At 64.4% G+C, this 453,315-nt stretch carries 430 protein-coding genes, 6 tRNA genes and 2 pseudogenes (2 of these 438 running past the window's edge); 224 read left to right on the top strand and 214 right to left on the bottom strand.

What is annotated here, in order from left to right; all coding sequences use genetic code 11:
• Positions 1 to 333, top strand: the final stretch of a protein-coding gene (locus L0V05_RS14760) for an FAD-dependent oxidoreductase (RefSeq protein WP_234871730.1). 828 nt of this gene lie to the left of the window's left edge; the window shows 333 of its 1,161 coding nt (coding positions 829-1,161); its start codon lies beyond the left edge, outside the window; the stop codon is at positions 331 to 333.
• On the opposite strand, the gene L0V05_RS14755 is transcribed toward L0V05_RS14760, so the two are convergent.
• Together L0V05_RS14755 and L0V05_RS14750 are read right to left on the bottom strand one after the other, a co-directional pair.
• A complete protein-coding gene (locus L0V05_RS14755; protein WP_234871729.1) occupies positions 309 to 965 on the bottom strand; it encodes a Crp/Fnr family transcriptional regulator in 657 nt (218 codons plus the stop codon). The two genes, L0V05_RS14760 and L0V05_RS14755, sit on opposite strands and share 25 nt — an antisense overlap.
• A 99-nt stretch (positions 966 to 1,064) precedes the next feature.
• The gene (locus L0V05_RS14750) at positions 1,065 to 1,928 is read right to left on the bottom strand and encodes an SDR family oxidoreductase (protein WP_234871728.1); all 864 of its coding nucleotides are present in this window, start codon (positions 1,926 to 1,928) and stop codon (positions 1,065 to 1,067) included.
• A 122-nt stretch (positions 1,929 to 2,050) separates the two neighbouring features.
• On the opposite strand from L0V05_RS14750, the gene L0V05_RS14745 reads away from it, so the two are divergent.
• Positions 2,051 to 2,452, top strand: coding sequence for a winged helix-turn-helix transcriptional regulator (locus L0V05_RS14745; protein WP_234871727.1), 402 nt, complete (start codon positions 2,051 to 2,053; stop codon positions 2,450 to 2,452).
• A gap of 6 nt (positions 2,453 to 2,458) precedes the next feature.
• Here the strand turns inward: L0V05_RS14745 and xth are convergent, their stop codons facing one another.
• Together xth and erpA are read right to left on the bottom strand one after the other, a co-directional pair.
• Positions 2,459 to 3,238 (bottom strand): exodeoxyribonuclease III, encoded by a 780-nt coding sequence (gene xth, locus L0V05_RS14740; RefSeq protein ID WP_234871726.1) that lies wholly within the window; start codon positions 3,236 to 3,238, stop codon positions 2,459 to 2,461.
• Between the two features lie 81 nt (positions 3,239 to 3,319).
• Positions 3,320 to 3,655 carry an iron-sulfur cluster insertion protein ErpA gene (gene erpA / locus L0V05_RS14735; RefSeq protein ID WP_234871725.1) on the bottom strand — a complete coding sequence of 112 codons (336 nt, stop codon included), beginning with the start codon at positions 3,653 to 3,655 and terminating at the stop codon, positions 3,320 to 3,322.
• 75 nt (positions 3,656 to 3,730) lie between these two features.
• Between erpA and L0V05_RS14730 the strand changes: the two genes are divergently transcribed.
• Complete coding sequence (locus tag L0V05_RS14730; protein WP_234871724.1) at positions 3,731 to 4,879, top strand: deoxyguanosinetriphosphate triphosphohydrolase; 1,149 nt, start codon at positions 3,731 to 3,733, stop codon at positions 4,877 to 4,879.
• Positions 4,880 to 4,897: 18 nt separating this feature from the next.
• Entirely contained in the window at positions 4,898 to 6,754 is a 1,857-nt protein-coding gene (locus tag L0V05_RS14725; RefSeq protein ID WP_234871723.1) for a cation:proton antiporter, read from the top strand.
• Between the two features lie 11 nt (positions 6,755 to 6,765).
• Here the strand turns inward: L0V05_RS14725 and L0V05_RS14720 are convergent, their stop codons facing one another.
• On the bottom strand, positions 6,766 to 7,128 hold the full coding sequence (locus L0V05_RS14720; RefSeq protein WP_234871722.1) for a SpoIIAA family protein: 363 nt from the start codon (positions 7,126 to 7,128) through the stop codon (positions 6,766 to 6,768).
• 137 nt (positions 7,129 to 7,265) lie between these two features.
• Between L0V05_RS14720 and argS the strand changes: the two genes are divergently transcribed.
• The 5 genes from argS to scpB all read left to right on the top strand — a co-directional run bounded on the left by argS (position 7,266) and on the right by scpB (position 12,553).
• On the top strand, positions 7,266 to 9,008 hold the full coding sequence (gene argS, locus L0V05_RS14715; RefSeq protein ID WP_234871721.1) for an arginine--tRNA ligase: 1,743 nt from the start codon (positions 7,266 to 7,268) through the stop codon (positions 9,006 to 9,008).
• Between the two features lie 74 nt (positions 9,009 to 9,082).
• Complete coding sequence (locus tag L0V05_RS14710; RefSeq protein ID WP_234871720.1) at positions 9,083 to 10,111, top strand: SPOR domain-containing protein; 1,029 nt, start codon at positions 9,083 to 9,085, stop codon at positions 10,109 to 10,111.
• Positions 10,111 to 11,118, top strand: a complete 1,008-nt coding sequence (locus L0V05_RS14705) for a glycoside hydrolase family 3 N-terminal domain-containing protein (protein WP_234871719.1) — start codon at positions 10,111 to 10,113, stop codon at positions 11,116 to 11,118. Before L0V05_RS14710 ends, L0V05_RS14705 begins: the two co-directional genes overlap by 1 nt.
• On the top strand, positions 11,118 to 11,912 hold the full coding sequence (locus L0V05_RS14700; protein ID WP_234871717.1) for a segregation and condensation protein A: 795 nt from the start codon (positions 11,118 to 11,120) through the stop codon (positions 11,910 to 11,912). The genes L0V05_RS14705 and L0V05_RS14700 overlap by 1 nt, the downstream gene beginning before the upstream one ends.
• Positions 11,909 to 12,553 carry an SMC-Scp complex subunit ScpB gene (gene scpB, locus L0V05_RS14695; protein WP_234871715.1) on the top strand — a complete coding sequence of 215 codons (645 nt, stop codon included), beginning with the start codon at positions 11,909 to 11,911 and terminating at the stop codon, positions 12,551 to 12,553. The genes L0V05_RS14700 and scpB overlap by 4 nt, the downstream gene beginning before the upstream one ends.
• 4 nt (positions 12,554 to 12,557) lie before the next feature.
• On the opposite strand, the gene L0V05_RS14690 is transcribed toward scpB, so the two are convergent.
• From L0V05_RS14690 to L0V05_RS14655, 8 genes are all read right to left on the bottom strand, one after another.
• Positions 12,558 to 13,637 carry a 2'-deoxycytidine 5'-triphosphate deaminase gene (locus L0V05_RS14690; RefSeq protein ID WP_234871713.1) on the bottom strand — a complete coding sequence of 360 codons (1,080 nt, stop codon included), beginning with the start codon at positions 13,635 to 13,637 and terminating at the stop codon, positions 12,558 to 12,560.
• Between the two features lie 64 nt (positions 13,638 to 13,701).
• Positions 13,702 to 13,779, bottom strand: a tRNA-Pro gene (locus tag L0V05_RS14685).
• A gap of 61 nt (positions 13,780 to 13,840) precedes the next feature.
• Entirely contained in the window at positions 13,841 to 14,734 is an 894-nt protein-coding gene (locus L0V05_RS14680) for a MerR family transcriptional regulator (protein WP_234871711.1), read from the bottom strand.
• A gap of 47 nt (positions 14,735 to 14,781) precedes the next feature.
• Entirely contained in the window at positions 14,782 to 15,084 is a 303-nt protein-coding gene (gene ihfA, locus L0V05_RS14675) for an integration host factor subunit alpha (protein ID WP_234871709.1), read from the bottom strand.
• A gap of 85 nt (positions 15,085 to 15,169) precedes the next feature.
• The gene (locus tag L0V05_RS14670; protein WP_234871707.1) at positions 15,170 to 16,141 is read right to left on the bottom strand and encodes a beta-ketoacyl-ACP synthase III; all 972 of its coding nucleotides are present in this window, start codon (positions 16,139 to 16,141) and stop codon (positions 15,170 to 15,172) included.
• Positions 16,138 to 17,244 (bottom strand): phosphate acyltransferase PlsX, encoded by a 1,107-nt coding sequence (gene plsX, locus L0V05_RS14665; RefSeq protein WP_234871705.1) that lies wholly within the window; start codon positions 17,242 to 17,244, stop codon positions 16,138 to 16,140. The genes L0V05_RS14670 and plsX overlap by 4 nt, the downstream gene beginning before the upstream one ends.
• 27 nt (positions 17,245 to 17,271) lie before the next feature.
• Entirely contained in the window at positions 17,272 to 17,478 is a 207-nt protein-coding gene (gene rpmF / locus L0V05_RS14660) for a 50S ribosomal protein L32 (protein ID WP_234871703.1), read from the bottom strand.
• Positions 17,479 to 17,625: 147 nt separating this feature from the next.
• A complete protein-coding gene (locus L0V05_RS14655; RefSeq protein WP_234871701.1) occupies positions 17,626 to 18,267 on the bottom strand; it encodes a YceD family protein in 642 nt (213 codons plus the stop codon).
• A 152-nt stretch (positions 18,268 to 18,419) separates the two neighbouring features.
• Here L0V05_RS14655 and L0V05_RS14650 point away from each other — a divergent pair, with 152 nt between their 5' ends.
• On the top strand, positions 18,420 to 18,929 hold the full coding sequence (locus L0V05_RS14650) for an outer membrane protein assembly factor BamE (RefSeq protein WP_234871699.1): 510 nt from the start codon (positions 18,420 to 18,422) through the stop codon (positions 18,927 to 18,929).
• A 48-nt stretch (positions 18,930 to 18,977) separates the two neighbouring features.
• Here L0V05_RS14650 and msrB read toward each other — a convergent pair whose 3' ends face one another.
• The gene (msrB, locus tag L0V05_RS14645; protein ID WP_234871697.1) at positions 18,978 to 19,370 is read right to left on the bottom strand and encodes a peptide-methionine (R)-S-oxide reductase MsrB; all 393 of its coding nucleotides are present in this window, start codon (positions 19,368 to 19,370) and stop codon (positions 18,978 to 18,980) included.
• 119 nt (positions 19,371 to 19,489) lie between these two features.
• Here msrB and L0V05_RS14640 point away from each other — a divergent pair, with 119 nt between their 5' ends.
• The 3 genes from L0V05_RS14640 (at position 19,490) to L0V05_RS14630 (ending at position 22,976) form a co-directional block, all read left to right on the top strand.
• The gene (locus tag L0V05_RS14640; RefSeq protein WP_234871695.1) at positions 19,490 to 20,239 is read left to right on the top strand and encodes a GNAT family N-acetyltransferase; all 750 of its coding nucleotides are present in this window, start codon (positions 19,490 to 19,492) and stop codon (positions 20,237 to 20,239) included.
• A gap of 126 nt (positions 20,240 to 20,365) precedes the next feature.
• Complete coding sequence (locus tag L0V05_RS14635) at positions 20,366 to 22,174, top strand: ABC-F family ATP-binding cassette domain-containing protein (protein WP_234871693.1); 1,809 nt, start codon at positions 20,366 to 20,368, stop codon at positions 22,172 to 22,174.
• Between the two features lie 193 nt (positions 22,175 to 22,367).
• On the top strand, positions 22,368 to 22,976 hold the full coding sequence (locus L0V05_RS14630; protein ID WP_234871691.1) for an outer membrane protein: 609 nt from the start codon (positions 22,368 to 22,370) through the stop codon (positions 22,974 to 22,976).
• Positions 22,977 to 23,028: 52 nt separating this feature from the next.
• On the opposite strand, the gene L0V05_RS14625 is transcribed toward L0V05_RS14630, so the two are convergent.
• Both L0V05_RS14625 and L0V05_RS14620 read right to left on the bottom strand, forming a co-directional pair.
• Positions 23,029 to 24,417: a pyridoxal phosphate-dependent decarboxylase family protein gene (locus tag L0V05_RS14625; RefSeq protein ID WP_234871689.1), complete on the bottom strand. Its 1,389-nt coding sequence runs from the start codon at positions 24,415 to 24,417 to the stop codon at positions 23,029 to 23,031.
• 55 nt (positions 24,418 to 24,472) lie between these two features.
• Positions 24,473 to 24,823 carry an MmcQ/YjbR family DNA-binding protein gene (locus tag L0V05_RS14620; RefSeq protein ID WP_234871687.1) on the bottom strand — a complete coding sequence of 117 codons (351 nt, stop codon included), beginning with the start codon at positions 24,821 to 24,823 and terminating at the stop codon, positions 24,473 to 24,475.
• A gap of 100 nt (positions 24,824 to 24,923) precedes the next feature.
• On the opposite strand from L0V05_RS14620, the gene L0V05_RS14615 reads away from it, so the two are divergent.
• From L0V05_RS14615 to L0V05_RS14600, 4 genes are all read left to right on the top strand, one after another.
• Positions 24,924 to 25,598 (top strand): DUF6778 family protein, encoded by a 675-nt coding sequence (locus L0V05_RS14615; protein ID WP_234871685.1) that lies wholly within the window; start codon positions 24,924 to 24,926, stop codon positions 25,596 to 25,598.
• 190 nt (positions 25,599 to 25,788) lie between these two features.
• A complete protein-coding gene (cysS, locus tag L0V05_RS14610; RefSeq protein ID WP_234872211.1) occupies positions 25,789 to 27,237 on the top strand; it encodes a cysteine--tRNA ligase in 1,449 nt (482 codons plus the stop codon).
• A 280-nt stretch (positions 27,238 to 27,517) separates the two neighbouring features.
• Positions 27,518 to 29,149, top strand: a complete 1,632-nt coding sequence (cimA, locus tag L0V05_RS14605; RefSeq protein ID WP_234871683.1) for a citramalate synthase — start codon at positions 27,518 to 27,520, stop codon at positions 29,147 to 29,149.
• Positions 29,146 to 29,907 (top strand): phytoene/squalene synthase family protein, encoded by a 762-nt coding sequence (locus L0V05_RS14600; protein WP_234871681.1) that lies wholly within the window; start codon positions 29,146 to 29,148, stop codon positions 29,905 to 29,907. Before cimA ends, L0V05_RS14600 begins: the two co-directional genes overlap by 4 nt.
• Before the next feature lie 6 nt (positions 29,908 to 29,913).
• On the opposite strand, the gene L0V05_RS14595 is transcribed toward L0V05_RS14600, so the two are convergent.
• Entirely contained in the window at positions 29,914 to 31,026 is a 1,113-nt protein-coding gene (locus tag L0V05_RS14595; protein WP_234871679.1) for an endonuclease/exonuclease/phosphatase family protein, read from the bottom strand.
• Between the two features lie 89 nt (positions 31,027 to 31,115).
• Complete coding sequence (locus tag L0V05_RS14590; RefSeq protein ID WP_234871677.1) at positions 31,116 to 32,330, bottom strand: MFS transporter; 1,215 nt, start codon at positions 32,328 to 32,330, stop codon at positions 31,116 to 31,118.
• 120 nt (positions 32,331 to 32,450) lie between these two features.
• Between L0V05_RS14590 and L0V05_RS14585 the strand changes: the two genes are divergently transcribed.
• The 7 genes from L0V05_RS14585 (at position 32,451) to pgi (ending at position 39,197) form a co-directional block, all read left to right on the top strand.
• Positions 32,451 to 33,089, top strand: coding sequence for a DNA-3-methyladenine glycosylase family protein (locus tag L0V05_RS14585; RefSeq protein ID WP_234872209.1), 639 nt, complete (start codon positions 32,451 to 32,453; stop codon positions 33,087 to 33,089).
• A gap of 55 nt (positions 33,090 to 33,144) precedes the next feature.
• On the top strand, positions 33,145 to 33,804 hold the full coding sequence (locus L0V05_RS14580; protein ID WP_234871675.1) for an alpha/beta hydrolase: 660 nt from the start codon (positions 33,145 to 33,147) through the stop codon (positions 33,802 to 33,804).
• Between the two features lie 199 nt (positions 33,805 to 34,003).
• The gene (locus tag L0V05_RS14575; RefSeq protein WP_234871673.1) at positions 34,004 to 34,588 is read left to right on the top strand and encodes an HNH endonuclease; all 585 of its coding nucleotides are present in this window, start codon (positions 34,004 to 34,006) and stop codon (positions 34,586 to 34,588) included.
• A gap of 35 nt (positions 34,589 to 34,623) precedes the next feature.
• Complete coding sequence (locus L0V05_RS14570; RefSeq protein WP_234871671.1) at positions 34,624 to 35,319, top strand: MgtC/SapB family protein; 696 nt, start codon at positions 34,624 to 34,626, stop codon at positions 35,317 to 35,319.
• Positions 35,320 to 35,443: 124 nt separating this feature from the next.
• The gene (zwf, locus tag L0V05_RS14565) at positions 35,444 to 36,898 is read left to right on the top strand and encodes a glucose-6-phosphate dehydrogenase (RefSeq protein WP_234871669.1); all 1,455 of its coding nucleotides are present in this window, start codon (positions 35,444 to 35,446) and stop codon (positions 36,896 to 36,898) included.
• Complete coding sequence (gene pgl / locus L0V05_RS14560) at positions 36,895 to 37,566, top strand: 6-phosphogluconolactonase (RefSeq protein WP_234871667.1); 672 nt, start codon at positions 36,895 to 36,897, stop codon at positions 37,564 to 37,566. Before zwf ends, pgl begins: the two co-directional genes overlap by 4 nt.
• Before the next feature lie 29 nt (positions 37,567 to 37,595).
• Entirely contained in the window at positions 37,596 to 39,197 is a 1,602-nt protein-coding gene (gene pgi, locus L0V05_RS14555; protein WP_234872207.1) for a glucose-6-phosphate isomerase, read from the top strand.
• A gap of 77 nt (positions 39,198 to 39,274) precedes the next feature.
• Here pgi and L0V05_RS14550 read toward each other — a convergent pair whose 3' ends face one another.
• Entirely contained in the window at positions 39,275 to 39,622 is a 348-nt protein-coding gene (locus L0V05_RS14550) for a RidA family protein (RefSeq protein ID WP_234871665.1), read from the bottom strand.
• 142 nt (positions 39,623 to 39,764) lie between these two features.
• Positions 39,765 to 39,971 (bottom strand): cold-shock protein, encoded by a 207-nt coding sequence (locus L0V05_RS14545; RefSeq protein ID WP_234871663.1) that lies wholly within the window; start codon positions 39,969 to 39,971, stop codon positions 39,765 to 39,767.
• A gap of 1,285 nt (positions 39,972 to 41,256) precedes the next feature.
• Here L0V05_RS14545 and L0V05_RS14540 point away from each other — a divergent pair.
• On the top strand, positions 41,257 to 41,619 hold the full coding sequence (locus tag L0V05_RS14540) for a hypothetical protein (protein WP_234871661.1): 363 nt from the start codon (positions 41,257 to 41,259) through the stop codon (positions 41,617 to 41,619).
• A 21-nt stretch (positions 41,620 to 41,640) separates the two neighbouring features.
• On the opposite strand, the gene L0V05_RS14535 is transcribed toward L0V05_RS14540, so the two are convergent.
• The 3 genes from L0V05_RS14535 to L0V05_RS14525 form a co-directional block, all read right to left on the bottom strand.
• Positions 41,641 to 41,714 (bottom strand) — tRNA-Gly (locus tag L0V05_RS14535).
• Between the two features lie 89 nt (positions 41,715 to 41,803).
• Entirely contained in the window at positions 41,804 to 42,298 is a 495-nt protein-coding gene (locus L0V05_RS14530; protein WP_234871659.1) for a copper chaperone PCu(A)C, read from the bottom strand.
• A 45-nt stretch (positions 42,299 to 42,343) separates the two neighbouring features.
• The gene (locus L0V05_RS14525; protein WP_234871657.1) at positions 42,344 to 42,721 is read right to left on the bottom strand and encodes a hypothetical protein; all 378 of its coding nucleotides are present in this window, start codon (positions 42,719 to 42,721) and stop codon (positions 42,344 to 42,346) included.
• 164 nt (positions 42,722 to 42,885) lie between these two features.
• Between L0V05_RS14525 and L0V05_RS14520 the strand changes: the two genes are divergently transcribed.
• Together L0V05_RS14520 and idi are read left to right on the top strand one after the other, a co-directional pair.
• On the top strand, positions 42,886 to 44,178 hold the full coding sequence (locus L0V05_RS14520; RefSeq protein ID WP_234872206.1) for a BCD family MFS transporter: 1,293 nt from the start codon (positions 42,886 to 42,888) through the stop codon (positions 44,176 to 44,178).
• The gene (idi, locus tag L0V05_RS14515) at positions 44,175 to 44,735 is read left to right on the top strand and encodes an isopentenyl-diphosphate delta-isomerase (protein ID WP_234871655.1); all 561 of its coding nucleotides are present in this window, start codon (positions 44,175 to 44,177) and stop codon (positions 44,733 to 44,735) included. The genes L0V05_RS14520 and idi overlap by 4 nt, the downstream gene beginning before the upstream one ends.
• A 187-nt stretch (positions 44,736 to 44,922) precedes the next feature.
• Here idi and ssb read toward each other — a convergent pair whose 3' ends face one another.
• Positions 44,923 to 45,435 carry a single-stranded DNA-binding protein gene (gene ssb, locus L0V05_RS14510; protein ID WP_255683775.1) on the bottom strand — a complete coding sequence of 171 codons (513 nt, stop codon included), beginning with the start codon at positions 45,433 to 45,435 and terminating at the stop codon, positions 44,923 to 44,925.
• Between the two features lie 225 nt (positions 45,436 to 45,660).
• On the opposite strand from ssb, the gene L0V05_RS14505 reads away from it, so the two are divergent.
• The 4 genes from L0V05_RS14505 (at position 45,661) to L0V05_RS14490 (ending at position 47,901) form a co-directional block, all read left to right on the top strand.
• On the top strand, positions 45,661 to 45,918 hold the full coding sequence (locus L0V05_RS14505; protein WP_234871654.1) for a PepSY domain-containing protein: 258 nt from the start codon (positions 45,661 to 45,663) through the stop codon (positions 45,916 to 45,918).
• 78 nt (positions 45,919 to 45,996) lie between these two features.
• Positions 45,997 to 46,536, top strand: coding sequence for a cytochrome b/b6 domain-containing protein (locus L0V05_RS14500; protein ID WP_234871652.1), 540 nt, complete (start codon positions 45,997 to 45,999; stop codon positions 46,534 to 46,536).
• A gap of 13 nt (positions 46,537 to 46,549) precedes the next feature.
• The gene (locus L0V05_RS14495; RefSeq protein ID WP_234871650.1) at positions 46,550 to 47,167 is read left to right on the top strand and encodes a helix-turn-helix transcriptional regulator; all 618 of its coding nucleotides are present in this window, start codon (positions 46,550 to 46,552) and stop codon (positions 47,165 to 47,167) included.
• Between the two features lie 101 nt (positions 47,168 to 47,268).
• Positions 47,269 to 47,901, top strand: coding sequence for a lytic transglycosylase domain-containing protein (locus L0V05_RS14490; RefSeq protein WP_234871648.1), 633 nt, complete (start codon positions 47,269 to 47,271; stop codon positions 47,899 to 47,901).
• Positions 47,902 to 47,929: 28 nt separating this feature from the next.
• On the opposite strand, the gene L0V05_RS14485 is transcribed toward L0V05_RS14490, so the two are convergent.
• From L0V05_RS14485 to miaA, 6 genes are all read right to left on the bottom strand, one after another.
• Positions 47,930 to 50,020, bottom strand: coding sequence for a dipeptide ABC transporter ATP-binding protein (locus L0V05_RS14485; protein ID WP_234871646.1), 2,091 nt, complete (start codon positions 50,018 to 50,020; stop codon positions 47,930 to 47,932).
• A gap of 95 nt (positions 50,021 to 50,115) precedes the next feature.
• Positions 50,116 to 51,297, bottom strand: a complete 1,182-nt coding sequence (locus L0V05_RS14480) for an ABC transporter permease (RefSeq protein WP_234871645.1) — start codon at positions 51,295 to 51,297, stop codon at positions 50,116 to 50,118.
• Between the two features lie 11 nt (positions 51,298 to 51,308).
• Positions 51,309 to 52,391: an ABC transporter permease gene (locus L0V05_RS14475; RefSeq protein WP_234871643.1), complete on the bottom strand. Its 1,083-nt coding sequence runs from the start codon at positions 52,389 to 52,391 to the stop codon at positions 51,309 to 51,311.
• A 113-nt stretch (positions 52,392 to 52,504) separates the two neighbouring features.
• Positions 52,505 to 54,157: an ABC transporter substrate-binding protein gene (locus L0V05_RS14470; RefSeq protein WP_234871641.1), complete on the bottom strand. Its 1,653-nt coding sequence runs from the start codon at positions 54,155 to 54,157 to the stop codon at positions 52,505 to 52,507.
• Positions 54,158 to 54,403: 246 nt separating this feature from the next.
• Complete coding sequence (locus L0V05_RS14465) at positions 54,404 to 55,201, bottom strand: AraC family transcriptional regulator (protein ID WP_234871640.1); 798 nt, start codon at positions 55,199 to 55,201, stop codon at positions 54,404 to 54,406.
• A 117-nt stretch (positions 55,202 to 55,318) separates the two neighbouring features.
• Entirely contained in the window at positions 55,319 to 56,224 is a 906-nt protein-coding gene (miaA, locus tag L0V05_RS14460; protein WP_234872204.1) for a tRNA (adenosine(37)-N6)-dimethylallyltransferase MiaA, read from the bottom strand.
• Positions 56,225 to 56,322: 98 nt separating this feature from the next.
• Here miaA and pyrH point away from each other — a divergent pair, with 98 nt between their 5' ends.
• The 13 genes from pyrH (at position 56,323) to lpxB (ending at position 68,515) form a co-directional block, all read left to right on the top strand.
• Positions 56,323 to 57,057 (top strand): UMP kinase, encoded by a 735-nt coding sequence (gene pyrH / locus L0V05_RS14455; RefSeq protein WP_234871638.1) that lies wholly within the window; start codon positions 56,323 to 56,325, stop codon positions 57,055 to 57,057.
• Positions 57,058 to 57,130: 73 nt separating this feature from the next.
• On the top strand, positions 57,131 to 57,697 hold the full coding sequence (frr, locus tag L0V05_RS14450; RefSeq protein ID WP_234871636.1) for a ribosome recycling factor: 567 nt from the start codon (positions 57,131 to 57,133) through the stop codon (positions 57,695 to 57,697).
• A 101-nt stretch (positions 57,698 to 57,798) separates the two neighbouring features.
• Entirely contained in the window at positions 57,799 to 58,473 is a 675-nt protein-coding gene (gene uppS / locus L0V05_RS14445; protein WP_234872203.1) for a polyprenyl diphosphate synthase, read from the top strand.
• A 10-nt stretch (positions 58,474 to 58,483) separates the two neighbouring features.
• Entirely contained in the window at positions 58,484 to 59,275 is a 792-nt protein-coding gene (locus L0V05_RS14440; protein WP_234871635.1) for a phosphatidate cytidylyltransferase, read from the top strand.
• The gene (gene dxr, locus L0V05_RS14435) at positions 59,275 to 60,441 is read left to right on the top strand and encodes a 1-deoxy-D-xylulose-5-phosphate reductoisomerase (RefSeq protein WP_234871633.1); all 1,167 of its coding nucleotides are present in this window, start codon (positions 59,275 to 59,277) and stop codon (positions 60,439 to 60,441) included. The genes L0V05_RS14440 and dxr overlap by 1 nt, the downstream gene beginning before the upstream one ends.
• Positions 60,442 to 60,445: 4 nt before the next feature.
• On the top strand, positions 60,446 to 61,783 hold the full coding sequence (rseP, locus tag L0V05_RS14430) for an RIP metalloprotease RseP (RefSeq protein WP_234871632.1): 1,338 nt from the start codon (positions 60,446 to 60,448) through the stop codon (positions 61,781 to 61,783).
• 88 nt (positions 61,784 to 61,871) lie between these two features.
• Positions 61,872 to 62,009 carry a hypothetical protein gene (locus L0V05_RS14425; RefSeq protein ID WP_234871630.1) on the top strand — a complete coding sequence of 46 codons (138 nt, stop codon included), beginning with the start codon at positions 61,872 to 61,874 and terminating at the stop codon, positions 62,007 to 62,009.
• A gap of 122 nt (positions 62,010 to 62,131) precedes the next feature.
• Positions 62,132 to 64,480, top strand: a complete 2,349-nt coding sequence (bamA, locus tag L0V05_RS14420; protein WP_234871628.1) for an outer membrane protein assembly factor BamA — start codon at positions 62,132 to 62,134, stop codon at positions 64,478 to 64,480.
• The gene (locus tag L0V05_RS14415; RefSeq protein ID WP_234871626.1) at positions 64,480 to 65,181 is read left to right on the top strand and encodes an OmpH/Skp family outer membrane protein; all 702 of its coding nucleotides are present in this window, start codon (positions 64,480 to 64,482) and stop codon (positions 65,179 to 65,181) included. Before bamA ends, L0V05_RS14415 begins: the two co-directional genes overlap by 1 nt.
• Positions 65,182 to 65,273: 92 nt before the next feature.
• The gene (gene fabZ, locus L0V05_RS14410; RefSeq protein ID WP_234871625.1) at positions 65,274 to 65,747 is read left to right on the top strand and encodes a 3-hydroxyacyl-ACP dehydratase FabZ; all 474 of its coding nucleotides are present in this window, start codon (positions 65,274 to 65,276) and stop codon (positions 65,745 to 65,747) included.
• A 4-nt stretch (positions 65,748 to 65,751) separates the two neighbouring features.
• Positions 65,752 to 66,558: an acyl-ACP--UDP-N-acetylglucosamine O-acyltransferase gene (gene lpxA, locus L0V05_RS14405; RefSeq protein ID WP_234871623.1), complete on the top strand. Its 807-nt coding sequence runs from the start codon at positions 65,752 to 65,754 to the stop codon at positions 66,556 to 66,558.
• The gene (locus tag L0V05_RS14400; RefSeq protein WP_234871621.1) at positions 66,555 to 67,376 is read left to right on the top strand and encodes an LpxI family protein; all 822 of its coding nucleotides are present in this window, start codon (positions 66,555 to 66,557) and stop codon (positions 67,374 to 67,376) included. The genes lpxA and L0V05_RS14400 overlap by 4 nt, the downstream gene beginning before the upstream one ends.
• Positions 67,373 to 68,515 carry a lipid-A-disaccharide synthase gene (gene lpxB / locus L0V05_RS14395; protein ID WP_234871619.1) on the top strand — a complete coding sequence of 381 codons (1,143 nt, stop codon included), beginning with the start codon at positions 67,373 to 67,375 and terminating at the stop codon, positions 68,513 to 68,515. The genes L0V05_RS14400 and lpxB overlap by 4 nt, the downstream gene beginning before the upstream one ends.
• A gap of 51 nt (positions 68,516 to 68,566) precedes the next feature.
• Here the strand turns inward: lpxB and mnmA are convergent, their stop codons facing one another.
• A complete protein-coding gene (gene mnmA, locus L0V05_RS14390) occupies positions 68,567 to 69,706 on the bottom strand; it encodes a tRNA 2-thiouridine(34) synthase MnmA (RefSeq protein ID WP_234871617.1) in 1,140 nt (379 codons plus the stop codon).
• 152 nt (positions 69,707 to 69,858) lie between these two features.
• Here mnmA and sciP point away from each other — a divergent pair, with 152 nt between their 5' ends.
• The 5 genes from sciP to L0V05_RS20545 all read left to right on the top strand — a co-directional run bounded on the left by sciP (position 69,859) and on the right by L0V05_RS20545 (position 75,551).
• A complete protein-coding gene (gene sciP, locus L0V05_RS14385) occupies positions 69,859 to 70,137 on the top strand; it encodes a CtrA inhibitor SciP (RefSeq protein ID WP_234871615.1) in 279 nt (92 codons plus the stop codon).
• A 93-nt stretch (positions 70,138 to 70,230) separates the two neighbouring features.
• The gene (gene ctrA, locus L0V05_RS14380; protein ID WP_234871613.1) at positions 70,231 to 70,941 is read left to right on the top strand and encodes a response regulator transcription factor CtrA; all 711 of its coding nucleotides are present in this window, start codon (positions 70,231 to 70,233) and stop codon (positions 70,939 to 70,941) included.
• Positions 70,942 to 71,138: 197 nt separating this feature from the next.
• Complete coding sequence (ligA, locus tag L0V05_RS14375; RefSeq protein WP_234871611.1) at positions 71,139 to 73,259, top strand: NAD-dependent DNA ligase LigA; 2,121 nt, start codon at positions 71,139 to 71,141, stop codon at positions 73,257 to 73,259.
• Complete coding sequence (gene recG / locus L0V05_RS14370; RefSeq protein WP_234871609.1) at positions 73,256 to 75,343, top strand: ATP-dependent DNA helicase RecG; 2,088 nt, start codon at positions 73,256 to 73,258, stop codon at positions 75,341 to 75,343. The genes ligA and recG overlap by 4 nt, the downstream gene beginning before the upstream one ends.
• An 85-nt stretch (positions 75,344 to 75,428) precedes the next feature.
• A complete protein-coding gene (locus L0V05_RS20545) occupies positions 75,429 to 75,551 on the top strand; it encodes a hypothetical protein (protein WP_255683774.1) in 123 nt (40 codons plus the stop codon).
• A 250-nt stretch (positions 75,552 to 75,801) separates the two neighbouring features.
• Here the strand turns inward: L0V05_RS20545 and L0V05_RS14365 are convergent, their stop codons facing one another.
• Positions 75,802 to 76,251 (bottom strand): iron-sulfur cluster assembly scaffold protein, encoded by a 450-nt coding sequence (locus L0V05_RS14365; protein ID WP_234871607.1) that lies wholly within the window; start codon positions 76,249 to 76,251, stop codon positions 75,802 to 75,804.
• A gap of 64 nt (positions 76,252 to 76,315) precedes the next feature.
• Here L0V05_RS14365 and hisI point away from each other — a divergent pair, with 64 nt between their 5' ends.
• Positions 76,316 to 76,672: a phosphoribosyl-AMP cyclohydrolase gene (gene hisI, locus L0V05_RS14360; RefSeq protein WP_234871605.1), complete on the top strand. Its 357-nt coding sequence runs from the start codon at positions 76,316 to 76,318 to the stop codon at positions 76,670 to 76,672.
• Here hisI and gluQRS read toward each other — a convergent pair.
• The 4 genes from gluQRS to gyrA form a co-directional block, all read right to left on the bottom strand.
• The gene (gene gluQRS, locus L0V05_RS14355) at positions 76,667 to 77,509 is read right to left on the bottom strand and encodes a tRNA glutamyl-Q(34) synthetase GluQRS (RefSeq protein ID WP_234871603.1); all 843 of its coding nucleotides are present in this window, start codon (positions 77,507 to 77,509) and stop codon (positions 76,667 to 76,669) included. The two genes, hisI and gluQRS, sit on opposite strands and share 6 nt — an antisense overlap.
• A complete protein-coding gene (gene trmFO, locus L0V05_RS14350) occupies positions 77,494 to 78,828 on the bottom strand; it encodes a methylenetetrahydrofolate--tRNA-(uracil(54)-C(5))-methyltransferase (FADH(2)-oxidizing) TrmFO (protein WP_234871601.1) in 1,335 nt (444 codons plus the stop codon). Before trmFO ends, gluQRS begins: the two co-directional genes overlap by 16 nt.
• Before the next feature lie 81 nt (positions 78,829 to 78,909).
• The gene (locus tag L0V05_RS14345) at positions 78,910 to 79,287 is read right to left on the bottom strand and encodes a DoxX family protein (protein WP_234871599.1); all 378 of its coding nucleotides are present in this window, start codon (positions 79,285 to 79,287) and stop codon (positions 78,910 to 78,912) included.
• A 137-nt stretch (positions 79,288 to 79,424) separates the two neighbouring features.
• Entirely contained in the window at positions 79,425 to 82,148 is a 2,724-nt protein-coding gene (gene gyrA, locus L0V05_RS14340) for a DNA gyrase subunit A (protein WP_406565976.1), read from the bottom strand.
• 204 nt (positions 82,149 to 82,352) lie between these two features.
• On the opposite strand from gyrA, the gene L0V05_RS14335 reads away from it, so the two are divergent.
• Positions 82,353 to 82,622, top strand: a complete 270-nt coding sequence (locus tag L0V05_RS14335) for an usg protein (RefSeq protein ID WP_234871597.1) — start codon at positions 82,353 to 82,355, stop codon at positions 82,620 to 82,622.
• A 57-nt stretch (positions 82,623 to 82,679) separates the two neighbouring features.
• On the opposite strand, the gene ocd is transcribed toward L0V05_RS14335, so the two are convergent.
• Entirely contained in the window at positions 82,680 to 83,714 is a 1,035-nt protein-coding gene (ocd, locus tag L0V05_RS14330; RefSeq protein ID WP_234871595.1) for an ornithine cyclodeaminase, read from the bottom strand.
• On the bottom strand, positions 83,711 to 84,634 hold the full coding sequence (rocF, locus tag L0V05_RS14325) for an arginase (RefSeq protein ID WP_234871594.1): 924 nt from the start codon (positions 84,632 to 84,634) through the stop codon (positions 83,711 to 83,713). The genes ocd and rocF overlap by 4 nt, the downstream gene beginning before the upstream one ends.
• A gap of 110 nt (positions 84,635 to 84,744) precedes the next feature.
• Here rocF and L0V05_RS14320 point away from each other — a divergent pair, with 110 nt between their 5' ends.
• Complete coding sequence (locus L0V05_RS14320) at positions 84,745 to 85,182, top strand: Lrp/AsnC family transcriptional regulator (RefSeq protein ID WP_234871592.1); 438 nt, start codon at positions 84,745 to 84,747, stop codon at positions 85,180 to 85,182.
• On the opposite strand, the gene L0V05_RS14315 is transcribed toward L0V05_RS14320, so the two are convergent.
• Positions 85,173 to 85,640 (bottom strand): disulfide bond formation protein B, encoded by a 468-nt coding sequence (locus L0V05_RS14315; protein WP_234871590.1) that lies wholly within the window; start codon positions 85,638 to 85,640, stop codon positions 85,173 to 85,175. The two genes, L0V05_RS14320 and L0V05_RS14315, sit on opposite strands and share 10 nt — an antisense overlap.
• Positions 85,641 to 85,798: 158 nt before the next feature.
• On the opposite strand from L0V05_RS14315, the gene ypfJ reads away from it, so the two are divergent.
• Together ypfJ and L0V05_RS14305 are read left to right on the top strand one after the other, a co-directional pair.
• Entirely contained in the window at positions 85,799 to 86,656 is an 858-nt protein-coding gene (gene ypfJ / locus L0V05_RS14310; protein ID WP_234871588.1) for a KPN_02809 family neutral zinc metallopeptidase, read from the top strand.
• Between the two features lie 51 nt (positions 86,657 to 86,707).
• Positions 86,708 to 86,791: transfer RNA gene (locus L0V05_RS14305), tRNA-Leu, on the top strand.
• Positions 86,792 to 86,809: 18 nt separating this feature from the next.
• Here L0V05_RS14305 and L0V05_RS14300 read toward each other — a convergent pair.
• Positions 86,810 to 87,430: an SOS response-associated peptidase gene (locus L0V05_RS14300; protein WP_234871586.1), complete on the bottom strand. Its 621-nt coding sequence runs from the start codon at positions 87,428 to 87,430 to the stop codon at positions 86,810 to 86,812.
• Between the two features lie 771 nt (positions 87,431 to 88,201).
• On the opposite strand from L0V05_RS14300, the gene L0V05_RS14295 reads away from it, so the two are divergent.
• The 3 genes from L0V05_RS14295 to yghU all read left to right on the top strand — a co-directional run bounded on the left by L0V05_RS14295 (position 88,202) and on the right by yghU (position 94,243).
• Positions 88,202 to 89,995 (top strand): Hint domain-containing protein, encoded by a 1,794-nt coding sequence (locus L0V05_RS14295; protein WP_234871584.1) that lies wholly within the window; start codon positions 88,202 to 88,204, stop codon positions 89,993 to 89,995.
• Between the two features lie 142 nt (positions 89,996 to 90,137).
• Positions 90,138 to 93,242, top strand: coding sequence for a Hint domain-containing protein (locus L0V05_RS14290; RefSeq protein ID WP_264757843.1), 3,105 nt, complete (start codon positions 90,138 to 90,140; stop codon positions 93,240 to 93,242).
• A 125-nt stretch (positions 93,243 to 93,367) separates the two neighbouring features.
• Positions 93,368 to 94,243 carry a glutathione-dependent disulfide-bond oxidoreductase gene (gene yghU, locus L0V05_RS14275; RefSeq protein WP_234871583.1) on the top strand — a complete coding sequence of 292 codons (876 nt, stop codon included), beginning with the start codon at positions 93,368 to 93,370 and terminating at the stop codon, positions 94,241 to 94,243.
• A 43-nt stretch (positions 94,244 to 94,286) separates the two neighbouring features.
• Here the strand turns inward: yghU and L0V05_RS14270 are convergent, their stop codons facing one another.
• Positions 94,287 to 95,807, bottom strand: coding sequence for a DUF1254 domain-containing protein (locus tag L0V05_RS14270; RefSeq protein ID WP_234871581.1), 1,521 nt, complete (start codon positions 95,805 to 95,807; stop codon positions 94,287 to 94,289).
• A 145-nt stretch (positions 95,808 to 95,952) separates the two neighbouring features.
• Between L0V05_RS14270 and L0V05_RS14265 the strand changes: the two genes are divergently transcribed.
• Positions 95,953 to 97,017 (top strand): AraC family transcriptional regulator, encoded by a 1,065-nt coding sequence (locus L0V05_RS14265; protein ID WP_234871579.1) that lies wholly within the window; start codon positions 95,953 to 95,955, stop codon positions 97,015 to 97,017.
• 76 nt (positions 97,018 to 97,093) lie between these two features.
• Here L0V05_RS14265 and L0V05_RS14260 read toward each other — a convergent pair whose 3' ends face one another.
• Positions 97,094 to 99,520, bottom strand: coding sequence for a GcvT family protein (locus L0V05_RS14260; protein ID WP_234871578.1), 2,427 nt, complete (start codon positions 99,518 to 99,520; stop codon positions 97,094 to 97,096).
• 230 nt (positions 99,521 to 99,750) lie between these two features.
• Between L0V05_RS14260 and L0V05_RS14255 the strand changes: the two genes are divergently transcribed.
• The 4 genes from L0V05_RS14255 (at position 99,751) to L0V05_RS14240 (ending at position 104,328) form a co-directional block, all read left to right on the top strand.
• Positions 99,751 to 101,301, top strand: a complete 1,551-nt coding sequence (locus L0V05_RS14255) for an ArnT family glycosyltransferase (RefSeq protein WP_234871576.1) — start codon at positions 99,751 to 99,753, stop codon at positions 101,299 to 101,301.
• A 32-nt stretch (positions 101,302 to 101,333) separates the two neighbouring features.
• The gene (prfA, locus tag L0V05_RS14250; protein ID WP_234871574.1) at positions 101,334 to 102,392 is read left to right on the top strand and encodes a peptide chain release factor 1; all 1,059 of its coding nucleotides are present in this window, start codon (positions 101,334 to 101,336) and stop codon (positions 102,390 to 102,392) included.
• 8 nt (positions 102,393 to 102,400) lie between these two features.
• Complete coding sequence (gene prmC, locus L0V05_RS14245; protein ID WP_234872200.1) at positions 102,401 to 103,231, top strand: peptide chain release factor N(5)-glutamine methyltransferase; 831 nt, start codon at positions 102,401 to 102,403, stop codon at positions 103,229 to 103,231.
• A 257-nt stretch (positions 103,232 to 103,488) separates the two neighbouring features.
• Positions 103,489 to 104,328, top strand: coding sequence for a DUF4167 domain-containing protein (locus tag L0V05_RS14240; protein ID WP_234871572.1), 840 nt, complete (start codon positions 103,489 to 103,491; stop codon positions 104,326 to 104,328).
• Between the two features lie 3 nt (positions 104,329 to 104,331).
• Here L0V05_RS14240 and rsmA read toward each other — a convergent pair whose 3' ends face one another.
• The 6 genes from rsmA to lptF form a co-directional block, all read right to left on the bottom strand.
• Entirely contained in the window at positions 104,332 to 105,177 is an 846-nt protein-coding gene (gene rsmA / locus L0V05_RS14235) for a 16S rRNA (adenine(1518)-N(6)/adenine(1519)-N(6))-dimethyltransferase RsmA (RefSeq protein ID WP_234871570.1), read from the bottom strand.
• A gap of 19 nt (positions 105,178 to 105,196) precedes the next feature.
• A complete protein-coding gene (pdxA, locus tag L0V05_RS14230) occupies positions 105,197 to 106,234 on the bottom strand; it encodes a 4-hydroxythreonine-4-phosphate dehydrogenase PdxA (protein WP_234871569.1) in 1,038 nt (345 codons plus the stop codon).
• Positions 106,231 to 107,520 (bottom strand): peptidylprolyl isomerase, encoded by a 1,290-nt coding sequence (locus L0V05_RS14225; RefSeq protein WP_234871567.1) that lies wholly within the window; start codon positions 107,518 to 107,520, stop codon positions 106,231 to 106,233. The genes pdxA and L0V05_RS14225 overlap by 4 nt, the downstream gene beginning before the upstream one ends.
• Before the next feature lie 108 nt (positions 107,521 to 107,628).
• Complete coding sequence (locus L0V05_RS14220; RefSeq protein ID WP_234871565.1) at positions 107,629 to 109,773, bottom strand: LPS-assembly protein LptD; 2,145 nt, start codon at positions 109,771 to 109,773, stop codon at positions 107,629 to 107,631.
• The gene (gene lptG / locus L0V05_RS14215; protein WP_234871563.1) at positions 109,773 to 110,867 is read right to left on the bottom strand and encodes an LPS export ABC transporter permease LptG; all 1,095 of its coding nucleotides are present in this window, start codon (positions 110,865 to 110,867) and stop codon (positions 109,773 to 109,775) included. Before lptG ends, L0V05_RS14220 begins: the two co-directional genes overlap by 1 nt.
• Positions 110,864 to 112,000, bottom strand: coding sequence for an LPS export ABC transporter permease LptF (lptF, locus tag L0V05_RS14210; RefSeq protein ID WP_234871561.1), 1,137 nt, complete (start codon positions 111,998 to 112,000; stop codon positions 110,864 to 110,866). The genes lptG and lptF overlap by 4 nt, the downstream gene beginning before the upstream one ends.
• A gap of 173 nt (positions 112,001 to 112,173) precedes the next feature.
• Here lptF and L0V05_RS14205 point away from each other — a divergent pair, with 173 nt between their 5' ends.
• The gene (locus L0V05_RS14205) at positions 112,174 to 113,643 is read left to right on the top strand and encodes a leucyl aminopeptidase (protein WP_234871559.1); all 1,470 of its coding nucleotides are present in this window, start codon (positions 112,174 to 112,176) and stop codon (positions 113,641 to 113,643) included.
• A gap of 7 nt (positions 113,644 to 113,650) precedes the next feature.
• Positions 113,651 to 114,121: a DNA polymerase III subunit chi gene (locus tag L0V05_RS14200; RefSeq protein ID WP_234871558.1), complete on the top strand. Its 471-nt coding sequence runs from the start codon at positions 113,651 to 113,653 to the stop codon at positions 114,119 to 114,121.
• Between the two features lies 1 nt (position 114,122).
• Here L0V05_RS14200 and L0V05_RS14195 read toward each other — a convergent pair whose 3' ends face one another.
• Together L0V05_RS14195 and L0V05_RS14190 are read right to left on the bottom strand one after the other, a co-directional pair.
• Positions 114,123 to 114,797, bottom strand: a complete 675-nt coding sequence (locus tag L0V05_RS14195) for an AIM24 family protein (RefSeq protein ID WP_234871556.1) — start codon at positions 114,795 to 114,797, stop codon at positions 114,123 to 114,125.
• Positions 114,798 to 114,813: 16 nt separating this feature from the next.
• Positions 114,814 to 115,614: a bestrophin-like domain gene (locus tag L0V05_RS14190; protein ID WP_234871554.1), complete on the bottom strand. Its 801-nt coding sequence runs from the start codon at positions 115,612 to 115,614 to the stop codon at positions 114,814 to 114,816.
• Between the two features lie 49 nt (positions 115,615 to 115,663).
• On the opposite strand from L0V05_RS14190, the gene L0V05_RS14185 reads away from it, so the two are divergent.
• Positions 115,664 to 116,707, top strand: a complete 1,044-nt coding sequence (locus L0V05_RS14185; RefSeq protein WP_319937874.1) for a TAXI family TRAP transporter solute-binding subunit — start codon at positions 115,664 to 115,666, stop codon at positions 116,705 to 116,707.
• Here L0V05_RS14185 and L0V05_RS14180 read toward each other — a convergent pair.
• The 3 genes from L0V05_RS14180 to L0V05_RS14170 are packed head-to-tail and all read right to left on the bottom strand — an operon-like array spanning position 116,704 to position 119,802.
• Complete coding sequence (locus L0V05_RS14180) at positions 116,704 to 117,276, bottom strand: retropepsin-like aspartic protease family protein (RefSeq protein WP_234871550.1); 573 nt, start codon at positions 117,274 to 117,276, stop codon at positions 116,704 to 116,706. The genes L0V05_RS14185 and L0V05_RS14180 overlap by 4 nt on opposite strands.
• 58 nt (positions 117,277 to 117,334) lie before the next feature.
• Positions 117,335 to 117,958 carry a MarC family protein gene (locus tag L0V05_RS14175; RefSeq protein ID WP_234871548.1) on the bottom strand — a complete coding sequence of 208 codons (624 nt, stop codon included), beginning with the start codon at positions 117,956 to 117,958 and terminating at the stop codon, positions 117,335 to 117,337.
• The gene (locus tag L0V05_RS14170) at positions 117,955 to 119,802 is read right to left on the bottom strand and encodes an ABC-F family ATP-binding cassette domain-containing protein (RefSeq protein WP_234871546.1); all 1,848 of its coding nucleotides are present in this window, start codon (positions 119,800 to 119,802) and stop codon (positions 117,955 to 117,957) included. Before L0V05_RS14170 ends, L0V05_RS14175 begins: the two co-directional genes overlap by 4 nt.
• Positions 119,803 to 119,942: 140 nt before the next feature.
• On the opposite strand from L0V05_RS14170, the gene ndk reads away from it, so the two are divergent.
• On the top strand, positions 119,943 to 120,365 hold the full coding sequence (gene ndk, locus L0V05_RS14165) for a nucleoside-diphosphate kinase (protein ID WP_234871544.1): 423 nt from the start codon (positions 119,943 to 119,945) through the stop codon (positions 120,363 to 120,365).
• A gap of 78 nt (positions 120,366 to 120,443) precedes the next feature.
• On the opposite strand, the gene L0V05_RS14160 is transcribed toward ndk, so the two are convergent.
• From L0V05_RS14160 to L0V05_RS14155, 3 genes are all read right to left on the bottom strand, one after another.
• Entirely contained in the window at positions 120,444 to 120,773 is a 330-nt protein-coding gene (locus L0V05_RS14160) for a TfoX/Sxy family protein (RefSeq protein ID WP_234871541.1), read from the bottom strand.
• Positions 120,774 to 120,829: 56 nt separating this feature from the next.
• Entirely contained in the window at positions 120,830 to 120,964 is a 135-nt protein-coding gene (locus tag L0V05_RS20535; protein WP_255683772.1) for a hypothetical protein, read from the bottom strand.
• A 363-nt stretch (positions 120,965 to 121,327) separates the two neighbouring features.
• Positions 121,328 to 121,762: an RrF2 family transcriptional regulator gene (locus L0V05_RS14155; protein WP_234871539.1), complete on the bottom strand. Its 435-nt coding sequence runs from the start codon at positions 121,760 to 121,762 to the stop codon at positions 121,328 to 121,330.
• Between the two features lie 403 nt (positions 121,763 to 122,165).
• Here L0V05_RS14155 and L0V05_RS14150 point away from each other — a divergent pair, with 403 nt between their 5' ends.
• The 12 genes from L0V05_RS14150 to L0V05_RS14095 all read left to right on the top strand — a co-directional run bounded on the left by L0V05_RS14150 (position 122,166) and on the right by L0V05_RS14095 (position 139,844).
• On the top strand, positions 122,166 to 124,559 hold the full coding sequence (locus tag L0V05_RS14150) for a glycogen/starch/alpha-glucan phosphorylase (RefSeq protein WP_234871537.1): 2,394 nt from the start codon (positions 122,166 to 122,168) through the stop codon (positions 124,557 to 124,559).
• Positions 124,560 to 124,605: 46 nt separating this feature from the next.
• Positions 124,606 to 126,786, top strand: a complete 2,181-nt coding sequence (gene glgB, locus L0V05_RS14145) for a 1,4-alpha-glucan branching protein GlgB (protein WP_234871535.1) — start codon at positions 124,606 to 124,608, stop codon at positions 126,784 to 126,786.
• A gap of 77 nt (positions 126,787 to 126,863) precedes the next feature.
• A complete protein-coding gene (glgC, locus tag L0V05_RS14140) occupies positions 126,864 to 128,138 on the top strand; it encodes a glucose-1-phosphate adenylyltransferase (protein WP_234871533.1) in 1,275 nt (424 codons plus the stop codon).
• A 98-nt stretch (positions 128,139 to 128,236) separates the two neighbouring features.
• A complete protein-coding gene (gene glgA, locus L0V05_RS14135; protein WP_234871532.1) occupies positions 128,237 to 129,667 on the top strand; it encodes a glycogen synthase GlgA in 1,431 nt (476 codons plus the stop codon).
• Positions 129,664 to 131,787, top strand: coding sequence for a glycogen debranching protein GlgX (glgX, locus tag L0V05_RS14130; RefSeq protein WP_234871530.1), 2,124 nt, complete (start codon positions 129,664 to 129,666; stop codon positions 131,785 to 131,787). Before glgA ends, glgX begins: the two co-directional genes overlap by 4 nt.
• Positions 131,784 to 133,412: an alpha-D-glucose phosphate-specific phosphoglucomutase gene (locus tag L0V05_RS14125; protein ID WP_234871528.1), complete on the top strand. Its 1,629-nt coding sequence runs from the start codon at positions 131,784 to 131,786 to the stop codon at positions 133,410 to 133,412. Before glgX ends, L0V05_RS14125 begins: the two co-directional genes overlap by 4 nt.
• Positions 133,413 to 133,512: 100 nt before the next feature.
• The gene (locus L0V05_RS14120; RefSeq protein ID WP_234871526.1) at positions 133,513 to 135,045 is read left to right on the top strand and encodes a trimethylamine methyltransferase family protein; all 1,533 of its coding nucleotides are present in this window, start codon (positions 133,513 to 133,515) and stop codon (positions 135,043 to 135,045) included.
• A gap of 70 nt (positions 135,046 to 135,115) precedes the next feature.
• Complete coding sequence (locus L0V05_RS14115; protein WP_234871524.1) at positions 135,116 to 135,505, top strand: c-type cytochrome; 390 nt, start codon at positions 135,116 to 135,118, stop codon at positions 135,503 to 135,505.
• 114 nt (positions 135,506 to 135,619) lie between these two features.
• Positions 135,620 to 136,543: a homocysteine S-methyltransferase family protein gene (locus tag L0V05_RS14110; RefSeq protein WP_234871522.1), complete on the top strand. Its 924-nt coding sequence runs from the start codon at positions 135,620 to 135,622 to the stop codon at positions 136,541 to 136,543.
• Positions 136,544 to 136,742: 199 nt separating this feature from the next.
• Positions 136,743 to 137,507: a 30S ribosomal protein S2 gene (rpsB, locus tag L0V05_RS14105; RefSeq protein ID WP_234871520.1), complete on the top strand. Its 765-nt coding sequence runs from the start codon at positions 136,743 to 136,745 to the stop codon at positions 137,505 to 137,507.
• A gap of 76 nt (positions 137,508 to 137,583) precedes the next feature.
• Positions 137,584 to 138,492: a translation elongation factor Ts gene (tsf, locus tag L0V05_RS14100; protein WP_234871518.1), complete on the top strand. Its 909-nt coding sequence runs from the start codon at positions 137,584 to 137,586 to the stop codon at positions 138,490 to 138,492.
• Positions 138,493 to 138,665: 173 nt separating this feature from the next.
• On the top strand, positions 138,666 to 139,844 hold the full coding sequence (locus L0V05_RS14095) for an NAD(P)/FAD-dependent oxidoreductase (protein WP_234871516.1): 1,179 nt from the start codon (positions 138,666 to 138,668) through the stop codon (positions 139,842 to 139,844).
• A 23-nt stretch (positions 139,845 to 139,867) separates the two neighbouring features.
• Here L0V05_RS14095 and L0V05_RS14090 read toward each other — a convergent pair whose 3' ends face one another.
• From L0V05_RS14090 to L0V05_RS14065, 6 genes are all read right to left on the bottom strand, one after another.
• The gene (locus L0V05_RS14090) at positions 139,868 to 140,746 is read right to left on the bottom strand and encodes an MBL fold metallo-hydrolase (protein ID WP_234871514.1); all 879 of its coding nucleotides are present in this window, start codon (positions 140,744 to 140,746) and stop codon (positions 139,868 to 139,870) included.
• Positions 140,747 to 140,856: 110 nt separating this feature from the next.
• The gene (rpe, locus tag L0V05_RS14085; RefSeq protein ID WP_234871512.1) at positions 140,857 to 141,543 is read right to left on the bottom strand and encodes a ribulose-phosphate 3-epimerase; all 687 of its coding nucleotides are present in this window, start codon (positions 141,541 to 141,543) and stop codon (positions 140,857 to 140,859) included.
• Positions 141,544 to 141,700: 157 nt separating this feature from the next.
• Positions 141,701 to 142,621, bottom strand: a complete 921-nt coding sequence (locus tag L0V05_RS14080) for a ribokinase (RefSeq protein WP_234871510.1) — start codon at positions 142,619 to 142,621, stop codon at positions 141,701 to 141,703.
• Positions 142,622 to 142,624: 3 nt separating this feature from the next.
• Entirely contained in the window at positions 142,625 to 143,077 is a 453-nt protein-coding gene (locus L0V05_RS14075) for an RbsD/FucU family protein (RefSeq protein WP_234871508.1), read from the bottom strand.
• A 16-nt stretch (positions 143,078 to 143,093) separates the two neighbouring features.
• Complete coding sequence (locus L0V05_RS14070; protein WP_234871506.1) at positions 143,094 to 143,735, bottom strand: SGNH/GDSL hydrolase family protein; 642 nt, start codon at positions 143,733 to 143,735, stop codon at positions 143,094 to 143,096.
• Complete coding sequence (locus tag L0V05_RS14065; protein ID WP_234871504.1) at positions 143,732 to 144,790, bottom strand: ABC transporter ATP-binding protein; 1,059 nt, start codon at positions 144,788 to 144,790, stop codon at positions 143,732 to 143,734. The genes L0V05_RS14070 and L0V05_RS14065 overlap by 4 nt, the downstream gene beginning before the upstream one ends.
• A 244-nt stretch (positions 144,791 to 145,034) precedes the next feature.
• Here L0V05_RS14065 and L0V05_RS14060 point away from each other — a divergent pair, with 244 nt between their 5' ends.
• The 4 genes from L0V05_RS14060 to L0V05_RS14045 all read left to right on the top strand — a co-directional run bounded on the left by L0V05_RS14060 (position 145,035) and on the right by L0V05_RS14045 (position 149,288).
• On the top strand, positions 145,035 to 146,690 hold the full coding sequence (locus tag L0V05_RS14060; protein ID WP_234871503.1) for a type 2 periplasmic-binding domain-containing protein: 1,656 nt from the start codon (positions 145,035 to 145,037) through the stop codon (positions 146,688 to 146,690).
• A 65-nt stretch (positions 146,691 to 146,755) separates the two neighbouring features.
• Positions 146,756 to 147,862, top strand: a complete 1,107-nt coding sequence (locus L0V05_RS14055) for a carbohydrate ABC transporter permease (RefSeq protein ID WP_234871501.1) — start codon at positions 146,756 to 146,758, stop codon at positions 147,860 to 147,862.
• Between the two features lies 1 nt (position 147,863).
• The gene (locus tag L0V05_RS14050) at positions 147,864 to 148,781 is read left to right on the top strand and encodes a carbohydrate ABC transporter permease (protein ID WP_234871499.1); all 918 of its coding nucleotides are present in this window, start codon (positions 147,864 to 147,866) and stop codon (positions 148,779 to 148,781) included.
• A gap of 66 nt (positions 148,782 to 148,847) precedes the next feature.
• Positions 148,848 to 149,288 carry an RbsD/FucU family protein gene (locus L0V05_RS14045; RefSeq protein WP_234871497.1) on the top strand — a complete coding sequence of 147 codons (441 nt, stop codon included), beginning with the start codon at positions 148,848 to 148,850 and terminating at the stop codon, positions 149,286 to 149,288.
• A gap of 7 nt (positions 149,289 to 149,295) precedes the next feature.
• Here L0V05_RS14045 and L0V05_RS14040 read toward each other — a convergent pair whose 3' ends face one another.
• The 4 genes from L0V05_RS14040 to L0V05_RS14025 are packed head-to-tail and all read right to left on the bottom strand — an operon-like array spanning position 149,296 to position 153,430.
• Positions 149,296 to 150,039, bottom strand: a complete 744-nt coding sequence (locus tag L0V05_RS14040; RefSeq protein WP_234871495.1) for a creatininase family protein — start codon at positions 150,037 to 150,039, stop codon at positions 149,296 to 149,298.
• Complete coding sequence (locus tag L0V05_RS14035) at positions 150,024 to 151,532, bottom strand: FGGY-family carbohydrate kinase (protein WP_234871494.1); 1,509 nt, start codon at positions 151,530 to 151,532, stop codon at positions 150,024 to 150,026. The genes L0V05_RS14040 and L0V05_RS14035 overlap by 16 nt, the downstream gene beginning before the upstream one ends.
• Before the next feature lie 3 nt (positions 151,533 to 151,535).
• Positions 151,536 to 152,630 carry a M20/M25/M40 family metallo-hydrolase gene (locus L0V05_RS14030; protein WP_234871492.1) on the bottom strand — a complete coding sequence of 365 codons (1,095 nt, stop codon included), beginning with the start codon at positions 152,628 to 152,630 and terminating at the stop codon, positions 151,536 to 151,538.
• Complete coding sequence (locus tag L0V05_RS14025; RefSeq protein WP_234871490.1) at positions 152,627 to 153,430, bottom strand: BtpA/SgcQ family protein; 804 nt, start codon at positions 153,428 to 153,430, stop codon at positions 152,627 to 152,629. The genes L0V05_RS14030 and L0V05_RS14025 overlap by 4 nt, the downstream gene beginning before the upstream one ends.
• 106 nt (positions 153,431 to 153,536) lie before the next feature.
• Between L0V05_RS14025 and L0V05_RS14020 the strand changes: the two genes are divergently transcribed.
• Positions 153,537 to 154,565 carry an aldo/keto reductase gene (locus tag L0V05_RS14020; protein WP_234871489.1) on the top strand — a complete coding sequence of 343 codons (1,029 nt, stop codon included), beginning with the start codon at positions 153,537 to 153,539 and terminating at the stop codon, positions 154,563 to 154,565.
• Positions 154,566 to 154,580: 15 nt separating this feature from the next.
• On the top strand, positions 154,581 to 155,414 hold the full coding sequence (locus L0V05_RS14015) for an amidohydrolase family protein (RefSeq protein ID WP_234871487.1): 834 nt from the start codon (positions 154,581 to 154,583) through the stop codon (positions 155,412 to 155,414).
• On the opposite strand, the gene L0V05_RS14010 is transcribed toward L0V05_RS14015, so the two are convergent.
• Entirely contained in the window at positions 155,402 to 156,148 is a 747-nt protein-coding gene (locus tag L0V05_RS14010) for a GntR family transcriptional regulator (protein ID WP_234871485.1), read from the bottom strand. The two genes, L0V05_RS14015 and L0V05_RS14010, sit on opposite strands and share 13 nt — an antisense overlap.
• Before the next feature lie 83 nt (positions 156,149 to 156,231).
• Between L0V05_RS14010 and L0V05_RS14005 the strand changes: the two genes are divergently transcribed.
• From L0V05_RS14005 to L0V05_RS13995, 3 genes are read left to right on the top strand one after another with little or no spacing between them, the layout of a single operon-like run.
• The gene (locus tag L0V05_RS14005; protein ID WP_234871483.1) at positions 156,232 to 157,770 is read left to right on the top strand and encodes a UxaA family hydrolase; all 1,539 of its coding nucleotides are present in this window, start codon (positions 156,232 to 156,234) and stop codon (positions 157,768 to 157,770) included.
• 10 nt (positions 157,771 to 157,780) lie between these two features.
• The gene (locus tag L0V05_RS14000; protein ID WP_234871482.1) at positions 157,781 to 158,515 is read left to right on the top strand and encodes an SDR family oxidoreductase; all 735 of its coding nucleotides are present in this window, start codon (positions 157,781 to 157,783) and stop codon (positions 158,513 to 158,515) included.
• Positions 158,516 to 158,523: 8 nt separating this feature from the next.
• Positions 158,524 to 159,372 carry a fumarylacetoacetate hydrolase family protein gene (locus tag L0V05_RS13995; protein ID WP_234871480.1) on the top strand — a complete coding sequence of 283 codons (849 nt, stop codon included), beginning with the start codon at positions 158,524 to 158,526 and terminating at the stop codon, positions 159,370 to 159,372.
• Positions 159,373 to 159,403: 31 nt separating this feature from the next.
• Here L0V05_RS13995 and L0V05_RS13990 read toward each other — a convergent pair whose 3' ends face one another.
• Positions 159,404 to 161,350, bottom strand: a complete 1,947-nt coding sequence (locus L0V05_RS13990) for a DUF2264 domain-containing protein (RefSeq protein ID WP_234871478.1) — start codon at positions 161,348 to 161,350, stop codon at positions 159,404 to 159,406.
• A 386-nt stretch (positions 161,351 to 161,736) separates the two neighbouring features.
• On the opposite strand from L0V05_RS13990, the gene L0V05_RS13985 reads away from it, so the two are divergent.
• From L0V05_RS13985 to L0V05_RS13975, 3 genes are all read left to right on the top strand, one after another.
• Positions 161,737 to 162,555: a class I SAM-dependent methyltransferase gene (locus L0V05_RS13985; RefSeq protein ID WP_234871476.1), complete on the top strand. Its 819-nt coding sequence runs from the start codon at positions 161,737 to 161,739 to the stop codon at positions 162,553 to 162,555.
• 286 nt (positions 162,556 to 162,841) lie between these two features.
• Positions 162,842 to 163,405 carry a sugar O-acetyltransferase gene (locus tag L0V05_RS13980; protein WP_234871474.1) on the top strand — a complete coding sequence of 188 codons (564 nt, stop codon included), beginning with the start codon at positions 162,842 to 162,844 and terminating at the stop codon, positions 163,403 to 163,405.
• Between the two features lie 587 nt (positions 163,406 to 163,992).
• Positions 163,993 to 164,145, top strand: coding sequence for a hypothetical protein (locus L0V05_RS13975; RefSeq protein WP_234871472.1), 153 nt, complete (start codon positions 163,993 to 163,995; stop codon positions 164,143 to 164,145).
• 214 nt (positions 164,146 to 164,359) lie between these two features.
• On the opposite strand, the gene L0V05_RS13970 is transcribed toward L0V05_RS13975, so the two are convergent.
• From L0V05_RS13970 to iscR, 10 genes are all read right to left on the bottom strand, one after another.
• Positions 164,360 to 164,436, bottom strand: a tRNA-Arg gene (locus L0V05_RS13970).
• 61 nt (positions 164,437 to 164,497) lie between these two features.
• The gene (locus tag L0V05_RS13965; RefSeq protein ID WP_234871470.1) at positions 164,498 to 165,370 is read right to left on the bottom strand and encodes an SMP-30/gluconolactonase/LRE family protein; all 873 of its coding nucleotides are present in this window, start codon (positions 165,368 to 165,370) and stop codon (positions 164,498 to 164,500) included.
• A gap of 69 nt (positions 165,371 to 165,439) precedes the next feature.
• A complete protein-coding gene (locus L0V05_RS13960) occupies positions 165,440 to 166,660 on the bottom strand; it encodes a cysteine desulfurase (protein WP_234872199.1) in 1,221 nt (406 codons plus the stop codon).
• 2 nt (positions 166,661 to 166,662) lie between these two features.
• Complete coding sequence (locus L0V05_RS13955) at positions 166,663 to 167,256, bottom strand: Yip1 family protein (RefSeq protein ID WP_234871468.1); 594 nt, start codon at positions 167,254 to 167,256, stop codon at positions 166,663 to 166,665.
• A complete protein-coding gene (locus tag L0V05_RS13950) occupies positions 167,256 to 167,735 on the bottom strand; it encodes a YIP1 family protein (RefSeq protein ID WP_234871466.1) in 480 nt (159 codons plus the stop codon). Before L0V05_RS13950 ends, L0V05_RS13955 begins: the two co-directional genes overlap by 1 nt.
• A gap of 11 nt (positions 167,736 to 167,746) precedes the next feature.
• Positions 167,747 to 169,027, bottom strand: a complete 1,281-nt coding sequence (locus L0V05_RS13945; protein ID WP_234871464.1) for a SufB/SufD family protein — start codon at positions 169,025 to 169,027, stop codon at positions 167,747 to 167,749.
• Positions 169,027 to 169,782 carry a Fe-S cluster assembly ATPase SufC gene (sufC, locus tag L0V05_RS13940; RefSeq protein ID WP_234871462.1) on the bottom strand — a complete coding sequence of 252 codons (756 nt, stop codon included), beginning with the start codon at positions 169,780 to 169,782 and terminating at the stop codon, positions 169,027 to 169,029. Before sufC ends, L0V05_RS13945 begins: the two co-directional genes overlap by 1 nt.
• Positions 169,783 to 169,837: 55 nt before the next feature.
• Positions 169,838 to 171,355 carry a Fe-S cluster assembly protein SufB gene (gene sufB, locus L0V05_RS13935; protein WP_234871460.1) on the bottom strand — a complete coding sequence of 506 codons (1,518 nt, stop codon included), beginning with the start codon at positions 171,353 to 171,355 and terminating at the stop codon, positions 169,838 to 169,840.
• A gap of 50 nt (positions 171,356 to 171,405) precedes the next feature.
• Positions 171,406 to 172,455 (bottom strand): cysteine desulfurase family protein, encoded by a 1,050-nt coding sequence (locus L0V05_RS13930; RefSeq protein WP_234871458.1) that lies wholly within the window; start codon positions 172,453 to 172,455, stop codon positions 171,406 to 171,408.
• 87 nt (positions 172,456 to 172,542) lie between these two features.
• On the bottom strand, positions 172,543 to 173,001 hold the full coding sequence (gene iscR, locus L0V05_RS13925) for a Fe-S cluster assembly transcriptional regulator IscR (RefSeq protein ID WP_234871456.1): 459 nt from the start codon (positions 172,999 to 173,001) through the stop codon (positions 172,543 to 172,545).
• A gap of 154 nt (positions 173,002 to 173,155) precedes the next feature.
• Between iscR and L0V05_RS13920 the strand changes: the two genes are divergently transcribed.
• The 7 genes from L0V05_RS13920 to typA all read left to right on the top strand — a co-directional run bounded on the left by L0V05_RS13920 (position 173,156) and on the right by typA (position 179,292).
• Positions 173,156 to 173,815, top strand: coding sequence for an alpha/beta hydrolase (locus L0V05_RS13920; RefSeq protein WP_234871454.1), 660 nt, complete (start codon positions 173,156 to 173,158; stop codon positions 173,813 to 173,815).
• A 10-nt stretch (positions 173,816 to 173,825) separates the two neighbouring features.
• A complete protein-coding gene (locus L0V05_RS13915) occupies positions 173,826 to 174,089 on the top strand; it encodes a hypothetical protein (protein WP_234871452.1) in 264 nt (87 codons plus the stop codon).
• Positions 174,086 to 174,682 (top strand): HD domain-containing protein, encoded by a 597-nt coding sequence (locus L0V05_RS13910; RefSeq protein ID WP_234871450.1) that lies wholly within the window; start codon positions 174,086 to 174,088, stop codon positions 174,680 to 174,682. Before L0V05_RS13915 ends, L0V05_RS13910 begins: the two co-directional genes overlap by 4 nt.
• Before the next feature lie 107 nt (positions 174,683 to 174,789).
• Entirely contained in the window at positions 174,790 to 176,004 is a 1,215-nt protein-coding gene (locus L0V05_RS13905) for an NADP-dependent isocitrate dehydrogenase (RefSeq protein WP_234871448.1), read from the top strand.
• Between the two features lie 163 nt (positions 176,005 to 176,167).
• A complete protein-coding gene (locus L0V05_RS13900; RefSeq protein ID WP_234871447.1) occupies positions 176,168 to 176,770 on the top strand; it encodes a YitT family protein in 603 nt (200 codons plus the stop codon).
• Positions 176,757 to 177,371, top strand: coding sequence for a YitT family protein (locus tag L0V05_RS13895; protein ID WP_234871445.1), 615 nt, complete (start codon positions 176,757 to 176,759; stop codon positions 177,369 to 177,371). The genes L0V05_RS13900 and L0V05_RS13895 overlap by 14 nt, the downstream gene beginning before the upstream one ends.
• 100 nt (positions 177,372 to 177,471) lie before the next feature.
• Entirely contained in the window at positions 177,472 to 179,292 is a 1,821-nt protein-coding gene (typA, locus tag L0V05_RS13890) for a translational GTPase TypA (RefSeq protein WP_234871443.1), read from the top strand.
• 25 nt (positions 179,293 to 179,317) lie between these two features.
• Here typA and L0V05_RS13885 read toward each other — a convergent pair whose 3' ends face one another.
• The gene (locus L0V05_RS13885; RefSeq protein ID WP_234871441.1) at positions 179,318 to 180,844 is read right to left on the bottom strand and encodes a winged helix-turn-helix domain-containing protein; all 1,527 of its coding nucleotides are present in this window, start codon (positions 180,842 to 180,844) and stop codon (positions 179,318 to 179,320) included.
• Positions 180,845 to 181,018: 174 nt separating this feature from the next.
• On the opposite strand from L0V05_RS13885, the gene L0V05_RS13880 reads away from it, so the two are divergent.
• The gene (locus L0V05_RS13880) at positions 181,019 to 181,261 is read left to right on the top strand and encodes a hypothetical protein (protein WP_234871439.1); all 243 of its coding nucleotides are present in this window, start codon (positions 181,019 to 181,021) and stop codon (positions 181,259 to 181,261) included.
• A 30-nt stretch (positions 181,262 to 181,291) separates the two neighbouring features.
• On the opposite strand, the gene L0V05_RS13875 is transcribed toward L0V05_RS13880, so the two are convergent.
• The 5 genes from L0V05_RS13875 to recA form a co-directional block, all read right to left on the bottom strand.
• The gene (locus tag L0V05_RS13875) at positions 181,292 to 182,086 is read right to left on the bottom strand and encodes a class II glutamine amidotransferase (RefSeq protein WP_234871437.1); all 795 of its coding nucleotides are present in this window, start codon (positions 182,084 to 182,086) and stop codon (positions 181,292 to 181,294) included.
• A gap of 245 nt (positions 182,087 to 182,331) precedes the next feature.
• A complete protein-coding gene (locus L0V05_RS13870; RefSeq protein ID WP_234871435.1) occupies positions 182,332 to 183,030 on the bottom strand; it encodes a VPLPA-CTERM sorting domain-containing protein in 699 nt (232 codons plus the stop codon).
• Between the two features lie 141 nt (positions 183,031 to 183,171).
• The gene (locus L0V05_RS13865) at positions 183,172 to 183,459 is read right to left on the bottom strand and encodes a DUF1330 domain-containing protein (protein WP_234871433.1); all 288 of its coding nucleotides are present in this window, start codon (positions 183,457 to 183,459) and stop codon (positions 183,172 to 183,174) included.
• Between the two features lie 3 nt (positions 183,460 to 183,462).
• Positions 183,463 to 186,120 (bottom strand): alanine--tRNA ligase, encoded by a 2,658-nt coding sequence (gene alaS / locus L0V05_RS13860; protein ID WP_234871431.1) that lies wholly within the window; start codon positions 186,118 to 186,120, stop codon positions 183,463 to 183,465.
• 250 nt (positions 186,121 to 186,370) lie between these two features.
• Positions 186,371 to 187,441: a recombinase RecA gene (recA, locus tag L0V05_RS13855; RefSeq protein ID WP_234871429.1), complete on the bottom strand. Its 1,071-nt coding sequence runs from the start codon at positions 187,439 to 187,441 to the stop codon at positions 186,371 to 186,373.
• A gap of 193 nt (positions 187,442 to 187,634) precedes the next feature.
• On the opposite strand from recA, the gene L0V05_RS13850 reads away from it, so the two are divergent.
• A complete protein-coding gene (locus L0V05_RS13850; protein ID WP_234871427.1) occupies positions 187,635 to 188,228 on the top strand; it encodes a hypothetical protein in 594 nt (197 codons plus the stop codon).
• Here the strand turns inward: L0V05_RS13850 and L0V05_RS13845 are convergent.
• The 5 genes from L0V05_RS13845 to L0V05_RS13825 all read right to left on the bottom strand — a co-directional run bounded on the left by L0V05_RS13845 (position 188,225) and on the right by L0V05_RS13825 (position 192,450).
• Entirely contained in the window at positions 188,225 to 189,127 is a 903-nt protein-coding gene (locus L0V05_RS13845; protein ID WP_234871426.1) for an EamA family transporter, read from the bottom strand. The two genes, L0V05_RS13850 and L0V05_RS13845, sit on opposite strands and share 4 nt — an antisense overlap.
• Positions 189,118 to 190,230 (bottom strand): Leu/Phe/Val dehydrogenase, encoded by a 1,113-nt coding sequence (locus tag L0V05_RS13840; protein WP_234871424.1) that lies wholly within the window; start codon positions 190,228 to 190,230, stop codon positions 189,118 to 189,120. The genes L0V05_RS13845 and L0V05_RS13840 overlap by 10 nt, the downstream gene beginning before the upstream one ends.
• Before the next feature lie 175 nt (positions 190,231 to 190,405).
• Positions 190,406 to 190,924 carry a gamma carbonic anhydrase family protein gene (locus L0V05_RS13835; RefSeq protein ID WP_234871422.1) on the bottom strand — a complete coding sequence of 173 codons (519 nt, stop codon included), beginning with the start codon at positions 190,922 to 190,924 and terminating at the stop codon, positions 190,406 to 190,408.
• On the bottom strand, positions 190,921 to 191,553 hold the full coding sequence (gene gmk, locus L0V05_RS13830) for a guanylate kinase (RefSeq protein WP_234871421.1): 633 nt from the start codon (positions 191,551 to 191,553) through the stop codon (positions 190,921 to 190,923). The genes L0V05_RS13835 and gmk overlap by 4 nt, the downstream gene beginning before the upstream one ends.
• 3 nt (positions 191,554 to 191,556) lie before the next feature.
• Positions 191,557 to 192,450: a YicC/YloC family endoribonuclease gene (locus L0V05_RS13825; RefSeq protein WP_234871419.1), complete on the bottom strand. Its 894-nt coding sequence runs from the start codon at positions 192,448 to 192,450 to the stop codon at positions 191,557 to 191,559.
• Between the two features lie 231 nt (positions 192,451 to 192,681).
• On the opposite strand from L0V05_RS13825, the gene L0V05_RS13820 reads away from it, so the two are divergent.
• Positions 192,682 to 193,362, top strand: coding sequence for a PAS domain-containing protein (locus L0V05_RS13820; RefSeq protein WP_234872198.1), 681 nt, complete (start codon positions 192,682 to 192,684; stop codon positions 193,360 to 193,362).
• A 6-nt stretch (positions 193,363 to 193,368) separates the two neighbouring features.
• Here L0V05_RS13820 and L0V05_RS13815 read toward each other — a convergent pair whose 3' ends face one another.
• Complete coding sequence (locus L0V05_RS13815; RefSeq protein WP_234871418.1) at positions 193,369 to 195,276, bottom strand: amidohydrolase; 1,908 nt, start codon at positions 195,274 to 195,276, stop codon at positions 193,369 to 193,371.
• 199 nt (positions 195,277 to 195,475) lie between these two features.
• A complete protein-coding gene (locus L0V05_RS13810) occupies positions 195,476 to 196,846 on the bottom strand; it encodes a class II 3-deoxy-7-phosphoheptulonate synthase (protein ID WP_234871416.1) in 1,371 nt (456 codons plus the stop codon).
• Positions 196,847 to 197,092: 246 nt separating this feature from the next.
• Between L0V05_RS13810 and L0V05_RS13805 the strand changes: the two genes are divergently transcribed.
• Positions 197,093 to 198,118, top strand: a complete 1,026-nt coding sequence (locus tag L0V05_RS13805; protein ID WP_234871414.1) for a GlxA family transcriptional regulator — start codon at positions 197,093 to 197,095, stop codon at positions 198,116 to 198,118.
• Positions 198,119 to 198,120: 2 nt separating this feature from the next.
• Here L0V05_RS13805 and L0V05_RS13800 read toward each other — a convergent pair whose 3' ends face one another.
• Positions 198,121 to 199,227 (bottom strand): PQQ-dependent sugar dehydrogenase, encoded by a 1,107-nt coding sequence (locus L0V05_RS13800; RefSeq protein ID WP_234871412.1) that lies wholly within the window; start codon positions 199,225 to 199,227, stop codon positions 198,121 to 198,123.
• Between the two features lie 191 nt (positions 199,228 to 199,418).
• On the opposite strand from L0V05_RS13800, the gene L0V05_RS13795 reads away from it, so the two are divergent.
• The 6 genes from L0V05_RS13795 (at position 199,419) to L0V05_RS13770 (ending at position 205,005) form a co-directional block, all read left to right on the top strand.
• Positions 199,419 to 200,606 (top strand): ABC transporter substrate-binding protein, encoded by a 1,188-nt coding sequence (locus L0V05_RS13795; RefSeq protein ID WP_234871410.1) that lies wholly within the window; start codon positions 199,419 to 199,421, stop codon positions 200,604 to 200,606.
• A gap of 131 nt (positions 200,607 to 200,737) precedes the next feature.
• On the top strand, positions 200,738 to 201,529 hold the full coding sequence (locus L0V05_RS13790) for an ABC transporter ATP-binding protein (RefSeq protein ID WP_234871408.1): 792 nt from the start codon (positions 200,738 to 200,740) through the stop codon (positions 201,527 to 201,529).
• An 86-nt stretch (positions 201,530 to 201,615) separates the two neighbouring features.
• Positions 201,616 to 202,326, top strand: coding sequence for an ABC transporter ATP-binding protein (locus L0V05_RS13785; protein ID WP_234871406.1), 711 nt, complete (start codon positions 201,616 to 201,618; stop codon positions 202,324 to 202,326).
• Between the two features lie 3 nt (positions 202,327 to 202,329).
• Positions 202,330 to 202,692, top strand: a complete 363-nt coding sequence (locus L0V05_RS13780; RefSeq protein WP_234871404.1) for a hypothetical protein — start codon at positions 202,330 to 202,332, stop codon at positions 202,690 to 202,692.
• 4 nt (positions 202,693 to 202,696) lie between these two features.
• Positions 202,697 to 203,707 (top strand): branched-chain amino acid ABC transporter permease, encoded by a 1,011-nt coding sequence (locus L0V05_RS13775; protein WP_234871402.1) that lies wholly within the window; start codon positions 202,697 to 202,699, stop codon positions 203,705 to 203,707.
• Positions 203,707 to 205,005 carry a branched-chain amino acid ABC transporter permease gene (locus L0V05_RS13770; RefSeq protein WP_234871400.1) on the top strand — a complete coding sequence of 433 codons (1,299 nt, stop codon included), beginning with the start codon at positions 203,707 to 203,709 and terminating at the stop codon, positions 205,003 to 205,005. Before L0V05_RS13775 ends, L0V05_RS13770 begins: the two co-directional genes overlap by 1 nt.
• A gap of 1 nt (position 205,006) precedes the next feature.
• On the opposite strand, the gene L0V05_RS13765 is transcribed toward L0V05_RS13770, so the two are convergent.
• The 3 genes from L0V05_RS13765 to L0V05_RS13755 form a co-directional block, all read right to left on the bottom strand.
• Positions 205,007 to 205,459 carry a DUF1499 domain-containing protein gene (locus tag L0V05_RS13765; protein WP_234871398.1) on the bottom strand — a complete coding sequence of 151 codons (453 nt, stop codon included), beginning with the start codon at positions 205,457 to 205,459 and terminating at the stop codon, positions 205,007 to 205,009.
• Complete coding sequence (speB, locus tag L0V05_RS13760; protein ID WP_234871396.1) at positions 205,456 to 206,424, bottom strand: agmatinase; 969 nt, start codon at positions 206,422 to 206,424, stop codon at positions 205,456 to 205,458. Before speB ends, L0V05_RS13765 begins: the two co-directional genes overlap by 4 nt.
• Before the next feature lie 116 nt (positions 206,425 to 206,540).
• Complete coding sequence (locus L0V05_RS13755) at positions 206,541 to 207,935, bottom strand: aminotransferase (protein WP_234871394.1); 1,395 nt, start codon at positions 207,933 to 207,935, stop codon at positions 206,541 to 206,543.
• 88 nt (positions 207,936 to 208,023) lie between these two features.
• Here L0V05_RS13755 and L0V05_RS13750 point away from each other — a divergent pair, with 88 nt between their 5' ends.
• Entirely contained in the window at positions 208,024 to 208,404 is a 381-nt protein-coding gene (locus L0V05_RS13750; protein ID WP_234871392.1) for a hypothetical protein, read from the top strand.
• A gap of 77 nt (positions 208,405 to 208,481) precedes the next feature.
• On the opposite strand, the gene L0V05_RS13745 is transcribed toward L0V05_RS13750, so the two are convergent.
• Positions 208,482 to 209,657 (bottom strand): M20 aminoacylase family protein, encoded by a 1,176-nt coding sequence (locus L0V05_RS13745; protein ID WP_234871390.1) that lies wholly within the window; start codon positions 209,655 to 209,657, stop codon positions 208,482 to 208,484.
• Positions 209,658 to 209,733: 76 nt separating this feature from the next.
• Between L0V05_RS13745 and mazG the strand changes: the two genes are divergently transcribed.
• A complete protein-coding gene (gene mazG / locus L0V05_RS13740; RefSeq protein ID WP_234871389.1) occupies positions 209,734 to 210,582 on the top strand; it encodes a nucleoside triphosphate pyrophosphohydrolase in 849 nt (282 codons plus the stop codon).
• On the opposite strand, the gene L0V05_RS13735 is transcribed toward mazG, so the two are convergent.
• Positions 210,579 to 211,817: a flavin monoamine oxidase family protein gene (locus L0V05_RS13735; protein WP_234871387.1), complete on the bottom strand. Its 1,239-nt coding sequence runs from the start codon at positions 211,815 to 211,817 to the stop codon at positions 210,579 to 210,581. The two genes, mazG and L0V05_RS13735, sit on opposite strands and share 4 nt — an antisense overlap.
• Before the next feature lie 122 nt (positions 211,818 to 211,939).
• On the opposite strand from L0V05_RS13735, the gene L0V05_RS13730 reads away from it, so the two are divergent.
• Positions 211,940 to 212,884, top strand: coding sequence for a nucleoside hydrolase (locus L0V05_RS13730; RefSeq protein ID WP_234871385.1), 945 nt, complete (start codon positions 211,940 to 211,942; stop codon positions 212,882 to 212,884).
• 3 nt (positions 212,885 to 212,887) lie between these two features.
• On the opposite strand, the gene L0V05_RS13725 is transcribed toward L0V05_RS13730, so the two are convergent.
• A complete protein-coding gene (locus L0V05_RS13725) occupies positions 212,888 to 213,937 on the bottom strand; it encodes a sensor histidine kinase (protein ID WP_234871383.1) in 1,050 nt (349 codons plus the stop codon).
• Between the two features lie 159 nt (positions 213,938 to 214,096).
• Between L0V05_RS13725 and L0V05_RS13720 the strand changes: the two genes are divergently transcribed.
• On the top strand, positions 214,097 to 214,480 hold the full coding sequence (locus tag L0V05_RS13720) for a hypothetical protein (RefSeq protein WP_234871381.1): 384 nt from the start codon (positions 214,097 to 214,099) through the stop codon (positions 214,478 to 214,480).
• A gap of 9 nt (positions 214,481 to 214,489) precedes the next feature.
• Here L0V05_RS13720 and L0V05_RS13715 read toward each other — a convergent pair whose 3' ends face one another.
• From L0V05_RS13715 to L0V05_RS13690, 6 genes are all read right to left on the bottom strand, one after another.
• Positions 214,490 to 215,698, bottom strand: coding sequence for a trans-sulfuration enzyme family protein (locus L0V05_RS13715; protein WP_234871379.1), 1,209 nt, complete (start codon positions 215,696 to 215,698; stop codon positions 214,490 to 214,492).
• A gap of 58 nt (positions 215,699 to 215,756) precedes the next feature.
• Complete coding sequence (gene iolB, locus L0V05_RS13710) at positions 215,757 to 216,569, bottom strand: 5-deoxy-glucuronate isomerase (protein ID WP_234871377.1); 813 nt, start codon at positions 216,567 to 216,569, stop codon at positions 215,757 to 215,759.
• Between the two features lie 94 nt (positions 216,570 to 216,663).
• Positions 216,664 to 217,563, bottom strand: coding sequence for a myo-inosose-2 dehydratase (gene iolE, locus L0V05_RS13705; RefSeq protein ID WP_234871375.1), 900 nt, complete (start codon positions 217,561 to 217,563; stop codon positions 216,664 to 216,666).
• 11 nt (positions 217,564 to 217,574) lie between these two features.
• Positions 217,575 to 219,404 (bottom strand): 3D-(3,5/4)-trihydroxycyclohexane-1,2-dione acylhydrolase (decyclizing), encoded by a 1,830-nt coding sequence (gene iolD, locus L0V05_RS13700; RefSeq protein ID WP_234871373.1) that lies wholly within the window; start codon positions 219,402 to 219,404, stop codon positions 217,575 to 217,577.
• Complete coding sequence (locus L0V05_RS13695; RefSeq protein WP_234871371.1) at positions 219,401 to 221,308, bottom strand: bifunctional 5-dehydro-2-deoxygluconokinase/5-dehydro-2-deoxyphosphogluconate aldolase; 1,908 nt, start codon at positions 221,306 to 221,308, stop codon at positions 219,401 to 219,403. The genes iolD and L0V05_RS13695 overlap by 4 nt, the downstream gene beginning before the upstream one ends.
• Positions 221,309 to 221,436: 128 nt before the next feature.
• A complete protein-coding gene (locus L0V05_RS13690; RefSeq protein ID WP_234871369.1) occupies positions 221,437 to 222,258 on the bottom strand; it encodes a MurR/RpiR family transcriptional regulator in 822 nt (273 codons plus the stop codon).
• Between the two features lie 95 nt (positions 222,259 to 222,353).
• On the opposite strand from L0V05_RS13690, the gene L0V05_RS13685 reads away from it, so the two are divergent.
• Positions 222,354 to 223,493, top strand: a complete 1,140-nt coding sequence (locus L0V05_RS13685) for a Gfo/Idh/MocA family protein (RefSeq protein ID WP_234871366.1) — start codon at positions 222,354 to 222,356, stop codon at positions 223,491 to 223,493.
• A 172-nt stretch (positions 223,494 to 223,665) separates the two neighbouring features.
• Here the strand turns inward: L0V05_RS13685 and L0V05_RS13680 are convergent, their stop codons facing one another.
• From L0V05_RS13680 to L0V05_RS13670, 3 genes are all read right to left on the bottom strand, one after another.
• A complete protein-coding gene (locus L0V05_RS13680) occupies positions 223,666 to 225,909 on the bottom strand; it encodes a hybrid sensor histidine kinase/response regulator (RefSeq protein WP_234872197.1) in 2,244 nt (747 codons plus the stop codon).
• A 200-nt stretch (positions 225,910 to 226,109) separates the two neighbouring features.
• Positions 226,110 to 227,273, bottom strand: a complete 1,164-nt coding sequence (locus L0V05_RS13675; protein ID WP_234871364.1) for an RsmB/NOP family class I SAM-dependent RNA methyltransferase — start codon at positions 227,271 to 227,273, stop codon at positions 226,110 to 226,112.
• A 48-nt stretch (positions 227,274 to 227,321) separates the two neighbouring features.
• The gene (locus L0V05_RS13670; protein ID WP_234871362.1) at positions 227,322 to 228,089 is read right to left on the bottom strand and encodes an SDR family NAD(P)-dependent oxidoreductase; all 768 of its coding nucleotides are present in this window, start codon (positions 228,087 to 228,089) and stop codon (positions 227,322 to 227,324) included.
• A 153-nt stretch (positions 228,090 to 228,242) separates the two neighbouring features.
• On the opposite strand from L0V05_RS13670, the gene L0V05_RS13665 reads away from it, so the two are divergent.
• Positions 228,243 to 229,175 carry a diacylglycerol/lipid kinase family protein gene (locus L0V05_RS13665; protein WP_234871361.1) on the top strand — a complete coding sequence of 311 codons (933 nt, stop codon included), beginning with the start codon at positions 228,243 to 228,245 and terminating at the stop codon, positions 229,173 to 229,175.
• Positions 229,172 to 229,993 (top strand): metallophosphoesterase family protein, encoded by an 822-nt coding sequence (locus L0V05_RS13660; RefSeq protein WP_234871359.1) that lies wholly within the window; start codon positions 229,172 to 229,174, stop codon positions 229,991 to 229,993. Before L0V05_RS13665 ends, L0V05_RS13660 begins: the two co-directional genes overlap by 4 nt.
• A gap of 70 nt (positions 229,994 to 230,063) precedes the next feature.
• Here L0V05_RS13660 and L0V05_RS13655 read toward each other — a convergent pair whose 3' ends face one another.
• Both L0V05_RS13655 and guaB read right to left on the bottom strand, forming a co-directional pair.
• Entirely contained in the window at positions 230,064 to 231,086 is a 1,023-nt protein-coding gene (locus tag L0V05_RS13655) for a GlxA family transcriptional regulator (RefSeq protein ID WP_234871357.1), read from the bottom strand.
• Between the two features lie 113 nt (positions 231,087 to 231,199).
• Complete coding sequence (gene guaB / locus L0V05_RS13650; RefSeq protein WP_234871355.1) at positions 231,200 to 232,648, bottom strand: IMP dehydrogenase; 1,449 nt, start codon at positions 232,646 to 232,648, stop codon at positions 231,200 to 231,202.
• 151 nt (positions 232,649 to 232,799) lie between these two features.
• Between guaB and L0V05_RS13645 the strand changes: the two genes are divergently transcribed.
• Positions 232,800 to 233,501 carry a type 1 glutamine amidotransferase gene (locus L0V05_RS13645; protein ID WP_234871353.1) on the top strand — a complete coding sequence of 234 codons (702 nt, stop codon included), beginning with the start codon at positions 232,800 to 232,802 and terminating at the stop codon, positions 233,499 to 233,501.
• A gap of 71 nt (positions 233,502 to 233,572) precedes the next feature.
• Here the strand turns inward: L0V05_RS13645 and L0V05_RS13640 are convergent, their stop codons facing one another.
• The 3 genes from L0V05_RS13640 to L0V05_RS13630 form a co-directional block, all read right to left on the bottom strand.
• Positions 233,573 to 234,571 carry a TDT family transporter gene (locus L0V05_RS13640; protein ID WP_234871351.1) on the bottom strand — a complete coding sequence of 333 codons (999 nt, stop codon included), beginning with the start codon at positions 234,569 to 234,571 and terminating at the stop codon, positions 233,573 to 233,575.
• Between the two features lie 129 nt (positions 234,572 to 234,700).
• Positions 234,701 to 235,486, bottom strand: a complete 786-nt coding sequence (locus L0V05_RS13635; protein ID WP_406565975.1) for a phytanoyl-CoA dioxygenase family protein — start codon at positions 235,484 to 235,486, stop codon at positions 234,701 to 234,703.
• Between the two features lie 70 nt (positions 235,487 to 235,556).
• On the bottom strand, positions 235,557 to 235,694 hold the full coding sequence (locus L0V05_RS13630; protein WP_234871348.1) for a hypothetical protein: 138 nt from the start codon (positions 235,692 to 235,694) through the stop codon (positions 235,557 to 235,559).
• 323 nt (positions 235,695 to 236,017) lie between these two features.
• On the opposite strand from L0V05_RS13630, the gene cax reads away from it, so the two are divergent.
• On the top strand, positions 236,018 to 237,118 hold the full coding sequence (gene cax, locus L0V05_RS13625; protein ID WP_234871347.1) for a calcium/proton exchanger: 1,101 nt from the start codon (positions 236,018 to 236,020) through the stop codon (positions 237,116 to 237,118).
• A gap of 24 nt (positions 237,119 to 237,142) precedes the next feature.
• On the opposite strand, the gene L0V05_RS13620 is transcribed toward cax, so the two are convergent.
• The 5 genes from L0V05_RS13620 to L0V05_RS13600 form a co-directional block, all read right to left on the bottom strand.
• A complete protein-coding gene (locus tag L0V05_RS13620; RefSeq protein ID WP_234871345.1) occupies positions 237,143 to 238,228 on the bottom strand; it encodes an ABC transporter ATP-binding protein in 1,086 nt (361 codons plus the stop codon).
• A 24-nt stretch (positions 238,229 to 238,252) separates the two neighbouring features.
• Entirely contained in the window at positions 238,253 to 239,869 is a 1,617-nt protein-coding gene (locus L0V05_RS13615) for an alpha-glucosidase (RefSeq protein WP_234871343.1), read from the bottom strand.
• A gap of 12 nt (positions 239,870 to 239,881) precedes the next feature.
• Entirely contained in the window at positions 239,882 to 241,021 is a 1,140-nt protein-coding gene (locus L0V05_RS13610) for a carbohydrate ABC transporter permease (RefSeq protein ID WP_234871342.1), read from the bottom strand.
• Complete coding sequence (locus L0V05_RS13605; protein WP_234871340.1) at positions 241,021 to 242,025, bottom strand: carbohydrate ABC transporter permease; 1,005 nt, start codon at positions 242,023 to 242,025, stop codon at positions 241,021 to 241,023. Before L0V05_RS13605 ends, L0V05_RS13610 begins: the two co-directional genes overlap by 1 nt.
• 83 nt (positions 242,026 to 242,108) lie before the next feature.
• Positions 242,109 to 243,455: an ABC transporter substrate-binding protein gene (locus L0V05_RS13600; protein WP_234871338.1), complete on the bottom strand. Its 1,347-nt coding sequence runs from the start codon at positions 243,453 to 243,455 to the stop codon at positions 242,109 to 242,111.
• 264 nt (positions 243,456 to 243,719) lie between these two features.
• Here L0V05_RS13600 and L0V05_RS13595 point away from each other — a divergent pair, with 264 nt between their 5' ends.
• Genes L0V05_RS13595 through L0V05_RS13585 form a run of 3 tightly spaced genes read left to right on the top strand, consistent with a single transcriptional unit; the run spans position 243,720 to position 247,074 of the window.
• A complete protein-coding gene (locus L0V05_RS13595) occupies positions 243,720 to 244,775 on the top strand; it encodes a LacI family DNA-binding transcriptional regulator (RefSeq protein ID WP_234871336.1) in 1,056 nt (351 codons plus the stop codon).
• Positions 244,772 to 246,097 carry a GH1 family beta-glucosidase gene (locus tag L0V05_RS13590; RefSeq protein ID WP_234871334.1) on the top strand — a complete coding sequence of 442 codons (1,326 nt, stop codon included), beginning with the start codon at positions 244,772 to 244,774 and terminating at the stop codon, positions 246,095 to 246,097. The genes L0V05_RS13595 and L0V05_RS13590 overlap by 4 nt, the downstream gene beginning before the upstream one ends.
• Positions 246,098 to 246,111: 14 nt before the next feature.
• Positions 246,112 to 247,074 (top strand): glucokinase, encoded by a 963-nt coding sequence (locus L0V05_RS13585; RefSeq protein ID WP_234871332.1) that lies wholly within the window; start codon positions 246,112 to 246,114, stop codon positions 247,072 to 247,074.
• Positions 247,075 to 247,080: 6 nt separating this feature from the next.
• Here L0V05_RS13585 and L0V05_RS13580 read toward each other — a convergent pair whose 3' ends face one another.
• Positions 247,081 to 247,581 (bottom strand): SRPBCC family protein, encoded by a 501-nt coding sequence (locus L0V05_RS13580; protein ID WP_234871330.1) that lies wholly within the window; start codon positions 247,579 to 247,581, stop codon positions 247,081 to 247,083.
• A 141-nt stretch (positions 247,582 to 247,722) separates the two neighbouring features.
• Here L0V05_RS13580 and L0V05_RS13575 point away from each other — a divergent pair, with 141 nt between their 5' ends.
• From L0V05_RS13575 to L0V05_RS13560, 4 genes are all read left to right on the top strand, one after another.
• Positions 247,723 to 248,190: a transglycosylase SLT domain-containing protein gene (locus L0V05_RS13575; protein WP_234871328.1), complete on the top strand. Its 468-nt coding sequence runs from the start codon at positions 247,723 to 247,725 to the stop codon at positions 248,188 to 248,190.
• A gap of 47 nt (positions 248,191 to 248,237) precedes the next feature.
• Positions 248,238 to 249,134 carry a PfkB family carbohydrate kinase gene (locus tag L0V05_RS13570; RefSeq protein ID WP_234871326.1) on the top strand — a complete coding sequence of 299 codons (897 nt, stop codon included), beginning with the start codon at positions 248,238 to 248,240 and terminating at the stop codon, positions 249,132 to 249,134.
• Positions 249,131 to 250,060, top strand: coding sequence for a pseudouridine-5'-phosphate glycosidase (locus L0V05_RS13565; protein ID WP_234871324.1), 930 nt, complete (start codon positions 249,131 to 249,133; stop codon positions 250,058 to 250,060). Before L0V05_RS13570 ends, L0V05_RS13565 begins: the two co-directional genes overlap by 4 nt.
• Positions 250,061 to 250,136: 76 nt before the next feature.
• On the top strand, positions 250,137 to 250,844 hold the full coding sequence (locus L0V05_RS13560) for a DUF502 domain-containing protein (protein WP_319937859.1): 708 nt from the start codon (positions 250,137 to 250,139) through the stop codon (positions 250,842 to 250,844).
• Here the strand turns inward: L0V05_RS13560 and L0V05_RS13555 are convergent.
• Entirely contained in the window at positions 250,837 to 251,871 is a 1,035-nt protein-coding gene (locus tag L0V05_RS13555; RefSeq protein ID WP_234871323.1) for a patatin-like phospholipase family protein, read from the bottom strand. The two genes, L0V05_RS13560 and L0V05_RS13555, sit on opposite strands and share 8 nt — an antisense overlap.
• Entirely contained in the window at positions 251,871 to 252,650 is a 780-nt protein-coding gene (locus L0V05_RS13550) for a 3-hydroxybutyrate dehydrogenase (RefSeq protein WP_234871321.1), read from the bottom strand. Before L0V05_RS13550 ends, L0V05_RS13555 begins: the two co-directional genes overlap by 1 nt.
• 297 nt (positions 252,651 to 252,947) lie before the next feature.
• On the opposite strand from L0V05_RS13550, the gene L0V05_RS13545 reads away from it, so the two are divergent.
• Positions 252,948 to 254,762, top strand: coding sequence for an extracellular solute-binding protein (locus L0V05_RS13545; protein ID WP_406565974.1), 1,815 nt, complete (start codon positions 252,948 to 252,950; stop codon positions 254,760 to 254,762).
• A 53-nt stretch (positions 254,763 to 254,815) separates the two neighbouring features.
• Positions 254,816 to 254,944 carry a hypothetical protein gene (locus L0V05_RS20530; RefSeq protein WP_255683769.1) on the top strand — a complete coding sequence of 43 codons (129 nt, stop codon included), beginning with the start codon at positions 254,816 to 254,818 and terminating at the stop codon, positions 254,942 to 254,944.
• 324 nt (positions 254,945 to 255,268) lie between these two features.
• On the opposite strand, the gene L0V05_RS13540 is transcribed toward L0V05_RS20530, so the two are convergent.
• On the bottom strand, positions 255,269 to 255,907 hold the full coding sequence (locus tag L0V05_RS13540; RefSeq protein WP_234871319.1) for a helix-turn-helix domain-containing protein: 639 nt from the start codon (positions 255,905 to 255,907) through the stop codon (positions 255,269 to 255,271).
• A gap of 66 nt (positions 255,908 to 255,973) precedes the next feature.
• Here L0V05_RS13540 and L0V05_RS13535 point away from each other — a divergent pair, with 66 nt between their 5' ends.
• Genes L0V05_RS13535 through L0V05_RS13525 form a run of 3 tightly spaced genes read left to right on the top strand, consistent with a single transcriptional unit; the run spans position 255,974 to position 259,336 of the window.
• Positions 255,974 to 257,506, top strand: coding sequence for a class I adenylate-forming enzyme family protein (locus L0V05_RS13535; RefSeq protein ID WP_234871318.1), 1,533 nt, complete (start codon positions 255,974 to 255,976; stop codon positions 257,504 to 257,506).
• Entirely contained in the window at positions 257,493 to 258,131 is a 639-nt protein-coding gene (locus tag L0V05_RS13530) for a DsbA family oxidoreductase (RefSeq protein WP_234871316.1), read from the top strand. Before L0V05_RS13535 ends, L0V05_RS13530 begins: the two co-directional genes overlap by 14 nt.
• Positions 258,128 to 259,336: a multidrug effflux MFS transporter gene (locus tag L0V05_RS13525; protein WP_234871315.1), complete on the top strand. Its 1,209-nt coding sequence runs from the start codon at positions 258,128 to 258,130 to the stop codon at positions 259,334 to 259,336. Before L0V05_RS13530 ends, L0V05_RS13525 begins: the two co-directional genes overlap by 4 nt.
• Before the next feature lie 63 nt (positions 259,337 to 259,399).
• Here the strand turns inward: L0V05_RS13525 and mfd are convergent, their stop codons facing one another.
• Positions 259,400 to 262,843 (bottom strand): transcription-repair coupling factor, encoded by a 3,444-nt coding sequence (mfd, locus tag L0V05_RS13520; protein WP_234872193.1) that lies wholly within the window; start codon positions 262,841 to 262,843, stop codon positions 259,400 to 259,402.
• A gap of 44 nt (positions 262,844 to 262,887) precedes the next feature.
• Complete coding sequence (locus tag L0V05_RS13515; protein WP_234871313.1) at positions 262,888 to 263,415, bottom strand: component of SufBCD complex; 528 nt, start codon at positions 263,413 to 263,415, stop codon at positions 262,888 to 262,890.
• A 125-nt stretch (positions 263,416 to 263,540) separates the two neighbouring features.
• Between L0V05_RS13515 and hemB the strand changes: the two genes are divergently transcribed.
• Both hemB and L0V05_RS13505 read left to right on the top strand, forming a co-directional pair.
• A complete protein-coding gene (gene hemB / locus L0V05_RS13510; RefSeq protein ID WP_234871311.1) occupies positions 263,541 to 264,545 on the top strand; it encodes a porphobilinogen synthase in 1,005 nt (334 codons plus the stop codon).
• A 159-nt stretch (positions 264,546 to 264,704) separates the two neighbouring features.
• Positions 264,705 to 265,286: a lipid-binding SYLF domain-containing protein gene (locus L0V05_RS13505; protein WP_234871309.1), complete on the top strand. Its 582-nt coding sequence runs from the start codon at positions 264,705 to 264,707 to the stop codon at positions 265,284 to 265,286.
• Between the two features lie 21 nt (positions 265,287 to 265,307).
• Here L0V05_RS13505 and L0V05_RS13500 read toward each other — a convergent pair whose 3' ends face one another.
• Positions 265,308 to 266,186, bottom strand: coding sequence for an NAD(P)-dependent oxidoreductase (locus L0V05_RS13500; RefSeq protein ID WP_234871307.1), 879 nt, complete (start codon positions 266,184 to 266,186; stop codon positions 265,308 to 265,310).
• 129 nt (positions 266,187 to 266,315) lie between these two features.
• Here L0V05_RS13500 and L0V05_RS13495 point away from each other — a divergent pair, with 129 nt between their 5' ends.
• Both L0V05_RS13495 and L0V05_RS13490 read left to right on the top strand, forming a co-directional pair.
• On the top strand, positions 266,316 to 268,778 hold the full coding sequence (locus L0V05_RS13495) for a penicillin acylase family protein (protein WP_234871306.1): 2,463 nt from the start codon (positions 266,316 to 266,318) through the stop codon (positions 268,776 to 268,778).
• On the top strand, positions 268,775 to 269,707 hold the full coding sequence (locus L0V05_RS13490; protein WP_234871304.1) for a GNAT family N-acetyltransferase: 933 nt from the start codon (positions 268,775 to 268,777) through the stop codon (positions 269,705 to 269,707). Before L0V05_RS13495 ends, L0V05_RS13490 begins: the two co-directional genes overlap by 4 nt.
• 86 nt (positions 269,708 to 269,793) lie before the next feature.
• Here the strand turns inward: L0V05_RS13490 and hflX are convergent, their stop codons facing one another.
• From hflX to dusB, 9 genes are all read right to left on the bottom strand, one after another.
• Entirely contained in the window at positions 269,794 to 271,080 is a 1,287-nt protein-coding gene (gene hflX, locus L0V05_RS13485) for a GTPase HflX (protein WP_234872192.1), read from the bottom strand.
• Positions 271,077 to 271,310, bottom strand: a complete 234-nt coding sequence (gene hfq, locus L0V05_RS13480) for an RNA chaperone Hfq (RefSeq protein WP_054303569.1) — start codon at positions 271,308 to 271,310, stop codon at positions 271,077 to 271,079. Before hfq ends, hflX begins: the two co-directional genes overlap by 4 nt.
• 149 nt (positions 271,311 to 271,459) lie before the next feature.
• Complete coding sequence (locus L0V05_RS13475; RefSeq protein ID WP_234871302.1) at positions 271,460 to 272,977, bottom strand: TrkH family potassium uptake protein; 1,518 nt, start codon at positions 272,975 to 272,977, stop codon at positions 271,460 to 271,462.
• A 5-nt stretch (positions 272,978 to 272,982) separates the two neighbouring features.
• The gene (gene trkA, locus L0V05_RS13470) at positions 272,983 to 274,359 is read right to left on the bottom strand and encodes a Trk system potassium transporter TrkA (RefSeq protein WP_234871300.1); all 1,377 of its coding nucleotides are present in this window, start codon (positions 274,357 to 274,359) and stop codon (positions 272,983 to 272,985) included.
• 97 nt (positions 274,360 to 274,456) lie between these two features.
• Positions 274,457 to 275,884, bottom strand: coding sequence for a nitrogen assimilation response regulator NtrX (gene ntrX, locus L0V05_RS13465; RefSeq protein ID WP_234871298.1), 1,428 nt, complete (start codon positions 275,882 to 275,884; stop codon positions 274,457 to 274,459).
• Between the two features lie 18 nt (positions 275,885 to 275,902).
• Positions 275,903 to 278,149 (bottom strand): sensor histidine kinase NtrY-like, encoded by a 2,247-nt coding sequence (locus L0V05_RS13460; protein WP_234871296.1) that lies wholly within the window; start codon positions 278,147 to 278,149, stop codon positions 275,903 to 275,905.
• Positions 278,150 to 278,248: 99 nt separating this feature from the next.
• Positions 278,249 to 279,616 (bottom strand): response regulator, encoded by a 1,368-nt coding sequence (locus L0V05_RS13455; protein WP_234871294.1) that lies wholly within the window; start codon positions 279,614 to 279,616, stop codon positions 278,249 to 278,251.
• Positions 279,617 to 279,628: 12 nt separating this feature from the next.
• A complete protein-coding gene (locus tag L0V05_RS13450) occupies positions 279,629 to 280,729 on the bottom strand; it encodes a two-component system sensor histidine kinase NtrB (protein ID WP_234871293.1) in 1,101 nt (366 codons plus the stop codon).
• Entirely contained in the window at positions 280,729 to 281,733 is a 1,005-nt protein-coding gene (gene dusB, locus L0V05_RS13445; RefSeq protein WP_234871291.1) for a tRNA dihydrouridine synthase DusB, read from the bottom strand. The genes L0V05_RS13450 and dusB overlap by 1 nt, the downstream gene beginning before the upstream one ends.
• Positions 281,734 to 281,932: 199 nt before the next feature.
• Between dusB and L0V05_RS13440 the strand changes: the two genes are divergently transcribed.
• Genes L0V05_RS13440 through L0V05_RS13430 form a run of 3 tightly spaced genes read left to right on the top strand, consistent with a single transcriptional unit; the run spans position 281,933 to position 284,030 of the window.
• Complete coding sequence (locus tag L0V05_RS13440) at positions 281,933 to 283,066, top strand: bifunctional 2-C-methyl-D-erythritol 4-phosphate cytidylyltransferase/2-C-methyl-D-erythritol 2,4-cyclodiphosphate synthase (RefSeq protein WP_234871289.1); 1,134 nt, start codon at positions 281,933 to 281,935, stop codon at positions 283,064 to 283,066.
• On the top strand, positions 283,063 to 283,551 hold the full coding sequence (locus tag L0V05_RS13435; RefSeq protein WP_234871288.1) for a phosphatidylglycerophosphatase A family protein: 489 nt from the start codon (positions 283,063 to 283,065) through the stop codon (positions 283,549 to 283,551). Before L0V05_RS13440 ends, L0V05_RS13435 begins: the two co-directional genes overlap by 4 nt.
• The gene (locus tag L0V05_RS13430) at positions 283,548 to 284,030 is read left to right on the top strand and encodes a CinA family protein (RefSeq protein WP_234871286.1); all 483 of its coding nucleotides are present in this window, start codon (positions 283,548 to 283,550) and stop codon (positions 284,028 to 284,030) included. The genes L0V05_RS13435 and L0V05_RS13430 overlap by 4 nt, the downstream gene beginning before the upstream one ends.
• Here L0V05_RS13430 and L0V05_RS13425 read toward each other — a convergent pair.
• The 4 genes from L0V05_RS13425 to hpt all read right to left on the bottom strand — a co-directional run bounded on the left by L0V05_RS13425 (position 284,027) and on the right by hpt (position 286,860).
• Positions 284,027 to 284,653 carry a glutathione S-transferase family protein gene (locus L0V05_RS13425; protein WP_234871284.1) on the bottom strand — a complete coding sequence of 209 codons (627 nt, stop codon included), beginning with the start codon at positions 284,651 to 284,653 and terminating at the stop codon, positions 284,027 to 284,029. The two genes, L0V05_RS13430 and L0V05_RS13425, sit on opposite strands and share 4 nt — an antisense overlap.
• A gap of 38 nt (positions 284,654 to 284,691) precedes the next feature.
• Positions 284,692 to 285,579 carry a cytochrome c gene (locus L0V05_RS13420; RefSeq protein ID WP_234871282.1) on the bottom strand — a complete coding sequence of 296 codons (888 nt, stop codon included), beginning with the start codon at positions 285,577 to 285,579 and terminating at the stop codon, positions 284,692 to 284,694.
• A gap of 45 nt (positions 285,580 to 285,624) precedes the next feature.
• Positions 285,625 to 286,092, bottom strand: a complete 468-nt coding sequence (locus L0V05_RS13415; RefSeq protein ID WP_234871281.1) for a c-type cytochrome — start codon at positions 286,090 to 286,092, stop codon at positions 285,625 to 285,627.
• Between the two features lie 219 nt (positions 286,093 to 286,311).
• Positions 286,312 to 286,860 (bottom strand): hypoxanthine phosphoribosyltransferase, encoded by a 549-nt coding sequence (gene hpt, locus L0V05_RS13410; RefSeq protein ID WP_234871279.1) that lies wholly within the window; start codon positions 286,858 to 286,860, stop codon positions 286,312 to 286,314.
• A gap of 83 nt (positions 286,861 to 286,943) precedes the next feature.
• Between hpt and L0V05_RS13405 the strand changes: the two genes are divergently transcribed.
• Positions 286,944 to 287,411 carry a type II toxin-antitoxin system RatA family toxin gene (locus L0V05_RS13405; protein WP_234871277.1) on the top strand — a complete coding sequence of 156 codons (468 nt, stop codon included), beginning with the start codon at positions 286,944 to 286,946 and terminating at the stop codon, positions 287,409 to 287,411.
• Positions 287,412 to 287,472: 61 nt separating this feature from the next.
• Positions 287,473 to 288,357, top strand: coding sequence for a CE1 family esterase (locus L0V05_RS13400; RefSeq protein WP_234871275.1), 885 nt, complete (start codon positions 287,473 to 287,475; stop codon positions 288,355 to 288,357).
• Between the two features lie 7 nt (positions 288,358 to 288,364).
• Here the strand turns inward: L0V05_RS13400 and L0V05_RS13395 are convergent, their stop codons facing one another.
• Entirely contained in the window at positions 288,365 to 289,915 is a 1,551-nt protein-coding gene (locus tag L0V05_RS13395) for an AMP-binding protein (protein WP_234871273.1), read from the bottom strand.
• 190 nt (positions 289,916 to 290,105) lie between these two features.
• Here L0V05_RS13395 and L0V05_RS13390 point away from each other — a divergent pair, with 190 nt between their 5' ends.
• On the top strand, positions 290,106 to 291,311 hold the full coding sequence (locus L0V05_RS13390) for an MFS transporter (RefSeq protein ID WP_234871271.1): 1,206 nt from the start codon (positions 290,106 to 290,108) through the stop codon (positions 291,309 to 291,311).
• Between the two features lie 67 nt (positions 291,312 to 291,378).
• Here L0V05_RS13390 and lipA read toward each other — a convergent pair whose 3' ends face one another.
• Positions 291,379 to 292,350: a lipoyl synthase gene (gene lipA, locus L0V05_RS13385; RefSeq protein ID WP_234871270.1), complete on the bottom strand. Its 972-nt coding sequence runs from the start codon at positions 292,348 to 292,350 to the stop codon at positions 291,379 to 291,381.
• Positions 292,351 to 292,610: 260 nt separating this feature from the next.
• Here lipA and aqpZ point away from each other — a divergent pair, with 260 nt between their 5' ends.
• Entirely contained in the window at positions 292,611 to 293,315 is a 705-nt protein-coding gene (aqpZ, locus tag L0V05_RS13380) for an aquaporin Z (protein ID WP_234871268.1), read from the top strand.
• 64 nt (positions 293,316 to 293,379) lie between these two features.
• Here the strand turns inward: aqpZ and L0V05_RS13375 are convergent, their stop codons facing one another.
• Positions 293,380 to 294,462 (bottom strand): DUF6456 domain-containing protein, encoded by a 1,083-nt coding sequence (locus tag L0V05_RS13375; RefSeq protein WP_234872191.1) that lies wholly within the window; start codon positions 294,460 to 294,462, stop codon positions 293,380 to 293,382.
• Positions 294,463 to 294,705: 243 nt separating this feature from the next.
• Here L0V05_RS13375 and L0V05_RS13370 point away from each other — a divergent pair, with 243 nt between their 5' ends.
• Positions 294,706 to 294,996, top strand: coding sequence for a DUF6477 family protein (locus tag L0V05_RS13370; RefSeq protein WP_234871266.1), 291 nt, complete (start codon positions 294,706 to 294,708; stop codon positions 294,994 to 294,996).
• A gap of 58 nt (positions 294,997 to 295,054) precedes the next feature.
• Here L0V05_RS13370 and L0V05_RS13365 read toward each other — a convergent pair whose 3' ends face one another.
• Positions 295,055 to 296,599, bottom strand: coding sequence for a trimethylamine methyltransferase family protein (locus tag L0V05_RS13365; protein ID WP_234871264.1), 1,545 nt, complete (start codon positions 296,597 to 296,599; stop codon positions 295,055 to 295,057).
• Positions 296,600 to 296,707: 108 nt separating this feature from the next.
• Here L0V05_RS13365 and L0V05_RS13360 point away from each other — a divergent pair, with 108 nt between their 5' ends.
• The 5 genes from L0V05_RS13360 to L0V05_RS13340 all read left to right on the top strand — a co-directional run bounded on the left by L0V05_RS13360 (position 296,708) and on the right by L0V05_RS13340 (position 302,805).
• Complete coding sequence (locus tag L0V05_RS13360) at positions 296,708 to 297,547, top strand: arylamine N-acetyltransferase family protein (protein ID WP_234871262.1); 840 nt, start codon at positions 296,708 to 296,710, stop codon at positions 297,545 to 297,547.
• A 60-nt stretch (positions 297,548 to 297,607) separates the two neighbouring features.
• Positions 297,608 to 299,167 (top strand): glutamine-hydrolyzing GMP synthase, encoded by a 1,560-nt coding sequence (guaA, locus tag L0V05_RS13355; RefSeq protein ID WP_234871261.1) that lies wholly within the window; start codon positions 297,608 to 297,610, stop codon positions 299,165 to 299,167.
• Between the two features lie 294 nt (positions 299,168 to 299,461).
• Positions 299,462 to 300,184, top strand: coding sequence for a DUF8692 domain-containing protein (locus L0V05_RS13350; RefSeq protein WP_234871259.1), 723 nt, complete (start codon positions 299,462 to 299,464; stop codon positions 300,182 to 300,184).
• Between the two features lie 180 nt (positions 300,185 to 300,364).
• Positions 300,365 to 300,949 carry a TRAP transporter small permease subunit gene (locus L0V05_RS13345; RefSeq protein WP_234871257.1) on the top strand — a complete coding sequence of 195 codons (585 nt, stop codon included), beginning with the start codon at positions 300,365 to 300,367 and terminating at the stop codon, positions 300,947 to 300,949.
• Complete coding sequence (locus tag L0V05_RS13340; RefSeq protein ID WP_234871255.1) at positions 300,946 to 302,805, top strand: TRAP transporter large permease; 1,860 nt, start codon at positions 300,946 to 300,948, stop codon at positions 302,803 to 302,805. The genes L0V05_RS13345 and L0V05_RS13340 overlap by 4 nt, the downstream gene beginning before the upstream one ends.
• Before the next feature lie 72 nt (positions 302,806 to 302,877).
• On the opposite strand, the gene L0V05_RS13335 is transcribed toward L0V05_RS13340, so the two are convergent.
• Positions 302,878 to 303,984, bottom strand: a complete 1,107-nt coding sequence (locus L0V05_RS13335; protein WP_234871254.1) for a TRAP transporter substrate-binding protein — start codon at positions 303,982 to 303,984, stop codon at positions 302,878 to 302,880.
• Positions 303,985 to 304,309: 325 nt separating this feature from the next.
• Here L0V05_RS13335 and L0V05_RS13330 point away from each other — a divergent pair, with 325 nt between their 5' ends.
• The 8 genes from L0V05_RS13330 (at position 304,310) to L0V05_RS13295 (ending at position 311,760) form a co-directional block, all read left to right on the top strand.
• On the top strand, positions 304,310 to 305,191 hold the full coding sequence (locus L0V05_RS13330; protein ID WP_234871252.1) for a DMT family transporter: 882 nt from the start codon (positions 304,310 to 304,312) through the stop codon (positions 305,189 to 305,191).
• 107 nt (positions 305,192 to 305,298) lie between these two features.
• Positions 305,299 to 306,399, top strand: coding sequence for an outer membrane protein transport protein (locus tag L0V05_RS13325; protein WP_234871250.1), 1,101 nt, complete (start codon positions 305,299 to 305,301; stop codon positions 306,397 to 306,399).
• Between the two features lie 82 nt (positions 306,400 to 306,481).
• The gene (locus tag L0V05_RS13320; protein ID WP_234871248.1) at positions 306,482 to 307,411 is read left to right on the top strand and encodes a DMT family transporter; all 930 of its coding nucleotides are present in this window, start codon (positions 306,482 to 306,484) and stop codon (positions 307,409 to 307,411) included.
• A gap of 27 nt (positions 307,412 to 307,438) precedes the next feature.
• Complete coding sequence (locus L0V05_RS13315) at positions 307,439 to 308,308, top strand: ATPase (protein WP_234871246.1); 870 nt, start codon at positions 307,439 to 307,441, stop codon at positions 308,306 to 308,308.
• A gap of 27 nt (positions 308,309 to 308,335) precedes the next feature.
• The gene (metA, locus tag L0V05_RS13310; protein WP_234871245.1) at positions 308,336 to 309,253 is read left to right on the top strand and encodes a homoserine O-acetyltransferase MetA; all 918 of its coding nucleotides are present in this window, start codon (positions 308,336 to 308,338) and stop codon (positions 309,251 to 309,253) included.
• Positions 309,243 to 310,202: an alpha/beta fold hydrolase gene (locus L0V05_RS13305; protein WP_234871243.1), complete on the top strand. Its 960-nt coding sequence runs from the start codon at positions 309,243 to 309,245 to the stop codon at positions 310,200 to 310,202. Before metA ends, L0V05_RS13305 begins: the two co-directional genes overlap by 11 nt.
• 47 nt (positions 310,203 to 310,249) lie before the next feature.
• A complete protein-coding gene (ppk2, locus tag L0V05_RS13300) occupies positions 310,250 to 311,146 on the top strand; it encodes a polyphosphate kinase 2 (protein ID WP_234871241.1) in 897 nt (298 codons plus the stop codon).
• Positions 311,143 to 311,760 carry a TetR/AcrR family transcriptional regulator gene (locus L0V05_RS13295; RefSeq protein ID WP_234871239.1) on the top strand — a complete coding sequence of 206 codons (618 nt, stop codon included), beginning with the start codon at positions 311,143 to 311,145 and terminating at the stop codon, positions 311,758 to 311,760. The genes ppk2 and L0V05_RS13295 overlap by 4 nt, the downstream gene beginning before the upstream one ends.
• Positions 311,761 to 311,848: 88 nt before the next feature.
• On the opposite strand, the gene L0V05_RS13290 is transcribed toward L0V05_RS13295, so the two are convergent.
• The 5 genes from L0V05_RS13290 to L0V05_RS13270 form a co-directional block, all read right to left on the bottom strand.
• Positions 311,849 to 312,949 (bottom strand): ABC transporter ATP-binding protein, encoded by a 1,101-nt coding sequence (locus L0V05_RS13290; RefSeq protein ID WP_234871237.1) that lies wholly within the window; start codon positions 312,947 to 312,949, stop codon positions 311,849 to 311,851.
• Positions 312,946 to 313,752 (bottom strand): ABC transporter permease, encoded by an 807-nt coding sequence (locus L0V05_RS13285; RefSeq protein ID WP_234871235.1) that lies wholly within the window; start codon positions 313,750 to 313,752, stop codon positions 312,946 to 312,948. The genes L0V05_RS13290 and L0V05_RS13285 overlap by 4 nt, the downstream gene beginning before the upstream one ends.
• A complete protein-coding gene (locus L0V05_RS13280; RefSeq protein ID WP_234871233.1) occupies positions 313,749 to 314,639 on the bottom strand; it encodes an ABC transporter permease in 891 nt (296 codons plus the stop codon). Before L0V05_RS13280 ends, L0V05_RS13285 begins: the two co-directional genes overlap by 4 nt.
• A 198-nt stretch (positions 314,640 to 314,837) precedes the next feature.
• Positions 314,838 to 315,095: a hypothetical protein gene (locus tag L0V05_RS13275; protein WP_234871231.1), complete on the bottom strand. Its 258-nt coding sequence runs from the start codon at positions 315,093 to 315,095 to the stop codon at positions 314,838 to 314,840.
• A gap of 122 nt (positions 315,096 to 315,217) precedes the next feature.
• Entirely contained in the window at positions 315,218 to 316,606 is a 1,389-nt protein-coding gene (locus L0V05_RS13270; protein ID WP_234871229.1) for an aminotransferase-like domain-containing protein, read from the bottom strand.
• A gap of 85 nt (positions 316,607 to 316,691) precedes the next feature.
• On the opposite strand from L0V05_RS13270, the gene L0V05_RS13265 reads away from it, so the two are divergent.
• On the top strand, positions 316,692 to 316,931 hold the full coding sequence (locus L0V05_RS13265; RefSeq protein ID WP_234871227.1) for a DUF1127 domain-containing protein: 240 nt from the start codon (positions 316,692 to 316,694) through the stop codon (positions 316,929 to 316,931).
• A 165-nt stretch (positions 316,932 to 317,096) separates the two neighbouring features.
• Here the strand turns inward: L0V05_RS13265 and rpsI are convergent, their stop codons facing one another.
• The 4 genes from rpsI to L0V05_RS13245 all read right to left on the bottom strand — a co-directional run bounded on the left by rpsI (position 317,097) and on the right by L0V05_RS13245 (position 319,741).
• Positions 317,097 to 317,582: a 30S ribosomal protein S9 gene (gene rpsI / locus L0V05_RS13260; RefSeq protein ID WP_234871225.1), complete on the bottom strand. Its 486-nt coding sequence runs from the start codon at positions 317,580 to 317,582 to the stop codon at positions 317,097 to 317,099.
• Between the two features lie 2 nt (positions 317,583 to 317,584).
• A complete protein-coding gene (gene rplM, locus L0V05_RS13255; RefSeq protein ID WP_234871224.1) occupies positions 317,585 to 318,049 on the bottom strand; it encodes a 50S ribosomal protein L13 in 465 nt (154 codons plus the stop codon).
• Between the two features lie 193 nt (positions 318,050 to 318,242).
• On the bottom strand, positions 318,243 to 319,022 hold the full coding sequence (locus L0V05_RS13250; protein ID WP_234871222.1) for an SseB family protein: 780 nt from the start codon (positions 319,020 to 319,022) through the stop codon (positions 318,243 to 318,245).
• Positions 319,023 to 319,096: 74 nt separating this feature from the next.
• Positions 319,097 to 319,741 carry a uracil-DNA glycosylase family protein gene (locus L0V05_RS13245; protein ID WP_234871220.1) on the bottom strand — a complete coding sequence of 215 codons (645 nt, stop codon included), beginning with the start codon at positions 319,739 to 319,741 and terminating at the stop codon, positions 319,097 to 319,099.
• A 140-nt stretch (positions 319,742 to 319,881) separates the two neighbouring features.
• Here L0V05_RS13245 and L0V05_RS13240 point away from each other — a divergent pair, with 140 nt between their 5' ends.
• Genes L0V05_RS13240 through kdsA form a run of 3 tightly spaced genes read left to right on the top strand, consistent with a single transcriptional unit; the run spans position 319,882 to position 323,007 of the window.
• Positions 319,882 to 320,535 carry an ABC transporter ATP-binding protein gene (locus L0V05_RS13240; RefSeq protein WP_234872189.1) on the top strand — a complete coding sequence of 218 codons (654 nt, stop codon included), beginning with the start codon at positions 319,882 to 319,884 and terminating at the stop codon, positions 320,533 to 320,535.
• The gene (locus L0V05_RS13235) at positions 320,525 to 322,165 is read left to right on the top strand and encodes a KpsE/RkpR family capsule polysaccharide export protein (protein WP_234871219.1); all 1,641 of its coding nucleotides are present in this window, start codon (positions 320,525 to 320,527) and stop codon (positions 322,163 to 322,165) included. Before L0V05_RS13240 ends, L0V05_RS13235 begins: the two co-directional genes overlap by 11 nt.
• A gap of 11 nt (positions 322,166 to 322,176) precedes the next feature.
• On the top strand, positions 322,177 to 323,007 hold the full coding sequence (gene kdsA, locus L0V05_RS13230; protein WP_234871217.1) for a 3-deoxy-8-phosphooctulonate synthase: 831 nt from the start codon (positions 322,177 to 322,179) through the stop codon (positions 323,005 to 323,007).
• A 6-nt stretch (positions 323,008 to 323,013) separates the two neighbouring features.
• Here the strand turns inward: kdsA and sbmA are convergent, their stop codons facing one another.
• Positions 323,014 to 324,255: a peptide antibiotic transporter SbmA gene (sbmA, locus tag L0V05_RS13225; RefSeq protein ID WP_234871215.1), complete on the bottom strand. Its 1,242-nt coding sequence runs from the start codon at positions 324,253 to 324,255 to the stop codon at positions 323,014 to 323,016.
• A 99-nt stretch (positions 324,256 to 324,354) separates the two neighbouring features.
• Positions 324,355 to 325,533, bottom strand: a complete 1,179-nt coding sequence (locus tag L0V05_RS13220; RefSeq protein ID WP_234871214.1) for a BaiN/RdsA family NAD(P)/FAD-dependent oxidoreductase — start codon at positions 325,531 to 325,533, stop codon at positions 324,355 to 324,357.
• 101 nt (positions 325,534 to 325,634) lie between these two features.
• On the opposite strand from L0V05_RS13220, the gene L0V05_RS13215 reads away from it, so the two are divergent.
• The 3 genes from L0V05_RS13215 to L0V05_RS13205 all read left to right on the top strand — a co-directional run bounded on the left by L0V05_RS13215 (position 325,635) and on the right by L0V05_RS13205 (position 328,554).
• Positions 325,635 to 325,709, top strand: a tRNA-Gln gene (locus L0V05_RS13215).
• Between the two features lie 353 nt (positions 325,710 to 326,062).
• Positions 326,063 to 326,797 carry a porin family protein gene (locus L0V05_RS13210; RefSeq protein WP_234871212.1) on the top strand — a complete coding sequence of 245 codons (735 nt, stop codon included), beginning with the start codon at positions 326,063 to 326,065 and terminating at the stop codon, positions 326,795 to 326,797.
• A gap of 101 nt (positions 326,798 to 326,898) precedes the next feature.
• On the top strand, positions 326,899 to 328,554 hold the full coding sequence (locus tag L0V05_RS13205; RefSeq protein WP_234871210.1) for an arylsulfatase: 1,656 nt from the start codon (positions 326,899 to 326,901) through the stop codon (positions 328,552 to 328,554).
• Between the two features lie 150 nt (positions 328,555 to 328,704).
• On the opposite strand, the gene L0V05_RS13200 is transcribed toward L0V05_RS13205, so the two are convergent.
• The 6 genes from L0V05_RS13200 to L0V05_RS13175 form a co-directional block, all read right to left on the bottom strand.
• Positions 328,705 to 329,073 (bottom strand): HNH endonuclease, encoded by a 369-nt coding sequence (locus tag L0V05_RS13200; protein ID WP_234871208.1) that lies wholly within the window; start codon positions 329,071 to 329,073, stop codon positions 328,705 to 328,707.
• Positions 329,066 to 330,469, bottom strand: a complete 1,404-nt coding sequence (locus L0V05_RS13195) for a primase-helicase family protein (RefSeq protein ID WP_234871206.1) — start codon at positions 330,467 to 330,469, stop codon at positions 329,066 to 329,068. The genes L0V05_RS13200 and L0V05_RS13195 overlap by 8 nt, the downstream gene beginning before the upstream one ends.
• A gap of 358 nt (positions 330,470 to 330,827) precedes the next feature.
• Positions 330,828 to 331,007, bottom strand: a complete 180-nt coding sequence (locus L0V05_RS13190; RefSeq protein ID WP_234871204.1) for a hypothetical protein — start codon at positions 331,005 to 331,007, stop codon at positions 330,828 to 330,830.
• Positions 331,004 to 332,221, bottom strand: a complete 1,218-nt coding sequence (locus tag L0V05_RS13185) for a DUF6538 domain-containing protein (RefSeq protein ID WP_234871202.1) — start codon at positions 332,219 to 332,221, stop codon at positions 331,004 to 331,006. Before L0V05_RS13185 ends, L0V05_RS13190 begins: the two co-directional genes overlap by 4 nt.
• 70 nt (positions 332,222 to 332,291) lie before the next feature.
• A complete protein-coding gene (locus L0V05_RS13180; protein WP_234871200.1) occupies positions 332,292 to 332,489 on the bottom strand; it encodes a hypothetical protein in 198 nt (65 codons plus the stop codon).
• Complete coding sequence (locus L0V05_RS13175; protein ID WP_234871198.1) at positions 332,486 to 332,644, bottom strand: hypothetical protein; 159 nt, start codon at positions 332,642 to 332,644, stop codon at positions 332,486 to 332,488. Before L0V05_RS13175 ends, L0V05_RS13180 begins: the two co-directional genes overlap by 4 nt.
• Positions 332,645 to 333,381: 737 nt before the next feature.
• Here L0V05_RS13175 and L0V05_RS13170 point away from each other — a divergent pair.
• The 3 genes and pseudogenes from L0V05_RS13170 (at position 333,382) to L0V05_RS20735 (ending at position 334,520) form a co-directional block, all read left to right on the top strand.
• On the top strand, positions 333,382 to 333,615 hold the full coding sequence (locus L0V05_RS13170) for a hypothetical protein (RefSeq protein WP_234871197.1): 234 nt from the start codon (positions 333,382 to 333,384) through the stop codon (positions 333,613 to 333,615).
• Positions 333,616 to 333,832: 217 nt separating this feature from the next.
• Positions 333,833 to 333,913 (top strand): annotated as a pseudogene (locus L0V05_RS13165) (IS6 family transposase); the annotation flags it as partial.
• 400 nt (positions 333,914 to 334,313) lie between these two features.
• Entirely contained in the window at positions 334,314 to 334,520 is a 207-nt protein-coding gene (locus tag L0V05_RS20735; RefSeq protein ID WP_406565973.1) for a fatty acid desaturase CarF family protein, read from the top strand.
• A gap of 194 nt (positions 334,521 to 334,714) precedes the next feature.
• Here the strand turns inward: L0V05_RS20735 and L0V05_RS13160 are convergent, their stop codons facing one another.
• Positions 334,715 to 335,422 carry a Crp/Fnr family transcriptional regulator gene (locus L0V05_RS13160; protein ID WP_234871195.1) on the bottom strand — a complete coding sequence of 236 codons (708 nt, stop codon included), beginning with the start codon at positions 335,420 to 335,422 and terminating at the stop codon, positions 334,715 to 334,717.
• 112 nt (positions 335,423 to 335,534) lie between these two features.
• On the opposite strand from L0V05_RS13160, the gene L0V05_RS13155 reads away from it, so the two are divergent.
• Positions 335,535 to 336,596, top strand: a complete 1,062-nt coding sequence (locus L0V05_RS13155; RefSeq protein ID WP_234871193.1) for a linear amide C-N hydrolase — start codon at positions 335,535 to 335,537, stop codon at positions 336,594 to 336,596.
• A 199-nt stretch (positions 336,597 to 336,795) separates the two neighbouring features.
• On the opposite strand, the gene L0V05_RS13150 is transcribed toward L0V05_RS13155, so the two are convergent.
• Positions 336,796 to 336,978, bottom strand: coding sequence for a hypothetical protein (locus L0V05_RS13150; RefSeq protein ID WP_234871192.1), 183 nt, complete (start codon positions 336,976 to 336,978; stop codon positions 336,796 to 336,798).
• 168 nt (positions 336,979 to 337,146) lie between these two features.
• A complete protein-coding gene (locus L0V05_RS13145) occupies positions 337,147 to 338,865 on the bottom strand; it encodes an AfsR/SARP family transcriptional regulator (protein ID WP_234871190.1) in 1,719 nt (572 codons plus the stop codon).
• Between the two features lie 123 nt (positions 338,866 to 338,988).
• Here L0V05_RS13145 and L0V05_RS13140 point away from each other — a divergent pair, with 123 nt between their 5' ends.
• Positions 338,989 to 339,660, top strand: a complete 672-nt coding sequence (locus tag L0V05_RS13140) for a peroxiredoxin (RefSeq protein WP_234871188.1) — start codon at positions 338,989 to 338,991, stop codon at positions 339,658 to 339,660.
• 13 nt (positions 339,661 to 339,673) lie between these two features.
• Complete coding sequence (locus tag L0V05_RS13135) at positions 339,674 to 340,801, top strand: NAD(P)/FAD-dependent oxidoreductase (protein WP_234871186.1); 1,128 nt, start codon at positions 339,674 to 339,676, stop codon at positions 340,799 to 340,801.
• A 279-nt stretch (positions 340,802 to 341,080) separates the two neighbouring features.
• On the opposite strand, the gene L0V05_RS13130 is transcribed toward L0V05_RS13135, so the two are convergent.
• Positions 341,081 to 344,254, bottom strand: a complete 3,174-nt coding sequence (locus L0V05_RS13130; protein WP_234871185.1) for an AAA family ATPase — start codon at positions 344,252 to 344,254, stop codon at positions 341,081 to 341,083.
• Between the two features lie 728 nt (positions 344,255 to 344,982).
• Between L0V05_RS13130 and msuE the strand changes: the two genes are divergently transcribed.
• From msuE to L0V05_RS13100, 5 genes are all read left to right on the top strand, one after another.
• Entirely contained in the window at positions 344,983 to 345,546 is a 564-nt protein-coding gene (gene msuE / locus L0V05_RS13120) for an FMN reductase (protein ID WP_234871183.1), read from the top strand.
• An 88-nt stretch (positions 345,547 to 345,634) separates the two neighbouring features.
• Positions 345,635 to 346,987, top strand: coding sequence for an LLM class flavin-dependent oxidoreductase (locus tag L0V05_RS13115; RefSeq protein ID WP_234871181.1), 1,353 nt, complete (start codon positions 345,635 to 345,637; stop codon positions 346,985 to 346,987).
• 4 nt (positions 346,988 to 346,991) lie between these two features.
• The gene (locus tag L0V05_RS13110; protein WP_234871179.1) at positions 346,992 to 347,819 is read left to right on the top strand and encodes an ABC transporter permease; all 828 of its coding nucleotides are present in this window, start codon (positions 346,992 to 346,994) and stop codon (positions 347,817 to 347,819) included.
• A 36-nt stretch (positions 347,820 to 347,855) separates the two neighbouring features.
• The gene (locus L0V05_RS13105) at positions 347,856 to 348,833 is read left to right on the top strand and encodes an ABC transporter substrate-binding protein (RefSeq protein ID WP_234871177.1); all 978 of its coding nucleotides are present in this window, start codon (positions 347,856 to 347,858) and stop codon (positions 348,831 to 348,833) included.
• Between the two features lie 10 nt (positions 348,834 to 348,843).
• Positions 348,844 to 349,614 (top strand): ABC transporter ATP-binding protein, encoded by a 771-nt coding sequence (locus L0V05_RS13100; protein ID WP_234871175.1) that lies wholly within the window; start codon positions 348,844 to 348,846, stop codon positions 349,612 to 349,614.
• A gap of 111 nt (positions 349,615 to 349,725) precedes the next feature.
• Here L0V05_RS13100 and L0V05_RS13095 read toward each other — a convergent pair whose 3' ends face one another.
• Positions 349,726 to 350,577: a hypothetical protein gene (locus L0V05_RS13095; protein WP_234871174.1), complete on the bottom strand. Its 852-nt coding sequence runs from the start codon at positions 350,575 to 350,577 to the stop codon at positions 349,726 to 349,728.
• The gene (locus L0V05_RS13090) at positions 350,577 to 351,584 is read right to left on the bottom strand and encodes a glycosyltransferase family 2 protein (RefSeq protein ID WP_234871172.1); all 1,008 of its coding nucleotides are present in this window, start codon (positions 351,582 to 351,584) and stop codon (positions 350,577 to 350,579) included. Before L0V05_RS13090 ends, L0V05_RS13095 begins: the two co-directional genes overlap by 1 nt.
• Before the next feature lie 506 nt (positions 351,585 to 352,090).
• Here L0V05_RS13090 and arsA point away from each other — a divergent pair.
• Entirely contained in the window at positions 352,091 to 353,833 is a 1,743-nt protein-coding gene (arsA, locus tag L0V05_RS13085; RefSeq protein WP_234871170.1) for an arsenical pump-driving ATPase, read from the top strand.
• A 247-nt stretch (positions 353,834 to 354,080) separates the two neighbouring features.
• Here arsA and L0V05_RS13080 read toward each other — a convergent pair whose 3' ends face one another.
• Positions 354,081 to 354,986 (bottom strand): LysR substrate-binding domain-containing protein, encoded by a 906-nt coding sequence (locus tag L0V05_RS13080; RefSeq protein WP_234871168.1) that lies wholly within the window; start codon positions 354,984 to 354,986, stop codon positions 354,081 to 354,083.
• 320 nt (positions 354,987 to 355,306) lie between these two features.
• Here L0V05_RS13080 and L0V05_RS13075 point away from each other — a divergent pair, with 320 nt between their 5' ends.
• The 8 genes from L0V05_RS13075 (at position 355,307) to L0V05_RS13040 (ending at position 363,202) form a co-directional block, all read left to right on the top strand.
• Positions 355,307 to 356,329, top strand: a complete 1,023-nt coding sequence (locus L0V05_RS13075; protein ID WP_234871166.1) for a sugar ABC transporter substrate-binding protein — start codon at positions 355,307 to 355,309, stop codon at positions 356,327 to 356,329.
• Between the two features lie 75 nt (positions 356,330 to 356,404).
• Positions 356,405 to 357,934 (top strand): sugar ABC transporter ATP-binding protein, encoded by a 1,530-nt coding sequence (locus L0V05_RS13070; RefSeq protein ID WP_234871164.1) that lies wholly within the window; start codon positions 356,405 to 356,407, stop codon positions 357,932 to 357,934.
• The gene (locus L0V05_RS13065; RefSeq protein ID WP_234871163.1) at positions 357,931 to 358,908 is read left to right on the top strand and encodes an ABC transporter permease; all 978 of its coding nucleotides are present in this window, start codon (positions 357,931 to 357,933) and stop codon (positions 358,906 to 358,908) included. Before L0V05_RS13070 ends, L0V05_RS13065 begins: the two co-directional genes overlap by 4 nt.
• Position 358,909: 1 nt before the next feature.
• Positions 358,910 to 359,803 (top strand): amidohydrolase family protein, encoded by an 894-nt coding sequence (locus tag L0V05_RS13060; protein WP_234871161.1) that lies wholly within the window; start codon positions 358,910 to 358,912, stop codon positions 359,801 to 359,803.
• Positions 359,804 to 360,095: 292 nt separating this feature from the next.
• Positions 360,096 to 361,454 carry an NAD(P)H-dependent oxidoreductase gene (locus L0V05_RS13055; RefSeq protein WP_234871159.1) on the top strand — a complete coding sequence of 453 codons (1,359 nt, stop codon included), beginning with the start codon at positions 360,096 to 360,098 and terminating at the stop codon, positions 361,452 to 361,454.
• Positions 361,451 to 361,744: a putative quinol monooxygenase gene (locus L0V05_RS13050; protein WP_234871157.1), complete on the top strand. Its 294-nt coding sequence runs from the start codon at positions 361,451 to 361,453 to the stop codon at positions 361,742 to 361,744. Before L0V05_RS13055 ends, L0V05_RS13050 begins: the two co-directional genes overlap by 4 nt.
• Positions 361,741 to 362,640, top strand: coding sequence for an NAD(P)-dependent oxidoreductase (locus L0V05_RS13045; RefSeq protein ID WP_234871155.1), 900 nt, complete (start codon positions 361,741 to 361,743; stop codon positions 362,638 to 362,640). Before L0V05_RS13050 ends, L0V05_RS13045 begins: the two co-directional genes overlap by 4 nt.
• A 49-nt stretch (positions 362,641 to 362,689) precedes the next feature.
• A complete protein-coding gene (locus L0V05_RS13040) occupies positions 362,690 to 363,202 on the top strand; it encodes a gluconokinase (RefSeq protein WP_234871153.1) in 513 nt (170 codons plus the stop codon).
• 15 nt (positions 363,203 to 363,217) lie between these two features.
• Here L0V05_RS13040 and L0V05_RS13035 read toward each other — a convergent pair whose 3' ends face one another.
• From L0V05_RS13035 to L0V05_RS13020, 4 genes are all read right to left on the bottom strand, one after another.
• A complete protein-coding gene (locus tag L0V05_RS13035) occupies positions 363,218 to 364,099 on the bottom strand; it encodes a ribokinase (RefSeq protein ID WP_234871151.1) in 882 nt (293 codons plus the stop codon).
• A gap of 6 nt (positions 364,100 to 364,105) precedes the next feature.
• The gene (locus L0V05_RS13030) at positions 364,106 to 364,960 is read right to left on the bottom strand and encodes a MurR/RpiR family transcriptional regulator (RefSeq protein WP_234871149.1); all 855 of its coding nucleotides are present in this window, start codon (positions 364,958 to 364,960) and stop codon (positions 364,106 to 364,108) included.
• A 103-nt stretch (positions 364,961 to 365,063) separates the two neighbouring features.
• Positions 365,064 to 366,053, bottom strand: a complete 990-nt coding sequence (locus L0V05_RS13025; protein ID WP_234871147.1) for a sugar phosphate isomerase/epimerase family protein — start codon at positions 366,051 to 366,053, stop codon at positions 365,064 to 365,066.
• A 299-nt stretch (positions 366,054 to 366,352) separates the two neighbouring features.
• The gene (locus L0V05_RS13020) at positions 366,353 to 369,034 is read right to left on the bottom strand and encodes a glycosyltransferase (RefSeq protein ID WP_234871145.1); all 2,682 of its coding nucleotides are present in this window, start codon (positions 369,032 to 369,034) and stop codon (positions 366,353 to 366,355) included.
• Between the two features lie 374 nt (positions 369,035 to 369,408).
• On the opposite strand from L0V05_RS13020, the gene L0V05_RS13015 reads away from it, so the two are divergent.
• From L0V05_RS13015 to L0V05_RS12995, 5 genes are all read left to right on the top strand, one after another.
• Positions 369,409 to 370,299: a LysR family transcriptional regulator gene (locus L0V05_RS13015; RefSeq protein ID WP_234871143.1), complete on the top strand. Its 891-nt coding sequence runs from the start codon at positions 369,409 to 369,411 to the stop codon at positions 370,297 to 370,299.
• 123 nt (positions 370,300 to 370,422) lie between these two features.
• Complete coding sequence (locus L0V05_RS13010) at positions 370,423 to 370,845, top strand: DoxX family protein (protein ID WP_234871141.1); 423 nt, start codon at positions 370,423 to 370,425, stop codon at positions 370,843 to 370,845.
• Between the two features lie 38 nt (positions 370,846 to 370,883).
• Positions 370,884 to 371,696 (top strand): VOC family protein, encoded by an 813-nt coding sequence (locus L0V05_RS13005; protein ID WP_234871139.1) that lies wholly within the window; start codon positions 370,884 to 370,886, stop codon positions 371,694 to 371,696.
• A gap of 1 nt (position 371,697) precedes the next feature.
• The gene (locus L0V05_RS13000) at positions 371,698 to 372,657 is read left to right on the top strand and encodes a glutathione S-transferase family protein (protein WP_234871137.1); all 960 of its coding nucleotides are present in this window, start codon (positions 371,698 to 371,700) and stop codon (positions 372,655 to 372,657) included.
• A gap of 200 nt (positions 372,658 to 372,857) precedes the next feature.
• The gene (locus tag L0V05_RS12995) at positions 372,858 to 374,519 is read left to right on the top strand and encodes an arylsulfatase (RefSeq protein WP_234871136.1); all 1,662 of its coding nucleotides are present in this window, start codon (positions 372,858 to 372,860) and stop codon (positions 374,517 to 374,519) included.
• Positions 374,520 to 374,606: 87 nt separating this feature from the next.
• Here the strand turns inward: L0V05_RS12995 and L0V05_RS12990 are convergent, their stop codons facing one another.
• Together L0V05_RS12990 and L0V05_RS12985 are read right to left on the bottom strand one after the other, a co-directional pair.
• Positions 374,607 to 376,118 carry a DUF1254 domain-containing protein gene (locus L0V05_RS12990; RefSeq protein ID WP_234871134.1) on the bottom strand — a complete coding sequence of 504 codons (1,512 nt, stop codon included), beginning with the start codon at positions 376,116 to 376,118 and terminating at the stop codon, positions 374,607 to 374,609.
• A 164-nt stretch (positions 376,119 to 376,282) separates the two neighbouring features.
• A complete protein-coding gene (locus L0V05_RS12985) occupies positions 376,283 to 378,808 on the bottom strand; it encodes an arylsulfatase (RefSeq protein WP_234871132.1) in 2,526 nt (841 codons plus the stop codon).
• Positions 378,809 to 379,168: 360 nt separating this feature from the next.
• On the opposite strand from L0V05_RS12985, the gene L0V05_RS12980 reads away from it, so the two are divergent.
• Genes L0V05_RS12980 through phoB form a run of 6 tightly spaced genes read left to right on the top strand, consistent with a single transcriptional unit; the run spans position 379,169 to position 385,323 of the window.
• Complete coding sequence (locus L0V05_RS12980; RefSeq protein ID WP_234871130.1) at positions 379,169 to 380,224, top strand: PstS family phosphate ABC transporter substrate-binding protein; 1,056 nt, start codon at positions 379,169 to 379,171, stop codon at positions 380,222 to 380,224.
• A gap of 57 nt (positions 380,225 to 380,281) precedes the next feature.
• Entirely contained in the window at positions 380,282 to 381,742 is a 1,461-nt protein-coding gene (pstC, locus tag L0V05_RS12975; protein WP_234871128.1) for a phosphate ABC transporter permease subunit PstC, read from the top strand.
• A complete protein-coding gene (gene pstA / locus L0V05_RS12970; protein ID WP_234871126.1) occupies positions 381,739 to 383,091 on the top strand; it encodes a phosphate ABC transporter permease PstA in 1,353 nt (450 codons plus the stop codon). Before pstC ends, pstA begins: the two co-directional genes overlap by 4 nt.
• Before the next feature lie 12 nt (positions 383,092 to 383,103).
• A complete protein-coding gene (pstB, locus tag L0V05_RS12965; protein ID WP_234871124.1) occupies positions 383,104 to 383,901 on the top strand; it encodes a phosphate ABC transporter ATP-binding protein PstB in 798 nt (265 codons plus the stop codon).
• 10 nt (positions 383,902 to 383,911) lie between these two features.
• Entirely contained in the window at positions 383,912 to 384,631 is a 720-nt protein-coding gene (gene phoU, locus L0V05_RS12960) for a phosphate signaling complex protein PhoU (protein ID WP_234871122.1), read from the top strand.
• Positions 384,631 to 385,323 carry a phosphate regulon transcriptional regulator PhoB gene (gene phoB / locus L0V05_RS12955; RefSeq protein WP_234871120.1) on the top strand — a complete coding sequence of 231 codons (693 nt, stop codon included), beginning with the start codon at positions 384,631 to 384,633 and terminating at the stop codon, positions 385,321 to 385,323. The genes phoU and phoB overlap by 1 nt, the downstream gene beginning before the upstream one ends.
• Positions 385,324 to 385,707: 384 nt before the next feature.
• Here phoB and L0V05_RS12950 read toward each other — a convergent pair whose 3' ends face one another.
• On the bottom strand, positions 385,708 to 386,334 hold the full coding sequence (locus L0V05_RS12950) for an NrsF family protein (protein WP_234871118.1): 627 nt from the start codon (positions 386,332 to 386,334) through the stop codon (positions 385,708 to 385,710).
• A complete protein-coding gene (locus L0V05_RS12945) occupies positions 386,331 to 386,876 on the bottom strand; it encodes a sigma-70 family RNA polymerase sigma factor (RefSeq protein WP_234871116.1) in 546 nt (181 codons plus the stop codon). Before L0V05_RS12945 ends, L0V05_RS12950 begins: the two co-directional genes overlap by 4 nt.
• Before the next feature lie 174 nt (positions 386,877 to 387,050).
• Between L0V05_RS12945 and L0V05_RS12940 the strand changes: the two genes are divergently transcribed.
• From L0V05_RS12940 to L0V05_RS12925, 4 genes are all read left to right on the top strand, one after another.
• Positions 387,051 to 387,329 carry a BufA1 family periplasmic bufferin-type metallophore gene (locus tag L0V05_RS12940; protein ID WP_234871114.1) on the top strand — a complete coding sequence of 93 codons (279 nt, stop codon included), beginning with the start codon at positions 387,051 to 387,053 and terminating at the stop codon, positions 387,327 to 387,329.
• A gap of 63 nt (positions 387,330 to 387,392) precedes the next feature.
• The gene (gene bufB / locus L0V05_RS12935) at positions 387,393 to 388,256 is read left to right on the top strand and encodes an MNIO family bufferin maturase (protein ID WP_234871112.1); all 864 of its coding nucleotides are present in this window, start codon (positions 387,393 to 387,395) and stop codon (positions 388,254 to 388,256) included.
• Entirely contained in the window at positions 388,240 to 389,004 is a 765-nt protein-coding gene (locus tag L0V05_RS12930) for an HvfC/BufC N-terminal domain-containing protein (protein ID WP_234871110.1), read from the top strand. The genes bufB and L0V05_RS12930 overlap by 17 nt, the downstream gene beginning before the upstream one ends.
• Positions 388,997 to 389,464, top strand: a complete 468-nt coding sequence (locus L0V05_RS12925) for a DoxX family protein (protein WP_234871109.1) — start codon at positions 388,997 to 388,999, stop codon at positions 389,462 to 389,464. The genes L0V05_RS12930 and L0V05_RS12925 overlap by 8 nt, the downstream gene beginning before the upstream one ends.
• 35 nt (positions 389,465 to 389,499) lie before the next feature.
• Here the strand turns inward: L0V05_RS12925 and L0V05_RS12920 are convergent, their stop codons facing one another.
• The 3 genes from L0V05_RS12920 to L0V05_RS12910 form a co-directional block, all read right to left on the bottom strand.
• Complete coding sequence (locus tag L0V05_RS12920) at positions 389,500 to 390,108, bottom strand: M48 family metalloprotease (protein ID WP_234871107.1); 609 nt, start codon at positions 390,106 to 390,108, stop codon at positions 389,500 to 389,502.
• 11 nt (positions 390,109 to 390,119) lie between these two features.
• A complete protein-coding gene (locus L0V05_RS12915) occupies positions 390,120 to 393,779 on the bottom strand; it encodes a vitamin B12-dependent ribonucleotide reductase (protein ID WP_234871105.1) in 3,660 nt (1,219 codons plus the stop codon).
• Positions 393,780 to 394,253: 474 nt separating this feature from the next.
• Positions 394,254 to 395,156, bottom strand: a complete 903-nt coding sequence (locus L0V05_RS12910; RefSeq protein WP_234871103.1) for a DMT family transporter — start codon at positions 395,154 to 395,156, stop codon at positions 394,254 to 394,256.
• 141 nt (positions 395,157 to 395,297) lie between these two features.
• On the opposite strand from L0V05_RS12910, the gene L0V05_RS12905 reads away from it, so the two are divergent.
• The 5 genes from L0V05_RS12905 to rarD all read left to right on the top strand — a co-directional run bounded on the left by L0V05_RS12905 (position 395,298) and on the right by rarD (position 399,378).
• Positions 395,298 to 395,711: a Fur family transcriptional regulator gene (locus L0V05_RS12905; RefSeq protein WP_234871102.1), complete on the top strand. Its 414-nt coding sequence runs from the start codon at positions 395,298 to 395,300 to the stop codon at positions 395,709 to 395,711.
• Positions 395,712 to 395,713: 2 nt separating this feature from the next.
• Positions 395,714 to 396,625 carry a DMT family transporter gene (locus tag L0V05_RS12900; RefSeq protein WP_255683765.1) on the top strand — a complete coding sequence of 304 codons (912 nt, stop codon included), beginning with the start codon at positions 395,714 to 395,716 and terminating at the stop codon, positions 396,623 to 396,625.
• Between the two features lie 44 nt (positions 396,626 to 396,669).
• Entirely contained in the window at positions 396,670 to 397,947 is a 1,278-nt protein-coding gene (gene eno / locus L0V05_RS12895; RefSeq protein WP_234871101.1) for a phosphopyruvate hydratase, read from the top strand.
• A 3-nt stretch (positions 397,948 to 397,950) separates the two neighbouring features.
• Entirely contained in the window at positions 397,951 to 398,373 is a 423-nt protein-coding gene (locus L0V05_RS12890) for a cupin domain-containing protein (RefSeq protein ID WP_234871100.1), read from the top strand.
• Positions 398,374 to 398,460: 87 nt separating this feature from the next.
• Positions 398,461 to 399,378 (top strand): EamA family transporter RarD, encoded by a 918-nt coding sequence (rarD, locus tag L0V05_RS12885; RefSeq protein ID WP_234871099.1) that lies wholly within the window; start codon positions 398,461 to 398,463, stop codon positions 399,376 to 399,378.
• Here the strand turns inward: rarD and L0V05_RS12880 are convergent.
• Positions 399,359 to 400,459: an anhydro-N-acetylmuramic acid kinase gene (locus L0V05_RS12880; RefSeq protein ID WP_234871098.1), complete on the bottom strand. Its 1,101-nt coding sequence runs from the start codon at positions 400,457 to 400,459 to the stop codon at positions 399,359 to 399,361. The two genes, rarD and L0V05_RS12880, sit on opposite strands and share 20 nt — an antisense overlap.
• Positions 400,460 to 400,521: 62 nt before the next feature.
• Between L0V05_RS12880 and tyrS the strand changes: the two genes are divergently transcribed.
• Positions 400,522 to 401,772, top strand: coding sequence for a tyrosine--tRNA ligase (tyrS, locus tag L0V05_RS12875; RefSeq protein WP_234871096.1), 1,251 nt, complete (start codon positions 400,522 to 400,524; stop codon positions 401,770 to 401,772).
• Between the two features lie 55 nt (positions 401,773 to 401,827).
• On the opposite strand, the gene L0V05_RS12870 is transcribed toward tyrS, so the two are convergent.
• The 3 genes from L0V05_RS12870 to L0V05_RS12860 all read right to left on the bottom strand — a co-directional run bounded on the left by L0V05_RS12870 (position 401,828) and on the right by L0V05_RS12860 (position 404,399).
• The gene (locus tag L0V05_RS12870; protein WP_234871094.1) at positions 401,828 to 403,162 is read right to left on the bottom strand and encodes a VPLPA-CTERM sorting domain-containing protein; all 1,335 of its coding nucleotides are present in this window, start codon (positions 403,160 to 403,162) and stop codon (positions 401,828 to 401,830) included.
• 123 nt (positions 403,163 to 403,285) lie between these two features.
• The gene (locus tag L0V05_RS12865; RefSeq protein ID WP_406565972.1) at positions 403,286 to 403,900 is read right to left on the bottom strand and encodes a peptidylprolyl isomerase; all 615 of its coding nucleotides are present in this window, start codon (positions 403,898 to 403,900) and stop codon (positions 403,286 to 403,288) included.
• On the bottom strand, positions 403,893 to 404,399 hold the full coding sequence (locus tag L0V05_RS12860; RefSeq protein WP_234871092.1) for a peptidylprolyl isomerase: 507 nt from the start codon (positions 404,397 to 404,399) through the stop codon (positions 403,893 to 403,895). Before L0V05_RS12860 ends, L0V05_RS12865 begins: the two co-directional genes overlap by 8 nt.
• Positions 404,400 to 404,536: 137 nt before the next feature.
• On the opposite strand from L0V05_RS12860, the gene L0V05_RS12855 reads away from it, so the two are divergent.
• The 7 genes from L0V05_RS12855 to L0V05_RS12825 all read left to right on the top strand — a co-directional run bounded on the left by L0V05_RS12855 (position 404,537) and on the right by L0V05_RS12825 (position 411,693).
• Positions 404,537 to 405,730 (top strand): phosphoglycerate kinase, encoded by a 1,194-nt coding sequence (locus tag L0V05_RS12855; protein WP_234871090.1) that lies wholly within the window; start codon positions 404,537 to 404,539, stop codon positions 405,728 to 405,730.
• Between the two features lie 124 nt (positions 405,731 to 405,854).
• A complete protein-coding gene (locus tag L0V05_RS12850; protein ID WP_234871088.1) occupies positions 405,855 to 406,784 on the top strand; it encodes a class I fructose-bisphosphate aldolase in 930 nt (309 codons plus the stop codon).
• Positions 406,784 to 407,392: a hypothetical protein gene (locus L0V05_RS12845; RefSeq protein ID WP_234871086.1), complete on the top strand. Its 609-nt coding sequence runs from the start codon at positions 406,784 to 406,786 to the stop codon at positions 407,390 to 407,392. Before L0V05_RS12850 ends, L0V05_RS12845 begins: the two co-directional genes overlap by 1 nt.
• 110 nt (positions 407,393 to 407,502) lie before the next feature.
• Positions 407,503 to 407,799, top strand: coding sequence for an FtsB family cell division protein (locus L0V05_RS12840; RefSeq protein ID WP_234871084.1), 297 nt, complete (start codon positions 407,503 to 407,505; stop codon positions 407,797 to 407,799).
• Between the two features lie 134 nt (positions 407,800 to 407,933).
• Complete coding sequence (gene pdhA / locus L0V05_RS12835) at positions 407,934 to 408,923, top strand: pyruvate dehydrogenase (acetyl-transferring) E1 component subunit alpha (RefSeq protein WP_234871082.1); 990 nt, start codon at positions 407,934 to 407,936, stop codon at positions 408,921 to 408,923.
• 12 nt (positions 408,924 to 408,935) lie between these two features.
• Positions 408,936 to 410,363 (top strand): pyruvate dehydrogenase complex E1 component subunit beta, encoded by a 1,428-nt coding sequence (locus tag L0V05_RS12830; RefSeq protein ID WP_234871080.1) that lies wholly within the window; start codon positions 408,936 to 408,938, stop codon positions 410,361 to 410,363.
• Positions 410,364 to 410,376: 13 nt separating this feature from the next.
• A complete protein-coding gene (locus tag L0V05_RS12825) occupies positions 410,377 to 411,693 on the top strand; it encodes a pyruvate dehydrogenase complex dihydrolipoamide acetyltransferase (RefSeq protein ID WP_234871078.1) in 1,317 nt (438 codons plus the stop codon).
• Positions 411,694 to 411,760: 67 nt separating this feature from the next.
• Here the strand turns inward: L0V05_RS12825 and cysE are convergent, their stop codons facing one another.
• The 13 genes from cysE to fabD form a co-directional block, all read right to left on the bottom strand.
• Positions 411,761 to 412,582: a serine O-acetyltransferase gene (gene cysE / locus L0V05_RS12820; protein ID WP_234871076.1), complete on the bottom strand. Its 822-nt coding sequence runs from the start codon at positions 412,580 to 412,582 to the stop codon at positions 411,761 to 411,763.
• Between the two features lie 82 nt (positions 412,583 to 412,664).
• A complete protein-coding gene (locus L0V05_RS12815; RefSeq protein WP_234871074.1) occupies positions 412,665 to 413,819 on the bottom strand; it encodes a GTA baseplate fiber-binding domain-containing protein in 1,155 nt (384 codons plus the stop codon).
• Between the two features lie 14 nt (positions 413,820 to 413,833).
• Positions 413,834 to 414,076, bottom strand: coding sequence for a GTA head formation protein, RCAP_rcc01685 family (locus L0V05_RS12810; protein WP_234871072.1), 243 nt, complete (start codon positions 414,074 to 414,076; stop codon positions 413,834 to 413,836).
• Complete coding sequence (locus L0V05_RS12805) at positions 414,076 to 415,257, bottom strand: phage portal protein (RefSeq protein ID WP_234871070.1); 1,182 nt, start codon at positions 415,255 to 415,257, stop codon at positions 414,076 to 414,078. The genes L0V05_RS12810 and L0V05_RS12805 overlap by 1 nt, the downstream gene beginning before the upstream one ends.
• 198 nt (positions 415,258 to 415,455) lie before the next feature.
• A complete protein-coding gene (locus L0V05_RS12800; RefSeq protein ID WP_234871069.1) occupies positions 415,456 to 416,826 on the bottom strand; it encodes a DNA-packaging protein in 1,371 nt (456 codons plus the stop codon).
• A complete protein-coding gene (locus L0V05_RS12795; protein ID WP_234871067.1) occupies positions 416,750 to 417,073 on the bottom strand; it encodes a hypothetical protein in 324 nt (107 codons plus the stop codon). Before L0V05_RS12795 ends, L0V05_RS12800 begins: the two co-directional genes overlap by 77 nt.
• 201 nt (positions 417,074 to 417,274) lie before the next feature.
• Positions 417,275 to 417,754: a VOC family protein gene (locus L0V05_RS12790; protein WP_234871065.1), complete on the bottom strand. Its 480-nt coding sequence runs from the start codon at positions 417,752 to 417,754 to the stop codon at positions 417,275 to 417,277.
• Between the two features lie 119 nt (positions 417,755 to 417,873).
• Positions 417,874 to 419,055 carry an endolytic transglycosylase MltG gene (gene mltG / locus L0V05_RS12785; protein WP_234871063.1) on the bottom strand — a complete coding sequence of 394 codons (1,182 nt, stop codon included), beginning with the start codon at positions 419,053 to 419,055 and terminating at the stop codon, positions 417,874 to 417,876.
• A complete protein-coding gene (gene fabF, locus L0V05_RS12780) occupies positions 419,055 to 420,317 on the bottom strand; it encodes a beta-ketoacyl-ACP synthase II (protein WP_234871061.1) in 1,263 nt (420 codons plus the stop codon). The genes mltG and fabF overlap by 1 nt, the downstream gene beginning before the upstream one ends.
• A gap of 64 nt (positions 420,318 to 420,381) precedes the next feature.
• Positions 420,382 to 420,885 (bottom strand): GNAT family N-acetyltransferase, encoded by a 504-nt coding sequence (locus L0V05_RS12775; protein WP_255683798.1) that lies wholly within the window; start codon positions 420,883 to 420,885, stop codon positions 420,382 to 420,384.
• A gap of 112 nt (positions 420,886 to 420,997) precedes the next feature.
• Positions 420,998 to 421,231, bottom strand: a complete 234-nt coding sequence (locus L0V05_RS12770) for an acyl carrier protein (protein WP_234871057.1) — start codon at positions 421,229 to 421,231, stop codon at positions 420,998 to 421,000.
• A gap of 178 nt (positions 421,232 to 421,409) precedes the next feature.
• The gene (gene fabG, locus L0V05_RS12765) at positions 421,410 to 422,147 is read right to left on the bottom strand and encodes a 3-oxoacyl-[acyl-carrier-protein] reductase (protein ID WP_234871055.1); all 738 of its coding nucleotides are present in this window, start codon (positions 422,145 to 422,147) and stop codon (positions 421,410 to 421,412) included.
• Between the two features lie 111 nt (positions 422,148 to 422,258).
• Positions 422,259 to 423,191: an ACP S-malonyltransferase gene (gene fabD, locus L0V05_RS12760; RefSeq protein WP_234871053.1), complete on the bottom strand. Its 933-nt coding sequence runs from the start codon at positions 423,189 to 423,191 to the stop codon at positions 422,259 to 422,261.
• Positions 423,192 to 423,483: 292 nt separating this feature from the next.
• Between fabD and rpsF the strand changes: the two genes are divergently transcribed.
• From rpsF to rplI, 3 genes are read left to right on the top strand one after another with little or no spacing between them, the layout of a single operon-like run.
• Complete coding sequence (gene rpsF / locus L0V05_RS12755; RefSeq protein ID WP_234871051.1) at positions 423,484 to 423,936, top strand: 30S ribosomal protein S6; 453 nt, start codon at positions 423,484 to 423,486, stop codon at positions 423,934 to 423,936.
• Between the two features lie 25 nt (positions 423,937 to 423,961).
• Positions 423,962 to 424,189 (top strand): 30S ribosomal protein S18, encoded by a 228-nt coding sequence (rpsR, locus tag L0V05_RS12750; RefSeq protein WP_011747229.1) that lies wholly within the window; start codon positions 423,962 to 423,964, stop codon positions 424,187 to 424,189.
• Positions 424,190 to 424,201: 12 nt separating this feature from the next.
• The gene (gene rplI, locus L0V05_RS12745; protein WP_234871050.1) at positions 424,202 to 424,774 is read left to right on the top strand and encodes a 50S ribosomal protein L9; all 573 of its coding nucleotides are present in this window, start codon (positions 424,202 to 424,204) and stop codon (positions 424,772 to 424,774) included.
• A gap of 94 nt (positions 424,775 to 424,868) precedes the next feature.
• Here rplI and L0V05_RS12740 read toward each other — a convergent pair whose 3' ends face one another.
• The 6 genes from L0V05_RS12740 to L0V05_RS12715 form a co-directional block, all read right to left on the bottom strand.
• Positions 424,869 to 426,158, bottom strand: a complete 1,290-nt coding sequence (locus L0V05_RS12740) for a ClC family H(+)/Cl(-) exchange transporter (RefSeq protein ID WP_234871048.1) — start codon at positions 426,156 to 426,158, stop codon at positions 424,869 to 424,871.
• A gap of 64 nt (positions 426,159 to 426,222) precedes the next feature.
• Positions 426,223 to 427,557, bottom strand: coding sequence for a trigger factor (tig, locus tag L0V05_RS12735; RefSeq protein WP_234871046.1), 1,335 nt, complete (start codon positions 427,555 to 427,557; stop codon positions 426,223 to 426,225).
• A gap of 213 nt (positions 427,558 to 427,770) precedes the next feature.
• The gene (locus tag L0V05_RS12730) at positions 427,771 to 428,016 is read right to left on the bottom strand and encodes a hypothetical protein (protein ID WP_234871044.1); all 246 of its coding nucleotides are present in this window, start codon (positions 428,014 to 428,016) and stop codon (positions 427,771 to 427,773) included.
• The gene (locus L0V05_RS12725; RefSeq protein WP_234871042.1) at positions 428,013 to 428,261 is read right to left on the bottom strand and encodes a hypothetical protein; all 249 of its coding nucleotides are present in this window, start codon (positions 428,259 to 428,261) and stop codon (positions 428,013 to 428,015) included. The genes L0V05_RS12730 and L0V05_RS12725 overlap by 4 nt, the downstream gene beginning before the upstream one ends.
• Position 428,262: 1 nt before the next feature.
• Entirely contained in the window at positions 428,263 to 429,687 is a 1,425-nt protein-coding gene (locus L0V05_RS12720; RefSeq protein ID WP_234871040.1) for a radical SAM protein, read from the bottom strand.
• Positions 429,674 to 430,342 (bottom strand): prolipoprotein diacylglyceryl transferase, encoded by a 669-nt coding sequence (locus tag L0V05_RS12715; protein WP_255683797.1) that lies wholly within the window; start codon positions 430,340 to 430,342, stop codon positions 429,674 to 429,676. The genes L0V05_RS12720 and L0V05_RS12715 overlap by 14 nt, the downstream gene beginning before the upstream one ends.
• Before the next feature lie 189 nt (positions 430,343 to 430,531).
• On the opposite strand from L0V05_RS12715, the pseudogene L0V05_RS20730 reads away from it, so the two are divergent.
• A pseudogene (locus tag L0V05_RS20730) lies at positions 430,532 to 431,392 on the top strand (Hint domain-containing protein); the annotation flags it as partial.
• 217 nt (positions 431,393 to 431,609) lie between these two features.
• On the opposite strand, the gene L0V05_RS12705 reads toward L0V05_RS20730, so the two are convergent.
• Positions 431,610 to 431,694: transfer RNA gene (locus L0V05_RS12705), tRNA-Leu, on the bottom strand.
• Between the two features lie 127 nt (positions 431,695 to 431,821).
• On the opposite strand from L0V05_RS12705, the gene L0V05_RS12700 reads away from it, so the two are divergent.
• Entirely contained in the window at positions 431,822 to 432,295 is a 474-nt protein-coding gene (locus L0V05_RS12700) for a Hint domain-containing protein (RefSeq protein ID WP_234871036.1), read from the top strand.
• Here the strand turns inward: L0V05_RS12700 and L0V05_RS12695 are convergent, their stop codons facing one another.
• Positions 432,296 to 433,792: an NAD(P)H-hydrate dehydratase gene (locus L0V05_RS12695; protein ID WP_234871034.1), complete on the bottom strand. Its 1,497-nt coding sequence runs from the start codon at positions 433,790 to 433,792 to the stop codon at positions 432,296 to 432,298. It abuts the gene before it with no gap.
• Between the two features lie 201 nt (positions 433,793 to 433,993).
• Here L0V05_RS12695 and L0V05_RS12690 point away from each other — a divergent pair, with 201 nt between their 5' ends.
• From L0V05_RS12690 to L0V05_RS12680, 3 genes are all read left to right on the top strand, one after another.
• The gene (locus tag L0V05_RS12690) at positions 433,994 to 434,332 is read left to right on the top strand and encodes a P-II family nitrogen regulator (RefSeq protein ID WP_234871032.1); all 339 of its coding nucleotides are present in this window, start codon (positions 433,994 to 433,996) and stop codon (positions 434,330 to 434,332) included.
• A 73-nt stretch (positions 434,333 to 434,405) separates the two neighbouring features.
• The gene (gene glnA / locus L0V05_RS12685) at positions 434,406 to 435,815 is read left to right on the top strand and encodes a type I glutamate--ammonia ligase (protein ID WP_234871030.1); all 1,410 of its coding nucleotides are present in this window, start codon (positions 434,406 to 434,408) and stop codon (positions 435,813 to 435,815) included.
• 379 nt (positions 435,816 to 436,194) lie between these two features.
• Positions 436,195 to 437,280, top strand: a complete 1,086-nt coding sequence (locus L0V05_RS12680) for a hypothetical protein (RefSeq protein WP_234871028.1) — start codon at positions 436,195 to 436,197, stop codon at positions 437,278 to 437,280.
• Positions 437,281 to 437,289: 9 nt separating this feature from the next.
• On the opposite strand, the gene L0V05_RS12675 is transcribed toward L0V05_RS12680, so the two are convergent.
• A complete protein-coding gene (locus tag L0V05_RS12675) occupies positions 437,290 to 438,075 on the bottom strand; it encodes a heme-dependent oxidative N-demethylase family protein (RefSeq protein ID WP_234871026.1) in 786 nt (261 codons plus the stop codon).
• A 143-nt stretch (positions 438,076 to 438,218) separates the two neighbouring features.
• Between L0V05_RS12675 and dddP the strand changes: the two genes are divergently transcribed.
• Positions 438,219 to 439,559: a dimethylsulfonioproprionate lyase DddP gene (gene dddP / locus L0V05_RS12670; protein WP_234871024.1), complete on the top strand. Its 1,341-nt coding sequence runs from the start codon at positions 438,219 to 438,221 to the stop codon at positions 439,557 to 439,559.
• Between the two features lie 39 nt (positions 439,560 to 439,598).
• Here the strand turns inward: dddP and L0V05_RS12665 are convergent, their stop codons facing one another.
• The 4 genes from L0V05_RS12665 to L0V05_RS12650 are packed head-to-tail and all read right to left on the bottom strand — an operon-like array spanning position 439,599 to position 441,570.
• A complete protein-coding gene (locus L0V05_RS12665; RefSeq protein ID WP_234871022.1) occupies positions 439,599 to 440,135 on the bottom strand; it encodes a hypothetical protein in 537 nt (178 codons plus the stop codon).
• A gap of 59 nt (positions 440,136 to 440,194) precedes the next feature.
• Positions 440,195 to 440,833 (bottom strand): CDGSH iron-sulfur domain-containing protein, encoded by a 639-nt coding sequence (locus L0V05_RS12660; protein ID WP_234871020.1) that lies wholly within the window; start codon positions 440,831 to 440,833, stop codon positions 440,195 to 440,197.
• A 12-nt stretch (positions 440,834 to 440,845) separates the two neighbouring features.
• Complete coding sequence (locus tag L0V05_RS12655; RefSeq protein WP_234871018.1) at positions 440,846 to 441,208, bottom strand: hypothetical protein; 363 nt, start codon at positions 441,206 to 441,208, stop codon at positions 440,846 to 440,848.
• A complete protein-coding gene (locus tag L0V05_RS12650; protein ID WP_234871016.1) occupies positions 441,205 to 441,570 on the bottom strand; it encodes a hypothetical protein in 366 nt (121 codons plus the stop codon). Before L0V05_RS12650 ends, L0V05_RS12655 begins: the two co-directional genes overlap by 4 nt.
• 99 nt (positions 441,571 to 441,669) lie before the next feature.
• Between L0V05_RS12650 and purB the strand changes: the two genes are divergently transcribed.
• The 6 genes from purB (at position 441,670) to L0V05_RS12620 (ending at position 446,768) form a co-directional block, all read left to right on the top strand.
• Positions 441,670 to 442,974: an adenylosuccinate lyase gene (purB, locus tag L0V05_RS12645; RefSeq protein ID WP_234871014.1), complete on the top strand. Its 1,305-nt coding sequence runs from the start codon at positions 441,670 to 441,672 to the stop codon at positions 442,972 to 442,974.
• A 68-nt stretch (positions 442,975 to 443,042) separates the two neighbouring features.
• Positions 443,043 to 443,576 (top strand): tetratricopeptide repeat protein, encoded by a 534-nt coding sequence (locus L0V05_RS12640; RefSeq protein ID WP_234871013.1) that lies wholly within the window; start codon positions 443,043 to 443,045, stop codon positions 443,574 to 443,576.
• Between the two features lie 22 nt (positions 443,577 to 443,598).
• A complete protein-coding gene (locus L0V05_RS12635; protein ID WP_234871011.1) occupies positions 443,599 to 443,766 on the top strand; it encodes a hypothetical protein in 168 nt (55 codons plus the stop codon).
• Between the two features lie 59 nt (positions 443,767 to 443,825).
• Positions 443,826 to 444,902 carry a flagellar motor switch protein FliG gene (locus L0V05_RS12630; RefSeq protein WP_234871009.1) on the top strand — a complete coding sequence of 359 codons (1,077 nt, stop codon included), beginning with the start codon at positions 443,826 to 443,828 and terminating at the stop codon, positions 444,900 to 444,902.
• A gap of 84 nt (positions 444,903 to 444,986) precedes the next feature.
• Positions 444,987 to 445,883, top strand: coding sequence for a DMT family transporter (locus L0V05_RS12625; protein WP_234871007.1), 897 nt, complete (start codon positions 444,987 to 444,989; stop codon positions 445,881 to 445,883).
• 12 nt (positions 445,884 to 445,895) lie between these two features.
• The gene (locus L0V05_RS12620) at positions 445,896 to 446,768 is read left to right on the top strand and encodes a lysophospholipid acyltransferase family protein (RefSeq protein ID WP_234871005.1); all 873 of its coding nucleotides are present in this window, start codon (positions 445,896 to 445,898) and stop codon (positions 446,766 to 446,768) included.
• Between the two features lie 4 nt (positions 446,769 to 446,772).
• On the opposite strand, the gene L0V05_RS12615 is transcribed toward L0V05_RS12620, so the two are convergent.
• On the bottom strand, positions 446,773 to 447,483 hold the full coding sequence (locus L0V05_RS12615) for a DUF1223 domain-containing protein (protein WP_234871003.1): 711 nt from the start codon (positions 447,481 to 447,483) through the stop codon (positions 446,773 to 446,775).
• 253 nt (positions 447,484 to 447,736) lie between these two features.
• Between L0V05_RS12615 and acnA the strand changes: the two genes are divergently transcribed.
• Positions 447,737 to 450,493 carry an aconitate hydratase AcnA gene (acnA, locus tag L0V05_RS12610; protein ID WP_234871001.1) on the top strand — a complete coding sequence of 919 codons (2,757 nt, stop codon included), beginning with the start codon at positions 447,737 to 447,739 and terminating at the stop codon, positions 450,491 to 450,493.
• A 213-nt stretch (positions 450,494 to 450,706) separates the two neighbouring features.
• Here acnA and L0V05_RS12605 read toward each other — a convergent pair whose 3' ends face one another.
• The 6 genes in view from L0V05_RS12605 to ccmA are tightly spaced (at most 53 nt apart) and all read right to left on the bottom strand, a layout consistent with a single transcriptional unit that may run on beyond the window.
• Positions 450,707 to 451,135 (bottom strand): hypothetical protein, encoded by a 429-nt coding sequence (locus tag L0V05_RS12605; protein ID WP_234870999.1) that lies wholly within the window; start codon positions 451,133 to 451,135, stop codon positions 450,707 to 450,709.
• Positions 451,132 to 451,665 carry a DsbE family thiol:disulfide interchange protein gene (locus L0V05_RS12600; protein WP_234870997.1) on the bottom strand — a complete coding sequence of 178 codons (534 nt, stop codon included), beginning with the start codon at positions 451,663 to 451,665 and terminating at the stop codon, positions 451,132 to 451,134. The genes L0V05_RS12605 and L0V05_RS12600 overlap by 4 nt, the downstream gene beginning before the upstream one ends.
• Positions 451,658 to 451,819 (bottom strand): heme exporter protein CcmD, encoded by a 162-nt coding sequence (gene ccmD, locus L0V05_RS12595; protein WP_234870996.1) that lies wholly within the window; start codon positions 451,817 to 451,819, stop codon positions 451,658 to 451,660. The genes L0V05_RS12600 and ccmD overlap by 8 nt, the downstream gene beginning before the upstream one ends.
• Positions 451,816 to 452,544 carry a heme ABC transporter permease gene (locus L0V05_RS12590; RefSeq protein WP_234870994.1) on the bottom strand — a complete coding sequence of 243 codons (729 nt, stop codon included), beginning with the start codon at positions 452,542 to 452,544 and terminating at the stop codon, positions 451,816 to 451,818. The genes ccmD and L0V05_RS12590 overlap by 4 nt, the downstream gene beginning before the upstream one ends.
• Before the next feature lie 53 nt (positions 452,545 to 452,597).
• Positions 452,598 to 453,254, bottom strand: a complete 657-nt coding sequence (ccmB, locus tag L0V05_RS12585) for a heme exporter protein CcmB (RefSeq protein ID WP_234870992.1) — start codon at positions 453,252 to 453,254, stop codon at positions 452,598 to 452,600.
• Positions 453,251 to 453,315, bottom strand: partial view of a heme ABC exporter ATP-binding protein CcmA gene (gene ccmA / locus L0V05_RS12580; RefSeq protein WP_234870990.1) — the 3' portion only. 574 nt of this gene lie beyond the right edge of the window; the window shows 65 of its 639 coding nt (coding positions 575-639); its start codon lies off the right edge, out of view; the stop codon is at positions 453,251 to 453,253. The genes ccmB and ccmA overlap by 4 nt, the downstream gene beginning before the upstream one ends.

The raw sequence follows: 453,315 nt of genomic DNA, 5'->3' as shown, positions 1-453,315 counted from the left end.
GGCAGAGCCGCCATTCTGGGCGATGCAGCGCACCCGACGCTTCCCTTTCTGGCTCAGGGCGCGAACATGGCGCTCGAGGATGCCTGGGTTCTGGCCGACCGGCTTGCAGGCGCTTCTTCCCTAGAGGAGGGACTGGCGGCGTACCAACAGGCGCGCGAGGCGCGGTGCCGCCGGATTGTTGAGGCAGCGAACCGCAACGCCCATGCCTATCACCTGTCCGGCCCCTTGCGCGATGCCGCGCATCTGGCGCTAAAGATCGGCGGCAAGCTCGCCCCGCGCTTTGCCCTCAGCCGCTTCGACTGGGTCTATCAGTACGACGTGACAGCGGCCTGATCCGGCCGGGTAGCCGACATGGGACGATAGGCCTCGGGATGATCCGAGACGCCCTGCAAGAGTCGCCGCGCCACGAGTTGCACGACATAAAGCGCGAAGGCCGGATTGCGGTAGTAAAGGTCCATGAACTGCCGCTCGCCGATCTGCGCGATGCGGCAGGGACCAAGACAGCGGGCCGTCAATGTCCGCTCCTTGGCGTCGCTGAAAAAGGCAATCTCGCCGAAGATCTCGCCGGCGCCCAACTCGAGTCCCGCCTCTTCCAGCAGCACTCGGCCGCTTTCGAGGTAATAGAGGTTGTCGGGCGGCGCGCCCTTGCGGAAAATCACCGCGTTGTCGGGATAGTCTCTTGGTCGGACCATATCGCTGATCCAGTCGAGCGGCAGATTGCCTCGACGCGCCTCTGCCGTTCGACGGCGAAGGACCAACAGCTCGGCCAGGCGCCACATGTTGAAAGGCAACAGCGCCAGATGCAGCGTCAGCACGGGCAGAATCCCGGCGCTGGCCCCGTAGGCGATGAAGCACAGGTTTGCGCAGACACCCGCCACCCTTAACGGCAGCATGGTCTTCATCGAGAAGGCGATCAGCGTGAAGCCGCCTGCCGCCCACCCGACCAGATCCATGACGGCACTCATTCCCCCTCCGAACCACGTCTCACAAGGTGAGATTAGGGACGGGGAGGTTCCGTGGCAAACGCGGAAGAGGGGCCGGATCTCCGGCCCCTCTTGCCTGGGTCAGGCCTGCACGGCCAGGTCGTCCAGCGCCGCAGCGACCACGGATTGCCAAGAGGTCGTCGGACGCCCGATCAGTCGTGCCAGATCCCCGGTCGAAACCTCCAGGGCGCCATTGACGGCACAGGCATCGGAATCGGCAAGGATCGTCGCAAAGCCTTCCGGCAGGCCGAAGCTTTGCAGGATGCCGGCATAGGCCTCGCCGGGCAGGTCGTTGTAGGGAATGGCCTTGCCGGTCAGGCGCGAAACCTCGGCAGCCAGTTCGGCGTAGCTGTAGCTGGTATCGCCGCCCAGTTCATAGGTCTTGTTCTCATGCCCCGGCTGGGCCGCCGCCGCCGCAATCGCTTCGGCATAGTCTTTGCGCGGTGCGGTCGAGAAACGGCCGTCACGGGCCGACCCGATCAGCGCGCCTGCGGCGATGGCGGCACCAAGCGAGCCGGTATGGTTCTCGGTGTACCAGCCGTTGCGCAGGAAGGTGTAGGGCAGGCCCGAGGCCAGGATCGCCGCTTCCGTGTCCCGGTGATCGGCAGCCAGAAGCATCGGGGTGGTGTCGGCATGGGGGATGCTTGTGTAGATGATGCGCCCGACGCCGGCCGCTCTGGCAGCCTCGATCACCGCAAGATGCTGAGGCATTCGCGCGCCGACGTTGTTGGACGAGATCAGGACAAGCACGTCCACGCCCTTCAGGGCAGCGGGAAGGGCTTCGGGCTTGTCATAGTCGAAGGCGACGGCCTTCACGCCGAGATCTGCGGCCTTGGCCGGCTCGCGCACGAGTGCAACGATGTCCGATGCAGGGACCCGCGTCTTGAGGGCCGCAATGGCAAGGCGGCCGAGTTGGCCGGTGGCGCCGGTGATGGCGATGGTCATGGAATCACTCCGTCTTGGTTGACGGTTCTCACATAGAGGTATACTTACGAAAAGGAAGTACGTACATTTGAGTAATTACACTGGTGTAAGTGCTTAGTTTCGCTGAGAGAAGGGGAATGCGAATGGACGGAACTCACGCATCGTCGGGAACCAGCCTGCTTCTTGGCGCCATGAACCGCGGCGATCTCCTGTCGCCCGAATGCCCCTCGCGCGGCGTCCTTGAACGTCTCACGAGCCGTTGGGGTGTACTTGTCCTGATCGCCCTCGAAGGCGGGACACTGCGTTTCAGCGAGTTGCGCCGCAAGATCGGTGGCGTGAGCGAGCGAATGCTGGCGCAGACGCTCAAGCAACTTGAAGGTGACGGCCTGATCCTGCGTCGGGCACTCGACGTCGTGCCGCCGCATGTCTCGTATTCGCTGACACCGATGGGGCGCGAGGCAGCGGGCCATGTGCGCCGAATGACAGACTGGATCGAGATGAATATCGGCGCGATCATGTCGCACCGGTCGCGTCAGGATCCGTAAGGCGCCTCAGGCATCGAGGTCGATCCAGACCGGAACGTGGTCGGATGGCTTTTCGCCACCGCGCACGGCCTTGTCGATGGCAGCGGCCTGCAAAAGGTCGGCCGCTTGCGCACTGAGCAGAAGATGATCGATGCGGATGCCATTGTTGCGCTGCCAAGCGCCCGCCTGGAAATCCCAGAAGCTGTAATGCCCCGACCCCTGATCGCGGAGGCGGAAGGCTTCGGCATAGCCGAGGTTCAGGATGCGCCGGAAGGCGGCGCGGCTCTCTGGCAGGAACAGCGCGTCGGTTACCCAGGCCTCGGGCTTTGCGGCGTCGATCGGTTGCGGGATCACGTTGTAGTCGCCGGCGAGCACGACCGGATCCTCGGTGGTCAGCAACGCGGCGGCACGCTCGCGCATGCGGTCCATCCATGACAGCTTGTAGTCGTATTTCGGGCCCGGCGCCGGGTTGCCGTTCGGCAGGTAAAGCGAGGCAAAGCGGATGGCGCGGGCGCCAACCACCGTCGCTTCGATCCAGCGCGCCTGCTCGTCATCGGGGTCGCCAGGCAGGCCGCGGGTCACATCCTCGAGCGGCAGTTTCGACAGGATGGCTACGCCGTTAAACCCCTTTTGGCCGTGGGTTTCGACATGGTAGCCCATCCCTTCGAAATGCTCGCGGGGAAAGCCCTCGTCGACCGACTTTATTTCCTGCAGTCCCACGACATCCGGCTCTGCCGCCTTCAGCCAGTCACTCAGCGCCTCGATCCGGGCCTTGATGCCGTTGATGTTGAAGGTGGCGAGTTTCATGGGCGCGGGTCTCCGGCTGATGGGACCGTCTTAGCCCAAAACATCGGGACAAGGGAACCGCCAGAGGCGGCGCCCTGCGGCCTACATCGAGAAACTCGTCCCGCAGCCACAGGACGAGGTTGCGTTGGGGTTCTGAACCACGAACCGTGCACCGATCAGTTCCTCGGTAAAATCGATGACCGCATTCTCGAGGAAGGGGAGCGAGACGGAATCGACCAGCACTTTCACGCCATCCTTCTCGATCACCAGATCATCGGAAGTCGGATCGTCGAGCTTGATGTCATACTGAAAGCCCGAACAACCGCCGCCTTCCACCGCAACCCGCAAGGGCCGGGCATCGCCGGTCAATTCGGCGATCTCGGCCAGCCGGGCAAATGCCCGATCGGTAACCTTCGGTGGCAGGGTGAGCGTCAGCATGGCGAAAATCCGTAGGCATTTTCTTGAGTTGCGAATATAGGCTCGAAAAGCACGACCGACAAGAACAGGCCCTCCATGCTTGCGCCCTATGCCTGCCAGCCCGATGCCAGCCGTGGCCGCCTGTTTTCCGAACGCATGTCGACCTTTCGCTCGCCGTTCCAGCGCGACCGCGACCGGATCATCCACTCCTCGGCCTTCCGGCGGCTCAAACACAAGACACAGGTCTTCGTGGAACACGAGGGCGACTACTACCGTACCCGCCTGACCCATACGATCGAGGTGGCCCAGGTCGCCCGCACTATCGCCGGGGTGCTGAACCTCAACACCGACCTGGCTGAGGCGATCGCGCTGGCCCATGACCTGGGCCACACGCCCTTCGGCCATACCGGCGAGGACGCGATGGAGGCGCTGATGGCGCCCTATGGCGGTTTCGACCACAACGCGCAGGCGCTTCGCATCGTGACGAAGCTGGAACGTCACTACGCCGAATTCGACGGGCTGAACCTGACCTGGGAAACGCTCGAAGGTATCGCCAAGCACAACGGCCCGGTCGAGCCGCCCTACGCCTACGCGCTGGCCGAAGTGAATGCGGCCTGGGATCTGGAGCTGAACACCTATGCCAGCGCCGAGGCGCAGGTCGCGGCGATCGCCGATGACGTGGCCTATTCGCATCACGACCTGCATGACGGACTGCGCTCGGGCCTGTTCACCGAACTGGACCTGATGGAGCTTCCCGTCACCGGCCCAGCCTTTGCCGAGGTCGATGCGCTTTATCCCGGCCTTGACCCGATGCGGCGGCGGCATGAGGCGTTGCGGCGGGTGTTCGGACGGATGGTCGAGGATGTGATCGCAGTGGCCCGCAACCGCCTCGACGCTGCGCAGCCGAAATCGGTCGAGGAGATCCGGGCGATGGGCGCGACGGTGATCCGCTTCTCGAAACCGCTTTACCAGGAGCTGAAAGCGATCCGGTCTTTCCTGTTCACCCGCATGTATCGCGCGCCCTCGGTGATGGCCGAACGCGCCAAGGTGACCAAGGTGGTCAACGACCTCTTTCCGCTTTTCCTCAGGCAGCCCGAACTCCTGCCTGCCGAATGGCAGGCGGATGTGGCCCGGGCTGGGAGCGAGACCGAACTGGCCCGGACGGTGGCAGATTATGTGGCCGGGATGACGGACCGTTTTGCCTTGCAAGAACATTCAAGATTGTTTGGTGCTGACGGGGGCTGAAGCGTGGACGGTAACCTGTTGACGGCAGTTCAAATCATGGCGCTGATCGGGGTAACCGGTGTAAGCGCACAGTGGCTGGCCTGGCGGTTCAACATGCCCGCGATCGTGCTGATGCTGGTGACCGGGGTGCTGATCGGTCCCGGGCTGGACCTCTTCCGACCTGACCGGGACATTGGCAAGCTGCATGAGGCCATGGTCACACTTGCGGTCGCGATCATCATGTTCGAGGGCGGCCTGTCACTCCGTCTGAAGTCGCTTGCGGATGCGGCCATCGGGGTGCGGCGACTGATCTTTCCGGCGGCGCCGCTTGCCTGGCTCTTCTCGACGCTCGCGCTCCACTACGTGGCCGAACTGAGCTGGGCCTCTTCCTGCGTCTTCGGCGGGATCATGATCGTGACCGGCCCGACCGTCATCGCCCCGCTCCTGCGTCAGGCGCGGCTTGCGCGCCGGCCGGCGGCAATGCTGCAATGGGAGGCGATCGTCAACGACCCGCTCGGCGCAATGGCCGCGGTCCTGGCATTCTCCACGGTGATGGTCCTGCACTCGCGCTCGACCGCCTTCGAGTCCTTCGTCGAGGTGCTGGTCGGGATCAGTTTCGCGCTGCTTCTCGGCTTTCTCGTCGGACGCGCGATCGTTCTCACCTTCAAGCGGGGCATGGTGCCGGAATACATGAAGGTGCCGGTCATGTTCGTCACTGTCCTCGGCGTCTTTGCGTTGGCGGATTCGCTCCTGCACGAGGGCGGGCTTCTTGCCGTAACCGTGCTGGGCATGGTTATCGCCAATGCCGATCTGCCATCCTATCAGGAAATCCGGCGCTTCAAGGAACACGCGACGATCCTTCTGGTGACAGGGGTTTTCATCATCCTCGCGGCGGATCTGAACGTCGACGAACTGCGCCTGCTCGACGCGCGCGCTGTCGCCTTTGTCGCGGTTCTTGTGCTGGTAGCGCGACCGGCGGCTGTGCTCCTTTCGCTGATTGGCACGCCCATTCCGATGCGCGAACGCCTTCTCGTCGCCTTCACGGGCCCGCGCGGGGTTGTCCTGATGGCGGTGGCGGGGCTTTTTGGCACGTGGTTGGCCGATCTCGGTATCGAGGATGCGCACCGCATCGGCCCGCTAGCCTTTCTCGTCGTGTCCTCGACCGTCGTTCTGCACGGCTTCACCCTGTCCCCCCTTGCGCGACTTCTGGGTCTGCGGGTGGCAGAAACGCCGGGGGTGCTGATTGTCGGCGGATCGCCGTTCACCGCAGCCTTGGGCGAGGCCCTCGTCCGCGCAAATGTGCCGGTTCTCGTGACCGATCTGAACATGCGCAATCTCCTTCATCCGCGCCTGGCCGGGCTGAAGGTCTATTGCGGCCATGCGCTTGCAGAGGCGGCAGACCAGTCGCTTGAGATGACCGGCTTCGGCACCCTGATTGTCGCCTCGGACAACGATGCCTACAACACGCTGGTCGCCTCGGATCTCGCTCCGGAATTCGGACGCAACAACGTCTTCCAGGTCGCGCCTGAACGCGCCGACAGCCATCGCTACGCCCTGCCGAAAAGCCTCAGCGGGCGCAGCTTTGCCAGCCGTCTGACCTACGATGCGCTGTCCGAGATGATGGATAAGGGCGGCCGCGTGACCGTCACGCATTTCAAGCCCGAATTTCCCTTCGAGCGCTGGAGCGAGGCCCATCCCGACGCTGTTCCGATCGCAACCTGCGCACCGAACGGCCGGATCAGGGTGCTTCGCGACGGGCAGGCACCACACCTTGCGCCAGGGCATGCGCTGATTGCTCTGTTGCCCGCACGACCTGTCGTTGCCGCACCGGCGCCGCTCGCATCACCAACTCCGACCCGAGAGTCGGAAGGCGAGGGCGAGGCCGTTCCGACCTGACGTCGATAGGCTCAGCCGCGAAGCCAGGCGATGGCGTCCTCGCGCTGCGAACCGGGGAAATGCTTGGCGTCGACCCCCATGATGGTCTTGGCGAAAAACTCGCCGGCACTGGCAAAGGCCGCGTCGCTGACCAGCGCCAGCCTGGCGATCTTGTCATGGAAATCACGGATGATGCCGAGATGGGCATACATGGCGGCGATATCGGCATAACCCGGGAAGGCCTTGGCGTCGATCAGAAGCCCCTTCACCTCGTCGCCGTCCGCGACCATCCCCGACAGGGTCCCGCGAAGCTCTTCCATGTCGTCGTCGGTGAATGGCCCGGTGGGTGCAACGATCAGGATTCCATCCTTTTTCATCAGGCTCATGTCGATCATCGTTTCTGTCCTTCCCCGTTTCCCGCGCGGCACAGAGTGCTGCGGCGCGGGGCGTCTGGCAATCGTCCAGTTCCGACCTTGGCATTGACGCGCCGAAGCGGCTCTGGCACAGCCATTTTGATCATATGGGACGAGCCATGAACCTGTTTTCCGACATTCGCGCCCTTGTCGTCGGCGCGCTGGACGCAATGACCGCCGCGGGCGAACTGCCGGCCGGTCTCGATTTCTCTGCCGTCGCGGTCGAGCCTCCGCGTGATCCCGCGCATGGCGACATGGCGACCAATGCCGCGATGGTGCTGGCCAAGCCAGCCGGCCTGTCGCCTCGCGTCATTGCCGACAAGTTGGCGCCGCGACTGGCGAGCGATCCCCGGATCGCCTCGGCCGAAGTGGCGGGGCCGGGCTTTCTGAACCTGCGCCTCTCGCCGGCTGTCTGGCGCGGTCTCGTCCACGCGGTCCTGACCGAGGGTGCCGCCTATGGCCGGTCCGATCTGGGGCAGGGGACGAAGGTCAACGTCGAATTCGTCTCGGCCAACCCGACCGGTCCGATGCATGTGGGCCATGTAAGGGGGGCGGTGTTTGGCGACGCCCTGGCGCGGCTTCTGGATTTCGCCGGCCATCAGGTCACGCGGGAATACTACATCAACGACGGCGGGGCGCAGGTCGACGTCCTCGCCCGCTCTGCTTACGAGCGGTATCGCGAGGCGAACGGTCTGGAGCCGGACATCCGCGCCGGCCTCTATCCCGGCGACTATCTGATTCCGGTCGGCGAGGCGCTTAAGGCGAAATATGGCACCAGCCTGCTCGACAAGCCCGAGTCCGACTGGCTGGTCGACGTGCGCAATTTCGCGACCGGGATGATGATGCAGGTGATCCGCGAGGATCTGGCCGCGCTCGGCGTGACGATGGATGTCTATTCCAGCGAAAAGGCGTTGTACGGCACCGGCAAGATCGAAGCGGCGATTGACACGCTGCGCGGCATGGGCCTGATCTACGAAGGCGTCCTCGAGCCGCCGAAGGGCAAGACCCCGGACGATTGGGAACCCCGCGAACAGACGCTGTTCCGCTCGACCGCGCATGGCGACGACGTGGACCGGCCGGTCAAGAAATCGGACGGTTCCTGGACCTACTTCGCCCCGGACATCGCCTATCACTACGACAAGATCCAGCGCGGCTTCGACCTGCTGATCGACGTTCTTGGCGCAGATCATGGCGGCTACGTGAAGCGGATGAAGGCGGTGGTTGCGGCGCTGTCGAATGGCCGTGTGCCGCTCGACGTGAAGCTCATCCAGCTCGTCAAGCTGTTCAAGAACGGCGAGCCCTTCAAGATGTCGAAGCGGGCAGGGACCTTCGTCACCCTGCGCGACGTGGTCGAGCAGGCGGGTGCCGACGTGACCCGCTTCGTCATGCTGACCCGCAAGAACGACATGGCGCTCGACTTCGACTTCGACAAGGTGCTGGAGCAATCCAAAGACAACCCGGTCTTCTACGTGCAATATGCGAACGCCCGTGTGAATTCGGTGCTGCGCAAGGCTCGCGAAGCCGGGATCGCCTGCGATGACGCCACTCTGGCAGGGGTCGATCTGTCGCCGCTTTCCCATACGGCAGAGTTTGCTCTGGCCGGAAAGCTGGCGGAATGGCCGCGTCTGGTCGAGATCGCGGCGCGCAACAACGAACCGCACCGGGTCGCCTTCTATCTCTATGAGCTCGCCTCCGAGTTCCACGGATTGTGGAATCGCGGCAATGACGACCCAGATCTGCGCTTCATCCAGGAAGATTCCGCGAAAAGTCAGGCGAAAATCGGCCTCGCACGGGCCGTGGGCGTTGTGATTTCCAACGGTCTTGGTATTCTTGGTGTTACTCCGGTCGAGGAAATGCGCTGAGCAGCTAGGGCGCCCCGGCCGGTCAACAGGCAAGAGAGCCCGCGAAATTTGAAGGCGGGCCGGGCGGGGCAGACATGGCGATCTACTCGGAAGAGGATTATGGCGTCCCGGCGCATGAGGATTTGGCGCCGGGCCGGATGCAGTCATACGTCAACATTGCGGGGGCATTGACCTCGTTGGCGCTGGTGATCGGTCTCGGTGTCTGGGGCTACAAGCTTGCCGTCCGCGACGTCTCGGGCATCCCGGTTGTCCGCGCCATGGCTGGCCCGATGCGCATCGCCCCACAAGAGCCCGGGGGCGAGATTGCCGCTCATGTCGGGCTGTCCGTGAACGAGATCGCGGCCGAGGGCGGAGCAGCGCCCTTGCCCGAGAGGATGGTGCTGGCCCCCAAACCGCTTGACCTTGCCGCCGAAGATGCATCGGGCGAGATGCTCGCGGCCAAGGGCAGCGCAGCGCCAGCCGATGCGGCGACACCGGTTCTCGCCTCGCTGCCGCGCGCGCCGTCAACCGATGGATCTGTCGCGCCGCTGGTGCCACTGGTCCCGGTCGAGCAAGTCACCGAGACACCTGCAATCGACGAAGGCGCGCTGCCCGATGTCGAGACGACCGCCGCACCGGTCAACGACACCCCAACCGAGACAGACTCCGCCGTGGCGCTTGAAGACGCCGTGAACGGCGCTCTGGCCGAGGCTCTGGGTACGGTCGATACGGCTTCGGTCGCTGATACAAGCGGGGTCTCCGCATCCATCCGCCCGCAACGCCGTCCCGAGGGAGACGGATCAGCCGAAGCGGCATCAAACCAGCACGAAGCCGCGCAAGTCACCGCCGTTATCGACGTCGCTTCCATCACGCCGGGATCGCGCCTGGTTCAGCTTGGCGCCTTCGATGACGAAGCCGGTGCAAAGGCCGAATGGGTCAAGTTGCAGGAGCTTTTCGGTGATCTGATCGCGCCGAAGTCGATGGTGCTCCAGACCGCCACTGCAGGGGGGCGCACCTTTGTCCGGCTGCGTGCCTATGGGTTCGATGATGATGCCGATGCCCGCCGCTTCTGCGCGGCGCTGCTGGCCGAGAACGCCACCTGCATTCCCGTTGTCCAGCGCTGATGTCTCCGACTGGCGCCACGATACTCGGCTGCCTTGAACCGACAGTGTCGGCCGATGAGCGGGCGTTTTTTCGTGAGGCCAATCCCTGGGGTTTCATCCTGTTTGCCCGCAATGTCGAGGCTCCCGAGCAACTTCGTCGGCTGACCGGCGATCTGCGCGACGCCGTCGGGCGAGATGCCCCGATCTTTGTCGATCAGGAAGGCGGTCGGGTACAACGTCTGCGCGCGCCCCACTGGCGCGAATGGGCGCCACCGCTGGATACCGTCACTGCAGCGGGTCCCAATGCGCCACGGGTGATGAACCTGCGCTTCCAGCTGATCGCGGCAGAGCTGCGCGCGGTCGGTATCGACGGCGATTGCGCCCCGACGGCTGATCTGGCAACCGATGTTACGCACCCGTTCCTGAAAAACCGCTGTTATGGCAATGACGTGAACGGCGTAATTGAAGTTGCGCGTGAAGTCGCGAAGGGTCTCTTGGCAGGCGGTGTTCTGCCGGTGATGAAGCATATGCCTGGGCATGGCCGTGCCTCGCTCGACACCCATCACGAATTGCCACGCGTGACGGCCGAGGTCACCGAACTGGCCGCGACGGATTTCGCGGTCTTTCGGGCCCTGAGCGACCTGCCACTTGGCATGACCGCGCATATCGTCTTCTCGGCTCTCGATGACCGACCGTCCACGGCATCCGAGAAGATGGTGAAGATTATCCGGCAAGACATTGGTTTCGATGGGCTTCTGATGACGGATGACCTTTCGATGCAAGCCCTGTCCGGCACTCTGGGTGAACGCGCCGCGGCAGCACGGGCCGCAGGATGCGACATCATGCTTCACTGCAACGGCAAGCGGCCCGAGATGGAAGAGGTAGTTGCAGCCGCCGGCCGGCTCACAGACAGGGCCCAACGCCGCGCGTCGGCCGCTCTGGCCCTGCGGAAGGCGCCGGATCATGTTGACATCGCCGCGCTGGAGGCCGAACTTTCCGCCCTGATGGAGGGGCGGGGTACGGCTTGATGGCCAGCGACGACGATTGGGACTCTTCCGAGACGGTACTGCCGGTCGAGGCCAGATTGGCGGCCGAGGCGCTCATTGTCGATGTCGATGGCTTTGAGGGGCCTCTGGACCTTCTGCTGACCCTCTCGCGCACCCAGAAGGTCGATCTGCGCCGGATCTCAGTCCTGCAGCTTGCCGAGCAGTATCTAGGTTTCGTTAATCAGGCCAAGGCGTTGCGGATCGAACTTGCGGCAGACTATCTGGTCATGGCCGCCTGGCTCGCTTACCTGAAGTCCCGCCTTCTGCTGCCACCGGATCCGAGTGATGAAGGACCATCCGCCGAAGAACTGGCGGCGCATCTTGCCTTCCAGCTCGAACGGCTCGAGGCCATGCGCGAAGCCGCGGCGCGGCTGATGGCGCGCGATCAGAAGGGGCGCGACTTCTTTGGCCGCGGCATTCCCGAGGACGTGACTCGCATCCGCCGCATCAAGTACAGCGCGACGCTTCTCGACCTGATGCAAGCCTATGCCCGCATCCGGACCAAGGACGAATTCCGCCCCTTCGTCATGGATCGTGACCATGTGTTCACAATGGAGCAGGCGCTCGAAAGAATGCGCGGCCTCATCAGCTATTCCGGCATCTGGACCGACCTTGCCGCCTATCTTCCACCCGGCTGGGACACCAATCCGATGCGGCGGCGCTCCGTGACGGCAGCGCATTTTGCCGCCGTTCTGGAACTGGCCAAGGCCGGGCAGATCGAACTCCGCCAAGGCGAGACCTTCGCACCCATCCAGATACGCAAGAGGGGCGCATGAGCGACACGACCGAGCTGCAGGAAAAGAGCCTGTTCGAAGCGCCACCGATCGCCGAGCAGGAACGCATGGTGGAGGCGATCCTGTTCGCCACGGCCGAGCCGATGACGGTGGCCGACCTCTCCGCCCGCCTGCCTCACGGTTGCGACGCGGCCGAGGCCTTGGCCTATCTGCGCCGCCGCTACGAAGGGCGGGGCGTGCAGCTGGTTCGCGTGGGCGACGCCTGGGCCTTCCGGACCGCGCCCGACCTTGGCCACCTGATGCACAAGGAGACGGTCGAGCAGAAGAAGCTCAGCCGCGCCGCGATCGAGACCTTGGCCATCGTCGCCTATCACCAGCCCGTCACCCGCGCCGAGATCGAGGAAATCCGCGGCGTCGCCGTAAGCCGTGGCACCATCGACCAGCTCCTGGAACTCGACTGGATCCGCTTTGGCCGCCGCCGCATGACGCCTGGACGCCCCGTGACCTTCGTGGTGACGGAGACGTTCCTTGACCATTTCGGGCTGGAGAGCGCGCGCGACCTGCCGGGCATCAAGGAACTGCGGCAGGCGGGACTCCTCGACAGCCGGCCGCTCCCGGGGGCCGACAAGACGGATGATGAGGACGAGGCGACAACCGGACAATCGGAACTGTTCGAGGACTGACCCCTCAGTCCATCCGGAAATGCTTGGAGAGCTTCAGGCCCTGGCCCTGGTAGTTCGATTTCAGGTCCGCCCCGTAAAGCAGGTCCGGCACCTCGGCCATGCGCTCATAGACCAGCCGGCCCACGACCTGCCCATGCTCCAGCACGAAGGGGGCCTCGTGGCAGCGCACTTCCAGCACACCGCGTGAACCGGCGCCATGCGCTGCGCGGTGGCCGAATCCGGGGTCGAAGAAGCCGGCGTAGTGTACCCGGAACTCACCCGCCATGGCGAGGTAGGGCGCCATCTCGGCGGCATAGGCGGGCGGTATCGTCACAGCCTCGCGGCTGACAAGGATGTAGAAGGCGCCGGGATCAAGGATGATCTGGCCGCGATCGGTGTGGATCTCTTCCCAGAACTCGGCAGGGGGATAGACGCCGATCCTGTCGAGGTCGATCACCCCCGTATGCGGCTTTGCCCGGTAGCCAACGAGATCGCCCTTTTCGGGCCGCAGATCGACCGAGAAGCCAAGACCTTCCGAGATGACCGGTGTGCCGTCGACCAGCGGATCGCTGGCATGCAGCGCCATGAGCTCCGCATCGTCGAGCGCCGCATGGCCATTGCGGAATCGGATCTGGTTCAACCTCATGCCGGGTCGCACCAGAACCGAGAAGGACCGCGGACAGATCTCGGCCCAGAGCGGGCCGGTATAGCCCGCGGGGATGCGGTCAAACTCGACCCCGCCATCGGTGATCGCCCGCGTCAGAAGGTCCAGACGACCGGTTGAACTCTTCGCGTTGGCCACCGCCGAGACAGTTTCGGGCAGGGCAAGACCCTCCATAAGCGGCACGAGGTAAACGCAGCCCTTCTCGAGCACCGCTCCACGTGTCAGGTCGATCTCGTGCATGCCGAATTCGGTGATCCGTTCGGCGACAGTTCGCCCCTGGCCGGCAAGGAACGAGGCGCGCACGCGATGGGCCACGCTGCCAAGGCGCAGGTCGATCGAGGCAGGCTGGATCTGCGCAGGCAGGATGGGCGCTGTGGCCGTGATCTGGCCGGATTCGATCATCGCGCGCAGGGTTTGCGAGGGCAGGACGCCGCTGGTCAACACTTGGATCATACCCCCCGATATGGAACCGCCCGCACCCCTGGGGGCACGGGCGATTTCAAGATGGTCGGGCCGGTGAGATTCGAACTCACGACCTCCCGCCCCCCAGACGGACGCGCTAACCAGGCTGCGCTACGGCCCGACACGGGCGGATACATACCGATATTCCGGGCGGGGGCAAGCAGGAAAGCGAGAGCCAGAGGTCAGCCTTTCCGCGTGGGCGTTGCAGCGGCCTGACGCGCGCGCAGCGCTTCAAGACGACGCCCGAGTGCCGAGAATTCCGCGCTGTAGGGAGCGGCCATCGCCGGGGTCAGGCGGCGCAGCTCGGTCGCGATCCAGGCGCCGCGCGGCGTCTCGGCCGCATCCGCTGCATCGCCGCCATCCTCGGCCAGATCCGCGGTGTGCGGGGCAGGCACCTGAACGGGGGCAGGGGGCGCGGGAGGGGCGGCATTCGCCCACAGTGGAAGCTCTGGCGCTGCAGGCGTTTCATCCACTTCGGATTCGGCTTGTTCGACGAATTCGGCAATCAGTTCGGTAAGCTGCAGCGAAACCTCCACATCGAGCCGGTCTTCCGGCTCTGCCATTACGCTTTCCTCAACCTGGAATTCTTCCAGAGCCACCGCTTCGGAGTCGTCCACCAGTTCGTCAGGCTCTACAGCCGTCTCCGGGAATGCACTCGGTCCGTTATCCGCCGCTGCCGGCCTGTCTCCAGCCGCAGGCGCATCGCGGCCTGGCTCGGGGAAGGTCAACACCCGCGCGACTGGCGGTTCAACGGGAGTGGCGGCAACTGGCACCGCCTCGGCCACATTCGCCTCGCCGGCAAGCTGGGCATCGGCCATCGCCATCACGTGCCGGATGCCATGTTCACGCAGAACCTTCTGGACGCCCCGGATCGTCAGGCCATCTGTGTGCAGAAGCCGCTTGATCCCGGACAACAGGGCCACATCCGTCGGGCGATAATAGCGCCGTCCCCCGGCCCGTTTGACCGGTCGCACCTGTGGAAAGCGGCTTTCCCAGAACCGGAGCACATGTGGCGGCGTATCGAGAATCTCCGATACCTCGCTGATTGTGCGGAAAGCCTCGCGCGATTTCTCCATGTGGCCCTCCTTCCGGTCCGGTCAGTCAGCCGCCGCTGTGGCGGGGATCAGCGCTTGCTGCCGGCAGCAACGCGATCCTTCATCAGATGCGACGGGCGGAACGTCAGCACGCGTCGCGGGCTGATCGGAACTTCGTCGCCAGTCTTGGGATTGCGGCCGATCCGCGCCGACTTGTCGCGGACCGAAAACGTGCCAAAGGACGAGATCTTGACGGTTTCGCCCGATGCCAGAGCGTCGGACATGTGTTGCAGCACGGCTTCCACAAGCTGCGCGGATTCGTTCCGGCTAAGCCCGACTTCACGGAACACGGCCTCGCTCAGATCCATGCGCGTCAATGTACGTTCACTCATTCCGACCCCCCGGTTTTCGGGTCAGATTGCGGCGTTCGGAAACCCAAGTCAATATCAATGGCTTGTGGAGCCGAGTTGAGAGCGCTTACCAGCGCAGGACGACCGAACCCCAGGCGAGGCCGCCGCCGATCGCTTCCGTGACAATCAGGTCGCCCGGTTTGATCTGCCCGCGCTGCTTGCCGACCGACAATGCAAGGGGAATCGAGGCCGCTGATGTATTGCCGTGGTCCTGCACGGTGACCACCACACGATCCATCGGGACCTGCATCCGCTGAGCAGTAGCGCTGATGATCCGGAGGTTCGCCTGATGCGGCACAATCCAGTCGACGTCTCCGCTCGACAGCCCGGCCTTTTCCAGGGCGGTATGGGCGGTTTCGGCCAGTTTCTCAACGGCGTGGCGGAAAACCTCCTTGCCGGCCATGCGCAGATGCCCGGTCTTGCCGGTCGAAACGCCGCCATCGACGTAGAGGATGTCCTTGAAGCGGCCATCCGAATGCAGGTCCGAAGCGAGGATGCCCCGATCGGCGGCAGTGCCGGCGCCCTTGGCGGCTTCCAGAACCAGCGCCCCCGCGCCATCGCCGAACAGCACACAGGTGCCGCGATCCGTCCAGTCCATCAGCCGCGAGAAGGTTTCCGCCCCGATAACAAGGACCCGCCGCGCCTGGCCCGAAACGATCAGGGCCTGAGCCTGGGTCAAGGCGAAGACGAAGCCGGCACAGACCGCCTGCAGATCGAAAGCGAAGCCGCGCGTCATGCCAAGCTCGGCCTGAATCATGGTCGCCGCCGAGGGGAAGGTCAGGTCTGCGGTCGACGTCGCCACAAGGATCGCGTCGATGTCATCCGCGACCAGCCCGGCATCCGCCAGCGCCGCTCGGGCTGCCCGAGCCCCAAGATCCGAAGTCGTCTGGCCCTCCGCAGCAAAATGGCGCCGCTCGATTCCCGACCGGCTGCGAATCCATTCATCGCTGGTATCTATCGTCGCTTCGAATTCTGAGTTCGGAACCACTCGCTCGGGCAGATAATGCCCGACGCCCTTTACGACGGCGCGTATTGTCATTCAGCCTTACCGCTTGTGGCCCCATCCGAGGGGGCATCCTGCCCGGCCAGCACCGCCGATGCAACCCGTGCCGCCATACGTTCCTGAAAGCGGGATTCCGCGAGTTGGAACGCCAACTTGATAGCCGCCGAAACCCCGGTTGAGTCAGCTCCGCCGTGGGATTTCACCACAACGCCGTTCAACCCGAGGAATATCCCGCCGTTCACGCGGCGCGGGTCCATCCGTTTCTGCAACCGCTTGAGAGAATTGAGCGCCAGCAGCGCCGCGAACTTCGACAGGTATGTCGCGTTGAAGGCCTCGCGGAGGAAATCCGAAATCAGCCGAGCGGTCCCTTCGGCCGTCTTGAGCGCAACATTTCCGGTAAAGCCGTCGGTGACGATCACATCGACCCTGGCCGAGGGTATGTCGTTGCCTTCGACGAATCCGACAAAGTCGAATCCGCCCGCTTCGGCGACGCGGGGCATCATGTCATGGGCTGTCTTGAGTTCGGCCCGTCCCTTGTGCTCCTCGATGCCGACGTTCAGCAGGCCGATGCGCGGGCGTTCGAGTCCCAGGCCGTCACGGGCATAGGCGGCGCCCATGATGGCGAATTGCACGAGGTCACGCGGTTCGGCGCGGATATCCGCACCGGCATCCAGCATCACGTTGAAACCGCCAGGATTGCGCGAGGGCCAGAGGCAGGCGATGGCCGGGCGATCGACACCCGGCAGCTTGCGCAGGCGGATCATCGACAGGGCCATCAGCGCCCCGGTATTGCCGCAGGACACCGCCGCATGTGCCTCGCCGCTACGAACGCTGTCGATGCAGGACCACATCGAGGTGCCTTCGCCGTGGCGCATCACTTGGCTCGGCTTGTCGGTCATCGCGACGACACGCGGCGCGTGGCGAACTTCGCACCGACCCGACAGCTCCTTGTGGCGCGATGTCAGCCGCACGAGTTCTGCTTCGTCGCCATGGACGATGAAGCGGATGGCAGGATTCTTCTCGGCAGAATGCAGAATACCCGCGACAACAGCCGCGGGCCCGCGATCTCCGCCCATCGCATCGACCGAAATGACAACGGCTGCGCCGCCCGGTGCCTGCTTGTCGTTCTTATCCGACATGGCTCAGCGGCGCACGGAGGGAACGGCTTACGCCGCGTCCTCGTCCAGGTCCACTTCCTGCTTCAGCGCAACGACTTCGCGCGAGTCGTAGTGGCCGCAGGCGCTGCAGACGTGGTGCGGGCGCTTCAGCTCGCCACAGTTCGCGCATTCGGCCGGATTCGCCGCCACAAGGGCGTCATGCGCGCGGCGCATGTTGCGGCGCGAGCGGGTGGTACGGTTCTGAGGGACAGCCATGTCACAACCTCGGATAGTGGGGACTGGCCCCTGATTTACAGACTGGAACATCCTTAGCCCGGGTTTCGGACCCTGTCTCGGACATTCCTGCAAGCGAGGCGCGGAAAATAGCCGGATTCTGATCGGGCGCAAGCCCTTTCTGGTCCCTCAGCTTTCGCTCTCGGGTTCCGTTCCGTCACGCGGCTTTCCGTCCGGCTTGGTTCCGTCCGGCGCCTCTGCCGCGCGCAGTCGGTCTGCCAGAGAGGCGAGGCCGGCGAAGGGTTTCAGATCGGTCTCACGCAGGGGTTCAATTCCGGGGGCGGCATGGACGATTTCGCCGGCTTCGGCGCCTTCCGCTCGCGGATAGTCGGGCAGGGCCAGCGACAACGCCTCGATCATCACCTCGCCCGGATCGATCACGGAGCCAAGCGGCTCTTCGGTGTCGTCCTGCGGAATCTCGATCTCGTCGCCGTCGGGCAGCGTGAAGTCGGCCAGGTAGCGGCGGCGCACGGGCTCGGCGATCCGGGTCTCGACCGGGGCGAGGGTCACGACGCAGGCTTGCACGACCGATGCTTCCAGCCCACCTTCAAGTAGGAAGTCGTGCCGTCCGTCGGCGCGAATTTCCCCCTCGAACCGCAACTCGGAAATGGCAAGGATGCCGATCTCTGCAGCCAGGGCCTGCCGCTCGGCCTCGGAGGGGCGCAGAGCGAACCGCGTCGGTCGGCGCGGCGACAGCGCGGTGACGCGGTACGGGTGGGAGAGCGTAGAGGAACCGGTCACATCAATGATCCCGAAGGGCGAGAGTTGCATTATCCGGCGAGTGCTGCTGCCTAGGCCCGCGTTCCATTCTTGAACCGCGTCGCGACCTTCTGTAAGCCGGACTAGAGGTTCGGATACGCATCCGCAATCCGCAAGGCAAGAGGCCGCGCGCAGCGGTTCGCAGGGGCAGCAGGAGGCCGGGCATGGGATCGAGCGCTATCGCGGGGAACAGTCCCCACGTCAGGTTCGGCATGCGTCTGGCTCTTTTTGCCCTCGTTTGCACCATGGTCGCGGCCCTGTCCGCCTGCACGCCCATCTATCGCTATCACGGTTACGCCCCCACGGATCTGGAACTCAACTCGGTCGAGGTTGGCAAGGACACCCGCGAGACCGTCGAAGAGAAGATCGGCCATCCCTCGGCCGAAGGGCTTCTGAATGACGATGCCTGGTTCTTCGTCCAAAGCCGGTTCGAGCGGTCGGGCATCAAGCCGATGACGGAAGTCGACCGTCAGGTCGTCGTCATCAGCTTTGCAGAGGCTGGGACCGTCTCGAACATCGAGCGCTACGGCCTGCAGGATGGCAATGTCGTGGTCCTGTCCCGCCGCGTCACCGAATCCAACATCAAGGGCGTTAGCTTCATGCGTCAGCTGATGAACAGCATGGGCCGCATGAGCACTGACAGCATTCTCGGCGGTGGTAACGCACCGCCCTGATCGAAAAGGAGGCGCTGGCGCCTGACGCGCCAATCGCCTCCTGATCGGTCAGTCCTTCGGTGCGAAGGTCATGGCGACGCCGTTCATGCAGTAGCGCAAGCCGGTGGGCGCCGGGCCGTCCGGAAAGACATGGCCCAGATGGCCATCGCAGCGGGAGCAATGAACCTCTGTCCTGCGCATGAACCAGCTGCGGTCCTCGGTCGTCTCGACCGCAGTTTCAGAGATCGGCGCAAAGAAGCTTGGCCAGCCCGTGCCGCTGTCGAACTTGGTCGACTGATCGAAGAGCTCCGCCCCGCAGCCGGCGCAGCGGAACACCCCCGGCGCCTTCGGGAAGTTGTCATGGGTGAAGGCGCGCTCGGTTCCGTGCTTGCGCAGGACCTTGTAGGCCAGATCGTCCAGTTCGGCCCGCCACTCTTCATCCGATTTCACGATCTTTTCCATCCATTCCCTCCGTTACGGGCCAGGCTTCGCAACCTTGTCACGTGACCAGATTACTCTTCCCGTGTTATCTAGGCGGTCCCTGGCGGGCCGCAAGCCGCGTCATTCGGCAGGAGGCGCCGATGCTGACACTTCGCAAGGGACGCTATCACGCGCGTCTGGCCTCGGGAGAGGCCGATCTGCGCCGGGCACAGCAATTGCGCTATCTGACCTTCCGTGCGCGCAACGCCGTCCAGGCCGAGGGTCTGGATGCCGATGAATTCGACGCGGTCTGCCAGCACATGCTGGTGGAGGAGGCGCGCAGCGGCACACTCGTCTGCTGCTTCCGGCTGATGCCGCTGGCGGGCGGGGCCGAGATCGGACGAAGCTATTCCGCACAGTATTACAACCTCTCGGCGCTGTCGGATTTCGACGGACCGATGGTCGAGATGGGCCGCTTCTGCATCCATCCAGACTGGAAGGACCCCGACATCCTGCGGGTGGCCTGGGGCGCAATGACGCGCTTTGTCGACGAAACCGGGGTGGAAATGCTGTTCGGCTGCTCGTCCTTCCGCGGAACCGAGGCCGAGGCCTATCTCGACGCCTTCGCCATGCTGAAGGAGGCGCATCTGGCGCCGAAGCGCTGGCTGCCCCGTGTCAAGGCGCCGAACGTGTTCCGATTTGCCCGGGCGCTGAAGCGGCTGAAGCCGGATGCGAAACGGGCAATGCAGGCGATGCCGCCGTTGCTGCGCACCTATCTGCTGATGGGGGGCTGGGTCAGCGATCACGCCGTTGTCGACCGCGACCTCGACACGCTGCATGTCTTTACCGGGCTCGAGATCCGCGCCATTCCGCCAGCGCGGGCGCGCTTGCTTCGCGGCGTGGCCGGATAGGCGATTTTTCTGCGAAAAATCCGAGATATATGCCGACCAGCGCCGGAATTTTCGCAGAAAATTCGTACGTCGTCCGGCCGCCGCGCCGTTGACCTTTCGCGCCCCGCCGATTAGCTCCGCGCCATCATGGCGCGCGCACCCCTTCTTCAACTCAACGGCATCTCGCTGACCTTCGGCGGCAATCCGGTCTTTGATGACCTGTCTCTCGTCGTTCAGCCCGGAGACCGTGTGGCGCTGGTGGGCCGAAACGGCTCCGGCAAATCGACACTGATGAAGGTCATGGCGGGGCTCGTTGAACCGGACAAGGGCGAGCGCGTCGTCCCGGCCGGCGTGACTGTCGGCTACATGGAACAGGATCCCGACCTGTCCGGCTACGCCACGCTCGGCGATTACGCTGCGAGTGGGTTGCCCGAGGGCGAGGCCTACCGCGTCGCCATGGCGGCCGAAGGGCTGAAGTTCCGCCCCGAAACCCCGGTGGCCCAGGCCTCGGGCGGAGAGCGGCGCCGCGCGGCGCTGGCCAAGCTCATGGCGGAAGCGCCGGAACTGATGCTGCTCGACGAGCCGACGAACCATCTCGATATCGAGGCGATCGAGTGGCTCGAGGCCCAACTCAAGGCTGCGCGCTCGGCCTATGTGCTCATCAGCCACGACCGCGCGTTCCTCCGGGCCCTGACCCGCGCGACGCTCTGGATCGACCGGGGCGAGGTCCGGCGCCGCGAGGCGGGGTTCGACGGGTTCGAGGACTGGCGCGAGACCATCTGGGCCGAGGAGGACGAGGCGCGCCACAAACTCGACCGCAAGATCAAGGCCGAGGCGAAATGGGCGGTCGAAGGCATCAGCGCCCGGCGCAAGCGGAACATGGGCAGGGTTCGGGCGCTACAGGCGATGCGGGCTGAACGCGCGGCCCAAATCCGTCGGCAGGGCACGGCGGCGCTTGAGCTTGAAAGCGGTCCCGTCTCCGGCAAACGGGTGATCGAGGCCAAGGCGCTGACAAAGCGCTTCGGAGACAAGCTTATCGTGAAGGATTTCGACCTGCGCGTCCTGCGCGGCGATCGGGTGGCGTTCGTCGGGCCGAACGGCATCGGGAAGACCACGCTTCTCAAGATGCTGACCGGCGAGGTTGCGCCGGATGCCGGCACTGTCATGCTTGGCACCAATCTCGCCGTCGCGGTCTTCGACCAGACGCGCGCGCAACTCGATCCCGAGGCAACACTCTGGGACAGCCTGACCGGCGATCCGGCGATGCGGGTCTCGGGATCTTCCGATCAGGTCATGGTGCGCGGCACCGCGCGGCATGTGGTGGGCTATCTCAAGGACTTCCTGTTCGACGAACGCCAGGCGCGCGCACCGGTTCGCTCGCTCTCTGGCGGCGAGAAGGCGCGTCTCTTGCTGGCGCGGATCATGGCCAGGGAATCGAATCTTCTGATCCTCGACGAGCCGACCAACGATCTGGATGTCGAGACGCTGGACGTCCTGCAGGACATCCTCGGCGACTATGACGGCACGGTCCTGCTGGTGAGCCATGACCGGGATTTCATCGACCGCGTCGCGACCTCGACCGTGGCGCTGGAAGGTAAGGGCAGGGCGACGGTCTATCCTGGCGGCTGGTCGGACTACGCAGCGCAACGGCCGGAGCCTGAGCAGGAAATCCGCGTGGAAACAACGCGATCCGCCCCGGAGTCGAAGCCGGATGTGAAGAAGCCCTCCGACACCCTGACCTTTACCGAACGCAAGCGGCTTGAAGATCTGCCGCGTGTGATCGAGCGGCTCGTCGCTGAGATCGAGAAGCTCAACGAATTCCTGTCGGCCGAAGGGCTTTATCAGCGCGAGCCTGCGAAATTCGCCAAGGCCAGCGAGGCGCTGGCCGAGCGCCAGTCCGTCCTGATGGCGGCGGAAGAGGAATGGCTTCTTCTGGAAGCTAAATCAGAAAACTGAGATCGGCTGATACTCGCCGACCAAGCCGGTCCGGATCGGCCAAATTGTACCGATTGGTTCACTTGGCCGTGAGCTGCCCTTACGGCTGGCCCGAAACACCTCCATCTCCTTCGTGCACGGGCGCCGCATGCGACCCGGCATCTGCGGAACTGCGCGAGAAGCGCGCCGCACGAGAGAGACAGGAGTAAAGATCATGAAACGTATAGCAGCCCTTGCCGTGGGTTCAGCGCTTTTGGCGCCGCTTGCTGCCAATGCAGGTGGTGTAAGCCAGCCGGTTCCCGAGCCGGTCGTCGCCGCCCCGGTGGTGCAGGTTACGCCCGCAGCGAACTGGACCGGCTTCTATGGCGGTGTCTCGCTAGGCTATGGTGACGTCAACACCGACACCAATATTGCCAACGGCAGTGGCGTGATCGGCGGCGTCCTTGGTGGTTACCGCTATGATTTCGGCAATTGGGTCGCGGGCGCCGAAGCGGATTACGACTGGTCGAACGCCGACCTCGGCGATACCGGCAATTCGAGCCTGGACGCGATCTACCGCTTCAAGTTGCAGGCCGGCGTTCCGGTCGCCAACGGCCGGGCCCTGGTCTATGGCACGGCAGGTATCGCCCGCGCCAACACCACGATCAATGGCGATGGCGTCAGCAGCAACGGCTGGGTCGCCGGTATCGGTACCGACTATGCCCTGACCGACAAATGGATCCTCGGCGGCGAAGTTCTGTGGAACCAGTTCAACGACTTCGGCAATGCCGGCGTCGATGGCGATGTCATGACCATCAAGGCGCGGCTCGCTTACCGGTTCTGATCTTCCCCCCGGGTCGGAACCTTCGGGCGCAGGGCACCCCCTGCGCCCGAATTCATTTGTCGAGCAACTCGCCCACCACCTGCGGGATCATCGCCACGTCCTCGGCAGTGCAATCGAACTGCCCGACCTGCACGCGGATCGCCAGTCGGCCGGCCGTCCGCGTCGGCGTGAGATAGATGCGCCCGTCATCGTTGATCCGGTTCAGCAGGGCCTCGGTCGCAGCGTCGCCTGCCGCCATCGCGAAGGTGAACAGCGACAGCGAGGGCTCCGTCACGATCTCGATCCCCGGGAGGGCCCCGATCGCGCGCGCGCTGTCTTCCGCCCAGGCAACATGGTTGCGGATGCGGGCGCGCAGGCCCTCCAGCCCTTCGGCGCGGATCAGGAACCACAGCTTCAGCGCCCGGAAGCGGCGGCCAAGCGGCACTGTCCACTCGTTGAAATTCACGATCTCTTCGTCGCCAGGCGTGGCGAGATAAGCCGGGCGCAGACCAAGAGTGCGGATCTGCGACCCGGGATCGCGCAGGAACTGTACTGCACAGTCGAATTGCGCGCCGAGCCATTTGTGCGGGTTGAAGACGATGCTGTCGGCGCCCCCCACGCCAGCCCAGAGATCCCGAAACTCCGGGCAGATCATCGCCGATCCCGCCCAGGCCGCGTCGACATGCACCGGCAGGCTGTGGAGACGGGCGACCTCGATGCAGTCGGCGATCCGGTCGAAGGCCCCGATCGAAGTCCCGCCGGCGCAAAGGACAACGCCAGCAGGTAGATACCCCGCCGCCCGGTCGGCGGTGATCGCCTCGGCCAGGGCGCCGGGCTGCATCGAATTCCGTGTATCAGTCGGAATCTTTACCAGGTTGTCCTGGCCGATCCCGGAAAGCCGCACCGCCTTGTCGACCGAAGAATGCGTCTCGGCCGAGGCATAGATCCTAAGGCGCGGCAGATTGCTCAGCCCCTCGGCCAGCCCACGCCAGTCAAGTGCACGCTCTCGCATCGTCAGCACTGCGGACAGAGTTGCGGTCGTGGCCGAGTCGTGAAGGGTGCCCGTGAACCCGTCCGGCAACCCGAGCGCCTGCCTCAGCCAATCCACCATCACCTGCTCGACCTCGGTCGCAGCGGGCGATGTCTGCCAGAGCATCCCCTGCGCGGCCATGGCATTGGCCAGTTGCTCGGCCAGCATCGAGGCTGGTGCGGCATTCGCCGGAAAATAGGCGAAGAAGCGCGGATGCTGCCAATGGGTCATCCCGTCCGGCACGATCCGCTCGAAATCGGCAAAGATCGTCTCCATCGGCTCGGCCGTTTCGGGGGGCGCTGCAGGCAAATGCCGGGCAACGGCGCCGGGGACCAGCGGGGCGCGGACAGGCCGGTCGCGCAACGTGGCATGATAGGCATGGGCCCAGTCCGCGGCCCGCTTGGACCAGTCACGCAGATCGTCGTGATTCATTCAGGGGCTCTCCTCGGTCGCGCATTCCTGCATGGCTGGCGCGCGGCCTGCAAGCCTAGGGCAGGGGAGGCAATGCCGCCTGCACCTTCCTTGGCAATCCCGCCCGCACGATCCGGTAGGAGATCAGCAGCCGCTGGTGCAACTCGTCGTCGTCGATGCGCCCCCAGGGCAACCGGATCCACGAGGCGTGCAGGTAGGGCGCGCGCTCGGCCCGCCCGAGATCGATCAGCATCCGCGCCGTTTCGACATCGGCGCATTTCACGCTGACTCCGTGATCCTCGTGCGCACCGACCACGGCGAACATCTTGCCGCCGACCTTCCAGCAATCGTGCCCGCCGCCCCACGGATCGGAATGCTCCGCACCCGGAAGCGCCGCAGAGACGATGTTTACGAAGTCGCGCGACATGAAGGGATCATAACTCGCGCGATGCGGGAAAGAAGCCGGTTCCCGCCGATTGCCTCACGAGGGACAAGAAAATGCAACCATATCGGTCGGTTCATGGGCTATGGACACGAAACGCACGTCGGGCTGGCGCGCGATCCATCTGACGGGAGCTTCCTTCATGGCGATATCGCGCCGAATCCTTCTTGTTGCCGGCGCGTCGGCACTGGTCCTGTCCGGCTGTGCCGGCCGCTTCAAGACCTGGTACAACGAGCCTCTCTCGCCCTCGGTGACGAAGGGCTGGCATGTGGTCGACGTTCAGGTGGACGTGCCGCAAAGCCTGACGGTCAGCGAAGCGAAATCGCTCGAGCCTCGGGCCGATATCGTCTGGCGCGAGGATCCGCCCGGCGACCGCCGCGCTCAGGTCGCCACGATCATGGAAAATGCGGTCAGGCTGGGTTCGAAGGGTCTGCGCGGGCCGCGTCCGGTGATCCTGCAACTGACCATGACGCGTTTTCACGCGCTGACCTTCGAGGCGGAAACCCGGCTGTCGAATGCGGGCGTGCACAACATCAACTTCGTGATCCAGGTGGTCGACGCCAGCACCAAGGAAGTTCTCGTGCCTCCGATCGATATCGACGCGGCGCTTCCGGCTCTGTCGGGCAACCAGATGCGCGCCGCGCGCGCCCGGGGCGAGACGCAGAAATCGCAGATCACCTACCATGTCGCGCAGACCATTGCCGGCTGGCTTGGCACCGGACCTGATGCGCGCCGCAGTTTCACGCGCATGGGGATCTGAGGCATCTTTTCCCTTTCAAGGCGGCCCGTCTGCGGATAGAAGGCGGGCCATGACGCATTCGGGCATCATCGGCATCTGCTGCATTACCGGCTGACTTTCGTCAGGCGGGCCCGTCCTTTCGTCGCTTCCCGAACGAAAACCGGCTCCCGCCAGACGGGTTGGCTTGGAGACGGCTTCGCGAGGGAACAACATGGTCACGATCCGGCTGCACAATTCGGCGACGCGGAAGAAGGAGGAGTTCATCCCCCTCGATCCGTCGATTGTCCGCATGTATGTCTGCGGGCCGACCGTCTATGACCGCGCACATATCGGCAACGCCCGCCCGGTGATCGTCTTCGACGTGCTCTACCGGCTTTTGTGCCATGTCTACGGGGCCGAGCATGTGACCTATGTGCGGAACTTCACCGACGTCGACGACAAGATCAACGCCGAGGCACTGCGGCGGCAGGCGGCAGGCGCGCCGGGGACGCTGGAGGACCTGATCCGCGAGCGGACCGAGGAAACGATCCGCTGGTATCATGAGGACATGGATGCGCTCGGCGCGCTGCGGCCCAATGTCGAGCCGCGCGCGACCGAGTTCATCGGCGCGATGATCGCGATGATCGAGGGGCTGATCGCTTCGGGCCACGCCTATGCCAAGGACGGCCATGTGCTGTTCCGCGTGCGGTCCTATCAGAACTACGGTGCGCTGTCGGGCCGATCGGTCGACGACATGATCGCCGGCGCCAGGGTCGAGGTCGCGCCCTTCAAGGAAGACCCGATGGATTTCGTGCTGTGGAAGCCGTCGGATGACTCGCTACCCGGCTGGGACAGCCCTTGGGGTCGCGGACGTCCTGGCTGGCACATCGAATGCTCGGCGATGAGTTATGAATTGCTCGGCGAGAGCTTCGACATCCACGGTGGCGGCATCGACCTGCAATTCCCCCACCACGAGAACGAGATCGCCCAAAGCGCCTGCGCCCATCCGCATGGGAAGTTTGCCCGGTATTGGCTGCACAACGAGATGCTTCAGGTCGAGGGGAAGAAGATGTCCAAGTCTTTGGGCAACTTCTTTACCGTGCGGGATCTGCTGGATCAGGGCTGGCCGGGCGAGGTGATCCGGTTTGTCTATCTCCAGACGCATTATTCCAAGCCGATGGATTGGACGGAGGAGAAGGCGAAGGCTGCGAAGGCGACGCTGTTCAAATGGTGGGGAGAGGTGCGGTCAATCGATGTCGCTGATGGCACGGTAAGTGCTGCCGTGACCGAGGCGCTGGCAGATGACATCAACACCGCGGGGGCCATTGCCGCGCTGCACGCGCTGGCCAAGCAGGGGCGTTGGGCTGACCTGAAGGCATCGGCGCAACTGCTTGGATTGTTGGACGAGCGGATGGGCGGATGGGCACTGCCCGCAATCACCGGCGTGGCTGCGGGAACACTCGAATTCTCAGGTGAAGCGACCGCTGCAGTCCGCGACACACCTGCGAGTATCCTCGGTTCTCGTTTGGCGGAATTCCGCGCCCGAAAGGATTGGTCTTCAGCGGACGCACTGAAGGCAGCAATCATCGACAGCGGCGCTCAGGTCCATATCAGCAAGACCGACGTTCAGATCATTCCCGGCCCCGACTTCGACCCTGCCAAGCTGGAGGCCCTGTTGTGACCTGCACCGCACGGCTTCCTCAGCCCGAGGCCATCGCCTCGGGCGCCGCGACCGCTCTTCGCGATCCCGCCCGGGCGCTTAGCGCACGGGCAGCGCCCGCCCTCCGGGCGGCGGGCGCTTTCGCACCCGCCAGGGCAGGCGCCGCCCATGCCCAAACCATCGCCAAATCGGAGAACCCCTTGGCCAGCGCTCGCGCGCCGGCCAATCGGACCGGCGGACAGTCCACCGGACTGTCCGCTCATCGGTCCTCGGGCGCTCTAATGCTGAAAGCCGACCAGCAATGACCCGCGAGCGTCTCTATCTTTTCGACACCACCCTCCGCGACGGACAGCAGACGCAGGGCGTGCAGTTCTCTGCCGCCGAAAAGACCCAGATCGCGCGGGCGCTCGATGCGCTTGGCGTGGACTATATCGAAGGCGGATGGCCGGGGGCGAACCCGACCGACAGCGAGTTCTTCCGCGAGGCGCCGCAGACCCGCGCCACCATGACCGCCTTCGGGATGACCAAGCGGGCAGGGCGCTCGGCCGAGAATGACGATGTGCTGGCCGCCGTGCTCGACGCCGATACGCCCGCCGTCTGCCTTGTCGGCAAGACGCACGAGTTCCATGTCAAGACAGCGCTTGGCGTGAGCCTCGAGGAGAATCTCGACTCGATCCGCCTCAGCATCCGCCATCTCGTCGCCAAGGGGCGCGAGGCGCTGTTCGATGCCGAGCATTTCTTCGACGGCTACCGCGCCAACCCCGCGTATGCGCTGGCCTGCCTGAAGGCCGCGCTTGAGGAAGGCGCACGCTGGATCGTGCTCTGCGACACCAATGGCGGGACACTGCCGTCGGAGGTCGGCCGCGTGACTGCCGAGGTGATTGCCGCCGGCATCCCCGGTGACCGGCTTGGCATCCACTGCCATGACGACACCGGCAATGCGGTCGCCAATTCGCTCGCCGCCATCGACGCGGGCGCGCGGCAGGTGCAAGGCACGCTTAACGGTTTGGGCGAGCGCTGCGGCAATGCCAACCTCACGACGCTGATCCCGACGCTGCTCCTGAAAGAGCCCTATGCCAGCCGGTTCGAGACCGGCGTGACGCCCAAGGCGCTGGCGGGCCTGACGCGGGTCAGCCGGATGCTCGATGACATCCTGAACCGGGTGCCGCTGCGAAGCGCGCCTTACGTCGGGGCCAGCGCCTTTGCCCACAAGGCTGGGCTCCATGCCAGCGCGATCCTCAAGGACCCGACCACCTACGAACACATCGATCCGGGCCGCGTGGGCAATGAGCGGCTGATCCCAATGTCGAACCAGGCAGGGCAGTCGAACCTTCGCGCCCGCCTTGTTGCGGCCGGGATCGAGGTCGGGACGAAGGACCCGCGCCTTGGACGCATCCTGGAAATCGTCAAGGAGCGCGAGGATCAGGGCTATGCCTATGACGGGGCGCAGGCCTCGTTCGAGCTGGTCGCGCGCAAGGAACTGGACCTCTTGCCGCAGTTCTTCGAGGTCAAGCGCTATCGCGTGACGGTCGAGCGGCGCAAGAACAAGTACAACAACATGGTCAGCCTCTCCGAGGCGGTCGTGGTGGTGAAGATCGGCGAGAAGAAGATGCTCTCGGTCAGCGAGAGCATGGACGAACACGGCACCGACCGCGGTCCGGTCAACGCACTCTACAAGGCGCTGGCCAAGGATCTTGGCCCCTATCAGGCGGTGATCGACGACATGAAGCTGGTCGATTTCAAGGTGCGGATCACGCAAGGGGGAACCGAGGCCGTGACCCGCGTCATCATCGACAGCGAGGACGGGCAGGGGCGGCGCTGGTCGACCGTTGGCGTCTCGGCCAACATCGTCGATGCGAGCTTCGAGGCGCTTCTGGACGCGATCACCTGGAAGCTGATCCGTGACCACGGCCAGCCCGTGGCCGTCGCGTGACGATCGCGGCCTGTGCGGCGCTGGTCGAGCGGGGCGATCCCGACCGCTTCGCTGCGGTGATGGCGGCGCCCGTCGCGGCGCGCTCGCAACTGTTCCCGCTTTACGCCTTCAACCTCGAGGTCGCGCGTGCGCCCTGGGTCACGCAGGAACCGATGATCGCCGAGATGCGCCTGCAATGGTGGCGCGACATTGCCGAGGCGGCCGTGAATGGTGGTCCGGTCCGGGCGCATGAGGTGGTCGGACCCTTGACCGAGGTGGTCCGCGAGACGGGCCTGCCCGGCGACGTGCTCGACCGGCTGGTCGAAGCACGGCGGTGGGACATCTACCGCGAACCTTTCGCCGACGAGGCGGCCTTCGACGCTTACATCGAGGATACCGGCGGCGGGCTGATGTGGCTGGCGGTCCGGGCGCTCGGCGGAACGGAGGAACAGGCGGCGCGGGATGCGGGATGGGCCTTGGGTCTTGCAAACTTCCTGCGCGCGGTGCCGGTGCTCGAGGCGCGCGGACGCTTTCCGCTGGTCGATGGACGACCCGCCGCAGTCGCGGCCTTGGCCCAGAGGGGGCTCGACCGGTTGGCGAAGGCCCGTCGCGCGCGGAGAGACCTGCCCGCCGCGGCGATGCTGGCGACCTGGCAAACGGGGCCGATCCTGGCCCAGGCGGCAGCCGAGCCGCTCCGCGTTGGCGAGGGGCGGCTTGGCCTTTCGGAAGCGCGGCGGCGCGGCCGCCTCATCTGGGCTGCGCTGACGGGGCGCTGGTAGACCGTCTCAGTCGATGTCGACCCAAAGCGCATGGTGGTCGGACGCCGCCTGGATTGGCTTTTCCAGTTCGGGATAGACCGTCCAGCGCCTTTCGCGGCTGCCGGGCCAGGCACCCATGCGGAAGATGCCGCCCCCGGTCACCCGCGCGAAGAGTCCCGGCGACAGAAGCAGGTGATCGAGTTTCTGGCTGTCATTGCCCAGGCCGAAGGTCCCCTTGCCTGAAAACTCGCCGGTCGAGAAGGCGGGGTGGGTGGAGATCTCCTTGAGGTCGGTCTCCTCCAGCAGCGGGGCGAGCGGTGCCGAGCCGGGCGTGTCGTTCAGGTCGCCCATCACGACGATATGTTCCTTTCCCTCGGAGCGCAGGCGCCGGTAGTAGGAGGCGACCAGCTTTGCCTGCGCCCTGCGTCGCGCATCGCTCTCGGCCGGCCGGCCGTAACCTTTGCTCTTGAAGTGATTGAGCAGGCACCAGATTTGTTCGCCACGGGGCGTATGAACCGCATATTCCGGGCAGTCGCGGCTGAACACCTCGTGATTGCGCCCACCCGCGCCGACATGACTGCGCATCAGACCGATGTCATAGCCTGCCCGTGTCATGAGCCCCACATCGATGCCGCGCGTGTCGTTGCCGTCGATCAGCATGATGTTGTCATAGGGCTGGCTCTGGACGCGGGGCAGCATCATTTCGCTGAATTCGCGCAGGGCGGTGCGGCTTTCAGCCTCGACGACGCAAAGGATGTCGGCGTTGACGTCGGCAATGACCCTCGCGGTGTTCTCGATGGCCACCTCGTTGATCGGCTCCCTGACGAGTTCGACCCAGCCGATCCAGTCGTCGCGGCCGCCCGCCACGATCTCGACCATCCCTTCCTTGTTTCGCCGAATGAGGCCGCCCCGGTTGCGGCGCAAAAGGACGTAGGGTCCCTCGTCCGCATGGAGCAGGCCAAGCCGGTCGAGAAGAAGGATGATGCGGGTCTTTTCTTCCGCGCCGTAGACCGGCTGTTCCAGCAGGTTCGTCAGTTCGGCATGAGCGTCAAGGATCGCCCTGCCATCGGTCCAGTTTTCGAGGTTCAAGACCCGTGCCCGCAGGAACAGGTTCTCGACGTTGAACGTCGCGATTCGCATTTGATTACTCATAGACTCGTTAACAACGCCCCGAAGGTATCGCAGCCTCCGGGGGAAGTCTGCCCCAATCAGATCTGGTCAGCGGGAAGTTACCGGGGTCTCATCACCAGCCAGATCAGGGCGCCGCCGGCGAGGATCAGGAAAGGCAGCATTGCCATGTTGACCATCTGCCATCCCGCCTCGGGCGACCCTCCCGAGCAATTCATCAGTCCGCCCGATGACAGGGAAGCAAGCGTCACCCCGCCGAAGACGATGAAATCGTTCATGCCCTGGGCTCGTCCGCGTTCCTCGGGGGCATGATGCGCGGCCAGAAGCGTGGTCGCACCGATGAAGCCGAAGTTCCAGCCGATGCCGAGCAGCATCATCGCCCCGAAGAAATGCGGCAGCGACACGCCCATCAGCGCCACGACCCCGGCCCCCGCAAGGATCACGAGGCCAAGGCCCATGATCCGCTCGGTTCCGAAGCGGGCAATGAGCGCGCCCGTGAAGAACGAGGGCACATACATCGCCAGAACATGGCTCGAGACGACATCGGCCGCATTCGACGTGGTGAAGCCGCAACCGACGATGGCCAGCGGCGAAGAGGTCATGACGAGGTTCATCAGCGCGTAGGAGACGGTCGCGCAGATCACTGCGACGCGAATGTAGGGATCGGCAAGAAGCTCGCCCCAGTTGCGCCCCTTCGGTGCGTCCTGCGGTCGTGCGACGGGACGCGGGCTGTGCAGCAAGGCAAAGAGAAAGACCCCGACGATGTTAAGCCCCATGACCGCCAGATAGGTCCCGAGGAATGGCACCAGCATTGCCTGCGAGGTCAGCTTGACCAGTTGCGGACCGATGATGGCCGACATCAGCCCCCCGGCCATGACCCAGGAGATCGCGCGCGGCCGGAACTCGGCGCTGGCCAGGTCGGTCGCCGCGAAGCGGTAGAACCCGTTCGCCGACATGTAGAGGCCGATCAGCAGCGAACCGGCAAGAAACAGAAGGAACGAGCCGTGCTGCAGCGCCAAGCTGCAAAGCCCACCGCCGGCAAACCCGCCGAAGGTGCCAAGAACAAAGCCGGCACGCCGCCCGAAGCGCTGCATCACCAGCGACAGGGGCGTTGCAGCCAGCATCGAACCCATAACCATCATCGTGATCGGCAGCGTCGCCCAGCAGGGATTTGGGCTGAGTGTTGTTCCCGCCAGACCGGCGATCGTGAAGACCATCGGAAGTTGCGTGCCAAGCAGCGCCTGGGCGGCGACCAGCACGACGACGTTGCGACGCGCAAGCGCATCCGAGGTTTGGGGCAGGGCGGAGTCGGTCATAGGCAAAGCCTTAGGCGTCGTCGCGAGGAGCGGCAAGGGCCTGCTCTCGGCCTTTGGGGGCAGGGCAGGGCGTGACAGTCCTCTTTCCGGCTGTCAGAGTCGGTTCCGCCATATGAGGGGATCATGGTCGGGCGGATCATCGAAACGGCGGATTGCGTGGCCGAGGGCGCCGAGTGGCTCGCGCGGCGCGAACCCCGTTTTGCGACGGCTCTGACCATGACCGGCCCCCTGCCGCTGCGTCGCCGGGCCGACGGGTTTTCCGCACTTCTCGACGCGATCGTCAGCCAGCAGGTCTCGACCGCTTCCGCCGCCGCAATCTGGGGCAGGCTTCAGGCGGCGGGGCTGACCGAGGAAGCGGCCTGGCACAAGATCACAGACGACGACCTGCGTGCGGTCGGACTTTCGCGTCAGAAGATGCGCTATGGCCGGGCCCTGGCTCTGGCGGGTCTCAACTATGACGAACTGCGTCTCGCTCCGAATGGCGAGGTGGTCGAGCGATTGGTTGCGCTGCCCGGGATCGGACGCTGGACGGCCGAGATCTATGCAATGTTCTCTCTTGGCCGCGCCGATGTCTTCGCGCCCGGCGACCTTGCGCTGCAGGAATCGGCACGGCTCTTGTTCGACCTGCCCGATCGTCCGTCGGAAAAGGCGCTTCGCTCGATGGCCGAAGCCTGGTCGCCGTGGCGCGCGGTTGCGGCCCGCCTCCTGTGGTCCTACTACAGGGTCGCGAAACGGCGGGAAGGCGTGCGGACGGGCTAGCCGGCGGGTCAGCAAGCACGTTTGGGCCAGACTCTCCAGAAAGGTAGGAAGGCGGATGACGCGTGAACTCCAATTTGGCCGGCGGGCGGCCGCCTCGGGCCGGGCCGGAAGCCTTGTGGTCTTCCTGCACGGCTATGGCGCCGACGGCGAAGACCTGCTCGGCCTTGCCGATCCTCTGTCCCCGCATCTGCGCGATACGGTTTTCATCGCCCCGAATGCGCCGGAACGCTGCTCTGGCAATCCCTTCGGCTTTCAGTGGTTTCCCATCCCCTGGCTCGACGGATCGAGCGAAGCAGAGGCCGCAGCCGGGCTTCAGGCAGCATCCGAAGACCTGAACGCGTTCCTGGACGCGCGTCTTGCCGACGAGGGGCTGACGCCGGACCGACTGGCGCTGGTCGGTTTTTCGCAAGGCACGATGATGAGCCTGCATGTCGCGTTGCGGCGCCCTGAGCCAATAGCCGGGATCGTCGCGTTCTCCGGCCGTCTGCTGGCCCCCGAACGGCTGGAGGCGGAAATCACATCACGCCCGCCCGTTCTGCTGATCCATGGCGATGCCGATCCCGTCGTGCCGTTCGATGACATGGCCAAGGCCGGAAATGCGCTCGTCGCGGCGGGCGTGGAAACCTATGGTCATGTCATGCAGGGAACAGGGCATGGCATCGCGCCAGACGGGCTGTCGGTGGCGCTGAGTTTCCTCAAGGAAAGGCTTGGCTAGGCAAGTCCTGCCGCTTTCGTCATCGTATCGTCACCGCGCCGGGTTATCCACAGGCCATGCGAACCGCTGGTGGGCCACCACAAGAGATCGGGGGGCTTGCCAGCGCGAAACCGCCATATATAGTTTTGGGTAACGGGGCGGGCTCCCCGCCCTGGTGCCGGAGACGGCAGGCAGGACGAAAGCGGAGTCTGAACTTACGATGGACGGCGATTTCCGAACGAGTTTCGTACGTGATCCAGCGGCGCTGAGGCATTATCCGGCGCTGGTGTTGAATGCAGACTATCGTCCGCTGTCCTACTACCCTCTTTCGCTCTGGCCTTGGCAGGAGGCGATCAAGGCGGCCTTCCTCGACCGGGTCACGATCGTTGCCGAATATGATCATGTCGTCCGAAGCCAGAGGGCCGAATTCCGAATACCCTCCGTCGTCGTCCTGAAAGATTTCGTCCGTCCCCAGAAGCGCGTGGCATTCACGCGCTTCAATCTTTTTCTGAGGGACCAGTTCTGTTGCCAGTATTGCGGCGCGAAGGGAGATCTGACCTTCGACCATGTGCTTCCCCGGTCTCGCGGCGGCATCACCAGCTGGGAAAACGTGGTTGCGGCCTGTTCCCCCTGCAATCTGCGAAAGGGATCCAAGACGCTGAAGCAGGCGGGCATGCGCCTGCACCGCATCCCACGCCAGCCGTCGGCGGAAGAGATGCAGAATGCCGGCCGCAAGTTCCCGCCGAACCATCTGCATGACAGCTGGCTCGATTACCTCTATTGGGATGCAGAGCTGGACGCCTGACGCAGAGTGCGTGCCGGGGCGGGGTATCGACTGGAATGTTCGAAAGACTGGACGACCAACTTGCCACGCTGCTGGTGGCGATGCTGTTCGGCGCCATCATCGGGATGGAGCGGCAGGCGCGGGGCCGTATGGCGGGCGTGCGCACAAACGCGCTGGTCGCCATTGGTGCGGCCAGCTTTGTCCTCTTTTCGACAATGGTTCAGGGCGATAGCTCGCCCACCCGCGTCGCCGCACAGATCGTTTCCGGCGTCGGATTCCTTGGCGCCGGCCTGATCTTCCGTGACGGTTTCTCTGTCCACGGGCTGAACACGGCGGCGACGCTCTGGTGTTCGGCGGCGGTGGGGATGCTCTGCGGAATTGAAGCCTATCCGATCGCGGTCATGCTCACCGGCGTGGTGATGTTCGTGAATATGGGGCTTCGGCCGGTCATGTACTGGCTCGACCGGCGATTGCTGGCCCGGGATGCGGCGCAACAACCGGTGAGCCTCCGCCTGCTCTGTGACGAGGAATCGGAAGCGGACTTGCGGGCCGCCCTGGTTCGCGAGGCGCGAGATCAGCAGCTGTCCCTCGCATCGATATCCAGCACGCGGGGCAAGGACGGGATTACGGAAATCAAGGCCGGTCTATCGGTCTCCGCGACTGACACCTCAGCGACCGAGCGTGTGCTTCTTGCCCTGGCCGCCGCCCCTGGCCTGCACAAGGCAGAATGGTCGACCGAGAATGCGGACTGATGGCCAACGGCTCTCATTCAGCTTGTCGCCCTCGGTCAGGGTGCTAGACTTTCGCGCGCCATGTAGCTAGAAAACGATAGCGTTAGCGCTAACAGCTGCACTGCGGCATAGGTCGGAGAAAGCCATGGTTTCGCGTGTCATCCCGGTCGAGACATTCGACCTTGTGATCTTCGGAGCAACCGGAGACCTGGCCACCCGCAAGATATTTCCAGGACTTTACCGGCGTTTCTGGGCGGGGCAGATCCCGCCTGAAAGCCGCATCATCGGTGCAGCCCGATCGGACATGACGCCTGAAGGCTTCCGCGAACAGGTGCGCAAGGCCATCGACGAATTCGTCTCGACCGACAAGAAGGACGCCGCGACGATCGACGCCTTCCTGGGTCGGATCGGCTATGTGCCGATCGACGCCAAGGGCACCGGCGGATGGGACAAGCTTAAGGCCGAGATGCGGCCGGGCGTCGTGTCGGCCTTCTACTTCTCGGTCGCGCCCGCCCTTTTCGGGGATCTTGCCGAACGTCTGCATTCCTTCGAGATTGCGACGCCGGAAAGCCGGATCGTGGTCGAGAAACCCTTCGGTCGCGATCTTGCCTCGGCGCGGGCCCTCAATGCCACGCTGGCCGCGCATTTCCGCGAAGAGCAGATCTACCGGATCGACCATTACCTTGGGAAAGAAACCGTCCAGAACCTGATGGCGGTGCGCTTTGCCAATATCCTGTTCGAGCCGCTGTGGAATTCGCAATATGTCGATCACGTGCAGATCACCGTGGCCGAAACGGTCGGCGTCGGCGGGCGGGGCAGCTACTACGACAAGTCGGGCGCCATGCGGGACATGGTGCAGAACCACATGATGCAGCTGCTCTGCCTGATCGCGATGGAGCCGCCCTATCACTTCGATCCGAACGCCGTGCGGGACGAGAAGCTGAAGGTGATCCGCGCCCTTGATCCGGTGCGGCCAGAGGACATCGTGCGCGGGCAGTATGCCCGCCAGAACGGTCAGCCCGGCTACATCGAGGACAGCGAGAACCCGCAAAGCCGGACGGAAAGCTACATTGCGCTGAAGGTCCATATCTCGAACTGGCGCTGGAAGGGCACGCCATTCTACCTGCGGACCGGCAAAAAGCTCCGCGCGCGTGCGTCGGAGATCGCGATTACCTTCAGAGAACCGCCGCATTCGATCTTCGACGATGCGGCCGGCTGGCGCGAGAATGTACTGACCATCCGGCTTCAGCCCAACGAGGGCATGAACCTGATGGTCATGATCAAGGAACCCGGTCCGGGCGGTATGCGCCTTACCCAGGTGCCGCTCGACATGTCCTTTGCCGAGGCGCTTGGCGAAGAGGGGGCCGATATCCCCGACGCCTATGAACGCCTGATCATGGATGTGATCCGCGGGAACCAGACGCTCTTTATGCGCGGCGACGAGGTCGAGGCCGCCTGGGCCTGGACCGACCCGATTATCGGCGGCTGGGAAAGCTCCGAGGATCGGCCGAAGCCCTACGATCCCGGATCGTCCGGCCCGGACGACTCGCTTATGCTGATGCACCGCGACGGACGACGCTGGCGGGAAATCCGCGAATGAACCTGATCGAGTACCCTGATCGCGAGCTGATGATGCTGTCGCTCGCCAACACCATTGCCGGCGAGCTTGGTCAGGCGCTGCGGCTTGAAGGCAAGGCCAGCCTCAGCGTGCCCGGCGGCACGACGCCGGGACCGATCTTCGACACGCTGTCGGGCGTCGATCTCGACTGGTCGAATGTGGCGGTGTTCCTGAACGACGAACGGTGGGTGCCGGAAGACAGCCCGCGCTCCAACACGCGGCTTCTGCGCGACCGGCTTCTGGTGAACCGCGCCGCCAATGCCCGGCTGGTGCCGCTCCATGCCGAGGCCGCTCGGCCCGAGGATGTGCTGGACGGTCTGGCGGCCGGCATCGCACCGCATCTGCCCATCTCGGTGCTGCTTCTGGGCATGGGCGCCGACATGCACACCGCCTCGCTTTTCCCCGGCGCGGACCGTCTGGAAGAGGCGCTGTCGGACAGCGCGCCGATCCTCCTGCCCATGAGGGCGCAGACGGCGGGCGAGCCGCGCATCACCCTGACGGCACCGGTCCTGAAGGGGGCCATGTCGATCCATATCCTGATAACCGGGCCGGAAAAGCGCGAAGCACTGGATCGGGCGCAGCGCCTGACGCCGATCGAGGCTCCGGTCAGGGCGGTTCTGGCCAATGCGACCGTCCACTGGGCGGAATGAACAGGGAAAGACGGGAGTAACGCATGAGCATCGAGAAAAGCTGGCAGGCCTTGGCCGCGCATCACGACCGGGTGCAGGAGCGCCCCATCCTCGATCTGTTTCGCGACACGTCGCGTGCTGCTGACTTCACTGCCCGGCTGGGCGATATGCTCTTCGACTATTCCAAGACGAACATCGACGCGGAAGGGATTGATCTGCTTGTCAAACTCGCCGAATCCGCCGACGTGGTCGGCAAGCGCGAGGCGATGTTCACCGGGGTAAAGATCAACGAGACCGAAGGCCGCGCCGTGCTGCACACCGCGCTGCGCAACCTCGACACCGATGTCTTTGTTGATGGCGTGAACGTCATGCCGCCCGTGCGGGAGACCTACCGCCGGATGCAGGATTTCGCCACCGCCGTCCGCACCGGCCACTTTGCCGGGCAGGGCGGACCGATCACCGATGTGGTCAACATCGGCATCGGCGGCTCCGATCTCGGACCGGCAATGGCGGTTCTGGCGCTCGAGCCCTATGCCGATGGTCCGCGCTGCCATTTCATCTCCAACGTTGACGGCGCCCATGCCCATGACGTGCTGAAGGACCTTGATCCGACCACGACGTTGGTGATCGTCGCCTCCAAGACCTTCACGACCATCGAGACGATGACCAACGCCGAGACGGCAAAGCACTGGATGTCGGCCAGCGTAGCCAACCCGGCGGCGCAGTTCGCCGCCGTCTCGACCGCCGCAGACAAGACAGCCGCTTTCGGCATCGCACCCGACCGGGTCTTCGGCTTCGAGGACTGGGTCGGCGGGCGCTATTCGATGTGGGGGCCAATCGGCCTGAGCCTGATGATCGCGATCGGGCCCGAGGATTTCGCGCGCTTTCTGGCCGGTGGCGCGGCCATGGACCGGCATTTCCGCGAGGCGCCCTTCCGCCAGAACCTGCCGGTGCTCCTTGCGCTGGTCGGGATCTGGCACAATCAGATCTGCGGTCATGCCACCCGTGCGGTTCTGCCCTATGACCAGCGCCTGTCGCGTCTGCCCGCCTACCTGCAGCAGCTCGAGATGGAATCTAACGGCAAGCGCGTGGCCATGGATGGCTCCATGCTGACGCGCAATTCCGGTCCGGTTGTCTGGGGCGAACCGGGCACCAATGGACAGCACGCCTTCTACCAGCTCATCCATCAGGGCACTCGCGTCATTCCCTGCGAGTTCCTGCTGGCCAAGACCGGCCACGAACCCGCGCTCGCCCATCAGCATCGCCTGCTGGTTGCCAACTGCCTTGCACAATCAGAGGCGCTTCTGCGCGGCCGGAGCCTCGACGAGGCACGGGCGATCATGGCGAAGAAGGGTCTGACCGGCGCTGAGCTCGACCGTCAGGCGCGCCATAGGGTTTTCCCCGGCAATCGCCCCTCGACCACGCTCGCCTATCCGACCCTCGATCCCTACACGCTCGGACAGATCATCGCGCTTTACGAGCACCGGGTCTTCGTCGAGGGGGTGATCCTCGGGATCAACAGCTTCGACCAGTGGGGTGTGGAACTCGGCAAGGAGTTGGCCCTGGCGCTGGCACCTATCCTTGAGGGCAAGGAAAGCGCGGCATCCAAGGACGGCTCTACTCAGCAGCTGGTGGCTTACCTGACGGCCTGAGAACGACCCGCAAACCCCTTCTTCTGTTTGGAAATATCCTCGGGGGTGTGGGGGCAGACAGCCCCCACTTCCAAGGGTCAAGCCTGAGCGGCGGTCACGATGATCTCGACCTTGTAGTCGGGCGTCGCAAGCTTCGCCTCGCCGGTCGCGCGGGCCGGGGTGTGGCCCTGAGGCACCCAGGCGTCCCATTCGGCGTTCATCTGGTCGAAGGTCGAGATGTCGGCCAGCCAGATCTGCGCCTTGAGGATCTTCGTCTTGTCCGAACCCGCCAGCGCCAGCAGGCGGTCGATCTCGGCAAGGATCGTACGGGTCTGGGCGCCGACGCTTTCGCCGGGCTCACCGACAATGCCGGCCAGATAGATCGTGCCATTGTGGATGACCGCGTTCGACATGCGCGCGCCGGTCTCAAGACGGGTGATGGTCATGGGATGCTCCTTCGAAGCCGTTGACGCGCCTTGGCTATCGGTTCGGCGCAGCGAAGGGAAGGGTGCGGCCACCATCCGGAATGCGAAAGGCCCGGACGATCTGCCCGGGCCTCTCAAAAGCAGTCTCGCGTCGATCAGACGATCACGCCAGAGCGAGGTTCATCGCCGATTCACGACCGTCACGGCCGGATTCGATGTCGAACGTCACGGCCTGACCATCGTCAAGACGCTGGATGCCCGCACGCTCAAGCGCGCTGACATGGACGAAAACGTCCTTGCCGCCGCGCTCGGGAGCGATGAAACCGAAACCTTTGGTTGCGTTGAACCATTTCACGGTGCCATTGGCCATTGTGATATTCCTTATCTTAGTACCGCCCACACAGCGCAGCGGTCTGGCATAGCTGAAGATCGAAAGCCGTGCCGAAAAGGAAGCGGTCCGAAAATAAGATGTGCCACGCGGTCATATCCGCAACCCACGAGGATTGATAGCACTATCGGCGGATTTGCCGTCGATCTCACGTTACCCCTTGGTTTCGCGGGAAAGAATTCCGGGCGACCGCGCCGTTCAGCCCTCGGTCTTGCCCGTTCCTCCACTCCTGACCGCGCCAATGGCATCGGCATCGTCCTCGTCTGCAGGCTCGGACTCACCTACGGCACGGCTGGAGTAGGCGTAGCGCGAACGCCGGGGAATGCCCTTGCGGCTGAGGAAATCGGCAAGGTCGAGCGGTTTTTTCGGCGAAGAGAAACCTATGGTCTGGTCCTTCCATTGGGATGTTCTGGCGGCGGACCGAGACCGCCCGCCAAGCGAAATGACGAAACAGATGTCAGACGCCCTGCGGTGGCATCCGTCTCAGGCTTGGTGAAGCGGGTCGTCTTGTCGGAGAAAGTTCCGCCGGGAAACAAAGATTGCCGACGGTCACGATTCTCTATGCGCTGCAGCGGCCGAATTGACCAGCAGAATATCCAGGATCGCGCGACTGCGCGGTCTGGGCGCCGTTCATTGCAGGATGGCGATTGGAGCGGATGAAGGAAATTGAATCCTCTTCGTCAGCGGGGCAGGCAGCGGCCCGGATGACTGGGTGATCTGGCAGGACGGCCGCGAGGTCGCCTGGTTCACGGCCATAGGGATTCGCCGCCGCCGCGAATCATGATTTTCGTACGGGCCGTTGGATTGTGTCCACAACATGGCAACGCAATCCATCTGTCGAGCTATTGGACACGTCCCAGAATGCAATCGGCTGTCGTAGGTTGCTGATAACGCGTGATTTTTGACAGGCTGAAATATGGCAGGTATATGGCGGGGGTGTTCCAATTGCGGCGGGTTCTAGGCGGGGGCGGCCCGAACCGTGGCAAAAAGGTGTTATGGTATGTCTTCGCCCTTTCGTGGTTTTGTCCTTGGTGTCGTACTGGCTGTTGCGACCGTTCAAGGATCTTCGGCAGCTACAATCACGTTCAAGAACGATGGTCGAAACCTCGTTGACGCTTCGAGAAGCACCGATCTGCAGTCGGGCGCCTCTTGGCTGGCCGGTCCGGATATCGTCTCCGGCAGTGTAAGCGGCCAATACCGCTCCACGTTCGAAAATGGCGCAGATACCTTTGCAAGTGATGCTGATCGTCGAGCAACCTATTTTCGCGTGCACGATGGTCAGACGGCGACCTTGAAGGTGGGTCGCTCCTCGGCGCTCAGCCTGCTTTGGGGCTCGGTCGATACCTACAACAGGATCACGCTCCGAGACACTGTCACGGGCGCAGCGCTGAACATCACCATCGCAAGCCTGAAAGGTGTGGCGGAAGGACTTGGTGCCGCTTTGTTGTCCGTGAAGGGTTTCACGTTCAACCGCGTCGATTTCTGGTCATCGGGCAACTCGATCGAGTTCTCGAACATCACGACCACACCAGTTCCGGCGCCGGTCCCGCTGCCTGCTGGCGGCGTGCTGATGCTGAGTGCCATCGGTAGCGTGGCGCTTCTGCGTCGCCGGCGCGCGCGTCATGCGTGATGAGTAGCTGCAGCAGTCAGATGGAGCGGGTGAAGGGAATCGAACCCTCGTCATCAGCTTGGGAAGCTGCGGCTCTACCATTGAGCTACACCCGCCCGCTCTCTGCCAGGCAGATGCGCAGGATGTAGCCAATCGGGCGGAGGCAGGCAAGGGGTCTGTCGACGCCTTGCCTGCCCGACAAGGTTCAGCCACCCGTGCCGCTGGAATGGGTGTGCTGCGAGTGGTCGGCTTCGCCGTTGGCGGGATCGACCATGAACTCGACAGGGACCTCGCCGGCCTTTTCGAAGATAAGCGTAACCGGCACCATGTCGCCTTCCTTCAGCGGCTGGCTCAGACCCATGAACATGATGTGATAGCCGCCCCGCTCAAGCACGGCGGTGTCGCCCGGCGGGATGTCGATGCCCTTGACCTCCGACATAGAGGTCACGCCGGCCGCATCGGTCTTCGATTCATGGATAGACGTTTCTTTGGCGAAATCGGCCCGGGCGCCGATCAGCCGATCAGGCTCGGGGCCTTCGTTGCTGATGGCCAAATATCCGCCTGCGGCCATGGCGGTTGCGGCGGGCTGGGGAATGCTCGGGTGAATGATCTCGAGTGTGCCGACCTTGAATTCATGGGCTGCGGCAGACGTGGCAACGAACAGGGCTGCGGTCAGCCCGAAAAGACGCGTAAGTGTCATGGAGTAACTCCGAAAGACAGGATTCCGTGGGAAGATGAATGCGGCTCAGACCAGTCCCGGGGGACCGCGCGGCGCGGCCGCGTTCCAACCTGGCGCCAGAACCGGAAATCCCGGCAGAACAGCAGGTGCTGCCAAAGCGACCCTGACAGGACCGTGACTGATCGCAGACCGTTCGGGCAACAGCACCGGGCTACCGGCCAGACAGCAGGTCTGGCAGTCATGGCCGTGTCGCGAACCGGAGCTGCCGATCGCTCCGGTCTCATCGCAGAGATCGGCCATCGATCCGCCCTGCAGCACGAACTGCTGGAGCGCTGCCTCTTCGGCCAGAAGAAGTGGTCGGCTGCTCCAGCCTGTCGCCACCAAGGCCAAAGCCAGAAGCAGCCTCAGGGCAAAAGTCGCAAGGGTGGTTCGGCGGGCAGGCATGGGCCATGCCTAGCAGCGTTGCCGCGGTGATTGAAGCCCTCAGGCAGGAACAGAAACCATCGTCAGGCTGCCACTGCGCTGCGGGACCGGAATTGGGGCTTGAGTTTCCGCCCAGTCCCACGCTCTTGTCGGAGGGCGAAGTTAGTGGCTGACCAGCGGAAGAGATCATGCTGAACTGGGCAGGTGTGTTTCGACTGGGCCTTGTGAACTACGCCATCGGGTCGATCACCGTCCTGATGGTTTCGACCCTCAATCGGGTGATGGTCGTCGAGCTCGGTCTTCCCGCGCTCGTTCCGGGGTTGCTTGTCGGGCTCTACTATATCCTGCAGCTCACCCGTCCCGGCTGGGGTCATCGATCTGACCTGGGCGGGCGTAGGACGCCGCTGATCCTGACCGGTGTCGCCCTGCTGTCCGTGGGAGGGGTGCTCGCAGCCCTGGCAGTCGGGCTCCATGGCGAAATGCCGGTGGCGAGCCTGCTGCTGTCGGTCGTCGCCTATGCGATGATCGGGGCAGGGGCAGGGGCCGCCGGAACGTCGCTTCTGGCACTCGTCGCCGCAGCTACACCGTTCGAACGCCGCGCCGGCGCGGCGACGGTCGTCTGGCTGATGCTGCTGCTCGGCGGTACGAGCTCCGCCGTGATCGTCGGGACGCTGATCGATCCCTTTTCGCCCGCGCGCTTGGTCCAGATCGTGCTTCTGGTCGCGACGATGGCAATGGCGCTCGCGGTGGTGGCTGTTGCAGGTATCGAGCGTCGCCTGCCACTGACGCCGCCCGAAACCCATCAGCCATTGCGCGAGGGACTGACCGAAATATGGGCCGAGCCTCCCGCGCGCCGCCTTGCGCTGTTCGTGGCCCTGTCGATCACGACCTACTTCCTGCAGGACCTGATCCTTGAGCCCTATGCAGGGCTCGTCTTTGGCTTTACCCCGGGTGAAACCACGAGGATGCAAGGTGTTCAGAGCGGCGGAGTTTTGGTGGGAATGGCGACTACGGGGGTAGTTGCAACCGGATTGCGGATGGGCAAGCTCCACCATTGGGTCGTTGCAGGGTGCGTCGGCTCGGCCGCGGCGCTGGTGGCGATCGGCCTGGCCGGACCGCTTCAGGCTGGTCGGCTGCTGCCTTTCGTTGCCATGCTGGGTATCTGCAATGGCGTCTTCGCGATGGCGATGGTTGCTGCCATGATGCGGTTGGCAAGCGCGGGGCGAGAGGGGCGAGAAGGCACAAGGCTGGGCATCTGGGGGGCGGCACAGGCGGTTGCGTCGGGATTTGGGGGACTTCTCGGGGCAGTTGCGGTCGATCTCCTGCGTCTTGTCTTGCCGGTTCAGCTTGCCTTCACGCCGGTTTTCATGGTGGAAGCCTTATTGTTCCTGTTCTCGGCGCTGCTCGCCGGGAGCGCCATTGCAGAGGCCGACAAGCCTCGGCTGCAGATGACCGCAGCGAAGGGAGAGACAACGTGACGGGGTCCCGGAACCAGTCAGACCGTCTGACGGCGGACAACTTCATCCCGGCCTGGGTTGCCGGTGAGCTGGTCCCTGTCGACAAGATCGAGGTGCATCGCCGTGGTCTGCGCCATCCGGCCATCTCGGTCTTCGTGACACGCGGGCGGCAGATCCTGCTGCAGCGTCGCGCTGACTCCAAGTATCACACGCCTGGGCTGTGGACGAACACCTGCTGCACCCATCCGCATTGGGATGAGACCGCCGTCGATTGCGCCACCCGCCGCCTGCGCGAGGAACTCGGCATCGAGGGGCTGGTTCCGGTGCTGTCCGAAACGGTCGAATACCGCGCCGATGTCGGTGGCGGGCTGACCGAACACGAGGTGGTCGATATCCTTCTGGCAGAAGCCGGACCCGATCTGCAGGTGGTCCCGGTTCCCGACGAGGTGCAGGACACGCGCTGGATCGATCTTGAGGGGTTGGCCCGGGAAATCGCCGACGCGCCCGAGCGGTTTACGCCATGGCTGCGCATCTATCTGGCCGAACATCGCGACCGGATCTTTCCAGCGGCCGGGTGAGAGTCCTATCGGGCGGGGCTGCAGGCCTTGCGGATGTGGTCGCGAAAACAGTCCGTCTGCCACAGGTCTGGAAAGTCTGTTTGGCCAGGTCGACAGAACGGCTCTCCAGCCGGACGCCCGCCGGATGCGCCGACAAGATAGGCCGCGGCCGAGTCGAATGTCAGACGGGCGGGGCGCGTTCCAGGCCTTAGAACGGAATCTCGTCGTCCAGATCGCTGCGGCTCGGCGCGCCACCACCGCCGCTGCGCCCGCCGCCAAAGCCCGAACCGCCGCCGCGCTCTTCCGGGTAGCCCCGGTCGTCGCCAAAGCCGCTGCGATCGTCGAAGCCGCCACCGCTGCCGCCGCCTTCACGGCCGTCAAGCAGGGTCAGGTTGCCGCTGAACGGCCGCAGCACGACTTCAGTCGTGTAACGGTCCTGACCCGACTGGTCCTGCCATTTGCGGGTTTCCAGCGCCCCTTCGATATAAACCTTCGATCCCTTGCGCAGGTACTGCTCGGCGATCTTCGCCAGCGGTTCCGAGAAGATCGCAACCGAGTGCCATTCCGTGCGTTCCTTGCGTTCGCCGCTGGCCTTGTCGCGCCAGGTTTCCGAGGTGGCGATGCGCAGGTTGCAGACCTTGCCCCCGTTGGCAAAGGTCCTGACTTCCGGGTCGCGCCCGAGATTGCCGACCAGAATGACCTTGTTGACCGAACCCGCCATGATTGCCTCCGACCTGTTGATGTGCCCGGACTGTGCCCCGGCTTGGTTAACGGTCGGTATATCTCCGCCACCCCCGGCACGCAACCGCCGCACCCCCTGCACCTTCGGTTGCAGAATGCCAGAATAGGCCTTCAGGGCGATATCGCTGCACTGCCGCATGGCTCATGTCGGCCGCAGTCCGGGGGCATTCCGCCGCCCGGCGCAACACGTCTGAAGGAAAACGACATGACCAAGACCTCCCGTTTCGGTGCCGCCCTTGCCCTGGCCCTTGCCCTGACCGCACCGATGGCCCACGCGGAAAGCGAAGGCAGCCTTGATGCCGCGACCCAGGAAAAAGTGACCGCCGCGATGACGGCCCAGGGTTATGAAGTCCGCAAGGTCACCACCGAAGACGGCATGATCGAAGTCTACGCCGTGAAAGACGGCAAGACGTACGAGCTTTATCTCGATGACCAGATGAACATCGTGAAGACCGCCGACTGACGGTTTTTGCGAAGGGCGCGCGTGCCCTTGTCCCCGACACGCGCGCCCTGCTTTTCCCCTCGAACGGAGTCTACTCGAATGCCTCGCAAGGTCAGGGTCTGGGACCCATTCGTGCGCATCTTCCATTGGTCCGTCGTCGGCGGCTTCTTGGCCAACGCGATCTTCACCAACCCGGAGAAGAGCCTGCACCATACGATCGGGCTGACGGTGCTGGGGCTGGTCGCGCTGCGGTTGGTCTGGGGCCTCATCGGCCCGCGACACGCCCGCTTCAGCGATTTCCCGCCCAATCCTGCTGCCGCGATGGACCAGATGCGGGAAATGGCCACCGGACGGCGCCGGATCCATCTGGGCCACTCGCCGCTTGGCGCGCTGATGATCTACAACCTGCTGCTGACGCTGATCGCAATCGGCGTGACAGGCTACATGCAGACCACTGTCGCCTGGTTCGGAGTCGAGTGGGTCGAGGAACTGCACGGAGCCTTTGTGACCTGGGCCGAAATCTCGGTCGCACTGCATGTATTGGCGGTATTCACGGAATCGCGACGTCTTGGCGTGAATCTTCCCCGTTCGATGCTGACGGGCTACAAGTCCTTGCCGGAAGCCTCATCCGGCGAGTGACAGGATATCCGACGTGCGTTTCAAGTCCCTGCAGCCGCGGTCGCCGAGCGGTGGAGCGAGCCAGAACCCGATCCTCCGCAACCGCGAAAGTCTGACGTTGCTCGGGCTTATCCTGTTCCAGACCTTCTGCACGGTGTTCTTCCTGACCGACGTGCTGGGCGACATGGAAGAGGTTGGATGGGCAACGCTTCAGGATGCACATATCCTGCCGGAACTCATGGCGACGATCGGACTTATCGCGGGGATCGTCATGCTGTCGCGCAACTTGGTGAAACTTCTGCGCCGCCAGTCGCAGATTGAGGAAAGCCTCAGCATCGCCAGGGGTGCGCTTGGCGAGGTGATGGAAGGCTATTACCGGACCTGGGGCCTGACCGCATCGGAGCAGGACATCGCCACCTTCACGATCAAGGGCTATTCCATTGCCGAGATTGCGCAGCTGCGCGGCTCGGCCGAAGCCACGGTCAAGACCCATCTGAACGCCATCTACCGCAAGTCAGGCACATCGGGTCGAGGGCAACTGACCAGTCTGCTGATCGAGGACCTTCTTGGCAGCCCGCTCCTGTCGCTCGCGCCGGGCGCACAGTCGCACGCACGTCCAAACGGGCGATCTTCTGCCGAGGCTGCGGAGTAGTCTTCGCCATGGCTCTGGCGGAGCGGCTTTTTTTCGCTATAGTGCCGCAAAAATAGCGGCCATCCCGCAAGGGTCGGGGGCCGTAAGGCGGGACTGGTGGGATGCGGCAAGGGATCGCTCGAAAGCTGCTGATCGGGGCGCTCGTACTTTGCGCTGGCGCAATCGCGGTTGGTCCGGGACAGGCGCAGGCGGACGGGATTAAGTTTTCCAAGGGCGGAACAAAGAACCGGGCCGCCCTGTTTGCGCAGCAATCGGAACTGCTCGATACACGCCTGGCCTCGCAGTACGACAACTCCGCCCGCCTCGGCCCGGGTGGTGACAGCGGACGGGACATGGACCTGTCCTTCCTGCGCTACAAGGGAAACTACAAAGGCGAGTATGTCGAAGTCGCCAAGGCCGCAGCGCGCAAGCATGGTGTGCCGGAGGACCTGTTCCTGCGCCTGGTCCAGCAGGAATCCGGCTGGAACGCTCTGGCCGTCTCGACCAAGGGCGCGACGGGCCTCGCCCAGTTGATGCCCGGCACGGCAGAACTGATGGGCGTCGACATCAACGACCCCAAGCAGAACCTCGAAGGCGGGGCAAAGTACCTGCGCAAGATGTATGACCGGTTCGGCAGCTGGAAGCTGGCGCTTGCCGCCTACAATGCCGGGCCCGAAGCCGTCGATTCCGCCGATGGCGTTCCGGAATACGAAGAAACCCAGAACTACGTCGCCGTCATTCTCGATCAGGGCTGACCGCGCATGAACGGATCGGGTCGCGGCGTCACTCCGCCGCGATCTTGATGACGGGTTCCATGTGGTTGAGGATCTCGTCCGACAGGTGGCACTTGATCTGGTGACCGGCCGCCAGCGTCTTCATCGGCGGCATCTCCCGTTCGCACAGACCGCCGGGAACCTTGCTTTTCCAGCGGCAGCGGGTCTGGAAGGGGCAACCGGGCGGCGGGTTCATCGCCGAGGGAATGTCGCCTTCCAGCACGATCCGTTGCTTGGTCACGTGGGTGTCGGCGATCGGAACCGCGGACAGCAGCGCCTCGGTATAGGGGTGGTAGGGCGGCGAGAAGACCTGATCGGTCGAGCCGAGTTCCACCACATGGCCAAGATACATTACCATCACCCGGTCGGAGAGATAGCGCACGATCGACAGGTCATGGCTGATGAACAGGAGCGTCGTCTTGTTCTTGCGCTGGATCTCCATGAGGAGGTCCGTCACCGCCGCCTGCACCGACACGTCGAGCGCCGATACAGGTTCGTCCGCGACCACGATCTTTGCTCCGCCGGCAAAGGCCCTGGCGATGCCGACCCGCTGCTTCTGCCCGCCCGACAGCTGCCGCGGCATCCGGTCGGCAAAGGCACGTGGAAGCTTCACAAGATCCAGCAGCTCCAGCATCCGGTTGCGACGCTCTTCATCCGACTTGCCTTCACCGAAGATCTCCAGTGCGCGGACGATCTGGCGGCCAACGGTCATCGACGGGTTCAGAGTGTCGAAGGGGTTCTGGAACACCATCTGCACCTTCGAGACGGTGTCGGTATTCCGCTTCTGGATCGGGGTCGATTGCACGTTCTCGTCAAAGAGCATGATCGAGCCTGAGGTGGCGGTTTCGAGCCCCATCAGCACCTTGGCGAAAGTCGACTTGCCGCAGCCGGATTCGCCCACGATGGCAAGGGTTTCACCTTCATGTGCCTCGAAGCTAAGCGTCTCGTTGGCCTTGACCACCTTCTTGGCGCCGCCGCCGAACAGGCCCGCCGACACCTCGTAGTATTTCCGCAGGTCGTCCATCTTCAGGACAACCCGGCCGATCGCGCTCTTTTCGGTCTTCACGGCCGCCTTCAGGGGCGCGTTCCAGTCGATCTCTTCCCATCGCAGGCAGCGGGTCGCATGGCGATCGCTTCCCGGAACCACCTCCATCGGGATCTCCTGCGCATCGCAGCGCCCGCTGGCGAAGTAAGAGCAGCGCGGCCCGAAGTTGCAGCCCGGCGGGCGTTCGTGGGGCAGGGGGAAGTTGCCCGGAATGGCCACGAGCGGGCGCGAATTCTTGTCCGCCCCCGGCAGCGGGATCGACCGGAACAGCGCCTGCGTATAGGGATGGCGCATCCGGTCGAAGACCTCCTTGATCGAACCGGTCTCGACCGCCTCGCCGGAATACATCACGCAGAGCCGGTCGCAGACCTCGAGCACGAGGCCGAGGTTGTGGCTGATGAACAGCATCGAGGTGCCGTATTTCTCGCCGAGATCCTTGACCAGATCGACGATCCCTGCCTCGACCGTAACGTCGAGCGCCGTCGTCGGTTCGTCGAGGATCAGGAGCGCCGGCTTCGACATCAGCGCCATGGCGATGACGATCCGCTGCTGCTGGCCACCCGACAACTGGTGGGGGTAGGCGCGCAGGATTCGGTCGGGGTCGGGCAGACGCACATCGGCGACGATCTGGCGGGCGAGCTTCCAGGCCTCCTCCTTGGCCATGCCTTCGTGGATCATCGGCACTTCGGCAAGCTGTGCGCCGATCTTCATCGCCGGATTCAGGCTGGCCATCGGTTCCTGGTAGATCATCGCGATCTCGGAGCCTCGGATATGGCGAAGCTCCTCGTCGGACATGGTCGTCAGGTCGCGGCCCTTGAACTTGATCGAGCCACCGACGATCCGGCCGTTCTTGCCGAGGTCGCGCATGACGGCCAGCGCCACGGTCGACTTGCCGCAGCCGGATTCCCCCACGAGCCCCATCGCCTCGCCTGGCATGACCGTGCAGGAGAAGTCCATCACCGCCGGGATTTCCCGCAGGCGGGTGAAGAAGCTGATCGACAGGTTCTCGATCTCGAGAATCGGCTTGGTCGGATCCCAATCGGTTTTCGCGGTCATGGCGGGCCTCTCTTGGCTGGCGCGGGACCGGGGGTTTCACACCCCCGGACCCCCGTGGGATATTTGGGAACAGAAGAAGACCAGAAGAACCGGCATCAATCCTTGAGACTTTCTTCGCGCAGCCCGTCGGCCAGCAGGTTCAGGCCGAGGACAAGGCTCATCAGCGCCAGTGCCGGCACGACGGCGGGATGGGGGAACGCGGCCAGAAGCTTGCGTCCGGCATTGATGGTCGAGCCCCAGTCCGGGCTTTCAGGAGAGAGACCCAGTCCGAAGAAGCCCAAAGTCCCGAGCAGGATCGTGGTGTAGCCGATCCGCAGGCAGAAATCGACGATCAGCGGGCCACGGGCATTGGGCAGGATCTCCCAAAGCATGATGTACCATGGTCCTTCTCCTCGCGTCTGGCTGGCAGCGACATAGTCCCGCGTCTTGATGTCGAGCACGAGGCCCCGGATGATGCGGAACACGGTGGGCGCGTTCACGAACACAACCGAGACGAACACGATCAGGATGTTCGAGGGCACGCTGATGAAGTCGAGCGCCGCCGGAAGCGGATTGAAGATCGTGTCCGGCTCCGACAGGAGCGCGAGGTAGATCCAGCCGCCGATCACGACGATCCCCGCGATCAGCATGTTGCGGAGTTGCGGCTTCACGTAGAGCCGCGAGTTGACCAGCACGATCAGGAAGATCAGCGGGAACAGGAACAGGACCATGCCCATGTATTGCGGCAAGCCGGACTGCGCGATCTCTGGCGTCACCAGAAGGTAGAAGAGCAGGATGACCGGGAAGGCGAGGATCAGGTTCGCAAGGAAGCTGAGCGTCGTGTCGAGCTTGCCGCCATAGTAGCCGGCAGGCAGACCAAGGGTCACGCCGACCATGAAGGCGAACGCGGTGGCCAACGGCGCGATCTGCACCACGATGGTCGAGCCCGCCACCATGCGGCTGAAGACGTCGCGGGCAAGGTTGTCGCCCCCGAGCAGGTAGAAGGCGCCGTCACTGCCCTTGACCGGCATTCCGGGCAGGGCGTTCTTCATGCCCGACACCTGGGTCAGGGGATCCTGGGTCATGATCATCTGCGCGAAGAAGGCGGTGAAGACCCAGAACATGACCAGCGCGAAGCCGATCATGCCGATCGGGCTGTCGAACAGCTTGCCATAGAGACCCAGCCGCCGCTTGAACGCGATCGAGACGGCGAAAAGGACGACGAGCGCGATCCAGACCGGAATGAACTGCACGAAGATCCGGCCGAAGATCTGACCCCAGGAGAGTGCGTCTGCCATCGGTTTCCTCCTCAGGACACGCGGATGCGGGGGTTGAGGAAGACATAGCCGATGTCCGAGATCAGCTGCGTCACGAGAACCACGAACACCGCCACGACCGAACAGGCGAGGAGGAGCTCGATGTCGTTGTTGCCCGCGGCCTGGACCAGGGTCCAGCCGAAGCCCTTGTAGTTGAACAGGGTCTCGACGATGACCACGCCGTTCAGAAGCCAGGGGAACTGCAGCATGATGACGGTGAAGGGCGCGATCAGGGCGTTTCGCAGGGCGTGCTTGAGAACGACGTTCGGAAAGGACACGCCCTTCAGCCGCGCGGTCCGGATGTATTGGGCCGTCATCACCTCGGTCATCGAGGCGCGGGTCATGCGGGCGATGTAGCCCGTGCCGTAAAGCGCGATGGTCGCGACCGGCAGCGCGAAATTCCAGAAGGTGATGTTCTCCATCGCCGAGGTCGCCGTGCCGGGGAACAGCGTCTTGCCGCTGATCCAGCCGTGCTCTGCCAGCCAGGGCGAGATGCCGGTGGTGGCCGAAGCAAAGAGCGCGATGAGAACGACGCCCGAGACGTATTCCGGCGTGGCCGTCGAGGCGATCGAGAAGATGGACAACCCGCGGTCAAGCCGGGAGCCTTCCCGCATCCCCGACAGCACGCCGATCACAAGCGCTGTGGGCACCATGACCGCCATCACCCAGAACATGAGCCATCCGGTCGCGCTGAGCCTATCGGCGATGATGCTGGAGACGGGCTGCTTGAACACGGTCGAGAAGCCCCAGTCGCCCTGAAGAATGCCGCAATGCGACGGGGCGAGCGCAGGATCAGAGCCACGGGGAATGCAGCGCCCCGTGGTCACGCCCTCTTCCGTGCGGGTCCAGCCGGGAACGATGCCCAGCCATTCGCCATAGCGTTGCAGGACGGGCGTGGCGTAGCCGTTGCGTTCAATCCACTTCGTCACGTCTTCGTCCGACATCCGGGCGGAGGCCTCGGACTTTGCAAGCTTCTCCAGGTTGGCGGGAAGGTTGGTCAGGTAAAAGACGATGAAGGTCAGGCATAGAGCCGTCAGGACCATCGTCAGGATGCGACGGATCACGAAAACTATCATCTGGGCGCTCCTGGGCCACGACTCGCGCGTTCGCCGAGCCGAACCTTGGTCAGACGGCGGAAGTTAATGGCGGCGAGGTGTTGCCCCCGCCGCCAGCGCAGGTCAGAGCCGGATCAGGCGCTCATCCACCACTTGTAGTGGTGATGCTCGAACGTCGGGTGCATGTCGATGTTGTGGACGTTTTCCTTGTGGTGACGATAGATCGACCGCCAGTAGGGCTGAACCATGACGCCCTCTTCCTGCATGATCGTCTCGAGCGTCTTCATGACCTCGCGGCGCTGGTCAGCGTCGGCGATCGCCATGGCCTTGGCGAGGTTCTCGTCGAACTCCTTGTTGGAAAACGCCGATTCGTTCCAGGCCTCGCCCGACCGATAGGCCAGCGCCAGGATCTGCACGCCGAGCGGACGCATGTTCCATTCCGTTGCCGAGAAGGGATATTTCGTCCAGTCGTTCCAGAAGGTCGAGCCCGGCAGGATCGTCCGCTTGATCTTGATTCCGGCGTCGCGGATCTGCGCAGCAACCGCATCGCAGGTGCCGGTCTGCCAGCCGTCGTCGATCGAGATCAGTTCGAACTCGTGATCGGCCATCCCCGCTTCGGCAACCATCGCCTTGCCCGCAGCCGGATCGACCACCAGCGGCGGCAGTTCGTAATATTCCGGATGGATCGGGGCAACGTGGTGGTTTTCGGCCTTCATGCCGCGCCCGGCATAGCCGAGTTCCAGCACGACGGCGTTGTCCACGCACATCTGGAGACCGCGGCGAACTCGCTTGTCTTTGTACTCTTCCGCGAGCTGGTTGAAGCGAACGGCGATCGTCGCAGCGGTTACCGCTTCCGAGAGTTTCCAGCCGATACCGTCGAACAGGTCGACATAGTCGCCGACCGTCTGCCAAGTCGCGTCGATCTCGTCAGAGCCCGCGGCAGCAAGAATTGCCGCCGGGTCGGTACCGAGATCGTAATACTCGATCCGGTCGAGATACGGCCCCCCATAGACTTCGGTTCCCCACCAGGGTTTGTCCGACTTCACGAGGAACTGCTTCACGCCAACTTCGTTGACCTCGGGCATGTAAGGGCCAGTGCCAACAGGGTTAACCGACGGATCGCCACCATCGTAGGAGCGATGGACGATAGCCGCCGGATAGTCGGCCATACCTGCAATGAGGGTGATGTCGGGCGCAAGAAGCGTGAGCTTGACGGTGTGGTCATCCACCTTGGTGACCGCACCCTCACGCGTCTTCTTGGTCGCGGCATCTTGCAGCGCCGACATGCGGCCGGCCATCGAGTTGCCCTCGACATTGCCATCCGTCCAGCGGTCGAGGTTAAAGACCACGTCATCGGCGGTGAAATCGTCGCCGTTCGACCACTTCACGCCCTTGCGGACGTTCAGGGTGTATTCTGTCGCGTCATCGTTGGTCGACCAGCTGTCCAGCAGCATGCCGCGGAACGTGCCGTCGGACTCATACTCGACGAGGTATTCGAGCCAGCCGCGCGTGAAGTTGGAGATTTGCGACCAGTCGGCCAGGCGAGGGTCCTTCAACGCCTTTGTTTCCTGGTCCATCCGCAGAGTGCCACCGGCAACCGGGGTTTCCTGTGCGCGGGCCGCAGGTGCCTCGAGACCGATCAGCCCGTAGGCGGCAACGGCCGAAACGCCAAGCGCTGTGGTCCGCGTCAGGAATTCGCGGCGGGACAGTTTGCCCTGCGAGACTTCGTCAGCGTACATCCGGGCTGCCGGATGCATCGCAGCGGCTTTCGATTTGGTATCAGTCATGCATATCTCCCTGTGCTTCTTTGGTCTCGTTGAGCAGCTTATGGATGCCGCATTTGGGGCCGGACCAGACCCGATCGCTAACGACATTCCGCACAGAAATCGCCCCTGCGTCAACGGCGCGATTCGCCTCATCATGGTCTATTTGCGACATCTGACGTCGGAATGTCCCGATGACGCGCCTTGCAGCTGAGCTTAAGGCAGAGCGGCGGGATTTGCAGCGGGACGAATGTTGGGCGCAGGACGCCGTTAAGGCGCGCGACGAAAGGCCGACGGCGTCTTGCCGGTATGGTGCTGGAAGGCCCGGGTGAAATAGGCGGGCGACGTGAATCCCAAGCTTTCTGCGATCTTGCCGACGGGAATTGTCGTTTCCGAAAGAAGCTTTCTAGCCTCGAACAGCACCCTGTCATGCAGAAGCGCCGAGGCCGGCCGGCCTGAAGCCTGCTTGCAGCAGCGCGTCAGATGCGTCGGGGTCACGCCGAGCATTTCTGCATAATGCGCGACGCCATGTCCGCTGCGAAAATCCCGCTCAAGCAGCGAGGTGTATTTCGTAACCAGCTTGCGCGCCGCGTCCGGGCGCTGCCCTTCGGCTGACTGACGGGCTGCTTGCCGTTCGATCCATACGCCAAGCAGCCCGAGATAGTGGCGTGCGGCACGGTCATGGGCCGGCGAGGTCGCCTCCAGCTCACGCTGGATCGAATCGAGAATCAGGTTGATTTCGACCTGGGCCTGGTTTTCGCGGATACGCAGGTGCAACGGATGATCGGGCAGGGTCACATTGCTGTCGCGCCCGAAAAACACCGCCGTGCCAAAGACCTGAGGTCCGACTTCGAATCCGTGCATGACTCCGGGCGGGATGAAGATCGCATTGTGGGGCGTATAGCCGCGCGTCACGCCCGCTACGGTGATCCGGCCCTGGCCCTTGGTGAACCACAGAAGCAGAGGCTCCGAGATCGACCGCATCGCCTCGACCCGCCAGCGTCCGCCAGCCGCAAGCCGCGGAATGGCCGCGAGCCTCAGTTGCGAAAGGGCGGAGAGGTCTTTCATCCGATGCGTTTGTCCGGTTGCGATCGAATGCACTCTAGCTGCAGCGCTGCGCCACACCATAGTCAAAAGCGAGAACAATGCCCGGTTGTGGCATCGCTGCACGTGACCTGCCGCGATTTACGGCAATGCCACGGCCTGCCATCCGCCCATCCGGCTGCGGAACCACGTCCGCTGGCGCTTGGCATATTGCCTGCTTGCGAGCTTCCCGGCGGCGATTGCCTCGTCCAGCGTCATCTCGCCACGCAGATGGGCGACCAGTTCCGGCGCGCCGATGGCGCGGGCCGAGGGGCGCATCGGATCGAAGGCCGGCTCTTCCGCCCGCACCTCATCCAGAGCACCGACCTCGATCATCATGTCGAATCGCCTGTCGATCCGCGCATTGAGCCATGCTGTGTCGGGCCTTAGGACCAGCGCCGTCACCTCGGACAGCGGCAGTAGCGGCCGACCGGTTCCGGCCTGCCAGTCGGCCAGCCCACGGCCGGTCGCCCTCAGAACCTCCCAGGCACGCTGGACCCGGGCCGGGTTGCGCAGATCTATACGGGCAGCCGTATCGGCATCGAGTTCGCCCGCCATCGCCGCAACGCCCCGCTCTGCCATCCGGGCATCGGCCTCGGCCCGGATCTCGGGCGGAACCGCCGGAATCTCGGCAAGTCCTTCGGTCAGCGCAGCAAAGTAAAGCCCGGTTCCCCCAACGATGACCGGACGCCGACCCTCGGCGATCACCCCTACCATGTCCCGCAGCCAGTGGCCGACGGAGTAGGTCTGGTCACGGCCGACATGTCCATAAAGCCTGTGGGGCAGGGCAGTTTCCTCTGCCTCAGAGGGACGAGCGGTCAGGATTCGCCAGCAGCCATAGACCTGCAGCGCATCGGCATTCACCACCACACCGCCCCGCCGTTCGACGATCTCGGCGGCGAGTGCCGACTTGCCGCTTGCCGTGGGGCCTGCGATCAGCACAGGACGGTCATCGGGAAGCGCGTCGAGCAACGCTGACAAGCCGAAGGCAAGGTCGGTCTCGGCCATCGCGCCTTTCTCTTCCGCTTCCCCGTTGAACATTGGGGCGTTTTCCGACATTTTGCGCCCCAGTCAAAGATCAAAACCAAGTTTGGGGGCAGGCGGGAATGGATGGCGCGGCGGAAAAGGGCAAGGTTCTGTACAAGCGCGTCCTTCTCAAGATCTCCGGCGAAGCCCTGATGGGCGATCAGGGCTACGGTCTGCACCCGCCGACGGTCAACCGCATCGCCCAAGAAGTCAAATCCGTCCACGATCTTGGCGTCGAGATCTGCATGGTCATCGGCGGCGGCAACATCTTCCGCGGGCTCCAGGGCTCGGCGCAGGGGATGGAGCGGACCACGGCCGATTACATGGGCATGCTGGCAACGGTGATGAACGCGCTCGCAATGCAGGCGGCACTCGAGGCAATCGGCGTCTTTACCCGGGTCATCAGCGCCATCCCGATGGACCAGGTCTGCGAGCCCTACATCCGCCGCCGCGCGGTGCGCCACCTCGAAAAGAAGCGGGTCTGCATTTTCGCCGCCGGCACCGGCAACCCCTATTTCACCACGGACACCGCAGCGACTTTGCGAGCGAATGAAATGGCTTGCGAGGCGATCTTCAAGGGAACCAAGGTCGACGGGGTCTATGACAAGGACCCCAAGAAGCACGCCGATGCCAAGCGCTATTCCAGCGTGACCTATGACGAGGTCCTGCAGAAGCATCTGGGCGTTATGGATGCCTCCGCCATCGCACTCGCCCGCGACAACAACCTGCCGATCATCGTGTTCTCGCTCGACGAGCCCGGCGGCTTCCGCGGAATCCTGGCGGGTCAGGGCACCTATACGCGGGTGCATGGCTGACGCTATACGCGACATTAGCGCCTGCGCTATAGAGCGGTGAATAGGCGCTGCCGAAAAGACGAAGGGAAGACCCATGAGCCAGGACGATATAGAGATCGATCTTGACGCCATCCAGCGCCGCATGGACGGCGCGTTGACCGCGCTGCGCACGGAATTCGCCTCGCTCCGCACCGGCCGTGCCTCGGCCGCGATCGTAGAGCCCATCCATGTCGAGGCCTATGGTCAGATGACCCCGATCAACCAGCTTGGCACAGTCAACGTGCCCGAGCCGCGCATGGTCGTCATCAACGTCTGGGACAAGGCTATGGTGTCTAAGGTCGAGCGCGCGATCCGCGACAGCGGCATCGGCATCAACCCGGTGGTCGATGGCCCGCTCATCCGCCTGCCGATCCCGGAACTGAACGAGGAGCGGCGGCGCGAACTGACCAAGGTCGCCTCGCAATATGCCGAGCAGGCCCGCGTTGCGATCCGCAACGTCCGGCGCGACGGCATGGACCAGATCAAGAAGGCCAAGTCCGCCGGCATGTCCGAGGATGACCAGAAGATGTGGTCGGACGAGGTTCAGGAGATGACCGACAAGACCATCGCCGCGGTCGACAAGGCGCTGGAGGCGAAACAGGCGGAGATCATGCAGGTCTGACCCGCAGGATCGTCGACCCGGAAAGGGGCAGGGACGTGGCCATAGCCGAACAGCATGACGTGCGCCAACCGGGACGGCCGCCGTTGCATGTCGCCATCATCATGGATGGCAATGGCCGGTGGGCGACGTCCCGAGGCTGGCCCCGACTGGTCGGTCATCGCCGAGGCGCCGAACGGGTCAAGGAGATTGTCGGATCTGCGCCGGGCCTCGGCATCGGATGGCTGACGATCTATGCCTTCTCGACCGAGAACTGGAAGCGCTCGACCGAGGAAGTGCTGGGCCTGATGTCGATCTTTGCCCGCTACATCGAGCGTGAGGCGGACCGACTGGCAGCCGAAGGCGTGCGCCTGCGCTTCATCGGCGACCGCAGCCGCCTTGACCCCAAACTGCAGAAGCTGATGGCAGGGATCGAGGAGCGCACGAAGGGTCTGTCGCGGCTGAACCTGACGGTCGCAATCAATTACGGCGGTCGAAACGAGATCCTTCGCACTGCGCGCAGGATTGCGTCCGATGTCGCTGCCGGTCGTCTCGACCCGGAGGCGATCAGCGAGGAGACGATCGAAGAGCGGCTCGACACACACGAGTTGCCCGACCCGGATCTGGTGATCCGCACCAGCGGCGAGACGCGCATCTCGAATTACCTCCTCTGGCAATCGGCCTATGCCGAGTATGAATTCACCCCAACCCTCTGGCCCGATTTCACCGCCGAGGAACTGACGTCGATCGTCGAGCGCTTCGGCGGCCGCGAGCGCCGCTACGGGGCGGCACCGGCGTGAGGCTGACTCAGTGAGCGGTTCCGGAAAATGGTCCGATCTTGCACCGCGCATCGCCTCGGCCGTGGCGATGCTGGTTGTCGGCGCGCTTTGCATATGGCTGGGCGGCTGGTGGTTCATCGGGCTTGCCTCGATCGGCGCAGGCCTGATGATCTGGGAACTGGCGGCAATGCTGGCGCCCGGGCGGGATGCCGCGGCGCGTGGGCTCGGAGTACTGGGCGGCCTTTCCGTGCTCGTCGCCTTGCAGATTACCGGCTGGCCGGGGCTGTTCGTCCTGCTCGTTCCGGTGCTGGCGGGTCTGATCGTGGTGCCGAAGGACAAGGCGATCTTTGCCGGCTACGGTCTTGCCATCCTGATCGCGGCCTGGGGGCTGCCGATCTTCCGGGCGGAATATGGCGTTGTCTGGCTGGTTTGGCTGGTTCTGGTGGTCATCGCCACCGACGTGTCGGGCTATTTCGCCGGCCGGCTGATCGGCGGGCCGAAGTTCTGGCCGCGCGTCAGCCCGAAGAAGACCTGGTCAGGCACGATTGCCGGCTGGGTTGCGGCGGCGCTCGTTGGGTTGATCTTTCGCAACTTTACCACCGCCGGTCCCGATTTGCCCTGGATCTCGGCGGGAATCGCCTTTGCCTCGCAAATGGGAGACATCACCGAAAGCGCGATCAAGCGCCATGCCGGGGTCAAAGACAGCTCCAACCTGATCCCCGGCCATGGCGGGCTGCTCGACCGCTTCGACGGCCTGCTCGGCGCGGCCCTGCTGATGTTGCTCGTGGCGCTTGTTGTTGTCGTACCAGAGGTTCGGCTCTGATGCGGCGGATCTCGGTGTTTGGCGCCACAGGCTCGATCGGGCAGAACACGCTGGATCTGCTGAACCCCGGCGAAATCGAAATCATCGCGCTCAGTGGAGGGCGGCAGGTCGATCTTCTGGCGGCGGATGCACGCAGATTTGGTGCTCAGGTGGCAGTGACCTGCTACCCCGACTGCTACGATGCGCTGAAGCAGGCCCTGGCCGGCAGCGGAATCGAGGCGGCGGCCGGCCCTGACGCCGTTGTCGAGGCCGCAGATCGCCCGGCAGACTGGGTCATGTCCGCGATCGTCGGAGCCGCGGGGCTGGTACCGGGGCTGCGCGCCTTGCGCCACGGCGGCACGCTGGCTCTTGCGAACAAGGAAAGCCTCGTCACCGCCGGCGAACTCCTGATGTCCGAGGCACAGCGTCATGGCGCAACGATCCTGCCCGTGGATAGCGAGCATTCCGCCGTGTTTCAGACCCTCACCGGCGAAGATCGCGCTGCGGTCGAACGGGTGATCATCACCGCCTCGGGCGGGCCGTTCCGTGATTGGCCGCTGGAAAGGCTGGCAGGCGCCACGCCGCAGCAAGCGGTCGCCCATCCGAACTGGTCGATGGGGCAGCGGATTTCGATCGATTCGGCCTCGATGTTCAACAAGGCGCTGGAACTTATTGAAGCGAGGGAGTTTTTCGGTTTTCCCTCCGAGCGGATCGAGGTCATCGTCCATCCGCAGTCGATCATTCATGCCATGGTCGGCTTTTCCGATGGCGGGATCATCGCCCATCTTGGACCAGCCGACATGCGCCACGCCATCGGATATGCCCTCAACTGGCCAGGCCGCGCCCATGTTCCGGTCGAGCGGCTCGACCTGGCGCGTCTGGCAAATCTGAGCTTCCAGGCGCCGGATGAAACCCGCTTTCCCGCGCTGCGACTGGCGCGCGAGGTGATGGCGGCACGCGGGCTGTCAGGGGCCGTGTTCAACGCCGCGAAGGAAGTCGCTCTCGATCATTTCATCGGACGACAGATCGGTTTTCTTGATATGGCGGCGGTAGTAGAGGAAACAATGGTCCGGGTTTCGGGCGATTTATGCCGCAAAGATGCCGCTCTCGACCTTGAGGATATTCTGAACGCTGATCATTTGGCCCGTCAGAAGGCCGAAGAGGTTGCGCGGCTAAGATCGAGGTAGGTTCTTGGATTTTCTTTCGTCCCTCATGTCGCTTGGCGGCCTAGCCTGGACAATCGTTGCCTTCGTCGTCGCCCTGTCGATCATCGTCGCCGTTCATGAATACGGCCACTACATCGTGGGCCGTTGGTGCGGCATCCATGCAGAGGTGTTTTCGCTCGGCTTCGGTCCGGTCATCGCCTCACGCGTTGACCGGCGCGGAACGCGGTGGCAGATCGCGGCCTTGCCCTTTGGCGGCTATGTGAAGTTTCTTGGCGATGCGAGTGCGGTGTCCGACCGTGCCTCGCCGGAACTGGAGTTCCTGACCGAAAGCGAACGGCGCCACAGTCTGCATGGCGCGCCGCTCTGGGCGCGAGCGGCGACGGTCGCCGCGGGACCAGTCTTCAATTTCATCCTGTCGATCGCGGTCTTTGCCGGGTTCTTCCTGGTTCAAGGCGTGGCAACCGAAGTACCCACCGTCGGCTCTGTCAGGCCACTGCCGGGAATCGAGGATGGGCTGAAGCCAGGAGACCGTATCCTGGCGATCGGGGATATTCCGGCTGACGACTTTAGCGCGATCGGGCAGGCCGCTGATAATCTGGCCCCCGCGGCGAGCGTCCCCTACAGGGTCGAACGCGACGGCAAGCAGATCACGGTACAGGGGCCTTTCCCTCTGCCCCCGGTGGTCGACGGCGTGCAGCCGAAATCTGCGGCGATGGAGGCAGGGTTTCTGCCCGGCGACGTGATCCAGTCGGTTGACGGCAAGCCGGTCTATGCCTTTACCCAGTTGCGCGACATTGTCGGTGCGTCAGGAGGCAATCCGCTCACGCTGGCTGTCTGGCGCAACGGCGAGAGTTTTGACGCCACGCTGACCCCGATCCGGCGTGACATCCCGAAGGCCGATGGGGGATTCGAGACCCGCTGGCTGATCGGGCTGACTGGCGGTCTGGCCTTCGATCCCGAAACGCGCCGTCCAGGCCCGATCGAGGCGCTGAATCTGGCCGTGCAGCAGACCTGGTCGGTCGTGACCACAAGCCTGTCAGGCATGGCCCATATCGTTTCGGGTGCGATCAGCAGCTGCAACATCAGCGGCCCGCTGACAATCGCCGAAACCTCGGGCGCTGCGGCAAGCCTGGGGATCGCCAGCTTCATCGGTTTCGTCGCCATGCTGTCGACAGCCGTCGGCCTGCTGAACCTGTTCCCGATTCCCGTTCTCGATGGCGGACACCTCGTCTTCCATGTCTGGGAAGCGCTGACCGGCAAGCCGCCGGCTGATCGGGCGCTCAGGGTCATGATGGGTGTTGGCCTGGCACTTCTGGCGGGCCTCATGGCCTTTGCTCTGACCAACGACCTGACCTGTCCCTGAGTCCGATGGGGCAGAAGGGCCGCGATTAAGCCCTAATGCCGCCATATTCGTTTGGGACCCTTAGCCTCGGTGAGAAGGGGTTAGGACCATGCAGACTGTCATGAAAGGCTACCGCGGGCTTACGCTGCTTGTCGGGTTGAACTGGGACCGGATTTTCTTCCTCGGAACCATCCTTGTCGGACTGCTTGCCGGCGCTTTTCTGGGCACCGCCTTCACCCATCATTGACCACTGGAACCCGGCCGCTTGTGGATATCTTGTATCCGCTGCAGGGCCGATGCACAGGCTTTTGACAAGGCTCCGCAATCGGGCTAGTCAGGTCTGAACAGGCAGGTTCCAAGGTGGGTGGCATGAAGCAGAACAGAGCCGCCGCGACGCAGGCGGCAATCGAGAGCACATCCCCGCAGTTCTCGTTCATTACATTCGTTGCAACCTTCATCCTGCTTTGGTTGCTGGCGTTTTCCGGCCTTGCGCGCGCGCAGGACTACAGCTTCTCCAGCGTGCGCGTGGTCGGGAACGAGCATATCGATGCCTCGACCGTGATCCGCTACGCAGGAATCAGTGCCGGTCAGGCGGTCACCGAAGGCCAGCTGAACGACGCCCTGCAGCGCGTCCAGGACTCAGGTCTCTTTGAGACGGTGAGCCTCGATCCGCAGGGCAGCACCCTGGTTGTGACGGTCAAGGAAAACCCGCTGATCAACGTGGTCAGCTTCGAGGGCAACCGGCGTCTGGAAGATGACAAACTGCAGGAAATCGTCCAGTCGCAGTCTCGCCAGATCTATTCGCCCTCCAGGGCCGAGGCGGATGCGCAGGCTCTGATTGACGTCTACAGCTCCCAGGGCCGGATGGCGGCGACCGTCACGCCAAAGATCATCAAGCGCGACGGCAACCGCGTCGACCTGGTTTTCGAGGTTCAGGAAGGCAAGGTGACCGAGGTTGAGCGCATCGCCTTCGTGGGCAACCGTGCCTTCTCGGACCGCCGGCTTCGCCAGGTGCTTGAGACGCGCCAGGCAGGGATCCTCAGAAGCATCATCACCAAGGACACCTACGCACCCGAGCGGATCGAGTTCGACAAGCAGGCACTGCGCGATTTCTACGCCTCGCGCGGCTACGCCGACTTCGAAGTTCTGGACGCCAACGTCGAAATGACGAACGAGCGTGATGGCTTCTTCGTCACCTTTACCGTCCGCGAAGGCCAGCAGTTCCGCATCGGCAATGTCGATACCGTCAGCAAGGTTGAAGGCCTCAGCGCGGACCAGTTCGCGCAGGTCAACCGTCTGCGCTCCGGCGTGGTCTACAACCCGGTGATCATTGACTACAACATCCAGCGCATGGAGAACGTCGCCCTGCAGCAGGGGCTGAACTTTATCCGTGTCGAACCCGTCGTCACCCGCCACGAACGCGAAGGTCTTCTGGACATCACCTTTACCATTTCGCGCGGGCCCAAGCTGTTTGTCGAACGCATCGACATCGAGGGGAACACGACGACGATGGATCAGGTCATCCGTCGGCAGTTCCGGACGGCAGAAGGCGACCCCTTCAACCCGCGTGAGATCCGGCAGGCGGCCGAACGCATCAAGGCGCTCGACTTCTTCAGCAGTTCCAACGTTGACACCAAGCCAGGCTCGAGCGCCGACCAGGTGATCGTCGACGTGAACGTCGAAGAAAAGCCGACCGGCTCGCTGACCCTCGGCGGCACCTATTCGGTGTCGGATGGCATCGGCATCAGCATCGGTCTTCAGGAAACTAACTTCCTGGGACGAGGCCAGTCGGTCGGTATCACTGTCGGCACAACCTCAGATGAAACGCGGGTCATCGGCTCGTTCGCGGAGCCGGCGTTCCTTGGCCAGGACATGACGTTCCGTACATCTGTCTCGTATATCGAGACCAATGTCGGCAGCAACGTCGCCTATGACACGACAACGGGTGCGCTGAAGTTCGGCCTGGTCTTCCCGACAGGCGAATACAGCAAATTCGACGTGCATTATGCCTATACCAAACAGGAACTTCGCAACGTCAATTCAGACTCGTCGCTGATCTTGCAGACGGAAGAGGCCCTGGGCTGGCAAAATGCCAGTGCGCCTGGCTACCTCTACACCTATGACACGCGTGACACTGGCCGCGATCCGCTTGGCGGTATCGTTCTGCGCTTCGGCCAGGACTTTGCCGGGCTTGGCGGCAACGTGACCTCAATCACGACCAACGCCTATGCTGGCGTCGAGCGGAAGGTCTTCAACGAACAGGTCACGCTGCGGGCCTCGGTCGAGGGTGGCATCATCAGCATGCTGGATGACGACACCAGCATCGCGCCCGGCCGCTACTTTGGCACGTCGCGCATTCGCGGCTTCGAGAATTACGGTCTCGGCCCGCGCGACCTGACGGCGCCGAACCAGGACGCGCTCGGCGGCAACATGCTGGCCGTTGCCCGGATCGAAGCGGAGTTCCCGATCGGCCTTCCCGCCGAATATGGCATCCGTGGCGGCCTGTTCCTGGATACCGGCTCGGTCTGGGGCCTGAACGACATCAACGGCTCCGGTGGCCCTGTGGATGACAGTTTCCACCTGCGGGCAACGATCGGCGCCTCGATCTTCCTGACCACGCCGATCGGTCCGCTGCGCCTGAACTTCATGAATGCGTTCATCCGCGAGGACTACGACATTCCGATGAACTTCGACCTGTCCGTTTCCACGACGTTCTGATGTCGCGCTGGTCTGACCGCCTGCTAGCTGCCGCCCTTCTGGGCGGCGCCCTCCTCGGCGGCAGCGTAGCAACAGCGCAGGAGCTTGCGACGGGCGTTCTGGCGGAAGGGCCGATCGAAATCCTGACGGTCGATCAGGATCGGCTCTATTCCGGGTCGAGATTCGGCCAGAAGATCCTGGCCGAGATCGAGACCGAGCTGCGCGCGCTTCAGACCGAGAACCGCAAAATAGAATCCGACCTCGAAGCAGAAGAACAGGAGCTGACCGGGAAGCGGTCGACCCTCAAGCCGGAAGAGTTCCGCAAGCTCGCCGACGAGTTTGACACCAAGGTGAAGCAGATCCGGGCCGCCCGCGATGCCAAGGAACGCGACATCGGCCTGCAACGCGATCTTGCGCAGAAAAAATTCTTCAACGCCGCCGTGCCGATCCTGGCCGACATCATGCGCGAGCGGGGTGCCTCGGCCATCCTCGATCGCAAGGCGGTGCTGCTGTCCTTCGAGCGCATCGATATCACCGAGATCGCGATTGCCCGGATCGACGCCCAGCTGGCCAGCGAAACCCAGACCACCCCCCCGGATGCAACCGCCCCGCCGCCGCAGGATCAGCCGACGGAGCCGGCAACAGCGCCTGCACCCGAAACCCCTCCGGCCGGCGCGGATGCGACCAAGGATGACACCGGGGCAGGCGGCAACGCGCCGTGATCCCGCAGGCGGCTCGGGTTCTTGCCCGTTCCGGTCCAAGTTGCTAGTCAGGCGGCAAACGAGCAGGTCCGTGCGGACCATGGGAGACAGCAATGACAGAACCCTATCGGTGGCAGGACGTTAAGGTTGCGGACATGGCGATGATCCAGCGGATCATCCCCCATCGCTATCCGTTCCTGCTGGTCGACAAGGTGAAGGATATCGTGCTGCGGGAAAGCTGCGTCGGGATCAAGAACATCACCTTCAACGAGCCGCAGTTCCAGGGGCACTTCCCGCAGACGCCGATCTTTCCCGGCGTGATGATCATCGAAGCGCTGGCGCAAAGCTCGGCGGTGCTGGTCGGCCTGACGATGGACCTCGTCGACAAGGAGCCGCTCGTCTATTTCATGGGCGTCGACAACTGCAAGTTCCGCCGCAAGGTGGTTCCCGGCGACGTGCTGGAACTCCATGTGACGGTCACTCGGCCCGGTGGCAAGGTCTGGCGCTTCGACGGCAAGGGCATGGTCGATGGCGAGATGGCCGCCGAGGCGAGCTTCACCGCGATGATCGACCTGCCGAAGGCTTGATCCAATGACGGCATCGAAAATCCACCCATCGGCCGTGATTCACCCATCGGCCATCGTCGAGCCGGGCGCCGTGATCGGTGCGGGCTCGACGGTCGGGCCTTTCTCGCTGATCGGTCCCAACGTCGTCCTGGGGGAGCGCGTCGAGGTGAAAAGCCATGTCGTGCTGACCGGCTGGTCCGAGATCGGCGACGAGACGGTGATATTTCCCTTCGCCACCATCGGCGAAATCCCGCAGGACCTGAAGTTCAAGGGCGAGAAGAGCCATCTGAAGGTCGGCAAGCGCTGCCGCATCCGCGAAGGCGTGACGCTGAACCTTGGCACCGACGGCGGCGGTGGCTGGACACGGGTGGGTGACGACTGCCTGCTGATGACCGGCGTCCATGTCGGCCATGACAGCCAGGTCGGCGATCGGGTGATCCTCGGCAATGACGTGGCGCTGGCCGGGCATGTGGTGCTTGAGGATGACGTAATTGTCAGCGGCCTGTCGGGTGTGCACCAATATGTGCGCGTGGGGCGCGGCGCGATCATCGGCGGGATCACCATGGTCACCCATGACGTCATTCCCTACGGTCTTGTGCACGCCTCGCGCGGCGAACTTGAAGGGCTGAACCTCGTCGGTCTGAAGCGGCGCGGCGTCGATCGCCCGGCGATCCACGCGCTCAGGGCTGCCTACGAGGAACTGTCCAAGGGCGAGGGCACCTTCCTTGACCGGGCGCGGCGGCTGGCCGAAACCTCGGACGTGGATCAGGTCAAGGAGATCGCCCAATTCATCCTCGGCCAGTCCGACCGCAACTTCCTGACGCCGAAATGACCGGGCCGGGCGGCAAGGTCGCGATTGTCTCGGGCCGAGGGGTCCTCCCTGCTCTGGTGGCAGCCGCGCTCGATGATCCGCTCGTCTGCGCCATGGACGGTTTTCCGCCGGAGGGGCTCGCGCCCGACATCACGTTCCGGGTCGAACGTCTGGTGCCATTCCTGGACCATCTGAGCGACAAAGGCATTGAGACGGTCGTGTTCGCCGGGGCGGTCCAACGACCGAGGCTTGACCCGGCGCTGTTCGATGCCGCGACGGCGCAACTGGTTCCGGCGCTGCTGCCCGCAATCCAGGGCGGCGATGACGCGCTGTTGCGTGCGGTGATCGGGCTGTTCGAGGATCGAGGGCTGACAGTCGTCGGTGTGGATCAGGTGGCTCCCGATCTGGTGCCGGGCGCTGGCATATTGGCAGGCACGGTTTCGGCGGCCGATGAAAAGGACGCGGCGCGTGCGGCTGCTATCGTCGAGACGCTCGGCCCGATGGATGTGGGGCAGGGGGCGGTCGTGGCCCAGGGCCTGTGCCTTGCGATCGAGGCGCTGCCTGGCACCGATGCAATGCTCGATTTCGTGGCCGTTACACGCCCTGGGCTGAGGCTTTCCCCCGCCGGCGCCAGGGGCGTGCTCTACAAGTCCCCGAAGCCCGGCCAGGACCGGCGCATCGACCTGCCCGCGATCGGCCCTGACACTGTGGCGAAAGCCGCCGGCGCGGGCCTTGCCGGCATCGCGTGGCTCGCGGGCGGCGCGCTGCTGCTTGACCGTCAGGCAACCGTCGCAGCGGCGGAGGCGGCGGGTCTCTTCCTCTGGGCCCGAGAGCCATGAAGCTCTACCTCATCGCCGGAGAGCCTTCGGGCGACCGGCTGGGGGCGGCGCTGATGGCCGGGATGAACCAGATTGCGCCGGGATGCAAATTCCATGGCATCGCCGGCCCTGCCATGCAGGCGCAGGGGATGCAAAGCCTGTTTCCGATGCAGGAGCTTTCGGTCATGGGCCTGGCCGAGATCCTGCCGAAGTATTTCCACCTCAAGCGTCGCATCCGCGAGACCGCCGAGGATGTGATCGCCGCCGCGCCCGATGCGCTGGTGACGATCGACAGCCCGGATTTCTGCCTGCGGGTGGCAAGGCTGGTGCGGGCCCGCCGCCCCGACCTGCGCACGATCCACTATGTCGCGCCCTCGGTCTGGGCCTGGCGACCGGGGCGGGCCGCGAAGATGGCGAAGGTCATAGACCACGTCCTGGCGCTTCTGCCCTTCGAACCTCCCTATATGACCGCCGCTGGCATGACCTGCGATTTCGTCGGCCACCCGGTCGTGACTGAACCTCTGGCCAGCCCCGAAAAGGTCGTTGCCTTCCGCGAAGAGATCGGAGCCGTCGGCGCGCCACTCCTTCTGGCCCTGCCGGGGTCGCGCAGAGGCGAGGTGGAGCGTCTCTGCCCGCTGATCGGCGAAGTGCTTGGCCGCATCGCCCCGGCTCTGCCCGGGCTGAAGGTGGTGCTGCCGACCGTACCTAACGTTGCTGAGGCGGTGCAGGACATGTCGGCGGGATGGCCCGTGACGCCACTGATCGTCGAGGAAACCGCCGCACGCCGCGCGGCCTTTGCCGCCGCCGACGTGGCACTCGCCGCCTCTGGCACGGTATCGCTGGAACTCGCGGCCAACGGGGTGCCGATGGTCATCGCCTATACGATGAACCGGCTCACCAACGCGATCGCCATGCGATTGTCGCTGATCGACACCTATACGCTGGTGAATCTGGTCTCCGAGACCCGCGCCATCCCCGAATTCGTGACGGACAGGTTCCGTGCCGATCTGGTCGCGCCGGAAGTCGAGAGGCTGTTCCGGGACAAGGACGCACGGGCCTCGCAGATCGCGGCGATGGACCTGACGATGGATCGTCTGGGCCGGGGCGGCGAGGCGCCGGGCGTCAGGGCGGCGCGGTCGGTTGCTGCGCATCTGGCCTAGACGAAATTTCTACGAAATTTCTCGCCTCTTGAATTTTCGCAGAAAATTCGATCAGCGCCCGCGCCAGATCCAGCCGCCGCCGAAAATGCGGCTGCCCTCAGGGGCATAGAACACGCAAGCCTGCCCGGCCGAGACTCCATCCTCGGGCGACAGAAGCTCCACCTCCGCCTCGGTCGCCGAGAGCGGCCGCAGGATCGCCGGGCGCGGTGCGCGGGTCGAGCGGACCTTCACCGACAGGTGCCATTCCGGGCGGCTGTCGAAGGGCGCATCGCCCAGCCAGTTGATCTCGCGCACCGGTATCACCCGCGTCGCCAGAGCCTCCTTCGGCCCGACGATCACCCTCCGGGTTTCGGGGTCGAGCTTCAGCACATAAAGCGGATCGCCCGTGCCGCCGATTCCAAGGCCCCGGCGCTGACCGACGGTGTAGTGGATCACGCCGCGATGCGTCCCGAGCACATTGCCGGCCAGATCGACGATCTCGCCCGGCTCGGCTGCCCCGGGGCGCAGCTTCTCGATCACCGCCGCATAGTTGCCGTTCGGGACAAAGCAGATGTCCTGGCTGTCGGGCTTGTCGGCCACCGGCAGGCCGTAGCGCGCCGCCAGCGCGCGCGTCTCGGCCTTGGACGCAAGATGCCCAAGCGGAAAGCGCAGGAAGGAGAGCTGTTCGGGAGTGGTAGAGAAGAGGAAATAGCTCTGGTCGCGCACCGGATCCGCCGCCATGTGCAGTTCCGGCCCGGCCGCACCGATCTTGCGCTGGATGTAATGGCCGGTCGCCATGCAGTCGGCGTCAAGCTCCTTCGCGGTTTGCAGCAAGTCCTTGAACTTCACCCGTTCATTGCAGCGGATACAGGGCACCGGCGTCGCCCCCGCCAGATAGGCATCGGCGAACTCGTCGATCACCGCCTCGCGGAAGGTGTTCTCGTAGTCGAGGACGTAATGGGGAAACCCCATCGCCTCGGCCACGCGCCGGGCGTCATGGATGTCGCGCCCTGCGCAGCAGGCACCTTTCTTGGCCAGCGCCGCGCCGTGGTCGTAAAGCTGCAGCGTGACGCCGACAACGTCGTAGCCTTCCTCGGCCAGCTGCGCCGCCACGACCGAGCTGTCGACGCCACCAGACATGGCGACAACGACACGGGTTGCCGAAGGCGGTTTGGGCAAGCCCAAAGAATTCAGGGGCTGATCGAGCGGCATGGTCTTTGTCCGGGAAGGGCGGAACAGGTCCGCGAAGTCGGCAGGAATATAGGAAAATCCTAGCTACTCTCAACCCCCAGACTTCAGCGGCGGTTAAGCCTGTTCTGCGACGCTGACGCAATCCATGGGGATGGGACAATTGGGGTGATGGAATGTATCTGAAGAAAGTGGACGGGCCGAGGCAGGTCACCCTGCCGGACGGAACCGTGCTGAGCCGGGCCGATCTGCCACCGCCGGATACGCAAAGATGGGTCGCGAGTCGCAAGGCGCTGGTCGTCAGGGCGGTGGCCTACGGGCTGCTCAGCCAGCCCGAGGCGCTGGAGCGCTATGGCCTTTCGGAAGAAGAACTTTCTCTCTGGACGGCAGCGGTGATGCAGCACGGTGACAAGGCGCTGAGAGTGACTGCCATCCAGAAGTATAGACAACCTTAAATTGTTTGACCGCATTCACTTTAAAGGTAACGTCCAATTAACCAATGCACCGCAGGGTTGATTAAGACAAGAGTTGCAGCCGGAGTGAATGGAATGCGGATACTTCTGGTCGAGGACGATCCGACCACCTCGCGCAGCATCGAGATGATGCTGACGCATGCCAATCTGAATGTCTATTGCACCGATCTGGGTGAGGAAGGCATCGATCTGGCAAAGCTCTACGATTACGATCTGATACTGCTTGACCTCAACCTCCCGGACATGACCGGTCATGAAGTCCTGCGTCAGTTGCGGCTGGCCCGAATCGACACGCCGATCCTGATCCTTTCCGGGTCCGACGATACTGACAGCAAGATCAGGGGCTTCGGTTTCGGTGCAGACGACTATCTGACCAAGCCCTTCCACCGAGACGAGCTGGTTGCGCGCATCCACGCGATCATCCGCCGGTCGAAGGGGCATTCCCAATCGGTGATCCGTACCGGACCGATCAATGTCAATCTCGATGCCAAGACCGTCGATGTCGACGGCAAGTCGGTGCACCTGACCGGCAAGGAGTACCAGATGCTGGAACTCCTGTCGCTTCGCAAGGGAACGACCCTGACCAAGGAAATGTTCCTCAACCACCTTTATGGCGGGATGGACGAGCCGGAACTGAAGATCATCGACGTATTCATCTGCAAGTTGCGCAAGAAGCTGGCTGAGGCGACGGGTGGGACCAACCTGATCGAGACGGTCTGGGGCCGTGGCTATGTGTTGCGCGACCCGATGCAGCAGGCACAACGGCGCATGGCGGCTGGCGCCTGACCTCTCTCCGGTGGGAAAGAGAGCAGGTAGGCCATACGCCCCCCAGTCCGGATTGCATCCGGACCTCCCCCCGGTGGGTATTTCGCGAGGAGAATGCGCAGGGGGGCGCCTCTGCTCTGCCCCACACCCTGTTCGGTGGGCTGGACCTTGGGCCTGTCGCCTCCTAAACCTGTCGGACAGGATCAGGGGAGGGGCGCATGGCCGAGAGGAAGCCCGTGGGCGAACTGACCGAAGCCGAGGCGCGGGCAGAACTCGACGTGCTGGCAGAAGGGATTGCGCGCGCCAATCGCGCCTATCACACCGCCGACGCCCCCGAGATCAGCGATGCCGACTATGACGCGCTGAAACAGCGCAACGCCGCGATCGAGGCGCGCTTTCCTTCCCTCAAGCGCCCAGACAGCCCAAGCGATCAGGTGGGTGGCGCGCTCGCCGAAGGTTTTGCCAAGGTCCGCCACGAGGTCCGGATGCTGAGCCTCGAGAACGCGTTTGACCAGCAGGAGGCCGAGGATTTCGTCACGCGGATCCGCAATTTCCTCAACCTGTCCGAAGACGCGCCACTTTCCTTCACGGCCGAGCCGAAGATCGACGGGCTTTCGCTGTCTTTGCGCTACGAAGGCGGGCGCCTGGTCCAGGCTGCCACGCGGGGTGACGGCGAAGAGGGCGAGAATGTCACCGAAAATGCCCGAACGATCGCTGACATTCCGCAGAGCCTGATCGGGGCACCGGACATCCTGGAGGTGCGGGGCGAGGTCTACATGAGCCATGCGGACTTTGCGGCGCTGAACGATCGCCAGCAGGTCGCAGGTGAACGTCTGTTCGCAAATCCGCGCAACGCCGCCGCAGGTTCTCTCCGGCAGCTGGATCCGACGATCACTGCGGCGCGGCCGTTGCGGTTCTTCGCCTATGCCTGGGGCGCACATTCCGAACCCCTGGGCGACACGCAGATGCAGGTCATCCAACGGTTCGCCACCTTAGGATTCAAGACGAACCCATTGACAGTGCTGTGCAATGGGCTCGACGGCATGCTGGCACAGTACCGGCGGATCGAAGAGCAGCGGGCGACTCTTGGCTACGACATTGACGGGGTGGTCTACAAGGTCAACGACCTTGGCCTGCAGCGGCGGCTCGGTTACCGGTCCTCGACGCCCCGGTGGGCGCTGGCCCATAAATTTCCGGCCCAACTCGCCTGGACAAGGCTCGAGGCGATCGACATCCAGGTGGGCCGCACCGGGGCGCTGTCGCCGGTGGCCCGGCTGATGCCTGTCACAGTGGGCGGCGTGGTGGTGTCGAACGCCACGCTCCACAACGAGGATTACATTGCGGGGCGCGATTCACGCGGGCAGCCCATCCGCGACGGAAAGGATATCCGCGTCGGTGACTGGGTGCAGGTCTATCGTGCCGGCGACGTGATCCCCAAGGTGGCCGATGTGGACCTGTCGAAACGGCCCGACGACGCCGTGCCCTACGTCTTTCCCGAGCGTTGTCCCGAATGCGGCTCCGAGGCGATCCGCGAGGAGGGCGACTCGGTCCGCCGCTGCACCGGCGGCCTGATCTGCCCGGCCCAGCAGGTCGAGCGCCTGAAGCATTTCGTCAGCCGCGCTGCCTTCGACATCGAGGGGCTCGGCGCGAAACAGGTCGAGGCCCTTTGGCGCGACGGCTGGATCCGGGAACCCGCCGATATCTTCACCCTGCAGGCGCGCTATGGCTCGGGCTTGCAACAGCTCAAGAACCGTGAGGGCTGGGGCGAGAAATCGGCAGCGAACCTCTTCGCCGCGATCGAGGAACGTCGCCGCATCCCCTTGAATCGGCTGATCTTTGCGCTTGGCATCCGCCATGTCGGCGAGACGACGGCGCAGCTTCTGGCCAGCCAGTATCACAGCTGGGCCGAGTTCGAAGCCGCCATGACCCAGGCTCGGATCGGCGAGGGACAGGATTGGGAGCAGCTCCTGTCGATCGACGGCGTGGGCGTGGTCCTGGCGACGTCGGTCGTGGCCACCTTCGACAACGAGGCGGAACGGCGGGCGATCGACACGCTCGTCGCCCAACTCGAAGTGCAGGATGTGGTGGCTCGGGCCCCCTCGGGCAGCCCTGTCGCGGGCAAGACCGTGGTCTTCACCGGCACACTGGAACGAATGACCCGAGCCGAGGCCAAGGCCCAGGCCGAGGCGCTCGGGGCGAAGGTCGCGGGGTCAGTCAGCGCGAAAACCGACTATGTCGTGGCGGGGCCAGGAGCCGGATCGAAGGCGAAGGATGCCGAGCGGCTGGGGGTCGCCATCCTCGACGAGGATGCCTGGCTTGCCCTGATCGGCGCGGCATGAGCAGGCCGCCCGCGCTCTTTCCGCTGTTTGCCGGGCTCGAAACGCTCGAGGGCGTCGGACCGAAGACCGCGAAGGCGCTCGAGGGGCTGGATGTAACCCGGCCCAAGGATTTGCTCTTTCTATTGCCCTATGCCGGCGTGGACCGCGGCCGCAAGGCCTCGGTCCGCGAGGTCGTGCCACCTACGACAGTCACGGTAGAGGTGACGGTCGGCGCCCACTATCCGCCAAGAAACAAAGGGAAACCCTACCGGATCGCGGTACGGGACGCGCAGCTCGACTTCCAGCTCGTGTTCTTCCATGCCCGCGCCGATTACCTGCAGAAGCTGTTGCCGACCGGGCAGCGTCGGCTGATTTCCGGCAAGGTCGAGCTCTTCGACGGCGTCGCGAAGATGGTCCATCCCGACCATGTCCTGCGCCCTGAGGAGGCCGGAGAGCTTCCTTCCTACGAGCCGGTCTATCCGCTGACCGGCGGCCTGACACAAAAGCAGGTGGCCAAGGCAGTCGGATCGGCGCTGGAGCGGGTCCCCGTGCTGCCGGAATGGATCGACCCGGCACTCAAGACGCGCGAGGGCTGGCCCGATTGGCAGGCGGCTGTCCGCGCGACCCATGCGCCCGAAGGGGCCGGCGACCTGGCGCCGACCGCCGCCGCCCGCCAGCGCCTCGCCTATGACGAGCTTTTCGCCCATCAGGTAACGCTCGCCCTGGCCCGCAGCGCGATGCGCCGGGGCAGGGGCATTGCCACCCACGGCACCGGCCGGCTGCAGGCGCATGTGCTGCAAAATCTGCCCTATGCCCCGACTGCCGCCCAAAAGCGCGCGGTGCACGAGATCGCCGCCGACATGGCGCAACCGCTCAAGATGAACCGGCTGCTACAGGGCGATGTCGGCTCGGGTAAGACCCTGGTCGCCTTCCTCGCGCTTCTGGTCGCAGTCGAGGCCGGTGGGCAGGGTGTGATGATGGCGCCCACTGAAATTCTAGCATGTCAGCACTTCGACGGGCTTCAGCCGCTCGCCGAACTGGCCGGCGTACGGCTTGAATTGTTGACCGGGCGCGACAAGGGCGCGGCCCGGCGGGCGAAGCTCGAGGCCCTCGCCAGAGGCGAGATCGGCATCCTTGTGGGGACCCATGCCGTCTTTCAGAAGGACGTCGAATTCCACGATCTGCGGCTGGCCATCGTCGACGAACAGCACCGCTTCGGCGTGGCGCAGCGGATGGAGCTGGGTGCCAAGGGGGTGGCGGTCGACGTGCTGGTGATGACGGCCACGCCGATCCCGCGCAGCCTTGCGCTCGCGACCTATGGCGACATGGACGTGTCGATCCTCGATGAAAAGCCCCCCGGGCGGAAACCGGTGAAAACCGCGCTGGTTTCGGCGGCGCGGATCGACGAGGTGGTGGGCCACCTGCGCCACGCGATAATCGAGGGGCGGCAGGCCTACTGGGTCTGTCCGCTGGTCGAGGACAGCGAGGTGGTGGACTATGCCAGTGCCGAGGCGCGCTTTGCCACCCTGCGCGCCGCGCTTGGCGAGGGGGTCGTGGGATTGGTTCATGGCCAGATGCCGCCCGCCGACAAGGATGCGGCAATGGCACGCTTCGTTTCGGGGCAGACGAAAGTGCTGGTGGCGACCACCGTGATCGAGGTGGGGGTCAACGTGCCCAATGCCTCGATCATGGTGATCGAGCGGGCCGAAATCTTTGGGCTGGCCCAGCTCCACCAGTTGCGGGGCAGGGTCGGCCGCGGGGCAGAGGAATCGACCTGCCTGCTCATGTACCAGCCGCCGCTGTCGGAGTCGGGCGAACGACGGCTGACTATCCTGCGCCAGACCGAGGACGGGTTCCGCATTGCCGAGGAGGATCTGGCGATGCGCGGCGCGGGCGACCTGATCGGCACGGCGCAATCCGGCCTGCCGAAATTCCGCATCGCCGACCTTGAGCGGCAAGGAAGCCTGATGGCCGTGGCGCAGAGCGATGCCAGGCGCCTTCTGACGGACGACCCAGACCTGGAAAGCCCGCGCGGGCAAGCCGTTCGTGCCCTGCTCTGGCTTCTGGACCAGGACCGGGCGATCCGGCTGATCGGGGTAGGTTAGCGGAACGTTCGCGAATGTTCTCTTAAAGTTCTTTACAGATCGCGAATCATGTGAGAGCAAATAGGCAACCCAAACGGAGGTTGCCATGCTCAACGACGTGAAAGAGACGCTTGCGAATTCGTCCCGCACCCTGATCGAGGATGCACTTGGCGTGGTGACCCTGTTCGGCCTGCTGCTGGCGGCGCTGAACCTCCCGGTCTTTTCCTGATCTGCCTCGCGTTCTGCTGACGGGCCCACGGCTGCCCCAAGCCGTGCCCCTCGCGTCGGTTTGCCTATCCGATGCCCCGGTGTTCCCCAGCACCTCTGCCCGACAGACGCGTTCCTCGCCGCCGCCATCCGCCCGGATGTGCGGCGGTCTTTTCATTCCGGCAAAGAAAGGGGGCGCTGCCCCCTCGGCGCGTGCCGCGCCTCTCCCCCGGGATATTTGGGAACAGAAGAAGCCGGAGAAAGGAAGAAGCTCAGGCCGTGCCCGAGGTTTCGGCGGCCGTCATCGCCTCCGAGGCCGCGTCAAGCGCCAGCAGGATGGAGGCATGGCGGTTGGCATAGTCGCGGGCGGCGACCAGCACCTCGAGCCCGTCGAACGGGGCGGCTGGGGCAGGGCCGTTTTCCTTGAGCATGGCGCGGAGTTCGTCGCGGGCGCGGTCGACCTCGGCATGGCTCCGTCCGATCAGCACGCGGCCGACGATGCTGGCCGAGGCCTGGCCAAGGGCACAGGCCTTCACATCTTGCGCAAACTCGGCGATGCGACCGTCCTTCAGCACAACATCCATCGTCACAGTCGATCCGCAGAGCTGCGAACGGCGACGGGCCGAGCCCTGCGGCGCGGGCAGGCGCCCCATATGGGGGATGTCGGCCGCAAGTTCCAGGATGCGGCCGGAATAGAGCCGAAGAAGGTCGCTGTCGCTCATGTCTTTCCCTTGGCAGGGTTCCCCCTTAGATAGGCGACGTTGCCCTGAATGGAAAGAATGGCTCATGGCCTTCGACCTCGCCAGCCTCAAGTTCGATGCCGCCGGCCTGATCCCTGCAATCGCGCAGGATCATGCCTCGGGCGAGGTGCTGATGTTCGCCTGGATGAACGCGGCCTCGGTCGCGAAGACGCTGGAGACGGGACGTGTCACTTACTGGTCGCGCTCGCGGGCCGAGTTCTGGGAAAAGGGCCTGACCTCGGGCCATGTGCAAAAGCTGGTCGAGATGCGGATCGACTGCGATCGCGATTGCCTGCTGCTGCTTGTCGACCAGTCCGGCCCGGCCTGTCACACCAACCGGCGCTCCTGCTTCTACACGGCAGTGCGGGACGGGGCCGAGGTCGAGATCCTGAAGCCGCTATAGGCCGACCATCGCCCGGATACCTGCGGGGGTCGCGCCCTCTTTTCGGTAAAGCACGATGGCACGGGCGTCGTCACGCTTGGCAAGGCGCTTGCCCTGGTCATCACGGATCAGGTCGTGATGCCAATAGGTTGGCGTCGAATTGTTCAGCAGTCTTTGAAGAAGTACGTGGATCGCCGTCGCTTCGAACAGATCGATGCCACGAACCACCTCGGTGACGCCTTGCGCCGCGTCATCGACTGTCACGGAAAGATGGTAAGACGTGCCCATGTCCCGCCGCGCCAGGACGACATCGCCGATGGTCTCGACCATCTGCCGTAGCGAAATGGAGTGAAGACCGGCACGCAAAGGTCCGTATTCGCAGAAGGAAATCGAACCCGAAAGTGCCATGGCCTTTGCCATGTCGAGACGGATGGCATCCTGCGGGCCGGCCTCGGTCATCGGGCGGTGGCGGCAGGTGCCGGGATAGACCGGGCCATCCGGCCCCATGGCGCCTTCCTGAGGAGCCGAGAGCGCCGCACGGATATCTGCCCGCGTACAGCGGCAGGGATAGAGGAGCCCGAGCGCCGCCAGCCGGTCGAGCGCGGCTGCGTAGGCCGGCAGGCGGTCCGACTGGCGCATCACCGGTTCGGGCCAGCTTAGACCGAGCCAATGCAGGTCGTCATAGATCTGCGCCTCCCATTCGGGACGGCAGCGAGAGCGGTCGATATCCTCGATGCGAAGAAGAAAGGTGCCGCCCTGCGCCTGAGCGCGGCCGAAGGCAGTCAGCGCCGAATAGGCATGGCCCAAATGCAGGGGGCCCGTAGGCGACGGCGCGAAGCGGGTCAGGTAGCCAGCCATTGCGTGAAAGCCGCCTTGGCGCGATCGGTATAGGCCTTGTAGCGGTCCTTGCGCCCCTTGCGGCCGCCGCGGGCGTCAATCGGGGGGAAGAGGCCGAAGTTCACGTTCATCGGCTGGAAGGTCTTTGCCTCGGCCCCGCCGGTGATGTGAGTCACAAGCGCGCCCATGGCGGTTTCGGGTGGCGGCGGCGGCAATTCGCGACCCAGCATCTCGGCCGCGGCCATTCGGCCGGCGAGCAGGCCCATGGCGGCGCTTTCGACATATCCCTCGACGCCCGTCACTTGCCCGGCGAAGCGCAGGCAGGGGCGCGACTTCATCCGCATCTGCGAGTCGAGCAGTGTCGGCGAGTTGAGGAAGGTATTGCGGTGAATACCGCCCAGACGGGCGAAACTTGCATTCTCCAGCCCCGGAATCATCCGAAAAACATCGGTTTGCGCTCCATACTTCATCTTCGTCTGGAAGCCGACGATGTTGTAGAGCGTTCCAAGCTTGTTGTCGCGCCGCAGTTGGACGACGGCGTAGGGTTTCACCTCCGGACGGTGCGGGTTGGTGAGCCCCACAGGCTTCATCGGGCCGAAGCGCAGGGTCTCACGACCGCGTTCGGCCATGACCTCGATCGGCAGGCAGCCATCGAAATAGCCTGCCGTCTCGCCCTCATGGAACTGCGTCTTGTCGGCGGCGAGCAGTGCGTCGATGAAGGCCTCGTATTGGGCCTTGTCCATCGGGCAATTCATGTAGGCGGTCTGTTCCTCGACGGTCTCGCCCTTGTCGTAGCGCGACTGCATCCAGGCGACCGACATGTCGACGCTTTCGGCATAGACGATCGGCGCGATGGCGTCGAAGAAGGCGAGGCTCTCGGCCCCGGTCACGGCACGGATGCTTTCGGCGAGTTTCAACGAGGTCAGGGGGCCAGTCGCGACGATCCAATGACCGTCTGAGGGAAGCTCGGCAACTTCTTCCTCGGAAAAGGAAATCAGCGGATGGGAGCGCAAGCGCGCGGTGACGCCCTCGGCGAAGGGTTCGCGGTCAACGGCTAGCGCGCCGCCCGCAGGCAGCTGGTGCGCCGTCGCCATCTCCATGATGAGGCCACCAGCCGCCCGCATCTCCCAATGCAGCAGACCGACGGCGTTCCGCTCGTCATCATCCGACCGGAAGGAGTTGGAGCAGACCATCTCGGCGAAGTTGCCAGTGCGGTGGGCAAAGGTGCCGACGCGGGGCCGCATCTCGTGCAGCATCACCGGCACGCCCATCTGGGCTGCCTGCCAGGCTGCCTCCGAGCCAGCCATGCCGCCGCCGACGATATGCAGTGTCTCTGTCATGCCGGGGATGTAGGCGATCGGCGCGGAAATGGAAAGCGGGCCGGGAGCAATCCCGACCCGCCTGACGCGATTCGAAGCAGATCAGCGCTTGTCGACAGCCAGGGCGCCGGCGCCATTGGCGAAGAGCAGGAACAGACCGCCAGCGATGGCAAGGTTCTTGAGGAACATGGTCATCTGCATCTGGTCGGCCGGCTGGAAGTGATGGAGGAGCGCGGCAAGAAGCGTGAAGCCCGCCAGAAGCAGCGCGGCGATCCGGGCCTGGAAGCCGACGATCAGGGCGAGGCCGCCCAGGATCTCAAGCGCGATGGTCGGCCAGGCGAGGAAGCCGGGCAGGCCGCCCGAGGTGAGGTAACCGGTGAAGCCCGCAACATCGCCGAGCTTGCCGACGCCCGCGACCACGAAGAGCAGACCGATGAGAATGCGTGCCACCAGAGGCACATAGGCGGTGATCTTTTCCATGACGTTTCCCTTTGTCCTGTCCCGTCTCTGCGGGAATGGAGGAAAGGTAGATCACGCAATCGAGACAAAACAGGCCGATAGGCGCAGGTCCGACCTGCATCCATGCACAGATGAAAAGGGCGCCCGAAGGCGCCCCTTCATTCTTCCTCGTCGCCCTGGTCGGCCACACGGGCAACCGAAACGACCTCTTCCTCGCCGCCGATGTTCAGCACCCGCACACCGCCCGCCGAGCGCGAGCGGAAAGAGATCCCATCGACAGGGCAGCGGATCGACTGGCCGGTCGAGGTGACAAGCATGATCTGATCGGTCATCTCGACCGGGAAGGAGGCAACGAGGGGTCCGCCGCGCATGGCCGAATCCATCGCCTTCACGCCCATGCCACCGCGCCCGCGAACCGGATAATCGTGGCTGGACGAGAGTTTGCCGGTGCCTGTTGAGGTGATTGTCAGGATCAGATCCTCGGCCGCCGACATCTCGGCATAGCGTTCGGGCGACAGCTGGCCCTCGGCAACGGCTTCCTCGTCCTCGTCGGCCTCGACCTCGTCCTCGATTGCACCTGCCATCAGGCGGCGCTGCTTGAGATAGGCTGCGCGTTCGGCGGGGTCGGCTTCGAAATGCCGGATCACGGCCATCGAGACGACCCTGTCGCCCTCGGCCAGCCGTACGCCGCGAACACCCGTCGAGTCGCGCCCCTTGAAGACCCGCACATCGGTCGTCGGGAAGCGGATCGCGCGGCCCTGGGCGGTGACCAGCATCACGTCGTCATTCTCGTCGGCGATGCGGGCGTTCACCAGTGTCACGCCCTCGGGCAACTTCATCGCGATCTTGCCGTTGCGCATGACATTGGTGAAATCGCTCAAGGCGTTACGGCGCACATCTCCGTCCGAGGTTGCAAAGACGATCTGCAGGTTGTCCCACTCCTCCTCAGGCACATCCACCGGCATCAGTGCAGCGATCGACACCCCGGTCTCGATCGGCAGGATGTTGACGATGGCCTTGCCCTTGGCCGTGCGGCCCGCCAGTGGCAGGCGCCAGGTCTTGAGCTTGTAGGCCATGCCATCGTCGGTGAAGAACAGAAGATGCGTGTGGGTGTTGGCGACAAAGAGCGTCGTCACCACGTCGTCTTCCTTGGTCGCCATCGACGCAAGGCCCTTGCCGCCGCGCCGCTGCGCGCGGAACTCGGCAAGCGGGGTGCGCTTGATCCAGCCGGCCGAGGTGATGGTAACGACCATGTCCTCGCGCTCGATCAGGTCTTCGTCTTCCATGTCGCCGGCCCAGTCGACGATCTCGGTCCGGCGCGGAACGGCGAAAAGCTCTTTCACTTCGCGCAACTCGTCCGAGATGATCGCCATGATCCGTTCGCGAGATCCAAGAATATCCAGATAATCCCGGATCTTGCCGGCCAATTCCGCCAGTTCGTCGGTGACTTCCTTGACGCCCATGGCCGTCAGCCGCTGCAGGCGCAGGTCAAGGATCGCGCGGGCCTGGATTTCCGACAGGTTGTAGGTGCCGTCTTCGTTGATCGTGTGCGAGGGATCGTCGATCAGGCGGATGTAGTCGGCGATGTCAGCGGCGGGCCAGCGCCGCGTCATCAGGCGGTCGCGCGCCTCGGCCGGGTCGGCAGAGGAGCGGATGGTCGCAACGACCTCGTCCACGTTCGAAACCGCCACGGCCAGACCGCAGAGGATATGGCTGCGCTCACGGGCCTTGCGCAGTTCGTACGCGGTCCGGCGCGCGACAACTTCCTCACGGAAGGTGATGAAATACGTGAGAAAATCGCGTAGCGTCAGCTGCTCGGGCCGCCCGCCGTTCAAGGCCAGCATGTTGCAGCCGAACGAGGTCTGCATCGGCGAGAAGCGCCAGAGCTGGTTCAGAACCACGTCCGGGGTTGCGTCGCGCTTCAGCTCGATCACCACGCGGACGCCGACGCGGTCGGATTCGTCCTGGATATGGGCGATGCCGTCAATCTTCTTGTCGCGGACCATCTCGGCGATCTTCTCGATCATCGTCGCCTTGTTCACCTGGTAGGGAATCTCGTCGAGGATGATGGCAAAGCGATCCTTGCGGATCTCTTCGATGCGGGTCTTGGCGCGGATGATGACGCTGCCACGGCCTTCGAGATAGGCCTTCCGTGCCCCGGAACGCCCAAGGATCAGCCCGCCCGTCGGAAAGTCGGGACCCGGCACGATCTCCATCAGCGCTTCGGACGACATGTCGGGCGACTCGATCAGCGCAAGCGTCGCGTCGATCACCTCACCGAGATTATGTGGCGGGATGTTCGTGGCCATGCCAACGGCGATGCCGCCCGCGCCGTTGACCAGCATGTTGGGGAAGCGGGCGGGAAGGACGGTCGGTTCCTTGTCCTTGCCGTCGTAGTTGTCCTGGAAATCGACCGTGTCCTTGTCGATGTCCGCCAGAAGATAGGCTGCCGGCTTGTCCATTCGGACTTCGGTGTAACGCATGGCGGCGGCGTTATCGCCATCCATCGAGCCGAAGTTGCCCTGGCCGTCGAGGAGCGGCAGCGACATCGAGAAGGGCTGCGCCATCCGCACCAGCGCGTCGTAGATCGCGCCGTCGCCATGGGGGTGATATTTCCCCATCACGTCGCCCACGGGCCGCGCCGACTTGCGGTAGGGCTTGTCGTGGGTGTTGCCGGTTTCGTGCATTGCATAAAGAATACGCCGATGCACAGGTTTCAGGCCGTCGCGCAGATCGGGGATCGCGCGGCTTACGATCACGCTCATGGCGTAATCGAGATAGGCCGTCTTCATCTCTTCGGCGATCGAAACCTGGGGGCCGTGGTAGTGCGGCCGCTCCGGCTTTTCGCTTGCGTTTTCAGTCTGTTCTGTCTCGTCGCTCACGTCGGAGGCTCTTTCCCGCCGGGGCAGCTGATGCCGCTCTACATCTTGTTGGCGGCACTATAGACCATCGCGGATATGGGGTGCAATGGCACGGGGCCGCCACATTTGGCAGCCGCGGCAACACATTGCCAACATACTGTTTTCATTGAAAAGAAAACGTTCCGTGTCATGATTCCTTCATTGAGGAAACCATGGAGGCAGATAATGGTGACTTCAGAGACGGAACTGATGCTCAAGGGCTACGGCCTGACCACGGCCGAGCTGTTCTACCGGATGCCCGACTACCGCAATGTGCTGAATACCTTCGTCTGGCAGGAATACGATCTTGCCCCGGACTATCCGCAGCTCTTCAAGTTCATCGAGTTCTGGCAGGAAAAGATCGAAGGCCCGCTGCATTCGGTGCGCTTCACCCATCGCAAGCTCATCAAGCCAGGTGAGTGGCGCAATGTGGTCGGCGAGTTCCGGCTGCACTGAAGGCGACGGGGGCGCCGATCTTGCGCCCCCTCTGGATGATACAGGTCTGCCAATAGTTTAGGCGGCGGCCCTCAGGATCATTCCGAACAGGTCGCGCGGGTCGTCTGGGTCGGCGATCATATCGAGATTGTCGTAGAGCCCGGTCGCGGCCAGCTTGCCATGGACATAGCGCAGCGCCGAGAAATCCTCGATCGCAAAGCCCACGGAATCGAAAAGGGTGATCTGCGACGCGGAGGTGCGACCGGCGGTTTCGCCGGTGATGACCTGCCACAGTTCCGTGACCGGGTGGTCGGCGGCGAGTTGCTGGATCTCGCCCTCGATGCGGGTCTGGGGCGGATACTCGACGAAGATCGACGAGCGGTGCAGGATCGCCGGCGCAAGCTCGGTCTTGCCGGGGCAGTCGCCGCCGATCGCGTTGATATGGACCCCGGCACCAACCATGTTGTCATTCAGGATCGTCGCGTAGTTCTTGTCGGCGGTGCAGGTGGTCAGGATCTGCGCGCCGAGGATGGCATCCTCGCGGCTCTTGCAGCGCGTGATCTTCAGGCCGGAACCCGCGAGATTCCTTGCACATTTGTCCGTGGCGTCCGGGTCGATGTCGTAAAGGCGCACTTCCTCGATCCCGCAGATCGCCTTGAAGGCCAGGGCCTGGAATTCGGCCTGCGCCCCATTGCCGATCATCGCCATGACGCGGGCATCCTTGGGCGCGAGGTGCCTGGCCGCCATCGCCGATGTCGCGGCGGTGCGCAGCGCAGTGAGGATCGTCATCTCGGACAGAAGGAGCGGATAGCCGGTTGCCACGTCGGCGAGGAGGCCGAAGGCGGTGACGGTCTGCAACCCGCGGCGCAGGTTGCTCGGGTGGCCGTTTACATATTTGAAGCCATAGGTGGTGCCGTCCGAGGTCGGCATAAGTTCAATCACGCCGACATCGGAATGGCTCGCCACGCGCGGGGTCTTGTCGAATTGGGGCCAGCGGCGGAAATCGGCCTCGATCTCGGCGGCGAGATCCATGAGAACGCGTTCGATCCCGATGTGAAGAACAAGCTTCATCATCTTGTCGACGCTGACAAAAGGAACAAGGTTCAGGCTCATGCGTAGCTCCGGGTGGGACGGTCGAACACCTTGCGGCCCATCAGGCTCGCCACCAGTTCGACCATCAGGCGGGCCGTGCGGCCGCGCTCGTCAAGGAAGGGGTTGAGTTCCACGAGGTCAAGCGAGGTCACGAGCTTGCTTTCGTGAAGAAGTTCCATCACCAGATGCGCCTCGCGGAAGGTCGTACCGCCGGGCACAGTCGTGCCAACCGCCGGGGCGATGGAGGGGTCGAGGAAGTCGACATCGAGCGACACGTGGAGAAGGCCGTTCGCCTCGCGCACCCGGTTCAGGAAGGCGCGGAGCGGGGCGACGATACCGAACTCGTCCAGCACCCGCATGTCATTGATGGCGATGTCGTGCTGGAGGAGCGCCGCATGTTCCGCCGGATCGACCGAGCGGATGCCGTACAGGCAGATGTTCTCGGGCGGCAGCGGCTCGGGGAAGGGCGGGAAGGCATCGAAGCCGGCTCGGCCGGCGATATAGGCAACCGGCGTGCCATGCAGGTTGCCGCTGGTGGTGGTCAACGGCGTATGGAAATCCGAATGGGCGTCGAGCCAGAGCAGGAACAGCGGCCGGCCTTCGGCATGGGCGCGGCGGGCGACGCCCGCGACGGTACCAAGCGCCAGCGAGTGATCGCCGCCAAGGATCACCGGGAAGCCTTCGCCCGAGGCGGCAAAGGTTGCGTCCGACAGGGCATCGGTCCAGCCGATGGTTTCGTCCAGCGAATGGACGACCGGGTTAGGGCAATGCGCCTCTTTCAACCGGGGCAAGGAGACATCGCCTCGATCCTCGACCGTGTGGCCCAGATCGCGGATCGCCTGGACCAATCCAGCGACGCGATAGGCGGCCGGGCCCATCAGGCAACCGGGGCGACGTTGTCCGCTGTCGATCGGCGCACCGATCAGGATGCAATGGGTCATGTCAAATCTCCGAAGGTTTGCGGATTTTCATTCATCTTGCGGCAGTTTCCAGCAGCAGTATTGTCGTTTTGGATTGCAACCTTGCCAATACGGCAGAGGATTTGACCGGAATGGACGATGCCGATCAACGATTGATCGCGGAACTGCGGCGCGACGGACGCGCTTCGCTCTCGGAACTGGCCGAGCGGCTGGGTCTGTCGCGGGCGACCGTGCGGGCGAGGATGGAACGGCTCGTGGCGCGGGGCGAGATTGCGGGCTTCACCGTCGTCACGCGCGGCGACGTAACGGCGACGCCGGTGCGCGGGCTGATGATGATCGGGATCGAGGGACGCGGGACCGAACGCATCCTTGCGCGCCTTGCGGGATTGCCGGCCGTTCAGGCGGTGCACAGCACCAACGGCAAATGGGACCTGATCGCCGAGATCGGGACCGAGACTCTGGTGCAGCTTGACGAGGTGATCGGCCAGATCCGCCGCTTCGAAGGCGTGACGACGAGCGAGACGAACCTGCTTCTGACCACGCGCAAGGCGGGGCGACGTCAGGGCTGACGGCGGGCGGCCGCGATCCAGAGCAGCATCAGGACGAGCGAGGCAATGACGTTCCACGACGCCATCGACAGGCCGAACATCTCCCACGCGATCTGGTCGCAGCGGACGACGGGAGCGATGTTCTTGGTCGGGTCGAGCAGGTCCTGCGCGCTGATCCCGGCCAGGGAATTGCCCGAGCAGGTCTCGGGCCCGGGCCACCAACCACGCTCGACGCCCGTATGATAGGCGCCGAGACCCGCGGTGGTCAGCGCCGCCAGTGCCCCGAGCCAGCACAGCAGGCGCCAACGAAAGGTCAGCGCGAGAATGCCGATCAGCACGGCGGCCGCGTGCGGCCAACGTTGCAGCAGGCAAAGATGACAGGGGGCGAGGCCACCCAGATACTGAAAGGCGAAGGCACCAAGGAGCAGGGCCAGCGAACCGCCAGCGGCAAGAAGGATCAGCAGGCTGCGTTCGGTCATCGGCGTCCCTGATTGCAATCCGGCCTGACCATAGGGCGTCGCGCTGCCGGGCGGAAGCCCGGGCAACATTCTGTCACGCCGCCGTGAAAAAGAGGGTCGTTCGCGCGGCCAAGGCGCGCTAGCATCCGTCAACCAGTGCAGTGGTGGCGGAGGGCGCAATGGAGTGGCGGGGGCGGCGCGGCAGCGGCAATATCGAGGATCGGCGGCGCATGGGCGGCATGGGCCGCACGGCGGGTGTTGGCGGAATCGGCGCGGTCGCGCTGTTGCTGATCGGTCTTTTCTTCGGTTTCGATGTCTCCCCCTTCCTGCAGGATGGGGGCGGCGGCATGCTGGCCGACAATGCTCCGGGCGGCGAGCTGTCGGCACAGGACAAGGCGGCGGGCGAGTTCGTTTCGGTCACGCTCGCCGATACCGAGGACATCTGGAACAAGGTCTTCCGCGAGCAGCTGAACATGCAGTATCACGCGCCGACGTTGGTGCTGTTCAAGGGCTCGACCTCGTCTCCCTGCGGCGGGGCCAATGGCGCGACCGGTCCGTTCTACTGCCCGATCGACAAGAAGGTCTATCTCGACACGGCCTTCTTCACCACGCTTGACCGCGAACTTGGCGCGGGCGGCGATTTCGCCTCGGCCTATGTGGTGGCGCATGAGGTCGGTCACCATGTTCAGGACGAGCTTGGCATCCTCGACCAGACCACGGCCGTCCGCCAACAGGTCGGGGGCGAGCAGGCCAATGCCATCTCGGTCAGGGTCGAGCTTCAGGCCGATTGCTTTGCCGGGATCTGGGCACGGCAGGTGCAGGAGCAGTTCGGCACGATCGAGCGGGGCGACTATGAAGAGGCGATCAACGCGGCGAAGCAGATCGGCGATGACACCCTGCAACGCAATGCCGGGCGCTATCCGATGCCGGAATCCTTTACCCATGGAACATCGGAGCAGCGGATGCGCTGGTTCGCGACCGGCCTGCAAAGCGGCAACATCGCCGATTGCGATACGTTCTCGGTGAGCAACCCGTAAGGTGGGGTGCATTGACGAGCGCGGACGCCGCCGGTAAACGCAAGCGGCGTTGCCCGAGTGGCGGAATGGTAGACGCAGGGGATTCAAAATCCTCCGCCGCAAGGTATGCGAGTTCGAGTCTCGCCTCGGGCACCACAATCCACGGATCAGTGGTCACTCGATCAGCACGATGTCGTCGTCCGGCAGCGGGCGCTGGAGGCGTTGGGCCTCGGGCCATGCTGTGGTCATCCACAGGGTCCAGTCCGGCGGATCGACAAGGATCACCGGCATCGCCTTGGGGTGAATGGCGCCGACCGTGAGGTTCGGGGGGCAGGTCAGGAAGGCATAGAGGTCGTCGGTCGTCTCGCCATCCTTGAGCTTGCGCACAGAGGTCCATCCGGGAACGTGCAAACCGGCGAAGAAAGCGGGGCGATTGTCGCGCATGGTGAACCAGGCGTTGCCGCCGCGAGCTTGATCGGGTTCGGCAAAGGCGGTGACGGGGACAAGGCAGCGATGCGCGACGCCAAGCCAGCGTCGCCAATGCGGCGAGGCGGTGTTGCGCACGTTGGTCACGCCGCGGTCGGTCTTCTTGCCCTCAAGGAACTGCGGGGGCGTTGGCAGGCCCCATCGCGCCATGACCATCTCTTGCCCGTCGGTTCCGTTGCGCAGGATCGGCGCCTTCTGGTCGGGATAGATCTCGGGCAAGGGCGCAAGGTTGCCAAGGCGGTCGGGCACGTCGGGGAAAAGCTGACGCATCGCGTCCTGCGCCCGGGTCATCGAGTAGAGATTGCACATTGGAGCCCCTCCATAGGGATCCAGCTTAGGGGAGGCGGGACCGGGCTGTCACCCGCCTGTCCATCTGCGGACCGATCCCGGAATTCGCCGCAGGATCGCCACATTTGCCCCTCCGCGACCGACCGACTGCAACGAGGTGATTCGCCGCGGTTCGCAAGAAATGTTTCCGGATTGCGGATGATCTGGGCAAACCGTTCGGGATGGACGCAATCCGGAAACGGCGAGTGGCAGGGCAGGCCAGGAATTTCCAAAAGACATACTGTTCGCGGCCAGGAAATGAAGCCGACTGTCCTGCAGCGCCTGTTGACGGCGATCCCCTGCGGGTCAGGCGACAAAGTGTGGCGAAACAAGGCAATTCTGTGGCGTCCCGCCACAATTGGTCTCAGATCGGGTTTTCAGCCCCGCTCAGGACTGCGCATCAATATCCACCCTAGCGAGCATTATGCTGCTCAGCGGCCCGAATAGGTAGTGCGCCCAACAGACCGTGATCGGAGATTTGCTTCCGCACGCGGGTGCGTGGCGGTAAATTGATATGGCCCGCTGGGGGCAACTTGGCCGTGGGGGCGGCCTTGTAACGGTGGGGTGGTCTGACCACCAGAGCCGTGCTGCCGAGATCGACACCGAGCGCAGTTCTTTGCGCCCGGACCTGTTAGATTTTCCCGGTGGCATCGCACTCACCTGCAAGGACGAGCCAATCGCAGTCCGATCGGACCGGCCGCAACTGGCCATTCGTCGGATCGAAGGTTTGTCCCGCTTCGGCGGGAAAGGTGATTGCTGCCGGTTCCCATTCGGGACGGCACGGTAAGGGTCGGACGGATGACGGTGCAGAACGGACATGGATCGGGCGGAGACGATTGCGGCGCTGGCGGCTCGACCCCGGTCAAGAACGGCATCGTCGAGGGAACCAACAGCGCCGACCTGATCGACGTGAACTATACCGGCGATCCGCAGGGCGACAGGATCGACGCCAACGACTCCCTCAAAAACTTCAACGACACACCGTTCAGCTCGGACGTGCCGAGCACCTTTTATCCGCTGCCCGGACAGCCCGTTCTCGGCAACAATCGAGACGCGGTGATGGCCTATGGCGGCGACGACACCGTCAAGGCCGCCGAGGGCGACGATGTCGTCTATGGCGGCAGCGGCAACGACCAGGTCTATGGCGCGTCCGGCGCCGATGTTCTGGTCGGCGACGAAGGCTCGGATTCCCTCTTCGGCGGCGCCGACATGGACCGGCTCTTCGGTGGCAACCAGGACGATCTCCTGGACGGCGGCGATGCCCGCGACCGCCTGTTCGGCGGCAATGGTGCTGACAGCCTGTTCGGCGGCAACGGCAACGACGATCTCTATGGCGGCAATGACAAGGATCTGCTCGACGGCGGCACTGGCCAGGACCTGCTCGAAGGCGGCGAGGGCGAAGACACGCTCTTCGGTCAAGACGGCGACGACACGCTGAAGGGCGACAACGCCAAGGACCTGCTGTATGGCGGCGACGGCGATGACAGCCTCGACGGCGGCAGCGCCAACGACACCCTCGAAGGCGGGGCAGGGCAGGACGCTCTGACCGGCGGCATCGGCAATGACCTGATGGACGGCGGCTCGGGCGACGACACGCTCGACGGTGGCGGCGAGAACGACACGATGCTGGGCGGGTCGGGCAATGACCAGCTGAACGGTGGGTCGGGCAACGACCAGATGTATGGTCAGGAGGGGGACGACACTCTCACCGGCGGCGAAAACAACGACCTCATGTATGGCGGGGCCGACGCCGACACGTTCCTGGGCGAAAAGGGCGACAAGATCTATGGCGGCTCGGAGGGCAACGACCACGACCGCCTCGACATGAGCCTGACGCCCTATTTCCGCATCGTCGACAAGACCGTCGACAGCGACGGGAATGGCTTCGACGGCAAGGTCGAGATTCTCGATGACAAGGGCCATGTGACCGGGTCCTACACCTTCGAAAATATCGAATGTGTGCCGTGCTTTACACCCGGAACCCTGATCGCCACTCCGCGCGGAGAAGTCCCGGTCGAGGATCTGGCCGAGGGCGATCTGGTAATCACCCGGGACAACGGCCTGCAGCCCGTCCGGTGGGCAGGGCGGAGGATGCTGGATTACGCGACACTGACGCGCAACCACCATCTGCGGCCGATCCTGATCGAACGGGGCAGCCTGGGAAATGGCCTGCCCGAGCGAGACATGCTCGTCAGTCCGAACCACCGGATGCTGGTCGCGAACGAGCGCACCGCGCTCTATTTCGACGAGCATGAGGTGCTGGTCTCGGCCAAGCACCTTGTGAACCACCGCAGCGTCAAGCCGGTCCAGATGCTGGGCGTCGTCTACATGCACTTCATGTTCGACCGCCACGAGGTCGTCCTGGCCAACGGTGCATGGACGGAGAGTTTCCAACCTGGAGACTATTCGCTTAAAGGTGTCGGCAATTCTCAGCGGAACGAGATTTATGAACTCTTCCCCGAACTGAAGGAAAAGGCGCAGCTGGATCGCTACGTGACGGCCCGCAAGACCTTGAAACGGCACGAAGCTTCGCTGCTGTGGCGCTAGGGGGAAAGTGACTCAATAGTCACACATTCGGGGCAGCGTTCACGCAGTGCTCGTTTGTTTCCACATTTCTGCCTAATTCTGCCTGCAAAGCGCATGGGCGGGACTCCGTATCCCGCCTGGCATCTCGAGGCAGAGTTCGAACATGGCGACGGTTACCGGAACCTCCGGCAACGATTCCCTTACCGGGTCGGGCACTGCCGACACGATCTCTGGCCTTGGTGGCAACGATACCGTCAACGCCTTTGGTGGAAATGACCTCGTCTTTGGTGGCGCGGACAACGACTCCCTCTTTGGCGGGTCGGGCGTCGACACGATCTATGGCGACGATTCTCTCGACGCCCTGACCGGTAACGACTACATCGACGGCGGCTCCAGCGGCGACCTGATCTACGGCGGCCTGGGCAATGACACGCTCGTTGGCGGCACCGGCGCCGACTCGCTCTATGGCGGCGCGGGAACGGATACGGCCGACTACAGCGCTTCTGGTTCTGTCAATGTCAGTCTCGTCACCGGTTCGGGCACCAGCAGTGACGCCGCGGGCGACGTGCTGTCGGGCATCGAGAACCTGGTCGGCGGAACAGGCGGCGATACGCTGACCGGCGACGGCAACGCCAACTTGCTTGACGGAGGCTCCGGCAATGACTCGCTGACTGGCGGCGCCGGGGTCGACACGCTGATTGGCGGAGACGGCACGGACACGATCTTTGGCGGTGATGATGGCGACTCCATTTCCGGTGGGGCGGGCACCGACAGCATTTCCGGCGATGCCGGAAATGACACGATCGACGCCGGTGACAGCAATGACACTGTCTTCGGCGGGACAGGCAATGACAGCATCATCGGCGGGCTCGGCAACGACAACGTCCAGGGCAACGACGGCAACGACACGATCGATGCCGGCGCCGGCACGGACACAGTCTTTGGCGGCGTAGGCATCGATGTCGTCTATGGAGGGGATGATGCAGACTCGCTCAGTGGCGACGACGGGACTGACACGCTCCTTGGCGGCGCGGCAAACGATACGATCTATGGCGGCAACGACAACGACTCGGTGACCGGCGATGCCGGCACGGATTCGCTCTTCGGCGATGCCGGCAACGATACACTGGATGGTGGCACCGAGAACGACACGCTTTACGGCGGTGATGGCGATGACAGCCTGATTGGTGGCACCGGCAACGACTCAATCTATGGTGGCGCTGGCGGCGACACCCTGAACGGCGGAGCGGGTGCCGACCGGCTCGATGCCGGTTCGGGCATGGACTTTGCCGACTACAGTGCCTCTGCCTCGGGCGTGACTATCGTCCTGAATACGAGCGCGACGGGCGGCGATGCGACGGGCGACACTCTGAGCGGCGTCGATGGCATCATCGGCTCGAACTCTGCCGACAACCTGACGGGCTTCGACGATCAGGGCACGACCGGCGCCGACATCTATACCAACATCTTCTATGGCAATGCCGGCAACGACACGATGGATGGTCGCGCCGGCGACGACATCCTGTATGGCGGCGATGACAACGACTCGGTCATTGGTGCGGCTGGCAACGACAGCATCTACGGCGATGCCGGGAACGACACGCTCTACGGCGACGACACTGCCGGCACCGCGACGGGGAACGACTTCATCTCGGGCGGGGCAGGGACTGACGTACTCTACGCCGGGCTCGGCAACGACACGCTTGCGGGCGGAGCAGGGGCAGACTCCCTGTTTGGCGGTTCCGGCACCGATACAGCCGACTACAGCGCCTCGGCGGCAGTCAACGTCAGCCTTACCTCAGGTACGGGCATCGGCAACGACGCCGCCGGCGATACTCTTTCGGGCATCGAGAACCTGACCGGCGGCGCGGGAGCCGATACGCTGACCGGCGACGGCAACGCCAACCAGATCATCGGCAACGCCGGCAGCGATTTCATCTACGGCGCTGGTGGCAGCGACATTCTTTACGGCGACGACTCCGCCGGGACGCTGACCGGAGATGATTATATTGACGGCGGCAGCGGAACCGACCAGCTCTATGGCGGTCTCGGGAACGACACGCTGGCCGGCGGCAGCGGCGCGGACTCGCTTTATGGCGGAACGGGCTCCGACACGGCCGATTACAGCGCCTCGGCAGCGGTCAGTGTCAACCTGACAGCAGGCACCGCCGCCGGCAACGATGCCGCGGGCGATGTGCTGTCGGGCATCGAAAACCTGACCGGCGGCGCAGGCGTCGATACGCTGACCGGCGACGCAAATGCCAACGTGCTGATCGGCAATGCCGGTGGCGACTCGCTTTATGGCCTGGATGGCGCCGACACGATCTATGGCGACGATACGGCCGGAGCACTGGGCGGCAACGACTACATCGAGGCCGGTAGCGGCGCCGATGTCGTCTATGGCGGCCTGGGAAGCGACACGATCGTCGGGGGTGCTGGTGCTGACGCGCTTTATGGCGGCGCCAACCAGGACACCTATGTCATCAATGTCGGATCCGATGGCATCGGCGATACGATCGATGGCGGCGAAGCCGGGGTTGATGCCGACATTCTCGACCTGTCGGGCGCCGGGCCACTGAAGATCATCAGGGATACCGGCAACCCGGAAAATGGGGTGATCCAGTTCCTCGACCCGACTGATCGCCATGTCATCGGTACGCTCACCTTCACGAATATCGAGACGGTTGTGCCGTGTTTCACACCCGGCACGATGATCGAAACCGCGCAGGGTTCGGTCGCGGTCGAGGCGCTGAAGCCGGGCGACATGGTCTGGACGCGGGACCACGGCCTGCAGCCCTTGCGCTGGATCGGTGGCAAGACGTTGAACCGGGAACAGCTGGCCGAGCAGCCGGAACTTGCGCCTGTCCGTATCAAGGCGGGTGCGCTAGGCCGGGGCCAGCCGCTCCGCGACATGATGGTTTCGCCGCAGCACAGGGTCCTGATCGCCGGAAGCCGCGCGGAACTCCTGTTCGGCGAAGACGAACTGCTGGTGGCGGCCATCCACCTTGTCGGCCAGCCCGGCATCACCCGCGTCGAAGGCCGACCGGTGCGGTACGTACACCTGATGTTCGACCGTCACGAAATCGTCCTGTCCGACGGTCTGTGGACCGAGAGCTTCCAGCCCGGCGACCGGACCCTGGCAGGCATGGATGCAGGCCAGCGGGCCGAACTTGACGCCCTGTTTCCCGGCATCACGACGGGACGGCTGTTCCCCGCAGCCCGCCGCGCGCTGAAATCGCACGAGGTGAGAGTCCTGTTCGCGGCCTGACCGTCGCGGCAGCAACGAAACCATCGTTTTGCGCGGAGAAGCGCCGACCTGACTTGCCCCCGCCATCGGTCGGGTTAGGCTTTGACCGGTCCGCGGTCGATCCGCCTCCCGCAGAGAGTTTCTGAATGAAAGACCAAACCGATTACGTGCCGCCGAAGGTCTGGACCTGGACCGAACCGAATGGCGGCGAATTCGCCAGCATCAACCGCCCGACCGCCGGCGCCACGCATGAAAAGGTGCTTCCTGTCGGCCGCCACCCGCTACAGCTTTACTCGCGGGGCACTCCCAACGGAGTGAAGGTGACGATCCTGCTCGAAGAGCTTCTGGCCATCGGCAAGACCGGCGCCGAATATGACGCCTGGATCATCGACATCAACACCGGCGAGCAGTTCGGCAGCGGCTTCGTCGAGATCAACCCGAACTCGAAGATCCCGGCGCTGATGGACCATTCCGTCACGCCGCCGCTACGGGTGTTCGAATCCGGGGCGATCCTGCTTTACCTCGCCGAGAAGTTCGACGCCTTCCTGCCGAAGGATCATGCGGGCCGCACCGAGAGCCTCAACTGGTTGTTCTGGCAGATGGGCGCCGCGCCGTATCTCGGCGGCGGCTTTGGCCATTTCTACGCTTATGCGCCGATGAAGAACCGCTACGCCATCGATCGCTTCGCGATGGAGGTGAAGCGGCAGTTGGACGTGCTTGACCGGCAGCTTGCATCCCGACCCTACATCGCAGGCGCGGAGTATACGATCGCCGACATCGCCATCTGGTCGTGGTATGGGCAACTCGCACTTGGCCGACAGTACGACGCGGGCGAGTTCCTGGATGTCGAAAGCTATGTCCATGTGCAGGACTGGGCGAAGCGCATCGACGCGCGCCCGGCCGTTAGCCGTGGCCGTATGGTCAACCGCGCCACCGGCAACCCGGCCTTCCAGTTGCGCGAACGGCATGACGCCTCGGACTTCGACCTGCACACGGCCGACAAGTTGGCCCCCGCACCGTGATATGCCAGCGCCCCGCCCGGACATCCGGGCGGGGCGCGACCTCTTATTCGACCAGCGTGATGTCGCCCGGCTTCCAGCTCTTGTCGAACCAGGGCTCCAGCGGACCGTAAAGGCGCAGCACAGTGTTCCAGCCCTTGCCGGGCATGGTCTGCACCCAGTTAGATTCGTGACCTGCGGGTGCTTTCGGCCCGAACCAGACCGTGGCCGATCCGTCGGCATTGAGCTTCAGCTTCGGATCGGTGCTGTCCACGCCTGCGAGCTTCTGATCGGTTTCGAGCAGCGAGCGGGTAATGTTGTCATAGACCACGAAGGACCAGAACTGCTTGGCCGGAACCGGCGCGGGCAGGGTGACCTTGTAGGTCTTGCCGCCGTCAAGCGGGTCGCCCTTGGCATCCCGCGTCGAGATCGCATAGGCCGATCCCGATCCGGGCTTGGAGTAGGCCATCGCCGGGGTGATGCCCGTCGCGTAATAGAAGAACATGGTCCGCGCATCCAGAAGCCGCTCGGCGCCGTTCAGGAACTCGTAGCTGCCGCCGAGGAAACCCGTAAACCATTGCCGGTCGGGATAGAATTTCACCGCCTGGTCGCGGTTGTCAAAGACGATGGTGCGTCCCGTTGCGTTGCCCACGGCTACTGCGTCGGTCAGGATTGCCTTCATGCGTGCGTCAGGCGCAAACGGCTGGCCCTTGCGGATGCCGATCGAGGCATAGAGGCCCACGGTGTCGGGGTCGACGAAATCGGCCGGTTCCTTCTGCACTACCTCGTTCAACTCCTCATAGAAGTGGAAGTCGTTGGCGCTGATGGTGTTGAACTGCTTGCCCGAGGTATTCACCCAGTCGGTTGCGGGCGGCTCGCCTGCCTCGGTCGTGGCGTTGAGCGGATACATCTTCGCCCCGGCCTTCACCCCTTTCACCGCCCCCGCAATGTCGCCGTCCTTCACGAAGGCGCGGTAGAACACCAGAAGCGTGTTGGTCGCGGGCCGAGATTCGAAATATCCTGTGGATGGCAGGCTTCCCTTCCAGCCCGGGGGCACGAACAGGTATTTCCCGCCCTTGCCCGCATCTGGTCCGGTCAGGCCGACGTCGGTGACCCAACGGAAATCGGCATCGTCTACCGGCCCGAGGACACCGGTCGGCACCTCCATCACCATCGGTCCGTCCGACAGGTCCAGGCAGCCGAAGACGTAGACCGTGGTCGTGTTGGGCGTCAGGAACAACGTGCGGGCATCCATCAGGTCCTCGGTAATGCCGAAAGCCCGGTTCGCCTTGACCCCCACGCTGTCCAGCCCGTTGCACAGTCCCCGGACCGAGGTTGCCGACATGCCCCGGAGGAAAGCCTGCACCCCGCGCATGAAATCGAGATTGTCATAGACCAGCTTTGCAGTGTCGCCGGTTGGCGTACCGTACTTGAAGGTCAGCGTGCCGATGCGGGTTTCCACCTTGTCTGGCGTGGTGATCTTTTCGGGCACGTCGGCCGCAAACTTGGGCGGTTCGGCGGCCGATGGCAGGGCGAGGCAAGAGAGCAAGGCCGCCACACCAAGCTTTCTGAGGGTCAGGCTGGACATGATTTCCGTTTCCTTCTGAAAAAACTGAAGAGCCGTCCGGAGGACGACAAGATGCTGCGCCGCCCGTCACCGGGGTCATCGACCGCAAGGCACCGGACAGGAACCCGGATTGACTCTAGCCGAGGGCAAGCCCTAGCGTTTACGAATGTTGGACAACGGCCTTCGTCCCGGAGATTTCGGGAATGCCCCACAGCGTCTGGCGGCTTTGGTTGGCCTGCCGCACCTTGTCGCGGAATTCGGGGTGCCGTTCGACGATGTACTGCGCGGCTTTCCGGTTGCTGCTTCCACGTTCGAAAGCGACGAGAACCGCATCCCTTACGGACTGTTCTGCCAGATCATGGACCGTGCGGCGGAACTGACCGGCTGTCCGCATATCGGGTTGCTCTTGGGGAGCCGCTTCGATCACCGCTGCATGGGGTTGGCCGGACGCTGGATGGCGAATGCGCCGACGCTCGAAGCGGCGCTGACCGGCTTCATCGCGCTCCAGTCCAGCGCGACACGCGGGGCAACCGCCTACCTGCATCGCACCGGAGAAGACTATATCCTGGGCTACGGAGCCTTCGACCGCTCGGCGCTTGGCTATGTGCAGAACTATGCGACGGTCATGCCCGTCGCGTTCAACCTGATCCGCGAGCTGACCGGCGGGAAGGCCACGATCGTTGAGGTCCTGTTCTCGTTCCGCAAGCCATCCGACATCCGGCCCTACCGCGATTTTTTCGGTGTGCCGGTCCTTTTCGACCAGCCCCAGACCGGAGTTGTCTTCACCAAGGCCAGTCTTGCGCTTCCCATACCCGGAGCCAACCTGCTCGATTTTGCCGAGATGCAAAGGCGCGCGGAGGCCCTTCTCCCGCCGGGTCAATCACCTTGGTCCGACCGGACGAGGCGCATGCTGCGCAGCGCCCTGCTGCGTGGGGAAACGCAGGGTCCTGAAATTGCCGCAGCGCTCGGGGTCCACCCGCGGGCGCTCCGGCGCAGCCTTGCGTCCGAGAGAACGACCTTCCGGGACCTGCTCGCCGAGGTCCGTTTCGGTGCCGCGCAGGAGCTCTTGGCAGTGACCGACCTGAGCGCGGGCGAGATTGCCGCAGCCCTCTGCTATGCCAACCAGCCCGCGTTCAATCAGGCCTTCCGGACCTGGAGCGGAATGACGCCACGGGAGTGGCGGCAGGACTGGAAGGGGCGCCAGCTGCAAGGCCCCCGGCCATCGTCCTGACGGCCGGGGCAGACCGTTACCTTCTGGACCCGCGCTCCAGGAGCGGATTCGTCGCCGCAAGCCCGGGGGCCGCGGATCAGCCGCGCATCCTTGCCCCGTCGGCATCGAACAGCGACTCGGTCACAACTACCGCCGGGCGGCGCTCGCCAAGGATCTCGATCTCGCATTTCGTCCCGGCAACCGCGCGATCGGCGGGCAGGAAGCCCATGGCGACCGACTTGCCGGTGGTGTGCGAGAAACCGCCGCTCGTGCAGAACCCGACCACCGCGCCGTCAAGCCAGATCGGCTCCCAGGCCACGACATCGGCATCCTTCGCATCGACAATGAAGCAGCAGAGCTTGCGCTTCGGGCCGGCGGCCTTCTCGGCGGTCGCGGCGGCCTTGCCGATCCAGTCGGCCTCCTTGTTCCAGCGGATGAAGCGATCGAGGCCGGTCTCGCAGGGGGTGTAGTCGGGTGAGAATTCGCGGCCCCAGCTGCCGAACCACTTGTCGAGGCGCAGCGACATCATCGCCCGCATCGCGAACGGCCGGATCCCGAGGTCTTGCCCGGCGTTCCACAACGTGTGCCACAGGTGGCGCTGGCTCATGTGGTCGGTGAAGATCTCGTAGCCGAGGTCGGCGGTATAGCTCACGCGCTGGACGATGCAGTTGGCCATGCCGACCGTCATCTTCTTCACGTCCATGAACTTGAACGCCTCGGCCGAGACATCCGAGCGGGTGACGCGGGACAGCAACTCGCGCGCCTTCGGGCCGGCGATCTGGAAGCCGGTGCGGGTGTCGGAGATGTTCTCGACCAGCACGTCCGGTCCCATGTTCTGCTCGAACCAGCGTGAATGCCAGCCTTGCGCGCCATAGCTCGCCGTCAGCTGGAACTCGGTCTCGGACAGGCAGGAAACGGTGAAGTCCCCGAAGATCTTGCCGGAATGGGCGAGCATCGGGGTCAGGCTGAGGCGGCCCGGCTTCGGGATCGATCCGGCCATGATCCGGTCCAGCCAGGCGCGGGCGCCCTTGCCGGTCACGCGGTACTTACCGAAGTTCTGCACCTCGTTGATGCCGACGCCGTTGCGGACGGCCAGCACCTCCTGCTTCGTCGCCTCCCAGGCGTTCGAGCGCTTGAAGGTCGGGGTTTCATAGCGCGGCTCGCCGGGCAGGGCGTGATAGTTGACCACCTCGAGCCCGTATTGCTGACCCCAGACCGCGTTCATGTTGTCGAAGATGTCGTACATCGCCGTGGTGCGGAACGGGCGCGCCGCCGGGCGCTCCTCGTTCGGATAGCTGACCGAGAAGCGCATCTGGTAGTTCTCGATCACCTTCGGCACGGTGTAGCCCGGCGAGGTCCAGTTGCCGAAGCGCGCCACATCGAAGCCGCGCGGGTCGCGCTCGACCTCGCCCTCGATCATCCACTGGGCAAGCGCCAGTCCCATGCCGCCGCCCTGGCTGAATCCCGCCATGACCGCACAGGCCGACCAGTAGTTGCGCAGGCCCGGCACAGGCCCGATCAGCGGGTTGCCGTCGGGGGCGAAGGTGAAGGGCCCGTGGATCACCCGCTTGACGCCGGTGCGCTCCAAGACCGGGAAGCGGCGATAGGCGAAGTTGACCGAGTCCTCGATCTTGTCGAACTGCTCGTTCAGCAATTCATGGCCGAAATCCCACGGCGTCTGGTCCACCGACCACGGCTCGCAGGGTTTCTCGTAGAAGCCGATGCACAGGCCTCGCCCTTCCTGCCGCAGATAGCTTTCGCCGCCCGGGTCCATGACATGGGGGAATTCGCGGCCCGATTTCAGGATATCCATGATCTCGGGGATGTCGTCGGTGACGAGGTACTGGTGCGCCATTGGCAGAAGCGGCAGGTAGACGCCCGCCATCGCGCCGATCTCGCGCGCCCAGAGGCCGCCCGCGTTCACCACATGCTCGGCGATGATCGTGCCCTTTTCGGTCACCACCTCCCACGAGCCATCGGGGCGAGGGTTGGTTTCGAGGACGCGGTTGTGCAGCACGATCTCGGCCCCGCCCAGGCGCGCCGCCTTGGCATAGGCATGCGTGGTGCCCGAGGGGTCGAGATGGCCGTCGAGCGGGTCGTAAAGGCCCCCAATGATCCCGTCGAGATTGACCATGCCGTCGGTCAACTTGGCGATTTCCTCGGGCGTGACGATTTCGGTGTCGAGGCCCATGTAGCGGTGCTTGGCGCGTTCGGCCTTCAGCATCTCGAACCGCGCCATGTTGTCGGCCAGCGTCACGCCGCCGACATGGTGCAACCCGCAGGACATGCCGGTGATCGCCTCGAGTTCCTTGTAGAGGCGGATCGTGTAGCCCTGCAGCGCTGCCATGTTGGTGTCGCCGTTCAGGGTGTGGAAGCCGCCCGCCGCATGCCAGGTCGAGCCCGAGGTCAGTTCCGACCGCTCGACCAGCATCACGTCTTTCCAACCAAGCTTGGTCAGATGGTAGAGTACCGAGCAGCCGACGACGCCGCCCCCGATCACGAGCACGCGGGTATGGGTCTTCATCCTGATCTCCCTGGTCCTGTGGACGATCCTGCCTGCCGCGGGTCGCGAAATCAGACCGGTGGCGGCTGTTTTCCGCATGAATACATCTGTCGCAGCCTCGGTTCATCCCGTCCGCGACAAAATGCGTCGCTTTTGGTTTGCCTGCGGCAAGACTCCGCCATGTGACCAGATGGCCTGTGGACATCCGCCGAAAACAGGTAAGTGTGGCGGAAAAAGGCAAGGAACACGGCATGAGACTTTGGGGGGGCGCGCTGCTGGCGGCATTTGCCGCTGTTCTGGTCGTGCAGATCGTGCTGCGCCCTGCCTTGCCTATCGACGAAACGCGCTACCTCGCCGTCGCCTGGGAAATGCACCTGTCCGGCGACATGTTCCACCTGACACGCGACTTCGAGTCTTACAGTCACAAGCCGCCGCTGCTGTTCTGGCTCATCAACCTTGTCTGGCTGGGAACTGGCGTCTCGGAAATTGCCGCCCGCCTGGTCGGACCGGCTTTCGCGGTGGTGTCGGTTTTCCTGACTGGCCAGCTGGCGCGGCGGTTCTGGCCCCAGGACGAGACCATCGCGCTGCGGTCGATGGCGATCCTTGTCGGTTTCACGCTTTTCTCCCTCTACGGTGGCGCGCTGATGTTCGACGCGCTGCTGACGGTCTTCGTGTTGCTCGGCCTGCTTGTCCTGTGGCGGATCGGGCAGGGCGCCCGCGGCTGGCGCCCCTGGCTTTGGCTGGGTTTGGTGCTGGCGTTTGGCACGCTTGCGAAGGGACCGGTCATCCTGCTGCACCTCCTTCCCGCATTGCTTGCGATCCGTCTGTGGGCCAGCGATCCGCCGGACTGGCGCGAAATCGGCCGGGGCGGCGGCGTGGCCCTGCTTGTGGCTCTGGCTCTGGTGCTGGTCTGGCTGGTGCCCGCGCTGCTTGGCGGGGATGCGGCCTTCCGCAAGGAACTTCTTGTCACTCAGTCGGTCGCGCGTGTGAGCGGAGAGCTCGGCCATGGCCGCCCGATCTGGTTCCTGATCGCGCTCCTGCCGCTGATCCTGTTTCCCTGGGGCTGGTCATGGCGCCTCTGGCAGGCGGTTCCAGCTGCGGTCAAGGGCGACGGGGCAGGGCGACTGGTTGCGATCTGGGCGGTATCGGCGCTGGTCCTGTTCTCGATCGTTGGCGGCAAGCAGGTCCATTACCTTCTGCCAGAGCTTCCAGCGATGGCGCTGCTTTTTGCCCGCGCCTCGACCGGGCAGGACCGACGCGGCGGATCGCTGGCCTTTGTCCTTCCCGTGCTGCTTGCGATCGTCCTTGGACTTGCGGCGGGAGGCCTGATCCGCGACCGCAACCTCGCGGATCTGACCCCGGTCTGGGCCGTGGTGCTGGTGGCGCTTCTCTGCCTGGGCCTTGCCGTCGCGAGCCTGCGGCTGCCGCTCTTGCGCGGCCATCTTGCCCTCGGTCTCGGCCTTGCCCTGACCCTCCATCTTCTCACGGCACTGACCCTCGCCGGCCGCAGCCAGGACACCGTGGCGATCGGGCAGGCGCTGGCGGCGCGCCAATCTGCCGGCATCGCCTTCTTCGGCATGCCCTACAACGCCGAATTCAACTTCGCCGGTCGCCTGACCGCCCCGGTGGAGGTACCGATGGATCATCAGGCCCTGACGGACTGGGCCAAGGCGCATCCCGATGGGTTGGTCGTAGGGCCGACGGAGCGATCCGGCATCGCCGTCGCCCCCGACACGACATGGCGCTTCCGCAGCCGCGAGTTCGGCGGCTGGAGCGGGGCAACCCTGACGGCCGGGCCTTGACCGGCCCGGACCCATAGGCCAAACCCGGCGCCATGCTGCCAGAAGAGACGCTCGACCAGATCACCCGCCGCTTCGAGTTTCTCGAGGCAAAGCTCGCCGAAGGCGGGACGGCCCCGGCCGAGATCGCGACCCTAAGTCGCGAATACTCGGAGCTGAAGCCCGTGGTGGCCGAGATCGCGGCCTATCGGACCGCCCGCAACGACCTGACCGAGGCCGAGGCGATGCTGGCCGACCCCGAAATGAAGTCGCTGGCCGAGGAAGAAATCCCGCGCCTCAAGGCGCGCATCCCCGAGATGGAACAGGCCCTGCGTCTGGCCCTTCTGCCCAAGGATGCCGCCGACGCCCGCCCAGCCATCCTTGAAATTCGCCCCGGCACCGGTGGCGAGGAAGCAGCACTTTTTGCCGCTGACCTCCTCCGCATGTACCAGCGCTATGCCGAGGCGCAAGGCTGGCGGTTCGAGATCCTCTCCGAACAGGAAAGCGACCTCGGCGGCATCCGCGAGGTGACGGCCCATGTGCAGGGCGAGGGGGTCTTTGCCCGGCTGAAATACGAATCCGGCGTCCACCGCGTGCAGCGTGTCCCCGAGACCGAGGCAGGCGGGCGCATCCACACCTCTGCCGCGACGGTGGCCGTCCTGCCCGAGGCAGAGGACGTAGATATCGACATCCCCGCCTCGGACATCCGCATCGACACGATGCGCTCGTCGGGCGCGGGCGGGCAGCATGTGAACACCACCGACTCCGCCGTGCGCATCACCCATATCCCGAGCGGGATCGTCGTGACCTCGTCACAGAAGTCGCAGCACCAGAACCGCGCCATCGCCATGCAGGTGCTGCGCGCCCGGCTTTACGAAATGGAACGCGAGCGACTGGCCAGCGAACGCGCCGCCGATCGCAAGTCGCAGGTCGGCTCGGGCGACCGCAGCGAGCGCATCCGCACATACAACTTCCCGCAAGGCCGGATGACCGACCACCGCATCAACCTGACGCTCTACGCCCTGCCGCAGATCATGGCGGGCGACCTGACCGAGGTGATCGATGCACTCACCGCGCATGATCAGGCGGCCAAGCTTGCCGAGATGGAGCAATGACATCGCCGCTGACCGGGGCGGAAGCCCTGCGCGCGTCGATCCCGCGGTTGCAGGCGGAGGGGATCGCGGATGCCCCCCGCGATGCCCGCCTGCTTCTGGCCCATGCGGCGGGCATTGCGCCTGATCGCCTGAGCCTGCACCTGTCCGACCCTCTGTCGCCCGAGGCCGCCGCGCGCTTTGCGGCGGCGATCGACCAGCGCCTTGCCCGCCGCCCTGTCAGCCAGATCACCGGCCAGCGCCTGTTCTGGGGGCGAAGCTTCCGCGTCACCTCCGACACGCTCGACCCCCGTCCCGAAACAGAGACGCTGATCGCGACCGCGCTGGAAGAGCCGTTCGAACGCATCCTCGACCTCGGCACCGGCACAGGGGCGATCCTGCTGTCGCTTCTGGCCGAGCGGCCGGAGGCGACGGGGCTGGCGGTGGACCTGTCGCCCGCCGCCCTCGACGTGGCGCAAGACAATGCCCGGCGGCTGGACCTTTCCGGGCGCAGCGAGTTCCGCGTCTCCGACTGGTTCACGGCGGTCGATGGCACGTTCGACCTGATCGTCTCGAACCCGCCCTATATCGCCGCCGCGGAAATGCCCGCCCTTGCACCCGAGGTTCGCGACTGGGAGCCGCATCTAGCGCTCACGCCCGGAGGGGATGGTCTGGACGCCTATCGCGCCATTGCGGCCGAGGCACCACTGCATCTGCGGCCCGGCGGCCGGATTCTGGTCGAGATCGGGCCAACCCAGGGCGAAGCGGTCGCTGCCCTGTTTTCGGCTGCCGGGCTGGCATCGGTCGCCATCCTGCCCGACATGGATGGCCGCCCCCGAGTCGTCCGGGGCCGCACACTTTGAGCGCAGATGCAGAATATCGGCCACATTCACGCGAAAAACCCGCTTTTTCCTTGTGGAAAAGCCAGTTTCCCCTTGTGAATCCGCCTGACGCGTGCTTATCCCATCACACGGGATGTGTCTGCGCCTGACAACGGGCCAGCGGAACATGTCCCTCTCGTTAGCCGAACAACTCGTCCACGGGGCTCCGCATCGGGGGTGAGACGCGCCACAGGCGCAGGCTGTCGGGCAAGGCCACACTGGCTGGAACAACGGAAAACATGAGATCATCGAAATCACGTTCGCGCTCGAAGTCGAACCGGCCCCGGTCGATCGGCAACATCATCAACCGCGTCTTCGACAGCAACGGCCCCGAAGGCAAGGTGCGCGGAACCCCGCAGCAGATCATCGAAAAGTACCAGATCCTCGCCCGCGACGCCCAGCTGTCGAATGACCGCGTTGCCGCCGAGAACTTCATGCAGCATGCCGAGCATTACACCCGGCTCCTGGCAGAAGCGCAGCGCGAACTCGCCGCCGAACAGGAGGCCCGCCAGCAACAGGGCGGCCACAACCAGCAAGGCGGCAACGGACAGGGCGGGAACGGTCAGGGCGGCAATCGCGAGCGGAACTGGCAGAACGACCGCAACGACACTCGCGGCGAAACCCGCTACGATCCGGTCGCCGACGAGCAACCCGATATGGAACCCGCGCCGCGCATTGGCGGCATGATGGATTTCATCGAGGATCTCGGCGAAAGCAGCCTTGTCGAAACCCCCGAGACCCGCAGCCGCGAGCATCAGCAGCGTCAGGATCGGTCGGATCGCCCGGAGCAGCGCGACCGGCAGGACCCGCGTGAACGCGGCCCCCGGAACGACCAGCCCCGCAACGACCAGCAAGGCCGGAGCGATCGCAACGACCGCCGCCCGCCGCGGCACGAGCAGCAGCGGACGGAGCAGCCTCGCGCCGAAGCCGTGAGCGCGCCCGCCCCCGAGCCGGCCGCTGTCGAGGTGGTAGCCGAAGCGCCTGCCGCCCCGGTGGCTGAAAAGCCGCCCGCGGCCCGCAAGCCGCGCGCCCCGCGCAAGCCCAAGGCCGAAAGCGGTCCCGCCGAAGCGGCGGAATGATTCTCAGCCCTTGCCTGCAACCAGCCGGGCGAGGGCGCAGAACTTCTCAAGCGAGATCTCTTCCGCGCGCGCGGTCGGCTCGATGCCGGCGGCGCGCAACTTGTCTTCCAGGTCGGGGGCCAGGCCCCTCAGGCTTGACCGCAGCATCTTGCGCCGCTGGTTGAAGGCCATGGCCGTGACCCGGGACAGCACGCCTGCCTCCGCCGGATAGCGCGGCTCGGGCAGGGCGGTCAGATGCACCACCGCCGAATGCACCTTGGGCGCCGGAACGAAAGCTTCGGGCGGCAAGGTCAGCACGATCCTTGGATCGGTCCGCCATTGGGCGAGGAGCGCCAGCCGCCCATAGGCGCCGCTGCCGGGCTTGGCGACGATGCGCTCTGCCACCTCTTTCTGGAACATCAGCGTCAGGCTTCGCCAGAAGGGCGGCCAGACGGGCGGCGACAGCCAGCGGATCAGAAGCTCGGTCCCGACGTTGTAGGGCAGGTTCGCCACCACCCGGATCGGCGCGGTCAGGCGGGCCGCTGCATCCACCTCCAGCGCATCGCCGTTCACCACCTCGAGCCGACCGGGATAGATCGCCGCGATCTCCTCCAGCGCCGGGATGCAGCGCGCATCCTTCTCCACCGCCAGCACATGCCGCGCGCCCTCGGCCAAGAGCCCGCGCGTCAGACCGCCGGGGCCGGGGCCCACCTCCAGCACGTCACAGGCTGACAGATCGCCCGCCATCCGCGCGATCTTGGCGGTCAGGTTCAGGTCGAGCAGGAAGTTCTGGCCAAGCTGTTTCTTCGCCACCAGCCCATGCGTCGCGATGACCTCGCGCAGGGGTGGAAGACCGTCAATCGCTGCCAAAACCTAACCCTTCTTCTGTTCACAAATATCCTGCGGGGGTGTGGGGGTGCAAAACCCCCACGTCCGCAGTCGCCCCACGCGCCGCCGCCATAGCTTGCGCCATCTTCAGCGCCGCGATCAGGCTCGACGGATCGGCCACGCCTTTCCCGGCGATGTCGAAGGCCGTGCCATGATCCGGCGAGGTGCGGATGAAGGGCAGTCCGAGCGTCAGGTTCACCCCCCCGGCGAAATCGATGGTCTTGATCGGGATCAGCGCCTGGTCGTGATAGGCGCAGATTGCCGCATCATAGCGCGCCCGCGCCGCCGGGTGGAACATCGTGTCGGCGGGCAGGGGGCCGAGCAGCGCCATCCCTTCGCCGCGCAAGCGGTCGAGAAGCGGGATCATCCAGTCGATCTCTTCCCGCCCCATGGCCCCGCCCTCGCCGGCGTGAGGGTTCAGGCCCGCAACCGCAATGCGGGGAACGGCGATCCCGAAATCGCGGATGAGGCCGTCGCGGGTGATGCGGATCGTCTCTTCCAGCAAGTCGGGCGTGAGGGCGCGCGGCACCTCGGACAGGGGAATGTGGATGGTCGCCGGCACGACCCGCAGCCCGGCGCAGGCGAGCATCATCACCACCCGGCCGACACCGGCCAGCGCCGCCAGATACTCGGTGTGGCCGGGGAAAGCGAAACCCGCGCCATCCTTCAGCGCCTTCTTGTGAATGGGCGCAGTGCAAAGCGCCGAGGCCTGTCCAGCCTGCACGAGCGCCACCCCGCGCGCGATCGCAGCAACGACACCGGCGGCCAGTGCAGGGGTGGGCTGACCGGGCAGGGGTGCCGGCCCCAATTCGAGCGGAAGAACTGGCAGGCAGTCCGCCGCCACATGCAGGGCCTCGGCGGGATCGGACAGGGCCTGCCAGCGCGTGCCCTGCGGCAGATGGCGCGGATCGCCGATCCAGAAGAAGGGAACTTCCGCGCCCAGTATCGCCCGCGCCTTGACGGCGATCTCCGGTCCGATGCCGGCGGGTTCGCCGCAGCTCAGCGCGACGGGCGGATGCGGGGTGAAACCGCCGGTCACGGTTCGCGGATGATGGCGGCAGCCTTCAGCTGCTGCATGTATTGCTCGCTTAGCTCCGAAAGCCGCTGGTTTGTCAGCGACATGCGCATCGCATCGCGCTGCTTGGCGATCTGCTCCTCGCGGGTCGGGGTCGGCTTCGGTTCCTTCGGACCCGGCGCATCTGCGTCGGGTGCTTCCTGAACGTCGCCAAGCCCTTCGGCCGAAGTCTCGTCCACCGGCGCCATTGTACGACCGCAGAGCATCAGGAACACGCGGCTTCCCCCGCGGCGTAGCGAGAATGAAGTCTCGAACGTATCCAGTCGCGCAAGCTCCAGCCCAACGTCACGCGGCACTGCTCCCGCGGGTTGAACCGTGCGGATCACCTGTTGTGCCGGCAGCTTGCTGGTCAGGCGGACCACATCGGTGCAGGTATCGGCCTTGGCCATAAGGGTCGAGGCCCAGCTCTGGCCTTCCGGTCCGTCGGGCAGGATGACCTCGACGTAATCGACGTCGATCGCGACCTGCGGCTTCTCCGCGGTCGGCTGCAGGGCCCGCAGCAGGAAGATGGCGTAGGCATTGGGGATCGGCAGCGGATCGGAGACCTGACCGGGGGCCAATCCCAGGACCATCTGCCGCAGCGCCGGCGGCAGCTTGCCGACATCAAGCCAGTCGATCTGTCCGCCTGCCTGCGCCGAGGACGAGGCCGAGTACTGCCGCGCTGCCGCGGCGAAATCGGCTTCGCCCCGGATCGAGGAGCGGAGTTCCTCGACCTGGGCCAAGGCATCGGCTTCCTGGCCGGGCGGCGCGGGAACGATGAGTTCGGACAACAGAACGCGCGCGCTTCCCCGCAGGGCCGTATCCGAGAGGGCGCGATCGACCTCGGCATCGGTGATGCGCACGGTGCCGCCAAAACGCTGGCGGATCACGCCACGCCAGGCAACGCCGGCCCGAACGAAATCGCGATAGGTCTCAGGGGCGACCCCCTTCTGACCAATCGCCTCCACGAACTGCTGAAGCGTCACGTTGCTGCGCCCGGCAAATTCCTGCATCCCGCGTGTCACTTCGACTTCATTTGGAAGCGTGCCCGCCGTCTTGGCCGCCTGAAGCCGCAGCTTGTCCTCGATCAGGCCGGTCATGGCCTGCTCCTCGACATCGCCCGGGAAATTCAGCGCGTTGAGGAACAGGATGCGCTGGTCAAGCTCAAACTGCGAGATAACGCTGTCGTTGACGAACATCGCAGGCGCGAACGGTCCGTCAGCCGCATTGGCCAAGGAAGAGGCCGCCACCAGGAAAAGTCCCGCGAGCATTTTCATAATCGGGCGCATGTCCAGTCCGTCTGCTCCGTCTGCTCATCCCCGGGCGGTATGTCCCGGCCCTTGTTATCTCGTCCCGGGCGCATTCTGCACCCCTGACCCTTACCCCCGGCATTGCCGGGCTGGTCCGGGGGCAGCTCCACCACCGAAACCCAGAAGCTGTACCTTCAGGCCGAACTCGGTCGTCGGGTCCAGACTTGTTGAATCCGAATACCAGCGTGAAACCGAAAGGTCCACCAGCATGCATTCGTTGCGATACACGAAGCCGAGGTTCGCGTCCGAGGTGCGACCCTCGATGAAATCGTGGCGGATGCCGAGGACACTCGTCCAGTTGTCATTCAATTTCCAAGAACTGTTGAAGCTGATTTCCGAAACGTCGTCCGGCCGGTCGGCTTCGGGATCGGAAATCCCCCAGTAATAGCCGGTTTCCAGGCCAATCTTGTTGTTGCCCCAGTTCATGCGGAACTCGCCCATATTGGCGTCAAACTCGTCATCGAGCAGCACGCGCTGCGTCAGGGTCAGCCCCTCCCACGAGGCCACCCGCATGGCGAGAAGCCAGTTCGACCAAGTCCCGTCGAGACCCGAGGAGGGGGTAAACTGCTCAAGATCGTCGGCCCGGACCACGCGGCCGAAGGCCAGCTCGACCTCGGAACCATCCTGACCGTAGCGTGTCCAGTCCAGACCCATTGCCCCCCGCGTCCCCAGTTCGATCTTGTCGGTGCCGGGAAAGCGGTCGAGCGAGAGCAGGTTGCCCTCGTCCAGTTCGACGACGAGGCTGTCATTGTCAGGCACGGTTGGCAGGCTGCTCTTCGACACGAGGAAGTTGGCCACCGGCTGAAGGATCTGCGTGCCACCCCAGGAGTCGGACTTGACCATCGGGTAGCGCAGTTCCGTGCCAAAGACGCCATAGGCCCGCTCGATCGCACTCGGATAGGCCGGATCCTGGCCGACGAAGGTCACATCGCCTAGCACGCGGCCGGTTGCAGCCGCCACAAGCCCGCCTGCCAGGATCCAGTCCCGCCGCCAGTCGAGCCGCACCAGCCCGCGCGCGGTATCCTGTCCGTCGGAGTTGCCGTCCCCGTTCGAATCCGTGGTCGAACTTGACGTCGTCATGCTGCCGGTGGCTTCATACCGAAGGGTCGCTATCCCTCCGATCATTGGCGGGGCGAAACGCTGGTCATAGATCGCGCGGACAAGCGTCGATGGCTGCGTATCGTTGGTATCCTCGTCGCGGATCGATTCCAGATGGGTCAGGCCGGCAAAGATGTAGCGGTCGCGCTTGACCCGCTCGACCTGGATGAAGCTGTCGAGCCGGTCCTGCGACGAAATCCCGTAGTCCTGAAGATAGGAGTTGTCGCTGGCCATCTGCAGGCCGAAGGACAGGTAGAAGCTGTCGGGCAGACGGAAGTTGCCCTTGGCAAACAGATAACCACGGGTGCCGGGGTCGATCTGATCACGCGATACCGCGCCTTCGGCCTCGAAATAGCCGTTCCAGAAGGCCTGCCGATAGCGCAGGCCCAGGGTCTGCGCATCTTTCGAGCTGATGTACGGGGTGATGGTCAGGTCGCGGTTTTCCCCGATCGGCACGAAGTACGGCGCCATGATGCCGAAGCCGAGTTGACTCGTGCTGCGGATGCTGGGCAGAAGCCACCCCCGCGCCCGTTCAAGCGTCGGATCGGGCATCCGCAGGCGCGGCACATAGGCCACTGGAACGCCGAACATCCGCAAGTTGGCGTCCTCGAAATAGATCTGCCGGGTCTCCTTGTCATGGACGACCCGACTGGCGCGGATCTCCCAGAGCGGCGTCTGGCTACCCTCGCAGATCTGGCAGGAGGAGGCGACCGTGCGGCCAAGTTCCGTGTACCGACCGCCGGCGCGCATCACGTAGTTCGAGGCAAGCTGCAACTGCTGCTTCAGCACCAGCCGAGCCCCAGTCAGGATACCGTCCGTCAGCGACGACGAAAGCTCCCCCTGATCGGCGACGATGCGTGTACCGGTCGCGTCGGTCAGTACGATGGGCCCCTCGATCTTGAGTTGATCGGTCTTCTGGTCGAAGGTCACGCGGGTTGCCTTGAGGCGCATTCCCTTTTGCAGCACCTCTACATTGCCGGCAGCCACCAGCACGCTGTCGGCCTGGATCTCGATCTGATCCGCAACCAGCGTGGCCAGATCGGCCGGAGCCTCCTGGGCCTTGGCGGGGATAGCCAGCCCGACGAGAAGGATGAGGGATAGCAGGTGCCGCCGCATCAGCCGTCCTCGACGTGCAGAAGAAGCCCGAGAGCCGCCAGAATGGTGGCGACAGGCGGAACCCACGCAGCAGCGATAATCGGGATTTGCCCTGACTCTCCCAATACTTGCGCAAAATTTCTAAGGAAGAACATCGCAAAGCCGGTCAGCACGGCCAACAACACCATGATGTCGGTCCTGCCGAACCTTGTGTGCCGCATGGTGAAGCCAGCGGCAAGCAGGACCATGCCGGCCATCAGGAAGGGCATCGCCAGTTCCGTCTGCAGCCAGACGCGATGCGTGCGCGCCGAGAAGCCCGCCTGATCCAGGCTCGTGATGAAGGCGGGCAGGTTCCAGATCGAGATGCTGGAGGGCGCGCCAAAGCTGTTGCGAATGCGTTCGACCGTGAGGCTGGACGGCATACGCTCCTTGGGCTGTTCGATCGCAGTCGCCTCGGGGTTCTCGGCGGTCAGGTCCCATCTCTTGACCCCGTCAAGCGACCAGGCCCCCGGCTCCAACCGGGCGCTGGCCGCCTCGACGCGCGACAGCGGGGTGCCGGTGTCGTCGGATGCGATGAATGTCACATCGAAAAGCTCGGTCGCATCGCCGTTGGCCCGCGTCGCGCGGATCACCGTCTGCACGCCATCGCCCCCCTGACGCAGCCAGAGCCCTTCGGAACTGACCGACAGCACGCTGTAGCTTCCCGACGAGAATTCGGCCGTAAGCTCGGCCGATCGCTTTTCGGTCGCGGCAACAAGCGGGTTCAGGACGGCAATCGAGAAAAGCCCGATCAGGAACGCCATTAGGACCGGAGCGACCAGCATGCGCAGACCCGACCGGCCAACCGCCCGTATGACCACAAGCTCGCTCGACCGCGCCAGCGCGAGAAACAGCATCATCGCCGACAGGATCATGATCAGCGGCAGGATGCGATAGACGCTTTCGGGCACATCCAACGCGGCAAGACCAACGATCTGACCGAATCCCACAGACGTTCCGGCAAGCTTTCTCACCCGCTCGACCATGCTGATCAGCATCATCAACATCGAGAAGATGCCGAGAACCATCAGATAGGCGTAAAGAAAACGCCGGGCGAGGTAGCGGCTGAGCGTCATGCCTCTCCTCCCGCCAGCAGTTGTCCCTTTGCCCGTATCCGGCGGGGCAGGGCCGCGAACCACAAAAGCCCGAGTCCGATCAGGATGCCCAGCAGCGGCGCCGCATAGGTCAGCGGCCAGTTCGAGGGATCCTGAAGCGCGGCCTTGGTTGTCACGTTGTCGATCAGTTGCACGACGATCAGCAGGAAGATCGCCCCCAATACCTGCCGCCAGAGACCGAAGCGGCTGAACGCGCCGACAAGCAAGGCCGAAAAACCGATGAGCGGCCCGGCCAGACCCATGAAGGGACTGGCGATGCGGTTATGCGCCTCTTGCAGCAGCGCCGCCTCGGTCGTCCCCATCCGCTCGGCCAGCCCCGGGGGCGGGAAAAGAAGCGTCAGTGTCGAGGTCTCGTCCGGACCGGCCTGGATCGGCCCCGCCGACTGAAGGAAAGACGACAGGTCGTAGGTCAGGTCTGCAAAACGGGTGACCGCCAGCCGCGAGGTCTTCTGTTCCAGCGTCTGGGCCATGCCATCGAACATGATGAGCTTCGGTCCGGTTTCGCTGCGCACGATCAGCGCGCGATGTGCGGTGTAGGTGATGCGCTGGCGCGGATCCCGGGCATCCGACAGGAACACCTGCAGAAGTTCGCCTGTCGGTGCGATCTGGCGGATGTAGATGGTGATGCCGTCGACCGGATGGACGAAGGACCCCTCGCGCAGCAGACGCGAGCTTACATTGGCCTGGATTTCGGCTGTGCGCGTCTGCAGGGTCAGGCGGCTGGCGGGCACGATGACATTCATCAAGATCGCCATCAGCAGCGTGACGATCAGGCCGAAATAGACGATCGGTCGTGCCAGCCGGAACGGGGAGAAGCCGGTCGCCTGCATGACGACAAGCTCGCTTTCGCGGGTCAGCCGATTGGCGGCATAGACCGCCGCCGCAAAAGCCGAAACCGGCAGCACAAGCCGGATGACGTTCGGCAGGGTCAGTGCAGTGAATTCAAGGAAGACGAGCGCCGATTGACCATCGCCGATCAGCTGGTCGAACAGGCTGACGGCGCGGTTCACCCAATAGACGGCCACAAGCACAAGGGAAAAGAACCCGAACAGCGCCATGAATTGCGACAGCAGATATCTGTCGAATCTCGACACGCCCGATGCTCTCCCTCGTTTCATTCTTGTTTCGGGCGAAACTAGTGGAAAACCGCGGCAGGGAAAACTGCTATCTGGTCATTGCCGGGGGCGCGGGCTAGGCTCCGCCTATGCCGGAACGGGGCAATCTGGCCGACCGTTCCCATATAGACAGACAAATCCGGAGCCCGCTCATGTCCACCCCCGTCACCATCCAGTTCCGTTCCACCGAGGCCGAGGCCGCAGCCGGGTTTGCGGGCAAGGTCGTGATCATCGCTGGTGCGAATGGGGCCATCGGGCCGGTCTCTCGCAAGATCAACCGGCTGACCAAGGGCGCGCTCGAACGGTTTCTGTCCTCGCCTGCGTTCGAAAAGATGAAGCCCGGCGATGCCGCCGAACTTGCCTGGCCCGCAGGCATCGCCGCCGAAGCGGTGCAGATCCTGCGCCTGGACCGGCAGGCCGACGCGCTGACCGCCCGCAAGGCTGGCGCTGCCGTGGGCAAAGCCCTTGGCGCGAGCGGGGCGCTGGTGCTGGCTGAGGGCCATCCCAAGGCTGCCGAGATCGCCTATGGCCTGGCGCTCCGGGCCTATGACTTTACCGCCTATCGGACCGGGGAGGTGACTTCTCCCGGCGAGGTGACCTTCCTCGTTGCAAACCCCGAGGCGGTCGCGGCGCAGGCCACGGCCCATGCAGCGGTGACCGAGGGCGTGTTCTTCACCCGTGACCTGACGAACGAACCGGCGAATATCCTGACGCCTGTCGATTTCGCCGCTCGTCTGGCTGCGATGCAGGAACTGGGGCTCGACGTGGAGATCCTCGAACCCGAGGAGTTGAAGAAGCTCGGGATGAACACTCTTCTGGGCGTGGCCCAAGGTTCGGCCAACCCGCCACGCGTGGTGGTTATGCAGTGGAATGGCGGCGCCAAAGGCGACGCGCCGCTGGCGCTGATCGGCAAGGGCGTGACCTTCGACACCGGCGGCATCTCGATCAAGCCGGCGGCGGGGATGGAGGACATGACCGGCGACATGGGCGGTGCGGGCGTCGTTTCGGGCGTGATGCGGGCGCTGGCCCTGCGCAAGGCCAAGGCCAATGTCGTCGGCATCGTCGGGCTGGTCGAGAACATGCCGGACGGCAACGCTCAGCGGCCGGGCGACGTCGTGAAATCGATGAAGGGCGACACGATCGAGGTCATCAACACCGACGCAGAGGGCCGACTCGTGCTGGCTGACGTGCTCTGGTACGTGCAGGAGCGCTTCAAGCCGGTCGGCATGGTGGACCTTGCCACCCTGACCGGGGCGATGGTCGTGGCGCTCGGGCATGAGAACACCGGCGTCTTCTCGAACGACGACACCTTCTGCAACGCCTTCCTCAAGGCCGCGAAGGCCGAGGGCGAGGGTGCCTGGCGGATGCCGCTTGGCGAGGCCTACGACGCGCTTCTGAAATCGCGCATCGCCGACATGAAGAACGTTACCGGTCGCGAAGGCGGCGCCATCACTGCCGCCTGCTTCCTGCAACGTTTCGTCAAGCCGGGCACGCCCTGGATTCACCTCGACATCGCAGGCACGGCCAGTTTGAAGAGCGACTCGACCTTCGCGCCGAAAGGCGCCACGGGCTGGGGAGTCAGGACGCTGGACCGGCTGGTGCAGGACCTTTGCGAAGGCTGACCGGGCCTTGGGCAGCGTCATCTTCTACCACCTGACCCGCAGCACGGTCGAACAGACCCTGCCGCAGATCATCGCGCGATCGCTCACCGCCGGCTGGCGCGTCGCCGTGCGGGGGGCGGATCGCGCGCGGCTCGAATGGCTGGATGAGAAGCTCTGGCTTGGATCGGAGGAGGATTTCCTGCCGCATGGTCTCGCGGGTGGCCCCCATGACGCCGACCAGCCAATCCTGCTGACCGACCGTCCCGGCCTGCCCAACGGTGCGCGCTGCCTGATCGCCATCGATGGCGCGGCCATCGACCCCGCCGAGGCCGAGGGGCTGGAACGCGCCTGCCTGATCTTCGATGGCGGCGATGCCTCGACTGTTGAAGCGGCGCGCGGCCAGTGGCGCGCCGTCACCGCCGCCGGCCTTGCGGCGCAGTACTGGTCCGAGGAGTCGGGCCGGTGGGAAAAGAAACAGGAACGGGCGGCGGCAGGCTGAGTCAGGTCGCCCCGTCGTCGTCCTGCCCGCCGATCTGGCGCAGGAGCTTTTCGTTCCAGTAAGGCGTCCAGCAGACCAGGACCTTGCCGGTGCCACGGAAGACCCTCAGCCGGGTCTGGCCCGAGATGAAGCTCCGGAAGAACCCGGCAGGACGCTCGGAGCGGAAGGTCAGCCCTTCGGTCCGGCCAAGGACAAGCCGCCCCTGCACCCGCATCTCGGCCTTGCTGATCTCGACGATCTCGACGGGGCCGGGGGTATTGATGGCGGCACGCCCATGGCCCGCCAGCAAGGTCTTCCAGTTGAAGAACCCGTCGCCCGCCCATAGCGAGGCGAAGAACGGATCACGCGTGAGACCCAGCTTGACCGACCCCTCGCAAGCCCAGAACACGCCGGGCTCAAGGATCCAGCGCTCGCCATCGGACACGTCGAGCAGATGGTAGCCGCCGGTCGAAGGCTGCAGGAGGATTTCGCCCGTCCCCTCGTAGAAGGGTCGGATCGTGCCTTCGGGAATGAACAGGCTGCGGAACATGTCCCGAAGGCCGGGCAGGCGGGGGATCAGGCGGATCTTGCCGCGCAGGTTGGACATCGCCCCCTTGCGGGCGCGCACCGTTTCGTTGGCGATTTCGATGCGGATCTGCCGCATCCCTTCAACGTCCCGGATCGAGAAATCGGCCATCTGACGCGCTCCACCCTCAACCGTTCGCTTCGTCCCAGACCATCGTCTTCTGCCAGAGCAGGACGAAGGAATCGGGCTGCAGGGCCGCAGGGCCGCGCAGAGGCCGATCGAGCACGATGATGACGAACAGGATCACCCCAAGGAAGAACGCCGTGATCGACCCCAGAACGAATTGCTGCAGCGTGCGCATGCGGAGCAGCACGATCAGCAGGATGTTGACCGCCGCACCGACCAGAACCGCATACCACAGCACCCCTGGAATTCCGGTGATGGTCCCGCTCAGACGAACCTGCCGCGCCTCGACGAAACGCTGGAAGCCCGACAGAACCTCCGCATGCAAGAGTTCCTGCCCCTTGGTCTGCGGCTCGAACCGGCCGAGCTTGTTACGGATCGCAGCGACTCGATCAACGCCGCCGTTCAGGATCCGGCCGTGGCGATGGGCGGGCCAGTCGGCATTGATGGTGAACAGGGCATAGTCGCGCATCATGCCCCGGACATCGCTGCGCAAGGGCTCCGGATAGGAATCCATCGAGGTATAGAGCGCGCCCAGCATCGACGCTTCATCCTGAATCCCGGACCTGATGCGTTCGTTGTTCTGATAGGCGGCCACGGTCAGAAGGCCGAGAAGCAGGCCGTAGAACAGGCTGAACCCCGCCGTGACGTACGAGACGTTCTGATTGAAATCCGGCCCCGTTCCCATCAGCAGCCGAAGGATCGGCTTGATGATGACCACCCCGATCAGCACCGATCCGACGATCAGGATGGTGATCGTCAGCGCCAGTTGCGCCAGATCCATGTCATAGACGAAGTCCGGCATCGCCGTCTGTCCCCACTCTGCGCCGATCCCACATCCGGTCGGAGGCACAATGACGAGGGGCAATCAAGCAGGCAACTGGCCAGATGGGCACGGCTCGGCTATTTTCGCCGCAACCAGCGATCGGGGGCAGGGGATGAAGGCGGCTGCAGCAGTATTCGGGGTTCTTGGACTGTGCACCTCCGTCGCCAGCGCGCAGGAAATGCCTTTCTTCACGGTCGGGTCCGGCGATGTTTCGGGCGGCTACTACGCGGCGGCATCGGCGATCTGCGATCTGGTCAACCGGGTCGAAATGGGGGCAATGCGTTGCAGCCCAGATCCGACGACGGGATCGGTCTACAATCTCGATGCGCTTCGGCAGGGAGAACTCGACTTGGCGCTCGTGCAGTCGGACCTGCAGGCGCAGGCGCTGACCGGAACGGGGCGCTTCGCAACCAAGGGACCGATGCCCGACCTGCGCAGCGTGATGGGACTTTATCCTGAAACGATGACCATCCTCGTGCGCACGGATGCTGGTGCAACGGATATCATGGACCTAGCTGGGAAGCGGGTGGATATCGGTCACCCCTCGTCCGGCCGTCGCGCAACGGTGGAACGGATGCTGTCGGCGATCAACCTGAGTGAAGACGAGTTCTCGGAGCTTGCCGAACTTCCGACCAGCACCGCGATCGAGGCGATCTGCGACGGCGCAATCGATGCGACATTTCTGATGGTCGGCCACCCGAACGACGCGATTGCGACCGCGCTCAACTCCTGTCCCGTGACGGTGCTCCCCTTGTCGCTGGACGAAATCCGGCAGGTCATCGGAACCGGCAAGGACCTGACGGCGTCCTCCATCCCCATGGCGAGCTATCGGCCCGGTTCGCCGGCACAGCAGAGTTTCTCGGTGACCGCGACACTGGTTGCCCGGGCCGACACGCCTCAGGAGGTGGTCGAGGCGATCGTCACGGATGTTCTTCAGGCGCTTCCTGCCCTTGGTCGGCGCGCGCCGATCCTTGCTGGTCTCGAGCCGCGCGGTCTGGCGACGAACGGCCTGACCGCACCGCTCCATCCCGGCGCCGACGTGGCCTTTGCCCGGGCGTTCAGTTCGCCCTAGCGCGACAGGACCATCTTCTGCCCGTCAATCTCCATCTTGAAGCCGTGCAGGTAATCCATGCCGAGAAGCGAGCCGTCCATCTCGCCGCGGTTGACCCATGCAGCTTGGTCGCGGTCGGTCCAGGGGCCGAGCGTCAGGCTGTCGAGTCTGACCCGAGCCGTCGAGACCGCGCCGTTCGCCGTCTGCGCCTGACCGACATAGGCAAGCGACGAAGGGTCGATCCCAACGCGACGCGCATCCTTCTGTGACAGGACGATATTGCTCGCCCCGGTATCGACAAGAAACTCGATCGACTGACCATTTACCTCGACCGGCAGGTAGAAATGACCGTCGGGCGCCCGCGTGACCTCGACCCGCCCGTCCTGGACGACCGCCTGATAGGGCAGGTCGCGGCGCATATCAGCCCACAGGCCATAGCCCGCGGCGACGCCAACGAAGATCAATCCCCAGGCCATGAAGTTGCGCAGGGCCGCACCCAGCCGCCCGCGATACTCGACCAGGACCCAGCCGCCGACCGCAGCCAGCAGGACGGCTAGGTACATCAGCCGCATCAGATCGTTGGTATCCATCCGCTGCTCCCCTTGACCTTGCGGATGTAGGGATGCCGCCGGGGCTTCGCAATCGCTGTCAGGAGGTCAGAAGGCCAGTGCCAACGATCCCGTCGATGACGAACTGGACCGACAGGGCCGCGAGCAGCATGCCCAGAAGCCGGGTGATGACCATCGTCCCGGTCCGGCCAAGGGCGCGCTCGATCGGACCTGCCACCTGGAACAGCAAAAAGACGATGGCGATCACCGCCATCGCCTCAAGGAACACCAACCCTGCGCCGGTCCAGCCCGGCCCCGACTTGCCGACGAGGAGGATCATCGAGGCAAGCGCCCCCGGCCCGGCGATCAGCGGCATGGCGAGCGGAAAGACCGACGGATCATGTGCCGGATCCGCATGTTGCCCCTCGCGCCGCTGCGTCCGGCGTTCGAACAGCATGTCGAGCGCGGTCAGGAACAGAAGGATCCCGCCGGCGATGCGGAAAGCGGGCATCGAGATGCCCACGAAGGTCAGGAGTTTCTCGCCTAGAAGGCCAAATACAATCAGCAAGGCTGCGGCGATCGTGCAGGCGCGCCGCCCGACAGCCCTGCGCTGCTCCGGCGACACGCCCTGCGTGAGCGCGATGAAGAGGGGGATCAGGCCGAGGGGGTCGATGACAACGAAAAGGGTCACGAAACTCGTGATCAGGAACCCCGTGTCGATCACCCGCCCGCCTCCTCCAGCTTTTCCTGCGCGGTCAGCCACAGTGCCTCGGCGCGATCGAGCCCTTCCATCACCTCGGCGTATTTCTTCTGCCAGGTCTCAAGTTCGCCGATCCGCGCCTGTTCGTAAAGCTCTGGGTCGGCGAGCTTCTTGGCCAGCTTGTCGCGCATCTCGTTCAGCTTGGCCAGACGGTCCTCACTCTTGCGCACCTCGGCCTTGAGCGCGAGGATCTCGTCGCGGCTCGCCTTCTTCGGCTTCTCGACCGGGGCTTTAGGCTTTTCCACCTCGTCGCCGGCCAGAAGCATCCGGCGATAATCCTCAAGATCGCCCTCGTAGGGCGCGACCGCGCCGCCCTTCACCAGCCACAGCCGGTCGGCAACGAGGCCCAGGAGGTGCATGTCGTGGCTCACCAGCACCACGGCGCCGGTATATTCCGTGAGCGCCTCGACCAGCGCCTCACGGCTCTCGATGTCGAGGTGGTTGGTCGGCTCGTCGAGGATCAGAAGATGCGGCGCGTCGATGGTGGCTAGAAGCAGCGACAGCCGCGCCTTCTGCCCGCCCGACAACCGCGCCACCACGGTATCCGCCTGATCCGCCATCAGGCCGAAGCCCGCGAGGCGCGCACGCAGCTTCGGCTGCCCCTCGGCCGGGCGGACCCGCATGATGTGCTGGAGTGGCGTTTCGTCCAGATGCAGTTCGTCCACCTGATGCTGCGCAAAATAGCCGACGCGCAGCTTGGACGAGGTCGTCATCCGACCCTCGCTGGCCTGCAATTTGCCTGCGAGCAGCTTGGATAGGGTCGATTTTCCCTCGCCGTTGCGGCCGAGCAGGGCGATGCGGTCGTCTTGATCGATCCGCAGCGACAGCTTCCTCAGCACCGGCTTGCCGCCATAGCCGACCGCAGCGCCGTCGAGGTTGACGATCGGCGGCGAGAGTTCTTCCGGCTCGGGGAAGGTGAAGACCTGCTTCTTCGCCTCTTCCGGCGGGGTGATCGGCGTGAGCTTCTCCAGCATCTTCACCCGGCTTTGCGCCTGAACGGCCTTGCTGGCCTTGGCTTTGAACCGGTCGACGAAGCTTTGCAGATGCGCCCGCCGCGCTTCCTGCTTCTTCGCCTCCGCCGTCATCACCGCAATCCGCTCGGCCCGCTGGCGTGCGAACTGGTCATAGGGGCCGGTCCAGTAGGTCAGCTTCTTCGCGTCCAGATGCAGGATGCCCTGCACGGCGCGGTTCAGCAGGCCACGGTCATGGCTGATGATGATGACGGTATGCGGATACTTCTGGAGGTAGTTCTCCAGCCACAGCGCGCCTTCGAGGTCGAGGTAGTTGGTCGGCTCGTCAAGCAGCAAAAGGTCCGGCTGGGCGAAAAGCACACCCGCCAGCGCCACGCGCATCCGCCAGCCGCCCGAGAAGTCCGAACAGGGGCGAAGTTGTTCTTCCGGCTCGAAACCCAGACCCTTCAGGATCGCGCTGGCCCGGCCCTCGGCCGACCAGGCGTCGATATCGGCCAGCCGGTGCTGGATCTCGGCGATGCGGTGCGGGTCGGTGGCATGTTCCGCCTCGGCCATCAGCTCGGCCCGCTCGGTGTCGGCGGCCAGCACCGTATCGAGGAGCGAGGTCGAAGACGACGGCACCTCCTGCGCGACACCGCCGATCTTGGCGCGCGAGGGCAGGGTGATCGAGCCGCCCTCCAGCGCGAGGTCTCCCTTGATCAGTCGGAAGAGCGTCGTCTTGCCCGCACCGTTGCGCCCGACTAGGCCGACCTTGTGGCCGGTCGGAATGGTGGCCGAGGCGCCCTCGAACAGGGGGCGGCCTTCGACGGAATAGGTGATGTCCTCGATCTTCAGCATGGGATGCGTCCTGCCCCATGGGGGATGCGGCGTCAACCGGCGCTCCCGGCTTTTCAAGGCGGAAGGCCCGTGATAGCAGGGCGCGGCAATCACGAGGGGCGGGCAGGGGCCTGTCCCGACAATTCCGGAAAGTGACCCTCATGGCCATCGAACGCACGCTCTCGATCATCAAACCCGACGCCACTCGCCGCAACCTGACCGGCAAGATCAACGCGAAATTCGAGGAAGCCGGCCTGCGCATCGTCGCGCAGAAGCGCATCCACCTGTCGCTGGCTCAGGCGCAGAAGTTCTACGAGGTCCACAAGGACCGTCCGTTCTTCGGCGAACTGACCGAGTTCATGGCCTCCGAGCCGGTCGTCGTGCAGGTGCTGGAAGGCGAAGGCGCCATCGCGAAGAACCGCGAAGTCATGGGCGCGACCAACCCGGCCAATGCCGCCGACGGCACCATCCGCAAGGAATTCGCCCTCTCTGTCGGCGAGAACTCGGTCCACGGCTCGGACGCGCCGGAAACCGCCGCGGTCGAGATCGCCTATTTCTTCTCGGGCCTGGAACTGGTCGGCTGAACGAATTTTCTCGCGAGAATTCAATGATGAAAAGGGCCGCTCATGCAGCGGCCCTTTGATTTTTCGTAGAAAAACCGTTCACTTTGCGCGGGTCACTACGCCGATTGCATTCAGCGCCGCCTCGATCCCCGAGCGACTGCTGCCCGTCTCAGCCTTGATCGCGTCGAAGCGAACCCGCAGCGCCTTCTTCTCCTCGCCCTGGCAATCGTTCCAGGGACGCCCCTGCAACCCCATCACCAGCACGTAATAGCCGATGAAATGCGGTTGTGTGCCCGCGCGGAGGAGGCGGCGATAGGCCTCGTCCGGCCCGAGCGCGCGGATTTCCTCGGCCGAATGGATGCCGGCGCGCGCAAAGGCGGCCTCGCTCGCAGGCCCGAGATTGGGGATCGAGGATACAGGGGAAGGCATGGTCGCGCTCCGGTCTGGACCGAGACTATCGGCCGGACCGGACGCGGGAACAAGGCTCAGATCGAGGCCCAGTCCTTGAAGATCGGCTTCTGCCCTTGCTGGGTCGAAGGTTGGGTGCTGGCGCCCATCTGGCCGGAACCCTGCGGGTTCGAGCCTTGCTGATGCGGTGCCGGGGTCGGTTTCTTAGCCATGTCAGTCTATCCGTTTTCTCTTTTTCTTGGCGGAACCATCCGCCGCAACCAAAAGACGTCCTGCTCGTGCGCCCAGATCCGCCGGGAAACCCAGACCTTTGCTGGAGAGCCCCCGCCCCGGTTCTGGACGCCGGGCAAGTATGCGCTCAGGCGGACGAATTCAACTGAAGAATCGTGCGGAACCCGACATTTGAAGCGGGGTTTGCGACAAAGGTCACACAGATGTCACCATCGCCAACGCCAAAGAAACAGCGCGCAGAAGATGTCATCCTGGCCTGATTCGCCGCACGCGCATCGCCGCGACGCAGAATCGCGAACGGGGAATTACTGCCGGGGCCTTCCTCTACATGCGTGGGGGGGCGATCAGGCCGCCTTCAGCAGGGTCTGCAGATCACCATTGTCGTCGACCAGTTCGGCCAGGGTCGTGCGGTCGAGGCGGGCGTAGAAGGCGTCGATCGCCTCTTTCAGGACGCAGGCGAGGCGACAGGCCCCCTTCAGCGGGCATTCGCGTTCCGAGCCCTGCCAGCAATCCGCGAAGGGAAGAGGGGCCTCGAAACTGCGGAAGACCTGGCCGACCGTGATTTCGCCGGCAGGTCGTGCAAGGGACAACCCGCCATGGCGACCGCGCCGGGTCTTGATGTAGCCGTTCCGCGCCAGCAGGTGAATCACCTGGGCCAGATGGTTCTCGGAAGCGTCGCAGGTCGTCGATATCTCATGCCGCTGCACGATCCGACCGTCGTTGACCGCGCAGAACATCAACGTCCGCAAGGCCAGGCTGGTCCGCATGGTCAGTCTCATGGCTCATGTCCCTCGCCAGGAAAATCCGCATGAAATGTATAGCAATATGTCGAATGCCCCGATTTGATGCAGATCATGCGATATGACTCTGCATGGTCTTTGGTCTCGACGGCGGCGCAATGCGCCAGCGATTGCGACACTTGCCGCAAAAAGCGGCACGTGCGTGGGAAAGCCACTCGAGCCTGTTGATCACTTGGCACCGCTGTGAGCAAATGCCCGCCAAGATCACTTCGGTTTGTGGCCCCAGACCGAGTCGAGGACCGAAAGGAAGACCGATGAATCGGGTTGCCACATACCCTTCAGGCTTGCAAAAATCGCAAGACTGTCAAAGCATTGGTTCCGGTAGCCCCCTCGGCCGCTGATCTGCTCTGATCCGCTTGACCCAGACTCAGGAACCGACGCCTTGTTCGATACCCAACTGACCTTGCCCGACCTCAAGACCGCGATCCTGCAGCACCTGACCTACACGCTTGGGAAGGATGCTCAGAATGCCAGCGTGTATGACTGGCGAATGGCGCTGAGCTTCGCCATCCGCGACCGGATCGTCGGCCCATGGTTCGCGTCAACACGCCGCACCTGGGCCGAGGATCGCAAGCGCGTCTATTACCTGTCGATGGAGTTCCTGATTGGGCGCCTGCTCGAGGATGCCTGCGTCAATCTCGGTTTGCGGGACTTGGCCGTGCAGGCGATGGAGGATTTCGGCCAGGATTTCTCGTCCATCGTCGAGAACGAACCCGATGCGGCGCTTGGCAATGGCGGCCTTGGGCGCCTGGCAGCCTGCTTCATGGAATCGATGGCGACGATCGGGTGTCCCGCCTACGGCTACGGCATCCGCTACGAGCACGGCCTGTTCCGCCAGCGCTTCGAGGCTGGCCACCAGGTCGAAACGCCCGAAGACTGGCTGCTGAGCCGCCACCCCTGGGAGTTCGAGCGCCCGGAGAGTGCCTACACCATCGGCTTCAAGGGCACGGTCGAGAACCGCGACGGCCGCGAGGTCTGGGTTCCGGGCGAAACGGTGCAGGCCGAGGCCTATGACACGCCCGTGGTCGGCTGGCAGGGCAAATGGGCGAACACGCTGCGGCTCTGGGGAGCGCGGCCGACGACCTTGTTCGATCTGGAACGCTTCAACCGCGGGGACTATACGGCGGCCGCCGAACCCGAGACGCTGGCCCGTACACTGAGCCGGGTGCTTTACCCAGACGACACGACCTATCAGGGCAAGGAACTGCGCCTCAAGCAGGAATTCTTCCTGACCTCGGCCGCGCTGCAGGATATCCTTCGCCGCTACCTCAAGAACCATAATGATATTCGGGCCTTGCCGAAGCATGTCGCCATCCAGATGAACGACACGCACCCGGCCATCGCCGGGCCGGAGCTGATCCGGCTCCTGACCGACGGGCATGGCGTCGAGTTCGTCGAAGCGCTGGAAATCGCCCAGGCCTGCCTTGGCTACACCAACCATACGCTTCTGCCCGAGGCTCTGGAACGGTGGGCGACCTTCACCTTCGGCAATGTGCTGCCCCGCCACATGCAGATCGTCGAGCGCATCGATGCCTGGCACAAGGACGAGTACCACTCGCGCCCGCATTACGTCGGCATCGTGAAGCATCACGAGGTGCGGATGGGCGAGCTGGCCTTCATCATGGCTCACAAGGTGAACGGCGTCTCGGCCCTGCATTCCGAGCTCATCAAGAAAAACCTCTTCCCCGAGCTCGACAAGCTGCATCCTGGTCGGATCATCAACGAAACCAACGGGGTGACGCCGCGCCGGTGGCTCAGGATGTGCAACCGGCCGCTGTCTAACCTCATTACCGACACGATCGGCGACGGCTGGGAAGACGATCTCGACCGGCTGCGCGACCTGGAGCCTCATGTCGAGCAAAAGGGGTTCCGAGACGCCTTCGGCGCCGCCAAGCGGGTCAACAAGGCGCGGCTTTCGGACTGGCTGAGGACGGAATGCGGGGTCTCGGTCAACCCGGACGCGATGTTCGATGTTCAGGTCAAGCGCATCCACGAATACAAGCGCCAGCTCCTCAACATCCTTGAAACCATCGCCCACTGGCACGCGATCAAGCAGAACCCCAAGGGCCGGTGGGTGCCGCGCGTCAAGATCTTCGGCGGCAAGTCGGCGCCGGGTTATGCCGTCGCCAAGGAAATCATCCACCTTATCAATGATGTGGCGAGCGTCGTTAACTCGGATATCGAGACGCGCGACCTCCTGACGATTGTCTATCCGCCGAACTACAACGTCTCGATGGCTGAACGCCTGATCCCTGCCGCCGACCTGTCCGAACAGATCTCGACCGCCGGGAAGGAGGCCTCGGGCACGGGCAACATGAAGTTCATGATGAACGGCGCACCGACCATCGGCACACTCGATGGCGCCAATGTCGAGATCCTCCAGGAAGTCGGTCGCGAGAATTTTTTCCTGTTCGGCCTGACCGCGGAGGAGGTGCTGAAGCGGCGCGAGGATGGCGACCATTCGAAGAAGGCAATCGAGGCGTCGAAGCCCTTGCAGGATGTGCTGCAGATGATCGCAGAGGGCCGCTTCTGCCCGACGCAGAAGGACCGCTATCACGGCCTTGTCCACCGGGTCTGGCACCACGACTATTTCCTCGTGGCCGACGATTTCGACGCCTACCGCGCCGCGCAGGCCGAGGTCGACCGGGCCTTCGCCGACCGCGACCGCTGGCTCAGGATGGCCGCGATGAACACGGCACGCTCCGGCTTCTTTTCGTCGGACCGCACGATCCGGGGCTACATGAAGGATGTCTGGTCGGTGGAAGCGGCGCTCTGAAACGGCGCTCCAACCACCGGCTGGCTTGAGAGGAGGGGAGGACTCGATGGCCAAGGCAGCAGAACCGCTTGTCGAAGCGGGCGCAGCGCGTGCGATCGCCGACGGGTCGCATGGCGACCCCTTTGCCGTGCTGGGTCCTCACCAGAAGGGCAAACGCTGGACGGTGACCGCCTTCGTTCCCGGCGCTGACCGGTTGACGGTTCTTGCCGGAACCCAGATCGCGGCTTCGCCTGTCCCCGGCACGCCTGGCCTTTTCGTGGCCGAGATCGGCAAGAACCAGCCCTATCGCCTGCGCGCGGAGCAGGGGAGTAACTTCTGGGAATTCGAGGATGCCTTCCGTTTCGGCCCAGTGCTGGGCGAGATGGACGAATACCTGCTGGGCGAGGGCACGCACCGCCGCCTGTGGCAGGCCCTTGGTGCCCATGCGATCACCCATGAGGGTGTCGAGGGGGTACATTTCGCCGTCTGGGCGCCGAATGCGCAGCGCGTGTCCGTCGTCGGCGATTTCAACGTCTGGGACGGTCGCCGCCACCCGATGCGCCGCCGCGGTGCGACGGGCGTCTGGGAAACCTTCGTCCCCGAGATTGGCGAAGGCACGGCCTACAAATACGAAATCCGCGGCCCCGGTGGCGCAATCCTGCCGCTGAAGGCAGATCCCGTCGGCTTCGGCTCGGAACATCCGCCCAAGACCGCCTCGGTCGTCCGCCGTATCTCCGGGGCGAAATGGGGCGATGATGGCTGGATGGCGGAGCGCGGCCCGCGCCAGACGATCGACGCGCCAATCTCGATCTACGAGGTTCATCTGGGGTCGTGGCGTCGCGCACCGGGCGACCGGATGCTCTCTTATCAGGAACTGGCCGATCAGCTTGTCGACTATGCGGCAACGATGAGCTTCACACACCTGGAACTGTTGCCGATTTCCGAACACCCATTCGATGGCAGCTGGGGATACCAGCCTGTCGGCCTGTTCGCCCCCACCATCCGCCATGGCACGCCCCCCGAATTCCGGGCGTTCGTGGACGCCGCCCACAAGCGCGGACTGGGCATCCTCCTCGACTGGGTGCCAGGGCATTTCCCAACCGATCCGCACGGGCTTGGCCAGTTCGACGGTACCGCTCTTTATGAGCATGCCGACCCGCGCGAGGGGTTCCACCAGGACTGGAACACGCTGATCTACAACTACGGCCGGCGCGAGGTGGCGAATTACCTCGTTTCGAACGCGCTCTACTGGCTCGAGGAATACCACCTCGACGGGCTGCGCGTGGATGCGGTCGCCTCGATGCTCTACCGCGACTATTCGCGCGGCGAGGGCCAGTGGATCCCAAACCGCGACGGCGGGCGCGAGAATTACGAGGCGATCGAACTGCTGCGCCGGATGAACATCACCGCCTATGGCGAATGTCCCGGGATCATGACCGTCGCCGAGGAATCGACAGCCTTCCCGGGGGTGTCCCGCCCGGCAAATCACGGCGGGCTCGGCTTCGGGTTCAAATGGAACATGGGCTGGATGAACGACACCCTGAGCTACATGCACAAGGATCCCATCCACAGAAAATGGCACCACCACCAGATGACCTTCGGGCTGCATTACGCCTGGTCAGAGAACTACATCCTGCCGATCAGCCATGACGAGGTGGTGCATGGCAAAGGCTCGATGCTCGACAAGATGCCCGGGTCGGGGGCCGAGAAATTTGCCAACCTGAGGGCCTATTACGGCTTCATGTGGGGCCATCCGGGCAAGAAGCTGCTGTTCATGGGCCAGGACTTTGCCCAGGGCCGCGAGTGGAACCACAACCAGAGCCTCGACTGGCACCTGCTAGACCATGCCGAACACCGGGGCGTGCAGGCGCTAGTCCGCGACCTGAACACCACCTACCGCGCCACACCGGCGCTGCATTTCAACGATGCGCGGCCAGAAGGCTTTGCCTGGATCGAGTCGAACGATGCCGAGGCCTCGGTCTATGCTTGGGCGCGCTATGGCGGGCCGCAGGACAAGGCAGTGGTCGTCGTGTCGAACATGACCCCGGTCGAGCGCCAGTACCGCCTCGGCTTCCCGCGCCCCGGTCGATGGGAGGAGATCATCAATACCGATGCGGCACTCTATGGCGGCGGCAATCGCGGCAATCTGGGTGGCATCGCGACCGAGGCGGTCGCCTGGCACAATCAGGCGCAATCTGCATTGATCGCCCTGCCGCCCCTTACGACTTTGATGTTCCGCCAGGCCTAGCACCTGCGGACCAAACGGAATTCGAGTTGCAAACAAAAGACCGGGGCCGGCGCCCCAGAATGTCACGGGAGGAAGGGATGAAACCAAGACCGAATACGCGGCTGTCGTCGCAGGCCATGGCCTTCGTGCTTGCCGGAGGGAGGGGGTCCCGGCTCAAGGAGCTGACCGACCGCCGCGCGAAACCGGCCGTCTATTTCGGCGGCAAGGCCCGGATCATCGACTTCGCCCTGTCGAACGCGCTGAACTCCGGCATCCGGAAGATGGCGATCGCCACCCAGTACAAGGCGCACAGCCTGATCCGCCACTGTCAGCGCGGCTGGAACTTCTTCCGGGCGGAACGGAACGAATATCTCGACATCCTGCCCGCGTCGCAGCGGGTGGACGAGAACAAGTGGTATCTCGGCACCGCCGATGCGGTGGCCCAGAACATCGACATCGTCGACAGCTACGGCATCCAGTATGTCATCGTCCTTGCCGGCGACCACGTCTACAAGATGGATTACGAGATCATGCTGCGCCAGCATGTCGAGACCGGCGCGGACGTGACCATCGGCTGCCTGACCGTGCCGCGGATGGAGGCGACCGCCTTCGGGGTGATGCATGTCGACAAGACCGACCGCATCACCGCCTTTGTCGAGAAGCCGAAGGACCCGCCGGGAATTCCGGGCGACCCGGACCATGCCCTGGCATCGATGGGCATCTATGTCTTCGACTGGGCCTTCCTGCGCGACCTGCTCTTGAAGGACATGGCCGACCCGAATTCGAGCCATGATTTCGGCAACGACCTGATCCCCGACATCGTCAAGAACGGCAAGGCCATGGCGCACCGCTTCTCGGAAAGCTGTGTGACGAGCGGGCTCGAGGAGGAACCCTACTGGCGCGACGTGGGGACCATCGACGCCTATTGGCAGGCCAATATCGACCTGACGGATTTCGTTCCGAAGCTCGACATCTACGACAATGGCTGGCCGATCTGGACCTATGCCGAACTCGTGCCCCCCGCCAAGTTCATTCATGACGAGGATGGCCGCCGCGGTATGGCCATTTCCTCGCTGGTGTCGGGCGCCTGTATCGTCTCGGGGTCCGAGGTGCGCAATTCCCTGCTCTTTACCGGCGTCCGAACGCATTCCTACTCGGCGCTCGAATATGTCGTGGCGCTGCCTTACGTCGAGGTCGGCCGGAAGGCGCAGCTCAACCGCTGCGTCATCGACTCGGGGGTCGTCATCCCTGAGGGGCTCGTGGTCGGCGAGGACCCCGATGAGGACGAGAAATGGTTCCGCCGCTCCGAGCAGGGGATTGTCCTCATCACCCAGGACATGCTGAATGCGCGGGCGGCGAAGCTCGGGAAATAGGCCGGACCGGGCAGGGGGGCTGTCTGCCCCCCTCCTGGTCTTGCGGCCAGGTCACCCCCCGAGGATATTTTTGAATAGAAGTTAGCAAGAGGGCAGGCATGAGCGGTCAGGTTCTTTCGGTGGCCTCGGAATGCGTGCCGTTCCTCAAGACAGGCGGGCTGGCGGATGTCGTGGGCGCTCTGCCCGCCGCGCTGAAGCCGGTCGGCTGGGACATGCGGGTGCTGCTGCCCGCCTACCGGTCGCTGCGGTCGCGGCTTGGGGATATGGACGAGGTCTGGTTCGAGGCCGACCTGTTCGGTGGCCCCGCGCGGGTATTCGCCGGCGAGGCGCAGGGCCTGTCGCTGATGCTGCTTGACGCCCCGCATCTCTTTGACCGCGAGGGCGGGCCCTATGTCGGTCCGGGCGGAGACTGGCCCGACAACGCCTTCCGCTTTGCCGCGCTGAGCTGGGCCGGGGCAGAGATCGCCCGCAACGGCGCGGGCGGCTGGAAGCCCGACGTGCTTCATGCCCATGACTGGCAGGCGGGCTTTGCCCCGGCCTATCTGCGCTATCACGGGCAGGGCGATGTCGTGTCTGTCATCACCATCCACAACGTCGCCTTCCAGGGCTGGGCGCCCTCTGCTCTGCTCGGTCCGCTGCGGCTGCCGGGGAACGAGTTCCATCCGGGGGCGCTGGAGTACTTCGGCGGCCTTTCGTCGCTGAAGGCGGGTATGGTCACGGCGGATGCGATCACCACCGTCTCGCCCACCTATGCCGAGGAACTGATGCGCCCGGAATTCGGCATGGGGCTGCAGGGGGTGATCTCGGCCCGCGCCGATCGGGTCTTTGGCATCCTGAACGGGGTCGACACCGCCGTCTGGTCGCCCGAGGCGGATCCCGGCATCAGTGCCTATTCGGTGAAGACGCCGAAGAAGAAGGCCGCGAACCGCATGACCCTGTCGCAGGAATTCGCGCTGGACGTTCCCGGGCCCCTGGCCATCGTCGTCAGTCGCTTGACCGATCAGAAGGGCATCGACCTGCTGCCCGATGCCATCCCCGGCTTCATCGAGGCGGGGGGCGGGCTGGCTGTGCTCGGATCGGGCGATCCGGCACTCGAGGCGGCGATGCACAACCTTGCCGCGCGCTATCCCGGCCGGGTCGGCGTGCGCATCGGCTATGACGAGGGGCTGAGCCACCGCATGTTCGCCGGAGCGGATGCCGTGTTGGTACCATCGCGCTTCGAGCCCTGCGGCCTGACGCAGATGTATGGCCTGCGCTATGGCACCCTGCCAGTGGTAGCCCTGACCGGCGGGCTGGCCGATACGGTCATCGGGCTGTCCCCCGCGACCGAGGCGGCGGGAACCGCAACGGGCATCGTCTTCTATCCCACCGATGCGCTTGGCCTGTCGCAGGCGCTGAAGAAGCTGATCGATCTTCACGCCAATTCCACCGCCTGGGCACAGGTGCAGCGGAACGCGATGCGCCATCCGGTGGGTTGGGAAACCTCGGCCGCGGCCTATGCCCGACTCTACGAAAGCCTGATCGGATGACACCGACGGCGGAATGCCCGCCTGCGCGGCTGGCGGGCCACGACATCTCGACCGGGCGAGACTGGCCGATGGGGGCGGTCTTTGATGGCGACGGCGTGAATTTCGCCGTCTTCTCCGCCCATGCCGAGAAGATCGAGCTTTGCCTCTTCGCCCCGGACGGTCGGCGCGAGATCGCCCGCCTGCCGATGACCGAGCGGGACGGCGACATCTGGCATATGCGCGTGTCGGGGCTGATGCCGGGGGCGCTCTACGGCTACCGCGCCCATGGGCCTTACGCGCCCGAACAAGGTCACCGCTTCAACCCCAACAAGCTGCTGCTCGACCCCTATGCCCGCGCCTATGACGGGCGGCTGCGCTGGTCGGATGCGCTGATGGGCTACAAGGTCGGCAGTCCGCGGGCAGACCTGTCCTTCGATACCCGCGACAGCGCCTTTGCAATGCCGAAATGCGTGGTGACCGACCCGTCCTTCCACTGGGGCGAGGATCTGCCGCCGCACCGCCCCTGGTCCGAGACGCTGATCTACGAGGCTCATCCCAAGGGCCTGACCATGCTGCATCCCGGTGTCGAGAAAAGCCATCGTGGCACGATCGCCGGCCTCGCCTCGAATGCGGTGATCGACCATCTGCTGTCGCTCGGCGTGACGGCGGTCGAACTCATGCCGATCCAGGCCTTTGTCGACGACCGCTTTCTGGTGATGAAGGGGCTGAAGAACTACTGGGGCTACCAGACCATCGGTTTCTTCGCGCCGGAACCCCGATACCTTGGCCGCGGCGGTCTGCGGGACGTGCAGGCCATGGTCCACCGTCTCCATTCCGCCGGGATCGAGGTGATCCTGGACGTGGTCTACAACCATACTGGCGAGGGTGACGAATTCGGCCCGACGCTCAGCTTTCGCGGTCTCGACAACCGCAGCTACTACCGGCTGGTCGAGGGCGGGCGCTACTATGTCAACGACACCGGCACCGGAAACACGCTGAACCTGACCCATCCGGCAGTGCTGCGGATGGTGATGGACTCCTTGCGCTACTGGGTCGAAACCTTTCACGTCGATGGTTTCCGCTTCGATCTTGCCCCGGTCCTGGGGCGCGAGCCGGGCGGCTTCGACGCGAATGGCGGCTTCTTCGACGCGGTCCGGCAGGATCCGGTGCTGGCCCGGGTAAAACTCATCGCCGAGCCTTGGGATATCGGCCCCGGCGGCTACCAACTGGGCAGCTTTCCCCATCCCTTTGCCGAATGGAACGACCGCTTCCGCGACGGGGTCCGGCGGTTCTGGAAGGGCGATGCGGGCCTGACTCCCGACCTTGCCAGCCGCCTTCTGGGATCGGCCGAACGCTTTGACCGCAATGGCAGGCCCGCAACCGCATCGGTCAATTTCCTGACCGCCCATGATGGCTTCACGCTTGAGGACCTTGTCAGCTTCACCGTCAAGCGCAACCTCGCCAATGGCGAGGACAACCGCGACGGCCATTCAGAGAACCACTCCGACAACATGGGTGTCGAGGGGCCAACCGGTGATCCCAAGGTTCTGGCGGCGCGCGCGCTGCGCAAGCGCAACCTCCTCGCCACGCTGCTGCTGGCGCAGGGAACGCCGATGATCCTGGCGGGGGACGAGATCGGCAACAGCCAGGGCGGCAACAACAACGCCTATGCGCAGGACAACGAAACCGGCTGGATCGACTGGAGCAATTCCGACCACGAACTGACCGCCTTCGTCGCCCGGCTGGCACGCCTGCGCCGCAGCCATCCGGTCCTGAGCCAGAAGCGCTTTCTCCATGCCCAGCTGCGCGAGGCCGACGGCCTGCCCGACGTGATCTGGCGCTGCGCAGATGGCACGACGCCCCGGCCCGAACACTGGCACGATCCCGCCTTCCGATGCCTTGGCGTCGAGCTGCGCCGGGCGGCCGAGGAAGGGTCCGCCGGGACCGACGCGCTTTATGCGCTGTTCAACTCTGGTCCGGCCTGTGCGGCGGTCCTGCCCAACACGGCAGCGGGCTGGCGACTGATCCTCGACACGACCCGCCCTGAAATCGAAGAAGAAGCCTGCCTCGCAAGGATTGCAGTCCCGGCCCAATCCGTGCTGCTGTTCGAAGCGACTGGACCAGCCGGAGGAGCACCATGAGCGTTCACATCATCGCCACGACCCCAATTGCCGGGCAGAAGCCGGGCACCTCGGGCCTGCGCAAGAAGACGCCGGTCTTCATGGGGCGCCACTATCTGGAGAACTTCGTCCAGTCGATCTTCGACGTGGTGGGCGCCAAGGGAAAGACCTTCGTTCTGGGCGGTGACGGGCGCTACTTCAACGATCGCGCCGCGCAGGTGATCCTGCGCATGGCGGCGGCGAACGGCGCGGCGCGGGTGATCGTGGGGCAGGGCGCGATCCTCTCCACACCGGCGGCGAGCCACCTGATCCGCCTCAACAAGACCGACGGCGGGATCATCATGTCGGCCAGCCACAACCCCGGCGGCCCGAATGAGGATTTCGGCGTCAAGTTCAACATGCCAAACGGCGGCCCGGCGCCCGAGGCGGTGACCGAGGCGATGTATGCGCGCACGACTGAAATCACGCAGTACCACATCGTCGAAAGCCAGGATGTGGACCTGTCGAAAGTCGGGCGCACCTCGCTTGCCGGAATGACGGTCGATGTCGTTGATCCGGTTGCCGATTACGCCGCGCTGATGGAAAGCCTGTTCGATTTCAATGCGATCCGGGCGATGTTCAAGTCTGGATTCCGGATGCGCTTCGACGCGATGTGCGCGGTGACCGGGCCCTACGCCACCGAGATCCTCGAGAACCGCCTTGGCGCGGCCAAGGGCACCGTCGTCCACGGCACACCCTTGCCCGATTTCGGCGGGATGCATCCCGATCCGAACCCGATCTGGGCAAAGGAGCTGATGGACGAGATGTTCGGCGCGGACGCGCCGGATTTCGGCGCGGCCTCGGATGGCGACGGCGACCGCAACATGATCGTCGGGCGTAATGCCTATGTCTCGCCCTCGGACAGCCTCGCGGTGCTGGCGGCGAATGCGACGCTCGCGCCCGGCTACAAGGCGGGGCTGAAGGGCGTGGCGCGCTCGATGCCGACCTCGGCGGCGGCTGACCGGGTGGCGGCGGCGCTGAAGATCGGCAGCTATGAAACCCCCACCGGCTGGAAGTTCTTCGGCAACCTACTCGACGCCGGCAAGGCCACGATCTGCGGCGAGGAAAGCTTCGGCACCGGATCAGACCATGTGCGCGAGAAGGACGGGCTCTGGGCGGTGCTGATGTGGCTCAACATCCTCGCCGTCCGAAAGGAAAGCGTGGCCGAGATCCTGACCTCGCACTGGTCATCGTTTGGGCGCAACTTCTACTCGCGCCATGACTTCGAGGCGATCCCGACCGAGAAGGCCGACGCGATGATGGCGGCGCTGCGGGCGGCGCTGCCGTCGATGCCGGGGCATCAGGTCGAAGGCATGATGATCGCCGATGCCGACGACTTCGAATACACCGATCCGGTCGATGGCTCGGTCAGCCGCAAGCAGGGCGTGCGCATCCTGTTCGAAGATGGCAGCCGCATCGTGCTGCGCCTGTCGGGCACGGGAACCGAAGGCGCAACGCTACGCCTCTACCTCGAACGCTACGAGGAGGACCCGGCGAAATTCGGCCTCGACCCGCAGATCGCGCTCGGCCCGGTGATCCGCGCCGCGCATGGTCTGGCCCGGATCGAGGAACATACCGGCCGCTCGGCGCCGGACGTGGTGACCTGAGGGCAGTAAGCGACAAGGGGCGTCGCGAAACCGTCGCTTTTCGCGATGCCCGCCCGGGCTTTCCCGCATTTGCTGCGAGAAAAGGGCCAGGGAGACCAAGATGGGCGAGACACGACCGGCACGCAGCGGACGGCAGGCCCGGCAGGCAGAGCGGCAGGGGAAACACGCCCTTGGCCGCCCCTATATCAGCCGGAACATCCCGACCTACGATATCCTCTCGGACGAGGCGCTGGCCCGGATCGAGGCGACGGCCGACCGAATCCTGGCCGAGATCGGCATCGACTTCCGCGACGATCCGGTGGCGCTCGACCACTGGAAGCAGGCGGGGGCGCAAATCAACGGCGTCAATGTCCGCTTCGAACCGGGTCTACTGCGCGAGATCCTGAAAACCGCGCCTGCCGAGTTCACCCAACATGCCCGCAACCCGGCAAACAGCGTGCGGATCGGCGGGAAGAACGTCGTCTTCGCGCCCGCCTATGGCTCGCCCTTCGTGATGGACCTCGACCGGGGCCGCCGCTTCGGCACACTGGACGATTTCCAGAATTTCATCCGTCTGGCCCAGTCCTCGCCCTGGCTGCACCATTCGGGCGGCACGATCTGCGAACCGACCGATATACCGGTGAACAAGCGTCATCTCGACATGGTTCTGGCGCATCTGACGCTCTCCGACCGGCCGTTCATGGGCTCGGTCACCGCCGAGGAGCGTTCGGAAGAGTCCATCGAGATGGCCCGCATCGCCTTCGGGGCCGGTTTCGTCGATCAGAACTGCGTCATCCTCGGCAACGTCAACGTCAACTCGCCGCTTGTCTGGGACGGCACCATGACCCGCAGCTTGCGCGCCTATGCCCGCGCCAATCAGGCGGCGGTGGTGGTGCCTTTCATCCTTGGCGGCGCAATGGGACCGGTGACCAATGCCGGCGCCATTGCCCAGAGCCTCGCCGAGACCATGGCCGGCTGCGCGCTGACCCAGCTCGAACGCCCCGGCGCGCCGGTGATCTTCGGCAACTTCCTGTCCTCGACCAACCTGCGCTCGGGCTCGCCCACCTTCGGCACGCCGGAACCGGCGATCGGCAGCATGGTGGTGGGGCAGCTGGCGCGGCGCTTGAACCTGCCGCTGCGCTGTTCGGGGAACTTCACCACCTCGAAACTGCCCGACGCGCAGGCGATGACCGAAGGCGCGATGTCGATGCTGGCGGCCGTCCAGTGCGGCGCCAACTTCATCCTGCATTCCGCCGGGTTCCTCGACGGCCTGCTCAGCATGTCCTACGAGAAGTTCATGCTCGACGCCGATCTCTGCGGCGCGCTGCATTCCTATCTGGACGGGGTAGGGGTCTCGGACGAGGACCTCGCCTTCGATGCCTTCGCCGAGACCGGCCCCGGCAACCATTTCTTCGGCAGCGCCCACACCATCGCCCATTACGAGACCGCCTACTGGACCTCGGACCTCGCCGACAACGAGCCCTTCGAGAAATGGGAAGCCAATGGCGCGACCGATGCCGCCACCCGTGCCAACCGCGCCTGGAAGAAGACCCTTGCCGAATACGAGGCCCCGCCGCTGGACGAGGGGATCCGCGACGGACTTCTCGACTTCGTGAACCGCCGGAAGGCGGCGATGGACGACATGTGGTACTAGCACTTGATGCGCATCAAGGCGCGGGCAGCGCGGCCGGCAGAGGCTGGCAGCACAACCGGAGGTCTTTCCCATGCTTCGTATCGTGGCACTTCTGTTCCTTGCTGGGCCAGCCCTTGCCGAGACCGGGCAGCTCGACTTTGACCCGATCAAGGTGACGGCAGGCCAGCAGGCCTTCGACCAGGCCTGCGGCCAGTGCCACAACCCCGACGCCGCGGGCGCCACCTTCGGTCCGCCGCTCGACGACGTCGCCGGACGCCAGGCAGGGAGCTTTGCCGGATACCCCTATTCCGATGCGCTGGCCGAGGCTGGCTTTGTCTGGACCGACGAATTGCTGCGCGCCTGGATGGCAGACAACACAAGCTTCCTGCCCGGCACGAAGATGCGCCATGCCGGGATCACCGACCCGACCGTGCAGGACCTGATCCTGGCCTATCTCCACTCGATCTCGCAGGGCGAGTAGCGGTGCTGCCAAGATGATAAACGTATCCCGGATATGGAATTTGTGCTAGGATGCATACCTTGGGGAAGTTGCCTGGGAAATCCAGCACTCGGGGTGTGTGTAATGTCCCTCGCTATGTCGGAGCATCTTCTGGCGCGCAGCAATGGCCGACCCTGGCTGTCCGATGGCGGGCTCGAAACCACGCTGATCTTTCTGGAAGGCTTCGAACTGCCTGGTTTCGCATCCTTTCCGCTATTGCAGACTGCCGAGGGGAGGGCCGCCCTCCAGCGCTATTTCCGAGAGATGCTGGAGACCGCGCGCGCGCATGAGACGGGCCTGGTCCTTGGCACTGCAACCTGGCGGGCAAGCCGGGGCTGGGGGCCAGTCCTCGGCTTGACCGATGACGAGATCGACGAAGCCAATCGCCGCTCGGTCGCCTTTGCCGAAAGCCTGCGCGACGAATTTCCCGATGTGCCGAGTCTGATCGAAGGCGTCCTTGGTCCGCATGGCGACGCCTATGCGCCGGACCGGGTGCTGACCGCGCAAGAGGCCCGCGATTACCACCGCCCGCAGGTCGAGATCCTGGCGCAAGCCGGGGCAGACTTCATCGGCGCCTACACGCTCAGTTCGACTGGCGAGGCGATCGGCATCGCCGAAGCTGCGCGCGAGGTGAAGATGCCAGTCCTGCTGTCCTTCACGGTGGAGACCGACGGGCGCCTGATATCGGGAACGACGCTGGCCGAGGCGATCACCGAGACCGATGCGGCGACCGGCAGCTACCCGATGTGGTATGGCATCAACTGCGCACATCCCGACCACTTCCGCGACCATCTCAAGGGCGACTGGATCGGTCGCATCGGCTCGATCCGCGCCAATGCATCCCGGCGCAGCCATGCCGAGCTTGACGAGGCGACCGAACTGGATGCAGGCGATCCCCAGGACCTGGCGCAGGACTATGCGCAGCTTCTGCACATGCTGCCTGCGGTTCGCGTCCTCGGCGGGTGCTGCGGAACCGATCATCGCCATATCGCCGCGATCGGGGCCGCCTGTCTGGAGTGATCCTCCGGTACAGCGTCAGAGGGGCCGGGTCGCCAATGGCGGGCGATTGCACGCCCGCCCCTTGCCATTCCGCGAGAAACCGTCTAGACGCGCGGCACTTCACAGGCGGAAGGCGGGCTTGCAGGGGAGAAATCCCTGTCGGTCCACCGGTTGGGGGAAACCCTGAAATCCTTCCGCCGAGGCGCGAAACCGGAAAGGAATGGACATGGCGCTCCCTGATTTCTCGATGCGTCAGCTCTTGGAAGCTGGCGTTCACTACGGTCACCAGACCGCCCGCTGGAACCCGAAGATGGCGGAGTACATCTACGGCGACCGCAACGGTATCCACATCATCGACCTGACCCAGACCGTCCCGATGCTGGACGCGGCCCTGCAGGTCGTGCGCGACACCGTCGCCAAGGGCGGCCGGATCCTCTTCGTAGGCACCAAGCGCCAGGCGCAGAAGCCGATCGCCGAAGCTGCCGAGAAATCGGCGCAGTTCTACATGAACCACCGCTGGCTGGGCGGCACGCTCACCAACTGGAAAACCGTCTCGCAGTCGATCCAGCGCCTGAAGCAGATCGACGAGCTGATGGAGCACGGCGCCGAGGGCCTGACCAAGAAAGAGCGGCTGAACATGGAACGCGAACAGGCCAAACTGCAGGCCTCGCTCGGCGGCATCCGTGAAATGGGCGGCACCCCGGACCTGCTGTTCGTGATCGATGTTGGCAAGGAAGATCTCGCCATCCTCGAGGCGCAGAAGCTCGGCATCCCTGTCATCGGCGTGGTCGACACCAACAACTCGCCCAAGGGCGTGAACTACGTGATCCCGGGCAACGACGACGCCGCCCGCGCGATCCAGCTGTATTGCGACCTCGTCGCCCGTGCCGCGCTTGACGGCATGTCGGCCCAGCTCGGCGCCGCCGGCGTCGACCTTGGCGCGCTGGAAACCGCGCCCGAGGAAGAGGCCATCGCCGACGCCTGATCGGCTGTCGCAAAGTCTTGATCCGGCGGGGATAGACCTCCGCCGGACGACCCAATGAATTGAGGAGAGCCGGGATATGACCGTCACCGCTCAGATGGTGAAAGAACTGCGCGAATCCACCGGCGCAGGCATGATGGACGCCAAGCGCGCCCTGACCGAAACGAATGGCGACATGGAAGCGGCCGTTGACTGGCTGCGCACCAAGGGCCTGGCAAAAGCCGCCAAGAAAGCCGACCGCGTGGCCGCCGAAGGCCTGATCGGCGTGGCCGTGTCGAACGGCAAGGGCGTCGCCGTCGAAATCAACTCGGAAACCGACTTCGTTGCCAAGAACGCCGATTTCCAGGCGCTGGTGAACGAAGTCACCAACGTGGCGCTCACCACCGGCAATGACATCGAAGTGCTGAAAGCCGCGCATCTGAACGGCAAGCCGGTCTACGAAGTCATCAACGAAGCGATCGCGCGCATCGGCGAGAACATGACGCTGCGCCGGATGCACATCCTGGAAGGCGACACCATCGTCTCCTATGTGCACAACTCGGTCGGCGACGGCCTGGGCAAGATCGGCGTGCTCGTCGCGCTGAAGGGCCCGGCGGACAAGGCTCAGGCCATCGGCCGGCAGTTCGCCATGCACATCGCCGCCACCGCGCCGCTGTCGCTGTCGGAAGCCACGCTGGAGCCGTCGATCCTCGAGCGCGAACTGGCTGTGCAAACCGCCAAGGCCCTGGAAGAGAACGCATCCTCGGCCAAGCCGAAGCCCGAGCAGGTGATCCACAACAACATCATCCCGGGCCGGATGAAGAAGTTCCTCGCCGAGAACACCCTTCTGGGCCAGGCCTTCGTCATCAACCCCGACCTGACCGTCGAGCAGGCCGCGAAAGAGGCCGGTGTCGAGATCACCGGCTATGCCCGGGTCATGGTCGGCGAAGGCATCGAGAAGAAGGAAGAGGATTTCGCCGCCGAAGTCGCCAAGGCGCTTCAGGGCTGATCGCTTTCAATTGCAAAACTGGAAACGGTGCGGGTCTATGGCTCGCACCGTTTTCATTTGGGAAACGGTATGTCCTGCATCGGATGATGCGCATTTGACAACGCCCGGGGGGTTTTACACCCCCCGGACCCCCCGTAGGATATTTCGGAACAAGAGAAGGGCAGGGGCGGGGCATGACGCAGTCCTATGACGTTGTGGTGATCGGCGGCGCGGTGATGGGGTCGTCCGTCGCCTATTGGCTGACCCGCATGCAGCCCGGCCTCAAGGTGCTGGTGGCCGAACGCGACCCGAGTTTCTCACAAGCTTCGACCGCGCTTTCCGTTGCCTCGATCCGGATGCAGTTCTCGACCCGCGTGAACGTGCGGATCTCTCGCTTCGGCATCGGGTTCATTCGCGATTTCCAGAAGAGCCTTGGCGTCGATGTCGGGGTGGGATCGCTTGGACTGAAGGAAAACGGCTATCTTTTCCTGAGTTCGACCGCGGAAGGCGCCGGGAAGCTGGCCGAGATCGCGGCCATGCAGCGCGAGGAGGGGGCGGCGACCGAGCTCTGGTCACCCGAGCAGGTCGCAGCGCGCTTTCCCTGGCTCAAGACCGACGATCTGCTTGCCGCCACCTTCGGACAGCGCGATGAGGGCTGGTTCGACAATATGGGCCTGATGAACGGTTTCCGTGCCGCAGCCAAGGCGCAGGGCGCGACCTTTGTGACTGACCGGGCGACTGGCCTCGACATGGTCGGGGGCAGGGTGGTCGCCGTCCATCTGGAGAAGGGCGGCCGGGTGGAGTGCGCAGCAGCCATCAACGCCGCCGGCACCCGCGCGGCCGAGGTGCTGCGATGGGCTGGCCTCGATCTGCCGGTGGAGCCGCGCAAGCGCACCGTATTCGTGATCGACGCGCCGAACGCGCGGCATCCCGACGCGCCGCTACTGATCGACGCCGGATTCTACATCCGCCCCGAGGACAAGCACTGGATCACCGCCACTGTTCCCGAGCAGGACGGCCCCTGCGACCCCGACGATTTCGAACCCGATCTTCATCTGTTCGAAGAGGCGATCTGGCCGCTTCTGTGGAACCGCGCCCCCGGCTTTGATGCCGTGAAGGTGGTGCGCCACTGGGTTGGTCACTACGCCTACAACACGCTCGACCAGAACGCGATCCTCGGGCCACATCCGGACCTGCCAAACCTCTTCCTGATGAACGGTTTCTCGGGACATGGGCTTCAGCAGGCGCCAGCGGTCGGGCGGGGTCTTGCTGAACATGTGCTGACGGGCGCCTGGCAGTCGATCGACCTCAGCGACTTGTCGGTCGCGCGGGTGATCGCCGGGAAGCCCTTCCGCGAGCTGGAAATCGTGTGATTTCTGGGGCTTGCCCGGCGACCCTAAAGCTCGTTGATCGGCACCTTGAGGAAGGTCTTTCCCTGGTCGTCCTTGGCCGGCATCTGGCCCGCCCGCATGTTTACCTGCAGAGACGGGATGATGAGCCTCGGCATCGACAAGGTCTTGTCCCGCGCCTCTCGCATCGAGACGAAACTGTCCTTGTCCTTGCCGCCGCCGATATGGACATTGCGGGATTTTTCTTCCGCGACAGTGGTTTCCCACGCGTAGTTGTCACGCCCAGGCGCCTTGTAGTCATGGCAGACGAAGATCCGGGTCTCGTCCGGCAGCGCCAGGATCCTCTGGATCGACTCGAAAAGTTCGACCGCCGATCCCCCCGGAAAGTCGCACCGGGCGGTGCCATAATCCGGCATGAACAGCGTGTCACCGACGAAGGCCGCATCACCGATCACGTAGGTCAGGCAGGCGGGCGTGTGTCCGGGTGTATGGAGGACCACACCCTCGAGGCCACCGATGGTGAAAGTGTCGGCTTCCTTGAACAGCCTGTCGAACTGCGATCCATCGCGCTGGAACTCGGTTCCCTCGTTGAATATCTTGCCGAAAGTATCTTGTACAACAACGATTTTCTCGCCGATGCCGATCCGACCGCCGAGGCGCTGCTGGAGGTAGGGCGCGGCGCTCAGGTGGTCGGCATGCACATGCGTTTCGAGTATCCAGTCGAGCGTCAGCTCTTCGTCACGGATGTGCTGGATGATGGCATCGGCCGAGCGCGTATCGGTTCGACCCGAGGCGTAGTCGAAGTCCAGGACGGAATCGATGACGGCACAGATGCGGCTGGCCGGATCCTTGACTACGTAAGAGACGGTATTGGTGGCCTCGTCGAAGAAGGCGGCCACATCGGCGATCTGATGGCTGTCGAACATGGCGGTCACTCCTTTGTCATCAGTCTAGAGAACTTCTGACTCCAAAGTCGATATGTTGCAATTGGAATGTGTTCAGGCAGAACCGGATCGAGGGGCAGGGCACGACCGCGTCAGGAGGGCAGAGCCGCAACGCGTATCCTTCTGATATTATGTCCATATTCTTCCGGCTTATCCGCAGACCCGCCCTTGAAGACCGCGGCGCCGGCCACAAGCACGTTGGCACCGGCGGCGACGACCCTTGCGGCTGTGTCGACTGAAACCCCGCCGTCCACCTGAAGATCGATCGGGCGGTCACCGATCAACTGCCGCAGCGCACGGATCTTTGGCAGTTGCGAGTCGAGGAAGCTCTGGCCGCCGAAGCCGGGGTTCACCGTCATCACGCAGATCAGGTCGAGTTGGTCGAGAAGGTACGGCACCATCCCGATATCGGTTCCGGGATTTATCGCAAGACCGGCCTTTTTCCCAAGCGCCCGAATGGTTTGCAGGCTGCGGTGAATGTGCGGGCCAGCTTCTGGATGAACCGTCAGGTGATCAGCGCCGGCCTTGGCGAACGCCTCGAGGAACGGGTCGATCGGCTGGATCATCAGATGCACGTCCATGATACCCTTGATATGCGGTCGCAGCGCCGCGCACATCGCCGGGCCAAAGGTGATGTTCGGCACGAAATGACCATCCATCACATCGACATGAACCCAATCGGCGCCTTGCGCCTCGATCGCGCGACACTCGGCACCGAAGTTGGAAAAGTCCGCCGCAAGGATGGACGGGGCGATCTTGATCTTGGGATCGAAAGTCATCGGAAACCTGCAGGGCGCTTAGGAATGGGATGCTTCTGCTTAATGCGCGTTGCGATCCATGGCCAGTGCCATACGCATCAGTTATTTACATAATACCGATTATAGGTCTTTCTTATGTCTTGAAAGCATGCCCTTCCAACCCTGCACGCCAGTGAATTCAAGCTCTTGCGAGCAAGGCCTCGATCTCGTCGAGACTTGGCATCGACGGTGCTGTCCCCGGCCGCGTGACCGATATCCCCGCCGTTGCGCAGCCGAACCTGACGGCTTCGACCGGATCGGCTCCGCGCGCGAGTGCCGCCGCAAATCCACCGTTGAAGGCGTCGCCGGCGCCTGTTGTCTCGACCACCGGCCCAGCACTGAATGCCGGCACGTGCTCAGTCCGCGCCCCGTCATGGAACAGCGCTCCCTGACCGCCAAGCGTTATGATCGCCGCCCCGGCACCGCGCTGCCGCAAGGACTTGGCCGCTGCCAGGGCTTCGGCCGGATTGGTGACCGGCAGGCCAGTCAGCGCCTCGGCCTCGGATTCGTTCGGCGTGACGTAATCGCACAGGGCCAGCAGGCCATCAGGCAACGATGCCGCCGGGGCAGGGTTCAGAACCGTGATGGCGCCCCCTGCCCTCGCAATCTCCAGCGCGCGCTGCGCCGCAGCAATCGGCTGCTCCAGCTGTGTCACGAAAACCGAGGCGCCACCAATCAGTTCGGCCCTTGCCTCAACATCGGCGGGCGAGATGTCGCCTGCGACGCCGGGCGCGACGATGATCGCATTGTTGCCTGTCGCGGCCTCGACAAAGATGTAGGCGGCACCGGTATAGCCGTCGTCATGCTGGGACACGGCCGGAACGACACCGGCCGATTTCCATGTATCCAGAGCCATTTGCGCGAAGGTGTCGCGGCCCAGACGGGTAATCATGTGGGTTTCGGCCCCGGCTTTGGCGGCGGCCACCGCCTGGTTCGACCCCTTGCCGCCAGGCCCAAGCTTGAAGCTCTGGCCAAGGATCGTTTCTCCCATCTTCGGCTGCCGCTCCGCGCGGTAGGCCGTATCGGCCACGAATACACCAAGGATGACGACTCGCCCCATGGCTCAGGCCTCCGGCGGGATCACGCCCTTGCGGAAGATGAAGCAGCCGTAGAAGCGGCGCTCACCGGTCTGGATCACCGCATAGGCGCTCTTCGCCAGGTCGTAAAAGGCAAAGCGCTCGACACTCTGCATGGGGCGCGGCCGGCCCTCGGCGCGATCGATCTCCTCTTGAACTTCGGCCTGCACGGGCGGGATTTCATTGGGATTTCCGACAATCTCCATTCGCATCGCGAAATCATCGACAAAGGTATCCAGCGGAAGAACCGACAGGATCGCCTGAGCCGCCTGGGCCGAGGTCAGGTTTTCCATCCGCAGAAGCGAGCCGACAACGGTCTGGGCCGCGACGGAATCCGAAGGGAAGTTGGTGTCCGACAGCACCAGAGTATCGCCATGCCCCATCGCGCGCAGGCAGTGCAGCACCTCGGCATTCAGGCGGTTGTCGATTCCTTTCAGCATGGTCCTCTCCCTGTCGTCAGCCGAAATGCCGTACGATAGCCCCGGCGAAAGCTGTCGCCAGCGCCTCTTGCGCAGGCTCATCGTAATGAATCCCGTCGATCTCGGACACGGCGACCACGTCGGCAGTGTCAAGGAACGGCACACCCATGCGCCGCGCGGTCTCGGCGATTCGGGCCGCAAAGCCTCGCGATTTCTCCGCGCCCCCCTCGAACATCCCGGCGAGGCAACCGGCCTCGAGAATCGGCGGCGGCGCGACCAGCAGAACCTGCGGCGCCCCTGCCCCCGGACCGCATCGCGAAACTTCGACAGCGCGCACCAACCGCTCCAGCGAATGCGCCACGTCGGACGCATTTACGGAGAAGCGGCCTTTCAAGTCGTTGGTGCCGAGCATGATCAGGACGACATCGATCGGGCGGTGACTTTCCAGGATCGCTGGCAGCACCGAAAGGCCGTTGCGATGCGGCCCCTCGATCGGGTCATCATGAACGGTCGTTCGCCCTGGCAGACCTTCTTCGATGACGGTCCAGCCGTTCAGCTTCCCTGCCAGCAGGTGGGGCCAGCGGATGCCGGGGCCGAAGCGGCCCATATCCTCGATCTCGGCCATTGGCATGGTGCCGTGGGTGTTGCTGTCGCCATAGCAAAGCAGCGTGCGGGTCATCCAATCCTGTCTCCGGTCGCCTCGTCGAAGAGGTGGATTACGGTGGGATCGGGCGCAAGCGTGACCGTATCGCCCGGGCGGAAGGCATGACGCTCGCGGAAGACTGCTGTCAGCTCGCGCGAGCCCAGGCGGAGGACGACATGGGTTTCGGATCCCGTAGGCTCGATTACCACGACCGTCGCCGTGATGCCCGACGAGGCGATCGACAGATGCTCGGGGCGGATGCCGACGATCACCTTGCGGCCCGGGTCCATACCCTGGCGCGGCGGCACGGCAATCGCGGTGCCATCGACCTCGACAGAGCCGCCGCCGGCCCCGACCACCCCCGGCAGAAGGTTCATGGAGGGCGAGCCGATGAAGGCTGCGACGAAGGTATTGGCCGGTCGGTCGTACAGCTCCAGCGGTGCACCCTGTTGGGCGATATGGCCGTCGCGCATCACGACGATGCGATCGGCCATGGTCATCGCCTCGATCTGATCGTGGGTGACATAGACCGTCGTTGTCTTAAGCCGCTGATGAAGCTCGCGGATTTCCGTGCGCATCTGGACCCGCAGTTTGGCGTCCAGGTTAGACAGCGGCTCGTCGAACAGAAAGACCTGCGGATCGCGCACGATCGCCCGCCCCATCGCCACGCGCTGCCGCTGGCCGCCCGACAGGGCGCGGGGATAGCGGTCGAGATAGGGCTTTAGGCCAAGGATGTCGGCAGCCCTCTCGACCCGAGAATTGATCTCGTTTTTCGCCATGCCGCGCATCTTCAGGGGAAAGCCCATGTTCGCGGCAACTGTCTTGTGGGGGTAAAGCGCATAGTTCTGGAACACCATGGCGATGTCGCGCTCGGATGGCGCAAGGTTGTTCACCACCCGGTCTCCGATCTGGATCGTGCCCGCGGTGATGCTTTCCAGACCGGCCAGCATCCGCAGCAGCGTGGACTTGCCACAACCCGAAGGACCGACCAGCACGACGAATTGCCCGTCGGCGATGTCGATATTGACGCCATGCAGCACTTCCAGCCCGCCATAGGCCTTGCGCAGGTCGCGGATCGTGACTCCGGCCATGGTCCCCCCTTTGTTGTTCCCACGACTTGCCTAGCGCAGGGCATCCGGCCTGTCCACCTAATTGACATGCTAAAATGTTAGATGCTTGACTTGAGCTTGCCCGCCTGAGAAGGTTTCGCCGTGTCCGGAGGAGGCCGGACTCGGCAAAGGGTCAAGAACGCAGAGGAAAATTACCCCCGGTTCCAGGGGCCTGCGTGCCTGTCCGGCAAAATTCCTGCGCGTGACAATAGGGAGGTCACAACCAATGAAAGTCGAGATTTACAACGCCCTCGTGGCGAGGTCCGCGATGACCCGCCGGGGGCTTCTGAAGGGGGCGGCCGGTATTGGCGGCCTTGCTGCGCTTGGAGGGCTTGGCCTTGGCGCCGGGGCGCGCCCTGCCCTGGCCCAGGACAACCTGCGGGCCGAAATCCTGAAGATACCGGGCGTCGGCGCCGGATCGCCCACCGATGCCGACTGGCAGAAGGTCGGCGAGATGTGCCTTGGCCCGACCAAGGCCAATGTCGCCGAAGGTGAATTCGCCGGGGTCGAGCTGACCTTCATGGGGCTCAACAACCAGAACCTGCACAACTTCCTGTTCCGTGGCTTCCTGAAGCCTTGGGAGGCCTATACCGGCGCCAAGATCAACTGGATCGACCTCGCCCAGGCCGACTACAACCCGCGTCTCCAGCAGTCGATCGCCACCGGAACGGTGGACTTCGACATCGTCGAGATGGGCGCCCCCTTCGAAGGCGATACGGCTGGCCAAGGCCTGCTCGACGAGATGCCGGACTGGGTCAAGGCTCAGATCGACATGGACGACTACGTGAACTACCTCAAGCCGCCGGTCGGGACCTGGGACGGCAAGGTCTACCGCATCACTATCGACGGCGACTGCCATACGTTCAGCTATCGCAACGACTACTTCACCGATGCGGCCATCACCGCAGCCACCGGCCTGACTGCGCCGCCGACAACCTGGCAGCAGGTCAACGACTTCACCAAGAAAGTGAAGGGCCAAAAGGACCCGCTGACCGGACTCGACGCCTATGGCTATCTCGACCCGCTCAAGGGCTGGGGCGGCTTCGGCTTCTACTTCCTGGAAGATCGCGCCACCGCCTATGTGAAGCACCCCTCGAGCCCGGCCTTCCTGTTCGAGCCGGAAACGATGAAGCCGCTCGTCAACAACGCGGGTTGGGTGCAGGCGATCCAGGACGTGATGGACGCGATACCCTTTGGTCCGTCTGACCAGATCAACGCCGACCCCGGCACCACTGCGTTCCAGCAATTCCTCGCCGGAACCGGATCGGCGCTCTGCTGGTGGGGCGACGTGGGCTCGATGGCCAAGACCTCGGACACCTCGGTTGTCGGCGAAGTGACCGGCTTCTCGATCAACCCCGGCTCGGAAAAGGTCTACAACTGGCAGACCCAGGCCTGGGAAACCCCGGAAAGCCCGAACTTCGCGCCCAACATGGCCTATCTTGGCTGGGGCATCTACGTGACCAAGAACGTCTCGGGCGACGAGAAGAAGCGCAAGGCGGCATGGTCTGCCGCGGCGCATCTCGGCGGCAAGGACATCTCGCTCTGGATGGCGGCCTATCCCTCGGGCTTCCAGCCCTACCGCAACTCGCAGTTCAACTACGACGAATGGGAAGCGGCAGGCTACGACCGGGCCTATATCGAGGACTATCTCGGCTCGAACCTCGACAGCTACAACCACCCGAACGCCGCGATCGAGCCGCGCATCCCCGGCATCTTCCAGTACTACTCGGTCGCCGAGGACGAACTGGCCAAGGGATATGCCGGTCAATACAAGTCGGCCCAGGAAACCGCCGATGCCATAGCCGCCGCCTGGGAGAAGATCACCGACCAGATCGGCCGCGAGAACCAGATCAAGCTCTACAAGGCCTCGCTCGGCATGTGAACTGATCCACGTCTGGGCCGGCGACCCGATCGCCGGCCCATTTCTGTCTTTTGGAGGTCCCTGCCTTGTCTGATACCGGCGACCTGCTGCATGTCGTCACCAATGACGACATTTCCCCTGGCCGCCAGGCGTTTGGAAAAGCGATCGTCTGGGCGTCGCTCGCCCTGCTAGCCGCGACGGCGCTTGTCCAGACCCTCGACCGGACGGGAGCCTTGCCGATCGGCTTGTCGAACTGGCGGCCGACGCTTTACGCCTATGTCCTCTTCTCGATCTGCCTCTGCTGGTCGCAGGTGCTCATCCGGGGCGAACAGGGCAAGCGCGTGCTCTTCGTCCTCCCGGCGGCGTTGTTCGTCATTTCCCTTGTGGTGTTTCCGCTCATCTTCGGGATGATGATTGCCTTTTCGAACTGGAACCTATCCTCACCGGACGGGCGGCAGTTCAACGGCCTCGACAACGTGCGCCAGATGTGGAGCGACCCGTTCTACTGGAACGCGCTTGGCAACATGGTCTGGTATCTTTTGGCCATCATTGTCGAATATGCGATCGCCTTCGGGCTTGCGCTCCTGCTGAACGCCCAGATCCGGGCGCGCAAGTTCTTCCGCGTGGCTTTCCTGCTGCCACTAATGCTGTCGCCGGTCGCGGTCAGTTGGATGGTCGGCAAATCCATGCTCGAGGTGCGCTTCGGACCCATCGCCAATCTCGCCCGCTTCCTCGGCTGGGAAGACCCCTCATTCTTCTCTTCGCCCGAACTCGCCCGCGCCACGATCATGGTGCTGGATGCCTGGACCTATATCCCCTTCATGATGATCATGATCCTCGCGGGTCTGCAGGCGATCCCGAAGGACGTGCAGGAAGCGGCGCGTGTGGACGGCGCCAGCGCCTGGCGTGGATTCTGGGAGGTGACCTTCCCGTTGATGCTGCCGGTGTCGATCACCGCGATCCTGATCCGCATCATCTTCAAGCTGAAGCTGGCCGACATCATCATCAACCTGACCTCGGGCGGCCCCGGCGGAGCAACGGACAGCGTGACGAGCTTCATCTATCGCGAATACCGCGACCGCTCGAACGTAGGCTATGGCACGCTTCTGGCTATGGTCTACCTCGTGCTCATCATCATCTTCATGACCATCCTGATGAAGCTCGCCGACCGCTGGATGAGGCCGAAGTACTGACATGACCGACCAGATCTTTCACGACCACCCCAATGACCGCCCTGCCCGACTGGGCTGGTATGCCTCGCGTGTGGCGATCTACGGCATGCTCCTCCTCTGGGCGGCGATCTGCCTGTTCCCGATCTACTGGACCATCACCACGAGCTTCAAGGCGGCACCGGACGTGATGAAGGGCACACTGATCCCCTGGGTCGACTTCACCCCGAAATGGCTGGGCTGGAAGTCGCTTGGCCTATCGCCTGACACCATCGGCAGCGAGTCGACCGTCCGGCAGGAGTTCATGGTGCGCTTCATGAACTCGACGGTCATTTCGCTGACCTCCTCGGCCGCGGCGGTGATCCTGGGCAGCCTGGCCGCCTACGGTCTGTCGCGATTCTCGTACAAGTTCCTGTGGATGCGGAACCCCGACATCAGCTTCTTCTTCCTCAGCCAGCTGATCCTGCCGCCGGTTGTGCTCGCCCTGCCCTTCCTTGTGCTCTACAAGGAGCTGGCACTGCTCGACACGCGGATCGGGCTGATCCTTCTCTACACACTGTCGGTCCTGCCGATCGTCATCTGGATCATGCGCGACCAGTTCGCCGGCATTCCGCATGAGCTGGAAGAGGCCGCGCTTGTCGATGGCCTGTCGATCTGGGGCGCCTTCCTGACCATCGTGCTGCCGATCGCCCTACCCGGTATGGTCGCCGCCTTCATCCTGAGCCTGGTGCTGACCTGGAACGAGTATTTCTTCGCCGCGCTCCTGACCTCGACCCATGCCAATACCTTGCCGGTGATGGTGGCAAGCCAGACCGGCAGCCAGGGGATCAGCTGGTGGTCGATGGCAGCGCTGAGCTTTGCCGCGATCATCCCGCTCATCATCATCGGCGTGCTGCTCGAGCGTTACATCATCAAGGGCATGGCGGCAGGCGCGGTGAAATGACTGGTCGCGGTTTCTACGAAATTCAGGGATCTGCATGATTTTTCGAGGAAAAATCGGAGACATTCCGTGCTGAAGACCATCGATCGCCGCCTGACCGCCGACCTGCTGCATGCGCTGATGCAGATGGGGCATGGCGATGATCTGGTGATCTGCGACATCAATCACCCGGCGGTCACTATCGCGAGCGAAACCACCTACGGCCGCCTCCTCGACATGGCGGGCTGCGACATCCCGCAGGCGGCCGAGGCGATCCTGACGCTGTTCCCGCTGGACAGCTTCGTCCCCGAGCCGGTCTGGCGGATGCAGGTGGTCGGTAACCCGGATGCCCAGATGCCGGTCTTTGGCAGGATGCAGTCTGTCCTCGACAAGGCCGAGGGCAAGCCGGTGGCTATGGCGGCGCTCGAGCGGTTCGACTTCTATGCGGCCGCCAAGCGGGCCTTCTGCATCATCCGCACCTCCGACCCCGGCCCCTACGGCTGTTTCATCCTGCGCAAGGGCGTGGTCTGACAAAGGGTTATGCGTCGATCCTGAAGCATCTTCGCAGATGTTGCAGGATGACCGTCACCCCATCTTCCCCCCGTTCCGCCGACCCTTCCGGGGCCGTCTCGGTGTACCAGCTGGTGTTCTCCGCCATCCGCCAGGGTGCGACGGTTTCGGGCGCCAGCGCCAGCATCAGCGAGGTTTCGCCTTCGCCCGCATGGTCGAAGGGAAACCGGTCGCGGCTGTCGAGTGGCAGGAGCGGATGCACCCGGATCCACTGGAAGGGATCGGGCGCACCGCTCGCGTAGTAGTCGCGCATCTCGTCCTTGCCCCACCAACCGGGCCCCCGCTCTGCCTCGACGCGGGAAAAGATCGCCTGCCGTGCGGCAAGGCGAAAAGCGAGATCCGTCGGCATGCCCTGCCCGAAATCCTCGGACTGGTGGTGGATCACCGCATGGATGTTGCGAAAACCCGTGGCAAGCAAAGCAGAGAACAGCGCCCGCGCCATTGGCACCAACGCCTCGGCATCGAGATGCAGCGTTCCCGTGCCGTCCGGCCCAGCCACAGCATGGCTTGCAGCGCCGTAGGCGAAGGACGGCAGGATCACGAGATCCGCTTCCGTTTCAAGCCGTTCCAGCGCGCGGCTCACTGCCAGCATGTCCATTCCGACCGGCAGATGCTCACCGTGATACTCCATCACCCCAAGCGGCAGGACGACCGGCCAGTTGCCTGCAATCGCCTCGCGGATCTGGTGTGGCCGCATCAGCTCGAAGCGCATCGGCCCTCGTCCTCCAGCGCAGCGGCAATGTCTTTCGTCTGGGCATAGAGGCGCCGGTAAAGCGGATAAAGGCGATCATAGGCCGGTTCGTGCGCCGCATCGACGATCCGCGCCGCGGGATTCCAGACGTCAATATCCGCAGCAGGCGCCCCGCCGATCGCCAGCCGCGCAAGGAACGCATCGCCATAGGCCGCGCCGCTCGTCACCTCGCACAGGGTCTGGTCGAGGCCTGTCAGGTCTGAGGTCGCCTTGAGCCAGATGGCGTTCTTCGTTCCGCCCCCGACCGCCCGCACCCGCAAGACGGGCTGACCGGCCTCGGCATAGGTATCGGTGATGGCCCGTGTCGCACAGGCGATGCCTTCGAGCGTCGCGCGATAGAGGTCGCCGCGACCATGGGTCAGATTCAGTCCGAAGATTGCGCCCTTGGCCAGGGGATCGTGGATCGGCGTCCGCTCTCCCGAGAAATGTGGAAGCACGATCAATCCCTTTGCACCCGGAGGCGACGTGGCGGCCTCACCTGCGAGCACAGCGAAGGCGGTCTGCTGATCAAGGTCGCGCGCCAACTCGTCCCGGAACCAATGCGTCAGCGTACCGCTGGTCGCGAGCCCCGCCATGGCCGAGAACTGACCCGGAAACAGCCACGGCGCATGCCAAAGGCGAGGATCGGTCAAGCGATGATCGGCAATCAGGATGACGAAGACCGTCGATCCATACATCAGCATCAGATCGCCCGGTTGGCGGACCCCGACGCTCACCGCCTCGGCCGCCGCATCGATCGTGCCGCAGGTTACGGGGATACCCTCGGCCAGTCCGGTTTCCGCAGCGGCCTCTGCCGTGACCAGGCCCGCAATCTCCGTCGACCAAAGAAGGCGTGGCAGCATCCGGCGCGGACAGATCCAGCCGAGATCATCGCGCCAGTCCTGCTGCGCGATGTCATAGAGTGGCGAGTAATTCGCGGCCGTATAGTGATCGATCACCATCTCGCCGGTCAGACGATAGGTTAGATATGTAGTTGAAGTCATTATTTTTGATGTCTTTTTCCAGACATCCGGTCTGTTCTTTCGCAACCACAGGATCTTTGGCCCCACCGATTGCGAGGTCAGCGCATTGCCGCCGCGCGCCAGGATCGCATCAGCGCCAAGGCGTTCGGTGATGTCCGCGATTTCGACGCTTGCGCGGGTATCGACGCCGTAAAGGACTCCGTTCGTCAGGGGTCTGCCCTGGTGATCGACGGGCAGCATGCAGGGACCGATCGCCGAAGTTGCGATTGCTGCGATCTCTTCGGGCTTAACCTGAGAATTATTCAGCAACTCCCTAACAATATGAACGAAATCTCCCCACCAATCTTCCTCCGCCCGATGCTCGGCCCAGCCTGGACGAGGAACGAGCATCTCGTGCGGCCGGCTGGCGGCGGCGATGATTCGACCGGCGTCATCGACGATCACACCCTTCGATTCGAAGGTTCCAATGTCGACACCGAGCGTGAATGTCATCGCCTAACCATCTCTCTCCAGACGAAAATCCGGGTCAATGCGCGCAACGCCGGCCAGGATCAGTTGCGTCAGTCCGACAAGATCGCCAAGGTCGCAGCATTCCACCGCCGAATGGGAATGCCGCATCGGGAAGCCCAGATCGAGGCTTGCGACACCCTCGCCAACGAGCTGGACATAGGACAGATCCGTCAGGACCCCCACCTGCGCCGAGCGCTGAAGCGGCAGACCCTCGCCCGCAGCCGCAGCCTCGAACAGTCGCACCAGTCCCGGATGCGGAACGACCCCGTTAAGCGTGCCGCGTCCGTGGAAGGAGTAAAGGCTGATCCCAGGCCCGCCGCCCATTACCATCTCGCCCCGGTCGGCCATGTCGGGCGTGTCGGTCGCGAGCATCAGGTCGATCTGCAGGGCGATGTCGGGCTTCAACACCTGCGCCGCCACCACAGCGCCGCGCAGGTTGAATTCTTCCTGCACCGAAAAAACCAGATGCACTGTCGGTCCGCCCTTGCGCCCTGCCAGCACGCGCGCCACTTCGAGCAACACCGCGCAGCCTGCCCGGTCATCGACCGAAGTCCCGGCAATGCGGTCGCCCGCCAGAGGCAGGACCTGAGGGCGATAGACGACCGGGGTTCCGATGGTGATGCCTGCCGCTTCCACCGCCGCCTTGCTGCCATGGCCGGTGTCGATGCGGATCTCGGGGGCGGTCAGAACCTTGTATTTCTCCTCGGGCGTCGTCGCGTGGTGGGCCTTGTTCATGATGATGCCCGGCACGTCGCGCCCAGGCCCGACACAGAGAAGGACCGGCTGCGCCGCCATCGCGCGTTCGGAAACGCCGCCCATCCGCTCGACGCGGATAAGTCCATCCGATTCGACCTTGCGGACGAAAAAACCCAATTGATCCATATGGGTAAAGATCATCACCGAGGGCGCCGCGGGATCGCCCGGCAGTGTCGCGATCACGTTGCCCAGCCGGTCCACACGCGAACCGATCCCTGCCTCGGCCAGCCCTTCGCGAATGCGGGCCGCGACGCGCTCCTCGTGCCCAGAGAGGCCGGGGATGAGCATCAGCTCCGTCAGGTCCCGTCGCAGCCGTTCTTTCACCTGACCGCCCTCACCCGCGCCATGAAGTCCTTCGCCCGCTCGGGATCGACCGCGTTCCAGGTATGGCCGTCGACTTTGAGCGCCGAACCGACGATGCAGCCATCGGCCACTCGCAGCACGTCGGCCACCGTGGCATGCTTTACCCCGGTATTGGCCAGCACCGGCGTGTCGGGCAGAACGCGTTTCACTCCCTCCAGATCCGACAATTCCGCAGCTTCGCCAGTGATCTGGCCAGAGACGAGCACCGCATCGGGGATCGAGGAGAAGACCGCGCTGCGTGCCCGGTCAGGCAAGGGCCGCTGGTCGAGGCTGTCGGCGAATTCGGCCGAGACATTGTAAAGCATCGCCAGATCGCCCCGCCCGACCCGTGTGCGGTAGCGGAGTGCCGCGCCCGCATCGGGGGTCCATGGCCCCATGTCGCTTGCATAGGTGCCGGTAAAGATCTCGCGCACGAAACTCGCCCCCGTCGCGGCGGCCAAAGCCACCGAACTCATCGGGTCCCACAGCACGTTCACGCCAAAGGGCACGGCGATCTCGGGCCGGAGCCTTCCGATCACATAGGCCATGGTCGCGGTCGAGGCGGTATCGACCTTGAACTCGTAGGGCCGGTCATTCTCGTTACCGAACATCACCGCATCGAAGCCCGCGGCCTGAAGCGCGTGCAGGTCTGCGCGCGCGCCCTCGACCAGCCCTTCAAGCCCGGCCGCCGAATCGAACAGCGGCGCCCCCGGCAGCGCGCCAAGATGCACCATGGCGATCACCGGCTTGCCGGGCCCGAAGACACGTCTGAAATTGCTCACTTTTCCTCCCCCGGAGCCACAGGCCCCCGTGCACCGACACTAGACGCGAAGCGGGTGCACACCAAGAGAAATCATACTAGCATGTCAGTGGAAGAGGGAGGATTTGATGGCTCTGACGACAAGACACTGGGACCGGATCGGCAACGGAGGACTCACCTTCACCACGCTCGGCTTCGGCGCGGCGCCGATCGGCAACCTGTACCGGGCGATCTCGGACGAAGCGGCGGACGAGATCCTGGCGCGCGCCTGGCAGGCAGGCATCCGCTACTTCGATACCGCGCCGCTCTACGGCATGGGCCTGTCCGAGACGCGCCTGAACCGCTTCCTGCGCAGCAAGCCGCGCGAGGACTACGTGATCTCGACCAAGGTCGGACGCCTCCTGCGCACCTGCGCCCCCGGCGAACAGCCCGATGCGATCGGCAAGTTCTTCGACACGCCCGCCCGCAAGGAGGTCTTCGACTACAGCTATGACGGCGTGCTCAAGAGCTTCGAGATCAGCCTGGAGCGGCTGGGGCTCGACCGGGTCGATATCCTCTATGCCCATGACCTCGACATCTATTCGCAGGGCGGCAAGGACAAGATGGATGCCCGGATCGAGGAGTTCATGGCCGGCGGCTACCGCGCGCTTCTTCGCCTGCGCGACGAAGGGGTCATCAAGGCCTTCGGCGCCGGGGTCAACGAATGGGAGCCGTGCCAGATGCTGGCCGAGCGCGGCGATTTCGACATCTTCCTGCTGGCCGGTCCCTATACGCTGCTCGACCAGACGGCGCTCGACAGCTTCCTTCCCCTTGCCCAGTCGCGCGGCATCGGCGTGGTGATCGGCGCACCCTACAATTCAGGCATCCTCGCCACCGGTCCGCGGCCCGGAGCCTTCTACAAATACGCCCCAGCCCCGGATTGGGTGCTGGAGCGCGCAACACGGATCCAGGAGATCTGCGCCCGCCATAACGTGCGGATGGTCGACGCAGCCTTCCAGTTTCCGCTGCGCCATCCAGCGGTCGTGTCCGTGATCCCCGGCGGGCAGGCCGTCACCGAGGTTGACAGCAATGCCGCCGCGGCCGGGGCCAAGATCCCTGACGCGCTCTGGGCGGATTTCCGGGCGGCGGGACTGCTCCATCCCGATGCGCCCGTCTGATCGCGGGAAGCGGACATGCAGATCGACGCCCATCAACATTTCTGGAACCCCGGCCGCGGCGATTACGGCTGGATGCCGAAGGACAACGCGACGCTGAACAGGGTCTGGGGTCCGGCCGATCTCGCCCCGCTTCTGTCACAGGCGGGTGTCGAGCGGACGGTTCTGGTCCAGGCTGCCCCGTCCATAGAAGAAAGCGAATACATGCTGGGCCTCGCCGATGCCGGCGAGATGGTGGCGGGCGTTGTCGGCTGGGTGGATTTCGAGCGCCCCGCCGCTGCGGCCGTCCTGCGACGCCTTGCGGGGCATCCGAAGTTCAAGGGCGTCCGTCCCATGATCCAGGACCTGCCCGACGATGGCTGGATGCACCGGGATGACGTGCAATGGGCCTATCGCGCCCTCATCGAGAACGGCCTGACCTTCGATGCGCTCGGCTTTCCCCGCCATCTCGGGCATTTCCTGACGCTGCTGCGGCGCTACCCCGACCTGCGGGTGGTGATCGACCACTGCATGAAGCCGCAAATCCGCGATCATTCCCTGGCAGCCTTCGCGCACTGGGCCGACGGGATGGCCCGCCTCGCCGGAGAGACCGGGGCCTATTGCAAGTTCTCGGCTCTCGTCACCGAGGCGCGGCCCGACTGGACATTGCAGGACCTCAGACCCTACGTCGACCACATCCTCGCGGTCTTCGGTCCGGAACGGGTGATGTGGGGATCGGACTGGCCGGTCTGTCTGCTGGCGGCCAGCTATGCCAGCTGGCGTCAGGCCGCACTCGATCTGACCGCGCATTTGCCGCAAGCCGCGCGCGACCGGATCTTCGGAGGCACGGCGGCGGAGTTCTATGGCCTCTGAACGGGCTCGGCGAAAAGCTCGGGCTTCTGCTTGGCCGTCTCTTCCAGCAGGCTCACGAGCTGGCGCAGGTGCGTGCGCGTTGCGGCGCGGGCACCGTAGGGTTCGCGCGCCTCGAGCGCGGCGATGATCGCCTTGTGCTCCTTGATCGTCGCCTGAAGGCGGCCCGGCCTTGGCAGGACCAGTTGCCTTGCGCGGTTCACCTGCACCCACAGGGTTTCGGCGATCGGAGCCAGACGGCGAAACCCGGTGAAGGACAGGATCAGCTCATGCATCTGGCTGTCCATCTCGTAAAATCCGGCCTGATCCCCGTCGGCGACCAGCACCTCCTGCACCCGGAGGTTCCGCTTCAGAAGCGCGATCTGCTCGTCGGTGATGGTCTTGGCAACCATCTCGACAGCCGCAAGTTCGAGAGCCTCGCGCAGGAACGCGCCCTCGCGGATCTCCTGCATGGAGAAGCGCGCGACGAAGGTTCCCGCCTGCGGGACGACCTCTACAAGCCCCTCGCCTGCCAGCCGCGCCACGGCCTCGGAGACGGGGGAACGCGAGACCCCCAGACGGTCGCAGATCTCCTGCTTGCGCAGCGCCTCGCCAGGCTTGAATACCAGCGCGATAATGGCCTGCTTGAGCGACAAATAGACCTTCTGTCCCAGAGAGCCCTCGAAGGCCGTCAGGGGAGTCAGCAAGGATTCCGGCTGGATTGGCTCTTGCGTCTCGGGATCATTCACGGGTAGCATGCTAACATGTTAGCCCCTCAGCCCTTCCTGTCAAGTCCTGCCGCCACGTCAGGAACGGCCCTCAGTCCCTGGACAGCTTCAAGATGAACAATCCCCACTCCCAAGCCACGGCCGACATAATCCGGCTTTCGCCCGAGGACAACGTCGTGATCGCCCTACGCGATCTGGGGTCCGGAGTCACCGTGGCCGAGGTTGCTGCGCCGCTGGCAGGCCCGATCTCACGCGGCCACAAGATTGCCATCCGGGCGATTGCCGAAGGGGAGAATGTCCTGCGCTATGGACAGATCATCGGCGTCGCGACCCGGCCGATCGCGGCTGGCGAACATGTCCATACCCACAACCTTGGCATGGGGGCGCATGAGCAGGACTTCGCCTTTTCAACCGAGGTCCGCCCCCTGCCCGCCCCGACCGGGACACGGACCTTCCTGGGCTACCACCGCCCCGATGGTAGCGTGGGCACCCGCAACTACATCGGCATCCTCACCTCGGTGAACTGCTCGGGTTCGGTCGCGCGCTTCATCGCCGAGGCGGTCGAGCGCGAGGGCTGGCTTGCCGACTACCCGAACGTCGATGGCGTCGTGCCGATCGTCCATGGCACAGGCTGCGGCATGTCGGGAAAGGACGAGGGCTATGACACGCTCTTCCGCACGCTGGCCGGCTATGCCCGCAACCCGAACTTCGCCGCGATCCTCCTGGTCGGTCTCGGTTGCGAGGTCATGCAGATCCCCGATCTGGTCGGCCGCGCCCGCATGAAGGAAACCGGAACCTTCCGTTACATGACCATCCAGCAGACGGGAGGGACGCGAAAGACCATCGAACGCGGCCTCGCGATCTTGCGCGAGATGGCCGAAGAGGCGAACAAGGCCGTCCGCCGCCCGGCGGGGCTGGAACACTTGATGATCGGCCTGCAATGCGGTGGTTCGGATGGATATTCCGGGATTACCGCCAATCCGGCGCTTGGCTATGCCTCGGACCTTCTGGTCGCCCATGGCGGGACCACGATCCTGTCGGAAACATCCGAGATCTATGGCGCGGAACATCTTCTGACGCGTCGGGCCGTCACGCCAGAGGTAGGCCAGAAAATCGTAGAGCGCATCCGGTGGTGGGAGGACTATACTTCACGCAATGGTGGAGAAATGGACAACAACCCTTCGCCAGGAAACAAGAAAGGCGGATTGACGACGATCCTAGAAAAGTCGCTCGGCGCCGTCGCCAAAGGTGGGGCTGCGCCGCTGACACAGGTCTACAAGTTTGCCGAACCGATCACAGAGCGCGGCTTTGTCTTCATGGACAGCCCCGGCTACGACCCGACATCGGTCACCGGGCAGATCGCCTCTGGCGCCAACCTGATCGCCTTCACCACCGGGCGCGGGTCCGTGTCGGGCTACAAGCCCACCCCCTGCATCAAGCTTGCCACCAATTCCGAGATGTATGCCCGCATGTCCGAGGACATGGATATCAACTGCGGCGACATCATCACGGACGGAGTGAGCATCGAAGAGAAAGGCCAAGAAATATTTGAGCTTTTCCTGCGGGTCGCCTCCGGGGAAAAGACGAAATCGGAAGAACTCGGCTTCGGCGGCGCGGAATTCGTGCCCTGGGCCATGGGCGCGGTGATGTAGGGAGAACGCCGTGAGACTCAAGGGAAAGACCGCCTTCTGCACCGCCTCGGGCGCGGGCATCGGGCTTGCGACCGCACTCGCCTTCAAGGCCGAAGGCGCGCGGGTGATCGCCACCGACATCTCGGCGACCGCGCTGGAACCGCTGAAGGAAAAAGGGATCGAGGCTCATGTCTTCGACGTGACCGACGGTGCTGCAGTCAGCGCCATGGCCGCCCGCATCGGCGCGATCGATGTCCTGTTCAACTGCGCGGGCTTCGTCCACAGCGGCACGATCCTTGATTGCGACGATGCCGCCTTCGATTTCTCGGTGAACCTGAACACGCGCGCGCTGTATCGGGTGACCAAGGCCTTCCTGCCGGCCATGCTCGACAACGGTGGCGGGTCGATCATCAACATCGCCTCGGCGGTGTCCTCGCTGATCGCGGCACCCAACCGCTTTGTCTACGGTGTCACCAAGGCGGCAACGATCGGGCTGACCAAGTCGGTCGCCGCCGATTTCGTCACCCGCGGCATCCGCTGCAACGCGATCTGCCCCGGCACGGTCGACAGCCCGTCGCTGCGCGGACGCCTTGCCGCGACCGGAGACTACGAGGCGGCGCACAAGGCCTTTGTCGCCCGGCAACCAATGGGTCGCCTGGGTACGGCAGAGGAGATTGCGGCCCTTGCGGTCTATCTGGCAAGCGACGAAAGTGCGTTTGTCACCGGCCAGGCCATCGCAATCGACGGCGGCTGGACCAATACCTGAGGTAACACATGAGACTCTTTCGCTATGGTCCTGTCGGGGCCGAGAAACCTGGTATTCTGGATGCGCGCGGCCATCTCCGCGATCTGTCCGCTCATGTACCGGACATCGCCGGCGAGGTCCTGACGCCCGAAGGGCTTGCGCAGATCCGGGCCCTGAACCCTGAAAGCCTGCCTGTGGTAACCGGTTCGCCCCGGATCGGCCCCTGCGTGGGCCGCGTGGGGAAGTTCATCTGCGTCGGTCTGAACTATGCCGATCACGCGGCGGAGTCGAACCTTGCCGTTCCCCCTGAACCCGTCCTGTTCATGAAGGCGACCTCGGCGATCTGCGGCCCGAACGATGACGTCATCATCCCGCGGAATTCCGTCAAGACCGACTGGGAGGTCGAGCTGGGCGTGGTGATCGGCAAAGGCGGAGTCTATATCGACGAAGCCCATGCGCTGGATCATGTCGCGGGGTATTGCGTCATCAACGACGTCTCCGAGCGCGCCTTCCAGATCGAACGTGCGGGGCAATGGGTCAAGGGCAAGTCGGCCGATACCTTCGGACCGACCGGCCCGTGGCTGGTGACCGCCGACGAGGTGCCCGATCCGCAGAACCTGAAGATGTGGCTCGAGGTCGACGGGCAGAAATGCCAGGATGGCTCGACCAAGACGATGGTCTACGGCGTGCGCCACCTTGTCCATTACATCAGCCAGTTCATGTCGCTGCAGCCCGGCGACATCATCTCGACCGGGACCCCGCCCGGCGTCGGCATGGGCCGCAAGCCCGAGCCGGTCTATCTGAAGCCCGGCCAGGTGATGACCCTTGGCATCGAAGGGCTGGGTGAACAGCGACAGGTCACGCGCGCGGCGCAGTGATCCGCAGACTGACCAGCCGACTGACCGTCAGTTAGACCTCGCGGACCTCGCGCGCGGCGCGCAACAGCGCCGCGCGGACCCGTGGAATCCAGCCCGCCGGGCGCCCGGCCCGTGCGCCGGTTTCGGCCAGGATCCTGAGCATCGCCTCGGACAGGTCCGGCTCGGGCACGGCCGCCGCCGGATCGATCGCGCCATAGGCAGCTGTCAGCAGCCAATGCGTGCCGGGGCGCAGCATCCCGGCAAGACGCGGAAAGGCGCTGCGCGGCGTGCGGATGTTGACGTTCGGAACGCAAGAGACGACCGATCCCGCCCTTACCCCGCCCAGGTCGCGCAGGATCGACCGGCCCGATAGGGTGCGCAGATCGGCCTCGCCCGGCCCCACCTTCCGCCAGCTTTCGGGCAGCTTTGGCCCGTCGCCGGTCCGGTCAAGCGAAAAGCCACCTTCGGCGACATGCAGGTTCCACAGGCTTTCGATGCGGTGCAGGCGGAAATGCCAGCCCTCGGGTCCGAAATCGAGCCAGCTGTCAATCGTCAGCCGCCCCATCGGTTGCCAGCGCCCCCAGACCAGCCCGCGGTCGATCCCCGCATGAACAATGCCGGCGCGTTCCTGCCAGCGCCGCCCGTCCAGCGAGATCATCAACCCTGAATCGACCGCACTGCGATCGGGAAGGTCCGGCACGGTCACCTCGCCCGGAACCGAAAAGCCGAAGGCCGCGGAATAGGCGAAGCGGCCATATTTCGCGCCCTTCTGGCGGAAATGGGTGCCGTTCTGGCCGCCGGTGAGCATCACCGCGTCCCCTGCCCCGCGCCTCAGCCGCATCCCCGCGACCGGGGCCGTGACCGTACCATCGGGCAACGCCTCGGCCGGTTCTTCTTCGGCCTGCCAGAACGGGTGGGTCTCGGGAAGGGCCAGCACCAGGAACGGCTTCATCGCCCAATAGGGCGAGCCGGGCGCGTTGTAGACCTCACTCGCCATCCCGCCGGGATAGCTGTAGCCGACGGTCAGCACCCCGTTGCGGTCGGCGATGGGCTGGGTCGCCCACCAGCGCAGATGGCGCAGGAGTAGCCCCTTGATCCGCGGCCAGGGCAGAACCTCCTCCCCGGCAAAGGCAGCAGCCGACCAGAACGCGCCCTGCGCCATGCGATAGGTCATCGATCGGCCGAAGGGAATGGCGGCGCCATTTGGCGCGAACCAGTAGTCGAAGGTCCCGGCAAAGTCGCGCGCCCTTTGCCGGGCGCGGGCGGCGTGCTCGGGAAAGGCGTCGCCCGCGCATTGCGCCATGATGAGACCGTAAAAATGGAAGGCCATCGGCGTGTAGTAGTCGATCTGCCGCGATTTCCCGTCGCGGAAACAGCCCTCGCCCGCATACCAATGGTCGATCCGGTCCAGCGCGGCGCGCGTGGCCTCGGGGTCCCAGTCGCGCCCGATCGAGCGCAGCGCCAAATTCACCAGCACCCGGAACCACAGCCAATTGTTGTCGACGACGCTGTGGCGGTTGATCTGCGCCAGCCACTCGGCGAGCTGCGTCTGGCCCTCGGGCGGCAGGGGATGCCAGAAGGTCGTAGGCGACAGAAGGATCGCCGAGGCCAGCGCGGCCATCTCGACGAAGATCTGGCCATTGGGAAAGACCTGCCCCCAATAGCCGGGTTGCCCCGGCGTCGTTCCCAGCAGGATGGCCTGACGCATGCGGTCAAGATCGGCAAACTCGCCGCCGCCCGCCACCAGCGGCGCCAGTCCCCAGAGCGGGCGCAACATCGCCTCGCAGGCCGCGGCCTCATAGTCGAACTTGGCGCCGGCGACGCCAAGGACAAGCCGTGTCCCATCTTCGGAAAAGATGCGGCTCAGAGGGGCCCAAAGATCGCCGACCGCGCGGGCCAGATCGGCCCGGCAGCGAAGCGGGTTGCCGTGGAGCGGGTTGGCGGCCACAAGCTGGCGGACGGTCGGACTGGCCTCCCAGGCCGAACTTGGAGTCTGCATCGGCTTCCCTGTTCTTTCAATGTCGGCCCGCGCGGCACTGTGGCAGGACCGCAGTCTTGCCGCAGGTTTAGCCGATGCGACCCCGAGCGCCAGAGCCAACTCGGCGCGACATCGGCTTCTCCCGTCGATCGGCGGAAATCCGGGCAGTGGCGCACAGGAACGCGGCACCCGGTCCGGTTCGCGGCGCGGAAAAAACACGGATGCCGGCAGGTTTCTACCGCCCGGCGACGTCCAGCCAGGGAAGCCACCGGATGCAACGAGCAGGGATCAACGTCGTCGCCCGCGACGAAGCAGTTCCCAGATCGCCCTGAAGATGCGATCATGCTCCCGGAACAAGGGATCTGCAGGCTGGAACGCCTGGCGGGCGACTTGGAGGAGGGACGGCTGTGTCTGAAGATGTGGCAAGTCACTACAGCAGCGACAGCGATCTTACCGGCGTGATTGCGGACAGCCTGCGCAGAGCCGGCAAGGACATGGACAGGCTCACGACGGCCGATCTCGCGACGGTCGACGAGTTTCACATCCGCGGCCGCAAGGCGACACTCGAGTTGGCGGAATTCCTGCAGCTTGGGCCGACCTCGCGCGTGCTGGATATCGGCAGCGGTCTGGGAGGACCCGCACGAACGTTGGCCGAGTCCTTTGGCTGCCATGTGACGGGCATCGATATCACTCAGGCGTTCTGTGATGCCGCGACCGCACTCAGCGGCTGGGTCGGCCTGTCTGACCGCGTCAACTTCCGGCAAGGCGATGCGACCCGGCTGCCATTTGGCGATGCCGAGTTTGACGCCGCCATGACCATACATGTGGCCATGAACATTGCGGCCAAGGATCGGATGTATGCGGAAGCCAAACGCATCCTGAAACCGGGTGGTCGCTTCGTTGTCTATGACGTGCTTCAGGGCGAAGGTGGGGACGTCCTGTATCCGGTCCCCTGGGCGCGAGAGCCCTCCATCAGCCATCTCGCTACGCCTGACGCCGTGACCGCGCTTCTTTCGAATGCCGGTTTCACCATTCTCCAGGTAGAGGACTCGACGGAAGAAGGGCAGCTCTGGTTCGAGGAGGTGGCCAAGCGCATGGCGATCGCGGCCCCGGCAGTCACGTTCCAGGCTTTCCTCGGAAATGACTTCCCCGCCATGGCGCGAAATCAGGTGATCAATCTTCGGGAGCGCCGCATCCGCACAGCCAGCTACGTTTGCGAGGCTTGACGACAGCGGGAGGACATCAGCCTTCAGGGCTGTCGCACGGAAATCCTTCTTAAGTAGAGGGATACTGCCGCACGCCAAGAGATAAAACCGGAAACCGCTATGTTATTGCGGCATAATTAGAATTTCGAGACCTTACATTTGGTGCGGCTCTTCTTTGTGAAGCGCCGTCGGAAAACGCGGCAAACAGTGAGAAGAACTTTCTGCCGGCGTCGGTCTTTTTCGGCTATAGTCTCTCTTCAGAACCTTGACTGCGAGTGCCCCGCGCCGCTGCTAAGTGACCACACAGATGACAGTCCTCCATTCGCCTCCCGCAGCGTTGGCCGAAGTGGCCGACGGACGCTGGTATTCCTGCATGACGCCCGAGTTGGCGGCGCTTCGCGATGTCGCACGGCACGCATGCTGGCGGCACACCACCATGGAGCCAGCCAAACGTGGCCCCTGTGCGCCGGAACTCGCAGCACTATTCGCCGCTATCGGTGAGGGCGTCTTCATCGAGGCCCCCTTCCACACCGCCTATGGCCGGAACCTCTCGCTTGGCGAGCAAGTCTATATCAATGCAGGCTGCGTCATCCTCGACTCGGCACCTGTCGGGATCGGGCGGCGGACGATGCTCGGACCGGCAGTGCATATCTACTGCGCCGACCATGCCCATGGGCTCGATGAGCGGCGCCGTGGTTTGGAGCGGGCGTTGCCAGTCAGCATCGGCGAAGATGTATGGATCGGTGGCGGTGCGATTCTTCTGCCAGGCGTAACTGTGGGTGACGGAGCCATCGTCGGCGCGGGCGCTGTCGTCACTCGCAATGTGGCTGCGGGTTCGCGAGTGGTGGGCAATCCGGCACGGCCGATCTGACGCGCCCTGTCTTGATCTGCGTTGGTCGAGCACCGGACACAGGCGCCCGGCCTCGTTCCCGAACGGCAGGAAGATTGGCGCGCCCGACAGGCAGCCACAGCGAAAATCGAATGCTCCGGCAGCCATATATTTCAACGGGTTGCACGAAGTGGCCTTCCCCGGGGTGGACCTTGAGGGGACCCGAATGTGGACCTGAAGTCAATCGACCCGTCGGCGACTGCGGAAAAAACTTCGCGAAGCTATGTGGATAACTGATTCCCGAATGGGTGTTCAGGAGCAGATCGGCTGGGCTGAGCTTCTATATCTTGTGCCGCACGACGCTCGCACAACTAGAAATACCCACTCGTTGGGACACTCCACCGGGATTTCCACCAGTTTTCGCACAGAGTTATCAGGCATTGACGAATTTCTGGACGACCCACAGATTGGTCGAGCAGCCGTTAACCACACCACATCTAGTGTTGGTCCCCGGCTGCTCTGATGGGTGTCGTCTCAAGGTCCGCAACTTGATTTCTGACACAGCCTCGACCATCGGGCAACGCAAAATCGGACCTAGCGAGGGGGACCGACGCAGAAGGACGCAGAAGGTGAAGGACCCTCCCCCCTCCATCAAATTGCGCCTGACAGCGAAAGACCACGGCCTTGAGGCAGAAGGCAATGGACGGTTCGGCATCATCGCCATCGTCCTCGTTCTTTTCGTCTTCATCTTCGTGGGTCTGTTCGCACTCTGGCTTCAGTGAAGGGTCCCGGCGGCGAGTATGTCGCCGGGCACCACTGTTGACCCCTTGGCCGGACTATCAGGTCTCCTTCTATCAGATAGAAGTGAAGGCAAAGCTGCAAAGGGCCGCTCTCATCTCCTGCAACCTGATCGCGGGACTTCGGCACACAGAGAAGATCACCAGAGGTCGAACTCCTGTTGTTCTCTCGGGAGAGGGAGGAGTGCGGCAGGAAGATTGGCGCACCCGACACGATTCGAACGTGTGGCCTTTGCCTTCGGAGGGCAACGCTCTATCCAGCTGAGCTACGGGTGCGTGCGGCGGTCTATAACTTGGGGCGCGCGAGGCTGCAACCGGCTTTCTCGCGCGCGACCTGTCAGGGCAGTGACACGGCGTAGACCTTGCCCTCGTAAGGGGCACCGTCCTTGTTGTCGACGGCCGTCACGTACATCGTCTTGCCGTCGGCGCTGAAGGCAAGGTTCGGCGCCGCCTTGGACGGGACCTCGTGCCGCGTCACGAGCTTGCCGTCAGGAGCGACTTCAAGGATCGCGCCCGTGCTGTAGAGGCCGACGAAGAAATTGCCGTTCGGGCCGAGCTTGATGCCGTCAGGATAGACGTCCGACGCCTCGCCGAGCTGATAGTAGCGGTCGAAAAGCCGACGGTCCGACAGCGAGCCATCGGCGCCTACCGCGAAGGAGATGGTACGGCCCGCCTCGGATTCATTCACATACAACCGGCCATCCGGACCAAGGACGATGCCATTGGCATAATGCAGGTCGTTGGCGACCTCGCTCAGCGTCCCGTCGGCGGCAAGATGCACGACCCGACCGACAATCGGCCCGGCTTCCCAGGGGCCCGACATCGTGAACCAGGCACCGCCCTTGCCATCCGGAGCGCCGTCGTTGGGCCCCTGAAGCGCCGCGCCGCCGGCATCGGCATAGGTCCGGACCGTTGCGCCATCCGCAGAGATCACCACCAACTGTCCCGAGTCGTAGCAGGTGATGCCATAGCCCTCGGCAAGAGGCACCACCGCCGAGGGGCCGCAGCCATCCTGCTTCCACAGAGTTGTGATCTGGGAGCCGTCCCAGACCTTCACGTCGTTTCCGGCGTATTCGGCGTAGAGGAGCTTGTCCGCCACCACCACCGGCCCTTCGGGGAACAAGGCATTTGGATCCACCACCGCCGGATCGGCAAGTGCCTGGATCGGAATCGAGCAGGTCAACAGCACGCAGATCGTCGTCAGTCGCATCGTCACCTCCCTGGCTTTCTGCGAAGCCTAGGCCCGTGACCTGCACCGTGGCAATGCCGCTTGTTCCTCTCAGCCAAAGAGGTCGTGGCAAAGCTCCAGTGCCGAGACCAGCGCATCCACTTCCTCGACCGTGTTGTAGAGCCCGAAGGACGCGCGGCAGGTGGCGCCGACGCCCAGGCTCTGCATCAGCGGCATCGCGCAATGGGTGCCGGCGCGCACGGCGATCCCGCGCTGATCGAGGACGGTCGAGATGTCATGGGCATGGGCCGCGCCCTGCAACGTGAAGGAGAAGATCGCGCCCTTCCCCTCCGACTGGCCCTGCACGTTGAGCCAGTTCAGCCCGGCGAGCCGCGCGCGGGCATAGTCACGAAGGGTCCGCTCATGGGCGGCGACATTCTCCATGCCGAGCGCGGTCAGATAGTCGAGCGCCACGCCAAGCCCGATCTGCTGGACGATGCCGGGTGTGCCGGCCTCGAACTTCATCGGCGGATCGGCCCAAGTGACCATGTCGCGGGTGACCTCGCGGATCATGTCGCCGCCGCCGAGGAACGGGCGCATCTCGGCCTGACGGTCCGCCCGGATGTAGATGGCGCCGGACCCGCTCGGCCCGTAGAGCTTGTGGCCGGTGATTGCGTAGAAATCGCAGCCGATCGCCTGGACATCGACCGGCATGTGCACCGCCGCCTGGCTGCCATCGACCAGCACCGGAACGCCCTTCTCGCGGGCGCCTCGGCAGATCGCCTCGACATCGACCTTGGTGCCGAGCACATTCGACATATGGGTGACGGCGACGAGTTTCGTCCGCGGCCCGATTGCATCGATCACCGCCTGCGGGTCAAGATCGCCCTTCGCGTCCACCTCGACCCATTTCAGCACCACGCCCTGCCGGTCGCGCAGGAAGTGCCAGGGCACGATGTTGGCGTGGTGCTCCATGATCGAGAGCACGATCTCGTCCCCGGCCTGAAGCCGCGGGGCGGCCCAGGCGTAGGAAATCAGGTTAATCCCCTCGGTCGTGCCGGTGGTGAAGACGATCTCATCCTCGGATCCGGCGTTCAGGAAGCGGGCAACCTTGCCGCGCACCGCTTCATACTTCTCGGTCGCGAGATTCGAAAGGAAATGCAAGCCACGGTGAACATTGGCATATTCCATGGAATAGGCCTGGGTGATCGCGTCGATCACCACCTGCGGTTTCTGCGCCGAGGCGCCGTTGTCGAGATAGACCAGCGGCTTTCCGTTCACCTGCCGCGACAGGATCGGAAAGTCGCGCCGGATCGCATGGACGTCGTACATGGTCAAGGTCCCATCTCCGGGCCAAGCCCGAACATCAGCAGGATCACCGACAGCACGAAGGCGACGCCGAAGAAGACCAGCACGATGCCGGCCAGAACGGCCAGCCGCGAGGTGAAGCCGTGCAACTCCATCGTGAAACTGGTCAGAAGCCAGAAGAACACCACGACGATGGCAAGACTGGCGATGTCGCCCAGCAGCGGGACGAGGATGAAGGCCAGGATCTGCAGGACCTGCAAGACCAGCATCAGCGCTTGCAGCCAGCAGAACAGGATTAGCGCATCCGGGAAGCTGCCCCGCCCGCCCCGAATGCGGCCCATAAGGAAGATACCGGCGGCACCCGCCACGATGATGAACCCCTGCAACAGCGCCGTAAACAGCGGGCTGCCGGCAAAGGTGGAAACAGGGTCGGCCCCATCCGTCGGCAAAAGCCGCAATGCCACATGGAACAGCACAGCGGAGATCGCGGAAATCGCTCCAACCGCTGTCCAGCGCGCAGCCATCGGCAGGTTCAGCGCCAGAATCCGGCGTGCACCCAACCGCGGGTCTGACAACGTCAACCGCGCTTCGCTCCAGATATCGTCCAGGGACCAAGCCATCAGCCGCGCTCCGCCTCGATCAACCCGAGTATCCATTGCAGGACAAAGACCAGTCCCACCCCTGCCCCGACGAGGGTCAGCGCCGGCCCCTTGCCCATAAATCCCGCCACCAGCCCCTGCAGCAGCATCAGCGGACTGACGGCCAGCAACGCCCAGAACAGGGCCAGCCGCGCGCCCAGCCAGTCGCCCTTGCCGCCGAAGGCGCGTGCCACAAGATGGCTCAGCGCCGCGATGCCATATGCGATGGGCGGGAGCAGGAACACCGCGCCCAGCAGCGCTCCGCCCAGTCGTGCATCCAGCGGAATCGACGGATCCAGATGCGCCGCCCGCGCCAGACCCGGCCATTGCGACACGAAGATCAGCCCGCAGGCCGCCATCAGCACCGCCAGAGCATCGGCTTCCCGCGCGCTATCTAGGCGTCGCCGCAGTACCGCGCGCGGATTGCGCCAGCTTTCGACGATGTCGGTGGTGACGGGCATGAGGTCCGGTCTCAGTATTCGTGGCGCGCGAGCCAGTTTTCCAGCCGCTGGCGGATATCCTCGACGATCAGTTCATCCTCGATCTCGCCAATCGCCTCGGCCAAGAACGCCAGCACCAGAAGTGCCTGCGCCGACCGGAGCGGCACGCCCCGCGACCGCAGGTAGAACAGCGCCGTCTCGTCGATCGCCCCTGACGTCGAGCCATGCGAGCATTTCACGTCGTCGGCATAGATCTCGAGTTCGGGCTTGGCGAGGAACTGACAGTCCTCGTCCAGAAGCAGCGATTGGCTGATCTGATAGCCGTCGGTCTTCTGGGCACCCTGCTTGACCAGGATCTTGCCCTGGAACACGCCGACTGCGCCGTGCTTGAGCACCTTCTTGAACACCTGGCGGCTTTCACAGCGCTCGGCGTCATGGGTGATGAACACGGTGTCGTCGTGGTGGAACGCACCATCGCCCATCGCGGCCCCGGCCACATGGGCCACGCCATCGTCTCCCGCAAGCTCCAGCACGACCTCGTTACGGGTCAGAACGCCGTTTGCCGTCAGGGTGAAGGATTTGAACAGGCTTTCGGCCCCGAGGCGGGCAAAGACATGGGTCGCAGCACGACGCTGATGGTCGCGCCCCTGCACCCGGACATGGTGGAAGCGGGCGCCATCGGCAACCTCGACCTCCATCGCGGTGGTAAAGCGCGCGGCGCCCGGACCGCTTTCCAGAAGCGTCAGTTCCGCCCCCGGGTCGAGCCGGACGCAGTGATGCAGGATCGCATCCGAGGTCTCGGAGTCATGGCGATAGACCAGCGAAACCGGCTTCGCCGCCTTCCCCGTCACCCGGATCAACAGACCGTCGGTGGCAAAGGCCGTGGCGAGCGCCGCAAGCGGCCGCTGCACGGGGGACTGGCCGCGTGCCTCGAGCACGCCGTACAGATCGCGCGCCCAGTGCAGGTCGGGCGCCTGGGAAAGCCGCGTTATCTCGACCCCGGCCAGCGCCGGATCATCCGAAGCAGCGGCATCGAACACGCCATCGACGAAGACCAGCGTGATCCGGTCGATCGCATCGAACACCGGAGGTTCATCGCCCGCGTCGAACAGCGCGGCCGTCGCAGTCCGCGGCTGGATCAGATCGGTCGGGTCAGTGTAGCGCCAGTATTCGTCGCGCTTGCCCGGCAGGCCCATCGACGAAAGCCGCGAAAGGGCCTCCACCCGTGCCGCACCCAGCCAGCCCTCGCGCTCAAAGGACAGTCCGGCGATCCGGGCGGCCAGCGCGTCAACCTTTGCCTGCGGCACCGCCATCAGAGCGTCTCCGCAAGGATGTCGGCATAGCCGTTCTTCTCGACCTCGAGCGCCAGTTCCGGCCCCCCGGTCTTCACGATGCGGCCATCCGCCATGATATGCACGACATCGGGTGCGATATGGTCCAGAAGCCGTTGATAATGCGTGATAACGAGGAAAGCGCGCCCGGCATCGCGCAGCGCGTTCACGCCCTCCGACACAAGTTTCATCGCGTCCACGTCAAGGCCCGAATCCGTCTCGTCGAGGATGCACATCTTCGGCTCGAGCATCGCCATCTGCAGGATCTCGTTGCGCTTCTTCTCCCCGCCCGAGAAGCCGACATTGACCGGGCGCTTCAGCATCTCGGCGTCGATCTTCAGCCGCTTGGCCTTTTCGCGCACGACCTTCAGGAAGTCGCCCGCGCTCATCTCCTCTTCCCCGCGCGCCTTGCGCTGCGCGTTCACCGCGGTGCGCAGGAAGGTCATGTTGCCGACGCCGGGGATCTCGACCGGGTACTGGAAGGCCAGGAACAGCCCAGCCGCCGCCCGCTCTTCCGGCTCAAGCGCCAGCAGGTCTTCGCCGTCGAGCGTGGCCGACCCTTCCGTCACCGCATAGCCCTCGCGGCCCGCCAGAACATAGGAGAGCGTGGACTTGCCCGACCCGTTCGGCCCCATGATCGCATGGACCTTGCCGGCCTCGACCGTCAGGTTGACGCCCTTGAGGATCGGCTTGTCTTCTTCCTCAAGTTTCACGTGCAGGTTCTTGATCTCAAGCATCTTTCTTCCCATCCGATACCGGCGCGGGGCCCTTGGCCGCCTGCGCTGCAATTCCTCAGCCGACCGAGCCTTCCAGGCTGATCGCCACCAGCGCCTGCGCTTCCATGGCGAACTCCATCGGCAGCGTCTGGAGCACGTCCTTGACGAAGCCGTTCACCACCAGCGCCACCGCCTGTTCCTCGTCCATGCCGCGCGAGCGGCAGTAGAACAGCTGGTCCTCGTCCACCTTCGAGGTCGTCGCCTCATGCTCGCAGCGCGAGGAGTTGTTCTTGACCTCGATATAGGGAACCGTGTGCGCCCCGCATTTGTCGCCGATCAGCAGGCTGTCGCACTGGGTGTAGTTGCGGCTGCCCGTCGCGCGCGGATGCATCGAGACGAGGCCCCGATAGGTGTTCTGCGCCCTGCCCGCGCTGATCCCCTTGGAGACGATCCGAGACTTGGTGTTGCGGCCCAGATGGACCATCTTGGTGCCGGTATCGGCCTGCTGGGCGTTGTTGGCGATGGCGATCGAGTAGAATTCGCCTTGGGCCTCCTCGCCCCGCAAGATGCAGGAGGGATATTTCCAGGTGATCGCCGATCCGGTCTCGACCTGTGTCCACATCACTTTCGACCGCGCGCCCCGGCAATCGGCGCGCTTGGTGACGAAGTTGTAGATCCCGCCCCTGCCCTCGGCATCGCCCGGGTACCAGTTCTGGACGGTGGAATACTTCACCTCGGCATCGTCAAGCACCACGATCTCGACCACCGCCGCATGCAATTGGTGGGTATCACGCTTGGGCGCGGTGCAGCCTTCGAGGTAGCTCACGTAAGAGCCTTTTTCGGCGATGATCAGCGTGCGCTCGAACTGGCCGGTATTCTCGGCATTAATGCGGAAATAGGTCGAAAGCTCCATCGGGCAGCGCACGCCCTCGGGGATGTAGACAAAGGACCCGTCCGAGAAGACCGCCGAATTGAGCGTCGCAAAGAAGTTGTCCGATTGCGGCACGACCGAACCGAGATACTTCTTCACCAGCTCAGGATATTCGCGGATCGCCTCGGAAATCGCGCAGAAGATGACGCCGGCCTTCTTCAGCTCTTCCTTGAAGGTCGTCCCGACCGAGACGGAGTCGAACACCGCATCGACCGCGACCTTGCGCGTCTCGGTCCCCTCGACACCGGCCAGAATCATCTGTTCCTTCAGCGGGATGCCGAGCTTTTCGTAGGTGGCCAGCAGCTTCGGATCGACCTCGTCAAGGCTCTTCGGCTTCACCGCCATGCTCTTCGGCTTGGCGAAGTAATACTGGTCCTGATAGTCGATCACGGGATAGTGGAGCATCGCCCACCGCGGCTCTTCCATCTGCACCCAACGGCGATAGGCGGCCAGACGCCAGTCGAGCATCCACTCCGGCTCGCCGTTCTTCTCGCTGATGAGGCGAACGATGTCCTCGTTCACGCCCTTGGGCGCGTATTCGGTCTCGATCTCGGTGTCCCAGCCATACTTGTAGGTCCCGGACATCGCCTTGACGGTCTGGATCGTCTCGCGATCGACGCCTTCCCTCAGGTCGGTCTGTTCTTCGGTTTCGAGCGCGCCCATGCCGCGTTCCTTTCCGTCTCTCCGGCCCCCGGAAGAGCCTGAACCCTCAATCACGACGCTCGCCGCGCCTCGAACCGCCGGTAGGCCGCCTGCCAGGTTTCGGCAAAGCGCATCACCTCGGCCTCCGTCACCCCGGGCCCAAGAGAGATACGCAATGCCGAGGAGGCCTCGGTTTCGTCGTATCCCATCGCCCGCAGCACCCGGCTGGCGCGCACCTTGCCCGAGGAACAGGCCGATCCGGCGGAAACCGCGAAGCCGGCCAGGTCCATCTGCATCACCTGCGTCTCGCCCTTCCAGCCCGGCGAGACGAGGCAAAGCGTGTTGGGCAGGCGTCGCGCGCCTTTTCCGACTGAAATAGTCCTAAATTCCGGAGCCGACAATGCGTCATCTAGAATATTTCTAAATTGCTCGACCGGTTCCCAGGCCCCGTCGGCCAGATCCCGCGCCGCCGCCTCGGCTGCAGCCCCGAAGCCCGCGATGCCGATCAGGTTTTCCGTCCCCGCACGCCGCCCCATCTCCTGCCCCCCGCCCTTCAGCTGCGAGGCAACATCAAGGCCGCGGCGGATCACCAGCGCCCCAACGCCCTTTGGGCCGCCCAGCTTGTGCGCGGACACGAATCCCATCGCGCAGCCCAGCCAGTTGAAGGCAAAGGGGATCTTGCCGAAGGCCTGCGTCAGGTCGCTGACGGCGATCCCCTCGGGCAGGTCCTGGATGACCCCGGTTTCGGAATTGGCCAGTTGCAGCGCGGTTCCGGCGGGGGCCACAACGGCAACGCGACCGTCCCGATCTACGGCGAGGCGCGCATCACACCAGGCACTGACCGCCTCATGTTCGATGTCGGCGCAGACCAGCCCCCGCCCCGCACAGGCGAGCGCCGCCGCCTCGGTCGCGCCCGAGACGAAGACGATGTCCGCCCCCTCGGCGCCAAGCGCCGCTGCCACCTGCATCCGCGCCCGCTCCATCAGCCCCTTGGCCTCGCGGCCTTCGGCATGCACGGAAGAAGGATTGCCCACCACATCCATCGTCGCAACCATTGCCGCCCGCGCCTCGGGGCGCAGCGGCGTCGTCGCGTTCCAGTCAAGATAGACGCGGGGTGCCATTGCCCTGCCCTGTTCCTTCTTCTGTTCCCAAATATCCTCGGGGGTGAATTGGCCGTCAGGCCAAGAGGGGGCAGACAGCCCCCTTTCTTACTCGTCCACCACCGCGAACAGCGCCGGCACCGCCGGGCAGGGTTTCATGCCGTTGCCGATCACGTCCGCCAGCGTCGTCTGGTGCAGGAACACATAGACATGCGCCGAGAGGCCCTCCCACAGCCGGTTTGTCATCGACTGTGCCCGTGTGCCCGACACCCCACCGGTGGCCCCCGCCCCGGTATGGAGCGCGCTGACCGTCTCATCCACGGCCTCCAGGACCTCGGACACGCGAATGTCTTCGGGGGCGCGGGCGAGCTTGTATCCGCCGCCCGGCCCGCGCGCCGCCTCGACCAGACCGGCGCGGCGCAGCTTGACGAAGAGCTGTTCGAGATAGGGCAGCGAGATGTCCTGACGCTTGGAAATTGCAGCCAGCGACACGAGGTCATCGGGCCGGGCCAGCGCCAGATCGGCCAGCGCCATCATTGCATAACGTCCCTTGGTCGAGAGTTTCATTGTCGCGCCCCGCAACGTGATCAATTGACGGACGGGCCAAGGCTGCTTAACTCACCTGCGACCCGCTCCGGCCCCGCCGGAATCTGGAATGGTTCTAAATAATCCGAGCGAATTTGTCAACAATTCATCGGATCAGAAAGAGACAGGCGACGAAATGCCCGAAGTGATCTTTGCAGGCCCCGAGGGGCGCCTCGAAGGCCGTTACCATCCGCAGAAGGACCGCGACGCACCGATCGCCATCGTGCTGCACCCCCATCCGCAGTTCGGGGGCACGATGAACAACAAGGTTGTCTACAACCTGCATTACGCCTTCTACAACCTTGGCTTCACCGTGCTGCGCTTCAACTTCCGCGGGGTCGGTCGCAGTCAGGGCGAGTATGATCAGGGGATCGGTGAACTGTCGGACGCCGCCTCGGCGCTCGACTACCTGCAGGCGCTGAACCAGAACGCCAAGCATTGCTGGGTCGCCGGTTTCTCCTTTGGTGCCTGGATCGGGATGCAACTCTTGATGCGCCGCCCCGAGATCACCGGATTCGTCTCGGTCAGCCCGCCGGCCAACATGTACGATTTCTCGTTCCTCGCACCCTGCCCGTCCTCGGGCCTTATCATCAACGGCACCGCCGACCGCGTGGCGCCGCCCAAGGATACGACGGCGCTGGTCAACAAGCTGCATGAGCAGAAAGGGATCAAGATCACCCACTCGCAGATCGAGGGGGCGGATCACTTCTTCAAGGACGAGGAAGCGCATATGAAGCCGATGATCCAGACGGTCAGCGACTACGTGAAGCGGCGCCTGACCGAAGGCACCCGCTGAGGACCTGCCCATGGCACTGATCGACGATCTGGCAGACAATCTGGCCCGCGACACGATCGAGGCGATGGAGAAGTTCGGCAACGACCGGCTCTATGTCGATGTAAGCCGCGTGCTGGGCGCCTCCTCCACGACGCTGCAGGAAGCCTTCCTGACCTCGATCCGCCTGCGCCTAGCCGAACGGCGCGGGCGCAAGTTCCTCGAAGCCGCGATCACCGCCGCCGAAACCGGAGCAACGGCGCCCGAGGCGCCCAAAGACCTGAGCATCGGGCATTGACCGCGGGCGACGACCGTCTCGCGGCGCAGTTCGCCTTTCTCAACGAAGCCGACCGGCTGAAAGCGGTCCTGCGCGCAACGACGCTCGGCGACGGATCACGCCCCGAAAACTCGGGCGAGCATTCCTGGCACCTGGCGCTTTACGCCATGGTGCTGGCCGATCAGGCCGGTCCGGGCGTGCAGATCGACCGGGTCATCCGGATGCTGCTTCTTCATGACCTTGTCGAGATCGACGTGGGCGACGTGCCAATCCACTCCGCCAATGGCGAAGCCCACGGCTCGGCAGCCGTGGTTGCGGCCGAGGCTGCCGCGGCCGAGCGGATCTTCGGCCTTCTCCCCGCCGACCAGGCGAGCGAGTTCCGCGCTCTCTGGCAAGAATTCGAGGCGGCCGAAAGCCCCGACGCGGTCTTTGCCAAGTCGCTCGACCGCGTGCAGCCGGTGATGCAGAACCTCGTCTCGGGTGGCGGCACCTGGATCACCTACAATGTGACCGCCGAACAGCTCGAGACGCGCGTTGGGGCCAAGGTCGCGCGCGGGGCACCGCGCTTGTGGGTCTGGGTCCGCGCTCGGACCCGGAGTTTCTTCGGGAACTGAGCCAGCGGTCCGCGACATTTCGGTATGCCATTGCATACCATACTTCCCAAGCCCGTCGAATTCCGCTATGTGACCCCCAGTCGAATCTCAAACCGCAAGGGGCACCCATGTCGAAGATCAAGGTAGCGAACCCCGTCGTCGAACTCGACGGCGACGAGATGACCCGGATCATCTGGGACTTCATCAAGAAGAAACTGATCCTGCCCTATCTCGACATCGACCTGAAATACTACGACCTCGGCATCGAGGCGCGTGACGCGACCAACGACCAGATCACTGTCGATGCGGCGAACGCGATCAAGAAATACGGCGTCGGCGTGAAATGCGCGACCATCACCCCGGACGAGGCACGGGTCGAGGAATTCGGCCTGAAGCAGATGTGGAAAAGCCCGAACGGCACGATCCGCAACATCCTCGGCGGCGTGATCTTCCGCCAGCCGATCATCTGCCGGAACGTACCGCGCCTTGTGCCCGGCTGGACCAAGCCGATCGTCGTCGGCCGCCACGCCTTCGGCGACCAGTACCGCGCCACCGATTTCCGCTTCCCCGGCGCCGGCAAGCTGACGATGAAATTCGTCGGCAACGACGGCACCGTGATCGAGAAGGACGTCTATGACGCGCCCTCGTCCGGCGTCTACATGGGCATGTACAACCTCGACGACTCGGTCACCGATTTCGCCCGCGCCTCGCTGAACTACGGCCTGAACCTCGGCTGGCCGGTGTATCTGTCGACCAAGAACACCATCCTCAAGGCCTATGACGGCCGCTTCAAGGACATCTTCCAGAAGGTCTATGAGGAAGAGTTCGCCGACGCCTTCAAGAAGGCCGGCATCACCTACGAGCACCGCCTGATCGACGACATGGTGGCTTCGGCGCTGAAATGGTCGGGCGGCTATGTCTGGGCCTGCAAGAACTACGACGGCGACGTGCAGTCGGATACTGTCGCGCAGGGCTTCGGCTCGCTCGGCCTGATGACCTCGGTTCTGATGACACCCGATGGCAAGACGGTCGAGGCGGAAGCCGCGCATGGCACTGTCACCCGCCACTACCGCGAGCACCAGAAGGGCAAGGAGACCTCGACCAACTCCGTCGCCTCGATCTACGCTTGGACCGGCGGCCTGAAGCATCGCGCCAAGCTCGACAACAACGATGCGCTGATGCGCTTCGCCACGACGCTGGAAAAGGTGACAGTCGATGCGGTCGAGGATGGCTGGATGACCAAGGACCTCGCCCTGCTGGTCGGTCCGGACCAGAAGTGGCTCTCGACCATGGGCTATCTCGAGAAGGTCGATGAGTACCTGAACAAGGCGCTCAAGGGCTGAAACGGACGAAATTTCTACGAAATTTCTGATTTTTCGTAGAAGAATCGTTGGGATTGGGGCGTCATTCGGCGCCCCTTTTCAATCTGGCACCGCGATCTAGGTCAGCAATGTTGACTTAAAATTGGAGTCACGCTACAAGCGTGTCAATTCCCGGAGACACGCCATGACCGACCCGCGCCACCACACGCTGATGGAAGACATTCAAGGCATCGCCTTCGGCGTCTGCGTCGGAGCGGTGGGCCTGCAGATCATGACCCATATGGGCTTTGTCTCGGGTCAGACCACCGGCGTCGCGGCGCTGGTCAGCTATGCGACCGGCCTGCCCTTTCCGCTGGTCTATTTCACTATCAGCCTGCCGTTCCTTTGGCTCGGCTACGTCCGCATGGGTGCCCGTTTCGCGCTGAAGACGGCGATCTCGGTCGGGCTGCTGACGCTTGCCACCGCGATCCTGCCGCGCTGGATCGAGTTCGGCCATATCGAGCCCGCCTTTGCGGCGATGCTGTTCGGCACGCTCTTTGGCTTCTCTGCCCTGTCGGTCGTCCGCCATGGCGGTAGTTTCGGCGGGCTGTCGATCCTGGGGCTGATGCTGCAGGACAAGACGGGTTTTCCGGCCGGGTACTTCCAGCTGGTGGTCGACGTGGCGATCTTCGCCGTGGCGGCCGTGATGATTGAACCGACCCTGCTCGTCTACAGCTTCATCGGAGCCGCGGTCTTCAACCTGTTCCTTGCCATCAACCACCGCCGCGACCGCTATGTCGCTGCCTGAGCACGATCCAGTCCGCCACGGCCCGCTTGATGATGCCCAAGGGCTGCTGACCGGCACGTTGCTTTGCGCCCTTGCACTTCAGTTCCTGCGCAATGCCGGCTTCATCACCGGACAGACGGCGGGGCTGGCGCTGCTGATCTCCTACACGACCGGCATCGCCTTCGGCTGGGTATTCTTCGTCATCAACCTGCCATTCTACTGGCTGGGCTACCGGCGGATCGGGCTGGGCTTCACGCTGAAAAGCTTCCTGTCGGTCGGCCTCCTGTCAGCCTTCTCCGCCCTTCTCCCGCGCTATCTGTCGCTTGGCGCGGTCGATCCGCTGCTGGCGGGCATCCTGTTCGGCGTCCTGTCCGGTGTGGGTCTGCTGATCCTGTTCCGTCATGGGTCGAGCCTTGGCGGAATCGGCATCCTTGCGGTCATGGTGCAGGACCGCTTCGGCGTTCGCGCCGGATGGCTGCAGATGGGTTTCGACGCGGCGCTGTTCCTCGTGGCCGCGATGATCCTGCCGCTCGACCGGGTGCTCTGGTCGCTGCCGGGGGTGGTTGTGCTGAACCTCATCATCGCCATCAATCACCGCCGCGACCGTTACGTCGCCACCTGATTTTCCACCCCTTCTGCGCCTGCAAAATCTTCTGCTGGCCTTTCTGGCTTGGCTGAGGTATCGCCCGCCCAAACCTTCCGATCTGAAAGAGACCCTCCCGATGGAGCTTCGCAACATCGCCATCATCGCGCATGTCGACCATGGCAAGACCACCCTCGTCGATGAGCTGCTGAAACAGTCCGGTTCCTTCCGCGAGAACCAGTCGGTGACTGAGCGTGCGATGGACAGCAACGACATCGAACGCGAACGCGGGATCACCATCCTGGCGAAGTGTACCAGCGTCGAGCATGGCGATACCCGCATCAACATCGTCGACACGCCCGGCCACGCCGATTTCGGCGGCGAGGTGGAGCGCATCCTGAGCATGGTCGATGGCGTGGTGCTGCTGGTCGATGCCGCCGAAGGCCCGATGCCGCAGACCAAGTTCGTGACATCGAAGGCGCTGGCGCTTGGCCTGCGGCCGATCGTGGTGCTGAACAAGGTCGACAAGCCCGACGCCGAACCCGACCGGGCGCTAAACGAGGTGTTCGACCTGTTCGCCAACCTTGGCGCCACCGACGAACAGCTCGACTTCCCGCATCTCTATGCGAGCGGGCGTTCGGGTTGGGCGGATGAGAGCCTCGACGGCCCCCGCAAGAATCTCGACGCCTTGTTCGACCTGATCGTGCGCCACGTTCCTGCGCCGAAGCAGCTGGCCCATCAGTCGGAACCCTTCCGGATGCTGGCGACCACCCTGTCCGCCGACCCCTTCATCGGCCGCATCCTGACCGGCCGCGTCGAAAGCGGAAAGCTGACCGTCGGCACCACACTCAAGGCGCTGTCGCGCACCGGCGAGCGGATCGAGCAGTTCCGCGTCACCAAGATCCTTGCCTTCCGCGGCCTGAACCAGACCGCCATCGACGAGGCGATCGCCGGTGACATCGTCACGCTAGCCGGCATGACCAAGGCGACCGTGGCCGACACGCTCTGCGCGCTTGAGGTCGACACCGCCCTGCCCGCCCAGCCGATCGACCCGCCGACGATCACCGTGACCTTCGGCATCAATGACTCGCCTCTGGCGGGCCGCGACGGCAACAAGGTCCAGTCGCGTGTCATCCGCGAACGGCTGATGAAAGAGGCCGAGACCAACGTCGCGATCAAGGTCGCCGACACGCCCGGCGGTGAGGCCTTCGAGGTGTCGGGCCGCGGCGAATTGCAGATGGGCGTCCTGATCGAGAACATGCGCCGCGAGGGGTTCGAGCTGTCGATCTCGCGCCCCCGCGTGATCTTCAAGGAAGAGGACGGCAAGCGGCTGGAACCGATCGAGGAAGTCATCATCGACGTGGATGACGAGTATTCGGGCGCGGTCATCGACAAGCTGACCGGCGAGCGCAAGGGCGATCTGGTCGAGATGAAACCGGCCGGCGTCGGCAAGACACGGATCGTCGCCCATGTCCCGTCGCGCGGGCTGATCGGCTATCAGGGCCAGTTCCTGACCGACACGCGCGGCACGGGCGTGCTGAACCGCATCTTCCACGACTGGGCACCGCACAAGGGCCCGATCCAGGGACGCCGTCAGGGCGTGCTGATCTCGATGGAGAACGGCATATCGGTCGCCTATGCGCTGTGGAACCTCGAGGAACGCGGCAAACTGTTCATCGGTGCGCAGGAAGCGGTCTATGAGGGGATGATCATCGGCGAGCATTCCCGCGACAACGACCTCGAAGTGAACCCGCTGAAGGGCAAGAAGCTGACCAACGTCCGCGCCTCGGGCACTGACGAGGCCGTGCGCCTGACCACGCCGGTCCGCATGAGCCTCGAGGAGTCGATCGCCTATATCGACGACGACGAACTGGTCGAGGTCACGCCCAAGATCGTGCGGCTGCGCAAGCGTTGGCTGGACTCCAACGAACGCAAGCGGCAGAGCCGGGCGGCGGGGTAAGGACGAAGGCGCAAGGCCGGCCGGATCAGCTTTCGCGCCTGAGTTCCATCGCCAGGCGGATCGCATCCTCCAAATGGGTGCGATCCGCATCGTTTTCATAACGATAGCCCAGCTTTGCGTTTCCGATATGATCCCAATCCGGATCTTCTCGGGCGATTGTGTCGAGCTGGGCAATGGCCTCCGCGTGCCTTCCCGCCTTGGCCAACATCCCGGCCAGAAAGGTGCGTCGACGGTTCGACAGGTTTGTACTTCCAAGGAACGCATCTGCCGCCTCGGAATATCGACCAAGCATGAACAAGACCTCTCCCCGCATATGGGCGTCATAGCTGACGCGCATGGGACATAGGTCCAACACCTGATCCAGCAGCGCCAGCGCCTCGAGCGGCCGTCCGCGACAGATCGACACGACTACATGGTCCATCAGGCAGTCGACGCTGGAAGGATTGAGTGAAAGGCCGACCGCGACATTTGCCGTGGCCCCAGAGTAATCCCCGCTCAACGCCTTGATGTAGCCCAGCCCTGTATGGGTCCGGCCGTCATAGGGCGCCAGCGCGACACCCCGCTTCGCCCGCTCGGCGGCGCGCAGCATGACGTCGGACGGGGCAAGTGAATAGTCGTTCAAGGCCAGTTCCGCCCAGGCGAGATGAGTCCAGGCCAGGCCAAACTCCGGGTCAGCAGCGACTGCGGCCTCATAGTGGGCGAGCGAATGCCGGGCGAGTTCCGGGTCATCGCTGCTCCAAAGCGCCTGACCGCGGGCGAAGTGGTCGTAGGCGGTCAGACTTTCCGTTGTGCGTGTCAGCGCGCGGGCATGTCCCTCGGTCTCGATCCCCGAGACCAAGTGAGCCAGCACACGTGGCACGATCCCGGACTGGGCATCGAGGATCGCATCGCCCTGACAGTCGAACGTCTCGCTCCACACGAGCGCCTCGGATTCGGATCGGATCAGCGTAAGGCGCAGCTGGAAACCATCCTGACCGGCCAATGCCGCACCGTCGATCAGATAGTCGGCCCCGAGCCGTGCGGCGATTTCGGCGGGGTCGTCAAATTCCTTGGCAGCCCGCCGCGCCGAGGCAGATGAAATCACGCGCAAGGTGCGATAGCGGGCGAGGCCTGCCGCGATTTCCTCGCCCAGCATCTCAAGTCGGGGCAGAAGGTCGTCGCGCTCCGGGCGCAGGCGGAACGGCAGCACGGCGAGGCGCGGCAAAGGCGTCCCGCCTCCCGGCCTAGCGGCCGGCGGGGAGACGGTTGTGTCCAGCAGGTAGCCCCGCCCCCGGATGGTCTGAAGACGCCGACCGGTTTCGTCCTTCAACGCAGTCCTCACATCGCGGATGGCCTGGGTCAGCGAATCCTCGGTAACGAAAACATCCGGCCAAACGGCGTCCAGGAGATCGGATTTCGTCACGACCTGCCCCCCGCGTGAGGCAAGATGGCAGAGCAGAAGGAAGGATTTCGGGCGAAGCGCGACAATGGAGCCGTTCCGGGTAAGCGTCCCCGCCACCAGGTCAAGCATGGCATCGTCCAGCTGGATGGAGTTCGTTGCCCTGCTTTCCACGGCATCGCCTCATTGTTTCCCAAAGGGTGACAGGGGCTGGAACTCTGTCAAGCTTTCAGCAATGGGCGTTGGAATTTCACCGAAGTTTCAGCCGGCTTTCGGGATCGGGATCCAGTGTCGTGAGAGGCTGGTTCCATACCGCAAGATGCGGATCACCCCGAAAGGAGACGGACCATGATCTCGAACACCGCCGCCCCACTCTCGATCGCCGCCCGCACCCAAGGAAGTGTCGCCACCGCACTTGTCCGGCTTGCCGACGCCATCCGCCGGGGCCGCAAGGAGCGGGAGCTTGCCCGGGCACTGGACCATTTCTCGCGGCTATCCCCGCATCTCCTGCGCGATATGGGTGTGACCTGCGACCCGAGCGCGCCGCTGGAAGAAATGATCCGCCAATCCCATGCCTGTCACGGCCGCTAAGCCGGCCAGCAGGTTCTTTCCCCGGCGCGCTCAGGCTGCGATACTGAGAGGCGCCGGCAGGAACGCGCGGACCTGAACCTCGGGCCCATCGAATACGCAAAACGACCCCTGCGGCACGGTTTCCCAGCCCGTCTCGCCGTCTTCCAGCGGTTCGGACACCACCGCCCGCCCCCGGCGCGTTTCGGACCAGCGGTGATAGAGCGTGGGTGCTTGATCGTCCGTCGCATAGCGGATCGCGTACAGGCGCTGCCCGTCCGACAGGGCGGCGGTCAGGCGCATCGGGGTGCCCTCGCCTTTCGCGCGGCTCAGGGCCTCGAGCCGGGCCACGGCGCGTTCCATTGCGCCCTGTGGATCGTCATCCAGCCCTTCGGCCACGGCGATCAGGAACAGCGCCTCGCTGTCGGTCGCGCCCTTGCGGTGTGGATAGAGCGCGTCCGGGATCAGCATGTCGGCGTCGCGGCGGATCACGTCCCAGCCCCCGACCTGGCCGTTATGCATGAAGCTCCAGCGGCCATGGGTGAAGGGATGGCAGTTATTGCGGCTGGTGGCGGTGCCGGTCGAAGCGCGGACATGGGCCAGGAACAGGCCCGAGCGCACCTGCGAGGTGATCGAGCGCAGGTTCGGGTCCGACCAGGCCGGCATCACGTCGCGGTACAGCCCCGGCTCGGGGCGTTCGCCGTACCAGGCGATGCCGAAACCGTCGGCATTGATCGCAGTCTTGCACTCGGTGGCGCAATGGCTCTGGTGGATCAGCGAATGGCGGGGGCGGCTGACGATCTCCTCCAGGAAGATCGGCGCGCCACTATAGGCGGCCCAACGACACATCAGCGTGCCCTCGGCGTCTGGTGGGGAATCATGCTCTGCCTCGGTCTTCTTTTTTGCGACAATAACATGACTTTGAGGGTTTGCGCGACAGGATCCCACCGCTCACGCCACTGTGTCGGGCGGGTTGCGGTTCTGCCGCAAGGATGGGCGGTTTCCCAGCCATGACGCCGCGGCTGAAGGCACCCCTGACAAGAGAAGACCCGCCGGATCGGTCCGGCGGGTCGGAGGTTCCTCCGAAAGGCCAATCAGGCGGCGCGCCGGCGCATCACCCGCAGCGCACCCAGTCCGCCGAAACCAGCCACCAGCATCAGCGCCGATGCGGGCAGCGGCACAGCGGCCGGCTCGTATTCGGATACGCTGAGCTTGGACAGCGCAAGGCTGCCGTAGACATAGGACGAGGCCGACCAGTCGCTGTAGTCGTAGACGTATTTCTCGAAGTAGCTGTAGCCGTAAGCGGCTTCAGTCAGGGTCGCGAGGTCTTCGAGATTGCCCGAGGACCCCTGGGAAAAGCCGCCATAGCTATAGATGTAGTCATAGGCGTAATGTGTGTCATCGTAGCTGTAGTCATAGGCATAGTCATAGCGGTAGGAGTAGCTTGACTGGTCGGAATAGGCGTAGCTGCTGCCATAGCTGTCCGCGCCGAATTCGGTGCTGTGGCCGTTGATCTTCAGCGTCGCCGACAGGACCGGCGACTCCTTGCCATACCACTCGCCACCATAGACCTGGTCATAGCCGCCACTCGTCCAGCGGTAGCCCTTCGACGTGTCGTAGACGTAGGTCAGGACATAATCGAGGCCTGAAAGATCTGCACCGGCCGTGCCGAAGACCCCGGTCATGTCGTAACCGTAGTTCACTTTGCCGGAGTAAACGGCCTTCATGGTGGCGGCCGAAGCGGGAATTGCGAACAGCGCCAAGGCGGTCGTGGTGCAGAGTATCTTGAACATCGTGGTCTCCAGAATTTTCAATCTGGAGACGATTCACCAACTTCTCGAGACGCGCGTTTGGCGGGTCTCGGACCTAGACCTGATCATTTCGCGGCAATTCCTTGGACTGTTGACCAAGCGTCACGAATAGGCGGTTTTGGGTCAGACTTCTTCCACCACGACCAGATCCCGCACCGCAGCGCCCTTCGCATGTTCGAGCGCGGCCTGATACTCGGGAGAATTGTAGCAGCCGACAGCAGCCTCGACACTGGGGAACCTGGCCACCACATTGCGAGCGCGATCCTTGCCCTCCAGTTGTACGTAGCGGCCGCCGCGGGCGAGGAATACACCGCCATGGGCGGTGATCGCCTCGGTCGCGCCCTTGGCGTAGCGGCCATAGGCTTCGGGGTCGGTCACTTCGACATGGGCGATCCAGAAGGCTCCGGGCATTTCTCAGGCTCCGATCAGGGCTTCGACCGCGGCGATGGCCGCTGGCGCGTTTTCAGCCGAGGCGCCGCCGGCCTGGGCGAGATCGGGCCGGCCGCCACCACCCTTGCCGCCCAGCTTCTCGGCCGCCGCCCGGGCGAGGTCGACCGCCGAGAGCCTGCCCGTAAGGTCGCCGGTCACGCCCGCCGCCACGGCCGCCTTGCCGCCCGCATCGGCGATCAGAAGCACGGCACCCGAACCGATCTTGTCCTTGAGCGCGTCGATCAGGCCCGGCAGGTCCTTGCCCGAAACACCGGACAACACCTGTGCCACGAATTTCACGCCGCCAATGTCTTTCGCCTCCGGCCCGGCCGATCCGCCGCCGCCCATGGCAAGCTCGCGGCGGAGCTGTGCAACCTCGTTCTGCAGGCTGCGACGTTCATCCACCAGCGCCTTGACCCGGTCCACAACGTCCGCGGCAGGCGCCTTCAGCGCCCCTGCAATGTCGAGCAGTCGTGCCTCCTGCGCGCGCAGATGGTCGAGCGCCGCCTGCCCGGTCAGCGCCTCGATCCGACGCACGCCGGCGGAAGACGCACTGTCGCCCAAAAGCAGGAAGGCCCCGATATCGCCGGTGCGAGCAACATGGGTACCGCCGCAGAGTTCCAGCGAATAGGCATCACCCTTGAAGCCCTTGCCGGAATTCTCGGTCCGGCCCATCGAGACCACGCGCACTTCGTCGCCGTATTTTTCACCGAACAGCGCCTGCGCGCCGATGGCGCGGGCCTCGTCGGGTGACATGATCCGGGTTTCGACCGCGGTGTTCTGGCGGATGAAGTCGTTGACCTCGCCCTCGACCCGGGCCAGTTCCGCCTCGGTCAGCGCCTTGGCATGGCTGAAGTCGAAACGAAGCCGGTCAGGCGCATTGAGCGAGCCACGTTGCGCGACATGGCTGCCAAGTGCCTCGCGCAGGGCCTCGTGCAGCAGGTGCGTGGCCGAGTGATTGGCGCGGATCTGGGCGCGGCGGGCATGGTCGACCTCAAGACGGGCCGCCTGCCCCTTTGCAAGCGAGCCTTCCTCGACCACCGCCTGATGGAAGTAGATGCCGGCCGACTTTTTCGTGTCCGTAACCCGCGCCTTGCCGGTCTCGGTCACGATCAGGCCGGCATCGCCGACCTGACCACCGGATTCAGCATAGAACGGGGTCTGGTTGACGACGATCTGCACCTGTGTGCCGATCTCGGCCTTGTCGATGGCCTTGCCACCCAGGACGAGCGCCAGCACCTGACCTTCGGCCACCTCGGTGTCATAGCCGAGGAACTCGGTCGAACCGTGCGCATGAGCGAGGTCGAACCAGATCGCGGCATCCTTGGTCTCGCCGGTGCCGGCCCAGCTGGCACGCGCCTTGGCCTTCTGCTCGGCCATCGCGGCCTCGAAGCCCGTCTCGTCGACCGAGCGGTTCTTTTCGCGCAGCGCGTCCTGCGTCAGGTCAAGCGGAAAGCCGTAGGTGTCATAGAGGCGGAAAGCCGCGTCACCCGGCAGGGCCGCGCCCTCGGGCAGCTTCGCCAGTTCGTCATCGAGCAAGCGCAGGCCACGTTCGAGCGTTTGCTTGAAGCGGGTTTCCTCAAGCTTCAGCGTTTCTTCGATCAACGCCCGGGCCTGACCCAGTTCCTTGTACTGGGCGCCCATCTCGGCGACGAGCGTGCCGACCAGCTTGTACATCACCGGATCCTTCGCCCCGGCCTGATGGGCGTGGCGCATGGCTCGGCGCATGATGCGGCGCAGCACATAGCCGCGTCCTTCGTTCGAGGGCATCACCCCGTCGGCGATCAGGAACGAGGTCGAGCGCAGGTGGTCGGCGATCACGCGGTGGTGGAACTTCTGCTCACCATCAGGGTCGGTGCCGGTCGCATGGGCACTTGCTTCGACCAGCTTGCGCAGCGTGTCGGTGGAGAAAACGTCATGGGCGCCCATCAGCACCGCGCCGAAGCGTTCCAGTCCCATACCGGTGTCGATCGAGGGGTTCGGCAACGGCTTTCGGCTGCCATCCTCGAACTGCTCGAACTGCATGAAGACGTTGTTCCAGATCTCGACGAACCGGTCGCCATCCTGCTCCGGGCTGCCGGGCGGGCCGCCCCAGACCTCGGGGCCATGGTCGTAGAAGATCTCGGTGCAGGGGCCGCAGGGGCCGGTCGGACCCATCATCCAGAAGTTGTCGTTCGTCGGAATGCGGATGATGCGTTCGTCCGGCAGTCCCGCGACCTTCTTCCACAGGTCAAACGCCTGATCGTCGTCGTGATAGACGGTGACCGTCAGCTTGTCCTTCGGGATGCCGAAATCCCTGGTCAGGAGTTCCCAGGCAAAGGGGATCGCCTTGTCCTTGAAGTAGTCTCCGAACGAGAAGTTGCCGAGCATCTCGAAGAAGGTCAGGTGGCGCGCGGTATAGCCCACATTGTCGAGGTCATTGTGCTTGCCCCCCGCGCGCACGCATTTCTGTGCGGTCGTGGCGCGCTTGTAGTCGCGGGTCTCGGTGCCGGTGAACAGGTTCTTGAACTGCACCATGCCGGAGTTGGTGAACATCAGCGTCGGGTCGTTCCGCGGCACCAGCGGGCTCGAGTCGACAACGCGGTGGCCGTTCTTGGCGAAATAGTCGAGGAAGGTGGAACGGATCTCGTTCAGGGAGGTCATGGCGCGGTCTTGTCCCCTCGGTCGGCAGAGCCGGTGAATTGATCGGCGTTCCGTTTAGCCCCCCGCCGCCCCCCTGTCCACCTTCCCTCGGCCGATCAACGAAAATTGGCTGAATGAGGAATGCGGGACCAAATCCCTTCGAAGGGATTTGGCAAAATCCTTTGAAGGATTTTGGCTGCGACCTTCGGTCCAGGCGCAAATGCAAAAGGCCGGGCAAAAACCCGGCCTCCCGTTCATCCTGTCCGGCCGATCACATGTCGTCGACGACATCGCCCGCATCGGGCGAGGCCGACAGGTCGAGCCCGTGGCTGGCGCGGATCTTGCCTTCGATCTCGTCGGCAACCGACGGATTCTGCTTCAGGAACAGCTTCGCGTTCTCGCGCCCCTGCCCGATCCGCTCGTCGCCGTAGGAATACCACGAGCCCGACTTCTCCACGACCCCGGCCTTCACCCCCAGATCGACCAGTTCCCCGGTCTTGGAGATGCCTTCGCCATACATGATGTCGAACTCCACCTCCTTGAAGGGCGGCGCGACCTTGTTCTTGACGACCTTGACGCGGGTGGTGTTGCCCACGACCTCGTCCCGGTCCTTGATCGCGCCGATGCGGCGGATGTCGAGGCGCACGCTGGCGTAGAATTTCAGCGCGTTGCCGCCGGTGGTGGTTTCGGGCGATCCGAACATCACGCCGATCTTCATGCGGATCTGGTTGATGAAGATAACCATGCAATTGCTGCGCCCAATCGAGGCGGTCAGCTTGCGCATCGCTTGGCTCATCAGGCGGGCCTGGCTGCCCATCTGCATGTCGCCCATGTCGCCCTCGATCTCGGCCTTCGGCGTCAGCGCCGCGACCGAGTCGACGATCACCAGGCTGACGGCGCCCGAGCGTACCAGCGTGTCGACGATCTCGAGCGCCTGTTCCCCGGTATCGGGCTGGCTGATGAGCAGCTCATCCAGGTTCACGCCCAGCTTCTTGGCATATTGCGGGTCGAGCGCGTGTTCGGCATCGACAAAGGCGCAGACGCCGCCCTTCTTCTGCTCTTCGGCCACCACATGCAGCGTCAGCGTGGTTTTCCCCGAGCTTTCCGGCCCGTAGATCTCCACGATCCGTCCCTTCGGCAGGCCACCGATGCCAAGCGCGATGTCGAGGCCGAGCGAGCCGGTGGAGGTCGCCTCGATGTCCAGCACCGCGTTGTCGGCACCGAGCTTCATGATCGAGCCCTTGCCGAACTGCCGCTCGATCTGCGCCAGAGCGCTTTCCAGCGCCTTCTGCTTGTCCATGTCGCGCTTTCCGTTCAAGTCGAAGAGAGTGGCGGTAGCCATTTCGGAGACCCTTATTCCACAGGCCGCTTGCAGCGGCAATTGCCCGGTTTGTTCCTGCCTTGTTCTCATATCTATGAGATCAAACCGCGAACAAATCAATCCGCATTTTCCTCTTTGCCGACTTTTTCCCAAGATGGTTAAGCGTTAGTTTACGGCCGCCGCGAAAGGCTGCGGTGACTTCGAAAGGTCTGAAATGCTTGTCTTCTGGGAACAGCGCCTCGCCTTCCTCGCCACGCCCAAGACAGGGTCCACGGCCATCGAATCAGCCCTTCAGCCGCTTGCCGCGCTTGCCATCGAACGCCCGCCGCTGCTCAAACATACGACGGTTCATCGCTATCACCGCTTCATCGGTCCCTATCTGGAAGCCGCCTCGGGCCATCGCTTCACCGTTGTGGCGCTCATGCGCGAGCCGCGCGACTGGCTCGGCAGCTGGTTCCGTTTCCGCCAGCGCGAGGACGTGCCGGATCAGGACAAGAGCACGCGGAAGATGTCGTTCGAGGACTTCGCCCGTGCCTATTGCAGCGACCCTCGCCCGGGATTCGCCGATGTCGGCTCGCAGGAGCGCTTCCTGCGTCCCCGACAGGGCGAGGGGATCGACCGGCTGTTCCGCTACGAGGATATCGACACCTTCGTGCATTTCCTCGAAGACCGGCTGAACTGCGCGATCACCCTGCCCCGACTCAATGTCTCGCCCAAGGCGGACCTGCACCTCTCTTCCGAGATCGAGGCCAAGCTGGCAGACGTGCAGGCCGAGGACCACCGGCTCTACCACTCGATCGCGGACTAGGCTTGATCGGCGCGCGGCATCTCCCTCGGAGCAGGCGCCGGAAGGATGACGGTCAGGGCACTCGCCACAATGACCCCCAGCACGCCGATCCCCTGCGCCACGCCCGGAACCTGCTCCAGAAGCACCAACCCGACCCCGACGCCAATCGCCGGCTCCAGGCTCATCAGGATGCCGAAGGGGCGCTTGCCCATGCGACGCAGGGCCAGCATCTCGAGGCCCGTCGTCATCAAGGGGGAAAGCAGGCCAAGGGCGCAGGCCATCGCGACCAATCGCAGATCTGGCAATTCCGTCAGCGTACCGAGGCCCACAGGGGCTGCAATGAGGGCTGCGGCGGTCACGGCGATCGCAAGGCCCTGCATGCCCGAGAACGCGGCCCCCACCTTCTGGGTCAGGACGATATAGGCCGCCCAGCACAGGGCCGAAGCGAGGGCAAGCGCCAATCCCACAGGTGCAGCGACCCAGCCCTGGTCCTGGGGCCAGACCAGTATGGCGACGCTGGCTGCCGCCAGAAGCGCGATCATGCCGTCAAGGACCCGCCGGGTTGCGAGCAGCGAGAGCCCGAGCGGTCCGATGAACGAGATCGTCGTGACCATGCCGAGCGGCAGCCAGGCCGTGGCGGCAAAGAAGCAAACCGAATACCCCGCAAGAGCGGCCCCGAGCGCGAAGGCACTCCCAGCCGACCGGATGCCCTGCCAGGTCGTCCAGGGCCGGGTCAGCAGCAACAGGATCGCGGCGGCGGTGGCGAGACGCAGACTGGTCAGTGCGAAGGCCCCCATGGCCTCGATCACGGGCTGGGCGAGGGCCGCGGCCATCTGGATCGAGACCATCGAGCCGACCGCCATCAGCGGTGCCGGGACCGAGCCCGAAGCGACCCCATACCGGGTTTCAATCAGTGCCATGCTGCATGCTCCTCTCCGATGGTGCTGCGATCCTGCCTTGCCGCGCCCTGTACGAGACGTTCGCGCACCAGCGCCTCGGCCACCTCGAGCGGCGGTCTCCCCTTTCGGCTGGCGCGCGCAAGGATCAGCAAGGTCGTGTCGGCGATCCTCCCGCAGGCCTTCAGCACACGCTCGGCACTGTATCCCGGTCCCTCCAGGGCCACGTCGATCACTCCGCCGGCATTGGCGACGTAGTCGGGAACAAAGAGCACGGCCCTTTCGTGCAGCGCCTGGGCCAACCGTTTTTCCTGCAACTGGTTGTTGGCCCCGCCGACGATCAGCGGCGCCTTGACATCGGCAATGCTGCGCGATGTCAGGACGCCGCCAAGGGCATTGGGGGAAAGGATGTCCGCCGCAGCCGAGAGGATCCGATCAGGCGGCACAGACACGGCATCGAATGCCGCGCGCGCCATCTCGACCGCTTCGGGCCGGATATCGCTGACCAGAAGTTGTGCGCCCGCGTCCCTCAGGTAACGGCAAAGGCGAAAGCCGAGACTGCCGAGCCCCTGCACCGCCACGGTCACCCCGGAAAGGTCGGTGACGCCAAAGCGCAGGCGTGCAGCCGCCAGAAGCGAAAGGAACGTGCCGTATGCAGCGGCGGGACAGGGTTCGCCCGCCGCATCCGGCAAACCACGCGCATGCGGAGTGACGCGGCGCATCACCTCCATGTCGCGAACCGAAGTGCCCACGTCGTCCGCAGTCAGATAGCGCCCGCCCAACCGGTCAATCGCCTCGGCCAGTCTCAGGAGCAGCGCATCGGATTTCTGCCGGGCAGGCTCGCCGATCACCACGCATTTGCCGCCCCCGAACGGCAGGTCGGCGAGCGCCGACTTGCGCGTCATCGCGGCAGAGAGCAGCAGGGCGTCTGACAGGGCCGCCGGCGTTGTCTGATAGGGCATCATCCGGCAACCGCCGAATGCCGGGCCTAGCGTTCGGTCATGAATCGCAATGAAGGCGTGCAGCCCCGCCCCGTCATGGCGGACCTCGACGACCTCCTCGTAGCCCTGAATTGAAAGTCTCTTTAGAGAAACCGCGTTGAGCACGACGGGAGAGGCGAAGGTCATGGACGAATTCCCTGCAAGCGCCCCGGCGGGGCCGGCCAGTCACAGGAATTCGATACAGGATGGTGCGGAGACCACGTGTTAGCCTCGCGCAAGCGGCTCGTCAGGCGCGCCGCAACCAGCGTGATTTCTCCGTTAGATCGGAGGATTTGGCCGAATGACTATCCCGGTCGCCCGGTCAGACGCGCTTCATCCCGCCGGCAAAGCGCCGCGCATTGTTGCGATATCCTTCAGCCGACAGGAGCAGCTTCGCCTGGGCCGCCTCGTCGAGTTGCCGCACCACCTTGCCCGGCGCACCCATCACAAGGCTGCCATCGGGGATTTCCTTGCCTTCGGTGATGAGCGCCCCGGCCCCGATCAGGCAGCCCCTGCCGATCTTCGCGCCGTTCAGCACGATGGCCCCCATGCCGATCAGGCTGCCGTCGCCGATGGTGCAGCCATGCAGCATCGCCTTGTGACCGATGGTGCAGTCAGCGCCGATGGTCAGGGGAAATCCCATGTCGGTATGCAGCACGCAGTTTTCCTGAACGTTGGACCCGAGGCCGATGCGGATTTCCTCGTTGTCGCCGCGCGCGGTCACCCCGAACCAGATCGAGGCTTCGGACTCGACCACGATCTTGCCGATCAGGCAGGCGGTCGGCGCCACCCAGGCATCCGCGGCAACCAGCGGGGCAATGCCGTCGAGTTCAAAGATCATCTCAGTTCAAACTCCCTGTTCAGTCCGCGGACAAAATCGCTCAATCCCGGCTGGCGGAACCGCTTGAGCCGCTCGGCACGCACGATCGCCTTCAACTCGTCCTCGGCCGCATCGAGGTCATGGTTGACCAGAACATAATCATATTCCGCCCAATGGCTGATCTCGTCACGGCTTTTCGCCATACGTCCAGCGATTACCTCGTCACTGTCCTGAGCGCGGTTGCGCAGACGGTTTTCAAGCTCGGCAATCGAGGGAGGCAGGATGAAGATCGACACCACATCGTCGCGCATTGCCTGGCGGATCTGCTGGCCGCCCTGCCAGTCGATGTCAAAGACCGTGTCGCGCCCCGCAAGCATCGCCTCTTCGACCGGGGCGCGCGGGCTGCCGTAGAGATTGCCGAATACCTCGGCATGTTCCAGCATCTGGCCGGCAGCGATCATCGCCTCGAATTCCGGCCGTGACCGGAAGTAATAGTCGCGGCCATCGACCTCGCCCGGACGAGGCGAGCGCGTCGTCGCCGAGACCGAGAAGCTCAGGGTCGGATCCCAGGCCATCAGCCGCTTGGTGAGGCTCGATTTCCCGGCCCCCGAGGGCGACGAGAGGATCAGCAGAAATCCGCGCCGGGCCATGACTTATTCCACGTTCTGAACCTGTTCGCGCATCTGATCTATGACCGTCTTGAGGTCAAGCCCGATGCGGGTCAGTTCGATCGCCTGCGCCTTGGAGCAGAGCGTGTTGGCCTCGCGGTTGAACTCCTGCATCAGGAAGTCGAACTTGCGGCCCACCGCGCCTTTCTCGGACAGAAGCGCACGCGCGGCGGCGATATGGGCGCGGAGACGGTCGATCTCCTCGGTCACGTCGGCCTTCACCGCCAGCATCGCCAGTTCCTGCGCCACGCGCGTCTGGTCGACGCCCTCGCTGTTGGCCAGCACCCGGGAGAGGTTCTCGCGCAGGGTCGCGGCCATCGTGTCGCGCCGGGCTTCGGCCTCGCGTACGGCATCGGCAGTGAGCGTCTCGATCCGGTCGATCTGGCCGGCGATGACATGCGCCAGCGCCGCACCCTCTGCCCTGCGGGCGGCTGCGAAGGCATCGAGCAGTGGCGCGAGATCGGCCAGCAGCGCCTCGCGCAAGGCACCCGCCTCGTCCTCGTCCCCGCCGCCCGGATCCATCACCCCGCGCAGTGAAAGCACCTCGGCGGCGGTCGGGGGCGAAACAGTGACGCCCTTCAGCGCCGCTCGCTCCTCGACCTCGGCCAAAACGGAGAGCACCGCATCAAGCACGACCGGGTTCAGGCGCACGGTTTCGGCCCCTGCCTCGCGCGCGGCCTTGAGCGTCAGGCTGACATTGCCGCGATGAATCCGCTTGCCCAGCTCGGCCCGGAGCGGCGCTTCTAGAGCGTCGATCCAGTCGGGCAGGCGCAGGCGCAGGTCCAGCCCCTTGCCATTGACCGAGCGGATGTCCCAGGCCCAGCTGGCGCCGGCACCCTGCCCTTTGCGGCTGGCAAAACCCGTCATCGAGGTGACCATCGTCTGCGCTCCCTGCCCCCTCCGACGGCATGGGTGCCGGCGGCTTAACCAAATGCGAGGATTTCACTCCGCTCCGGCACAAATCCGGTGTAGTTTACAATCGGGTAACCAAAGGGATGCCGCCCCCGACCGCCTCGCCTTCCTTCGGAAGTAGCAGAGCCGGCCGATGGGAACAACCGGAGCGACCGGCCGAGCAGGCGGTGAATTCGGACCAACCGGGGAGTGGCTGAGATGAAGAAGGATCGGCGGATGGGCGATTTCGGCATGGGGACGGCGTTCCAGCCCCTGCAGGAGGTTCGTGCCTACTGGGAGGGCCTGCGCTCGGGCAACGCGCCGCCGGCGCGCGCGGCGCTTGATCCGCGCGGGATGGAGCGGTCGCTGGAGCATGTATTCCTGATCGAACGCGTCGCCCATGGCGTAGCACGCTTCCGGCTGGCCGGGATGCATCTAGTGCAGCTGTTGGGGATGGAGGTGCGCGGGATGCCCCTGACCGCGCTGTTCGAGCCCGCCGCCCGTGACCGGGTCATGGAGGCGACGGAAGCGGTCTTTGCCACACCGTCGATCCTGACATTTGCACTGGCAGGGGATCACGGCCTTGGCCGCCCGGCAATCGAAGCGCGCATGCTGTTGCTGCCGGTGATGGGCGACACGGGAAGTTGCGACCGGGCGCTTGGCTGCCTGGTGACACTTGGCCTGATCGGCCGCAGCCCGCGCCGCTTCAGTGTGACGCGCGAAGTGCCCGAACCCTTGGCGGCTGTGTCTTGGCCTGCCGTCCCGATCGATAGGACACCCTCGCCCATCCGGCAGGCCGACCCTGTCCGAGAGCTCGCCGAAGCGCCCGCGCCCTTCCACGCCATCGGCAAAGCGAAGACGCACCGATCGCATCTGCGCCTCGTCAAGTCCGACGACTGACTGCGGTCATGCCCGCTCGAATGGCCGGGCCAGCGCGCAAGCCTCACAGCAATAGCCGCCGCCTTGGGCATGATCCTTGGCAGCCGCGAAGTGCAGGAAGTTCTGGTAGGGATCGCTGCCGTTGTTGGGGCGGTAGTCCAGGCGACCCTCCTTCTGACCTGCCTGGTAGATGCTTTGCCCTTCCTTGATCGTCTCGACCACGGTCAGCTGCTCCAGCGTGTCGGGATCGACCGAGGTCGGATCGGCGGACAGGATCACGAGGTCGGCCAGCTTGCCCACTTCCAGCGAACCCTTGGTGCCATCCTCGAAATGCGCCCAGGCAGGCCAGATTGTCATCGCCTTCAGGGCCGTCATCACATCCACGCGCTGTGCCGGTCCGATGATGTCGCCCGAGCGGGAGCGCCGCGTCACCGTCGCATCCAGCACGCGCATCGAGTCCGGGAAGGCAACCGGCGCGTCGTGATGGGTGCTGAACTTCATCCCGCGCTTCATCACCCAACCGGTGGGAGAGATGTTGTCTGCCAGCTCCGGCCCCACGGTATGATCGCGGTGCCAATCGCCCCAGTAGAAGGTGTGCATGGGAAAGAGCGACGGGAACACGTTCAGCGTCTTGTAGCTGTCCACCTGATCCTCGCGCAGGAACTGGCCATGGATCAGTTGCGCGCGGCGGTCGGCATTTGCGCCATGCTTGTCCGTGGCCACCGCGACGCCCGCAATCAGCATGTCGTTGGCCGCCTCGCCGTTGGCATGGGTGTTGATCTGGATGCCGTTCGCAAAGGCCCAGTCCACGGCATCATCCACCTGGTCCTGCGTCGCCGAAGGGTAGCCTCGATAGCCGGGCGGATAGTCCCCGACCGGGTTGTAATAGGGCCGATCACGATAGGCGGTGAAGCCCTGCGGCGAGCCGTCGATGGTCAGTTTAGCCCCGGCGACGCGGAAGCGGTTCGTGTAGGTTGGCGAGACGTTGCCCTTGACGAAATCGCGCGCCACCAGCACGTCCGGATAGGTCAGCACGTCGATCTTGAAGCCGCCCTCCTTGGCCACCTCGGCCATGATCTCGACCTGAACCGGCACCGAGCGTCCCTCTTCGGCGGTGGTATAGCCATAGCGCGTCCACAACTCCGCCCCGGCCCGGGCTATGGCCTTCATCCCGTCGCGATCGACCGAGGACATCAGTTTCATCCAGGCCAAGTTGTGGGCGTTTTCCTCGAGAACCCCGGTCGGCTCCCCATTCGCATCCTTGCGGATCACGCCACCGGGCGGATCGGGCGTATCGCGGGTAATGCCGGCGATCTCTAGCGCCTTGGAATTGGCCGCGCCCATATGGCCGGACTGGTGGATCAGATAGACCGGGTACTCAGTCGAAATGGCGTCGAGGTCGGCGCGATCAGGGTCACGCAACTCGGCAAGGGTGGACTTGTCGAACCCGAACCCCATGATGAGCTTGGTCTTTTCTACGGTTCCCTGATTGGCGGCGATCCAGTCACGCAGAACCTTCTGCAGACTGGCGATGTCGGTCACATCGCCGTCCGGCGGGGCAAGCATGTTGGCGGTCAGCGCCTGAATGCCACCCACGAAGACATGGCCGTGGGCATCGAAGAAGCCGGGCAGCAGGGCTTTCCCGTCCAGATCCACAACCTCTGTCGCGTCCCCCTCCAGGCCCATGACGACATTCTCCGGTCCCACCGCGACGATGCGGCCGGCACGGATGGCAACAGCCTCAGCGCGCGGTTGGGCGTCGTCCATCGTCAGGATCGCTCCGCCCCGGTAGATCACGTCGGCAGGCGCTTCGTCCGATGCCAGAGCCGCCTGAGGAAGATCTAGGACCGCAGCCATCACGGAAAAACTGGCGCTCCCGGCAAGCAGCTTGTTCAAAGAACGGCGTGTCAGGCAGCCTGATGTCGTGTCGGTCATGTGCTTCCCCCCTGCCATGATCGCACCATGCTATGGGCTGCCGCGGATCATGATTGTCGCGGTGCTGACATTTCCGCCCACATTTCCCCCCCAAGGCAACTGAAAAGGAAAGGTCCACCGGCCATGGATGACCGGTGGACCTATTTGTACCGTCGCAGTCAAATGCAGGCGGGCGCAGCGTTACCGCCACGCGCCGCCTTCAGAGCGCAACCCGGCGGGCGCCTTCGCGGAAGCCGGTGAGTTCCTCGGCGACGAGGAAGGCCAGCTCCAGCGACTGGCTGGCGTTCAGCCGCGGGTCGCAGGCAGTGTGATAACGATCCGACAGATCCTCGTCCGTAACGGCGCGCAGACCGCCGGTGCATTCCGTCACGTCCTTGCCGGTCATCTCGAAATGAACGCCGCCGGGGATCGTTCCTTCGGCCTTGTGCACCTGGAAGAACTCTCGCACCTCACGCAGCACGCTCTCGAACGGCCGGGTCTTGTAGCCCGAAGCCGCCTTGATGGTGTTGCCGTGCATCGGGTCGCAGGACCAGACGACATTGGCGCCTTCCTCGCGCACAGCCTTGATGAGCCGCGGCAGATTCTCGCCCACCTTCCCCGCACCAAAGCGGGCGATCAGCGTCAGCCGTCCCGCCTCGTTCTGCGGGTTGAGCTTGGCCATCAGCACCTTCAGGTCCTCGGCCGTGGTCGAGGGGCCGCATTTCAGCCCGATCGGGTTCAGCACGCCGCGGCAGAACTCGACATGCGCGCCGTCGGGCTGACGGGTCCGGTCACCGATCCAGATCATGTGGCCCGAGCCCGCGACCGGCTGGCCGGTGATCGAGTCGATCCGGCAGAGCGCCTCTTCGTACTCCAGAAGCAGCGCCTCGTGGCTGGTGTAGAAGTCCACGGTTGAGAGCGACGGCGCCGTCTCCGAGGTGATCCCGGCGGCGTTCATGAAGTCGAGCGCGTCCGAGATGTGGTTGGACAGTTCGCGATAACGCTCGGCCTTGTCATGCTCGGCAAAGCCGAGGGTCCAGCTGTGCACGCGATGGATGTCGGCAAAACCGCCGGTCGAGAAGGCGCGCAGCAGGTTGAGGCTGGCCGCCGCCTGCGTATAGGCCTGCAGCATCCGCGCCGGATCCGGAACACGGGCGTCGGGAGTGAAGTCGAAGCCATTGATGATGTCGCCGCGGTAGCTCGGCAGTTCCTGACCGCCGACGACCTCGGTTGCTGCGGAGCGCGGCTTGGCGAATTGCCCCGCCATCCGGCCGACCTTGATGACCGGCACCTTGGCGCCATAAGTCAGCACCACCGCCATCTGCAGCATCACCCGGAAAGTGTCGCGGATGTTGTCGGCGCTGAACTCGGCAAAGCTCTCGGCGCAGTCCCCGCCCTGAAGCAGGAACGCCTTGCCCTCGGCCGCAAGCGCGAGTTGCTTCTTCAGCTTCCGCGCTTCACCGGCAAAGACGAGCGGAGGATATTTCGCCAGTTGAGCCTCGACGGCCTGCAAGGCGGCCTGATCGGGATAGTCGGGCATCTGGATCCGCGGCTTCGCGCGCCAGTCCGATTTGCTCCAGCCCTTGGTCATGGCTTTTCTCCGTCTGTTAGCGGTCGCAGGAGCGTATAAGGAATGCTCTCGCCGATGGAAAGGTCTTGTTCCAGCCGCACCGCAGCATGCCGCGCGGCACCAAATCGCAGCGTCCCGATCCCATCGGTCGCAGCAAAACCGGGCCGCGCGATTGTTTCATCGCTGAAACACGCGCGAACCGCCCCTTGCGGAGCGTCGGTTTCCCTGATTGATTGGCTATGAACGACACATTCAGGTCGCAAAAAGATGTTGCCCGTCCGTCATGCGGAAGTCCGCCCGCGCGAGGCCAGCCGGCCCCGCCGCTTTGTCTTCCTGCTGCTCGACAAGTTCACGATGGTGTCCTTTGCCGGCGCCATCGAGCCATTGCGCATCGCCAACCGCATGGCCGGCAAGAAATTGTTCGACTGGATCCTGATCGGGGAAGGCGGAGACAGCGTCAGCTGCTCGAACGGCGCGTCTTTCAAGCTTGATGCCGGGCTGATCGAGCTCGACCGCGAAGACACGCTTCTCGTCTGTGGCGGTCTCGACGTGCAGAAGGTGACATCCAAGGCCGTCATCTCTTGGCTGCGGCGGGAAGCACGGCGCGGGTTGACGATCGGCGGAATTTGCACCGGTGGCTGGGCCATGGCCAAGGCGGGCCTGCTCGACGGCAAGAAGGCGACGATCCACTGGGAAAACCAGGACGGCTTCCTTGAGGAATTCGAGGATGTGAAGCTCACGAAATCGATCTTCGTCATCGACGGCAGCCGGATGACAACGGCGGGCGGGACCTCGTCGATCGACCTTATGTTGAAGCTCATCGCCGCCGACCATGGCGACGAACTGGCCAATACGGTTGCCGACCAGCTGATCTACACCTCCATCCGGACCGACCAGGACACGCAGCGCCTGTCGATTCCCACCCGCATCGGGGTGCGCCATCCCAAGCTGTCTCAGGTCATCCAGATGATGGAAAACAACATCGAGGACCCGATCAGCCCTGCGGACCTTGCCGAAGATGTCGGCATGTCCACCCGTCAGCTCGAGCGGCTGTTCCGCCGCTACCTCAACCGCAGCCCCAAGCGCTACTACATGGAGCTTCGCCTGCAGAAGGCGCGGAACCTGCTGATGCAGACCGATATGAGCGTCATCAACGTAGCACTGGCCTGCGGATTTGCGAGCCCCTCGCATTTCTCGAAATGCTACCGAGCGCATTACAACACCACGCCCTATCGCGAGCGCGGAACGCAGGGTGCGGCACCGACTCCGGGCCTCACGCGGCTGTCGATCTGACGCTAGGATCGCGACAGGCGATAGACAGCCCCGTCATTGACCGACAGGAACCAGATCGCTCCATCCGGCCCCTCGCGGACATCCCGCACCCGCCCTGTCTGCGGCAACGCGATGCGCGTCTCGCGATAGCCATCGTCCGGATCGAGCCGGGCGATGTAGTCGAACTTCAGACTGCCGATGAAGATGTCGCCCTCCCATTCCGGGAACATGCGTCCTGACAGGAAGACCATCCCTGACGGCGCAATCGAGGGGTCCCAGAAATGCACCGGCTGCTCGAGCCCGGGGGCCGATGTCCCCTGCCCGATCTGACCGCCGCCGTAGTTCTTGCCATAGCTGATGACCGGCCAACCGTAGTTGCGCCCCGGCTCGACACGGTTGAGTTCGTCGCCCCCCTGCGCCCCATGCTCGACGACCCAAAGCTGACCGCTCGCGTCCAGCGCCGCGCCCTGCGGGTTGCGGTGGCCCTTCGAGTAAAGTTCGGGAAGTCCCTTTTCGCCGAAAAGGCCGGGCGAGGCGGGGCTTCCGTCCCGCCGCAGATGCACGACCGAACCCTCATGCCGGGCAGGATCCTGTGCCGGCATCCCCGCGCCACGCTCGCCGATCGTCAGGAAGATCGTGCCATCCGGCGCCTCGACGATCCGAGATCCGAAATGGCGCCCGCCATTGCTGCCCGGCACCATTTCGAACAGAACCTTCACCTCGGTCACCTCGGTGAAGTCCGGGGAAAAGCGCAGTGCGGCGAGCGCCGTCCCGGACCCTTCGCCTTGCGCCCGCGCATAGCTGACCAGGACTTCCCGGCGCGCGGATACGTTGCGGGGAACCATGACGTCGAGGAGACCGCCCTGCCCCTCTGCCACCAGATCGGGAAATCCGTCGAAAGACATGAGCGGCTCGCCCCCGGATGCCGGGTAAAGGGACAGGCGTCCGTCCCGTTCGGTAACGAAGAACCTCCCATCAGGCAGAAAGCCCAGCCCCCAGGGCTCATCAAGGTCTGCGGCCATCTCGGTCACGCGGAGCGGTTCCGCCGCCATGATCGCTCCAGCCAGTGATAGGCCGACAAATCCGGCCGCGAGACCTGCCCAGATCCGTGAACGCCCACCCTTGCGCATCGCTTTCTCCGCCTCGATCCTGCCTTCGGCAAACAGCTAACGCGGTGCAACCGAACCGCCACGAAACGCCGATCACATCTGCTTCAGAGCGCCGCGACAACCTGAGGTTGGCGGCGATTCTGGACACTTTTCTTTTTCAACGCGGCCCTCTAGGTTGCGCTCAGGACTTTGTTCCAACACGGGAGTAAAAAATGAAAAAACTGCTTACGGCGTCCGCGATCACGGCGCTGATGGCCGGCGTCGCAAGTGCCGAAGAGGTCAAGCTTGGCGTTCTGATCGGCTTCACCGGCCCGATCGAATCGCTGACCCCGGCGATGAACGCGGCGGCCGAAATGGCGGCCAAGGAAGTGTCGGATTCCGGCAAGCTGCTCGGCGGCGCCACCGTCGTGACGCTGAAGGGCGACACCACCTGCGCGATCGACACCGCCGCGGCGACCGCCGCCGCTGAAAAGCTCATCACCACCGATAAGGTCAACGGCATCATCGGCGGCGACTGCTCTGGTGTGACCGGCGCTATCCTGCAGAACGTCGCCCGCCCGAACGGCATGGTGATGGTCTCGCCGTCCGCTACCTCGCCGGCCCTTTCCACAGCCGAGGATGATGGCCTGTTCTTCCGGACCGCGCCTTCGGATGCGCGTGAAGGCGAAGTCATGGCCGACATCCTGACCGAAAAGGGCATCAAGTCGATCGCCCTGACCTACACCAACAACGACTACGGCAAGGGTTTGGCGGAATCGATCGCCAAGAGCTTCGAGGCGAAGGGCGGCAAGGTCACGATCAACGTGCCCCACGACGACGGCAAGGCCGACTACTCGGCCGAAGTCGCGGCGCTGGCTTCGGCGGGCGGCGACATCCTCGTCGTGGCCGGCTACCTGGACCAGGGCGGCAAGGGCATCATCCAGGCCTCGCTCGACTCGGGTGCCTTCTCGACCTTCGGTCTGCCGGGCGGCATGATCGGCGACTCGCTTCCCACCGCCATCGGACCGGGCCTGGACGGCTCCTTCGGCCAGATCGCCGGTTCGGACTCGGTCGGCGCCAAGACCTTCGAAGAGATGATGAAGGCGATCAGCATGGACGGCACCTCGGCCTACTCGCCCGAGAGCTATGACGCCGCCGCGCTCATCCTGCTGGCGATGCAGGCCGCCAAGTCGAGCGATCCCAAGGTCTACAAGGAAAAGATCATGGAAATCGCCAACGGCCCCGGCGAGAAGATCTATCCCGGCGAACTCGCGAAAGGTCTGGAACTGCTCGCAGCCGGCACCGCGATCGACTACGAGGGTGCGACCGCCGTCACTCTCGTCGGCCCGGGCGAAAGCGCCGGCCGCTATCGCGAGATCGTCGTGAAGGACGGCAAGAACGAGACCGTCGGCTTCCGTTGATCCGCGCATCCGCGATCGACTGTTGACAAGAAGGAACGGCCCGGACATACGCCCGGGCCGTTGCCAATAGAAACACCTGCCCGACCGCGGCCACCGCGGGAACGAGAGCGGGGAAGACTGGGGGTTGCCGCATGATCGTCGTCGAGGATCTGCACAAACATTTCGGCGGTTTCCACGCTGTGGACGGGGCATCGATCCGGATCGAGACCGGCTCGATCACCGGGTTGATCGGACCGAATGGCGCAGGCAAGACCACGCTCTTCAACGTCATCGCCGGACGCCTCAAGCCCACCTCTGGCCGCGTCATCATGGATGGCGAGGACATCACCGGCCTTTCGCCGCACGAGCTGTTCCACAAGGGCCTTTTGCGCACCTTCCAGATCGCCCATGAATTCGGTTCCATGACCGTGCGCGAGAACCTTATGATGGTGCCCGCGTCCCAGCATGGCGAGACGATCTGGAACGCGGTCTTCTCGCGTGGCCGCATCGCCGCGGAAGAGAAGCGCCTTCGCGAAAAGGCCGACGAGGTGCTCGACTTTCTGACCATCAGCCATCTGGCCGACCAGAAGGCCGCCAACATCTCGGGCGGGCAGAAGAAGCTCCTGGAACTCGGTCGGACGATGATGGTCGATGCCAAGATCGTCTTTCTGGACGAGGTGGGCGCCGGCGTGAACCGCACGCTCCTGAACACGATCGGCGATGCCATCGTGCGGCTGAACAAGGAGCGCGGCTATACCTTCTGCGTCATCGAGCATGACATGGATTTCATCGCCCGCCTCTGCGATCCGGTGATCGTGATGGCCGAGGGCAAGGTGCTGGCCCAGGGTCCGGTCGATGTCGTCAAGAGCGACGAGCGGGTGATCGAAGCCTATCTGGGCCGCGGCCTGAAGAACAAGGTCAAGGAGGAAGCCGCGCATGCGTGAGCGCGAGCTGCACGAATTTTCTGGCGAAAATTCAGGAATTTACGGAGCCGGCGGAGAATTTTCGCCAGAAAATTCGGGAGCCGCCCATGGCTGAGCCCTTCCTCATCGGCGAGGCGATGACCGGCGGCTACGGCGCCGTGAACATCCTCAACGACTGCACGATCTCGGTCGACAAGGGCCAGATCGCGGTGATCGTCGGCCCGAACGGCGCCGGCAAGTCTACCGCGATGAAGGCGGTCTTCGGCATGCTGAACCTGCGCGGCGGCAAGGTCCGGCTGAACGGCGAGGACATCACCGCCCTGTCGCCGCAGGCCCGCGTCGCCAAGGGCATGGCCTTTGTCCCGCAGACCCACAACATCTTCACCTCGATGACGGTCGAGGAAAACCTCGAGATGGGCGCCTTCCTGCGCCGCGACGACATCCGCCAGACGATGGAACAGGTCTATCACCTCTTCCCGATCCTGCGTGACAAGCGCCGTCAGGCCGCAGGCGAGCTTTCCGGCGGCCAGCGCCAGCAGGTCGCCGTGGGCCGGGCGCTGATGACTCAGCCCCAGGTCCTGATGCTGGACGAACCAACCGCCGGCGTGTCGCCCATCGTCATGGATGAACTCTTCGACCGGATCATCGAGGTCGCCCGCACTGGCATCTCGATCCTGATGGTCGAGCAGAACGCCCGCCAGGCGCTCGAGATCGCCGATCGCGGCTATGTGCTGGTCCAGGGTGCCAACCGCTACACCGACACGGGCAAGGCTCTGCTGGCCGATCCCGATGTCCGCCGCACCTTCCTGGGGGGCTGAGACATGCGCTGGCTCTTGCTCCTCTGTCTTGGCGCCACCGCCGCGCAGGCAGGCTCCCAGGCGACCTATGATTGCCGGATCGACCGGATTTGCATCGTGGGCGAGACCTGCCAGGCGGCGATGGACAGCTTTGTCCTGACACCGACGCCCGAAGGCTATGGCGCGTCCATCGACGGCGATCAGGTCAAGCTGCGTCGCATCGCGCCGCCCGCGGCCGAGATGCAGACCTTCGCCATCGCTTCGCCGGATTCGATCGCGGTCATGCTGTCGCTATTGCCCGATGGCGCAGTGATCGTGACCATCCAGGAAGAGCTTGATGGCCCGCATGCCGAGACGATGATCGGCCAATGCGTGCAGGAGACCTGAGACAATGGACGTTCTGAACGCCCTCATCACCTTCCTGAACTTCGTCGCCGTTCCGGGGCTGGCCTATGGCTCACAGTTGGCACTTGGCGCGCTTGGGGTGACGCTAATCTACGGCATCCTGCGCTTCTCGAACTTCGCGCATGGCGACACGATGGCTTTCGGCACGGCCATCACCATCCTGTTGACCTGGTGGTTCCAGTCGCATGGCATCTCCTTCGGCGTGCTGCCGACCGCGCTTCTGGCCCTGCCCTTCGCCATCGCCGCGACTGCCGGCGTTGTCCTGCTGACCGACCGCGTGGTCTATCGCTTCTACCGCCGGCAGAAGGCGGCGCCGTCGATCCTTGTCATCGTCTCGCTCGGTGTGATGTTCGTGATGAACGGCATCGTCCGCCTGGTGATCGGGGTCGACGAACAGAACTTTGCCGATGGCGGGCGCTTCCTGATCTCGGCCGGCGACTTCAAGGCGGCGACCAGCCTGGCCGAGGGTCTGGCGATCAAGTCGACGCAGGCGATCACCGTGATAACCGCCGTGGTCGTGGTGGCACTGCTGTTCTGGTTCCTGCAGAAGACCCGCACCGGCAAGTCGATGCGCGCCTTCTCGGACAACGAGGATCTGGCGCTGCTCTCTGGCATCAACCCCGACCGCGTGGTGCAGGTGACCTGGATCATCGCCGCGGCGCTTGCCACCATTGCGGGGGTTCTTTACGGCCTCGACAAGAGCTTCCGCCCCTTCACCTATTATCAGTTGCTCCTGCCCATCTTCGCGGCGGCCATCGTCGGCGGCCTCGGCAACCCGCTTGGCGCCATCGCGGGCGGCTTCGTTATCGCCTTTTCCGAGGTGATGGTGACCTATGCCTGGAAGAAGGTCGCGACCTATGTCCTGCCGGAAAGTCTGGCCCCTGACAGCCTGCTGCAGCTTCTGTCTACCGACTACAAGCTGGCGGTCAGCTTCGTGATCCTCATCATCGTGCTCCTGTTCGCGCCGACCGGCATCTTCAAGGGGAAATCCATATGATGTCGCGCAACTTCTTCCTGTTCGCCGCGATGGCGGGGCTCTATGCGCTGACCGGTTTCCTGCTCAGCTGGAACGTCTCGCTCTCGATCCTGAACACCGCGCTGCTGGCGACGATCATGGCGCTCGGCGTCAACATGCAGTGGGGCTATGCCGGCCTCTTCAACACGGGCGTCATGGGCTTTGTCGCCCTTGGCGGGCTTGCGGTCGTGCTGACTTCGGCAGAGCCGACGCCCGATGCCTGGGCAGCCGGCGGTCCCGGAATCGTCTTCGGTCTGCTCCTTGGCGCAGCGACCATCGCCGCCGCGATCTTCGCGTGGAAGCGGATGGCCGCCGGCCGTCTGCGCACGCTGGTGCTTCTGGCGATCCTGATCGGTGGCTTCTTCCTGTTCCGCGCCGTCTTCGATCCGGCTGTCACCGCGGTCGAGGCCAACAACCCGGCGACCTACGGCAACCTTGGCGGGCTTGGCCTGCCCTCGCTTCTGGCCTGGCCCGTTGGCGGTCTTTTCGCCGCTCTCGCCGCCTGGGCGATCGGCAAGACGGCCCTTGGCCTGCGCTCGGACTACCTCGCCATCGCCACGCTCGGGATCGCCGAGATCATCACCTCGGTCCTGCGCAACGAGGACTGGCTGGATCGCGGCGTCAAGAACGTCCTGAAACTGCCGCGGCCTTGGCCGGTGCCCTACGAGGTAAACCTGCAGCAGAACCCGGCCTTCCTCGATTTCACCACGCGGTGGGAGCTGGACCCGGTCGCAACCTCCACTATCTTCGTGAAGCTCTGCTACACCTCGCTCTTCGCCGCCGTCCTGCTGATCGCGATCTGGCTGACCGAGCGGGCGCTGAAATCGCCCTGGGGCCGGATGATGCGCGCCATCCGCGACAACGAGGTCGCGGCCGAGGCGATGGGCAAGGACGTTACCCGCCGCCACCTTCAGGTGTTCATCCTCGGTTCGGCGCTGATCGGTATCGCCGGCGCCATGATGACCTCGATGGACGGGCAGCTGACCCCGGGCACCTACAACCCGCTGCGCTATACCTTCCTGATCTGGGTGATGGTCATCGTCGGCGGGTCGGGCAACAACTGGGGCACCGTGCTGGGCGGCCTCCTGATCGGCTGGCTGTGGCTGATCGTGGAAAGCATCGGCCCGGCCATCATGGGCGGTGTTACGGCGGCGATGGCGGACGGTCCGCTGAAGCAGCACCTCGTCGACTCTGCGCCGCATATGCGGCTTCTGTCGATGGGGGTGATCCTGCTTCTGGTCCTGCGCTTCAGTCCGCGCGGCCTGATCCCCGAGAAGTGAGTTACTGGGCGAGCCTTTTCGCCCAGTCCTCGACCCGCGCCCGGTTCACGCCGAGGTCACCCTTGCCGAAGCGCGAACGGGCGAAAATCACAACCTGCGATCCGCCCGCAGCCGGCACGACCCGGACGCTGGTGTAGTCGGGGAAGCCCCAGAGCGCCGACCGGGTGACATAGGTCACCCAGTCGCCCTGCCCCGCCAGCACCTGCGTGCGCGGAGTTGCCATCGCAACGGCCTGCACCTTTGCCGCCGCCTGATCCGGCGGAAGCGGCAGGAACAGCGGCGCTGCGTCGCCGTCGCCTTCGCGCAGCAGATAGAAATTCGGCGTCGCGGGCTTCGCCGCCGTCAACGGATCGACATGCCACACCGCCGGATCAGATGGGGCAAGACGCACATAGGCGCCGAACGCCCCGACCACGACGACCAGCGCAATTGCCGCAACGCCGAGCTTCGTCATTTGCGATGCGCCTTGTTCCAAGCGTAAAGCGCGATGATCTCATAGGCAACATGCGCCCCCGCGATCGCCGTCGCTCCGGTCGTGTCATAGGGCGGCGAAACCTCGACGATATCCCCGCCGATGATGTGGATCCCCGCGAGGTCGCGCAGCATCGCCGCCGCCTGCCACGACGCCAACCCGCCCCAGACCGGCGTGCCGGTGCCGGGCGCGAAAGCCGGGTCGAGCGCATCGATGTCGAAGGTCAGGTAGACTGGCCGATCACCGACGATGGCCTTGACCCGCTCGACCACGCGGGCCACGCCTTCCTCATGCACCGTGCGCGCGTCGATCACGTTGACGCCAAGATAATCCTCGGTCGTGGTACGGATGCCGATCTGGACCGAGTGGGTCGCATCGACGAGGCCGGTCTTCACCGCCTTGTACATCATCGTGCCATGATCGATCCGGGTCATGTCGTCATCCGGCCAGAGGTCGGAATGCGCGTCGAAATGGATCACCGCTACGGGCCCGAACTTCTCGGCATAGGCTTTGAGGATCGGGAAGGTGATGAAGTGGTCCCCCCCAAGCGTCACTGTACCTGCCCCGGCCGTCAGGATCGTGCGGATATGCTCGGTCAGCGTGTCGGGAAAGTCCGAGGTCTTGGCATAGTCGAAGGCGACATCGCCATAGTCGATGACGCTCAGTTCCTCCAGCGGGTCGGTGCCCCAGCCGAAAGGCGGGTCATAGGGCTGCAGGGTCGAGGCCTCGCGAATGGCGCGCGGTCCGAAACGGGTGCCGGTCCGGTGCGTTACCGCCTGGTCGAAAGGCACGCCGGTGACCGCCAGATCGACCCCGGTCAGGTCCTTGGTGTAGGTGCGGCGCAGGAAACTCGTGGCCCCGCCGAAGGCATTCTCGAAGGAATAGCCCCGCAGGCCCTTGCGGGTGAAGGCGGTGTCGACCTCGTTCTTGGCATTTTCCAGTGCCATGACGATCCTCTCTGGTGAGATAGGCGGAATCGTTCGGGGCCGGAGACACCGCAGATCCGGTCGCCGCGCAGGAAGCCCCGCCGGGGGCTTCCTGTCAAGATCAGTATTTGATCAAATCAGCCGAGTTTCACGCCCTCGCGCACCAGCTGGTCTGTGACTTTGCCGATGGCCTTGTCGAGCGTACGGGTGATGAAGCCCACATCCTCCTCGGTCAGGACCAGAGGCGGCGACATGACGTTCAGATGGCCGATCGGGCGCACCATCAGGCCCATCCCCTCGCAGACATCCGAGATACGCTTGCCGATGTTCAACTCGTCCGGCAGCAGCGCCTTCGTCTCCTTGTCGGCGACGTTCTCGACGCACATCATCAGCTTCTTGCCGCGCACCTGCCCGACGATGGCATGATGTTCCAGCGCCTTGAGTTCGCGCTCGAACACCGCACCGACCCGCGCGGCATTGCCCAGCAAGTCCTCGCGCTCGAGAATCTCGATGTTCTTCAGGCTGGCCGCGCAGGCCACCGGATGGCCAGAATAGGTGAAGCCCGAGGTGAACCAGCGTTCGCCTTGCGCCGCCATCGCGTTCCAGACGCGATCCGAGAAGATCATCGCCCCGATCGGGATATAGCCCGAGGACAGGCCCTTGGCGGTGCAGATGATGTCGGGCTGCACGCCGAACTCGTCCCACGAGGCGAACCAGTGGCCGAGCCGCCCAAAGGCCGTGACGACCTCGTCGGCGACGAACAGGATGTCATGCTTGCGGCAGACCTCCCACATCCGTTTCAGATAGCCCTCCGGCGGCACGATGACCCCGCCCGAGGCCTGGATCGGTTCGGCAAAGAAGCCGCCGATCCGGTCGGCACCGACGCGGTCGATCAGGTCCTCGAACTCGCGCACCAGCGCATCGCAAAACTCGGCCTCAGTCATCCCCGCGGGCCGGCGATAGGGGTTCGGCACCGACAGGTGGTGGATACCGTCGGTCTTGTAGCGGAACTCGTCCACCCGGTCGCCGGGCCGCTTGCCGACCGACTGCGAAAGGTATGTCGAGCCGTGATAGCTGTAGTCGCGGGCGACGATGTCCATCTTCTGCGGACGGCCCATGCAGCTTTGGTAATACTGCACCATCCGCGCCGCCGTATCGACCGCCGTCGAGCCGCCGGTGGTGAAATGCACCCGGTTCAGATCGCCCGGCGCCAGTTCGGCGAGCTTCGCCGCCAGCCGCGCCGAGGGGTCGTTGGTCATGTCGACGAAGGTGTTGGAGAAGGCCAGCCGCTCTGCCTGGTCGGCAATGGCCCGAGCCATCTCGCGCCGACCAAGGCCGATATTGGTGCACCACAACCCGCCGACCGCGTCGAAATACTTTTGTCCGTTGGCATCCCACAGCCAACAGCCCTCGCCTCGGCTGATGACGAGCGCGCCTTGGTCCTCGAACGGGCCGAAATTGGTCCAGGGATGCAGGGCATGCGCGCGGTCCATCTCCCAAAGGGACTGGGCAGCGAAGTTCTGGGCTGTCAAGGATCACTCCATCGGTTGCGCGAGTCGTATTGACTGCGCAGTCAGAATACAGATTTGATCAAAAAACACCAGCCCTCTCGGAGATCGCATGCACCTCCTTCGCCCTGCTCTTGCCTATACCGCCGTGTCCTTCGCGATGGGTTTCCTGCTTGGCACCGGTCGCGTGCTCTTCATTGCTCCGGCCATCGGACCGTTTGCCGCCGTCGCGCTGGAACTGCCCCTGATGCTGGCCGTCAGCTGGTTGGCGGCGGGAAAGGTGCTGCAACGCTGGCCCCTGCCTGACCGTGCCAGCCGGCTGGGCATGGGGATTGTCGCCTTTCTGCTGCTGATGGGGGCAGAACTGGCCCTGGGCCGATGGGGCTTCGGCCAATCCTGGGTGCAGTTGGCATACGGGTTGATGAAACCTGCCGGAATGCTTGGCCTTGCCGGGCAGATCGGCTTCGGCCTGATCCCGCTGATCCGCCGCTGATTTCTTCTGTTCCCAAATATCCTCGGGGGGTGAGGCCGAAGGCCGAGGGGGGCAGACAGCCCCCATTCCCGGCCGCCTTACGCGACCGGCTGGGCCCGCTCGACCAGCTTCACGAAGAAACTCGCCCCAACCGGCGCCGCTTCGTCGTTGAAGTCGAAGCCGGGATGGTGCAGCCCCGCCCCGCCATTCGCGCCCGGCCCGGTCCCGAGGAACAGGTAGGCCCCCGGACGCGCCTCGAGCATGTAGGCGAAATCCTCGGACCCCATCTCGCGCGGGGAATTGGCATCGACCAGATCCTCGCCCGAGATCTCGGCGGCGACCTTCGCAGCGAATTCCGTCTCGGCCGGGTGGTTCACCGTGGGCGGATAGCCAAGCTCGTACTTGATCTCGACATCGACATTGTAGGCCGCAGCGTGGCCCTCGACGATCTCGCGGAAGCGTTTCTCGACCATCGCCCGCACCTCTGGAGTGAAGGTGCGGATCGTCGCGCAGAACCAGCCGTCCTCTGGGATGATGTTCGAAGCGGTGCCAGTATGGATCTGGGTCACCGACAGCACGAGGTCGTCGAGCGTGTAGAGGTTGCGGCTGATGATCGTCTGCAGCGCCGACACCATGCCGACGATGGCCACAACCGGGTCCACCGTCTCGTGCGGGGTTGCGCCATGACCGCCCCGGCCGATGACCCGCACCGTCGCCGTATCGACCGCCGCCATCAGCGGGCCGGGCGTTGTGATGAACTTGCCGAAGGGCATGTTCGGGGCATTGTGGATGCCATAGACTTGGGTGATGCGGAAGCGGTCCATCACCCCTTCCTTGACCATCACCTCGCCGCCGCCGCCATCCTCTTCCGCCGGCTGGAACAGAAGCGCCACGCGACCCGCAAAATTCCGCGTCTCGCAGAGGTACTTCGCAGCGCCAAGCAGCATCGTCACATGCCCGTCATGGCCGCAGGCATGCATCTTTCCGGGCACCGTCGAGGCATACTCTGCTCCGGTCAGCTCGCCGATCGGCAGCGCATCCATGTCGGCCCTCAGGCCGATGGTCGGTCCCTTCCCCTGCCCGTTGATGATGCCGACCACGCCCGACACCGCGATGCCCTCATGGATCTCGTCCACGCCGAATTCCTTCAGCCGCTCGACGATCCAGGCAGCGGTCTTGTGGCACTGGAACTCCAGCTCCGGATGCTGATGCAGGTAACGGCGCCAGCCTTTCATCTCTTCGGCATAGTCGGCGATACGGTTAACGACGGGCATACATGGACTCCGTGGGAAGGCAGCGCTAAGCCGCTGGCATAGCCCCTGACACAATCCGAAAACAGCGAGCGCCGCAATGCCCCGACCGACTCTTGACCCTACGGCAAGCGACAGGCTGGTCCGCGACGGATCGGCGGGGATCGAGCGCCTTCTGGAAATCATGCGCCGCCTGCGCGACCCCGTGACCGGCTGCCCCTGGGACATAGAGCAGGATTTCGCCACCATCGCCCCCTACACCGTCGAAGAGGCGCACGAGGTCGCCGACGCGATCGAACGGCAGGCCTGGGACGAATTGCCGGGCGAGCTGGGGGACCTGCTACTTCAGGTGGTGTTCCACTCGCAAATGGCCGAGGATGCTGGGCTTTTCGACTTCTCCGACGTGAACCGCGCCATTTCGGACAAGATGCTTGCCCGACACCCGCATGTCTTTGGCGAGGAAAGCCGCGACAAGTCGGCCGAGCAGCAGACTGCCGACTGGGAACGGATCAAGGCCGCCGAGCGGGCGGACAAGGACGAGGGCCGCGTCCTCGACGGCATCGCCATGGGCCTCCCCGCGCTGACCCGGGCGGTGAAACTCCAGAAGCGTGCCGCGCGCGTGGGCTTCGACTGGCCCTCGACCGACGAGGTGGTCGCGAAGATCGCAGAAGAGGCGCAGGAACTGGTCGAGGCGCGCACCTCCCTGACCGAGGCCGAGATCACCGAGGAATTCGGCGACCTCCTGTTCGTCATGGCCAACCTCGCCCGCCACCTGAAGGTCGATCCCGAGGCCGCGCTCCGTGCCGCCAATGCCAAGTTCACCCGTCGCTTCCGCAGAATAGAGGACTGGCTGGCCGAAACCGGCCGCCGGCCCGAGCAGAGCGACCTTGCCGAGATGGACGCGCTCTGGAACCGGGCCAAGGCCGAGGAAAAGGGCCGCGCGGACTAGCCGATCCGCGCCGCTGCCCGCTTCGCCGCATCCTGCCCGGACTGCCAGGCACCATGCGCGGTTGCTTCCCATTTCAGCGAGAATGCCTCGCCCGCGAACAGGATATCGCCTGTCTCGGCCGCGATCATCTCGCGCCGGCGCCCGGCAAGGCCGGGTTTCGCATGGCTGTAGGCGCCCCGGATCAGCGGATTGGTCAGCCAGCCCGTCACCTCGGCATGGGTCACGTCGCCCCGGATCGCCGAGCCGAAGGCATCCGCGAGCCGCTCAACCCCCAGATCGATCATCGCCTGCCGTCCGGCTGCAACCAGCGCCCGTGCATCCGATCCGCCCACATGCGCGATAAGGATCGGCGTCCGGGTCGGCGCGAATTCAAAGCTCAGGGGCTGCCCCTGTCCGGGTTCAATCCAGCAAAACTGCGTCTCGCCAGGGTCGATCGGCGGGCGGCGGAGGGCAATCGCGATCTTCTCATAGGCACCACAGGGCACGTCGGCGATCCTGTCCAGCACCGGCAGGGCATCCGGGGCGTCGAAGTGGATCGCACCCGCCGCCAATACATTGGTCGAAACCGTCACGATCGCTGCCCTTGCCTCGATCGTCCCCGCTCCGGTGACCACCCGCACCCCGCCCGGCCGCTGCTCGACCGCCGTGACCGCAGTATTCAGCCGGATCGGCAGACCCGACGCCATCCGCTCGATCAGATCGCCCAGACCGCTGCGCACGACATAGTTCACCTCGGTATCGGCATAATCGGCATAGCCGCTGACCGAAACGTCCTGCGGGTCGCCGCTCGACATCAGACGGGCAACGTAGCGGATTTGCCTGGCCCAGGGACCGGAGTTCGGCAGGATCGTATCGAGCGACCCGTCCGATCCGGCGGCCGCGGCGGCATAGACGGCGGCGAAGGCGCGGTCGAAAGCATCGCCCGACTCGGCCAAACCCGCCTCGTCCTGCCAGGTTCCATTTGCCCACGTCATGTTCGAGGAGATGCGGTCCTCGCGCTCGAAATCCGCCCCGAGCCGCTCGCCCCAGGCGACCAGCGGGTTCACATCGGCGCAGTGGAACCAATGGCAACCCTGATCCCAGGGGTCAGGCAGGGAAACGCGATCAGTATATGCCCGGCCCCCGACGCGGTCCGCGGCCTCGAGGATGACAAAGCTATGCCCCTGCGCCTCTAGCGCCTGACCCGCCCCGATTCCCGCCGCCCCGGCGCCGATCACCACCACGTCCACCTGCATTGCCTTCCCCCATCTTTGCCGCCACTCTTGCAGGCCCGACGACCGCGCGCCAGCCGACTCGCGATCTGGACAAGTCGGACGGCATGGGCTTTGCTCTGGCCTCGCCAGTGAAGGAGACCCGCATGACCACCCCCCGCAAGATCATCATCGACACCGATCCCGGGCAGGACGATGCCGTGGCCATCCTGCTGGCGCTGGCCAGCCCCGAGGACATGGAGGTGCTGGGCATCACCGCCGTTGCCGGCAACGTGCCGCTGCCCCTGACCCAGAAGAACGCCCGCATCATCTGCGAGCTCGCTGGCAAGCGCGACACCAAGGTCTTCGCCGGCTGCGACGCGCCGCTGAAGCGCAAGCTGGTCACCGCAGAGCATGTCCATGGCAAGACCGGCCTCGACGGCCCGCCCATGGCCGACCCGACCATGCCGCTCCAGTCCCAGCATGCGGTCGATTTCATCATCCACACGCTGCGCCGCGAACCGGCAAAGAGCGTCACCCTCTGCCCGCTCGGTCCGCTGACGAACATCGCCACCGCCTTTCAGCGCGCCCCCGACATCGTCGAGCGCGTGCAGGAGATCGTGCTGATGGGCGGCGCCTATTTCGAGGTCGGGAACATCACCCCGGCGGCTGAATTCAACATCTATGTCGACCCGGAAGCTGCTGAAATCGTGTTCAAATCCGACGCGCCGATCGTTGTGATGCCGCTCGACATGACCCATCAGGCCCTGACCACCAAGCCCCGCATCGAGGCGTTCCGAGCCATGGGCACAGAGGCCGGCCGCATGGTTGCCGCCTGGACAGACTTCTTCGAGCGGTTCGACGTGGCGAAATACGGCAGCGAGGGCGCACCGCTGCACGACCCGACCGTGATCGCCTACCTGATCCGGCCGGACCTCTTCTCGGGCCGCTACATCAATGTCGAGATCGAAACCAAGGGCGAGTTCACCCTTGGCATGACGGTCGCCGACTGGTGGGGCGTGACAGACCGCGCGCCGAACGCGATGTTCATCCGCACCGTCGATGCCAACGGCTTTTTCGACCTCCTGGCCGAGCGCATCGCGCGGCTATGAGCCTCAACCGGCAGGCAGGATCACGGTAAAGATGCTGCCCTTGCCCAGTTCGCTTTCCACCCGGAACCGCCCGCGATGGCGGTTGACGATGTGCTTGACGATGGCAAGGCCCAGCCCCGTGCCACCCTTCTCGCGCGAGCGGTGGCTGTCGACGCGGTAGAAGCGCTCGGTCAGGCGCGGCAGGTGGATCGGATCGATCCCCTCGCCCCGGTCGATGACATCGATCCGCACCGCTGGCCCCCTGAGCGACACATCGCGCTCCTCCCGGGTGACGCGGATCGTCACCGCCTTGTCCGGCCCGCCGTACTTCACCGCGTTCTCGATCAGGTTGTGAAACACCTGGGTCATCTGGTCGGAGTCGGCCGGTACGATCACCGGCCCCGGCTCGCCGGTGATCTCGATCGTCACCCGCGCCTCGTCGGTCATGCGGCGCAGCGCCATCACCGCAAGGCCGAGCAGGCCGACGATGTCGATCCTGTCGGTGGGTCGCACGCGCTCCATCGCCTCGACCTTCGACAGGGAAAGGAGGTCCTGCACCAGCCGGTTCATCCGCTCTGCCTCGCGCGACATGATGGTCAGGAAGCGATCGCGCGCCACCTCGTCCTCGCGGGCTGCCCCCTTGAGGGTCTCGATGAAGCCCAGAAGCGCAGTCAGCGGCGTGCGCAGTTCATGGCTGACATTCGCAACGAAGTCCCGGCGGATCTGACCCGCCTGTTCCAGTTCGGTCGTATCTTCGAAGGCCGCGACCACACCTTCCTGTCCGATGCCCCCGACCGGGCTGACGGTCACGCGGAAACTCTGCTCGCGCATCGGCCCGGTCAGCACAAGGCGGGCCATCCCCGGCTGGCGGTGGCGCAGGGTGCCCTCGATCGCGTCCAGCAGGGGCGGCTGGCGCATGGCGATGATGTAGTGGCGCCCGGTGATCCCCTCGCCGAACAGCGCGGTCGCCGCCGCATTCACGCCGGCAATGCGCTCGTCCTTGCCTATCAGCACCATTGGTATCGGCACTGCCTGCAGCAGTGAGAGCGTCAGAGCCGAATCCAGTTCCGCCATTATGCTGCCCCGTGGGAAAAAGCCGCCTGTGGTGCGACCAAGAGACCACAATGTAAACGGTTCCCATGTAAAGGATTCTTGACAGCCTTGCCATCACTGGAACGCTGGACTTAATCAGGAGGCGAGCAGCGCGCGCCATTTCGCGCACTGCGCGATTGAATGATGAAGGACCGCCTGTCACAGATGTGCGAAGAGAGTTGCATTACCCGGTTTCGCGCCGCCCCATCGCCGGTCATTCCGGCGGACAGGGTGGTACTGTCGCTTGGCGGCAAACTGCCCGCCGGCGTGGACCATGCCGTCTTTGCCGCCTTTGCCCGGCTTGATGCCAGGCTGCTGGAGACACTTCAGCCGTCGATCGTCACCTTTCCCCTGATCGGCGCCGATTGTGATGCGACGCAGGTCGTGGAACGCCTCGCGTCGCTTGGCTTTTCAGGCGTTGCGATGGCGCTCGCCGCCGATCTTCCCGATCCCGAGATGGTCCAGCGCGAACTTCAGGCGCTGGCCCCCGATCTCAGGCTCTGGCTCGTCCTCGACGCCCTCTGACCCCCTGGATCAATCCCTGATTCCCAGGGTGGCGGCGACGCCCTGCGTGAAGTCCCGCTTCAACAGATCGATGTCCTCGACGCCGACCGAGATGCGGAAGAACCCCTCGGAAATGCCATTTGCAGACCGCTGCTCGGCGGTCATGCCCCGATGCGAGGTCGAGGCCGGATGCGACAGCGTCGTCCCGATATCGCCAAGCGTGGGGGCAAAGGCGATCCCCGGCATGGCACGGACCAGCGCATTGGCGGCGTTGCGACCACCCTCCAGCTCGAAGGACACCATGTTCCCGCCCCGCTCGCCCAGAATCCCCACGGCCCGGTTTTGGTCGGGATGGTCGGGTCGCAGCGGATAGACGGTGCGCTTGATGCCCGGCAGGCCAGCCAGGTGATCCGCCAGCGCCTTGGCATTGGCTTCGGCCCGGTCATAGCGCAGGTGGAAGGTCATCAGCCCCCGCTCGGCCAGCCAGCAATCGAAGGGGCTTGGTGTCAGGCCGGTCGTGACCGCGAAATCGTAGATCGCCTTGCGATGAGCCGCGTCTCGCGTCGCGACATAGCCAAGCGTCACGTCGGAATGACCGGCGAGCAGCTTCGTCACCGAATGGATCACGATATCCGCGCCATGGGCGAAGGGATGGAAGGCACGCGGGGTCGAGAAGGTCGCATCCACCGCCAGCAGGATGCCCCGCTCGCGCGCCAGCGCGGCGATCCCGTCGATATCGGCCACCCGCAGGATCGGGTTCGAGACAAGCTCCACCAGGATCAGCTTCGTCTCGGGGCGCAGCGCCTCGGCGAAGGTCGTGGCATCGGTCGGGTCCGCGAGACTCGCCCCGACCCCGAAGCGCGGCAGGTCCTCGCGCATCAGCCGCAGCGACCGGCCATACAGCTGGGATCCACCCACCACATGGTCGCCGGCCTTCAGAAGCCCAAGCAGCACCGCCGAAACCGCTGCCATCCCCGAGCCGACGATCAGCCCGCCACCGCCCGCCTCCGGCGCGCCTTCCAGCGCATCGATCTTGCGTGCCAGCACATCGGCGTTGGGATGCCCCTCGCGCGAATAGGTATAGCCGTCGACCGCGCCGCCATACTGGTCATCCAGCTGGTCGGGACTGTCCGAAACGAACACCACTGATGGCTGGATCGGCGAGCCGAGCGGCCGGCTGACCCCCTCGGGCCAGGGCGTCCGGCGGACAAGATTTTGCGGAATCGGGGTGTCGGTCATGGATCGGGCCTCCTCTGCGCCTGTCGTCGCATGGACGCCCGCCTTCGGCAAGGCGACCTCAGGCGGCAGGGTTGTCGCGCTTGAATATCCAGTCGTGGTCCGGATCGTTCTGGAACCGCCATTTCCGGATCGGGCCAGCCATGACGTTGAGGTAGTACATCTCGTAGCCATAGGGCGCGCCACAGGGGTGATGCCCCTTCGGCACCAGCACGACGTCGTGGTTCTTTACCGCCATGGTCTCGTCGAGGCTGCCATCCTCGGTATAGACGCGCTGCAGCCCATAGCCCTGCGCCGGGTTCAGCCGGTGATAATAGGTCTCCTCCAGGTAGGTCATCCGGGGAAAGTCGTCCTCGTCATGACGATGCGGCGGATAGGATGACCAGTTGCCCTGCGGGGTGAAGACCTCGGTCACCAGCAGGCTGTCGCACCAGTCCTGAGCTTCCATCGCGATGTTGTTGATATAACGCGTGTTTGCGCCCTGCCCCCGCGGCGTGAGCGTGATCCCCTCGGGTCCGATCCGGCGCATCGGACGGCCGGATGTCCCCGGAGCCGAACAGACCGCCAGGGTACAGGTCGTCGTGGCGGTTGCCGTCCAGTCGCTGCCGTTCGGAACATAGAGGCAATGCGGCGGGGTCTTCTCGAAGACATCCATCCGTGCGCCCATCTCGCCGTGATCGACGCCGCCCGCACCGATGCGCGCCTTGCCCTCGACCAGAACCAGGATCACCTCCCGGTCGTCCGTCACCTCGGCGACCGTCTCACCGGGAGACAGCCGATAAAGGCCGAAGCCCACATAGCCCCAGCCCGCGCTTTCGGGCGTGATGTCGTGAACCTTGCCGGTCGTTCCCTTCGCCTTCCTCAGAAGTTCCACCGCCAAGCCCCTTCTTCTGTTCACAAATATCCTCGGGGGGAGCCGCCATCCGGCGGCCGGGGGGCAGACAGCCCCCCGTCTGTCATATCCCGCCTCAGCCCCGGTCGAGCCCCGCGCGGCGGGCAAAAGCCTTCAGCGAGCGAAGCCCGAGCGACTGGTACTCGAACGGGTTGCGCACGGCGGCATCCTGTTCGGCCTCGATCACCAGCCAGCCCTTGTAGCCATGCAGCGCGGCGCTTTCGAGCACCGGCAGGAAGTCCACCGCCCCCTCGGCATCCCCCGGCACGGTGAAGACGCCGCGCCTTACGCCTTCAAGGAAGGACAGCCCCTGTTCACGAACCTGCGCGAGGACGTCGGGCCTGACGTTCTTGGCATGGATATGCCGTACCCGCCCCATGTGCTTCTTGGCCAGTCGCGTCGGGTCGCCGCCGCCGAAATAGCAATGCCCCGTGTCCAGCAGCAGATGCGTATGTGGCCCGGTCTCGGCCATGAGACGGTCGATCTCCCATTCCGCCTCGACGACGGTGCCCATGTGATGGTGATAAACTAGGGTGATGCCCTGCTCCGCGGCAAATTTCGCCAGCGCCTCAATACCTTGGCCGAAGCTTTTCCACTGACCTTCGCTCAGGCGCGGTCGGTCATTGACCGCCACCTTGTCATTGCCGTGGATGGCATTCGAGGTCTCGCAGACGATGATGACCTTGCATCCCGTCCCCTTGAGGATGTCGAGGAACGGCTGCATCGCCACCTTCTCGGCCTCGACCGGATTCACCAGCAGGTTGGTCGAATGCCAGCCCGAGACGAACTTCAGCCCACGCGGATCGAGGACCTCCTTAAGTCCGGCGACCGTCGTCGGGAATTTGTGTCCCTTTTCAATGCCATCAAAGCCGATCTTAGCGGTTTCGTCCAGGCATTGCTCGAGCGTGATATGCGCGCCGAGCCTCTGGTCGTCATCATTCGACCAGGCAATCGGGTTGGTTCCGTACAGGATCATCTTTCTCTGCCTCAATCCACCAGGCGTTGTTTGCCGGTGCCTGCTTCGTATTTCGCGCGGGCCGCGTTCACTTCCTTGCGCACCGAGACCTCGGGCACAGCCACGTCCCACCAGGTCCCGCCCGCCTCGGTCGAGGGCCAGGGATCGGTGTCGATGACGATCACCACCGGCCGGTCGGCCCCCTTCGCCTTTGCAAGCTCTTCTCCCAGAGCCTTGATATCCCTGGCTTTAACCGCTTTCGCGCCCATGCTGGCCGCGTGGGCGACGAAATCGATGGCTGAAGGGTTCACGTGGTAGGCTTCGTCAAGCAGGTTGTTGAAGCCGGCACCCCCGGTGCCCTTCTGCAGACGGTTGATGCAGCCATAACCACGGTTGTCGGTCACGACCACGGTGAAGGGCACGCCCATCATCACCGCAGTCGCAAGTTCAGAGTTCGCCATCATGTAGCTGCCGTCGCCGACCATGCAGATAACGTCGGCCTCGGGCCGGGCCATCTTGATCCCGAGCGCACCGGCAATCTCGTAGCCCATGCAGGAGAAGCCGTATTCCATGTGATAGCCGCCTGGCGCGGCATCCCAGATCTTGTGCAACTCGCCCGGCATGGTGCCAGCCGCACCCATGACGATCGTCTCTGCCCCGGCCGTGCGGTTGACCGCCCCGATCACCTGGGCGTCGGTCGGCAGGGCATTGCCGGGCTGCGGCGCCGCCTTGACGGCGGCGGTGGCCGCGAACCAGTCCTTGCGCAAGGCTTGGTCCGGTTTGGCGTAGCGATGATTTCCCAACGCCTTGTCAATGAGTTCCAGCGCGACCTTCGCGTCGGAGACCAGGCTGATCGCGCCATGCTTGGCCGCGTCATAGGGCTGGACGTTGATCGACAGAATCCGGCGCTTCGGGTTCTTGAAGAGCGACCAGCTGCCGGTGGTGAAGTCCTGGAACCGCGTGCCGAGACCGATCACCAGATCGGCGGTTTCGCAGACAATGTTCGCGCTCGACGCGCCGGTCACGCCGACGGGTCCGAAGTTCAGCGGATGGTCGAAGCCCATGACCGACTTGCCAGCCTGTGTCTCGACCACGGGGATGTCATGGGCGGCGGCGAACTCCGCCAGCTCGGCCTCTGCGCCGGAATAGATCACGCCGCCACCGGCGACGATCACGGGGCTCTTCGCCGCCTTCAACGCCGCGAGCGCCACCGCGAGTTCTTCACGGTCCGGCTCGGGCCGGCGGATGCGCCAGACCTTGGGCGCGAAGAATTCCTCTGGCCAGTCATAGGCTTCGGCCTGCACATCCTGGCAGAAGGCGAGCGTCACCGGCCCGCATTCTGCCGGATCTGTCATCACCCGCAATGCGCGGGGCAGCGCCGTCAGCAGTTGCTCGGGCCGCTGGATGCGGTCGAAATAGCGGCTGACAGGGCGGAAGCAGTCATTGGCGCTGACCGTGCCGTCACCAAAGCTCTCGACCTGCTGCAGCACCGGATCGGGCGCGCGGTTGGCAAAGACATCGCCCGGGATCAGCAACACCGGCAGGCGGTTCACATGGGCCAGCGCCGCGGCGGTCACCATGTTCAGCGCCCCCGGCCCGATCGAGGTCGTCACCGCCATCGCCTTGCGCCGCTTCATCGCCTTGGCATAGGCGATCGCGGTGTGGGCCATGGTCTGCTCATTATGCCCGCGCCAGGTCGGCAGAACGTCGCGCGCGCCATGCAGCGCCTCGCCGATCCCGGCTACGTTGCCATGGCCGAAGATCGCCCAGACGCCTTCGATGAAACGGCTGCCCTCTTCGCATTCCTGGGCAGCGAGCCAGCGCACCATTGCCTGTGCCGCAGTCAATCGGATCGTCGTCATGCTGCTAGTCCTTTCTTCGCGCGCGCCTCGTCCCAGATGCGGCAGAGGCGGGCATAGCGTTCGGTCATCATCTCAACGGCCTCGGCGTCGCTCAGCGTCCCGGCCAGCCAGCCACGCGCCGCATCACCGAAGATGGTACGGCCGACAGCAAAGCCCTTGACCAGATCATGCCGGGCCGCGAGGGCCAGCGAAGCGGCAAGTTCCTCTTCTCCCGCATCCAGCCCAAGCACGACGATGCCCCGGGTGCGCGGGTCGTTACGGTTGATGGCCTCGCAGGCAGCAGTCCAGGCGGCATCGCTGGAGAAGGGTTCAAGTTTCCACCAGTCAGGCGTCACCCCGATGTCGTAGAAACGCTGGATGACCTCGGCCGAGGTTGTGTCCGTTACCGGGCCGACTTTGGACGGAATGATTTCCAGTAGCATTTCCAGCCTGTTACGCCGTGACGCGTGAAAAAGCCGCGTGACCACGGCCTCCTGCTCTGCCTTCGTCTCGGGGGTGTCGTCCGGGTGGTAGAAGCACAGCACCTTGACGACATGCTCGAGCGGCCATTCCGACAAGCCGCCATAGTCGGGGCCGATCTCGGGTTCCAGCGTCAACGGGCGCGAACCTGGCCATTCGACCGGCCGGCCAATCCACAGCCCGCTTCCGGCGGCGCGATAAAGCGCCTTCCGCCCCAGACGACCATCGCAGAGGATGCCGTGGCCGGCCGTGCCGTTGCGGACCCGCAGCGCAGCATCAAGGCACAACTCCTTGAAGGCGCCAATCCTTTCCGGCGTCGCACCCTCCATCGCCTCAAGCTGCATCCGGTGATCGAAGGCAAAGACCCGCATGGTCGACCAGTCGCCATGGCGGTTCGTGGCCCAATGGACCTGCTCAAGCTCCGCGTCCTTGCGCAGCGCAGGGGTGGTGATGCCACGGTTGAGGAAGAATTGAAGTTCTTCCCAGCTGGGATAGGCCGGCGTGCAGCCGTGACGGCTGACCGCGAAAGCGCCGCAGGCATTGGCGTATTTCAGCGCCACCGGCCAGGGTTCGCCGTCGAGCCAGCCCTTGATGAGGCCGGACATGAAGCCGTCGCCGGCGCCCAGCACATTGAAGACCTCGATCGGGAAGCCCGGCCCGGCTTCGCCCTGATCGAGAGAGTCGGGAATCGCCCCGGTAAAGGCCGCCGCCCCCATCGGCCCGCGCTTGCAGACCAGTGTCGCCTTCGACAGCGCCCGCACCGCACTCAGCGCTGCAATGGTGTCGGTCGTACCGCCGGCGATGTGGAACTCTTCCTCGGTGCCGACGATCAGGTCGAACAGGTGCAGGGTCTTCTGCAATTTCGCCGTCACCGCCGCACTTTCGATGAAGCGGTTCTCGCCGTCGCCATGGCCGGACAGGCCCCAGAGGTTCGGGCGGTAGTCGATGTCGAGCGCCGTCTCTGCCCCATGCTTGCGGGCGAGTGTCAGCGCTTTCAGAACCGCCGCCTCGGTGCGCGGATGGCTCAGGTGAGTGCCGGTCGCGACAACGGCACGGGCCTCGGCAATGAAGCCTTCGTCGATGTCATCCTCGCACAGCGCCATGTCGGCGCAGTTCTCGCGGTAGAAGATAAGCGGAAACTGCTTGTCGTCGCGGATGCCAAGCAGGACCAGCGCCGTCAGTCGCTCGGGGTCCGTTTTGACGCCCCGGACATCGACGCCCTCCCTTGCCAGTTCCTCGCGCAGGAAACGGCCCATATGCTCGTCGCCGACCCGGGTGATAAGCGCCGATTTCAAGCCCAGCCGAGCGGTGCCGGTCGCCATGTTGGTGGGCGAGCCACCGACATATTTCTGGAACGACCCCATATCCTCGAGCCGACCGCCGACCTGCGCGCCATAAAGGTCGACCGATGAGCGGCCGATGGTAATGACGTCGAGCGTCTTCATGCGCTACTCTCCCCCCGTCAGGTGTCCCGGCATTGGCGCGAGACTCACACCGGCGATGCGGTTTTGGAATATTTATTCCATTCCGCTGCGTGGGGAAAGCCTTTTCTTCGCGGGACCGCGCCAGGGGGTCAGCCGCGGGCCGTGCCCACGGCCACGGCCAGCGACAGGGCCATGGCGATCGTCGCTGAAAGCGACCGGAAAGCGCCAAAGTCCACCTCGGGCACGGTCAGCACCGCATCCGACTGGCGCGCGAGTGGACTGGTCAACTGGTCGGTCATCGCGACGACCGGCAGACCTCGATCCCGGGCATCCTGTGCCAGGGTCAGCGTCTCTTCCGAATAGGGAGCGAAGGTGATGGCCAGAATCGCGTCGCCGGGACGCAGGGCATAGCGGTGGTCCAGCTTGCCGACCGCATCGTGCAGCATCGCGGGAACCTGCATCTTTTCAAAGACATACACCATGTAGAACGCCACGGGGAAGGCCCGCCGCATCCCCACGACATGAACCGTATCGGCCTTGGCCAGAAGCTGCACTGCCGCGTCGAGCGCGGTTTCGTCCAGCGATTTGGCCAAAACCTCAAGCGAGAGCCGCCCCGCCTCGACGAATTCGGCAACCAGCGCGCCGGGGCTGCCCGCTCCGTTCTCCTTCAGGTTCCTCAGCCGCGTCGAGTAATCCGGCCAGCCCGGAACGTAGGCCTCGCGGAAGAGCTTCTGCATCTCGGAAAAGCCCGTAAAGCCCATGATCTGGCAGAAGCGCATCAGGGCCGACGGCGGCACGTCTGCGCCGGCGGCCAGATCGGCAACGGTCGAAACGGCAATGCGATCCGTATGGGCGCCAATGAAGTCGGCGCATTGGCGCAGCCTTTTGGGCAGCGTATCGGTGATCACGGCAAGCCGGTCGCGGAATTCCTCGACCGTGGCGGGGGCGGAAAGGCGCGTGGCGGCGTCCATGCGAATGTCCTTGACAGCGACCCTTGCGATCAGGCTAGCAGCATGGAAAAAATATTCCAACCAGAAAGCATGAAAGCGGAGCGGCGGAGGTGAACATGGGGTCGGTGGGTGTCGGTCTGATCGGAACGGGGTTCATGGGCAAGACCCATGCGCTGGCCTGGCGGAATGTCAAGGCGGTGATGGGGCGGGACCTGGGCGCGATGCCGGACGTTCGCCTCGAGGTGCTTTGCGACACCCCGTCCGACCGGGCTGCCGCTTTTGCCGACCAATTCGGATTCGCCCGCGCCACGGGCGATTGGCAGGCCCTGGTTGCAGACCCCGCGGTCGATGTCGTGTCGATCACTACGCCGAACCAGATGCACCATCCGATCGCCTTGGCCGCGCTGAAGGCGGGCAAGCATATCTGGTGCGAAAAGCCGATGGCGCTGACGCTTGCGCAGGCAGAGGAGATGGAGCGGGCAGCGCGAGAGGCCGGCGTCGTGACGATGGTGGGCTACAACTACCTGCGCAACCCGGCCATCACCCATGCGCAGCGGCTGGTGGCGGCGGGCGCGATCGGCCGACCGGTGCAGTTCCGCGGCTGGGTCGACGAGGACTACCAGGCCGATCCCGACCTGCCCTGGACCTGGCGCGCGCGGATCGAGGAGGCGGGTCTTGGCGCGCTCGGCGATATCGGCAGCCATCTTGTCAGTTTCGCCCATGCGCTGATGGGCCCGATCGAAAGCCTGGTCGCCGACATGCAGGTGATCCACGAAACCCGCGCCCTGCCCGATGGCTCCGGCCGCCGCCCCGTCGAAACCGAAGATGCCGCCTCGGTCCTTTTGCGCTTCGCCAACGGCGCGCAGGGATCGATGGTCATCTCGCGCTCGGCCTGGGGGCGCAAATCGCGCCTTGGCTTCGAACTGCACGGAACGAGCGGCATGATCGTCTTCGACCAGGAGCGGATGAACGAGCTGCATCTTTATCAGAATGCCGGACCCAGGGCGGAACAGGGATTCAAGACCATCCTGACCGGGCCTGCGCATCCGCCATATGGCCATTTCTGCCCGGCGCCGGGCCATCAGTTGGGGTTCAACGACCTGAAGGTCATCGAATGCGCGGAGCTATTGCGGACGATTGGCGGCGGCCAGCCGGCACATCCCGATTTCGCCGATGCCCTGGCGATCGAGCGGGTGATCCATGGCATGGCACAGAGCGCCCGCGAGGGCGGCGTGCGCGTACATCCCCACGCCTGAGGCGGGTCTAACCCGCCCGCCGATCCTCGCCTTGCTTCGGCCCCGTTGGAGCCCAGACCGCGCTGAGTGCCGGGACCCCGGCGCGCCCTGGCGCAGCCGGAAAGCTGCGGGGCGGACGCTTCCCCCGCGGACAAGCTCATCCATGCTGGAACAGCAGGCTCCGGTCTGATGGTCAATGCAGCAGTTGCTGCTGCACCGTGCTGGTAAGATCGGCCAGCGAGAAGGGCTTCGGCAGGAAGACGGATCCGTTGATCTGCTCGCGCCGGTGGGCAAAGCTGTCCTCGGCATAGCCCGACATGAAAACCACTCTGGCCCGAGGCCGCTGTTCGAGCGCCTTCATCACCCAGCTTGGACCGTCCATGCCGGGCATGACCACATCCGTCACGAAGATGTCGACCTGGACCGAGCGGTCCTCGAGCAGCTTCAGCGCGGCTTCGGCGTTTTCGGCCTCGAGAACCGTGAAACCCTTCAGTCGCAGGGCGCGCGAGGCGACCGCCCGCACCGGCGGCTCGTCCTCGACAAGAAGGACCACTCCGTCCTCGGGCCGCATGGCAGGCAACGGCGAGACGAATTCGCGCGACCGCGAGCGCAGGGGTGGCAGCACCGGGATCGCAGTGGCTTCGGGATCGGGCTCTTGCTCGAGGAAATAGAGCTGGAATTCAGTTCCCTGCCCCAACTCGCTGTCGACAAAGATATAGCCGCCAGTCTGCTTGACGAAGCCATAGGTCATCGACAGGCCGAGCCCGGTCCCCTCGCCCGGCCGCTTGGTGGTGAAGAAGGGGTCGAAGATGCGGCCGATCATGTCTTTCGCAATCCCTGTTCCGGAGTCGCTGACTGTGATGACCGCATAAGTGCCGGCAGGCATGACGGCGCCATCGCGCTGGACCTCGGCGTCAAGGACACGCCGCTCGGTCCGGATGCGGATGGTCCCACCCGTCGGCATGGCATCGCGGGCATTGACCACGAGGTTGACGATCGCCTGTTCCAGCTGCTGGCGGTCCGAGCGGATGAAGCCGACATCCGACGCATGACGCAGTTCCAGCCGGACTTTTTCGCCGACCAGTCGGTTCAGCAGGTGTGTCAGGTCCGACAGCACCTCTTGCAGGTCGGTCGGTTCGAGCTGCAGCGTCTGTTTGCGCGAAAAGGCAAGCAGCTTGCCCACCAGCGCCGCCGCGCGATTGGTATTCTGGCTGATCTGGACGAGGTCGGCATATTCCAGCTCTTCCGGCCGGTGACGAAGCAGCAGCAGATCGCAATGCCCCGAGATGGCGGTCAGCAGGTTATTGAAATCATGGGCGATCCCTCCGGCCAACTGGCCGATGGCCTGCATCTTCTGACTTTGGGTGAACTGCGCCTCGAGCGACTTGAACTCGGTCGCGTCATGCAGCACCGCCAGCACCTCGGCGCGGTCGCCCTCGACCACCCGGCGCAGCGTCACCTGCACGAAACGATCCGCCTCGGAATTCCGCAGCCGCAGGACTTCGGTACCGCCCGGCACGCGCTCGGCCAGGACATCGCGCGTCCAGTCCGACAGTGACCGCCCAAGCCCTTCCAGAAGGTCCGGCAGGCGCAGCTTGTCGTTCCCTGGCCAGCGCAGAAGCTCGCGCGCCGCATGATTAGCCGAACGCACCAGCGCCGAGCCGTCCAGACGCAACAGGGCCACCGGGAGGTTCTCGAAGTCCGAACGCGGTGTGGGTCCGCTCGACTGCTGCCCGATCGGCAGCAGATAGATTTCACGCCGGTCCCCCGCACCCTCGACCTCTGCCGCCAGCGCGCGCACCGGGCCTTCTGGCGTCGCAATCACGACTTCCTCGCCCGAACGGATGTCAGGCGACGCAAAGATGCGGTCGAGTTGCCGCACCCGGCTGCCCAGCAACCGTCGCATCGCTTCGTTCATGAACAGCACCACGCCGGCCTTGTTCGCCACCAGCATCGGCAGGCTCAGCGTTTCCGCACCGCGGCCGGGGGCCGAACGTTCCAGCATCTCTTCCAGCCGCCAGAGAAAGTGCGTTTCATCCAGGCGATGAACCGACAGGCGCGTGTGGCCGCGCCGCGTCACCACATCCTCGCGCGAGGCGCCGGCCGCGCGGGCGCGGCTTTGCAGGCGATAAAGGAGCGCCCCGGGGGATACGAAATGATCGCCGAGCGCCGCGGCCAGGCTGGGCACTGCACCTTCGCCGAAACGGTCGCGGGCCGCGGCGTTGCGATACAGGACCGCGCCGTCGAGATCGGTGGCAAAGCAGGGCGCGGCGTCCTGCTCCACCAACCGGGTGATCTGCATCACATCGCTGGCCTTACGGCGTTTCGTCCGCCAGTCGATCACCCGCAACCCGACGGCAAGCAGACATAAGGTGAAGGTTGCTGCCCCGGAGGCAAGACGCGGCAATCCCGGTCCTGACAGGATTGCAAGCGCCATCGTCGCGACCGCGAGAACGACCAGGAGCCAGGCCCGAGGCGCCAGGCGCGCCAGACCACGCCCCAGTCGTGCGCCCTCGCCTTTCGATGCAGCGACCGTCACCGAAGCCCCCTGAACAGATTCGACCCCTCCGATTGGCAGGGAAAACCGTTAAGTCGCACTTAATCGGAGCAAGGGCGAAAAAACAACCTGAAGGAGAGTCAATTCCGGCCGAGGACTGCCAGATAGAATCCATCCCCTCCATCAAGGGGGGTCAGCCGTCGTTCCGCGGCGATGTACCAATCGGGGTGCCGCTGGAGGAAACGCTCCACCTGCCGGCCGTTTTCCTCGTCAATCATCGAACAGGTGGCATAGGCCAGGCTGCCGCCTTCTCCAACCAGCCCTGACGCCCTGTCAAGGATGGCAGCCTGACTCTCGAGCAGCTGCGCCAGCCGGGCTTCGGAGAAGGTCCATTTCGCTTCGGGCGCCCGTCGCCAACTGCCCGATCCCGAGCAGGGAACATCGGTGAGGACGAGGTCGAATGGCGCTTCGCGGTCCACGGCCTTGCCTTCAAGCAGCGCCACCTTCGCCTCGGCGCGCGCAGCGCGGTCAGGTAGGTCGCGCAGGCGGCGGGGGTCGATGTCATGCGCCCAGAGCCGCAGCCGCGCCCTTGCTGCCATCGCAAGGGTCTTGCCACCGCCGCCCGCGCAATAGTCGAGCACACGTTGGCCGTCCGCCAATGGCAACGCCTCGACCACAGCCTGCGAGGCGGCATCCTGCAACTCGACAAGACCAGAGGAGTAAGCCTGGGATGCCTGAATTTTTCTCGCGTTTTCCGCGACTTCAAGCGCAGTGCTCGCCAAGGGGTGCGGCAGGGCGACTATCCCCTCCTCCTTCAGCGCGGCGATTGCCTGGTCGCGGGCTGCACGGAGGCTGTTGACCCGCACGAAGACCGGCGCCCGGTGGCGGAGCGCCTCCATCACGGCGGGAAAGTCGCGCCCAAGACTGCGTTGCAGCAGCGGGGCCAGCCAGTCGGGGCAGTCCAACGCGGCCAGGCCGGTGGGCGAGGCAGGCACGCCTTGCTCGGCCTCGCTCAACGGAGCCGGCGCATGACCCGCGCCGTTGAAGATCGTCGCCGGATCGGCACCCGCAGCGCGGATTCCGCCAAGGATCAGGCCGCGCCCGGATTCGGACCCGCCAAGCGCGGCGAAGGAGCGGCGGCGGCGCAGTGCATCAAAGACCAGATCGCGAATGGCATGCCGGTCACCCGACCCGGCAAATCGGCTGGCGCGGGCCCAGTTCGTCAGCGTCTGTTCGGCCGGAGCGCCAGCAAGGACCCGGTCGAGAATCTCGATCGCGGCGGCGGCGCGGGCGGCAGGGGTCATTCAGTCCTCCGGCAATAGATGAAAAGATGCCCGCATCCCATTGCGATATCATCCATCTTTCATCTCCTGTATCGTGTTTCCGCCATCGACGACCAGCATCGTCCCATTCACATAGCTTGCACCTTCGCTGGCCAGGAAGGAGACGCAGGCCGCCACTTCGTCGGGCGTACCGGCGCGGCCGGGGGGCGTGGCGCGGGCGGCACGCGCTTCGTCCTCGGTCTGGGCCGAGGTCGCGATCCAGCCTGGTGCGACGGCGTTGACCGTGACGCCGCGGCCCCCAACCTCCAGCGCGAGGGTGCGGGTCAGCCCCATCATTCCGGCCTTCGCGGCGGCGTAGGCCGAGTTCCCGGCGATGGAGGTGACCGGTCCGGTGACCGAGGCCATCATCACCACCCGGCCCCAGCCCGCGGCGACCATCCCCGGCAGGACGGCCCGCGTCACCCTGACCGCCGTGCCAAGGCTCACGTCCAGGGTCGAAAACCATTCGGTCATCGGCTGGTCGACAAAGTCGGCCCAAGGGGCCGGCGCACCAAGCGATCCCATGCCGGCATTGTTGACGAGGATGTCTATCGCGCCGACCTCGGCTGCCAGACGGGCCACGTCCGCCTCTCGCGTCAGGTCGGCCACATGACCGCTCGCCGAATCTCCAACTGCATGAAGCTCGGCGACCCGGTCATGGATGCGCGCTGTGGTCGAGGCCAGCGCCACATGATGCCCCGCCTGCGCAAGCCAGCGTGCGCAGGCAAAACCGATCCCCTCGGCCGCGCCTGCCCCGGTTATCAGCACCCGACGGGCGCGAAAGGAAGATTCCTGCACGGATCGCTTCCCTGTTCTTGTCCGTTGCGGCCCATCCGCTCCGGTTCGCTGCCGGTTTAGCCGCCGCCCGAGGCGATTGTCCATGCGAAGCGCCTCGGTTGCCGCCCGGCGGATTCGCCCTAAGATCGACCGTGACCCCGGTTCGGAGCCCCGATGCCCCCCGCCCGCCCAATCGACCTTTCAGTCTCGCGCCTGTCGGTGGTGTTGAACGCCGCCTCGGGCCGCAAGGACGCGCTCGCCAAGGAACGGATCATCCGCGAGACGCTGGAGCCCGCTGTTGCCGGCTTCGCCGTCCATGCGGCACGCAAGGGCAGCGCCATTCTGGGTGCCGCGCAGGAAGCGGTTCGAGAAGGAGCCGATATCGTCGTGGCGCTTGGGGGCGACGGCACGCAGTCGGCCGTCGCCGGGATTCTGGCCGGCAGCGAGGCTGTCATGGCGGTGCTGCCCGGAGGAACCTTCAACTATTTTGCGCGCGGTCTCGGCGTCGGAGAAACACTCGAGGCGGCCCTCGACACGATCCTGACGGGACAGGTTGCGACCGTAGATCTTGGCGAAGTGAATGGCAGGCTTTTCCTGAACAATGCGAGTTTCGGCATCTACCCCGAAATCCTCGAACGGCGCGAAGCCATCTACCGGCGGTGGGGCCGGAGCCGGCTTGCCGCCTACTGGTCGGTGCTTCTGGCCTTGCGCGACCTGCGCGACCCGATGCACCTCGCCCTGACCGTCGCCGAGGAAACCCGCCACTTCCACACGCCGCTGGCCTTCGCGGCGCGCAGTCCCTATCAGCTCGAAGCGCTCGGACTCGATGGGGCAGAAGCGGTGCGAGACGGGCATTTCGCGCTGTTCCTTGCCAAGGGGAAGCGCCCAACCGAGCTGATGCTGGCCGCGATCCGGCTTGCCTTCGGCAGCGTGTCGCATGGGCAGGATTTCGATCTGGTCATCGCCGACGAACTGACCATCGACACGCGCCATCCTACACGCCTTGTTGCCTTCGATGGCGAGAAAGCCCGCCTGACCGGCCCCTTCCACCTGCGCATGCACCGCGACGCCCTTTCGGTGATCGTGCCGGCAGCGGAGACGGCATGACCCGGCTTGTTCATCTGACCGACCTCCATTTCGGGCTGGAGCGGGCCGATCTGATCGATCCGCTACGCGAGGCGCTGACTGTCTGCCTTCCCGATTTCGTCGCGGTTTCGGGCGACCTGACGCACCGGGCGCGGCATGGCCAGTTCCAGCGCGCCATGACGTTCCTGCATGGCCTCGGGCTGCCGTTCCTGGTCATTCCGGGCAACCATGACGTACCGCTCATCAACCTTGCGGCCCGGTTGTTCGCGCCGTTCCGCAGCTATCGCGCAGGTGCATCGCCTGATCTGGCTCCTTTTGCCGAGGTCGGCCCCCTGCGCCTTTACGGAACGAACACCGCAGATCCCTGGCGCTGGCGGCGCGGTCGCTTGCGGCGGGCAGAGATCGACCGAATCCTGCAGGCGGCCCGCACAAGCCCGCCCGAGGCCATCAACATCCTTGTCTGCCATCACCCGCTCGAGGAACCACCCGGCTTCGACCGGGGCGAGACGCGCGGGGCCCGCGCCGCCCTGCCCGCCCTGGCAGAAGCCGGCATCCGGATCGTCCTGTCCGGGCACCTGCACCATTGGTCGATCGGCCTCGGCATCGGCCTGGACCGGCCGCGCCCGCTGTTCCAGATGCAGTGCGGCACGGCGCTTTGCGCCCGCGCAGGCGAAAGTGACCATGGTTTCGCGGTGCTCGATGTCGAGGGGCCGCATTTGAGCGTGACGCCCTGGATCCATGCCCCGGCAACGAACGCCTTCGCGCCTCGCCCGGCGCAGGCTTTCACCTTTCGCGACGGGCTCTGGCATTCGGACACCAAAGCATCTCCAGCAGGGTGAACGATACCGGGGGGCATGACCCGCGCCGGCTTTGCGGTGATCCCAGAGCGGGACGCGATCGCATTGCCCTCTAGCGTGGCTTCGGCGCGGCATACCCCTGCTTGAGCTTCGTGGGTGCCGTGCCATACCGCGCCCGAAAGCTCTTCGAGAAATGCGCGACCGAGGCATAACCGCAGGCGACGGCAACCTCCTGCAGGGTCAGGTCGGTGGTGCTGAGAAGGTTGCGCCCCCTGTCGAGGCGAAGTCCGCGGTAGAAATGGCCGGGCGTCTGGCCAACGGCATTCATGAACAGACGTTCGAGATGCCGCCGGCAGTAGCCCGTGGCCGCCGCCAGTTCGTCCATCGGCAGCGGGTCCTCGATATGGCGGTTCATCAGCGTGATCGAGGCGATCAGCACCGGATTGCGCGAGGACATCAACGCAGCAAGCGAACTGCGCTGCTCGGGCTCCGCGCCCGACATCACCGTGCGCAGGCACATCTCCGACACCATCGCGGCGAAATCGGTGCCGTGGTCCGAGGCGATGATCGACAGCATCATGTCGGTCGAGGCCGCGCCGCCGCCGCAGGTCATCACCCGGCCGTCGGTCTCAAACCGGTTCAGGGTTGGAACAAGGTTGCGGAACGTCTCGACGAAACCCGGCTGGTTCTCCCAGTGGAGGGTAAAGTGTCCATCGCGAACGATCCCGGCCTTGGCCAGCGCGAAGGCCCCGGTGCAGATCCCGCCGACCGTGCCGCCGAAACGGTGGTGCCGCTGGACGGCCGAAACGACACCCGGAGCCGCCGCCGCCATGGGCGGATTGCCGGCGCAGATCAACAGGTGACTGTCCTTGTCGAGTTGGCCAAGCGCCCCGTCGACGGCGACCGCGATACCCGAGGAGCTGACCACTGGCGCGCCGTCCTCCGACACCACGCGCCAGCGGTAGAGCGGCGCCTGCGACAGCTGATTGGCGATGCGCAGCGGCTCCACTGCCGAGGCAAAGGCCAGCAGCGTGAAGCCCGGAACCAGGACGAACTGATAATCGCGGGTCGGACCAGGATTGGGCGCCGGGAAATAGGCGGCCCCGATCGGCACAACGGGCGAACTTTTGGTCAAGGCGTCCTCTCCACCGGCAATGAGGCCAGACCATTCCAGCGCTCCCTGCGGGATATGGTCAAGCGGCAACTCGGACACCGAGTTGCCTCTGCTCACCCCATCACGCGCAGGCGTCAGCCCAGCCGGTAGTTCGGGCTTTCCCGGGTGATCTGCACGTCATGGACATGGCTTTCCTTCAGCCCCGCCCCGGTGATCCGCACGAACTGGCAGTTGCGCCGCATCTCGGCGATGGTGGCGTTGCCGGTATAGCCCATTGCCGCCCTCAGACCCCCGACGAGCTGGTGGATCACAGCCGCCGCCGACCCCTTGTAAGGCACTTGCCCCTCGATCCCTTCCGGCACCAGCTTGTCGCTGGCGGCATCCTTCTGGAAATAGCGATCGGCCGAGCCGCGCGCCATCGCACCCAGGCTTCCCATGCCGCGGTAGGACTTGAAGCTGCGACCCTGGTAGAGGATCACCTCGCCCGGGCTTTCGTCGGTCCCCGCAATCGCCGATCCCACCATCGCGCAGGAGGCGCCGGCGGCGATCGCCTTGGCGAAGTCGCCGGAATACTTGATGCCGCCATCAGCGATGACCGGGATGTCGCCCGCCGCACCCGCCGCATCCATGATCGCCGTCAGCTGCGGCACGCCCACGCCCGCGACGATCCGCGTCGTGCAGATCGAACCCGGCCCGATCCCGACCTTGACCGCATCGGCCCCGGCAGCGATCAGCGCCCGCGTCGCCTCGGCGGTGGCGACGTTACCCGCCACCACCTGCACCGCATTCGACAGCGCCTTGATCCGTTCGACCGCCTTGGCCACGCCCTCGGAATGGCCATGCGCGGTGTCGATCACCACCATGTCCACGCCGGCGTCGATCAGCGCCTTCGACCGCTCGAACCCGGCATCGCCCACGGTCGAGGCGGCGGCCACGCGCAGCCGTCCCAGCTCATCCTTGCAGGCATGCGGGTTCAGCACCGATTTCTCGGTATCCTTCAGCGTCAGCAGGCCGGTCAGTTTCCCCTGCCCGTCGGTCACCAGAAGTTTCTCGATCCGACGCGCCTTCATCAGGTTGATCGCCTCTTCGCGGTCGACCGGCTCGCGCAGCATGGCGAGATCCTTCGAGGACATCATCACCCTGACCGGCGTGCGGTCGTCCGAGGCGAAACGCATGTCACGGTTGGTGACGATCCCGACGACCCGGCCAAGTTCATCGACCACGGGGAAACCGGTGACGTTGTAACGCTCCTGCAGGATCTTCGCATCGGCGAGCGTCTGGTCCGGGGTCAGAGTGATCGGCGCATAGACGATGCCGGATTCAAACCGCTTCACCCGCCGCACCTCGGCCGCCTGCTGTTCGGTGTTCAGGTTGCGGTGAATCACCCCGATCCCGCCCGCCTGCGCCATGGCGATGGCCATGCGCCCCTCGGTCACCGTGTCCATCGCGCTCGACAGAAGCGGAATGGTCATGCGGATCGACTTGGTGACGAAGGTCGAGGTATCTGCGTCCGAGGGCAGCACGCTCGAAGCGGCCGGAACCAGCAGTACGTCGTCGAAGGTGAGAGCCTCGCGAATCTCCATGAGAGCCTCCTTGGCATCAGGATGGGGAGTGTTCGTTTGGCGGTTCCCTGTTTCATGGGGACGCCCGGAAGGCAAGGGCGAAAACGGCCCCCCTTGCAGGTCTGGCCCCAAAGTGATGAGGATCACCGCCACATCTGCACAAGGTCTGCCCATGCGCGTCGCAATTGTCGAGAACACGAAGATCACCCATCACGGCCAGGTCGGCGTCGCCCTGCACGAGGCCGGCGCGCTGATCGAGCAGTTCCGGCCATGGTCCGACGGGCGCCTGCCCGACCCGGAGACGGGCGAGCATGACGCGCTGGTGGTCTTCGGCGGCGAGCAGTCGGCGATCGACGATCACATCCACCCCTACCTGCCCGAGCTCGCCCGCGTGATCCGCGCCTTCGGCGAGGCCGACCGGCCGGTGCTTGGCATCTGTCTCGGCAGCCAGCTGATGGCCCGGGCCTGGGGCGGCGAGAACCACCTTGCGATCGCCCGCGAATTCGGCTGGTGCGACGTCACGCTGACCGAGGACGGCCGCGCCGATCCGGTTCTGTCGGCCGCTCCCGCCGATTTCCCGATCTTCCAATGGCACAGCGACACCTTCACCCTGCCTCCGCAGGCAACGCTCCTTGCCACGGCCGACATCGCCCGCAACCAGGCCTTCCGCATCGGCCGCGCCAGCTACGCGACGCAGTTCCATTTCGAGGCGAACCGCGCCGTCGTCGCCGACTGGACCCGCGAGTTCCCGGACCTGACCGAGGCGCTGCATCCCGGCTGGGTCGCCGCCCATCCGCGTCTCGCAACCACGCGCGGGGCGTCCGCCGATGCGGCAGGCCTGGCCCTCGCCCGCGCCTGGGTGCGGCTCATCTGATTTCTCCTCGCGAAATACCCCGGGGGTGAGCCCCGGACCCGTCCGGGGCGAGGGGGCAGCGCCCCCTTACCTTACGCCTCGGCGGCGTTGGTCCGCGCCGCGAGGGAGCCCTTGGCCCAGTCCTGCAGGAGCCTCACGAGGATCGGCAGGATCACCATCGTCGCCGCGACCAGGACGGCCCCGCCGGCCAGCGACCCCGGCATCAGCCCCAGCACCAGCCGCGCGAAGGCCGCGAGCGGAAAGGTGAACGCGCCCCAAAGCGCGGTGAACCCCGCCGCCAGCAGCCATTTCAGCGAAACCACCAGCGCGAGAAGCAGCGTCACCGCCAGCGCGGCAAAGACCAGCGCCACCTGCGGCCAGCCGAGGCCAAGCGCCACCATGCCAAAGAGGCTCAGCGGCGCGAGGTGGATGGCCAGCAGCGGCCGCAGCGGCGCCGGGGGAACGCGGCGAACGATCTGCACGAGGCTGACCGCGCCGATCCCGGCAGCAAGCGGCAATGTCACCCAGAAGATCACCCGGGCCAGCGGTTCGAGCCCCAGCATCTGCGCCGCGACCGCCCCCAGGATCGGGCCGACGAAAGTCAGGTGCCAGACCGGCGTCACCTCGCGCTGTGCAGCCGTGGCCCTGGCAAGCGTACCGATGATCCACAGGGTGAGGGCGAGATGCAGGGCAAGGCCGCCGAAGAGAAGGCCCCGGGCCGCAGCGCCCGCATAGGGGCCAAGCACCATCGCGATCTGGTAGATCGTCATCATCAGCGCCGAGACCCCGGCCCGCCCCGGCAGGATCGTCAGATCCTCGGCCAGAACGCCCGGTCGGCGGGCAATCTTGGCGCAATAAGCAAGGACCGCGAACAGCCACAGCAGCGTCATCGCGCCAAGGAACATCTCCGCAAGTCCGTCGGGAAGGCCGAACATCCAGCCGCTCTGCCGCCAGACGAGGCCAAGACCGAGCGCGCCGAGGATCGGCGGAAAGATCGCCGGAGGCACCCGGCGGAAAAGCCCGGGCTTGGGCTTGGGCGCAAGCGGCGGAGGGGGTGGAAAATAGCGGCGCGGTGGGGTCGGTTCGGTCATCGGTCGGGTCTCCGGCCCCGCTTGTCTCATGCGGCAGGTAAAGCGACAACTGCCTGCGCGCTCGCCGTGACACGGGGCCGCGGCAGAAGCGGCGAAGGGGGCTCGATGCCCCTGCCGACGCTTCCGCCTTCACAGAAGCATCGGGAACCAGTCCTCGCGCAGCCGCTGTCCGGCCGCCATCCCGTGCCCCGGATAGGGCGGCGAGGTGCGGCCCGGCCGATCGACATAGCGCGCATCGTCGCCCAAGAGGCGCAGCGAAAAGGCCCGGCGGCGGGTCGTCGCCTCATTCCCGCGCGCCCCGTGCAGGGTACGATAGTCGAAGGCCACCGCATCGCCCGGCTCCATCTGCCATTCAAGCACGGTCATCCCCTCGGCATCCGGATCAGGGACGGGCATGTACTTGTCCGGGTCGGGATAGAAGGACGTATCCGACAGCCAGCGCTTCGGCAGCACCTCCTTCGGCCAGCGATGAGATCCGGCGACACAGCGCAGCGAGGCCTCGCGCACCGGGTCGACCGGCGACCAGAAGCTCACCGTCTGCTTTCCCTCGACGAAGTAATAGGGTCCGTCCTGGTGCCAGGGCGTCGGCTTCGAGGTGCCCGGCTCCTTCACCAGCACATGATCGTGGAACATCTGCACATGATCGGACCGCATGAGTTTCGCAGCGACAGAAGCCGCCTCGCTTTCGCGGATGACGCGCTGGAACTCTGGGATCCGCTCCCAGTTGCAGTAATCGTCAAAGAAGCGCCCCGGCTCGCCGGGCTTGAGGTTTTCCGCCGCATACGGTCCGGGCTCGGCCATGTTGCGCTCGATGCCCGCTCGGATCACGTCGACCCAATCGGCCCAGAGCCCCTTGATCAGCACGACCCCGTCGCGCTGATAGGCTTCGACCATCTCTTCCGTCACCTGAACCATGGACAGGGCCCTCCTTTCGGCCAACCCTGCCGCGAAGCCGTGCCCTTGCCAAGCCCCCGGACGGCGGTCGTCAGTCCTTCCGGCTGCGCGACTTGCCTTGCGAGGCATTGAGCCGGTCCGAAGTGCTGGCCACGACGACCACCGGCTTCGGCTTTTCCTTCTTCGGCTTCTTGGCTTCCCTGTTCGAACGTAACTGACCCTTGGCCATTTCCTGTTCCCGCGCCGGCTGATCCGGGCGGGGCCATGGGGCCGGGCCGGACAGGACGCACCGGCCTGCGGCGATGCACATCATCGCCGCGCGTGGTTCCTGCAGCCGGTCTGCGCTCCCGGGCCGGACCTGTCAATCGCGAAACGGGTCCGTGGTGATGTCGCCTTGCCCGCCCGCTGGTCCCACCTCCTGGACGGTTACAGTAACCTTCCAGGTGAAGGCGCAAGACAGAGCTTGACCCCCGAACCGCAAGGTAGTCGGCTGTGCGCACGGGGGAGCGGTCGTCTCGGAAGCATTCCGCCGGCCCAGGGGGCCCGTCCATCATGTCGATACTTCTGCGGGAACTGCGTGCGACGCCGTTGTTTGCACTGCTGATCTTCGTTCCGATCCTCTTTGCCGTCGAACATCTTCGTCCGGCCAGCGCGACGCTCCTGTTCGTGCTGTCGGTGCTGGCGATCGTCCCGCTTGCGGCGCTGCTCAGCCGCTCGACCGAGACCGTGGCGGAGCGGATCGGCGATGCGGCGGGGGGCCTGCTGAACGCCACGCTTGGCAACCTGACTGAACTGGTGATCTCGCTGGCGGCGCTGCGGGCCGGGGAATACGTGCTGGTCAAGGCCTCGATCGCCGGTGCGATCACGACGAATGCCCTGTTCATGCTGGGGGGAAGCCTGCTTCTGGGCGGGCTCAAGCACCATGTACAGGAATTCAACAAGGGCGGCGCACGGCTGCAAGCGGGCCTGCTCTTTCTGTCGGTCATCGCCCTTCTCGTGCCATCGATCATCGCCCGCTCCGAAGGGGCAGCGGGCTTTGCCCAATCGCTCAGCCTCGGGCTGGCGGTCCTGCTGATCTTGACCTACGGGCTGGGAATGCTGTTCTCGCTGGTGACCCATTCGAGCGAATTCGCCGGCGCAAGCCATGAGACGCCAGCGGAAGAGGCCGGCGCGCACGAAGGCTGGTCTGTGCGGACGAGCCTCATCCTGCTGGCCGTGGCGACGCTGCTCGTCGCGCTGGTGTCCGAGGTCTTCGTCGGCTCAGTCCAGGAAGCGGCGGTGACGCTCGGTCTGACTCCGGCCTTCGTCGGCTTCATCGTCGTGGGTCTTGTGGGGGGCGCGGCCGAGATGGGATCGGCCTTCTCCGCCGCGCGCAAGGACCGGCTGGACCTTTCGGTCGGGATCGCGCTCGGAAGTGCGGCCCAGATCGCGCTGTTTGTCGCGCCGGTGCTGGTCCTTCTCTCCTATGTCATCGGCCCGCAACCGATGAGCCTGGATTTCTGGCCGGGCGCCGTGGTTATGATGCTGATCGCGTCGCTCACGGCAATCCTGACGACCCAGGCCGGCCGGTCGGCCTGGTTCTTGGGCGTCATGCTCCTTGCGGTCTATCTGGTCTTCGCGATGACCTTCTTCCTGATGCCCCCGGCGGTCTGACCGCCGGTTCAACGGGTCCCGGTTTCAACGATAGAGCAGCGAGCGCCCGTTGGCGAAGAGATGCACCTTCTTCGGATCGGTGCCGAGCTTCACCGTCTTGCGGCGCAGTTCCGAATGGATGCCCGGCAGCTTGGCAATCACCTGCGCCGCGTCACCCTGTCGCTTGAAGTAGAGGATCGTCACCTCGCCAAGCGCCTCAGTGATCTCGACCTCGCCGGTGAAGACAGCCTCGCCGTCAGTTGCCAGAAGGTCTTCGGGCCGGACACCCACCTTGACCTTGAGCCCCATGTCGGCAGCCTTCGTGGGGATGGTGGCACGCGCGATCCCGCCATTGTCGAGCTTGACCACGGTCATCGCGCCGGTCTCGACGATCTCGCCGGGCAGAAGGTTCATCGACGGGCTGCCGATGAACTGGGCGACGAACTCGTTCTCGGGCCGCTCGTACAACTCCAGCGGCGTGCCGACCTGGGCAATGCCGCCGCCGGCAAGCACGACGATGCGGGACGCCAGCGTCATCGCCTCGACCTGGTCATGGGTGACGTAGATCATCGTCGAGTTGGGCATCGCCTCCTTCAACTGCGCGATCTCGATCCGTGTCGCGACCCGCAAAGCGGCGTCAAGGTTCGAGAGCGGTTCGTCGAAGAGATAGACCTTCGGATCGCGCACAATGGCCCGTCCGATGGCGACCCGTTGGCGCTGGCCGCCCGACAGCGCCTTGGGCAGGCGGTCGAGATAGGGGGTCAGTTGCAGGATGCGCGCGGCTTTGTCGATCGCCTTGTCGATCTCGGCCTGCGATTTCTTCGCGATCTTCAGCGCGAAGGCCATGTTGTCGCGCACCGTCATGTGCGGGTACAGCGCGTAGGACTGGAACACCATGGCGATACCGCGCTGCGCCGGAGGCACGTCGTTCATCCGGTCGCCGTCGATGGTGAAATCGCCGCCGGTGATCTTTTCCAGCCCGGCGATCATGCGCAGAAGCGTCGACTTTCCGCAGCCCGAGGGGCCGACAAAGACGATGAGTTCGCCCGTCTTGATGTCGAGGTTGATGTCCTTGAGGACCTTCACCTCGCCATAGGCTTTCTCCACGTCCTTCAGCAGCAGGTTGGCCATCGTCCGTCCCCTCCCCCTTGTCGCTCAGGCCCGTTCGGCCAGGGCATAGCCCCAGGCGCCGAGCATCGTCTTGTTGCCGTCGACCGCTGCGCAGCCGATTTCCATTCCGATGCTGCGCCAGGTTCCCTCAGGCAGGTGGACAGTCTTCGGAGCGTCGCCAAGGTTGAAAGCGCAGAAGATCGTCGCGGTCCCTTCGCTGCGGGTGAAGGTCGCAAGATCGCCGTCAACCGTCACCGCCGACATGTCTCCGGTCTTCAGCACCGGATGCAGCCTGCGGAAGGCAAGCGCGCGGCGATAGTGTTCGATCATCGAGGCGGGGTCGCCCGCCTGTGCGTTCACCGCAAGGCGCAGATGTTCGGCCGGAACCGGAAGCCAGGCTTTCTCAGCCGCCGAGAAGCCGCCAAGACGGTTGTCCATGTCCCATACCATCGGCGTGCGGCAGCCATCGCGGCCCTTGAACTCGGGCCAGAACTCGATGCCGTAGGGGTCCTGCAGATCCTCGAAGGCGACCTCGGCCTCGGGCAGGCCCAGCTCCTCGCCCTGGTAAAGGCAGACCGAGCCGCGCAGGGACAGGAGCATCACGATATAGGCGCGCATCCCTGCATCCGAGAGGTGCCAGCGCGTCGGCGTGCGCACGACGTCGTGGTTCGAGGTCGACCAGCAGGGCCAGGCATCGGGCGCGGCCTTGGCCAGCCGGTCGAAGGTCTGGCCCAGCACGGCAGCCGTGACCCGGCCGGGCTGCAACAGTTCGAACGGGTAGCACATCTGCACCTTGTCGCCGCCCGAGGTGTATTCCGCCATGATCTCGAGCCCGCGCTGCGAGTCGCCCACCTCGCCCACTGCCGCCGCGCCATAGGGCACGAGTTCCTTGCGGAAGCGCCTAAGGAATTCGAGGTTCTCGGGCTGGTTCTTGTCGAATAGGTGAAGCTGGTGGTTGTAGGGGTTGACCGCCGGCGCAGTCTGGTCGTTGCGCTGCTCTTTCGGCAGGGAAGGATTGTCGCGCAAGTACTTGTCACAGAAGTAGAAATTGATCGTGTCAAGGCGGAAACCATCGACCCCGCGCTTAAGCCAGAAGCGCTCGACATCCAGAAGCGCCTCCTGCACCGCCGGCTCGTGGAAGTTGAGGTCGGGCTGCGAGGTCAGGAAATTGTGCAGGTAGTACTGCTCGCGCCGCGCATCCCATTGCCAGGCCGACCCACCGAAGATCGACAGCCAGTTGTTCGGCGGCGTGCCGTCGGGCTTGGGTTCCGCCCAGACATACCAGTTCGCCTTTGGGTTCGTCCGGTTCTGGCGGCTTTCCTTGAACCAGGGATGCTGGTCCGAGGTATGCGACAGCACGAGGTCGATCATCACCTTGAGACCCAACTCATGAGCACGCTCGACCACCCGGTCGAAATCCTTGAGGGTCCCGAACATCGGATCGACGTCGCAATAGTCGCTCACGTCATAGCCGAAGTCCTTCATCGGACTGGTGAAGAACGGGCTCAGCCAGATCGCGTCGGCCCCGAGGCTGGCGATGTGCGGCAGGCGTTCGGCGATACCCGCGAGGTCGCCGATGCCGTCGCCGTTGCTGTCCTGGAAGCTGCGCGGATAGATCTGATAGATCACCGCGCCGCGCCACCAATCGGGGTCTTTCGTCATCATTGTTTCCGTTTACTTGACCGAGCCGGCCAGAAGGCCGCGCACGAGGAACCGCTGAAGCGAGAAGAACACGATCAGCGGCACGAGGATCGACACGAAGGCCGAGGTTGCAAGGATCTCCCAGTCGCCGCCCCGGCTGCCCATCAGGTTCACGAGGTTGGCCGTCAGCACCTGCTGGTCATTGCCGGTGCCCAGGAACACCAGCGCCACCAGAAGGTCGTTCCAGGTCCAAAGGAACTGGAAGATCGCAAAGCTTGCCAGCGCCGGAAAGGACAGCGGCAGGATGATCTTGGTGAAGATCTGGAACTCGGTCGCCCCATCCACCCGCGCATTCTCGATGATGTCGCGCGGCAGGCCGACCATGTAGTTGCGCAGAAGGTAGATGGCGAGCGGCAGGCCAAAGCCGGTATGGGCCAGCCAGATGCCGAGGTAGCCCTTCCCGATCCCGATCCAGTTATGGAACTGAAGAAGCGGGCTCAGCGCCAGTTGCAGCGGCACGACAAGAAGCGCCACAACCGCCGCCACCAGAAGCGCCCGACCGGGGAACTCCATCCAGGCCAGCGCATAGGCAGCGAAGGCGGCGATCAGGATCGGGATGATCGTGGCGGGGATCGCCACCGTGGCCGTGTTGAGGAAGGCCTGGCCGATGCTCTGCCCCGCGAGCGGGCTGAAGATGACGTTGGAATAGTTGTTCAGCGTGAATTCTGGCGGAGCCGAGGCTGTGGTGAAGATCCGCGGCAGGCGCATGTCGGCGGTCGATGTCGGCGAGGTCAGCGTGAAGGTGCCATCCTCTTTCACGCTCAGCGTCACCCCGTCGTTCAACTCAGCCGTCGCGCCTGCCTCGTAGGCCGTCGGCTCTTTCGAACTGGTGCCCCAGGCGCTTACGGTCGTGCCGCCCTTCGGAAAGAGGGTGCCGTCGATCACGAAGAGACCGTCTTTCTGCGTCTCGGTGCCTTCCACCCGGATCGGTGGGAGCTGGCGCTCCTGCGTGGACAGCGCCCGCCACCAGCCGCTCGTGGAAATCTGGTCGGTGGTGCGGAAGGACGACACGAACAGGCCGAAGGTCGGCAGCACCCAGAGGAGCACGAGAAGGATCGTCGAGATCTGGACAGCCCAGCTGAGACCCGATTTCTGACCGGCGATGTTTTCCATCAGCGCATCTCCTTCCGGGCGTTGTGGACGTTCCACACCAGGATCGGCGTCACCAGAAGCATGATGATCATCGCCGCCGCCGAGCCCACGCCCACGTCGAAGGCGCGGAAGAACTTGTCGTACATGTAGTTTGCCAGAACCTGCGTCTCCCACTGGCCGTTGGTCATGGCCAGCACGATGTCGAAGACCTTGAGCACGGTGATGGTGATCGTGGTCCAGACGACGACGATGGTCGGCATGATCTGCGGGACCTTTATCTTGAAGAAGATCTGGAACGGTCCTGCCCCGTCGAGGATCGCCGCCTCGATGGTTTCTTCCGGAATGCCGCGCAGGGCGGCCGACAGGATCACCATGGCGAAGCCTGCCTGGATCCAGACCAGCACCACCATCAGGAACAGGTTGTTCCAGAACGGGATCTGCAGCCATTGCTGCGGATCATTGCCGGTCATCCAGACATAGACCGCGTTCAGGATGCCGATCTGCTCCTGCCCCGCCGGGCGCGAGTCATAGATCAGCTTCCAGATCACCGAGGCACCGACAAAGCTGATCGCCATCGGCATGAAGATCATCGACTTGGCGAAGTTGCCCCATTTCAGCCGGTCGGTCAGTTGCGCGGCCAGAAGTCCGAAGGCGGTGGCCATCGCCGGAACGACGATCAGCCACAGCATGTTGTTGCGCATGGATTCCCAGAATTTGCCCTCGGTCATCATCTGGCGGTAATTGTCGAGGCCGACGAACTGCTTGGTCGCGCCGACATCCTTGTGGAGCGACAGCCAGAAGGTCGCGAAGACCGGATAGGCAAGGTAGAGGCCAAGCGCGATCATCGCTGGCAACAGGAACAGCCAGGGCCGGATCATGTTAGCGCGGTTGATGTTCCGCCCGGCATTCGGCCCACGCGGCGGATACAGGACCTTGTCGAGGAAGAGGTTCGACAGCCAGAAGTAGAGAACGCATCCGCCGACGCCGATGGCTACGGTCAGAACTGCCTGGATCGCGGGATTCATCCGCCCCTCCCCCTGATAAGGCGCAAACCTTCGGTGTCGGGACCGGCCCCTTGCGGACCGGTCCCGCCGACGTTGTCAGCCGATCATTTCGGCCAGGAGGCTTCGATCGTGTTGGCGACGTCCTGCGCGGACTTGCCGCCCACGAAATCGACCATGCCGGTCCAGAAGGTGCCCGCGCCCACCGCGCCCGGCATCAGGTCGGATCCATCGAACCGGAAGGTGTCGGCAGAGAGCAGGATCTCGCCCATCTTCTTCATCGTCGGATCGGCGTAAAGTTCGGCATTGGCGCCCTTGTAGGGCGACAGGAAGCTCTTCTGCGCCATCCAGACTTCATGCGCGATCGGGGTCTCCAGCCAGTCGATGAAGGCACGCGAAGCCGCGCCGTCCTTGGTGATGAAGGCGAGCGTGCCCGCGCCAAGCACCGGCTTGCCGAGGTCCTTGCCGGCATAGGCCGGGAAGTAGAAGAAGTCGGCATCGACGCCCATCTTGGTGCCTTCGGGGAAGAAGGACGGAATGAACGAAGCCTGGCGGTGCATGTAGCACTGGGGCGGCGAGGTGAAGAGTCCCTTCGGGCTGTCGCGGAAGTCGGTCGAGGCGACGGCTTTCGATCCACCGGCGACGAACGTGTCGTTCTTGGCGAACCAGCCGAATTCGTCGATCGCACCGACCACGGCAGGGTCATTGAACGGGATGCCGTGGCTTGTCCACTGGTCATAGGTATCGGGGCTCTGCGTGCGCAGCATCAGGTCCTCGACCCAGTCGGTCGCGGGCCAGCCGGTGGCCCCGCCCGAGCCAAGGCCGATGCACCAGGGCGTACCGCCATCGGCGACGATCTGCTCGGTCAGCGCCTTGAGGTCCTCCATCGTCTGCGGCACTTCGTAGCCAGCATCCTCGAAGTTGTCAGGCGAGTACCAGACCAGCGACTTCACATCGATCTTGTAGGGGAAGGCGAAAAGCTGCGGCGTGCCATCCGCGCCCTTGTAGGTGCCAAGTTTGACCCAGCTTTCGCCCGCGGCGTAATTCTCTTTCAGCCAGTCGGCCGTCTCTTGTCCGAGCGGCGTCACGAGACCCTTCGCGGCAAGGTCAGCGATCAGGCCGGGTTGCGGCAGGATGGCAATGTCGGGCGGGCTGCCCGCCTGGGTGTCGATGACGATCTGCTGTTCGTAGTTTTCGGACGAGGAGTAGTTGACCGTCGCACCGGTCGCCGCTTCGAAATAGGCCAGCATGTTGTCGACCAGCACCTGATCCTCACCGCGCCAGGGCCCGAAGATCGTCAGCGTCTGCCCCTTAAGATCGTGGGCGGCCTTGAAGTCGTCGAAGCTCTTCCAGTTGAAGGCGCCTTCGCCGACCGGAAAGATCATGTCGCGGGCATCGGCGGCTCCGGCGGCAAGCGCAAGCGCGGCGGCGCCTGCCAGATATTTCACATACATCGGTATCCTCCCAACAGCGCCCGGCATGTGGCCGGGCGTCCAAACTCCCTTGCGGCAGAATCGTTCAAACCGCTTTGGACGCCGCACATTGGCGCAGGTCAGTCTCCAAGTCAATTCGCAGCTGGTTCGCCGATCGGACATCCGGGCTCGCGCGCTGCGGAATGCCTTGTGCTGCATATGCAAAATGCACCTTTCGCTTTGACGCATCGAAAACCCTTGGCTATGGTCGAATGCGACTGAAACCGTTTTGGACGCGCGGCAAGAATGAACCTCAAGGAACTGGCCACGAAACTCGGCCTTTCGCCGACGACGGTCAGTCGCGCCCTCAACGGCTATCCGGAGGTGAACGAGGAAACGCGCGCCCGCGTCCTCGCCGCAGCCAAGCGCCACAACTACCGCCCGAACACCCGCGCCATCCGCCTTGCGACAGGCCGCGCCATGGCGATCGGTCATGTCGTTCCGGTGTCGTCCAAACACGAGATGGTCAACCCGGTTTTCGCGGACTTCATCGCCGGCGCGGGCGAGACCTATCTTCGCTACGGCTACGACATGGTCCTTACGATCGCCCCCGACGAGGGCGAGGACCGCGTGTATCGCGACATGCGCTCGCGAGGGATCGTCGATGGCGTCATCGTCCACGGACCACGCCAGCGCGACCCCCGTATCCCCCTCTTGCGCGAGATCGGCATTCCCTTCGTCGTCCATGGCCGCTCGACCGGCACGGACGAGCCCTATTCCTGGCTCGACGTGAACAACCGGCGCGCCTTCCAGCGGGCGACCGAGTTCCTGCTCGATCTGGGTCACCGGCGGTTGGCGCTGATAAACGGCCTCGAGTTCATGGATTTCGCCATCCGCCGCCGCACCGGCTACCTGGATGCGCTGGCGTCGCGCGGGATTATGCAGGATCCGGCGCTGATGTTTTCCGACGAGATGACCGAGTTCAATGGCTACCGCGCCGCGCGCGCCATGCTCGCCCTGCCCGATCCGCCAACGGCTTTTCTTGTCTCGATGATGATCCCGGGCCTCGGCGTCCGTCGCGCGGTCGAGGAGATGGGGCTGAAGGTCGGGCGCGATGTCTCCATCATCATCCATGACGACGAACTGAGCTATTTCAGCAATGGCGAGGACGTCCCGATCTATACCGCAACCCGGTCGTCGGTTCGCGAGGCTGGGCGTCAAGCGGCCGAAATGCTGATCCAGATCATCTCCAACCCCGAGACCGGTCCGTTGGAGCGCCTGCTGGAAGCGGACCTGATCATCGGTCAGTCGACCGGGCCCGCCCCCCGGCGCGACCGTGCCGCAGAAAGGCAAGGGCCATGAAGATCACTCGCACCGATTTTCCCGAGGACTTCCTGTTCGGGGCCGCGACAGCCGCGTACCAGATCGAGGGCAGCGGTTTCGGGGGCTGCGGCCCCTGCCATTGGGACACATTCGCGGCAACGCCAGGCAACGTGGTCAGGGCCGAGGACGGCGCGGTCGCCTGCGACCACTACCACCTGTGGGAAGACGACCTGGACCTGCTGACGCAGGGTAATTTCGATGCCTACCGTTTCTCCACCTCCTGGGCACGGGTGCTGCCCGAGGGGCGCGGTCCTGTGAATGCCGAAGGGCTGGATTTCTACGACCGGCTCGTGGACGGCATCCTCGAACGCGGGCTGAAGCCGTTCCAGACGCTCTATCACTGGGAAATGCCCTCGGCGCTTGCCGATCTTGGCGGCTGGACCAACCGTGACGTCGCGCACTGGTTTGCCGATTTCGCCGAGATCATCACCCGCCGCATCGGCGACCGGGTCGCCGCCATTGCCACGATCAACGAACCCTGGTGCGTCGCGTGGCTGTCGCACTTCCTCGGCCATCATGCGCCGGGTCTGCGGGACATTCGCGCGGCCGCCCGTGCCATGCACCATGTCCTGCTCGGCCATGGGGCGGCAGTCGAGAGGTTGCGCGGGATGGGCCAGCCGAACCTTGGCATCGTCCTGAACTTCGACCATTGCACGCCGGCCTCCGACAACGCGGCCGACATGCTCGCCTCGGCCACGCAGGACGCGATCTTCAACCGTTGGTTCATCGAGGGGATCACGAAGGGCACCTACCCCGACGAGGCGCTGGCGGGTCTCGCCCCCCATATGCCCGTCGGCTGGGAAGAGGACATGGTCCGCATCAGCCAGCCGCTCGACTGGCTGGGGGTGAACTACTACACACGCCACATCCACGCCTTCGCCCCCGACACACCCTGGCCCTCGACCCGAGATGTGGTTGGGCCGCTGCCCAAGACGCAGATGGGCTGGGAGATCTATCCCGAGGGCCTTTACGGTTTCCTGACCCGCATGGCGCGCGACTATGTCGGCGACCTGCCGATCTACGTGACTGAAAACGGCATGGCCAATGCCGACGAAGTCATCAACGGCGCGGTCAACGACCATGTGCGCGAGGATTTCCTGTTCGCGCATCTTCGCGCGACCGAACGCGCGATCGCCGACGGGGCCAATGTGAAGGGCTTCTTCTACTGGTCGCTGCTCGACAATTACGAATGGGCCTTTGGATACGAGAAGCGGTTCGGTATCGTCCATGTGGATTTCGAAACCTTGCAGCGCACCCCCAAGGCATCCTATCACGCCCTTGCCCGCGCCCTTTCGCGCTGACACCGGAGCACCCAATGGCCAAAGCCCCCCTCTGCCTCGTGGCCGATATCGGCGGAACCAACACCCGCGTTGCGCTCAGCGACGGCACCGTGGTGCGCGAGGACAGCGTGCGCAAATACCGCAACGCCGAGCATGACGGGCTGGAAAGCGTGATCCGCAGCTATCTTGCCGAGGAGGGCGTCGAACGCGTGGACGGCGTCTGCGCCTGCGCGGCGGGGCCGGTCAAGGATGGCGTGGCAACGCTGACCAATCTCGACTGGACGATCGACATCGAGACGCTGCGCCGTGCCACCGGGGCGCGCTTCTCCGCCCTTCTGAACGATCTTCAGGCGCCGGGCCATGCCTTGGGCCACATCGCCCATGAACGGCTGATCCCGGTGATCGACGGCCCACGCCAGAGCGGGGCCAGCATGCTGGTCGTCAATGTCGGCACCGGCTTCAATGCGGCCCCGGTTCACGAAAGCGAATATGGCCGGGTCGTGCCCGCCTCGGAATGCGGACATATCAACATGCCGGTCCGCGACGAAGCCGACCTGCGGCTCGCGCGCTTTGTCGAGAAGGCCCATGGCTTCCCCGGCGTCGAGGATGTGATGTCGGGCCGCGGGGTCGAGCGGCTCCACGCCTTCGTCACCAGCGAAGCCGGCGCCCCGGTGACCTGGACCACGTCGCAGATCATCCCGGCCATCGACAGCGGCACCGATGCGCTTGCGACCGAGACGGCGCGAATCTTCTGCCGGCTGCTGGGAACCGAGACGGGCAATCTCGCCCTGATCCACCTGCCCTTCGGCGGCATCTACCTTGTCGGCGGCATCGCCCGCGCCTTTGCCCGCCACTACGGTCCTTGCGGCTTTGCCGAGGCCTTCCGCGACAAGGGCCGCTTCGCCGAGTTCATGGAGCAGTTCTCGGTCGTGGTGCTGGACGACGATTTCGCACCGCTCACCGGCTGCGCGGTTCATCTTGCCCACCTGATGCGCTGAGGCGGCTCAGCCGGCCAGGCGGCGGAACCAGCCCTTGCCGCCCGGCGGTTCGGGCGCGTCGGGAGACGGCGCGCCTACGGATTGACCGAGACGCGCAAAGAACTCGTCTGCAAGACGATGCGCCACGCCCGACACGATCCGACCGCTGATCTGCGACAGCCGCCCCTCGACTGCGCCGTCGATCTCGTAACCGAGCCGCGTGCCGCCGGGGATGGGCGTCAGAGTCACCCGCGCCCCGCCCCGCACCAGCCCTGCCGCGCCGCCTTTGCCTTCGCCAGTGATGTGAAGCGAATGCGGCGGGTCCATATCGGTCACGATGATGCGGCCCGACAGATGAACGCGAATGCCGGCCAGCCTGAACCCCACCACAGCATCATAGCCTGCCTCGGGCGACCCGGTGACGCTTTCGCAACCGGGCATGCAGGCCTGCAGAACGGCAGGGGTCAGAAGCGCGCTCCACAGCACTTCCGGCGGGGCGCCGATGTCGCGTTCGTAAGTGACTTGCATCTCGGCTTTCCCCGGCCAGCCCCTGATGCAGACTAGGCACTTGGCAAAGTTCCGCGCAAGGCCGCGCTGCGCCCGCACCCTATGCTTTCGCGCAACGTCCGGCATGACTATGACGAAAGCGTGAGACCGAGGGAGCAGCCCGTGAACAACCTCATCCGTCGTGGAGCCCTGGCGGTTCTTCTGGCCCTGCCGCTTACGGCCTGTGCGTCGAAGGAAACGGCCCAGGTCAGCCGCAACCCGCAATATCCGGCCCTGACGCCGGAACTTGCCCAGCAGATCGAGAAATACGCCGACGCGTACGATGTCCCGGTCTCGCTGGTCCACCGAATCGTGATCCGCGAAAGCAAGTACAACCCGACAGCGCGCAACGGCACCTACATGGGCCTGATGCAGATCGACCCGCGCACCGCGAGGACGATGGGCTATCAGGGCAGCCCCCAGGGCCTGCTCGACGCCGAAACCAACCTGAAATACGGGGTCAAGTACCTGCGCGGCGCCTGGCTCGTGTCCGACGGGGACCAGGACGAGGCGGTCAGCTGGTATGCGCGCGGCTATTACTACGAGGCCAAGCGCAAGGGCCTTCTGGAAGAGACCGGCCTGCGCAGCTGAGCCGCCTTCCCGCTTGCGGCGCGTGACTGCTCCGATATGAACGGGGCATGACTCACGCGCCCGACATCCTCTGCATCGGTTCCGTCCTTTGGGACATTATCGGCCGCTCGCCCACCTCGATGCGGCTCGGCTCCGACGTTCCGGGGCGCATCACGCGATTGCCGGGTGGTGTTGCCCTGAACATCGCGATGACGCTGCGCCGCTTCGGCCTTCGCCCCGCGCTCCTGTCGGTGGTCGGTCAGGATGCAGAGGGCGCGGAACTGGTGGCGAGCCTCGATCTGATGGGCCTTGTCACCGAACATCTCTATCGCTCCGTCGACCTGCCGACCGACCGTTACATGGCGGTAGAGGGCGCGAACGGGCTGGTGGCCGCCATCGCCGATGCCCATTCGCTGGAAGCCGCGGGCGAGCGCATCCTCGCCCCCCTGCAGGATGGGCGACTTGGCCATCTGCTGACACCCTGGTCGGGACCGATCGCTCTGGATGGCAACCTGACTGCGGCACTTCTGGCAGAGATCGCCGCCTCGCCGCTTTTCGCGGCGGCCGATCTGCGCGTGGCGCCGGCCAGCCCCGGCAAGGCCGAACGTCTGCTGCCGCTGCTCGGCCACCCGCGCGCGACGCTCTACGTCAATCTCGAAGAGGCTGGCATCCTGTGCCAGACCCGCTTCGGCGGCGCCGAAGAGGCTGCGGCAGGATTGCTGGCCAGGGGTGCGAACCGCGTGCTGGTCACTGACGGTGGGCGGGCCTGCGCCGATGGCAAGGCAGGCGAACCCGTGCTTGCAGACAGCCCGCCAAGCGTGCTGGTGACGCGCGTGACTGGCGCAGGCGACACTTTCATGGCGGCGCATCTCGTCGCTGAACGCCGCGGCGCCGACCGCGCCGCTGCCCTTGGTGCCGCGTTGCGCGCCGCAGCCGACTACGTATCGGGAGATATCGGATCATGACCGCACCGTTGACCTTCTCGCCGGAAGTGGCCGAGGCCCGCGCCAGCGGCGCGCCCATCGTCGCTTTGGAATCCACCATCATCACCCATGGGATGCCCTTCCCGCAGAACGTCGAGACCGCAATCAAGGTCGAGGCCGCAGTGCGCGAGGCAGGAGCCGTCCCGGCGACCATCGCCGTGATGGGCGGGCGCATCCATGTCGGGCTTTCCGCCGAGGAACTCGACCGGCTCGGTCAGGCGAAGGACGTGATGAAGCTGAGCCGCGCCGACATGGCCGCCTGCCTTGTCGGTGGCCGCACCGGCGCCACGACCGTGGCGGCCACGATGATCGCCGCGCATCTGGCCGGGATCGAGGTCTTCGCCACCGGCGGTATCGGCGGCGTCCATCGCGGGGCCGAGACGAGCTTCGACATCTCGGCCGACCTGCAGGAACTGGCGGCAACACCCGTGACGGTGGTCGCGGCGGGGGCGAAGGCGATCCTCGACCTGCCGAAGACGCTCGAGGTCCTGGAGACGCTCGGCGTCCCGGTCATCGCCGTGGGTCAGGACGACCTGCCCGCCTTCTGGTCACGCGCCTCGGGCCTGAAGGCCCCGTTGCGCATGGACGACCCGGCCGACATCGCCGCGTCCCATGTGATGCGTGCCCGCCTTGGCCTGCCTGGCGGCCAACTCATCGCCAACCCGATCCCCGCCACGGACGAGATCCCGCGCGAGGTCATCATGCCTGTCGTCGAACAGGCCCTTGCCGAGGCGGCACGCGGCGGGATCTCGGCCAAGGCTGTGACCCCCTTCCTGCTCGACAGGCTCTTCACCCTGACCGGGGGACAGTCCTTGCAGGCCAACATCGCGCTCGTCCTGAACAACGCCCGTCTCGCGGCCCGGATTGCCGCCGGGATCGCCCGGACGCGCGCGCAGGAAAGTCATTGACGCGGCGCAGCAAATTCGTTGTCCTGCACCGCCGGGCTGCTAGCATGACCGGCGAACCGAGGCGGAGAGCAGACCGGTGAGCGAAGACCAGACTCATCGCAAGAAGGGCCTGATGGCCAGACTGCGATCAAGCTTTCTGACCGGACTCGCGGTCGTCATCCCGATCGTGCTGACGCTTTACCTGACATGGACGGCGATCGGCTGGATCGACAGCTGGGTGCTGCCAGTCATCCCCTACAGTTATCAGCCAGAAACGCTGGTGAAGGACTATTTCGGCCCCGACACCTTCGTGCCGATCCGCGGAGTCGGCGTGATCGGCTTCCTGATCTTCACCGTGCTGGTCGGCTGGATCGCCAAGGGCGTGATCGGCCGTTCGGTGATACAGCCGGCAGAACGGCTGGTCGGGCGGATGCCGATCATCCGCTCGATCTATGGCGGGCTGAAGCAGTTCTCCGAAACCGTGTTCTCGCAATCCGGGACCAGCTTCGAGCGCGCCTGCCTCGTCCCCTTCCCGCAGGCGGGTAGCTGGGCGATTGGCTTCATCTCCACCCCGGCCAGGGGCGAGATCGCGGCGAAGCTGCCCGATGGCGATGACATCCTCAGCGTCTTCATTGCCACCGGTTTCGTGCCGCCGACCGGTTTTCTGATCTACGTGCCCGCCCGCGACGTGATCATGCTCGACATGACCACCGAGGACGCGGCCAAGCTCCAGATTTCGGTCGGCCTGGTCTATCCGCAGAAGGATGACGGACCGGATCGGCTCCCTCCGCCCGGCATCAGCTGATCAGCTCGCGCAGATTGACGCTGCTTTCGCGGCCGATCTTCGCCTTGTGTTCGCGCAGGAATTTCGTGGCCGCGGCCCGGCCCGCCTCCTTCAGCTTGAACAGAAGGTAGGGTGTCGGCGTCAGCTTGGTCGAAGGCGACAGATCGTTCATCACCGTGTCGTCCGAGATCAGGTGGATCTTCACATCCTTCATCGCGCCGCGCGGCACCTTGCCCTGGTCGAGCAGTTCGACCACGAAGCGCACTGCCCGGAGCTGTGCCAGAAGCGAGGCGTTGAAGCTCACCTCGTTGATGCGGTTCTGGATATCGAGTGCGGTCGTCGGCAATTCGTCCCGCCAGAGCGGGTTGATCGAGACGATGACGATATCGTCGGGCAGGCTCGGCTTGTAGAGCGGGAAAAGCGCCGGATTGCCGCTGAAGCCTCCGTCCCAATAGGCCTCTGTCCTGCCGGTCGTCTTGTCTTCGATCTCGACCGCGCGAAACACGGTCGGCAGGCAGGCCGATGCAAGGATCGCATCGGTCGTGATCTCTTCCCCCTCGAACACCCGGACCTTGCCCGAGCGCACATTGGTGGCCGAGATGAACAGCTCTGGTCCCTGGCTGGAGCAGACCCGATCGTAATGCAGCCGGCGCACGACGCGTTCCAACGGATTGGCCCAGAACGGCCCGTAGCTGTAAGGCGAGACCACCTGCGCTGCGATGCCCTGCGGCGAGAAGGGTACCGCACTTTCCAACGCATCGCCGACCGCGGCAGCAAAGGGGATCAGGGGCGCGATCCAGGCATTCAGGCGAAAGTCGTGAACTGCACCCACTTGCGCCCAGAGCCAGTCGAGATTGGCCTTTGCCTCCTCGCGTCCGCCGGCAAGCAGCCCGGCCTTCAGCGCCGCACCGTTCAGCGCCCCGGCAGAGCAGCCGGAGATGCCCGCGATCTCGATCTCGCCATCCTCAAGAAGCCGGTCCAGCACGCCCCAGGTGAAGGCGCCGTGCGCCCCACCTCCCTGGAGCGCAAGGTTGATCTTCAACGCCATCAGAGCGCGGTCCAGCCACCATCGACGCTGATCGTCGTGCCGGTCACCTGTTCGGCATATTTCGAGCAGAGCCACACGACCGTGCCGCCCAGCTGCTCGACGGTCGCAAATTCCTTGGACGGCTGGCGTTCGAGCATGACCTTCTTGATCACCGTCTCGCGGTCCATGTTGTATTCCTTCATGGTCGCGGGGATTTGCGCCTCGACGAGGGGCGTGAGGACATAGCCGGGGCAGATCGCGTTGCAGGTGATCGGCTCCTGCGCGGTTTCCAGCGCCGTGACCTTCGTCAGCCCGACCAGCCCGTGCTTGGCCGCAACATAGGCCGACTTGAACGGCGACGCGGTCAGGCCATGGGCCGAGGCGATGTTGACCACCCGGCCCCAGCCCGCCTTGCGCATCATCGGCAGGGCCACGGCGGTTGTGTGGAAGGCCGAGGAGAGGTTGATCGCGAGGATCGCGTTCCATTTCTCGGTCGGGAAGTCCGGGATGGGCGCCACGAACTGGATGCCGGCGTTATTCACCAGGATGTCGCAGGCACCCGCCTTTTCGATCAGGGCGCGGCAGTCCTCGGGCTTCGACATGTCGGCCGCGATATAGCGGGCCTTCACGCCATAGTCCTGTGCCAGCTTCTCGGCCAGCGCATGATCCTCGTCCCGGTCGGTAAAGGAGTTCAGGACGACATCTGCCCCGGACTTCGCCAATTCCTCGGCCACGCCCAGCCCGATGCCGGAATTGGACCCGGTGACGATCGCGGTCTTGCCGCCAAGTTCAACCTTCATGACAGACTCTCCTTCTCGCGTCGGCAGCAGGTTACATGCTGCGGATGCAAATGGAACAGCGCACGACCGCGGACAGCGCGGCCAAGATCACAAATGCCGGAGGGTGAATGAAAAAAACGCCGGCACGAGGCCGGCGTTCAGTCATGAGGCAGGTTTCATACAGGCAAGAAACCTATCGAGCAGTAACCTCTATATACGCCGCCTCAGGCGGCTATCCAAGCTAAAAGTTTGAATATTCTCTCCGGCTTGGCTAGGGTCCGGCCCAAGAAAAACAGGCAGGCAGCTAGAGTTTCCAGAATGAGACCGATCAATTTCGCATTCGCCGCGATAACCGCAGCCGGTCTGGCGGGGCTGATGCCCGCGGCCCTGCTTGCCGAACCGAGCCATGGCATAGCTATGTATGGCGAACCGGCGCTCCCACCGGATTTTGTGTCGCTGCCCTATGCCAACCCGAATGCCCCCAAGGGCGGGCGCATCGTCTTCGGCGAATCGGGCGGCTTCGATTCGCTCAATCCGTTCATCATCAAGGGCAATCCCCCCACCGGCATTTCCACCCTGACAGTCGAGACACTTATGGGCCGTTCTTATGACGAGCCCTTCTCGCTTTGCGGCCTTCTGGCCGAATCGATCGAGACCGATCCCGACCGCAGCTGGGTCGAATTCACCCTGCGCGAGACCGCCCGATTCTCTGACGGAACCCCCGTGACTGTCGAAGATGTGATCTGGTCCTTCGAGACGCTCGGCACCAAGGGCTCGCCGCGCTATGCCTCGGCCTGGGCCAAGATCGCCAAGGCCGAGCAGACCGGCCCGCGTTCGGTACGCTTCACCTTCAATGCGAAGGACCGCGAACTGCCGCTGATCCTCGGTCTCCGCCCGATCCTGCAGAAGGCCCAGTGGGAGGGAAAGGATTTCACCGCCTCGTCGCTCGAGGCGCCGATCGGCTCGGGGCCCTATGTCGTCGCCGAGTTCGAGCCTGGCCGCTTCATCACCTACAAGAAGAACCCTGACTGGTGGGGCAAGGACCTGCCCTTCAATCGCGGCCAGCACAATTTCGATGAGATCCGCTACGAGTATTTCGGCGATGGCGGCGTGGTCTTCGAAGCCTTCAAAGCCGGAGAGATCACTTCCTACCGCGAGGCCAACCCGGTGAAATGGGCGGAAAGCTTCAATTTTCCGGCGGTGACTGCGGGCGATGTCGTCCTGTCCGAGATCCCGCACCAGCGCCCCTCGGGCATTGACGGTTTCGCCTTCAACACCCGCAAACCTATCTTCGCCGACTGGCGCGTGCGCGAGGCACTGATCCTCGCCTTCAACTTCGAATTCATCAACCAGACGCTCACCAACGGCATCGAGCCGCGCATCCAGTCCTATTTCTCGAACTCGGTCCTCGGCATGGCGCCGGGGAAACCCGCCGAGGGGGCGGAGCTGGAGCTGCTCGCCCCCTACAAGGACAGCCTCCTTCCCGGCGCCATCGAGGGCTATGCCCTGCCCGTCGCCGAGGGCGGCGAGGCCAACCGCAAGAACATCCGCGCCGCGACGAAGCTCCTGGAACAGGCCGGCTGGACGGCAGACGGCGACGGTGTGCTGAGGAACGCGGGCGGCCAGCCTTTCGAATTCGAGATCCTGTTGCAGCAGGGCGCGGACGAGATTCTGTCGATCGCCAACATCTATGTCGAGGCGCTGAAGCGGCTGGGCATCGAGGTGCGGGTGACCACGGTGGACAGCGCCCAGTACAAGGAGCGCACCAACGCCTACGACTTCGACATGACCCATTACATCCGCTCGCTGTCGCTCTCGCCCGGCAACGAGCAGGTCCTTTACTGGGGATCGAAGGGCGCGACCGAACCCGGCACGCGCAACTGGATGGGCATCAACTCGCCGGCGGTGGACGGGCTGATCCAGACCATGCTCGAGGCCCAGCAGGAAGAAGAGTTCGTTTCGACGGTCCGGGCGCTGGACCGGGTGCTGACCAGCGGGCGCTATGTCATCCCCTTCTGGTATTCCGACGTCTCGCGCATTGCCCATCGCAAGGAGTTGCATTACCCCGCGCGGCTGCCGATCTATGGCGACTGGATCGGCTTCCAGCCGGACGTCTGGTGGTATCAGGACTGACCGGCCCGCCAAAGGCCCAAGAACACGCCCAAGATCACGGAGGACAGACAGGCATGACCACATTCCGCATTCTGACGCTACTCGTCCCGCTCGCCCTCGCCGCCTGCAATACTGTCGCGGGCGTGGGCCAGGACATCACCGGCAGCGCACAGGCCGTCGGCAACATGATCGGAGGCTACTGACGATCCGGGGCGGCCGTCCGGGCCGGTGCAACTTCCTTCGAAGGAAGCTGCCAATAGTCTTCGAAGACTCTTGGTCCCACCCCCGCCGCCCCTCACACCACCCGGCAGGGTTTGAACTTCAGCGACCGCGCGGTGATCTTCTCGGCCTTGATCGCCTGATAGAGGCGGTCGGTGACAAAGATGCGATTGCTCAGGGTAGGATCGAACCAGAGGTCGCACCCTCGGTGGCCAAGTCGCGCTCCACATGCCAGGGTTGCGCGGCGACTTTCAAGGGGGAGCAGCGTTCACCCCGGCCCTATCGCGACGAAGGGAGGAGCGTGCCCCTCACACCAGCGACGTCACCCAGAGTACCGTCGCATCCTCTTCCGAGACCGAGACGACGTTGTGCCCCATGGTCGCGTCGTAATAGGCGCTGTCGCCGCGCTTCATCTCCACCGGCTCGTAGAACTCGGTGTAGAGGCGGATGACCCCGGTCAGGACATAGAGGAACTCCTCGCCGTCATGGCGGATCCAGCCGTCGAATTCGTCCATGTCCCGGGCGCGGATGCGGGCGCGGTATGGCAGCATCTGCTTGCGGGTCAGTTGCGCGGCGAGTAGCTCGTGCTCGTAGGTCGTGGTGGCCTGCGCCTGCCCCTCGCCCGCCCGCGTCACCGCGCGCCGGCCTGTCACCTGCGCCTTGGACGGCGGGGTGAAGAGCTGCGGGACCGAGATCGCCAGCCCCTCGGCCAGCTTCTTCAGCGCCTCATAGGTGGGCGACATCTGGCCGTTCTCGATCTTCGAGAGCGTCGAGCGCGCCAGCCCCGCCTGCACCGCCGCCTGTTCCAGCGTCCAGCCCCGTGCCTTGCGCAGGTCGCGCACCCGCTGGCCGAGGTTCAACGGCTCGACAGGCGCATCCGCCCCGCTCTCGCGCGCGATACGGATCAGGCTGGGACCATCGATGCTGGACTTCGCAACTTTGCTCATGGCCTTGTGCATTACGGCAGGGCAGCCCGCCTTGCAACGGTCGGGACAGGGGCGTAAGTCCGGATCATGCCCCTTTCGATCATCGACACCGGACCGCCGCAGGCTTGTCCGCGGCCCTTCAACCTCGCGCGCCATGTGCTCGCGCGGGGCGAGGCGCTGCCGGACAAGAATGCGCTGCAGATCGTTGCGCCCGCAGGTGCCGAACGCTGGAGCTATGCGCGCCTGATCTCCGCCGTCCGTGGCTGCGGCACCGGATTGCTGGCGCAGGGGTTCCGCCCCGGCGACCGGGTCATGCTGCGGATCGGGCATGAGGTCGGCTTTCCCGTGGCCTTCCTCGGCTGCATCGCCGCGGGCCTCGTGCCCTGTCCGACATCGACCCAGCTCACCCAGGGCGAGGTCGATCGCCTGGCTGCCATCCTGCAGCCGAGGCTGGTCATCGCCGGGCCGGACATCGTCATTCCCTCCGAACCCGCGCTTCCCATCGTGACCGCTGCCGAGATCGCGGCGATGGAGAAGCTCTCTCCCTGCGACTGGCACATGGCCGAGCCCGAGACCCTGGCCTACATGGTCTTCACCTCGGGCACGTCCGGCACCCCGCGCGCGGTCATGCATGCCCATCGTGCCGTCTGGGCCCGCGAGATGATGCGCGAGGGCTGGAGCGGGCTGACCGAGGCCGACCGACTGATGCATGCCGGGGCCTTCAACTGGACGTACACGCTCGGCACCGGGCTGATGGATCCCTGGATCGTCGGCGCCACCGCGCTGATCCCGGCCGCCGGGGTGGCGCCGGGCCAGTTGCCGCTCCTGCTGAAGCGCTTCGATGCGACGATCTTCGCCGCAGCACCCGGCGTGATCCGCCAAATGCTGCGGGCGGGGCTTCCGGCGCTGCCCCGCTTGCGCCACGGTCTTGCAGCTGGAGAAAGCCTGTCGCCATCGCTCCGCGACGACTGGCGAGGGGCAACACGTACCGACCTGCACGAGGCGATCGGCCTTTCGGAATGCTCGACCTTCCTGTCGTCCTCACCGTCGCGGCCAGCGCCCGAGGGAGCTGCGGGATACGCTCAGATAGGCCGCCACCTTGCCTTGCTTGGCGAGGACGGGCAGCCCGTGCCTCGGGGCGAAACCGGGGTCATTGCCATCCATCGCAGCGATCCCGGGCTTTTCCTTGGCTACTTTAACGATGAGGTCGAGACAAAGGCTCGATATCTGAATGACTGGTTCCTGACCGGCGACAATGCCGTCATGGACGAAGACGGCGCCGTGCTCTACCGGGGCCGCTCTGACGACATGATGAATGCCGGCGGCTACCGCGTCTCGCCGGTCGAGGTCGAAGCGGCGATGCTGACCTTTCCCGGACTGCACGAGGCGGCGGCGGCGGAAGTTCCGGTCAAGACCGGTGTTACCGTCATCGCCTGCTTCTATCTGTCTGACGCACCACTGGACGAGGCGGAGCTTCAGGCCCATGCGGCGCGCCAACTGGCCCGCTACAAGCAACCTCGGATCTATGTCCGGCTCGACGCCCTGCCACGGGGACCGAACAACAAGCTTTCGCGCCGCAGGCTGCGGCAGGACTGGGAGAATGCGCATGGTACGACTTGACATCTTTTCCGACCCGGTCTGCCCATGGTGCTATATCGGCAAGGGCCATCTCGACCGCGCGCTCGAGGCCCATCCTGATCATCCCTTCGCCATCGAATGGCAGCCATTCCAGCTGAACCCGGACATGCCGCCCGAGGGCGTGGACCGCGCCGAATGGCTCGAGGCGCGCTTCGGCAGCCGCCAGAAGGTGATCGACATGCATGTCCAGATCGAACGGATCGCGGCCGAGGCCGGCGTGACGATGGATTTCGCCCGCATGTCCCGCATCCCCAACACCCTCGACGCCCACCGGATGATCCATTGGGCTGGGCTTGAGGAAAAGCAGACGCCGATGGTTGCGGCACTCTTCCGCGCCTACTGGCGCGAGGGACGCGACATCGGACAGCCGGGCTTGCTCGCGGAGTTGGGCGAAGAGGTCGGCCTCGACCGCAAGATGACCGAGCGCCTGCTTGCCAGCGAGGCCGACCGCCAGATGATCCTCGATCGCGACCGCCATGCCCGCAGCCGCGGGATCAACGCCGTCCCCACCTACATCATCGCCGATCGCTACGCCGTGTCGGGGGCCCAGCCCCCGACACTCTGGGCGCAGGTCATCGAGGAACTCGCCGAAAAGGCCAAGGAATGACACCGACAAGACCCGTTTCCCAGACCGAGTTCATCGCGCTCGTCGCGATGCTGTTCGCCACGATCGCCTTCTCGATTGACTCGATTTTGCCCGCCCTGCCCTCGATCGCGACCGAGCTGACGCCGGACAATCCCAATGCCGCGCAACTCGTGGTGACGAGCTTCGTGCTGGGGATGGGGATCGGCACCTTCTTCGCCGGCCCGATCTCGGACGCGATGGGGCGCAAGCGCGTGATCCTCGGTGGATCGGCGCTCTATTGTCTCGGCGCGGCTCTCGCCTGGGCTGCCCCTTCGCTCGAACTGGTGCTGGCTGCGCGTGTCCTCCAGGGCCTTGGCGCCGCCGCCCCGCGGATCGTGTCGCTGGCCATGGTACGCGACAAGCATTCGGGCCGCGCCATGGCGCGCATCATCAGTTTCGCAATGATCGTCTTCATGCTCGTGCCGGCGCTGGCCCCTGCGCTCGGCATGGTCATCATCCATGCCGTCGGCTGGCGCGGGTTGTTCCTCGCCTTTATCCTGTTCTCGCTCGTCGCCAATCTCTGGCTTGGTTTCCGCCAGCCCGAGACGCTGGCGGTGGAACACCGCCGCCCGCTGCATCTTCGCACGCTCGCGCAGTCGTTCGTCGAGGTCTTCTCGCACCGCACCGTGATTCTGGCGACGGTCGTGATGTCGCTTGCCTTCGGCATGCTCTTCGGCGCGCTCTCGTCGATCCAGCCAATCTTCGAGCAAAGTTTCGGTCGCGGCGAAAGCTTCCCGCTGTGGTTCGCGCTGATCGCCCTATTCTCGGCAGTGGCGAGCTTCACCAATGCGCGGCTGGTCATGCGTCTGGGGATGCGCCACCTCATCACCCTGGCGCTGAGCGGGATCGTCGGCCTGTCGGTTCTGGTCCTGGCCCTGGTCTGGAGCGGCCTGTTGTCCGACACGGCCTTCTTCGTGATGTTCGTCATCTGGATGATCGGGCTTTTCTTCCAGATGGGCATGGTGATGGGCAACCTGAACGCCCTCGCCCTGGAGCCGGTTGGGCATATTGCGGGGATGGCAGCCTCGGCGACGGGGGCGATCTCGACCGTGCTGGGCGTGATGATGGCCGTGCCGCTTGGCCTGGCCTTCGACGGCACGCCCCTGCCGCTGATCCTGGGGATCGCGATCCTCGCCGCGCTTGGGCGCGCGGTCATGGCGGTGATGCCGCAGCGCGTGGCGGCCTGACGGGACCAAGATCGTTCAAGAGATCCAGGCAAATCTCCCGCAGTAAGTTTGCGGCGAAGGCCTTCAGGCCTTCGCCTTGACCACCTGTTCGGCCAGGTCGCGGGCGATGGCGAAACAGCCCTTGATGCGCTCGGCCTCGGTCTTCCACTCTTGCAACAGGACGATCTTGTTGCCGCTGACCTTCGCCCCCGGACCCTGAGCCTTGAGGAAATCGACAAGCCCCGCCGGATTGGCGAATTTGTCGTTGTGGAACTGGACGGTCGCCCCCTTGGGCCCGCCGTCGATCCTGCTGATCCCGGCGCGTTTGCACATCGCCTTGATGCGGACGATCAGCATCAGTGTGTTGACCTCCTTCGGCAGCGGGCCGAAGCGGTCGATCAGTTCGGCGGCGAAGCCTTCCAGTTCCACCTTGGTCGTCAGCGAGGACAGCCGCCGGTAAAGGCCCAGCCGCACGTCGAGATCGGGGATATACTCCTCGGGGATCAGCACCGGCACACCGAGGTTGATCTGCGGCGCCCATTGATCGTCGGCATCGGTCAGCCCGGCGATCTCGCCCGAGCGGATCTTCTGGATCGTCTCCTCCAGCATCTGCTGGTAAAGCTCGTAGCCGACTTCCTTGATATGGCCCGACTGCTCCTCGCCCAAAAGGTTGCCCGCGCCCCTCAGGTCGAGGTCGTGGCTGGCAAGGTTGAACCCGGCCCCGAGGCTGTCGAGCGACCCCAGAAGTCGCAGCCGTTTCATCGCCTGCGGCGTCAGCGGCGCGCGCGGCTTTGTCGTCAGGTAGCAGTAGGCGCGCGTCTTGGCCCGGCCGACGCGGCCCCGGATCTGGTAGAGTTGGCTCAGGCCGAACATGTCGGCGCGGTGCACGATCATCGTGTTGGCGGTCGGGATGTCGAGGCCCGACTCCACGATGGTCGTGGACAGGAGCACGTCGTATTTCCCGTCGTAGAATTCGTTCATCCGCTCGTCGAGATCGCCCGCGGCCAGCTGGCCATGCGCGATGACATAGGTCACCTCCGGCACATGGGTCTTCAGGAAATCCTCGATATCCGGCAGGTCCTTGATCCGCGGCACGACAAAGAAGCTCTGCCCGCCGCGATAGCGTTCCCGCAAGAGCGCCTCGCGCAGCGTCACGGTATCGAATTCAGAAACGTATGTTCGTATTGCCAGACGGTCCACCGGAGGCGTCGCGATGATCGACAGGTCGCGAACACCGGTGAGGCTCAGTTGCAGCGTGCGCGGGATCGGCGTAGCGGTCAGGGTCAGGACGTGGACCTCGGACCGCATCTCCTTCAGCCGCTCCTTGTGGGCGACACCGAAATGCTGCTCCTCGTCGATGATGAGCAGGCCAAGCGACTTGAAACGGATGCCCTTGGCCAGCAACGCATGCGTCCCGATGCAGATATCGACCGAGCCATCGGCCAGCCCCGCCCGCGTCTTGTTCGCTTCGCCCTGCGAAACGAAGCGCGACAGTTGCCGGACCTGCATCGGAAAGCCCCGGAACCGCTCGGCAAAGCTGCGGTAGTGCTGCCGGGCGAGCAGCGTCGTCGGACAGACCACCGCCACCTGCATCCCCGCCATCGCCGCGACGAAGGCCGCGCGCATGGCGACCTCGGTCTTGCCGAAGCCCACGTCGCCCACCACCAGCCGGTCCATCGGGCTGCCGGATTCGAGGTCCTTCACAACATCGGCGATCGCTGACAGCTGATCTTCCGTCTCCTGATAGGGGAAACGGGCCGCGAAGGCCTCCCAGATCGAATGGGGCGCCTCGAGGATCGGCGCATGGCGCAGGTGGCGTTCGGCCGCGATCCGCATCAGCCGCTCGGCGATCTCGCGGATGCGCTGCTTGAGCTTGGCCTTCTTCGCCTGCCAGGCCCCGCCGCCCAGCTTGTCGAGCAGCCCCTCCTCGTGGCCATACCGGGACAGGAGTTCGATATTCTCGACCGGCAGGTAGAGCCGCGCCTCCTCGGCATATTCGATCAGAAGGCAGGCATGGGGCGCGCCGAGGGCCGTGATCGTCTCAAGCCCCTTGTAGCGACCGACGCCGTGCTCGACATGCACGACCAGATCGCCGGGGGTCAGCGTGTTGATCTCGCTGACGAAATTCTCTGCCTTGCGCTTCTTCCGCGGCTTGGCGACCAACCGGTCGCCCAGCACATCCTGTTCGGAGATCACGGCAAGTCCGGGCGCGGTGAAACCCTGCTCCAGCGGCCAGATGGCGAGGAACAGCTTGCCCTTTCCGTCGGGCACCTCGCGCATATCGCGGATCTCGGTCGCGGCGGTCAGGCCCTGATCCTCGATCAGGCCCTTGAGGCGTTCGCGCGCGCCCTCGGACCAGCTGGCGATGATGACCTGATGATCCGCACGCAGCGCGCGAACATGATCGGCCAAGGCCCCGAAAAGGCTGATGCTTTCCTGCTGGCGCTCGGGCGCGAAACTCCGCCCGATCCGCCCGCCCGCATCCAGCACGGCCGGTCCCGGCGATTGCGGCAGGGGCGACAACTGGATGACCCGGTGCCCCGCCACCGCCTTTTCCCAGGCGGCATCGTCGAGATAGAGGAGTTCCGCCGCCGCCGGCTTGTAGACCGTGTCCATCCGCCCTTTCTGCCCCATCGCCTCGCGGCGGGAGTCATAGGCGTCGGCGACCGCCTCCCATCGCGACAGGCGCGCAGGAGTGATCTGGTCGTCGAGCATCACCGAGGCTTCGGGCAGATAGTCGAACAGCGTCTCGAGCCGCTCGTGGAAGAAGGGCAGCCAGTGCTCCATCCCCTGATGCTTGCGGCCCGCACTGACCGCCTCGTAAAGCGGATCATCGGTGCCAGCGGCGCCGAATTCGAGGCGATAGGTCTGCCGGAACCGGGTGATCGCGGCCTCGTCCAGCATGACCTCGGATACGGGAGCGAGTTCGACCGAGGTCAGCTTCTCGATCGTCCGCTGCGTCTCCGGATCGAAGCGCCGCGCGCCGTCCAGAACATCACCGAAGAAATCCAGCCGCACCGGCCCGGTCGGACCCGGCGGATAGATGTCGACGATCCCGCCCCGGATGGCATAGTCGCCCGGCTCGGTCACGGTCGATGTCGGCGAAAAGCCCATGCGAGCGAGATAGGCCTTCAGCCGCTCCTCGTTCACGCGGGCGCCGACCTTGGCGCTGAACGACGCCTCGCGCAGGACCTCGCGCGCCGGAACCCGCTGCGTGGCGGCGTTCAGCGTCGTCAGCAGCACGAACGGACCGGACAGGCCCCCGGCCAGCGCCGCCAGCGTCGCCATCCGCGCCGCCGAGATCTCTGGGTTGGGCGAAACGCGATCGTAGGGCAGGCAATCCCAGGCGGGCAGAGTGAGCACGGCCAGATCAGGCGCGAAGAAGGCCAGCGCGGTGCGCATAGCCTCCATCCGCTTGTCGTCGCGCGCGACATGGACGACCGGCGCACCCCGCGCGGCTTCCTTCGCCACCTGTCGGGCATCAAAGCCCTCCGGCGCGCCGCCCAGCAATATCCGCGTTTCAGCCATCCCGGCCATCAAACTCCGCCTCTTTCCGCCGGTCCTGGCCGCGATCAGGCGCCCAGTCCGCCAAGTTGCAGGTTCTGCCACATCCCCCACAACGAGGTGACGAAGATCGAGACCATGCCGATGACCTGCACGATCAGGCGATGGCGATTGAGCAGGCGGTAGAGCTGCTCGCCGCCCTCGGTCAGCGCCGCTGCCTTATGCGCGGTTCGCAGTGTAAGCACCCCGACCAGCGCCATCGGCGCCACGATCAGGAAAAGCGCCTGGGCGAATTCAACCCAGTACCAGAACCCGAGCGTGACCAGCGCCGTCAGCAGGAAGAAGGTGAAGGCCAGAAGCCAGATGCCAGACACATGGACGATGTAGAGCATCCGGTTGACGTTGATGCGGACCAGCACATGCAAATCGTCGGCCGCCTGCCCGCCATGGCGACGCGCGCGGCCGATCATGTCGAAGGGCACGCCCAGAACCCAGTGGCTTGTCGTCGACCAGACGACAGCAAGCATGATCCAGTACCAGAGGTTGGAGAACGACCTCAGGTCGATCAGTTCGAAGACGCTGTGATACCAGTTCACCCTGCCTGCCCCTTGCAGATATTGGCCCGGTCCTGCCCGTAACCGTGCGTGGCGGCATTCCTACCCTTGAGGCTGGGGGATTTCCATGTCACCCAGAAAAAAATCCTTCAGCCGAGGACAGACCGATGCGCCCCGTCCAAGCCGCCTTCCCCGCCGCACGTTTCCGCCGCCTGCGCCGTACCGAGGCGTTGCGCGATCTGGTGCAGGAGCATCGGCTGACGGTGAAGGACCTGATCTGGCCGGTCTTCATCCGCGACGGCAAGGGCATCGAGGAACCCGTGGCCTCCATGCCGGGCGTCAACCGCCTGTCGCTCGACCGGCTGCTGTCCGCGGCCGAACGTGCCCACAAGCTCGGCATCCCGGCGATATGCCTCTTCCCCTACACCGACCCTTCGGTGAAGACCGAGACCTGCGAAGAGGCCTGGAACCCCGAGAACCTGACGAACCGCGCGATCCGGGCACTGAAGGCCGAACTGCCCGACCTTGCAATCATGACCGACGTGGCGCTGGACCCCTACAACGCGAATGGCCATGACGGTCTGGTGCGGGATGGGGTGATCCTGAACGACGAATCCGTCGAGGCCCTTGTCCGGATGACGCTGGTCCAGGCCGACTCCGGCGCCGACATCATCGGTCCGTCCGACATGATGGACGGACGGATCGGCGCGATGCGGGCGGCGCTTGAATCCGCCGGTCACAAGGATGTGGCGATCCTGTCCTATGCCGCGAAATACGCCTCGGCCTTCTATGGCCCGTTCCGCGATGCGGTCGGCGCGAGCGGAGCGCTGAAGGGCGACAAGAAGACCTACCAGATGAACCCCGGCAACAGCGACGAGGCCATCCGCCTGATCGAGCGCGACCTGCGCGAAGGGGCCGACATGGTCATGGTCAAGCCCGGGATGCCCTATCTCGACATCTGCCGCCGCGTGAAGGACACCTTCGGCGTGCCGACCTACGCCTACCAGGTCTCTGGCGAATACGCGATGATCCAGGGCGCGGCCGAACGCGGCTGGATCGACGGCAAGAAGGCGATGGTCGAAAGCCTGCTTGGTTTCAAGCGCGCTGGCTGCGACGGCATCCTGACCTATTTCGCCCCGGCGGTCGCAAAGCTGCTCGACAGCGCCGCCTGACCACAGGCAACGGCTTGCCTGCCGGCATTGGCCCGGCGTGACAGGACGGACAATCCCGTCTATATCTGGGGTATAGGGACAAGAGCCGCACAATCGGCCAGCTATTCCCAGGCAGGGCAAACATCGGGGCCGACCCCGACGAGGCAGGAAGGGCAAACAATGACAGGCATCACGAGACGGGTCTTTCTCGGCGCGGCTGGCACCGCCAGCCTTGGGCTTGCGGCCTGCGCCACGGCCGACCGGACCATGCAGAGCTACGGCGTCAACACCGGTAATGCCGCCCAGATCGACGCGCGCGTGGATGCGACCCGCGAGTTCCTGCTGAGCAGGTATCCGGGCACGCGCGATCTCGAAAGCCGTGCGGTCGGCGTCCTGTGGATGCCGCTTGTCACCGAGGCCGGCCTTTTCATCGGCGGCAGCTACGGGCGCGGCGCGCTGCGCATCAACAATGCCACGGTCGATTATTATGCGATGACCGGCGTGTCCTACGGCATCCAGGTCGGCGCCCAGCAATACGCCCATGCGCTGTTCTTCATGACACCCGAGGCGCTCGAGGGCTTTCGCCGCAGCCAGGGCTGGACGGCTGGTGCCGACATTTCCTATGCGACCCCGGAAAACGGCGGCAACTTCGGAGCCCAGACCACGCAGATCGACCCGGTCGTGGCGCTTGTCTTCGGCCAGCAGGGCATGATGGCGGGCGTAACGCTCGAGGGCTCGAAATACAGCCGGGTCATCCCCTGAACGCGGATTGAGGCCGCGTCTCTAGTCCCTGTCGAAGGACGTAAGTCTCCGGATGAGTGAGGAGGTGTCGTTGCGCCCGCCTCCCATAAGCTGCACGTCCTTGTAGAACTGGTCCACCAGCGCCGTCACCGGCAAGCTCGCCCCGATCTCGTCGGCGGTGTCGAGGCAGATGCCCAGATCCTTGCGCATCCAGTCCACGGCAAAGCCGAAGTCGAACTTGCCCGCCAGCATGGTCTTGTGACGGTTGGCCATCTGCCAACTGCCGGCGGCGCCCTGGCTGATGACCTCGACCACCGCCTCGCCGTCCAGACCTGCCTTCTGGCCAAAGGCCAGGGCCTCGGCCAGGCCCTGCACCAGACCGGCGATGCAGATCTGGTTCATCATCTTGGCCAACTGCCCCGCGCCGCTCTCGCCCAGGCGGCGGCAGATGCGGGAATAGGCAGCGATCACAGGCTCGGCACGCGCATAGGGTTCGGCATCACCCCCGCACATCACCGACAGCACACCGTTCTCGGCGCCAGCCTGCCCGCCCGAAACCGGAGCATCGACAAAGCCGATGCCCTGCTCGGCCGCGAGCGCATGCAATTCGCGCGTGACCCGCGCGGAAACCGTGGTGTGATCGACGAAGACCGCTCCGGCCGCCATTCCGGCAAAGGCACCGTCCGGACCGAGGCAGACAGACCGCAGATCGTCGTCATTGCCCACGCAGGCCATCACGAACTCGGCCCCTTCCGCCGCCGCGGCAGGCGTGGCGGCAAAGGATCCGCCGTGCCGGGCGGCCCAGTCCCGCGCCTTCGCGACGGTGCGGTTGTAGACCGTGACCTCATGGCCCTTCGCGGCAAGATGCCCCGCCATCGGTCCACCCATCACCCCGAGTCCAAGGAATGTCACCTTCGCCATCTGATCCCCTCACGTCCGCGTTGGTATTGCCCCGGCTTCATTGCCATGCCCGGACGGATGCACTAGGAACCGCCTAATCTTTGCCCGTCAAGGTCCCACCGGTCCCAGACCCCGCCTTCGAAGCTTCTGATGATCATCGCTTTCCGCTGGCTCCTTCGCCTGTTCACTGGCCTGGTCGTGCTGTCGCTTCTGGCGCTGGCGATCCTCTATTACTTCCTGACCCGCTCGCTGCCGGACTACAACGCAAGCTTCACGGAGGCGGGACTTTCCGCCCCGGTCGAGATCGTCCGCAACAACGCGAACGTCCCCCATATCTTCGGAAAGACCGACGAGGACGTGTTCTTCGCCCTCGGCTTCGCCCATGCGCAGGACCGGCTCTGGCAGATGACCATGCTGCGCCGCACGGCCCAGGGCCGCCTGTCCGAACTCTTCGGCCCGCGCACCCAGTCCACTGACGAGCTGATCCGCCGCTTCGACATCTACGAACTCGCGCTGCGCTCGGTCGACGCGCAGGACGAACCCACGAAACGCGCGCTCGAAGCCTATGCCCGCGGGGTGAACGCCTGGATCGAAGAGGTCAACAACGGCGCCCGTGGCCGCGGCGCGCCGGAATTCTTCCTGTTCGAACCGGAAATCGCCGCCTGGCAGCCTGCGGATTCGATCGCGATCCTGAAGCTCATGTCGCTGCAGCTTGCCACACATCTGCAGGACGAGGTGCTGCGCGCCGAGACGTCGCTTGTCCTGACCGACAAGCAGGTTCGCGACATACTGCCCGACGACCCCCAGCAGCCGATCGCCGCCCTGCCCGACTACGCCAGCCTGATGCCCGGCCCGGTGCCGGGAATGTCCGCCGCCAAGGTCGCCGCCGCCGACCCCTACTCGCCTTTCCCCGAGCGTGGGCAAGGCGGCGCGTCGAACGCCTGGGCAGCCGCACCCTCCCGCTCGGCCGCGGGTGGAACACTTCTGGCCAACGATCCGCATCTCGAGTTCACGGCGCCGACCACCTGGTATCTTGCCCGGCTGGAGCTGCAATCAGGGGGCGTGATCGGGGCCACGATCCCAGGTATTCCCGCCGTGATCCTCGGGCGGTCCGAGGCGCTCGGATGGGGCCTGACATCGTCCTACCTCGACGACCAGGACGTCCATATCGAAAAGCTGAACCCCGACAATCCCGAGGAGTACCTCACCCCCGAGGGCTGGAAGCCGTTCGAGACCCGCCGCTCGATCCTGACCATCAAGGATGCGCCCCCCGTCACGCTGACGCTGCGCTGGACCGAGAACGGCCCTGTCCTGCCTGGCACGCATTTCGACCTCGCCGGGATCACTCCGCCCGGCCATGTCGCCTCGGTATCCTGGACCGCGCTCGCCGCCAACGACACCTCGATGAGTGCCGCCATCCGGCTCATGGGCGCAAAGACCATCGAGCAGGGCATCGCGGCAGGCGAACTTTTCATCGCGCCATCGCAGAACCTGATGCTGGCCGACAAGGACGGCATCGCCATGCAGCTTGTCGGCAGGATGCCGATCCGCGACCCGAAGAACCAGAGCCTCGGGCGGATGCCCACCCCCGGCTGGCTGGCCGAGAACCGCTGGCAGGGCTTTTTTCCCTATGCCGACAACCCGCGATTCCTGAACCCGAGATCGGGCATCCTCGGCAATACCAACAACAAGATCACGGACGCGCCCTTCCCGCGCCATGTCTCCTACGACTGGGGCGATACCGAACGCATCCAGCGCTGGCTGAAGCTCATGCAATCGCGCGAGGTCCATACCCGCGAAAGCTTCATCGAGGCACAGCTTGATACCGTCTCGAGCGCTGCGCGGACGCTGCTGCCGCTGGTCGGCGCCGATCTGTGGTTCACCGGCGAGGCCGCGCCCGCAGAAACGCCCGAGGGCCGCCGCCAGCAGGCGCTGAAGATGCTCGCGGCCTGGAACGGCGAGATGAACGAACACCTGCCCGAACCCCTGATCTACGCCGCCTGGATGCGGGCGCTGCAGGACCGGCTGATCCGCGACGACCTCGGCCCGCTCGCCGACAAGTTCACCCATGTCGATCCGGTTTTCATCGAGCGGGTTTACCGCAACATCGACGGCGCCTCGGCCTGGTGCGACATCATCCAGTCCTCGCCCACCGAAAGCTGCACCGACATCGCCCGCATGGCGCTGGACGATGCCCTCGTCTCGCTGACAGACCGCTACGGCTCCGGCATCGAAAGCTGGCGGTGGGGGGACGCGCATGAGGCGCATCAGGACCATCCGGTGCTTGGCCAGATCCCGGTGCTGCGCCATCTCGTCAACATCCGCCAGTCGACCAGCGGCGACGACGACACGCTGATGCGCGGCATGACCAGCGGCAAGGGGGCCAATCCCTTCGTCAACGTCGCGGGCGCCGGCTATCGCGGTGTCTATGACTTCGCCGATCCCGACAGTTCAGTCTTCATCATCTCGACCGGACAGTCAGGCCATCCGCTCAGCCGCTATTACGATGATCTGGGCGAACTCTGGCGGCGCGGCGAATACACACCCATGTCGCTTGACCCGGCGCTGGCCCGCGCCGCGGCGGTCGGCATCACGACGCTGACGCCGCAATGACCCAGATCCGCACACCGCGCCTGACACTCCGCCGCGCCCGCAAGGGCGACCTGACGGCTGTGCACGCGCTTCTCTCCAACCCGCGCCTGATGCGCTACTGGTCCACACCAGAGCACGAGACGATCGAGCAGACCTGCGCCTGGCTTGACGGGATGGTGGCCGCAGGCGAGGCCAGCGATGCAGCCCTCGCCCGCGGCGAACCCACTGACAGCGACGATTTCCTGATCGAGTATCAGGGCCGCGTCATCGGCAAGGCCGGCGCCTGGAAACTGCCCGAGGTCGGCTTCCTGATCGCCACCGAGTACCATGGGCAGGGCCTGATGCGCGAGGCGATGGAGGCGATGATCGCACATCTCTTCGCCCGCCACCCCATCCCGCGCCTGGTCGCCGAGGCCGACCCCCGCAATGCCGCCTCGATCGGCCTCCTGACACGTCTCGGCTTCGTCGAGACGCACCGCGCCGAACGGACGATGCAATGGCGCGACGAATGGTGCGACAGCGTCTACTTTGCGCTCGACCGCCCCAACGCGCCGGGAATTGTCGACCTGTCAACGCTGATCGCCGGCATGGAACCAGAGCTGAAGCCGGGGCGCTACGTCTTTGCGACCACGACCGATGCGGCGAAGATCGCGGCAGCCGATGCGCTGATGCGCTTCCGCGAAGCCGAAGGCACGACCCTGATCCTCACGCCAGAGGAGGCCGCCAGGCTGGCGCTGGATGCCGTGTTCCCCTGCCGGATGATCACGCTCAATGTGACCTCATCGCTTCAGGCCATCGGCTTCCTGGCTGCAATCACCGCGGAACTCGCGAAGCTTGGCATGGGCGTCAATCCCGTGTCGGGCTTCCATCACGACCATCTCTTCGTCCCCGAGGATCGCGCCGACCAGGCCCTTGCCGCATTGCGTGCCTTGTCCGCGCGCAACCGCTGACCCTCGTTTCTTCTGTTCGGAAATATCCTCGGGGGGAGTCGCGGCCATCGGCCGCGACGGGGGGCAGAAAGCCCCCCTTTCCACCCTCACAATTCGCGGAAGCGCTTTTCCTGACGCGCCGTCCAGCGCACGGTCAGGCGATAGCCGTCGTCACCCTGCGTCTCGTTCTCGACCACACCCTGCTCGTGCAGCCAGGCCCGCCGCTGCCCGTCCTCGAAGCCGAGCGTCAGGACACGCTCGGTCTTCTCCTCCTCGAACGCCTCGGAAATCGCCTCCAGCAGTCGGGGCAATCCCTCGCCCGTCAGCGCCGACAGCGCAAAGATCTCCGGGCTGCGCGCGGCCTGCACCACCAGCGCCTCACGCCGGTCCTCCGGCAGCAAGTCAAGCTTGTTCCAGACTTCGAAGCGCGGCGTCGTCTCGGCCACGCCGAGGCTCGCGAGAATGTCGTTCACATCCGCCGCCTGTTCCTCGGTCTCTGGGTGGCTGATGTCGCGGACATGAAGGATCAGGTCCGCCTCCAGCACCTCTTCCAGCGTGGCGCGGAAGGCGGCGACCAGTTGCGTCGGCAAATCACTGATGAAACCCACGGTGTCCGACAAGATCACCTTGCGCCCCGAGGGCAGCACCACGCCGCGCATCGTCGGGTCGAGCGTGGCAAAGAGCATGTCCTTGGCCAGCACCTCGGCTCCGGTCATGCGGTTGAAGAGCGTCGATTTGCCGGCGTTGGTATAGCCGACCAGCGCCACGACCGGGAACGGCACCTTGCGCCGCGCCGCGCGGTGCAACTCGCGCGTCTTGACAACACGTTCGAGCTGGCGCTTGAGCTTCACCACCTGGTCGTCGATCGCCCGGCGGTCGGATTCGATCTGCGTCTCGCCGGGGCCGCCGACAAAGCCGAAACCGCCGCGCTGTCGCTCGAGGTGGGTCCAGGCCCGGACCAGCCGCGTCCGCTGATAGCTCAGCGCCGCAAGCTCCACCTGCAGGACGCCCTCACGGGTCCGCGCCCGGTCGGCGAAGATCTCGAGGATCAGCCCGGTCCGGTCGAGCAGTTTGCAGCCCCATTCCTTCTCGAGGTTGCGCTGCTGCACCGGACTTACCGGCCCGTCGACCAGCACAAGGCCAATCTCCAGCTCCTTGAATCGCGCCTTCAACTCCTCGACCTTACCGGAGCCGAACAGCGTTCCGGGTGCCACGCGCGACACACGTACGACCTCGGCGCCCAGCACGTCCATCTCCGGAAGCGCCGCCGCAAGCGACACGGCCTCGGCCAGACCGTGCTCTGGCAGGCGGCGGGTCTTTTCGCCCTTAAGATCGGGATGCAGGACAAAGGCGCGGGTCGGGCCCGGCGCCCTGTCGTCTTCGGACGCGCTCAGTCTTCGCCCTCGTACAGGTTGATCGGGGCGCCCGGCATGATCGTCGAGATCGCGTGCTTGTAAACCAGCTGCGACTGGCCATCGCGGCGCAGGAGGACGCAGAAATTGTCAAACCAGGTGATCACGCCCTGCAGTTTCACCCCGTTGATGAGGAAGATCGTCACCGGAACCTTCGCCTTACGCACATGATTGAGAAATGCGTCCTGCAAATTCTGTTTATCGGCAGCCATAGGATTCTTCAGTCCTTTTGTGTCCGTTTGCTTTTTTTGTTGCCCGTCCCGGCCGCCGGCTCGGCACCCGATGATGACAGAACCAAGTATGATGCGTGAAAGATTCGGTTTCCAGCCCCAAAACAGCGCTTTATCGCTGCTGTGTCCTGCTAGCGCCGCCAATTGTCCGGGATCAGGAGCGCAAGGATCGCCAGCGTCTCGAGCCGCCCCACAATCATCGCAGCGGCGAGGATGAGCTTGGCTTCGGGATCAAGCAGGGCGTAACTGAGCGGCGCATCTGCACCAACCTGCGCCAGAGGGCCGGTCGTCGAAAGCGCCGCAACGGTAAAGATCATCGCCGGCTCGAATTCGAGCCCGCTCATGGTCAGCAGCGCCATCGTCACCGCGATCGACATCGCGAAGAGCATGAAGAAGATCCAGGCGACATAGGCCCCTTCGCCACGAAGCCGCCGCGCCACCGGACCCTCCCCCCCCACGACATGCGGCAGGATCATCCGGTCAAGCTCATGCTGGCCATGCTTGAACAATGCATAGACCCGCAAGAGCTTTACACCGCCCGCCGCTGTCGCCACACCGCCGCCAATCAGCGCGAGGCCCACAAGAACAAGCCCCGAAGATCCGGGCCCGGCCCAAAGCCGCGCCGCCTGCCAGTCTTCCGACACGAAGCCTGTCGTCGTCAGGAAGGACAGCGTCGTGAACAGCGTTCCCCAGAGCGCCCTCAGCGCCCCAAGAACGTCACGGGACTGATCGTCCTCGTAACGGCCGGTCCAGTGCTGAAGGAACTGGAACAGCGGCAACATCGCGATACAGACAAGCGCCATCCGCACTTCGGGATCGCGCCACAGGGGCAGATCGAACCGCGCCGGCAGCCGGGTGAACAGCGCCCGCCGGGAAATCGCAAAGGCGAAGAACAGGAAGATCATGAGTTCGCCCAACCGGCCCGACTGCGCCTCGCTCAACTCGCGCTGCGGAGAGACACCGCTTGTCGACAGGGTCGACATCGCATGGCTCAGGGCGGTGATGCCGGTTTCTCCCGCCGTCAGAAGCAAGATCCAAAGCAAAAGCGTCAGACCGCCATAGACCGGAAACAGCTCCAGCGCATGGCGGACGATCCGCTCCGACGGGTCGGCGATCCGGGTGATCTGCTGTGTTCCCGGTGTGGCCCGCCCGAGCGAGCCGCCCGACATCACCTCGAACCCGCCAAGGTTCAGGGGCGCCAGCACCGCGATGGCCGACAGGAGAACGAAGAACCCGCCAAGCCAGCCGACCAGCGCCCGCCATAGATGAAGGCTTCCAGCCAGACGCGCCGGGTCGTCATAGACGGTCGCGCCGGTCGTGGTGAAGCAGGACAGCATTTCAAACCAGGCGTTCATGAATGTCGTGTTCTGCACCGCGTGGTGAAATGGCACCGCCAGGACCGGCGGCAAGACGACATAGGCCATCACCACTGCCGCAAGCTGGCTGCGCGCCAGGTTGCGCGGGCGGCGGTTGGCGGTCGCGATGGCGATCATCGCCGTCAGGAACAGGAAAAGCACGGCCGCGTAGAAGAAGCTGCGGGCGATCCGGTAATCGGCATTCACCATGGCGTGCCCCGCCGGCAGAAGCATCGCCAGCGCCGCAAAGGCGAGGAGGATGACCAGAACGGGCAGTTCGCTGAGGCGACGCATCGGCGTCAGAAGAAATCGACGGTGACTTGCAGCAGGCGCTCGACCTCTGGCACGTCCTTTGCCAGGGCGAACAGGGCGATCACGTCGCCGTCCTCGATCCGCAGCGTCCCCGTCGGTTTCAGCATCTTGTCGCCCCGCAGGATCAATCCGACCAGAACCCCATCGGGAAAAGCGATGTCGCGGATCAGACTGCCAGCAAGAGGCGAGGTCGACAGTACCTGCGCCTCGATCACCTCGGCCTCCGCATCGCCGATCGAATAGATGGCCCGAACTCGCCCGTGGCGGATATGGCGCAGGATCGAAGACACGGTGGTGGCGCGCGGGTTGATGTAGGCGTCGATGTCCAGGGGCGCCATCAGCGGCACAAGCGTCGGGTCGTTGACCAGCGCGATCGCCATCGGGCAGCCCTCGGCCTTGGCGCGCACGGCGACCAGCAGATTGGTCTTGTCGTCGTCGGTCACGACCAGAACCGCATCGGCGCGGTCGACATCGGCCTCGGCCAGCAGATCGCTGTCCATCCCGTCGCCGTTCAGCACGATGGTCCGTTGCAGCGCGTCCGCTGCCCGCTCTGCCACTTCGCGGTCGCGTTCGATCATCTTGACCCTGACCCGGTCTGTCCGCTGCTCCAGCGCCCGGGCCACGGCCAAGCCCACATTCCCGCCGCCGACGATGACGATCCGTTCCTGCTTTTTCGTCGTCTTTCCAAATATTTCCAGCGTTCTGTTAACATCTTCCGTCTGCGTGAACACATAGATCTGGTCGTCGGCGAACAGTTGATCCTCAGGGTCAGGAGCGAACAGACGATCTTCCCGGCGCACCCCGACGACGATCGCCCTGAGGGTCGAGAACAGGTCCGACAACTGCCGCAGCGGCGTGTTCAGGACGGGGCAATCCTCTTCCAGCGCGATCCCGAGGAGCTGCGCCCGGCCCCCCATGAAGCTTTCGGTGTCGAAGGCGGATGGGGCCGCCAGACGCTGAAGGGCCGCCTCGGCCACCTCGCGCTCGGGGCTGATGACCACGTCGATAGCGACGTGCTTCGAGCTGAAGAGATCGGAATAGCCTGAGTCGAGATAGTTCTGCGCGCGCAGACGGGCAATCTTCCGAGGAATGTTGAACAGGGCGTAGGCGACCTCGCAGGTCACCATGTTCACCTCGTCGGAATGGGTGGCGGCGATCAGCATGTCGGCATCGCGCGCCCCGGCCCTCTCGAGCACGTCCGGGTATGAGGCATAGCCCGTAACCCCTTGAACATCCAGCGTATCCGTTGCGCGGCGCACCAGTTCGGGGTTGCTGTCCACTACGGTCACGTCGTTCTTCTCGCCGGACAGGTGCCGCGCGATTTGCCAGCCGACCTGGCCGGCGCCGCAGATGATGACCTTCATGCCGCTCTTCCCGTTGGGCTGCCGGTTCCTGCTTGGCAGATGGCCCGCGACGGGTCAATGCGCGTCGATTCCGCGCGGCCCACCGCGGGCGTCAGGATCAATCCTCAAGCTCTTCGCCTTCCAGATCGTCCTCGTCTTCGAGATGCGCCACCCGCGCGCCCGCCTTAGAGGTGGTAACCACGCCAAGAGACTTGAGCTTGCGGTGAAGGGCCGAGCGTTCCATGCCAACAAAGCTGGCCGTCCGGCTAATGTTGCCACCGAAACGGTTGATCTGGGTCAGCAGATACTCCCGCTCGAACAGTTCGCGCGCCTCGCGAAGCGGCAACGTCGCCAGGGCGCCGCCCAGCACGATCCGGCCTTCGCCTTCTTCCGCGTCGTCGCGTCCCGGCATCTCACGTGCCTCGATCGCGCCGGTGCCCTCGCCCAGGATCAACACCCGCTCGATCACATTGCGCAGCTGCCGGACGTTGCCCGGCCAGTGCATGGTCTGGAGGATCGCCTCGGCCTCCGAGGTCAACTCGCGCGCAGGCAGGCCCTGCGTCCGGTGGAACATCTGGATGAAGTGTCTGGCAAGCTCGGGAATGTCCTCGCGCCGGTCCTCCAGCGAAGGCACGGTGATCGGCACCACGTTCAGCCTGTCATACAGCTCTTGCCGGAAGCGGCCCGACGCGATCTCGGTCTTGAGGTCGCGGGTGGTCGAGGAAATCACCCGCAGATCGACACGCACCTTGTCGGTGCCGCCCGCGCGGGCAAACTGCTGCTCGACCAATACGCGCAGGATCTTCGACTGGGTGCCAAGCGGCATGTCGGCGACCTCGTCGAAATAGACGACCCCGCCATGGGCCTGTTCCAGAAGACCCTGTTCGATACCACGTTCGGACGATTCCCGGCCGAACAGGACCTCTTCCATACGTTCGGGCTCGATCGTGGCCGAGGAAACCGAAACGAAAGGCGCCGAGGCGCGATTCGACTGGGCATGGATGAAGCGCGCCGCCAGTTCCTTGCCCGAACCGGCCGGACCAGTCAGCATGACGCGGCCATTCGACTTCGTCACCTTCTCAAGCTGCGCCTTCAAGGCCTTGAAAGCCGGAGAATTTCCCAGCATCTCAGCCGAAGTCACCTCTCGCCGGCGGAGGTCGATGTTCTCGCGGCGCAGGCGGCTCGTCTCCATCGCCCGCGAAACGACGACCATCAGCTGGTCGATGTTGAACGGCTTCTCGATGAAGTCGTAAGCCCCCTGCTTGATGGCGGCGACGGCGATCTCGATGTTCCCATGGCCCGAGATGATGACGATCGGAACGTCCGGGTTCGACCGGCGCACGGTCTTGAGAATATCGATCCCGTCCATCTGGCTGTCCTTGAGCCAGATATCCAGGATCATCAGCGCCGGGGGTTCGGCGTTGATCTCGGCCATGCAGGCATCCGAGTTGCCGGCAAGGCGAACCTGATAGCCCTCATCCCGCAGGATATCGCCGATCAGTTCGCGAATGTCCTTTTCATCGTCTACAATAAGAATGCCGCTCATCTACCTGTCCTCCGGGCCTTATTTGGCCGCGCGTACACCCCGCCCACGCGCCGGGCGCGGGCTGCGGGGCAGTCTGATTTCGGCCATCGCCCCTGCATGGGACTGACCTTCGAATGGCGCGGCATCGTTCAGTGTCAGCGTGCCGCCATGTTCCTCGATGATCTTCTTGACGATAGGCAGGCCCAGGCCTGTCCCCTTCTCCCGTGTCGTCACATAGGGCTCGAACAGCCGCGCCCGATCCTCGGGCAGACCGATGCCATTGTCGGAAATGCGGATGATAACGACATCCGGCTGTTCGATCAGTTCGACCCTGACCTGAGGCTCAAGATCGTCTGGCGCGCCTTTTTCTTTCAGCGATTCAATCGCTTCTCCGGCGTTCTTGATAAGGTTGGTCAGCGCTTGCGAGATCATGGTCGCGTCCAGATCCAGCATAAGCGGCCCATCCGGCAGCTTTGACGTCACCTTCACGTCCGGCTGGCCGCTGTCCTGCAGCAGGACGGCATCACGGACCAGCTTGACGAGATCCTCCTCACGGCGGTCGGGCTCCGGCATCCGGGCGAATTTCGAGAACTCATCGACGATACGACGCAGGTCGCCAGTCTGGCGGACGATCACATCGGTATACTGGTCAAGATCCGCCGCCGCCTCGTCACCGACGATCGGACGGAACTTGCGCTTGATGCGCTCGGCCGAAAGCTGGATCGGGGTCAGCGGGTTCTTGATCTCATGCGCAATACGCCGGGCCACGTCGCCCCAGGCGGCCATCCGCTGCGCGCTGACCAGTTCAGTCACATCGTCGAAGGCCACGACGTAACCTTCAGGCGTGCCGTCGTCGTTCCGCCGCTCGCTCATTCGCACGAGAAGGCTTTCGAGCTTGCCGCGCCGCGACAGCCGCACCTCTTCCTGAACGGCAGTGCCGTCGCCTTCACGCAGTCGGTCAAAGAGCGGGCCGAATTCCGGGACAAGCACGGTCATCGCGCCACCCGCTTCCGGGGGAAGATCGAGAAGCCGCGTTGCGGAGCGGTTGATGAACTCAACCGCGCCCTCGGCATCCAGGCCGATCACCCCCGCGGTGACGTTCGACAGGACCGAGTCGAAGAGCCGACGCCGTTCCTCGGTCAGGGCGTGTCCTTCGACCAGCGCGGCGCGCTGGCCCTTCAGCTGGCGGGTCATCTGGTTGAAGATGCGTCCGAGCATGGCGATCTCGTCATCGCCCTGTTCCTCGATCACCTGCACGTCCAGATCACCGCCGCCGACCCGCTGCGCGGCACCGGCAAGCCTGCCGACCGGGCGCGACAGGCGCTCGGCAAACCACAAGCCCAGCCAGACGGCCGCAAGGATAAGAATAAGCGCGAAGCCTATGTAAAGCAGACCGAATTCGAACAGAAGCCGCCCGCGCTCGGCTTCAAGCTGATGGTAGAGGCGGGCGTTTTCGGTCGTATCGTCCAGCAGGCTCAGCAGCGATCCATCGACTGTCCGGGTGACCAGCAGAAAGCGGTCGGGATAGGACTCGAGCCAGACAAGCGCGCGGAATTCGTTATTCGCCCAGTCCTCGATGACGACCGTCTCGCCCTTGAGAGCCCGCTCGATCTGGTCAGCCGTGGGCATCTCGTAATCGAAGAGATACGAGCTTTCGCCCCGCGCACGGATTTCGCCTTTTCCGTCAATGACATACGCCTCGCGCAATCCGCGCTGCACCTGGGCCTGCGCCTTGCTCAGCAGCTGGCGCAGATCGCCGTCATCGACATAGACCGAGGCCTGCTTTGAAAGGTTGAGATATCCCGCCAGCGCTTGGGCGTCCTGGGTCAGGTCGCGCTGATGCTCGCTGCGATAGGCTTCGGCGGCCGACAGCGACGATCCCACAACCTGCCGGACCCGGTCGGAAAACCATCCTTCCAGGCCCACGTTCACCGTCAGCACGGCGAAGACAGCAACGAGGACCGTCGGAACCAGCGCAATCAGGGCAAAGACGCCCGTCAGACGCAGGTGCAGCCGTGACCCGGCGGATTTTGCCCGGCGGTCGGCAACCATCTTGGCGATGCGCTGGATCACCAGCGTGGCAACGACCAGCACATAGACGAGGTCGGCCAGCAGCACGAGCCGCAGTGTCGGAGAGCCGACGCCCTGATTGAAGGGGCCAAGCGTCAGGAAGGTGGCCAGCGCCAGAAGCGGGCCAAGCAGAACAAGGCCGAATGTGGCCCAAGTCTGAACCCGGCGTTGCTTGCGCAACCGGTTCCAGGTCTCACTTCGCGCTGAGCGCTGCACGCCTGCCGCCCTTGATGCGGGCCGCTCGCGCGACCCTTACCGCCTATTCCGTGGCCTTCTGACAACTGACGCCGCCGTGCCACTATTCCTGTGGCGGTTTTACATCAGCTTGCGCCGCCGTGTCACGCGGATATCGAGGTCGGTGATCTTCTTGCGCAAGGTATTGCGGTTGATGCCGAGCAAATCGGCACATTTTGCCTGATTTCCGGCGGTCGCATCGAGGGCGATCTCGATCAGCGGCAACTCCACTTCGCGCAGGATTCGCTGATAGACCCCGGGCGGCGGCAGCGCGCCGCCATGCAGATCGAAGTAGCGCTTCAGGTGCTTGGCGACGCTGGTCGACAGTTTCTCGCCCTCGCCGCCGCCACGGAGCGGTTCCATCGACGGCTGGTTGCCGAGAACGGCCTCGACCTCGGCCCGGCTGATCTCGGCCTCGGCAGATGTCACCATCAGGCGGCGCAGCGTGTTCTCGAGCTGCCGCACGTTGCCCGGCCAGGAATAGGCACGCACCAGTTCGCGCGCATCGGCCGAGAGGCGGCGCACCGCCCCGAAATCACGCTCGCCTTTCGACAGGAAATGGTCGGCGAGCAGCGGGATGTCGTCCACCCGCTCGCGCAGGGACGGGACGTGGATGGTGACACCGCCGAGGCGATAGAACAGGTCCTGCCGGAAAAGCCCCGCCTCCATCCGAGCCGAAAGATCGGCCTGCGAGGTCGCCATGATCCGCGGCGCGGAATCGCCAAGCATGTCCAGCATCCGTACGATCCGGGCCTGGGCGTCCTCATCGTAATCAGCCACTTCGTCGAAGACGAGGCTGCCGCCCCGCGCCTTGGACAGAAGCATCGCCGGGCCTTCGATCCCGGCAAGATCGGCCGATTGTGCCACCACGAAGGGCAGCGTGCGACGGTCCGAAAAGTCGTGGATGGCGCGCGCGATCAGCGACTTGCCGGTGCCGCTTTCGCCGGTGATGAGGACCGGGAGGTCGGTGTTCATCACCCGGGCGACGAGCCTGTAGAGCGCCTGCATCGCCGGTGTCCTGCCAACGAGCGGCAAGTCGTCGCCCGCCTCCTTGGTTTCGACCCGGTTGCGCACCACGGCGCGGCGCTTCTGATCCAGCGCGCGGGCCGAACGTTTCATCAGGTCGGGCAGGTCGAAGGGCTTGGGCAGATAGTCATAGGCCTCGGCCTCTGCCGCCTGGATCGCCGTCATGATGGTGTTCTGTGCCGAGATCACGATCACGGGCAGGCCGGGGCGCATCTTGCCGATGCGCGGCAGCGCCTCCAGCCCGTTGCCGTCGGGCATGATCACGTCCGAGATGACGAGATCGCCCTTCCCCTCCTCGACCCACCGCATCAGGGTCATCAGCGATGAGGTCGCGTGCACCTTGCAGCCCGCGCGGGTCAGCGCCTGGGTCAGAACCGTGCGGATCGTGCGGTCGTCATCCGCGACCAGTACCGTGCCATCCATTGTCCTGCCTCCTTACGTTACGTCCTGCGCAAGTTCCTTGGGCGCCACGGGCAGCGAAACACGGAAGACCGTGCGCCCCGGCACCGAGTCGACCGAAATCCAGCCGCCATGGTCGTTGATAATCTTGGACACGAGCGCGAGGCCCAGTCCGGTTCCGTTTTCGCGCCCGCTGACAAAGGGCTCGAAGATGTCCTGTGCGATCTCGGGCGGGATACCGGGCCCGTTGTCGATGATCTCGATCTTCAGCGGCAGCGCCCGGCCTGACCCATCCTTGCGCCGCATCCGAAGCGAGAGGTCGTAAGAGGTCTTGAGCCGGATCGTGCCGCTGCCCCTTGGCCCCGCCGCCTCGGCCGCATTCTTGATGAGGTTCAGGAACACCTGCATCAGCTGGTCGGGATCGGCCAGCGTCGGCGGCAGCGAGGGGTCGTATTCTTCGAGGATCGTCATGTTCGCCGCAAAGCCAACCACGGCCGAACGGCGGGCGCGATCGAGCGCATCATGGATGTTTACCGCGCGCAGGTCCGGGGGACGAAGGTTGCCGAACTGCTCCACCTGTTCGAGCAGCTTCACGATCCGGCGCGATTCCTCGACGATCAGGTCCGTCAACTCGCGGTCTTCCGGTCCGAGGCCCATCGACAGAAGCTGGGCCGCACCGGTGATCCCTGCGAGCGGGTTCTTGATCTCGTGGGCCAGCATTTCCGCCATGCCGATCGCCGACTTGGCCGAGGACTTGGCATTCGCGATGCGGCCGAGCCGGTCGGCGATGTCGCGCGGCGAGATCAGCAGCATCAGGATGTCGGGATTGTCATGCATCGGTGCGATCTGCACGTTGCACTGGACCGGCGGCTTCTCGCCCGAGGTCACGTCGACGTCGTTGATGAACAGGGCCGACTGATTGGCCCGAGCCCGTGCCAGCGCCTCGTCCATCGGCGCGTCGATGTGGATTCGGTCGAAGGCCGGAACACCGTACAGCGCCTTGACCGAGGCATTGAGGAACGTCTCGCCCGCCGGATTCACCTCGACCAGCTTGCCCTCGCGGTCGATCAGGAAGGCCGGGATCGGCAGCGAGGCCCAGATGACGCCCGGAACCGGATAGGGCGAGCGGTAGGGCATCATGCCGCCTCCCTCGTCTCGTCGTCGGGTGCGGCAAGGAAGGCTGCACGGAGGGCGTCGCGGACGGCTTGCGGATCGGTCGCGGTGAGGATCGCCCCGCGTTGCGAGGTTCGCCGCGCCTCTCCGAGATACCAGCCCAGATGCTTGCGGGCGACCTTGATGCCAAGCTCGAACCCATAGAAGTCGAGCATGGCGTCGTAGTGCCCGATGACCAAATCGGCGAACGCCGCGCCTTGCGGTACAACTGGCGCCGGGCTGCCGTAGAGACGGTGCGCGATCTCCGCGAGCCGCCAGGGGGCACCCTGGGCGCCGCGACCGACCATCACGCCATCGGCGCCGGACAGGCGCAGCGCCTCGGCCGCGGTTTCCGCATCGACGATGTCGCCATTGGCGATGACCGGAATTTTCACCGCCTCCTTCACCGCGCGGATCGCCGCCCAGTCCGCCTTGCCCGAGTAGAACTGGCAGCGCGTACGGCCATGGATGGTGATCATCGCAACACCCGCGGCCTCGGCGCGGCGTGCGATGTCCGGCGCGTTCAGGCAGGCATCATCCCAGCCAAGGCGGGTCTTGAGCGTGACCGGCACAGAGACCGCACCCACGACCGCCTCGATCAGTCGCAGGGCATGATCTGGCGTCTTCATCAGGGCCGAACCGGAATAGCCGGTGGTGACCTTCTTGGCAGGGCACCCCATGTTGATGTCGATGACCCGCGCGCCCTGCCCTTCGACATACTTCGCGGCCTCGGCCATCCAGTAGGTTTCGCGTCCGGCAAGCTGGACCGAGGTACGATCCATCTCGAAGCCGAGTTCGGCGCGGGCGCGAGCCAGGGGACGTGCTTGCACGACCTCTTGACTCGCCACCATCTCGCTGACCACCAGACCTGCACCGAACGAGGCGACCAGCCGGCGAAACGGCAGGTCTGTGATGCCGGCGAGGGGCGCCAGCAGAACCGGTGGATCAATGGTAAGGCCATTGGCGGCGGCAGCCGACTGGAGAAACAAATGCCTAATCCTTGTGCGTCAGCCTCGAGGTAGCCTCTGTCCCCCCGGATGACAACCAAGGCGAGGGGCGATCCCGCCCGAGAGTCTGGTCAATCCCGAGCATATGCCTATTTTTTGTGCATACATGCCCGAAGGTTTCGCCGCATTGTCACGTCCCGCTTCCTGCCCTAGACAGATGCCCGGTCGATATGGAGCGAAGATGACAGTCGCAGGCATCATCGTGGCCGCCGGACGCGGGACGCGCGCGGGCGAAGGCCTGCCGAAGCAATGGCGGATGCTGGCCGGCCGGCCGGTGCTGGCGCATACGGTCGATGCCTTTCGCGGCACGGTCGATCACCTGCTGGTCGTCATCCATCCCGACGACCACCTGCTGGCGGAACAGACGCTGGCCGACGTGGATTTCGTCACCGGCGGCAGCACGCGCGACGCCTCTGTCCGCAACGCGCTCGAGGCGCTGGCGCTGATGGGGGTGGACCGGGTCCTCATCCATGACGGGGCTCGGCCACTGGTCAGCAAAGCTTTGATCGACAGGGTGATTTCGGCTCTAGACAACGCCGAGGGCGCGGCCCCTGCCCTGCCCGTGACCGATGCGCTTTGGCGTGGCGAGGCGATGGCGGTCAGCGGCACCCAGGACCGCGCCAATCTCTGGCGCGCCCAGACGCCGCAGGGGTTCCAGTTTGGCGCGATCCTTGCCGCGCACCGCGCCCATCCGGGCGGGGCGGCGGATGATGTCGAGGTGGCGCGCGCGGCAGGCATGACGGTCGCCATCGTCGAGGGCGAAGAGGAAAACCTGAAGCTGACCTTTGCCAGCGACATCGAGCGGGCGGAGCACATCCTGAAAGGACGGCGTGGCATGGATATCCGTTTGGGCAATGGGTTCGACGTGCATGCCTTCGGGCCGGGCGACCATGTCTGGCTTTGCGGGGTCAAGGTTCCGCATGGCGCGGGGCTGGTTGGCCATTCCGATGCCGATGTGGGCATGCACGCCCTGACCGACGCCATCTATGGCGCCTTGGCCGAGGGTGACATCGGGCGGCACTTCCCGCCATCCGACCCGCAATGGAAGGGCGCCGAGAGCCATATCTTCCTGCGCCACGCCGCTGGACGGGCCGAGGCGCGCGGCTTCCGCATCGCCAATGCCGACGTGACTTTGATCTGCGAGCGACCAAAGGTCGGACCCCATGCCGGGGCGATGCAGGCCGAGTTGGCCCGCATTCTGGGCATCGAGCCCGACCGGGTCAGTGTCAAGGCGACGACAAGCGAGCGTCTGGGCTTTACCGGGCGCGAAGAGGGGATCGCGGCGCTGGCCACCGCGACGCTGGTGACCGCATGAGCCGGATCTTGGCGACCTTTTTCGGGACCGGACTCCTGCGCCCTGCCCCCGGAACCTGGGGTTCGGCGGTGGCAGTGGCACTTGGCATGCTGATCGACAGGGTTGCAGGCTTTCCCGGCCTTGCCCTGATGACCGCCGTCATGATCTGGGCGGGGTTCTGGGCGGTCAACCGCGAGCTTTCGGATCGTCCGGGCGAGGATCCGTCCGAATTCGTCATCGACGAGGTCGCCGGCCAGTGGGTCGCCCTGCTTTTCCCCTCGGCGGCCTTCTGGGCGCGGGGCTGGGATGGCTGGATGCCCTGGCCCGCGCCGGTGGCGGCGTTCCTTCTATTTCGGCTGTTCGACATCTGGAAACCCTGGCTGGTCGGCGCGGCGGATGCGCGGGGCGATGCGGCCGGGGTGATGCTGGACGATCTCTGGGCCGGGCTTTTCGCCGGGATTGGCGTGATGATCGCGGCGGGGCTCTATCACGGGGTGATGATGTGACCGCCCCCCTGCCCGAAGCCGTGGAGCTTCTGTCCCGGGCCCGAGCGAAGAAGGCCCTGATCGCGACGGCGGAAAGCTGCACCGGTGGGCTGATCGCCGGGGCGATCACCGATGTGGCCGGGTCTTCTGACATCTTCGACCGCGGCTTCATCACCTATTCGAACAGCGCCAAGGAAGAGATGCTGGGCGTCCGCCCCGAGGCATTGGTCCGCTACGGCGCCGTAAGCGAGGAAGTTGCGCGCGAGATGGCGGACGGCGCGCTGATCCGCTCGGCCGCGACGCTGGCGGTCTCGGTCACCGGCATCGCTGGCCCCGGTGGATCGGAGACAAAGCCCGAGGGGCGCGTCTGCTTCGGGCTTGCGCGTCACGGCACGCCGGTTCGCTCGGAAACCATTGAATTCGGTGCGATCGGACGCGATGCCGTCCGCCGGGCAACGGTGAAACACGCCTTGGCGATGCTGCTAGAGGCGCTACGCTAGGTCGGCACGACGAAGGGCTGGCAGATCTCGGCAAAAACCGGCATCGCCTCCATCCGCGCCACGGCCTCGGCCAGGGCGGGATAGGTGGCAGGATCGATCAGGCCCGGATGCGCCTCGGTCGCGAAGCGCCAGGCGCAGGTCAGCGCGATGTCGCCGTGACCTATGGCGTTTCCCTGCCAGAACGGAGTCGCAAGCGCCGCCCTTTCGGCATCAAGCCGCTCCAGTGTCGCGCCGAGCTGACTGCGGCAGCGGGTTGTCCAGACCTCCGATGCAACGTCGTGCAGGCGCCGCTCGTAGAACAGGCTCACCGCCTTGTCGGCAAGCCCTGTGGCCAGCGCGATCTGGCGCAGGGCGTGCCGACGCTCTGCCCCGGCCCGCGGGACAAGCGCGCGCCCCTCGGGCACAAGACTGTCAAGGTGGTCAAGGATCGCCCCGCTTTCGATCAGCGCCTCGCCCTCGTCAAGGACCAGGACCGGGACGCGAACTAGCGGATTGAACGGGCGGATCTTGTCGGCATCGCCGAAGACCGACCATGGCCGGTGTTCGAACGAGAAACCGTAGAGGCGTAGCGCGACACCAACGCGCCGCACGAAGGGGGAATCGTATTGCCCGATCAGGATCATCCCATGCCTCCCTGGGGTCTGGGGCGCGGACGTCGGCCTCAGTTCTGAGGAGGAACCTTCTTCAGATAGGCGGCAATGGCAAGACGGTCTGCGTCGGACAGATGCGAGATGTTGGTGACGACATCGGCCATGCCACCCCCGGCGGAGTCGTAGTCCGGGGTGAAGCCCGATTTCAGGTATTCCGCTATATCGGCTGTCGACCAGTCGAGCTTGGCTGGCGTGATGTTCGGGATCGTCCCCTTGCCTTCCGGGTTCGGGCCGCCCGCCAGCCAGCGCGCCATGTCGCGCCCACCGAGAGCATTGCGCGGGGTATGGCATTCGCCGCAATGGCCGAAGCCCTCGACCAGATAGCGGCCGCGCTCCTCTTCCGGGGTCAGCGGATCCGGTACGACCCAAGCGGTTGAGGGGTTCAGGAACTTCCATCCGCCCAGAAGCAGGCGCTGGTCGAAGGGAAAGCTGATCTGGTGCGGATCGTTCGGCCGGTTGGACAGCGGCAGGGTCTGCAGGAAAGCCCACAGATCGACGACATCCTGATCGGTCGCATGGGCGTAGGAGGTATAGGGGAAGGATGGATAGTAATGCTTGCCATCGGGCGAGGTTCCGTGGCGCAGCGCCCCCTCGAAATCGGCAAGCGTCCAGTTGCCGATGCCCTGCAGCGGGTCGGGAGAAATGTTCGGGACGCTGAAGGTGCCGAAGGGCGTGGGCAACTGCAGCCCGCCGGACAGCACCAGACGCGCCTCGCCCTCGGCCCCTGGTGCGGCGTGGCAAGAGGCGCAGCCGCCCGCCCAGAACAGCGTCTGGCCCCGCGCCGGATCGCCGCTGAGCTGCCCAAGCGCCACTGCATCGCCGCGCTCGGGCAAGGTTACAATCACAAAGGCCGCAACACAGGCCGCGACGAGGACCAGTCCCAAGAGGACACGCTTCATGTCGGACTCCTGCGCAAGCGGCGGCTTTTCAGCTCCGAAGGACGATTACTCTTCGGGCTGACGATAGGCCTTGTGGCAGGCGGCACAAGCCCCGCCGATGCCGTTCATGCCAGCTTGCAGCGAGGCGAGATCTTTCTTTGCATCCGCGGTCATAGCGTTTGCCGCATCGTTCAGGGCGCTGATCTTCTTCACGAAGTCTTCCTGGTTCGACCAGATCGACGGCAGGGCAAAGCTGTCCGCGGCCTTCTCGTATTCCGAGCCGGCGGGGAAAAGATCCATGCTCATCACCGAGGAAAGCGCCGCGATGTTGTCGGCAGCCTTGCCTGCAACGGCTGCGTCATAAGGGGTTTCCCCCTTGGCCATACCGCCAAGCGTCCCAAGGTTCTGGGCCATAAGCAACATCAGTCCGTGGCGGGACTCGACGGCATCGGCAAAGGGATCTTCCGCCTCTTGCGCGATGGCGGCGGTAGCAAGGGCCGCGGCGAGGCCGGCGGCGAAGAAGCCAAATTTCATGTCTGCTCCTGTAATCTGCATGACGAGCAGAAGGTATGCGGACACCTTTGGATTCACGAAGCAAATTCGTCTGCAACTTACGGTGCAGACGGCAGAATACCCCTAAGGTTTAGGAGCTTTTCCGCTGATGCCGGGCCTGTTTTGCCGAAGGGGATCACGAACCGATGACGGCGGATCACGGCTGCGCGAACATCGAGCCTTGGACCGAGGAGGCTATCCTCAGGCAGACGGATCGGCAAAGCGCACCTTGCCGATATAGGGCAGGTTCCGGTTGCGCTGCGCGTAGTCGATTCCGTAGCCGACGACGAACTCGTCAGGGATTTCGAAACCGGTCCAGGTGGCGCGGATGTCGACTTCGCGCCGTGACGGCTTGTCGAGCAGCGCGCAAACCTCGAGCCGCTTCGGGCTGCGGGCCCGCAACAGGTTCACGACATGGTTCAGCGTGAACCCGGTATCGACGATATCCTCGACCACCAGTACGTCGCGCCCGGCAATCTCGCCCGACAGATCCTTGAGGATGCGCACCTCGCGCGAGGACTCGGTCGCATTGCCGTAGGAGGAGGCCTCGAGGAAATCGACCTCGACCGGCAGGTCGATCTCGCGCACGAGATCGGCGATGAACACGAACGAGCCGCGCAGAAGGCCCACGACGACCAGCTTGTCGGTGCCCTCGAAATGATGGGTGATCTCGCGCGCCAGAGCCTCGACCCGCGCCGCAATGGCCTTGGCCGAAATCATCCGGTCGATCACGTAAGGTTTCTGCGGCATGGCGGCCCCTTGATTTCCCACGCGGGTTTAACCAAAAGCCCCTGCCAAGTCACGTGCCGATGACAGGCCCAGCCGGGAAGCCGATGCCCACCCATTCAGAGACCAAGGCCCTGCCCTATTCGGCCCGCCAGATGTACGATCTGGTGGCTGATGTGGCGCGGTATCCCGAGTTCCTGCCCTGGAACGCCGCGGCCCGGATCCGCTCGCGCACGCCCATCCCCGGCGTGCCGGGCGGTGAGGTGATGGAGGCGGACCTCGTCATCTCGTTCAAGGTGTTCCGCGAGCGCTTCGGCAGCCGCGTCACCCTCCTGCCCGACCGGATGCGGATCGAGACCGAGTATCTCGACGGACCGTTCCGCCACATGAAGAGCCATTGGCATTTCCGCGACCGTGCAGAGGGGGGGTGCGAGGTCGAGTTCTTCGTCGACTTCGAATTCCGCAATGCCATCCTGCAGGGGATCATCGGGGTCGTGTTCAACGACGCCATGCAGCGGATCGTCCGCGCCTTCGAGCGGCGGGCTGCCCAGCTTTACGGGCCGGCCCAACCCTGACGCGACGGAATTCGCCGGCTTGGCCGTTCGTCGGTCATCTGCCCCGGACAGGAGCCCGCCGATGCGCCGCCTTTCCCTTTTGCCCCTGTTGCCCGCCCTTGCGGTTCTCGTGCTGGCATTGATGACGTCGCTGCCGCTTCACGCGGCCAGCCAGACGGTGGAGCTCACGAACGGCCGGTGGTACCGGATCGACCTGCCGACAAAGCCTGAAGGCGCCTCTGTTATCCTTGCCCTGCATGGCGGTGGCGGCAATCCCAATCAGTTTGCCCGTAATTCCGGCCTCTCGCCCCCCGCCACCGAACGAGGCTATGCGGTGATCTATCCCGCAGGATCGGGGCGCACCCGGCTTCTGACGTGGAATGCCGGTTATTGCTGCGCCTACGCCCAGGTCACCGGTGTCGACGACATGGGTTTTCTGGACGCGGTGCTGGCGGATGCGGCCGAGCGCTTCGGCGTCGATGATGATAGGGTTTTCGCGACGGGCATGTCGAACGGCAGCATGATGGCCGAGCGCTATGCTGCGGGCCGGCCAGCCAAGGTAAGAGCCGTAGCGGGAGTTGCCGGCACGATGGACCCCTCCTTCCGTGTCGAGGCCCCCGTGGCATTGTTGCACATCCACGGGACCGCAGACCGGATGGTGCCTTTCACGGGCGGCAAGGGTGAGAAGAGCTTCGCCCAGGTTCCCTTCGCCGCCGTATCGGACACCGCCGCAGCCTTCGCCTCTGCCTGGCACGGCCCGTTGGTCCAGACGCAGGGGAAGGCGGTGGGGACAGACGGGACCTCGATCGTCACGCGGGAGTGGCGACTGCCGGATGGCAGGGTCGCCGTCAAGGTCATGGTGCTGGAGGGCTTCGACCACGCCTGGCCCGGCGGACGGCGCGCGGGACCCTTGACCGGCTTCGATGCCGATACCGCCATCCTCGACTTCTTCGACGCAGCTCCGTGAGCTGGAGTCAGAGTGTCCCCTTCAACATCCGCCGCAGGATCTTGCCGGACGGCGATTTCGGAATGGCCTCGACAAAGCGGACCTCGGACAACTGCTTGTAGTGCGCGACGAGCGGCTGAAGATAGGCGACAAGCGCTGCGCTTTCGATCGTCGCTCCCTGTGCGCGAACGACAAATGCCACAGGTCGCTCGCCGGAGTCTTCGTCCGGGGCACCGATGACCGCGACATCAGCCACTTCGGGATGGGCGATCAGCAGCGCTTCCAGTTCCGCCGGGGCGACCTGGAACCCCTTGACCTTGATGAGTTCCTTGACCCGGTCGACGATGTGCAGGTGGCCATCCCCGTCGACATAGCCAAGATCGCCAGTCCTGAACCATCCGCCCGGCAGCAGCACGGCCGCCGTGGCCTCGGGATTGTTGAGATATCCAAGCATCACCTGCGGTCCGCGAAGATGGATCTCGCCTTCTCGACCGTCCGGCACCTCGGCACCGGTCTGAGGATCGACAAGGCGCATCTCCGTGCCGCCGACGCAGAATCCCGCCGCGCCCGGGGTCACGCGATCAAGGGGCACAACATGGCTGACAGGGCTCGTCTCGGTCAGCCCATAGCCCTGCACCACGGTTGCCCCCAACCGTGCGGTGCAGGCCTGCTGCAGTTCGGCGCCCAGGGGCGCCGCGCCGGAGATTACGGACCGAACACCGCTGAGGTCGAAATTCTCGACCATCGGGTGCTTCGCCAGAGCCAGGATGATCGGCGGGACCACGATCAGCCAGGGCGTTCTATGCCTCTCGATCAAACGTAGCGCCGGCTCGAGTTCGAAGCGCGGCAATGTCACGACCACCCCGCCGGACGACAGGAAATGGTTCATCAGGACCGACATGCCGTAGATGTGGAAGAACGGCAGGACGGCAAGAATCGCATCGCCGGGGTCCACCGTGATATGCGGACGGGTTTGCAGCGCATTGGCGACAAGGTTGCGATGCGACAGCATAACGCCTTTGGGCAGGCCGGTCGTGCCAGAGGAGTAGGGCAGCACCAGCACGTCGCGGGCAAAATCCACAGGCACCTGCGCCATCATCGGCGGACCGAACAGATCCGCAAGTTCTGCAACGCCCTCGGCGGGGCCGATCGAGACGAAAGTTTTCGCGGCGGTTCCTTCGGCCGCTTCCCGTGCCGTGGGAATGAACGGCGCGAAGGCTATCAGAAGCTCTGCGCGGGCGTCGATCAGCTGCAACCGGACCTCCCGCGCCGTGTAGGTCGGATTGATGGTGGTGAGCGTCGCACCGCACAGGGCCACGGCGTGGAACACGATCACAAATTCAGGAATATTGGGCGCCATCAATGCAACGACGTGGCCCGGACCAATCCCCCGCGCGGCAAGCCCGCCCGCCAATCGCCGGACGCGATCGATGAATTCCATCCCGGTGATGATCCGCCCCGTTGGCCCCTCGATCAGGACCGGAGCATCCTTGCGCGTCTCGACGCCGCGGAAGACGAGTTCGGTGATCCCGATGTCGGGAATGACCGGAGCCTCGAACGGACTGACATACACGGGCATACTGAACCTCCCAGACCCTGACACCGGGGCGGCATTGGCCGCCGCCCTCCCCCGGATCACGCTAACCGACGGAGCCGTTCTGTCAAAAGCCTCATCCCGGTCCATTGGGCCGTGAGGTTTCGGTTGATTGACTTCCGCTGAACGAGACGGTTTACCGGTGGCAATACGTTTCAGGCGCAGGCCATCCAAAATGTCCCTCAGCAGCACAGACGAAACCCGCGCCACGCACGAGGCGACGGTTCTGCCGATCATTGCGGCGATCGCATTGTGTCACATGTTGAACGACCTGATGCAGTCGCTGATCCCGGCGATCTATCCGATGCTGAAAACCGAACTGGCACTGAGCTTCGGCCAGATCGGGCTCATTACCTTTGTGTTTCAGGGCACGGCCTCGATCCTGCAGCCGGTCGTGGGCTTCGTCACCGACAAGCGCCCCCAGCCCTTCTCGCTGGTCTTCGGCATGGCGCTGACGCTCGTGGGGCTGGTGCTTCTGTCGCGAGCCGACCATTTCTACACCGTGCTCCTATCGGTCGCGCTGATCGGCTGCGGCTCTTCTGTCTTTCATCCGGAATCGAGCCGGATCGCGCGGCTGGCTGCCGGCAAGCGCCCCGGCTTCGCCCAGAGCTTTTTCCAGGTCGGCGGCAATGCCGGCTCTGCCCTCGGCCCGCTACTCGCCGCCTTTATCGTCGTGCCCTTTGGCCAGTCGAGCGTCGCCTGGTTCGCCGCCGTCGCGCTGGCGGGCATGACCGTGTTGACACTGGTCGGTCGCTGGTATGCCTCGGAAGGGATGCAGCGGATTCACAGCGCTCGAAAGCGTGCCGCCTCGGTCTCGCCGCTGCCACGGGGACGGGTGATCGTCGCGATCACGGTGCTGATCGCCCTGACCTTCTCGAAATTCGTCTATATGGCCAGCTTCTCGAGCTACTACACGTTCTACCTGATGGACCGCTTCGACGTGTCGGTCCAGCACGCCCAGCTTTGCCTTTTCGTCTTCCTTGCGGCAGTCGCGGTAGGAACCATCATCGGCGGCCCGATCGGCGACCGGATCGGGCGCAAACGGGTCATCTGGGTGTCCATCCTCGGTGTCGCGCCGATCGCGCTGGCCATTCCCTATGTCGGCCTCGTGCCGGTCATCCTCCTCAGTGCATTGGCCGGGATGATCCTTGCTTCGGCCTTCCCGGCGATCATTGTCTATGCGCAGGACCTGCTGCCGAAGAATGTCGGGATGGTGGCTGGGCTGTTCTTCGGGCTGGCCTTCGGCATGGGCGCGCTCGGCGCGGCCGGGATCGGCATGCTGGCCGATGCGACCTCGATCGAGCATGTGTTCCGCCTGACGGCACTTCTGCCGCTGATCGGAGTGCTGGCGGTGTTCCTGCCGGACGTGCGCCGGTTCTGAGGCACAAGTTTCCTTGAAGAAACTTGCCAATATCCTTTGAAGGATTTTCGTTCCGCCCGGCTGGCGCTCAGACCCGCCCCAGCTTCGCTTCGCGCGCCGCGCGCAGCCGGGCAAAGTCATCGCCGGCATGATAGGAAGACCGCGTCAGCGGAGTGGCCGAGACCATCAGAAACCCCTTGCCGAGCGCCGCTTTCTCGTAGGCGGCGAATTCCTCCGGCGTCACGAAACGATCCACGCGGTGATGCTTCGGTGTCGGCTGAAGGTATTGACCGATGGTCAGGAAATCGACATCCGCCGCGCGCATGTCATCCATCACCTGCAGTACCGCCTGCCGGTCCTCGCCGAGGCCAACCATGATCCCCGACTTGGTGAACATCGACGGGTCGAGGTCCTTCACCCGCTGCAGGAGCCGCAGCGAGTGGAAGTAGCGCGCACCGGGGCGAACCTCCGGGTAAAGGCCGGGCACGGTTTCAAGATTGTGGTTGAAGACATCCGGCCGCGCCTCGACCACGGTTTCCAATGCAGACGCCTCGCATTTCAGGAAATCGGGCACCAGCACCTCGATCGTGGTCCCGGGCGCGCGGTGGCGGATCGCACGGATCGTCTGGGCGAAATGCTCGGCCCCGCCATCTTCCAGATCGTCGCGGTCGACGCTGGTGACCACGACATGCTTGAGGCCCAATTGCGCCACCGCATGGGCGACGCGGCCGGGCTCGAAGGCGTCGAGCGTCTGCGGCTTGCCCGTCGCGACGTTGCAGAAGGTGCAGCCGCGGGTGCAGATCTCACCCATGATCATCATGGTGGCGTGACCCTGGCTCCAGCACTCGCCGACATTTGGGCAGCCCGCTTCCTCGCAGACTGTGACCAGTTTCTGCTCGCGGATGATGTCGCGGGTTTCCTTGTAGCCCTGCGAGACCGGCGCCTTGACCCGAATCCAGTCCGGTTTCTTCGGCTGGGCATTGTCGGGGCGATGCGCCTTTTCGGGATGGCGTTCGGACGGGATGTTCAGGTCGCGCAAGGGCTGTCCTCGTCTCGGCATGGATTTCCTTTCACATAGGCGCAATCCGATGCCTAGGCAATCCAGCGAGCCGGGGCGGCGCCGGGACCGAGGCACAGCACCAGCGAGAATCCGGCAACATTCCCAAGATTTCTGGGGAATTGTTGCATTTCGCGCAGAGCTTTAGACAAAAGCCGCCGTATCCTCAGTGCGTTTCAGGCAGACGGCCGGCTGACCGCCGACCATTCAACACGGGCGAAGCGACGCCTGAAGTCAACCGCAAGTCGCTCAGAGGAGGGAACATGTCGAAGAAACTTGTCGCAGAGATGATCGGAACGATGATTCTGGTCCTGTTTGGCTGCGGAGCTGCCGTTATCGGCCAGAAGGTCGTTGGCGCTGACGGCGTGATGGTCGGAATCGGCTATCAGGGAATTGCGCTGGCCTTTGGCCTGTCCATCGTCGCAGCGGCCTATGGGATCGGCGCCATTTCAGGGGCACATCTGAACCCGGCCGTGTCGCTCGGGATGGTGACAGCGGGGCGAATGAGCGTCGGCGAGTTCGTCGGATACGCGATCGCGCAGGTCGCCGGTGCAATCCTTGGAGCGCTGATCCTCTACGTCATCGCTAGCGGCTCCCCCGGCTGGGGCGGCGGAATGGGAACGAACGGCTGGGGCGAAGGCTACGGCGGCGGCTACAGCATGGGTGCGGCGCTCGTCTTTGAAATCGTGATGACGTTCATCTTCGTCACCGTCATTCTTGGCGCGACCGGCCCCGGTGCGGCGGCGGGATTTGCGGGCCTGGCAATCGGTCTGACGCTGGCGGCAATCCACCTTGTCGGTATCCATGTGACCGGCGTCTCGGTGAACCCGGCGCGATCGATCGGTCCGGCCCTATTTGAGGGCGGTCGCGCGATTTCGCAGCTCTGGCTGTTCATCGTCGCACCGCTGATCGGTGGCGCCATTGCCGGCGCGCTTTATGCCGCCGGCGTAACCCGAGCCGATAGCTGACACTTGCCCGGAAACCCGAGGGGCGCGCGGTCCGACCGCGCGCCCCTTTTTCGTTGCAGACGGTTCATCCGATCAGCGGCCCCGACCGGCCATAGGTTTCGTCATAGTGCCGCTTCAGCCGCTGCAGGGCGATCCGCAGCACGATCTTGCCAGAGCGCGCCGACCAGCCCAACCTCCGCTCGGCCGCTTCCAGGCCTTCGAGGAAACAGCAGCAGCGCAGGACCATGTCGCCAAGGCCCGGGCCAAGATCGCGCGGCGCCGCCGCAACCCGGTCGCGCGCCTTGCGCGATCCGTCGCTGCCGCCACTCTCGGCAGCAAAGCTGCCTCGGTCGCCCGCCGTCAGGAACCGGTCCCAGTTCTGGGCCACCCGAGGACCCATCTGCGCCAGTTCGAAATCCTCCCGCAGTCGCTCGGCCGCCGCGACCAGGTCCGGTCCAAGGAAGGGTTCGCCGCCGCGGTCCTTTCGCCGACCCAACAGGGCAACGGGACTTTCGGCCATGTTGTAGCGGATGCGACGCGGACCCTCTGCGCCGGGCTCGATCCGATCGGTCATCTCGCGATGCTGGGCGGCATAGGGCGACTGGGCCTCTGCAAGGCCGCCCTGCGCCTCGCCCATGAGCCGCTTGAGCGCCGCCCGGCCGACCGAAGTGATCTCGTACTGGGCAACGCGCCCCGGCTTGCGGCAACGCACCCAATCACGCAGCGCATAGGTCTCGGCCGACGCCCGCTCGACCACGCCTGTCCGGACCTGCTGCCCGTCGGGCATGGCGCGCAGGATCACCGCCATCTCCATGTCGGGCGCCACGACCAGTGTTGCGCCCGGCTCGGCCAGTCGCCGCAGGACCCGGCGGATTTCAAGCTGCGAGGCGGGATCGTCGGCCTGCATCGATGTTGGGCGGATCGGGGCTGACATGGGTTCGGCTTCCTTCCATGCTGGGGCAGAGTTCCGGCGGTTGCTGCCACGCCCGAGCGCGGCAAGCCCTCCGTCTATAAGCGGATCGTCGCGGCGGTTTTCGTATCGTCGGACCTGGCGGAGAACGGTCGAGGCGGCGCACCCCTTGCTGCGTGCGAGTTCCCGCAGCGAGACGCCATCCTCGATATGGCCGATATAGGATCGCACCGCCTCGGGCAGCCAGGGAGGCAACATGCTTGCCGCGCCCTGACCCGGCGTCCCGCCGGGGTTGAGGGCCACCGCGCCGGTCGACAGTCTGCCCTGACGATTTTCAACTTCTGGGTGCATTTCTTACCGAGGCGTTAACGATGCAACTTCCTCGGATAATTGTTTACAAAACCTAAACTATCCTCACGGTTGCGCGCGGCGAAACAATCCGAAACGCAACGCAGGGTTGTATTCCCCTAGGATGCAATCCTCTTGCGAATGGAGGATTCGATGACCGATCTGTGCAGCCTGCTCGCCACCCTGCAACGCCCGCGGCTTCTGATCCGGGCGGCCCGCCTGGGACTGGTCGACTATCGCCGCGACCGCGATCTGCGCCGGCTCATCGGGACTCCCGAGGCGCCCTCTCCCGATGTGAGCGTGCCGCGGCTGATGTCGGAAGAGGCACGGCTGGAAAGCATCCGTCGCGCCGGAGATGCCGCCTACAGCTTCTCGCGGCACATCGAAATCCTCATCGCCCTGATCGCCGAAGCCAGGCTCCTGCCGCGCGACGCCAGCGTCTAACAATGCGAAAGGGGCGGCCCGATGGACCGCCCCTGACTTTGCCGGGCGCCTTGCCGCTTCAGATGAAGGCGTCGGGCATCGATTCCTTCTTCTGCGCGACATAGGCGTGCAGCGCCTCGCGGACGCCCTCGTCCAGATCAGGCGCCTGGTAGTCGCCGAGAAGTTTCTTCACGCGCTCGTTGGCCAGCGTCTGGGTATCGCGCGCGCCTTCCTCTTCCCAGGTCTCGTAGGGCTTGTAGTCCAAAAGGTCAGTCCGCCAGAACGCGGTCTTGAAGTTTGCCTGCGTATGCTCGCAGCCCAGATAGTGCCCGCCCGGGCCGACTTCGCGGATCGCATCCATGCCCTGCCCGTTCTCGTCCATCTCGACGCCCTTGGCGAGGTGATGCAGGCAGCCGAGCTGGTCGGCATCCATGACGAACTTCTCATAGGACGACACGAGGCCGCCCTCCAGCCAGCCGCAGGCATGGAGCATGAAGTTCACGCCGGCGAGCAGCGCCATGTTGAGCGAGTTCGCGGTTTCATAGGCAGCCTGCGCGTCGGGCAGCTTCGAGCCGCAGAAGGCCCCGCCCGAGCGATAGGGCAGCCCCAAACGGCGGGCAAGCTGGCCCGCTCCGTAGGTGATGTGAGCGGCTTCCGGCGTGCCGAAGGTCGGCGCGCCCGAGTTCATGTCGATCGAGGTCACGAAGGCGCCCATGATGACCGGCGCGCCAGGCCGCACGAGCTGGCTGTAGGCGACACCGGCCAGGCATTCCGCCATCACCTGCGTCAGCGTGCCCGCGACCGTCACCGGCGCCATCGCGCCGCCGACGATGAAGGGCGAAATGATCGCGGCCTGATTGGCCTTCGCATAGACTTCCAGCGCGCCCATCATGATCCCGTCGAAGGTCATCGGCGAGTTGATGTTGATGAGGCTGGTCATCACCGTGTTCTGGTCGACGAAATCCGACCCGAACAGTATCTTGGCCATCTCGACCGAATCCGCCGCGCGGCTGGGTTCGGTGACCGAGCCCATGAACGGCTTGTCGGAAAGCTCCATATGGGCCAGCAGCATGTCGAGGTGGCGCTTGTTCACCGGCACATCGGTCGGCTCGCAGACCGTGCCGCCCGAATGGTGAAGCCATTTCGACATGTAGCCGAGCTTCACGAAGTTGCGGAAATCCTCGATCGTCGCATAGCGGCGGCCGCCTTCCATGTCGCGGACGAAGGGCGGACCATAGACCGGCGCGAGGACAAGGCCCTTGCCGCCGATATGGACACTGCGCGACGGGTTGCGTGCATGCTGGGTGAAGCTTTTGGGCGCCGTCGAGCACAGCTTTCGTGCCAGGCCGCGGGGAATATGCACCCGCTCGCCCTTCACATCGGCGCCTGCGGCCTTCCAAAGTTCCAGCGCGCCGGGATTCTCGACGAAGTTGACGCCGATCTCTTCCAGCACCGTCTCTGCGTTGCGTTCGATGATCTCGAGCGCCTCGTCGTTCAGGATCTCGAAGTTCGGGATCTTGCGCTCGATATACTTCGCCACCTCGAAGCTGACAGCCGTCCGCTCCGCGCGCCGCGCCGAACCGCCGCCACCCCGGGCCCGACGCCCTGACACCTGATCGCTCATCTTAGCCTCCAGTCGCTTTTGCGCCTTATGCGCCGTCAACGCCGCCCCGCCTTCGGGAAATACGGCGCTTGGAACCCAAAAACGACATGTGCTAGCTTCTGCAGCGACATGACCCCCGCCGATCCGATGCTGGAAGCCTACCTCGCGCGTATCGGCCTGACGATGCCGCTTCAGGCCGATCTGGAAAGCCTTCAGGCCTTACACCGGGCACAGGGAATGACGGTTCCCTACGAATCAATCGACGTCTTCACGGGTCAGCCAGTCACGCAGGACATCGGCGCAATCCAGCGGAAGATCATCGAGGGCCAGCGCGGCGGCTGGTGCTACGAGACGAACGGGCTGCTGGCCTGGGCACTCGGGAGGCTGGGGTTTCAGGTCCGGCGCGCGATGGCAGCGGCCTACAATCACCAGATGGCAGAAGATTCACTCGGCAACCATGTCGTCGTGATCGTTACTCTGGACGAAGTGGACTGGCTCTGCGACCTCGGCCTCGGCGATGCGCTGCGCGCGCCGATCCCCATGCACGAGGGCCTGCACCACGACGGGCCGCTGACCTTTCGAATGGAACGGCTGGAGGACGGGACCTTTCGGTTCTGGAACCACGCTGCGGGCGATCCGTCCAATTTCGTAGTCGATCCCGGCCCGGCGGACGAGGCGCGGATCGCCCGGAAACATGCACAGCTTCTCGCCGACCCGGCTTCCTCGTTCCGCCAGAACTTTCAGGTCATGCAGATGAAAGCTTCGGGCTCGACCGTAATCTACGGCCGCGTCCTGCGCCGCACGACCCCCGAAGGCGTTACCAAGACCCTGATCGAAGGACCGGAGGCGCTTGAGCGGCTGCTCGACGCCGAGTTCGGTCTTCGCGGCATCGCAGTCGAGCCGCTCTGGCCGCGCATCCTCGCCCGCCATGCCGCCGTCTTCGGCGATCCGGAAGCGCAACCGGACTAAGCCTTCCTTCGGGCGTCTCTGGCCCCTTGCACTTCTCCATCCCCTTGGCTACCGAGGCCCATGACCCATCACGAGCGCCTCCTCATCATCGATTTCGGCAGCCAGGTCACCCAGCTGATCGCGCGCCGTCTTCGGGAACTGCATGTCTATTGCGAGATCCATCCGTTCAATCGGGTGGACGATGCCTTCCTGCGGGACTTTGCCCCGAAGGCCATCATCTTCTCCGGCGGCCCGGCCTCGGTCTTCGAGGACGGCGCCCCGATGCCGCCCAAGGCTGCCTTCGAGGCGGGCGTTCCGATCCTCGGCATCTGCTACGGCCAGCAGGCGATGATGCATTGCCTTGGCGGCAAGGTGGAACGCGGCCATGGCACCGCGGAATTCGGTCGGGCCTTCGTCACCCCGGTCGAGGCGAAACTGTCGCTGCTCGACGGCTGGTTCGAGGATGGCGGGCGCGAGCAGGTCTGGATGAGCCACGGCGACCATGTCTCGGAAATCGCTCCGGGATTCGAGGTCTATGGCACCTCGCCGAACGCCCCCTTCGCCATCACCGCGGACCCGGTGCGGCAGTTCTTCGCGGTGCAGTTCCACCCCGAAGTCCACCACACCCCCAAGGGCGCAAAGCTTTACGAGAACTTCGTCCGTCTGGCCGGCTTCAAGGGCGACTGGACCATGGGCGCCTATCGCGAGGACGCGATCGCCAAGATCCGCGAACAGGTGGGCGACCAGAAGGTGATCTGCGGCCTTTCGGGCGGCGTGGATTCCTCCGTCGCGGCCGTGCTGATCCACGAGGCGATCGGTGACCAGCTGACCTGTGTCTTCGTCGATCACGGTCTGCTCAGGAAGGGCGAGGCCGAGCAGGTCGTCACCATGTTCCGCGACCACTACAACATGCCGCTGATCCATGCCGACGAGTCGGAGCTGTTCCTGACCGCATTGGAAGGCGTCACCGACCCGGAAGTGAAGCGCAAGACCATCGGGCGGCTGTTCATCGAGGTGTTCGAGAAGCACGCGAAATCCGTGGGCGGCGCGACCTTCCTGGCGCAAGGCACGCTCTACCCCGACGTGATCGAAAGCGTCAGCTTCTCCGGCGGGCCCTCGGTCACCATCAAGTCGCACCACAATGTCGGCGGATTGCCCGAGAAGATGGGCATGAAGCTGGTCGAACCGCTGCGCGAACTGTTCAAGGACGAGGTCCGCGCGCTTGGCCGTGAACTTGGCCTGCCCGACAGCTTCATCGGTCGCCACCCCTTCCCCGGCCCCGGCCTCGCCATCCGCTGCCCCGGCGAGATCACCCGCGACAAGCTCGAGATCCTGCGCAACGCCGATGCGGTCTTCATCGACCAGATCCGCCGCCACGGGCTATACGACGCGATCTGGCAGGCCTTCGTCGCGCTCCTGCCGGTCAAGACCGTTGGCGTCATGGGCGACGGTCGGACCTACGACTATGCCTGCGCGCTGCGCGCGGTGACGAGCGTCGACGGCATGACCGCCGACTACTACCCGTTCAGCCACGAATTCCTTGGCGAAACCGCGACGCGGATCATCAACGAGGTCCGCGGCATCAACCGGGTGACCTACGACATCACCTCGAAGCCACCCGGCACGATCGAGTGGGAGTGACTGTCTGTCGGCCAATCTGGCCAAGACAGCCGACCTGCGCATAAGCACCAGCCGCTTGCCGGTAGCACTGCAGCTTAAGCAGTGGGCGGCAGCGTTGCGACGGTCGATGGACACACGCGCGCTGAGAAGCCCAAGAAGCGATCTGGAATCTCGACAGCTTAAGCAAGTGGCACCCCAAGACGCATCGTCTGGCGAAAGAAGTTGATTGTTCTCCGTTCTGCAACGGCTCGTTGTTTTCAATTCTGTTGCCAGAATCCGTTCATGAAGTTTATGTAACGTTTTTATGACGGTTCGTTGCTGTTTGGTTTTTCGTGGTCGGTTAGAGTGTCAAATTCCCTTTTTCGAAGCCTGTGTTTTGTGTTTTTGAGCCTTTGGCTTATCAGCGTGGCACAGGACATTGTCGTTTGGATTTCACCTGACATCATAGGGCCGGTCAGAAAGGCCCGCTTCGACGTAAACTCCGAGCGCTCGTTCTATACTTGGCTTTCGAGTTGCACGCTGTTCGTCGCCGGGATTCTCAGCTTCTTGCAGACGGAACTGCACCGGGATGACCGCAAGATGCGGGTCTACTGGTCGGCCCTGGGGGTCATCTTCATCCTGCTGTCGGCAGATGAAGCCATGTCATTCCACGAAAAGCTTGGCCAGTTCGTTCCGCATTCACACAACGCCGGTCTCTTGACCTACGCCTGGGTCATTCCAGGGATGGCCTTCGTCCTTGTTGTCGGCCTGTCGTTCGTGCGCTTTCTGTTGAACCTCCCTGCTCGCGAGCGGCTGCTCCTGATCCTGTCAGGGGCAATCTTCGTGTCTGGCGCAATCGGAATGGAGATGATCGCCGGTAATCTCGAAGATAACGGTATGCTGGACACGTTCACCTATCGGATCGCTTCCAACTCGGAGGAAGCGTTGGAAGTGATTGGCGTCCTGCTTTTCGTTCGCGTTCTCCTGACCCGCCTTCAGCGTCGCGCGGCCGGTCAGGACGGCCAGCGGACGTCGATGAATTTCCGGGCAACCGCCTGATTTTGCGTCCATCTCGCCCAGGGGCTGCAGATACTGCCGATCTGACGTAGCGGCAATAACCGATCGCGCAGCCCGCAACAGCCAGAGCTTTGCCACCAAGGTTGACGCACCCCTTCCTGTTCGACATACCGGATCAAAATGGCGCCCGCTTTCGAGGCGCGAACGATCAGGGGAGGAGTGATGAACGTCCTTTTGGGACTGTCCCGGGCCATTGACCGGTTCAACGAGGTTGTCGGCAAGGCCATGGGATGGCTGATCCTGCTGGCCATCCTTATCAGTGCAAGCAATGCGGTCGTCCGCAAGGTGTTCAGCACCTCGTCGAATGCCTGGCTGGAAGCGCAGTGGTATCTGTTTGGCGCGGCGTTCCTGCTGGCCTCGGCCTACACGCTGAAACAGAACGAGCATATCCGCATCGACATCGTCTATGGCATGTGGTCGCGGCGCACCCAGCACTGGATCGACCTGTTCGGTCATGTCGTCTTCCTGATGCCTTTCTGCCTGCTGATGATCTACTACCTGACCCCCTGGGTGGCGTCGTCCTACCGCTCGGGTGAGGTTTCGACCAATGCCGGCGGTCTGGTGATCTGGCCGGCCAAAGGGCTGCTGCTGGTCGGATTCGTGCTGCTGGCGCTCCAGGGTCTGTCCGAGATCATTAAGAAAATTGCGGTGATGCGCGGTCTGATCCCCGATCCGACTCCCTTCGTCTCGGCCCACGAGGCCGCCGAACTGGAAGGCAAGGCGCTGGTCGAGGAGATCTCGAAATGATGGAATTCATCGCGCTGAACATGGCACCCATCATGTTCGCCGCGCTCGTGGTCTTCCTGCTGCTCGGCTATCCGGTGGCGTTTTCGCTGGCGGCGAACGGGCTCCTGTTCTTCATCATCGGGGTCGAGCTTGCGCCGCTGTCGAACGGCTCGATCACGCTTGACTGGCCATTGCTCAACACTCTGCCAAGCCGGTTCTGGGGGGTGCTCTCGAACGAGACCTTGCTGGCCATCCCCTTCTTCACCTTCATGGGGATCGTCCTTGAACGATCCGGCATGGCCGAAGACCTGCTCGACACGGTCGGGCAGCTGTTCGGGCCGGTTCGCGGCGGTCTTGCCTATGCGGTCATCATCGTCGGCGCGCTGCTGGCGGCTACGACCGGCGTCGTGGCGGCCAGCGTCATCGCCATGGGTCTGATCTCGCTGCCGATCATGCTGCGTTACGGCTATGACCGGCGCGTGGCTTCGGGCGTGATCGCTGCCTCGGGCACGCTGGCGCAGATCATCCCGCCGTCGCTCGTGCTGATCGTTCTGGCCGACCAGCTGGGCCGGTCGGTCGGCGACATGTATACGGCGGCGATGATCCCGGGTCTCGTCCTGACCGGGCTTTACATGCTCTACATCTTCCTGACTTCGATCTTCCGCCCCTCCTACGTGCCGGCCCTGCCGGTCGAGGCGCGGACGCTTGGCTCGGGGGTGACATCGCTGCTGGTCGCGCTGCTCTTCTGCGTGGCGGTCAGCTACGCGGCACACAAGATGCTCTATGCCACCCATGGCGCGGACGCAGACATCCTCGGCGCGACGATCGGCGTGGCGATCATCTACATCGTCGCGCTGGTGGACAAGGGAATGAAGCTCAACCTGATGTCGCGCCTTGCGCAGCAGGTCATCATCGTGCTGATCCCGCCGCTCGCGCTGATCTTCCTGGTTCTTGGCACCATCTTCCTCGGTATCGCCACACCGACCGAGGGCGGCGCCATGGGGGCCGTGGGCGCGCTGATCCTTGCCGCCATGAAGGGACGGCTGAACCTAGGCGTCGTGACGCAGGCGCTCGCGGCAACGACCCGGCTTTCTGCCTTCGTCATGTTCATCCTGCTCGGCGCACGGGTCTTCTCGCTGACCTTCTACGGGGTCAACGGCCATCTTTGGGTCGAACACCTGCTGGTCTCCCTGCCGGGTGGCGAGATCGGCTTCCTGATCGTCGTCTCGATCCTCGTCTTCCTGCTGGCCTTCTTCCTGGACTTCTTCGAGTTGGCCTTCATCATCGTTCCGCTGCTCGCCCCCGCGGCCGAGCGGCTGGGGATCGACCTGATCTGGTTCGGCGTGATCCTGGGCGTGAACATGCAGACGTCCTTCATGCACCCACCCTTTGGCTTTGCCCTGTTCTACCTGCGCTCGGTCGCCCCAAGATCGTCTTTCATCGACAAAGTGACGGGCAAGAGGACAGACGGCGTGACGACCGGGCAGATCTACTGGGGGGCGGTGCCCTTCGTCATCATCCAGATCGTGATGGTCGGACTTGTCATCGCCTTCCCGCAGATGGTGATGCACTACAAGGGCAAGCCGGTGGACACGTCGAACGTGACCATCACCCTGCCGCAGATGCCGTCGCTCGGCGGCGGACTGGGCCAACCCGGCGCGCTTCAGCCCGGCGGCCTAGGCCAGCCCGGTGCACTGCAACCCGGCGGCCTTGGTCAGCCGCCCGGCCTGCAACCCGGCTCGGCACCCGACGCAGGGGCAGCACCGGCCACGAACAGCCTCGGTCAGCCAGGCGCCCTGCAGCCAGGCGCCCTGCAGCCAGGCGCCCTGGGCCAGCCGCCGGCGGCCCTGCAGTCCGGTGGCACGACGACACCCTGACCTGCTGCGCAGGAACAAAAAACCCCGGAGCCAGCGCTCCGGGGTTTTCCTTTTGCGACCCGGGATCCGGGATCAGAGCTTGCCGGCGTTGGCCTGCAGCATCATGAAGGTGTCGTAGTTGTATTCGGCGATCTGCGTCCAGGTGAAGTAGTCCTTGCGGAACGCCTTGATCGACCCCCAGAGCTTGGCGAAGTTGGCGTTGGTCGCCTCCATCTCGGCATAGACCTCGTTGGCGGCATTGAAGCAGGCTTCGAGGATCGCCGGGCTGAAGGGCCGCAACTGCACGCCATTGCCGACCAGGCTCTTGATCGCGGTCGGGTTCTTCCAGTCGTACATCTGCAGCATGTTCGCATCGACGCCCTGGCAGACCGAGCGCAGGAGCGACTGGTAGGCCGGGGGCAGACCCTCATAGGCGGCCTTGTTGAACATGAAGTGGACGGTCGGGCCGCCTTCCCACCAGCCGGGATAGTAGTAGTAAGGTGCGACCTTGTAGAAGCCGAGCTTTTCGTCGTCGTACGGCCCCACCCATTCGGCCGCGTCGATGGTGCCCTTTTCCAGCGCCGGATAGATGTCGCCGCCGGCGATCTGCTGCGGCACGACGCCGATCTTCTCCATCACCTTGCCAGCGAAGCCGCCGATCCGGTACTTGAGGCCCTTCATGTCCTCGACGGTGTTCACTTCCTTGCGGAACCAGCCGCCCATCTGCACGCCGGTGTTACCGCCCGGATAGGCGACGATGTTCGAGCCCGCCAGGAACTCGTTGTAAAGGTCGATGCCACCGCCGTGATACTGCCAGGCATTGATGCCGCGGGCGTTCAGCGAGAAGGGAACCGCTGCAGCCACGGCCCAGGTCGGGTCCTTGCCCCAGTAGTAGTAGCCGACGGTGTGGCAGGCTTCGATATTGCCAGCCGAAACCTCGTCAGCGGCCTGCAGGCCGGGAACCAGTTCGCCAGCCGCGAAAACCTGGATCGTGAAGTTGCCGTCGGTTGCTTCGGACACGCGCTTGGACAACACCTCTGCGGCCCCGAAGATGGTGTCGAGCGACTTGGGGAAAGACGAAGTCAGGCGCCAGGTCACCTTGGGGGTGCTTTGCGCAACTGCCGGAGCAGCAAGAGCAGAGGCAGCCGCCGCGGCGGCACCGCCCACGGTCGCCTTGGTCAGGAAAGATCGACGATCCATACGGTACTCCCTTTACGTTGGATGGAACCGGAAGCTCACGATCCCCCTCGACCGCGAACAACCCGGTGCAAACCCTTGCATGGGAATGTGAATCTGTCTAGCACCTCGCATCAAAAGTTACGCAGGGTCCACCTGCCGACCGGCGCCGTTTCACTGCCAAACAAACGAGCATTTGCCTAAGTGCAGGGCGCCCGAACCCCTTCGAGGCCTGGCATGATGCGCAGGACGGGGGCGATCGGCGGCGCCGGAACTTTCGGTACCCGGTGAAGCCCGGCTGGACAATCGACCGTCACGCAGCGCAGATGGGGCCGAGAGGTCCCGCCTGATGCCACAAGCCTACCGCCCGCTCGCCGCCGCCGCCTGGATGTCGGGCTCTATCCTGTCCTTTTCGTCGATGGCCATCGCCGGTCGCTCGCTCGCGCGGACGCTCGACACGTTCGAGATCATGACATGGCGGTCCCTGATCGGTTTCGTGCTGGTGGTCGTGATCGGCGGACTGTCGGGACGACTGAACGAGGTGCGAGTCAACCGGATCGGAACGCATCTGGTCCGCAATGTCTTCCATTTTGCCGGGCAGAACCTGTGGTTCTGGTCGCTCACCATGATCCCGCTGGCGCAGGTCTTCGCGCTGGAATTCACCTCGCCGCTCTGGGTCATCCTACTGTCGCCCCTTCTCCTGGGAGAGCGGCTGACACCGGCACGGGCGGGCTCCGCTGCATTGGGCTTTGCGGGTGTTCTGATCGTCGCGCGACCGGACATCACGCATGTCGATCCCGGCGTCCTGGCCGCGGCGGCATCGGCGATCGGCTTTGCCGGATCGGCCATCTTCACCAAGCGGCTGACCCGGTACGAACAGGTCATCTCGATCCTCTTCTGGCTGACGGTCATGCAGGGCCTGTTCGGGTTGGCCCTGTCTGCCGCCGACGGGGATGTCACCGTGCCCGGCCTCGCCGAAGCTCCAGCGCTGCTGGTCGTCGGCGCCGCCGGGGTCATCGCGCATTTCTGCCTGACAAAGGCGCTGACCCTTGCCCCTGCCTCGGTCGTGATCCCGATCGACTTCATCCGCCTGCCCGTGATCGCCGTTGTCGCCATGCTGCTGTACGGCGAACCGCTCGATCCTGCCGTCTTTCTGGGCGCGGGGATCATCTGTCTGGCGAACTGGCTGAACATCCGGTCGGAAATCCGTCGCCAGAAAGTCGCGTCGTAACGTCACGAACGCGTTACGTCGGGTCAGTCGTTGACGGGAATCCGCGGCGTTTCGTAGCGTCCCGGTTGAACCTGGCCAGCAGTCGGGATCGTTCTTGGGGAGGAGACATGACGAAGAAACGGGTGGCACTTGCTGCCACGGCGGCCATTGCACTGCCGGCAATCGCATCGGCAGGTGGTGTCGACCGCTCGCCGCAATCGGCCTTCATCCTGTATGAAGGAAAGGACTACGCGGAATTCACGATCGGGATGCTCAGCCCGGATGTTTCGGGTGTCGCGTCTCCCGTTCTGGGTGGCAGGTCGTCGGGCGAAGTCCTGACCGACTATACGCTGGTCAATGCCGGGGTGAACTGGGCGATCAACGACAAGCTCAATTTCGCCTTCATCATCGACAAGCCATTTGGCGCGAATGTCGATTATCCGCTCGGTACCGGCTATTTCGCGCAAGGCACTCTGGCCGAGCTCGACACCGTGTCCTACACCGCCCTCGCCCGTTACAAATTTGCTTCGAATATCAGTGTGTTTGGCGGCTTGCGGTACCAAACCCTCAATGCGAACGCGACCATTCCCTTCGTTGCGAACTACTCCATCGATGCTCCGAGAGAGGGCGCATGGGGCTATGTGCTTGGCATTGGCTGGGAAAAACCCGAGATCGCGGCCAAGGTCGCGCTGACATACAACTCTGCCATCGACTATGACCTGACAACGAACGAGGCCTCGGCCTTCGGCAAGTTGAGCAGCACAGCGCCCGTGACCACTCCTCAGTCCGTGAACCTCGAGTTCCAGACCGGGATCGCCGCCGACACATTGCTGTTCGGCTCGGTCCGTTGGGTGGACTGGGAACAGTTCGGCATCTCGCCCGAGATGTACAGCATGATCGCCGGTCAGCCGCTCGTCTCCTACAACGGGCCGACGACAACCTACACGATCGGTCTGGGTTACCGCTTCAACGACAACTGGTCTGGGGCGATCAGCTATGCCTACGACACCCCGCTTGATGGCTATACGTCGAACCTCAACCCGGTGAACGGCTACAATTCGATCGGTATCGCCGCGACCTACTCGGTGAACCAGTTCAAGATCACCGCAGCCGTTCGCTACTTTGACGTCGGCGATGCCCAGACCGCCGCAGGCAAGGTGGCCCCCGCCGGCACCTTCGATGGCAACAGCGCCATCGGCGCGGCCATCCGGATCGGCTACTACTTCTGACCTTCCGGGTTCCGTCCGCCAGCCGGGCGGAACCCGCAGTTTCCGGGTCGCGGCACCCGGTCCGCCCTGCTAGAGCAGGCGCATGACACCGCAGAAATCCATCTCGGCCCGGGCCTGGGCGGAGCTCCTTCTCCTCGCGATGATTTGGGGCGGGTCCTTCATTGCCAACCGCCTGGCCATCAACGAGATCGGCGTGCTTGGAACCGTAGCCTTCCGTGTGGCCGGCGCCTGCGCGCTCCTCTGGCTTTATGTCGCCCTGCGGGGATTGACCGTTCCGCGGTCGCCCCGCATCTGGGGCGCATTCCTCTTGATGGGCGCGCTGAACAACGCCATCCCCTTCTCGCTCATCACCTGGGCGCAGCTCACCGTCCCCTCTGGGCTGGCCGCAATCCTGAACGCCTCGACCGCGCTGATGGGCGTCGTCGTCGCCTCTGTCGTATTCCGGGACGAGCGGCTGACCGGGCGGCGGTTGGCCGGCGTGCTGCTCGGGCTGGCCGGCGTGACGGTGGTGATCGGCCTGCAGGCGCTGACTGCGCTCGACCTGACATCGGTCGCGCAACTTACGCTGCTTGTCGCGGCCCTGTCTTATGCCTGTGCGGCGGTCTGGGGGCGGCTCAACCTTTCGGGGCTGCCACCCCAGGTGGCGGCAGCGGGGATGCTGACGGGCTCGACGCTACTGATGTTACCCGCCGCCCTTCTGGTGGAGGGCGTGCCCCCCGGCCCTTCCGCGGGTACCTGGCTGGCGCTCGGCTATCTCGCGGTCGTATCCACGGCCGGAGCCTACCTGCTCTACTACCGCGTCCTGGCCCTCGCCGGCGCCGGGAACCTGAGCCTCGTGACACTGCTGACCGCACCCTTCGCGGTGATCCTCGGGGCCTTGGTTCTGGGCGAAAGCCTGCCCCTGCGCGACTATCTGGGCTTCGCGCTGATTGCGGCAGGGCTTGTGGTGATCGACGGGCGGATCCTGAACCTGGCGAAGATTCCGCGTGAAATCCAGCCGCCGGTTCGCTAGGACACGGGCGGAACCGGAGAGGCAGGCATGATCTACCAGTCGGCGGCGGAATGGCGGGCGGCGCGCGAGAAGCGCGTGCTGATGTTCGGGATGTCGGGGCTGGGCAAGACTTACCTCGCCAACATGCTGCGCGATCAGGCGCAGTGGTTCCACTACTCCATCGATTACCGCATTGGTACCCGCTACATGGGCGAATTCATCGCCGATAACTTCAAGCGCGAAGCGATGAAGGTTCCGCTCCTGCGCGAACTCCTGATGACGGACTCGGTCTATATCGCCTCCAACATCACCTTCGACAACCTCGCGCCGCTGTCGACCTATCTGGGCAAGCCCGGCGATCCGGCCAAGGGTGGCGTGCCGTTCGAGGAGTATTGCCGCCGGCAGGAGCAGCACCGGGTGGCCGAGATCGCGGCCCTTCTCGACACGCCGCGGTTCATCGCCCGGGCAAAGGATCTCTACGGCTATGACAACTTCGTCTGCGACTCCGGCGGGTCGATCTGCGAGGTGGTGAATCCCGAGGACCCGCAGGACCCGGTCATGCGGACGCTGTCGGACAATCTGCTGATGGTCTGGCTGAAGGGGTCCGAGGCGCACCGCGCCGAACTGATCCGTCGTTTCGACCGCGCACCGAAGCCGATCTATTACCAGCCCGACTTCCTCGCCCGGCTCTGGGGCGAATACCTGACCGAGCAGCGCCTGCCAGAGGATCGCGTCGATCCCGATGCCTTCCTGCGCTTCGCCTATGCCCGTCTGCTCGACCACCGCCAGCCTCGCTATGCGGCGATGGCCCGGTGGGGTGTGACCGTTACCGCAGAAGAGGTGGCAGAGGTGCGCAACGCCGTGGGCTTCACCGACCTGATCGCACGCGCCCTTGAGCGTCGTGGCGAAGACGCTTAAGTAACCGGCCTTTCCAGGAGAGGACAAATGCCGATCACCCTGCCCCAGAACCTTCCCGCCTTCGACGTTCTTCGGAACGAGGGCGTGATGGTCATGACGCCCGAACGGGCGGCACGGCAGGACATCCGGCCGCTGAAGATCGCGCTTCTGAACCTCATGCCGAAGAAGATCCAGACCGAGAACCAGTTCGCGCGTCTGATCGGTGCCACGCCCCTGCAGATCGATCTGCACCTGATCCGTATGACCGAGCATGAGACCAGGAACACCGCCGCCGAACATATGGCCGCCTTCTATCGTCCGTTCCAGGAGGTGAAGGGCGAGAAGTTCGACGGCCTCATCATCACCGGCGCCCCGATCGAGCACCTGCCCTTCGAGGAGGTCACCTACTGGGGCGAGTTGCAGGAGGTGATGAACTGGACCCAGACCAACGTGCAGTCCACCTTCGGCGTCTGCTGGGGCGGGATGGCGATGATCAACCATTTCCACGGCGTCCAGAAGCACATGCTGCCGGCAAAGGCCTTCGGCTGCTTCCGCCATCGGAACCTCGTGCCGAACTCGCCCTATCTCCGCGGTTTCGCGGATGATTTCGTGATCCCCGTCAGCAGGTGGACCGAGATGAAACAGGACGAGATCGATCGCGCTGCCGGACTGGTGACCCTGCTCGGCTCGGAGGAGGTCGGCCCTTGTCTGGTCGAGGACGAAGCGCACCGAGCGCTCTACATCTTCAACCACTTCGAATACGACAGCGACACGCTGAAGCAGGAATACGATCGCGACGTGGCGAACGGCACGCCCATCAACGTGCCGCAGAACTACTATCCCGATGACAATCCCGCGAAGCCGCCCTTGAACCGCTGGCGCAGCCACGCACATCTGCTCTACGGCAACTGGATCAACGAGATCTACCAGACAACGCCTTACGAGCTGGAAGCGATTGGCACTTGAACTCCTGTTGGCAGCCGCCCTTCTTGGCGCGGCCGCCCTCCTCATCCATCGCCGCGCGCTCAGGCGCGAGCGTCAGGCCGAGCGGGCCTTTCCCCCGACCGGGCAACTGATCGGCCCCGCCGGGCGTCGCATCCACGCGCATGTCGAGGGTGCGGGCCGAGACGTGGTGCTGATCCATGGGGCAAGCGGAAACACCCGCGATTTCACCCATGATCTGGTTGGACGTCTCGCGCGCGATTACCGCGTCACCGCCTTCGACCGGCCTGGCCTTGGCTGGTCGGACGATCTGGGCCCCGAGGGCGGCAGTCCGGCGGCACAGGCTCGCGCCCTGCGCGCGGCGGCGAGCCAGCTTGGTCTCCTGCGCCCGATCATCGTCGGCCACAGCTATGGCGGAGCCGTGGCGATGGCCTGGGCGCTGGACGAGCCCGAGGGTGTGGATGCGGTGGTGCTTCTAGGCGGAGCGACGATGCCCTGGCCGGGCGGGTTGGGCATCTGGTATGCGCTGACCTCCTCGTGGCTTGGCAGGGCGCTGGTCGTGCCCCTGGTCACTGCCTTTGCGCCCCATAACCGGATCGACGAGGCGATGCGCGTGGTCTTCGAACCGGATCCCGTTCCGCAGGGCTATGGCCGCCACTTCGCCGCTGGCCTGACGCTTCGCCGCAAGGTGCTGGCCGAGAATGCGCGGCAGGTGAACGAACTCCGCCCGCATGTCGTCGACATGTCGGCGCGCTATCACGGCATGACCCTGCCGGTCGAGATCGTCCATGGCACGGCCGATACCATCGTACCGGCCGAGATTCACGCCCGCCCCCTCGCCCGCATTCTGCCTGATGCTGTCCTGACCCTGATCGAAGGCGTCGGCCACATGCCGCATCATGCTGCGCCCGAGGATGTAGTCGCCGCGATCCATCGCGCGGCAGAGAGGGCTGCATTGCGCCGCGCGTCCTGATCGTCATACTGGCGCGGGACAGGGGACGAGACCGGGGAGAGAAAGCGATGCAAGACCTGCCTTTCGATGGCGCCATAAGCAGCTACTTCAAGGAAAAGGCACCGAAATCCATCCGCAAGGCGATCGAGAGCGCCGGCAAGGACGATATCCTGTCCAGGTCCTATCCCTACCGCGAAGAAATCAAGACGAAGGACTACGAGGAGAAGATGGATGTCCTCCAGCTTCAACTCGTCCGCCTTCACGCCGATCTGAAGGAGACCGGCAAGCGGCTGGTCGTCCTGTTCGAAGGGCGCGATGCTGCCGGCAAGGGCGGAACCATCGATGCGGTGCGGATGAACCTGAACCCTCGCGTCGCCCAGGTCGTGGCGCTGGCCAAGCCGTCTGACCGCGAGGCGCGGCAGTGGTATTTCCAGCGCTATATCGACTGGTTGCCGGCCTGCGGCGAAATCGCCCTCTTCGACCGCAGCTGGTACAACCGTGGCATCGTCGAGCGGGTCTTCGGTTTCTCCAACGACGCGCAGCGTGAACGCTTCTTTGCCCAGCTTCCCGCCTTCGAGGAAATGATCGTAGACGAAGGCATCGTCCTGGTGAAGCTTTGGCTCGATGTCGACCGGGCCGAGCAACTCAAGCGCTTCCTTGACCGCGAACAGGACGAGCTGAAGCAATGGAAGCTCAGTTCGATCGACATCGACGGTCTCGACAAATGGGACGAGTATACGGTCGCGATCAAGGACACGATCAATCGCAGCCATTCGGTGCGCGCGCCCTGGACGATCATCCGCTCCGACGACAAGAAGCGCGCCCGCATTGCCGCAATCCAGACGATCCTGAATGCCGTCGACTATGCGGGGAAGAACAGCAAGCTGATCGGCGAGCCGGACCCGGCAATCTGCGGGGGGCCGGCGCTGCTTCTGGCGAACGACGCGCCCGCCGGAGCGTCATGAGCAAGCGCGGCTACCATCACGGCAATCTGCGACAGGCGCTGGTGGAAGCTGCGCTCGACCTGATCCGCGAGAAAGGGCCGCAAGGCTTTACCCTCTCCGAAGCGGCGAAGGCGGTGGATGTGACACCCGCCGCCGTCTACCGCCATTTCGCCGGCCGCGACGAGCTGATCGCCGAAGCCGCCCGGCAAGGCTACGAGATCTTCGCGGCGCTGATGGACTATGCCTATGACAACGGCAAGCCGACTGCGCTGGCGGCCTTCGAAGCCACGGGACGCGCCTATCTGGCCTTCGCACGGAAGTATCCCGGGCATTACATGGCGATGTTCGAAAGCGGCCTGTCGATGCAGGCCAATCCGGATCTGGCCGCTGCCGCGGCCCGGGCGAGCGGTGTGCTGGAAAAGGCCGCAGCCGCCCTATCGGCGCATATTCCGCCCGAGAAGCGCCCGCCTGCCTCGATGTTCAGCGCCCATATCTGGGCCTTCTGCCACGGCATCGTCGAGCTTTACACCCGCGGTGCGCCGGGATCGCGCTCGCCCTTCCCGCCCGAGCAACTGCTGGAGGCCGGGATCGGCATCTATCTGCGGGGACTTGGATTGCTTCCGCCCGACAAGTGACGGATTTTTCGCAGAAAAATCGTTCTCGAAACCAAGGGACCCCGCGCGGCTTCCCGCACGGGGCCCCGATTTTTCTACGAAGAATCGCTTAGCGGAACAGCACGAGCGCGCTCGGGCTCCAGGCCACGCGGGTGCGGGTGCCGATGTCCAGCACCGGACGTCCCGGCACGTTCCGCATCGACAGGCGCACGGGTTCGGCCACACCATCGAGCTTCACGTCGTAATAGGTCATGTCGCCGTAGTAGACGACTTCCTCGACGGTGCCGGGGGTCTCACGGTCGGTCGGTTGCTGTCCTTCGTAAAGGATGGTCAGCGTCTCGGGCCGGAAGCCGACGTTCACTCCGTTGCCGGTCGCCGCGCCGGGGGCCTGATCGGCCGGGATGTGGCACTGGCCAAGGCCCGCCACATCGACATCGAAGCCGCCATCCGAAGTCGGATGGGCAGTGGCCGGCAGGAAGTTCATCGTACCGATGAAATCCGCCACCTGCCGCGACTTCGGCCGGCGATACAGCGTCTCGGGATCGTCGAGCTGGGCGATCTGACCCTCGAACATGACCGCGATCCGGTCGGACATGACCAGCGCTTCTTCCTGGTCATGAGTGACGAGGATGAATGTGATGCCGACCTGGCGCTGCAGCTTGATGAGCTCGACCTGCATGTTCTCGCGCAGCTTCTTGTCGAGTGCCGAAAGCGGTTCGTCCAGCAGCAACACTTTCGGCTTCAGGATCAGCGCGCGGGCAAGTGCCACGCGCTGCCGCTGGCCACCCGAAAGGGCGTGGGCGGCGCGCTTGCCGAAGCCCTTGAGGCCAACCATCTCCAGCGCCTCGCCCACACGGCGGCCCATCTCGTCCTTGGACAGGTTTTCGCGCCTCAGGCCGAAGCCAACGTTCTGCTCGACCGTCAGGTGCGGGAAAATCGCGTAGGACTGGAACACCATGTTGGTCGGGCGCTTGTTCGGCGGGATCTGCGCCGCGTCCTTGCCGTCGATCAGGACCGCCCCCGAAGAGATGTCCTCGAACCCGGCGATGGTGCGCAGGAGCGTGGTCTTGCCGCAGCCCGAAGGCCCGAGCAGCGAAAAGAACTCGCCGGCCTTGATCGTGGCGTTGATGCCCCTCAGCGCATGGTAGTCGCCGTAGTATTTCTGGACATCCCGGAACTCGATCATCGTGGGTTTGTCTGACACGGTCACAGGAAGCCTCCGGTATCTTTGGCGCCGGTGCGGGCGATGCCGCGGCGGCGGTAGAATTCAGCGATGGACAGCAGGCAGATCGACAGGCAGACGAGCACCGTGCCGAGCGCCATGATGGCGGGAACCCGGGCGGGGAAGCGGAACTGGCCGTAGATATAGACCGACAGCACCGTCTGGTTGCCCCCCAGGAAGTAGGCGATGATGAATTCGTCCAGGCTGATGGTGAAGCAGATCAGCAGCGACGAGATGATGCCGGGCATGACCAGCGGCAGCACGATCAGCCGGAAGGTCGAGGCCGGCGTCTCGCCCAGATCATAGGCCGCCTCTTCCAGCGAGCGGTCCAGCGACTGGAAGGCCGAGGACAGGATCGCCACTGCAAAAGGCGTGCAGATCAACAGGTGGCCCATGATGATCGTCAGGATCGAGAGCGGCATGCCGATCGTCAGCAGCACCACGAGCAGCGACATCGCCACGATCATCTCGGGCAGGACCATCGGCAGCATGATGAGGCCAAGGATGCTGCCCTTGCCCGGAAAGTTGAACCGGGTCGAGGCGCGGGCGGCGAAGACGCCGAGGCAGGTCGACAGCACCGAGGACGACACCGCGATGATCAGCGAGTTCTTCACTGCCTTGAACAGCTGCGTGTCGTTCCACATCATCTGGAACCACTCGGTGGTGAAACCGGACAGCGGGAAGGCGATGACCTTGCTGTTGTTGAACGCGAAGAGCGGCAGAAGCACGATCGGCGCGTAAAGGAAGATCAGATAGACGATCGCGTAGGTCTTGAGGGCGGGGAACTTCATTTCTGCCCCTTCAGGAAACGACGGTTGAGAAGCAGGAAGATCAGCGTCACGCCAGCCACGATCAGCATGGCCGACACGGCAATGGCCGAACCCATGGCCTTGTGGTTCTGCTTCAGCATCTCGACCTGGATCATGTTGGCGATCATCGGAAGCTTGCCGCCGCCGATCAGGTCGGGGGTGACGTAGTCGCCGATGGTCGGGATGAAGACGATCAGGATGGCCGCGATCACACCGGGCATCGAAAGTGGCAACGTCACGCGCCAGAAGGTCATCAGACGGCTTTCGCCCAGATCCTGACCGGCTTCGAGCAGCGAGCGGTCGATCTTCTCAAGCGCGACATAGATCGGAAGGATCGCGAAGGGCGCATAGGCATGGGCCAGCGTGATGACGAAGGCCTGCACGTTGTAGTTGAGAGAGGTCAGCGGCTCGTCGATGATCCCAAGTGACAGCAGGCCCGAGTTGATGACGCCGTTGTAACCCAGGATGACCTTCCACAGAAACACGCGGATCAGGTAGCTGGTCCAGAACGGAATGGTGATGAGGAAGAGCCAGAGCGCTTTCTTGTTCGGCGGCACGTTGAAGCTGACGAAATAGGCGACAGGATAGGCCAGGATCACGGTTACGGCGGTCACCGCCATAGAGACCCACAGCGAGCGCAGCATGATCGCGCGGTAGATCTTGCCGGTCCAGATCTTGACGTAGTTGGCAAAACTGAAGTCCGCGATCAGCGATCCCGCAGGCCCGTCTGCCATGAACGAGTAGACAAAGACCGTGACCAACGGCGCCGCAAGCAGCAGAATTGCATAGATTGCGGTCGGGCTGATCATCGTGAGGCCATTGGCAGCCTCCGACCGGCCGATCCTTTGCAGGAATCCCCCTGAACTCATCATGCCCCCTGATAGCGCGCCCGGCTGACGTGCCGATGCTGTTGTCAGCCGGTTTCTGGCACGGAAACACAGGTCTGAAAAGGGGTCAGACAGCGATTTGATCAAATTTTGACGACCCTGAGCGCACAAAACCGGGCGCATGCAGGGTCAAACGCCCGAAAATCGGGCGCTCAGATGCTCCTTACGACGGGCAACCGATCAGCGGATAACGGCTTCGACGGCGATCGCGCGCTTTTTCAGTTCCGAGTACAGGGCCGGAAGCACGCGCGTCTGACGCACGGCGCGTGACAGGGCATCGGAGAGACGGCCCTCGTCGGCAATCGCCTCGGTCACACGCCAGATCAGCCGACGCGCCACGCCGTCGTCATAGACGATCTCGGTCGCGCCCGCGCGATTCTTGCGAATGCCAAGGAAAACACTGCCCCCGTGGGGGGCATGAAAAGCGGCTTGTCCCATTTTCGGGTCTTTCTTTTGTCTGCTCGATAGCCTCAAATTGCGAAGCGCCGCCTGCCCGGTCAAGCAGCACATCGAAAAAATTCTCATCAAATCCGTGGGATGAGTCGTCGATGCAACAGCCGTCAGAGGGACAGCTCCTGCGGCGGGTTGGCCAAAAGCCGGGTCAGACGCGCGATTGCCTTGTCGAAATCCGCGCGTGACGACTGCCCGGAAATCGCGATGCGCACAGCATTCGGTGCCCGCCCGGTGTTTAGCGCATAGATATCGGCAGACCGCACGAGCACCCCTTCCGCTTCCGCCCGCGCGGTGAAACTGGTCGCCCGCCATCCGCGGGGCAGCCTGAGCCAGACGAAGGACACGCCCGGTTGCCAGGACAGATCGAAGGCTCCAAGTGCATTGACCACCGTCTGCAAGCGCGGCTCGAGCTCCTGGCGCACCGCCTGACGGATTCGCTCACCCACACCAGAGGTCATGATATCGAGGCAAAGCAGATGAACCGGCAGCCCAAGACCGAAGAAGGCGTTCTTCGCCGCCGTGCGCGCCTCATCGCCGCGTCCGGTCGGGCAGACGACCCAACCGAAGCGCAGTGCGGCCGAGACCGATTTCGACAGGCTGCCGACATACCAAGTGCGATCAGGCGCAAGCGCCCGGAACGACGGCAGATCGCTGTCTGCGACCGAATAGCAATCGTCCTCCAGAATTTGCAGGTCATGCCGACGCGCCACCTCGACGATCGCCGCTCGGCGGGCGGCACTCATGCAAACCGTGGTCGGGTTCTGTGCCTGGGGCGTCAGACAAACGAACTGGGCACGCTGTCGCCGACAAGCCAGATCGAGCGACTCCGGGAGCATCCCTTCCGCATCCATTTCGACAGCAACCGGATCACCCCGCATCTGCATCACCGCCTGCCGCAGGCCAGGATAGGCCAGATCCTCGAGCATGACCACCGGACGGTCGCCGCGCAAACCGGTCTGCAGCACAGTCAGGATGCCATTCTGCCCGCCATGGGTAAGCGCGATATCATCCGCCGCGACCGGCCCCAGAACCCGGTCCGACAACCAGCCCAGAACGGCTAGCCGCAACTCGGCCTCCGCCGGCTGGTCGGGGTAATACAGCCATTCGCGCCCCACCCCCTCGGCCAGGCGGTGCAACGATTGGCGGAAGGCGGCAATCTGACCGACATCCGGCAGGGCCGGCCAGCGCAGGTCAACCTGCCCCTTGGGGGGCGGCTGCTCGATCAAGGGCGTGAATCTTTGTCTTGATACACCGGTCACGAATGTACCCCGCCCAACCTCGCCGGACAGGAGTCCCTCCTGTGTCGCCAGCTGATAGGCGCGCGCAACAGTTCCCGGTGTCATCCCCAGCCGCCAGGCCATGTCCCTGACAGGAGGGAGTTTTTCGCCAGGCAACAACTCTCCCTCGCGAATGGCACGGCGTAGCGCGACAGTCAGGGCAAGATACTTCGGACCGCTGGATTGACTCAGATCGGGGTGCCAAATTGTATCGGTCACAATGTTTTTCTTCCCTTTTGTGCCGCCCATTTGTATCAATGTACTACGCCAACATCAAAATTGTATCAACACAAAAGGTGCTCCCATGTCCGCGCTCCGCGCGAAAGATCCGACCCTCGCCCAGCTGACCGGCTTGCCGCCGGGGGTGGCCTTGCCTCCCCTGTCGCGCGTCGTGGTCACCGTGGCCCGACAGGTCGTGCTCTGGGAGACCCGCCTGCGCGCGCGACGCAGCCTGTCGCGCCTGGATCGCCATATGCTGATCGATATTGGTCTGAGCCCGGACGAGGCGCGGACCGAATGCGCAAAGCCGTTCTGGCGCGACTGATCCGCGCCAACCGAGACCGATTCCCTGATCGGTAACCCCAGACTGGGCCGGAGACATCCGGCCCATTTTTTGTTTTGCACGTATCCGCAGCCAGCCCGGACAAAAAGCAACGGGCCGCTCCATGAGGAGCGGCCCGGCAGAACGACCGGCATGCGGTCGAACGGATCAGCGCTTCGAGAACTGGAAGCTGCGGCGGGCTTTGCGCTTGCCGTACTTCTTGCGCTCGACCACGCGGCTGTCGCGGGTCAGGAAGCCAGCGGCCTTGAGCGGCGCGCGCAGCGCCGGTTCATAAAGCTGCAGAGCCTTCGAGACGCCGTGCTTCACCGCACCGGCCTGGCCCGACAGGCCGCCGCCGACGACGGTCGCGACCACGTCGAACTGGCCTTCGACATTGGCGATTGTGAAGGGCTGGCGCAGGATCATCTGCAGCACCGGACGGGCGAAGTAGACCGCCATTTCCTTGCCGTTCACGGTGACCTTGCCGGAACCCGGCTTGATCCACACGCGGGCGACAGCGTTCTTGCGCTTGCCGGTGGCATAGGCGCGGCCCTGTGCGTCGCGCACCGGGGTGCGGGGCGCGGCCACGGCGGCGGCCGGCTCGGAGGTGGTCACGGCGGCTTTCAGGTCGTCGAGGGATTTGATGTCAGCCATGATCAGGCGCTCCGGGTGTTCTTCGGGTTCAGCGACTTGACGTCGAGAACGGTGGGCTGCTGCGCTTCATGCGGATGCGCGGCGCCGGCATAGACGCGCAGGTTCGACATCTGCTGGCGGCCCAGGCGGTTGCGGGTGATCATCCGCTCGACGGCCTTTTCGACCACGCGCTCGGGATGGTTGCCGTTCAGCACCTGCTCGGCCGTGCGGAACTTGATGCCGCCCGGATGGCCGGTGTGCCAGTAGTAGCGCTTGTCGGCGCGCTTGTTCCCGGTCATCTGGATCTTGTCGGCGTTGATGACGATCACATTGTCGCCCATGTCCATGTGCGGCGTGAAGGTCGGCTTGTTCTTGCCGCGCAGGATGTTGGCGACGATCGTGGCGAGGCGGCCCAGAACAACGCCTTCGGCGTCGATCAGGATCCACTTCTTCTCGATATCCGCCGGGGTAGCGGTGAAGGTTTTCATGGTCTGACTCTCGGTCTTGAAGCGGGGGAATCCCCCCGGAATCTCGGATTGGGGGTGTATCGCTGAATGCCGCAGGCAGGTCAAGCACCACGCCCGGAATTTAATGACTTAAAATCAATTGGTTAAGAATGTGGTATAATATTACCCCATTAGATGCAGCGGTCTGATGGGATTTCCCCCGAGATTTGCGGCATCACCGCAAGATCGGTGGGCGCGCGGGGTCGCTGCCGGGTGCGGCTGGCTGGGCGCGCTCGGGTTCTTCGCGCAGGGGCAGATCGAAGCGCAGGGCAACAGGCGCCAGCCGGCCAAGCACCGGGTCGTCCGAGCCCAGAAAAACAACGTCGAGCTCCCCTGCATCGAGGCCCGAAAAGGTAAGCGCTTCGCCCACGGCGTTGGCGAGCGCCGGCTGCGCGCCCTCGGCCGCGCCGACGATCGCAAGGACATGGCCTCGATGGCCACTGTCATAGATGACCCCGGCCAGATGGGCCGAAGCCGCAAGTCCGGCCGCCAGCGCCAATTTCTGATCCAGCGACCGAAGCAGGCTCTCCGGCAGGTTCCCCGGCGGAACGAAGCGTTCAGGCCGGGCCTCGACGGCTGCCGGGGCACGCTCAAGAAGCGCGGCAAGCCAGTCCACGGCCTCAGCTGTAATCAGGAAGGCCGACGGTGCGACCCCAAGGTTCAGGCCGAGCCCAATCCCCTGCCCCGCCAGTTGCCGCACGACCACCCGCCCTGGCAAGGCAGCATAGGGCACAGGTGCGCCGGAGAACTCGGCAAGCCGCTCCTCGCGATCGAAGACCAGGACCACCGGACCGTCCTCAAGTGGAAAGACCCGCGGCGCGATGGTTTCGCCTTCCGGTTCCTGGTCGAGAAGCAGGAACAACTCCCCATCCGCAAGCCGCTCGTAGAAGCGGAGCCGCGCGGCATCCTCGCCGGTTTCAACCATCTCGGTATGGGCCTGATCCAGCGGCGTCATCGCGCGGCACCTCTTCTGTTCCAGCTGACAGCACTAGCCCGGGCACGCCGCGCCGACAACCGCGCGCCCCTGCGTCATCCGGCCCCGGCCGCATCCAACACATCCCGCACTGTCCGGCGCAATTCGGGGACCAGCTCGGTCTCGAACCAGGGATTGCGCCGGAGCCAGCCGGTGTTGCGCCAGGACGGGTGAGGCAAGGGATAGAAGCCCGGCGAGAAGCTGCGCCAGTTGGCCACGGTCGCCGTGACACCGCCAGCGGCACCTGGGCCAAGATGCCAGCGCTGCGCGGCACCGCCCACGGCAAGAACCAGCCGCAGGTCGGGCAGCGCCGCCATCACCCGCGCCCGCCAGGTTGCGGCACAGATGGTCGGCGGCGGCAGATCCGATCCCTTGGCATCGTACCCCGGAAAACAGAAGGCCATCGGGACCACGGCAACCCGTGACAGGTCATAGAACTCCGCCTCGCTCACTCCCATCCAGTCACGCAGACGGGCGCCGCTGGCATCTCGGAACGGCTGCTGAAGCTCATGCACGCGCAGACCGGGCGCCTGACCCGCCACGAGGAGACGCGCTCCTGGCCGAAACCAAACTACGGGGTGGGGATCATGGGCCGTGGCCGTCGCGGCAAAGCGGACCGCGCAGATCCGGCAGGCGCGGATTTCAGCCGAGAGCACCTCTGCCCCCATCGTTGCCTCCGATGCCAAAGTCGTGAATGTCATTGTCACTTTGTCCCGTCTTCCGACATAATGGCGCCCGAAAGCCGGCATAAGGCGATACGTTAAGAATGTTCCCATATTTGGGACAGAGGCAATTGGGACAGGCAGCGGCGCCGGCGAAGTGCGGCGTAGCCAAGGCGCGGATGATCGAGTTCGACAAAGTCAGCAAGTCCTTCTGGACCGGCAAGCGCCGCAAGGTCATCCTCGACCGGGCGTCCTTCCGCATCGAACTGGGCAATTCGCTTGGCATCCTGGCCCCGAACGGCACCGGCAAGACCACGATCATCAACATGATGGCTGGGCTGGAAAAGCCCGACGAGGGCCGCGTCACCCGCAGCTCGCGCATCTCGTTTCCGCTCGGTTTCATGGGCGGGGTGATCAGCAAGCACACGGGCACCGAGAATGCGCGCTATATCGCGCGGCTCTACGGGCTGGACCCCGATTACGTAGAAGGCTTCTGTCGCTGGCTTTGCGGGATCGAGGAATACTTTGACATGCCGGTGGCGACCTATTCCTCAGGCATGCGATCGCGGTTCTCCTTCGCGCTGCTGCTTGCTCTGGAATTCGACATCTACCTGATCGACGAAGGCATGCCCGCCACGACCGACGCCGAGTTCAACCGCAAGGCCGGCAGCCTGCTCCGTGACCGACTGCAGAAATCGACGGTGGTTATCGTGTCGCATTCCCCCGAGATCATCTCGAAGTTCTGCCGCTCCGCAGCGGTTTTGCGCAACGGCCAGCTCTACATGTTCGACACTCTGGAAGAAGCGAAACGGCTCTATGACTATGAAGCCTAAGGTTCAGCGGTTCCGGTTCCAGAAGACCGGGGCGGCCTCGGCTGATGCAGACGCGGCCGGGGCGAGGATTCCGTCGCCGACTCCCCCCGCCGCCAAGGTGCCGCCGCCGCCGCGGCCGCCGGCGGAGGAGAGTGTCACAGAAATCGCGCTGGCGGGGGAGCCGCTTGGACCGGAAATGGAAATCGACGCGATCCGGCGCGAAGGTCTCACCGGCCGCCAGCTGCGGATGGCGCGGCGAATGGCTCAACGGCATGATCTGCCCGCCACGTCCGACTTCGATGCCGTGAGACTCTTGCGCAAGGCCGGGATCGATCCGTTTGAGAGGTCGAACCTGCTGGAACTGGTGGCGGCCTCGGACGATGCGGGCGGCGCGATGGTGGCCAATCGCTCGCTGACCGAATTCGCCGATCCGCAACTGCCGCAGACTTACCGCAACCCGCCGCTGCCCTCGACCGAGCGGCGTGCCGACGATGCGCTGGCAGAGAACGTCATGCGCATCCAGCAGGACATCGCGGCCCGGCGCAAACGCAAGGCGATCATGCTGGCGGCGCGGCTGGCCTTCCTCGTTCTCTTGCCGACGATCATCGCCGGGTGGTTCTACTATTTCGTCGCCACTCCGCTGTACCAGACCGAAAGCCAGATGGTGATTCAGCAGGCAGATGGCGCGGTCCGTGCCGGCGCCGGGTCCGGGTTCGCCGGGTTGTTTGGGGGAGCGATCGACGCCAACAAGGATTCGATCGCCGTGCAGGGCTATCTGCAGTCGCGCGACGCGATGCTGCGGCTCGACAAAGACCTCGATTTCCGTGGCCAGTTCTCAGGACCGGAGATCGATCCGCTGCTGCGCCTGGCGCCCGATGCGACGAACGAGGCGATGTATGGCGTCTACAAGCGCATGGTGAAGGTGTCCTACGATCCGACCGAGGGCCTCATCAACATGAGCGTCCTTGCCCCGGATCCGAAGGTCTCCGAGGCGTTCAGCAAGGCGCTGATCCGTTACGCCGAAGAACAGATCGACCACCTGACGCAACGCAAGCGCGAAGACCAGATGCGCGACGCCCGGACCAGCTTCGAGGATGCGCAGGCCAAGCTCCTTGAGGCGCAGCGCGAGGTGGTGAACCTTCAGGAAAAGCACAAGGTCCTGTCGAGCCAGGCCGAGGCCACGCTCATCACGGCCCAGATCGCCGAGCTGAACACCCAGATCACCATCGACAAGCTGTCGCTCGACCAGATGAAGGCCAATCCGCAGCCCAACAAGGCGCGGATGGAGCCGATCGAGCGGCGCATCGCGGCCATGGAGAAACAGGTCGAGGATCTGCGCGCGCAGATGACCGAGGCGAATACCGACGGCGTTTCGCTGCCCGAAGTACAAAGCGAGCTTCTTATCGCCGAGGCCAATGTCCAGACCCGCCAGCTTATGCTGTCGGCCACGCTGGAACAGCTGGAAGGCGCCCGCCTCGAGGCGAACCGTCAGGTCCGCTACCTTTCGGTGTCGACCCCACCCGTCGCGCCCGACAGCCCGACCTTTCCGCGCGCTTTCGAGAATACGCTCGTGACTCTGCTGATCTTTCTCGGCATCTACCTGATGATCTCGATGACCGCCGCGATCCTGCGGGAACAGGTCAGCGCCTGAAGGACGTGCCCATGACCGAGGTGAAGATCGGCGGCCTGACCGCCGGAAACGACCGCCCGTTGCTGGTGATCGCGGGGCCCTGCCAGCTGGAAAGCCTGGACCATGCCCAGATGATCGCCGGCCGCATGGCCGAGGCCTGTGCCGCAGCCGGGGCGCAGTACGTCTTCAAGGCGAGCTACGACAAGGCAAACCGCACCTCTCTGTCGGGTCGCCGCGGCCTGGGGATGGAAGCGGGGCTGAAGGTCCTCGAGACCGTGCGCGCCATGGGACTGCCGGTTCTGACGGATATCCATGACATCGCCCAGGCGCGCGAGGCGGCGAAGGTGGTGGACGTGATCCAGATCCCCGCTTTCCTCTGCCGCCAGACCGACCTGTTGCTTGCCGCCGGAGAAACCGGCGCGGTAGTGAACATCAAGAAGGGGCAATTCCTCGCCCCCTGGGACATGGCCAATGTCGCGGCCAAGGTGGCGAGCACGGGGAACGACCGCATCCTGTTGACCGAACGTGGCGTGAGTTTCGGGTACAACACGCTGGTGGCAGACATGCGGTCGCTGCCGATCATGGCGCGCACCGGCTATCCGGTCATCATGGATGCCACGCATTCGGTGCAGCAGCCGGGCGGCCAGGGCAATTCCAGCGGCGGCCAGAGGGAATTCGCGCCGGTCATGGCACGTGCTGCCGTCAGCCTCGGCATCGCCGGGGTCTTCATCGAAACGCATGAGGACCCGGACAAAGCGCCATCGGACGGGCCCAACATGATTCCCCTCGCCCAGATGCCGGCGCTGATCGACAGCCTGATGGACTTCGACCGGCTGGCAAAGGCCAATCCGCTGCGGGTGTAACGCCCCTCAGGGCGTCAGCGGATCCTCGAATTCGATGCTCGACTGCGACTTGCCCTCGAAGGCATTCTCGAAGGCCACCAGACGCTTGCGGATAGACAGGAGCTCGATGATCGTCGTCCAGGAGTTGACCAGGTACTGGAACGATCCCGACACCTGCCCGAACGCCGTCAGGATCTGCTGAAGGATCCCGAAGGTGATCGTCCCCGCCGCAATCGTCGGCACGAGGATCAGGTAGGCAAAGATGTTGTCCGCCTGGATGTACATCCCGCGGAACACGTTGAAATAGGCGTAGTGGAAATAGAGACGGAAGTAGTTGGTCCGCACCTGGCGGAAGAGATCCTTCGTCGTCATCGGCCCGGCGCGCATATGGTCATCCTCGCCATAGACGAGTTCCTTCCGGTAAGCCGCCTCGACCCGCTGGTTGCGGAAGTTAAGGCCAGGCAACTTGATCCCCGCGATGGCCAGCAACGCCGTGCCGAAGACCGACCAGAAGATCGACGCGTAAAGCAGCGGATGCGGGATGCTGCCGAGAAGGGGCAGTTCGGTGACATGCACAGAGAGCGCCGCCAGCACCGGCAGGAAGGCGAACAGCGTCATCACCGAATCCACGATCGAGACGCCCAAATCCTCCATGATCGACGCGAAACGCATCGTGTCTTCCTGGATCCGCTGCGAGGCACCCTCGATCTGGCGCACCTCCGGCCAGCGGCTCATGTAATAGTCGTTCATCGCCTGCCGCCAGCGGAACACATAGTGGCTGACGAAGAAGCGGGTCGCGACGAAGACCGCAATCCACAGGAAGGCAATCTTGGCGAAGATCAGGATCAGACTGTAGAGCTGTGCCGCGGTCACCTCGCCCGAGCCGGAAAGCGCATTCTGCACGTCATCGAAGAACGGGCCGCGCCAGTTGTTGATTGCGACCGAGACCTGCACCGAGAAGTAGGTGGAAAAGATGATCGCCGCCGATCCGACGACCGACCACCATTGATAGGGATGCGGCGAGAAGATCATCCACGCGGCCGCAAAGGCGGCAAAGAGCACGCCGCAGAACAGATAGAACCAAAGGAATTGCGGGGTCACGAAGTGCCCGAGACCCAGGATCGGCGGAGCGTTCGGGTCCTCTGGCGGGAAACCAAGCGCCGCGCCAAGACTTTCGCCCACGGTGTACCAAAGCGTCACCGCGACGGCGAGCCAAAGGAGCGAGGTCAGCAGGAACAGCTTCGGACGCGGAAAGAACGACTGATACAACGCGGGCGGCCCTTACGATGCGGATGGTCTGCGCTAGTCATAGACAGGAAATCGCGGGCGATGCCACTGCAGCTTTTCGTGAGCCACCGCGAGGTTTCGTCAGACAGCCTGCCCCGCGGCCCAGCCGCTCGACCAGGCCCATTGGAAATTGTAGCCGCCGAGCCACCCGGTCACATCTACAACCTCGCCGATGAAATGGAGCCCAGGGACCGATTTCGCCTCGAGCGTTCGCGCATCGAGCCCGTCGGTATCGACCCCGCCAAGCGTCACCTCGGCGGTCCTATACCCTTCTGTTCCCACAGGCTTGAGGTCCCAGGCACGGACGCCTGCCGCAAGCCCTTCGATCGCCGCATTCGACAGCGCGCCGACAGGCTGGGCAATCCCTGCCCCTGCCTCGATATGGCGCGCGAGCTTTTCGGGCAGGTACCGGGCCAGAACCGTGCGGGCAGCCACCTTCGGCTCCGCGCCACGGGCCGCGCGCAGGTTCGCCACCATGTCGTGACCCGGCGCGAGGTCTAGGCGGATCGGCTCCCCTTCGCGCCAGTAGGAGGAGATCTGCAGGATCGCCGGGCCGGACAGGCCGCGATGGGTGAAGAGCACCGCCTCGTCGAAGCTTTTGCGCCCCGCGGTCACCCGCCCCTGGACCGCCACGCCCGCAAGCGGGGCAAGCTTTGCCAGTTCCTGTTCGGCAAAGGTCAGGGGCACCAGCGCCGGCCGCGTCTCTGTGACGGAAAGGCCGAAGCGTTCGGCCAGGTGATAGCCAAAGGCGCTGGCCCCCATCTTCGGGATGGACTTGCCCCCAGTGGCGACCACGACCTTTTCCGCGACCACCGGCCCGCGATCCGTCGCCACGGAAAACCCGCCAGGCACCGCCTTGACCTCGCCGGGGGCACATCCGAGCCAAAGCTGCACGCCTGCCCGTTCCATGTCGCGCAGGAGCATCTGCACGACTTGCGTGGCGGAACCGTCGCAGAACAGCTGGCCAAGCGTCTTTTCGTGCCAGGCGATCCCCTCGGCATCGAGGCGGGCAATGAAGTCCCATTGCGTGTACCGCTTCAGCGCCGACAGCGCGAAGCGCGGATTGCGCGACAGGAAGCGGTCGGCGGCGATCCCGAGATTGGTGAAGTTGCAGCGCCCGCCGCCCGAGATGCGGATCTTCTCTCCCGCGGCCTTCGCATGGTCGATGACCAGCACGCGGCGGCCCCGCCGCCCGGCCTCTATGGCGCAGAACATGCCGGCGGCGCCGGCGCCCAGGATGACCACATCGACATGTTCCATCCCGCCCTCCTAGCCCCGCACGGCGCCTACCGCAACCGCCGGAAAAAAGTGCGACAAGCCCCTTGCAGCCCCCCAGCCCCTTCGCTAAACACCCGCGCAGTTGGGGCGTCGCCAAGTGGTAAGGCAGCGGTTTTTGGTACCGCCATACCTAGGTTCGAATCCTAGCGCCCCAGCCAACTTTCCTTTCGAGACATGGAAATCATCCAGACCAAGGGGTTGGCTGGACCCTGTGGTCCTGGATCACGGGCAGATCGCCCCAGGTTGTGCCCCAGGTCGGGGGGGAACGCGGGACGCAGAGGAAGCCCAATTCACCACGAGAAGACCGTAGCAGCCTGCCAGCAAGCCTGCTCAATCAGGCAGTGGCGGGTATGTAGCGGTACTCTGATTAGACGGATGACGTGGCTCCGTCGAATTGACTTGAATCAATGCTGGAATTCAGATCGATGATTATTCGATATTCATATGAGCCACCCTGAAGTCGGTGGCATACGACACGTCAGGACATTCAGGTCCAGGGGAGAGACAGACGATGAAAAAGGTGTTTTCAGGTGTTGCGCTTGCAATTCTGTTCGCAGGTCCGGCGGTGGCCCAGGAGAATGCCTGGACCTACGACATCTCGATGAACCTGTGGCTGACCGACACCGGCGTGACCGCCGATACCCCTCATGGTCAGGTCGACGCCGAACTCAGCTTCAGCGATGCGCTTCAGGATCTCGACTTTGCGTTCATGGGAACGGTCGAGGCGCGGAACGGACCTTGGGGTATCATCGGTGACCTGAACTACTTCAATCTGACAGCGGACGGTCCGTCACCCGCTGGAATCGCCTATTCCGAGGTTGCCGTCGGAACCAAGGTCACGCTGCTCAGCGGTTACCTCACGTACCGTGTGCACCAGGATGACAAGATTGCCGTCGATCTTGGCGGGGGCTTCCGGTCGTTCTGGACCTCGATCGACACGACCTTTGTCGGGGCAAGCGCGCCGACGACTGTCCTCGAGCAGTCAAAGGACTGGGTCGATCCGGTCGTGGCCGCGCGTATTCGCTTCGCCTTCAGCGATCAATGGTTCGGAACCCTGATGTTCGACGCGGGCGGCACCGGGGACACCCAGACCTGGCAAGCCCTCGCGACAGTCGGCTACCGGATCAACGAGCACTGGCTGATGCAGGGCGGCTACCGCTATATCGAGGCAGAGTGGGACACGGACTATGGCCAGTCGTCCTTCGACTTTTCCGGCCCGATCCTTGGCGTGACCTACAGCTTCTGAGCCGTCGGTCCTGCACGCGCAGGATGTGACGCCTCACTCGGGCGACACATCCTGTTCCTGAACGCCAATGCGCGTCGGTCATCGCTGGAAAGGAGCATCTCATGCGGATGACGCTGCCTGCAAACTGGTCCTGGGGCCACTTGTTGGCCGTACTGCTGCTGTCGATCAGCCCTTGCGCAACGCGGGCTGATGAAGAGGTGGTGCGCCCCAACATCCTGCTGATCGTCGCAGATGACGCGGGCTACGCGGACATCGGCAGCTTCGGAAGCGAGATCCAGACGCCCAACATCGATGCGCTCGCCGCGGTCGGTGTCCGTTTCACCGATTTCAACGTCAGTGCGACCTGCTCGCCGACGCGCTCCATGTTGCTGAGCGGGGCCGACAACCATCTGGCCGGCCTGGGCAACATGGCGGAATTCATGGCCCCCAACCAGAAAGGGCTGCCCGGCTACGAAGGCTATCTGAACGATTCCGTGGCCCCCATTCCGGCACTGCTGCGCGAGGCGGGCTATCACACCTACATGGCCGGCAAATGGCATATGGGGGAAGAGCCTGACCGCTGGCCCGCGGCCCGTGGATTTGAACGTGACCTGACGCTTATCCCGGGCGGCGGCAGCCATTTTGACGACATGTGGGGCGCGACCGGCAACCACCAGCTTTACACCTACAACGGCAGTCAGCTCGCCGCGCTGCGCCCCGGCTTTCATTCGTCCGAAGACTACACAGCCGCCATTATCGCCAATATCGAGGAGAACCGCGGCGACGGGCGGCCCTTCTTCGCCTATCTGGCGTTGCAGGCCCCGCACGACCCGTTCCAGCTGCCGCCCGAATGGCGCGACCGCTACCGGGGCCGCTACGCCGCCGGATACGACGCGATCCGCGAAAGCCGCATCGCCCGGATGAAGGATCTTGGCCTGATCCCTCCGGAGGTGACGACCTTTCCCCGATTGCCGTCGATTCCGGCCTGGGCGGATCTTGACCCCCAGGAGCAGAAGGAGTCGGCCCGAAGGATGGAGCTTTTTGCGGGCATGGTCGAGCATATGGACGCCAATATCGGCAAGCTGATCGGCTACCTGAAGACGACAGGTCTCGATGACGACACGCTCGTCATCTTCCTGTCCGACAACGGGCCGGAAGGCACTTTGATGCCGATCGGTGCGCCCTGGGACAGTAGCCGGTTCGAGGACTGGGGCGGCAAGGGCACCTTCATCCAGTATGGCCCGGCCTGGGCGCAGGTCGGCGCCGGGCCGCTGCGCATGTTCAAGGGCTACCCGTCAGAGGGCGGGATACGCACGCCGCTGGTCATCGCCGGTCGCGGAGTGACCGAGGGAGGGCGCCTGTCCGCCGCGTTTGCGCATGTGCTCGATTTACCGGCGACCATCCTCGATGCGGCGGGCGTTCCCCACCCCGATACCTTCGCCGGGCATCCGGTGGCGCCTCTGCAGGGCAAGTCGCTCGCTCCCGTGCTGGCGGGCCGGGCGGAAGCCGTTCATGCCCCGACCGACTGGCAAGGCTGGGAGCTTTTCGGCAATCGCGCCATCCGCGAGGGCAACTGGAAACTGCTCTGGATGTGCCCGCCGGCCGGAACCGGCGAATGGCAGCTTTACGATCTTGCCTCCGACCCCGGCGAGACAACCGATCTCGCTGACGACCGGCCGGATATCCGCGACCGCCTCGCGTCGCACTGGGACGTCTACGTCAAGGAAAACAACGTCGTGCTGCCAAGCGTTTCGCCGGTTTGTTCCAAAGCCAATTGAGCGTTTGCCTTCCCGAAAGCGAAGGGTCCGGTCAGATCAACCCCGGCGGCGATGAAATGCCAGCCCGTTCGTCATTGATGGTGAGACCGCCAGTGGCGAACGGGAGCTTCGGGAGCACCAGAACCCATTCGCCGCCAGCTCTGCCACGGCTTAGAGCAGACTGAAATCAACCCCGTAAGCAGCCGCTACCCAGTCATCATGCTTGTTATCGGCTCGCGACCCCGCTTCCAGATGCTCGGGGTTGATGCAGAGCGCGTTATGGCACCGATGGCGAACGACCGTGTCAAACCCGATCGCCGTCTCGTTCACCACGCAGAAGATGAAACGGTAGGCCGCCACCTGCCTGCCTTGGAACCGGACCTTCTTCCGGGCCGTCGTGGACGTCACGATGCAGCCCGTCTCCAGCCGGGTTCCAGCTTCCAGGAGTGAGTTGGCCCGTTTCCGGGCCTCCTCGATGTGTTCAGAGAGTATCTCGGCGAGCCAGTCCTCGCCTTCGTCAGTCAGGATGAAATCAGACATCGAACCCGAGGTTTAACGCTGGGCCGTCTGCCAGCTCCAGGTGCGCTTCGAGTGCGACCGACTTGCCGTCTGGGCCGGTGATGTTGCCGCGGTGGACGGCGTAGTCTGGATGCACCCAGAGTTTCCGGGTGTAGTCCACACCGCCCCACTTCACGTCAAGCCGGCTCCAGCCCAGCTCTGCCATAACGTGACGAAGCTGGTTGGCGTTGGCTCGAAGCTGGATCTGCGCCACCTCTGCCAAGCTCGTCTCCGAAACGGCGAACACGCCTTTCTTGGCCAGATGCTCCCGAAGCTGCTCCGTGGTGACCTGAGCGGCCGACTGGTGAATGCGCTTCATGACGTCCGTCGCGTCCCGCTCGACGTTCAGCGTCTTGGCACTGAAGCCTTCGGGCAGTTCGCGGGTCATCAGCGCGCGGTACAGGTAGGCCAGACGATCGGGAGAACCCAGAGCAGCCAGAACCACCTCCACCAGTCCAGTGAAGTCCTTGCTCCGGGGTCCAGCAGCATGTCCGTCATGGTCAATCTCCACGACGTAGTAGCGCCGGTCCTCGGCCTCGATCCAGAGTGGCAGGTGGTTCGTGGTCAGCAGGAAACAGCAGTATTGCGTCACCCGTTCCGCTTCTTTTCCCTTCAGCTCAGCGAGGGTCGTCTTCTCGGTAATGTAGGTCTTCAGCGCGTTGCTCTGGCTCGAATCCTGCCGCAGCTTCAGTTCCTCCGAGATCACCAGCTTGCTCTGGAGCGCGGTCATGTTGAAACGGCTGACGAGCTGTTCGATGTTGTTCTGCGTCACCGAGTTCTCGGCTCCGAAGAGAGCGGCGACGATCTGGGCGAACGTCGACTTCCCGGACCCCTTGGTCTTCGAGTACAGGAACGGTGCCCAGGTCGGCTTATCTGCCTCGTTCTGGAGGCACCAGGCCAGCCAGTTCAGCACCATGTCTCGCTCGGCCGCCCGAGGAAACACCCAGTCGAAGAACTGACCGAACACACCATAGTCGGCCTCGGCGGTGGTGATCCGGCGGTAGGCGGGCAGGCTCCAGGTGTTGATCGACGCCAAGCCACGTTCGAGGACGATCCGCTTCGGGTTTCCGGGCAGGCAGACGCGGCGACCGCTCCAGACGGCGACGGTTTCTTCCGGATCGGTATGGGTCTGCTCCAGCGCCCGCTTGAACACGGCCTTCAGCAGTTCGGACGTCAGCGGCACCTCGGGGAACTCTGACCGAAACCGCTGGACCGTGACGATCTTCAGGTCTGGCATCGAGATCGCCGAGGACAGATTATCGATCGCGTAGTACTTGCCGTCTCTCCGGACGAACCAGCTACAGAGCGCGACGGTCAGGGTGCGACGGTTGGCTTCGAATGCGGCCTCATCCTGGCCGCGAATAGGTACGATGTTCATGTATAATACTCTATAAAATAATGAAAAATCAGGGGATCGAACCTTGCGCGATTGCGCGAGTTTCCGGTTCTTTCTCCTTTAGCGTACCCTGGTGGCGCATTTTTCCCGTTTAAGTGTTTTATATCAAAGTGATGCGGACCGTAGTTTCAGTATTTCCGGGCATTGGCTGGATGGCCGGCTCCAGACCTGTGGCAGAGCCTCCGACGACCGGACTAACCGGCACCCGAGGCACCCGTTTTTCTTGCTTTCCAGCTGGCCAACTTCGCTTCCCGAACATCGTCAGGACCGGTCCGGCAGAAGAAAAAAGGAGGTGGAAGTCACCCCGGCGATGCCCCGAAGGACACCGCCGAGGAGGATTTCAGTGAGGCAGTCGTCCAGTCAGCAGGTAGTCCGTCAGCACTTGGCGATAGTGGTCAGCATCGCGGAACCCCTGCGCCTGAGCTGCTCGGTCCTCGGCCTCTCGTCTCGTCAGCCCGCCCTCGAACTCCAGGATAGCCGCTCGCTCCTCGAAGGCGTCGATGTCCGGAACCGCCGTCATCGCGTCACCGGCAGGCCGACCTTCTCGACGATCTCCCGCTTCTGCTCGTCGCTGATCCCGGCGGAGTAGATGCCGTAGGTCATCCGGTTCTCCGACCGCGCCGACTGGTGACCGACGATCGAGGCGGTGAAGTGCTCCGGAACCCCTGCCCGCTCGCACTGGGTCACGAACCACTTCCGGGTCGAGTGGAAGACGGCCCCTGGACGGACGATCCCAAGACTGGTCCTCAGGGCGATGAACCGCTTCGTCACGATGTTGACGGTCAGCCGGGGAAACAGCCTCCCGTCCGCCGGTAGCCGAGCGAGGATCGGCGTCAGGTCCGAGTGGACCGGAATGAACCGCTCCGCCGCATCGGTCTTCAGCGACCGGACCGCGTTGGGGCGCACCCAGACGAACCAGCCCAGGTTCCCTTTCCAGACCAGATCGTCCCGCACCAGCCCCGCCGCTTCCCCCGACCGCATCCCGGTCAGCAGACAGAACCGCAGGAGGTCGCCGATCACCGGGTCGTCGGCGGCAACCAGTCGTCGGACCTCCTCGTCGGTCAGCGGAGAGTAGCTTCGGTTCTTGCCCTTGGCCTCCACCCTGACCGTCTTGAAGGGGTTCGCGGTCACCAGCCCCTCGTAGACGGCCCAGTCCAGGAAGTGCGAGACCTGCCCCACCGTCCGCCGCTGGGTCCGGGCGCTGATGGTCTCCGACCCGCTGACGGCGATCAGCCGGTCCAGCCCGTAGTTCCTGCACCGGAAGGACTTGCCCGCATGGACCCCGAGCCGAGCCACCTTCCGGGTAAACTCCAGGGCGTCCTCCCGGGTCAACGACCCGATCGTCCTCGCCCCGTAGACCGACACGAACAGGTTGACTGAGAACCGGACGACCTTGAAGCCGCCGGGACGCAGCTCGTCCGATCGCTTGTTCAGGTAGGTCTGTCCCAGTTCCCTGACCGTCTTTCGACCCACGATCACCACGGGCGAGAAGACCACCGGGGCAACCTTCTCCAGGACGGGCTTTTCCACCACCTGCCCCGCCCGAGCCTTGGTGACGATCTCCTCGAACTTCGCGTTGATCTCGGCCGCTCGCTTCTTGGCGACCCGCGCGTCACCGGTCCGGAGCGACTGCTTCAGGGCCGCCCCCAAGATCGGCTGAAGCTCGCGGGGGTAGTTTCGTCGGTACAGGTAGGTCTGCTGCTTCAGGTAGGCGTACTGAATTCGTACGGACATGCGTCCTCCTTCTGGGGGCATCCGCCCCAGTTCCTGGATGTTTCTGGATTTTCTGATTGATTGCCGTCGGTTACTGGGTATCCGGAGATCCTAGCGGCCGCTCGACGACCCGAACGATCATCGACCGGTCAGGCTCGCCGTACTCTCCGGCCAGTGGCCCGGTGAGGGCTTTCCCGGTGACGAAGTCGTCGTGAACCTCGTCCACCTCGAACAGGTGTTCCGGCACGTCATCGAAGGCGGCGATGACCACCGTGTCTCCCGGCTTCATCGGACCAGCCCCGCCTTCAGGACCTCGCGGAGGATCGTCACTGCTAACTCGTGGCTAACCCTGGACGCCGTCCAGAGGACGAGGAACAGCACCAACCAGCTGCGCGGTCCAAAAAGAAAGCCCCCGGCGATGCCGAGGGCGGTCAAGGTCTTCATCATAAGCTCCTGTATCTGCTTCTTTATCTAGATACGGGAGGTTGCTCGGTTTCGTCCGTTAGCGGTGAACTGGCCCAGCTTGAGTCGCGTGACGACTGGTAGCTTTCGGCGCAAAGCGGCTTTTCAACGATCTGTCCGCGAATGGTCGCTCCCAGCCCAAATGAATACCTGGGTCCCCAATAGTCTTGTCCATCGGGGCTTCTTGCCGGCGAAGATCTTCGACGCGCCGAGTTGCTCGCGGACGCCCCAATGCGAGGTGATGGCCATTTTTTCTTTTTGCCCTTCTCTGAAGCGTCAGAAGGGCTTCCCGCCGCAAAAGCAGCGAAGGACCCGACGTCAAGTTTCCTCACCTTGCCATAGCGCCAGTCGATCAGGCCGGCATGGCTGACCCGGTCGACAAACCCGGCGACTGTGTGAGCGGAGGCATTTGCAAGTTCTGCCAGCAGCGATTGGGTCAGGGGCACATCCTTGGGGTACAACGAAAGACAGCCTCTGGCAAATCCGGCGCGATTCACATTCGCCATTTACTGCCGATGGGTCCGGACCGTACGATGCCAGACAGCAGTGCGGTTCTTTATGCGCCGCGCGGACTCAAGAGGACGACCTTCGCGCAGTATTGCCGAGAACCAAGGAGAACACCGATGCCAAGGATGACTGCGATGGCAGCAATTAGCATTTCAATGGTCGTAGGATATGCGAGCGGATGTGCTGCCCAGACGTTTCCTTCAGATCTTCCCTTGGCGATTGTCTGCTACCATGAGCAGAAGCAAAGCTGGGTCGTCGGATATCTGGAAACTGTCAACGCGGACGGTTCGGCGGTCTACGGACGAGGGACGCTAACGGCGAACCTGGGTGTAGAGCGTGTGGTCGAGCCTCCGCGCAACCGGGTGGCTGCCCTCGATTGCTATGGCAAGTCGCTGGAGCAACTGCGCGCCACCGGTCGGCTCGTCGAGCTTCGTCCCGGACAATGAGCGCCGCTGATCCGATCCCCAACCTTGGACCGCCCGAAGGCAGAGTTTTCCGGCTTCGCTCAGGGTGACGGTCTGGTGACGCCCCCCGATTTCGTCAGCATGATCTGGACCTCGTTGCCGATCCCGCCGTGTGGCCGCTCCTCGTTGTTGTATCCACGTCGGCGCTGTCAGAAGAACCTTGCTTGAGATAGGGATGAGTGCGGACTTGCGTTTGGCCATGCCCAAGCCATCTCACTTCCGCTACTTCAACATCAGCCCTGAGATCATCCGTCTGGCGGTGATGCTTTACGTCCACTTCACGCCCGCAGCTACCATCGCCCCACCCGTCGCCCCACTTCGCCCAGCGCTTTCAGCTTGCTGGTACCGATCAACCTCCTACTGAATCTCCTAGCGCCCCAGCCAACATTCCCCGATGCCGTAGAGATAAACCAAACCAAGGGTTTGGATGATTCACGTGGTTTCCGAGCACAGGCAAATCTCCTCGCGCGGTGCTCCACGGCACCGGCACCGAAGTTGATCCGAGCGCGGATTTTCGACCTGGTTGCGCCGGGGGGGGCAGCCGCGCCAGGCCAGCCGGCTCTGCTTCTCACCCCAATCGGAACTTGCTTCACGTCAAAGCACCGTCCGCCCCATCGAAGCAGCCTGATCGGCATGCAAAGAGTGAGTAAAGCAATGACCGATGCAATCACGCACTCGGAGTGGCGGTCAAGGTCTTGCTTCTCATCCTTGCCGCCGATTTCGTCGGTTGCCTGTATCACTGGGCCGAAGACACGTTCGACGATGTTGCCACGCCAGTTTGGGGGTCGCTTTTCGCCGCACCTAATTCCCATCACCAACGCAAAGCGATAGCATTCGACCACGCGAATGGGAGGAGGAGGTGGTGCGCTACGTCTATGGTGCACTGATGGGAGCGTTAGTCTCGGCTGGGGTTGTAGTCGCGTTTGTCTTCGTTCTGACCAACATCGTTGTATCTCCAACTGAAGACTCGGATGTTGGACTTCTCGAAGTTGTGTTGCCAGCACTGGCAGTTGTTGCGGCCGCCATCGGCGCCGTTGTCGGTCTGGGTATTGCCCTCGTATCGGGATCGACTTTGTCAGGCTCAGTCATCATCATACGCAAAGGCCGCCAGCCCCTCCGGATCCCGCAGTCGGATTCGGTTGTATCCGCAGGCGATCCAGCCCGCGGCCTCGAATGCCGCGAGCTTGCGCCCGACGTGATGGCGCGAAAGGTTCGCCATCTCTCCAATCTGCTGGTGGGTGAGTCGAAATCCCGCAGGGTCATCCGGCGTGACCTCTCCTGCCCCCAGGACGCGGAACAGTACAGCGGCCAAGCGTCGGCCTGCATCCGGCGTGAGCAGATCCCGCGCGATCCAAGAGCCTAAGCGATTTCCGATCTCGGCAAGCTGGCCAACGCGGACCGCAACATCGGGATCGGCCTGCATCATAGGCACCAACCGAGTGCGAGAGAGGTAGAGAAGCCGCGCAGGCTCGATGGCGCGATAAGTCAACTCGCGGGGTCCACCGTGCAACACCGCCTTGATGCCGAACCACTCGCCCGCGCGAAAGACATGTCCCAGAAGCGGTGAATGGCGCCGGTGCCCCCCTTCGACGCCCATCGCGCCTGAGATGATGCCGTAGAGGCCGTTCGACACGTCATCTCGGCGGAACACGCAGTTTCCGGCACGCACCTCAACCTGCACGCCCTCACGGACGAACATCTCGCGAAACGCAGCCGGTTGCTCTGACAGCCAGCCACGGGCCGCGAACACGCGTCTAGGATCGGTCTGCAGATCGGTCGTTATGCTCATGGCTGATATCTCCCCGATGCGCAGGGCACCTCAACGCAGATTGATGCTTCGCGCAACATTGCGGGGGCACGAATGGGCGAAGAACGGGACATCACCAACCGGAGGGTCACATATGCAACGTACTTTCACCCTTGGCATCGGAGCAATCCTGTCGATGGCGCTGGCAGCACCCTACGCGGCAGAGGCCTGTTCCCGCGCCGTCTACTTCGGTGAGGATGGGCAGACGGTTACTGGTCGCACGATGGACTGGTTCGTCTCGGATATGGACACAAACCTTTGGCTCTATCCACGTGGGCTGGAACGCTTCAGCAACACCGCAACACCAATCATCTGGAAGGCCAAGTATGGTAGTGTCGTCACGACAATCTACGAGGGCGCGTCGGCAGACGGGATGAATGAGGCCGGGCTGGTCGCCAATATGCTCTACCTGGCGGAGTCGGAATACCCGCCCGCTACGGAGGGAGACACCCGGCCTACGTTGCCAATCTCTGCCTGGGCCCAGTACGTGCTGGACAACTTCGCCACAACGGCTGAGGCGGTCGAAGCCCTGGGCAAGGAGGAGTTCCGGATCGTGCCTATCACCGCGCCGACGGGTGAGAAGGGGACGGTGCACCTGTCGATCTCGGATGCCACCGGTGACTCCGCGATCTTCGAGTACATCGGCGGCAAGCTGGTGATCCACCATGGCCGAGAGTTCCAGATCATGACCAACTCTCCCACATACGACCAACAGCTGGCGCTGGCGGCCTACTGGAAGAACATCGGCGGATCAGTAATGCTGCCGGGTACAAACAGAGCCGCCGACCGTTTTGCCCGGATGTCCTACTATATCAACGAGGCAACGCAGACCGCCGACCCGCGCCGCGCCGTGGCCACGGTGTTTAGCGTCATGCGGAACGTCAGCGTGCCGATCGGGATCAAGATCCCAGGCCAGCCGAACATCGCCGACACGCTCTGGCTGACGGTATCGGATCAGAAGAACCGGATTTACTACTATCAGGACACCAACAGCCCCAGCATCATCTGGGCTAACCTGAACGCCCTTGACTTCAGCGAAGGGTCCCTGCCTCGAAAGGTGCAGCTTGACGGCAATCCCGATCTTGCGGGCGACCAGACGGCGAACTTCCAGCCGGCCGAGCTCTTCAAATTCATGTCGCCCGATGAGTCGCATTGAGTGACCGACGACTTATGGGGCCAGCCGCGACATGCTTCAGCTTAGGCCGTCGAGCATCGTCAGATGCATCTGTGGATTGAGGGTTTCCGTTGAAAGTCGATCTCTAGGCGGACGGAATACGTACGGACATGCGTCCTCCTTCTGGGGCATTCGCCCCAGTTCTGTTTGGTCTGTCGATTTTCTGATTGGTTTCTGCTGGTTACTGGGTATCCGCGGATCCCAGCTGCCCCTCGACGACCCGGACGATCATCGACCGGTCAGGCTCGCCGTACTCTCCAGCGAGTGGTCCCGTCAGGGCTTTCCCGGTGACGAAGTCGTCGTGAACCTCGTCCACCTGGAACAGGTGCTCCGGGATGTCATCGAAGGCGGCGATGGCCACCATGTCCCCCAGGCTTCATCGCACCAGCCCCGCCTTCAGCCCCTCGCGGAGGATCGTCACGGCCAGTTCGTGGCTGATCCTCGACGCCGCCCAGAGGACGAGGAACGCTTTCTTGGGGTGCGGCAAGCGGTAGCCACGTTCACGCGAAATCCAGTTGCTCCGCGAAATGCTTCAGGCACCTAGTGACGAAGCCGCCATCTGCGCCCTGCATCGGGTTTCGTCGGTCGGGCGACCAAGCGAGGCATAGCGGCTGGCCGCCTCTTCAAAAGCCGACACCGCTCGGGCGTCGTTGCTTTCGGCGCGACGCTGAATGCCACGGGCCTCCCAAACTGCAGCCACCCATGGTCCGCCATGCCACATCGCGGCAATCCGTTCGGCCTCGTCCAGCCGGCGATCCACTTGGTCCAGCGCGCCCATCGCGGCCAGCGCAGAGGCCGAAGCAACCCGAAACCCGATCGAGCACGGCTGACAGCCATAGCTGTGCAGGGCCAACAGTCGGTCGCCTTCATGAATCACTGCCAACGCCTTGTCCCGCGACGAGGCCGCGCGAACCGACAGACCCTTCAGGCGGATCAGCAGATGCGGCGACAACCATGAGGTCGCTGCGATCCCTTCCGCCCGGGCTATCAGTCTTCTTGCCTGCCAGTTCCGCCCGCCAGACAAAGCAATCTCGGCCAACCGTTCCAACGCCAGGACGCGACCAGAATTCGCATCCGCTTTGGTCAGCAACGCCTCTGCCTCAGTCAAGAGCCGCTCTGCATCGCGCATCTGCCCCGAGAAAAGCGCCACTTCACCCAGGATGAGCAACGCAAGGCCCTTGCCAGGCAGAGAACCTGCACCTTCTGCGACCGACAGCAATTCCTGCGCCGACGCCCCAATCTCCTGGTGGCCTTTCGCGTTGCACAGGCAGAACTCGGCCAGGCACAAGTGTCCGTCAAATACCTGGCTGACCTTGTCCGGCGCCTTCCGAGCCCAGGCGATGAACTCGGACTGGAATACGGCCTTCCAGCGCCCCTGCATCTGGGCGCATAGGCCCATAAGCGCGCTTGCTTCGCCGACTTCCCGCACCAACCCGGCCGCCATTGCGAGGTCGCGCGTCTCCTCGGCAATATTCCGGGCTTTGTCGAAGTCGCCGCTGTTGAGGTGCAAGAGCCCCCAGGCCAGCGAGGCGCGGATGCGGTCAGTCTGGCTGACCGGATCAACCGCAGGAATGGCAAGCGCCTTTTCATAAATAGCAATCGCTTGCGCGGATGGGCCCAGGCCAATTTCCATCTTCAGGCTTTGGCGCAACTGGTTGAACAGCCGGATCGCTTCCGCCCGGTTGCCGCCATCAAGTGCCGCTTGCATCATCGCGCATTGCGCAGGCTCATCGCTGGGATCGGCGGCGATCAGTCGCTGCCAGAGTTTTCCGGCGCGCAGCAGGTCCAGATGCTTCTGCGCCAGACCGGCACGCGGTGCGTCAAGCCAGTCGGTATAAAGATCATCGGGCAGAAGCGTGCCCCTGTAATGATCGGCCGCAGCCCCGCACACCTCGGGCGTGGGCTGCCTGAGGGCAGCATTTGCGGCGGCCTCGAAAATTTCCGCGTCGATCACAAGGTCAGCGTTCGGGGCCAGGGCAATCGTATCGCCGCTGGTGCTGAGCAACTCATTTTGACCGAGCGCCTTGCGGGCGAAGTGAACGGCCTTGCGCAGGGCGGCCCCGGCCACCTCCGAATCGGCCTCCGGCCAGAAGAGATCCATCACCTGCTCACGGTGCATCCGATGTGACGGCATGACGGCCAGCAGCTTCACCAGCGCGGCCGCCCGGTCGCGGCGCCAAAGGGCTGGCGCGACTGAAACTCCGTCCAACGCGACAGAAAAACCGCCAAGTATCTGGATTTCAACACGCATCCTACAGCACCGTGCCCATTCCGCCGCAATGATCTTCGTCGCAAGACACGAGGCCAAGAGGAACGCTGACGGAACATAGCCGCGCTAGTTTGACCGGGCAATCACCAAGCTAAGGAGAAACCCATGTCACTTCGCATCAACGACATCGCCCCGGACTTCAGCGCCGAAACCACCCAAGGCCTGATGAACTTCCATGAGTGGCTTGGCGGGTCCTGGGCGGTGCTGTTCTCGCATCCGAAGGATTTCACGCCGGTCTGCACCACGGAACTGGGTCGGATGGCGCATCTGGCACCCGAATTCGCCAAGCGCGGCGTCAAGGTGGTTGGCCTGTCGGTCGATCCGGTCGACAAGCACGCGCTCTGGGCCGATGACATTGCGGAAACCCAGGGGGCCATGCCAGACTTTCCGATGATCGGCGATCCGACCCTTGCCGTGGCCAAGCTTTACGACATGCTGCCTGCCGCTGCAGGCGATAGCGCCGATGGCCGTACCGCCGCCGACAACCAGACCGTGCGGCATGTCTTCGTCATCGGTCCCGACAAGAAGATCAAGCTGATGATCGCCTATCCGATGACCACAGGCCGGAACTTCGACGAGATCCTGCGCGTGATCGACAGCCTGCAACTGACCGCCAACCACCGAGTTGCGACCCCGGCGAACTGGACCTTCGGGCAGGACGTCATCATTGCAGGCTCGGTCAGCAATGAAGAGGCAAAGGGCCTTTATCCCGACGGCTGGGCCGCGCCCAAACCCTATCTCCGCATCGTGCCGCAACCCGGTGTGAGCAAAGTTTAAGGGAGAGAAACTGATGAAGACCCGCATCCTCGTTCTCGGCGCCGGCTTCGGCGGGCTGGAACTGTCGACCTCGCTATCCGAGGCCTTGGGCGACAGCATCGACATGACGTTGATCGACAAGTCCGATGGCTTCGTCTTCGGATTCTCCAAACTGGACATGCTGTTCGGCCGCCAGTCAGAGGTCATGATCCGCAACCCCTATTCCACCTTTGCCAAGCCTGGCGTCAGGCTTCTGCGCGAAACGATCACCGCCATCGATGCCGAAGCCAAGCGCGTGACGACTGACAAGGGCACACACGAAGCCGATATCCTAGTGATCGCCCTCGGCGCCGATTACGATGTCAGTTCAACGCCGGGCATCACACTGGGTGTGAACGAGTTCTATTCGGTCCCAGGTGCGGCACATCTGGCCAAGGTCCTGCCCGGCTTCCAAGGCGGGGATGTTGTGGTGGGGGTCTGCGGCGCGCCCTACAAATGCCCGCCGGCGCCGGCCGAATGTGCGCTGATGATGCATGACTATGTCAAGGCCCGCGGGTTGGAGTCCGTCACGCGCATCACGCTCGTCAATCCCCTGCCCTCGCCCGTTCCGCCCTCGCCGGACACGTCCAAAGCCATCCTGGCGGCCTTCGAGGAGCGTGGGATCACCTTCATTCCCAACACGCGCGTCACGGCGGTCGAGGGCAAGACGGTTGCGCTGGACAACGGCACCAATCTGCCATGCGATCTGTTCCTCGGCGTTCCGAAGAACCGCGCTTCGGATGTGGTCGTCGCTGCTGGCTTGACCGAAAACGGCTGGGTTCCGGTCGATCCCTACACCCTGCAAACCAAGATCCCGGGCGTCTATGCCGTGGGCGATCTGGCCAACACCGGCGTGCCCAAGGCCGGGGTGTACGCCGAAGGGGCCGCCCGTACCGTGGCAACCAATATCATCGCGATGCTGCGCAACCAGCCTCAGACAGCGCGCAACCCCGGTGCAGGCTCCTGCTACATCGAGTTCGGTGCAAACCGGATCGCCCGGGTGGACGTCGATTTCCTCTCCGGCCCGAAGCCTTTCGGTACATTCCACGGTGCCTCCGAAGCACTTCGCGTCGACAAGGAGCATTTCGGCGCCAGCCGTCGCAGCCGCTGGTTTGGTCTATAGAGCGCTCCAAAGGACCGGCGATCTGGTCAGAGAACGAGGAATAGCACCCACCGGCTGCGCGGCCCAAAAATAAAACCCCCGGAGATGGCGAGAGCGGGCAAGATCTTCATCATAAGCTCCTGTATCTGCTTAATTATTCAGATACAGGAGGTTGCTCACTATCTTCCTCAACCGCGGAACGCCCAAGCGGTCGTGCTGCGCGGGGGTCGCCTTCGGCCCAGAGCGGATGATGAAGATCCTCCCTCGAAGGTTCTGTCCTGCCCTTCTCGGCCGGCCGCGCTATAGCGTTCCAAGGCTCTGTTCGGCCAATTTGAGCAGCGGTGCAGCTTTCTGTCGTGCCGCTACGACGCGGGCAGCTTCAAAATCTCGAGCCGCTTCTGCCCGCTCTCCCAAAGCCAAGAACGCTTTTCCGCGCATCCTGTGAATCTCGGAAAGGTACCCCAATTCGCCACGCATCGTCGCGTCTGCCAAGGTTTCATCCATGCGTGAAATGACACTTATGGCGCGGCCGATGCCGATTTCAGCTTCGGCGATGTGCACTACACGCAATGGATCGGTGACGCGGGTGCGCGTCCCGAGGAACCTGTTCCGGGCCGTCTCGAACTTCTCGACTCCCGCTTCAGTGTCGCCCAAATGCGATTCGGCGATGGCCAGCTGGATTTCAGCGTCTGTTGCCCACATCAAGAAGCCTTCGTCCTCGCAGAGCTGACCGAGACACGTGGCTGAGTTCTGCAGGTTGATCCAGTCCCGGCGCATCGTGTGCAGGTGGCCCGTCACCGCCAAGACTAAGGCCCGCGTTGCCGCGTGGTTCAGCGTATCAACAATCTCGTAAGTCTCGGCGAAACGTCGGTTCGACTCTTCGTCGCGCCCAAGCATCCAGAGCGAGGTTGCTGCGGCAATGCCGATTGTCGCGGTGGACGACAGTTGGAGCGTTCGCACAATGGCCCGTTCCAGATCATAATTGAAGCGAGCGAAGGCAAGGTCACCCCGCAACACCGCCTCGTCATGCTCTCCACGCCAAGTCCGAGAGAATGCCATCGCATGGTCGGCCAAGGTCAGCACAAACGGTGATCCGGCCGCCGCCGCCATGGCGTCAAGCGTATGGGAAATATCCAGCGACTTGTTCAGTTCTCCTCGCAGGAATGCGGTAGACCAAAGGCCCCAAGTCGAGAAGTACAAGCTCTGCACGTCGTTCAGGGCTTCGGCATAGTCGCGAGACAAGGCGCAGGCCTGTTCGACTTCATCTGACGCCCAACCAAATACCGGCATGGACGCACTGGTCAGCGCCTGCTGGGCCATGAGGCAGCGCTTCAGCTTGTTTTCCGTATCAGGAAGTTTCGCGTTCTCCGCCATGCACTGGCGCAGATAGGTCAGCGCAGAAAGATGCGCGGCGCGGTCCAGCGCGTTCATGCCGGCGGCGAGCCAATGCTCGGCCGCCGGTTCGGGAAGCTCTCCGCAGGAACAATGGTGGGCAACGACTTCCGGTTCGAGTCCTGCAAACGCAGGATGTTCTTCCATGATCGCTCGGGCGATGGTGCCATGTGCTTCCCGCCGGCGCTTCTTCAGCAATGCGCCATAGGCCGCGTCTTGCAGCAAAGCATGGTGGAACACGACATCAATGCGACCGTCGTTCCGCCGTTCCAAAACAAGGCCGGAATCGCATAAACGCCGAAGATCCCCTTCGAGATCAGAGTGATCTGGTGCGATCACACGCAGCATATCGGGCGTGAACTCTCGTCCGATAACACTCCCAAGCTGCGCCAGTTCCTTTGCACCCCCAAGCCGGTCAAGTCGCGCCATAAGGGAATCCTGCAAGGTTGCTGGAATTTCGATCGGAGCCGATCCCTGCTCAGCAAGATTGCGGTTGCCAGCGGAGTCGAGAACCGCCTTAGTCAGTTCTTCTACGAACAGAGGCACACCACCCGCTTTGTCGAGGATAGAGCGAGTCAGACTTGCTGGGATGGACCGGTTCTGTGCCACCGCCTTGACCAGTGCTTCCCCTGCGCCTGAATCGAGTCCACGCAGGCCAAAAGACGCTTCGCCCTCTTTAAGTGGCCACTGCGGCGTATAATGCGGGCGGTGAGAGACCAGCAACAGCGCCTTCGTCTCGCCCAATCGTGGGATCAGCCCCGCGATGAAGTCACTGGTCGCCCCATCTGCCCAATGCGCATCCTCGAGTACAATGAGCGTGGGAATATCTTCAGCCTGCTGCAGGACACGGCGCGCAAGGATGGCGTGGAGCTGGCGCGCACGCGCGGCGGCATCCATATCGGGCCGGTCCAGGCTTGGCAGTCCTAACATATCCGCCAGCCATGGAAGATCCTCGGCTGCTAGCCCCGGGGACCTTTCGACATAGCGCGCGAGCGCGTCACGGCGCGACTCCTCGACCATATCACGATGAATACCGGCTGCCGTCTCAAGTTCGCGCACGACGGGGTGCATCGGTCGGCTCGCCAAGTGTGAGGCGCATTGCCAGTGAATTTCATGGTGCGGATCAGAACCGATTTGCTGTGTAAATGCACGGATAAGGCGGGATTTTCCGATACCGGCCTCCCCGTTTACGCAGATAACCCCGCCACTCCCTGTCCTGGCCTGTGCCCATTTCCTGTTAAGCCAAGCCAGTTCCTCGTCCCGTCCAAAGATCGGGCTTAGGCCGCGACTTGTTTGTGCGTCGAAGCGGCTGCGCGCCGTCCCCTCGCCCAGGGCACGGTAGACCGGTACGGCGCCGCCCAATCCCTTCAATTCCACGCTGCCGCGGTTTTCGTAGACGAATAGTGCGCCGCAAAGGTTCCGCGTGGCGTCCGAGACGATGACCTCATCAGGGGCGGCCGTTTGCTGCAGACGAGCGGCGAGGTTGGGTGTTTCGCCAACGACAAGCGCACCGGCATCGGCGTTTCCCTCCGCATCACCGATCACGACGATCCCTGTGGCGATCCCGATCCGTACACGCAGCGGCGCAGGTGCGCTTGTCCTCACTTGGCCAATACCCTCGACTATCGCAAGTCCGGCGCGAACAGCGCGCTCTGGGTCATCCTCGGCCGCTTGGGGAAAGCCGAAATAGGCCATGACTCCGTCGCCCTGCGTATAGGCGACATGACCGCCATTCCCGCGCACGACGAAAGAGCAGAAGCGAAGATAGGACTGAATCACATCGCGCAGGTCTTCGGGATCGAGTTGCGAAGCCAGATTTGTCGAACCCACCAGATCGCAGAACAATGTAGTCAGCTGGCGCCGCTCCGCGGAGGGTCCGCGCTCGGAAACTGCAGCAGGACCCGGTCTTGCGCCAACGGCACTCAAGAAACGGAGGACTTGATCATCGGAAAGAGGGAGTTTCCTTAATTCCGCTGCTGTAATCTGAGCGAGCATCCCCGCATCAACAGCATTTGATGACAGGACGGCATAAAGGTCGGACAAATCAAGTCGGACCAGAGCATCACGTAACGCGTCCGACATTTTGGCGCCCCTTCATCTTAAAGTGCAAAGGATTAGCGGCTTCCGTACTCAAGTCTGGACCATCGACATCTATCGGAGTCAAGAAAAACGGGCCCAGCACCAGGAAACCGCAGGTGGCCGTATTTCGGGGAGAAGCAGGTAGTCTCGGGAAACGGTGGCGTGAGGGCAACGAAGGTCAGGGCCCATGCATCGCACCTAAGTGGCGCGATTCTGACACCGCAAGGAGACCGTACGATGAGCAATCCATTCTGACTGGCGGATGCGCAGATGGCGCGACTTCAGCAGTTCTTCCCGAGGAGCCACGGCGAGCAGCGAGGAGATGACCGTCGATAGCCTTTTCAGAGGAACTTGGCTGGAGCCGGTCAGTCACGCTGGCTAGCGCCGTGCCATGCCCAGCCCCTCACCCGGAAGCTACTTCAAGACGAGACCTGAAATCATCCGTCTGGAGGTTATGCTCGGCGACCGCGTCCCGCCCAGAGCTCTAACCTTTGGACTTGCCCGGAGAATGTGCAGAGCACGAACTGAGGAACCAGGAGGTGTTCTAAGGCCACGGCTCGGCGCTTTGCCTTCACACTTAATCGAGGAAGTGGGTAGCCAGAACGTCATTTTCCAAGACCTTGCAACGTCAGGGGAATTCTTCTCGTTTTGGCCTGTCCTTTAGAATGGCCGAAACCAGGCATCCGTGGCAGCCTTAAACACGACCAAACGACTCGACATAAGGCCTTGCCATGACACGAACCATCGTCGGACTTTCCGGAAATCTCGACCGGCCGTCGAAGACCCGGGCCCTCGTCCAGACTGCCGTCGCCACGGCCGCAAGTAAGTTCGAGGCGGTCGGCACTGTCCTTGATCTGACCGATTTCGGGCCTGGCCTCGGTGCGGCGCGGCAGCCCGGGGATCTGGACCCGAACGGTCGCGCGGCGCTGGACACGCTGCTGGCGGCGGACGCGCTCATCGTCGCGAGCCCCGTTTACAAGGGCAGCTACACAGGCCTTTTCAAGCACCTTATCGATCTGATCGACCCGCAGGCTTTTCAGGGCAAGCCGGTGCTTCTGGCAGCGACAGGTGGAGGTGACCGCCACGCGCTGGTCATCGAGCACCAATTGCGCCCGCTCTTTGGCTTCTTCGAGGCGCGGACCCTTCCCACCGGCGTCTACGCTGCCGATCGCGATTTCGTGGCCGGTCAACCTGCCTCGGACACACTGCACACGCGGCTGGGGCGGGCGGTTGACCAGTTTGCCCTGTTCTTCGACCGGCGCAGCCAGCCTGAGGTGTTCGTCCTGAGCGCCTGACCCGTTTCCAGCTTTCTTCTTCCCTCTGACGTCGTCCTTTCACTTTGGACGGCGGCGAACCCCAGTTGCCTTACGAAAGGACCCGACCATGACCCGCAAGATCCGCCTTGGCGCCTTCCTTCCTGGCGGTGGCCAGCATGTGGCGGCGTGGCGCCACCCCGACAGCCCGGCCGATGGGGCGACGAACTTCGCCTTTCACCTGGAACTCGCGAAGGAGGCCGAACGCGGCCTGTTTGATGCCTATTTCCTCGCGGACGGGCTGGCCGTCAGCTTTGGCGGCGGGATGGAAGGCGGGAATGCAAAGGTAGCGGGGTTCGAACCGGTCACACTGTTTGCCGCCCTCGCGCCGCTCACGACGCATCTGGGCTTCATCGCGACCGCATCGACGACATACGAAGAGCCCTACAACCTCGCCCGCAAGTTCGCATCGCTCGACCTGATTTCCGAAGGGCGGGCCGGCTGGAACGTGGTCACGACTGCAACCGAGGCGGCGGCACAGAACTTCAACCTCGACCAGCAGCACCCTCATGCCTTCCGCTATCGCCGGGCCGCAGAACATGTCGAGGTGGTCAAGAAGCTCTGGGACAGCTTCGAGGACGACGCCTTCCTGCGCGACAAGGAGACAGGGCGGTTCTTCCACAGCGACAAGCTGCATCTGACGGAGCATCGCGGCGAGCACTTCAAGGTGAAGGGGCCGCTCAACGTCCCACGGTCGCCGCAGGGCCACCCTGTCATCGTTCAGGCAGGCCAGTCGGATGACGGGCGCGGTCTGGCTGCGGCAACGGCGGAAGTGATCTTCACCGCCCATCAGAAACGCGACACGGCGCAGGAGTTCTACCGCGACATCAAGGCCCGCGCGCGTGGGGTCGGGCGCAATCCGGACCACATCCTGATCATGCCGGGCGTGTCGCCTTTCGTGGGCCGTACGCAGGACGAGGCGCAGGAGAAATACGACCGCCTCACCAGCCTGATCCTGCCCGAAGACGGCATCTCGCTGCTGAACGGCCTCACGGGGGGCACGCTCGACCTGACGGGCTATGACCTCGACGGGCCGCTGCCGCCTGCGCCGCCCACTGAGGGCATGAAATCACGGCAGGCGCTCATCCGGCAGATTGCGGACGAAAACAACTTCACGATCCGCCAACTCTATCAGTGGGTGGCCTCGGCCCGCGGGCATTTCACCATCGTCGGCACGCCGGAGACCATCGTCGACACCCTGCAGGAGTGGTTCGAGAACGAGGCGGCCGATGGCTTCAACATCCTTCCGCCCTGGCTGCCGACCGGGCTGACCGATTTCGTGGACCTTGTGATCCCGGAACTTCAACGGCGCGGCCTGTTCCGCACCGCCTATGAGGGCCGCACCTTGCGGGAAAATCTCGGCCTGCCCTTCCCCACCAACCGCCACGCGCTCGCCCGCAGCGCAGTCCATGCCGCGGAGTGACACCATGACGCTGGAAACCGTCGAAACCGGCGCTCTGGCCGCCCCTCCGATCCGTCTGGCGGGCGCCCGGATCGGCCAGGTCGCGCGGGCTGGACTTGCCCGCTACGGTCTGCTTCTGGGCTTTCTGCTCCTCTGGCAACTGGGCAGCACCTTCGGATGGATCAACCCGACCGTCTTTCCGCCGCTTGACCGGATCCTTGTCGCGCTCTGGAACGGGTTGGCCTCGGGGGCGCTGATCGACGACATCGCGATCAGCCTGCAGAGATCCGGCCTCGCCTTCGCTGCCGCCGTGGGTCTAGGCATTCCGCTCGGGCTCTTCATGGGGCAGATCCCGGCGATGGAGCGCGCGCTAGATCCGATCCTGCAGTTCTTCCGGCAGACCTCGGCGCTCGCGCTTTACCCGGTCTTCATTCTTCTGCTTGGCCTGGGAGAGGCCTCCAAGGTCTTCGTGATCTTCTGGGCGACCCTGTTCCCTATCCTTCTGGCCACCATCGGAGGGGTCAAGGAGGTGGATCGCAAGCTGGTCGAGATGGCTCGGACCTATGGCGCGACGCGCGCGACCATCTTTCGCCGGGTGGTGCTGCCAGCCTCGGTGCCGTCGATCTTCGTCGGGCTTCGCCTGTCCGCTACCACGGCGCTGTTGCTCCTGATCGCCGCCGAGATGATCGGGGCCAACCGCGGCCTCGGGTTCCAGGTGATGAACGCGCAATACAATTTCCAGATCCCGCTCATGTTCGCGGCGATCTTCCTGCTCGCCGGTCTAGGGCTGACTGCGAACGCCGTCCTCGTCCGGCTTCAGCGGCGCCTGTGCCGCTGGTCCGATGCCGTCTGACTCAAACCAAACCTTACGATCCCAAAGGAAAGCAAAATGTCCTACCTGACCCGCGCCTTCGCGCTGACGACCGCGCTTGGCCTGTCCTTTGCCACCGCCGCCAGCGCCGATGTGACCATCCGCTACCTTGCCAGCCAGGGCGGCCTGAGCGCCCACGAACTCGCCGCAGAACTCGGCTATTTCGACAAGGCCGGCATCACCCTGGAGAATGTTGGCTACGCCCAGGGCGGTCCGGCCTCACTTGTGGCGCTGGCCGGCGGCAGCGTTGATCTCGGCTCCGCGGCCACGGCGGCGGTGCTGAACTCGATCGCGGCCGGCAATGATTTCGTGGCTGTCTACCCCTCGAACGGGATCAACGACGAGGCTCAGTCGATTTTCTACGTGCTCGAAGACAGCCCGATAAAGTCGATCGAAGATCTTCAGGGCAAAACGATCGCAGTGAACACCCTCGGCGCCCACCTCGACTATGTGGTTCGCGAGGCGCTCTACCAGAAAGGCCTGCCGCAGGACGCCGCAAACCTCGTCGTCGTGCCGGGGCCGCAACTGGAACAGGTCCTGCGCTCGGGCCAGGTCGATGTCTCGGCCTTCGGCTATTGGCAGACCACCTTCGAGGGGGCCGCGCGCAAGGCCGGGGGTCTGCGCCCGATCTTTGACGACACCGACATCATCGGCGAGATCGCGGGCGGCTTTGTCGTGCTCCAGCGCAGCTGGATCGAGGCACATCCCGAGGAAGCCAAGGCCTTCGTCGAGGGCTCGGCCAAGGCGCTCGACTATGCCCGCGAACACCCCGAGGAAACCAAGGCCATCTTCGCGAAAGTGCTGGCGGAACGGGGCGAGAACCCGGACGTGGCCCAGTACTTCGCTGGATACGGCGTGCGGGCAGGCGGCCTGCCGGTTGAGCGTGATGTCCAGTTCTGGATCGATATTCTTGAGCGCGATGGGACGGTCGAGAAGGGCAAGCTGGTCGCCAAGGACATCCTCTACACGACCGGCGATACGCCGGTCAGCAACTGACCGGGACGCAATGACAACCGCCACCACCACAGTCCGCCGGGGAGAGGTCACAATCCGTGACCTCTCCAAGTCCTTCACCCTCAACGGCCGCCGGCTGGACGTCCTTCGCGGGATCCACCTGGACGTCGCCAGCGGCGAGGCGCTGGCCATCGTCGGCCCCTCGGGCTGTGGCAAGACCACCCTCTTGCGCGTGCTTGCAGGCCTCGAGGAACCGGATCGCGGCGAGGTCATGATCGACGGCGCGCCCGTTCACGGGATCGGGCGGCAGCGGGCGGTGATCTTTCAGGAGCCGCGCCTGCTGCCCTGGCTGACCGTGACCCAGAACGTCTCCTTCGGCCTGGAAGTGCGCGGTCAGGACCGGGCGAGCGCAGCCGAGAAAGCCCGCCACTACATCCGGCTCGTGGGCCTCGCCGGCTTCGAGGATGCCTATCCGCGACAGCTTTCCGGCGGCATGGCGCAGCGCGTCGGCATCGCCCGCGCCCTGACGGTCCAGCCCGAGATCCTGCTGCTCGACGAACCGCTCGGCGCGCTCGATGCGATGACCAAGCTAACGATGCAGGAGGAACTTGCCCGGATCTGGCGCGAGGAGGGCGTGACCATGATCCTTGTGACCCACGATCTTGAAGAGGCAATCTTCCTGGCCGACCGGGTTTTGGTGATGTCGAAATCGGGCCATCCGCCGCGCCCGATCGAGATCGATGTGCCGCGTCCGCGCGACCGCAGTGCGCCCTCTTTCGTCGCCCTCCGCCGCCGGCTGATGGCGGAGTTCGGACTGCACTGAGATGCTCTCCGTTTCACGGCTCTTGGAAGCGCAATAGCCCATCGACCGTCGACAGGCTATTTCTCCGGCAGGTGGGCGCGTTCGCGCGACAGCGCGACATATCCGGCTGCACTAGTGCGACGACGAGGCTCTTGAGGCGGCCGCCTTGGTGCGCCTCGACAATTCTATCGACTTGGGAGATGCGCCTTCGTTCTCGAAAACCTCGACATCGACCACGGTCCGGCCGCCGCGACAGAACCGCAGGATGTCTGCGCGACCGTCGACCGAATTCAGGCTCTCCATGGGGAAGACCCTGACATTCTCCGGATAACGGGAAGCCAACTCGTCGACCTGGCCATAATAGTCGTCATAGAAGCGGGCGATATGGTCTGCCAGGCTTGCCGACCCGAGATCATCGTAGCTGGGAAAGCACTTGTCCCAACGGCGATCCGGTACCCAACGTCGATCGGCGTCACCGCACCAGTGGTTGCGGCTTGGCTGCACGAGCGACTGCGTCGGCTTTGGGCGAAGCAGTCCGCGCAGCGCATCCCTGACGGTTCCTGCCGCGGGCGGGGATCGATGCGGAACGCCGAGCTTGCGGACATAGCTCTTGATGACTTCGGTCCTGTCCCTTTGGAGACAGGGAAACCTTGCTTCGGGAAACCGGGACAAGATCTGGGTGACATAGGGCAGGTAGTAGATCCCGACATCGCCAATGACTTCGACCCGCGGCAGCGCATGCAAGCGCTTCAAGGGCTCGGTCCGGTCAGGAGACGCCCGATCCACTGTTATCGCGCGCTCGTCATCGTCCAGGATCGCCCGGAAATCCCGCAGCAGCGAAAAGACCGTATCCTCGGCCCCGGCCCATGCCATTGCCGAAGGATTAGCTTCGTGAAAGCAGACCGTGCCCGGCTGAGCATTCAGCAAGGCGGCAAGCGATTTGGTCCCACAACGACCGGAACCAAGCCCGAAGACCACTGTCATCAGATGTTTCGATCCGTCTGGATTCCTCCGACCTGAGGCACAGGCGTGGGAACGACCCGCCTCTGCATGCGGAGTTCATCAAGCGCCCGCGCGCTGCCGAAGCACTTTGCTGCGTCAAGCATGGTCTCTGCCGCGTCACGACTGCGTCCGCGCAGGTACTTCACGACCGCGCTCGCCAACTTGCGCCCTGCCCTTGCGCGCTGATGCAAGGCCGAGCCCATGGCAATCTGCGCCGCGCTGAGGGGTGCCGTCTGGTCCTCGAGCATGATGCCCGACCTACCGATGCGCGCGTATCGCCGGAAGACCGCTCTGACCGTCATCTCCGATGGCTGGATGATGTGGTAAACGCAGGCCGAGGGCAGATAGATGATCGCATGGCCAAGTTCGCTGATCTCTCTGGCCAGGGCGGTATCTTCGCTTCCCCCTTGCGACTGGGTTGCAGTGAAGTTCAGGCGATCGACATCGAACCGCATTCGCCCAAGGGCCGAGCGGCGGATCATCAGGTTCGCTCCCTTGACTTGGTAGAAGGCAACCTCTTCTTCGGGCTGGCTGATCGGTGTGCAGCCCCAGGACCGACCGATGTCGGTCAAGTGGCGAAGCCATGTTGGCGGTGTGCCTGTCCAGTCGGGGCGGATCTGCCCGGCGAAAACGCCTGCCTGGGGATGACGCTCGGCCGCGGCAATGTAGCCGAGAAGACAGTTCGGCTCCGGCAGGACATCATCATCCATGAACACAAGGAGCGGGCCTTTTGCCGCAGCGATCCCGGTATTGAGGGCGAATGATTTCCCGCGCCGGGGTTCACGAATGACCGTTGCACCAAGAGCGTGACGCGCAGACTGCATGATCTCGTGCGTGCGGTCGGTGCTGGCGTTGTCCACTAGGATGAACTCTGCCCCTCCTTCGGGAAGCGCGAGGGCCTCCATCGCGGAGAGCGTTCGATCCAGCGTGTCGGCCCCGTTATGCGACGGAATGATGACCGAAATCAGCGGCGCTTTCTGGCTGCCCATGGTTCCTCCCCTGAACTCCGAGACTCAGTCGAAAGCCCGACCCCTCTCAGCGGGCAATGCGGCTGTCAGCGAAATTTCCTTCTCCCGGAAACTGGGCTAAGTGGAGTTTGTGGCCAAAGGATGGCCAATTGCGCAGCTTTTTTCTACAAGGCGCTCAGTCCGCGCGGATAGTTGCTCAGGCTGGGCGGCGTCTTGCCTATGCTCGACCTGTGCGAGGCAGGACTTGCGACGGCTGCCGCAACCATCGGACTTGGTGCAGAACGGGCCGCTTCGGGGGTACGGCCTTGTTTCTGAAGGAATGGTTCAGGCCGATCTCCAGCTAGAACGTCACCCAACGCCCCCCGATATCCCTGGTGTCCCGAGATCCCTGCTGTCTCGGGGCCTTTGCGAACACAGGACCTCATCTGGCTCAGGACTTTGCGGCAGACCAACCCACAGCTTTGATGCAGATCATCGCCGTGACGCCTGCACCATGCCATCTGCTCGAAAGGCCAAGAAATACGGACATGACGACACCAGCCCTCCTAGACAACCCATCGCGCTACCTGTTCTTCACCGGCAAGGGCGGCGTGGGGAAGACGTCACTCAGCTGCGCAGTTGCGCTGGCCTTGGCCGACCTTGGAAAACAGGTACTGCTGGTAAGCACGGACCCTGCCTCGAACCTTGACGAAATGCTGGGTGCGCGGCTCTCCGATCAGCCGAGCGCAGTTCCGAAGGCGCCGAACCTCTTCGCGATGAACATCGACCCGGACAAGGCGGCCGACGACTATCGGGCGCGTGTCATCGACCAGCTGGACCCAGAGGCGGACGAGGAAGAGCGGGCGACAGTGCGTGAGCAGCTGTCAGGCGCTTGCACCATTGAGATTGCTGCCTTCGACGAATTCGTGGGGCTTCTCGCGGGGGATGCTGACGCATTTGACCACGTGATCTTCGACACCGCGCCGACCGGCCACACCCTGCGCCTGCTGAGTTTGCCCCGGGCGTGGACGGGCTTCCTGCAAGGCAACGACCGGGGCGCCTCGTGCCTTGGCCCGCATTCCGGGCTGAAAATGCAGGAAGACCGGTTCCGCGCTGCGTTGCAGGTTCTGGCCGATCCGGTTCGGACCTCGATCGTGCTGGTGACGCGAGCAGATCGTGGTGCCGTGCGCGAGGCCGCTCGAACTTCGGACGAATTGCGCGCCCTTGGCCTCGGGAACCAGAGACTGGTCGTCAATGGAGTTTTCCATGCCTCGGGCTCGGGAGATGTCGTGGCCGAGGGACTCGCACGCGACCACGCGGCAGTGATCGCGGCCTTGCCGCCGAACCTGGCCACCCTGCCCCGGGATGAGGTTCCGCTGCGCTCTTTCGACATGGTGGGATTGCCTGCGCTCCGCGCGCTCTTCAGCGATGAGCCGCCTGCGGCAGAGACGGCCCTGCCTGCAGGGATCGACGGGCCGGCCTTGGAGACGATGGTCGATGAACTGGCAAAGGCTGGTCGCGGGCTGATCATGGTGATGGGCAAGGGCGGAGTCGGCAAGACAACCGTTGCCGCCGCCGTGGCGGTGGGACTGGTCAAGCGCGGGCACAAGGTACACCTGACGACGACCGACCCTGCCGCGCATGTCTCGCTTGTGGTGGATGGCAGTCTCGATGGCCTCGTCGTCGACCGGATCGACCCGGCCATCGAGACCGAGCGCTATGTGGCTAAGGTTCTGGCCACCAAGGGCCGCGACATGGATGCCGCTGACCGGGCGCTCCTGCGCGAAGATCTGGCCTCGCCCTGCACCGAAGAAGTGGCGGTATTCCATGCCTTTTCGCGCATCGTCGCCGAGGCTCGGGCGGCTTTTGTCGTGATGGATACCGCGCCAACGGGCCATACCCTGCTTCTGCTTGATGCGACCGGCGCATATCATCGTCAGATGACGCAGGACATGGGGACGACGCCGGGCCGGATCATCACGCCCCTCATGCGGCTGCAAGACCCGGACTACACGCGGGTTATCCTTGTCGCTCTGCCCGAGACGACGCCCGTATCCGAAGCGGCGAGCCTGCAAGAAGACCTGCGCCGCGCAAAGATCCAGCCATGGGCCTGGGTGGTGAACCGGTCGCTGGCCAAGACCGGCACGGCAGATCCCTTGCTGCGGCTTCGTATCTCCGGCGAGGCATCGCAGCTCGCGCGTATCCGCGGCGGTCTCGCGCAACGGCTGTATCTGCTGCCGTTCCAGGCGGAACCACCAGTGGGCATCCCTCGGCTGCTGACGCTGACCTGACTGCCCGCCCGGCTGCTTGCCAAGGGGTCCTTCTAGGGCTGATGGGGCCGAGGCTCAATCGGTTGGAAACTTCGTCAACCGGCAGTCCGGCACTCCACGCTAATCGAATGTCGAGTATCGATCCTCGGCGCGGGCGAGGAAGCCGTCGCCGGGATTCGGGATCTGAAGAAGCCATTTCTTTCGGCTCTTCAGCCGATTTCATGGAAGCCCTTGAGGGCCAGCGCCAACTCGCAGAACAGGATGACGTTCAACCCGGGTCTGCCGGGCTCGTCTGCCGCCAGGCGCGGTACTCGTCGCGGATCCAGTCCAGGAAGAGCCGAACCTTCTTGTGGCGCAGATGATCCGACGGACAGACAATCCACTGCGTCGTCAAAGTGACGGGCCTCGCATTCTTGACCGGACAGACAAGTCGGCCGTCCTGCAACTCGCGCCACATCATCAGGTTGCTTTCCAGGGCGATCCCCATGCGGTCACAGGCCGCGTCGATGGCCATATGGCTTCGGTCGAACTTGACGCGCTTCCATCGGTCGTCAGGGATCACACCGGAGTCAGTCAGCCATTTCGGCCATTGGACCTGCGACTTGACCGAATGAATGAGCCTGAAACGCAGCAGATCCCGAGGCGTAAGGCTTTGGGCGGCAGCGTAGTCCGGCGATGAGGCTGGAAAGAAGTTCTCCTCGCCCAGTCCTTCGACGAACAGGCCCGGCCATCGTCCGTCTCCATGCCGGATCTCGATGTCCACGAGCTCGCGGTTGAAGTCCGTCGGTTCGTTTGTGCCGTCCAGCCTGATCTCGAGGTCCGGATGCATATCAAGGAATCTGCCCAGACGGGGCAGCAGCCATTTGTTCGAAAGGGTCGGCGTCGCCCGGACGTTCAGTGTCGTGACGGCTCGATGTCCGCGAATTGTGTTCGTCGCATCGGCAATGCGCTCGATCTCGTCCGAGATCATCGCGAAGTAGCGCTCTCCGGCCTCGGTCAGCACGACACCGCGCCCCATCTTCGTCATCAGCGAGACGCCAAGCTGAAACTCCAGCGACTGGATCTGCTGGCTGACGGCAGAGGAGGTCACGCTCAACTCTTCGGCAGCCTTGCTTATGCTGCCAGCTCGTGCTGCAGCGTGGAAGACGCAGATCGCCTTGATGGGTAGTTGCATCGGGTTGTCCTTGCTCCGCCATGCTGCTGGTATCAGTTATCGGCCCAGACCCTTCTTCACGTCTTAGTTTTGCTAATCGATGGGGAAGGGTTTCTAATTTGCCTCTAATCAATCCTGTTCCTAGGCTTCAAGCAGCAGTCAGGAACTGCGGCTCTGAACACCAAGATATCACCACCACTGTCTCGGCGAATACCGATCCAGTGAACGCATCGTTTCTGGGAGGAGACGGGCGGATATCCTGAATGTGTGCCGCGACGGGCCTGGCAGCGTCGAGAGGCCGCGGTAGCAAGCTGTCGGCAATCAAGTGGGAGGAGAACAAGGTGAAGAACTTCAAAGCCATTCTGGCGGCAACGACGGCTGTCTCGACCATTCTGTCAGCGGCGGCTTGGGCAGAGGAAACCTGCTCGGCCTATCCGCAGGCAGCCAGCGAAAAGATCGAGTCGGTCGACCTCGAAAAGACGTTCGGTGCCGTTCCCGCGCCGACGAAACCCCTGCATGTGGTCTATGTGACCAAGACGCTCATCAACGAGTTCTGGCAGGATGTCGCGGCCGGCGTGAAGGACGAGGCGGCGAAATACGAAGGCATCACCGTCGACGTTCAGGCTGCCAAGGACGAGTCCTCGCAGATCGAACAGCTGAACCTCGCGCAGACCGTTCTGTCGCAGAAGCCAGATATCCTGCTTCTGTCGCCGCAGTCCGACAGCAACCTTGTGCCGGTCATCGAAGCGGCGAAGGCCGCCAACATCCCCACCGTCATCATCGACGATGCCCGGACCCCCGGCGCTTCGTCCTATATCGGGACCGACCAGATTTCGATCGGGGCAAAGGCCGCCGATTTCCTGAACAGCCTGTTCCCTGACGGCGGCAAGGTCGCACAGATCGAAGGCGCGGCGGGCTCGCCCAACGCCCGGATGCGCATCCAGGGTTTCGTGGATCAGCTCAAGACCTATCCCAAGCTCGAGCTCGTGGCCTCGCAGCCTGGCAACTGGGACCGGATGACGGCGCTGAACGCGACCTCGACCATCCTGCGTGACCACCCTGACCTGGTCGGCGTCTATGCCAACAACGACGGCATGGCCCTCGGCGTGTTCGAGGCGGTCAAGTCCGCCAACGCCAAGGTCGCCGTCGTCGGCACCGACGGCATCCGCGATGCCAAGCGCTCGATCGGCGACAAGGAAATGGCCGCAACCGTTGCGGAGTTCCCCTTCGAAGAAGGCCAGCTCGGCGTTCAGGTGGGGCTGCGACTGCTGGGTTGCCAGGCCGTGCCGGCATGGGTCGTTTCACCCCAGGCCGTCATCACAGCGGAAAACCTGGCCGATTTCCCGGACCCGCTGAAGAAGTAAATCGTCCACACTGTTAGGATCAGCGTTGTCCGGGCTATTGCCCGGACAACCTTCTTTACACACGGAAGCGACCCGATGACGATTGCCCAGATCTCCCGAGATGCCGGCGAGCCGCTCATGGCCATGCGCGCGATCGAAAAGAGCTACGGCCCGGTCGTCGTCCTGAAGGGCGTCGATCTCATCCTGAGGCCGGGCGAGGTTCATGGCCTGCTTGGAGAGAACGGGGCCGGCAAGTCTACGCTGATGCGGATCGTGTTCGGTCTGGCCCAGCCCGATCGTGGCACCATTGAACTGGCGGGAAAAGGCACCGTCCGGATCGAAAGCCCACGCCATGCGCTCTCGCTCGGCATCGGCCTGGTCAGCCAGGAACTGAGCCTTGTGCCCCAGCTGGACGTTGCACAGAACATCTTCCTCGGCAGTACGCAGGCACTGCACGCCATTCCGCGGCCCGAACTGAAACGCAAGGCGGCCGAAATCCTGGCTGAGCTTGCCCCGCATATCGATTGCAGCGCGTCTGTCGGTTCGCTTGGCATGGCGGATCGCCAGCTTGTCGAAATCGCCCGTACCCTCGCCCGCGGCGGCGAGATCATCGCCTTTGACGAACCGACCTCCAGCCTGACGCCGACCGAGCAGGAGAACCTGTTCAAGGTCATCGCCAAGCTCAGGGAGGCGGGCAAGGGGATCATCTACATCTCGCACCGGATGAGCGAGATCCGCGCCATCTGCGACGTGATCACCGTGCTGCGGGATGGGCAGGTCATCATGACCGATCGGACCGACGCGCATGACACCGACACGATCAATAGCATGATCACCGGCCGGGAACTTTCAAATGCCACCTCCCGGGCGCGACATGCCTCGCAATCGGCGGGGCCGGATCTGCTATCGCTCGACCGGCTGACAACGGATCGGGTGAAGTCCATCTCGGCTTCGGTCAAGGCGGGCGAGATATTCGGCCTGGCCGGGCTTGTCGGATCTGGCCGCTCTGCTCTGCTGCGGGCCATCTTCGGAATAGATCCGATCAGGTCGGGTCACCTGAAGGTCGCTGGCCGGGAAGTCACCATAAAGTCTCCGTCGGATGCGATTGCCCAAGGTGTGGCCTATCTGCCCGAGGATCGACGGGGCCAGGCAGTCGTGCCGATGATGAGCATCGAGTCCAACTTCGGTCTGGTCAGCCTTTCTCGCTATTCGCGCTTCGGCTTCATCGACTTCGCGCGCCGCCGCGCCGCAATACGCAAGCTCTCGGCGGAACTGTCGATCAAGCCTAGAAACATCGCCGTGCCCCTGGGGCACTTGTCGGGCGGAAACCAGCAGAAGGTGATCATTGCCCGCTGGCTGGCCACCAATGCTAAGATCTACCTGTTCGACGAACCTACCCGCGGCATCGACGTCGGGGCCAAGGCCGAGATCTACGAGTTGTTGCAACGCCTTGCCGCCGAAGGGGCGGCCGTGGTTGTCGTCTCGTCCGAGCTGCCCGAGCTTCTCTACCTCGCCGACCGGATCGGGATCATGGAAGACGGCCATCTGAACACCGTCATCGAAAACAGCGAAACACTAACCGAGGACCGCGTGATGAAACTCATGACTGCCGGAGTGGCCCAATGACCGCGAAGCAACTGGGTCAAGCACAGGCGGACGGCCGGGCGCCGATCAACCGTGCGGAAGTGTTGCGGCGCGCCTCGGTCCTGTCAGGCGTCGTCGTGCTGTTCGTCGTCTTCTCGTCGCTGTCATCCACGTTCTACCAGCCATCCAACCTGCTGGACATCCTGCTCCAGTCGTCGATCAGCGCGATCACCGCGGTCGCGATGACCCTGGTCATCATGACCAAGGGCATCGACCTGTCGGTGGGCTCGATCGCCGGACTTTCCAGCATGGTGGCGGCCGATGTCGCGACCAGCGCGGGCGTGGGGCTTGCCATTTTCGCGGGCCTTGGCGTGGGCCTGATCTGCGGTTTTCTCAACGGCGTCATGATCGCCAAACTCAAGCTGCCCGATTTCATCGTAACCCTCGGAACGCTCAGCATCTTCCGCGGCGCGGCCTTGATCTACACGGATGGCCAGCCGATCTACGGGCTTCCTCCCCTCTTCCGTGACATCTTCGCGGGGCAGCTTCTGGGCATTCCCACCCCTGTTCTCATAGCGGTGGGTATCGCCCTGCTCGGCTATGTCGTGGTGGCGTTCACAGGACTCGGCGAGAGGATCATCGCGACGGGCGGCAACGAAGAGGCCGCGCGGCTTTCGGGGATCAACATCGATGCGATAAAGGTAACGGTCTATACGATCTCTGGCGCGCTTTCGAGCATTGCGGGCTTCGTCCTGATCGCCCGGATCGGTGCAGCCGAACCTATCGGGGGCCAAGGCTTCGAATTGCAGGCCATCGGCTCGGCAGTGATCGGCGGCGCCAGCCTGTTCGGCGGGATCGGCAATCCGCTCGGCTCGCTTGTCGGCGCGGTGACGCTTGGCGCCTTGCAGAATGGCCTGACCCTCATCAACGTGCCGTCCTTCTGGCAGTTCGTGGCATCGGGTGCGGTCGTGATCCTTGCCGTGCTGGCCGACCGGCTGACCCGCAAACAGCGCTGAGATGACAGACGATCCCATCGTCGACACCCACCAGCATTTCCAGGATCTGCAGTTTGGCCCCTACCCATGGCTTGATCCCGGAAGGCCCGAGGGGCTTGAGGGGGACCTGTCCGCGATCAGGCGCACATTCCTGCCCGCCGACTATCGTGCACTCGTGGCTGGGCATGGGGTGCGAAAGACGGTCCATGTCCAGAATGGCTGGACGAGCGAGGATCCTGTCGGAGAAACCCGGTGGCTGGCCGGGCTGGGCCTGCAGGAAGCCCCCACCGCGATCGTGGCCTATGCGGACCTGTCCCGGCCGGACGTCGGCGCTGTCCTTTATGAACACCTGCAGACACCTTCGGTCCGAGGCATCCGCCAGATCCTGAACTGGCACGAGGATCCGCGGCTGCGCGTGGCGCCGTCACCAGATCTGATGCAGCAAGACGGCTGGCGGCGAGGATTCCGGGCGCTGTCGGACCGGGGGCTCAGTTTCGATCTGCAGATTTATTGGCCGCAGATGGCGATGGCGCGCGAACTGGCCGAGGACTTTCCCACAACGACGTTCGTGCTCAACCATTTCGGCATGCCGATCGACCGAAGCGCCGAGGGTCTGCGACGTTGGGAGGCCGCCCTGAGCGATCTGTCCCGCGCCGAGAATGTCGCGGTAAAGCTGTCGGGCTATGGGCTTGGGCATCCTGAATGGACGCCGGCTGACACGGTGCCCCTGCTGTCGCGCGCCCTCAGGCTTTTCACACCGCACCGCACCATGTTCGGCAGCAACCTTCCTGTCGATCTGTTGTTCAGCGATGCAGCCCGGCTGTTTGAGGCCCTGGACGCGACCCTGGCGCCCTTTGGGCCCGCGGATCGGACATTGGTCAGATCTGCGACGGCCGAGCGCATCTACAGGATCTGAGTGCCTCACGGCGGTGGCGCGCGGGTTTGCCGATCCGGTCGGTCGCTACCCCATGCCCCGCCTGACGCTTTAGTTCGACTAATCGATCCACCAAAGAAGTTAAATTGTTCTGGCTGTTGTTTTGCGAAAAGTTGGCCCTGTCGGCCGTGAACGAGTTCCAGCCGACGGGGAGGACCAAACCAGATTCGACGCCCCATGACACGCTTCGGTGCGAAGCCGTGCGGGTCGCGTTCGTTTCTGTCGCAGAGTTTTTGGCCCGGATTGAACTGCGGGCCGCTTGTGGAGAAGTGGGATGAATCTTTACTCGATGCTGGCCGCACGGAATGAAGCGGGCCGCCCTGTCCGCGTCGGCCTGATTGGTGCAGGCAAGTTCGGCTCGATGGTGCTGGCACAGGCGCGCAAGATCGCCGGCTATCACATCGTGGGCGTCGCCGATCTGGATGGCAAGAAGGCTCGCGCGTCGCTGGCGCGCACCGGCTGGCAACCCGAGGAATACGCCGCAACCTCGCTTTCCGATGCGATGGATACCGGCCGCACCTTCGTGACCGAAGACGCGGCAAGCCTGTGCGCCTTTGACGGCATCGAATGCATCATCGAGGCGACCGGCCACCCCATCGCAGGCGTCCGCCATGCGCTGCAGGCAATCGACGGGATGAAGCACATCGTCATGGTCAACGTCGAGGCCGACGTGATGTGTGGTCCGATCCTTGGCAAAATGGCGCGCGAGAAGGGCCTGATCTATTCGATGGCCTATGGCGATCAGCCCGCCTTTATCTGCGAGCTGGTGGACTGGGTCCGATCCTGCGGATTCGAGCTGATTTCCGCGGGCAAAGGCATGAACTTCCGGCCGGAATACCGCTATTCGACGCCGGATACCGTCTGGGGCTACTTCGGGTGGAGCGACGAATTCGTCGCCAAGGGCGACTTCAACCCCAAGATGTACAACTCCTTCACCGACGGCACCAAGGCCGCGATCGAGATGGCGGCTGTAGCCAACGGCACGGGCCTAGACTGCCCCGATGACGGGCTCGCCTTCTATCCGTCGGGATTGCAGGATCTGGCCCAGGTGTTCAAACCGCAATCCGAAGGCGGGCGGATGCCGAAGACCGGTCTGGTTGACATCGCCGCCAGCATGGAGCCGGACGGTCGCAAGGTGCTGAACAACATCCAGTACGGCATGTTCGTTACCTTCCGCGCGCCCGACGAATACACCAAGGGCTGTTTCGAGCAGTATGGCCTGCTGACGGACAAGTCCGGCTGGTATGGTTCGATGTGGCGTCCCTTCCATCTGATCGGCCTTGAAACCTCGGTCTCTGTCTTGTCCGCTGTGCTGCGGAAGGAACCGACCGGTTCCTCGCGCGAATTCCGCGGAGACGCGGTCGCGACGGCGAAGTCGAACCTTAAGGCCGGGTCCTATCTGGATGGCGAAGGCGGCTTTGCCACCTGGGCAAAAGCCATCCCCGCAACGATCTCGACGGCGATCGACGCCCTTCCGATGGGACTTGCCCATCACGTCCTGCTGAAGAAGGACGTGGCCCGCGATCAGATCGTGCGGATGTCCGATGTGGAATTCGTGAACGATCTGGATGTGGTGGCCCTGCGCAAGGAACAGGTGGCGACCATGGGCCCCAAGGTGGGAGCGGCTGCATGAGCTTCGTCGTCCTTCCGGAATTCCATGTCGCGCCAGACAAGCTTGACCCCTTCCTCACGGCGGCTCGGGCCGATGCGAGCGCATCGCTGGCAAAAGAACCCGGCTGCCTGCAGTTCGACATCATGCTTCAGCCGGGCGATGGTCTGGTCAAGGTGATGTTCTACGAGGTCTACACCGACAGCGCCGCTTTCGACGCGCATCTGCAGACGCCGCACGTGGCCGAATTCCGCGCGTCTCTGCACCTGTGCGACGAACAGCCGGTGCGGTTCCTGGATCGCGTGGAGCCATGACCACCCCATGGCGGGTCGCGGTTCTTGGAACCGGATTGATGGGCGGCCCCATGGCCGCCAATCTTCACCGCGCGGGGCATCGGCTCAGTCTCTGGAACCGGACGCGCGACAAGGCCCAGTCGATCACCGCCGGGGCGCAGATCTGTGCGACGCCAAGAGAGGCCGTGAAGGATGCGCAGGCCGTGATCGTCATGCTGTCCTCGGGCCCGGTTTGCCATGAGGTCCTTTTTGGCGAAGAGGGCGCCGCGCGCGCCATGCAGCCGGGCGCCAGGCTTGTCGTGATGTCATCGATCGGCCATGACGAAGCCAAGTCCATGGCCGCCCTTGCTCGCGGCCTTGGCCTGGTATGGGTGGATGCGCCGGTCTCCGGAGGAACAGTCGCAGCCCGCGACGGCACCCTGTCGATCATGGCGGGAGGAAGGGCCGAAGACATCGCCGCCCTGGCCCCGGTCTTCGATCCGATGGGCAAGGTGACTCATGTGGGGCCGGATGGCTCCGGCGCCCTGACCAAGCTGGTGAACCAGCTCCTTGTCGCCTCGACGATCTGTGCGGTGTCCGAAGCGCTGCTGCTCGCTCGGCAGGGAGGCGCCGATCCAGGCAAGGTCAGGCAAGCCCTGATGGGAGGCTTTGCGTCTTCCCGGATCCTCGATCTCCATGGGTCGCGCATGATTGCGAGGGATTTCGTCCCCGGCGGTCCTGCCAAGTACCAGATCAAGGACACGGCGGCGGCCTTGGCGCTTGCTCAGTCGCTCGGCCTTGAATTGCCAGTCCTGCAACTCGCTGACGACCTGTTCCGCAACCTCGTTGCCCATGGCGGAGGCGACCTGGACCACTCGGCGCTGATCGTGGAACTGGAGCGTCGCAACGGCATTTCCGCCGGGCCCCCTGCATCGTGACCAGCGCGGTTCCACTTTGACAGTTCAAGCGCAGAACGAGCCCCAGGCGATGGCGCGCAGGATCGTCGTGATGGGCGTCTCGGGTTGTGGCAAGTCGACTATCGGCAAGCTCCTGTCCCGGAAGCTCGGATATCCCTTCCTCGAAGGTGACAGTTTCCATCCGCCCGAGAATGTCCAGGCCATGGCCTCGGGACAGGCGTTGAACGACAGGATGCGTGAGCCATGGTTGCTGTCGCTGGCGGCCGCGATCGCACAAGAGAGCGATGGCGTGGTCGTCAGCTGTTCAGCCTTGCGAAAGAGCTACCGGGACATCCTGCGCGCGAACGGACCGGTCTTTCTGGTGCATCTCACCCTTGACTTGCCCGAGGCACGGCGGCGCATGGAAATGCGCCGCGGTCATTTCATGAACCCCGCCTTGGCGGAAAGCCAGCTTGCCAGTCTCGAGGCGCTGTCGGCAGACGAGCATGGCGTGACACTCGACGCAACAATGCCCCCAAACAAACTGGTTGAGCGGGCACTCGCCGCGCTGACCCTCTCGCCGGACACCGTCAGTCAGGCCTGATCCCTTCCGCGATCGTCAGACGGCAGCAGCCCGCGACTTGCCTGCAACATGCAGCGCGGCTGCGTGCGATGCGCGCTGGCATGCCTCTTTCAGACGCTCGCCCTGAATGGTTGCGGCGGCAAAGGCTCCGATGAAGGCGTCCCCTGCCCCATGGGTCGACACGACCTTGACCCTTTCGGCCGGCAAGACGATCGTCTCCAGTCCGGCCCTGCTCGCGGCAAGCCCATTGCCGCCTGCCGTGACGACGACGCTGCCGAACCGATGCGCCAGGTGATCGGCGGCGGCACGGGCGGCCTCAAGACTGTCGACCTTGCCGGCGCCCATCATTTCGGCCTCGACGGCATTCACCACAAGAATGTCGACAAGTTCGACGAAGTCGGGCGCCGGATCCCTCCACGGAGCTGCGTTCAGCAAGGTCGGAATGCCGAGGGAACGAGCCTCTTGCGCCACGGAAAGGTTCAATGCCGGGGATACCTCGTTCTGCAAGACGACCAATCCGATCCCCGACCAAAGATCGGCCGCGTTGGCGGGCCGCGGGATGAACAGGTTCGCTCCGGATACGATGGTTGCCGCATAGTCGCCGGCACGGTCCTGGATTGCGACGCTCATCCCCGATCCGTGGTCGGACAGCGTCGCGACATAACGATCATCGACCCCGGCGGATCTTAGTCCGGCGCGCAGGAAATTGCCGAAGTCATCGGTCCCGACCGCCCCGAGCATCCGCACCCGTCCCCCGGCGCGCGCGATGGCCACGGCCTGGTTGCCGCCCTTGCCGCCGAACTTTGGATACCAGCGTGACCCGACAGCGGTTTCATCCGGGCGTGGCAGGTGATCGGCTTCGACCATGATGTCGTAGTGAAGCGATCCGGCGACAAGGACAGTATCTGAAGGTGCCATGTTCGGTCATGTCCTGCGCTTGGTCTGCACGGCTCGCATTGTCCGGCTCAGGTTGGCTTCGGCGGCGGCCCGATCGCGCTGCGCCACCGCGACAAACAGCGCGTCGAGCAGGTTCAGCTGGGCGATCCGCGCCGTGGCGTTTTCACCCAGAAGCGGCGAGTTCTGCGCCGTCGAACAAAGGAGGACGTCGACGGCCCGCGCGATGGGGCTGTCGGAATAATTCGTTATGGCAATCGTCCGCGCGCCGTTGCGCCGCGCAAGCTCGATCGCATCCAGAACGGCGGAGGTGGTGCCGGAATGTGAAAAGGCGATCGCGACATCGTCTGGTCCAAGCAGCGCCGCGGACATCATCATCATGTGAGCGTCGTCGAAGACCGAACTGCGAATGCCGATCCGCAGGAACTTGTGGCTGATGTCACGCGCGATCTGCGCCGATCCGCCGAGACCGTAGAAATCCCGGTGTTTGGCCCGCGAGATGAAGTCACCCGCACGATCGAAGGCTTCGAGGTCGAGGATGGCGAAGGTTTCCTCGAGCGCCTGCATCGCGGTGCGGAAGACCTTCTGGACGATCTCGCCCGAGGTATCGGAACTCGAGATCTCGGAATGCATCATGGCCGAGTCCTGAGCGTAGTAGTCGATCAAGCCCTGGCGGAACTCGCGGAAGCCGCCGAAGCCCAGCTTCTTGGCAACCTTGACGACCATCGCCTCGGACACACCCGAGCCTTCGGCGACCTGCTTCAGAGGGGTATCCGTGGTGATGTCCTTGCGCGCCAATATGTCGGCCGCAACCTTGCCCTCGAGCGGCGTCAGGCTTGGCAATCGCATTCGGATCTGCGCGCCTACCGCTCTTGGATCACCCATTCTTCATCCCCGTCTGCCAATCCTCGCCTTGCCGGGTTCTTCACCAACGGCAAGTGCCCCCGGCACGCGCCAAACAACACAGAATCCACTAAGACCTGTAAAGTCAGGCTGCTGCCCCATCCAGCGCCGCACGCACGGCCCCATGCCCGAGAACCGGGTCCTGCCTGCTTTGTGCCACGCCCAGACTGTTGTTGCCCTCCATCCGGTCAACCGCAGCCAGCAGGCGCCTGACGGTCCTGATGTTGGCCGCACATTCCGCCACAGGATCCAGACCCGAGGCATCGGGGAAGGTGTCGAAATAGATCGCCCCATCGAAGCCGCCGCGCTTGACCGCCTGCAGAAGCTCCAGAGTCGCATATTCATGCACGGAGCCGACCATGAGGCCATCGTCGCGCTTGCCATAGCCGTCATTCAGGTGAAGCCCCATGAGGCGGCTACGGCGCATGATATGGGTCGCGGCCAACGCGGGTGTTTCATTGGCGTAGAGCGAGTGCGCGAAATCAATGGTCACACCAAGGTTCGGCAGGCCAACCTCGGAAATGGCCAGAAGCGTTGTCGCCGCATCCGGAAGCAGGCTGCAGGATCTCGGTTCGTTGGGCTTGTACTCGATGCTGACAAGGCAATCCGGATCATGGGCGGCTACCTCCGCGATGCCTGAAATCTCAGCATCCCAAAGCTGCGCATAGTCGCACTGAAAGTTGTAGTCGAAGCCGTCCTGCCCCAGCCAGAGCGTCATCATCGGGGCCCCCATCTCGCGGGCGGCATCGATCCCGCGCTTGGTCAGGTCGATCGCTTCTCGCCGCACGACAGGATCGGGGTTGGTGAAGGCCCCCCGCTTGAAGGCAGGATTGCTGTAATAGCGCATGGCAAGGCCGCTGAGGCTCAGGCCCGAATCCGCGATCATCGCGGCAGTCGTCTTGGGATCGGCCGACAGGTGGTCCGGGTGGTTCAGATCAAGCTCGGTCAGCCCTTGGACCGTGGCCGCACGTTCGACCATCTGCCGCAGGCTCGGCTTGCCGCTAAGGCCCGGCCAATAGGAGTCCGCCCCCGACGCGAAGGAGTTGATCCGGGTAGCAAAACGTTCACCGAGCATGCGAGTCCCCCTCTTTTCTTTACAACTATTCTATTCTTTGTGTTGTCGCAATCCAGAAACACGTTAGGCCCAGACTTTGCCGCCCGCCAGGCGGGGGCTGGCAGACCTGATGGCGTGGTTGACCAGAGGAGTCCCGACGGAGCAGCTTTCCGCTTTGCACAACCGCCCGGCCGCCAGCTTGTCCATCGCGGGCGTTGGGATCACGCCACTCAGGGGCGCCCTCGCGCGCCGAAGCCCTGATCGTCGACAAGGCAAAGACTGGTGACAGGATCAAGGCACCCGTCCGAAAGGCCAGGCGATCAGCCTGTCACCATGCGGGCGAAACGGTCCAGACTCAGCCCGCGGGCTACGTCCCACCGAGGAATGGACATGACCTTGTCTCTGCGGCTGTAGCGCCGGCCCTCTGTGGAGAAAGCAAGGCGATAGCCGGCCCCGAAGACCTCCCACTCCACGGCCTGATCCACCCTTCCGTAAGGGTAGGCGAGCACCCGTGTCTCGATGTCAAGCTCCTGGCGCAGCATCTCCCTGGGACGGTCGAGTTCCCGGCAGAGCGCGGCGTGATCCAAGGCTGTCATCGGGACGTGGTTGTGGCTGTGGGCCGCCAGCGAGAAACCCAGATCGCGCATCACACGCAGTTGGTTCCAGGTCATCAGAGGGGCACTGGGCCCATACACCTCATCCCAGGCGGCGGTCCCACCGACATGGGCGGTCGGGACAAAGATCGTTGCCGTCATGCCGGCCCGCATCATCGACGGGACAGCCTCGGTCAGCGTATCGACATAGGCGTCATCAAAGGTGATGAGCACTGGCCGCTCGGGAAGCGGCGTCCCCTGCCAGATGAAGGACTCGAATTGATCGAGCGTCAGGGCGGTCGCGCCCATGTTCGCCAAACAGTTCATCTGCGCGGCAAACTCGTCGGGTGTCACCGCCAGCGTTTCGAGCCCCGGTAGCGGATCGTTGGCGACACGGTGATACATCAGGACGGGGACGCTGTCAGGAAGCCAAGTGCGGACTGGCAGGGACAGGTATGGGGCGGCGGCCGGCACGTCTCCCTTGTTACGCTTCTCCGCGACGATCACTTCGCGCGTCCCGACCCGCCGCATGGTTGGCAGCAGCGCAAACCGCTCGCGCAGCAGCAGCCGGATGGCATCCGCGTCCATGTCCGCCCCAGCGTCCGCATCTCCGGAGGCGACGACGGCCAGTCGTCCGCCCGGAGCAACAACTGTCCAAAGGCGATCGAGAAGCGTCGTGCGGGCCTCTTCGTCCGTCAGTCCCAGCAAACCCGTCGGCAGGATGACCAGATCGTGGCTCCCCTCAAGCAGGTCGCGAAGCGGATCAAGCGCGTTGACCCGCACGCCGCGCGTACGCAAGTGCTTGAGACGCAGCGCCCGCATCCGTTGCGGATCGCTTTCCGTGGCCCGAACCTGGGCACCCGTCGCGACCAAAGCAGCAGCCAGATTGCCGTCGCCCGCCGCGACGAGCAGCACGTCCTCGACTTTTCCCTTGGCACTGCTTCGCAGCGCGGCAGCGATCACATCGGCTTCGGTCGCAGTGGCGCTACAGCCGTCAAGCAGATTCGGCAGCACCGGCTGCTCGGCCGCCGCTTGCCAGTAGGCACGCTCTGCAGGATCGAAAGGGGGCGTGTCGGCGAAGACTGTCGCGATCTCGGCGAACTTTTCAGAAGAGGACAGACGGTCGGCGTAGACAAACACCTCGCCAAGCAGCTTGCCGTCACGGTCGACTTGCACTCGGGCAAAATCCGCTTGCGCCGGCAATGTCGGAAGCTCCAGTCGCGCCAGGTCCACACGTGCGAGCAGCCACCTTCCGACCTGCAGCGCCTGGCCCGGCCCAAGGGTGCCAGCATCGAGCTGCCCGACTGCGAGCTCTTCCGCACCCTTCAAGGTAAGTTCGGCGAAAAGCGGCGAAAGCGTCTGGGGAGCAATGTAATCCAGCATGGCAACGATGCGCGGTCGAATATCGGGCCATATTGCTGGCCAGTCTGGCCGGGGATCAGCAAGGGCCTGCTGCAGCGTGTTGAAGATCATCCATTTGACGATCTCGTCGGACGCAGCCGCCCGGCGCATGGGCGCAAGTTCCTTGAGTATCTCGACCGGATCACGGCCCGAACGCACACTCCGCAGCGCCGTCCAGACGGCGTGATAAATGCAGGTCGCGTCAAACTCTCCTTTGCCAAAAGGCGGAACCTCTAGGCGGGTGCAGATTCGTGGGTCATCAGTCGCTGCAATCCGGGCGACGTGTTCGACGCTCTCAACCCCTGTTGGCGCAATCGAGCAGGCGCTCCCGGGGCGCATCGTATAGCGCGCCACAACGTCAGGTCGAGCCGGCCGGAACCTGGCACCGACGCGTGCCATGCGAATCCACAAGTCCCAGTCCTCCGCAATTGGAAGACCCGGCTGGAACAGACCGGTCAGCTCAAGAAGGTCGCGGCGGAACATCAATCCATGGACGACCAGATTGGTCGACCGGGAAAGATGCCGGATGGGCGGCCCCAGGAAATTCACCTTTTGCCTTGCACCTTCCTGGCCCATGGCACCAATGATGCGCCAATCCGCATAGACGGCATCGGCAGACGCATCGTCCCGCGCCGACGACATCATCCCTTCAAGATGCCACGGCTGCAATTGATCGTCCGCATCCAGAAGCATGATCCAGGGCGCCCGTGTCGCCTTGATACCGGAATTGCGCGCGGCGCTTACGCCGCCATGACGGGCATTCACGACATGAAGGCGGGCGTCCCATCGCGCATATTCCTCGGCAATGCGGCCGGTGGCGTCCGTCGAGCCGTCATTGACGATGACCGCTTCCCAGTCGGGGAAAGACTGCTCGACCAAACTGTCAAGGGTCGCCCGGATTGTGTCGGCGGCGTTGCGCGCCGCAATAATCACCGCGACCGATGCCGAACCACCAAACCTGGAGCCAAGGATCCGCGAACGACGAACTTGTGACTTGTTAAAATACATTACTCTTACAATCCGAGAAAATTGGTTCCGCGGCTTCCCAACGATCCGCACACGATTTCGTTACCGAGAAACTGACCGATGATGGGGCAACAGCGCGGCAACACGATGGCGGCTTGCCCATTGCAGGGAGTTCGACAGGATCGCCGCCGTACTCTTGCCCTGCCGTCTTCATCGACGCGCGGTGCGACAGGTTATTGACTATTGCCAAGGCGCCGATGCCATCCCGGTGGTTCGCTGCATGTCGTGAAGGCAACGGCTCATGGACCTGCCGCATGCAGCGGTTCCCCTCGGTGCTGGCTGCCGCTAAGCTGGTCTGGCGTCGGCCCAACTGACCGGCACAAGGAGGAGCCCTGGACAGGTTGGTTGCCGACCGGATGTTCGCTGCGGTTATGGAAACCGGCAGCTTTGCCGCCGCTGCGGCACGGCTTGGCACAAGCCCGGGTCAGGCTTCGAAGCTGGTGTCACGGCTCGAAAGCACCCTCGGCGTCCGGCTGCTGAACCGCACGACCCGCGCCCTGTCTCCGACCGAGGCCGGACAGGCCTATTTCGATCGCATCCGTGTCGTACTCGACGAGATCGAGGCCATCGACCAGTCGATCCGGCAGGAAGCCGAACGCCCGCGCGGACGCCTGCGGATTTCGGCACCGCTGACCTTCGGCGTCCATCAGTTGCGCTTTGCGCTGACGGATTTTGCCTGCCTCTACCCCGAGATCGCACTCGACGTGAATTTCACTGACCGGGTGGTAAACCTGGTTGACGAAGGCTTCGACATGGCCGTGCGGATCGGCCGGCCCGTCGACAGCACGCTGATCGCGCGGCGACTTTGCGACTCGCGCCTTCGGCTGGTGGCGGCCCCCTCATATCTGGACCGGGCCGGCATTCCCCAGGACCCCGCCGACCTTGCGCGCCACGCCTGCATCATCGACACGAATTTTCGCGAGCCGGGCAGCTGGCTTTTCCGCACATCCGAGGGCGTGAAGGCCGTCCCGGTCTCCGGTCGGCTGCGCTTTTCCAATGCCGAGGTATGCCTTGCTGCCGCCGAGCGCGGCCTTGGTCTGGCCTACCTGCCCGATTTCGTCGCGGCCGATGCGCTCGCCGCCGGGCGTGTCCAGCCGGTTCTCGCCGAGTTGGAAATCCCGCCCTACGGTATCTACACGGTCTATCCACCGGGCCGACACCTTGCGGCAAAGGTCCGGGCGCTGATCGATTTCCTGTCGTCCCGCTACCGCGGCGACGTCGATTGGACGCAACCCGGGAAGGGCTGATCCGTTCCGATATGGAAGGAATGTTCTTCCGGATGGCCACATTATCATTCAGGCTAGCAAGAGGCATCTAGGCGGCATGCCCAGTGAACCTTCGGGGCAGTATCGCAACTAGGGATCTGATCCATGACCGCTTCCGTTTCTTCCGCCCCGGCCAATTCCACCGCCGATCTGGCGGCCTTCGTTCTTCGTGTGACATCTGGCGTTCTGTTCCTGCTTCATGCCGGGTTGAAGATCTTTGTCTTTACCCCCGCCGGAACCGCTGGCTTCTTCCAGTCGATCGGCCTGCCCGGCCCGCTCGCCTACCTGGTGATCCTGATCGAAGTGGTGGGCGCCATCGCGCTGATCGTCGGCTACAAGGTGCGCATCGTCGCGCCAATCCTGGCCGTCCTGCTGCTCGGCACCATCGTCACCGTTCACTACGCTGCCGGCTTCTTCTTCATGAACCCGAACGGCGGTTGGGAATACCCGGCCTTCTGGGCGATCACCCTGATCGCGACGGCGCTTCTGGGTGACGGCGCCTACAGCATCGGCAAGAAATCGGCCTGACCGGCCGCCCTCGGACCAGCCCCTGAAAGGAGCCCATCATGTCCACCAGCAGCGCCCCCGTCGAAATCGGCCGTGTCGCCCTGACGGTGAACGATCTCGGTCGAGTCGCCGACTTCTACCGCGCACTTCTCGGTTTCGAGACGCTCAGCGCGGATGGCGAGGTGGTCGTGCTGGGCGCCGGGGGCAAACCCCTGCTCGAGCTGCGCGGCGACCGCGCGGCCCGGGTCCGCTCACGGCGCGAGGCCGGGCTGTTCCACACAGCCTTCCTCCTGCCGTCGCGCGAAGACCTCGGCGCCTGGCTGCGCCACATGGCTGACAAGCGCCTGCCCGTCTCCGGCGCCTCGGACCATCTGGTCAGCGAGGCGATCTATCTCGACGACCCGGAAGGCAACGGCATCGAGGTCTATTCCGACCGCCCGCGGGAGAGCTGGACCACCGAGAACGGTCAGATCAAGATGGCGACCGAGCACCTCGATATCGACAGCCTGTTCGCTGCCGCCCGTGCCCCCTGGACGGGCGCGCCGGACGGCACTGTCGTCGGCCATGTCCACCTGCAGGTCGGCAATGTCCCTGAGGCCGAAGCCTTCTACCACGACACCCTCGGATTCGACATCAAGGCCCATTACCCCGGCGCCTCGTTCATGAGCAGCGGCGGCTATCACCACCATCTCGGCGCCAATGTCTGGCAATCGCGCGGGGCCGGGCAGCGGAGCTACCCTTCGACCGGCCTTGCCGATCTGGAACTTCTGGCCGATGCCCCCTCCTATGACGCGCTGGTTGGCCAGACTGGCACGCCGACCCCGACCGATCCCTGGGGGACGCAGCTGACCATCACCCGGAAGGCCGCCTGAAATGCTTGTGAACGGCAAGTGGGCCGAGGACTGGCAACCCGTCCAGGCCAAGGACGATAAGGGCGGCTTCGTTCGCCAGATCTCGTCGTTCCGCAACTGGGTGACGCCCGACGGAAGCGCCGGCCCGACCGGTGAGGCCGGATTCAAGGCCGAGGCGGGGCGCTATCACCTCTACGTCGCGCTGATCTGTCCCTGGGCGTCGCGCACCCTGATCGCGCGCAAGCTCAAGGGGCTGGAGGAGGCGGTATCCCTTTCAGTCGTCGAGCCGGCACTGACTGACCAGGGCTGGCGCTTCGGCGACTATCCCGGCTCGAACCGCGACGAACTGAACGGCGCAACCTGGCTGCACGAGTTGTATACGCGGGCCGAGCCGACCTTCACCGGCCGGGCCACTGTCCCGGTGCTCTGGGACAAGCAGCGCGGCACCATCGTCAGCAACGAGTCGGCGGACATCCTGCGCATGTTCGACACCGGCTTCGGTCCCCTCGCCCGCCCGGACTATGACCTGCGCCCGACCGACCTGGCCGAGGCGATCGACGCCCTGAACGATCGCATCTATCCGCGGTTGAACAACGGGGTCTATCGCGCGGGCTTCGCCACGACGCAAATTGCCTATGACGAGGCCTTTGCCGAGGTCTTCGCCATGCTCGACGAATTGGAGGAGCGGTTGTCCGATGGCCGGCGTTTCCTGTTCGGCGACCGTTTCACCGAGACCGACATCCGCCTTTTTGTGACGCTGGTACGCTTCGATGCCGCCTATCATGGCCTGTTCAAGTGCAACCTGCGCCGGATCGTCGATTATGCTGGCCTGAACGCCTATCTGCACCGCGTGATCGCGATCCCGGGCATCCGCGAGACGGTCAACCTCGATCACATCAAGCGCGGTTATTACTCCGTCAAGGCCCTCAATCCGCTGCGCATTGTGCCAAATGGACCATTTCTCGACTGGGCTCTGGGCTAGTCTCGAAGGGCCACCGCGGCAGCAAAACCCACACCCGCACTGCCGGTCCCGTGATAGGCTTAAGGCCCGAACACTGCGTCCGAATCGGAGGTCAGACATCGGGTACTATGAAACCAGTCATCGGCGGGACCTAGTATTTGCGGGCCCTGCGCGGTGGAGGAGACAATTGACTGGAGTCTGATATGTTTAGCCCAAGACGGATGCTTTCCTTGGTCCTTGTGGCCGCCGGCGCGATGGCCCTTGGCCACGCAGCTGAAGCACAGGACAAGAAACCCAACATCCTTTTCATCGTGTCCGACGACACCGGTTACGGTGATCTCGGCCCCTATGGCGGCGGCGAAGGCCGCGGCATGCCCACGCCGAACATCGACAAGCTGGCCAAGGAAGGGATGACCTTCTTCTCGTTCTACGCCCAGCCCTCCTGCACGCCCGGTCGCGCCGCGATGCAGACCGGTCGCATCCCCAACCGCTCGGGCATGACCACGGTGGCTTTCCAGGGCCAGGGTGGCGGCCTGCCGGCAGCGGAATGGACGCTGGCCTCTGTGCTGAAGCAGGGTGGCTACGAGACCTATTTCACCGGCAAGTGGCACCTGGGCGAGGCAGACTACGCGCTGCCGAACGCGCAGGGCTATGACGAGATGAAATATGTCGGGCTCTATCACCTCAACGCCTATACCTACGGCGATCCGACCTGGTTCCCCGACATGGACCCGGCACTGCGCGACATGTTCAACAAGGTGACCATCGGCGCGCTGTCGGGCAAGGCTGGTGAAAAGGCCAAGGAAGACTTCAAGATCAACGGCCAGTATGTCGACAAGCCGGGCGAGAACATCACCATCGATGGGGTGAACTATCCCGATGGCGTCGTCGGCATCCCCTTCTTCGACGGGTATGTCGAAAAGGCCGCCATCGAGTTCCTCGACAAGGCTGCCGAAACCCCCGATACGCCCTTCTTCATCAACGTCAACTTCATGAAGGTGCATCAGCCGAACCTGCCGGCGCCAGAGTTCCAGCTGAAATCTCCGGCGAAGTCGAAATACGCCGACTCCATCGTCGAGCTTGACACCCGCATCGGCCGCATCCTCGAAGAGCTTAAGAAGACCGGTCAGGACCAGAATACCCTGATCTTCTACACCACCGACAACGGAGCCTGGCAGGATGTCTATCCCGATGCCGGCTACACGCCGTTCCGCGGCACCAAGGGCACTGTGCGCGAAGGTGGCAACCGGGTTCCGGCGATTGCTGTCTGGCCGGGCCACACGCCGCCTGACGTCAAGAACCACGAAATCATCGGCGGGCTGGACCTGATGGCCACCTTTGCCTCGGTCGCCGGTGTCCCACTGCCGACAAAGGACCGGGAAGACAAGCCGATCATCTTCGACAGCTATGACATGACCCCGGTGCTGACCGGATCGGGTCCGTCGCCGCGCAACGAGTGGTTCTACTTCACCGAGGACGAGCTCTCGCCCGGCGCCGCGCGGGTCGGCCATCTTAAGGCCGTGTTCAACCTGCGCGGAGATGACGGTGCGCAGACCGGGGGACTGGCGGTGGACAGCAACCTCGGCTGGAAAGGGCCGGAGAAGTACGTGGCCACTGCCCCGCAGATTTTTGACCTCTGGGCCGATCCGCAGGAACGTTACGACATCTTCATGAACAACTTCACCGAGCACACTTGGGCGATGGTCACTATCAGCCAGTCGATCAACAACCTGATGAAGACCTATGTCGACCACCCGCCGCGCAAGCTGCAAAGCGCGACTTACACCGGCCCGATCACGATCTCCAACTATCAGAAGTTCTCTTGGGTGCGCGACCAGCTCGCCAAGGACGGGATTGACCTGACCCTGCCGACCGGCAACTGAGGCAAGGCCGCCCCTCTGGTCCCCTGCCCCAATATGCCAAGGGCCCGCTAGCCGCGGGCCCTTGGTCTTTTCGGCGGGGGATGCAGGCTAGTCGACCAGGGTAATTTCGCCCGGACGCCAGCTCTGGTCGAACCAGGGCTCGAGGGGTCCGTAAAGCCGCAGGATCATGAACCAGCTCTTGCCGGGAATGGTCTCGATCCAGTTGCTCTCCATGCCCTTTGGCGCGACGGGGCCGAAATAGACATCGACCGACCCGTCGGCATTGGTCTGGATGTCCTTGTTCTGGCTCGAAACGCTCGGGGCGGGCTGGTTGGTCTGCAGCATCGAGCGGGTCTGCGTGTCATAGACGATGACCGACCAGAAATCCGCGACCGGCACGTTCGGCGGCAGGTGCAACCGGTAGGTCTTGCCGCCGTCGAAGGGGTTGCCCTGGGCGTCGAGCGCCGTCCACGGGTATTGCGACCCCTTGCCGACCATCTTCTGTTCCATCGCCGGCGTCACGCCCGTGGCGAAGAAGTAGTAGAAGGCTGCGCCGTCGAGGTTCGCGACACCCGGCTGCGACTGGAACTTGTAGCCACCGAAGAACGGCAGGCGCCAGTTGCTGGTGCTGTCGGGATAATAGTATCCGGTGCGCGACTTCAGATTGAAGGCGAGCGACCGGGCGGTGACGCTGCCAATCATCGCGGCATCGGTCAGGATCGACTTCATCCTCTCGTCCGGCGCGAAAGGCTTGCCCTTCTCGATGCCGATCGAGGCGAAGAGGCCAAGCGTCGTCGGGTCGGACCCTTCGGGCGGCTCTTCCTGAATGACCTGGTTCAGCAACTCCCAGAAGGTGAAGTCGGTCGGAAAGACGAAGTTCGACGGGACACCCGAGGCATTCACCAGCTTTGCCGGCGTCGGATTGTCCTTCTGCGCCAGAGGATAGATCTTCAGATTGTTCTTCACGCCTTCAACAGCCGGGCCGGTCTTGCCATCCACAAGGAAGGCGCGGAAGAACGTCCACATGCCATAGGTCGCGGGGCGCACCACGAAATAGCCGTCCGGCACCTCGCCCGCGTAGCCGGGCGGCAGGATCAGGTATTTGCCGCCCTCGCCCTTGTCCGGGCCAGTGATGCCGACATCGATCACCCATTTGTACCAGAAATCATTGATCGAGCCGAGCACCTTGGGCGGTATCTCTACCACCAGCGGCCCGTCACGGGTATCGAGCCAGAGGAAGCTGTAGATCGTGTTGTCATTGGCCGTCAGCTCCACCGTGCGGGGATCAACGAGGTTTTCCCATATCACGTCGGTGCTGTTGGCCGGGCCGAACTGCGCCAGTGACTGGCGCATTCCCGCCTGGTTCACGATCGGAATGCCAAGCAGGAAGGCTTGCAGGGCGCGCGAGCGATCGAGATTGTCCTGGACCTTCGCCGCGGTTTCCTTGTCCGGCACGCCGTCATGCAGCGTCAGGGTGCCGATCGACGTTTCGAGCGTGTCGGGCGTGGCGACACCCGGCGCGACCGACGTCTGCATCTTGTAATCTTGGGCCAGCCCGGAACCCGCCAGCCCGCCCGCGAGCACAAACGCCAGCGCTCCCATCGTCTTTCGCATCGTCATCGGCTCATTGTCTCCCCTGTGCCCCCGTCAAACGCCAGGAGCCCGTCGAGAGACTGGGCGCCCGCTTCGCGCGATCATGAACCATGTTGACGCGCGAAGCGCCACTTTCATTTGACTAGGTCTACGGGATGCACCGCCTTACGGCGGCGCATCCTATGGCCGGATCAGTCGGCCTGCTTCATCATCGCCGCTTCCAGCGCGGCCTTGTCGGCGTCGCTCAGCTGCGGACGGTCGATCTTGAGCGTCAGCTTGTCGAGCTTGGCGGTCAGCGGGAACGGCGGCTGGTAATCCGCGTCGTTCACCCCGGTCAGCGTGTCCGAGCCGATGTCGAAGGATTCGTCCCATTGCAGGATCATCGGCAGCGTGTGCTCCATCTTCTGCGATACGACCTCCTTGCCATCGACCTTGAGCACACCAGTCCCGCCCTTTCCGACGCCGCTGAAGTCGTTGAAGACCAGCGTTTCAGCGCCCTTGCCATCATAGGTGAAGTCGAACTCCACCGTATGCTTGCCGGGTGTCAGCACGTCGGGGCCATTCCACGACTGCCGCTTCAGGTCGACGAGGTTCCACAGGAAGACCGGCTTGCCCTCCTTCAGGTAGAAGCCATAGCCGCCAAACCGGCCGCCCGAGGTCAGGATCATCCCCTCGGCCGGGGCACCTTCCGGCACCTCGATCTCGGCGGTGATGGTATAGGAGGCGTTCAGCAGCCCGGGCGAGTCACCCTGCGGCAGGCCGACCATCGGACGGGTATAGACGAACTCGGTCCGACCGGCGGTGATGTTCGGGCGCGGCGCGACGATGCGGGCAGCGACCGAGGCATCCATCGGGAAGACCTCGTACTTCTTCGCCTCTTCCATGAACTTCGCCTTGAGCTCCTTGACCTTCTCCGGGTTTTCCGCGGCGATGTCGTGGGTCTGGTTCATGTCCTTGGTCAGATCGTAAAGCTGGAACTCCTGCTTGTTCAGCGGATCCGGGTTTGCCGGCCCGAAGGCCTCCCACGGCGCCCGGTTGACCTTGGTCGACAGGAGCCAGCCCTCGTCATAAAGCGCCCACTGGCCCATCATCTCGAAGTACTGGATCTTGTGATGGCTGGGTTCCTTGGCGTTCTTGGCGTCGAAGGTATAGGCAAAGCTCGTGCCCTCGATCGGGGCCTGCTTGATGCCGTCGACGACTTCGGGCGCCTTGACGCCGCTGGCCTCTAGAATGGTCGGGACCACGTCGATCACATGCATGAACTGGTCGCGGCGGCCGCCGGCATCCTTGATGCCGTTCGGCCAGGACACGACCATGTTCTGGCGGATGCCACCCAGGCGCGAGGCGTTCTGCTTGAACCAGTCGAACGGCGTGTCGAAGGCCCACGACCAGCCCGCCGACATGTGGTTGTAGGTCTGCTCGGTGCCCCAGACGTCATACCACTTCAGCTGCTCCTCCGCCGGGATCTTGTTCAGGCCGTTGAAGAAAGCCACCTCGTTCGGCGTGCCGAGTGGCCCGCCCTCGGCGCTCGTGCCGTTGTCACCGTTGATGTAGATGATGAGCGTGTTGTCCAGCTGTCCAATGTCGTCGATCGCCTGGATCACCCGTCCGATCTCGTGGTCGGAATAGGCGGCATAGGCGGCAAAGACGTTGACCTGCTTGATGAACAGTTTCTTCTCGTCAGCGGTCAACTGGTCCCAGGGCTTGATGATGTCCGCAGGCCAGGGCGTTAGCGTCGCATCCTGTGGCACAAGGCCCATCTTCTTCTGGTTCTCGAAGATGCGCTCGCGCAGAGCCTCGTAGCCGTCATCGAAGAGGTGCATCGCCTCGATCTTGTCGACCCATTCCTTCGTCGGGTGGTGCGGCGCATGGGTGGCGCCGGGGGCATATTTGACAAAGAACGGCTTGGACGGGTCGATCTGGTGCATGTCGCTGATCCAGCCGATCGCGTCATCCGCCATCCCGGTAATGAGGTTCCAGTCCGGCTTGCCGGCAAAGGGATAGATCTGCGTCGTGTTGCGGAACAGGTTCGGCTGCCACTGGTTGGCGTCACCGCCAACAAAGCCGTAGAAGTATTGGAAGCCCATGCCGGTCGGCCACTGGTCGAAGGGGCCGGCCTGCGACGCCTGGAAGGCCGGCACATTGTGGTCCTTGCCGAACCAGGCGGTATTGTAGCCGTTGCCCAGCAGCATCCGCCCGATCGTGGCCTTGTCGGGCTCGATGATCGAGTTGTAGCCCGGATAACCGGTCGACTGTTCGGAAATCACACCGAAGCCTGCCGAATGGTGGTTGCGCCCGGTGATGAGCGCGGCGCGGGTGGGCGAGCAAAGCGCCGTCGAATGGATGTTGGTATAGCTCAGGCCGGATTTCGCCAGCGAATCCATCGTTTCGGTCGGGATGACCCCGCCAAAGGTGCTCGGAACACCGAAGCCGGCATCGTCGGTGATGATGAGCAGCACGTTCGGCGCGCCCTTCGGAGGCACCACGCGCGGCGGCCACCACGGCTTGGACTGCAATGCGCCATCCTTGATGACACCCCCGAACGGCAGCGGGTCCGGTGGAAGCTGGCCACCATCCAGCACGCGCGTTGCAGCGGGCGAACCAAGGGGCGCTTCGGTTTGCTGTGCCTGGGCAGCCATCCCTCCGCCCAAGGCGAGCAGCAGGACTGCAACTGCGGTCCGTGTAAGCTGCCGAGGCAGTTCAAAATTGGGAATCATCAGCGATTCTCCCTCTAGATTCGATCAAATTGGGCGAATTGCCCCCCCGTCAAACCTGTCTTCGAACGATGGACGTCACCGTTACCGGCGGCCAAAGGCAGGTTTCCCGGGCATTCATACATGCGAACCGGCAAAGTCGGCGGGAATTTTTTGCCGCTAAGTTTACTTTACACGCCAATCTTCGCCCAACCGGCGCCACCAGACCGATCCTCTCCTTTGTCTCGGAAACGGTTCATCGGCCGGAAGGGCGATTTCATAAAACTGTTACAAAACTCTTACAAATGGTTCGTCGAGACAGCTTACCCCGCCTCCCGAGGCCGCCAGTCGGCGACCCTTAGACGAATCCCTCAGGAGAACACGATGTCCTTCATGAAACTCACCGCCTCGACGCTTGCGATCGCGGCTGTTTCGGCGACCGCCGCCCTTGCCCGCGACAACATCCAGAGCGCCGGCTCCTCGACCGTGCTGCCCTATGCGACCATCGTGGCCGAAGCCTTCGGCGAAAACTTCGACTTCAAGACGCCCGTCGTCGAATCCGGCGGCTCGGGCGCTGGCCGCAAGAAGTTCTGCGAAGGCGTGGGCGAGAACACCATCGACATCGCCAACTCGTCTAGCCGCATCACCCAGAGCGACATCGACACCTGCGCCAAGAACGGCGTGACCGAGATCATGGAAGTTCGGTTCGGCTATGACGGCATCGTCTTCGCCTCGGACATCGCCGGCCCGGACTTCGCCTTCACTCCGGCCGACTGGTACAACGCCATCGGCGCGCAGGTTGCCAAGGACGGCGCGCTGGTCGCCAACGCCAGCGCCACCTGGGACCAGGTGAACGCCGCCCTGCCCGCCCAGCCGATCCTCGCATTCATCCCCGGCACCAAGCACGGCACCCGCGAAGTCTTCGACACCAAGGTGATCGTGGCCGGCTGCAAGGAAACCGGTGCCTATGACCTGTTCCTGGCGAAGGCCGAAGGCGCCGACGAGAAGGAAAAGGCGAAAGCCGCCGAGAAGGCCTGCAACACGCTGCGCACCGACGGCAAGTCGGTTGACGTCGACGGTGACTATACCGAGACGCTGGCCCGTATCGCCGCCAACAAGCAGGCGATCGGCGTGTTCGGCCTGTCCTTCTACCAGAACAACACCGACAAGCTGAAAGTGGCGACCATCAACGGTGTCACGCCGACGGTCGAGTCGGTGGCCAAGGGCGAATACCCGGTGTCGCGTCCGCTCTACTTCTACGTGAAGAAGGCGCATCTCGGTGTGATCCCGGGCCTGCAGGAATACATCGACTTCTTCGTGTCCGATGACATGGCCGGCCCGGACGGCCCGCTCGCGGCTTACGGCCTGGTTCCCGATCCGGAACTGGCCAAGACCCAGGAAGCCGTCGCTGCCGGCACCGTCATGGGCCCGCTGAACTGATCCCTCTGCCGGGTGGCGCCATCGCGCCACCCGGTCCTTTCCGATCCGGGTGGTTCCATGAGCACTGGCCTAATCTCGCTGATCGTCCTTGGCCTCGCCGCCGTCGGCTTCGTCCTGGGGCGCAATCGGGCGATCCGTGACGCGGGCGGCGATACGCGCGTCCTACATTCCTTGCCCTTCTTCCATGGCCTTGTCGTTTTCCTGGCAACCGCCGTTCCCGCCTTCCTCGTGCTGATCCTCTGGCTGATCGTGCAGCCGATGATCGTCAATTCCCGCGTCTCAGGCATGATCCCCGCCGATGTCGCACCCGACGCCGCCGCGCAGACGCTGGCCCTGTCGGACGTGCGCCGCATCTCTGGGGGCCTGGACGCCGCAATCGATCAGGACAAGATCACGCCGGACGAGCTGGAGGCGATGACCACCGATGCAACCGACGTGCGGGCGCTGCTTGGCACTGTCGGCGTGGCGCTCGGCTCTGACGTGAACCCCGCAGTCTTCGAAGCCGCCAAGGCCTATCGCAAGCTGGATGCGACCGGCGCGATCGGTCGGACGATCGCAGTGCTGGCCGCAGCACTTCTTGGCTTCGGGATCGCCTTCCCCCGCATCAACCGCGATTTCCGCGCTCGGAATGCGTCCGAGCGCTTCATTACCGTAACGCTGTTTGCGGCCTCGACAGTCGCGGTCTTGACCACGGTCGGTATCATCCTTTCGCTTGTCTTCGAAACGTTCCACTTCTTCACGCTGTACCCGGCGCTGGACTTCTTCCTCGGCACGGTGTGGAACCCGCAATTCCGCGGCGGATCCGAGCTTGGCATCCTGCCCCTGCTCTGGGGTACTCTCTATGTCTCGTTCATCGCGCTGCTCGTCGCCGTGCCGGTCGGGCTGCTGTCGGCGATCTACCTGTCGGAATACGCCAGCAGGCGCGTTCGCACCGTGGTCAAGCCGCTGATCGAGATCCTCGCCGGCATCCCGACGATCGTCTACGGCCTCTTTGCGCTTATCACCGTGGGTCCGATCCTGCGCGACTACTTCGCCCAGCCGCTGAATCTGGGCAACAGCTCGTCGTCGGTGATGACCGCCGGGATCGTCATGGGGATCATGGTCATCCCCTTCGTCTCGTCCCTGTCCGACGACATCATCAACGCCGTGCCGCAATCCCTGCGCGACGGCTCGCTCGGCCTCGGCGCGACACCGTCGGAGACAATCCGCAAGGTGGTTTTGCCCGCCGCCCTGCCCGGCGTTGTCGGCGCAATCCTGCTGGCCGCGAGCCGCGCCATCGGTGAGACGATGATCGTGGTGATGGGCGCCGGCGCCGCCGCAAAACTCAGCCTCAACCCCTTCGAGGCGATGACCACCATCACCGTCAAGATCGTCAGCCAGCTGACCGGCGACACCGAATTCGCTTCGCCCGAGACGCTCGTCGCCTTCGCGCTTGGCCTGACGCTGTTCGTCGTCACCCTCGGCCTGAACATCCTGGCGCTCTACATCGTGCGCAAATACCGGGAGCAATACGAATGACCGACATCTCCGCTGCTCCCGCGTCTGGCTCCCATCGCGGTTCGCTGCTGGTCCAGGACGAGTTGACGCGCAAGCGCAACGCTGCCGAGACGCGCTTCCGCCTCTACGGGATCGTCGCGATCTCGATCGCCATGCTGGCGCTGGCCGCGCTGCTGATCTCGATCTTCAGCGCCGGCATGCCGGCCTTCCGGCAGACCTTCGTCACGATCCCGATCGAACTACCGGCCGACAAGCTTGACAAATCCGGCACCCGCGACTCGGCGGTCATGGCCAAGGTAACGACCGTCGGTTACGCCAAGGTCATCAACGAGGCGCTGGCGGCTGCGCTGGCCGCGAAAGGCATCTCGACTGACGGGATGACCGAGAAGCAGATCGCGGGCCTGCTGTCGCCTGAGGCGCCCGCGCAGCTTCGCAACTACGTGCTGGCCAATCCGGCCGTCGTGGGCACGTCGCTTCCAGAGTTCGAGCTTCTGGCCAACGGCCGTGTCGACGGGTTCTTCAAGGGCCGGGTCACGATGGAAAGCGCAAAGCTTGACTCGAACATCACCCCGGAACAGCTTCAAGTCGCACAGAAAATGACCGACGCCGGCCTGATGGGCAAGCGCTTCAACTGGGCCTTCATCACGGCCCCCGACGCGTCTGACCAGCGGCCCGAGGCGGCCGGTCTTGGCGTGGCAATTCTCGGCTCGCTTTACATGATGATCGTGGTGCTCGTCCTGTCGCTGCCGATCGGTGTCGCCGCAGCGGTGTATCTGGAGGAATTCGCGGTCAAGAACTTCTGGACCGACCTCATCGAGGTGAACATTGCCAATCTTGCTGCCGTGCCGTCGATCGTCTTCGGTATCCTCGGCCTCGCGGTGTTCATCAACTTCGCCGGACTGCCGCAATCGGCGCCGATCGTCGGCGGGCTTGTCCTGACGCTGATGACCCTGCCCCGCATCATCATCCCCGCCCGTGCCGCGCTGAAGGCGGTGCCGCCGTCGATCCGCGACGCCGCGCTTGGCGTCGGCGCCTCGAAGGTGCAATCGGTCTTCCACCATGTCCTGCCGCTGGCCGCACCCGGCATCCTGACCGGGATGATCATCGGTCTGGCGCAGGCCCTGGGCGAGACGGCGCCGCTGCTGCTGATCGGCATGGTCGCCTTCGTCCGTGACTATCCGGGCGGCCTGCCTGGGGGGCTGTTCGATCCGGCCACCGCGCTGCCGGTTCAGGTCTACAGCTGGACGACACGCGGCGATCCGGGCTTTGTCGAACGGGCCTCGGGTGCGATCATCGTGCTGCTCGTCTTCCTGCTCATCATGAATGCGGTCGCCATCGTCCTGCGCCGCCGCTTCGAACGCCGCTGGTAAGGGGGCAAACAAATGAACGACATGCGTATCGCGGAGCGGAACGTGGACACCAACGAATCAAAGATCTCGGCCCGCAAGGTGCAGGTCTATTACGGCACCAACCACGCGCTGAAGGATGTCGATGTCGACATCCTCGACAAGACGGTGACGGCCTTCATCGGTCCCTCGGGCTGCGGCAAGTCGACCTTCCTGCGCTGCCTGAACCGGATGAACGACACCGTCGCCAGCGCCCGGGTCGAAGGCACGATCACGCTGGACGGCGAGAACATCTACGACGCCAAGGTCGACCCCGTGCAACTGCGCGCAAAGGTCGGCATGGTGTTCCAGAAACCGAACCCCTTCCCGAAGTCGATCTACGACAACATCGCCTACGGCCCGAAGATCCACGGCCTCACCCGATCGAAGAGCGAACTGGACGGCATCGTCGAGACCTCGTTGAAGAAGGCCGCGCTCTGGAACGAGGTGAAGGACCGCCTCGATTCGCCCGGCACCGGCCTGTCCGGCGGTCAGCAGCAGCGCCTCTGCATCGCCCGCGCCATCGCCACCCAGCCGGAAGTCCTGCTGATGGACGAACCGTGCTCGGCGCTCGACCCGATCGCGACGGCGCAGGTCGAGGAGCTGATCGACGAGCTTCGCAGCCAGTTCTCGGTCGTGATCGTCACGCACTCGATGCAGCAGGCTGCCCGCGTCAGCCAGCGCACCGCCTTCTTCCACCTCGGCAACCTTGTCGAATACGGCGAGACCGGCCAGATCTTCACCAACCCCAAGGATCCGCGCACGGAATCCTACATCACCGGCCGGATCGGCTGAGGGAGTCCACATGAACAGCGATCCCCATATCGTCACCTCCTTCGATCGCGACCTGGAAGCCATCCAGGCGATGATCATGAAGATGGGCGGCCTGGTCGAGGCAAACATCCTCGACGCCGCCCAGGCTCTCGAGACCCGCGACGACGAGCTTGCCGAGCGGGTGCGCCTTGCCGACAAGGCCATCGACGCGCTTGAAGACCAGATCCAGGCTGAAGCGGCGCGGGTCCTCGCACTGCGCTCGCCCACGGCAACCGACCTGCGCACCGTTCTGTCGGTGATGAAGATCGCCAGCGCGCTGGAACGCTGCGGCGACTATGCCAAGAACCTGGCAAAGCGCTCGTCAGTGCTCAACCAGTTGCCGCCGGTTGGCGAAACGGCAGGCACCATCCGCCGCATGGCCAAGACGGTGGAACAGCTTCTGAAGGATGCACTCGACGCCTATATCCGCCGCGATTCGGAACTCGCGGAAGATGTGCGCCGGCGCGACCGTGATGTAGACCAGATGTACAACTCGCTGTTCCGCGTCTTCCTGACCTACATGATGGAAGACCCGCGCAATATCACGGCCTGCATGCATCTACATTTCATCGCCAAGAACCTTGAGCGGATGGGCGACCATGCGACCGGCGTGGCCGAGCAGGTGATCTACCTCGTCCGTGGCGCCATGCCCGAGGAGGCACGCCCGAAGGAAGACACGACTTCGATCACTGGCCTTGATGGGATCAAGTGATGGCTGCCGCCGAACAACCCACGGTGCTGGTTGTCGAGGATGAACCCGCACAGCGCGAGGTGCTGTCCTACAACTTCGAGGCCGAAGGCTTTCGCGTGTCGCAGGCCGGCAACGGCGAAGAGGCGCTGATCCTGGTCGAGGAAGTCGCGCCCGACGTGATCGTGCTCGACTGGATGCTCCCCAATGTCTCGGGGATCGAGGTCTGCCGCCGGCTGAAATCGCGCCCCGAAACCCGGGGCGTGCCGATCATCATGCTGTCGGCGCGGTCCGAGGAAGTCGACCGCGTCCGCGGCCTGGAAACCGGCGCCGACGACTATGTGACCAAGCCCTATTCGATCGTCGAGCTTCTGGCCCGTGTCCGCGCCCAGCTGCGTCGCTCGCGCCCGTCCTCGGTCGGGCTGACGCTGGCCTATGACGACATCCGCCTCGACCCCGAAACGCATCGCGTCTACCGCGCCGACAAGGTGCTGAAGCTTGGGCCCACCGAGTTCCGTCTCTTGTCCACCTTCATGGAAAAGCCGGGCCGGGTCTGGAGCCGCGAGCAATTGCTCGACCGGGTCTGGGGCCGCGACATCTATGTCGACACGCGCACGGTCGATGTCCATATCGGCCGGTTGCGCAAGGCGCTTTGCGCCTTTGGCGGCGAGGATCCGCTGCGCACTGTGCGCGGCGCTGGCTACGCGCTCGGCTGACCGGCCGCGCGATCGCAGATGACGCCTCCGCGCGCGCCCGCGCCGGAGGCGTTCTCATCACGAAATTGCGACCGGCCCTGCGCCTGTCACCTGGGGAACAGCGGCCGGGGTTTTGTCATGGCATGGTCTGGTCATGGCCCGATGAGGTGCCAGACCCAAGCAGGAATACGAAGACAAGGCCTGCCCCCAACGGGCCTACCACTCGCGCAAGGGACTGTCCCTTTCCCCTTTGCCCCAGGCGCGACTGTCGAAGTAGTCCTGCTTGACGAATGCCCCCAGTAGGCATCGGGTCGCCGCGTCCCCAAGCGCGGCGACCCGCTTCTTTTCTCGATTGCGGCAAACCCGGTCAGGCCATCACCGCCCGGCCCGCAGTTCCCCCGAAGACTACCAGCGCAGCAGGCGCCGCCCAAGGATCGCCCCGATCCCAGCCACGATCAGGATCGCAAGGCCATACCAGGTGACGAAGAACAGCGGATTGTCCTCGTTGCAATGCAGCGCATAGATGGCGGTTGCCAGCGCACCGCAGGCCAGGCCGGTCAAGGCGCCGCTCCGTTGCGGATCGGTGCTCGCCCCGGCCCGCATGGCCCTCATGGCGGCAACGAGCGGCAGAAGCGCGGTCAGGACGATGGCCGGCACACAGAACGCGGCCGTACGCCCCATCAGCCCACGGCCCCAGTCTGCCATCTGCATCTGCGTCAGCCCATAGGCGAACAGCGCCGCCGCCACCAACGGAAAGACGACAAGCCCCGCAACAGGCACCGACACACCGGGCCGCGCCAGGCGGACGGCCAGTATTAGCGCCACAAGGCCCAGGGCCAGCGGCAGAAGGTTCTTCAGCGCAGTCACAGGCGCCATCAGCGCGGCCCCCAGATCCGGCCTGATGCCGATGATGCCCAACAGCAGCCCCCCCGCCACAAGCAGCGCCAGCGGCAGAAGAGCCAGCCTTGAGCCAACCGAGGCGGGCTGCACCTTGTCAGCAGCCAGGGCGCGGATCAGATCGTCGGTCCTCATGACACCTGCCTTTCGCGCAACTCGGCCAGGCGCTTCAAGGCCCGGTGCAATGCCACCCGCACCGCCCCCTCTGACATTCCAAGACGCCGGCCGGTTTCGCCCGCATCCGCCCCGTCAAGACCGACAGCCTTCAGCAACTCGGCCGAACGCGAGTCAAGCTGACCGAGGATCTTCAGGGCGTCGCTGCGTTCGGTTGGATCCGCCTGCGGCTCGGCCGGGAGGACGTCGGCGAAATCCTCGATCGGCACCTGCACCTGTTGCCCGCGCGCGCGAAAGGCATCGATCACCTTGTAGCGCGCTATGGCGTAAAGCCACGGCTTTACCGGGCTGTCCTCGCGCCAGGTATGACGCTTGAGATGGATGGCAAGCAGCACGTCCTGCACGATGTCCTCCTGCGCCTCGGCCGAAAAGGCGCGGCCCCGCGCGCGGACGATTCCGCGCAGCACCGGCGTGACCAGATGCAGCAGGCGGCTGTAGGCGCGTGCATCGCCACCATTGGCCGCGCGCATCAGCACCGACCAGTCGTCCTGCGTTCCCGTCATGTCGGGAAGTCCATTCGTCCCGTCCGCCGAATTGTTACAGCCTGTCGAGGATTACCGCAAAAACAGGCGTTTCCGAACACCAATTCGTGAGCCGCGTAACGCAGCGTCAGGTGATGACGAAGGGTCAGTCAGGAACCGGTGGTCGGTTCCGCCTCAACCCGACAGGAGCTTTCGATGACCCATATGCCCACCGCCCTCGGCCTGACCGCCTCGCTCGCCGCCGCGCTGACTGCCGCCGCCGGCGCGGCCCAGGCCGACGACATGAAGATGGAGAAATGCTACGGCGTCGCGCTGGCCGGCCAGAATGATTGCGCCGCCGGCGCCGGCACGACTTGCGCGGGCACCTCGAAGGTCGACTACGACGGCGCGCACTGGAAATACGTCCCCGCCGGCACCTGCGTGACGATGAAGACGCCGACCGGCATGGGCTCGCTCGAGCCGATCAAGTCCTGATCCGCACCCGCGCGGGCGATCCACCGGTCGCCCGCGCATACCCCCTCCAGCGCGAGATCCCCGATGCCCAGCCCCCTGCCCGCCGCCGCCGGTCTCGGCTTCAAGCCCGAGCACTTCGCCACGATCCACCAGACGCGGCCCGCCCTCGGCTTCTTCGAGGTCCATGCCGAAAACTACATGGGCGACGGCGGCCGCCCCCATGCCCAGCTTGCAGCGCTCCGCGCCGATTACGCGCTGTCGCTGCATGGCGTGGGCCTGTCGATCGGCGGGGCCGACCCGCTCGACCGCGATCACCTCGCCCGCCTGCGCCGGCTGATCGACCGCTATGAGCCCGAAAGCTTTTCCGAACATCTCGCTTGGTCGAGTCATGGCGGCGACTACCTGAACGATCTCCTGCCCCTGCCCTATACCGACGAGACGCTCGCCCTTGTCTGCGCCCATATCGACGAGGTGCAACAGGTGCTTGGCCGCCGGATGCTGCTGGAAAATCCTTCGACCTACCTCGAATTCTCCCAGTCGACATGGGTCGAGACCGACTTCCTGCGCGAGATCGCCAGGCGCACCGGCTGCGGCCTGCTCCTTGACGTGAACAACGTCTTCGTCGCCTGCACCAACCGCCGCGAGGACCCGCGCGCCTACTTGGCCGACTTCCCGTTGCACCTGGTGGGCGAGATCCATCTCGGCGGCCATGATGCCGAGTTCCTGCCGAGCGGTCCGCTGCTGATCGACGCCCACGGCTCACCTGTGGCCGATCCGGTCTGGGCGCTGTTTGCCGAGGTGATCGACCGCACGGGCCCGCTGCCCGTCCTCATCGAATGGGACAACGACGTGCCTGACTGGCCCGTCCTCCTGTCCGAAGCCCGCGCCGCGCAATCCCTGATCGGCCAAACCATGACTGGGCGGAGCCGCCATGCACTCGCATCCTGACCTGATCGCAGCCTTCCGCGACGGACTTGCGACCGGCACGCTTCCCCCCGGGGCCAAGGCGCTCCCGGCCGAAATCGACCGCCGCTTCGCCGTCTACCGCAACAATGTCACCCACGGCCTGATCGAGGCGCTGGCCACCCGGTTTCCGGTGGTCAAGGCGCTGGTCGGCGACGACTTCTTCCGGGCGACGGCGCGCCTTTTCATCGCACAGCACAAGCCGACAAATCCGGTCCTGATGCTCTGGGGCGAGGATTTCCCCGCCTTCCTGCGCGGCTTTCCCCCGGCGGCCGGCCTGCCCTACCTCGCCGATGTTGCCCGGCTCGAATATGCGCGCGGCATCGCCTACCACGCCGCCGACCCGCCGCCCCTGACGGGCGAGGCGCTGGCCCGCGCCGCCACCGGGGCCGACATCGCCTGCGTCGCCCTCCACCCCTCGGTCCAGCTTCTGCGCGCCCGCCATGCCTTCGTGACGATCTGGGCCGCGCATCAGCCCGGCGCCGCGCCGGGTGAGATCAACCCGTTGCAGGAAGAGATCGCGCTCGTCCTGCGCAACCGCCTCCTCGATGTCGAGATCTGGCGGCTGACCCGAGCGGAGTCGCTCTTCATCGTCGGCCTCGGCAAGACCGGGCACCTCCTTGGCGCCGCCGGAGCCGCCCGTGTCGCCGATCCCCGCTTCGACCCGACCCACCTCATCCTGCGCCTCTCCGCTGCGGGCGCCCTCATCTCCCGGGAGACGACCGATGTCTGACATGACCATGTGCCTGAGCCACGCGCCCCTCCTGCGCAGGATCAACGCGGTTCTCGGCCGCCTACCCTGGGAGGTGCCGGCGCTCTTCGCCCGCCTCATCCCCGCCTCGATCTTCTGGGCCTCGGGCCAGACCAAGGTCGACGGCTGGTGGATCGCAGACAGTACCTGGTACCTGTTCGAAAACGACTACGCCCTGCCGCTGATCCCGCCGCATGTCGCGGCGGTCATGGCGACCTTCGCCGAGCATTTCTTCCCGATCCTGTTGGTCCTCGGCCTCTGCACCCGCCTCTCGGCGCTGGCGCTTCTCGGCATGACCACGGTGATCGAGGTCTTCGTCTATCCCGACGCCTGGCCCACCCACGGCCTCTGGGCCGCCTGCTTCCTGGCACTCATCGCCAAGGGACCGGGCCGGCTGTCGCTGGACTGGTGGTTGGGCTGGGACAGGCAGCGGGATATGTGAACTAAAGATAAATCAACTAGGCCAGTATATGTCGGCTAAAGCACGATCCGTGGGTATTTCTTCGTCAACTTGCTCAGCTCTCTTCTAAATGCTGGTAGTCGTACCAAGCGCTGAGCCTTCTCCACATAGCCAACATCCGAAAAAGCGCGATGCGCCAACTCAAGTGCGGTCAAACGTTCATCAAAGAGAGCTATGCCGCACTGCAGAAACACTGCAGCGTAGTTGGTCTCGAGTTCCTCAGAAGTCGGAGGCACGTTACTCATACCCGACTGTGTTCGGAAAAGCTGAAAGTGCTTAGTTACCAAGCCTCGACGGTGGTGATCCAACGCAACATGCCCAAGCTCGTGCGCAAGAATGAAGTTCGAAAGCTTACAGCCATCCTTCGCCTTCCTGAGCAATATTTCGTCGATCGTAATCGTAACGGAGTCACCAAACGCAATGACACCCGCCTTGCGCTTGTAGTCCTCGGTCTCCTTTGATCGATAAGTGTTTATTCGCCACATACCATGATCATCGAACAGAAAATCCAATAATTCAGGCATTTTGAAGAACTCATTGTCGGCACGAAACCCGCGCCGACAATCAACCATCTCTTTGAATACAAGCGCGGCGCGCGGAGCCGAAATGGTCGGATGATTCTTCATACTGCGCCTCCTCAGCTGCAGCCGCTCGTGCCGCCGCAGGTGTTGCACTTCATGCAGGTGCCGTTGCGGACCAGCGTGTAGTTGCCGCATTCTCCGCAGGGATCGCCCTCATAGCCCTGCATCTTGGCCTTGGTCCGGGCGTCCATCGACACCGTTCCCGTGGCCAGCGCCGTTGCCCCGATCGAGGTTTCTGCAAAGCTCACCGAGATCCCATCCGTCGCAAAGGCCGAGGACGCGATCCCGCCCTGCAGCACAACCAATTCCTGCGGCAGGCGCTTGCGCAGGTAGCCGGTCGAACTGATCGACTTCAGCAGTTCCACCGATTTCGATGCCGCTGCCTCACTCACCTCGCCGATGTTGCGCTTGCCTTCCTCGTCGCCGCGGCCGAGGTCGTCAAAGGCCGCGCCTTGCGGTTTCACATGCGCCAGGTCCGTGCGGTCGAGATAGGAGACCGCCAGTTCCCGGAAGATGTAGTCGAGGATCGAAGTCGCGTTCTTGATCGAGTCATTGCCCTGCACCATGCCTGCCGGCTCGAACCGGGTGAAGGTGAAAGCTTCGACGAATTCCTCAAGCGGAACGCCGTATTGCAGGCCGACGCTCACAGCGATTGCGAAGTTGTTCATCATCGCCCGGAAGCCCGCGCCCTCCTTGTGCATGTCGATGAAGATCTCGCCGAGCGAGCCATCGCCATATTCACCGGTGCGCAGGTAGACCTTGTGCCCGCCGACGATCGCCTTCTGGGTATAGCCCTTGCGGCGTTCCGGCAGCTTCTCGCGGTGGCTGCGGACGATCTCCTTGACGATCACCTTCTCGATGATCTTCTCGGCCACGACCTGGGCCTTCTCGGCGGGCGTGCCGGTGGCGAGGATCTCTTCGGCTTCCTCGTCATCCTCGACGAGTGCCGAGGCGAGCGGCTGGCTGAGTTTCGAGCCGTCGCGATACAGCGCGTTGGCCTTCACACCCAACTTCCACGACAGCTCGTAAGCCGCGAGAGTATCGGCGATAGTTGCCGTATTCGGCATGTTGATCGTCTTCGAGATCGCGCCCGATATGAAGCTCTGCGCCGCCGCCATCATGTGGATGTGGCTTTCCACCGAGAGGTAGCGCGTACCCTTCTTGCCGCAGATGTTCGCGCAGTCGAAGACGGGATAATGCGCGACCTTCAGATGCGGTGCGCCTTCCAGCGTCATCGTCCCGCAGACATGGTCATTGGCCGCGGCAACTTGCGCCTTGGTGAATCCCAGATGCGCGAGCAGGTCGAATGTCGGATCTGCCAGCTTTTCCGCGGGGATACCAAGCGTTCCTGCACAGAACTCTTCACCGAGCGTCCACTGGTTGAAGACAAAGCGGATGTCGAAGGCGGTCGGCAGCGCCGCCTCGATCTTGGCAATCTCCGCCGCGCCGAAGCCGTGCCCGATCAGCGCGGTATGGTTGATGCCCGGCGCCTGGCCGAGGCTGCCGTGACCCACGGCATAGGCCACGATCTCGGCAATCTGTGATTGGGTGTAACCGAGGGTTTCCAGAGCCGCAGGAACGCTTTGGTTGATGATCTTGAAGTAACCGCCACCGGCAAGCTTCTTGAACTTAACCAGCGCGAAGTCCGGCTCGATCCCGGTCGTGTCGCAGTCCATCACCAGACCGATCGTGCCGGTCGGCGCGATCACCGTGGTCTGGGCGTTGCGGTAGCCATGGATCTCGCCCAGGCGCAGCGCCTCGTTCCAGGCCTGACGGGCGAGCGTGACCAGCGTCACGTCCGGGCAGCCCTCGGCATCGAGGGCGACCGGGGCGACGTTGACCGATTCATAACCGGTCGTTTCGGAAAACGCCGCGCGGCGGTGGTTGCGGATCACGCGCAGCATGTGGTGGGAGTTGCGGGCATAGCCGGGGAACGGACCCAGCTCACCCGCCATCTCGGCCGAGGTCGCATAGGTCACGCCGGTCATGATCGCGGTCAGCGCACCGCACAGCGCCCGACCCTCTTTCGAGTCGTAGCCAAGGCCCATGTTCATCAGGAGGCCGCCGATATTGGCATAGCCGAGGCCGAGGGTGCGGAAGTCATAGGACAGTTGCGCGATTTCCTTCGACGGGAACTGCGCCATCATCACCGATACTTCCAGTGTCACCGTCCAGAGACGGGTCGCGTGGACATAACCTTCGGCGTCGAAGCGACCGTCCTTGTAGAAGGTCAGCAGGTTCATCGACGCCAGGTTGCAGGCCGTATCGTCGAGGAACATGTATTCCGAGCAGGGGTTGGATCCCCGGATCGGTCCGTCTTCCGGGCAGGTGTGCCAGGCGTTGACGGTGTCGTGGAACTGGATGCCGGGGTCGGCGCAGGCCCAGGCGGCATGGCCGATCTGGTCCCACAGCTCGCGCGCCTTGATGGTCTTGGCGACCTTGCCATCGGTGCGGCGGATCAGCTCCCAGTCGGCATCCTCGCGCACGGCCTTCAGGAAGGCGTCGGTGACGCGGACCGAGTTGTTGGAGTTCTGGCCCGAAACGGTGATGTAAGCTTCCGAATCCCAGTCGGTGTCGTAGGTCGGAAACTCAATGCTGCCAAAGCCTTGCGCGGCGTATTGAAGAACCCGGTTGATGTAGGTTTCTGGGATCATCGCCTTCTTGGCCGAGCGGATCGCGGCCTTCAGCGCGGCGTTTACCGCCGGGTCGGTCGCACCGGCTTCGCTGCCGTCGAACCCACGGATCGCCGCGAAGATCTCGTTCAGCTTCTGCTCGTGCATCTTGGAGCCGGCCACCAGCGAGGCAACTTTCTGTTCCTCGATGACCTTCCAGTTGATGAACTGCTCGATATCCGGGTGATCCATGTCGCAGATCACCATCTTGGCCGCCCGGCGGGTGGTGCCGCCCGATTTGATCGCGCCCGCCGCCCGGTCGCCGATCTTGAGGAAGCCCATCAGGCCCGAGGACTTGCCGCCGCCCGACAGCTTTTCACCCTCGCCCCGCAACGACGAGAAGTTGGTGCCGGTGCCCGAGCCATACTTGAACAGACGCGCCTCGCGGACCCACAGATCCATGATCCCGCCCTCGTTCACCAGGTCGTCCGATACCGACTGGATGAAGCAGGCATGCGGCTGCGGATGCTCGTAGGCAGAGTCCGACTTCACCAGTTTGCCGGTCTTGTAGTCGACATAGAAGTGCCCCTGCGAGGGGCCGTCGATGCCGTAAGCCCAGTGCAGACCGGTGTTAAACCATTGAGGAGAATTGGGAGCCGCCATCTGACATGCTAGCATGTAACGCATTTCGTCGTGATAGGCACGGGCGTCGGCCTCGGTCGAGAAGTAGCCGCCCTTCCAACCCCAATAGGCCCAGGCGCCGGCCAGACGGTCGAAGACCTGACGGGCCGAGGTCTCGCCCACAAAGCGCTCGTTTTCCGGCAGCGCAGCCAGCGCCTCTTCATCGGGAACCGAGCGCCACAGGAACTCGGGCACGCCCTTTTCCTTGACGCGCTTCAACCGCGCCGGGACGCCGGCCTTGCGAAAGTACTTCTGGGCAAGCACGTCGGACGCGACCTGGCTCCAGCCCTCGGGCACCTCCACAGCTTCGTTGCGGAAGACGATCTTGCCGTCCGGATTGCGGATTTCGGACGTTGTGGTGGTGAATTCCAACGCGCCATAGGCGCCTGTCTCGGTCGTCGTGAATCTGCGCTCGATCTTCATTCTGCCCCGTCTCCGCTTTGTGGCCGGCGGGGTGTTCCCCCCGTCCGGCAGTTGTCCAGTTCCGGTGGCGAGAAAGACAAGAAAACCGGGCCCGGAATGCGGTTGCACCCCAGCCATCCGCATCCTTCGGATGCGTTAATCTTGGTTAAGCTTCTGTCCCTCCCGGCCAACACTATATCTAGTGTCTTGTCCGGCTACCGCGTCAATCTGCGGTAAGCGGAAGGGGTCTGCAACGGTTTTTTTACGCTCCGTGAGCGAAGTTTCGCCTTGACTGCAACTTCGCCACATCTTGGCGCGGCCTGAGCGATTCATACCAGATGTGGGCAAGGCTGTGCAGAAGCCGGGGGATCGCCAGTGGCAACTTCCGGTTTCCCACGAAATCACGGTCCCTTGCGCGAATTGGCTGATTTTCGATGCGAAATCCTGCACGACTAGGGCAGCAACAGCGCTCACCGCAGCTGCGACATTCCGCGCCTAGTTTTCAGGCAATGCCGGACGGCGATTGATCAGGATGATTCCCACCGCGACCAGGGCCGCCGCGCCGAGAATCCCCGGCCCGATCGGTTCTCCCAGCAGAATCCAGCCCAGAAGCATCCCGAAGATCGGCGTAAGGAAGGAGAAACTCGCCACCGTCGAGGCCGGATAGACTGACAGAACCCACAGCCAGGCCACAAATCCGCCGGTGACAACGACGACCGCCTGGAACAGAAGCCCCCAGATGTGGAGCGGCTGGATATCGCGGACCAGTGGCCCGAAGGCCGGAGCCACCAGAATCAGGATAGGCCCCGATACGAGGACCATCCAGAAAAGCTGCGTCTCCGGTCGCTCGCGCCCCATCGCCGATCCGCGCGCAAGGAAGGCGGTCATGGCCCAGCCAAAGGCACCGCCAAGCGCACAGAGATCGCCGGCAAAGCTCGCCTGACTGCCCGTCGAACTGCCCTTGTCCAGAATCGCCCAGGCTGTCCCGGCAAAGGCAAAGATCAGCCCTGTCGCCTTCAGGGCGGTGATCCGTTCGCCCGGCAGGAAGAAATGCGCCAGAAGAGAGAACCACAGCGGCATCGTATAGAACAGGATCGCCGCCCGGACGACCGTGGTCAGGTCAAGCGCGATGAACAGGCACAGGAACTCGGCCGCGAAAGCCACGCCCATCGAAAGCGCCGCCGGCAGGGTGGCGCGTGGGATCCGGTGCGAGATCCCGCGGAAGCGCATCCAGGCCAGCACCGAAACCACGGCCAGGGCCGAGCGCAGGCCGGCGAAGAAAACCGGCTGCAAGCCGGCATTCACGACCTTGACCACGATCTGATTGAAGGCGAGGAGCGTCGAGATCGCGATCAATGCGCCGATGCCAACCGCATCCAGCCTGTCTTTCCGCGGCATGATCGTCCTTCCCGTCGCGCTGCGGCGCCACCCTTGGCGCAGGACCGCGCCGAGTCAACCCGGCCCGCGGTTGCCACTGGCGAGGGGCGCGCGAATACCCTAAAGCCGGGGAAAGAAGCGGCTGACTGCCCGGAGATGCCGATGACGGCCGACATCATTGCCCGTTGCGAGGCCAAGGGCCTTCGCATGACCGACCAGCGCCGCATCGTCGCGCGGGTGATCGAGCAGTCCGAGGACCATCCGGACGTCGAGGAACTTTACAACCGGGCAAGCAAGCTCGATCCGAAGATCTCGATCGCCACGGTCTATCGGACGGTGAAGCTGTTCGAGGAATCGGGCATCCTCGACAAGCTTGAATTCGGCGACGGCCGCGCGCGCTACGAGGATGCCGAGCGCGACCATCACGATCACCTCATCGACATGAACTCGGGCGAGGTCATCGAATTCGTCGATCCCGAGATCGAGGCCCTGCAGGAAAAGATCGCCGAACGCCTGGGCTACAAGCTGATCGGGCACCGGCTGGAACTTTACGGCGTGCCGCGGAAGAAGGGCTGATCTTGTCCTCTTCCCCCGCCTCGGCCGCCGAGAACCTGCGCGGCATCGCCCTGATGACGGGCTCGATGGCGCTGTTCGCCGTCGAGGACATGTTCCTGAAGCTGGTGGCGACCGACCTGCCCGCGGGCGAGGTGATCTTCTTCGCCGGTTTGGCCGGGGCGCTGACCTTTGCCGTGGTTGCCCGGATCGAGGGGCGCCGTGTCCTGACCCCGATGGCGCTGCACCCGGCGGTCACGGCGCGGAACCTGGGCGAGATGATCGCAACGATTGGCTACATCATCGGTCTGGCGACCTTGCCGCTGGCGACTGTCTCGGCGGTTCTGCAGGCGATGCCGCTGGCCGTGACGCTTGGGGCGGTCCTGTTCATGGGCGAGAAAGTCGGCTGGCGGCGCTGGATGGCGATCTGCGTCGGCTTTGCCGGTGTGCTGCTCGTGATCCGGCCGGGAATGGCCGGCTTCCAGTGGCAGGCGCTTCTTGTGCTGGCCTCGATCGCCGGGCTAGCGCTTCGCGATCTGGCAACGCGCCGCACACCGCCCGAGGCGAGCACGGCGCAGATCTCGGCCTGGGGACTGATGGCGGTCACGGTGCTTGGCCTGATGATGATGCTGTGGGACCGCAGCGTCGTGCTGCCGGATGCCAGGCAGGCAATGTGGATGCTGGGCGGGGTGCTGTTCGGGACTGCAGGTTATTGGGCGATCACGGCAGCAACCCGGCACGGCGACATCTCGGTCATCGCGCCCTTTCGTTATTCGCGCCTTCTGTTTGCGCTGATCTTCGCCGTCACGGTGTTCTCGGAGCGGCCGGATGTCATCACGCTGACAGGCGCTGCGCTTATCATCGGGTCGGGGCTTTACGCCTTTGCACGCGAGCGGGCGCGGCAACGCGCTCTTTCCATGGACGTTCCCGCGCTGTAAGACCCGCGCGAGAGCGTCTTTCAAACCCTGAGGGGAGCCTTTCCATGTCCACGATCATCGACATTCACGCCCGCGAGATTCTCGACAGCCGCGGCAACCCCACCGTCGAGGTGGACGTGACGCTGGAAAGCGGCGCGATGGGCCGCGCGGCGGTGCCCTCGGGCGCCTCGACCGGCGCGCATGAGGCGAACGAGAAGCGGGACGGCGACAAGTCGCGCTACCTCGGCAAGGGCGTGCTCGAGGCGGTCGCCAATGTGAATGGCGAGATCGCGGAAGAGATCGTGGGCTTCGATGCGCTGGAGCAGATCGGCATCGACCGCACCATGATCGAACTCGACGGCACCCCGAACAAGTCACGTCTCGGTGCGAACGCGATCCTCGGAGTTTCGCTGGCGGTGGCCAAGGCCGCAGCCGCCTATACCGACCAGCCGCTCTACCGCTATGTCGGCGGCACCTCGGCCCGCATCCTGCCGGTGCCGATGATGAACATCATCAACGGCGGCCAGCACGCCGACAACCCGATCGACATCCAGGAATTCATGATCATGCCCGTCGCCGCCGCGAATATCCGCGAAGCGGTGCGCATGGGCGCCGAGGTGTTCCATACCCTGAAGAAGGAACTCCATGCCGCGGGCCACAACACCGGCATCGGCGATGAGGGCGGCTTCGCGCCGAACCTTCGCTCCACCCGCGAAGCCTTGGATTTTATTCTGAAATCTATCGAGAAGGCTGGCTACAAACCGGGCCAGGACATCTACCTGGCGCTTGACTGCGCTTCGACCGAATACTTCAAGGATGGCAAGTATCATCTTGAAGGCGAAGGCAAAGTCCTGTCGGCTGTCGAGAACGTCGAATACCTCGCCGGTCTTTGCGGCGACTATCCGATCATCTCGATCGAGGATGGCTGCTCGGAAGACGACTGGGACGGCTGGAAGATGCTGACCGAAGTGCTCGGCTCGAAGATCCAGCTCGTCGGCGACGACCTTTTCGTCACCAACCCCAAGCGTCTCGCCGAAGGCATCAAACGCGGCTGTGCGAACTCGATGCTGGTGAAGGTCAACCAGATCGGCACCCTGACCGAGACTCTGGCCGCCGTGGACATGGCCCATCGCGCCGGCTACACGAACGTCATGTCGCATCGCTCTGGCGAGACTGAAGATTCCACGATTGCCGACCTGGCCGTCGCCACCAATTGCGGGCAGATCAAGACCGGCTCGCTGTCGCGGTCTGACCGTCTGGCGAAGTACAACCAGCTGATCCGGATCGAAGAGATGCTGGGCGAGACCGCCGAATATGCGGGCCGGTCGATCCTGAAGGCCTGACGGATGGACGAGGCCGATCGGATCATCGCCGCGCTCGGCCTCGCCCCCCATCCCGAGGGCGGCTGGTATCGTCAGACCTGGATTGCCGACGGCGAGGGACGTCCTGCGGGAACGTCGATCCTGTTCCTGCTCAAGGCGGGTGAGACGAGCCACTGGCACCGGGTCGATGCCGTTGAAATCTGGCACTTTCATGCCGGGGCGCCGCTGATCCTCTCCATTGCGGAGACCGCGGCGGGTCCCGCGCGGCACCTGCGCCTCGGCGCGTCAGTCCTGTCCGGCGAGGCCCCGCAGGGCATCGTGCCCGCGCATCACTGGCAGAGCGCCCGCTCGACCGGCGCATGGACGCTGGTCGGTTGCACGGTCAGCCCCGGCTTCCGCTTCGAGGGCTTCGAACTGGCGCCGCCCGGTTTCGCCATTCCCGGCTGATTCATCACGTTTCGTGACGGCCAGGAACGGAATTGGTGATTGGCGCTTGCTGCGCGGACCGGCTAGACCGCCGCTCCGGAGGACATCATGGCCAGCACGACCGACCAGACCCAAAGCGGCGACACGCTGCCGGGCTTTCTCTACGCGCTCGGAGCCTATTTCCTCTGGGGCTTCCTGCCGATCTTCATGAAGGCGCTGGCCCATATCTCGCCAGTCGAGGTCATTGCCCATCGCGTGCTGTGGTCGGTGCCGATTGCCGGGGCGGTTCTGTTGTTCACCGGGCGGACCGCCGATCTGAAGCGCGCGCTGACAACGCCAAAGATGCTGGCCATGGGTGCTGTGACCGCCGCGCTGATTTCGGTCAACTGGGGAATCTATGTCTGGGCCATCGGGTCGGGTCACGCGCTGGATGCCGCGCTTGGCTACTACATCAACCCGCTGTTCAGCGTGTTCCTGGGCGCCGTCCTTCTGGGCGAAAAGCTGACGAAGCCGCAACTTGTGGCCATTGCCTTGGCGGGCCTCGCCGTGACCATCCTCACCATCGAGAACGGGCGGTTGCCCTGGGTTGCGCTGGCGCTGACCGGCACCTGGGGATTCTACGCCTATTTCAAGCGCTCGTTGCCGATCGGCCCGAACCAGGGCTTCATGCTGGAAGTGCTGCTGCTCATGATCCCGGCCGTCACCTACATCGCCTGGCTGCAGGTCCAGGGCACCGGCCATTTCGCGCAAGGCAGCACCTTCGACACGGTGATGCTTCTGTGCTGCGGGATCGTCACCGCCGTGCCGCTGATGCTTTATGCCAATGGGGCCAAGCTTCTGCGCCTGTCGACCATTGCGATGATGCAATACATCGCGCCGACGATGATCTTCCTGACCGCCGTCTTCGTCTTTGGCGAGCCGATGGGCACCGCGCGGATGATCGCCTTCCCGATGATCTGGGCGGCGCTGGCGATCTATACCGGATCTCTTCTGGCCAAACTCCGGGTCAGCCGCCCGGCCGGCTGATCTGGCCGCCGCCGACCAGCCCCGCCACGCCAGTGGTCGAGGGGCCGGAGGTTGGCAGTCCGCGCGCCACCCGCACGGCGAGAAAGGCAAATGCCTGCGCTTCGAGCATGTCGCCATCCAGCCCCGCTGCTTCCACCGGGACCACCTCGGCGGCCATCAGGCGGTCGAGCATCTCCATCAGCGTGGCGTTGTGGCGCCCGCCCCCGGTGACGAGCACGCGCGAGACGGGTGTCGGGAAATGCTCGGTCCCACGCGACACGGCCCTGGCGGCGGCGGCGGTGAGCGTGGCGGCAGCATCGGCATCGTTCAAGGCGCCGACCGCCTGGAAGAGGCTGGCGAAATCGTTGCGGTCAAGGGACTTGGGCGGCATCCGGTGGAAATAGGGATGGCGCAGGAAGGCATCGAGGATCACCTCGTCCGGCGTGCCCGTTGCGGCAAGCGCCCCGCCTTCGTCCTGCGTCTTGCCGAGCCGCAAGAGCATCAGGTCGTTGACCGGCGCATTGGCGGGGCCTGTGTCGAACGCCATGACCGCGCCCGGCTGTTCCGGCCCGGACTGGCGCGGATCGACCCAGGTCAGATTGCCGACGCCGCCAAGGTTGAGGAAGGCGACCGGCAGGGTCGCGCCGATATGGCGGGCGAGCGCGAAATGGTAGTAGGGCACGAGCGGCGCCCCCTGCCCGCCAAGCGCCACGTCCGCCGAACGAAAGTCCCAGACCACCGGCACACCCAGCACCTCGGCCAGGATCGGGCCGGACCCGGCCTGATGCGTGCGGCGGTTCGCCGGGTCATGGGCCAGCGTCTGGCCGTGGAAGCCGATGATCTCGGCCCCCGAGAAGCGCGACAGCAGCTCGGCATGGGCGGTCTCGACCACTTCGGCCGCCGCCTCTACCCCCGGATCGCCGGGCCAGAGGCCGAGGGCCGCACGGAGGGTAGCCCGCTCGGACTCGCCATAGGGCCGGTAGGCGGTGTCCCCGAACTCAAGGATGCGCTCGCCATCCGTCAGGATCATCGCCGCATCCACCCCGTCAAGCGAGGTGCCTGACATGGTTCCCAAGGCCCAGACGGCGCGCGATGTCAGCATGGTCTTTCCCTTGCCCCCCTTGCCCGGTATATCCCACCCGTTCCTTCAAGCACGAGACGGCAATGACCTACCACCCGAAATCGGACTTCATGCGCGTGATGATCGAGCGCGGCTACCTCGCCGACTGCACCGATTATCAGGGGCTGGACGAGGCTTTGGTCAAGGGGGTGGTGCCGGGCTATATCGGCTTCGACGCGACCGCGACCTCGTTGCATGTCGGATCGCTGATCCAGATCATGATGCTGCGCTGGCTGCAGAAGACCGGCCACAAGCCGATCGTGCTGATGGGCGGGGGCACGACCAAGGTCGGTGACCCCTCGTTCCGGGCCGAAGAGCGGCCGTTGCTGACCAACGAGCAGATCGACGCCAACATCGCCGGGATCAAGCGCGCCTTCTCTCCCTACGTCCGCTTCGGCGAGGGGCCGACCGACGCGATCATGGTCAACAATGCCGAATGGCTGGACGGGCTGAACTACCTGACCTTCCTGCGCGACATCGGGCGGCATTTCAGCGTCAACCGGATGCTGAGCTTTGACAGCGTCAAGTCGCGGCTCGACCGGGAGCAGTCGCTGAGCTTCCTCGAATTCAACTACATGATCCTGCAGGCCTATGACTTCCTCGAGCTGCGCCGCCGCTACGGCTGCCTGATCCAGATGGGCGGCTCTGATCAGTGGGGCAACATCGTCAACGGCGTGGACCTGACGCGCCGGGTGATCGATGCCGAGGTCTTCGGGCTTACCTCGCCACTCCTGACCACCTCGGACGGCAAGAAGATGGGCAAGTCGGCGAGCGGCGCGATCTGGCTGAATGCCGAGCTCTTGTCGCCTTACGAGTTCTGGCAGTTCTGGCGCAACACTACCGATGCCGATGTCGGGCGGTTCCTGAAGCTTTACACCGAACTGCCGCTGGACGAATGCGACCGGCTCGGCGCGCTGCAGGGGTCCGAGATCAACAGCGCCAAGATCGTGCTCGCCAACGAGGTGACGACGCTCCTGCACGGGGCCGAGGCGGCGGCGGCGGCAGAAGCGACCGCGCGCGAGGTCTTCGAGAAGGGCGGCGTGGGCGACGACCTGCCAACGCTGGTTCTGGGGCCGTCGGACGTGGCCGAGGGCATCTCGATCGCGCAACTGTTCGTGCGCACGGGGCTGGCGAAGTCGGGCAAGGACGCCAAGCGCCTGATCGCCGAGGGCGGCGCGCGGATGAACGACGATCTGGTGACCGATGCCGGGCTGATGCTCGGCGCGGGCGAGCTGGTGGAGCCGGTGAAGCTGACGGCGGGGCGCAAGCGTCATGCGCTGGTGACGCTCGGCTGAGGCAGGGGAGACTGCCCGGCCGGTAAGCCGGGCAGCAGATCGCTCAGGTCGGCGGTCAGCCGCGACGGCGGCGCAGGGCGACCAGCGCGCCAAGTGCCGGGATCATCAGCAGGCCGGCTGCGGGAAGCGGAACCGGCGCGAGCGCCTGTTCGATCTGGGCCTGGCTGTAGATGGTCTTGCCGAAACCATAGCTCTCCCAGTTCGCAAGCCAGACCGTGTAGCCGGGATCGTTCGCGAAGGTGAAGAAGGCAAGTCCGCCTTCGAATGTCGCGGCCAGAAGCTGCGAGAAATCGAGCGCGGCGAAGGTGATCGTGTCGGTGCCCTCGCCCCCGTCGAGCAGATCCTCGCCCACCACCGACTTCACCAGCGCGTCGAAGATCGACAGGCTGTCGTCGTCCTTGCCAAGGTCGGCGCCGCCCTTCAGCTGGCTGCCCTTGCGCAGCAGCAACTCGTCATTTCCGGCGCCGAGGTCGACGCCAAAGCCGCTGCGACCTTCGATCAGGCCCCAGTTCTCGACGATCTGGGCGGCGGTATTGGCGGCCGGGAGTTCACCGGTTTCGGGATCGACATGTTCGCCCTTTTCGACCAGCACGTCGGTCGTGCCCGAAATGGTGCCATGGTTAGTGATGTAGGAGGCCTTGGAGGGGTCCAGCGTCGCGTCATAGTCGATGGCGGCATCGTCGTCGGACCGGATCGTTCCGGTCGCGTAGTTGATGATAGTGCCGGAGTCGATGTCGATCCCGTCCTGGGGATCGGCCTCGTCGCCCCCGCGGGTGACACTTTCGATCAGGCCCGAGTTCAGGATGCTCGCATCCTCACCGACCTGGATCGCATCGTCCGAGGCGCGGATCGTGCCCATGTTGGTGATCTCGGCCCCGTTGCCGGTCTCGAACCCTTCGTCGGTGTCGGATTCGATCAGCCCTTCGTTCCAGAGCCAGGCCGAATTGCCGTCCTTGTTGCGGATCGCCTTGTCATGGGCGTGGATGGTTGCGCCGGCGCTGTTGGTGAGCGTGAGGTCGTTCTTCTTTTCGACATCGACGCCCTTGTTCGTGGCAAGGATCGTGCCGTTGTTCGTCAGGGTCAGGCCGTTGCCGGCATCGACACCGTCATTGGCGGTGATACCGTCGGCCGCGAAGGTTCCATCGATCGTGCCGTTGTTGACGACGGTGTTGTTGTCGCCGCGGATGCGGATCGCGTCCTTGGTGCCGGTGGTGCTGACCGAAGCGCCGGACTCGACCGTGACGCTCAGGCCGCCAGTTGCGTTGAGGTAGCCGGTCGTTGTCGTGCCGGTGCAGGTGACGGTGCTGACCACCGAAACGCAGGCGGCGAAGGACGGCATCGCAGACAGCGGCAAGACGCCAAGCGTCGTGACAAGGAGAAGTCGTTTCATTCAGTGCCCCCGATTCTTCATGTGCTGCACGGGTTTAGGGGGCGTTCATCACAGGACCGTGACAGAAACGGCGCCGCCCCGGGGGGAGCGGCGCCGCTGGTCGGCCGGTCATTTCGGCGTCGGTTACTGGACCGTCACCTTGACCATGTAGTCGGGGTCATCGACCGCGCCATTGGCGGCCTGATCGCCCTTCTTGATCGCATCGACCACGTCCATGCCCTCGATCACCTTGCCGACGACCGTGTACTGGCCATCGAGATGCGGGGCGGGCGCGAACATGATGAAGAACTGGCTGTTGGCCGAGTTCGGGTCCATCGCGCGGGCCATGCCGACCGTTCCACGGTCGAACGGCATCGACGAGAATTCGGCCGGAAGGTCAGGACGCGACGACCCGCCCGTTCCCGCCATCGACAGGTCGGCGCCGCGCTTGCCGAACTGGACGTCACCGGTCTGGGCCATGAAGCCGTCGATGACACGATGGAAGACCACGCCATCATAGGCGCCTTCCTTGGCCAGCGCGGTGATCTGTTCGACATGCTTCGGCGCAATCTCCGGCATCAGGTCGATGACGATCTTCCCGCTGGTCGAACCAGCGACCTCGATCACAAGGTTCGGGCCCGGGCCATCCTCGGCGGCCATGGCCGCGCCGGGTGTGGCCGCCATGTGCAGGCCCCATCCGCCAAGCGCAGCAAGGCCAATGCCAAGGACACTGCCCAGAAAGACGCGGCGATCAGACATCGGCAGCCACCTTCACCCAGATCATCTTGTCGGGATTCGCCGGCGGCTCGCCGCGGGTGATCTTGTCGACATGCTCCATCCCCTCGATCACCTGGCCATAGACGGTGTACTGGCCGTTGAGGAAGCTGTTGTCCTTGAAATTGATGAAGAACTGGCTGTTGGCCGAGTTCGGGTTCTGCGAGCGGGCGGCGCCGAGCGAGCCGCGCTGATGCGGCAGGCGCGAGAATTCCGCCGGCAGGTCGGGCAGGTCGGAGCCGCCGGTGCCGGCGCGGCGCGGGTTGTAGTCCTTGGTCGAGTTGCCGTGCTCGACATCGCCGGTCTGGGCCATGAAGCCCTCGATCACGCGGTGGAAGATCACGCCGTCATAGGCGCCGGCGCGGGCCAGCGCCTTCATGCGTTCGCTGTGCTTCGGTGCCACGTCGGGCAGAAGCTCGATCACCACGCGGCCGTCCTTCAGCTCCATGATGATGGTGTTTTCGGGGTCCTTGATCTCGGCCATCAGCCCAGCCTCTCCTCTTCGGTTCGGGCCGCAACCTAATGTCGCGGGGCAACAAGGGGAAGGGCAAAGCGCGCGCCGGTTGACGAGTCGGACCGGATGGGGTCGAAAGGAGGCGGAAACGCGCTGGAGGGACACCGATGAGCTGGAAGACGATTGACGACCTCGACCTGGGCGGAAAGGTCGTTCTGGTGCGCGTGGATGTGAACGTGCCGATGGAGAATGGCGTGGTCACCGATACGACCCGCATCGACAAGATCGTGCCGACCATCGAGGACATCCTGAAAAAGGGCGGCAAGCCGGTCCTGCTGGCCCATTTCGGCCGTCCGAAGGGCGAGGTCGTGCCCGAGATGAGCCTGAAGCTGATCGTCCCGGCACTGCAGGCCGCCCTGCCCGGCCGCAAGGTGATCTTCGGCGAGGATTGCATCGGCGCGCCCGCGAAGGCGGCGGTCGGCGCAATGGGTCCCGGCGACGTGGTGCTGCTGGAGAATACCCGCTTCCACTTGGGCGAGGAAAAGAACGACGCGCAGCTTGCCGCCGGCATGGCCGCGCTCGGCGATGTCTATGTGAACGATGCCTTTTCGGCGGCGCACCGGGCGCATTCCTCGACCGAGGGAATTGCGAAGCTCCTGCCCCATGCCGCAGGCCGGCTGATGGAGGCGGAACTCAAGGCACTGGAAGCGGCGCTTGGCAAACCGCAGCGCCCGGTCGTCGCGGTGGTGGGCGGCGCCAAGGTTTCGACCAAGCTCGATCTTCTGGGCAATCTCGTGTCGAAGGTCGATCATCTGGTGATTGGCGGCGGCATGGCGAACACCTTTCTCGTCGCGCAAGGGATCGAAGTCGGCAAGTCGCTGGCCGAGCGCGACATGGCGCCGACTGCCCTGGAGATCCTTGAAAAGGCCAAGACCGCGGGCTGCACAATTCATCTGCCCGTCGATGTTGTCGTCGCGCGCGAGTTCAAGGCGGGGGCTACGAACGAGACCGTGGCGGCCAATGCCTGCCCTGCCGATGCGATGATCCTCGATGCCGGCCCGAAGACGGTCGAGGAGCTGACCAAGGTCTTTGCCGCGAGCAAGACGCTGATCTGGAACGGCCCGCTCGGCGCCTTCGAGATCCCGCCCTTCGACGCCGCGACGATCGCGGCCGCGCGTACGGTGGCAGAGCTGACCAAGGCCGGAAAGCTGGTTTCGGTCGCGGGCGGCGGCGATACGGTGGCGGCACTCAATCAGGCCGGCGTGGCCGATGACTTCAGCTATATCTCGACCGCAGGCGGGGCTTTCCTTGAGTGGATGGAAGGCAAGGAGCTGCCGGGCGTGGTCGCGCTGACGCAATGACGGTATTGATGTCGGCAGAAAAACGCGCTGTTGCGGGATGTTAGCGCCAACAGTGATTGCAGGGACGTCACCGGGCTTCTAGACGCTGCGTCAGGGGCCAAATCATTTCGAAAGGACCGAACGGATGCGTGCGACCAGGACAGTGCAGAAGATCCTCGCGAATTACGAGGGCGAAACTCCCGGCGTGAAGGCGAACCTTTGCCGTATCCTCATGGAGGGCAAGCTGGGCGGGACCGGCAAGCTCATCATCCTGCCGGTGGACCAGGGCTTCGAGCACGGCCCTGCGCGCAGCTTCGCGCCGAACCCGGCGGGCTATGACCCCCACTATCACTACCAGCTGGCAATCGATGCGGGGCTGTCGGCCTATGCCGCGCCTCTTGGCCCGCTGGAAGCCGGCGCCGACACCTTTGCCGGGCAGATCCCGACGATCCTCAAGGTCAACTCGGCCAACTCGCTGATGTCCGACACTGCCGGCAAGAACCAGGCGGTCACCGCCTCGGTCGATGACGCGCTGCGGCTTGGCTGCTCGGCCATCGGGTTCACCATCTATCCGGGGTCGGATATGGCGCTCGACATGTTCGAGGAGATCGTCGAGATGCGCCGCGAGGCGGCCTCGAAGGGTATCGCCACGGTGATCTGGTCCTATCCGCGCGGCGAGGCGGTGACCAAGGATGGCGAGACGGCGATCGACGTGGGTGCCTATGCCGCCCATATCGCGGCGCTGCTTGGGGCCCATATCATCAAGATCAAGCTGTCGACCGACCACCTGATGCAGCCCGAGGCGAAGAAGGTCTACGACAAGGAAAAGATCGACATCGGCACGCTGGCGGCCCGCGTGAAGCATTGCGTGCAGGCCTCGTTCAACGGCCGTCGCATCATCGTCTTCTCGGGCGGCGCGGCCAAGGGCGCCGATGCGGTCTATGACGATGCCCGCGCGATCCGCGACGGCGGCGGCAACGGATCGATCATCGGGCGGAACAGCTTCCAGCGGAGCCGCGAGGACGCGCTGGCGATGCTGGGCAAGCTTGTGGACATCTACAAGGGCAAGGCCTGATGCGCTTCGCGGCGGCCATTGCCACTGTGCTTTTGGCCGCCGCGCCCGTCTCGGCGCAGGTGGTGGTGGTCGACGGCGAGGAAATGCGCCTGACCAAGGAGGACCTCCCCGAAGGTTATCCCCCGAAAATGGGCGACGTGACCGGCACGCTGGACGGCAAGCCGGTGGCGTGGGAAACCTACGATTTCTCAGTCGGGGCCTTCGATGCCTCGGCGGGCGCAACGAGTGACTGGGAGACCAAGGTCATCTCGGTCCGGATCATCGGCTATACCCCCGGAGATCCGGACAGCGACAAGATGCTGCTACGGCTGCAGGGTGATTTCGGGACCGTGCTGCGGCCGGGTCCTGCGTCCGGAAATGTCGAAATCGCCATCCTGCGCGAGAAGGACTGGGACGGCGCGCAGTTGACCTCGGCCGGCAAGCGAGCGGAACTGGTGATCGACAGCATCGGCCCGAAGGTCCCAGACAGCTATTCCCGTCATGTGACGGGTCACGCTTCGGCGCAGCTTTGCCCGAAGAAATGGCTGTTCAAGTCCTGCAAGGATATCGAACTTCGCTTCGACACCGACATGCAGGTTGGCAGTGAACTGCCCATCGAGATGAAGTAGCCAGAACCGACTGGAATCCCGCACGAATTGGGATTCACAAGGTCATGTTTCTGTGACATGATTCGCGTCGATCACTCCCGCAAAAAGAGGGGTGACAGACTAGGCAGGACATGAGCAGACAACGCCCCGCCATCGGCGCAGCGATCTATTTCTTGGTCGTTTTCACGCTCGGGTGCTATTTCACCTTCGCCGCCGTTCAGGGCGATTTTGGCGTTTTTCGGCGCGTGCAGATAAATGCCGAGGCGCAGGAACTCACCCAGGAACGCGACAAGCTGAAGGCGGAACTGGCCGTCCTGCAGAACAAGACCCGACGACTGTCCGATGGCTATCTCGACATCGACCTTCTAGACGAACAGGCCCGCGACGTGCTGGGCCTCCTGCGCGCCGACGAAGTCGTCATCCGCTGATCCATACCCAGCTCGCGCCGCGCAACGTTTCGTGACGTCGCGGAACGATGGTATTTGTCAGGCCCAATGAATTCCGTTATTCTGCGGATAGTTTAACGTTGAACCATTCACGGAAACGACGGGAGGAGGCGCCGATGGCTACCAAGAAATCGCCCGAGAAATCAAACGTATCGAAGGATGAACTGCTCACCTACTACCGGGAGATGCTACTGATCCGCCGATTCGAGGAAAAGGCCGGCCAGCTTTACGGCATGGGCCTGATCGGTGGCTTCTGCCACCTCTATATCGGGCAGGAAGCGGTCGTCGTCGGCCTCGAAGCCGCGACCAAGGAAGGTGACAAGCGCATCACCTCCTACCGCGATCATGGCCACATGCTCGCCTGTGGCATGGATCCGAAAGGCGTCATGGCGGAATTGACCGGACGCATCGGCGGCTACTCCAAGGGCAAGGGCGGCTCGATGCACATGTTCAGCCGCGAGAAGCATTTCTATGGCGGACACGGCATCGTCGGCGCGCAGGTGCCGCTTGGGGCGGGCCTCGCCTTCGCCGACAAGTATCTCGGCAATGACAATGTGACCTTCACCTATTTCGGCGACGGCGCCGCAAACCAGGGCCAGGTCTACGAGACCTACAACATGGCCGAACTCTGGAACTTGCCGGTGATCTTCGTGATCGAGAACAACCAGTACGCCATGGGCACGAGCGTGAAGCGCTCGACCAAGTCGACCACTCTCTTCGGTCGCGGTCTCGCTTACGGCATCCCGGGCGAACAGGTCGACGGCATGGACGTGCTGGCGGTGAAGGCGGCGGGCGAGAAGGCCGTAGCGCACTGCCGCGCCGGAAATGGCCCCTACATCCTCGAGATGATGACCTACCGCTACCGCGGCCACTCGATGTCCGACCCGGCCAAGTACCGGACCCGCGAAGAAGTCGAGAAGATGCGTGCCGAGAAGGACGCGATCGAGCATGTGCGCGATCTGCTGGTGAACGCTGGCCTCGCCACCGACGACGACCTCAAGGCGATCGACCGCGACATCAAGGCGATCGTGAACGAGGCCGCCGAATTCTCGAAAGAAAGCCCGGAGCCGCCCGTCGAGGAGCTCTGGACCGATATCTACGCCTGAGGGGGAAAGACGATGGCAATTCAGGTTCTCATGCCCGCGCTTTCTCCCACGATGGAGGAAGGCACGCTGGCCAAGTGGCTGGTCAAGGAAGGTGATAGGGTCAAATCCGGCCAGATCATCGCTGAGATCGAAACCGACAAGGCGACGATGGAGTTCGAAGCTGTCGATGAAGGGATCGTCGGCAAGCTGCTGGTGCCCGAGGGCGCGGCTGGAGTGAAGGTGAACACTCCGATCGCCGTGCTGGTCGAGGAAGGCGAAAGTGCCGATGCGGCTCCGGCTGCTGCGGCCCCTGCCCCGGCGGCGGCCCCTGCCCCGGCGGCGGCCCCTGCCCCGGCGGCGGCCCCTGCCCCGGCGGCGGCTCCGGCTGCGGTGGCGGCGCCTGCGCCGAACTTCCCGGCCATCACTGCTCCGGTCGAGACGAAGGCCGACACGACGCCGGATTGGCCCGCCGGAACGGCGATGAAGACCATGACGGTGCGTGAGGCGCTGCGCGAGGCTATGGCCGAAGAGATGCGCGCCAATGAGCGCGTGTTCCTTATGGGCGAGGAAGTCGGCGAGTATCAGGGCGCCTACAAGATCAGCCAGGGCCTGCTCGATGAGTTCGGCCCGCGCCGCGTCGTCGACACACCGATCACCGAGCACGGCTTTGCCGGGATCGCCGTCGGCTCCGCCTGGGGCGGCCTGAACCCGATCGTCGAGTTCATGACCTTCAACTTCGCCATGCAGGCGATCGACCACCTCATCAACTCGGCCGCCAAGACCAACTACATGTCCGGCGGCCAACTGGGTTGCCCGATCGTGTTCCGCGGCCCGAACGGCGCCGCCGCCCGCGTCGCCGCCCAGCACAGCCAGGACTATGCCGCCTGGTACTCGGCCATTCCGGGCCTGAAGGTGGTGATGCCCTACTCGGCGTCGGATGCGAAGGGCCTGCTGAAGTCCGCGATCCGCGATCCGAACCCGGTGATCTTCCTGGAAAACGAGATCCTCTACGGCCGCTCCTTCGAGGTGCCGGTCCTGGATGACTTCACCATCCCCTTCGGGAAGGCCCGGATCTGGCGCGAAGGGACCGACGTCACCATCGTCAGCTTCGGTATCGGGATGACCTTCGCACTCGATGCGGCGGATCAGCTTGCCAAGGAAGGCATCAGCGCCGAGGTGATCGACCTGCGCACCCTGCGCCCGATCGATTACGAGACAGTGCTCACCTCGGTCCGCAAGACCAACCGCTGCGTCACGGTCGAGGAAGGTTTCCCCGTCGGCTCGATCGGCAACCACCTGTCAGCGGTCATCATGCAGCGCGCCTTCGACTATCTCGACGCGCCGGTGGTGAACTGCACGGGCAAGGACGTTCCGATGCCCTATGCCGCCAACCTCGAGAAGCTCGCCCTGATCACCACCGCCGAGGTGATCGAGGCGGTCAAGTCCGTCTGCTACCGGTAAGGGGGAAAGAGAAATGGCAACGCAGATCCTGATGCCTGCCCTCTCGCCCACGATGGAGGAGGGCACGCTGGCCAAGTGGCTGGTGAAAGAAGGCGACACGGTGAAGTCCGGCCAGATCCTGGCCGAGATCGAAACCGACAAGGCGACGATGGAGTTCGAGGCTGTCGACGAAGGCATTGTCGGCAAGATCCTGGTCTCAGAAGGCACGGCCGGTGTGAAGGTGAATACCCCGATCGCCGTCCTGATCGAGGAAGGCGAAAGCGCCGATGCAGCCCCTGTCCCGGCAGCGGCCCCCGCTCCGGCAACTTCCGCCGCACCGGCCGCAGCTTCGGCCGCTGTGGCAGCACCCGCGCCCGCATCTACTGCGCCCGCACCCGCAGCCGCCCGTCCCGGCACCCGCGTCTTTGCCTCACCACTCGCGCGCCGCATCGCGACCGAGAAGGGGATCGACCTGACGACCATCGCCGGCTCCGGCCCGCACGGGCGCATCGTCAAAGCGGATGTCGAAGGTCTGACCGCGGGAGCGAAACCTGCCGCGGCGCCGCCAGCCGCAGCCGCTCCTGCGACCCCGGTCGCGGCCCAGGCTGCAGCGGCACCGGCCCCCTCTGCAGATGCGGTGGCAAGGCTCTTTGCCGACCGTGCCTACGAAGAGGTGTCGCTGGACGGCATGCGCAAGACCATCGCCGCCCGACTGTCCGAGGCGAAATCGACCATCCCGCATTTCTACCTGCGGCGGTCGGTAAAGCTCGACGCGCTCATGGCGTTCCGCGAGACGCTGAACAAGCAGTTGGAAGGCCGGGGCGTGAAGCTGTCGGTGAACGACTTCATCATCAAGGCCTGCGCACTTGCTCTTCAGCAAGTGCCGAACGCCAATGCCGTCTGGGCCGGGGATCGCATCCTGCGGCTGAAGCCCTCGGACGTGGCGGTGGCGGTGGCGATCGAAGGCGGGCTCTTCACCCCTGTCCTGCGCGACGCCGACAAGAAGTCGCTCTCGGCTCTGTCGGCTGAGATGAAAGACCTCGCAACAAGGGCCAAGACCCGCAAGCTCGCCCCCCATGAATACCAGGGCGGCAGCTTTGCGATCTCCAACCTTGGCATGTTCGGGATTGAGAACTTTGACGCGGTCATTAACCCGCCGCATGGCTCGATCCTTGCCGTTGGTGCCGGCCTGAAGCAGCCTGTCGTGGGGTCGGATGGCCAGATCACTGTAGCGACGGTAATGTCGATGACGCTTTCCGTCGACCACCGTGTGATCGACGGGGCGCTTGGGGCAGAGTTCCTCAAGGCGATCGTCGAAAACCTTGAAAACCCGATCGGGATGCTGGCCTGACCAGATCAGCGAAATGCAAAAAAGGCCGGGCTCTCACCCGGCCTTGAACATTCAGAAGCTGACAGGCTCAGTCGCCACCGCAGTCGCAGTCGTCCAGCCGCTGATCCATCGACATCGATGGCTGCGCGCAACCCGCTTCCCCAACGACCCTGGCGGGAACGCCAGCAACGGTTGTGTTTCGCGGTACATCCTGCAAGACGACCGAACCGGCGGCGATACGGCTGCATTGGCCGACATGGATATTGCCAAGAACCTTCGCCCCGGCCCCGATCAGCACGCCGTCCCCGATCTTGGGATGGCGATCGCCGTCTTCCTTGCCCGTGCCGCCAAGTGTCACGGAATGAAGCATCGAGACGTTGTCACCGACAACCGCAGTTTCCCCGATCACGATCGAATGGGCATGATCGATCATGATCCCTCGGCCGACCCGAGCGGCGGGATGGATGTCGACACCGAACACCTCGGAAACCCGCATTTGCACGAAGTAGGCAAGGTCCTTGCGCCCCTGGGTCCACAGCCAATGGCCAACCCGATAGGCCTGCACAGCCTGGTATCCCTTGAAATACAGGACCGGCTGGATGAACCGGTGGCAGGCCGGATCGCGTTCATAGACCGCCATCACATCGGCTCGCGCGGCCTGTCCAAGTTCCGGATCGTTGCTATGAGCCTCATCCGCAATCTCGCGCAGGATCTGCTCACTCATCTCTCCCGAGGCCAGTTTCTGCGAAAATCGATAGGCCAAGGCCCGTTCGAACGTCGGGTGGTGCAGCAGGCTTGAATGCACCAGCCCGCCCAGCAGAGGCTCCATTCGGATGGCATCCACCGCTTCATCGCAGATGCGCTGCCAGACCGGGTCAACGGCAGCGACTTTTGCACGGGTTTCAGCCATTTCGGTGCCTCCGATTAGAACACTGTTCCCATGATATAGGACCAGATAGACCGATACAAAGAAAAGCTGCGGCTTCTCTTTCTCAGGTCCCAATCGCGGCAAATGGCCCGGGACCGAAACGCTCGGACAGTTGCGCGACCTCGATGATGCAGCCGCCCGACGTTCCATCCGCGGCCAGCATCGCCGCCGGATATAGCCATTCCGTAGATGTCAGGCGCATTTGCCGTTTCAGGTCCGCCCCAAGCCAAACGCGCAGCAGGTAGGCCTCTCTATCCTCGCCGATCGGGACTTCGTAAGTCTCCCAGCTGTCCCCGTCGATCCGGCTTCTCCGCACCCAGGACAGAAGCAAGCCTTCAGCCACCGACCGAGCACGAAGGAAAACGGGGCGGTACGGACGAAGTCCGATCCCGGCAAACGCCTCGATGCGATGGACGACCTCCTCGTCATCGTAGCCACGCCGTGCAGCGCCTATGCGGTAGTGACGGCCAAGCCCGCGTGCTGCCAATGGCAGATTGATCTGGTCTGGCCGCTCATCGAGGAAAACGACATAGCTACCTACCGGCCAGGTACGCTCCATGATGGGCTCGCTACCCGCCTGCCCGCGCAAACGCTCGGAAAGCTCAAAGGTCTGCGGCGCTACAAGTTCGGCTCTGGCGAACTGGAGAATTTCCCAGCCTGCGCTGCTGCCGTCTCCAATCGCAGCCAGATTTCGGCCGTTTAGCATTGAGGAGTGAGGCAGACTCGATAGCGCTCCCTCGCCCAGCTTGACGCGCAACGCCGTCCCGCGATCAACGAGCCCTGCCCGAGCCGGTCCTAGCGGTGTTTCGGTAATCCCGATCAGAGCAGCCGACGAAATCAGACGGTTTTGCCGATAGCCGTCGTCAGCGTCCGAACTCCAGACTGCAACCGGCCCGGGCCACGGTTTCGCCGCAACAGCAATATGTGGCGCATGAGGTACCTCAGACCCGTCGAGAAGCGGTAGATCGAGGAAAAGCGGAAGCACTGGACCCGATGCGAGAACCGGATTGACTTGCGGCCTGACATCTACCGCATCCGAGAGCTGGTGCGACACTGGTTCGACCCTGACGGCCTCGAACCGCAGATAGGCCCCCGGCATCACCACATCGCCGCCCTGATCGCGCTTGCCGAACAGCGAGGCATAGCCCTCGATCCGCCCTTCGCTCAGCACCAGCCCCGCCTCGGGCCGATGGAACTTCCGCTCCGGCGCTCCGAACATCCCCAAATCCTCCTTCATCGTCCCGCCGCCCGGATCAGCGCCTCGGCCCCCTGCGCCAGCAGAAAGGCCGCCACGCCATAGACACCGAGCCAGATCCTCCGCTCCAGCCGGTCCAAGGTCACCTCGATCTGCCCCAACCGGTACTCGAGCGCGTTCCACCGTTCCTCGGCGACCCGTTCGTTCGCCTCGATCCGCGCCGCCGCGGCATCGAAACTGTCGAACAGGAACCGCGACCCGCCCGGCACCCGCGCCGCCATCAGCGCCCCTCGGCAGGCACCGGCGGCAGCCCCAGCGCCGCCCGCTTCTCCGCCGCCGTCAGAAAGTCAGCGGTACCGACCCGCGCCCAAAGCTGATCTCGCTCCGCCGCCAGCGCCGGCACCTGATCAAGATCAGGGCGCAGCTCGACCGCCTCGCCGGTGAAGCCCGACAGCCAGTGCGACAGCGCCGCCATCACCCTTTGCGCCAAGGGCAGTACCGTCAGCCGGTAGAAGGCCCGATGCGCCTCCTGGTAATTGGCGTAAGTCGCCTCCCCCGGAATACCGAGCAGCATCGGCGGCACCCCGAAAGCCACCGCGATCTCCCGCGCCGCCGCCTCCTTGGTCTTCTGGAACTCCATGTCCGAGGGCGAAAAGCCCATCGGCTTCCAGTCGAGCCCGCCCTCCAGCAGCATCGGCCGCCCGGCATTGCGCGCACGCTGATGATGCGCCTCCATCTCGGCCAGAAGCCGGTCATACTGGTCCGACGACAGCGCCCCCTGTCCGTCCACACCCTTGTAGACGATCGCCCCCGAGGGCCGCGCCGCATTGTCGAGCAACGCCTTCGACCAGCTCGACGCCGCGTTGTGCACATCGACCGCGACCGCTGCCGCCTGCAAGGCCGACAGCCCGTAATGGTCATCCTGCGGATGGAAGGTCTTCACATGACAGATCGGCGCGACCTCACCCGTCATGTCGAACCGATGCGCCTTGCCCCCGACCGCATAGTCATAGGCGACCGGCCAGCCATCCACCCCCGGCACCACCGCCATCCGGTCCGAGCGCAGCACATGCAGCTCTCCCGGCAACCTCCCCGCTCCCGGCACCGCCTCGAGATACGCATTCCCGGTCAACAGCAAATAACCGTAGACCGCCTCCAGCAGTTCCGCCCGCCCCTGCGCCGCATTCGGCCGCCGGATCAGCTCCAAAACCGGATGCGCCTCGTAGCGCCGGGCATGGTCCTGCAGGACCAGAGGCAGCGCCGCCGCCGCCTCCGAGATCAGCCGTACCGCCCGATGCCCGACCGGGTTGGTCAGAAACCCGCTCTTGCCCATCGACAGCACATCGCGCCCGCTCCAGACCGGTCGCCCCGATCCCCGGAACGCCACCACTGCCCCCGTTGCCGAGGCCTTGGCCTCGGGCGCGGCAGACATCGCCCCGCGCCGCAGGAAGTCGAACACCATCCCGTTCCCCTCATTCCACCAGACAAGGCTCCGCCCCGCCGCTCCCGAGCAAAGCGACCGACCTGCCCTTCTTCCGTTCCGTAAATATCCCCGCCGGAGGCTCCCGCAGCCGCCCCAGGCGCAACGCCGAACTGGCGCGTCCCGCAAATTTCTTCAAAGGAACTTGCCAAAAGCCTTCGAAGGCTTTTGGTACTTCCCTTACAGCGTCCTGACCTGCGGCCGCCGCCAGACCCTTGCCGGCTCCACCATCAGCTCGGTCAACGCCCAGACCAGCGCATCCAGCCGGTCCGGGCTGCCCGAACCGACATAGCCGCGCACCGTCATCCGGCACATCTCGTCCTCGAGGTGGTTCAGCCCCCGGACATGCGCAACCCGCCCCTGCTCGTACAAAGCCGCCACCGGCTCCGCCCGCAGCCGCTTGCCCTCCACCGCCCGGACCGCCCGGAACGGAACCAGCGCGTCGAACTGGCGGATCACCGTCTCGACCATCTCGCCGCCCTGGTTGACCTCGGCCACCATCCGGTCGGCGCCATGCCGGTGGAACGCCTCGATCGCCGCCCGCGCCCAGTCCTGCGGCGAGGCCGCCGTCACGCTTGCATCCTCTAGCACCACCGCCCGCCAGTCCTGGGGCGGCCCCTCGGTCACCGCGCCCACCACCACGATCCCGCACGCATCCGACCGCGAATGCCCCGTCGCCGGCGGATCGACCGCCACAACCACCCGGCTCAGCCGCGGCACTTCCTTCAGCCGTGCCGCCTCCAGCATCGCTGTGGTCCAGAGTGCCCCCTCGGTATCCTCCAGCAACTCGCCCTCCAGCTCCTGCCGCCCCAGCCGCGTCCCGCCATAGCGGCTCCGCACCTCCTCCAGAAACGACGCCGCCAGATAGGCCCGGTTCGCCTCCGTCGGAGCATGAGTGACAACCGTCGAGGGATTCCGCAGGATCGCCTTCAGCACCTCGACATTCTGCGGCGTCGTCGTCACCACCTGCCTTGGATGGCTTCCCAGCCGCAGTGCGAACTGCAGCATGTCCCAGCTCTCCTGCCCCCTTTTCCACTTCGCCAGTTCATCCACCCAGGCGGCATCGAATTGCGGCCCCCGCAGCGACTCGGGCTCATGCGCCGAAAACACCTGCGCCACCGCACCGTTCGGCCAGACGAGGCGCTTGCGCCCCGCCTCCCAGTCCGGCTTCCGGTCCGGCGGCGAACAGGCAAGGATCCCGCTGTCGCCGAAGATCATCACCTCCCGCACCTGCTCGATCGTCTCGCCGACCAGCGCCACACGCTTTGCCGCACCGGGATCCATCGGGCGCGGCCCCTCTACCTGCGCGCGGACCCATTCCGCCCCGGCCCGGGTCTTGCCCGCCCCACGCCCGCCCATGATGACCCAGGTCTTCCAGGCCCCGTCTGGCGGCAGCTGATGCGGCAGCGCCCAGAACTCGAACATCCACGGCAGCGACAGGAAGGCATTCTCGTCCAGCCCTTCCAGGAATTCATCAACCTGTTCCGGCGTCGCGGAGGCGAGCCAGGCGGCGCCCGATCTCAGTTCGCGCGGCGTCGAAGTCGAGCGCATAGTCGTGAACGACCCCGGCAACCTGCTTGCGGAGTTTGTCAATTCTCGTCCTTTCGTCCATCACCAGCTGGAAGGCGGCCTTGAGGTCGCGGACCGCCTGCATGGCCGCCTGCGCCTCTTCGTTGCTGCCGGCGCGCAGCCTGTCGCGCGCCCGGATCAGCTCCTCGGCCACCTCACGGTAAAGTCCCTCCGTCGCCGCCAGTAGGTCCGGCGGCGGCGCGTCTCCTTCGGAGAACCTGATTGTCATCGACTGCTGCACCCGCTCTCATGCACCCTCCGCCCTCGAGCGACATGAAAAAGCAGCCTCCGGGCCACCCCGGGGCTGCTTGCCCACTTCTTCCAGCATGACATAACCAATACATCGGACCGCGCGCCAAGTCAAGCCAAAAATCCCGCCTTGCCAATGACTTACAGAACGACGCGTTAAGAAACCAGCAAGGATTCGGCTTCAGCCCCGGCGGGCCGCCTCTATCGCAGCGACGTCGATCTTGCGCATCTGCATCATCGCATCAAAAGCCCGCCGCGCTTCGTCGCCCCCGGCGGCCATCGCCTCGGTCAGGACACGTGGCGTGATTTGCCAGGACAGGCCCCAGCGATCCTTGCACCAGCCGCAAGCGCTTTCCTGCCCGCCATTCCCGACAATCGCATTCCAGTAACGATCCGTCTCCGCTTGGTCGTCGGTGGCGATCTGGAACGAAAATGCCTCGCTCTGTTGGAATACCGGCCCGCCGTTCAGCCCGAGGCAGGGAATACCGCAAACGGTGAAATCCACCGTCAGCACATCGCCCTTCTTCCCCGACGGATAATCCGAGGGCGCGCGATGCACGCTTCTGACCACACTGTCGGGAAAGACGCTGGCATAAAACCGCGCCGCCTCTTCGGCATCGCGGTCATACCAGATGCAGATCGTGTTCTTCGCAACAGCCATCGACAGTCCTCCCCCATGCCTGACTGCGGCTCGCGAAAGGGTCACCGCGCCTGCGCCCAACCTTTTCCCAGCCGACAGCGCCTTACTCTAGGGCCAAATAGGCTCGCGCCCAGCCCTGCTCAGGGCTGCGTGGTCTGCTGCTGGTCCTGTTGCTCTTGCTGCTGCGCCTCGATGGCCCGCCACTTGGTGACGTTGGTATTGTGCTCGGCCAGTGTCGCGGCAAAGACATGCCCGCCCGTGCCGTCCGCAACGAAATAGAGATAGTCCGTCGTCTCCGGGTTCAGCGCCGCCTTGATCGAGTCGGTCCCGGGATTGGCAATCGGCGTCGGGGGCAGACCGTCAATTACATAAGTGTTGTAAGGCGTTGAGCGGCGAAGCTCACTCTGCCGCAGCCCTCGCCCAAGGCTTCCCTGTCCCTTGGTGATCCCGTAGATCACGGTCGGGTCGGTCTGCAGCCGCATGCCGTCGCGCAGGCGGTTCAGGAACACGCTCGCCACCCTGGCCCGCTCTTCGGCAACCCCGGTTTCCTTCTCGACGATCGAGGCCATGACCAGCGCCTCTTCCGGCGTCTTGTAGGGCAGACCCTCTGCCCGCGCCGCCCAGAGATCGGCGAGGATCTGCGCCTGCTGGGCCTGCATCTCGCCGATCAGAACATTGCGGTCCTCGCCCTTGGTCACCTCGTAGCTATCCGGAGACAGGCTCCCTTCGGGCGGAATGGTCTTGACCTCACCCGACAGGAACGCCGCCCGCTTCAGGCTGTCAACGACCTGCCAGCTGGTCACCCCCTCGGCCAGCGTGACCCGCCAGCGCATGTCGGTATCTTCCAGCGCCGCCTTGTATTCTGCAGGAGCCTGCCCCGTGGCCGGGTCGAACTTTACCACTTCGACAAAGGCATTCGTCGCAGGGTCCAGCTCGCGCAGCACGATATCGGTACCGGTGACACCGATCCGGAAGTTCACCTCTTGCCCGCAAGTAGACTGACCGCCTTCGGTCAGAACCGCAAGGATCTCTGCCATCGAGGCCCCTGCCGGCACCAAATAGCTTCCGAATTTCAGCTTCGCCGCCCGGTCCGCATAATCCGCCCCGATCCGGAAGATTCGTGCATCGCTGATGGCACCTTGCGTCTCAAGCTGGCGGCTCACAACCGCCAGCGTCGCCCCCTTGTCCACCCGCACGCAGACCGCCTCGGCAAGCGGCCCCGGCCCGGTGAACTGCTGCCGTCCCCAGGCAAGGATGCCGGCCGCAAAGACCAGCACCACCAGGATCAGCGTCAGCGAATTCGAGGCGAGCGAGCGCCACATCAGCCCTTGACCTTGCCCAGCACCAGCGAGGCATTGGTGCCGCCGAACCCGAAGGAGTTCGACAGCGCCACGTCGATCTTGCGCTTCACCGCCTTGTTCGGCGCAAGGTCAAGCTTCGGCTCCACCGCCGGATTGTCGAGGTTGATCGTCGGCGGCGCGATCTGGTCGCGGATCGCCAGCACGCAGAAGATCGCCTCGACCGCGCCCGCCGCGCCCAGCAGGTGCCCGATCGACGACTTCGTCGAACTCATCGTCGCTTTCGCCGCCGCATCGCCCATCAGCCGCTCGACCGCGCCCAGTTCGATCGTGTCGGCCATGGTCGAGGTGCCATGCGCGTTGATGTAGTCGATCGCCGAAGGCTCCAGCCCCGCCCGTTTCAGCGCCATCTGCATCGATCGGTAGCCGCCATCGCCATCCTCGGACGGCGCGGTGATGTGATAGGCATCGCCCGACAGGCCATAGCCCAGCACCTCGGCATAGATCTTGGCGCCGCGCGCCTTGGCGTGCTCGTATTCCTCCAGAACCACCACGCCGGCGCCCTCGCCCATGACGAAGCCGTCGCGATCCGCGTCATAAGGGCGGCTCGCCTTTTCCGGCTCGTCGGGCCGCTTGGTCGACAGCGCCTTGCAGGCGTTGAACCCGGCGATCCCGATCTCGCTGATCGGCGCCTCGGCTCCCCCCGCCAGCATCACATCGGCATCGCCCCACTGGATCAGCCGTGCCGCGTCGCCGATGGCATGCGCGCCCGTCGAGCAGGCGGTGACGACCGCGTGGTTCGGCCCCTTGAAGCCGAAGCGGATCGAGACCTGCCCCGAAATCAGGTTGATCAGCGCACCCGGAATGAAGAAGGGCGACACGCGCTTCGGCCCCTTCTCCTTGATCAGCACCGCGGTCTCCGCAATTGACGAGAGCCCGCCGATCCCCGACCCGATCATAACGCCGGTCCGGCAGCGATCTTCCTCGGTCTGCGGCTTCCAGCCGGAATCCTTCACCGCCTGGACCGCCGCCGCCATCCCGTACAGGATGAAGTCATCCACCTTGCGCCGGTCCTTCGGCTCCATCCAGTCGTCCGCGTTGAAGGTGCCGTCCGTCCCGTCACCGAAGGGGATCTCGCAGGCATATTGGGTCACGACATTCGACGTGTCGAAGCGCGTGATCTTGCCCGCGCCGGATTTCCCCGCGATCAGTCGCGACCAGGTTTCCTCCACCCCGCACGCGAGCGGCGTGACCATTCCCAGTCCGGTGACAACGACCCGACGCATCCGGCGCCCTCCTGCCTTTTTGCATGTTCGGGCGGTGATACACGGGCCTGTCGCGCCGCGCAACTCAGCCAGGCGGCTCTTGCGGCCCCGGGCGGCGCAGCAGGGCAAGTCCCCGCTCCCCGCCGGCCACATCGCGCATCCGCCGGAACCCCATCCGCGCCGCCAGCGCCAGCGAGGCGGCATTGCCGTGATCGATCTGCGCCACCAGCGCCCCGGCATGGTCAGAGGCGTCAACCCAGGCCAGCATCGCCCTTACCGCCTCGGTGCCGATCCCCCGTCCCTGCGCCGCCCGGGCCAGCACCCAGCCCGCCTCGGGAGCGCCATCAAAATCCGCCCCATGCCCGCGCATTGCCCGGAAAATGCCGGTGTGCCCCAGAAACTCACCGCTGGTCCGATCGCAGATCGCCCATTGCCCGTAGCCTAGCAGCACCCAGGACCCAGCATTGCGCAGGAAGGACCCCCAGGATTCGGCCTCGTCCCGCGCCGGCACCCCGACCCGCGCGGTCACCTCCGGGTCCAACCAGAGCGCGGCAAAGCTGGGGAAATCGGCCGGCCACATGCCGCGCAACCGCAGACGTGGCGTCAGGAGTTCGGGAATGTCGCCACCAACTGACCCCGGAATCAAAACAGCGCCCCCCGGGTTGCGGGAGGCGCTGCGGACGGCGTCATGCCGGCTGCAATCAGGAGGCTTTGGTGATGAACTTCACCGCATCGCCGAAGGTCTGGATGGTCTCGGCGGCGTCATCCGGGATCTCGATTCCGAACTCTTCCTCGAACGCCATCACCAGCTCGACCGTGTCGAGGCTGTCCGCGCCCAGATCGTCGATGAACGAGGCGTTCTCGGTCACCTTGTCCGCTTCCACGCCCAGATGCTCCACGACGATCTTCTTCACGCGATCCGCGATGTCGCTCATGTCAGTTCCTCTCAAAGCAGCGGGGTGCCCCCGCAATATCCGTTTCTGTCCCTCGGGCCAGCGCATAGCCGAACCAGTGGGAGGCCCAAAGCGCTTCCGCCACTCTGGCCCGTCCTGCGCGCCTATAGCAAGGCCCCATCGTCAAGGCAAACCCTTTCCGGCGGCGCGCGGCCGGCGCTCAGATCATTGCCATTCCGCCGTTCACATGCAGCACGGCACCGGTCACATAGCCTGCCTCGGGGCTTGCCAGATAGAGCACCGCCGCGCCGATCTCGTCGGCCTCGCCCATCCGGCCGGCCGGCACCTGCGTGAGGATTCGGGCCTTCTGCTCGTCGTTCAGCTTGTCGGTCATCGCGGTGGTGATGAAGCCCGGCGCCACGCAGTTCACCGTGATGTTCCGGCTCGCCACCTCGGCGGCGAGGCTCTTCGACATCCCGACCATCCCGGCCTTCGAGGCGGCATAGTTCCCCTGCCCCGGATTGCCCGTCGCCCCCACGACCGAAGAGATGTTGACGATCCGTCCCCACCGCGCCTTCATCATGCCACGCAGCACGCCCCGGCACAGCCGGAAGGTCGAGGTCAGGTTCACGTCGATGACCTGCTGCCATTCCTCATCCGACATCCGCATGAACAGGTTGTCGCGGGTGATCCCGGCGTTATTGACCAGGATATCGACAGCGCCCATCGCCTCCGCCGCCTTCTTCGGCAGCACCTCGACCTCCTCGGCGACCGAGAGGTTGCAGGCGATCACATGAGCGCGGCCGCCCAGTTCCGCCGCAAGTTCCTCGAGCGGCGCGACCCGCGTCCCCGAAAGAGCCACCGTCGCTCCCGCGCCGTGCAGGGCCCGCGCGATCGCGCCCCCGATCCCCCCCGAAGCGCCGGTGATCAGCGCCGATTTCCCTGTCAGGTCGAACATGTCGGTTCCCTCGATCTGGTAGTGGAGCCTCGCGACTGCACTGCTTCTTCTGTTCTCAAATATCCTCGGGGGTGAATGGGCCGAAAGGCCCAGAGGGGGCGGAAAGCCCCCCTATCCGGCCACCGCCGCCTTGACGTCGTCCGGCGTGCCGACCGCCCGCGTGGCAATACCCGGCGCGATGCGTTTCACCATGCCCGACAGCGCCTTGCCGGCGCCGATTTCCCAGGCCTCCGTCACGCCCTGCGCTTCCATCCACAGGACCGATTCCCGCCAGCGGACCGAGCCGGTCACCTGCTCGACCAGAAGCTTGCGGATCGCTTCCGGATCGCTCACCGCCTCGGCCCGCACGTTCGCCACGACCGGCACGACCGGCGCCTTGATCGTGACGCCCGCGAGCGCCGCCGCCATTGCCTCGGCTGCCGGCTGCATCAGCGCGCAATGGAAGGGGGCGGAGACCGGCAGCAAGAGCGCGCGCTTGGCGCCCTTTGCCTTGGCGATCTCGACCGCCCGCTCGATGGCCCCCTTGTGCCCCGAGACCACGACCTGCGCCGGGTCGTTGTCATTGGCGGCCTGACAGACCTCGCCCTGCGCCGCCTCGGCCGCCACTTCGGCGGCGGCGGCGAAATCGAGGCCGAGCAGTGCCGCCATCGCACCGACGCCCACCGGCACCGCCGCCTGCATGGCTTGCCCCCTGAGGCGCAGAAGTCGCGCGGTATCGGCCAACGTCAGCGACCCGGCCGCACAGAGCGCCGAATACTCCCCAAGCGAGTGGCCCGCGACGAAGGCTGCCGACGTCACGCCGACCCCTTCGGCCTCCAGCGCCCGCAGCGCGGCGATCGAGGTCGCCATCAGCGCGGGCTGGGCGTTCTGCGTCAGCGTCAGCGTCTCGGCATCTCCTTCCCAGATCAGCGCCGAAAGCTTCTCGCCAAGCGCGGCATCAACCTCGTCGAACACGGCCTTCGCGGCCGGATAGGCCTCGGCCAGCGCGCGGCCCATGCCGATGGTCTGGGCGCCCTGCCCCGGGAAAACGAATGCGCGGCTCATCTCTGGCCCTCCCTCGATCTGTCGCCTCCCCGCTTAGCGCGCCGTCCGGTCCTTCGCAACGCCGCCGAGCACCTGGCGCGACGCGCAAATTTCTTCGCAGAAATTTGCCAAAGGTCTTCGAAGGCCTTTGGTCCGGCGCGTTGCCGCCGCCGCTTGCATCCCCCGCGTGCCCGTGTATAAGGCCGCATCCTTCCGCCGGAGCAATGCTGACCGGCGCATACCCTCGTGGACGGGACCAGCGGAAGGTCCACCCCCGTCCTATGAAATGCGCCTAGATAGATACGGAGTACGCATGCCGCTTTACGAGCATGTCTTCATCTCGCGTCAGGATCTGTCCAACGCGCAGGCCGAAGGTCTTATCGAACATTTCTCCACCGTCCTCGCGGACAACGGCGGCAAGGTCGTTGAGAACGAGTACTGGGGCGTCAAGACGATGGCCTACAAGATCAACAAGAACCGCAAGGGTCATTACGCCTTCCTGCGTTCGGACGCGCCCGCGGCCGCCGTTCAGGAAATGGAGCGCCTGATGCGCCTCCATGACGACGTGATGCGCGTGCTGACCGTCAAGGTCGACAAGCACGAGGAAGGCCCCTCGGCCCAGATGCAGAAGCGCGAAGAGCGCGGCGAGCGTGGTGAGCGCGGCGACCGTCCCGAGCGCAGCTTCGGCGATCGTGGCGACCGTCCGAGCTTCGGCGGTGACCGGGGTGGCGACCGCGGCGGCTTCGGCGCCGACCGTCGTCGTTGATCGCGTGAGGAAAGGACAGTAAACCATGGCGAACAAACCGTTTTTCCGCCGCCGCAAGGTCTGCCCGTTCTCGGGCGACAACGCTCCGGCGATCGACTACAAGGACACGCGTCTGCTGCAGCGCTACATCTCCGAGCGCGGCAAGATCGTTCCGTCCCGCATCACCGCCGTCTCGGCCAAGAAGCAGCGTGAACTGGCCCGCGCCATCAAGCGCGCCCGCTTCCTCGCCCTGCTCCCCTACGCTGTGAAGTAAGGAGAGAGACCCATGCAAGTCATTCTTCTCCAGCGCGTGGCCAAGCTCGGCCAGATGGGCGAGGTCGTGAACGTCAAGGACGGCTACGCCCGCAACTACCTGCTGCCGCAAGGCAAGGCACTGCGCGCGAACGACGCCAACATCAAGTCGTTCGAAGCCAAGAAGGCCCAGCTTGAGGCCCAGAACCTCGAGACCAAGAAGGAAGCCGAAGCCGTCGCCGCCAAACTCGACGGGCAGACCTTCGTCATCATCCGCTCGGCCTCGGATGCCGGCGCGCTTTACGGTTCGGTCACGACCCGTGACGCCGCCGAAGCCGCAACCGAATCGGGCTTCACCGTCCACCGCAATCAGGTGGTGCTGGACCGTCCGATCAAGGATCTGGGCCTGCACACGGTGACCGTGGTCCTGCACCCGGAAGTCACGGTCAAGGTTTCGCTGAACGTCGCGCGTTCGGTCGAGGAAGCCGAACTTCAGGCTTCGGGCAAATCGATCCAGGATCTCGCTGCCGAAGCCGAAGCTGCGGCCGAGTTCGAGATTGCCGAACTCTTCGACGACATCGGCGGGGCCGCGTCGGAAGACGCCTGATTCCCGACGGCAGATCCAAGATCAGGGGCCGCGCCGGTGCAACGGGTGCGGCCCTTTCCTTTTGCATGGCCGACTTTCGGACCCTTCTGTCGCGTCAGATCTTCAGTCGGTCGCGCAGCGAGGTGTAGATGGGCGGCACGCCTGCCGCCGTCGCCACGCCCATCGCCGCGGCCGAAGCGAGCATCAGCGGCAGCATCAGTTGCGGCAACGCCGTCATCTCGACCACGATGATCATGCCGGTCAGCGGCGCACGCACTACGCCCGAAAACAGCGCCGCCATCCCGGCCACGGCATAGGCCCGCGGATCGTAGCCAAGATGGAACACCGCCTCGATCCCCAGGCCGACCACAAGCCCGAGTTCGGCCCCAAGGACCAGAAGCGGCGCAAAAATGCCCCCTGGAGTTCCGACCGCATAGGAGGCCACGCTGAATAGCAGCCGGAAGGCGATCAGCCAGGGCAACCATTCCAGCGGCTCGATTGCATGGAGGGCCCGCAAGGTCAGGGCATCCCCCGGTCCGGTCAGGCCTGGCAGTGCCCAGGTCAGCAGACCGACGCCGGACCCGACGATCATGCCCCGCAACACGGGCGACCAGGACAGACGCTCGACCCTGTCGACAGTGGCGATCAGCATCCGGCTGTAAAGCACGGCCATCAGCCCCGCGATCAGGCCCAGCCCGAGGAAGCTCAGATGCACGGTCGGCAGGTTCTGGACAACGGCTTCGGTCGGCAGATCGGGTGCAGCGCCAAGCACCGCACGGGTCACGGCGATCGCCCCGCCCGAGGCCATCAGGGCCGCGACGGCGATGCGCGTCTCGAAGCGGCGCACGAGCTCTTCAAGCACAAAGACCGCGCCTGCGATCGGGGCGTTGAATGCCGCCGCCAGCCCTGCCCCGGCACAAGAGGCGATCAGGATGCGCTCATCGCCCCAGGCGACCCGGAACAGCCGGCTGGTCAGATGGGCAAGGCTCGATCCCATCTGGACGCTCGGCCCTTCTCGACCAAGCGCAAGGCCCCCCGACATGGCGAAAAGTCCGCCGGTGAACTTCACCAGCAGCAAGCGGATGCCGACCGGCCGCAGCTCGCCTTCGATCGTCGCTTCGACATTGGGGATGCCGCTGCCCGCACTTTGGGGGGAGAAGGTCCGCACCAGCCACAGCGCCAGCGCGATCAGCGCACCCGCAACCAGCATATCGGGCAGAGGGCCCAGGTCCTGCCCGACCGATCCGGTCAACCGGGCCCGCAGGTTCTCGGCATGGTAAAGCGCAAGGCGAAAGACTGCCACCACAAGGCCGGTGGCCATGCCCGCCAAGGCCGAAAGCACCGCGAGGCCCAGAAGGCCACGTCGGTCGTTATCCCGCGGATCGGTATCCTCGGCGGCCGTCATGCGATCTCGCGACAGGCTCAGGGCAGAAACGAAAAGGCCCGGCGCAGAGCCGGGCCTTTCAGGATCAGAGTTCGTCCAGCGCCTCGACAGCCTTCTGGAGATCTTCCTTGCTGGCCTTCTTTTCGGAAACCTTGGCCTGTTCGACGATGTGGTCGACGACCTTGTCCTCGAAGATCGGCGCGCGCAGTTGCTGCTGCATCTGCGGATTCTTCTGCACGAATTCGAAGAAGGCGCGCTCCTGACCCGGATACTGGCGGGCCTGGGCAAGAACCGCCTGGGTCATCTCGGCATCGGTCACGTTGATCTCGGCCTTGCGGCCGATCTCGGCCAGAAGCAGGCCCAGACGCACGCGACGCTCGGCGAGTTTCTTGTGCTCGTCGGTCGGCTCGATATTGCCGTGGTGGTGGCCGTGATCGTCGGGATGCTCTTCGTGGTAAAGCTGGTGGGCGATCTGGGCCGCTTCGGCTTCGACCAGAGAAGCCGGCAGGTCGAACTTCACCAGCCCGTCAAGCTGGTCCAGCAGCGAACGCTTCAGCACCGCGCGCGAGGCGCCCTTGTACTCTGCTTCCAGACGCTCGGCGATCTGGCCCTTGAGCGCCTCGAGGCTCTCGGCGCCGTATTTCTTCGCCAGTTCCTCGTCGATCTCGGCGGCCTTCGGGGCCTTCACTTCCTTGACCGTGCAGGCAAAGACCGCGGCCTTGCCGGCCAGATGCGCGGCGCCGTAGTTTTCCGGGAAGGTCACATTGACCGAAACCTCGTCACCGGCCTTGGCGCCGACGAGTTGCGCCTCGAAGCCCGGAATGAACGAGTTCGAGCCGAGCACCAGCGGATAGTCCTCCGCCGAGCCGCCTTCGAACAGCTCGCCATCGACCGAGCCCTTGAAGTCGATCACGACCTGATCGCCGTCCTTGGCCTTGGAGCCCTTCTTGCGGTCCTCAAACACCTGCGCCGAGGCGGCGAGGTTCTTCAGCGCTTCTTCGACAGCTTCCGGTTCGGCGGCGACGGTCAGACGCTCAAGCTTGATCTTGCCGGCATCGACATCCGGGATCGGCGGCAGCGCCTCGTAGGCGACTTCCACGACCACGTCCTGGCCTTCCTTCCACTCCTCGCCGCCGACCATCTTGATCTCGGGCTGCAGCGCCGGGCGGTCGCCGGTCTTTTCGAAATGGTCCTTCATCGCGCCGTCGATGGCATCCTGCATCGCGTCGCCCAGAAGACGGGTGCCGAACTGCTTGCGCAGCATGGCCATCGGCACCTTGCCCTTTCGGAAGCCCTTAAGCTCGACTTCCGGCTGGGCCTCGAGGAGCTTCTCGGTGACCTTCGCGTCCAGCTCGGCCGCGGTCACGGTGATCGTGTAGCCGCGCTTCAGACCTTCGTTCAGGGTCTCGGTGACCTGCATTCTCTCGTCCTTCTTTCTCTCGGCGACCTGCCGGGCCCTCACCGCCCGAACCGCCGCCAGACCATTCTGTCGTCACCATCCGGCCGCGGGGCCTCAGGCAAAACACCAGCGCCCCGGACAAGGCCCAGGGCGCCAAATCCCGCGCCTTCTAGCAAAGCTTCCGGGCGCGCGCGAGGGGGAAATTGAGCCAGCCCTCGCAAGCTTCGGTGAGCGTCAGCGCTCGGTCGGACCAGAGTCGTTCCTCGGGAGTGGGGGAGTGGCTGGAGCCGGCCGCCGCAGCAACCGCACCGCCCCGCGAATGGCCAAGAGAGTGATTCCGACACCGACCAGCCAGATCCACCCGACTCCGCCCGAGAAGCCCTGAAAGACGTCCTGCAGGCCATAAGGGCTGAAGAGCAGCGAACAGCCGCCGGTCATCACGGCCAGCAGGATCAGGATCATCGCGCCAAACGTTCTCACGGTTTGTCCTCAGGACTAGCCGGTTTCGGGGCGTCAGCGGGCGCGACCGACCGCACTGCGGGGCTGCGAAGCAGGGCTACCGCGCCCCAGATCGAAGCGGCGGCGATTATGACACCGCCGAGCCAGAGCGCCAGGGCGCCAGGATCGTCACTGAGGTCACCGAATGCCATGGTCGCGAAGGCAAGCGAGCAGCCGCCCGAAAGGACCGCAAGCAGCAGCAGAAAGATCCCGAAAAAGTTTCGCATCTCAGCCTCCCATCTGCACGACCCGCGCCGCAAGCGAGGCCGCGCGGCGCGCCTTGGCCTCGGCATCCCTGTAGAACAGGTTGTAGGTGTCGAAGGGCACGATCTTCCCTTCGGGCGTCACGAAATGGACGCAAGAGCGCTTGACCCGCGACAGGCAGAAATTGTGCGGATCAAGGAATTCGACGATCGCAATGCGAAAGAGGTCTGTGTAGCCGATGTCGGCCGGCACCTGCACCTCGGGCAAGCAACAGAGCAGCGCCTCAAGCCGGTCGGGCGCGTTGCATTCGCCAGACGAGAGCGAGAAGAAGTCGAAGATGCGCTGGCGCAGGCCCGGATAGCGCTCGAAGGTCACCGTGTTCGGCAGCACGTCCACAAGCGTTTCGCGCGGCATCATGCCGGTGATCGGCGCAAGCTGTCGCCCCCGCCGCAGCGCGTAGCCGATCGAGATCGATTCCGGGTTGCAGGGCAAGGGGATCATGTCCGCCTCGCCGAAGGGGTTATCAGCCTCGATCACCGCGCGACGGATGTCGGACAGCAGCGCGCGATGACTGTTCGCCTCGAACCCCTCGTTCCGGCCCGCATCCTGGACCGGCTGGAATGTGACACCACGCACACAAGGCCACTCCAGCGCGTGGTCGATGATCGCGCCGACTTCATCGTCGTTCAGCCCCTTGCGGATGGTGGCGACCAGCGTGGTCGATATGCCTTCCGCCTCAAGGTTCTCCAGCGCCTGCTGGCGGATGCGGGTCAGGTCGGCGCCGCGCAGCGTCTTGTGCACCTCGGGGCGCAGGCTGTCGAACTGCAGGTAGACCTCGAAACCAGGTTTCAGCGTCGACAGTTCGCGGACGAAATCCCGGTCGCGCGCGATCCGAAGGCCGTTGGTGTTCAGCATCAGGTGGCGGATCGGGCGCGCTTTCGCCATGCGCAGGATCGTCAGGATCTCCGGGTGCAGCGTCGGCTCGCCGCCGGATATCTGCAGCAGGTCCGGCTCCTTCTCGCTGGCCACCAGCGCATCGAGCATCCGCTCGATCTCGGCCAGTGTCCTTGTGCCCGTGTGCTGCGGCGACGATCCGGCAAAGCAGACCGGGCAGGTCAGGTTGCAGTGCTCGTTCACCTCGATCAGCGCGAGACAGGAATGCTGCTCGTGGTCCGGGCAAAGGCCGCAGTCATAGGGGCAGCCCAGGTCGATGCGGGTCTGCGCCGTCTCGGGCCGGTCGCCGGGCTTCAGCCAGTCGAGCGTCCGCTTCCAGTAGGCGGCGTCGGTCGAGATCAGCGCCTTCCTGACCCCGTGGGTGCGGCAGCGCTTGAGGTAATAGACCAGGTTCCCCTCGATCACGATCTTGGCCGGGACCGGCGCGAGGCACTGGTCGCAAAGCGAGGTCGTCTGGCCGTGGAACAGGTAAGGGGCGGACTTACGCTCGAACATGGCGGCTCCGGCGGATCATGAAGAGAGCGTAGAACATCAGGGCAAGACAAAGGAACTGGAATATGTTGAGCGGCCCGGCGACCGGGGCATAGGGCTTGAGGAATTCCCACAGGAAGCGCTGGAACCCATACCAGCCGACCATCAGGTAAAAGCCGTTCGCCATCACGAAGGGCACGCGCCGCCACAGCGCCCAAAGGAAAAAGGCCAGGAACAGCGCCATCGACAGGCTTTCGTAAAGCTGGACCGGATGGCGTAGCAGCCCGTCGCCGAAGTCATGGCCCCAGGGCAGCGCCGTCAGCGTGCCATGGGTGTTGTCCCCGATCCCCGACAGGAAGCAACCGATCCGCCCGACCGCCACGCTGGCCGAGAAGCCGGCAACGAAGACGAGGCCGGTGCTGCCCCGGATCCCTGCCCTTGCCTTGTATATCTCTACGGCGAGGATGGCCCCCGCCAAGGCGCCGAGGATGCTGCGCCCGAGCCCCGGAATGCCGCTGACCCAGAGGTTCAGCGTGCCGAAGCCGAAGCCGCCGAGGATCGCCCCCGCCGCCAGCGCCGCCATGTAGGGCAGACCGAAATCCTCGGACGTCCGCGCCACGCCGCGCAGGCGCCAGCGCGACACGGCGAGCATCAGCGCCACGGCAAAGGCAGCCGCCAGCAGATCGAAGACGCGATGGATGTCCAGGATGCCGCCCTCCCCGGCCCGTTGCCGTCCATCGGAGCCGATGGGGCCGGCAAGTCAAGCCGAACGCTGCCCGATCGCACCCGTCGCCCCAAATTGCCCGCCTCATGCCGCGAAAGAGCCGCAGAGTTCAGTCAGAACACCGGACAAAACTGAAGGTTTCACATGGCCGATTTCACTGTCTGGATGCTTTCCGCAACGCAGATCAGCGTTTCGGGCGGCCAATCGTTGAGTGGTATGACCCAGGGCGATGGCAGCCATCTTCTGGGTCAGACCATCACGCTGAATTCAAACGGCTGGACCGGCACCAAGATCAACGACAACGACACGACCTTCGACGACAACGATACGACCCAGAAGCTGTCGGGCGCGCAGACGATCAACGAGGTCACCTATGGCTCGGGGACAGCGGTCGAGGCGGAGTACAAGCTCGTCCTGCAGGATCCGACGGGCAAGACCTGGACGGTCTACGGCTACAACGTCAACAACTCCAGCCCCAGCTTCGCGACGATCGAAGGGCTGTCTTTCTTCGGCGGCGAGGGCGGCTTCCCGCCGGTCGGGGTGGCGTTGAAGGTCATTTCCGCCAGCGAGGGACCGGGCTCTTCGGGACAACCGACTGTCGGCTATGACAAGCTTGCCTTCCCGCCCTGCCTGACCCCGGGCACGATGATCGCGACGCCGGACGGTGACCGCCGCATTGAAACGCTCAAGGCGGGCGATCTGGTCCTGACCCGCGACGCAGGCCCGCAGCCGCTGGTCTGGGTTGGCGCGCTCACCGTTCCGGGCAGCCGCCTGCGGATGGAGCCGCAGTTTCGTCCGGTGAGGATCTCGGCAGGCGCGCTCGGGCCGGGTGTGCCATCGCGCGATCTGGTCGTGTCGCAGCAGCACCGGATGCTTGTCACCGGCTGGCAGGCCGAGCTGATGGCGGGTTGCCCCGAAGTGCTGGTGGCCGCGCGCCATCTGGTCGGCCGCCCCGGCATCCGCATCGACGAACATGCGGCCGAGGTGACCTACCTGCATCTCCTCTTCGACTGCCACCACTTGATCTGGGCGGACGGAGCCGAAACCGAAAGCTTCCGCCCGACCTTCAGCGAGCGGCTGACGCTCTCGCGCGACCAATGGAATGAAGTCCTGGCACTCTTCCCCGAACTCGCAGGCGGCGCCGGACCCTTCGCCACGCCGGTCCGCCCCTGCCTGCGCGGCTGGGAATCGGCCGCAACCGTGACCTCGGGCCGCCGGAAAATGGTGCGGGCGAAGGGACTTGAACCCCCACGCCTCTCGGCGCCAGAACCTAAATCTGGTGCGTCTACCAGTTTCGCCACGCCCGCACGCGCGTCCCATTAGCAAAGCATGAGCCGGCAGGCGAGCGGAAACGCATCTTGTCGCGGGACGGGCACATTTTCGCCCCATTTCGACAGGAACACTGGTGTGACCGAAGGACGGCGGAGACGCGAGATGCCTGATCTGAGCTCTGACACCAGAACCGAGACGATGTTCGTCGTCGATCTGCCGGTCGGAACGCCGGTCCTGACGCTGGAAGGCGAGATGCCGGTCGAGCATCTTCTGCCCGAGGACCGGATCATCACCCGCGCGGGCAGCGTGCTTCTGACCGACATCGCCTCGGATGAGGTTGTCGCGCCCGACCTTCTTCGTGTGTCGGCCCGTGCGCTCGGTCATGACCGCCCGGACGAGGACATGCTGCTTCCGGCAGGTCAGCCGATCCTTATCCGGGACTGGCGCGCCCGTGCGCTTTTCGGGGCCATGCAGGCGACAGTGCCGCTGAAGCGCTTGGTAGATGGGCAGTATATCCGTCCCGAACCGGTCGAGCGCATCCGCATGATCCGCCTGACCCTGCCGCGCGCCTCGGTGATCTATGCCGGCACGCTGGAAGTCGCGACATTGGCGATCCCGGTCGCTCAGACCGCCTGATCAGAATCCCATCGTCCGAAAGACCCGCGGGATCATCTCTGGCAGATCCTCGGCGATCAGGCCCGGCCCGAAGGCGCGGGCAGCTTCGACATGCAGCCAGGCAGCGCCCTGCGCCGCGCCGAAGCCATGGGCCCCGCGTGCGATAAGGCCGACTATAAGCCCCGCGAGCACGTCCCCTGCCCCCGCCGTCGCCAGCCACGGCGCGGCGCGATCGCGCAGCGCGGCGTGGACGGCGCAAAGGCCGGTCGGCGTGGCGATCACCGTATCTGCCCCCTTCAGGAGCACGATGCACCCCGCCTGCGCCGCAGCCGCGCGCACGGCATCGACGCGCGACATGGCCGCACGCTCGTCGTCCGGTTCGGCGGCCAGCGCTGCGGCGATCTTCGGGAACAGCCGGGCAAACTCGCCGTCATGCGGGGTCAGCACACAACCGGCGTGGAGCATCCCGAACAGATGGGAATCGCGGGCCAGAATGGTCAACGCATCGGCATCGAGAACGGTGGGACGGCCGCCTGCCAGCACCTCGGCCACCAGCCCGACCTCGCGCGCGCCGGTTCCCAGGCCTGGGCCCAGGCACAGCGCGTTCAGCCGCCGGTCCGCCAACAGGGCGCGCAGGCTTGCTGAATCGTCAATCGGCCGCAGCATTACCGCATCGAGCCGGGCTGCATTCTCGGTCAACGCCGCTTCAGGGCAGGCGAGCGTCACAAGCCCCGCTCCAACCCGCAATGCCGCTCGGGCGGCCAGGCGCGCCGCCCCGCACCGTCCCGTGCCGCCCGACAGGATCAGAGCGTGACCATGGGCATATTTGTGCCCTGTCTCCTTGGGCAGAACCGCACCGGGATGCGCCTCATCGACAACGGCTTCACCTTCGGCGCGCAGGAAGTCCTGATGCCAGGGCTCGATGCCGATATCGGCGATGACCAGCCGACCGCTCAGGCGACCGCCTTCCGCCAGCACATGGCCGAGCTTCGCGCGATGAAAAGCAACCGTCAGGTCGGCCGGGCGCTCCGGATAGCCCGACAGGCTGCGCACGCGGCCACTGTCGGCGCAGAGGCCGGACAGGATATCGACTGCGACAAGCGGGCATCCTGCCTGCTGCGCCAAGTCGAGCGCGCCCCAGACTCCGGGCGCCAGCGGCCGGACCAGCCCCGTCCCGAACAGCGCGTCGATGATGACCGGCGCCCCGTCGAGTTCGGCAGGGTCCAGCGCAAATGGCTCGACCGGACCGACCCACTTGCCGCGCGCCTGCTTGGCATCTGCTGTGGCTGGCGCAGCCAAGGCCTTGACCACCACATTCCACCCCGACTGGGCCAGAGACCGGGCGATGACATAGCCATCGCCGCCATTGTTGCCCGGCCCGCACAGCACGATCGCCCTCCGGCGGTCCATGCCCCAGGTCTTCAGGACAGCCGCCGCAACTGCCGCGCCGGCACGCTCCATCAGTTCGGCCCCATCGACCTGACCGGAGGCCATGGCGGCGCCCTCGATGGCGCGCATTTGTGCAGAAGTCAGCAATTCGCCCATCAGATCGCCAAAACCGTTCTAAAACCGCCCATATCGAAGTCGCACTGCCTATTTTTTAGGCAATCTCTTTGGAATCCCCGTGGGCATCCCGTGCGCCTTGACCCTAGTCAATTGTCCCTCCCGCGCGAAAGTGGTCACTGGCCTGCGGAACGGAAAACATCGGGGGGAGTCGCGGTGAAGAAGATCGAGGCCATCATCAAGCCGTTCAAACTTGATGAAGTCAAAGAAGCGCTTCAGGAAGCCGGAATCCAGGGCCTGTCCGTGACGGAAGTGAAAGGCTTCGGCCGCCAGAAGGGCCATACCGAGCTTTATCGCGGAGCCGAATACGTCGTCGATTTCCTGCCGAAGGTGAAGATCGAGGTCGTCCTGTCCGACGAGGATGTCGATGCAGCGGTTGAGGCCATCATCTCGGCCGCCCGCACCGACAAGATCGGCGACGGCAAGATCTTCATCTCGCCCGTCGAACAAGCGATCCGAATCCGCACCGGCGAAACCGGCGACGACGCGATTTGAACCCCTCTCCCGGTTCGGCGGGGGCGCCGCATCCGGGCCTACGAAATCCTCAAGCAGAAGGAATGACCCCGAGATGAGCAAGGTCAAGGACGCTCTAAAACTGATGAAGGACGAGGAGGTCGAATACGTCGACATCCGCTTTACCGATCCGAAAGGCAAGCTCCAGCACGTGACGCTGGTGGCCGACCTCGTCGACGAAGACTTCTTCGAGGAAGGCTTCATGTTCGACGGTTCGTCCATCGCCGGCTGGAAGTCGATCGACCAGTCCGACATGAAGCTCATCCCGGATGCGAGTTCGGTCTATATCGACCCGTTCTATGCCGAAAAGACCATGTGCGTGCATTGCAACGTCGTGGAACCCGATACCGGCGAGCCCTATTCGCGTGACCCGCGCGGCACCGCGCTGAAGGCCGAAGCCTACCTGAAGTCCTCGGGCATCGGTGACGCCGCCTATTTCGGCCCGGAAGCCGAATTCTTCATCTTCGACGACGTGCGCTATTCGGTGACGCCGCAGAAGGTGTCGTTCCAGATCGACGCCGAAGACGCCGCCTGGAACACCGACGCCGACATCGAGGGCGGCAACCTCGCCCACCGCGCGGCCCACAAGGGTGGCTACTTCCCGGTCAACCCGATCGACGCGAGCCAGGACATCCGTGGCGAGATGCTCTCGACCATGAAGCGGATGGGGATGAAGGTCGACAAGCACCACCACGAGGTGGCGACCGCCCAGCACGAGCTTGGGCTGATCTTCGGCGGGCTGACCGAGCAGGCCGACAACATCCTGAAGTACAAGTACGTCATCCACAACGTCGCGGCCGCCTATGGCAAGACCGTGACCTTCATGCCGAAGCCCATGAAGGGCGACAACGGCTCGGGGATGCACGTCAACATGTCGATCTGGAAGGACGGCAAGCCGCTTTTCGCCGGCGACAAATATGCCGACCTCAGCCAGGAAGCGCTCTACTTCATCGGCGGCATCCTGAAGCACGCCAAGGCGCTGAACGCCCTGACGAACCCCGGCACCAACAGCTACAAGCGTCTGATCCCCGGCTTCGAAGCCCCGGTTCTGCGCGCTTACTCGGCCCGCAACCGCTCGGGTTGCGTCCGGATCCCGTGGACCGAGTCGCCGAAGGCCAAGCGTGTGGAAGCCCGCTTCCCCGATCCCTCGGCCAACCCCTATCTCGCCTTCGCCGCCCTGCTGATGGCCGGCCTCGACGGGATCAAGAACAAGATCGACCCGGGTCCGGCCTCGGACAAGGACCTTTACGACCTGCCTCCGGAAGAACTGGCGCAGATCCCCACGGTCTGCGGCTCGCTCCGCGAGGCGCTGGAAGAACTCGAGAAGGATCACGACTTCCTGCTGGCCGGTGACGTGTTCACCAAGGACCAGCTCGAGGGCTACATGGCGCTGAAATGGGAGGAAGTGTACGCCTACGAGCATACGCCCCACCCGATCGAGTACGCGATGTACTACTCCTGCTAAGTCCTCAGGAAACAATCTGTATCCGGAAAAGGGCGCGTCGATCGACGCGCCCTTTTTCTGTGTTGCAGCGCGGCCAGGTCCGTCGCGGCGATCCTGTGCCGTCCACTGGTCGCCGGTCGGCAACAATAGCGCTGTGGGGGTGGCTACCGGAGGCGATCTGGTTAACGGGGACCGGCCGTCCGACCTGTCCTTTTGGACTAGTCCCTTTCAGCGCACCACGTTGCGGTAGGCAACAAAACCACGTGCTTCGGGCTGCCGTTCGCTGCGCGGCAACAAACCGCCGGGCTTGGTGAATTCCACGTTAATTTCACAATCCGCGCCCAATCCCGGCCCGAATCACGGCGCATCAAGGATGCAGGACGAAGGCGGGAGATGCGCCATGAGCGACACGAGCACCACGATTGCACAGCTTCTGTACACGAAGCGCCCACCGATGAACTTCGCGCATGTCGTGCGCGAACTCGATGCGGCCCTGCTGCGTTGCCCGGCTGATCGCCGGTCGCTGTCGTGGGACTGCGATGACGTGGCAGTCTTCGACCTGGATGCGGCACGGATCGCCCTAGGCTATGCCGATGACCTACCCGGCGGCTATCGCGCCTGCCTCAGCATCTCGGTCGGCCACGGGCCGGCCTCCAGCGTCACGGCGCCGCCCCTGCTGCGTCGCCGGGCATCGCTCTGCCGCCTGATCCTCGACCGGATTTCCGGCCGCTATCCTGCGGACGAAGTGGTCTGGCATGAACAGGAAGAGGTGACGACGGCCGAAACCATCGACCGGCTGCTCGACCAACTGCCTGCGCCCGAGATTGCCCCGCCGACCGCCGCCGAATTCGACCGGTTGATGGCACGGCTTGACGACGAACTGCGGGCCCGCGCGCCCGAACACGACTCGGAACTCGTCATCGAGGCCTCTGTCGAACCGACCGGCGCCGAGGCGCCCGGCTTCTGGTCGGCACTCCTCGACACCGACATCGCACAGCGCGCCTTCGCCATGGCGCGCCAGAAATCGGAAGCGGCGGCTGCCGCGCGGAGCCGTCGCATTACGGTGCCGGAACTTGCAGAAGAAGCGGAACTCGAAACGGTCGAGGCGGTGCCAGCCGCAGCCGTTTCTGTCACGGACCAGACCGTGACCGTCCCTGCCGCCGTTGCTGCCAATGACCGGCCAGACCTGCCGCTTCCGATGATCGACGAACTCGCCCGCCTACGCGCCGCCCTCTACCCGGAAGAGCCGGTGACGACGGCCGAGGAAACCGCGCGGCCGACAACGGCCATGCGGCTTGCGGTCCATGCGATGAACGCCACGCTCATCACCGTTTACGCTCCGGTCGGGGCCGCCGTGATGACCTATTCGATCCTCAAGGGCGAAGACATGCGCCTGAGCGGCCGGATGATGGCGCTCGCCGGCGCCTTCCTTGCGCTGACGAACACGCCCATGGCGCATCAGGTGATGGCCGCGATCGGAACCTGACCCCCGGGCTCAGGCCGGATAAAGCTCAAGAAGCGCTGCCGCCGCATCCGGCGGCAGTTTCCTTATGGGCACCACCCAGGTGTGGATCGAGAACAGCACAGCCTGTGTCCGAGGCAGCCGGACGAGGCATTGCCGTTCGACCCGCACGAGATCCCGCCTGACCGGGCGCGGCCGCGGGAACCCCTCGCGGCGAGGCTGATGCAGTTCGGCATCGTCGTAGATCAGGAAATTCATCCGCCACATCGGTTGTTCGACCCTGATCGCGTCGAACAGGCGCTGGACCCGCCTTGCCATCGCCTGATCATAGGCCTTGACCGGGACATGGATCGCGGTCAGCGGCCGGCCGATCTTCTGCGCCAGGGTCCAGCTTGCAGGAAAGCACAGGACCGCAGCCGTCAGAACGTGTTCGCCACTGCCATTCGCCTCCATCAGACAGAGGTCCTCTTGAACCAGCCGCCCGAGGGTGCGCATCGGGCTGTCCGGGTCGAGCGGGACGACCACACCGTCGGGGCGAAGCACTTCGGTAAGTCGAATGTCGTAGCCCGGCGTCGTACGCAGTTTGTCCAGCACCATCGCGTAAAGCTCCCGCGCGGCGGCGTGGCCCTGCGGCGTCTCGGCCCAGACATCCTGCGGCACGTTCGCGATCAGCCGGTCGCGCTCGGCCATCTGGGCGGCGAACGCCTCGTCCACCCGCAGCCAGTCGCCGGGCTCCAGCGGCTGGATGCCGGGAAGGCGTGCCGTGCGAGCGTCCATCCAAGGGATAAAGGGCAGTTTGTCTTGCAGGATCATGGTCATGCCGCCTCATACCCAAAGGCGGAGCCAGGGGAAAGCGCGTCGATGCCACGCCACGAAACGACGCGCGCATGTCGCATTCCTGTCCGACAACGCCAAACGCCCCGGCCCAATCTGGCCGGACCCAAGCCGCGTGAGGACAGACCATGGCCATCCACTACGCCGACCGTCGCAAGATCGACCCTACTCGTGGCGACCGGCTGGGCGACGGGACCCCGAACGACAACGATCGGGTCGAGATCGGGCCAACCCAGCTTGCCTTCCGCGAATGGGAGGCGGCAGGTCTGACGCCTCCGAACCTCGAGCGGATGCGGGAATACCGGTGGCGGAAGCTGACCGAGGCACTGGTCAAGCGCGACTATGGCGGGCTGCTGCTGTTCGATCCCCTGAACATTCGCTACGCCACCGACACCACCAACATGCAGCTGTGGAACACCCACAACCCGTTCCGGGCGGTGCTGCTCTGTGCCGATGGCCACATGGTGATCTGGGAGTACAAGAACTCCCCCTTCCTCGTGACCTTCAACCCGCTCATCAAGGAACTGCGCTCGGGCGCGACGTTCTTCTACAACTCCACGGGCGACAAGGGCGATGCGGCCGCGGCCGGTTTCGCCGCGCAGGTCGAAGAGGTGATGCGCGCCCATGCCGGCACGAACCGCCGTCTCGCCGTCGACAAGATCATGATCGCCGGCCTCCGTGCCCTGGAGCGGCGCGGCTTCGAGGTGATGGAGGGCGAGGAGGTCACCGAGCGGACCCGAGCCATCAAGGGGCCGGACGAGATGCTCGCCATGCGCTGCGCCCACCATGCCTGCGAGTCCGCCATGGCCGAGATGGAGCGTTTCACCCGGACCCATGTGCCGCTCGGCGGCGTCAGCGAAGACGACATCTGGGCCGAGCTGCACAAGGGCAACATCAAGCGCGGCGGCGAATGGATCGAGACGCGGCTTCTCGCCTCCGGCCCCCGGACCAACCCCTGGTTCCAGGAATGCGGCCCCCGGATCGTGCAACCGAACGAGATCGTGGCCTTCGACACCGACCTGATCGGCAGCTACGGCATCTGCATCGACATCAGCCGCACCTGGTGGGTCGGCGACCAGCGCCCGACGAATGCCATGGTCAGCGCGATGCACCATGCCCGCGACCACATCCGCGAGAATATGGCGATGCTGAAGCCGGGCGTCTCGATCAAGGAGCTGGTCTTCGGCGGCCACCAGCTTGAAGACCAGTACTGGGCGCAGAAATACAGCTGCAAGATGCACGGCGTGGGTCTGTGCGACGAGTGGCCCTATGTCACCTATCCCGATGGCTGGACCGAGGGCGCCTTCGATGCGGTGCTGCAGCCGGGCATGGTGTTGTGCGTGGAAGCGCTGGTCAGCCCCGAGGGCGGCGATTTCTCGATCAAGCTGGAGGATCAGGTCCTCATCACCGAGACCGGACACGAGAACCTGACCCGCTATCCGTTCGACGAACGGCTGATGGGAGCTTGACGCCCAGGAGGCCGAAGTCCTCCGGCGCGTTTGACAACCCTAGATCGAAAGTCCGATCGCTATCGCCATCAGCGGTATGGCGGCAAGTGTCAGGCCGGCCTGAACCCGGCGCGAGCGCGCCGCGAAGACCATCAAGGTTGCTACGGCCATTAGAAGATTGAGGCTTGCCACTCCGCTGATCGGCGCGCGGAAAAAGGTCACGTCAACCGCGACTGCAATTACCAGATACATCGCGAAGGGGAGAAGGCCATAGCGACCGTCGCGTTCGAAATACTCGCGGATGCCATGCGATTCATCCTCCGACCGGCTTGGCAGGATCAGCGCGCCCGACAGGAACAACAGAAGCGGCAACAGGATCAGAACCAGGAAGTCGGGAAAGGTGAAGGCCGACTGTATGCGCGACAGGCCATTGATCGCCCACCAGAACTGGATCTGTTCGGCAAACAGGATACCGGCCCAGGCCAGAGGCAGCCAGTCCACCGGCGCCGAATTGCGGATGCGGAAGACCGTCACGAAGCCGAGAAGCAGCCGTGTGATGCCCAGTCCCAGGATCAGGGATAGGACGGGGGCGATCATGCCGAATTCTTCCATGCGTCCCCTCGCGGCGTGTCAGGACCGGATCATGGATCGGCGGTTCACTCTGCCTCGAACCCTGCCGCCTTGTGGCTGCCGTCGCAATAGGGCTTGTTCTTCGAATGGCCGCAACGGCAGAGGAAGGTCTGCGTGACACGGTTGATCGTGCGCCCGGTCCCCGAGACGATCTCGAGGTTGCCGACGACCTTAAGCGGCCCGTTCGGCTGGGGCAGGACATCGACAGCGCCATTCCGGGCCGCCAGAGGTTCGCTGGCTTTGGTCGCGGGCTCTCCGGTCGCGGCGAAGCCCGCCTCGGCATGGCTTCCGTCGCAGAAGGGTTTGCGCTTCGACTGGCCGCAGCGGCAAAGCGTTGCCCGGGGCGTGTCGAACGCCTCGCCGCGGATCAGGATCGGCGCCTCGAGCGCCAGCGGCCCGTTCTCGCGGACATGCACGGTATTCACCACCGGAGCGGCATCGCTGCCCGCGCTACCATCATTCCGCAACACACGGATCGCGCCCGAGGGGCAGTCAAAGCCGATCCGCAACACCGCCTCGGCGGGGGCGGCATCGGGAAAGATCCAGTCACCCTTGACGTTCGGGACGAAGACCTCGGGATGGCCAAGAACGCAGTGACGCGAATGGATGCAGCGTGAACCGTCGAAGATGACGGTGACCTCGCGTCCCTTTACCGTTTCGACCATGGCAAATCCCCCTCATTTCAAATCCATGTAGCGTCCTGCCGAGACGGTTCCAGCCTCGTCGACAAAGCGCAGGTCGAGCCCTCTCGCCTCGCGCTCCACACGGTAACAGGCCCAGTCCGTTCCGGGTGGCCATTGTGAGCAATAGCGTTCGCCCTCGATCTTCCAAAGACCATGACGCAGAGACCAGAAGGTCTGGAAAAGCGTGGTGCCGTCGGCCTTGAATTCCTGCACCGTGCCATCCGCGTAGCCGAGCACGCGCGCCGTCAAGGCCGAACCGACCTGCCCTCCGTCAAGCGGCAGCCAGGTTTCGCCGCCAACCGGAGCCGCCAGCGCCACCATCAGCCCGGCAATCGACAGGACTTTCGCCCCTCTCATTGCGACAAACGATAGCGGAGGGTGAGCCTCCCGCCGCCAGACGCATCGAGATTCAGCGTCATGCCTCCAACGTCGCGGTGAACCTTGAAACAGTGGTCCTGCTCGCCCGGCTGCAGCGCGAAACAAAGCAGATTGGCATCAACCCACCAGAAGCCCGACAGATCCCAGTCGGGTTCCTTTCGATATCGGGTGGTGCCATCGGCATTGAAATTCTGGACCGCTCCGTTCGAGTATTCGAGCTGCTGCTGCCGAAAGGCTTCGTACAGCTCATCGCCCTGCAGGATACGCGGATCCTGCGCCCAAGCGGCAGCCGAGGCCAACCCGGCGAGTGCCGCCAACCCAAGCATTCTGGCGAAGGTCACGCTTGCCTCCCCTTGCGGCGGCCGACCGCTTGTCAGCCGCCGCCCATGAGTTTAAGGCAGCCGCGCGTCCCCGTCATCAGCCCGAACGGACCCTGCCCCATGATTCCGCGCTATTCCCGCCCCGAGATGGTCGCCCTCTGGTCGCCCGAGACCAAGTTCCGCATCTGGTTCGAGATCGAGGCCCATGCCTGTGACGCGCAGGCGGCGCTCGGCGTGATCCCGAAGGAAAATGCCGAAGCCGTCTGGCGCGCGAAGGACGTGGAGTTCGACGTGGCCCGCATCGACGAAATCGAGGCGGTGACCAAGCATGACGTGATCGCCTTTTTGACCCATCTCGCCGAGCATGTCGGATCGGATCAGGCACGCTTCGTGCATCAGGGCATGACTTCGTCGGACGTGCTAGACACGACGCTGAACGTGCAGCTCGTCCGCGTCTCGGACCTGCTGCTGAAGGGTATGGACCGGGTGCTGGCGGCGCTGAAGACCCGCGCCTTTGAGCACAAGGATACGGTGCGGATCGGCCGCAGCCACGGCATCCATGCCGAACCCACCACCATGGGCCTGACCTTCGCCCGCTTCTATGCCGAGATGGCGCGGGGGCGTGCGCGGCTCGAAGCCGCGCGCGAAGAGGTGCGGACGGGCGCGATTTCGGGCGCCGTCGGCACCTTCGCCAATATCGATCCGGCGGTCGAGGCGCATGTCTGCGCCCAGATGGGCCTCAAGCCCGAACCGATCAGCACCCAGGTCATCCCCCGCGACCGCCACGCGATGTTCTTCGCAACCCTCGGCGTGATCGCAAGCTCCATCGAGAACATCGCCATCGAGATCCGCCACATGCAGCGCACCGAGGTGCTGGAGGCGGAAGAATTCTTCAGCCCCGGCCAGAAGGGCTCGTCGGCCATGCCGCACAAGCGCAACCCGGTCCTGACCGAGAACCTGACCGGCCTTGCCCGCCTGATCCGCATGTCGGTCGTCCCGGCAATGGAAAACGTGGCGCTCTGGCACGAGCGCGACATCAGCCATTCATCGGTCGAACGCGCGATCGGGCCGGACACGACGATCACGCTCGATTTCGCTCTGCACCGTCTGGCCGGCGTGGTGGAAAAGCTGGTGGTCTACCCCGAGAACATGCTGAAGAACATGAACAAGTTCAAAGGGCTGGTCATGTCGCAGCGCGTGCTGCTTGCCCTGACCCAAGCCGGTGTCAGCCGCGAGGACGCCTATCGCCTAGTCCAGCGCAACGCGATGAAGGTCTGGGAGAAGGGCGCCGACTTCAAGACCGAGCTTCTGGCCGACCCGGAAGTGACCGCCGCCCTGTCGCCTGCCGAGATCGAGGAAAAGTTTGACCTCGGCTATCACACCAAGCATGTGGACACGATCTTTGCCCGGGTGTTCGCCGCCTGATTTCGTGATCTTGCCGTTGCGTAAATCGTGCTATTCTTTTCAGGATTGTTTCCGGGGAGAGACTGCCGATGCGCCACGCCCTCGCTCTTGTCCTTTGCACCCTGCCCTTCGCCGCACTGGCAGCAGGGTCAGACGACAACGATCCGCCGACCCAGACCAACACGACCAAGACCTGCACGGATGGCAAGGTCTGGGACGAGGCCAAGCAATCCTGCGAAGAGCCGAAAAGCGGACAACTGGATGACGAGACGTTGTTCCGCGCCGCCCGCGAATTCGCTTATGTCGGCCAACCGCAGAACGCCCTGAACGCGCTTGCTGCGATGAAGGAAGGCGAAAGCGACCGGGTGCTGACCTATCTCGGATTCGCCAACCGCAAGGCCGGCAACCTCGAGATCGGCCTGAGCTATTACGACAAGGCGCTCGACCGGAACCCCGACAATCTTCTCGCCCGCTCCTATTATGGCCAGGCTCTGGTCGAGATGGGCGAGTTGCAGCTGGCTCAGGCGCAGCTGGACGAGATCGTTGCCCGGGGCGGCAGTACTGGCTGGCCCGCGCAATCCCTGGCCGAGGCGATCCGGACCGGCCAGACGACCAACTACTGAAACCGACGGAAAGGAAAGGCAGATGATGAAGAAGAAGATCTTCGCCGCTCTTGTTCTGGCCCTTGCGCCCGTTGCCGCGATGGCCGGTCCCGGTTGCCCGCACGAGGCGATCAAGTCGGCCGCGCAATGCCCGACCGGACAGGTCTGGGATACGGCGCAGCAGACTTGCGTGACGGCGGTCAATAGCTGACGCAAACCGTCCGTTAAGGCGGGAAGGGCAAGCTTGGCGCATCCAGAAGGAGCGCCACAATGTCTACCACGCTTGCCCGCATCACCCCTGTGAAGATGGCCGTCGCGGTCGCCCGCACGGCGAACCAATCGCTTGCTGCTCCGGCGCTGAACGGTCGGATGAAGGCGGCGGTGATCGTGCGGCTGCTTCTGGCCGAGGGAGCGAGCCTTCCCCTCTCGGCCCTTCCTGAGCACATGCAGGCCGCGCTTGCCGAACAGATCGGCCAGATGCGGCTGGTCGACCGCACCACCCTTGGCGCCGTGGTCGAGGAATTCCTGTCCGAACTCGATCAGGTTGGCCTCGCCTTTCCCGGCGGGATAGAAGGCGCCTTGTCGATGATGGATGGCCATATCAGCCAGACCGCCGCGAACCGCCTGCGGCGGCTGGCCGGCGCCTCGGCCAAGGCCGATCCCTGGGACAGGATCGTCAATTTCGACATTGACCGCCTGCTGCCGCTCCTGGACGAGGAAAGCACCGAGGTCGCGGCCGTCATGCTGTCGAAACTGCCCGTCCCCAAGGCGGCGGAGATGCTGGGGCGGCTCTCGGGCGAGCGGGCGCGACGCATCGCCTATGCCATGTCGCTGACCGGCAATGTCGATCCGGAGACAGTGCGCCGCATCGGTCAGGCGCTGGCGGCGCAGCTTGACACCGTGCCGGTGCGGGCGTTCGAGGCGGGTCCGGTCGAGCGGGTTGGCGCGATCCTGAATGTCTCGGCCACGCAGACCCGCGACGAGGTTCTGCAGGGGCTGGACGAGACGGACGGCGCCTTCGCCGAGAAGGTACGCAAGGCGATCTTCACCTTTGCCCATATCCCCGAACGCCTGTCCCCGCGCGACGTGCCGAAACTTGCCCGCAGCGTAGACCAGGCGGTGCTGGTTACGGCGCTCAAGGCGGCGCAAGCCGGAACACTGGCCCCGGTGGCGGAATTCGTGCTGGCCAACCTGTCGCAGCGGCTGGCCCAGACCCTGCAGGAAGAGATCGCCGAGCGCAGCCCCGTCAAGGAGAAGGAGGCGGAAGAGGCGATGACCGCGATTCTGCTGCAGATCCGCCAGCTTGAGGGGATCGGTGAGATAACCCTGATCCGGCCCGAGGACTGACCCCCTCTCCGGCGCCCCTTGTGGCCGATCCGGCGGCATCCTACTGTCCGGCGACCGGCCCGTTCGCGCCGGACGGGCAGGATCATGTCAACCTCAGTCACCGCCGGCACAGCGCCGGTCAGCCACGTCGGCAGGGGCATCCTTTTGATGCTTCTGGCGGTGCTCTTCTTCACCGGCATGGATGCTACCGCCAAAGGTCTGGTGCGGGAGTATCCTGCGCTTCAGGTGATCTGGGCACGCTTCCTCGGCCAGTTCCTGATCGTCGTGCTGATCCTTCGGGGCCGCACCTTCGCGCTGGCCCGGACCCGTCATCCGATCCAGCAGATCTTCCGCTCGCTGTTCCAGTTCGGTGCCATCGGCTTCTTCTTCGCCAGCCTCAACCATATCGGCCTGGCGGAAGCGACGGCGATCGGCGATACGAGCCCGCTGCTCATCACCCTTGGCGCGGCGCTGTTTCTGGGTGAAAAGCTCGGCCCCCGCCGGATCGCCGGCGTCGTGGCGGCGATGATCGGCGCGCTTATCATCATTCGCCCCGGCTTCGGCATGTTCACGCCCTGGGCGCTTCTGCCGTTCCTCTCGGCGGTCAGCTATGCCGGCAACGCGCTGCTGACCCGTGTGGTCGGCACGCGCGAAAGCGTCTGGACCACGATGATCCTTGGCGGCGCCTTCGGCGCAATCCTCAGCAGCTTCACACTGCCCTGGCTCTGGACACCGATCGACCTTGCGGATCTATGGCTTTTCGCCCTGGTCGGCGCGCTCGGCGCGGCGGGACAGCTTTGCATCATCAAGGCCTTCTCGATTGCCGAGGCATCGGCCATCGCGCCCTTTTCCTATGTGGGGATCATCTGCGCCACGGGCTGGGGCATCCTGCTCTACGACGAATACCCCGATCTCTGGACCATCGTCGGCGCGCTTGTGATCGCGGGTGCGGGGCTTTATGTCTGGCACCGCGAAACGAAGGCGGCCCGCGCTGCCGCATGAGGCAAAGAAGGCATGGCGGAGCCGATCCCCCATCAGAGACGTCTGTGGCTTCAGGATCGCGCCTTCCGTGCCGTCATCTGGCTGATGCGCTGCCTGCCCTATGCCTGGCGCGTGCAGTTCTTCGGCTGGATCACCAGCCGCATCATCGCCCCGATCGCCGGCTATGACCGGCGGATCCGCGAGAACCTGAACAGCATCCTGCCAGATCTCGACCCAAAGGAGGTCGACCGCATCGTCCGCGCCGTACCGAACAATGTCGGTCGCAACCTGATCGAGATGTATTCGGGCCAGCAGTTCATCGACCGCGCCGCCCGCTTTGAACCCAAGGGCGAGGGGCTGGCCGCGATCGCGCAAGCCAGGACCGAGGGCAAGCCGGTCGTGATCGTGACCGGCCATTTCGGCAATTACCTTGCCGCTCGGGCCAACCTGATCCAGCGCGGCTACCGCATCGCCGGGCTCTACCGACCGATGGAGAACCCCTATTTCAACGACCACTACGTCGCGGCGATGGAGACGATCGGCAAGCCGATGTTCGCCCGCGGCAACCGCGGCCTTGGCGAGATGATCCGCTATCTCCGCCAGGGCGGTTTCCTTGGCCTGCTGATCGACCAGCGCATGGTACAGGGCGCGCGGCTCTCCTTTTTCGGACATCAGGCGCTGACCGCGCTGTCCGCGGCCGAGATGGCGCTGAAATACGATGCCCTGCTGGTGCCGATCTATGCCATCCGCCGCGAGAACGGGCTCGACTTCGACATCATCGTCGAACGCCCCATTCCGCACAGCTCGCCCGAAGAGATGACCCAGGCGCTGAACGACAGCCTCGAGGCGCTGGTGCGAAAGCACATGGATCAGTGGTTCTGGATCCACCGGCGCTGGAAGCCGTGACGGATCAGTCCGTCGTTGCCGCCGCGACGATTTCGCCCGGCCCGGTCTTCTGCAGCAGCACGACCACCGGATCCTCGCCCGGCGAAAAGACCTTGAGATTCAACGGCTCCTCGCCGGTCCAGTCGCCCAGGGGTTCCCAAGAGGTGACGATGTTGCGATAGGTCACCGTGCGCCCGGCGTTTTCCCCCCGCTCGATCACGACCGTCTGCTCGGGACGATATCGCACGAGCTGCACGCGAACCGGACCATCGAGTGGCGCGAGCGCCCGTGCGGCGATGTCGATGGAATCGCCGATCCGGTCGAGCTTGAGTGCCACTGGCTGCGGCACCTCCATCTGGCGGTGGATGATCTTTGACACTTCGTCGGGCCGGTTGCCCTCGACGCGTTCTGTCCCGCCGACGATCATCTGCGGCGTATAGATCATCCGGCTGCCGGTGGCACGGGCATAGGCCTTCTGCCGGTCGGTATAGGTGGAATTGGCAAACTGGTCTTCCCAGCCGATGTAGTCCCAATAGTCGACATGCAGCGCCAGAGGAATCACGCCTGGCGTCTGCGCAAGGACGGCGAAGAAATCATCGGCCGGCGGACAGGAAGAACAGCCCTGCGAGGTGTAGAGTTCTACCACAACTCCAGTCCGGCTTTTCACCTCATCAGAGACGGCGGCGCTGCCAATGGCGGCGCAAAATCCAAAACTGGCGGCGAGAAGGTGGCGCATCTGGTCTTTCCAAGGGTCGTGACGCCTGTTCTAGTGCGGCGCGTCTGCAAGCTCCAATCAATGAATTGCGATTGTCTCGTGCAGTTGCGCGACTGCGACGCGAGAGCCGCAGTCCAAGTCGGCAAAAGGCGCACAATAGGGCTGGATTTTCGGCATACAATTGCATACAAAGCCTGCGACTCCGCTGCGGCCTTGTGCTTGTGCAGTTGCAGCGTCAGAGTTCCGCCCGAGCCATTTCGCCAAGGAGGCCCGAATGACCGTCACCGTCGGACATGACAGCACCAAGACCCGCAAGACCCTGACCGCCGGAGGTCAGACTGTCGCCTATTACTCGATCCCTGCCGCCGAGGCCGCAGGCCTGGGTGAGTTCTCCAAGCTCCCGGCCGCGCTGAAGGTCGTGCTTGAGAACATGTTGCGCTTCGAGGACGGCAAGACCGTCAGCGTCGATGACATCAAGGCCTTCTCCGACTGGGGCAAGAAAGGCGGCAAGAACCCGATCGAGATCGCCTATCGCCCCGCCCGCGTGCTGATGCAGGACTTCACCGGCGTTCCGGCGGTCGTGGACCTTGCCGCCATGCGCGACGGTATCCTCGGCCTTGGCGGCGACGCGCAGAAGATCAATCCGCTGAACCCGGTCGACCTCGTCATCGACCACTCGGTGATGATCGACGAATTCGGCACGCCCCGCGCCTTCCAGATGAACGTGGACCGCGAATACGAGCGGAACATGGAGCGTTACCAGTTCCTGAAATGGGGACAGAAGGCGTTCCAGAACTTCCGCGTCGTGCCGCCCGGCACCGGCATCTGCCACCAGGTGAACCTTGAATACCTTGCCCAGACCGTCTGGACCGACACCGACCAGAACGGCGAGGTCGTGGCCTATCCGGATACGCTCGTCGGCACGGACAGCCACACCACGATGGTCAACGGCCTGGCGGTGCTTGGCTGGGGCGTCGGCGGGATCGAGGCCGAGGCCGCGATGCTTGGCCAGCCCGTCTCCATGCTCATCCCCGAAGTCGTGGGCTTCAAGCTGACCGGCAAGATGATGGAAGGCACCACGGCGACCGACCTTGTCCTCAAGGTCGTGCAGATGCTGCGCAAGAAGGGCGTGGTCAACAAGTTCGTCGAATTCTACGGTCCGGGCCTCGATCACCTGCCGCTGGCCGACCGGGCGACGATCGCCAACATGGCTCCCGAATACGGCGCGACCTGCGGCTTCTTCCCGATCGACGGCGAGACGCTGCGCTACCTGCGCAACACCGGCCGCGAGGAATCCCGCATCGCGCTGGTCGAGGCCTATGCCAAGGCCAACGGCATGTGGCGCGGCCCGGACTATGACCCGATCTACACCGACACCCTGCATCTCGACATGGGCGAGATCGTGCCGGCCATCTCGGGCCCGAAGCGCCCGCAGGACTACACGCCGCTGAACATGGCTGCCCGGTCCTTCTATAAGACGGTCGCCGAGTATCGCGGCATCGCCGTCACCCCGGATGCCGAGGCGATGGTCGAGGAAGGCGGCGGCGTGCTCGCCCCGCCGCAGGACGCCCGCAAGACTGCCAAGGTCGAGGGCAAGGATTACACGATCCGCGACGGCTCGGTCGTGATCGCGGCCATTACCTCCTGCACCAACACCTCGAACCCCTATGTGATGATCGGGGCCGGTCTGGTGGCGCGGAAGGCCCGCGCCCTTGGCCTGACGCGGAAGCCCTGGGTCAAGACCTCGCTCGCGCCCGGATCGCAGGTCGTGGGCGAATACCTGCAGGCCGCCGGTCTGCAGGAGGATCTGGACGCCATCGGCTTCAACCTCGTGGGCTATGGCTGCACCACCTGCATCGGCAACTCGGGGCCGCTCGGCGATCCGGCGATTTCCAAGGCGATCAACGAGAATGACCTCGTTGCGACGGCAGTTCTCTCGGGCAACCGCAACTTCGAGGGCCGGATTTCCCCGGACGTGCGGGCGAACTACCTCGCCTCTCCGCCGCTGGTCGTGGCCTATGCGCTGGCAGGCGATGTGAACATCAACCTGACCAAGGATCCGATCGGGGTGTCCAAGGACGGCAAGGACGTGTTCCTCAAGGACATCTGGCCGACCAACCAGGAGATCGCCGAGCTGGTCGAGGCAACGGTCACCCGCAAGGCCTTCCAGGAGAAATACGCCGACGTCTTCAAGGGCGACAAGCTCTGGCAGGCGGTCGAGACCACCGACAGCGAGACCTATGACTGGCCGCCGACCTCGACCTATATCCAGAACCCGCCCTATTTCCAGGGCATGTCCAAGAAGCCCGGCGTCATCAAGGACATCACCGGCGCGCGGGTGTTGGCGGTTCTTGGCGACATGATCACCACCGACCACATCAGCCCGGCCGGTTCGTTCAAGGCCTCAACTCCGGCAGGCAAGTATCTGACAGAGCGGCAGGTTCCGGTCAGCGAGTTCAACTCCTACGGCTCGCGCCGCGGCAACCACGAAGTGATGATGCGCGGCACCTTCGCCAACATCCGCATCAAGAACGAGATGCTGGATGGCGTCGAAGGCGGCTACACCAAGGGGCCAGACGGCAAACAGACCTCGATCTACGACGCCTCGATGGCCTATCAGGCCGAGGGCACGCCGCTGGTCATCTTCGGCGGCGTCGAATACGGCGCAGGCTCCAGCCGTGACTGGGCGGCGAAGGGCACGGCGTTGCTCGGCGTCAAGGCGGTGATCGCCGAAAGCTTCGAGCGCATCCACCGCTCGAACCTCGTCGGCATGGGCGTGATCCCCTTCGAGTTCACCAACGGCGACACCCGCAAGTCCCTGGACCTGAAGGGCGACGAGGTTGTGTCGATCGGCGGGCTGGAAGGCGATCTGAAGCCGCTCAGCCAGGTGCCCTGCACCATCCTCTATTCGGACGGGAAAGAGCGGACGATCCAGATCAAGTGCCGGATCGATACCGAGATCGAGATCGAATATGTCGAGCATGGCGGCGTGCTGCACTACGTGTTGCGCCATCTGGCCGGCACCGTCTGATCCGATCCGTACAATTTGAAGCAGAAGGCCCGGGGTCGCCCCCGGGCCTTTTGTTCTTCTTAGCTTCTCGCCGCGTACCCTCTGACGGTCCTGACTGGAGAATCTGCCCATGACCGTCCGGGTCCTGCGCGCCGCGCGCCGCCTGCCGCTGCCCTCGATGCCCTGGATCGAGACGGCAGGATTCCTTCTGCTGATCGTCGTGACGATGAAGGGCTAACCGCAGACCAGAGGCGCGCCGGGTCCGCCAAAGCTGGTCGGCCAGAGCGTCCAGGCCGCACCATCCTGCGTCTGGCAGGTCAGGATCGGCCGGTTGTATCCGTTGTTGTGAAACAGGCATTCGACGCCGATTCCGGCCTGCTGTCCGGTCATCAAGTTCACGATCTCGAAGGCCGGACCAAAGCCCATGAGGGTCTCTGGCCCTGTGCAGCCGCGGATTGTCACCCGGTCGCCGTCAGGGGCGATCGCAACCTTGTCGTCAATCAGACCGGGTTCCGCGCCGCCGCTGCGGCCGATGCGCTGATATGTGCCGGTGAAATAGTCCGGTCCCGGCGTTCCCGGCTTTGCCGCGGCGGCCTCGCCCAGCAGGAGCCCCGCAAGGGCGATGGCAAGTCCCACAGGAAAAGCCGTCGCCCTGCCGGTCATGGCGCTGCGGCCTTGGCCAGCGCCGGACGGATTGTGCTTTCAAGATTTTCTGCAGTGATCGGACCCGGCAGGCGCAGGATCACCGTGCCCTCGCCATTGATGACGAAGGTTTCGGGAACGCCGTAGATGCCCCAGTCGATGCCCATACGCCCCGATGTATCCGCCCCGATCATGGCATAGGGTGATCCGAGTTCTGCCAGGAAGGCAAGCGCCGCGTCCGGCTTGTCCTTGTAATTGATGCCGACGATCTGCACGCCCTCGGCCGCGAGCTTTTCCAGCATCGGATGTTCGGCCCGGCAGGGCGCGCACCAGCTGGCCCAGAAGTTGACAAGCTTCGCCCCCGGCGCCCGCAGGGCAGCATCGGTCGGCACTGGCGCATCACCCAAGGGGTCGACCTTGACCGCCGGCACCTCGCGCCCCTCCAGCGTCGAGGGCAGCGCGTCGGGATCCGAGCGGTTCATGCCGAGGAAGGCAAGCGCGACAAAGCCCGCCACCGCGATGGCAGGCACGAACAGAAGCGGTTTAGCCATGAGTCTTTCCCTGACGATCCTCGACCTCGCGGAGCGCCTGGCGCGTCTTCGCGCCGCGCCACAGGGTCGCCAGGATCAGCACCACGATCAGCGCCAGCGACAGCCCGTAAGCCCCCAGAACGACGCCCGCATATTTCCCCAGAGCCGGCATCATGCCATCCGCTCCCGCGCGAGAAGCGCCGACAGGCGGCGGGCGCGGATCTCGGTCCGCGTCCGCAGGAGCACCAGCGTCACGAACATGAGCACGAAACCCGCGATGCAGATCACCAGCGGAACCCAGTAGACATCCGCGACGTTCTCGCGCGCATCGAGCGACAGCGATGCGCCCTGATGCAGGCCCTGGTTCCAGAAATTGACGGCATAGCGCGACAGAAGCGCAAAGACCGAACCGACGATGCACAAAACGCCCGTCAGATCGGCGGCGGTGTCGGGCTCCTCGACCGCCGCCCAGAGCGCCATGTAGCCAAGGTAGAACAGCGTCAGGATCAGGAACGAGGTCAGCCGCGGGTCCCAGGCCCACCATGTGCCCCACATCGGCTGCCCCCAGAGCGCGCCGGTCACAAGCGCGACCAACGTCATCGTCAGACCGATTGGCGCCGCGGCCTTCGCCGCAAGCGCACTGACATGGTGGCGGCGAACGATCCAGACGAGCGACGTCACCAGCATCATCAGCCAGACGTTGATCGCCATCATCGCGGCGGGAACATGCAGATAGATGATCTTGACGGTCGAACCGAAATTCTCGGCCTCCGGGGTGAAGAAGAAACCCCAGATCAGACCGACCGCGCAAAGCACGGCAGCGGGAATGGCAACCCAGGGCAGAACCTTGCCCGAGGTCTCCATGAACTTCTTCGGATTGGCATATTCCCAGATCGACATGACCGCCAGCTAGTCCCTCCCCGAGGCAGAGATCAACCCTAACATGGTAGCGCTCACCGCAGATTGACGCGGATTGCCGCAGCGGCGGCAAAGGGCAGAAGCGCCAGCGATCCGGCGGTGATCCCGGCCATCAGCAAAAGCGGCGTTCCCGCCGCCATGCCCATCGCCCCGCGTCGTACCGCCTCGGCCCCGAAGATCAGCGTCGGCACGTAAAGCGGCAGCACCAGCAGCGACAAGAGGAGGCCGCCGCGCTTCAACCCGACGGTCAGCGACGCGCCAAAGACCCCGATCATGCTGAGCGCCGGCGTGCCAAGCGCCAGCGACGCGACCAGCCAGAGATACCCCTGCGCCGGCAGGTTCAGCAGCACCGCCAGAACCGGCGCGACCAGCGTCAGCGGCAGACCGGTCACAAGCCAGTGCGCCAGCGTCTTGGCCGCCACGACCCCCTCCAGCGGCATCGGCGCGGTGGCGAGCAGGTCAAGCGAGCCATCCTCGAAATCGAGCGCGAAGATCCGGTCGAGCGACAGGAGGCAGGACAGGAGCGCACCGACCCAAAGGATGCCCGGCGCGATCTTCGCCAGCGTCGCAGGCTCCGGCCCGACGCCGAGCGGCACCAGCACGGCGACGAGCAGGAAGAAGGCGAGCCCAAGGCCGAAGCCTCCGCCGCTGCGCACGGCCAGCCTGAGGTCGCGAAGGATCAGCGCGATCATTCGATGGCCTCGGCAAAGGCATCGCGGCTCTGGCGGCCTTGCGGCGCACGGGCCTTGTAGG

Origin of the sequence: Alitabrizicola rongguiensis (assembly GCF_021491355.1) — a bacterium.
GTDB classification, from domain to species: Bacteria; Pseudomonadota; Alphaproteobacteria; order Rhodobacterales; family Rhodobacteraceae; genus Aliitabrizicola; species Aliitabrizicola rongguiensis.
Note: the sequence above shows the minus strand (reverse complement) of the source record. Positions and strands in the feature narration are given on the sequence as shown.

Coding starts and splice junctions, on each gene's coding strand:
- L0V05_RS14755 (WP_234871729.1), bottom strand. CDS start 965: ATGAGTGCCGTCATGGATCTGGTCGGGTGGGCGGCAGGCGGCTTCACG.
- L0V05_RS14750 (WP_234871728.1), bottom strand. CDS start 1,928: ATGACCATCGCCATCACCGGCGCCACCGGCCAACTCGGCCGCCTTGCC.
- L0V05_RS14745 (WP_234871727.1), top strand. CDS start 2,051: ATGGACGGAACTCACGCATCGTCGGGAACCAGCCTGCTTCTTGGCGCC.
- xth (WP_234871726.1), bottom strand. CDS start 3,238: ATGAAACTCGCCACCTTCAACATCAACGGCATCAAGGCCCGGATCGAG.
- erpA (WP_234871725.1), bottom strand. CDS start 3,655: ATGCTGACGCTCACCCTGCCACCGAAGGTTACCGATCGGGCATTTGCC.
- L0V05_RS14730 (WP_234871724.1), top strand. CDS start 3,731: ATGCTTGCGCCCTATGCCTGCCAGCCCGATGCCAGCCGTGGCCGCCTG.
- L0V05_RS14720 (WP_234871722.1), bottom strand. CDS start 7,128: ATGATCGACATGAGCCTGATGAAAAAGGATGGAATCCTGATCGTTGCA.
- argS (WP_234871721.1), top strand. CDS start 7,266: ATGAACCTGTTTTCCGACATTCGCGCCCTTGTCGTCGGCGCGCTGGAC.
- L0V05_RS14710 (WP_234871720.1), top strand. CDS start 9,083: ATGGCGATCTACTCGGAAGAGGATTATGGCGTCCCGGCGCATGAGGAT.
- L0V05_RS14705 (WP_234871719.1), top strand. CDS start 10,111: ATGTCTCCGACTGGCGCCACGATACTCGGCTGCCTTGAACCGACAGTG.
- L0V05_RS14700 (WP_234871717.1), top strand. CDS start 11,118: ATGGCCAGCGACGACGATTGGGACTCTTCCGAGACGGTACTGCCGGTC.
- scpB (WP_234871715.1), top strand. CDS start 11,909: ATGAGCGACACGACCGAGCTGCAGGAAAAGAGCCTGTTCGAAGCGCCA.
- L0V05_RS14680 (WP_234871711.1), bottom strand. CDS start 14,734: ATGGAGAAATCGCGCGAGGCTTTCCGCACAATCAGCGAGGTATCGGAG.
- ihfA (WP_234871709.1), bottom strand. CDS start 15,084: ATGAGTGAACGTACATTGACGCGCATGGATCTGAGCGAGGCCGTGTTC.
- L0V05_RS14670 (WP_234871707.1), bottom strand. CDS start 16,141: ATGACAATACGCGCCGTCGTAAAGGGCGTCGGGCATTATCTGCCCGAG.
- plsX (WP_234871705.1), bottom strand. CDS start 17,244: ATGTCGGATAAGAACGACAAGCAGGCACCGGGCGGCGCAGCCGTTGTC.
- rpmF (WP_234871703.1), bottom strand. CDS start 17,478: ATGGCTGTCCCTCAGAACCGTACCACCCGCTCGCGCCGCAACATGCGC.
- L0V05_RS14655 (WP_234871701.1), bottom strand. CDS start 18,267: ATGCAACTCTCGCCCTTCGGGATCATTGATGTGACCGGTTCCTCTACG.
- L0V05_RS14650 (WP_234871699.1), top strand. CDS start 18,420: ATGGGATCGAGCGCTATCGCGGGGAACAGTCCCCACGTCAGGTTCGGC.
- msrB (WP_234871697.1), bottom strand. CDS start 19,370: ATGGAAAAGATCGTGAAATCGGATGAAGAGTGGCGGGCCGAACTGGAC.
- L0V05_RS14640 (WP_234871695.1), top strand. CDS start 19,490: ATGCTGACACTTCGCAAGGGACGCTATCACGCGCGTCTGGCCTCGGGA.
- L0V05_RS14635 (WP_234871693.1), top strand. CDS start 20,366: ATGGCGCGCGCACCCCTTCTTCAACTCAACGGCATCTCGCTGACCTTC.
- L0V05_RS14630 (WP_234871691.1), top strand. CDS start 22,368: ATGAAACGTATAGCAGCCCTTGCCGTGGGTTCAGCGCTTTTGGCGCCG.
- L0V05_RS14625 (WP_234871689.1), bottom strand. CDS start 24,417: ATGAATCACGACGATCTGCGTGACTGGTCCAAGCGGGCCGCGGACTGG.
- L0V05_RS14620 (WP_234871687.1), bottom strand. CDS start 24,823: ATGTCGCGCGACTTCGTAAACATCGTCTCTGCGGCGCTTCCGGGTGCG.
- L0V05_RS14615 (WP_234871685.1), top strand. CDS start 24,924: ATGGACACGAAACGCACGTCGGGCTGGCGCGCGATCCATCTGACGGGA.
- cysS (WP_234872211.1), top strand. CDS start 25,789: ATGGTCACGATCCGGCTGCACAATTCGGCGACGCGGAAGAAGGAGGAG.
- cimA (WP_234871683.1), top strand. CDS start 27,518: ATGACCCGCGAGCGTCTCTATCTTTTCGACACCACCCTCCGCGACGGA.
- L0V05_RS14595 (WP_234871679.1), bottom strand. CDS start 31,026: ATGCGAATCGCGACGTTCAACGTCGAGAACCTGTTCCTGCGGGCACGG.
- L0V05_RS14590 (WP_234871677.1), bottom strand. CDS start 32,330: ATGACCGACTCCGCCCTGCCCCAAACCTCGGATGCGCTTGCGCGTCGC.
- L0V05_RS14580 (WP_234871675.1), top strand. CDS start 33,145: ATGACGCGTGAACTCCAATTTGGCCGGCGGGCGGCCGCCTCGGGCCGG.
- L0V05_RS14575 (WP_234871673.1), top strand. CDS start 34,004: ATGGACGGCGATTTCCGAACGAGTTTCGTACGTGATCCAGCGGCGCTG.
- L0V05_RS14570 (WP_234871671.1), top strand. CDS start 34,624: ATGTTCGAAAGACTGGACGACCAACTTGCCACGCTGCTGGTGGCGATG.
- zwf (WP_234871669.1), top strand. CDS start 35,444: ATGGTTTCGCGTGTCATCCCGGTCGAGACATTCGACCTTGTGATCTTC.
- pgl (WP_234871667.1), top strand. CDS start 36,895: ATGAACCTGATCGAGTACCCTGATCGCGAGCTGATGATGCTGTCGCTC.
- L0V05_RS14550 (WP_234871665.1), bottom strand. CDS start 39,622: ATGACCATCACCCGTCTTGAGACCGGCGCGCGCATGTCGAACGCGGTC.
- L0V05_RS14545 (WP_234871663.1), bottom strand. CDS start 39,971: ATGGCCAATGGCACCGTGAAATGGTTCAACGCAACCAAAGGTTTCGGT.
- L0V05_RS14530 (WP_234871659.1), bottom strand. CDS start 42,298: ATGACACTTACGCGTCTTTTCGGGCTGACCGCAGCCCTGTTCGTTGCC.
- L0V05_RS14525 (WP_234871657.1), bottom strand. CDS start 42,721: ATGCCTGCCCGCCGAACCACCCTTGCGACTTTTGCCCTGAGGCTGCTT.
- ssb (WP_255683775.1), bottom strand. CDS start 45,435: ATGGCGGGTTCGGTCAACAAGGTCATTCTGGTCGGCAATCTCGGGCGC.
- L0V05_RS14505 (WP_234871654.1), top strand. CDS start 45,661: ATGACCAAGACCTCCCGTTTCGGTGCCGCCCTTGCCCTGGCCCTTGCC.
- L0V05_RS14500 (WP_234871652.1), top strand. CDS start 45,997: ATGCCTCGCAAGGTCAGGGTCTGGGACCCATTCGTGCGCATCTTCCAT.
- L0V05_RS14490 (WP_234871648.1), top strand. CDS start 47,269: ATGCGGCAAGGGATCGCTCGAAAGCTGCTGATCGGGGCGCTCGTACTT.
- L0V05_RS14485 (WP_234871646.1), bottom strand. CDS start 50,020: ATGACCGCGAAAACCGATTGGGATCCGACCAAGCCGATTCTCGAGATC.
- L0V05_RS14480 (WP_234871645.1), bottom strand. CDS start 51,297: ATGGCAGACGCACTCTCCTGGGGTCAGATCTTCGGCCGGATCTTCGTG.
- L0V05_RS14475 (WP_234871643.1), bottom strand. CDS start 52,391: ATGATAGTTTTCGTGATCCGTCGCATCCTGACGATGGTCCTGACGGCT.
- L0V05_RS14470 (WP_234871641.1), bottom strand. CDS start 54,157: ATGACTGATACCAAATCGAAAGCCGCTGCGATGCATCCGGCAGCCCGG.
- L0V05_RS14465 (WP_234871640.1), bottom strand. CDS start 55,201: ATGAAAGACCTCTCCGCCCTTTCGCAACTGAGGCTCGCGGCCATTCCG.
- miaA (WP_234872204.1), bottom strand. CDS start 56,224: ATGGCCGAGACCGACCTTGCCTTCGGCTTGTCAGCGTTGCTCGACGCG.
- pyrH (WP_234871638.1), top strand. CDS start 56,323: ATGGATGGCGCGGCGGAAAAGGGCAAGGTTCTGTACAAGCGCGTCCTT.
- frr (WP_234871636.1), top strand. CDS start 57,131: ATGAGCCAGGACGATATAGAGATCGATCTTGACGCCATCCAGCGCCGC.
- uppS (WP_234872203.1), top strand. CDS start 57,799: ATGGATGGCAATGGCCGGTGGGCGACGTCCCGAGGCTGGCCCCGACTG.
- dxr (WP_234871633.1), top strand. CDS start 59,275: ATGCGGCGGATCTCGGTGTTTGGCGCCACAGGCTCGATCGGGCAGAAC.
- L0V05_RS14425 (WP_234871630.1), top strand. CDS start 61,872: ATGCAGACTGTCATGAAAGGCTACCGCGGGCTTACGCTGCTTGTCGGG.
- bamA (WP_234871628.1), top strand. CDS start 62,132: ATGAAGCAGAACAGAGCCGCCGCGACGCAGGCGGCAATCGAGAGCACA.
- L0V05_RS14415 (WP_234871626.1), top strand. CDS start 64,480: ATGTCGCGCTGGTCTGACCGCCTGCTAGCTGCCGCCCTTCTGGGCGGC.
- fabZ (WP_234871625.1), top strand. CDS start 65,274: ATGACAGAACCCTATCGGTGGCAGGACGTTAAGGTTGCGGACATGGCG.
- lpxA (WP_234871623.1), top strand. CDS start 65,752: ATGACGGCATCGAAAATCCACCCATCGGCCGTGATTCACCCATCGGCC.
- L0V05_RS14400 (WP_234871621.1), top strand. CDS start 66,555: ATGACCGGGCCGGGCGGCAAGGTCGCGATTGTCTCGGGCCGAGGGGTC.
- lpxB (WP_234871619.1), top strand. CDS start 67,373: ATGAAGCTCTACCTCATCGCCGGAGAGCCTTCGGGCGACCGGCTGGGG.
- mnmA (WP_234871617.1), bottom strand. CDS start 69,706: ATGCCGCTCGATCAGCCCCTGAATTCTTTGGGCTTGCCCAAACCGCCT.
- sciP (WP_234871615.1), top strand. CDS start 69,859: ATGTATCTGAAGAAAGTGGACGGGCCGAGGCAGGTCACCCTGCCGGAC.
- ctrA (WP_234871613.1), top strand. CDS start 70,231: ATGCGGATACTTCTGGTCGAGGACGATCCGACCACCTCGCGCAGCATC.
- ligA (WP_234871611.1), top strand. CDS start 71,139: ATGGCCGAGAGGAAGCCCGTGGGCGAACTGACCGAAGCCGAGGCGCGG.
- recG (WP_234871609.1), top strand. CDS start 73,256: ATGAGCAGGCCGCCCGCGCTCTTTCCGCTGTTTGCCGGGCTCGAAACG.
- L0V05_RS20545 (WP_255683774.1), top strand. CDS start 75,429: ATGCTCAACGACGTGAAAGAGACGCTTGCGAATTCGTCCCGCACCCTG.
- L0V05_RS14365 (WP_234871607.1), bottom strand. CDS start 76,251: ATGAGCGACAGCGACCTTCTTCGGCTCTATTCCGGCCGCATCCTGGAA.
- hisI (WP_234871605.1), top strand. CDS start 76,316: ATGGCCTTCGACCTCGCCAGCCTCAAGTTCGATGCCGCCGGCCTGATC.
- gluQRS (WP_234871603.1), bottom strand. CDS start 77,509: ATGGCTGGCTACCTGACCCGCTTCGCGCCGTCGCCTACGGGCCCCCTG.
- trmFO (WP_234871601.1), bottom strand. CDS start 78,828: ATGACAGAGACACTGCATATCGTCGGCGGCGGCATGGCTGGCTCGGAG.
- L0V05_RS14345 (WP_234871599.1), bottom strand. CDS start 79,287: ATGGAAAAGATCACCGCCTATGTGCCTCTGGTGGCACGCATTCTCATC.
- L0V05_RS14335 (WP_234871597.1), top strand. CDS start 82,353: ATGGTGACTTCAGAGACGGAACTGATGCTCAAGGGCTACGGCCTGACC.
- ocd (WP_234871595.1), bottom strand. CDS start 83,714: ATGAGCCTGAACCTTGTTCCTTTTGTCAGCGTCGACAAGATGATGAAG.
- rocF (WP_234871594.1), bottom strand. CDS start 84,634: ATGACCCATTGCATCCTGATCGGTGCGCCGATCGACAGCGGACAACGT.
- L0V05_RS14320 (WP_234871592.1), top strand. CDS start 84,745: ATGGACGATGCCGATCAACGATTGATCGCGGAACTGCGGCGCGACGGA.
- L0V05_RS14315 (WP_234871590.1), bottom strand. CDS start 85,640: ATGACCGAACGCAGCCTGCTGATCCTTCTTGCCGCTGGCGGTTCGCTG.
- ypfJ (WP_234871588.1), top strand. CDS start 85,799: ATGGAGTGGCGGGGGCGGCGCGGCAGCGGCAATATCGAGGATCGGCGG.
- L0V05_RS14300 (WP_234871586.1), bottom strand. CDS start 87,430: ATGTGCAATCTCTACTCGATGACCCGGGCGCAGGACGCGATGCGTCAG.
- L0V05_RS14290 (WP_264757843.1), top strand. CDS start 90,138: ATGGCGACGGTTACCGGAACCTCCGGCAACGATTCCCTTACCGGGTCG.
- yghU (WP_234871583.1), top strand. CDS start 93,368: ATGAAAGACCAAACCGATTACGTGCCGCCGAAGGTCTGGACCTGGACC.
- L0V05_RS14270 (WP_234871581.1), bottom strand. CDS start 95,807: ATGTCCAGCCTGACCCTCAGAAAGCTTGGTGTGGCGGCCTTGCTCTCT.
- L0V05_RS14265 (WP_234871579.1), top strand. CDS start 95,953: ATGTTGGACAACGGCCTTCGTCCCGGAGATTTCGGGAATGCCCCACAG.
- L0V05_RS14260 (WP_234871578.1), bottom strand. CDS start 99,520: ATGAAGACCCATACCCGCGTGCTCGTGATCGGGGGCGGCGTCGTCGGC.
- L0V05_RS14255 (WP_234871576.1), top strand. CDS start 99,751: ATGAGACTTTGGGGGGGCGCGCTGCTGGCGGCATTTGCCGCTGTTCTG.
- prfA (WP_234871574.1), top strand. CDS start 101,334: ATGCTGCCAGAAGAGACGCTCGACCAGATCACCCGCCGCTTCGAGTTT.
- L0V05_RS14240 (WP_234871572.1), top strand. CDS start 103,489: ATGAGATCATCGAAATCACGTTCGCGCTCGAAGTCGAACCGGCCCCGG.
- L0V05_RS14225 (WP_234871567.1), bottom strand. CDS start 107,520: ATGCTCGCGGGACTTTTCCTGGTGGCGGCCTCTTCCTTGGCCAATGCG.
- L0V05_RS14220 (WP_234871565.1), bottom strand. CDS start 109,773: ATGCGGCGGCACCTGCTATCCCTCATCCTTCTCGTCGGGCTGGCTATC.
- lptG (WP_234871563.1), bottom strand. CDS start 110,867: ATGACGCTCAGCCGCTACCTCGCCCGGCGTTTTCTTTACGCCTATCTG.
- L0V05_RS14205 (WP_234871559.1), top strand. CDS start 112,174: ATGTCCACCCCCGTCACCATCCAGTTCCGTTCCACCGAGGCCGAGGCC.
- L0V05_RS14195 (WP_234871556.1), bottom strand. CDS start 114,797: ATGGCCGATTTCTCGATCCGGGACGTTGAAGGGATGCGGCAGATCCGC.
- L0V05_RS14190 (WP_234871554.1), bottom strand. CDS start 115,614: ATGCCGGACTTCGTCTATGACATGGATCTGGCGCAACTGGCGCTGACG.
- L0V05_RS14185 (WP_319937874.1), top strand. CDS start 115,664: ATGACGAGGGGCAATCAAGCAGGCAACTGGCCAGATGGGCACGGCTCG.
- L0V05_RS14180 (WP_234871550.1), bottom strand. CDS start 117,276: ATGGATACCAACGATCTGATGCGGCTGATGTACCTAGCCGTCCTGCTG.
- L0V05_RS14170 (WP_234871546.1), bottom strand. CDS start 119,802: ATGCTGAAGATCGAGGACATCACCTATTCCGTCGAAGGCCGCCCCCTG.
- ndk (WP_234871544.1), top strand. CDS start 119,943: ATGGCCATCGAACGCACGCTCTCGATCATCAAACCCGACGCCACTCGC.
- L0V05_RS14160 (WP_234871541.1), bottom strand. CDS start 120,773: ATGCCTTCCCCTGTATCCTCGATCCCCAATCTCGGGCCTGCGAGCGAG.
- L0V05_RS20535 (WP_255683772.1), bottom strand. CDS start 120,964: ATGGCTAAGAAACCGACCCCGGCACCGCATCAGCAAGGCTCGAACCCG.
- L0V05_RS14155 (WP_234871539.1), bottom strand. CDS start 121,762: ATGAGACTGACCATGCGGACCAGCCTGGCCTTGCGGACGTTGATGTTC.
- glgB (WP_234871535.1), top strand. CDS start 124,606: ATGGCCAAGGCAGCAGAACCGCTTGTCGAAGCGGGCGCAGCGCGTGCG.
- glgC (WP_234871533.1), top strand. CDS start 126,864: ATGAAACCAAGACCGAATACGCGGCTGTCGTCGCAGGCCATGGCCTTC.
- glgA (WP_234871532.1), top strand. CDS start 128,237: ATGAGCGGTCAGGTTCTTTCGGTGGCCTCGGAATGCGTGCCGTTCCTC.
- glgX (WP_234871530.1), top strand. CDS start 129,664: ATGACACCGACGGCGGAATGCCCGCCTGCGCGGCTGGCGGGCCACGAC.
- L0V05_RS14125 (WP_234871528.1), top strand. CDS start 131,784: ATGAGCGTTCACATCATCGCCACGACCCCAATTGCCGGGCAGAAGCCG.
- L0V05_RS14120 (WP_234871526.1), top strand. CDS start 133,513: ATGGGCGAGACACGACCGGCACGCAGCGGACGGCAGGCCCGGCAGGCA.
- L0V05_RS14115 (WP_234871524.1), top strand. CDS start 135,116: ATGCTTCGTATCGTGGCACTTCTGTTCCTTGCTGGGCCAGCCCTTGCC.
- L0V05_RS14110 (WP_234871522.1), top strand. CDS start 135,620: ATGTCGGAGCATCTTCTGGCGCGCAGCAATGGCCGACCCTGGCTGTCC.
- rpsB (WP_234871520.1), top strand. CDS start 136,743: ATGGACATGGCGCTCCCTGATTTCTCGATGCGTCAGCTCTTGGAAGCT.
- tsf (WP_234871518.1), top strand. CDS start 137,584: ATGACCGTCACCGCTCAGATGGTGAAAGAACTGCGCGAATCCACCGGC.
- L0V05_RS14095 (WP_234871516.1), top strand. CDS start 138,666: ATGACGCAGTCCTATGACGTTGTGGTGATCGGCGGCGCGGTGATGGGG.
- L0V05_RS14090 (WP_234871514.1), bottom strand. CDS start 140,746: ATGTTCGACAGCCATCAGATCGCCGATGTGGCCGCCTTCTTCGACGAG.
- rpe (WP_234871512.1), bottom strand. CDS start 141,543: ATGACTTTCGATCCCAAGATCAAGATCGCCCCGTCCATCCTTGCGGCG.
- L0V05_RS14080 (WP_234871510.1), bottom strand. CDS start 142,621: ATGGGGCGAGTCGTCATCCTTGGTGTATTCGTGGCCGATACGGCCTAC.
- L0V05_RS14075 (WP_234871508.1), bottom strand. CDS start 143,077: ATGCTGAAAGGAATCGACAACCGCCTGAATGCCGAGGTGCTGCACTGC.
- L0V05_RS14070 (WP_234871506.1), bottom strand. CDS start 143,735: ATGACCCGCACGCTGCTTTGCTATGGCGACAGCAACACCCACGGCACC.
- L0V05_RS14065 (WP_234871504.1), bottom strand. CDS start 144,790: ATGGCCGGAGTCACGATCCGCGACCTGCGCAAGGCCTATGGCGGGCTG.
- L0V05_RS14060 (WP_234871503.1), top strand. CDS start 145,035: ATGAAAGTCGAGATTTACAACGCCCTCGTGGCGAGGTCCGCGATGACC.
- L0V05_RS14050 (WP_234871499.1), top strand. CDS start 147,864: ATGACCGACCAGATCTTTCACGACCACCCCAATGACCGCCCTGCCCGA.
- L0V05_RS14040 (WP_234871495.1), bottom strand. CDS start 150,039: ATGCGCTTCGAGCTGATGCGGCCACACCAGATCCGCGAGGCGATTGCA.
- L0V05_RS14035 (WP_234871494.1), bottom strand. CDS start 151,532: ATGACATTCACGCTCGGTGTCGACATTGGAACCTTCGAATCGAAGGGT.
- L0V05_RS14020 (WP_234871489.1), top strand. CDS start 153,537: ATGGCTCTGACGACAAGACACTGGGACCGGATCGGCAACGGAGGACTC.
- L0V05_RS14015 (WP_234871487.1), top strand. CDS start 154,581: ATGCAGATCGACGCCCATCAACATTTCTGGAACCCCGGCCGCGGCGAT.
- L0V05_RS14010 (WP_234871485.1), bottom strand. CDS start 156,148: ATGCTACCCGTGAATGATCCCGAGACGCAAGAGCCAATCCAGCCGGAA.
- L0V05_RS14005 (WP_234871483.1), top strand. CDS start 156,232: ATGAACAATCCCCACTCCCAAGCCACGGCCGACATAATCCGGCTTTCG.
- L0V05_RS13995 (WP_234871480.1), top strand. CDS start 158,524: ATGAGACTCTTTCGCTATGGTCCTGTCGGGGCCGAGAAACCTGGTATT.
- L0V05_RS13990 (WP_234871478.1), bottom strand. CDS start 161,350: ATGCAGACTCCAAGTTCGGCCTGGGAGGCCAGTCCGACCGTCCGCCAG.
- L0V05_RS13980 (WP_234871474.1), top strand. CDS start 162,842: ATGACAGTCCTCCATTCGCCTCCCGCAGCGTTGGCCGAAGTGGCCGAC.
- L0V05_RS13965 (WP_234871470.1), bottom strand. CDS start 165,370: ATGCGACTGACGACGATCTGCGTGCTGTTGACCTGCTCGATTCCGATC.
- L0V05_RS13960 (WP_234872199.1), bottom strand. CDS start 166,660: ATGTACGACGTCCATGCGATCCGGCGCGACTTTCCGATCCTGTCGCGG.
- L0V05_RS13955 (WP_234871468.1), bottom strand. CDS start 167,256: ATGGCTTGGTCCCTGGACGATATCTGGAGCGAAGCGCGGTTGACGTTG.
- L0V05_RS13950 (WP_234871466.1), bottom strand. CDS start 167,735: ATGCCCGTCACCACCGACATCGTCGAAAGCTGGCGCAATCCGCGCGCG.
- L0V05_RS13945 (WP_234871464.1), bottom strand. CDS start 169,027: ATGGCGGTGCCGCAGGCAAAGGTTGACGCGCTGGCCGCCCGGATCGCC.
- sufC (WP_234871462.1), bottom strand. CDS start 169,782: ATGCTTGAGATCAAGAACCTGCACGTGAAACTTGAGGAAGAAGACAAG.
- sufB (WP_234871460.1), bottom strand. CDS start 171,355: ATGGGCGCGCTCGAAACCGAAGAACAGACCGACCTGAGGGAAGGCGTC.
- L0V05_RS13930 (WP_234871458.1), bottom strand. CDS start 172,455: ATGGCACCCCGCGTCTATCTTGACTGGAACGCGACGACGCCGCTGCGC.
- iscR (WP_234871456.1), bottom strand. CDS start 173,001: ATGAAACTCTCGACCAAGGGACGTTATGCAATGATGGCGCTGGCCGAT.
- L0V05_RS13920 (WP_234871454.1), top strand. CDS start 173,156: ATGCCCGAAGTGATCTTTGCAGGCCCCGAGGGGCGCCTCGAAGGCCGT.
- L0V05_RS13915 (WP_234871452.1), top strand. CDS start 173,826: ATGGCACTGATCGACGATCTGGCAGACAATCTGGCCCGCGACACGATC.
- L0V05_RS13905 (WP_234871448.1), top strand. CDS start 174,790: ATGTCGAAGATCAAGGTAGCGAACCCCGTCGTCGAACTCGACGGCGAC.
- L0V05_RS13900 (WP_234871447.1), top strand. CDS start 176,168: ATGACCGACCCGCGCCACCACACGCTGATGGAAGACATTCAAGGCATC.
- L0V05_RS13895 (WP_234871445.1), top strand. CDS start 176,757: ATGTCGCTGCCTGAGCACGATCCAGTCCGCCACGGCCCGCTTGATGAT.
- typA (WP_234871443.1), top strand. CDS start 177,472: ATGGAGCTTCGCAACATCGCCATCATCGCGCATGTCGACCATGGCAAG.
- L0V05_RS13880 (WP_234871439.1), top strand. CDS start 181,019: ATGATCTCGAACACCGCCGCCCCACTCTCGATCGCCGCCCGCACCCAA.
- L0V05_RS13875 (WP_234871437.1), bottom strand. CDS start 182,086: ATGTGTCGTTGGGCCGCCTATAGTGGCGCGCCGATCTTCCTGGAGGAG.
- L0V05_RS13870 (WP_234871435.1), bottom strand. CDS start 183,030: ATGTTCAAGATACTCTGCACCACGACCGCCTTGGCGCTGTTCGCAATT.
- L0V05_RS13865 (WP_234871433.1), bottom strand. CDS start 183,459: ATGCCCGGAGCCTTCTGGATCGCCCATGTCGAAGTGACCGACCCCGAA.
- alaS (WP_234871431.1), bottom strand. CDS start 186,120: ATGACCTCCCTGAACGAGATCCGTTCCACCTTCCTCGACTATTTCGCC.
- recA (WP_234871429.1), bottom strand. CDS start 187,441: ATGGCTACCGCCACTCTCTTCGACTTGAACGGAAAGCGCGACATGGAC.
- L0V05_RS13850 (WP_234871427.1), top strand. CDS start 187,635: ATGCTTGTCTTCTGGGAACAGCGCCTCGCCTTCCTCGCCACGCCCAAG.
- L0V05_RS13845 (WP_234871426.1), bottom strand. CDS start 189,127: ATGGCACTGATTGAAACCCGGTATGGGGTCGCTTCGGGCTCGGTCCCG.
- L0V05_RS13840 (WP_234871424.1), bottom strand. CDS start 190,230: ATGACCTTCGCCTCTCCCGTCGTGCTCAACGCGGTTTCTCTAAAGAGA.
- L0V05_RS13835 (WP_234871422.1), bottom strand. CDS start 190,924: ATGATCTTTGAACTCGACGGCATTGCCCCGCTGGTTGCCGCGGATGCC.
- gmk (WP_234871421.1), bottom strand. CDS start 191,553: ATGGCCCGGCGCGGATTTCTGCTGATCCTCTCGTCGCCCTCGGGGGCC.
- L0V05_RS13825 (WP_234871419.1), bottom strand. CDS start 192,450: ATGGTCACCTCGATGACGGGTTTTGCCAGCCGCAAAGGGCAGGGTGCC.
- L0V05_RS13820 (WP_234872198.1), top strand. CDS start 192,682: ATGAAGAAGGATCGGCGGATGGGCGATTTCGGCATGGGGACGGCGTTC.
- L0V05_RS13815 (WP_234871418.1), bottom strand. CDS start 195,276: ATGACCGACACGACATCAGGCTGCCTGACACGCCGTTCTTTGAACAAG.
- L0V05_RS13810 (WP_234871416.1), bottom strand. CDS start 196,846: ATGACCAAGGGCTGGAGCAAATCGGACTGGCGCGCGAAGCCGCGGATC.
- L0V05_RS13805 (WP_234871414.1), top strand. CDS start 197,093: ATGTTGCCCGTCCGTCATGCGGAAGTCCGCCCGCGCGAGGCCAGCCGG.
- L0V05_RS13800 (WP_234871412.1), bottom strand. CDS start 199,227: ATGCGCAAGGGTGGGCGTTCACGGATCTGGGCAGGTCTCGCGGCCGGA.
- L0V05_RS13795 (WP_234871410.1), top strand. CDS start 199,419: ATGAAAAAACTGCTTACGGCGTCCGCGATCACGGCGCTGATGGCCGGC.
- L0V05_RS13790 (WP_234871408.1), top strand. CDS start 200,738: ATGATCGTCGTCGAGGATCTGCACAAACATTTCGGCGGTTTCCACGCT.
- L0V05_RS13785 (WP_234871406.1), top strand. CDS start 201,616: ATGGCTGAGCCCTTCCTCATCGGCGAGGCGATGACCGGCGGCTACGGC.
- L0V05_RS13780 (WP_234871404.1), top strand. CDS start 202,330: ATGCGCTGGCTCTTGCTCCTCTGTCTTGGCGCCACCGCCGCGCAGGCA.
- L0V05_RS13775 (WP_234871402.1), top strand. CDS start 202,697: ATGGACGTTCTGAACGCCCTCATCACCTTCCTGAACTTCGTCGCCGTT.
- L0V05_RS13770 (WP_234871400.1), top strand. CDS start 203,707: ATGTCGCGCAACTTCTTCCTGTTCGCCGCGATGGCGGGGCTCTATGCG.
- L0V05_RS13765 (WP_234871398.1), bottom strand. CDS start 205,459: ATGACGAAGCTCGGCGTTGCGGCAATTGCGCTGGTCGTCGTGGTCGGG.
- speB (WP_234871396.1), bottom strand. CDS start 206,424: ATGGCACTGGAAAATGCCAAGAACGAGGTCGACACCGCCTTCACCCGC.
- L0V05_RS13750 (WP_234871392.1), top strand. CDS start 208,024: ATGCACCTCCTTCGCCCTGCTCTTGCCTATACCGCCGTGTCCTTCGCG.
- L0V05_RS13745 (WP_234871390.1), bottom strand. CDS start 209,657: ATGCCCGTCGTTAACCGTATCGCCGACTATGCCGAAGAGATGAAAGGC.
- mazG (WP_234871389.1), top strand. CDS start 209,734: ATGCCCCGACCGACTCTTGACCCTACGGCAAGCGACAGGCTGGTCCGC.
- L0V05_RS13735 (WP_234871387.1), bottom strand. CDS start 211,817: ATGCAGGTGGACGTGGTGGTGATCGGCGCCGGGGCGGCGGGAATCGGG.
- L0V05_RS13730 (WP_234871385.1), top strand. CDS start 211,940: ATGACCACCCCCCGCAAGATCATCATCGACACCGATCCCGGGCAGGAC.
- L0V05_RS13725 (WP_234871383.1), bottom strand. CDS start 213,937: ATGGCGGAACTGGATTCGGCTCTGACGCTCTCACTGCTGCAGGCAGTG.
- L0V05_RS13720 (WP_234871381.1), top strand. CDS start 214,097: ATGATGAAGGACCGCCTGTCACAGATGTGCGAAGAGAGTTGCATTACC.
- L0V05_RS13715 (WP_234871379.1), bottom strand. CDS start 215,698: ATGACCGACACCCCGATTCCGCAAAATCTTGTCCGCCGGACGCCCTGG.
- iolE (WP_234871375.1), bottom strand. CDS start 217,563: ATGATCCTGTACGGAACCAACCCGATTGCCTGGTCGAATGATGACGAC.
- iolD (WP_234871373.1), bottom strand. CDS start 219,404: ATGACGACGATCCGATTGACTGCGGCACAGGCAATGGTGCGCTGGCTC.
- L0V05_RS13695 (WP_234871371.1), bottom strand. CDS start 221,308: ATGAAGACGCTCGACGTCATTACCATCGGCCGCTCATCGGTCGACCTT.
- L0V05_RS13690 (WP_234871369.1), bottom strand. CDS start 222,258: ATGGACGCCGCCACGCGCCTTTCCGCCCCCGCCACGGTCGAGGAATTC.
- L0V05_RS13685 (WP_234871366.1), top strand. CDS start 222,354: ATGGGGTCGGTGGGTGTCGGTCTGATCGGAACGGGGTTCATGGGCAAG.
- L0V05_RS13680 (WP_234872197.1), bottom strand. CDS start 225,909: ATGGCGCTTGCAATCCTGTCAGGACCGGGATTGCCGCGTCTTGCCTCC.
- L0V05_RS13675 (WP_234871364.1), bottom strand. CDS start 227,273: ATGACCCCTGCCGCCCGCGCCGCCGCCGCGATCGAGATTCTCGACCGG.
- L0V05_RS13665 (WP_234871361.1), top strand. CDS start 228,243: ATGCCCCCCGCCCGCCCAATCGACCTTTCAGTCTCGCGCCTGTCGGTG.
- L0V05_RS13660 (WP_234871359.1), top strand. CDS start 229,172: ATGACCCGGCTTGTTCATCTGACCGACCTCCATTTCGGGCTGGAGCGG.
- guaB (WP_234871355.1), bottom strand. CDS start 232,648: ATGGAGATTCGCGAGGCTCTCACCTTCGACGACGTACTGCTGGTTCCG.
- L0V05_RS13645 (WP_234871353.1), top strand. CDS start 232,800: ATGCGCGTCGCAATTGTCGAGAACACGAAGATCACCCATCACGGCCAG.
- L0V05_RS13640 (WP_234871351.1), bottom strand. CDS start 234,571: ATGACCGAACCGACCCCACCGCGCCGCTATTTTCCACCCCCTCCGCCG.
- L0V05_RS13635 (WP_406565975.1), bottom strand. CDS start 235,486: ATGGTTCAGGTGACGGAAGAGATGGTCGAAGCCTATCAGCGCGACGGG.
- L0V05_RS13630 (WP_234871348.1), bottom strand. CDS start 235,694: ATGGCCAAGGGTCAGTTACGTTCGAACAGGGAAGCCAAGAAGCCGAAG.
- cax (WP_234871347.1), top strand. CDS start 236,018: ATGTCGATACTTCTGCGGGAACTGCGTGCGACGCCGTTGTTTGCACTG.
- L0V05_RS13620 (WP_234871345.1), bottom strand. CDS start 238,228: ATGGCCAACCTGCTGCTGAAGGACGTGGAGAAAGCCTATGGCGAGGTG.
- L0V05_RS13615 (WP_234871343.1), bottom strand. CDS start 239,869: ATGACGAAAGACCCCGATTGGTGGCGCGGCGCGGTGATCTATCAGATC.
- L0V05_RS13610 (WP_234871342.1), bottom strand. CDS start 241,021: ATGGAAAACATCGCCGGTCAGAAATCGGGTCTCAGCTGGGCTGTCCAG.
- L0V05_RS13605 (WP_234871340.1), bottom strand. CDS start 242,025: ATGAATCCCGCGATCCAGGCAGTTCTGACCGTAGCCATCGGCGTCGGC.
- L0V05_RS13600 (WP_234871338.1), bottom strand. CDS start 243,455: ATGTATGTGAAATATCTGGCAGGCGCCGCCGCGCTTGCGCTTGCCGCC.
- L0V05_RS13595 (WP_234871336.1), top strand. CDS start 243,720: ATGAACCTCAAGGAACTGGCCACGAAACTCGGCCTTTCGCCGACGACG.
- L0V05_RS13590 (WP_234871334.1), top strand. CDS start 244,772: ATGAAGATCACTCGCACCGATTTTCCCGAGGACTTCCTGTTCGGGGCC.
- L0V05_RS13585 (WP_234871332.1), top strand. CDS start 246,112: ATGGCCAAAGCCCCCCTCTGCCTCGTGGCCGATATCGGCGGAACCAAC.
- L0V05_RS13580 (WP_234871330.1), bottom strand. CDS start 247,581: ATGCAAGTCACTTACGAACGCGACATCGGCGCCCCGCCGGAAGTGCTG.
- L0V05_RS13570 (WP_234871326.1), top strand. CDS start 248,238: ATGACTCACGCGCCCGACATCCTCTGCATCGGTTCCGTCCTTTGGGAC.
- L0V05_RS13565 (WP_234871324.1), top strand. CDS start 249,131: ATGACCGCACCGTTGACCTTCTCGCCGGAAGTGGCCGAGGCCCGCGCC.
- L0V05_RS13555 (WP_234871323.1), bottom strand. CDS start 251,871: ATGGCGTTGAAGATCAACCTTGCGCTCCAGGGAGGTGGGGCGCACGGC.
- L0V05_RS13550 (WP_234871321.1), bottom strand. CDS start 252,650: ATGAAGGTTGAACTTGGCGGCAAGACCGCGATCGTCACCGGGTCCAAT.
- L0V05_RS13545 (WP_406565974.1), top strand. CDS start 252,948: ATGAGACCGATCAATTTCGCATTCGCCGCGATAACCGCAGCCGGTCTG.
- L0V05_RS20530 (WP_255683769.1), top strand. CDS start 254,816: ATGACCACATTCCGCATTCTGACGCTACTCGTCCCGCTCGCCCTCGCC.
- L0V05_RS13540 (WP_234871319.1), bottom strand. CDS start 255,907: ATGAGCAAAGTTGCGAAGTCCAGCATCGATGGTCCCAGCCTGATCCGT.
- L0V05_RS13535 (WP_234871318.1), top strand. CDS start 255,974: ATGCCCCTTTCGATCATCGACACCGGACCGCCGCAGGCTTGTCCGCGG.
- L0V05_RS13530 (WP_234871316.1), top strand. CDS start 257,493: ATGGTACGACTTGACATCTTTTCCGACCCGGTCTGCCCATGGTGCTAT.
- L0V05_RS13525 (WP_234871315.1), top strand. CDS start 258,128: ATGACACCGACAAGACCCGTTTCCCAGACCGAGTTCATCGCGCTCGTC.
- mfd (WP_234872193.1), bottom strand. CDS start 262,843: ATGGCTGAAACGCGGATATTGCTGGGCGGCGCGCCGGAGGGCTTTGAT.
- hemB (WP_234871311.1), top strand. CDS start 263,541: ATGCGCCCCGTCCAAGCCGCCTTCCCCGCCGCACGTTTCCGCCGCCTG.
- L0V05_RS13505 (WP_234871309.1), top strand. CDS start 264,705: ATGACAGGCATCACGAGACGGGTCTTTCTCGGCGCGGCTGGCACCGCC.
- L0V05_RS13500 (WP_234871307.1), bottom strand. CDS start 266,186: ATGGCGAAGGTGACATTCCTTGGACTCGGGGTGATGGGTGGACCGATG.
- L0V05_RS13495 (WP_234871306.1), top strand. CDS start 266,316: ATGATCATCGCTTTCCGCTGGCTCCTTCGCCTGTTCACTGGCCTGGTC.
- L0V05_RS13490 (WP_234871304.1), top strand. CDS start 268,775: ATGACCCAGATCCGCACACCGCGCCTGACACTCCGCCGCGCCCGCAAG.
- hfq (WP_054303569.1), bottom strand. CDS start 271,310: ATGGCTGCCGATAAACAGAATTTGCAGGACGCATTTCTCAATCATGTG.
- L0V05_RS13475 (WP_234871302.1), bottom strand. CDS start 272,977: ATGCGTCGCCTCAGCGAACTGCCCGTTCTGGTCATCCTCCTCGCCTTT.
- trkA (WP_234871300.1), bottom strand. CDS start 274,359: ATGAAGGTCATCATCTGCGGCGCCGGCCAGGTCGGCTGGCAAATCGCG.
- ntrX (WP_234871298.1), bottom strand. CDS start 275,884: ATGAGCGGCATTCTTATTGTAGACGATGAAAAGGACATTCGCGAACTG.
- L0V05_RS13455 (WP_234871294.1), bottom strand. CDS start 279,616: ATGGATGGCACGGTACTGGTCGCGGATGACGACCGCACGATCCGCACG.
- L0V05_RS13450 (WP_234871293.1), bottom strand. CDS start 280,729: ATGCCCTACCGCTCGCCCTATCCGGTTCCGGGCGTCATCTGGGCCTCG.
- L0V05_RS13440 (WP_234871289.1), top strand. CDS start 281,933: ATGACAGTCGCAGGCATCATCGTGGCCGCCGGACGCGGGACGCGCGCG.
- L0V05_RS13435 (WP_234871288.1), top strand. CDS start 283,063: ATGAGCCGGATCTTGGCGACCTTTTTCGGGACCGGACTCCTGCGCCCT.
- L0V05_RS13425 (WP_234871284.1), bottom strand. CDS start 284,653: ATGATCCTGATCGGGCAATACGATTCCCCCTTCGTGCGGCGCGTTGGT.
- L0V05_RS13420 (WP_234871282.1), bottom strand. CDS start 285,579: ATGAAGCGTGTCCTCTTGGGACTGGTCCTCGTCGCGGCCTGTGTTGCG.
- L0V05_RS13415 (WP_234871281.1), bottom strand. CDS start 286,092: ATGAAATTTGGCTTCTTCGCCGCCGGCCTCGCCGCGGCCCTTGCTACC.
- hpt (WP_234871279.1), bottom strand. CDS start 286,860: ATGCCGCAGAAACCTTACGTGATCGACCGGATGATTTCGGCCAAGGCC.
- L0V05_RS13405 (WP_234871277.1), top strand. CDS start 286,944: ATGCCCACCCATTCAGAGACCAAGGCCCTGCCCTATTCGGCCCGCCAG.
- L0V05_RS13400 (WP_234871275.1), top strand. CDS start 287,473: ATGCGCCGCCTTTCCCTTTTGCCCCTGTTGCCCGCCCTTGCGGTTCTC.
- L0V05_RS13395 (WP_234871273.1), bottom strand. CDS start 289,915: ATGCCCGTGTATGTCAGTCCGTTCGAGGCTCCGGTCATTCCCGACATC.
- L0V05_RS13390 (WP_234871271.1), top strand. CDS start 290,106: ATGTCCCTCAGCAGCACAGACGAAACCCGCGCCACGCACGAGGCGACG.
- lipA (WP_234871270.1), bottom strand. CDS start 292,350: ATGCCGAGACGAGGACAGCCCTTGCGCGACCTGAACATCCCGTCCGAA.
- aqpZ (WP_234871268.1), top strand. CDS start 292,611: ATGTCGAAGAAACTTGTCGCAGAGATGATCGGAACGATGATTCTGGTC.
- L0V05_RS13375 (WP_234872191.1), bottom strand. CDS start 294,462: ATGTTGCCTCCCTGGCTGCCCGAGGCGGTGCGATCCTATATCGGCCAT.
- L0V05_RS13370 (WP_234871266.1), top strand. CDS start 294,706: ATGACCGATCTGTGCAGCCTGCTCGCCACCCTGCAACGCCCGCGGCTT.
- L0V05_RS13365 (WP_234871264.1), bottom strand. CDS start 296,599: ATGAGCGATCAGGTGTCAGGGCGTCGGGCCCGGGGTGGCGGCGGTTCG.
- L0V05_RS13360 (WP_234871262.1), top strand. CDS start 296,708: ATGACCCCCGCCGATCCGATGCTGGAAGCCTACCTCGCGCGTATCGGC.
- guaA (WP_234871261.1), top strand. CDS start 297,608: ATGACCCATCACGAGCGCCTCCTCATCATCGATTTCGGCAGCCAGGTC.
- L0V05_RS13345 (WP_234871257.1), top strand. CDS start 300,365: ATGAACGTCCTTTTGGGACTGTCCCGGGCCATTGACCGGTTCAACGAG.
- L0V05_RS13340 (WP_234871255.1), top strand. CDS start 300,946: ATGATGGAATTCATCGCGCTGAACATGGCACCCATCATGTTCGCCGCG.
- L0V05_RS13335 (WP_234871254.1), bottom strand. CDS start 303,984: ATGGATCGTCGATCTTTCCTGACCAAGGCGACCGTGGGCGGTGCCGCC.
- L0V05_RS13330 (WP_234871252.1), top strand. CDS start 304,310: ATGCCACAAGCCTACCGCCCGCTCGCCGCCGCCGCCTGGATGTCGGGC.
- L0V05_RS13325 (WP_234871250.1), top strand. CDS start 305,299: ATGACGAAGAAACGGGTGGCACTTGCTGCCACGGCGGCCATTGCACTG.
- L0V05_RS13320 (WP_234871248.1), top strand. CDS start 306,482: ATGACACCGCAGAAATCCATCTCGGCCCGGGCCTGGGCGGAGCTCCTT.
- L0V05_RS13315 (WP_234871246.1), top strand. CDS start 307,439: ATGATCTACCAGTCGGCGGCGGAATGGCGGGCGGCGCGCGAGAAGCGC.
- metA (WP_234871245.1), top strand. CDS start 308,336: ATGCCGATCACCCTGCCCCAGAACCTTCCCGCCTTCGACGTTCTTCGG.
- ppk2 (WP_234871241.1), top strand. CDS start 310,250: ATGCAAGACCTGCCTTTCGATGGCGCCATAAGCAGCTACTTCAAGGAA.
- L0V05_RS13295 (WP_234871239.1), top strand. CDS start 311,143: ATGAGCAAGCGCGGCTACCATCACGGCAATCTGCGACAGGCGCTGGTG.
- L0V05_RS13285 (WP_234871235.1), bottom strand. CDS start 313,752: ATGAAGTTCCCCGCCCTCAAGACCTACGCGATCGTCTATCTGATCTTC.
- L0V05_RS13280 (WP_234871233.1), bottom strand. CDS start 314,639: ATGAGTTCAGGGGGATTCCTGCAAAGGATCGGCCGGTCGGAGGCTGCC.
- L0V05_RS13275 (WP_234871231.1), bottom strand. CDS start 315,095: ATGGGACAAGCCGCTTTTCATGCCCCCCACGGGGGCAGTGTTTTCCTT.
- L0V05_RS13265 (WP_234871227.1), top strand. CDS start 316,692: ATGTCCGCGCTCCGCGCGAAAGATCCGACCCTCGCCCAGCTGACCGGC.
- rpsI (WP_234871225.1), bottom strand. CDS start 317,582: ATGGCTGACATCAAATCCCTCGACGACCTGAAAGCCGCCGTGACCACC.
- rplM (WP_234871224.1), bottom strand. CDS start 318,049: ATGAAAACCTTCACCGCTACCCCGGCGGATATCGAGAAGAAGTGGATC.
- L0V05_RS13250 (WP_234871222.1), bottom strand. CDS start 319,022: ATGACGCCGCTGGATCAGGCCCATACCGAGATGGTTGAAACCGGCGAG.
- L0V05_RS13245 (WP_234871220.1), bottom strand. CDS start 319,741: ATGACATTCACGACTTTGGCATCGGAGGCAACGATGGGGGCAGAGGTG.
- L0V05_RS13240 (WP_234872189.1), top strand. CDS start 319,882: ATGATCGAGTTCGACAAAGTCAGCAAGTCCTTCTGGACCGGCAAGCGC.
- L0V05_RS13235 (WP_234871219.1), top strand. CDS start 320,525: ATGAAGCCTAAGGTTCAGCGGTTCCGGTTCCAGAAGACCGGGGCGGCC.
- kdsA (WP_234871217.1), top strand. CDS start 322,177: ATGACCGAGGTGAAGATCGGCGGCCTGACCGCCGGAAACGACCGCCCG.
- L0V05_RS13220 (WP_234871214.1), bottom strand. CDS start 325,533: ATGGAACATGTCGATGTGGTCATCCTGGGCGCCGGCGCCGCCGGCATG.
- L0V05_RS13210 (WP_234871212.1), top strand. CDS start 326,063: ATGAAAAAGGTGTTTTCAGGTGTTGCGCTTGCAATTCTGTTCGCAGGT.
- L0V05_RS13205 (WP_234871210.1), top strand. CDS start 326,899: ATGCGGATGACGCTGCCTGCAAACTGGTCCTGGGGCCACTTGTTGGCC.
- L0V05_RS13200 (WP_234871208.1), bottom strand. CDS start 329,073: ATGTCTGATTTCATCCTGACTGACGAAGGCGAGGACTGGCTCGCCGAG.
- L0V05_RS13195 (WP_234871206.1), bottom strand. CDS start 330,469: ATGAACATCGTACCTATTCGCGGCCAGGATGAGGCCGCATTCGAAGCC.
- L0V05_RS13190 (WP_234871204.1), bottom strand. CDS start 331,007: ATGACGGCGGTTCCGGACATCGACGCCTTCGAGGAGCGAGCGGCTATC.
- L0V05_RS13185 (WP_234871202.1), bottom strand. CDS start 332,221: ATGTCCGTACGAATTCAGTACGCCTACCTGAAGCAGCAGACCTACCTG.
- L0V05_RS13180 (WP_234871200.1), bottom strand. CDS start 332,489: ATGAAGCCGGGAGACACGGTGGTCATCGCCGCCTTCGATGACGTGCCG.
- L0V05_RS13175 (WP_234871198.1), bottom strand. CDS start 332,644: ATGAAGACCTTGACCGCCCTCGGCATCGCCGGGGGCTTTCTTTTTGGA.
- L0V05_RS13160 (WP_234871195.1), bottom strand. CDS start 335,422: ATGAGCATAACGACCGATCTGCAGACCGATCCTAGACGCGTGTTCGCG.
- L0V05_RS13155 (WP_234871193.1), top strand. CDS start 335,535: ATGCAACGTACTTTCACCCTTGGCATCGGAGCAATCCTGTCGATGGCG.
- L0V05_RS13150 (WP_234871192.1), bottom strand. CDS start 336,978: ATGGTGGCCATCGCCGCCTTCGATGACATCCCGGAGCACCTGTTCCAG.
- L0V05_RS13145 (WP_234871190.1), bottom strand. CDS start 338,865: ATGCGTGTTGAAATCCAGATACTTGGCGGTTTTTCTGTCGCGTTGGAC.
- L0V05_RS13140 (WP_234871188.1), top strand. CDS start 338,989: ATGTCACTTCGCATCAACGACATCGCCCCGGACTTCAGCGCCGAAACC.
- L0V05_RS13135 (WP_234871186.1), top strand. CDS start 339,674: ATGAAGACCCGCATCCTCGTTCTCGGCGCCGGCTTCGGCGGGCTGGAA.
- L0V05_RS13130 (WP_234871185.1), bottom strand. CDS start 344,254: ATGTCGGACGCGTTACGTGATGCTCTGGTCCGACTTGATTTGTCCGAC.
- msuE (WP_234871183.1), top strand. CDS start 344,983: ATGACACGAACCATCGTCGGACTTTCCGGAAATCTCGACCGGCCGTCG.
- L0V05_RS13115 (WP_234871181.1), top strand. CDS start 345,635: ATGACCCGCAAGATCCGCCTTGGCGCCTTCCTTCCTGGCGGTGGCCAG.
- L0V05_RS13110 (WP_234871179.1), top strand. CDS start 346,992: ATGACGCTGGAAACCGTCGAAACCGGCGCTCTGGCCGCCCCTCCGATC.
- L0V05_RS13105 (WP_234871177.1), top strand. CDS start 347,856: ATGTCCTACCTGACCCGCGCCTTCGCGCTGACGACCGCGCTTGGCCTG.
- L0V05_RS13100 (WP_234871175.1), top strand. CDS start 348,844: ATGACAACCGCCACCACCACAGTCCGCCGGGGAGAGGTCACAATCCGT.
- L0V05_RS13095 (WP_234871174.1), bottom strand. CDS start 350,577: ATGACAGTGGTCTTCGGGCTTGGTTCCGGTCGTTGTGGGACCAAATCG.
- L0V05_RS13090 (WP_234871172.1), bottom strand. CDS start 351,584: ATGGGCAGCCAGAAAGCGCCGCTGATTTCGGTCATCATTCCGTCGCAT.
- arsA (WP_234871170.1), top strand. CDS start 352,091: ATGACGACACCAGCCCTCCTAGACAACCCATCGCGCTACCTGTTCTTC.
- L0V05_RS13080 (WP_234871168.1), bottom strand. CDS start 354,986: ATGCAACTACCCATCAAGGCGATCTGCGTCTTCCACGCTGCAGCACGA.
- L0V05_RS13070 (WP_234871164.1), top strand. CDS start 356,405: ATGACGATTGCCCAGATCTCCCGAGATGCCGGCGAGCCGCTCATGGCC.
- L0V05_RS13065 (WP_234871163.1), top strand. CDS start 357,931: ATGACCGCGAAGCAACTGGGTCAAGCACAGGCGGACGGCCGGGCGCCG.
- L0V05_RS13060 (WP_234871161.1), top strand. CDS start 358,910: ATGACAGACGATCCCATCGTCGACACCCACCAGCATTTCCAGGATCTG.
- L0V05_RS13055 (WP_234871159.1), top strand. CDS start 360,096: ATGAATCTTTACTCGATGCTGGCCGCACGGAATGAAGCGGGCCGCCCT.
- L0V05_RS13050 (WP_234871157.1), top strand. CDS start 361,451: ATGAGCTTCGTCGTCCTTCCGGAATTCCATGTCGCGCCAGACAAGCTT.
- L0V05_RS13045 (WP_234871155.1), top strand. CDS start 361,741: ATGACCACCCCATGGCGGGTCGCGGTTCTTGGAACCGGATTGATGGGC.
- L0V05_RS13040 (WP_234871153.1), top strand. CDS start 362,690: ATGGCGCGCAGGATCGTCGTGATGGGCGTCTCGGGTTGTGGCAAGTCG.
- L0V05_RS13035 (WP_234871151.1), bottom strand. CDS start 364,099: ATGGCACCTTCAGATACTGTCCTTGTCGCCGGATCGCTTCACTACGAC.
- L0V05_RS13030 (WP_234871149.1), bottom strand. CDS start 364,960: ATGGGTGATCCAAGAGCGGTAGGCGCGCAGATCCGAATGCGATTGCCA.
- L0V05_RS13025 (WP_234871147.1), bottom strand. CDS start 366,053: ATGCTCGGTGAACGTTTTGCTACCCGGATCAACTCCTTCGCGTCGGGG.
- L0V05_RS13020 (WP_234871145.1), bottom strand. CDS start 369,034: ATGTATTTTAACAAGTCACAAGTTCGTCGTTCGCGGATCCTTGGCTCC.
- L0V05_RS13015 (WP_234871143.1), top strand. CDS start 369,409: ATGTTCGCTGCGGTTATGGAAACCGGCAGCTTTGCCGCCGCTGCGGCA.
- L0V05_RS13010 (WP_234871141.1), top strand. CDS start 370,423: ATGACCGCTTCCGTTTCTTCCGCCCCGGCCAATTCCACCGCCGATCTG.
- L0V05_RS13005 (WP_234871139.1), top strand. CDS start 370,884: ATGTCCACCAGCAGCGCCCCCGTCGAAATCGGCCGTGTCGCCCTGACG.
- L0V05_RS13000 (WP_234871137.1), top strand. CDS start 371,698: ATGCTTGTGAACGGCAAGTGGGCCGAGGACTGGCAACCCGTCCAGGCC.
- L0V05_RS12995 (WP_234871136.1), top strand. CDS start 372,858: ATGCTTTCCTTGGTCCTTGTGGCCGCCGGCGCGATGGCCCTTGGCCAC.
- L0V05_RS12990 (WP_234871134.1), bottom strand. CDS start 376,118: ATGACGATGCGAAAGACGATGGGAGCGCTGGCGTTTGTGCTCGCGGGC.
- L0V05_RS12985 (WP_234871132.1), bottom strand. CDS start 378,808: ATGATTCCCAATTTTGAACTGCCTCGGCAGCTTACACGGACCGCAGTT.
- L0V05_RS12980 (WP_234871130.1), top strand. CDS start 379,169: ATGTCCTTCATGAAACTCACCGCCTCGACGCTTGCGATCGCGGCTGTT.
- pstC (WP_234871128.1), top strand. CDS start 380,282: ATGAGCACTGGCCTAATCTCGCTGATCGTCCTTGGCCTCGCCGCCGTC.
- pstA (WP_234871126.1), top strand. CDS start 381,739: ATGACCGACATCTCCGCTGCTCCCGCGTCTGGCTCCCATCGCGGTTCG.
- pstB (WP_234871124.1), top strand. CDS start 383,104: ATGAACGACATGCGTATCGCGGAGCGGAACGTGGACACCAACGAATCA.
- phoU (WP_234871122.1), top strand. CDS start 383,912: ATGAACAGCGATCCCCATATCGTCACCTCCTTCGATCGCGACCTGGAA.
- phoB (WP_234871120.1), top strand. CDS start 384,631: ATGGCTGCCGCCGAACAACCCACGGTGCTGGTTGTCGAGGATGAACCC.
- L0V05_RS12950 (WP_234871118.1), bottom strand. CDS start 386,334: ATGAGGACCGACGATCTGATCCGCGCCCTGGCTGCTGACAAGGTGCAG.
- L0V05_RS12945 (WP_234871116.1), bottom strand. CDS start 386,876: ATGACGGGAACGCAGGACGACTGGTCGGTGCTGATGCGCGCGGCCAAT.
- L0V05_RS12940 (WP_234871114.1), top strand. CDS start 387,051: ATGACCCATATGCCCACCGCCCTCGGCCTGACCGCCTCGCTCGCCGCC.
- bufB (WP_234871112.1), top strand. CDS start 387,393: ATGCCCAGCCCCCTGCCCGCCGCCGCCGGTCTCGGCTTCAAGCCCGAG.
- L0V05_RS12930 (WP_234871110.1), top strand. CDS start 388,240: ATGCACTCGCATCCTGACCTGATCGCAGCCTTCCGCGACGGACTTGCG.
- L0V05_RS12925 (WP_234871109.1), top strand. CDS start 388,997: ATGTCTGACATGACCATGTGCCTGAGCCACGCGCCCCTCCTGCGCAGG.
- L0V05_RS12920 (WP_234871107.1), bottom strand. CDS start 390,108: ATGAAGAATCATCCGACCATTTCGGCTCCGCGCGCCGCGCTTGTATTC.
- L0V05_RS12915 (WP_234871105.1), bottom strand. CDS start 393,779: ATGAAGATCGAGCGCAGATTCACGACGACCGAGACAGGCGCCTATGGC.
- L0V05_RS12910 (WP_234871103.1), bottom strand. CDS start 395,156: ATGCCGCGGAAAGACAGGCTGGATGCGGTTGGCATCGGCGCATTGATC.
- L0V05_RS12905 (WP_234871102.1), top strand. CDS start 395,298: ATGACGGCCGACATCATTGCCCGTTGCGAGGCCAAGGGCCTTCGCATG.
- eno (WP_234871101.1), top strand. CDS start 396,670: ATGTCCACGATCATCGACATTCACGCCCGCGAGATTCTCGACAGCCGC.
- L0V05_RS12890 (WP_234871100.1), top strand. CDS start 397,951: ATGGACGAGGCCGATCGGATCATCGCCGCGCTCGGCCTCGCCCCCCAT.
- rarD (WP_234871099.1), top strand. CDS start 398,461: ATGGCCAGCACGACCGACCAGACCCAAAGCGGCGACACGCTGCCGGGC.
- L0V05_RS12880 (WP_234871098.1), bottom strand. CDS start 400,459: ATGCTGACATCGCGCGCCGTCTGGGCCTTGGGAACCATGTCAGGCACC.
- tyrS (WP_234871096.1), top strand. CDS start 400,522: ATGACCTACCACCCGAAATCGGACTTCATGCGCGTGATGATCGAGCGC.
- L0V05_RS12870 (WP_234871094.1), bottom strand. CDS start 403,162: ATGAAACGACTTCTCCTTGTCACGACGCTTGGCGTCTTGCCGCTGTCT.
- L0V05_RS12865 (WP_406565972.1), bottom strand. CDS start 403,900: ATGTCTGATCGCCGCGTCTTTCTGGGCAGTGTCCTTGGCATTGGCCTT.
- L0V05_RS12860 (WP_234871092.1), bottom strand. CDS start 404,399: ATGGCCGAGATCAAGGACCCCGAAAACACCATCATCATGGAGCTGAAG.
- L0V05_RS12855 (WP_234871090.1), top strand. CDS start 404,537: ATGAGCTGGAAGACGATTGACGACCTCGACCTGGGCGGAAAGGTCGTT.
- L0V05_RS12850 (WP_234871088.1), top strand. CDS start 405,855: ATGCGTGCGACCAGGACAGTGCAGAAGATCCTCGCGAATTACGAGGGC.
- L0V05_RS12845 (WP_234871086.1), top strand. CDS start 406,784: ATGCGCTTCGCGGCGGCCATTGCCACTGTGCTTTTGGCCGCCGCGCCC.
- L0V05_RS12840 (WP_234871084.1), top strand. CDS start 407,503: ATGAGCAGACAACGCCCCGCCATCGGCGCAGCGATCTATTTCTTGGTC.
- pdhA (WP_234871082.1), top strand. CDS start 407,934: ATGGCTACCAAGAAATCGCCCGAGAAATCAAACGTATCGAAGGATGAA.
- L0V05_RS12830 (WP_234871080.1), top strand. CDS start 408,936: ATGGCAATTCAGGTTCTCATGCCCGCGCTTTCTCCCACGATGGAGGAA.
- L0V05_RS12825 (WP_234871078.1), top strand. CDS start 410,377: ATGGCAACGCAGATCCTGATGCCTGCCCTCTCGCCCACGATGGAGGAG.
- cysE (WP_234871076.1), bottom strand. CDS start 412,582: ATGGCTGAAACCCGTGCAAAAGTCGCTGCCGTTGACCCGGTCTGGCAG.
- L0V05_RS12815 (WP_234871074.1), bottom strand. CDS start 413,819: ATGTTCGGAGCGCCGGAGCGGAAGTTCCATCGGCCCGAGGCGGGGCTG.
- L0V05_RS12810 (WP_234871072.1), bottom strand. CDS start 414,076: ATGGCGGCGCGGGTGCCGGGCGGGTCGCGGTTCCTGTTCGACAGTTTC.
- L0V05_RS12805 (WP_234871070.1), bottom strand. CDS start 415,257: ATGGTGTTCGACTTCCTGCGGCGCGGGGCGATGTCTGCCGCGCCCGAG.
- L0V05_RS12800 (WP_234871069.1), bottom strand. CDS start 416,826: ATGCGCTCGACTTCGACGCCGCGCGAACTGAGATCGGGCGCCGCCTGG.
- L0V05_RS12795 (WP_234871067.1), bottom strand. CDS start 417,073: ATGACAATCAGGTTCTCCGAAGGAGACGCGCCGCCGCCGGACCTACTG.
- L0V05_RS12790 (WP_234871065.1), bottom strand. CDS start 417,754: ATGGCTGTTGCGAAGAACACGATCTGCATCTGGTATGACCGCGATGCC.
- mltG (WP_234871063.1), bottom strand. CDS start 419,055: ATGTGGCGCTCGCTCGCCTCGAATTCGCTGACGCTGATCCTGGTGGTG.
- fabF (WP_234871061.1), bottom strand. CDS start 420,317: ATGCGTCGGGTCGTTGTCACCGGACTGGGAATGGTCACGCCGCTCGCG.
- L0V05_RS12770 (WP_234871057.1), bottom strand. CDS start 421,231: ATGAGCGACATCGCGGATCGCGTGAAGAAGATCGTCGTGGAGCATCTG.
- fabG (WP_234871055.1), bottom strand. CDS start 422,147: ATGTTCGACCTGACAGGGAAATCGGCGCTGATCACCGGCGCTTCGGGG.
- fabD (WP_234871053.1), bottom strand. CDS start 423,191: ATGAGCCGCGCATTCGTTTTCCCGGGGCAGGGCGCCCAGACCATCGGC.
- rpsF (WP_234871051.1), top strand. CDS start 423,484: ATGCCGCTTTACGAGCATGTCTTCATCTCGCGTCAGGATCTGTCCAAC.
- rpsR (WP_011747229.1), top strand. CDS start 423,962: ATGGCGAACAAACCGTTTTTCCGCCGCCGCAAGGTCTGCCCGTTCTCG.
- rplI (WP_234871050.1), top strand. CDS start 424,202: ATGCAAGTCATTCTTCTCCAGCGCGTGGCCAAGCTCGGCCAGATGGGC.
- L0V05_RS12740 (WP_234871048.1), bottom strand. CDS start 426,158: ATGACGGCCGCCGAGGATACCGATCCGCGGGATAACGACCGACGTGGC.
- tig (WP_234871046.1), bottom strand. CDS start 427,557: ATGCAGGTCACCGAGACCCTGAACGAAGGTCTGAAGCGCGGCTACACG.
- L0V05_RS12725 (WP_234871042.1), bottom strand. CDS start 428,261: ATGCGAAACTTTTTCGGGATCTTTCTGCTGCTGCTTGCGGTCCTTTCG.
- L0V05_RS12720 (WP_234871040.1), bottom strand. CDS start 429,687: ATGTTCGAGCGTAAGTCCGCCCCTTACCTGTTCCACGGCCAGACGACC.
- L0V05_RS12700 (WP_234871036.1), top strand. CDS start 431,822: ATGCCTGATCTGAGCTCTGACACCAGAACCGAGACGATGTTCGTCGTC.
- L0V05_RS12695 (WP_234871034.1), bottom strand. CDS start 433,792: ATGCGCGCCATCGAGGGCGCCGCCATGGCCTCCGGTCAGGTCGATGGG.
- glnA (WP_234871030.1), top strand. CDS start 434,406: ATGAGCAAGGTCAAGGACGCTCTAAAACTGATGAAGGACGAGGAGGTC.
- L0V05_RS12680 (WP_234871028.1), top strand. CDS start 436,195: ATGAGCGACACGAGCACCACGATTGCACAGCTTCTGTACACGAAGCGC.
- L0V05_RS12675 (WP_234871026.1), bottom strand. CDS start 438,075: ATGACCATGATCCTGCAAGACAAACTGCCCTTTATCCCTTGGATGGAC.
- dddP (WP_234871024.1), top strand. CDS start 438,219: ATGGCCATCCACTACGCCGACCGTCGCAAGATCGACCCTACTCGTGGC.
- L0V05_RS12665 (WP_234871022.1), bottom strand. CDS start 440,135: ATGATCGCCCCCGTCCTATCCCTGATCCTGGGACTGGGCATCACACGG.
- L0V05_RS12660 (WP_234871020.1), bottom strand. CDS start 440,833: ATGGTCGAAACGGTAAAGGGACGCGAGGTCACCGTCATCTTCGACGGT.
- L0V05_RS12655 (WP_234871018.1), bottom strand. CDS start 441,208: ATGAGAGGGGCGAAAGTCCTGTCGATTGCCGGGCTGATGGTGGCGCTG.
- purB (WP_234871014.1), top strand. CDS start 441,670: ATGATTCCGCGCTATTCCCGCCCCGAGATGGTCGCCCTCTGGTCGCCC.
- L0V05_RS12640 (WP_234871013.1), top strand. CDS start 443,043: ATGCGCCACGCCCTCGCTCTTGTCCTTTGCACCCTGCCCTTCGCCGCA.
- L0V05_RS12635 (WP_234871011.1), top strand. CDS start 443,599: ATGATGAAGAAGAAGATCTTCGCCGCTCTTGTTCTGGCCCTTGCGCCC.
- L0V05_RS12630 (WP_234871009.1), top strand. CDS start 443,826: ATGTCTACCACGCTTGCCCGCATCACCCCTGTGAAGATGGCCGTCGCG.
- L0V05_RS12625 (WP_234871007.1), top strand. CDS start 444,987: ATGTCAACCTCAGTCACCGCCGGCACAGCGCCGGTCAGCCACGTCGGC.
- L0V05_RS12620 (WP_234871005.1), top strand. CDS start 445,896: ATGGCGGAGCCGATCCCCCATCAGAGACGTCTGTGGCTTCAGGATCGC.
- L0V05_RS12615 (WP_234871003.1), bottom strand. CDS start 447,483: ATGCGCCACCTTCTCGCCGCCAGTTTTGGATTTTGCGCCGCCATTGGC.
- acnA (WP_234871001.1), top strand. CDS start 447,737: ATGACCGTCACCGTCGGACATGACAGCACCAAGACCCGCAAGACCCTG.
- L0V05_RS12605 (WP_234870999.1), bottom strand. CDS start 451,135: ATGACCGGCAGGGCGACGGCTTTTCCTGTGGGACTTGCCATCGCCCTT.
- L0V05_RS12600 (WP_234870997.1), bottom strand. CDS start 451,665: ATGGCTAAACCGCTTCTGTTCGTGCCTGCCATCGCGGTGGCGGGCTTT.
- ccmD (WP_234870996.1), bottom strand. CDS start 451,819: ATGATGCCGGCTCTGGGGAAATATGCGGGCGTCGTTCTGGGGGCTTAC.
- L0V05_RS12590 (WP_234870994.1), bottom strand. CDS start 452,544: ATGTCGATCTGGGAATATGCCAATCCGAAGAAGTTCATGGAGACCTCG.
- ccmB (WP_234870992.1), bottom strand. CDS start 453,254: ATGATCGCGCTGATCCTTCGCGACCTCAGGCTGGCCGTGCGCAGCGGC.